Annotated in this window: 427 protein-coding genes, 4 tRNA genes, 3 rRNA genes, 1 pseudogene and 1 riboswitch (1 of these 436 running past the window's edge); of the genes and pseudogenes, 233 read left to right on the top strand and 202 right to left on the bottom strand. The window is 70.7% G+C overall.

Going from position 1 to position 456544, the window contains the following annotated elements; all coding sequences use genetic code 11:
* From DEJ08_RS16680 to DEJ08_RS16665, 4 genes are all read left to right on the top strand, one after another.
* On the top strand, positions 1-443 hold the 3' portion of the coding sequence (locus DEJ08_RS16680) for an ABC transporter ATP-binding protein (RefSeq protein ID WP_027466696.1). Its footprint begins 364 nt before the window's first position; only the last 443 of its 807 coding nucleotides appear in the window; the start codon falls outside the window, past its left edge; the stop codon is at positions 441-443.
* Positions 444-766: 323 nt separating this feature from the next.
* Complete coding sequence (locus DEJ08_RS16675) at positions 767-958, top strand: hypothetical protein (RefSeq protein WP_027466695.1); 192 nt, start codon at positions 767-769, stop codon at positions 956-958.
* A gap of 61 nt (positions 959-1019) precedes the next feature.
* Positions 1020-2138: a GuaB3 family IMP dehydrogenase-related protein gene (locus DEJ08_RS16670; protein WP_027466694.1), complete on the top strand. Its 1119-nt coding sequence runs from the start codon at positions 1020-1022 to the stop codon at positions 2136-2138.
* 62 nt (positions 2139-2200) lie between these two features.
* A complete protein-coding gene (locus DEJ08_RS16665) occupies positions 2201-4087 on the top strand; it encodes a glycerol-3-phosphate dehydrogenase/oxidase (protein WP_071245430.1) in 1887 nt (628 codons plus the stop codon).
* Between the two features lie 238 nt (positions 4088-4325).
* Here DEJ08_RS16665 and DEJ08_RS16660 read toward each other — a convergent pair whose 3' ends face one another.
* Positions 4326-4829, bottom strand: a complete 504-nt coding sequence (locus DEJ08_RS16660; RefSeq protein ID WP_146248431.1) for a hypothetical protein — start codon at positions 4827-4829, stop codon at positions 4326-4328.
* A gap of 75 nt (positions 4830-4904) precedes the next feature.
* Between DEJ08_RS16660 and DEJ08_RS16655 the strand changes: the two genes are divergently transcribed.
* From DEJ08_RS16655 to guaA, 5 genes are read left to right on the top strand one after another with little or no spacing between them, the layout of a single operon-like run.
* A complete protein-coding gene (locus DEJ08_RS16655; RefSeq protein ID WP_017885470.1) occupies positions 4905-5435 on the top strand; it encodes a cation:proton antiporter regulatory subunit in 531 nt (176 codons plus the stop codon).
* 3 nt (positions 5436-5438) lie between these two features.
* Positions 5439-6890 (top strand): cation:proton antiporter, encoded by a 1452-nt coding sequence (locus DEJ08_RS16650; protein WP_111028990.1) that lies wholly within the window; start codon positions 5439-5441, stop codon positions 6888-6890.
* A 47-nt stretch (positions 6891-6937) separates the two neighbouring features.
* Positions 6938-7672 carry an SURF1 family cytochrome oxidase biogenesis protein gene (locus tag DEJ08_RS16645; RefSeq protein WP_181438906.1) on the top strand — a complete coding sequence of 245 codons (735 nt, stop codon included), beginning with the start codon at positions 6938-6940 and terminating at the stop codon, positions 7670-7672.
* Positions 7673-7682: 10 nt separating this feature from the next.
* On the top strand, positions 7683-8129 hold the full coding sequence (locus DEJ08_RS16640; RefSeq protein ID WP_017885467.1) for a DUF3817 domain-containing protein: 447 nt from the start codon (positions 7683-7685) through the stop codon (positions 8127-8129).
* A complete protein-coding gene (guaA, locus tag DEJ08_RS16635) occupies positions 8126-9706 on the top strand; it encodes a glutamine-hydrolyzing GMP synthase (protein ID WP_110863189.1) in 1581 nt (526 codons plus the stop codon). Before DEJ08_RS16640 ends, guaA begins: the two co-directional genes overlap by 4 nt.
* Before the next feature lie 414 nt (positions 9707-10120).
* Here guaA and DEJ08_RS16630 read toward each other — a convergent pair whose 3' ends face one another.
* Together DEJ08_RS16630 and DEJ08_RS16625 are read right to left on the bottom strand one after the other, a co-directional pair.
* Positions 10121-10984, bottom strand: coding sequence for a Bax inhibitor-1/YccA family protein (locus DEJ08_RS16630; protein ID WP_111053746.1), 864 nt, complete (start codon positions 10982-10984; stop codon positions 10121-10123).
* A 31-nt stretch (positions 10985-11015) separates the two neighbouring features.
* Entirely contained in the window at positions 11016-12029 is a 1014-nt protein-coding gene (locus DEJ08_RS16625; protein ID WP_111053747.1) for a DUF817 domain-containing protein, read from the bottom strand.
* A gap of 106 nt (positions 12030-12135) precedes the next feature.
* On the opposite strand from DEJ08_RS16625, the gene DEJ08_RS16620 reads away from it, so the two are divergent.
* The 7 genes from DEJ08_RS16620 (at position 12136) to DEJ08_RS16590 (ending at position 23652) form a co-directional block, all read left to right on the top strand.
* The gene (locus DEJ08_RS16620) at positions 12136-13146 is read left to right on the top strand and encodes a glycerophosphodiester phosphodiesterase family protein (protein WP_111053748.1); all 1011 of its coding nucleotides are present in this window, start codon (positions 12136-12138) and stop codon (positions 13144-13146) included.
* A gap of 12 nt (positions 13147-13158) precedes the next feature.
* A complete protein-coding gene (locus DEJ08_RS16615; RefSeq protein WP_110863185.1) occupies positions 13159-15609 on the top strand; it encodes an ATP-dependent helicase in 2451 nt (816 codons plus the stop codon).
* Positions 15610-15708: 99 nt separating this feature from the next.
* On the top strand, positions 15709-17688 hold the full coding sequence (locus DEJ08_RS16610; protein ID WP_111053749.1) for a LamG-like jellyroll fold domain-containing protein: 1980 nt from the start codon (positions 15709-15711) through the stop codon (positions 17686-17688).
* A gap of 141 nt (positions 17689-17829) precedes the next feature.
* A complete protein-coding gene (locus DEJ08_RS16605; protein WP_111053750.1) occupies positions 17830-19254 on the top strand; it encodes a pyridoxal phosphate-dependent decarboxylase family protein in 1425 nt (474 codons plus the stop codon).
* Entirely contained in the window at positions 19251-20642 is a 1392-nt protein-coding gene (locus DEJ08_RS16600; RefSeq protein WP_111053751.1) for a lysine N(6)-hydroxylase/L-ornithine N(5)-oxygenase family protein, read from the top strand. The genes DEJ08_RS16605 and DEJ08_RS16600 overlap by 4 nt, the downstream gene beginning before the upstream one ends.
* Entirely contained in the window at positions 20639-23050 is a 2412-nt protein-coding gene (locus DEJ08_RS16595) for a GNAT family N-acetyltransferase (protein WP_111053752.1), read from the top strand. Before DEJ08_RS16600 ends, DEJ08_RS16595 begins: the two co-directional genes overlap by 4 nt.
* Before the next feature lie 11 nt (positions 23051-23061).
* Positions 23062-23652, top strand: a complete 591-nt coding sequence (locus DEJ08_RS16590; RefSeq protein WP_146248432.1) for a hypothetical protein — start codon at positions 23062-23064, stop codon at positions 23650-23652.
* Positions 23653-23668: 16 nt separating this feature from the next.
* Here the strand turns inward: DEJ08_RS16590 and DEJ08_RS16585 are convergent, their stop codons facing one another.
* From DEJ08_RS16585 to DEJ08_RS16550, 8 genes are all read right to left on the bottom strand, one after another.
* A complete protein-coding gene (locus tag DEJ08_RS16585; RefSeq protein WP_111046496.1) occupies positions 23669-24307 on the bottom strand; it encodes a pyridoxal 5'-phosphate synthase in 639 nt (212 codons plus the stop codon).
* A 68-nt stretch (positions 24308-24375) separates the two neighbouring features.
* A complete protein-coding gene (locus DEJ08_RS16580; RefSeq protein WP_146248433.1) occupies positions 24376-24786 on the bottom strand; it encodes a hypothetical protein in 411 nt (136 codons plus the stop codon).
* Between the two features lie 121 nt (positions 24787-24907).
* Positions 24908-25492 (bottom strand): hypothetical protein, encoded by a 585-nt coding sequence (locus DEJ08_RS16575; RefSeq protein WP_111046498.1) that lies wholly within the window; start codon positions 25490-25492, stop codon positions 24908-24910.
* A gap of 2 nt (positions 25493-25494) precedes the next feature.
* Positions 25495-25851: a hypothetical protein gene (locus tag DEJ08_RS16570; protein ID WP_146248434.1), complete on the bottom strand. Its 357-nt coding sequence runs from the start codon at positions 25849-25851 to the stop codon at positions 25495-25497.
* Between the two features lie 733 nt (positions 25852-26584).
* Positions 26585-26938, bottom strand: a complete 354-nt coding sequence (locus DEJ08_RS16565; RefSeq protein ID WP_111046500.1) for an SseB family protein — start codon at positions 26936-26938, stop codon at positions 26585-26587.
* A gap of 28 nt (positions 26939-26966) precedes the next feature.
* Positions 26967-28550 carry a WXG100 family type VII secretion target gene (locus DEJ08_RS16560; protein ID WP_146248649.1) on the bottom strand — a complete coding sequence of 528 codons (1584 nt, stop codon included), beginning with the start codon at positions 28548-28550 and terminating at the stop codon, positions 26967-26969.
* Between the two features lie 2 nt (positions 28551-28552).
* Positions 28553-28882, bottom strand: coding sequence for a DUF6507 family protein (locus DEJ08_RS16555; RefSeq protein ID WP_128780490.1), 330 nt, complete (start codon positions 28880-28882; stop codon positions 28553-28555).
* Positions 28883-28989: 107 nt separating this feature from the next.
* Positions 28990-29286, bottom strand: coding sequence for a WXG100 family type VII secretion target (locus DEJ08_RS16550; protein ID WP_071404660.1), 297 nt, complete (start codon positions 29284-29286; stop codon positions 28990-28992).
* A 107-nt stretch (positions 29287-29393) separates the two neighbouring features.
* Between DEJ08_RS16550 and DEJ08_RS16545 the strand changes: the two genes are divergently transcribed.
* A complete protein-coding gene (locus DEJ08_RS16545) occupies positions 29394-33809 on the top strand; it encodes an FtsK/SpoIIIE domain-containing protein (RefSeq protein WP_111054132.1) in 4416 nt (1471 codons plus the stop codon).
* A gap of 78 nt (positions 33810-33887) precedes the next feature.
* On the opposite strand, the gene DEJ08_RS16540 is transcribed toward DEJ08_RS16545, so the two are convergent.
* The 6 genes from DEJ08_RS16540 to DEJ08_RS16515 all read right to left on the bottom strand — a co-directional run bounded on the left by DEJ08_RS16540 (position 33888) and on the right by DEJ08_RS16515 (position 38519).
* The gene (locus DEJ08_RS16540) at positions 33888-34499 is read right to left on the bottom strand and encodes an FHA domain-containing protein (protein ID WP_111054131.1); all 612 of its coding nucleotides are present in this window, start codon (positions 34497-34499) and stop codon (positions 33888-33890) included.
* On the bottom strand, positions 34499-35107 hold the full coding sequence (locus tag DEJ08_RS16535; protein WP_071404663.1) for a hypothetical protein: 609 nt from the start codon (positions 35105-35107) through the stop codon (positions 34499-34501). The genes DEJ08_RS16540 and DEJ08_RS16535 overlap by 1 nt, the downstream gene beginning before the upstream one ends.
* A 5-nt stretch (positions 35108-35112) precedes the next feature.
* Positions 35113-35952 carry an oxygenase MpaB family protein gene (locus DEJ08_RS16530; RefSeq protein ID WP_111054130.1) on the bottom strand — a complete coding sequence of 280 codons (840 nt, stop codon included), beginning with the start codon at positions 35950-35952 and terminating at the stop codon, positions 35113-35115.
* Positions 35949-36314: a hypothetical protein gene (locus tag DEJ08_RS16525; RefSeq protein WP_139196640.1), complete on the bottom strand. Its 366-nt coding sequence runs from the start codon at positions 36312-36314 to the stop codon at positions 35949-35951. Before DEJ08_RS16525 ends, DEJ08_RS16530 begins: the two co-directional genes overlap by 4 nt.
* A 40-nt stretch (positions 36315-36354) precedes the next feature.
* Positions 36355-36654, bottom strand: a complete 300-nt coding sequence (locus DEJ08_RS16520) for a hypothetical protein (protein ID WP_035809242.1) — start codon at positions 36652-36654, stop codon at positions 36355-36357.
* Between the two features lie 233 nt (positions 36655-36887).
* Positions 36888-38519, bottom strand: coding sequence for a RecQ family ATP-dependent DNA helicase (locus DEJ08_RS16515; RefSeq protein WP_111054129.1), 1632 nt, complete (start codon positions 38517-38519; stop codon positions 36888-36890).
* A 223-nt stretch (positions 38520-38742) separates the two neighbouring features.
* Between DEJ08_RS16515 and sucC the strand changes: the two genes are divergently transcribed.
* From sucC to DEJ08_RS16475, 8 genes are all read left to right on the top strand, one after another.
* Positions 38743-39912 carry an ADP-forming succinate--CoA ligase subunit beta gene (gene sucC / locus DEJ08_RS16510; protein ID WP_110863167.1) on the top strand — a complete coding sequence of 390 codons (1170 nt, stop codon included), beginning with the start codon at positions 38743-38745 and terminating at the stop codon, positions 39910-39912.
* A gap of 11 nt (positions 39913-39923) precedes the next feature.
* A complete protein-coding gene (gene sucD / locus DEJ08_RS16505; protein ID WP_071404667.1) occupies positions 39924-40811 on the top strand; it encodes a succinate--CoA ligase subunit alpha in 888 nt (295 codons plus the stop codon).
* A 141-nt stretch (positions 40812-40952) separates the two neighbouring features.
* Positions 40953-42986 carry a cell division protein PerM gene (locus DEJ08_RS16500; RefSeq protein ID WP_181438946.1) on the top strand — a complete coding sequence of 678 codons (2034 nt, stop codon included), beginning with the start codon at positions 40953-40955 and terminating at the stop codon, positions 42984-42986.
* 41 nt (positions 42987-43027) lie between these two features.
* Positions 43028-43621: a phosphoribosylglycinamide formyltransferase gene (gene purN / locus DEJ08_RS16495; RefSeq protein WP_071404669.1), complete on the top strand. Its 594-nt coding sequence runs from the start codon at positions 43028-43030 to the stop codon at positions 43619-43621.
* Positions 43618-45252, top strand: coding sequence for a bifunctional phosphoribosylaminoimidazolecarboxamide formyltransferase/IMP cyclohydrolase (gene purH, locus DEJ08_RS16490; protein WP_111054128.1), 1635 nt, complete (start codon positions 43618-43620; stop codon positions 45250-45252). Before purN ends, purH begins: the two co-directional genes overlap by 4 nt.
* A gap of 582 nt (positions 45253-45834) precedes the next feature.
* Complete coding sequence (locus DEJ08_RS16485; protein ID WP_027466673.1) at positions 45835-47643, top strand: ABC transporter ATP-binding protein; 1809 nt, start codon at positions 45835-45837, stop codon at positions 47641-47643.
* Between the two features lie 101 nt (positions 47644-47744).
* On the top strand, positions 47745-49544 hold the full coding sequence (locus DEJ08_RS16480) for an ABC transporter ATP-binding protein (RefSeq protein WP_110863292.1): 1800 nt from the start codon (positions 47745-47747) through the stop codon (positions 49542-49544).
* A 37-nt stretch (positions 49545-49581) separates the two neighbouring features.
* On the top strand, positions 49582-50010 hold the full coding sequence (locus DEJ08_RS16475) for a DUF805 domain-containing protein (RefSeq protein ID WP_110863162.1): 429 nt from the start codon (positions 49582-49584) through the stop codon (positions 50008-50010).
* A 49-nt stretch (positions 50011-50059) separates the two neighbouring features.
* On the opposite strand, the gene DEJ08_RS16470 is transcribed toward DEJ08_RS16475, so the two are convergent.
* The 8 genes from DEJ08_RS16470 to DEJ08_RS16435 form a co-directional block, all read right to left on the bottom strand.
* A complete protein-coding gene (locus DEJ08_RS16470) occupies positions 50060-50398 on the bottom strand; it encodes an MGMT family protein (protein ID WP_111024811.1) in 339 nt (112 codons plus the stop codon).
* A 30-nt stretch (positions 50399-50428) separates the two neighbouring features.
* Complete coding sequence (locus tag DEJ08_RS16465; protein ID WP_027466669.1) at positions 50429-50884, bottom strand: GNAT family N-acetyltransferase; 456 nt, start codon at positions 50882-50884, stop codon at positions 50429-50431.
* 104 nt (positions 50885-50988) lie between these two features.
* On the bottom strand, positions 50989-51738 hold the full coding sequence (locus tag DEJ08_RS16460) for an SDR family NAD(P)-dependent oxidoreductase (RefSeq protein ID WP_111054126.1): 750 nt from the start codon (positions 51736-51738) through the stop codon (positions 50989-50991).
* On the bottom strand, positions 51738-52535 hold the full coding sequence (locus DEJ08_RS16455) for an SDR family NAD(P)-dependent oxidoreductase (protein ID WP_258367015.1): 798 nt from the start codon (positions 52533-52535) through the stop codon (positions 51738-51740). Before DEJ08_RS16455 ends, DEJ08_RS16460 begins: the two co-directional genes overlap by 1 nt.
* The gene (locus DEJ08_RS16450) at positions 52532-53881 is read right to left on the bottom strand and encodes an MFS transporter (RefSeq protein WP_181438945.1); all 1350 of its coding nucleotides are present in this window, start codon (positions 53879-53881) and stop codon (positions 52532-52534) included. The genes DEJ08_RS16455 and DEJ08_RS16450 overlap by 4 nt, the downstream gene beginning before the upstream one ends.
* 82 nt (positions 53882-53963) lie before the next feature.
* Complete coding sequence (locus DEJ08_RS16445; RefSeq protein WP_111054124.1) at positions 53964-54992, bottom strand: asparaginase; 1029 nt, start codon at positions 54990-54992, stop codon at positions 53964-53966.
* Positions 54989-55363, bottom strand: coding sequence for a hypothetical protein (locus DEJ08_RS16440; RefSeq protein WP_071404676.1), 375 nt, complete (start codon positions 55361-55363; stop codon positions 54989-54991). Before DEJ08_RS16440 ends, DEJ08_RS16445 begins: the two co-directional genes overlap by 4 nt.
* On the bottom strand, positions 55363-56265 hold the full coding sequence (locus DEJ08_RS16435; RefSeq protein WP_111024790.1) for a polysaccharide deacetylase family protein: 903 nt from the start codon (positions 56263-56265) through the stop codon (positions 55363-55365). The genes DEJ08_RS16440 and DEJ08_RS16435 overlap by 1 nt, the downstream gene beginning before the upstream one ends.
* 195 nt (positions 56266-56460) lie before the next feature.
* Here DEJ08_RS16435 and DEJ08_RS16430 point away from each other — a divergent pair, with 195 nt between their 5' ends.
* The 4 genes from DEJ08_RS16430 (at position 56461) to DEJ08_RS16415 (ending at position 62632) form a co-directional block, all read left to right on the top strand.
* On the top strand, positions 56461-57513 hold the full coding sequence (locus DEJ08_RS16430; protein ID WP_084740744.1) for a LacI family DNA-binding transcriptional regulator: 1053 nt from the start codon (positions 56461-56463) through the stop codon (positions 57511-57513).
* Positions 57514-57582: 69 nt separating this feature from the next.
* Entirely contained in the window at positions 57583-58884 is a 1302-nt protein-coding gene (locus DEJ08_RS16425; RefSeq protein ID WP_111054123.1) for an ROK family transcriptional regulator, read from the top strand.
* Positions 58885-58992: 108 nt separating this feature from the next.
* Entirely contained in the window at positions 58993-59955 is a 963-nt protein-coding gene (locus DEJ08_RS16420; protein ID WP_146248458.1) for a hypothetical protein, read from the top strand.
* A gap of 268 nt (positions 59956-60223) precedes the next feature.
* Complete coding sequence (locus tag DEJ08_RS16415; RefSeq protein ID WP_111054121.1) at positions 60224-62632, top strand: lamin tail domain-containing protein; 2409 nt, start codon at positions 60224-60226, stop codon at positions 62630-62632.
* Between the two features lie 160 nt (positions 62633-62792).
* On the opposite strand, the gene DEJ08_RS16410 is transcribed toward DEJ08_RS16415, so the two are convergent.
* Positions 62793-63305 carry a hypothetical protein gene (locus DEJ08_RS16410; protein ID WP_181438944.1) on the bottom strand — a complete coding sequence of 171 codons (513 nt, stop codon included), beginning with the start codon at positions 63303-63305 and terminating at the stop codon, positions 62793-62795.
* 147 nt (positions 63306-63452) lie between these two features.
* Between DEJ08_RS16410 and DEJ08_RS16405 the strand changes: the two genes are divergently transcribed.
* The 9 genes from DEJ08_RS16405 to DEJ08_RS16365 all read left to right on the top strand — a co-directional run bounded on the left by DEJ08_RS16405 (position 63453) and on the right by DEJ08_RS16365 (position 74471).
* On the top strand, positions 63453-64007 hold the full coding sequence (locus tag DEJ08_RS16405) for a DUF805 domain-containing protein (protein ID WP_111054119.1): 555 nt from the start codon (positions 63453-63455) through the stop codon (positions 64005-64007).
* A 9-nt stretch (positions 64008-64016) separates the two neighbouring features.
* The gene (locus DEJ08_RS16400; protein ID WP_111054118.1) at positions 64017-64859 is read left to right on the top strand and encodes a PhzF family phenazine biosynthesis protein; all 843 of its coding nucleotides are present in this window, start codon (positions 64017-64019) and stop codon (positions 64857-64859) included.
* 259 nt (positions 64860-65118) lie between these two features.
* Entirely contained in the window at positions 65119-66477 is a 1359-nt protein-coding gene (locus DEJ08_RS16395; RefSeq protein WP_071404684.1) for an extracellular solute-binding protein, read from the top strand.
* A 107-nt stretch (positions 66478-66584) separates the two neighbouring features.
* Positions 66585-67535 carry a carbohydrate ABC transporter permease gene (locus DEJ08_RS16390; protein ID WP_110894824.1) on the top strand — a complete coding sequence of 317 codons (951 nt, stop codon included), beginning with the start codon at positions 66585-66587 and terminating at the stop codon, positions 67533-67535.
* Between the two features lie 5 nt (positions 67536-67540).
* Positions 67541-68434 carry a carbohydrate ABC transporter permease gene (locus DEJ08_RS16385; RefSeq protein WP_371830315.1) on the top strand — a complete coding sequence of 298 codons (894 nt, stop codon included), beginning with the start codon at positions 67541-67543 and terminating at the stop codon, positions 68432-68434.
* 39 nt (positions 68435-68473) lie between these two features.
* Positions 68474-71485 carry an alpha-mannosidase gene (locus tag DEJ08_RS16380; protein WP_111054117.1) on the top strand — a complete coding sequence of 1004 codons (3012 nt, stop codon included), beginning with the start codon at positions 68474-68476 and terminating at the stop codon, positions 71483-71485.
* Positions 71486-71811: 326 nt separating this feature from the next.
* Positions 71812-72771, top strand: a complete 960-nt coding sequence (locus DEJ08_RS16375; RefSeq protein ID WP_111054116.1) for a hypothetical protein — start codon at positions 71812-71814, stop codon at positions 72769-72771.
* Positions 72772-72877: 106 nt separating this feature from the next.
* Entirely contained in the window at positions 72878-73618 is a 741-nt protein-coding gene (locus DEJ08_RS16370; protein WP_111054115.1) for a histidine phosphatase family protein, read from the top strand.
* Complete coding sequence (locus tag DEJ08_RS16365; RefSeq protein ID WP_111029028.1) at positions 73608-74471, top strand: NAD(P)H-hydrate dehydratase; 864 nt, start codon at positions 73608-73610, stop codon at positions 74469-74471. Before DEJ08_RS16370 ends, DEJ08_RS16365 begins: the two co-directional genes overlap by 11 nt.
* A 153-nt stretch (positions 74472-74624) precedes the next feature.
* Here DEJ08_RS16365 and DEJ08_RS16360 read toward each other — a convergent pair whose 3' ends face one another.
* Positions 74625-75062: a YdeI/OmpD-associated family protein gene (locus DEJ08_RS16360; RefSeq protein WP_111054114.1), complete on the bottom strand. Its 438-nt coding sequence runs from the start codon at positions 75060-75062 to the stop codon at positions 74625-74627.
* A gap of 184 nt (positions 75063-75246) precedes the next feature.
* Between DEJ08_RS16360 and DEJ08_RS16355 the strand changes: the two genes are divergently transcribed.
* From DEJ08_RS16355 to DEJ08_RS16340, 4 genes are read left to right on the top strand one after another with little or no spacing between them, the layout of a single operon-like run.
* Positions 75247-76389 carry an ABC transporter substrate-binding protein gene (locus DEJ08_RS16355; protein ID WP_111029030.1) on the top strand — a complete coding sequence of 381 codons (1143 nt, stop codon included), beginning with the start codon at positions 75247-75249 and terminating at the stop codon, positions 76387-76389.
* 5 nt (positions 76390-76394) lie between these two features.
* Positions 76395-77390, top strand: coding sequence for an ABC transporter permease (locus tag DEJ08_RS16350; RefSeq protein ID WP_258367014.1), 996 nt, complete (start codon positions 76395-76397; stop codon positions 77388-77390).
* Positions 77387-78301 carry an ABC transporter permease gene (locus DEJ08_RS16345; RefSeq protein WP_111054112.1) on the top strand — a complete coding sequence of 305 codons (915 nt, stop codon included), beginning with the start codon at positions 77387-77389 and terminating at the stop codon, positions 78299-78301. Before DEJ08_RS16350 ends, DEJ08_RS16345 begins: the two co-directional genes overlap by 4 nt.
* Complete coding sequence (locus DEJ08_RS16340; protein ID WP_111054111.1) at positions 78298-79368, top strand: ABC transporter ATP-binding protein; 1071 nt, start codon at positions 78298-78300, stop codon at positions 79366-79368. The genes DEJ08_RS16345 and DEJ08_RS16340 overlap by 4 nt, the downstream gene beginning before the upstream one ends.
* 169 nt (positions 79369-79537) lie before the next feature.
* Here the strand turns inward: DEJ08_RS16340 and DEJ08_RS16335 are convergent, their stop codons facing one another.
* Positions 79538-80017 carry an NUDIX hydrolase gene (locus tag DEJ08_RS16335; protein ID WP_017888122.1) on the bottom strand — a complete coding sequence of 160 codons (480 nt, stop codon included), beginning with the start codon at positions 80015-80017 and terminating at the stop codon, positions 79538-79540.
* Between the two features lie 60 nt (positions 80018-80077).
* Between DEJ08_RS16335 and nagB the strand changes: the two genes are divergently transcribed.
* The gene (gene nagB, locus DEJ08_RS16330; protein WP_110895274.1) at positions 80078-80863 is read left to right on the top strand and encodes a glucosamine-6-phosphate deaminase; all 786 of its coding nucleotides are present in this window, start codon (positions 80078-80080) and stop codon (positions 80861-80863) included.
* A 15-nt stretch (positions 80864-80878) separates the two neighbouring features.
* Here the strand turns inward: nagB and DEJ08_RS16325 are convergent, their stop codons facing one another.
* Entirely contained in the window at positions 80879-82054 is a 1176-nt protein-coding gene (locus DEJ08_RS16325) for a MalY/PatB family protein (protein WP_111054110.1), read from the bottom strand.
* Between the two features lie 145 nt (positions 82055-82199).
* Here DEJ08_RS16325 and DEJ08_RS16320 point away from each other — a divergent pair, with 145 nt between their 5' ends.
* From DEJ08_RS16320 to DEJ08_RS16305, 4 genes are all read left to right on the top strand, one after another.
* On the top strand, positions 82200-84647 hold the full coding sequence (locus DEJ08_RS16320; RefSeq protein ID WP_258367013.1) for a GH92 family glycosyl hydrolase: 2448 nt from the start codon (positions 82200-82202) through the stop codon (positions 84645-84647).
* Between the two features lie 67 nt (positions 84648-84714).
* Complete coding sequence (locus tag DEJ08_RS16315; RefSeq protein WP_111054108.1) at positions 84715-84993, top strand: hypothetical protein; 279 nt, start codon at positions 84715-84717, stop codon at positions 84991-84993.
* Positions 84990-86861 carry an alpha/beta hydrolase gene (locus DEJ08_RS16310; protein WP_111054107.1) on the top strand — a complete coding sequence of 624 codons (1872 nt, stop codon included), beginning with the start codon at positions 84990-84992 and terminating at the stop codon, positions 86859-86861. Before DEJ08_RS16315 ends, DEJ08_RS16310 begins: the two co-directional genes overlap by 4 nt.
* Positions 86862-86892: 31 nt before the next feature.
* Positions 86893-87408, top strand: coding sequence for a hypothetical protein (locus DEJ08_RS16305; RefSeq protein ID WP_111054106.1), 516 nt, complete (start codon positions 86893-86895; stop codon positions 87406-87408).
* Positions 87409-87442: 34 nt separating this feature from the next.
* On the opposite strand, the gene nagA is transcribed toward DEJ08_RS16305, so the two are convergent.
* The 7 genes from nagA to DEJ08_RS16270 all read right to left on the bottom strand — a co-directional run bounded on the left by nagA (position 87443) and on the right by DEJ08_RS16270 (position 92771).
* Positions 87443-88609 (bottom strand): N-acetylglucosamine-6-phosphate deacetylase, encoded by a 1167-nt coding sequence (gene nagA, locus DEJ08_RS16300; protein WP_111054105.1) that lies wholly within the window; start codon positions 88607-88609, stop codon positions 87443-87445.
* Positions 88606-89013 (bottom strand): YrdB family protein, encoded by a 408-nt coding sequence (locus tag DEJ08_RS16295; RefSeq protein WP_111054104.1) that lies wholly within the window; start codon positions 89011-89013, stop codon positions 88606-88608. Before DEJ08_RS16295 ends, nagA begins: the two co-directional genes overlap by 4 nt.
* Positions 89014-89021: 8 nt before the next feature.
* Entirely contained in the window at positions 89022-89882 is an 861-nt protein-coding gene (purU, locus tag DEJ08_RS16290; protein ID WP_111054103.1) for a formyltetrahydrofolate deformylase, read from the bottom strand.
* 128 nt (positions 89883-90010) lie between these two features.
* Positions 90011-90223: a hypothetical protein gene (locus tag DEJ08_RS16285; RefSeq protein WP_111054102.1), complete on the bottom strand. Its 213-nt coding sequence runs from the start codon at positions 90221-90223 to the stop codon at positions 90011-90013.
* A gap of 107 nt (positions 90224-90330) precedes the next feature.
* A complete protein-coding gene (locus DEJ08_RS16280; protein ID WP_111054101.1) occupies positions 90331-91713 on the bottom strand; it encodes an MFS transporter in 1383 nt (460 codons plus the stop codon).
* A 112-nt stretch (positions 91714-91825) separates the two neighbouring features.
* Positions 91826-92260 (bottom strand): MarR family winged helix-turn-helix transcriptional regulator, encoded by a 435-nt coding sequence (locus DEJ08_RS16275; protein ID WP_220035434.1) that lies wholly within the window; start codon positions 92258-92260, stop codon positions 91826-91828.
* Positions 92261-92315: 55 nt separating this feature from the next.
* Positions 92316-92771, bottom strand: coding sequence for a MarR family winged helix-turn-helix transcriptional regulator (locus DEJ08_RS16270; RefSeq protein ID WP_071404704.1), 456 nt, complete (start codon positions 92769-92771; stop codon positions 92316-92318).
* Between the two features lie 75 nt (positions 92772-92846).
* Here DEJ08_RS16270 and DEJ08_RS16265 point away from each other — a divergent pair, with 75 nt between their 5' ends.
* Complete coding sequence (locus DEJ08_RS16265; RefSeq protein ID WP_111047029.1) at positions 92847-93719, top strand: NAD(P)H-binding protein; 873 nt, start codon at positions 92847-92849, stop codon at positions 93717-93719.
* A gap of 42 nt (positions 93720-93761) precedes the next feature.
* On the opposite strand, the gene DEJ08_RS16260 is transcribed toward DEJ08_RS16265, so the two are convergent.
* Together DEJ08_RS16260 and clpS are read right to left on the bottom strand one after the other, a co-directional pair.
* Positions 93762-94235 (bottom strand): DUF2017 family protein, encoded by a 474-nt coding sequence (locus DEJ08_RS16260; protein WP_071404705.1) that lies wholly within the window; start codon positions 94233-94235, stop codon positions 93762-93764.
* The gene (clpS, locus tag DEJ08_RS16255) at positions 94232-94519 is read right to left on the bottom strand and encodes an ATP-dependent Clp protease adapter ClpS (RefSeq protein ID WP_111054100.1); all 288 of its coding nucleotides are present in this window, start codon (positions 94517-94519) and stop codon (positions 94232-94234) included. Before clpS ends, DEJ08_RS16260 begins: the two co-directional genes overlap by 4 nt.
* Before the next feature lie 38 nt (positions 94520-94557).
* Positions 94558-94642: riboswitch (ZMP/ZTP riboswitch) on the top strand.
* A 96-nt stretch (positions 94643-94738) separates the two neighbouring features.
* Between clpS and glyA the strand changes: the two genes are divergently transcribed.
* The 3 genes from glyA (at position 94739) to DEJ08_RS16240 (ending at position 97540) form a co-directional block, all read left to right on the top strand.
* Positions 94739-96016 carry a serine hydroxymethyltransferase gene (gene glyA / locus DEJ08_RS16250; protein ID WP_017888107.1) on the top strand — a complete coding sequence of 426 codons (1278 nt, stop codon included), beginning with the start codon at positions 94739-94741 and terminating at the stop codon, positions 96014-96016.
* Positions 96013-96948, top strand: coding sequence for a tetrahydrofolate dehydrogenase/cyclohydrolase catalytic domain-containing protein (locus DEJ08_RS16245; RefSeq protein ID WP_111054099.1), 936 nt, complete (start codon positions 96013-96015; stop codon positions 96946-96948). The genes glyA and DEJ08_RS16245 overlap by 4 nt, the downstream gene beginning before the upstream one ends.
* 142 nt (positions 96949-97090) lie before the next feature.
* Complete coding sequence (locus DEJ08_RS16240) at positions 97091-97540, top strand: hypothetical protein (protein ID WP_111029046.1); 450 nt, start codon at positions 97091-97093, stop codon at positions 97538-97540.
* A 142-nt stretch (positions 97541-97682) separates the two neighbouring features.
* Here DEJ08_RS16240 and galK read toward each other — a convergent pair whose 3' ends face one another.
* Positions 97683-98822, bottom strand: coding sequence for a galactokinase (galK, locus tag DEJ08_RS16235; RefSeq protein ID WP_111054098.1), 1140 nt, complete (start codon positions 98820-98822; stop codon positions 97683-97685).
* Positions 98819-99916, bottom strand: coding sequence for a galactose-1-phosphate uridylyltransferase (gene galT, locus DEJ08_RS16230; protein ID WP_111054097.1), 1098 nt, complete (start codon positions 99914-99916; stop codon positions 98819-98821). Before galT ends, galK begins: the two co-directional genes overlap by 4 nt.
* A gap of 64 nt (positions 99917-99980) precedes the next feature.
* Between galT and DEJ08_RS16225 the strand changes: the two genes are divergently transcribed.
* Together DEJ08_RS16225 and DEJ08_RS16220 are read left to right on the top strand one after the other, a co-directional pair.
* Entirely contained in the window at positions 99981-100835 is an 855-nt protein-coding gene (locus DEJ08_RS16225; protein ID WP_110863128.1) for a DeoR/GlpR family DNA-binding transcription regulator, read from the top strand.
* Positions 100832-101764, top strand: coding sequence for an aldose 1-epimerase family protein (locus DEJ08_RS16220; RefSeq protein WP_111054096.1), 933 nt, complete (start codon positions 100832-100834; stop codon positions 101762-101764). Before DEJ08_RS16225 ends, DEJ08_RS16220 begins: the two co-directional genes overlap by 4 nt.
* 87 nt (positions 101765-101851) lie before the next feature.
* On the opposite strand, the gene DEJ08_RS16215 is transcribed toward DEJ08_RS16220, so the two are convergent.
* From DEJ08_RS16215 to DEJ08_RS16200, 4 genes are all read right to left on the bottom strand, one after another.
* Positions 101852-102172, bottom strand: coding sequence for a hypothetical protein (locus DEJ08_RS16215; protein WP_027466636.1), 321 nt, complete (start codon positions 102170-102172; stop codon positions 101852-101854).
* Positions 102173-102348: 176 nt separating this feature from the next.
* Positions 102349-103185 (bottom strand): SGNH/GDSL hydrolase family protein, encoded by an 837-nt coding sequence (locus DEJ08_RS16210; RefSeq protein ID WP_071404713.1) that lies wholly within the window; start codon positions 103183-103185, stop codon positions 102349-102351.
* A gap of 89 nt (positions 103186-103274) precedes the next feature.
* Positions 103275-103347, bottom strand: a tRNA-Lys gene (locus DEJ08_RS16205).
* A gap of 53 nt (positions 103348-103400) precedes the next feature.
* Positions 103401-103562: a hypothetical protein gene (locus DEJ08_RS16200; RefSeq protein ID WP_017888098.1), complete on the bottom strand. Its 162-nt coding sequence runs from the start codon at positions 103560-103562 to the stop codon at positions 103401-103403.
* Between the two features lie 127 nt (positions 103563-103689).
* Between DEJ08_RS16200 and DEJ08_RS16195 the strand changes: the two genes are divergently transcribed.
* The 3 genes from DEJ08_RS16195 to DEJ08_RS16185 all read left to right on the top strand — a co-directional run bounded on the left by DEJ08_RS16195 (position 103690) and on the right by DEJ08_RS16185 (position 106334).
* Positions 103690-104319 carry a hypothetical protein gene (locus tag DEJ08_RS16195; protein ID WP_027466634.1) on the top strand — a complete coding sequence of 210 codons (630 nt, stop codon included), beginning with the start codon at positions 103690-103692 and terminating at the stop codon, positions 104317-104319.
* Between the two features lie 543 nt (positions 104320-104862).
* Positions 104863-105462, top strand: a complete 600-nt coding sequence (gene sigK / locus DEJ08_RS16190) for an ECF RNA polymerase sigma factor SigK (RefSeq protein WP_027466633.1) — start codon at positions 104863-104865, stop codon at positions 105460-105462.
* Complete coding sequence (locus DEJ08_RS16185) at positions 105459-106334, top strand: anti-sigma factor (protein ID WP_111054095.1); 876 nt, start codon at positions 105459-105461, stop codon at positions 106332-106334. The genes sigK and DEJ08_RS16185 overlap by 4 nt, the downstream gene beginning before the upstream one ends.
* 274 nt (positions 106335-106608) lie before the next feature.
* Here DEJ08_RS16185 and pstB read toward each other — a convergent pair whose 3' ends face one another.
* The 9 genes from pstB to DEJ08_RS16140 all read right to left on the bottom strand — a co-directional run bounded on the left by pstB (position 106609) and on the right by DEJ08_RS16140 (position 116566).
* A complete protein-coding gene (gene pstB / locus DEJ08_RS16180; RefSeq protein ID WP_027466631.1) occupies positions 106609-107388 on the bottom strand; it encodes a phosphate ABC transporter ATP-binding protein PstB in 780 nt (259 codons plus the stop codon).
* Positions 107389-107437: 49 nt separating this feature from the next.
* Positions 107438-108523 carry a phosphate ABC transporter permease PstA gene (pstA, locus tag DEJ08_RS16175; RefSeq protein WP_111024123.1) on the bottom strand — a complete coding sequence of 362 codons (1086 nt, stop codon included), beginning with the start codon at positions 108521-108523 and terminating at the stop codon, positions 107438-107440.
* A gap of 13 nt (positions 108524-108536) precedes the next feature.
* The gene (pstC, locus tag DEJ08_RS16170) at positions 108537-109487 is read right to left on the bottom strand and encodes a phosphate ABC transporter permease subunit PstC (protein ID WP_071404716.1); all 951 of its coding nucleotides are present in this window, start codon (positions 109485-109487) and stop codon (positions 108537-108539) included.
* 139 nt (positions 109488-109626) lie between these two features.
* Positions 109627-110733, bottom strand: coding sequence for a phosphate ABC transporter substrate-binding protein PstS (gene pstS, locus DEJ08_RS16165; protein WP_071404717.1), 1107 nt, complete (start codon positions 110731-110733; stop codon positions 109627-109629).
* 404 nt (positions 110734-111137) lie between these two features.
* The gene (locus tag DEJ08_RS16160) at positions 111138-112085 is read right to left on the bottom strand and encodes an NUDIX hydrolase (protein WP_111054094.1); all 948 of its coding nucleotides are present in this window, start codon (positions 112083-112085) and stop codon (positions 111138-111140) included.
* Positions 112082-114247, bottom strand: a complete 2166-nt coding sequence (locus DEJ08_RS16155) for an RNA degradosome polyphosphate kinase (RefSeq protein WP_071404719.1) — start codon at positions 114245-114247, stop codon at positions 112082-112084. Before DEJ08_RS16155 ends, DEJ08_RS16160 begins: the two co-directional genes overlap by 4 nt.
* Positions 114248-114363: 116 nt before the next feature.
* Positions 114364-114957 carry a hypothetical protein gene (locus DEJ08_RS16150; protein ID WP_111029055.1) on the bottom strand — a complete coding sequence of 198 codons (594 nt, stop codon included), beginning with the start codon at positions 114955-114957 and terminating at the stop codon, positions 114364-114366.
* A gap of 83 nt (positions 114958-115040) precedes the next feature.
* Positions 115041-115883 (bottom strand): mycothiol synthase, encoded by an 843-nt coding sequence (gene mshD, locus DEJ08_RS16145; protein ID WP_111054093.1) that lies wholly within the window; start codon positions 115881-115883, stop codon positions 115041-115043.
* Positions 115883-116566: a response regulator transcription factor gene (locus tag DEJ08_RS16140; RefSeq protein WP_017888078.1), complete on the bottom strand. Its 684-nt coding sequence runs from the start codon at positions 116564-116566 to the stop codon at positions 115883-115885. Before DEJ08_RS16140 ends, mshD begins: the two co-directional genes overlap by 1 nt.
* A 136-nt stretch (positions 116567-116702) precedes the next feature.
* On the opposite strand from DEJ08_RS16140, the gene DEJ08_RS16135 reads away from it, so the two are divergent.
* The 3 genes from DEJ08_RS16135 to ygfZ all read left to right on the top strand — a co-directional run bounded on the left by DEJ08_RS16135 (position 116703) and on the right by ygfZ (position 118805).
* Positions 116703-116984, top strand: a complete 282-nt coding sequence (locus DEJ08_RS16135) for a hypothetical protein (RefSeq protein ID WP_146248456.1) — start codon at positions 116703-116705, stop codon at positions 116982-116984.
* A 136-nt stretch (positions 116985-117120) separates the two neighbouring features.
* Positions 117121-117723, top strand: coding sequence for a heme-binding beta-barrel domain-containing protein (locus DEJ08_RS16130; protein ID WP_027466617.1), 603 nt, complete (start codon positions 117121-117123; stop codon positions 117721-117723).
* Positions 117723-118805 carry a CAF17-like 4Fe-4S cluster assembly/insertion protein YgfZ gene (gene ygfZ, locus DEJ08_RS16125; RefSeq protein WP_111054091.1) on the top strand — a complete coding sequence of 361 codons (1083 nt, stop codon included), beginning with the start codon at positions 117723-117725 and terminating at the stop codon, positions 118803-118805. The genes DEJ08_RS16130 and ygfZ overlap by 1 nt, the downstream gene beginning before the upstream one ends.
* A gap of 95 nt (positions 118806-118900) precedes the next feature.
* Here the strand turns inward: ygfZ and DEJ08_RS16120 are convergent, their stop codons facing one another.
* Complete coding sequence (locus tag DEJ08_RS16120; protein WP_110863119.1) at positions 118901-119674, bottom strand: class I SAM-dependent methyltransferase; 774 nt, start codon at positions 119672-119674, stop codon at positions 118901-118903.
* A gap of 44 nt (positions 119675-119718) precedes the next feature.
* On the opposite strand from DEJ08_RS16120, the gene DEJ08_RS16115 reads away from it, so the two are divergent.
* On the top strand, positions 119719-120465 hold the full coding sequence (locus DEJ08_RS16115) for a phosphoglyceromutase (RefSeq protein ID WP_111054090.1): 747 nt from the start codon (positions 119719-119721) through the stop codon (positions 120463-120465).
* 184 nt (positions 120466-120649) lie between these two features.
* On the opposite strand, the gene DEJ08_RS16110 is transcribed toward DEJ08_RS16115, so the two are convergent.
* Together DEJ08_RS16110 and phoU are read right to left on the bottom strand one after the other, a co-directional pair.
* Positions 120650-121198: a P-loop nucleotide/nucleoside kinase family protein gene (locus tag DEJ08_RS16110; RefSeq protein ID WP_111047015.1), complete on the bottom strand. Its 549-nt coding sequence runs from the start codon at positions 121196-121198 to the stop codon at positions 120650-120652.
* A 31-nt stretch (positions 121199-121229) separates the two neighbouring features.
* Positions 121230-121898, bottom strand: coding sequence for a phosphate signaling complex protein PhoU (phoU, locus tag DEJ08_RS16105; RefSeq protein ID WP_027466613.1), 669 nt, complete (start codon positions 121896-121898; stop codon positions 121230-121232).
* Positions 121899-122044: 146 nt separating this feature from the next.
* Here phoU and DEJ08_RS16100 point away from each other — a divergent pair, with 146 nt between their 5' ends.
* Entirely contained in the window at positions 122045-123211 is a 1167-nt protein-coding gene (locus DEJ08_RS16100) for a sensor histidine kinase (protein ID WP_071404724.1), read from the top strand.
* A complete protein-coding gene (locus DEJ08_RS16095) occupies positions 123208-123888 on the top strand; it encodes a response regulator (protein ID WP_027466611.1) in 681 nt (226 codons plus the stop codon). The genes DEJ08_RS16100 and DEJ08_RS16095 overlap by 4 nt, the downstream gene beginning before the upstream one ends.
* Positions 123889-123984: 96 nt before the next feature.
* Here DEJ08_RS16095 and DEJ08_RS16090 read toward each other — a convergent pair whose 3' ends face one another.
* On the bottom strand, positions 123985-124623 hold the full coding sequence (locus DEJ08_RS16090; RefSeq protein ID WP_071406114.1) for a hypothetical protein: 639 nt from the start codon (positions 124621-124623) through the stop codon (positions 123985-123987).
* A 159-nt stretch (positions 124624-124782) separates the two neighbouring features.
* On the opposite strand from DEJ08_RS16090, the gene DEJ08_RS16085 reads away from it, so the two are divergent.
* The 4 genes from DEJ08_RS16085 (at position 124783) to rlmB (ending at position 129040) form a co-directional block, all read left to right on the top strand.
* Complete coding sequence (locus DEJ08_RS16085; RefSeq protein WP_017888066.1) at positions 124783-125265, top strand: CarD family transcriptional regulator; 483 nt, start codon at positions 124783-124785, stop codon at positions 125263-125265.
* Between the two features lie 61 nt (positions 125266-125326).
* Entirely contained in the window at positions 125327-126559 is a 1233-nt protein-coding gene (gene ispD / locus DEJ08_RS16080) for a 2-C-methyl-D-erythritol 4-phosphate cytidylyltransferase (RefSeq protein WP_111054089.1), read from the top strand.
* Between the two features lie 32 nt (positions 126560-126591).
* Entirely contained in the window at positions 126592-128001 is a 1410-nt protein-coding gene (cysS, locus tag DEJ08_RS16075; RefSeq protein ID WP_111054088.1) for a cysteine--tRNA ligase, read from the top strand.
* A 28-nt stretch (positions 128002-128029) separates the two neighbouring features.
* A complete protein-coding gene (gene rlmB / locus DEJ08_RS16070; protein ID WP_027466607.1) occupies positions 128030-129040 on the top strand; it encodes a 23S rRNA (guanosine(2251)-2'-O)-methyltransferase RlmB in 1011 nt (336 codons plus the stop codon).
* Between the two features lie 286 nt (positions 129041-129326).
* Here rlmB and DEJ08_RS16065 read toward each other — a convergent pair whose 3' ends face one another.
* On the bottom strand, positions 129327-130628 hold the full coding sequence (locus DEJ08_RS16065; RefSeq protein ID WP_111054087.1) for a DUF4032 domain-containing protein: 1302 nt from the start codon (positions 130626-130628) through the stop codon (positions 129327-129329).
* Between the two features lie 84 nt (positions 130629-130712).
* Complete coding sequence (locus DEJ08_RS16060; protein ID WP_071244017.1) at positions 130713-131813, bottom strand: ABC transporter ATP-binding protein; 1101 nt, start codon at positions 131811-131813, stop codon at positions 130713-130715.
* A gap of 243 nt (positions 131814-132056) precedes the next feature.
* Between DEJ08_RS16060 and DEJ08_RS16055 the strand changes: the two genes are divergently transcribed.
* The gene (locus DEJ08_RS16055) at positions 132057-132989 is read left to right on the top strand and encodes a DsbA family protein (RefSeq protein ID WP_111054086.1); all 933 of its coding nucleotides are present in this window, start codon (positions 132057-132059) and stop codon (positions 132987-132989) included.
* 103 nt (positions 132990-133092) lie between these two features.
* On the opposite strand, the gene ypfJ is transcribed toward DEJ08_RS16055, so the two are convergent.
* The gene (gene ypfJ, locus DEJ08_RS16050; RefSeq protein WP_111054085.1) at positions 133093-133986 is read right to left on the bottom strand and encodes a KPN_02809 family neutral zinc metallopeptidase; all 894 of its coding nucleotides are present in this window, start codon (positions 133984-133986) and stop codon (positions 133093-133095) included.
* A 114-nt stretch (positions 133987-134100) separates the two neighbouring features.
* On the opposite strand from ypfJ, the gene DEJ08_RS16045 reads away from it, so the two are divergent.
* Positions 134101-135243, top strand: a complete 1143-nt coding sequence (locus DEJ08_RS16045) for a glycerol dehydrogenase (RefSeq protein WP_111029064.1) — start codon at positions 134101-134103, stop codon at positions 135241-135243.
* Between the two features lie 45 nt (positions 135244-135288).
* Here the strand turns inward: DEJ08_RS16045 and DEJ08_RS16040 are convergent, their stop codons facing one another.
* Complete coding sequence (locus DEJ08_RS16040) at positions 135289-136056, bottom strand: NAD(P)H-hydrate epimerase (RefSeq protein ID WP_111054137.1); 768 nt, start codon at positions 136054-136056, stop codon at positions 135289-135291.
* A gap of 34 nt (positions 136057-136090) precedes the next feature.
* Here DEJ08_RS16040 and DEJ08_RS16035 point away from each other — a divergent pair, with 34 nt between their 5' ends.
* From DEJ08_RS16035 to DEJ08_RS16025, 3 genes are all read left to right on the top strand, one after another.
* Complete coding sequence (locus DEJ08_RS16035) at positions 136091-136876, top strand: alpha/beta fold hydrolase (protein WP_071244025.1); 786 nt, start codon at positions 136091-136093, stop codon at positions 136874-136876.
* Between the two features lie 53 nt (positions 136877-136929).
* Positions 136930-137961 carry an aldo/keto reductase gene (locus DEJ08_RS16030; RefSeq protein WP_111054084.1) on the top strand — a complete coding sequence of 344 codons (1032 nt, stop codon included), beginning with the start codon at positions 136930-136932 and terminating at the stop codon, positions 137959-137961.
* A 208-nt stretch (positions 137962-138169) separates the two neighbouring features.
* The gene (locus tag DEJ08_RS16025) at positions 138170-138922 is read left to right on the top strand and encodes a DUF3800 domain-containing protein (RefSeq protein ID WP_284176530.1); all 753 of its coding nucleotides are present in this window, start codon (positions 138170-138172) and stop codon (positions 138920-138922) included.
* A 106-nt stretch (positions 138923-139028) separates the two neighbouring features.
* Here the strand turns inward: DEJ08_RS16025 and DEJ08_RS16020 are convergent.
* Together DEJ08_RS16020 and msrB are read right to left on the bottom strand one after the other, a co-directional pair.
* Positions 139029-139104, bottom strand: a tRNA-Thr gene (locus DEJ08_RS16020).
* 37 nt (positions 139105-139141) lie between these two features.
* Positions 139142-139549: a peptide-methionine (R)-S-oxide reductase MsrB gene (msrB, locus tag DEJ08_RS16015; protein ID WP_027466599.1), complete on the bottom strand. Its 408-nt coding sequence runs from the start codon at positions 139547-139549 to the stop codon at positions 139142-139144.
* A 65-nt stretch (positions 139550-139614) separates the two neighbouring features.
* Between msrB and DEJ08_RS16010 the strand changes: the two genes are divergently transcribed.
* The 7 genes from DEJ08_RS16010 (at position 139615) to DEJ08_RS15980 (ending at position 145745) form a co-directional block, all read left to right on the top strand.
* Positions 139615-140088 (top strand): GNAT family N-acetyltransferase, encoded by a 474-nt coding sequence (locus tag DEJ08_RS16010; RefSeq protein ID WP_181437789.1) that lies wholly within the window; start codon positions 139615-139617, stop codon positions 140086-140088.
* On the top strand, positions 140088-141167 hold the full coding sequence (locus tag DEJ08_RS16005) for a DUF2332 family protein (RefSeq protein ID WP_111054081.1): 1080 nt from the start codon (positions 140088-140090) through the stop codon (positions 141165-141167). Before DEJ08_RS16010 ends, DEJ08_RS16005 begins: the two co-directional genes overlap by 1 nt.
* A gap of 96 nt (positions 141168-141263) precedes the next feature.
* Positions 141264-141620, top strand: coding sequence for a DUF3263 domain-containing protein (locus DEJ08_RS16000; protein ID WP_239001351.1), 357 nt, complete (start codon positions 141264-141266; stop codon positions 141618-141620).
* Entirely contained in the window at positions 141617-142228 is a 612-nt protein-coding gene (locus DEJ08_RS15995) for a LytR C-terminal domain-containing protein (protein WP_071404071.1), read from the top strand. Before DEJ08_RS16000 ends, DEJ08_RS15995 begins: the two co-directional genes overlap by 4 nt.
* Before the next feature lie 193 nt (positions 142229-142421).
* Positions 142422-142625, top strand: a complete 204-nt coding sequence (locus tag DEJ08_RS15990; protein WP_017888049.1) for a cold-shock protein — start codon at positions 142422-142424, stop codon at positions 142623-142625.
* 257 nt (positions 142626-142882) lie between these two features.
* On the top strand, positions 142883-144505 hold the full coding sequence (gene groL / locus DEJ08_RS15985; protein ID WP_017888048.1) for a chaperonin GroEL: 1623 nt from the start codon (positions 142883-142885) through the stop codon (positions 144503-144505).
* 664 nt (positions 144506-145169) lie between these two features.
* Entirely contained in the window at positions 145170-145745 is a 576-nt protein-coding gene (locus DEJ08_RS15980; RefSeq protein ID WP_220035433.1) for a putative endonuclease domain-containing protein, read from the top strand.
* A gap of 56 nt (positions 145746-145801) precedes the next feature.
* Here DEJ08_RS15980 and DEJ08_RS15975 read toward each other — a convergent pair whose 3' ends face one another.
* The 5 genes from DEJ08_RS15975 to DEJ08_RS15955 form a co-directional block, all read right to left on the bottom strand.
* On the bottom strand, positions 145802-147502 hold the full coding sequence (locus DEJ08_RS15975; RefSeq protein WP_111054078.1) for a sensor histidine kinase: 1701 nt from the start codon (positions 147500-147502) through the stop codon (positions 145802-145804).
* Positions 147503-147581: 79 nt separating this feature from the next.
* Complete coding sequence (locus tag DEJ08_RS15970; RefSeq protein ID WP_017888045.1) at positions 147582-148277, bottom strand: response regulator transcription factor; 696 nt, start codon at positions 148275-148277, stop codon at positions 147582-147584.
* 51 nt (positions 148278-148328) lie between these two features.
* Positions 148329-150026 (bottom strand): DNA repair helicase XPB, encoded by a 1698-nt coding sequence (locus tag DEJ08_RS15965; RefSeq protein WP_027466594.1) that lies wholly within the window; start codon positions 150024-150026, stop codon positions 148329-148331.
* 48 nt (positions 150027-150074) lie between these two features.
* Positions 150075-151841 (bottom strand): helicase-associated domain-containing protein, encoded by a 1767-nt coding sequence (locus tag DEJ08_RS15960; protein WP_111054077.1) that lies wholly within the window; start codon positions 151839-151841, stop codon positions 150075-150077.
* Positions 151842-151869: 28 nt separating this feature from the next.
* Complete coding sequence (locus tag DEJ08_RS15955) at positions 151870-152169, bottom strand: hypothetical protein (protein ID WP_128780559.1); 300 nt, start codon at positions 152167-152169, stop codon at positions 151870-151872.
* A gap of 55 nt (positions 152170-152224) precedes the next feature.
* On the opposite strand from DEJ08_RS15955, the gene DEJ08_RS15950 reads away from it, so the two are divergent.
* Together DEJ08_RS15950 and DEJ08_RS15945 are read left to right on the top strand one after the other, a co-directional pair.
* Positions 152225-152602, top strand: a complete 378-nt coding sequence (locus tag DEJ08_RS15950) for a cold-shock protein (protein WP_017888041.1) — start codon at positions 152225-152227, stop codon at positions 152600-152602.
* 4 nt (positions 152603-152606) lie between these two features.
* Positions 152607-153380 carry a DUF3027 domain-containing protein gene (locus tag DEJ08_RS15945; protein WP_111054076.1) on the top strand — a complete coding sequence of 258 codons (774 nt, stop codon included), beginning with the start codon at positions 152607-152609 and terminating at the stop codon, positions 153378-153380.
* An 82-nt stretch (positions 153381-153462) separates the two neighbouring features.
* On the opposite strand, the gene serC is transcribed toward DEJ08_RS15945, so the two are convergent.
* Positions 153463-154578: a phosphoserine transaminase gene (gene serC / locus DEJ08_RS15940; protein ID WP_071404063.1), complete on the bottom strand. Its 1116-nt coding sequence runs from the start codon at positions 154576-154578 to the stop codon at positions 153463-153465.
* A gap of 184 nt (positions 154579-154762) precedes the next feature.
* On the opposite strand from serC, the gene DEJ08_RS15935 reads away from it, so the two are divergent.
* From DEJ08_RS15935 to DEJ08_RS15920, 4 genes are all read left to right on the top strand, one after another.
* On the top strand, positions 154763-155458 hold the full coding sequence (locus DEJ08_RS15935) for an iron-dependent transcriptional repressor DtxR (RefSeq protein ID WP_110863077.1): 696 nt from the start codon (positions 154763-154765) through the stop codon (positions 155456-155458).
* A gap of 242 nt (positions 155459-155700) precedes the next feature.
* Complete coding sequence (locus tag DEJ08_RS15930; protein WP_111054075.1) at positions 155701-156672, top strand: C40 family peptidase; 972 nt, start codon at positions 155701-155703, stop codon at positions 156670-156672.
* Positions 156673-157024: 352 nt separating this feature from the next.
* On the top strand, positions 157025-157519 hold the full coding sequence (locus tag DEJ08_RS15925; RefSeq protein ID WP_027466591.1) for an HNH endonuclease: 495 nt from the start codon (positions 157025-157027) through the stop codon (positions 157517-157519).
* Between the two features lie 248 nt (positions 157520-157767).
* Entirely contained in the window at positions 157768-158913 is a 1146-nt protein-coding gene (locus DEJ08_RS15920; RefSeq protein ID WP_111054074.1) for a TIGR03364 family FAD-dependent oxidoreductase, read from the top strand.
* Positions 158914-159002: 89 nt separating this feature from the next.
* On the opposite strand, the gene DEJ08_RS15915 is transcribed toward DEJ08_RS15920, so the two are convergent.
* Positions 159003-159695 carry an HAD family hydrolase gene (locus DEJ08_RS15915; protein WP_111054073.1) on the bottom strand — a complete coding sequence of 231 codons (693 nt, stop codon included), beginning with the start codon at positions 159693-159695 and terminating at the stop codon, positions 159003-159005.
* A 216-nt stretch (positions 159696-159911) separates the two neighbouring features.
* Between DEJ08_RS15915 and DEJ08_RS15910 the strand changes: the two genes are divergently transcribed.
* Together DEJ08_RS15910 and DEJ08_RS15905 are read left to right on the top strand one after the other, a co-directional pair.
* Complete coding sequence (locus tag DEJ08_RS15910) at positions 159912-161015, top strand: epoxide hydrolase family protein (RefSeq protein ID WP_111054072.1); 1104 nt, start codon at positions 159912-159914, stop codon at positions 161013-161015.
* A gap of 13 nt (positions 161016-161028) precedes the next feature.
* Positions 161029-161100, top strand: a tRNA-Arg gene (locus DEJ08_RS15905).
* A 48-nt stretch (positions 161101-161148) separates the two neighbouring features.
* On the opposite strand, the gene DEJ08_RS15900 is transcribed toward DEJ08_RS15905, so the two are convergent.
* The 3 genes from DEJ08_RS15900 to DEJ08_RS15890 are packed head-to-tail and all read right to left on the bottom strand — an operon-like array spanning position 161149 to position 163111.
* Positions 161149-161601 (bottom strand): HTH domain-containing protein, encoded by a 453-nt coding sequence (locus DEJ08_RS15900; RefSeq protein ID WP_181438943.1) that lies wholly within the window; start codon positions 161599-161601, stop codon positions 161149-161151.
* Between the two features lie 44 nt (positions 161602-161645).
* A complete protein-coding gene (locus DEJ08_RS15895) occupies positions 161646-162560 on the bottom strand; it encodes a hypothetical protein (protein WP_146248454.1) in 915 nt (304 codons plus the stop codon).
* Complete coding sequence (locus tag DEJ08_RS15890) at positions 162557-163111, bottom strand: RNA polymerase sigma factor (protein ID WP_111032360.1); 555 nt, start codon at positions 163109-163111, stop codon at positions 162557-162559. Before DEJ08_RS15890 ends, DEJ08_RS15895 begins: the two co-directional genes overlap by 4 nt.
* Before the next feature lie 111 nt (positions 163112-163222).
* On the opposite strand from DEJ08_RS15890, the gene argG reads away from it, so the two are divergent.
* Positions 163223-164665, top strand: a complete 1443-nt coding sequence (gene argG, locus DEJ08_RS15885; protein ID WP_042540079.1) for an argininosuccinate synthase — start codon at positions 163223-163225, stop codon at positions 164663-164665.
* Positions 164666-164756: 91 nt separating this feature from the next.
* Here the strand turns inward: argG and DEJ08_RS15880 are convergent, their stop codons facing one another.
* On the bottom strand, positions 164757-165470 hold the full coding sequence (locus tag DEJ08_RS15880) for an alpha/beta hydrolase (protein ID WP_111054069.1): 714 nt from the start codon (positions 165468-165470) through the stop codon (positions 164757-164759).
* Between the two features lie 222 nt (positions 165471-165692).
* Between DEJ08_RS15880 and DEJ08_RS15875 the strand changes: the two genes are divergently transcribed.
* Both DEJ08_RS15875 and DEJ08_RS15870 read left to right on the top strand, forming a co-directional pair.
* The gene (locus DEJ08_RS15875; RefSeq protein ID WP_155896891.1) at positions 165693-165860 is read left to right on the top strand and encodes a hypothetical protein; all 168 of its coding nucleotides are present in this window, start codon (positions 165693-165695) and stop codon (positions 165858-165860) included.
* A 41-nt stretch (positions 165861-165901) separates the two neighbouring features.
* Positions 165902-166501, top strand: a complete 600-nt coding sequence (locus DEJ08_RS15870) for a copper resistance CopC family protein (protein ID WP_111054068.1) — start codon at positions 165902-165904, stop codon at positions 166499-166501.
* 250 nt (positions 166502-166751) lie between these two features.
* On the opposite strand, the gene DEJ08_RS15865 is transcribed toward DEJ08_RS15870, so the two are convergent.
* On the bottom strand, positions 166752-168179 hold the full coding sequence (locus DEJ08_RS15865; RefSeq protein WP_111054067.1) for an MATE family efflux transporter: 1428 nt from the start codon (positions 168177-168179) through the stop codon (positions 166752-166754).
* A 244-nt stretch (positions 168180-168423) separates the two neighbouring features.
* Positions 168424-168861 carry a MarR family winged helix-turn-helix transcriptional regulator gene (locus tag DEJ08_RS15860; protein WP_110863067.1) on the bottom strand — a complete coding sequence of 146 codons (438 nt, stop codon included), beginning with the start codon at positions 168859-168861 and terminating at the stop codon, positions 168424-168426.
* A gap of 454 nt (positions 168862-169315) precedes the next feature.
* On the opposite strand from DEJ08_RS15860, the gene nadE reads away from it, so the two are divergent.
* Complete coding sequence (gene nadE / locus DEJ08_RS15855; RefSeq protein ID WP_110863289.1) at positions 169316-170143, top strand: NAD(+) synthase; 828 nt, start codon at positions 169316-169318, stop codon at positions 170141-170143.
* A gap of 176 nt (positions 170144-170319) precedes the next feature.
* A complete protein-coding gene (locus DEJ08_RS15850; protein WP_111030687.1) occupies positions 170320-171777 on the top strand; it encodes an SPFH domain-containing protein in 1458 nt (485 codons plus the stop codon).
* 34 nt (positions 171778-171811) lie between these two features.
* Here DEJ08_RS15850 and DEJ08_RS15845 read toward each other — a convergent pair whose 3' ends face one another.
* Positions 171812-172201, bottom strand: coding sequence for a hypothetical protein (locus tag DEJ08_RS15845; RefSeq protein WP_110863065.1), 390 nt, complete (start codon positions 172199-172201; stop codon positions 171812-171814).
* Between the two features lie 71 nt (positions 172202-172272).
* Positions 172273-173223, bottom strand: a complete 951-nt coding sequence (locus DEJ08_RS15840) for a phosphotransferase family protein (RefSeq protein ID WP_111054066.1) — start codon at positions 173221-173223, stop codon at positions 172273-172275.
* A gap of 169 nt (positions 173224-173392) precedes the next feature.
* Between DEJ08_RS15840 and DEJ08_RS15835 the strand changes: the two genes are divergently transcribed.
* The 9 genes from DEJ08_RS15835 to DEJ08_RS15795 all read left to right on the top strand — a co-directional run bounded on the left by DEJ08_RS15835 (position 173393) and on the right by DEJ08_RS15795 (position 183679).
* The gene (locus DEJ08_RS15835) at positions 173393-175453 is read left to right on the top strand and encodes an MDR family MFS transporter (protein WP_111054065.1); all 2061 of its coding nucleotides are present in this window, start codon (positions 173393-173395) and stop codon (positions 175451-175453) included.
* Between the two features lie 77 nt (positions 175454-175530).
* Positions 175531-176124, top strand: a complete 594-nt coding sequence (locus tag DEJ08_RS15830) for a TetR/AcrR family transcriptional regulator (protein WP_111054064.1) — start codon at positions 175531-175533, stop codon at positions 176122-176124.
* Positions 176125-176364: 240 nt separating this feature from the next.
* Positions 176365-177702 (top strand): enolase C-terminal domain-like protein, encoded by a 1338-nt coding sequence (locus DEJ08_RS15825; RefSeq protein ID WP_111054063.1) that lies wholly within the window; start codon positions 176365-176367, stop codon positions 177700-177702.
* A gap of 45 nt (positions 177703-177747) precedes the next feature.
* Positions 177748-178983, top strand: a complete 1236-nt coding sequence (locus tag DEJ08_RS15820) for an ABC transporter substrate-binding protein (protein WP_258367012.1) — start codon at positions 177748-177750, stop codon at positions 178981-178983.
* Positions 178984-179148: 165 nt separating this feature from the next.
* The gene (locus DEJ08_RS15815) at positions 179149-180123 is read left to right on the top strand and encodes a carbohydrate ABC transporter permease (RefSeq protein WP_111032368.1); all 975 of its coding nucleotides are present in this window, start codon (positions 179149-179151) and stop codon (positions 180121-180123) included.
* The gene (locus tag DEJ08_RS15810; protein WP_111054061.1) at positions 180116-181006 is read left to right on the top strand and encodes a carbohydrate ABC transporter permease; all 891 of its coding nucleotides are present in this window, start codon (positions 180116-180118) and stop codon (positions 181004-181006) included. The genes DEJ08_RS15815 and DEJ08_RS15810 overlap by 8 nt, the downstream gene beginning before the upstream one ends.
* A 50-nt stretch (positions 181007-181056) precedes the next feature.
* Positions 181057-182382 carry an alpha-L-fucosidase gene (locus tag DEJ08_RS15805; protein WP_111030695.1) on the top strand — a complete coding sequence of 442 codons (1326 nt, stop codon included), beginning with the start codon at positions 181057-181059 and terminating at the stop codon, positions 182380-182382.
* Positions 182382-182726: an L-rhamnose mutarotase gene (locus tag DEJ08_RS15800; RefSeq protein WP_111054060.1), complete on the top strand. Its 345-nt coding sequence runs from the start codon at positions 182382-182384 to the stop codon at positions 182724-182726. Before DEJ08_RS15805 ends, DEJ08_RS15800 begins: the two co-directional genes overlap by 1 nt.
* Positions 182723-183679, top strand: coding sequence for an aldo/keto reductase (locus tag DEJ08_RS15795; protein WP_110865415.1), 957 nt, complete (start codon positions 182723-182725; stop codon positions 183677-183679). Before DEJ08_RS15800 ends, DEJ08_RS15795 begins: the two co-directional genes overlap by 4 nt.
* A 91-nt stretch (positions 183680-183770) precedes the next feature.
* Here DEJ08_RS15795 and DEJ08_RS15790 read toward each other — a convergent pair whose 3' ends face one another.
* From DEJ08_RS15790 to DEJ08_RS15765, 6 genes are all read right to left on the bottom strand, one after another.
* Positions 183771-184046 (bottom strand): GlsB/YeaQ/YmgE family stress response membrane protein, encoded by a 276-nt coding sequence (locus DEJ08_RS15790; protein ID WP_110865416.1) that lies wholly within the window; start codon positions 184044-184046, stop codon positions 183771-183773.
* 96 nt (positions 184047-184142) lie between these two features.
* Positions 184143-184820, bottom strand: coding sequence for a FadR/GntR family transcriptional regulator (locus DEJ08_RS15785; protein WP_110862381.1), 678 nt, complete (start codon positions 184818-184820; stop codon positions 184143-184145).
* 100 nt (positions 184821-184920) lie between these two features.
* Positions 184921-185694 carry an SDR family NAD(P)-dependent oxidoreductase gene (locus DEJ08_RS15780; RefSeq protein WP_220035432.1) on the bottom strand — a complete coding sequence of 258 codons (774 nt, stop codon included), beginning with the start codon at positions 185692-185694 and terminating at the stop codon, positions 184921-184923.
* Positions 185694-186542 carry a fumarylacetoacetate hydrolase family protein gene (locus DEJ08_RS15775; RefSeq protein WP_111054059.1) on the bottom strand — a complete coding sequence of 283 codons (849 nt, stop codon included), beginning with the start codon at positions 186540-186542 and terminating at the stop codon, positions 185694-185696. The genes DEJ08_RS15780 and DEJ08_RS15775 overlap by 1 nt, the downstream gene beginning before the upstream one ends.
* Positions 186543-186584: 42 nt before the next feature.
* The gene (locus DEJ08_RS15770; RefSeq protein ID WP_111054058.1) at positions 186585-187559 is read right to left on the bottom strand and encodes an amidohydrolase family protein; all 975 of its coding nucleotides are present in this window, start codon (positions 187557-187559) and stop codon (positions 186585-186587) included.
* Positions 187560-187695: 136 nt separating this feature from the next.
* Positions 187696-187965 (bottom strand): glutaredoxin family protein, encoded by a 270-nt coding sequence (locus tag DEJ08_RS15765; protein WP_017888006.1) that lies wholly within the window; start codon positions 187963-187965, stop codon positions 187696-187698.
* Between the two features lie 81 nt (positions 187966-188046).
* Here DEJ08_RS15765 and DEJ08_RS15760 point away from each other — a divergent pair, with 81 nt between their 5' ends.
* The 10 genes from DEJ08_RS15760 (at position 188047) to DEJ08_RS15715 (ending at position 198091) form a co-directional block, all read left to right on the top strand.
* The gene (locus DEJ08_RS15760; RefSeq protein ID WP_111054057.1) at positions 188047-189753 is read left to right on the top strand and encodes an adenosylhomocysteinase; all 1707 of its coding nucleotides are present in this window, start codon (positions 188047-188049) and stop codon (positions 189751-189753) included.
* Positions 189750-191135: an amidohydrolase family protein gene (locus tag DEJ08_RS15755; protein ID WP_258367011.1), complete on the top strand. Its 1386-nt coding sequence runs from the start codon at positions 189750-189752 to the stop codon at positions 191133-191135. Before DEJ08_RS15760 ends, DEJ08_RS15755 begins: the two co-directional genes overlap by 4 nt.
* Entirely contained in the window at positions 191132-191629 is a 498-nt protein-coding gene (locus DEJ08_RS15750; protein WP_253183664.1) for a cupin domain-containing protein, read from the top strand. Before DEJ08_RS15755 ends, DEJ08_RS15750 begins: the two co-directional genes overlap by 4 nt.
* 371 nt (positions 191630-192000) lie before the next feature.
* On the top strand, positions 192001-192312 hold the full coding sequence (locus DEJ08_RS15745) for a hypothetical protein (protein WP_111054056.1): 312 nt from the start codon (positions 192001-192003) through the stop codon (positions 192310-192312).
* Positions 192303-194501 carry a hypothetical protein gene (locus tag DEJ08_RS15740; protein ID WP_146248453.1) on the top strand — a complete coding sequence of 733 codons (2199 nt, stop codon included), beginning with the start codon at positions 192303-192305 and terminating at the stop codon, positions 194499-194501. The genes DEJ08_RS15745 and DEJ08_RS15740 overlap by 10 nt, the downstream gene beginning before the upstream one ends.
* A gap of 35 nt (positions 194502-194536) precedes the next feature.
* On the top strand, positions 194537-194854 hold the full coding sequence (locus DEJ08_RS15735; RefSeq protein ID WP_146248452.1) for a hypothetical protein: 318 nt from the start codon (positions 194537-194539) through the stop codon (positions 194852-194854).
* A gap of 243 nt (positions 194855-195097) precedes the next feature.
* Positions 195098-195370, top strand: coding sequence for a hypothetical protein (locus DEJ08_RS15730; RefSeq protein WP_111054054.1), 273 nt, complete (start codon positions 195098-195100; stop codon positions 195368-195370).
* A gap of 243 nt (positions 195371-195613) precedes the next feature.
* Entirely contained in the window at positions 195614-196435 is an 822-nt protein-coding gene (locus DEJ08_RS15725) for an ABC transporter substrate-binding protein (protein WP_111054053.1), read from the top strand.
* Positions 196436-196439: 4 nt separating this feature from the next.
* Positions 196440-197318, top strand: coding sequence for an amino acid ABC transporter permease (locus DEJ08_RS15720; protein WP_071404033.1), 879 nt, complete (start codon positions 196440-196442; stop codon positions 197316-197318).
* Positions 197315-198091 (top strand): amino acid ABC transporter ATP-binding protein, encoded by a 777-nt coding sequence (locus DEJ08_RS15715; protein WP_111032378.1) that lies wholly within the window; start codon positions 197315-197317, stop codon positions 198089-198091. The genes DEJ08_RS15720 and DEJ08_RS15715 overlap by 4 nt, the downstream gene beginning before the upstream one ends.
* On the opposite strand, the gene DEJ08_RS15710 is transcribed toward DEJ08_RS15715, so the two are convergent.
* The gene (locus DEJ08_RS15710) at positions 198088-199053 is read right to left on the bottom strand and encodes an NAD(P)H-quinone oxidoreductase (RefSeq protein WP_111054052.1); all 966 of its coding nucleotides are present in this window, start codon (positions 199051-199053) and stop codon (positions 198088-198090) included. The genes DEJ08_RS15715 and DEJ08_RS15710 overlap by 4 nt on opposite strands.
* Before the next feature lie 148 nt (positions 199054-199201).
* On the opposite strand from DEJ08_RS15710, the gene DEJ08_RS15705 reads away from it, so the two are divergent.
* Together DEJ08_RS15705 and DEJ08_RS15700 are read left to right on the top strand one after the other, a co-directional pair.
* Positions 199202-199609: a hypothetical protein gene (locus DEJ08_RS15705; RefSeq protein ID WP_071404030.1), complete on the top strand. Its 408-nt coding sequence runs from the start codon at positions 199202-199204 to the stop codon at positions 199607-199609.
* Positions 199609-200097 (top strand): hypothetical protein, encoded by a 489-nt coding sequence (locus DEJ08_RS15700; protein ID WP_111054051.1) that lies wholly within the window; start codon positions 199609-199611, stop codon positions 200095-200097. Before DEJ08_RS15705 ends, DEJ08_RS15700 begins: the two co-directional genes overlap by 1 nt.
* Positions 200098-200190: 93 nt before the next feature.
* Here the strand turns inward: DEJ08_RS15700 and DEJ08_RS15695 are convergent, their stop codons facing one another.
* The 3 genes from DEJ08_RS15695 to DEJ08_RS15685 form a co-directional block, all read right to left on the bottom strand.
* Entirely contained in the window at positions 200191-201069 is an 879-nt protein-coding gene (locus tag DEJ08_RS15695; protein WP_071244093.1) for an aldo/keto reductase, read from the bottom strand.
* Positions 201070-201250: 181 nt separating this feature from the next.
* Positions 201251-201718, bottom strand: coding sequence for a DUF6264 family protein (locus tag DEJ08_RS15690; protein WP_111030703.1), 468 nt, complete (start codon positions 201716-201718; stop codon positions 201251-201253).
* A 10-nt stretch (positions 201719-201728) separates the two neighbouring features.
* Positions 201729-202601 (bottom strand): HpcH/HpaI aldolase/citrate lyase family protein, encoded by an 873-nt coding sequence (locus DEJ08_RS15685; protein WP_111038987.1) that lies wholly within the window; start codon positions 202599-202601, stop codon positions 201729-201731.
* A 185-nt stretch (positions 202602-202786) separates the two neighbouring features.
* Here DEJ08_RS15685 and DEJ08_RS15680 point away from each other — a divergent pair, with 185 nt between their 5' ends.
* Both DEJ08_RS15680 and DEJ08_RS15675 read left to right on the top strand, forming a co-directional pair.
* Positions 202787-206614 carry an ATP-binding protein gene (locus DEJ08_RS15680; protein WP_111038986.1) on the top strand — a complete coding sequence of 1276 codons (3828 nt, stop codon included), beginning with the start codon at positions 202787-202789 and terminating at the stop codon, positions 206612-206614.
* Positions 206615-206916: 302 nt separating this feature from the next.
* Complete coding sequence (locus DEJ08_RS15675) at positions 206917-207501, top strand: CDP-alcohol phosphatidyltransferase family protein (protein ID WP_051596961.1); 585 nt, start codon at positions 206917-206919, stop codon at positions 207499-207501.
* Positions 207502-207595: 94 nt separating this feature from the next.
* Here DEJ08_RS15675 and mscL read toward each other — a convergent pair whose 3' ends face one another.
* The 3 genes from mscL to DEJ08_RS15660 all read right to left on the bottom strand — a co-directional run bounded on the left by mscL (position 207596) and on the right by DEJ08_RS15660 (position 209044).
* Positions 207596-208090 carry a large conductance mechanosensitive channel protein MscL gene (gene mscL / locus DEJ08_RS15670; RefSeq protein WP_111054049.1) on the bottom strand — a complete coding sequence of 165 codons (495 nt, stop codon included), beginning with the start codon at positions 208088-208090 and terminating at the stop codon, positions 207596-207598.
* Positions 208091-208167: 77 nt separating this feature from the next.
* A complete protein-coding gene (locus DEJ08_RS15665) occupies positions 208168-208458 on the bottom strand; it encodes an FmdB family zinc ribbon protein (protein ID WP_111054048.1) in 291 nt (96 codons plus the stop codon).
* Between the two features lies 1 nt (position 208459).
* Complete coding sequence (locus DEJ08_RS15660; protein WP_111024332.1) at positions 208460-209044, bottom strand: 5-formyltetrahydrofolate cyclo-ligase; 585 nt, start codon at positions 209042-209044, stop codon at positions 208460-208462.
* 114 nt (positions 209045-209158) lie between these two features.
* Here DEJ08_RS15660 and galU point away from each other — a divergent pair, with 114 nt between their 5' ends.
* The 5 genes from galU (at position 209159) to DEJ08_RS15635 (ending at position 214278) form a co-directional block, all read left to right on the top strand.
* Entirely contained in the window at positions 209159-210049 is an 891-nt protein-coding gene (gene galU / locus DEJ08_RS15655; protein ID WP_027466560.1) for a UTP--glucose-1-phosphate uridylyltransferase GalU, read from the top strand.
* A gap of 87 nt (positions 210050-210136) precedes the next feature.
* A complete protein-coding gene (locus tag DEJ08_RS15650) occupies positions 210137-210796 on the top strand; it encodes a GNAT family N-acetyltransferase (protein ID WP_111054047.1) in 660 nt (219 codons plus the stop codon).
* 118 nt (positions 210797-210914) lie between these two features.
* Positions 210915-212039, top strand: coding sequence for a hypothetical protein (locus DEJ08_RS15645; RefSeq protein ID WP_111054046.1), 1125 nt, complete (start codon positions 210915-210917; stop codon positions 212037-212039).
* 73 nt (positions 212040-212112) lie between these two features.
* Positions 212113-212188: transfer RNA gene (locus DEJ08_RS15640), tRNA-Ala, on the top strand.
* A 197-nt stretch (positions 212189-212385) separates the two neighbouring features.
* A complete protein-coding gene (locus DEJ08_RS15635) occupies positions 212386-214278 on the top strand; it encodes a glycoside hydrolase family 25 domain-containing protein (RefSeq protein ID WP_111054045.1) in 1893 nt (630 codons plus the stop codon).
* Positions 214279-214365: 87 nt separating this feature from the next.
* Here DEJ08_RS15635 and DEJ08_RS15630 read toward each other — a convergent pair whose 3' ends face one another.
* Positions 214366-214749 (bottom strand): response regulator, encoded by a 384-nt coding sequence (locus DEJ08_RS15630; RefSeq protein ID WP_071405149.1) that lies wholly within the window; start codon positions 214747-214749, stop codon positions 214366-214368.
* Between the two features lie 105 nt (positions 214750-214854).
* Between DEJ08_RS15630 and DEJ08_RS15625 the strand changes: the two genes are divergently transcribed.
* The gene (locus DEJ08_RS15625; RefSeq protein WP_181438942.1) at positions 214855-215913 is read left to right on the top strand and encodes an amidase domain-containing protein; all 1059 of its coding nucleotides are present in this window, start codon (positions 214855-214857) and stop codon (positions 215911-215913) included.
* 105 nt (positions 215914-216018) lie between these two features.
* Here the strand turns inward: DEJ08_RS15625 and DEJ08_RS15620 are convergent, their stop codons facing one another.
* From DEJ08_RS15620 to DEJ08_RS15605, 4 genes are all read right to left on the bottom strand, one after another.
* Positions 216019-217239 (bottom strand): putative hexosyltransferase, encoded by a 1221-nt coding sequence (locus DEJ08_RS15620; RefSeq protein WP_258367010.1) that lies wholly within the window; start codon positions 217237-217239, stop codon positions 216019-216021.
* 159 nt (positions 217240-217398) lie between these two features.
* Positions 217399-219279 (bottom strand): glycoside hydrolase family 2 protein, encoded by a 1881-nt coding sequence (locus tag DEJ08_RS15615; RefSeq protein ID WP_111054043.1) that lies wholly within the window; start codon positions 219277-219279, stop codon positions 217399-217401.
* A 90-nt stretch (positions 219280-219369) separates the two neighbouring features.
* Complete coding sequence (locus tag DEJ08_RS15610) at positions 219370-219825, bottom strand: MaoC/PaaZ C-terminal domain-containing protein (protein ID WP_027466555.1); 456 nt, start codon at positions 219823-219825, stop codon at positions 219370-219372.
* 20 nt (positions 219826-219845) lie between these two features.
* Positions 219846-221318: a CYTH and CHAD domain-containing protein gene (locus DEJ08_RS15605; protein ID WP_111054042.1), complete on the bottom strand. Its 1473-nt coding sequence runs from the start codon at positions 221316-221318 to the stop codon at positions 219846-219848.
* A 128-nt stretch (positions 221319-221446) separates the two neighbouring features.
* Between DEJ08_RS15605 and DEJ08_RS15600 the strand changes: the two genes are divergently transcribed.
* Entirely contained in the window at positions 221447-222787 is a 1341-nt protein-coding gene (locus DEJ08_RS15600) for a phosphotransferase (protein ID WP_258367009.1), read from the top strand.
* A gap of 75 nt (positions 222788-222862) precedes the next feature.
* On the opposite strand, the gene DEJ08_RS15595 is transcribed toward DEJ08_RS15600, so the two are convergent.
* Positions 222863-223213 carry a DUF1844 domain-containing protein gene (locus DEJ08_RS15595; protein WP_027466553.1) on the bottom strand — a complete coding sequence of 117 codons (351 nt, stop codon included), beginning with the start codon at positions 223211-223213 and terminating at the stop codon, positions 222863-222865.
* A 314-nt stretch (positions 223214-223527) separates the two neighbouring features.
* On the opposite strand from DEJ08_RS15595, the gene infC reads away from it, so the two are divergent.
* The 29 genes from infC (at position 223528) to DEJ08_RS15450 (ending at position 256720) form a co-directional block, all read left to right on the top strand.
* On the top strand, positions 223528-224202 hold the full coding sequence (gene infC, locus DEJ08_RS15590; protein ID WP_081827403.1) for a translation initiation factor IF-3: 675 nt from the start codon (positions 223528-223530) through the stop codon (positions 224200-224202).
* Between the two features lie 60 nt (positions 224203-224262).
* Positions 224263-224457 carry a 50S ribosomal protein L35 gene (gene rpmI / locus DEJ08_RS15585; RefSeq protein WP_017887976.1) on the top strand — a complete coding sequence of 65 codons (195 nt, stop codon included), beginning with the start codon at positions 224263-224265 and terminating at the stop codon, positions 224455-224457.
* 27 nt (positions 224458-224484) lie between these two features.
* Positions 224485-224868, top strand: a complete 384-nt coding sequence (rplT, locus tag DEJ08_RS15580; RefSeq protein WP_017887975.1) for a 50S ribosomal protein L20 — start codon at positions 224485-224487, stop codon at positions 224866-224868.
* A 65-nt stretch (positions 224869-224933) separates the two neighbouring features.
* Positions 224934-225785 (top strand): TrmH family RNA methyltransferase, encoded by an 852-nt coding sequence (locus DEJ08_RS15575; RefSeq protein WP_111054041.1) that lies wholly within the window; start codon positions 224934-224936, stop codon positions 225783-225785.
* A 96-nt stretch (positions 225786-225881) separates the two neighbouring features.
* Positions 225882-226922, top strand: coding sequence for a phenylalanine--tRNA ligase subunit alpha (gene pheS / locus DEJ08_RS15570; RefSeq protein WP_071405145.1), 1041 nt, complete (start codon positions 225882-225884; stop codon positions 226920-226922).
* The gene (gene pheT / locus DEJ08_RS15565; RefSeq protein WP_111054040.1) at positions 226922-229414 is read left to right on the top strand and encodes a phenylalanine--tRNA ligase subunit beta; all 2493 of its coding nucleotides are present in this window, start codon (positions 226922-226924) and stop codon (positions 229412-229414) included. The genes pheS and pheT overlap by 1 nt, the downstream gene beginning before the upstream one ends.
* Positions 229415-229491: 77 nt before the next feature.
* On the top strand, positions 229492-230589 hold the full coding sequence (locus DEJ08_RS15560) for an N-acetyl-gamma-glutamyl-phosphate reductase (RefSeq protein ID WP_111054039.1): 1098 nt from the start codon (positions 229492-229494) through the stop codon (positions 230587-230589).
* On the top strand, positions 230586-231785 hold the full coding sequence (argJ, locus tag DEJ08_RS15555; protein ID WP_071405142.1) for a bifunctional glutamate N-acetyltransferase/amino-acid acetyltransferase ArgJ: 1200 nt from the start codon (positions 230586-230588) through the stop codon (positions 231783-231785). Before DEJ08_RS15560 ends, argJ begins: the two co-directional genes overlap by 4 nt.
* Positions 231785-232837, top strand: coding sequence for an acetylglutamate kinase (gene argB, locus DEJ08_RS15550; protein WP_071405141.1), 1053 nt, complete (start codon positions 231785-231787; stop codon positions 232835-232837). Before argJ ends, argB begins: the two co-directional genes overlap by 1 nt.
* Positions 232834-234057 carry an acetylornithine transaminase gene (locus tag DEJ08_RS15545; protein ID WP_111054038.1) on the top strand — a complete coding sequence of 408 codons (1224 nt, stop codon included), beginning with the start codon at positions 232834-232836 and terminating at the stop codon, positions 234055-234057. Before argB ends, DEJ08_RS15545 begins: the two co-directional genes overlap by 4 nt.
* The gene (argF, locus tag DEJ08_RS15540; protein WP_071405139.1) at positions 234054-234977 is read left to right on the top strand and encodes an ornithine carbamoyltransferase; all 924 of its coding nucleotides are present in this window, start codon (positions 234054-234056) and stop codon (positions 234975-234977) included. Before DEJ08_RS15545 ends, argF begins: the two co-directional genes overlap by 4 nt.
* A gap of 18 nt (positions 234978-234995) precedes the next feature.
* Entirely contained in the window at positions 234996-236192 is a 1197-nt protein-coding gene (locus DEJ08_RS15535) for an argininosuccinate synthase (protein WP_111047954.1), read from the top strand.
* 70 nt (positions 236193-236262) lie between these two features.
* Positions 236263-237699 carry an argininosuccinate lyase gene (gene argH / locus DEJ08_RS15530; RefSeq protein WP_071405137.1) on the top strand — a complete coding sequence of 479 codons (1437 nt, stop codon included), beginning with the start codon at positions 236263-236265 and terminating at the stop codon, positions 237697-237699.
* On the top strand, positions 237696-238394 hold the full coding sequence (locus DEJ08_RS15525; protein ID WP_111054037.1) for a DNA-3-methyladenine glycosylase: 699 nt from the start codon (positions 237696-237698) through the stop codon (positions 238392-238394). Before argH ends, DEJ08_RS15525 begins: the two co-directional genes overlap by 4 nt.
* Positions 238395-238457: 63 nt before the next feature.
* Positions 238458-239771, top strand: coding sequence for a tyrosine--tRNA ligase (tyrS, locus tag DEJ08_RS15520; RefSeq protein ID WP_111054036.1), 1314 nt, complete (start codon positions 238458-238460; stop codon positions 239769-239771).
* Positions 239772-240351: 580 nt separating this feature from the next.
* Positions 240352-241873: ribosomal RNA gene (locus DEJ08_RS15515) — 16S ribosomal RNA — on the top strand.
* A 433-nt stretch (positions 241874-242306) separates the two neighbouring features.
* Positions 242307-245434, top strand: a 23S ribosomal RNA gene (locus tag DEJ08_RS15510).
* Positions 245435-245586: 152 nt separating this feature from the next.
* Positions 245587-245703: ribosomal RNA gene (gene rrf, locus DEJ08_RS15505) — 5S ribosomal RNA — on the top strand.
* The 16S, 23S and 5S rRNA genes sit together here, the layout of an rRNA operon.
* A 370-nt stretch (positions 245704-246073) precedes the next feature.
* The gene (locus tag DEJ08_RS15500) at positions 246074-247009 is read left to right on the top strand and encodes a hypothetical protein (protein WP_111055217.1); all 936 of its coding nucleotides are present in this window, start codon (positions 246074-246076) and stop codon (positions 247007-247009) included.
* Complete coding sequence (locus DEJ08_RS15495; protein ID WP_111055216.1) at positions 247000-247851, top strand: tetratricopeptide repeat protein; 852 nt, start codon at positions 247000-247002, stop codon at positions 247849-247851. Before DEJ08_RS15500 ends, DEJ08_RS15495 begins: the two co-directional genes overlap by 10 nt.
* Positions 247852-247864: 13 nt before the next feature.
* Complete coding sequence (locus DEJ08_RS15490; RefSeq protein ID WP_071405861.1) at positions 247865-248854, top strand: HAD-IIA family hydrolase; 990 nt, start codon at positions 247865-247867, stop codon at positions 248852-248854.
* Positions 248855-248864: 10 nt separating this feature from the next.
* A complete protein-coding gene (locus DEJ08_RS15485; protein ID WP_164941184.1) occupies positions 248865-249032 on the top strand; it encodes a hypothetical protein in 168 nt (55 codons plus the stop codon).
* Positions 249025-249858: a TlyA family RNA methyltransferase gene (locus DEJ08_RS15480; RefSeq protein ID WP_111055215.1), complete on the top strand. Its 834-nt coding sequence runs from the start codon at positions 249025-249027 to the stop codon at positions 249856-249858. The genes DEJ08_RS15485 and DEJ08_RS15480 overlap by 8 nt, the downstream gene beginning before the upstream one ends.
* Positions 249855-250778, top strand: coding sequence for an NAD kinase (locus DEJ08_RS15475; protein WP_071245131.1), 924 nt, complete (start codon positions 249855-249857; stop codon positions 250776-250778). Before DEJ08_RS15480 ends, DEJ08_RS15475 begins: the two co-directional genes overlap by 4 nt.
* A gap of 36 nt (positions 250779-250814) precedes the next feature.
* Positions 250815-252509 carry a DNA repair protein RecN gene (gene recN, locus DEJ08_RS15470; RefSeq protein ID WP_111055214.1) on the top strand — a complete coding sequence of 565 codons (1695 nt, stop codon included), beginning with the start codon at positions 250815-250817 and terminating at the stop codon, positions 252507-252509.
* Between the two features lie 126 nt (positions 252510-252635).
* A complete protein-coding gene (gene pyrG / locus DEJ08_RS15465) occupies positions 252636-254351 on the top strand; it encodes a CTP synthase (protein ID WP_111055213.1) in 1716 nt (571 codons plus the stop codon).
* Between the two features lie 178 nt (positions 254352-254529).
* On the top strand, positions 254530-255105 hold the full coding sequence (locus DEJ08_RS15460) for an NUDIX domain-containing protein (RefSeq protein WP_111055212.1): 576 nt from the start codon (positions 254530-254532) through the stop codon (positions 255103-255105).
* Positions 255102-255701, top strand: coding sequence for a DUF1349 domain-containing protein (locus DEJ08_RS15455; protein ID WP_111055211.1), 600 nt, complete (start codon positions 255102-255104; stop codon positions 255699-255701). Before DEJ08_RS15460 ends, DEJ08_RS15455 begins: the two co-directional genes overlap by 4 nt.
* A gap of 38 nt (positions 255702-255739) precedes the next feature.
* On the top strand, positions 255740-256720 hold the full coding sequence (locus DEJ08_RS15450; protein ID WP_111055210.1) for a site-specific tyrosine recombinase XerD: 981 nt from the start codon (positions 255740-255742) through the stop codon (positions 256718-256720).
* Positions 256721-256732: 12 nt separating this feature from the next.
* Here the strand turns inward: DEJ08_RS15450 and DEJ08_RS15445 are convergent, their stop codons facing one another.
* A complete protein-coding gene (locus DEJ08_RS15445) occupies positions 256733-257179 on the bottom strand; it encodes a DUF2510 domain-containing protein (RefSeq protein WP_111055209.1) in 447 nt (148 codons plus the stop codon).
* Positions 257180-257303: 124 nt separating this feature from the next.
* Here DEJ08_RS15445 and DEJ08_RS15440 point away from each other — a divergent pair, with 124 nt between their 5' ends.
* Complete coding sequence (locus DEJ08_RS15440) at positions 257304-257762, top strand: ASCH domain-containing protein (RefSeq protein ID WP_220035465.1); 459 nt, start codon at positions 257304-257306, stop codon at positions 257760-257762.
* 19 nt (positions 257763-257781) lie between these two features.
* Here the strand turns inward: DEJ08_RS15440 and DEJ08_RS15435 are convergent, their stop codons facing one another.
* The gene (locus DEJ08_RS15435) at positions 257782-258819 is read right to left on the bottom strand and encodes an LLM class flavin-dependent oxidoreductase (protein WP_111055207.1); all 1038 of its coding nucleotides are present in this window, start codon (positions 258817-258819) and stop codon (positions 257782-257784) included.
* A 50-nt stretch (positions 258820-258869) separates the two neighbouring features.
* Here DEJ08_RS15435 and DEJ08_RS15430 point away from each other — a divergent pair, with 50 nt between their 5' ends.
* Positions 258870-259202, top strand: a complete 333-nt coding sequence (locus tag DEJ08_RS15430; protein WP_111055206.1) for a TraR/DksA family transcriptional regulator — start codon at positions 258870-258872, stop codon at positions 259200-259202.
* A gap of 130 nt (positions 259203-259332) precedes the next feature.
* Positions 259333-259782 carry a TIGR02611 family protein gene (locus DEJ08_RS15425; protein WP_071405873.1) on the top strand — a complete coding sequence of 150 codons (450 nt, stop codon included), beginning with the start codon at positions 259333-259335 and terminating at the stop codon, positions 259780-259782.
* 169 nt (positions 259783-259951) lie between these two features.
* On the opposite strand, the gene DEJ08_RS15420 is transcribed toward DEJ08_RS15425, so the two are convergent.
* The gene (locus tag DEJ08_RS15420; RefSeq protein WP_111055221.1) at positions 259952-261205 is read right to left on the bottom strand and encodes an MFS transporter; all 1254 of its coding nucleotides are present in this window, start codon (positions 261203-261205) and stop codon (positions 259952-259954) included.
* 103 nt (positions 261206-261308) lie between these two features.
* Between DEJ08_RS15420 and DEJ08_RS15415 the strand changes: the two genes are divergently transcribed.
* Both DEJ08_RS15415 and DEJ08_RS15410 read left to right on the top strand, forming a co-directional pair.
* Positions 261309-261674, top strand: a complete 366-nt coding sequence (locus DEJ08_RS15415) for an ArsR/SmtB family transcription factor (protein WP_071245119.1) — start codon at positions 261309-261311, stop codon at positions 261672-261674.
* Complete coding sequence (locus DEJ08_RS15410; protein ID WP_258367220.1) at positions 261671-263275, top strand: DUF7059 domain-containing protein; 1605 nt, start codon at positions 261671-261673, stop codon at positions 263273-263275. The genes DEJ08_RS15415 and DEJ08_RS15410 overlap by 4 nt, the downstream gene beginning before the upstream one ends.
* Positions 263276-263278: 3 nt before the next feature.
* Here DEJ08_RS15410 and DEJ08_RS15405 read toward each other — a convergent pair whose 3' ends face one another.
* Together DEJ08_RS15405 and DEJ08_RS15400 are read right to left on the bottom strand one after the other, a co-directional pair.
* Positions 263279-264142: an NAD-dependent epimerase/dehydratase family protein gene (locus DEJ08_RS15405; protein WP_071245140.1), complete on the bottom strand. Its 864-nt coding sequence runs from the start codon at positions 264140-264142 to the stop codon at positions 263279-263281.
* A 175-nt stretch (positions 264143-264317) separates the two neighbouring features.
* Positions 264318-264908, bottom strand: coding sequence for a TetR/AcrR family transcriptional regulator (locus tag DEJ08_RS15400; protein ID WP_111024889.1), 591 nt, complete (start codon positions 264906-264908; stop codon positions 264318-264320).
* 176 nt (positions 264909-265084) lie between these two features.
* On the opposite strand from DEJ08_RS15400, the gene DEJ08_RS15395 reads away from it, so the two are divergent.
* Positions 265085-267565, top strand: coding sequence for a glycoside hydrolase family 3 protein (locus DEJ08_RS15395; protein ID WP_111055205.1), 2481 nt, complete (start codon positions 265085-265087; stop codon positions 267563-267565).
* A gap of 511 nt (positions 267566-268076) precedes the next feature.
* Here DEJ08_RS15395 and DEJ08_RS15390 read toward each other — a convergent pair.
* Complete coding sequence (locus DEJ08_RS15390; RefSeq protein ID WP_111055204.1) at positions 268077-269090, bottom strand: LLM class flavin-dependent oxidoreductase; 1014 nt, start codon at positions 269088-269090, stop codon at positions 268077-268079.
* Positions 269091-269212: 122 nt separating this feature from the next.
* On the opposite strand from DEJ08_RS15390, the gene DEJ08_RS15385 reads away from it, so the two are divergent.
* Both DEJ08_RS15385 and DEJ08_RS15380 read left to right on the top strand, forming a co-directional pair.
* Entirely contained in the window at positions 269213-271783 is a 2571-nt protein-coding gene (locus DEJ08_RS15385) for a DEAD/DEAH box helicase (RefSeq protein ID WP_111055203.1), read from the top strand.
* A 64-nt stretch (positions 271784-271847) separates the two neighbouring features.
* Positions 271848-272099: a DUF6458 family protein gene (locus DEJ08_RS15380; protein WP_027465939.1), complete on the top strand. Its 252-nt coding sequence runs from the start codon at positions 271848-271850 to the stop codon at positions 272097-272099.
* Between the two features lie 13 nt (positions 272100-272112).
* Here the strand turns inward: DEJ08_RS15380 and DEJ08_RS15375 are convergent, their stop codons facing one another.
* On the bottom strand, positions 272113-272634 hold the full coding sequence (locus DEJ08_RS15375; protein WP_027465941.1) for a ribonuclease H family protein: 522 nt from the start codon (positions 272632-272634) through the stop codon (positions 272113-272115).
* Between the two features lie 94 nt (positions 272635-272728).
* Complete coding sequence (locus tag DEJ08_RS15370) at positions 272729-273559, bottom strand: hypothetical protein (protein WP_146248543.1); 831 nt, start codon at positions 273557-273559, stop codon at positions 272729-272731.
* Between the two features lie 118 nt (positions 273560-273677).
* Here DEJ08_RS15370 and DEJ08_RS15365 point away from each other — a divergent pair, with 118 nt between their 5' ends.
* The gene (locus tag DEJ08_RS15365; RefSeq protein WP_071405879.1) at positions 273678-274016 is read left to right on the top strand and encodes a hypothetical protein; all 339 of its coding nucleotides are present in this window, start codon (positions 273678-273680) and stop codon (positions 274014-274016) included.
* On the opposite strand, the gene DEJ08_RS15360 is transcribed toward DEJ08_RS15365, so the two are convergent.
* From DEJ08_RS15360 to DEJ08_RS15350, 3 genes are all read right to left on the bottom strand, one after another.
* Entirely contained in the window at positions 274013-274585 is a 573-nt protein-coding gene (locus tag DEJ08_RS15360) for a hypothetical protein (protein WP_146248542.1), read from the bottom strand. The genes DEJ08_RS15365 and DEJ08_RS15360 overlap by 4 nt on opposite strands.
* 56 nt (positions 274586-274641) lie before the next feature.
* Positions 274642-275460: an aldo/keto reductase gene (locus DEJ08_RS15355; protein ID WP_111055200.1), complete on the bottom strand. Its 819-nt coding sequence runs from the start codon at positions 275458-275460 to the stop codon at positions 274642-274644.
* A 211-nt stretch (positions 275461-275671) separates the two neighbouring features.
* Complete coding sequence (locus DEJ08_RS15350; RefSeq protein WP_071405882.1) at positions 275672-276877, bottom strand: MFS transporter; 1206 nt, start codon at positions 276875-276877, stop codon at positions 275672-275674.
* A 355-nt stretch (positions 276878-277232) separates the two neighbouring features.
* On the opposite strand from DEJ08_RS15350, the gene nrdH reads away from it, so the two are divergent.
* The 7 genes from nrdH (at position 277233) to DEJ08_RS15315 (ending at position 286768) form a co-directional block, all read left to right on the top strand.
* Entirely contained in the window at positions 277233-277466 is a 234-nt protein-coding gene (gene nrdH / locus DEJ08_RS15345) for a glutaredoxin-like protein NrdH (protein WP_017886897.1), read from the top strand.
* A 111-nt stretch (positions 277467-277577) separates the two neighbouring features.
* Entirely contained in the window at positions 277578-277994 is a 417-nt protein-coding gene (gene nrdI, locus DEJ08_RS15340) for a class Ib ribonucleoside-diphosphate reductase assembly flavoprotein NrdI (protein ID WP_027465945.1), read from the top strand.
* A gap of 17 nt (positions 277995-278011) precedes the next feature.
* Positions 278012-280117, top strand: a complete 2106-nt coding sequence (gene nrdE / locus DEJ08_RS15335; RefSeq protein ID WP_111055199.1) for a class 1b ribonucleoside-diphosphate reductase subunit alpha — start codon at positions 278012-278014, stop codon at positions 280115-280117.
* 90 nt (positions 280118-280207) lie between these two features.
* The gene (nrdF, locus tag DEJ08_RS15330; protein WP_017886894.1) at positions 280208-281182 is read left to right on the top strand and encodes a class 1b ribonucleoside-diphosphate reductase subunit beta; all 975 of its coding nucleotides are present in this window, start codon (positions 280208-280210) and stop codon (positions 281180-281182) included.
* A gap of 243 nt (positions 281183-281425) precedes the next feature.
* Entirely contained in the window at positions 281426-284908 is a 3483-nt protein-coding gene (locus DEJ08_RS15325) for an AAA domain-containing protein (protein WP_111055198.1), read from the top strand.
* A gap of 134 nt (positions 284909-285042) precedes the next feature.
* The gene (locus tag DEJ08_RS15320) at positions 285043-286356 is read left to right on the top strand and encodes a hypothetical protein (RefSeq protein WP_146248541.1); all 1314 of its coding nucleotides are present in this window, start codon (positions 285043-285045) and stop codon (positions 286354-286356) included.
* Positions 286357-286519: 163 nt separating this feature from the next.
* On the top strand, positions 286520-286768 hold the full coding sequence (locus DEJ08_RS15315; protein WP_111055196.1) for a hypothetical protein: 249 nt from the start codon (positions 286520-286522) through the stop codon (positions 286766-286768).
* Between the two features lie 165 nt (positions 286769-286933).
* On the opposite strand, the gene DEJ08_RS15310 is transcribed toward DEJ08_RS15315, so the two are convergent.
* The 3 genes from DEJ08_RS15310 to DEJ08_RS15300 form a co-directional block, all read right to left on the bottom strand.
* A complete protein-coding gene (locus DEJ08_RS15310) occupies positions 286934-287806 on the bottom strand; it encodes a carboxypeptidase-like regulatory domain-containing protein (protein ID WP_181439047.1) in 873 nt (290 codons plus the stop codon).
* Positions 287807-288026: 220 nt separating this feature from the next.
* Entirely contained in the window at positions 288027-289262 is a 1236-nt protein-coding gene (locus tag DEJ08_RS15305; protein ID WP_111055194.1) for an acyl-CoA dehydrogenase family protein, read from the bottom strand.
* Between the two features lie 416 nt (positions 289263-289678).
* On the bottom strand, positions 289679-290104 hold the full coding sequence (locus DEJ08_RS15300) for a hypothetical protein (RefSeq protein WP_111055193.1): 426 nt from the start codon (positions 290102-290104) through the stop codon (positions 289679-289681).
* 254 nt (positions 290105-290358) lie between these two features.
* Here DEJ08_RS15300 and DEJ08_RS15295 point away from each other — a divergent pair, with 254 nt between their 5' ends.
* The 3 genes from DEJ08_RS15295 to DEJ08_RS15285 are packed head-to-tail and all read left to right on the top strand — an operon-like array spanning position 290359 to position 291285.
* Positions 290359-290562 carry a hypothetical protein gene (locus tag DEJ08_RS15295; protein WP_111047496.1) on the top strand — a complete coding sequence of 68 codons (204 nt, stop codon included), beginning with the start codon at positions 290359-290361 and terminating at the stop codon, positions 290560-290562.
* 5 nt (positions 290563-290567) lie between these two features.
* Positions 290568-290837, top strand: a complete 270-nt coding sequence (locus tag DEJ08_RS15290; RefSeq protein WP_214550083.1) for a PLD nuclease N-terminal domain-containing protein — start codon at positions 290568-290570, stop codon at positions 290835-290837.
* Positions 290838-290874: 37 nt separating this feature from the next.
* Positions 290875-291285 carry a DUF1648 domain-containing protein gene (locus DEJ08_RS15285; RefSeq protein WP_146248540.1) on the top strand — a complete coding sequence of 137 codons (411 nt, stop codon included), beginning with the start codon at positions 290875-290877 and terminating at the stop codon, positions 291283-291285.
* A gap of 187 nt (positions 291286-291472) precedes the next feature.
* Here the strand turns inward: DEJ08_RS15285 and DEJ08_RS15280 are convergent, their stop codons facing one another.
* Positions 291473-292522 carry a methionine synthase gene (locus tag DEJ08_RS15280; protein WP_111055192.1) on the bottom strand — a complete coding sequence of 350 codons (1050 nt, stop codon included), beginning with the start codon at positions 292520-292522 and terminating at the stop codon, positions 291473-291475.
* A 37-nt stretch (positions 292523-292559) separates the two neighbouring features.
* Positions 292560-293516 carry a putative oxygenase MesX gene (locus DEJ08_RS15275; protein WP_111055191.1) on the bottom strand — a complete coding sequence of 319 codons (957 nt, stop codon included), beginning with the start codon at positions 293514-293516 and terminating at the stop codon, positions 292560-292562.
* 119 nt (positions 293517-293635) lie between these two features.
* Between DEJ08_RS15275 and DEJ08_RS15270 the strand changes: the two genes are divergently transcribed.
* Positions 293636-294583, top strand: coding sequence for a LysR family transcriptional regulator (locus DEJ08_RS15270; protein WP_111055190.1), 948 nt, complete (start codon positions 293636-293638; stop codon positions 294581-294583).
* Between the two features lie 56 nt (positions 294584-294639).
* On the opposite strand, the gene DEJ08_RS15265 is transcribed toward DEJ08_RS15270, so the two are convergent.
* The 7 genes from DEJ08_RS15265 to DEJ08_RS15235 form a co-directional block, all read right to left on the bottom strand.
* Positions 294640-296037, bottom strand: a complete 1398-nt coding sequence (locus DEJ08_RS15265; protein ID WP_146248539.1) for a family 20 glycosylhydrolase — start codon at positions 296035-296037, stop codon at positions 294640-294642.
* A gap of 185 nt (positions 296038-296222) precedes the next feature.
* Complete coding sequence (locus DEJ08_RS15260) at positions 296223-296747, bottom strand: hypothetical protein (RefSeq protein WP_146248538.1); 525 nt, start codon at positions 296745-296747, stop codon at positions 296223-296225.
* A 50-nt stretch (positions 296748-296797) separates the two neighbouring features.
* Positions 296798-297424, bottom strand: a complete 627-nt coding sequence (locus DEJ08_RS15255; protein ID WP_146248537.1) for a hypothetical protein — start codon at positions 297422-297424, stop codon at positions 296798-296800.
* Between the two features lie 167 nt (positions 297425-297591).
* Positions 297592-298077, bottom strand: a complete 486-nt coding sequence (locus DEJ08_RS15250) for a hypothetical protein (protein WP_111030622.1) — start codon at positions 298075-298077, stop codon at positions 297592-297594.
* 272 nt (positions 298078-298349) lie between these two features.
* Positions 298350-298859 (bottom strand): hypothetical protein, encoded by a 510-nt coding sequence (locus DEJ08_RS15245; protein WP_146248536.1) that lies wholly within the window; start codon positions 298857-298859, stop codon positions 298350-298352.
* 94 nt (positions 298860-298953) lie between these two features.
* Positions 298954-300699 carry a glycosyltransferase gene (locus DEJ08_RS15240; RefSeq protein WP_111055185.1) on the bottom strand — a complete coding sequence of 582 codons (1746 nt, stop codon included), beginning with the start codon at positions 300697-300699 and terminating at the stop codon, positions 298954-298956.
* Between the two features lie 3 nt (positions 300700-300702).
* Complete coding sequence (locus tag DEJ08_RS15235) at positions 300703-301890, bottom strand: hypothetical protein (RefSeq protein WP_111055219.1); 1188 nt, start codon at positions 301888-301890, stop codon at positions 300703-300705.
* 199 nt (positions 301891-302089) lie between these two features.
* On the opposite strand from DEJ08_RS15235, the gene DEJ08_RS15230 reads away from it, so the two are divergent.
* Entirely contained in the window at positions 302090-303349 is a 1260-nt protein-coding gene (locus DEJ08_RS15230; protein WP_111055184.1) for an endo-1,4-beta-xylanase, read from the top strand.
* A 52-nt stretch (positions 303350-303401) separates the two neighbouring features.
* On the opposite strand, the gene DEJ08_RS15225 is transcribed toward DEJ08_RS15230, so the two are convergent.
* Entirely contained in the window at positions 303402-303899 is a 498-nt protein-coding gene (locus tag DEJ08_RS15225) for a hypothetical protein (RefSeq protein ID WP_284180481.1), read from the bottom strand.
* Positions 303900-303941: 42 nt separating this feature from the next.
* Entirely contained in the window at positions 303942-304370 is a 429-nt protein-coding gene (locus DEJ08_RS15220; protein ID WP_111055182.1) for a hypothetical protein, read from the bottom strand.
* Positions 304371-304617: 247 nt separating this feature from the next.
* Between DEJ08_RS15220 and DEJ08_RS15215 the strand changes: the two genes are divergently transcribed.
* The 4 genes from DEJ08_RS15215 to DEJ08_RS15200 are packed head-to-tail and all read left to right on the top strand — an operon-like array spanning position 304618 to position 307113.
* Positions 304618-305217: a sporulation delaying protein family toxin gene (locus tag DEJ08_RS15215; RefSeq protein WP_146248534.1), complete on the top strand. Its 600-nt coding sequence runs from the start codon at positions 304618-304620 to the stop codon at positions 305215-305217.
* Positions 305207-305779 carry an SdpA family antimicrobial peptide system protein gene (locus DEJ08_RS15210; protein ID WP_111055181.1) on the top strand — a complete coding sequence of 191 codons (573 nt, stop codon included), beginning with the start codon at positions 305207-305209 and terminating at the stop codon, positions 305777-305779. The genes DEJ08_RS15215 and DEJ08_RS15210 overlap by 11 nt, the downstream gene beginning before the upstream one ends.
* Before the next feature lie 22 nt (positions 305780-305801).
* Positions 305802-306680 (top strand): sporulation-delaying protein SdpB family protein, encoded by an 879-nt coding sequence (locus tag DEJ08_RS15205; RefSeq protein ID WP_111055180.1) that lies wholly within the window; start codon positions 305802-305804, stop codon positions 306678-306680.
* A complete protein-coding gene (locus DEJ08_RS15200) occupies positions 306643-307113 on the top strand; it encodes a hypothetical protein (protein ID WP_146248533.1) in 471 nt (156 codons plus the stop codon). Before DEJ08_RS15205 ends, DEJ08_RS15200 begins: the two co-directional genes overlap by 38 nt.
* Positions 307114-307233: 120 nt before the next feature.
* Here DEJ08_RS15200 and DEJ08_RS15195 read toward each other — a convergent pair whose 3' ends face one another.
* Genes DEJ08_RS15195 through DEJ08_RS15185 form a run of 3 tightly spaced genes read right to left on the bottom strand, consistent with a single transcriptional unit; the run spans position 307234 to position 310314 of the window.
* On the bottom strand, positions 307234-307911 hold the full coding sequence (locus DEJ08_RS15195; protein ID WP_111055178.1) for a ribonuclease FAU-1 family protein: 678 nt from the start codon (positions 307909-307911) through the stop codon (positions 307234-307236).
* Positions 307912-307951: 40 nt separating this feature from the next.
* Positions 307952-308608: a response regulator gene (locus tag DEJ08_RS15190; RefSeq protein ID WP_111055177.1), complete on the bottom strand. Its 657-nt coding sequence runs from the start codon at positions 308606-308608 to the stop codon at positions 307952-307954.
* Positions 308605-310314, bottom strand: coding sequence for a sensor histidine kinase (locus DEJ08_RS15185; RefSeq protein ID WP_111055176.1), 1710 nt, complete (start codon positions 310312-310314; stop codon positions 308605-308607). Before DEJ08_RS15185 ends, DEJ08_RS15190 begins: the two co-directional genes overlap by 4 nt.
* 153 nt (positions 310315-310467) lie before the next feature.
* Here DEJ08_RS15185 and DEJ08_RS15180 point away from each other — a divergent pair, with 153 nt between their 5' ends.
* A complete protein-coding gene (locus tag DEJ08_RS15180; protein ID WP_111055175.1) occupies positions 310468-311964 on the top strand; it encodes a CitMHS family transporter in 1497 nt (498 codons plus the stop codon).
* 64 nt (positions 311965-312028) lie between these two features.
* On the opposite strand, the gene DEJ08_RS15175 is transcribed toward DEJ08_RS15180, so the two are convergent.
* The 4 genes from DEJ08_RS15175 to DEJ08_RS15160 form a co-directional block, all read right to left on the bottom strand.
* Positions 312029-313102 (bottom strand): threonine aldolase family protein, encoded by a 1074-nt coding sequence (locus tag DEJ08_RS15175; protein ID WP_111055174.1) that lies wholly within the window; start codon positions 313100-313102, stop codon positions 312029-312031.
* 4 nt (positions 313103-313106) lie between these two features.
* Positions 313107-313790, bottom strand: coding sequence for an SDR family NAD(P)-dependent oxidoreductase (locus DEJ08_RS15170; protein ID WP_258367210.1), 684 nt, complete (start codon positions 313788-313790; stop codon positions 313107-313109).
* A complete protein-coding gene (locus tag DEJ08_RS15165) occupies positions 313787-315253 on the bottom strand; it encodes a DUF6421 family protein (RefSeq protein ID WP_111055173.1) in 1467 nt (488 codons plus the stop codon). Before DEJ08_RS15165 ends, DEJ08_RS15170 begins: the two co-directional genes overlap by 4 nt.
* A gap of 226 nt (positions 315254-315479) precedes the next feature.
* On the bottom strand, positions 315480-315776 hold the full coding sequence (locus DEJ08_RS15160) for a hypothetical protein (RefSeq protein ID WP_111055172.1): 297 nt from the start codon (positions 315774-315776) through the stop codon (positions 315480-315482).
* Between the two features lie 450 nt (positions 315777-316226).
* Between DEJ08_RS15160 and pstC (DEJ08_RS15155) the strand changes: the two genes are divergently transcribed.
* The 9 genes from pstC (DEJ08_RS15155) to DEJ08_RS15115 all read left to right on the top strand — a co-directional run bounded on the left by pstC (DEJ08_RS15155) (position 316227) and on the right by DEJ08_RS15115 (position 328355).
* A complete protein-coding gene (gene pstC, locus DEJ08_RS15155; RefSeq protein ID WP_111039792.1) occupies positions 316227-317210 on the top strand; it encodes a phosphate ABC transporter permease subunit PstC in 984 nt (327 codons plus the stop codon).
* Positions 317211-317212: 2 nt separating this feature from the next.
* The gene (gene pstA, locus DEJ08_RS15150; protein ID WP_111055171.1) at positions 317213-318577 is read left to right on the top strand and encodes a phosphate ABC transporter permease PstA; all 1365 of its coding nucleotides are present in this window, start codon (positions 317213-317215) and stop codon (positions 318575-318577) included.
* Positions 318574-320316 carry a phosphate ABC transporter substrate-binding protein PstS gene (gene pstS / locus DEJ08_RS15145; RefSeq protein ID WP_258367209.1) on the top strand — a complete coding sequence of 581 codons (1743 nt, stop codon included), beginning with the start codon at positions 318574-318576 and terminating at the stop codon, positions 320314-320316. The genes pstA (DEJ08_RS15150) and pstS (DEJ08_RS15145) overlap by 4 nt, the downstream gene beginning before the upstream one ends.
* Positions 320313-322916 carry a hypothetical protein gene (locus tag DEJ08_RS15140; protein ID WP_181439044.1) on the top strand — a complete coding sequence of 868 codons (2604 nt, stop codon included), beginning with the start codon at positions 320313-320315 and terminating at the stop codon, positions 322914-322916. Before pstS (DEJ08_RS15145) ends, DEJ08_RS15140 begins: the two co-directional genes overlap by 4 nt.
* A gap of 64 nt (positions 322917-322980) precedes the next feature.
* Positions 322981-325047 carry an Ig-like domain repeat protein gene (locus DEJ08_RS15135; protein WP_111055168.1) on the top strand — a complete coding sequence of 689 codons (2067 nt, stop codon included), beginning with the start codon at positions 322981-322983 and terminating at the stop codon, positions 325045-325047.
* A 101-nt stretch (positions 325048-325148) separates the two neighbouring features.
* The gene (locus DEJ08_RS15130; RefSeq protein WP_111055481.1) at positions 325149-326195 is read left to right on the top strand and encodes a sortase; all 1047 of its coding nucleotides are present in this window, start codon (positions 325149-325151) and stop codon (positions 326193-326195) included.
* 99 nt (positions 326196-326294) lie between these two features.
* On the top strand, positions 326295-327071 hold the full coding sequence (locus tag DEJ08_RS15125) for a phosphate ABC transporter ATP-binding protein (RefSeq protein WP_228513776.1): 777 nt from the start codon (positions 326295-326297) through the stop codon (positions 327069-327071).
* 47 nt (positions 327072-327118) lie between these two features.
* A complete protein-coding gene (locus tag DEJ08_RS15120) occupies positions 327119-327721 on the top strand; it encodes a hypothetical protein (RefSeq protein ID WP_284180480.1) in 603 nt (200 codons plus the stop codon).
* 55 nt (positions 327722-327776) lie between these two features.
* The gene (locus tag DEJ08_RS15115; protein WP_111055479.1) at positions 327777-328355 is read left to right on the top strand and encodes a TetR/AcrR family transcriptional regulator; all 579 of its coding nucleotides are present in this window, start codon (positions 327777-327779) and stop codon (positions 328353-328355) included.
* Between the two features lie 82 nt (positions 328356-328437).
* Here DEJ08_RS15115 and DEJ08_RS15110 read toward each other — a convergent pair whose 3' ends face one another.
* Complete coding sequence (locus DEJ08_RS15110) at positions 328438-329082, bottom strand: GntR family transcriptional regulator (protein ID WP_111024726.1); 645 nt, start codon at positions 329080-329082, stop codon at positions 328438-328440.
* A 97-nt stretch (positions 329083-329179) separates the two neighbouring features.
* On the opposite strand from DEJ08_RS15110, the gene DEJ08_RS15105 reads away from it, so the two are divergent.
* From DEJ08_RS15105 to DEJ08_RS15090, 4 genes are all read left to right on the top strand, one after another.
* Complete coding sequence (locus tag DEJ08_RS15105) at positions 329180-329887, top strand: DUF969 domain-containing protein (protein ID WP_027465970.1); 708 nt, start codon at positions 329180-329182, stop codon at positions 329885-329887.
* Positions 329884-330966, top strand: coding sequence for a DUF979 domain-containing protein (locus tag DEJ08_RS15100; RefSeq protein WP_111032726.1), 1083 nt, complete (start codon positions 329884-329886; stop codon positions 330964-330966). Before DEJ08_RS15105 ends, DEJ08_RS15100 begins: the two co-directional genes overlap by 4 nt.
* A complete protein-coding gene (locus DEJ08_RS15095; protein ID WP_258367280.1) occupies positions 330953-332014 on the top strand; it encodes a DUF2891 family protein in 1062 nt (353 codons plus the stop codon). The genes DEJ08_RS15100 and DEJ08_RS15095 overlap by 14 nt, the downstream gene beginning before the upstream one ends.
* Before the next feature lie 62 nt (positions 332015-332076).
* Positions 332077-332259 (top strand): hypothetical protein, encoded by a 183-nt coding sequence (locus DEJ08_RS15090; protein ID WP_110860976.1) that lies wholly within the window; start codon positions 332077-332079, stop codon positions 332257-332259.
* Positions 332260-332322: 63 nt separating this feature from the next.
* Here DEJ08_RS15090 and DEJ08_RS15085 read toward each other — a convergent pair whose 3' ends face one another.
* From DEJ08_RS15085 to DEJ08_RS15070, 4 genes are all read right to left on the bottom strand, one after another.
* Positions 332323-332625 carry a putative quinol monooxygenase gene (locus tag DEJ08_RS15085; protein ID WP_071405925.1) on the bottom strand — a complete coding sequence of 101 codons (303 nt, stop codon included), beginning with the start codon at positions 332623-332625 and terminating at the stop codon, positions 332323-332325.
* A gap of 63 nt (positions 332626-332688) precedes the next feature.
* Positions 332689-333573 carry a 5-oxoprolinase subunit C family protein gene (locus tag DEJ08_RS15080; protein WP_111055478.1) on the bottom strand — a complete coding sequence of 295 codons (885 nt, stop codon included), beginning with the start codon at positions 333571-333573 and terminating at the stop codon, positions 332689-332691.
* Positions 333570-334202, bottom strand: a complete 633-nt coding sequence (locus DEJ08_RS15075) for a 5-oxoprolinase subunit B family protein (RefSeq protein WP_111055477.1) — start codon at positions 334200-334202, stop codon at positions 333570-333572. The genes DEJ08_RS15080 and DEJ08_RS15075 overlap by 4 nt, the downstream gene beginning before the upstream one ends.
* On the bottom strand, positions 334199-334960 hold the full coding sequence (locus DEJ08_RS15070) for a LamB/YcsF family protein (protein ID WP_111055476.1): 762 nt from the start codon (positions 334958-334960) through the stop codon (positions 334199-334201). Before DEJ08_RS15070 ends, DEJ08_RS15075 begins: the two co-directional genes overlap by 4 nt.
* Positions 334961-335128: 168 nt before the next feature.
* Between DEJ08_RS15070 and DEJ08_RS15065 the strand changes: the two genes are divergently transcribed.
* Positions 335129-335299 (top strand): hypothetical protein, encoded by a 171-nt coding sequence (locus DEJ08_RS15065; protein ID WP_164941189.1) that lies wholly within the window; start codon positions 335129-335131, stop codon positions 335297-335299.
* Positions 335300-335566: 267 nt separating this feature from the next.
* Positions 335567-336931: an MFS transporter gene (locus tag DEJ08_RS15060; protein ID WP_111055475.1), complete on the top strand. Its 1365-nt coding sequence runs from the start codon at positions 335567-335569 to the stop codon at positions 336929-336931.
* 73 nt (positions 336932-337004) lie between these two features.
* Here the strand turns inward: DEJ08_RS15060 and DEJ08_RS15055 are convergent, their stop codons facing one another.
* Complete coding sequence (locus tag DEJ08_RS15055) at positions 337005-337349, bottom strand: hypothetical protein (RefSeq protein WP_071405928.1); 345 nt, start codon at positions 337347-337349, stop codon at positions 337005-337007.
* A gap of 146 nt (positions 337350-337495) precedes the next feature.
* Positions 337496-338326, bottom strand: a complete 831-nt coding sequence (locus DEJ08_RS15050) for an alpha/beta hydrolase (protein WP_181439068.1) — start codon at positions 338324-338326, stop codon at positions 337496-337498.
* Positions 338327-338459: 133 nt separating this feature from the next.
* Here DEJ08_RS15050 and DEJ08_RS15045 point away from each other — a divergent pair, with 133 nt between their 5' ends.
* Positions 338460-339077, top strand: a complete 618-nt coding sequence (locus DEJ08_RS15045; protein WP_284180477.1) for an LppP/LprE family lipoprotein — start codon at positions 338460-338462, stop codon at positions 339075-339077.
* Here the strand turns inward: DEJ08_RS15045 and DEJ08_RS15040 are convergent.
* Entirely contained in the window at positions 339071-339784 is a 714-nt protein-coding gene (locus DEJ08_RS15040) for a hypothetical protein (protein ID WP_111055472.1), read from the bottom strand. The two genes, DEJ08_RS15045 and DEJ08_RS15040, sit on opposite strands and share 7 nt — an antisense overlap.
* Positions 339785-339793: 9 nt before the next feature.
* Between DEJ08_RS15040 and DEJ08_RS15035 the strand changes: the two genes are divergently transcribed.
* From DEJ08_RS15035 to DEJ08_RS15025, 3 genes are all read left to right on the top strand, one after another.
* Positions 339794-340825 carry a YeiH family protein gene (locus tag DEJ08_RS15035; protein WP_111055471.1) on the top strand — a complete coding sequence of 344 codons (1032 nt, stop codon included), beginning with the start codon at positions 339794-339796 and terminating at the stop codon, positions 340823-340825.
* 77 nt (positions 340826-340902) lie between these two features.
* Positions 340903-341514, top strand: coding sequence for a hypothetical protein (locus DEJ08_RS15030; RefSeq protein ID WP_111024466.1), 612 nt, complete (start codon positions 340903-340905; stop codon positions 341512-341514).
* A complete protein-coding gene (locus DEJ08_RS15025; RefSeq protein WP_071245067.1) occupies positions 341514-341744 on the top strand; it encodes a helix-turn-helix domain-containing protein in 231 nt (76 codons plus the stop codon). The genes DEJ08_RS15030 and DEJ08_RS15025 overlap by 1 nt, the downstream gene beginning before the upstream one ends.
* Positions 341745-341761: 17 nt before the next feature.
* On the opposite strand, the gene DEJ08_RS15020 is transcribed toward DEJ08_RS15025, so the two are convergent.
* Genes DEJ08_RS15020 through DEJ08_RS14975 form a run of 10 tightly spaced genes read right to left on the bottom strand, consistent with a single transcriptional unit; the run spans position 341762 to position 353003 of the window.
* The gene (locus DEJ08_RS15020) at positions 341762-342580 is read right to left on the bottom strand and encodes a GntR family transcriptional regulator (protein ID WP_071405936.1); all 819 of its coding nucleotides are present in this window, start codon (positions 342578-342580) and stop codon (positions 341762-341764) included.
* Positions 342577-343209 carry a TetR/AcrR family transcriptional regulator gene (locus tag DEJ08_RS15015; protein WP_111032736.1) on the bottom strand — a complete coding sequence of 211 codons (633 nt, stop codon included), beginning with the start codon at positions 343207-343209 and terminating at the stop codon, positions 342577-342579. The genes DEJ08_RS15020 and DEJ08_RS15015 overlap by 4 nt, the downstream gene beginning before the upstream one ends.
* Positions 343206-343829, bottom strand: a complete 624-nt coding sequence (locus tag DEJ08_RS15010) for an isochorismatase family protein (RefSeq protein WP_111047322.1) — start codon at positions 343827-343829, stop codon at positions 343206-343208. The genes DEJ08_RS15015 and DEJ08_RS15010 overlap by 4 nt, the downstream gene beginning before the upstream one ends.
* Positions 343830-343875: 46 nt before the next feature.
* Positions 343876-345333: an MFS transporter gene (locus DEJ08_RS15005; RefSeq protein WP_181439067.1), complete on the bottom strand. Its 1458-nt coding sequence runs from the start codon at positions 345331-345333 to the stop codon at positions 343876-343878.
* A 43-nt stretch (positions 345334-345376) separates the two neighbouring features.
* Entirely contained in the window at positions 345377-347020 is a 1644-nt protein-coding gene (locus DEJ08_RS15000) for an amidase (RefSeq protein WP_111055469.1), read from the bottom strand.
* A complete protein-coding gene (locus DEJ08_RS14995; RefSeq protein ID WP_111055468.1) occupies positions 347017-347928 on the bottom strand; it encodes a carbon-nitrogen hydrolase family protein in 912 nt (303 codons plus the stop codon). The genes DEJ08_RS15000 and DEJ08_RS14995 overlap by 4 nt, the downstream gene beginning before the upstream one ends.
* Positions 347925-349025 carry a pyrimidine utilization protein A gene (gene rutA, locus DEJ08_RS14990; RefSeq protein WP_111055467.1) on the bottom strand — a complete coding sequence of 367 codons (1101 nt, stop codon included), beginning with the start codon at positions 349023-349025 and terminating at the stop codon, positions 347925-347927. The genes DEJ08_RS14995 and rutA overlap by 4 nt, the downstream gene beginning before the upstream one ends.
* A gap of 56 nt (positions 349026-349081) precedes the next feature.
* A complete protein-coding gene (locus DEJ08_RS14985; RefSeq protein WP_111055466.1) occupies positions 349082-350119 on the bottom strand; it encodes an ABC transporter permease in 1038 nt (345 codons plus the stop codon).
* Positions 350119-351825 carry a sugar ABC transporter ATP-binding protein gene (locus DEJ08_RS14980; protein ID WP_111055465.1) on the bottom strand — a complete coding sequence of 569 codons (1707 nt, stop codon included), beginning with the start codon at positions 351823-351825 and terminating at the stop codon, positions 350119-350121. Before DEJ08_RS14980 ends, DEJ08_RS14985 begins: the two co-directional genes overlap by 1 nt.
* A complete protein-coding gene (locus DEJ08_RS14975) occupies positions 351822-353003 on the bottom strand; it encodes a sugar ABC transporter substrate-binding protein (protein WP_111055464.1) in 1182 nt (393 codons plus the stop codon). Before DEJ08_RS14975 ends, DEJ08_RS14980 begins: the two co-directional genes overlap by 4 nt.
* Positions 353004-353681: 678 nt before the next feature.
* Between DEJ08_RS14975 and DEJ08_RS14970 the strand changes: the two genes are divergently transcribed.
* Together DEJ08_RS14970 and DEJ08_RS14965 are read left to right on the top strand one after the other, a co-directional pair.
* Positions 353682-354197 carry an NADPH-dependent FMN reductase gene (locus tag DEJ08_RS14970; RefSeq protein WP_071405946.1) on the top strand — a complete coding sequence of 172 codons (516 nt, stop codon included), beginning with the start codon at positions 353682-353684 and terminating at the stop codon, positions 354195-354197.
* Positions 354194-354697 carry a flavin reductase family protein gene (locus DEJ08_RS14965; RefSeq protein ID WP_071405947.1) on the top strand — a complete coding sequence of 168 codons (504 nt, stop codon included), beginning with the start codon at positions 354194-354196 and terminating at the stop codon, positions 354695-354697. Before DEJ08_RS14970 ends, DEJ08_RS14965 begins: the two co-directional genes overlap by 4 nt.
* 112 nt (positions 354698-354809) lie before the next feature.
* Here DEJ08_RS14965 and DEJ08_RS14960 read toward each other — a convergent pair whose 3' ends face one another.
* From DEJ08_RS14960 to DEJ08_RS14935, 6 genes are all read right to left on the bottom strand, one after another.
* Positions 354810-355886, bottom strand: coding sequence for an ABC transporter permease (locus DEJ08_RS14960; RefSeq protein ID WP_111030589.1), 1077 nt, complete (start codon positions 355884-355886; stop codon positions 354810-354812).
* Positions 355883-356764, bottom strand: coding sequence for an ABC transporter ATP-binding protein (locus DEJ08_RS14955; protein WP_071245065.1), 882 nt, complete (start codon positions 356762-356764; stop codon positions 355883-355885). The genes DEJ08_RS14960 and DEJ08_RS14955 overlap by 4 nt, the downstream gene beginning before the upstream one ends.
* 446 nt (positions 356765-357210) lie before the next feature.
* A complete protein-coding gene (locus tag DEJ08_RS14950) occupies positions 357211-357909 on the bottom strand; it encodes a response regulator (RefSeq protein ID WP_111055463.1) in 699 nt (232 codons plus the stop codon).
* Positions 357891-359165, bottom strand: a complete 1275-nt coding sequence (locus tag DEJ08_RS14945; protein ID WP_258367279.1) for a sensor histidine kinase — start codon at positions 359163-359165, stop codon at positions 357891-357893. Before DEJ08_RS14945 ends, DEJ08_RS14950 begins: the two co-directional genes overlap by 19 nt.
* Before the next feature lie 82 nt (positions 359166-359247).
* Complete coding sequence (locus DEJ08_RS14940; protein WP_111055462.1) at positions 359248-359556, bottom strand: transcriptional regulator; 309 nt, start codon at positions 359554-359556, stop codon at positions 359248-359250.
* Positions 359553-359963, bottom strand: coding sequence for a hypothetical protein (locus DEJ08_RS14935; protein WP_146248566.1), 411 nt, complete (start codon positions 359961-359963; stop codon positions 359553-359555). The genes DEJ08_RS14940 and DEJ08_RS14935 overlap by 4 nt, the downstream gene beginning before the upstream one ends.
* Positions 359964-360089: 126 nt before the next feature.
* Between DEJ08_RS14935 and DEJ08_RS14930 the strand changes: the two genes are divergently transcribed.
* Complete coding sequence (locus DEJ08_RS14930) at positions 360090-360443, top strand: YciI family protein (protein WP_111055460.1); 354 nt, start codon at positions 360090-360092, stop codon at positions 360441-360443.
* Here DEJ08_RS14930 and DEJ08_RS14925 read toward each other — a convergent pair.
* Positions 360349-361551: an MFS transporter gene (locus tag DEJ08_RS14925; RefSeq protein WP_181439066.1), complete on the bottom strand. Its 1203-nt coding sequence runs from the start codon at positions 361549-361551 to the stop codon at positions 360349-360351. The genes DEJ08_RS14930 and DEJ08_RS14925 overlap by 95 nt on opposite strands.
* Before the next feature lie 62 nt (positions 361552-361613).
* On the opposite strand from DEJ08_RS14925, the gene DEJ08_RS14920 reads away from it, so the two are divergent.
* Positions 361614-362201, top strand: coding sequence for a TetR/AcrR family transcriptional regulator (locus DEJ08_RS14920; RefSeq protein ID WP_111055458.1), 588 nt, complete (start codon positions 361614-361616; stop codon positions 362199-362201).
* Complete coding sequence (locus tag DEJ08_RS14915; RefSeq protein ID WP_111055457.1) at positions 362198-363091, top strand: alpha/beta hydrolase; 894 nt, start codon at positions 362198-362200, stop codon at positions 363089-363091. Before DEJ08_RS14920 ends, DEJ08_RS14915 begins: the two co-directional genes overlap by 4 nt.
* Positions 363092-363245: 154 nt before the next feature.
* On the opposite strand, the gene DEJ08_RS14910 is transcribed toward DEJ08_RS14915, so the two are convergent.
* Positions 363246-363728: an ATP-dependent zinc protease family protein gene (locus DEJ08_RS14910; protein WP_027465989.1), complete on the bottom strand. Its 483-nt coding sequence runs from the start codon at positions 363726-363728 to the stop codon at positions 363246-363248.
* Between the two features lie 87 nt (positions 363729-363815).
* Between DEJ08_RS14910 and DEJ08_RS14905 the strand changes: the two are divergent.
* Positions 363816-365010 (top strand): annotated as a pseudogene (locus DEJ08_RS14905) (RimK family alpha-L-glutamate ligase).
* 96 nt (positions 365011-365106) lie between these two features.
* Here DEJ08_RS14905 and DEJ08_RS14900 read toward each other — a convergent pair.
* A complete protein-coding gene (locus tag DEJ08_RS14900; RefSeq protein ID WP_284180476.1) occupies positions 365107-369858 on the bottom strand; it encodes an Ig-like domain-containing protein in 4752 nt (1583 codons plus the stop codon).
* Between DEJ08_RS14900 and DEJ08_RS14895 the strand changes: the two genes are divergently transcribed.
* The 3 genes from DEJ08_RS14895 (at position 369857) to DEJ08_RS14885 (ending at position 374749) form a co-directional block, all read left to right on the top strand.
* A complete protein-coding gene (locus tag DEJ08_RS14895; protein ID WP_042537701.1) occupies positions 369857-370930 on the top strand; it encodes a 3-oxoacyl-ACP synthase III in 1074 nt (357 codons plus the stop codon). The genes DEJ08_RS14900 and DEJ08_RS14895 overlap by 2 nt on opposite strands.
* Positions 370927-373644 (top strand): alpha/beta fold hydrolase, encoded by a 2718-nt coding sequence (locus tag DEJ08_RS14890; RefSeq protein ID WP_258367198.1) that lies wholly within the window; start codon positions 370927-370929, stop codon positions 373642-373644. Before DEJ08_RS14895 ends, DEJ08_RS14890 begins: the two co-directional genes overlap by 4 nt.
* Positions 373645-373759: 115 nt before the next feature.
* Entirely contained in the window at positions 373760-374749 is a 990-nt protein-coding gene (locus DEJ08_RS14885; protein ID WP_111055108.1) for an NAD-dependent epimerase/dehydratase family protein, read from the top strand.
* On the opposite strand, the gene DEJ08_RS14880 is transcribed toward DEJ08_RS14885, so the two are convergent.
* From DEJ08_RS14880 to DEJ08_RS14835, 10 genes are all read right to left on the bottom strand, one after another.
* Complete coding sequence (locus DEJ08_RS14880; RefSeq protein ID WP_258367197.1) at positions 374725-375375, bottom strand: gamma-glutamylcyclotransferase family protein; 651 nt, start codon at positions 375373-375375, stop codon at positions 374725-374727. The genes DEJ08_RS14885 and DEJ08_RS14880 overlap by 25 nt on opposite strands.
* Positions 375376-375475: 100 nt before the next feature.
* Positions 375476-375892, bottom strand: coding sequence for an MFS transporter permease (locus DEJ08_RS14875; RefSeq protein WP_111055107.1), 417 nt, complete (start codon positions 375890-375892; stop codon positions 375476-375478).
* The gene (locus DEJ08_RS14870) at positions 375889-376788 is read right to left on the bottom strand and encodes an Asp23/Gls24 family envelope stress response protein (protein WP_181439039.1); all 900 of its coding nucleotides are present in this window, start codon (positions 376786-376788) and stop codon (positions 375889-375891) included. Before DEJ08_RS14870 ends, DEJ08_RS14875 begins: the two co-directional genes overlap by 4 nt.
* 78 nt (positions 376789-376866) lie before the next feature.
* Positions 376867-377040, bottom strand: a complete 174-nt coding sequence (locus DEJ08_RS14865; RefSeq protein WP_017885408.1) for a CsbD family protein — start codon at positions 377038-377040, stop codon at positions 376867-376869.
* Between the two features lie 82 nt (positions 377041-377122).
* Positions 377123-377686, bottom strand: coding sequence for a hypothetical protein (locus DEJ08_RS14860; RefSeq protein ID WP_071405960.1), 564 nt, complete (start codon positions 377684-377686; stop codon positions 377123-377125).
* On the bottom strand, positions 377683-378258 hold the full coding sequence (locus DEJ08_RS14855; protein ID WP_027465998.1) for a DUF6286 domain-containing protein: 576 nt from the start codon (positions 378256-378258) through the stop codon (positions 377683-377685). Before DEJ08_RS14855 ends, DEJ08_RS14860 begins: the two co-directional genes overlap by 4 nt.
* Positions 378259-378267: 9 nt before the next feature.
* Positions 378268-378582, bottom strand: a complete 315-nt coding sequence (locus DEJ08_RS14850; RefSeq protein WP_017885411.1) for a hypothetical protein — start codon at positions 378580-378582, stop codon at positions 378268-378270.
* Positions 378579-378770 (bottom strand): DUF2273 domain-containing protein, encoded by a 192-nt coding sequence (locus DEJ08_RS14845; protein ID WP_017885412.1) that lies wholly within the window; start codon positions 378768-378770, stop codon positions 378579-378581. Before DEJ08_RS14845 ends, DEJ08_RS14850 begins: the two co-directional genes overlap by 4 nt.
* Complete coding sequence (locus DEJ08_RS14840; protein WP_111024451.1) at positions 378767-379225, bottom strand: Asp23/Gls24 family envelope stress response protein; 459 nt, start codon at positions 379223-379225, stop codon at positions 378767-378769. The genes DEJ08_RS14845 and DEJ08_RS14840 overlap by 4 nt, the downstream gene beginning before the upstream one ends.
* Before the next feature lie 169 nt (positions 379226-379394).
* Positions 379395-380615, bottom strand: coding sequence for a helix-turn-helix domain-containing protein (locus tag DEJ08_RS14835; protein ID WP_111055105.1), 1221 nt, complete (start codon positions 380613-380615; stop codon positions 379395-379397).
* Between the two features lie 82 nt (positions 380616-380697).
* Here DEJ08_RS14835 and DEJ08_RS14830 point away from each other — a divergent pair, with 82 nt between their 5' ends.
* The 4 genes from DEJ08_RS14830 (at position 380698) to pgi (ending at position 385426) form a co-directional block, all read left to right on the top strand.
* A complete protein-coding gene (locus DEJ08_RS14830; RefSeq protein ID WP_027466001.1) occupies positions 380698-380988 on the top strand; it encodes a metal-sensitive transcriptional regulator in 291 nt (96 codons plus the stop codon).
* 32 nt (positions 380989-381020) lie between these two features.
* The gene (locus DEJ08_RS14825) at positions 381021-381239 is read left to right on the top strand and encodes a heavy-metal-associated domain-containing protein (RefSeq protein WP_111024449.1); all 219 of its coding nucleotides are present in this window, start codon (positions 381021-381023) and stop codon (positions 381237-381239) included.
* Complete coding sequence (locus DEJ08_RS14820) at positions 381236-383467, top strand: heavy metal translocating P-type ATPase (protein ID WP_111055104.1); 2232 nt, start codon at positions 381236-381238, stop codon at positions 383465-383467. The genes DEJ08_RS14825 and DEJ08_RS14820 overlap by 4 nt, the downstream gene beginning before the upstream one ends.
* Before the next feature lie 237 nt (positions 383468-383704).
* Complete coding sequence (pgi, locus tag DEJ08_RS14815; RefSeq protein ID WP_110861107.1) at positions 383705-385426, top strand: glucose-6-phosphate isomerase; 1722 nt, start codon at positions 383705-383707, stop codon at positions 385424-385426.
* 211 nt (positions 385427-385637) lie between these two features.
* Here pgi and DEJ08_RS14810 read toward each other — a convergent pair whose 3' ends face one another.
* Complete coding sequence (locus DEJ08_RS14810; protein ID WP_258367194.1) at positions 385638-386543, bottom strand: LysM domain-containing protein; 906 nt, start codon at positions 386541-386543, stop codon at positions 385638-385640.
* Between the two features lie 132 nt (positions 386544-386675).
* On the opposite strand from DEJ08_RS14810, the gene DEJ08_RS14805 reads away from it, so the two are divergent.
* The 3 genes from DEJ08_RS14805 to DEJ08_RS14795 all read left to right on the top strand — a co-directional run bounded on the left by DEJ08_RS14805 (position 386676) and on the right by DEJ08_RS14795 (position 389639).
* Complete coding sequence (locus DEJ08_RS14805) at positions 386676-387212, top strand: hypothetical protein (RefSeq protein WP_111047301.1); 537 nt, start codon at positions 386676-386678, stop codon at positions 387210-387212.
* Positions 387213-387367: 155 nt separating this feature from the next.
* Positions 387368-388825, top strand: coding sequence for a sugar porter family MFS transporter (locus DEJ08_RS14800; RefSeq protein ID WP_111047300.1), 1458 nt, complete (start codon positions 387368-387370; stop codon positions 388823-388825).
* Between the two features lie 109 nt (positions 388826-388934).
* Complete coding sequence (locus DEJ08_RS14795) at positions 388935-389639, top strand: DUF4396 domain-containing protein (RefSeq protein WP_220035463.1); 705 nt, start codon at positions 388935-388937, stop codon at positions 389637-389639.
* A 68-nt stretch (positions 389640-389707) separates the two neighbouring features.
* Here the strand turns inward: DEJ08_RS14795 and DEJ08_RS14790 are convergent, their stop codons facing one another.
* The 3 genes from DEJ08_RS14790 to DEJ08_RS14780 are packed head-to-tail and all read right to left on the bottom strand — an operon-like array spanning position 389708 to position 391659.
* Positions 389708-390682 carry a zinc-binding dehydrogenase gene (locus DEJ08_RS14790; protein WP_071406109.1) on the bottom strand — a complete coding sequence of 325 codons (975 nt, stop codon included), beginning with the start codon at positions 390680-390682 and terminating at the stop codon, positions 389708-389710.
* A gap of 27 nt (positions 390683-390709) precedes the next feature.
* Positions 390710-391132: an organic hydroperoxide resistance protein gene (locus DEJ08_RS14785; RefSeq protein ID WP_071406102.1), complete on the bottom strand. Its 423-nt coding sequence runs from the start codon at positions 391130-391132 to the stop codon at positions 390710-390712.
* A 50-nt stretch (positions 391133-391182) separates the two neighbouring features.
* Entirely contained in the window at positions 391183-391659 is a 477-nt protein-coding gene (locus DEJ08_RS14780) for a MarR family winged helix-turn-helix transcriptional regulator (protein ID WP_181439038.1), read from the bottom strand.
* Positions 391660-391763: 104 nt separating this feature from the next.
* Between DEJ08_RS14780 and mvk the strand changes: the two genes are divergently transcribed.
* The 5 genes from mvk to DEJ08_RS14755 are packed head-to-tail and all read left to right on the top strand — an operon-like array spanning position 391764 to position 397038.
* Positions 391764-392747 carry a mevalonate kinase gene (mvk, locus tag DEJ08_RS14775; RefSeq protein ID WP_111055102.1) on the top strand — a complete coding sequence of 328 codons (984 nt, stop codon included), beginning with the start codon at positions 391764-391766 and terminating at the stop codon, positions 392745-392747.
* The gene (gene mvaD, locus DEJ08_RS14770) at positions 392741-393742 is read left to right on the top strand and encodes a diphosphomevalonate decarboxylase (RefSeq protein ID WP_111047298.1); all 1002 of its coding nucleotides are present in this window, start codon (positions 392741-392743) and stop codon (positions 393740-393742) included. Before mvk ends, mvaD begins: the two co-directional genes overlap by 7 nt.
* Entirely contained in the window at positions 393739-394821 is a 1083-nt protein-coding gene (locus DEJ08_RS14765) for a phosphomevalonate kinase (protein WP_111055101.1), read from the top strand. The genes mvaD and DEJ08_RS14765 overlap by 4 nt, the downstream gene beginning before the upstream one ends.
* Positions 394814-395878: a hydroxymethylglutaryl-coenzyme A reductase family protein gene (locus DEJ08_RS14760; RefSeq protein ID WP_071406099.1), complete on the top strand. Its 1065-nt coding sequence runs from the start codon at positions 394814-394816 to the stop codon at positions 395876-395878. Before DEJ08_RS14765 ends, DEJ08_RS14760 begins: the two co-directional genes overlap by 8 nt.
* Positions 395875-397038, top strand: a complete 1164-nt coding sequence (locus DEJ08_RS14755; protein WP_111055100.1) for a hydroxymethylglutaryl-CoA synthase — start codon at positions 395875-395877, stop codon at positions 397036-397038. The genes DEJ08_RS14760 and DEJ08_RS14755 overlap by 4 nt, the downstream gene beginning before the upstream one ends.
* Positions 397039-397210: 172 nt before the next feature.
* On the opposite strand, the gene DEJ08_RS14750 is transcribed toward DEJ08_RS14755, so the two are convergent.
* Complete coding sequence (locus DEJ08_RS14750; protein ID WP_111055099.1) at positions 397211-398194, bottom strand: SRPBCC family protein; 984 nt, start codon at positions 398192-398194, stop codon at positions 397211-397213.
* Positions 398194-398577, bottom strand: coding sequence for an ArsR/SmtB family transcription factor (locus DEJ08_RS14745; protein ID WP_071406097.1), 384 nt, complete (start codon positions 398575-398577; stop codon positions 398194-398196). Before DEJ08_RS14745 ends, DEJ08_RS14750 begins: the two co-directional genes overlap by 1 nt.
* A gap of 79 nt (positions 398578-398656) precedes the next feature.
* On the opposite strand from DEJ08_RS14745, the gene DEJ08_RS14740 reads away from it, so the two are divergent.
* The 4 genes from DEJ08_RS14740 to DEJ08_RS14725 are packed head-to-tail and all read left to right on the top strand — an operon-like array spanning position 398657 to position 401613.
* On the top strand, positions 398657-399124 hold the full coding sequence (locus tag DEJ08_RS14740) for a hypothetical protein (RefSeq protein ID WP_111055098.1): 468 nt from the start codon (positions 398657-398659) through the stop codon (positions 399122-399124).
* Complete coding sequence (locus tag DEJ08_RS14735) at positions 399124-400029, top strand: hypothetical protein (protein ID WP_110864111.1); 906 nt, start codon at positions 399124-399126, stop codon at positions 400027-400029. Before DEJ08_RS14740 ends, DEJ08_RS14735 begins: the two co-directional genes overlap by 1 nt.
* 4 nt (positions 400030-400033) lie before the next feature.
* Complete coding sequence (locus DEJ08_RS14730; protein WP_111055097.1) at positions 400034-401209, top strand: alpha/beta hydrolase family protein; 1176 nt, start codon at positions 400034-400036, stop codon at positions 401207-401209.
* An 8-nt stretch (positions 401210-401217) separates the two neighbouring features.
* Entirely contained in the window at positions 401218-401613 is a 396-nt protein-coding gene (locus tag DEJ08_RS14725; protein WP_071247046.1) for a DUF7882 family protein, read from the top strand.
* Positions 401614-402014: 401 nt separating this feature from the next.
* On the opposite strand, the gene DEJ08_RS14720 is transcribed toward DEJ08_RS14725, so the two are convergent.
* From DEJ08_RS14720 to DEJ08_RS14710, 3 genes are all read right to left on the bottom strand, one after another.
* The gene (locus DEJ08_RS14720) at positions 402015-403805 is read right to left on the bottom strand and encodes a sulfite reductase subunit alpha (RefSeq protein WP_111055096.1); all 1791 of its coding nucleotides are present in this window, start codon (positions 403803-403805) and stop codon (positions 402015-402017) included.
* Entirely contained in the window at positions 403802-409372 is a 5571-nt protein-coding gene (locus DEJ08_RS14715) for a glutamate synthase-related protein (protein ID WP_111055095.1), read from the bottom strand. The genes DEJ08_RS14720 and DEJ08_RS14715 overlap by 4 nt, the downstream gene beginning before the upstream one ends.
* A gap of 338 nt (positions 409373-409710) precedes the next feature.
* Positions 409711-411003: a bifunctional glycosyltransferase family 2/GtrA family protein gene (locus DEJ08_RS14710; RefSeq protein ID WP_111055094.1), complete on the bottom strand. Its 1293-nt coding sequence runs from the start codon at positions 411001-411003 to the stop codon at positions 409711-409713.
* A 113-nt stretch (positions 411004-411116) separates the two neighbouring features.
* On the opposite strand from DEJ08_RS14710, the gene DEJ08_RS14705 reads away from it, so the two are divergent.
* Entirely contained in the window at positions 411117-411941 is an 825-nt protein-coding gene (locus tag DEJ08_RS14705; protein WP_111055093.1) for a helix-turn-helix transcriptional regulator, read from the top strand.
* Between the two features lie 62 nt (positions 411942-412003).
* Here the strand turns inward: DEJ08_RS14705 and DEJ08_RS14700 are convergent, their stop codons facing one another.
* From DEJ08_RS14700 to DEJ08_RS14660, 9 genes are all read right to left on the bottom strand, one after another.
* Positions 412004-412510, bottom strand: a complete 507-nt coding sequence (locus tag DEJ08_RS14700) for a hypothetical protein (protein WP_245165815.1) — start codon at positions 412508-412510, stop codon at positions 412004-412006.
* Between the two features lie 224 nt (positions 412511-412734).
* Positions 412735-413004, bottom strand: coding sequence for a hypothetical protein (locus DEJ08_RS14695; protein WP_111055092.1), 270 nt, complete (start codon positions 413002-413004; stop codon positions 412735-412737).
* 100 nt (positions 413005-413104) lie between these two features.
* Positions 413105-414649: a sensor histidine kinase gene (locus tag DEJ08_RS14690; RefSeq protein WP_146248531.1), complete on the bottom strand. Its 1545-nt coding sequence runs from the start codon at positions 414647-414649 to the stop codon at positions 413105-413107.
* Between the two features lie 56 nt (positions 414650-414705).
* Positions 414706-415428 carry a response regulator transcription factor gene (locus DEJ08_RS14685; RefSeq protein ID WP_111055090.1) on the bottom strand — a complete coding sequence of 241 codons (723 nt, stop codon included), beginning with the start codon at positions 415426-415428 and terminating at the stop codon, positions 414706-414708.
* A 35-nt stretch (positions 415429-415463) separates the two neighbouring features.
* Positions 415464-417614 (bottom strand): ArnT family glycosyltransferase, encoded by a 2151-nt coding sequence (locus DEJ08_RS14680; protein WP_284180475.1) that lies wholly within the window; start codon positions 417612-417614, stop codon positions 415464-415466.
* A 442-nt stretch (positions 417615-418056) separates the two neighbouring features.
* The gene (locus tag DEJ08_RS14675) at positions 418057-418869 is read right to left on the bottom strand and encodes a fructosamine kinase family protein (RefSeq protein ID WP_111055089.1); all 813 of its coding nucleotides are present in this window, start codon (positions 418867-418869) and stop codon (positions 418057-418059) included.
* Between the two features lie 69 nt (positions 418870-418938).
* Positions 418939-419673, bottom strand: coding sequence for a response regulator transcription factor (locus DEJ08_RS14670; protein WP_111055088.1), 735 nt, complete (start codon positions 419671-419673; stop codon positions 418939-418941).
* The gene (locus tag DEJ08_RS14665; protein WP_111055087.1) at positions 419661-420875 is read right to left on the bottom strand and encodes a sensor histidine kinase; all 1215 of its coding nucleotides are present in this window, start codon (positions 420873-420875) and stop codon (positions 419661-419663) included. Before DEJ08_RS14665 ends, DEJ08_RS14670 begins: the two co-directional genes overlap by 13 nt.
* A 76-nt stretch (positions 420876-420951) precedes the next feature.
* A complete protein-coding gene (locus tag DEJ08_RS14660; RefSeq protein ID WP_071406548.1) occupies positions 420952-421800 on the bottom strand; it encodes a LysR family transcriptional regulator in 849 nt (282 codons plus the stop codon).
* Between the two features lie 71 nt (positions 421801-421871).
* Between DEJ08_RS14660 and DEJ08_RS14655 the strand changes: the two genes are divergently transcribed.
* From DEJ08_RS14655 to DEJ08_RS14645, 3 genes are all read left to right on the top strand, one after another.
* On the top strand, positions 421872-422777 hold the full coding sequence (locus DEJ08_RS14655; RefSeq protein ID WP_084741473.1) for a DMT family transporter: 906 nt from the start codon (positions 421872-421874) through the stop codon (positions 422775-422777).
* Positions 422778-422874: 97 nt separating this feature from the next.
* Positions 422875-424461 carry a long-chain-fatty-acid--CoA ligase gene (locus DEJ08_RS14650; RefSeq protein WP_111055111.1) on the top strand — a complete coding sequence of 529 codons (1587 nt, stop codon included), beginning with the start codon at positions 422875-422877 and terminating at the stop codon, positions 424459-424461.
* Positions 424462-424503: 42 nt separating this feature from the next.
* A complete protein-coding gene (locus DEJ08_RS14645; protein ID WP_111055086.1) occupies positions 424504-425373 on the top strand; it encodes a UbiA family prenyltransferase in 870 nt (289 codons plus the stop codon).
* 65 nt (positions 425374-425438) lie between these two features.
* Here DEJ08_RS14645 and DEJ08_RS14640 read toward each other — a convergent pair whose 3' ends face one another.
* From DEJ08_RS14640 to DEJ08_RS14620, 5 genes are all read right to left on the bottom strand, one after another.
* Positions 425439-426632, bottom strand: coding sequence for an FAD-dependent oxidoreductase (locus tag DEJ08_RS14640; protein ID WP_258367192.1), 1194 nt, complete (start codon positions 426630-426632; stop codon positions 425439-425441).
* An 84-nt stretch (positions 426633-426716) separates the two neighbouring features.
* Positions 426717-427961 carry an acyltransferase family protein gene (locus DEJ08_RS14635; RefSeq protein WP_111055085.1) on the bottom strand — a complete coding sequence of 415 codons (1245 nt, stop codon included), beginning with the start codon at positions 427959-427961 and terminating at the stop codon, positions 426717-426719.
* A gap of 433 nt (positions 427962-428394) precedes the next feature.
* Positions 428395-429693: an NAD(P)/FAD-dependent oxidoreductase gene (locus DEJ08_RS14630; RefSeq protein ID WP_071406544.1), complete on the bottom strand. Its 1299-nt coding sequence runs from the start codon at positions 429691-429693 to the stop codon at positions 428395-428397.
* Positions 429694-429796: 103 nt separating this feature from the next.
* Positions 429797-430345 carry a dihydrofolate reductase family protein gene (locus DEJ08_RS14625; protein ID WP_111055084.1) on the bottom strand — a complete coding sequence of 183 codons (549 nt, stop codon included), beginning with the start codon at positions 430343-430345 and terminating at the stop codon, positions 429797-429799.
* A gap of 21 nt (positions 430346-430366) precedes the next feature.
* Complete coding sequence (locus tag DEJ08_RS14620; RefSeq protein ID WP_111055083.1) at positions 430367-430840, bottom strand: hypothetical protein; 474 nt, start codon at positions 430838-430840, stop codon at positions 430367-430369.
* 82 nt (positions 430841-430922) lie between these two features.
* Between DEJ08_RS14620 and DEJ08_RS14615 the strand changes: the two genes are divergently transcribed.
* The gene (locus DEJ08_RS14615; protein ID WP_146248530.1) at positions 430923-431696 is read left to right on the top strand and encodes an alpha/beta fold hydrolase; all 774 of its coding nucleotides are present in this window, start codon (positions 430923-430925) and stop codon (positions 431694-431696) included.
* Between the two features lie 125 nt (positions 431697-431821).
* Positions 431822-432466 (top strand): esterase/lipase family protein, encoded by a 645-nt coding sequence (locus DEJ08_RS14610; protein ID WP_349775353.1) that lies wholly within the window; start codon positions 431822-431824, stop codon positions 432464-432466.
* 84 nt (positions 432467-432550) lie between these two features.
* On the opposite strand, the gene DEJ08_RS14605 is transcribed toward DEJ08_RS14610, so the two are convergent.
* Genes DEJ08_RS14605 through DEJ08_RS14590 form a run of 4 tightly spaced genes read right to left on the bottom strand, consistent with a single transcriptional unit; the run spans position 432551 to position 436356 of the window.
* Positions 432551-433564, bottom strand: coding sequence for a LacI family DNA-binding transcriptional regulator (locus tag DEJ08_RS14605; RefSeq protein ID WP_111055080.1), 1014 nt, complete (start codon positions 433562-433564; stop codon positions 432551-432553).
* Positions 433565-433615: 51 nt separating this feature from the next.
* Positions 433616-434644, bottom strand: coding sequence for a Gfo/Idh/MocA family protein (locus DEJ08_RS14600; RefSeq protein ID WP_111055079.1), 1029 nt, complete (start codon positions 434642-434644; stop codon positions 433616-433618).
* The gene (locus DEJ08_RS14595; RefSeq protein ID WP_111055078.1) at positions 434641-435663 is read right to left on the bottom strand and encodes a Gfo/Idh/MocA family protein; all 1023 of its coding nucleotides are present in this window, start codon (positions 435661-435663) and stop codon (positions 434641-434643) included. The genes DEJ08_RS14600 and DEJ08_RS14595 overlap by 4 nt, the downstream gene beginning before the upstream one ends.
* A 39-nt stretch (positions 435664-435702) precedes the next feature.
* Complete coding sequence (locus tag DEJ08_RS14590) at positions 435703-436356, bottom strand: CatA-like O-acetyltransferase (protein WP_111055077.1); 654 nt, start codon at positions 436354-436356, stop codon at positions 435703-435705.
* Positions 436357-436397: 41 nt separating this feature from the next.
* On the opposite strand from DEJ08_RS14590, the gene DEJ08_RS14585 reads away from it, so the two are divergent.
* Positions 436398-436955 (top strand): YbaK/EbsC family protein, encoded by a 558-nt coding sequence (locus DEJ08_RS14585; protein ID WP_071246993.1) that lies wholly within the window; start codon positions 436398-436400, stop codon positions 436953-436955.
* On the opposite strand, the gene DEJ08_RS14580 is transcribed toward DEJ08_RS14585, so the two are convergent.
* The 7 genes from DEJ08_RS14580 to DEJ08_RS14550 all read right to left on the bottom strand — a co-directional run bounded on the left by DEJ08_RS14580 (position 436936) and on the right by DEJ08_RS14550 (position 447488).
* On the bottom strand, positions 436936-437304 hold the full coding sequence (locus DEJ08_RS14580) for a VOC family protein (RefSeq protein ID WP_181439036.1): 369 nt from the start codon (positions 437302-437304) through the stop codon (positions 436936-436938). The two genes, DEJ08_RS14585 and DEJ08_RS14580, sit on opposite strands and share 20 nt — an antisense overlap.
* 19 nt (positions 437305-437323) lie before the next feature.
* Positions 437324-441175, bottom strand: coding sequence for an ATP-dependent RNA helicase HrpA (gene hrpA / locus DEJ08_RS14575; RefSeq protein WP_111055075.1), 3852 nt, complete (start codon positions 441173-441175; stop codon positions 437324-437326).
* 39 nt (positions 441176-441214) lie between these two features.
* Positions 441215-443047 carry a thioredoxin domain-containing protein gene (locus DEJ08_RS14570; protein ID WP_111055074.1) on the bottom strand — a complete coding sequence of 611 codons (1833 nt, stop codon included), beginning with the start codon at positions 443045-443047 and terminating at the stop codon, positions 441215-441217.
* 91 nt (positions 443048-443138) lie between these two features.
* On the bottom strand, positions 443139-443669 hold the full coding sequence (locus tag DEJ08_RS14565; protein ID WP_111055073.1) for an AAA family ATPase: 531 nt from the start codon (positions 443667-443669) through the stop codon (positions 443139-443141).
* A 4-nt stretch (positions 443670-443673) separates the two neighbouring features.
* Positions 443674-444741 carry an NAD-dependent epimerase/dehydratase family protein gene (locus tag DEJ08_RS14560; protein ID WP_111055072.1) on the bottom strand — a complete coding sequence of 356 codons (1068 nt, stop codon included), beginning with the start codon at positions 444739-444741 and terminating at the stop codon, positions 443674-443676.
* Positions 444742-444792: 51 nt separating this feature from the next.
* Positions 444793-445653: a sulfurtransferase gene (locus DEJ08_RS14555; protein WP_181436726.1), complete on the bottom strand. Its 861-nt coding sequence runs from the start codon at positions 445651-445653 to the stop codon at positions 444793-444795.
* A gap of 293 nt (positions 445654-445946) precedes the next feature.
* Positions 445947-447488 carry an MFS transporter gene (locus DEJ08_RS14550; protein WP_027466052.1) on the bottom strand — a complete coding sequence of 514 codons (1542 nt, stop codon included), beginning with the start codon at positions 447486-447488 and terminating at the stop codon, positions 445947-445949.
* 171 nt (positions 447489-447659) lie between these two features.
* On the opposite strand from DEJ08_RS14550, the gene DEJ08_RS14545 reads away from it, so the two are divergent.
* On the top strand, positions 447660-448322 hold the full coding sequence (locus tag DEJ08_RS14545; RefSeq protein ID WP_035808760.1) for a TetR/AcrR family transcriptional regulator: 663 nt from the start codon (positions 447660-447662) through the stop codon (positions 448320-448322).
* A 118-nt stretch (positions 448323-448440) separates the two neighbouring features.
* On the opposite strand, the gene DEJ08_RS14540 is transcribed toward DEJ08_RS14545, so the two are convergent.
* The gene (locus DEJ08_RS14540; RefSeq protein ID WP_111055071.1) at positions 448441-450072 is read right to left on the bottom strand and encodes a dolichyl-phosphate-mannose--protein mannosyltransferase; all 1632 of its coding nucleotides are present in this window, start codon (positions 450070-450072) and stop codon (positions 448441-448443) included.
* 143 nt (positions 450073-450215) lie between these two features.
* On the opposite strand from DEJ08_RS14540, the gene rsmI reads away from it, so the two are divergent.
* From rsmI to rsmA, 4 genes are all read left to right on the top strand, one after another.
* The gene (gene rsmI / locus DEJ08_RS14535) at positions 450216-451037 is read left to right on the top strand and encodes a 16S rRNA (cytidine(1402)-2'-O)-methyltransferase (RefSeq protein ID WP_111055070.1); all 822 of its coding nucleotides are present in this window, start codon (positions 450216-450218) and stop codon (positions 451035-451037) included.
* 134 nt (positions 451038-451171) lie between these two features.
* The gene (metG, locus tag DEJ08_RS14530; protein ID WP_111055069.1) at positions 451172-452740 is read left to right on the top strand and encodes a methionine--tRNA ligase; all 1569 of its coding nucleotides are present in this window, start codon (positions 451172-451174) and stop codon (positions 452738-452740) included.
* Positions 452737-453669: a TatD family hydrolase gene (locus tag DEJ08_RS14525; RefSeq protein WP_111030772.1), complete on the top strand. Its 933-nt coding sequence runs from the start codon at positions 452737-452739 to the stop codon at positions 453667-453669. Before metG ends, DEJ08_RS14525 begins: the two co-directional genes overlap by 4 nt.
* Before the next feature lie 2 nt (positions 453670-453671).
* The gene (gene rsmA, locus DEJ08_RS14520; RefSeq protein ID WP_111055068.1) at positions 453672-454523 is read left to right on the top strand and encodes a 16S rRNA (adenine(1518)-N(6)/adenine(1519)-N(6))-dimethyltransferase RsmA; all 852 of its coding nucleotides are present in this window, start codon (positions 453672-453674) and stop codon (positions 454521-454523) included.
* Between the two features lie 144 nt (positions 454524-454667).
* Here the strand turns inward: rsmA and DEJ08_RS14515 are convergent, their stop codons facing one another.
* Positions 454668-455408 carry an SDR family oxidoreductase gene (locus DEJ08_RS14515; RefSeq protein WP_110864077.1) on the bottom strand — a complete coding sequence of 247 codons (741 nt, stop codon included), beginning with the start codon at positions 455406-455408 and terminating at the stop codon, positions 454668-454670.
* Between the two features lie 101 nt (positions 455409-455509).
* Here DEJ08_RS14515 and DEJ08_RS14510 point away from each other — a divergent pair, with 101 nt between their 5' ends.
* A complete protein-coding gene (locus DEJ08_RS14510; protein WP_111030775.1) occupies positions 455510-456352 on the top strand; it encodes a helix-turn-helix transcriptional regulator in 843 nt (280 codons plus the stop codon).
* Positions 456353-456544: the final 192 nt, after the last annotated feature.

The following is a 456544-nucleotide window of genomic DNA, read 5'->3' as shown; positions in this document are numbered from 1 at the left end:
AGAACCTGCAGATGGGGCTGTACCTGCGGCCCCGGAAGTTCGCCGAGCGGCTCGAGGTCATCTACGACCTGTTCCCGGTCCTCGCGCAGCGGCGGAACCAGCGGGCCGGATCGCTCTCGGGCGGTGAGCGGCAGTCCGTCGCGATGGCCCGTGCGCTGATGATGGACCCGAAGGTGCTGCTGCTCGACGAGCCGAGCGCCGGACTGTCCCCCGTGCGCCAGGACGAGACGTTCCTGCGGACCCGCCGGATCAACAAGGCCGGTGTGTCGATCATCATGGTGGAGCAGAACGCGCGACGCTGTCTGCAGATCTGCGATCGTGGGTACGTGCTCGACCAGGGGAAGAACGCGTACTCGGGCACCGGGAAGGAACTCGCTGACGACCCCAAGGTCATCGAGCTCTACCTGGGGACGCTCGCCAAGGACGTCGACGCACAGCGCTAGCGCTGTCGTCGGCTACGGGTACCGCTGTGGGGGTGGTATCCGTGACGGGTGGGGCCGTGCGTGGTCGCTTCGCGCCGCACGGCCCCGCTCCTGTACCCGGCCAGGAGGCGCTACTCGCCCCTGGTTGCATGGCTGTGGTCGCATGACGCCGTCGTGTTCCGTCGACGCCGCGGTCCCGTCGAGACGCCTCGGAATTCGGCGGCGTCTCGACGGCGTGGCGGTGTCCTGCGCTGACGACGGCGTCTTCGGCTGACGACGGCGTCGCCCGTTGCACCCGGCCAGGAGGCGCGGCTCGCCCCGCGCGGGTCGGTATCGTTCCGCGGGTGCGCACCTCCGGACCCCTCGTGCTCGACGCCCTCGTCTGGCTCGTGTTCATCGCGCTCTTCGTCGGGGCGGCGCTGCTCGTCAAGGTCGCGGCCGTGCTGCTCGTCGTCCTCGTGGTGCTCGCGCTCCTGCTCGGCTTCGTGCTGCGGGCGCTCCGGAAGCGCCGACGGGCCCCGCGGCGTCCGCGCTGACGGCTGCGCCCGCACCGTCCGGCCCGTGCACGCCGCAGAGCCCGCCCGGTAGGCTGTCCGAGTGAGCGAAGTCGAGATCGGTGCAGGCAAGCGCGGACGTCGGGCGTACGCGTTCGACGACATCGCGGTGGTCCCCTCCAGGCGGACGCGTGACCCGCGCGACGTCAGCGTGCAGTGGTCGATCGACGCGTTCACGTTCGCGTCGCCGATCCTCTCGGCGCCGATGGACTCCGTGTCCTCGCCGGCGACGGTCATCCAGATGGGCAAGCTCGGCATCCTCGGTGTGCTCGACCTCGAAGGTCTGTGGACCCGCTACGAGGACCCGACCCCGTACTACGACGAGATCAAGTCGCTCACCGACGGCAACGTCACGAAGCGCATGCAGGAGATCTACTCCGAGCCGATCAAGGCCGAGCTGATCACCGCACGCCTGGCCGAGATCCGCGCGGCCGGGGTGCCGGTCGCCGGTTCGCTCAGCCCGCAGCGCACCCAGGAGTTCTCGAAGACGGTCGTCGACGCCGGTGTCGACCTGTTCGTCATCCGCGGCACCACGGTCTCCGCCGAGCACGTCTCCCAGACCGAGGAACCCCTCAACCTCAAGAAGTTCATCTACGAGCTCGACGTCCCGGTGATCGTGGGCGGTGCCTCGACGTACACGTCGGCGCTGCACCTCATGCGCACCGGTGCCGCCGGTGTGCTCGTCGGCTTCGGCGGCGGCGCAGCGTCGACCACCCGCGCCGCGCTCGGCATCCACGCCCCGATGGCCACCGCCGTCGCGGACGTCGCCGGTGCCCGTCGTGACTACCTCGACGAGTCGGGCGGCCGGTACGTGCACGTCATCGCCGACGGCGGGCTCGACACCGCGGGCGACATCGTCAAGGCCATCGCCGTTGGTGCCGACGCCGTCATGCTCGGCACCGCGCTCGCCCGCGCGACCGAGGCCCCGGGTGGCGGCTACCACTGGGGTGCCGAGGCGCACCACCCCGAGCTGCCCCGCGGCCGCCGGGTCGAGGTGGGCACGATCGCCCCGCTCGAGAACGTCCTGAACGGTCCGACGCCGACCCACGACGGCCGCGCGAACCTGGTCGGTGCCCTCCGCCGCTCGATGGCGACGACCGGATACTCCGACGCCAAGGAGTTCCAGCGAGTAGAAGTGGTCGTGGCGCCGTACCACCAGTGACGGTGGCACCCGGGCACGACCCCGGGTGACGCCACGGCGCCGACCGTGACCCGGAGGCGACGATGGCCAAGTCCAGCACGACGAAGCAGACCAGCACGGCCGGACGTCCGCGTGACGTCGCGCCCGGCGTGGGGTTCGACCCCGCGGCGAAGCTCGGGCCGGACGAACGTGCGGCCGCGATCGAGACGCTGAAGACCAAGGAGCTCGACGTCCTGGTCGTCGGCGGCGGGATCGTCGGTGCTGGCAGTGCGCTCGATGCCGTGACCCGCGGCCTGAGCGTCGGCATCGTCGAGGCCCGTGACTGGGGCTCGGGGACGTCGAGCCGTTCGTCGAAGCTCGTGCACGGCGGCATCCGCTACCTGGAGCAGCTCAACTTCGCACTCGTCCGCGAGGCCCTCATCGAACGCGGCCTGCTGCTGCAGCGCATCGCTCCGCACCTGGTGAAGCCCGTGCGCTTCCTCTACCCGCTCAACCACCGGGTCTGGGAGCGCTTCTACATCGGGATCGGCATGGCGATGTACGACGTGTTCAGCTGGTCCGGTGGCCGTCCGCCCGGCGTCCCGCACCACCGGCACCTCAGCCGGAAGCAGGTGCTCAGGAACATGCCCGGGCTCAAGAAGGACGCCTTCGTCGGCGGCATGACGTACTACGACGCCCAGGTCGACGACGCCCGCTACGTCGCGTCCCTCGTGCGCACCGCCGCCTCGTACGGCGCCGAGGCAGCGAGTCGCGTCCGCATCGAGGGGTTCATCAAGGTCGGGGAGCGCGTGGTCGGCGCGCAGGCCCACGACATCCAGACCGGTGAACGGTTCGAGATCCGCGCGAAGCAGGTCGTCAACGCCACCGGGGTCTGGACCGACGACACCCAGGCGATGATCGGCACCCGCGGCCAGTTCAAGGTGCGGGCGTCGAAGGGCGTCCACCTCGTCATCCCCCGTGACCGGTTCCAGTCGAACACGGGCATGATCCTGCGCACCGAGAAGAGCGTGCTCTTCGTCATCCCGTGGGGCCGGCACTGGCTCGTCGGCACGACCGACACCGACTGGTACCTCGACAAGGCGCACCCGGCAGCGACCGCGGCGGACATCGACTACATCCTCGAGCACGTCAACAAGGTGCTCGCCGTCCCGCTCACCCGCGAGGACGTCGAGGGCGTCTACGCCGGACTCCGCCCGCTGCTGGCGGGGGAGTCCGACCAGACCTCGCAGCTCAGCCGCGAGCACGTCGTCGCGCACACCGTGCCCGGGCTCGTCGTGGTCGCCGGCGGCAAGTGGACCACCTACCGGGTGATGGGCAAGGACGCCATCGACGAGGCCGTCGCGGCCATGGACGGCAGGATCCCGGAGTCGACGACCGAGGACATCCCGCTCCTCGGCGCCGAGGGCTACCCGGCCGCGTGGAACCGACGCGCCCGCACCGCACGGAGCTTCAACGTGCACAAGGTCCGCATCGAGCACCTGCTCAACCGGTACGGGACCCTCGCGACCGAGGTGCTGCAGCTCGTCGAGCAGGACCCCGCGCTCGCCGAACCGCTTCCGGGGGCCGACGACTACATCGGCGCCGAGGTCGTCTACGCCGCCTCGCACGAGGGCGCCCTGCACCTGGAGGACGTCCTCGCCCGTCGTACCCGCATCTCCATCGAGGCCTGGGACCGCGGCGAGTCAGCAGCGCCCGTCGCCGCGAAGCTCATGGCGGACGTGCTCGGGTGGGACCAGGAGACGACCGAGCACGAGGTCGCGAACTACCTGAAGCGCGTCGCCGCCGAACGGGAGTCGCAGCTGCAGCCCGACGACGAGAGCGCGGACCGCGTACGGCTCGAGGCCCCGGACATCGCGTTCGGCTTCGACGAGGACGACGTGGTCGTGGGCGGCGGCCGTTCGGACGGCGCCGAGGGCGCGAAGGCGTCCGACGAGCAGGTCGTCGGCGAAAAGACGAGCGAGCCGGAGTAGCGAGCCGGAGTAGCGAGGCCAGCAGACGCCGTCGTGTCGCCGAGACGCCGGCGTCTGCGGGTTGAACAGGACGCCGTCGTGTCGTGTTGACGCCGTCTGGTCGTCGAGACGCCGCCGGATCCGGCGGCGTCTCGGTGTCGACGAGGCGTCTCGACAAGACGACGGCGTCTTGCGGAGTCCACCCGTGCCTCCAGACCGGAAGGACGGAAGACCGGACTGGAGGCCCGTGGTGCGTCCGTCAGGCGGCGTGCGCCCGCAGGGCGGCGCGGCGCACGTGCGCCGCCTGGCCGACCACGAGCACCACCGGGATCCCGATCAGCGCGACGAGGCTCGTCACGTAGAGCACGCCCGACCAGATCGTGTGGGCACCGCCGCCGACCCCGTAGGCGTCCGCGACGTCCATGCCGAGGGCGATCGCCGCCACGAACGACATCGGCGTCCCCATCACGACGACGGCGAGCAGCACTGCCGCGATGACGTGCGCCCTCGCCCGGGTGATGAGCAGCAGCACCGACAGCCCCGCGGCGAACAGGACACCGACGACGGCGATCCCGATGACGGTCGCGATGTCCACTCCGACCGCGAAGCCCTGCTCCGAGAGCTCGGCGTGGATCTCCGCCAGGGTCGCACCGGGGACCGCGGCGAGCGGGTCCAACACCAGTGCGTTCACCGCCAGCAGTGCTGCGTACAGCGCGACGACCAGCACCCCGACGACGGCCACGACGATCCGTGTTCTCCCCATCCACAGAACAGTAGCGGGAGGAATGCGCGGGGTCACCGGGTGGTTAGCATGGGGGTACTCGAAGAGGGAGCCATCATGGTCGACGTCCATCGCGTCAAACTCCCCGGAGTCGGCGTGCTGCACAGCTTCTACACCGACGACGGTGGCAAGTGCGGTGTCATCACGCACCGGTCGGGGCACTCCGACCTCATCTCGTTCGCCGACGTCTCCGACGGCGCGGACAAGTCCGAGAAGGTCTCGCTGCGTCTCAGCGAAGACGAAGCGCACACGCTCGCCGAACTCCTCGGCGGCACCCGGATCACCGAGGGCCTCGACAAGCTCGACGAGATCCCCGGGCTGTCCATCGACTGGTTCTCCGTCGACTACGACGACGCCATCGCGGGCAAGCCCCTCGGTGACCTGCACGACTCGGGGTTCATCGGCCTGACCGTCGTCGCCGTGGTCCGTGGCGACAGCGCCAACCCGGCGCCCTCGTCGGACTTCGTCGTCTTCCCCGGAGACACGATCGTCGTCGCCGGATCCCCCGAGAAGGTCGCCAAGGCGTTCTCCTTCTACCGCAGCGGAGAGCTTGCGGCCGCCTCGGCCGAGGCCCCGCGGAAGAGCTAGCGCATGCACCTGGGTGGTGAGCTGCTCACCATCGGTGTGCTCTTCGTCATCGCCTACGTCCTGGGACGGCTCGGCAAGACCATCGGTCTGCCGGCCATCCCGATCTACATGGTGGTCGGACTCGTCGCGAGTCCGAACACGCCGTGGTTCGGGCTGAGCGTCGAGTCCCACACGATCGAGCTCATCGCGACGTTCGGGCTCATCCTGCTGCTGTTCAACCTCGGGCTCGAGTTCGACCAAGAGGAGTTCTACGGCAACGCCGGCAAGCTCCTGGTGTCCGGCGGCACCTACGTCGTCATCAACATGGGCGTCGGGTTCGCCTTCGGGTTCTCGCTCGGCTGGGGCACCCGCGAAGCCCTGATCATCGCCGGCATGACGGCGACGTCCTCGAGCGCCATCGTGACGAAGCTCCTCATCGAGCTCCGGCGCCTGGCGAACGACGAGACCCCGATGATCCTCGGCGTCACCGTGATCGAGGACGTCTTCATCGCCGTCTACCTGGCGATCGTCTCCGTCGTGCTGTCCGGCGACACCAACGTCTGGGCCGTCGTCGGCAAGTTGGCACTCGCGTTCGGGTTCCTCATCGTGATGTTCACGCTCGCGCGCTTCGCGGGCAAGTGGGTGTCGAAGATCTTCGCCACCCGTGACGACGAGCTGTTCACGGTGCTGTTCTTCGGACTCGCGGTCATGTTCGGCGGCATCGGCGACCTGCTCGGCGTGACCGACGCCATCGGTGCCTTCGTCATCGGCCTGCTCTGCGGAGCGACCCGGTACCGCGACCGCATCGAACAGCTCGCCCTGCCGATGCGCGACGTCTTCGCCGCGTTCTTCTTCGTCAACTTCGGGCTCGGCCTCGACCTGTCGACCTTCGGCGAGGTGCTCTGGCCCGTCCTCGGTGCCATCGGCATGACGGTCGTGCTCAACGCGGTCGCCGGCCAGATCGTCGCGCGGATGAACGGCTTCAACGTCCAGCAGGGCATCAACACCGCCGTCATCCTGGTGAACCGTGGCGAGTTCGCGCTGATCCTCGCGACCCTGTCGGCTGCCGCCGGGCTGGAGGCGCGGATCACCGCCTTCGCGGGCCTCTACGTCCTCTGCATGGCCGTCCTCGGGCCGCTGCTCGCGGTGAACTCGGACCGGATCGGCCGCCTCGTGGTGCGTCCGGGCCGGCTCATCCGCCTGCGCGGACGCCTGGGCGGCCGACGTGCCGTCGCCGCCGCAGCCGCTGCCGAGAGCGCCGAAGCGGCCGAGGCCGAGGCGGACGCGACCGCCGCGGCGCGGAAGGCCGAGCGGGACCGCCAGTTCGCCGAGGAGTTCGCGCTCGTCGAGGCGGCTGGCAGGGACGAGCGAGACAATGAGGGGTCCGACCCGACGTCCGCCCCCGTGACGTCGCCGGTCGAGATCCCCGCCGAGCGCCCCGAGCGCCCGGTCCGACAGCGCGATCCGGAGTACTGATACAGATGTGGGCCGTTGCCCGACGACCGAGGTGGATCGCGCTGCTGTTGCTGGCGCTCGTGCTGGCGGCGGTGTTCGCCGGGCTGGGCAAGTGGCAGCTGGAGCGGTCGATCGCCAACGGCAAGCCCCTGCCGGCAACCACCGAGACCCGCCGCACGCTCGAGGCGGTCACCACCCCCGAGCGCCCCGTCAGCGAGAGTCTCGCCGGGCAGAAGGTCACCGTCACCGGTACCTTCGTCGCCGACGACACCACCGTCCTGACCGGCCGCACCGGGGGTGGGAAGTACCAGACCGTCGGTCACCTGGTGGACTCGGATGGTGGGGCGAGCCTCCCGGTCGTCATCGGGTGGTCCGACCAGCGGCCGGCCGCCGTCGCCGGGGGCGAGCGCCTGGCGGACGGCCAGACGCTCACGATCCAGGGTCGCTACTACCCGGCGGAGTCGCCCGACCAGGACGCCTACAAGAAGGGCGAGTACTCCGCAGTCGCCCCCGCCCGGTTCGTGAACACCTGGCAGGCCTTCGACGACCGCATGTACCTCGGGTACGTCGTCGCCGACGGCACGACCGCGAAGGCCGCCGACCTCGGCACCATCGCCGACCGTGCACCGTCGCGCGAGGTCCAGTTCGACTGGCTCAACCTCTTCTACGCGATCGAGTGGGTCGTCTTCGCCGGCTTCGCCGTGTTCCTCTGGTACCGGTTCGTGAAGGACGCCTGGGAGCGCGAGCAGGAAGAGGAGCGCGAGGCAGCCCTCGCCACCGAAGTCGACGCGCTCCGACGGTAGGATTGCCGGCATGGCCCTGACCGTCCGAACCCGTGACATCCCCAAGATCCCGGGGGCGGTGAAGTGGTACCGCGTCTCGGCGTACATCACCGGTGTGCTGCTGCTCGCCCTGGTGGTCGAGGTCATCATCAAGTACACGCCGCTGCAGCTCGAGATGCAGCTCGGCAACGGTCCGTTCTTCGTGCCCAACGGCACGGCGGGCGAGACCCCGGGCACGTTCAACCTGTCGATCGCGATCCTCATCGCCCACGGCTGGCTGTACGTGCTCTACCTCTTCACGGACTTCCGTCTGTGGAGCATCATGCGCTGGAGGCCGTCGCGCTTCCTGCTCATCGCCCTCGGGGGCATCATCCCGTTCATGTCCTTCGTGGTCGAACACCGCATGCAGCAGCGGGCCATGGACACCTACCACGAGCTGATCGCTGCCCAGCAGCGTGAGAAGGAGGCCGCTCGGTGAGCGAGACCGAACAGCGTCCCGTCCTCGTCGTCGACTTCGGGGCCCAGTACGCGCAGCTCATCGCGCGTCGGGTCCGTGAAGCGAACGTCTACAGCGAGATCGTGCCGCACTCCATCACCGCGGACGAGGTCCGCGCCAAGGACCCGGCGGCCATCGTGCTGTCCGGTGGTCCGTCGTCCGTGTACGAAGAAGGCGCGCCGTCCCTCGACGGTGACATCCTCGACCTCGGCGTCCCCGTGCTCGGCATCTGCTACGGCTTCCAGGCCATGGCGACCGCCCTCGGCGGCGAGGTCGCGAACACCGGTCTGCGCGAGTACGGCGCCACCGACGTGACGCTCGCCCCCGGCACCAGCACCCTGCTCGGCGACCAGCCGGCGGACCAGGTGACGTGGATGTCGCACGGCGACTCCGTGGCCAAGGCACCGGCCGGGTTCGAGGTGCTCGCCTCGAGCGCATCGACGCCCGTCGCGGCGTTCGCGTCCGACGAGCGCAAGCTCTACGGCGTGCAGTGGCACCCCGAGGTCAAGCACTCCGTGTACGGCCAGGCCGTGCTCGAGAACTTCCTGCACCGTGCCGCGGGCCTGCCCGGCGACTGGAACTCCAGCAACGTCATCGAGGAGCAGGTCGCCCGCATCCGCGAGCAGGTCGGTTCCGCGCGGGTCATCGCCGGGCTCTCCGGTGGTGTGGACTCCGCCGTCGCCGCAGCCCTGGTGCACAAGGCCGTCGGCGACCAGCTGACCTGCGTCTTCGTCGACCACGGGCTCCTGCGTGCCGACGAGCGGAAGCAGGTGGAAGAGGACTACGTCGCCTCCACCGGCGTCCGGCTCATCACGATCGACGCCGAGCAGCAGTTCCTCGACGCCCTCGCCGGCGTGAGCGACCCCGAGCAGAAGCGCAAGATCATCGGGCGCGAGTTCATCCGCACGTTCGAGGGTGCAGCCGAGGCACTCGTGCTCGAGGCCCAGGCGTCCGACTCCGATGCCGAGGTCAAGTTCCTCGTGCAGGGCACGCTCTACCCCGACGTCGTCGAGTCCGGCGGCGGAGCGGGTACCGCCAACATCAAGTCGCACCACAACGTCGGCGGCCTGCCCGAGGACATGACGTTCGAGCTCGTCGAACCGCTGCGCACCCTGTTCAAGGACGAGGTCCGCGCGGTCGGCCGCGAGCTCGGGCTGCCCGAGGTCATCGTCGGTCGTCAGCCGTTCCCCGGCCCGGGCCTGGGCATCCGCATCGTCGGCGAGGTCACGAAGGAGCGGCTCGAACTGCTCCGCGCGGCCGACAAGATCGCCCGCGAAGAGCTCACCGCGGCTGGCCTCGACCAGGAGATCTGGCAGTGCCCGGTCGTACTGCTCGCCGACGTCCGCTCCGTGGGCGTGCAGGGCGACGGCCGGACCTACGGACACCCGATCGTGCTCCGTCCGGTCTCGTCCGAGGACGCCATGACCGCCGACTGGACGCGTCTGCCGTACGACACCCTCGCGAAGATCTCGAACCGCATCACGAACGAGGTGCCCGACGTCAACCGGGTCGTGCTCGACGTCACGTCGAAGCCGCCGGGGACGATCGAGTGGGAGTAGGGCTCCCCTGAGCCACGAAGGCCCGGTACGCGTCACGCGTGCCGGGCCTTCGCGCGTCCGGTGGCGGTGCCTGGGTCGGTGCCGGAGTCGCACGAACTGCCGTCGGCCGGGACGTGTGACGGCAGTTCGCGCGACCCGGGCGCTGCGCGTGCGGCGTGTTGTGCGACCTCGGGCGGCTGGAGTCGTGGGCGTGGGCGCTCCCGGGGCCGTCGAGTGGTCACGACACCCCGCGGGCCCGGCGCCGAGGGGTCACGAACTGTCGGCTGGCCCCGGCCCGGACGACACTTCGTGACCACTCGGCGGGTGACCGGCGGGGTGTTGTGACCACTGGGGCCGCTGCCGCTCGCGCGTCCACCGGCCCGGGAACGACGAAGGGCCCCGGCAGCGCCGGGGCCCTTCGCGTGTGCGGTGGTACTAGTTGCGCGAGCTGCTCGCGAGGATGGCGAGGATGCGCAGGATCTCGAGGTACAGCCAGACGATCGTCACGATCAGGCCGAACGCCGCGGTCCAGGCGTAGATGCGGGGAGCACCACGACGGACACCGGTCTGGATCTGGTCGAAGTCGAGGATCAGCGAGTACGCCGCCATGACCACGACGAGGATGCCGATGATCACGCCGAGCGGGATTCCGAAGATCGTGATCCCGAGGGCACCGAACGCGGTGTCCGTCACTCCGGTCCACATCAGGACCAGGTTGATGAGCGAGAACACCATGTACCCGACCATCGCGACGAGGAAGAAGCGCGTGGCCTTCGGCGTGGCGCGGACCTTGCCCGATGCGAAGAGCGCGAGCGTCACGGCGAAGACACCGAGCGTCCCGAACACCGCCTGGGTGACGATGCCACCCCACATCGAGTTGTACGCGCCGGAGATGCCACCGACGAACAGACCCTGGACGAACGAGTACGTCAGGATCAGGCCCGGTGACGGCTTCTTCTTGAACGTGTTCACGAGGCCGAGCACGAGGCCGACGACCGCCGCGACGATCCAGACGGCCGGGGGCAGGTTCCAACCGGCCACCGCGCCGACGACGAGCACGCCGAACGCGAGCAGCGTCTTGACGATGGTGTCTTCGTACGACATGCGGTCGGTGTCCACCGGGGACGCAGTCGGACGGTCGTACATGTACTGCAGCTGCTCGGGGGTCATGCCGCCCTGGGCCTGCTGCGGGGTCTGTCCCCAGCCGGCCTGCTGCTGACCAGCACCGCGCCCGCCCCAGGTGTTTGCCCCCTGTGCGTTGAAGGCGGGGGACTGGTCGAAACCGGGCTTGAAGGCCATGGTGTCCTCTTCCTAGGAGATTCGAGTCCTCTCAGCCTAGGGGCGCTCGGTCGCGGAAGGCTGAGGATTCGCGGCGAGCGGACGCGGGCCCAGCGGGCCCCGTCGAGGGAAGCCTAGGGTCGCCCGCTGCACGCGCGCCCCGAGGACGTCGAGAGTCCGCCGTCGAGCCAGCCGAGCCCGTCGAGCGCGCCCGTCCCGACGGCAGCGCCGGGTAGAGCCAGGTGACGAGCGCGACCGAGATCGTCATGAGCAGGAACCACGCCACGATCTTCGTCGGTGCCACCGGCTGCCACACCGCGAGCTGCGCCGGGTAGCTCCACGCCCCGGCCCAGGTCGCGACGTTCTCCGCCGCCCAGATGAACACCGCGACGAGTCCCATCGCGACGAGCACGGGCATCCGCAGCGTCGCCCGGTGGATCCGCACGTGCATGGTCGTGCGGGCGAAGAGCAGCAGCACGAGCGCGAGCAGCACGTACCGGGCGTCGGCGACGAAGTGGTGGCCGAAGAAGTTCAGGTAGATCCCGCCCGCCACGACCGCCAGCAGCCACTGCCGCGGGTACCGGTCGAACCGCAGGTCGAACAGCCGGTAGACCCGCACCATGTACGACCCGACGGCGCCGTACATGAACCCCGAGAACAGCGGCACCCCGGCGACGACGAACAGCCCACCCGGCTCGTAGGTCCACGAGCCCATGTGGGTCTTGAACACCTCCATCACCGTGCCGACGACGTGGAACAGCAGGACGACCCGGAGCTCCCGCACGGTCTCGAGCCCGAACACGAGCATCCCGACCTGCAGCAGCACGGCCGCGATCGTCAGGACGTCGTTCCGCATCGCCGCGGGCACCGTCAGGTGCACCACCGCCATGGTCGCGAGCAGCAGCGCCCCGAACGCGCACGCCCAGGCCTGCTTCGCGCCGAACACCAGGAACTCGGTGACGAACACCCGGACGGGTCGGTGCGGCTGGTGCCCGGCGTCGAGCAGACGGCGTGCGGCCCGGTCGATCCGGGCCTCGACGGCGGTGGAGAGCGAACGGACGGTCATGCGGCGATGGTCGGCGTCGTCGCTGTAAACGACGGGCCTCGGAGCGCCGGGTGTGTCCCGCGACACAGGTGCCCCGCTGGTCACCCGCGGCAAGTAGGGTCGCGCCATGACCCTCGTGATCGCCCACCGCGGTGCGTCCGGCTACCGTCCCGAGCACTCGCGGAGCGCGTACGAGCTCGCGATCGAACTCGGCGCCGACGCGATCGAACCGGACCTGGTGCCCACGAAGGACGGCGTGCTGGTGCTCCGGCACGAGAACGAGGTCTCGGGCACCACGGACGTCGCCGACCACCCCGAGTTCCGGCACCTGCGCACGACGAAGACCGTCGACGGCCAGACCCTGACCGGCTGGTTCACCGAGGACTTCACGTGGGCCGAGCTGCAGACGCTCCGCACCCGCGAGCGCCTGCCGGTGCTGCGTCCGGGATCCGCCGAGCACGACGGTGCGCAACCGATCCTGCGGCTCGTCGACCTGCTTGCGATCCTCGACGCGGCGCCCCGCCCGGTCGGGCTCGTCGCCGAGGTGAAGCACGCCGCGTCCTTCGACCGCGCCGGGTTCCCGATGGGTGCACTCGTCGACGCCGCGCTCGGCGAGGCCGGGTGGCGGCAGGACGAGCGGCTCACGGTGGAGAGCTTCGAGAAGGGCGTGCTGCGCGACCTGCGCGAGCGGGGGACCGGTGGTCGGCTCGTGTACCTCCAGGAGGCCCGTGGCAGCGCCGCGGACGAGGTCGCGTCCCACGGGTCGCTCGCCCCCACCTACGCCGCCGAGCGCTCCGAGGACGCGCTCGCGTCGTTCGCGACCGAGTTCCACGGCATCAGTGTCGACCTCGGCACCCTGATGGCCGGTGTCGACAGCGTCGCACTCGACGACCCGACGCCGGTGCGCAGCGCGATCGTCGAACGCGCCCATGCCGCCGGGCTCGCGGTGTACACGTGGACCCTCCGGCCGGAGAACCGGTTCCTGCCGTCGCCGCTGCGTCGTGGTGGCGACGTCGCGGCGTTCGGCGACTGGGAGCGGTGGTTCACGTCCGTGATCCGCACCGGACTCGACGGGGTGTTCGCCGACCACCCCGACCTGGCGGTGCTCGCCCGGTCCGCTGTCGGAGGTCCCGCCTAGACTGTCCCGGACATGACGATCGTGCTCGACCCCTTCGAATCGACGCCCGAACCGGGCGCCGGTGCCCGCGCGTACGAAGACCCGTTCACCGCGGGTCTGAACCCCCAGCAGAAGGAAGCCGTCGAGTACCGCGGCGAGTCCCTGCTGATCGTGGCCGGTGCCGGTTCCGGCAAGACGAGCGTGCTCACCCGCCGCATCGCGCTGCTGCTCGCCAACCGCGAAGCCTGGCCGTCGCAGATCCTGGCGATCACGTTCACGAACAAGGCCGCGGCCGAGATGCGCGAGCGCGTCCGGGCCCTGGTCGGTGGCGAGGCCGAGGGGATGTGGATCTCCACGTTCCACTCGGCGTGCGTGCGCATCCTGCGGCGCGAAGCCGAGCGGTTCGGGTTCCCGCAGTCGTTCACGATCTACGACTCCGCCGACTCCAAGGCGCTGCTGAAGCGGATCATCAAGGAGCTCGAGGCCGACTCCCTCGGGCTGACCGTCGGCGCCGCGGCGTCGAAGATCTCGAAGCTCAAGAACGAGCTGCAGGACATCGACACCTACGCGCGCAACATCAACGTGAACGACCCGCAAGAGGTCATGTTCACCGAGGTGTTCCGGCGCTACACGAACGAACTCCGCCGGGCGAACGCGTTCGACTTCGACGACCTCATCGGGCAGACGGTGTTCCTGTTCCGGGCATTCCCGGACGTCGCCGCCCTGTACCAGCGCCGCTTCCGGTACATCCTGGTCGACGAGTACCAGGACACGAACCACGCCCAGTACGCCCTGATCCGTGAGCTCACCCGCCCGGTTCCGGTCGAACAGGTCGACAAGCTCGAGGACTCCGGCCAGCACGTCGCCCGGATGCGGGAGACCGACGGGTCGATCGCCCCCGCGTCCCTGACGGTGGTCGGCGACTCCGACCAGTCCATCTACGCCTTCCGCGGGGCGGACATCCGCAACATCGTCGAGTTCGAGCGGGACTTCCCGAACTCCAAGACGATCCTGCTCGAGCAGAACTACCGCTCGACCCAGAACATCCTCGACGCGGCGAACGCCGTCATCGCGAACAACTTCGACCGCCAGGCGAAGAGCCTGTTCACCGACGTCGGCGCCGGCGAGAAGATCGTCGGCTTCACCGGGTACACCGGCCACGACGAGGCGCAGTTCGTCGCCGACGAGATCCAGCGCCTGCGTGAAGACGGCATGGACTACCGCGACATGGCGGTGTTCTACCGGACCAACTCGCAGACCCGTGCACTGGAGGAGATCTTCATCCGTGCGGCGATCCCGTACCGGGTGCTCGGCGGCACGAAGTTCTACGAGCGTGCGGAGATCAAGGACGCCATGGCGTACCTGATCACGGTCGCCAACCCGGCCGACCCGATGGCGCTGCGCCGCATCCTCAACGTGCCCAAGCGCGGCATCGGCTCGGTCACCGAGACCACGCTGCAGCGCTACGCCGACGAGCACGAGACCACGATGCGCGACGCCCTGCGGCACGCGGGCGAGCTCGGGTTCGGGCCGAAGGTGCGGAACGCCATCACCGAGTTCGCGGCGCTGCTCGACGCCGTGTCCGAGAAGGCCCCGACGCAGCCGGTGGTCGACACCCTGACGCAGCTGCTCGACGGCTCCGGACTGCTCGACAACCTGCGGAAGTCGCCCGACGCGCAGGACGCCGCCCGCGCCGACAACATCGACGAGCTCGTGGCCGTGACGCGTGAGTTCCAGAAGAACAACCCCGAGGGCACGCTGTCGGACTTCCTGACCGAGGTCTCGCTGGTCGCCGCGGCGGACGAGCTCGACGACTCCTCGGGCACGGTCTCACTGATGACCCTGCACACCGCGAAGGGCCTGGAGTACGACGCGGTGTTCCTGACCGGCGTCGAGGAGGACCTGCTCCCGCACCGGATGTCCGCCAACGAACCCGGCGGTCCGTCGGAAGAGCGCCGGCTGTTCTACGTGGGCATCACCCGCGCCAAGAAGGTCCTGTTCCTGTCCCTCGCGATGACCCGCGCCCAGTTCGGTGACGTCAACGTGGCGATGCCCTCGCGCTTCCTGCAGGAGATCCCCGAGGGGCTCATCGAGTGGAAGCAGTCCCCGGGCATGGCGAACAGCCGCGGTGGCACGCAGCCCCGTGCCCTGAACGCCAAGCGCGACGGCGGCTTCGGCGGCGGTGGCGGCGGCGGCGGTGGCTACCGCGGTGGTGGTGGCTGGGGCGGCGGCTCGTACGACCGCGCAGCGGCTGCCTCGAAGACCCGTCCGAAGACCGAGTGGGCGAACCGGGTGTCCGGGCAGGTGCGCGACAACGGCGACATGGAACTCGTCGCCGGTGACCGCATCAAGCACGTCGACTTCGGCGAGGGCACGGTGTCCGCGGTGACGGGGCAGGGTGCCAAGCGCATCGCCGAGATCGCGTTCGACTCCGCGGGCCGCAAGAAGCTCCTCATCAAGATCGCCCCGATCGAGAAGCTGTAGGAGCCCTCACCGGTCCACACCGAACCGGCAGCCGCGGCCGGTCTGGAGTTCACGGAACGGACCCGGGGCGTTCCCCCGCGATCCGTACGGTGCGGTGCTGTGCAGAACAGCCCTGACGACCGCGACGACGCCAACGACCACGCCGGAGAGCGCAGCAAGCGCATCCCGGTCTCCCGCCGGGGCTTCCTGGTCGGGTCCGGACTCGCCGGTGCCGCCGGTCTCGTGGCGTCGAACGGCTTCGGCAGCGCCCCGGCCGTCGCCGATTCGCTGACCGCGGCACCCGCTGCGGCTCCGGCAGCGCTCGGCGGATCGGCGGCGGCCGCGCAGGCAGCCGTGGTGCGCGGCCACACCGGACGGTGGCGCCCGGACACGACCTCGCCACGCTTCACCGTCGCGGTGATGCCGGACACGCAGTACATGTTCGACGGTGCCGCGGTCGACCAGGCGCCGATGCGCGCCTCGCTCGAGTACGTCGTCCGCGAGCAGGCCCGGCACAACACGGTGTTCCTCGTCCACCTCGGCGACCTGACCCAGAACGGTGCGGCGTCCGAGATGCGCGCATCCGGTGCGGTCTTCGACGTGCTCGACCGAGCCGGGGCGCCCTACAGCGTGCTCGCCGGCAACCACGACGTCGACTCGTCGACCGACGACCAGCGCGGCCGCACCCCGTACCTCGACGTGTTCGGTCCGCAGCGGTTCCGGAAGGCTCCTGGCTGGATCGGTTCGAGCCCCGACGGCTACAACACCGCCCACCGGTTCACCGCGGCCGGCCGCGAGTGGGTCGTCCTGGCACTCGACTGGCGGACGAGCGCGAGCGGGCTCGCCTGGGCCAGCTCCGTGCTCGCCGCCCGGCCGCACGCTCCGGTCATCCTCACGACGCACGCCCTCGTCGACTCGGACGCCAGCGGCGGGGCGGCGTTCGACCCCTACGGGCAGCAGCTCTGGGACTCCTTCATCACGAAGCACGACCAGGTCTTCCTGACGCTCAACGGGCACTACTGGGGGCCGGGACGCACGACGGTGAAGAACGCCGTGGGGCACGACGTCGCACTCCACCTGACCAACTACCAGAACCGCTACTACGGCGGGGCGGCCATGATCCGGCTGTACCACGTCGACCTCGAGCGGAACGTCATCGACGTCGAGACGCTGTCGCCCTTCCTGCTCGCCGGCGGACTCGGCGACGCGAACGAGCTCGCAGCCCAGGAGGTCAACCTCAGTGGCGACGTCGACCGCTTCACCATGGCGGTGGACTTCGACGCGCGCTTCGCGGGGTTCGCGCCGGTCGCACCACGGGCCTCCCGGCCGGCGGCACGCATGCTGGTGCCGGGGACGCTGGCGTACTGGCGGTTCGACGGCAACCCGGACGGGGCGGCGCTCGCGCCGACGACGCGGGTGCGCGACCAGAGCGGCAAGGGCAACGACCTGGTGGTCGCCCGGCGGACCGGTGCCGTCGCAGGGGCGCTGCGCTGGACGGCGGCGCACCACCCCGACCAGCCGGGCGCCGGCAGCCTCGCACTGCAGGGCGGCAAGACCGGCGGCGACCACCTGCAGACCGTCGACACGGCACCGCTCAACCGGACCCACTTCCCCCACGGCTACACGGTCGAGGCGTTCTTCGCGCTGCCGACCACGTTCGACCCGAGCACGAACGGGTTCAGTGCCGTGCTGTCGCAGTACTCGAGCGCCGGCCAGGTGGGGAAGGCGACCGGAGCCGACGGTGACCCGGACGAACCCGCGATGACGCTGAGCCTGTCGGGGGACCGCGAACTGCAGTGGTGCGTGTACCCGACGAGCCAGGACGGATCGCTGACGAACTGGGGGCACGAGTTGCCGCTCGGCGCCTGGTGGCACGTGGCCGTGGTGAACGACGGGACGCACACCGTGCTCTACGTGGACGGGTGCCCGGTCGTGCGGAACCCGTCCACCCCGAACCGCGGTCTCAGCACGATCGGCAAGCCGTGGCTGCTCGGTGGGTACCGCTACGGCGACAAGCTCGACAACGTGTTCGTCGGGTCGATCGGCGACGTGCGCGTCGTCGGCCGGGCCCTGCAGCCGAGCGAGTTCATGAACGCCTGACGTCCGGCGGCGGACGCCTGACCCGCGCGGTGGGTGGGGGCTCGGGCTGCCCGGCAGACGTGCGTCTGACACGCCCGGCCGTTCGGCGCGCCCCTCGTTCGGGTGGCACGATCACGCTTTGTGAGGTTAGCCTTACCTAACGTGACACCTCCCATCGAACTCCTGACCACCGCCACCGCCGAGCGCTACCGCTCCGCCGTGACGTCCACGGTGGACCGTCTGGCCGACCGCTTCGCCGCCGCCGACCGTCCGACGACCGACACCGCTCCCGAGGTCCTCCGGGCCCGGGTGCAGGACGTCGACCTCGACGCCGAACCCCTCGGGACGGACCGCGCACTCGCCGAACTCGACGAGCTGTTCGTCCGCGAGGCCGTCTGGTTCCACGACCCGGCGTACCTCGCGCACCTGAACTGCCCGGTCGCGCTGCCCGCGGTCGCCGCCGAATCGGTCCTGGCCGCCGTGAACCCGTCGGTCGACACCTGGGACCAGTCCCGCATCGGCACCGAGATCGAGCGGCACGTCGTCGCCTGGCTCGCCGGTCGGATCGGGTTCGCCGCGGGGGACGGCATCTTCACCTCGGGCGGCTCGCAGTCGAACCTGCAGGCCCTGCTGCTGGCGCGCGAGGCCCTCGGCAGCAGCGGCACCGTGTTCACGACCGCGGAGACCCACTTCAGCATCGCGAAGTCGGCGCGACTGCTCGGGCTCGAGGCCGTGGTCGCCGTCGCCACCGACCACGCCGGCCGGATGGTGCCCGCCGCCCTCGCCGAGGCGATCGCCGCCGCCCGCGCAGCCGGGCAGACGCCGATGGCCGTCGTCGCCACCGCCGGCACCACCGACCGCGGGGTCATCGACCCGCTCGAGTCGATCGCGGACGTCTGTGATCTGGAGGGAGTGTGGCTGCACGTCGACGCCGCGTACGGCTGCGGGCTGCTCGTGTCCCCGACCCGCCGGCACCTGCTCGACGGCGTCGAACGGGCCCGGAGCGTGACCGCCGACCTGCACAAGTCGTTCTTCCAGCCGGTGTCGTCGAGCGCCCTGCTCGTGCAGCGCCCGGAGGACCTGCGCCGCACCGCCTGGTACGCCGACTACCTGAACCCGGAGGACGCCGCCGAGCCGAACCAGGTCGACAAGTCGTTGCAGACCACCCGCCGGTTCGACGCCCTGAAGCTCTGGGCCACGCTGCGGGCGACCGGTGCCGACGCGATCGGTGCCGCGTTCGACGCCGTCATCGACCTCGCCGCGGCCACCCACCGGATCGTCGAGGAGCACCCGGACCTGGTGCTCGTCGCGCCGACGCAGCTGAGCACGGTGCTGTTCCGCTGGCAGCCCGCCGGCATGACCGACGAGGCCGCCGACGCGCTGGTCGCCCCGATCCGCTCGGCCCTGCTCGCCGAGGGCCGGGTGCTCATCGCCAAGACGGTCATCGACGGCCGGCCGTGCAACAAGCTCACACTGCTCAACCCGGAGACGACGCCGGAGCAGATGCGCGCGTCGCTGGAGCACGTCGTCGCGACGGCCGCCCGGGTGCGCGCCGCCACCACCGAGACCGAGGGAGCGAACCGATGAACCGCGATGAGCAGCCCGTGCACGACGTCGTCGGCATCGGCATCGGCCCGTTCAACCTCGGCCTCGCCTGCCTGACCGACCCGATCGCCGACCTCGACGCGGTGTTCCTCGACGCCGCCGACGGCTTCGCCTGGCACCACGGCATGATGCTCGACGACGCCACCATCCAGGTGCCGTTCCTCGCCGACCTGGTGACGATGGCCGACCCGACCTCGCCGTTCTCGTTCCTCGCGTGGCTCAAGGAGACCGGCCGCCTGTACCCGTTCTACATCCGCGAGGACTTCCACCCCCTGCGCAGCGAGTACGACGCCTACTGCCGCTGGGCCGCCGACCGGCTCGACACCCTGCGGTGGGGCCGCCGGGTGACCACCGTCGAGCACGACCCGGTCACCGACACGTTCACGGTGCACGCCGAGACCGATCAGGGTCCCGAGACGTACCGCGCACACCACGTCGTCGTGGGGATCGGCACCGAGCCGTCCGTCCCCGCCCCGCTGCGTGGGATCGGCGGGCCGGCCGTGCACTCCGCCGAGTTCCTGCCGAACCGCGACGCCCTGCGCGAGGCCGGGTCGATCGCCGTCGTCGGCAGCGGGCAGTCCGCCGCCGAGGTCTACCGCGAACTGCTCGAGGACATCCGGCAGGACGGCTACCGCCTCGACTGGATCACGCGGTCGCCCCGGTTCTTCCCGATGGAGGACACCAAGCTCACCCTCGAGATGACGAGCCCGGAGTACACGGACCACTTCCACGGGCTACCCGAAGCCGTCCGCGATCGCCTGGGGCGGGAACAGCGCGGCCTGTACAAGGGCATCAGCGCGGACCTGGTCGACGACCTGTACGACCAGCTCTACCGGATCAGCGCGCGCGGCCCCGTCCCGACGACGCTCCGGACCGAGACGAGCGTCGTCGACGCCGCCTGGCTCGCCGACCGCGGCACGTACCGGCTGACGCTCCGCCACGAACAGCTCGACCAGACGTACGAGCACGAGGTCGAGCAGCTGGTGCTGGCCACCGGGTACACCCCGCGGGTCCCGCGGTTCCTCGACCCGGTCGAGCACCTCGTCGCCCGCGACTCCCGCGGGCGCCTGGCCGTCGCCCGCGACCACCACGTCGACACCCTGGGCGGACGCATCTGGGTGCAGAACGCCGAGGAGCACACGCACGGCCTGACCGCGCCCGACCTCGGCATGGGTGCGTGGCGGAACGCGTCGATCATCCGGTCCGTCACGGGTCGCCCCGTGTACGGCCTGGAGGCCCGGATCGCCTTCCAGGAGTTCGGCCTGCCCGCCTCGGGGCCGTCAACAGCAGCGCCGTCCACCGCCCACCCCGGCGCGGCGGAGCGCGCGCCGGCCCGGCCCGCGACCGAGCGCGCGGAGGTCTCCGCATGAGCACGACCGTGACCACCACGGCGCCGGACGCGACCGCGCCTGGGGGAGCCGAGCCGGGCCTCCTGACCGTCGAACCCGTGGACCCGGAACGCGACGCCGCCGTCGTGCAGTCGTGGCTCGCCCACCCGGCGTCGTCGTGGTGGGAGATGGGCGACCTCGACGTGGACCGCGTGCGCGCCTACCTGGCCGGCGTGCAGGCGGACCCCGCGCAGGCAGCGTGGCTCGGCCGCCGGAACGGAGAGCCGTGCTTCCTGGCGGAGACCTACGACCCCTCCGCCGTCCTGCTCACCGACGTGTGGGCGGCCGAACCCGGCGACGTCGGCATGCACCTGCTCGTCGCGCCGGCGCCCGCTGACCGTCGTGTGCACGGCCTGACCAGCGCGGTGATGCGTGCCGTCGTCGAGCACTGCCGGGACGCCCTCGGCGCGCGCCGGGTCGTCGTCGAACCGGACGTGCGGAACACCGCCGTGCAGGCGAAGAACGCCGAGGTCGGGTTCCGCGCCCTGCGACAGGTGGACGTCGACGGCAAGCGGGCCCTGCTGTCGGTGCTCGACACCGATCGCATCGGCGTTCCCGATGACGACGGGCCGGCCGCGCACCTGCGGCCCGAGCACCTGGAGCCCGCCGAACGGCACCTCGTCGCGAAGACGATCGCGGAGTTCACCCACGAACGGCTGATCGCTCCCGTGCCGGACGGGGACGGGTGGCGGCTCGAGGCGGGGGAGTCGACCTACCGGTTCCGGGCGCGGCAGCACGTGCTCGAGCTCTGGTCGATGGACGAGGCCTCGCTGACGCGGACCCGTGCGGGGGCGCCGGCGCCGCTCAGCGCGCAGGAGCTCGTGCTCGAACTGCACGAGGCGCTCGCGATCCCCGACGAGTTGCTCGGCACGTACCTGGAGGAGATCGCGTCGACGCTGGCGAGTGCGGCGGCGAAGCACCGGCGGGGCGGACCGTCGGCTGGGCAGCTGGCGCGGGGGCGGGGCGGGGCCGGGTCCGCCGGGTCGGCCGAGGCGTCCAGATCGTCCGGTTCGTCCGGTTCCGTCGAGGACGTCGTCGCGTCGTTCCAGGACGTCGAGGCGGCGATGACCGAGGGGCATCCGGCGTTCGTCGCCGCCAACGGCCGGATCGGGTTCGGGCTCGACGAGTACCGGGCGTTCGCGCCCGAGTCCGGCGGCCGGTTCCGGTACCGGTGGCTCGCCGCCCGACGCGAGCACACGCACCTGGCGCTCGCCGCGGACCGGACCGAACAGGCGCACTGGGAGTCCGAGCTGTCGGCGGCGGTCGTGGCCGGGTTCCGTGCCACGCTGGAGCGTCGCGGGCTCGACCCCGACGACTACGTCTGGCTGCCCGTGCACCCGTGGCAGTGGCAGCACCGGATCGCCGTGACCTTCGCACCCGACCTGGGCCGACAGGACCTGGTCGACCTGGGCGAGGGACCCGACGAGTACCAGCCGCAGCAGTCCATCCGCACCGCGTTCAACCGCACCGAGCCGGCACGCTCGTACGTGAAGACGGCGCTCGCCGTGCAGAACATGGGGTTCCTGCGGGGGATGTCGCCCGCGTACATGCGGAACACCCCGGCCGTGAACGACTGGGTCGAGTCGATCGTCTCCGCCGACCCCACGCTCGCCGCCGCCGGGTTCTCGGTGCTCCGGGAGCACGCCGCCATCGGCTACACGGGCGACGCTTACCACCGGGTCGACGTGTCCTCGCCGCAGCGCAAGATGCTCGCGGCGCTGTGGCGGGAGAGTCCGCTGCCACGGGTGGCGGACGGCGAGCGACTGCTGACGATGGCGGCGCTGCTGCACCGCGACGCCTCAGGGAACGCTGTGGTCTCGGCGCTGATCGAGGCATCCGGTCTGCCCGCCGACGTCTGGGTCCGGCGCTGGCTCGACGCCTACCTGCTGCCCGTCGTGCACTGCCTGACGGTGCACGACCTGGTGTTCATGCCGCACGGCGAGAACCTGGTGCTCGTCGTGCGCGACGGCGTCGTGGTCCGCGCCGTGATGAAGGACATCGGCGAGGAGGCCGCGGTGCTCGGTCGGCACGACGACCGCCCCGTACCCGCCGACATCGACCGGATCGTGCACCCGGTGTCCGACGACGAGGCCGCGCTCGCGGTGTTCACCGACGTGTTCGACGGGGTGCTGCGGTTCGTCGCCGCGATCCTCGACGACGACGGGGTGCTGCCGGAGTCCCGCTTCTGGCAGGTCGTGGGGGAGTGCATCGACGCCCACGCCGCCGCGCACCCGGACCGCCGGCGTCCCCTGGACCTGCGGGTGCCGACGTTCGAGCACTCGTGCCTGAACCGGTTGCAGCTGCGGAACACCCTGTCGATGGTGGACCTGGCGGACCAGTCGGCGTCGCTCATCCGGGCGGGGGCGATGGTGAACCCGATCGGCCGGTAGGGGCGCGCGGCGTGAGCGAGACTGGTCCGATGGAGACCGGTGCTGGCACGGGTGTGGGGGCGATCTCGGTTGCGATCGAGGACGTCGCCGAGGCACGCTGCGTCCTCGCTCGAGCGTCGCAACGTGCCGAACGCGTCGCGGGCATCGGATGGGTGCTCGGCGTCCTGGGGTCCATCGTCGGGGTCTCCGGCATCGATCGCATCCCCACGGTCGATCCCGAGGCTGGACTGTGGGTCGTGACCCTTGCGGCGATCGGCCTCGTGGTGATCGGGTACCTCGCCGCCTACTGGATCACCCGGAACCCACGGGCGGAACGGTCCGCCGCCGTCGATGCCGCAGCAGAGCGCATGATCGCGGCAGCGCGCGCCGGGGGATTCCCGGAGGTCGATCCGAAGAGCGTCCGGCGCGCGTTGCGCGAGGACGACAACGGGCCCGCGCCGTGGTTCGATCCCAAACTCGGGCCGCACTCGTGGCCGGTGTGGCGGATCGGTACCGTCGACCCAGCGGAGAGCCACTTCGTCATCGCGGAACGATCGAACGATGCTCGATCGCTCACGGTCCGAGTTGAACCCGCTCAGCCGACGTGGTGGTCCAGGGACTGAACGCCGGCCGTCGGCCTCAGGGCTGGAGGCGTGTGGCCGTCCAGGCGCCCTCGGCGAGTGCGTACTGCAGTCGTCGGTGCATGCGGTCACGGCTGCCGTGCCAGAACTCCACGATGTCGGGCTCGAGCCGCCAGGCAACCCATCGTGCAGGTCGCGGGACGTCCTCGCCGGAGTCGTCGAGCAGGTCGTTCGCGTCGTCGATCAGGTCCTGCAGGGTGCGGGGCTCGAGCACGGCGGACTGATCGGCGATGGCCGTCGCGGCGCGTGACTTCGGGGAGCGGTCCGCGAACAGGGCGTCGGACTCGGCGTCCGACAGCCGGACGACGTGGCCTTCGAACCGGAGCTGCTGCATCGTCTCGCGCCAGTACGCCTGCAGGGCTGCGTGCGGGTTCTCGGCGAGCTGCCGGCCCTTCGGGCTGTCCTCTGACGTCCCGAAGACCAGTCCGCCCGCCTCGATGCGCTTCACGTCGACGGTGCGAGCGGACACGCGGCCGTCGGCACCGGCCGTGGCGAGGGTCATCGAGAGCGGCTCGGAGACCTCCCGGTCCTTCGCTGCGGACAGCCACTCGCGAGCGAGGTCGAGCGGAGACGCTGGCGGGTTGTCGAACTCGGGCAGGTGCAGGGAGTCGTCACCGGAGAGCGGGGCAGAGGACATGTACCCACCCAACCGTGCGCGGGGGCTCGGTGTTCAGGGAGTCACGGACGGTCGTCGCCGGCACCCGGTCAGGCGTCGGGGAACTTCGCTGCGACGAACGCGCGTTGCGCCTGCACGGTGCCGAGGTGTTCGTCGGCCGGGGCGAACACGTCGACGAGGTCCTTGAACCGAGGCCGACGACCGCGGCGGAGTCGGTACGCCCGCATGCCACCGCCCTGCTGTCGCGCCATCCCACTCGGCCACACGTCGACGCGGGCCCCCTGCACGCCCAGGAGCCAGCCCTCGTCGTCGAGCGCCTCGCGCACCAGGCTCAGTGCCTCGAAGGCGTCGTACGCCGTGGCCGTGTGCTGTGCGCCCAGCAGCAACACGGTCACGGTGTAGCGCACCTGATGGTCGGGGTTCGTCAGGTCCATCTCGACGATCACGGTCGCCGGCGCGCTCGTGCCGTTCCTGTGAGCGGTTCGTTCGTAGGTCGTCATGTCACGCACCGAGCCGCAGCGAGACCACGGCGCGCACCGTCTTCCGTCCCGAGCACCCACAAGCCGAGATCGACAATCCGTCTCCAGCTTGCGCGTCGTCGGCGCTCGAACGTGGAGGGCGTCAAGCGCTCACCTCGGCGGCCACGAGATCACGGGCGGCCTTGCGCCAGATTCGCGGAACTTCGTCCAGGTCCTCGACGACCGTTATCTCCGGGTGTGGCCTCCGCCCCAGCGCCGTGGTCGCCCGCGCCCGCCACTCGTCAGGATCGCGGTCGATCACCAGGTTCAGCGTTGGACGGGAAGCAGACTCGAACAACCGCCAGGCCGACTGCGGTCGTGCCGTGTCGCGGACGATCTCGGCCCAGATCCCCTGGACCGCTGTGATCGGCAGTGCATGAACTGCGCGGGTCGGGATCGGCAGGAGCCCATGATGACGAATGGGTCTGTCCACGACTGGGAGCCCCTCGAAGCGATCAGCTGCTGCGTCGACTTGGACGATGTACCGACCGCCGGTCTCATCGTCGATGAGTGATTGACGGCTCACCTGCCGAGTGGACGTGCCCCGCCCAGCGGGCCGATCGCCTGCGATGGAGTAGGCGAACTCCACCATGACGCCCCGGTCGTACGGTTCGGTGACGCGCTCGCCGCTTGAGTCCACTGCGAGGTGGAGCGTGTCGGGGACAGCTACCGCGGGGATACGTTCCAAGATCAGTGATCCGTGTAGAACGGGCGCGTTTCGCTTTGCATCGACTCCGTCAATTCGTAGGTCGTCATGTCACTCACCGAGCCGCAGGGCATGGACGAAGGGGATGCCCGGGTGCACGAGCGCGCCTCCTGGGGTCGTGCTCGGCTGAGCACAATGTCGACGACCAGTCGTCCGTCGTCGGCGAACTCTCGATTCACGGCATGCCCCACCACGAGCACGTTCGGCAGGCACTCGCGGATCATCTGGCACTCCCCGCGATCGGTCGAGGACCTGCTGTCGCGCGTGGCGGTGCACGATGGGTATCGATGCGCATCGGCATCGGCATCGGCATCGGCATCAGCAACGGGACTTGCGGTCACGATTCGCCGCTCAGGAGCAGGGCGTTGAACGGGCTTCCGGGGAGATCGAGGTCGGCCCCTGGCCCGATTCTCACCAGCATTCCGGAATCGGGGTCGCTCACATGATTACGAGGTGTCGCGGAGTAAACGTTCCGCCCGAACGTCGGGAAGCGAACTCGCGGCGCAACGTCTTCGAATCGAGCTCTCCCATCCAGACGAGCCCCGTATCCAACATGCAGGTGACCAAGAGTGTCGACGTACTCGACTCGCTGGAAGGTCCGCGGCACCTGGGCAGTATCGCTGGGGGAAGACAAGACATCCGCCAAGCGAGCAAGTACTAGGCAGAGGGCGATCCGGGACGCAAGTGGGCCGGCCGGGATCTCGCGGACGAGGTCGTGCGTGAAGGGGAGATCGGTAGTGTCGCCCGAGTTCTTGACATGGACCGGGGTACTGGTGGTGATCTCCGCAGGTAGTTCGGCGTGTCGCGCGAAAGGAACGTAGGGCGGGAGCGGTGCTTCGCGGAGGTTACCGTCGTCATCGCGCCAGGATGTCTGGAGGTCGTCAGGGATGTCTTCTTCCCCAACGACGACGAGTGATCGGTCGTACAGGCTCCAGTAGGTATCGCAAGCCACGCAGCGGAAGTACTCACTCTGCTGCACCCGACTCACCCCGATGGAGAGCTCGACGCGGCCGTGACGTTGCGTCGCCGCGGTGCAGACGGAGCACCCTGGCTCGATGAGTCCGGCCGCTGGCCTCAACCCAGCCGCCGGATGTAGTCAGCAATGGAGGTAGGCAGGAATTCCATGCCGAGTTCGAACGTCCGAGGATTCAGGACGACGCCGAACTCGGGGCGCAGTCGGCGGAAAAGCTCCCCGCCCGTCATGAGCAAGAAGTAGCCGGCCTTCTCCCCGACCTCACCGATCCGGCTTGGATCGGAGAACGCCGCCACCATCGGGGTTCCGTCACGGTCGAACAGCACGGGTGCGAGATCCTCGAAACCCTTGGCGGGAGTCGCTGACGACACCGCAATCGGCGTGTTCCATACCGCGTCCGCCACGACAAACTGGTCCGCTCGCCCGGCCCGTCCCTCAAGGATCAGCTGTTCCAACCGGTTGCGGGGTTCTACCTGGGCAGCTTCATCCAAAGCGGCGGACCACCATTCGTTCTCCGTTGTCCATGAGCTGGAACACCTCAGACCCTGCCGGAACTGGGCGACCACCGTCGATCACGAACTCGCGTGTCTCGTTGATCATGTGCCCTTCCTCGAACGCCACGGCGGTGTGCCCCCCGGGCGTGTAGTTGAGGTTCCCACCAGCATCCGCTGCCGAAGGGAGCCGGGGGGAGGTTCCTTCCAGAGGGAACCGAATCCCGTACACAGGCTCATTGTGCATCACAGCCTGGCGTACAGAGGGGGCCAAGCCTGTCTGCACCATGGCATCGATGGGGTTGTGCACGTACTGCAGAGCGTCCTCTTCCGGCATGAGGAAGAAAGGCCCGCCGGGAGCGCCGATGGTGCTGTCGCCGGCTTCGTAGTAGGCGTGGTAGCTCGTTGCGTCGAAGTAGGAGTGCCCCATCCCCTCGACTGACGCACGCTCGCGCTCGCCCTTCTGGAACGCCTGAGTCATGCGCTCGATCACGACGGATGCCTTGGTCTTCAGCGCCGTGTTCAGACCTCGGATGCCCGTGATCGCTCTCTGCCCCGCTCCGACGACGCGCGCAGCAGTGTTGGAGAGTGCTGCGAGCTTGGTCGCTCCCTCAGCAAGACGCGCGGTTCGAGCTGCAGCGGCGACCGCGCCGCCTGCGGGGACGCAGTCGAGCAGGGAGAACGCAAGGTCCCACCCGTCGGCTTCGCCCTTGCTCATCTTGTACAACGTGTCCGCCAACACCACGAGCGCGATCGCCGCGATGATCAACGTCCACGGCCCCGGGATGATCATCGCGATGATCCCACCCACCGCCACAACGACCTTCGCCACCGACACGATGGTCTCCCACGCCTCGGACCCGAAGATCTTGTCCCACGTGGACTGCTTCCCGAGGCCCGCGTCCGCTGCTTCACCGATCTTCGTCGCGGTCCGCTGCTCCGCGTCCTGCCAATCACCCTTCGCATCCGCCACGAGCCGCTTCGCCGCATCGATCCGCGACTGCGCCGCCGAGATGTCCCCCTGCGCCGAGCTCACGGACCCCTGCGCGACGGACGCGTTGTCGGACGCTGCCCGCAACTGCGCCGGCGAGGGAACATCCACCCCGTCCGGCACGTCGGAACCCGCCGGGTACTTGTCGGCGACCTTCGACAGGTCCTTCGACGCGGACTCGTAGTGCGACAACGTCGACTGCGCATCCGCCAACCGGTCCTGCGCCGCGGCGAGGTCCCCGGTGGCGTCCTTCGCGTCCGCCAACGCACCATCAGCCCGGTACTGGGTGTCATCGACCGTGTCAGCCCACCCCGACAACGCCGTCGCGGCGAGTTCGTACGAATCGACGAGCTTCGTCAGGTCCGACGGGGTGTCCTCGATCGCGTCGACGAACACATCAGCGGCCTCCCCCTCCCAGTCGGTCAGCCACCCGGAGCCCTTCACCGACTTCAGCCGCGTCGAGGCGTCATCGGCCGCGTCGGAGATGCGCTGGTACTCCCGCGCCATCATCCGCAACGTCGACGGATCACCCTTGACCGGATCATCACCCTGATCGACAACGTCCCACCCCGACGGCCGCCCCATGACTACTGCGCCCTCGAGGCAGCGGGTCCGCCGCCGCCGTTCTCGTCGTTGACCTGCAGGGCCTGTGCCAGCTGCTCGTCGGTCTCGGTGTAGGTCTCGATGGACGAGCTCAGCATGTCCGCCAACGCCTTCGTCGACTCGCTGATCTTGTCCCGCTTGTCGCCCCAGCGGTGGTCGAAGTCGTGCAGAGCGTTCTGCACCGTCCCCGAACCGATCTCGTCGTCGGACGCGTCGACACGCTTGTGCGCCTGCTCGAGCGTGCTGTGCACGGTCGTCAGGTCGTTCTGGAGCTCCCCGAGCCCCATCAGGTCAACCAGCAGTTTGCCTGCCACGGAACAATCCCTCCCCGATCACGAACCGGCGCCGTCAGGACGGCGCCACAGGAACCGCGACGACCCCGTGCCCCACGCGATCGCGGGGCACGGGGTCGACGACGGTGTCAGCCCTTGAGGCCGGAGGCCAGCGACTCGTCCGTCTCGGACAGGGTCTGCGAGGCCTTGGAGAGGAACGTGGAGAGGCCTTCGAGCCCCTGGACCGTCTGGGTCACGCCACGGTTGAACTCGTCGTAGGACTCGCCGAACGCGACCGACGACTTGTCGGTGACGTAGCCGTCCGAGATGAGCTGCTGGATCTTGCGCTGCAGTGCCGACAGACGGTCTTCGATGTCTGCCTGGCCCGCCTTGAGGTCGGAGGCTGCTGCCTCGAGGTCTGCGTACGAGACGTTGATGTTCGCCACGGTGTGACTCCCTTTCCCCGGAGTTTCGTTTGTCCCCCCAACGGGGCGTGTTGCAGGGGACACTACCATCGTCCTGCGACACGAAGTCAACGCTACGGGGGAATGCCATGACCTTCACGTTCACGATGGTCGACCGCGAGAGCGGCCAGACCGCGAACGTCTACGTGGACGGCGACGACTCCCGGGCGGTGCGCGAGCTGGTGGCCGAGGCCGAGCGCCTCATCGCCACGGACGTCGTCGCCTCCGGCCGGACCCCCGTGTACTTCGTCGGGGAACAGCCGCTCGACCTCTCGGCGTCGGTCGCCGAGTCGGGCGTCCGCGAGGGCGTGGTGGTGCGCCGGAGCCTCGAACAGGTGCCGCCGCCGCCGCTCCGCCCGCTGACCGACGCCGAGGTCCGGATCGTGTCCGGGCTGCACGCGGGGACGATCGTGCGGGTCAGCACCGGCACGGTGACCATCGGTACGTCGCCGTCCGCGCACGTGCGGGTACCGGTGAGCACCACGGACGAGGTCGAGGCCGAGGCGTCGGGGTCCGACACGGTGCCGGAGATCGCCCTGCTCGTCACGGTGACGGCCGACGGCGCGAAGGTGCGCCCGGCGAACGGCTACTCCGGGGCGCTGCTGGACGGCGAGCCGGTCACCGAGGAGACCGACTGGCCCGAGACCGCACAGCTCGCGGTCGGCGGGGTCCTGCTCGGCTTCGGCCGCGCCCCGAACCGCGGCGCCCACCTGTCCCTGGCGGACGACGGCATGTCGCTCGAGTACAACCGGCCGCCGCGCATCCTGCCGCCGGACGAGCACACCCGCTACCAGCTGCCCCCGCCGCCGACCGAGCCCCCGGCCCGGGCGCTCCCCATCCTGATGGCGCTGGCGCCGATGGGCATGGCGGTCATGTTCGTGTCGACCACCGGTCGCTGGATCTACCTGCTCATCGCCCTGCTGTCGCCGATCCTGATGATCATCACGGGCCTCCAGGGCCGCCGGCAGGGCAAGAAGACGTACCGACAACGCGTCGTGGAGTACGAGGACACCAAGGCGCGGATCGAGGCGGACGCGACCGAGAGCCTCCAGTCCGAACGTGCACGCTGGATCGCGAGCGCGCCGGACCCCGCCGCCGTCTACGAGACGGCGGTCACGCCCCTGCCGCGCCTGTGGGAGCGACGCCGGACGGACCCGGACCACCTGCTGGTCCGCGTCGGCACGGCGACGCAGCGCTCAGAGGTGACCATCGAGGACCCGGAGCAGCTGTCCCACAAGCGGACCGTCGCGTGGGACGCGACGGACGTGCCGGTGCGCATCCGCCTGGCCGAGCGCGGCGTGATCGGCATCGCCGGTCCGGACGACGACGCCCGACGACTCGCGAACTGGGTGGTCGCGCAGCTCGCGACGCTGCAGAGTCCGAAGGACGTCACCTTCACGCTGCTCACCGACACCACGCGCACGTCGCTGTGGGAGTGGATGTCCTGGCTGCCGCACGTCCGCCGCGACGGTGCGGACCAGCCGATGACGAGCATCGCCTCGAACGCCGCGTCGACCGCGCGGGCGATCGCCGAGCTCGCCGCGATCATCGACGCCCGCAAGGAAGCCGGGATCGGCAAGAAGACCCCGCCGGCCGACGAGATCGTCGTCGTGATGGACGGCGCGCGCCGGCTCCGCGCGATGCCCTCGCTCGTGCAGGTGCTCAAGGAGGGGCCGTCGGTCGGGGTGTTCAGCATCTGCCTCGACCTGGACGAGCGGCTCCTGCCCGAGGAGTGCGACGCCGTGGTGGTCGTCCGCGACGACCGGGTGCGGGTCACCCAGCAGCGCAGTGAGCGCATCGACGACGCACGCCCCGACCTGGTCGACCAGGACTGGCTCGAGTGGGTCGCCCGGTCGCTGTCGCCGATCGTCGACGCCAGCCCGGACGTGCAGGACGGCGCCATCCCGTCGTCCGCCCGGCTGCTCGACGTGCTCCAGCTCGAACCGCCGACGTCCGAGGCCGTGCAGGCACGCTGGCTGCTCGGAGGCCGCAGTACCACCGCCGTGGTGGGGGCGTCGATCGACGGGCCGTTCGCGATCGACCTGCGGAACGACGGCCCGCACGGCCTGGTCGCCGGGACCACCGGTTCCGGCAAGTCCGAGCTGCTGCAGACGATCGTGGCGTCCCTCGCCGTGGCGAACCGTCCGGACGAGATGAACTTCGTGCTCGTCGACTACAAGGGCGGTGCGGCCTTCAAGGACTGCGTCGACCTTCCGCACACGGTCGGCATGGTCACCGACCTCGACACGCACCAGGTCGAGCGCGCGCTCGAGTCGCTCGGCGCCGAGCTCCGCACCCGCGAGCACGCCCTCGCCGAGGTCGGGGCGAAGGACCTGGAGGACTACCAGGACCTCCAGGCCAAGCGCGCGGCGAACGGGGACACGATCCCGAGCCTGCCGCGGCTGCTCATCGTCATCGACGAGTTCGCCTCGCTCGCCCGCGAGCTGCCCGACTTCGTCAAGGGCCTGGTGAACATCGCCCAGCGCGGTCGTTCGCTCGGCATCCACCTGATCCTCGCCACGCAGCGACCGGGCGGTGTCGTGTCGCCCGAGATCCGCGCGAACACGAACCTCCGGATCGCGCTGCGCGTCACCGACCAGTCGGAGAGCCAGGACGTCATCGGCGCGAACGACGCCGCGCGGATCGCGAAGTCGACCCCGGGACGCGCCTACGTGCGGCTCGGCGCTGCCTCGCTGCTGCCGTTCCAGTCCGGTCGTGTGGGTGGGCGCCGGCCCGGCTCGGACGACCAGGAGGCCCGCCCCGCCCTGGTCCGCGAGCTCACGTTCGCCTCGTACAGCGATCCAGCCCCCCGCCCGGCTGCCGTCGAGGCCGCGGCCAGCGACGTGGAGGTCACCGACCTGAGCGTCCTCGTCGCGTCGATCGACGACGCCACCCGCGCCCTCGGCACCCCCGAGCAGCGGAAGCCCTGGTTGCCGCCGCTCGGCGAGGTCGTCGGGCTCGACGACGTCGAGGCGACCGGCACCGGCGACCTGGCACCGCTGGCGGTCGCCTGGGGCGTCGAGGACCACCCGGGTGACCAGCGGCAGCGCCCGGCGGTGTTCGACCTCGACGCGGACGGTCACCTTTTCGTCATCGGCTCGCCGCGCTCGGGTCGCAGCCAGACGCTCCGCACCCTGGCGGGGGCGATGGCCCTGCGGCTCGGCGTCGGCGACGTGCACATGTACGGGATCGACTGCGGCAACGGTGCGCTGTTGGCCCTCGGGGCGCTGCCGCACTGCGGTGCCGTGGTGCAGCGGCACGAACCCGACCGGGTCTCGCGGCTGCTCGGCATCCTGCTCCGCACGGTGCAGGAGCGCCAGGCCGCCTTCGCCGCCGGCGGGTACTCGTCGATCGCCGAACAGCGGACCGACGCGGGCACCGTGCCGATGCCGCACATCGTCGTGTTCCTCGACCAGTGGGAGAGCTTCATGGCGACCCTGGCGGACGCCGAGAACGGTGCGCTGCACGACGCCGTCCAGACCCTGCTGCGCGAGGGCGTCGGCGTCGGCGTGCACCTGGTCGTCTCCGGCGACCGCACCCTGACGTCCGGCCGGATGTCGAGCCAGGTGGAGCGGAAGCTGCTGCTCGCCCTGGCCGACCGTGGCGACTACAACTACGAGGGCATCAACGGCAAGAAGCTGCCGGAGTCGATCCCACCCGGGCGCGGGTTCCGCAACGCCACGGCGACGGAGACCCAGGTCGCCGTGTTGCCCGGCGGCCTCGGGGGCCGCGACCAGGCCGCCGCGCTGCGGGGCATCGGTGACGAGGTCCGTGCGCACGTGCCGGCGGACGCGCCGAAGCCGTTCCGGATCGACGTGCTCCCGCGCTCCATCACCTTCGCGGACGCCGTGCGGTACCTGCCGTCGGCCGAGGCATCGGTCGGCCGGGTCGCACTCGGTGTCGGCGGCGACGAGCTCCGGCTGTTCACGCACGACTTCGTGCAGGACACCCCGGTCTTCATCGTCGGCGGCAGCCCCCGCTCGGGCAAGAGCACCGCGCTCGTCGCGATGGCCCGCCACGTGCTGTCGGCGGGTGGGTCGGTCGTCGCGGTGACACCGCGGGAGTCCCCGCTCCGAGCACTCGACGGAGCCCCTCGCGTCACGGTCGTGACCGACGGCGCCATCGGGGCCGAGGGGCTGTCCGCCGCGATCGACACCGGCTCGGACGGCTTCACGCTCGTGCTGGTCGACGATGCCGAGGCTCTGAAGGAGTCGCCGGCCGAACCGGTGTTCCGGGCGATCATGGACTCCGACCGGGGTCGTTCGGTCGGGCTCGTCCTGGCCGGTGACGTCGAGGGCGTGGCGAGCGGGTTCCGCGGCTGGCAGGTCGACGCGAAGAAGGCCCGTCGGGGCATGCTCCTCGCGCCGCTCAGCACCGTCGACGGCGACCTGATCGGCACGAAGCTGTCGAAGAGCCTGGTGACCCAGGACCGCGTCGCGGGTCGGGCGCTGCTGAACGACGCCGACCAGGCGCTCCGACTCGTGCAGGTACCGGCGGGCGACTAGCGCCGGCCGCGGGGGCGCCGGCCTCGGGGGTGGAGCCGGAGCCTGCGCAGCCCGGAGCCTGGCCGGTCCGGGGCCTGCTCAGCCCAGCGGCGTCTCGCTGACGAGTCCGACGGCGGGTTCGGCGCGGAGCGTGTGCCCGCCGAACACCACGGTGTCGCCGGGCTGCACGGTCGTGCGCTGCGACGGCACGAGCATCGCCGCGGGGAACCCCGGACGCTGCAGCTCGACGCCGTTCGCCGACGCGGTGTCGAGCACCCAGAGGGAGCCCTCGGCGCCGAACCCGAACTCCAGGTGGGTGCGGCTGAGCAGCCGCTCCGGGTCCTCCAGAGCGATCATGTGGGCGTGTCCGCCGTCCGGGTGGGCGCTCGCGGGGTCACGGCCGATCAGCCCGCCGCCCGACACGGTCACCCGCTGGGCGCCGTCGAGGACGAGCACGGCAGCCGCTGCCTGGCGGGCGGGGGCGGCGTCACGACGGGCGGTGGTTCCGCCGGACGATCCGAGCGGTCGGCCGGGCAGCTGCGCCACGGTCGCCCGGACCCGGTCGGCACTCGCACGCGGAGCCGGGGGCGGTGTGGTGACCGACCGGGCGAGCTCGCCGCGCTGGGCCATCTGTGCCAGGTCACGCTCGCCGACCCGCTCGACGACGGGTTCGACGACCTTGCGCTTCTTCCGGAACGGCCAGAGGCGCATCAGGACGCCTCGCTGCCGACCGCGGCGGAGTCGATGAGCTCGAAGGTGTCGGTCACGGTCTCGAACAGTTCGTACAGGGGCTCGGCCAGGTCGGTCGCGGGCGACGAGACGCTGACCAGGGCGACCTGGTCGCCGGCGGGCACGAACGTCTGCATGAGCACGACGTCGAACGACCCGCGGCCGTCCGGTGCCTGCACCGTCGAGACACCCCAGACGCGCGGCACCCGGCCGACGCGGGGGACCTCGTGCACGTCGACGTGCATGCCGTCGTCGTCACCGCCGAGTGCTGCGACGTGGTCGGTGAGCGCGGCGAGCGGGTCGCCGCCGGCCTCGGGCGCGGGCAGGACCGTCACGGTGAGGGCACCGGAGACGATGCCGTCCTCGCTCGGCTCGGCGAACGCGGCGCAGTACCGCGCGCCGCTGTCCCACGCCGAGCGGGCGAACCGGCGGAGCACCCGGACGATCTCGGTGCGGTGGTCCCACAGTTCCCGGTGGTCCTCGATGCGTTCCTGCACGAGGGCGCTGATCCGGTCGTCGCGGCGTTCCGGTTCGACCGGGAGCTCGAACCAGGACCGCGGGACCGTGATGGCGAAGTGGTCGACCGACATGCCCGCTACCGTACCGTGGCGTGTCGCCTCGCGGTCCGCCGCATCGCCCACAGCAGCAGCGGCCCCGGCAGCCGCAGCAGGGCCCCCGGCACCAGCGCCCGCACCCCGGCCACCACCCGGACGGTGCGCCGGAAGCGCCGTTCCTCCCGCGGCCCCCACGCGAAGCCGTACGCCGTGCGCACCCGTTCCGGCAGCATCCCCACTGTCACGATGCGGACGAGGGGCATCGCCGCCCGCACCCACAGCGGCGCGAACCGCGGGTGCAGCAGGTCTCGGACGACCCCGCGGGCCTCGTCGGTGACCTCGAGCCCCTCCAGCGTCCGCTGCCAGTACCGGTCGAACGCCGCCACCGAGGTCGGCCAACGCTCCGGCGGCACCCGCAGCGCGGTCGCGATCGGGGCGTAGGCGGCGAGGACCTGCTCGGCGCGGGCCGCGGAGACGCGTGTGCCGAACAGGTCGTGCGCCCGTCGGGCGGAGTCGAACAGGGTCGCGGCCACCCAGAGCTGCCGGTCGACGTCATCGGCGCCGGCGACGGGCCGGTGCGCGCGGTTGACGAAGCCCGCTGCGGTCGCCGAGTCGGTGTCGGTGCCGATGACGACGGCGTAGACGAACATCAGGGTGTGGGCGAGCCGCTGCTGGGGTCGCCGGGCGAAGTCCGAGTGCCGCCGGACACCGGCCGCGACGACCGGGTCGGCGATCTGCAGCAGGATGGCGCGGCCGCCCGCGGCCACGGGCGTGCTGTCGGCGAGGAACCGACGCAGGTGACGGTCGTGGACGCGCCCAGCAGGCGGACGGGAGGCACGGTGCGGGTCGTGTGTCGCGCCTCCAGGCCGTGGGGTGGTCACGCCGCACCCCGTCGGCGTCGCGCCCGCAGGACGGGCCGGAGGTCCACGGCGATCGCCGCCAGGAGTGCGACCGCGCCGACGACCAGGGCGACCAGTGCGGACGAGGCGTCGACGGGCGCGTCACCGGTCAGGGCGAGGAGCGTCGCGACGAGCCAGATCGCGGGGAGCGGCCAGAGGCGGGTCGGTGATCCGGTGACGACCGCACCGACGACGCCGACGACGAGGAGCGGGACCCAGCGGCCACCGGGCTCCGAGCGGGCGGCGAGGTGTGCCGCGGCGGCGACCAGCAGCATCGCCGCGACCGCCAGCAGCCGCGCTGCCGAGGGCATGCTGCGGACGCTGGAGCGGACTCGTCGGAACACGGCCCGATGCTACCGAGCCGTGTTCCGGGGGAGCCTGGGCTCAGAGCGGCTTCGTGCCGAGGTCGTTGCCGAGGTCGGCGCGGTCCTCGTCCTGCTCGTTCTCGTGCTCCCACAGGTCGGGCGAGCCCTCGCGCGGGGACCCGCCGGTCGGACCGTCGTCGGAGCCGTCACCGGGCTGCGGCTCCACCGTCTCGCCGGCGACCGCGTCGTTCGTCACCGTCTCGAGGGACTCCTCGGCCTCGTCCACCTCGTACGGGCCGACGTGCTCACGGTCGATGTCGTCGTCGCGACGCTGCTGGGACTCGAAGTCGTCGACGGGGCTGATGCCGGGGTCGCTCATGGTGGTTCCTTTCCGTTGCGGGCTTCCTGCCTACCCGCCGGCGCTTGGCGGCCGTCCGGTTTCGTGTCGTGTTCACCCGGGCGTCACCTTCCGGTCACACCGCCACGGCAGCATCGCCGATGCTCGGGGGAGTGGAGCGCGGTCGCCGACGGGTGGTCGAGCGACCGCGCCTTCCTCGCCCGGGTCGTCCGGGCCCGTCCGCTGGCCGCCGGTGAGCTTCGTCCGTGCCGCTGTCAGACGCGTTCGAGCAGGTCGCGTTGCTCGACGTCGGCGAGTGCGAGGGTGCGGTAGCCGGCGGACTCGAAGAACACCGTGATGCGGTCCGCTTCCGTGCTCATCACCACGCCCGTGCCCCACTCGGCGTGCTCGACGCGCGCGTCCGGCGGCCACGCTTCGTCGTTCGCACCGTCGGCGACGTGGGCAGAGGCCTCGCGGGCCGTGCCGGACGAGCAGGTGTCGCAGTTGCCGCACGGCTCCGGCAGCTCGTCGCCGAAGTAGCCGAGCAGGAACTGCCGGCGGCACCCGGTCGTCTCGGCGAGCTGGCGCATCATCGCGATGCGGGACTCCTCGACCCGTTCCCGTTCGGCAGCACGGTCGGCAGTGGCACGTGCCGCACGGTCGGCGTCCTGCGGGCCGTCGGGCACCCGGGAGACACCGTCCACGTCGTCGCGCAGAGCACCGGCGTCGAGCAGGGCGTTGAGTGCTCGACCGGCGGTGCGGGCCGACAGGCCGGCGGCCTCCACCAGTGCGGAGCGGGCGATCGGACCGGTCGCCGGGACGGCGTCGAACACGGCCCGGACCGAGGCAGGCCGCGGCGAGCCGGACGCGAAGAACGTGCGCAGGCCGAAGTCCTCGGCGCGGTAGTGCAGGGTGGCGCCGGCCGGTTCGGCATCCCGCCCGGCCCGCCCGATCTCCTGGTAGTAGGCGTCGATCGACTCGGGGACGTCGGCGTGCACGACGTACCGGACGTCGGGCTTGTCGATGCCCATGCCGAAGGCACTCGTCGCGACCACCACGTCGACGTCGCCGTCCAGGAACCCCGTGTGCACGGCCTCGCGCTCCGCCACCCGCATGCCGGCGTGGTACGGCTGCGCACGACGACCGCGGGCGGCGAGGGCGTCGGCGTACTCCGTCGTCGCCGCGCGGGTGGCGACGTAGACGACGGTTGGCCCGTCGAGCTCGGCGACCTGGTCGACCACGGCCTGGCGCTTCTCGGCGTCCTCGGCGTGCCGGACCACCTCGAGCCGGATGCCGGGACGGTCGAACCCCGAGGCGAGCACGAACGGGTCGCGCATGCCGAGCCGCTCGACGATGTCGTCCCGCACCGGAGCGGAGCCCGTCGCGGTCAGGGCGAGCACCGGTGGGCGGCCCAGGCGCTCCGCGACCTCGCCGAGCGCCAGGTAGTCGGGTCGGAAGTCGTGGCCCCACGACGAGATGCAGTGCGCCTCGTCGACGGCGACCAGCGCGACCCCGGCGTCACGGAGGCGCTCGAGCACGTCGTCCTTCACCAGCTGTTCGGGGGCCAGGAACACGTAGCCGACCTCGCCCGCGGCGACGGCGTCCCACGCGTCGGCGACGTCCCGTGCCTTCTTCGTGGCGTTCAGGGCGACGGCTCGGGGGGCGTCGGGATGGTGCTCGAGCCCGACCACCTGGTCCTCCTGCAGCGCCACAAGCGGGGAGACGACCACGACGAGGCCGTCCAGCCCGAGGCCGGCGACCTGGTAGATCGCGGACTTCCCCGATCCGGTGGGCATGACTGCCAGGGCGTCGCGGTGTTCGAGCACCGCGTCGATGACGGACTCCTGGTCGGGGCGGAGCTTCCAGCCGAAGACCTCGGTGGCGCGGGTACGGAGTTCGGGTTGCACCGATCCACAGTGCCGAGCGGGAGCTCGGGCCCGTCCCAGCGGTGCGCGCAGCGGCTCATGCGCGTCGGAGCGGACCGGGGCCTGGCATCCATGCACCGGCCGTCCACCGAGCAGCGCTAGGCTGCGTGGCGGCCGTTGTCTCGACATCGAGCGACCCTCGATGTGGAGTGCGCGACCGGGAAACCGATGCCGATCGCACGAACCGTGCGGGAAGAAGAACAGCGTGGATCTTTTCGAGTATCAGGCCAGGGACCTCTTCGAGTCCTACGGCGTCCCCGTGTTGCAGGGGATCATCGCCGACACCCCCGAGCAGGCGAAGGCGGCGGCCGAGAAGATCGGTGGCGTCGTGGTCGTCAAGGCGCAGGTGAAGGTCGGCGGTCGCGGCAAGGCCGGCGGCGTGAAGGTCGCGAAGACCCCGGACGAGGCGTTCGAACACGCGCAGGCCATCCTCGGCCTCGACATCAAGGGCCACACCGTCCAGCGCGTCATGGTCGCCCAGGGTGCCGACATCGCCGAGGAGTTCTACTTCTCCGTGCTGCTCGACCGGGCCAACCGCTCCTACCTCTCGCTCACCAGCGTCGAGGGCGGCATGGAGATCGAGCAGCTCGCCGTCGAGAAGCCCGAGGCACTCGCCCGGGTCGAGGTCGACCCGCTGACCGGGATCGACAAGGCCGCCGCGCTCGAGATCGCCGCGCAGGCGAACTTCCCATCGGAGCTGCAGGACGCCGTCGCCGACGTCTTCGTCAAGCTCTACGACGTCTACAAGGGCGAGGACGCGACCCTCGTCGAGGTGAACCCCCTCGTCCGCACCGGCGACGGCCAGATCCTGGCACTCGACGGCAAGGTCTCGCTCGACGAGAACGCCGACTTCCGCCACGAGGGCCACAAGGACCTCGAGGACACCGCCAGCGAGGACCCGCTCGAGGCCAAGGCGAAGGCCCATGGCCTGAACTACGTCAAGCTCGACGGCCAGGTCGGCGTCATCGGCAACGGCGCGGGGCTCGTCATGTCGACGCTCGACGTCGTCGCCTACGCCGGTGAGCGCCACGGCGGCGTGAAGCCCGCCAACTTCCTCGACATCGGCGGCGGCGCCTCGGCCGAGGTCATGGCCAACGGCCTCGACGTCATCCTCGGCGACCCGCAGGTGAAGAGCGTCTTCGTGAACGTCTTCGGCGGCATCACCGCCTGTGACGCCGTCGCGAACGGCATCGTCGCCGCGCTCGGCATCCTCGGCGACGCGGCCACCAAGCCGCTCGTCGTGCGCCTCGACGGCAACAACGTGGAAGAGGGTCGCCGGATCCTGGCGGAGGCAGCGCACCCGCTCGTCACCGTCGCCGCGACCATGGACGATGCGGCCGAGAAGGCCGCCGAACTCGCCGCCGCAGCGGCCTGAAGGGACTGACCATGTCGATCTTCCTCAACAAGGACTCCAAGGTCATCGTCCAGGGCATCACCGGTGGCGAGGGCACGAAGCACACCGCCCTGATGCTCAAGGCCGGCACGAACGTCGTCGGCGGCGTGAACGCCCGCAAGGCCGGCACCACCGTCACCCACGGCGACGTGTCGCTGCCGGTCTTCGGCTCGGTGCGCGAGGCCATCGACACCACCGGTGCCGACGTCTCGATCGTCTTCGTCCCGCCGGCGTTCGCGAAGGACGCGGTCATGGAGGCCATCGACGCCGAGATCCCGCTCGTCGTCGTCATCACCGAGGGCATCCCCGTGCAGGACTCGGCCGAGTTCTGGGCGCACGCCAAGGCGAAGGGCGGAACGACCCGGATCATCGGGCCGAACTGCCCGGGCATCATCACCCCGGGGGAGTCCCTCGTCGGCATCACCCCGGCGACGATCACCGGCAAGGGCCCGATCGGGCTCGTCTCGAAGTCCGGCACCCTGACCTACCAGATGATGTACGAGCTCCGAGACCTCGGCTTCTCGACCGCCATCGGCATCGGCGGCGACCCGGTCATCGGCACGACGCACATCGATGCGCTCGCCGCGTTCGAGGCCGACCCCGAGACCGAGGCCATCGTGATGATCGGTGAGATCGGTGGCGACGCCGAAGAGCGTGCGGCCGAGTTCATCAAGGCGCACGTCACGAAGCCCGTCGTCGGCTACGTCGCGGGCTTCACGGCCCCCGAGGGCAAGACGATGGGGCACGCCGGCGCGATCGTGTCCGGTTCGGCCGGGACCGCCGAGGCGAAGAAGCAGGCACTCGAGGCCGCCGGCGTCAAGGTCGGCAAGACGCCGTCCGAGACCGCCGCGCTGCTGCGCGAGGTCGTCGCCGCTCGCTAGCGGCCAGCCCGTTCCGCAAAACACCGGTGTTCGTCGGTTGAACCGCGTCCTGCGCGTGTTCGTCCTGCGAACACCGGTGTTTTGCGCCGGCAGCCGCGCGGCTCCGGGGCGGCCGCGCGAGGGGCACGTATCCTCGCTGCGATGAACCGCCTGGGAACCGCTCTGCTCGCCGCGATCGAGGCGGTCGTGACGGTCGGCGTCGGCATCGGGATCGCCCTCGTGCCCCTGACGCTGCTCTGGGGGTTCGAGTACGGCCTGCAGGTCGACTGGGACGTGTTCTGGAAGGCCACCGGCAGCGTCTGGCTCGTCGGGCACGGCGTCGACGTCTCGTTCCTGCTCGGATCAGCACTCGCCAAGAGCACCGGGGTCAGCGGCGCAGCCGACCCCATCCACGTGACCCTGGCGGCCCTCGGGTTCGCGGTCGTGACGGCCTGGCTCGGCGCCCGCGCCGGACGTCGGTTCGCGGAGACCGAGCACCGCACCACCGGGCTGCTGGTCGGGACCGCCGTCGTCGCGCTCCTCGGTCTGGCCGTCGCACTGTCGTCGACCTCGGCTGCCACCCGCCCCACGCTCTGGCAGGCCGTGGTGCTGCCGGCGCTCTGGTTCGGGATCCCTGCACTCGCCGCTTCCGAGGTCTGCCGTCGTCGCCGTGACCTGCCCGCCGACGCCGGCACCCAGCGGGTCATCGACCTGGTCGACCGCATCCCCGCCGTCTGGCGGACCGTCGCCGGGTTCGGCCTGCGCGCCGGGACCGCCGCGACCGCCGTGGTCGTCGGGGTTGCCGCGCTGCTGGTCGGTCTACTCCTCTTCACCTCGTTCGCCGAGGTCATCACCCTGTACGAGCAGTCGCACGCCGGGGTCATCGGCGGCGTCGCACTCACCGTCGGACAGCTCGCCTTCCTGCCGGACTTCGTCGGGTGGGCGACCTCGTGGCTGATCGGCCCCGGGTTCGCCATCGGCACCGGGTCGAGCGTGTCCCCGATCGCCACGACCCTGGGCCCGATCCCCGGGCTGCCGGTCTTCGGCGCGCTGCCGACCTCTGGTCACACCTTCGGGCTCGTCTGGATCCTCGTGCCGGTCATCGCCGGGTTCGCGATCGGCGGCTCGATGCGGCCGCGGTTGGTGCGGGCCCTGGGCGCCGCCGACTCCGCGCTGCACCGTGCGATCGGCGGTGTCGTCGCGGGACTCGTGGCCGGGGTGCTCACGGGGCTCATCGCCTGGGTGTCCTCCGGTTCGTTCGGCCCCGGGCGCCTGGCCGACGTCGGCCCGAACGCCCTCGCGGTCGGCGGGTTCGCCGCACTCGAGGTCGGCCTGCCGGCGATCATCGCCCTCGCCGCGGGCAGTGACCTGGTCCGGCTGCCGGACCGCGGATGGACGCGAGAGCGCTGGACCGAGGCCGACGAACCCGACGATGCCCACGACGCGGAGCGCGCCGGGGTCGACGTCGGCGAGGGGTCCCTGCTCGCCGCGCTCGACCAGGCCGGCGCCGGGCGCACCACCGACGTGCACCGCTTCGTGGTCGAGGAGTCCCACGACGGGTCGACCGCTGCACGGCCCCGTGCGACGACCGAACACGTGACCGAACCGGTCAGCAGCGAGCCCGCCTCCGCGCCCGCACGGCCCGCCTCCGCACCCGCACGACCCGCCTCCGCACCCGCGCCCGTCGCACCGCGTGCCGGCGACACCGACCACGACGTCGAGCTCCCCGACTGGGCGAAGACCGACGCGGTGGCCGCCGACCGCCTGGCCGCTGAGCCCGACCCGGAGCGCCGCGGTGCCGGACGAGCAGCGCTGGGTGGCCTCCGCGACCGCCTGGCCGGCGCGGCCGAAGGGGTCCGAGGTCGAGCCGGTGCACTCCGCGACCGCGTGACCGGCTCCGACGCCGAGCCGGATCGACCCAGCCCCGAGCGGACCGCAGCCCCCGCACCCGCGTCCACACCCACCCCGGTGCCGACCGACGCCCAGCCCGCGTTCCCGTGGAGCACCGAGGAGTTCGTGGCCGGCCGCGATGACGTCGACGAGACCGCCGAGGCGGACCGCGTGGACGTCGCGCCCGACACCAGGGCGCCCGCCTCGAAGCCGGCGGAGCCGTCCCGCCCGGCGAAGTGGGACGTCACCGACCAGATCCCCGAGGACGAGCTGCCCTGGTGGCGGCAGCCGAAGGACGACCGGTAACAGCGCCCGTCGCGTGCGTGCCTGCCGGTAGGGTTGGTGCCGTGCTCGAACTGGTCGTCCTGATCTCCGGTACCGGGTCGAACCTCCGAGCCCTGCTCGAAGCGACCTTCGACGCCGAGTACCCCGCCCGTGTCGTCGCCATCGGTGCCGACCGTGACGCCGAGGGTCTCGGCCTGGGCGAGGAGTTCTCGATCCCGACCTTCACGGTGCCCTTCACCCGCTACGACTCCCGCGCCGAGTGGGGCCAGGCCCTGGCAGAGCAGATCCGCCCGTGGTCGCCCGACCTGCTCGTCCTCTCCGGCCTGATGCGCCTGCTGCCCCCGGCCGTGGTGTCCGAGTTCGCCCCGGGGATCATCAACACCCACCCGGCGTACCTGCCCGAGTTCCCCGGCGCCCACGGCGTGCGGGACGCCCTGGCCGCCGGGGTCACCGAGACCGGTGCGAGCGTCATCGCGGTCGACGACGGCGTCGACACGGGTCCGATCCTCGCGCAGGAGCGCATCCCGGTGCTGCCGGGGGACACCGAGTCGACGCTGCACGACCGCATCAAGCCGGTCGAGCGCCGCCTGCTCATCCAGACCATCCTCGACATCGCCAACGGCACCACCGACCTGAAGGGCACCCCGAGCGCATGAGCGTGCACGCAGCCGACCCCAGCCTCTACCGCGACCGTGACGTGGTCCCGGTCCGCCGTGCACTCATCTCGGTGAGCGACAAGTCCGGCCTGCTCGAGCTCGCCGGCGCACTGGCCGACTCCGGGGTCGAGATCGTGTCGACCGGCTCCACCGCCCAGACCATCCGCGACGCGGGCTACGCCGTCACCGACGTCGCGAGCGTCACCGGGTTCCCGGAGTCCCTCGACGGTCGCGTGAAGACGCTGCACCCGTCGGTGCACGCCGGCCTGCTCGCCGACCTGCGGCTCGAGTCGCACGAGCAGCAGCTCGCCGACCTCGACATCGCGCCGTTCGAGCTCGTCGTCGTGAACCTCTACCCGTTCGTCGAGACCGTTGCGTCGGGTGCCGACACCGCGACCGTGGTCGAGAACGTCGACATCGGCGGCCCCGCGATGGTCCGCGCCTCGGCGAAGAACCACCCGAACGTGGCGATCGTCGTGTCCCCGGCGTCCTACCCCGAGGTCGTCGAGGCCGTCCGTGCCGGCGGCACGACGCTCGAGCTCCGGAAGCGCCTCGCCGCCCAGGCCTTCGCGCACACCGCCGCCTACGACACCGCGGTGGCGTCCTACTTCGCGAGCGACGTCGTCACCGCCGCTGCGGCCCCGACGACCGCCGGCGACATCCGGACCCCCGGTGCGTTCGACGAGCACCTGACGGTCGAGGCCGAGCTGTCCGCGACCCTGCGCTACGGCGAGAACGCGCACCAGGCCGCGGCGCTCTACACGACGTCGGACGGCACCGGCATCGCGCAGGCGACGCAGCTGCACGGCAAGGAGATGTCGTACAACAACTACGTCGACGCCGACGCAGCGGTCCGTGCGGCCTTCGACTTCGACGAGCCCGCCGTCGCGATCATCAAGCACGCCAACCCGTGCGGCATCGCGATCGCCCCGGCCGATTCCGCCGACCCGATCGCCTCGGCCCACGCCGCCGCGCACGCCTGCGACCCGCTCTCGGCGTTCGGTGGGGTCATCGCCGCGAACCGCCCTGTCACCGTGGCCATGGCCGAGACCGTGAAGGACATCTTCACCGAGGTCGTCGTCGCCCCCGGGTTCGACCCCGAGGCGCTCGAGATCCTGTCGCGCAAGAAGAACATCCGCCTGCTCACGCTCCCGGCCGACTTCGCGCTCGCCGACCGCGAGGTCAAGCAGATCTCCGGCGGGTTCCTGGTGCAGGACGCCGACCGCTTCACGGGCTTCGACCAGTCCACGTGGACCCTCGTCGCCGGCGAGCCCGCCGACGAGCAGACCCTCGCCGACCTGGCCTTCGCGTGGAAGGCGAGCCGTTCGGTCAAGTCGAACGCCATCCTGCTGGCGAACCAGGGCGCGAGCGTCGGTGTCGGCATGGGCCAGGTCAACCGGGTCGACTCCTGCCACCTCGCGGTGAACCGTGCCGGTGACCGTGCGACCGGCAGCGTCGCGGCGTCGGACGCGTTCTTCCCGTTCGCCGACGGCCTGCAGGTGCTGCTCGACGCCGGTGTCCGTGCGGTGGCGCAGCCCGGTGGCAGCGTCCGCGACGACGAGGTCATCGCCGCGGCGAAGGCCGCCGGCGTCACGATGTACTTCACGAGCGAGCGCCACTTCTTCCACTGATGTGAACAATCGGTGGCGAACCATTGCGCGCCGTGAGTCACTGTGAATAGTCTGTAAGGCTCCGCGGCAGGCAGCCGACGATCCCTCGGGACCGGCGGCACCGCGGACACAACGGTGACGAAGACGACGACTGGAGTGACGATGGACAACATGACCGGAACCGTGGCGACGGCCGCCCGTGCAGGTCTCGTGTCCGTCGTGGGGACCACTCCCGCACGGCGATCCCTGATCGCACCGCGGCCCCGCGCCGCGGCCGCCGTCTAGTCGGGCCGTTCCCACGGCCCCGCGACGCAGCACCACCGGCGTCCGCGAACCACCCGCCTGAACCCGGGGGACGACTGTCCCTCGGTGCCTCCGGCCCGACCGACGTCACGCGAGTGACGGCGGAGACGCGACCACGCGCCCGGCCGATGATCACCACGCAACGCCACACCGAGCCTCCAGGCCGAAGCCGCGCGACGCGAGCAAGCAAGCAGCAAGCAAGCAGCAAGCAGCAAGCAGCAAGCAAGCAAGCAAGCAAGCAGCGAGCAAGCACCGCGCAGCGCGACCCGGGGACCCGGCAGACGCATGAGGACGCAACGCATGTCCAAGTCGCCCACCACGGCGCGCCCGTCCACCTTCCGCGCGATCGCGCGGATCTACCCCTACGTGAAGCCCTACCAGGGGCGCCTCATCGGCGGCATGGCCGCAGCGATGGGAGCCTCCCTGGTGGCGCTCGCAATCCCCTACGTGCTGCAGTGGCTCGTCGACGGTCCGCTGTCGTCGCGCGACTCGGCACAGATCTGGCCCGCCGGGCTCGGGGTGCTCGCCCTCGGTGTGCTCGAGGCGTTCTTCATCGCCTCGCGCCGCCGGCTGGTGATGCGCCCCTCGACCCGCATCGAGACCAGCATGCGCAACTCGCTCTACGCGAAGCTGCAGGACCTGCCGGTCGCGTTCCACGACCGCTGGGAGTCCGGGCAGCTGCTCTCCCGTTCCGTGTCGGACCTGTCGCTGATCCGGCGCTGGCTGGCCTTCGGGGTCGTCCTGCTCGTCGTCAACATCGTGACGATCGTCGTCGGCTTCGTCGTGCTGTTCACCTTCGGGTGGATCCTCGGGCTGATCTTCCTGATCGCCTCGATCCCGCTGTGGATCAACGGCCTGCTGTTCGAGCGCCGGTACTCCGCCGTCGCACGACGCAGCCAGGACCAGGTCGGTGACCTCGCCACGAGCGTCGAGCAGTCGGTGCACGGCATCCGCGTGCTCAAGGCGTTCGGTCGCGGCGGCGCGAAGCTCGAGGAGTTCAGCGAGCAGGCCGAGGCCCTGCGCGGCACCGAGATCAAGAAGGCGAAGGCCATCGCGGGCATCTGGCTGTGGCTGCTGCTCGTGCCGGACGTCGCGTTCGCGCTGTGCCTGCTCGCCGGTATCTGGCTGGCGTCGCAGGGGCAGCTCAGCGTCGGGCAGCTGTTCGCGTTCTTCGCGACGGCGACGGTGCTGCGGTTCCCGATCGAGTCGATCGGCTTCCTACTCTCGATGACGTTCGACACCCGCACGGCGGTCGACCGCTTCTTCGAGGTCATGGACTCCGAGAACACCATCACGGACCCGGAGCACCCGAAGACGATCGCGGAGCCGCACGGTGCCCTGTCGTTCAACGGCGTGCACTTCCGGTACCAGGACTCCGCACCGCAGTACCCGGACCTGATCAACGGCGTCGAACTGCAGCTGCAGCCGGGCGAGACCATGGCGCTCGTCGGGCTCACCGGCTGCGGCAAGACGACACTGCTCTCGCTCGTGCCGCGTCTGTACGACGTGACCGGCGGTTCGGTGACGATCGACGGGGTCGACATCCGCGACCTCACCCGCGAAGAGCTGCGCCGGCACGTCGGCGTCGCGTTCGAGGACGCCACCCTGTTCTCGTCGACCGTGCGTGAGAACGTGCTGCTCGGTCGACCGGACGTGCAGGGTGCCGAGGCCGAAGCGCTCATGCGCGAGGCGCTCGACATCGCGCAGGCGTCCTTCGTGGACGACCTGCCCGACGGCGTCGACACCCGGGTCGGCGAAGAGGGGCTGTCGCTGTCCGGTGGGCAGCGCCAGCGCCTGGCGCTCGCCCGCGCGATCGCCGCACGGCCGTCGGTGCTCGTGCTCGACGACCCGCTGTCGGCGCTCGACGTCGACACCGAGGCGCGGGTCGAGGCGGGCCTGCGACGCGTGCTCGCCGACACCACGTCGCTCATCGTGGCGCACCGTCCGTCGACGGTGACGCTGGCCGACCGGGTCGCCCTGATGGAGAACGGCGTCGTCACGGCCGTCGGGACCCACCACGACCTGATGGCCACCAACGAGCACTACCGCTACGTCATCTCGTCGCTCGACGACGACGACGCGACCGCACGACAGGAGGCGATGGCATGAGCCAGCAGACCGACCAGAACCTGCCGGGAGGAACGGCGTCCGTCCCGCAGGAAGCTCCGGACGAGCAGGCTGCCGCCCCCGTCACCGCCTCGATCACCACCATGGGCGTGCGCGGCGAGGAGCGTGAGGACTTCACGAAGGCCGAGAGCAAGCGCCTGCGGCGCCGGTCCCTCGCCCTGCTCGGGTCCCTCGCCGCACCGCTGAAGCTCCGGCTGGTGCTGCTCGGGATCGTGGTCGTGGTCTCGACCGCCGGCACCGTCGCGGGTCCGGCGCTCATCGCGTGGGGCATCGACAACGCCCTGCCCGCGGTGATGGACCAGAACGACTGGGTGCCGGCGTTCGGGGTCGTCGCGACGTACATCGTGGTGGCCGTCCTCGGCGCGGTGCTCACCGCCTGGTACACGGTGCTCGCGGCACGGATCAGCCAGGCGATCCTGTTCGACCTCCGCAAGCGGGTGTTCCTGCACACGCAGCGGCTCTCGCTCGAGTTCCACGAGACCTACACGTCGGGCCGGATCATCTCGCGCCAGACGAGTGACCTCGACTCGATCCGCGAGCTGCTCGACTCCGGGTTGAACCAGCTCATCCAGGGCGTGCTGTACATGGCGTTCACCGCCGTGGCCCTGGTGCTGCTCGACCCGACGTCCGGGCTCGTGCTCGCGGTGTCGCTCGTGCCGCTCTGGTTCCTGATCCGCTGGTTCCAGACGAACTCGCAGACACTGTTCCGCTCCACCCGTGTCACCTCGGCGCGCGTCATCGTGCACTTCGTCGAGACGATGACGGGCATCCGCGCGGTGCAGGCGTTCCGCAAGGAGTCCCGCAACCGTGACGAGTACGGCGGCTACGTCGAGGACTACCGGGTGGCGAACACGAAGGTGTTCAACCTGTTCGGGACCTTCGACCCGGTGCTCGTGCTCATCGGCAACGCCACGCTCGCCGCGGTCGTCATCGTCGGTGGTTTCCGGATCGTCGGCGGGACGCTCGAGGTCGGTGCGCTGCTCGCGGTCGCGCTGTACGCCAAGCGCTTCTTCGACCCGGCGCAGGAACTCGCGATGTTCTACAACGGGTACCAGTCGGCCTCGGCGGCGATGGAGAAGATCTCCGGTGTCCTCGAGGAACGGCCGAGCGTGCCGGACCCCGTGAAGCCCACCCGCCTGGCGGACGCCACCGGGAAGATGGACTTCGACGACGTCGTCTTCGCCTACAACAAGGGCAAGGTCGTGCTGCCGGAGTTCGACCTGCACATCCCGTCGGGGCAGACCATCGCCCTCGTCGGGTCCACCGGTGCCGGCAAGTCGACGCTCGCCAAGCTCATGGCGCGCTTCTACGACCCGACCCAGGGCTCGGTCAAGCTCGACGGTGTGGACCTGCGCGACCTCGACACGAAGGACATGCGCCGCGCGATCGTCATGGTCACGCAGGAGGCCTACCTGTTCTCCGGCACCGTCGCGGACAACATCGCGCTCGGCAAGCCCGGTGCGTCGCGTGAGGAGATCGAGGCGTCGGCCAAGGCCGTCGGCGCGCACGAGTTCATCATGGCGCTGCCCGACGGGTACGACACCGACGTGAACAAGCGCGGCGGTCGTGTCTCGGCGGGTCAGCGGCAGCTGCTCTCGTTCGCGCGGGCCTTCATCGCGGACCCGAAGGTGCTCATCCTCGACGAGGCCACGGCGTCGCTCGACATCCCGTCGGAGCGACTCGTGCAGGAGGGCCTGGAGACCCTGCTCGCCGACCGCACCGCGGTGATCATCGCGCACCGGCTGTCCACCGTCGCGATCGCCCACCGGGTGCTCGTGATGGAGCACGGCCGGATCGTCGAGGACGGCACCCCCGCCGACCTCATCGCCGGCACCGGGCGGTTCGCCCAGCTGCACGCGGCCTGGCGCGACTCGCTCGTCTAGGCCCCGAACGGGCTGCACCACGTGGTTGGCTTGCTCCATGAGCAACGACAGCGTGGTGCAGCCCGGCGGCGTCGCCCTGCACGACCCCTTCTACGGTGCCCCCTTCACCGAGGCCGTCCGACGGTTCTGGCGGAAGTACACCGTGTTCACCGGACGGGCATCGCGCGCCGAGTTCTGGTGGTGGTGGCTGACGTCGTTCGCGATCGGGCTCGTGCTGCAGCTCGTGCCGCAGGTGTTCACGCCGGACACCCCGGTGCTCGAGAACCCCGTCGGCTCGTACCTGTTCATGCTGTGGGTGCTCGCGACGCTCATCGGGTCGCTCGCGCTCGGCGCCCGACGGCTGCACGACGCCAACCTGTCCGGGTTCTGGCAGTTCCTGCACGTGCTGCCGGGCCTCGGCTCACTCATCGTGTACGTGCTGTGCCTCCTGCCCGCGAACCCGAAGGGTGCGCGCTTCGACCGCTGACGGCCGAACCAGGGCGGACCCCGGCGGGCCGACCTGCGCGGACCGGGGATCAGAACGGGTCGTCCGCGTCCGTGGCGGGTGACCAGCGCGCACGACGCATGTCGAGCCTCCAGGCCGTCGTCCCCTGCACGAGCGGCGTCCCCTCGACGCGGTAGTGCTCGAGCGCACGGGCCTCGTGGTGCAGCGGCGGGTGCCCACCCGCGCGCACCACGCGCCACCACGGCAGGTCGGCGCCCTCGTGCGCCATCACCTTGCCGACGGCACGCGACGCCCGCGACCCGAGGGCTGCGGCGACGTCGCCGTACGTCATGACGTGACCCGGCGGGATCATCCGCACCACCTCGGCGACGGCTGCGCCGAAGTCGACGGGGGCGTCGTCGGATGCCACGTCGTCGGAGGGCACGTCCTACGGGGAGTGCTAGAGCGTCAGGACCGCGAAGTGGTCGCCGTACTGGGTCTCGCGCACGACCTCGAAGCCCACGGCGCGGAAGAACGCCTCGGGGCTGTCGTCGCCGCCCGGCTCGTACACGACCGTCAGCCGCTCGAACCCGCGGCTGCGTGCCTCGTCCGCCAGACCGTGCACGGCGAAGCGACCGACGCCCCGGCCCTGCGCGCTCGCCGCCACGTTGACGCGCCAGATGCAGCTCCGCAGCTCTTCCTGCGCGTTGTCGGCGTCGAACGAACCGATGATCAGGCCGAGGACCTCGTCGTCGTCGAGGACGACACGGGTCCACGCGGAGCTCGGCTTGACGTCGGACTCGGCGACCCCGTAGGTGGTCGGCTGCACGAACTGTTCCTGGCCCGGCTTGAGCGTCAGGGAGTTGGCCGCGGCAGCGGTCTTCGCGGAGAGTTCTTCCAGGCGCAGGTCGGACATGCGGCCAGGCTAACGGTGCAGACCCTGCGGAAGCCAGTGACGACGGCAGACCGAGACCGCACCGTTGCCGCGGCGGAACCGGGCGGCCGACCGGCGTGTGGTGCTCACGGCATGACGTCACCCGAGTTCGGGCCGAGCGTCTGCCCGGTGTACAGGTCACCCGCTGGCGACGACGCGAGCAGCAGGGCGGTCGGAGCGACCTCGGCGGGGACCCCGAAACGTCCGATCGGGAGCTCGGCGGCCTTGTCCGTCCGCCACTGCGCCGTCATCCGGTCCGTCATCGGGGACACGATCGGGCCGGGTGCGATCGCGTTGACGAGCACGCCTCGTCCGCTCCACTCGATCGCGGCGCTCTTCGTCAGCGCGATGACGCCGGCCTTCGCGGCCGCGTAGTGCGCGACCTCGGAGCCGCCCTTGATCGCCAGCTGGGAGGCGAGGTTGATGATGCGCCCGTGCCCGTCGCGGAGCATCCGCCGACCGACTGCTCGCATCACCAGGAAGACCCCGGTCAGGTCGATCGCCATGACGCGCGCCCAGTCAGCGGTGGTGAGCTCCTCGAGCGGGGCCTGCGTGAGCACGCCGGCGGCGTTCACCAGGACCTGGATCCCGCCGGACTCCTCGTCGACCGATGCCACGGCGGCCTCGACCCCGTCTTCGTCCGTGACGTCGAGCACGATGGTGCGGACGCCCAGCCGCTCGGCGAGGTCCGCCAGGCCGTCGGCGTCGAGGTCCGCGGCGACGACCCGCGCTCCGGCGGCGACGAAGGTCTCCACGATCGCGAGACCGATGCCGCTCGCGCCACCCGTCACCAGGGCGGTCGTCCCGGTGAGGTCGAACACCGTCCCGTCGGGCATCAGTCGGCCATCAAGATGGTCAGGCCGCCGTCGACGACGAGTTCCTGCCCGGTGACGTAGCGCGCCTCGTGGCTGAGCAGGAACCGGATGGCCGCGGCGGCTTCGTCGGCGTGGCCGACACGACCCCACGGGATCCGCGCACCCGCGGCGGCGAGGCCCGCCGGGCCGAGCGAGTTCTGGGCGTCCGAGGACTGCGGCGTCTCGATGAGCCCCGGGACGATGGTGTTCACCCGGATCCCGCGCGGCGCCAGCTCGGCTGCCGCACTCCGGGCGAGGCCGATCACTGCAGCCTTGCACGCGGCGTAGTGGCTGTGTGCGACCCAGCCGTACACGCCGCCCGCGATCGAGGACACGGCCACCATCGACCCGCCCCGGTCGAGGTGCCGGGCACCGGCCCGGAGCGTGCGCATCACACCGTGCAGGTCCACCTGCAGGATGTCGTCCCACGCCGCGTCGGTCATGGTGTCGAGCGGCTGCCGACGGAGGACCCCCGCTCCCGCCACCACGTGGTCGACGCGACCCCAGCGGTCGACGGCCGCCTGGAACACGGCGTCGACGTCCGCGGTGCTGCGGACGTCCGCGGTGACCGTCAGCGCACTGCCCCCGGCCGCCTCGACGGCGTCGACGACGGGTGCGGGATCGTGCGGGTCACCCGCGAAGACGGGGATGACGATGTTCGCGCCGTACTCGGCGAGCTGCACCGCGAGGGCCGCGCCGATCCCGCTCGCGGCGCCGGTGATGACGACTACGCTCCCCGAGAACTCGGAGTACACGCCGGTCGGTGTCGTGGCGCTCAATGGTCGATCACCGCCACGCGCTTCGTCCCGAGCATGATCAGACCGGAGAGGACCATGCCGCCCGCACCGACGATGAGGGCGGCCGGGCCGAGCCCGATGCTCCCGGCGACGAGGGCCGTCAGCACAGCCGAGCCGATGATGGTGCCGGGCTGGCCCATCGCGGTGACGAACGCGGACCCGGTGGCGCGGCAGCTCGAGTCGAAGCACTCCGCCTGCAGGAAGAGCAGCGACGCGTACGGTCCGAGCAGGAAGAACAGCGTCAGCATGTACGTGACCAGGACGTAGCCGAAGTCGTCCGGACCGAGCACGAAGAGGGTCCAGCAGACACCCGCGAGCACCCAGCCCACGACGATCGTGGTCTTGCGGCCGATGATGTCGCCGAGCCAGCCGTGGAACAGGTAGCCGGCGGCGCCGACCACGTTCGACAGCACGATGATGAGCAGCGACATGCTCGCGTCGACACCCTTGACGCCCTCGAGCATCGTCGTCCCGAGCACGCTCGTGGTGGTGATGCCGAAGTAGTTCACGATCCACGCGATCGAGAGCACGACGGTGTTGCGTGCGTACCGTCGGCCGAAGATCGCCCGCAGCGGGTTCGGCCCCTCGTCGACGATGCCGAAGCGGGCGGCGACCTCGGTGGCTTCCTCGGCGCGACCGGACTTCCGCAGCTGCCGCAGGTACGTGTTCAGACGGTGCTGCGGCGTCTCCTTGATGCCCTTGCGCAGGAACAGGACGAACAGCGCCGGAACGGTGGCGATGAGGAACGCGAGCCGCCAGGACTCCTGTCCGAACAGCCCGTTGATGCCGGCGATGAACGCGGCCGCGAGGAGCGCGCCGATCGGCCACCCGGTCTGGACGAGGCTGTAGAAGAAGCCGCGACGCTTCTTGACGCCCTCGAGCTCGGTGAGCGCGAAGACCTCGTTGAGGTAGGTGGAGTTGACCGACTGCTCGGCCATCCCGAAGCCGCTCAGGGCCCGGAAGCCGACGAGCGAGGCGACCCCCGTCGACGCCGCCGTCAGCAGCGACGACAGGGCCGCGCCACCGATCGTGATCATCATGCCGCGGCGCCGGCCGAGTCGGTCCACGAACAGACCGACGAGGACGACGACGACGAAGACACCGACGCTCACGAGGGTGTTCGCCAGCAGGGCGGTCTGTTCGTTCCACCCGAAGTCCTCGGCGATGCGGGGGAGGAGCGTGCCGAACATGATGAAGTCGTAGACGGCGAGCGTCCAGGCGAAGAACGCCAGGGTCGCGCCGCGCTTGGTCTCCTTCGGCCCGATCGTCGGGAACGTCCCGGTGGCGAGCTCGAGGTCCTCGGGCTCGTGGATGGTCGTGGTGGACATGGTCTTCCTCTCGGTACGGCGGTGCGGCGCTGCGACGGTGTCGCGGCGCGGGCTGACGGGCGGAGGCGGAGCGTGGGTGCGGTCAGGGGTGGCCGGTCGGGGGAGAGCCCCGGCCGTGGGCGGCGAACGCCGCGTGGATGCGGTCGTCCGGGGCGTCGAGGGCGAGCAGCGCGGCCAGCAGGAGACGCGCCTTGAGCCCGTCGAGGTTGCCGGCGGGGACGAGTCCGGCGCCGAGCAGGTCGATCTCGCCGCCCGCGAAGCCGTACGTCGTCGTGAGCGTCGCACCGGCGCCGGTCCGCGACGCCAGCACGACCGGCATCTGCGCGGCGAGTGCGCGGACGGCGTCGATCGTGCGCTCGGCGACGTGCCCGCCGCCGAAGCCCTCGATGACCGCGCCGCGGTACCCGAGTCCGTCCAGGGTCGACAGGACCCGGCCGTCGTCGGCGAGGGTGACCCGGTGCAGGGCCACCGGAGGCAGCGGTGCGACGCGTGTGGTGAGCGCGGGCGCTCGGGACGCCGGAGCGTGGAAGACGGGCGAGCCCTCGGTGACCCGTCCGAGCGGACCGGAACCCGGTGAGGCGAAGGCACCGGTCGACGAGGTGTGCGTCTTGCGGACCGTCCCGGCGGCGTGCACCTCGTCGTCGAGCACGACGAGGACGCCACGTCCCACTGCTGCCGGTGCCGCGGCCACGCACACGGCCGCCAACAGGTTCGCCGGACCGTCCGCGCCGGGCGAGGAGGCGTGGCGCATCGCTCCGGTCACCACGAGGGGCTCGGGGCGGTCCCAGGCGAGGTCGAGCAGGTACGCGGTCTCCTCGATGGTGTCCGTGCCCTGCGACAGCACGACGCCCGAGGCTCCGGAGCCGACGGCGTCCCGCGCGGCATCGAGCGCTCGCTGCACGTCGTCGAAGTCGAGCGAGGGCGAGGGCACCATGCCGAGCTGGCGGGCCTCGACCCGTGCGACCTGCGCGATGGCCGGCACACCGGCGAGGAGGTCGCGGGCTGCGATCCGCGGGACGGCGCCGCAGTCGCGCGGATCGCCCGAGGTGACACTCGCGATGGTCCCGCCGAGGGCGAGGTACACGATCCGGGGGAGCGCGGGGTCCGTCACGGCAGGGTGTCCCTTCGTCGATCGACCGCGCGGGCGAGGCTGCGGTGTTCCCAGTCGGTGTCGTCACGCGGGTCGGCCCTGCGGACGCGGGTGGCGACGGCCGACCAGTCCGTGCGCCCGGCGCCGACCTGTTCGACCGCGTCCAGGACCCCGTCGACGCCCTGGGCCACGACGCGCTTGCCGGTCGGCCCGACGATCACGAGCCGCACGGTGCCCGGGACCTCGTGGACGCGGATCCGATCGTCCGCGAAGAGCCGGGTCGCCCAGGCGGCCAGCCGGAGCTGCGCCCGCTTGCGCGCCGCGGGGGTGTCCTCGACACCGGCGGCGTACCAGTCACGGTGCCCGCCGTTGCCGCCACATCCGCCGCACATCAGTACTCGCGTGGGCGCTCGGGCTGCGCGAACGGGAAGCGGACGCGGAAGTCGTCGGCGATCTCGTTCATCGTGACGAACCGGACGCCCTCGTGGCCCCCGATGTACTCGATGAGCCGCTCGATCATGAGCAGGACCTGCGGCCGGCCGGAGACGTCGGGGTGGATCGTGATCGGGAAGACGGCGTAGTCGAGTTCGCGGTACACCCAGTCGAACTGGTCCTTCCACATCTGCTCGACGTCGCGCGGGTTGACGAAGCCGTGGCTGTTCGGGCTCGACTTGATGAACATCATCGGGGGCAGGTCGTCGACGTACCAGTTCGCCGCGATCTCGACGAGGTCGATCTCGCTCCCGTGGACGAGCGGCGTCATCCACGTGTGCGGGTCCTGCGAGTAGTCGATCGGTGTCCACTGGTCGCCGACGATCGAGTAGTAGGGGACGAAGTCCTTGTGCTGCTGACTGTGGTCGTAGCTGAACCCGAACTTCTCCAGGAGCGTCGGCGTGTAGCTGCTCAGTTCCCACCACGGCGCGACGTAGCCCGTCGGCTGCTGACCCGTGAGTCGCGTGATCAGCTCGACCGAGCGCTCCATCACCGCGTCCTCCTGCGCCTCGGTCATCGCCACGGGGTTCTCGTGGCTGTACCCGTGCGCACCGATCTCGTGGCCGGCGTCGAACAGGGCCTTGCACTGGTCCGGGAAGGTCTCGAGCGAGTGGCCGGGGATGAACCAGGTCGCCGCGATGTCGGCGCGGTCGAACACCTTCTGCAGACGGGGGACGCCGGTCCGTCCGGCGAAGATCCCGCGCTGGATGTCCGAGGGGGAATCCGCCCCTCCGTAGGAGCCGAGCCAGCCTGCGACCGCGTCGATGTCGACGCCGAAGGACACGAAGATCTCTTTCACCATGGGACACCGTCTCTCGTCATTGCTGCAATTCGTGCAATCGTTTGCATTGACCGGAATCCTGACAGTCGACTGTTTCGATCGACGTCCGCCCGTGTAACCAGTGTGTTTCGGCTCGTCCGGGCTGTCGTCGGGCGAGGTGCCTGCAAACGTTCGCGCCGTCCGGTGTGACGACGATCTGTCACCTAGACTCGACGGATGGGCAGTACGAGCGACGACCCGGCCGGACACGGTCAGCAGGATCGTCGTGGTGACGTGAACCTCCAGGCCATCGCTGCGCTCGCCGGCGTGCACATCTCGACGGCGTCCCGCGTGCTCCGACAGGCGGAGCCGACCAAGGGGTGGAGCGCCTCGGCGCAGCGGGTGATCGCGGCGGCGGCCGAGCTCGGGTACCGCCCCAACCGACTCGCAGCATCGCTCCGGACCCGGCGGTCGAACACCATCGGCGTCGTGATGCCACGGCTCGCCGACACGGTCATCGCGACGATCTGCCAGTCCGTCGAGTCGGCCGCCCGATCTGCCGGGTACCAGCTGTTGCTCACGACGCCCCCGGACGACATGGGCGCGCAACTGGACGCGGTCGACTTCCTGCTCTCCCGACAGGTCGACGGCCTCATCGTCAGCTCGCTCCACCTGTCGTCCCCGAACCCTCGGCTGATGGACCTCCCCGTGCCGGTCATCGCGACGAACCGGCACCCCGGGGACTGGATGCCCGCCGTGGTCGGTGACGACGTCGAGGGCGGCCGGATGGCCACGGAACACCTGCTCGCGCTGGGGCACCGCCGCATCGGCGTCATCGCGGGTCCGCGCCACGCCAGCACCGCCGTGGAGCGGGTGGCCGGGTTCCGCCTGGCGCACGAGCAGCGCGACCTCGCCGTGGACGACGCGCTCGTCGTCCACAGCGACTTCGAGGTCGAGGGAGGTGTGGTCGGCGCGCACACGCTGCTCTCGCTGTCGGACCCGCCGACCGCGATCTTCGCCGTCAACGACACCGCGGCGATCGGCGTGATGGGCGCCGCGCGGCAACGCGGCCTCCGCGTGCCCGACGACCTGTCGATCGTCGGCTACAACGACATCTCGGTCGTGGCGCAGCTGCCCACGCCCATGACGACCGTGCACTCACCGACCGCGCTGATGGGCACCGTGGCCGTCGAGCGGCTGCTCGCGGCGATCGGCGACGGGGCACTGCAGGGAGCGACGCTCCCGGTCTCGCTCGTGGTGCGGTCGTCGACCGGACGTCCGGCGGGCTGATCCAGGACAGGGCGCTCTGACCGGACCACGCGAGCGGGTGCCCGAGCGGCGTCGCGGTATGGTCGCGGCATGGCAGAGCATCGACGCGGAGCGAACCTCCCGTCGATCGGCGGGTTCAACCGCACCGTGGTCCTGGACGCCGTCCGCCGATCGCCCGACGGCCTGAGTCGCGTCGAACTCGCCGCCCGCACCGGCCTGAGCGCGCAGACCGTGTCGAACGTCACCCGGTTCCTGATCGAGGCCGGCATGATCGTCGAGTCCGGCACCGTCGTGTCCGGCCGCGGCAAGCCCCGCACCATCCTGCGGCTCGAACCGGGCAGCCGGTACGCGGTCGGCGTGCACGTCGACCCGGCCGTCGTCACCTACGTGCTGCTCGACCTCGCCGGCACCGTCGTCGCCGCGTCCACGACCTCGACCCCCACCGCCGACGACCCGTCCGAGGTGGTGCGCACCATCGCCTCGGCCGTCGACGGGCTCGTCGCCGACGCCGGGGTGGCCGTCGACAGCGTGCTCGGCGTCGGGATCGCGAGCCCCGGACCCATCGACGTCGAGGCCGGCATCGTGGTCGACCCGCCGTTCCTGCCCCGGTGGCGGGACGTGCCGCTGCGCGATGCGCTCGCCGAGGCCACCGGCTACCCGGTCCTGCTCGAGAAGGACGTCACGGCAGCCGCGGTCGGCGAGATGTTCCTGGCGGGGGAGTCCTCGGCCCGGAACTTCGCGTTCGTGTACTTCGGCACCGGGTTCGGCGTCGGGCTCGTCGTCGACCACGAACCCGTGCGCGGGGTGGGGTCGAACGCGGGTGACGCCGGGCACATCATGGTCGACCAGGGGTCGCTCGCGGGCACCCCGGACGGCTCGGGCACGCGCGGCGAGGTCGGTGCAGCCGTCGCGCCGGACCGGCTGGTGCGGGTCGCGCGGTCGCGGGGGCTCGCGTTGTCCGGCGGGGCGGGTGCTGGTGCGGATGCTGGTGCGGATGCCGGGGGCACCGCCGACGCCGCCGACGCCGCCGATGTCGACGCCGTGAACGCCGCGTGGGACGAGCTCGCCGCGGCCATCGCGGCCGGGGACGACACCGCCGTCACGCTCGCGGCCGATGCCGGCACCGTCATGGGCAACGCCGTCGTCCTCATCGTGAACCTGCTCGACATCGACCGCGTGGTGTTCGGCGGCCCGTTCTGGTCACGCATCGCGAGCGCTGCCCTGCCGGCCGCGCGGACCGCCATCGTCGGGTCGCCGCTGCTCGTGCCGAAGCACGCCGTGCAGGTGGTGGAGAGCGACCGCGGTGCCGACGTCGCCGCCGTGGGTGCCGCCTGCCTGGTGCTCGACGCCGCGCTCTCGCCGCGGGCCAGCACCCTGCTCATCCGGCGCTGACGGCACGGCGCCGTCGCCCGGCGGTCTGCCCGGCCGGAGCACTCCGCCCCGGCCCGCTACGCTGCGATCCGACGCAGCCGCCAGGTGTGCGGGATCGGCGGGGGACACATGACGGACAGCACGGCCAGCGCGGACACCACGGACAGCGCGAACGACACGGACGGCACGATGGACCCGCGGTGGGCGAGGGTGCGCCCGCTCGTGTTCCGGACGATCATCGGCGCGGTCGTCGCCGCGGGCCTGGTCGGCATCGCCGCGGTGCTCCTCGGCGACTTCGGACGGGTCGCGGTGCAGCTGCTCCTGACGATCGTCGTGGTCGTCGTCTTCGCGCTGCTGTCCTGGTACGACGCCGACGTCTCGTCCAGGCGGTCCGGGATCTTCGCGTTCGCGAGCATCGCCACGTCGATGTACCTGCTCGTCGCCGGTCTGTACAAGGTGTGGATCGTGCCGACGGGCGTCTCCGGTGACGGCATCTGGTTCGTCCTGGAGCACTTCTGGCACTGGATCTGGCTCGTCGGCGTCGCCCGGGTGGCACTCCTGCACGTCCACCTGCTCCTCGTGATCCACCGGCGCTACCCGACGCCCGTCCTGCAGGTCGTCGCGAAGGCCACCGTCGGCGTCATCGCCCTGCTCGCACTGCTGCTCTCGATCCCGCTGCTCGCGCCGGACGTCGACTACGCCCGCGGCTACTGGCGGCTCGTCTGGGTGGTGGTGATCCTCGACCTGCTCGGAACCGTCGTGGTGCCCCTCAGCAACGCCCTGTTCCGTCCGCGAGCCACGCTGCCGTCGGCGACGTGGCCGGTGCCCGAGCAGCAGCCGGCGTGGAGCGCGACGCCGACGCCCGCCGCTCCCGCACCGGCACCCGATGTGCCGCTGCCGCCCGCTCCCGCGCCGTCGCCCACTCCCACACCCGAACCCGAACACGAAACGGTCGTCGCGTCCGACGGGCGTCGCTACGCGTCCCGTCCGTCGGCCTCCCGCGCCCTGGCCTGGCCCCGCTACGTCGACGGCACGCCCCTGCCCGCGCTGCCCGACGGGACGCCCGACTTCTCGGAGGTCACCGAGCGCTGACACCTCGAGCAACGAGTGTGCAGAAGACGTCGGGTTCGCAGTGCGGACCCGACGTCTTCTGCGCACCGGATGCGGTGAGCGCGACCGCAGGCCGGACGGGAGGCGCGGTGCGGGCCCGCACCGCGCCTCCCGTCCGCGCGCCGCGCGTCCAGGGCGCCGGGCGCGACCCGGGACACCGCCCGTTCACCCCGCGGCCACCGGCCGGTCGCGTGGATGCTGAACAGTCGTGCAGGTCTTCGCCCGCTCGCTCCCCCGAGAAGGACCCTGCATGCGCGCTCCCACCCTGCGCCCGCCCACCCTGCGCCCGCCAACACTCCGCATCGGCGCCGCCGTCGCGACCGCCCTGGTCGTCGCCGCCGGTGTCGTCACCGCCAGCCCGGCCCTCGCGGCCGTCGGTGACGACGACCCGGCAGTCGGCGCCGTCGCGGCGAACGGCCTCGTCGTCAACGAGGTCGAGTCGAACGGCGACGACACCGACTGGGTCGAGCTCAAGAACACCTCGGGCACCGCGATCGACCTGACCGGGTACGCGTTCCTCGACTCCGACAACTCGCACGACGCGTACGTGCTGCCCAGCGGCTCGACGATCGCCGCCGGCGGGTACTTCGTCGTCGACCAGCTGTCCGCGACCGCCCCCGGCTTCGACTTCGGGCTCGGCGGTGCGGACACCGCGCGCCTGTACGACCCCGCCGGCGACCTGGTGCTCCGGTACGCCTGGACGACCCACGCGGGTGTCACCTACGGCCGCTGCGCCGACGGTGTCGGGCCGCTCGTGGACACCACGGCCTCGACGAAGGGCACGGCGAACGACTGCTCCTCACCCGTGCGCATCAACGAGGTCGAGTCGCAGGACGGCACCCCCGGCGACTGGGTGGAGCTGACCAACACCGGCAGCACCACCGTCGACCTGGGCGGGTACGTGCTGCGCGACAGCGAGGACGACCACGCGTACACGATCCCCGCGGGCACGACCGTCGCGGCCGGGGGCTTCACCGTCCTCGACGAGGCGGCGTTCGGCTTCGGACTCGGCAAGGCGGACTCCGCGCGGCTGTTCGACACCCGCGGTGCGGTCGTCGACTCGACCTCGTGGACGGCGCACGCCGCCACCACGTACGGCCGCAACCCCGACGGCACCGGCGACTTCGCCGAGACGGCAGCACCCACGAAGGGCGCGGCAAACCGGTTCGCCGGCGTCGTCACCGCCGAGGCCTGGCCCGGCGGCCCGGACGAGACCGTCCTCGACGACGAGGGCACCTTCACCGGTGACCTGAGCGGCCTCGACTGGACGACCTCGGGGAGCTCGCGGGACGGGCAGCTCTGGGCCGTGCAGAACGGCGACGGCCTGCTCTACCACCTGACCTCGGACAGCGCGGGCGGCTGGGCGCCGTCGAACGCCGCGGGCACCGACCTGCGCTACGCCGACGGCACGGGCACCCCGGACGCCGAGGGCGTGACCGTCACGAGCGACGACCCCGGCGCCGTCTACGTGTCGACCGAGCGCAACAACGACGTGTCGAGCACGAGCCGCCCGTCGGTCCTGCGCTACGCCACGACCGACGGCTCCGAGGGCACCCTGCGGGCCACGGACGAGTGGAACCTCGCCGCGGACTTCCCCGGGCTCGGCGCGAACGCCGGGCTCGAGGGCGTCACCTGGATCCCGGACACCTGGCTCACCACGCACGGCTTTACCGACGAGCGCACCGGCGCCGCCTACGCACCGTCGCGCTACGCCGGACACGGCGAGGGGCTGTTCTTCGTCGGGGTCGAGGGCACCGCGAGCGTGTACGCCTACGCCCTGATGGACGACGGGGCCTCGGCGCGGGTCGCCACGATCGCGACCTCGCTCGCCGTCGTCGCCGACGTGCAGTTCGACCCGACGCTCGACGCGCTCTGGGTGGTCTGCGACGAGGTCTGCTCGGGTCGGACCGCGCTGTACGAGGTGACCGACGGGGCCTTCGCCGCTTCGACGCTGTACGAGGCGCCGTCGGCCGCCGACCGCACCCTCGCCAACGAGGGCTTCGCGATCTCGGGCGTCTGCACGGACGGGGAGCGCGCGACCTTCTACGCCGACGACAACGACACGGACGGGTTCTCGCTCCGTACGGGGACGTACCCGTGCGAGGGCGGCGACACCGACCCGGGCACGGAGCCCACGCCGACGCCGACGCCGACGCCGACCCCGACCCCGACCCCGGGTGGGACGCCCACCGCGGGTCCGACCCCGGGTCCCTCGGCTGCCCCGGTTGCTCCGGTGGCGCCGTCGGAGTCGTTGTTGACGGAGGGGAACCGTGGTGGGTTGTCGGCTCCGGCGACCGCTCGTGCGGGGGAGACGATCACGGTGACGGTCGGCACCGCGTCTGCCGGTGACGTCGTGAACGTGTGGTTGTTCTCGGAGCCGACCCTGATCGGCACGGCTGTGGTCGCTGCTGACGGGACGGTTCGTGTGACGATCCCGGCGGACACGGTGGCTGGTACGCACCGCCTGGCGGTGACGGCTGCTGACGGGAGCTTGATCGGGTGGACCCCGATCACGATCACCGTGGATGGGCAGCTCGCGTTCACGGGTGCTGCGGGGCTCGGTGCCGGTGCGCTGGTGGCGTTCCTGCTGCTCGCGGCGGGTGCGGGCGTGCTGATCGTGCGTCGCCGACGTCGGACTGCGGCTGCGGCTGCGGAGTAGTCCCCACGCCCCACGGGCGCACTTCGTGAGCAGGAATGGTCGGGTTCGCACAGCGGACCCGACCATTGCTGCTCACGATGCGCGGTGGGCGCGACCGCGCGACGGCCTGGAGGCGCGGTGCGGGGCCGCCCCGCGCCTCCAGGCCGGTGGGTGCGTGCGTTCAGTGCTCGGTGCCGTGCATGGTCTGGGTGTCGTCCTGACCGGGGATGGCGTCCTTCGTGGTCCAGCCGTACCAGCGGCCGTCGATCTCGGTGACCGCGCGGCCGTCGCCGCAGGTGACGAGGCCCTTGGTCGGGAGCTCCTCGGGCAGGAAGTCGGCGGTCATCGCCGTGCCGCCGTACGACTCGTCGAGCGGGGTGCAGTCGTCCACGTCGACGCCGTCCTTCGACGCGAACCCGATGACGTACCCGGGCTGCGAGACGTGGAGGCGCACGTCGATGTCCTTCGCGTCCTCCGGCACCCACTTCGGCATGAAGAAGGCCAGGTCCTCGGACTCCCCGGAGCGCGGGGCGTCGGAGTACGCGTCGAAGTGCCTCTGCGGGGTCTTGTTCGGCACGATGTCCTGGATCGCGCTGCAGCCGGCGGTCAGCAGCAGGGCGGACACCGCGGCGGTGGAGGCGAGGGCGATCCGGAGGGTGCGGCGGGCGGTGGTGGGGCGCGTGTCGGTGCTCATGGATCCAGTCTCACGACGGAGGCGACGCTGAAACATCACGTGCGCACCCGGAAGTGGTCGGGGGTTACCCCCACCCGGGCACCGCAGCACGTCTGGCCTGCCGAGGAGTACTCAGGAGCGCCCAGGTCGCCCCGGTAAGCAGGTTCGGTGCACCAGACGCAGCAGCCACCGGTCGGAGTCCCCTGGCACCAGGCCACCTTCCCCGCCTCGTTCTCGCGGTTCTGGCGGGGGTACGTCGTGTTCCGCGGTCGTGCCGCTCGTGCCGAGTTCTGGTGGTGGGCGCTGTGGTGGGCGATCATCTCCGCGGCGATCAACATCGTGTACGGCATCGGACTCGTCACGACGCCGCCGCCGATGCCGAGCCCGGAGGAAGCGCGCGTCCTCGACCAGGCGATGCAGTCCTTCAACCCGTTCCCGGTCTGGTGGTTCCTGCTCACGTCGATGCCCGTCTTCGCCCAGATCGCACTGGGGGTCTTCGTGGTCGTCGGGCTCGCGTCGCTGCTGCCCTGGATCGCCATCGCGATGCGGCGGCTCCACGACACGAACCGCTCCGGGTGGTGGGTCCTGCTCTCCTTCGTGCCCGCCGGCTACATCGTGCTCGCCGTGTTCCTCGCGCTGCCCTCGGAGCCACCCGCGGCGCCGCAGCAGTCCGGGCCACCCGTCGGTGATCGGCCCGCGCACCCGGTCGTGACGCCGCAGTAGCGTCGGGGCATGCAGCAGGAGATCCTCCGGTACACCGCGTTCGCCGCCGAGCCGGGCGGTGGCAACCCCGCCGGGCTCGTGCTCGACGCAGCCGGGCTGTCCGACGACCAGATGCTCGCGATTGCCGGGCAGGTCGGGTACCCCGAGACCGCCTTCGTCGTGGGTGCGACGTCGACCGGGCCGCGGGTCCGCTACTTCTCGCCGAGCGCCGAGGTGCCGTTCTGCGGGCACGCCACCGTCGCCCTGGCCGTCGCGCTGGCCGAGCGCGAGGGGCCGGGCCGCCGGGTGTTCACGACCCTGGCCGGCGAGGTCGCGCTCGACGCCACCCTGGGTGCGGACGGCTCGGTGCAGGTCGCGATGACGAGCGTCGAGCCGGCGACACGGGACATCGACCCGGCTCTGCTGGCGCGGCTGTTCGACCTGCTCGAGCTCTCGGCCGCGGACATCGCTCCGGGGTTCCCGGTGCTGGAGTCCTTCGCCGGCAACTGGCACCCGGTGCTCGTGCTACACGACCGCGAGCTGTTCCACCAGTTCCGGTTCGCGCCGGGGCCCCTGGCCGAGCTCAAACGCGAGGCCGGATGGGCGGGGACGGTCACGGTGCTGCACCGCACCGGCGACCGGGAGTACGAGGCGCGCAACCTGTTCCCCGCCGGGCGCATCACCGAGGACCCGGCGACGGGATCGGCAGCGGCGTCCACCGGGGCGTACCTGCGGCAGATCGGTGCAGTGCAGCCGGGCGACCGCATCACGATCCGGCAGGGGCGACACGTCGGGCGTCCGAGTCTGCTGCTCGTGGGCGTGCCCGAGGCCGGCGGGATCACGGTGACGGGGAGCGCGACCCCGATCTCCTGACGGACGTTCCTTCCCAGAACGCACGCGATGGGAAGCGGAATCGGGCGTACCTGGTCGAAACTTCCGACCCGGTACGCCCGATTCCGCCCGGTACGCCCGATTCGACCCGGTACGCCCGAATCCACTCCGTACGCCCGTTTCCGCTCGGTACGCCCGAATCGGCCCGAGAAACTCCTTGACAGGTTTAAGTCAATACGGTGGACTAATCCTGCGCGCGGGCGATGGTGCCCGCGGACATCACCCGTGCAAAGGAGCACCGATGAAACGCACCCGCATCATCGCCGGACTCGCAGCTGTGGCCGTGGCCGCAGTCGGTCTGGCTGGCTGCTCGAGCTCGGGGTCCGCCTCGAGCGACACGATCAAGATCGCGTACCAGAAGTTCGGTGCCTTCCAGCAGCTCGACGCCCAGATGAAGGTCGTCAAGAAGCAGTACGAGAAGGACAACCCCGGCAAGAAGGTCACCCTCGTGCCCATCCAGGCACAGGGCAACGACTACTACACGAAGCTCGCGCTCATGAACAAGGCGCCGGCCACCGCCCCGGACGTCATGTACGAGGACACGTTCCTCGTCAAGGCCGATGCCGAGGCGGGCTACCTGCTGCCACTCGACAAGTACACGGACAAGTGGGACGAGTGGGACCAGTTCTTCGACAACGCCAAGCAGGCCGGGCAGGGTGACGACGGCAAGATCTACGGCGTCCCGATGGGCACCGACACCCGAGCCCTCTGGTACAACAAGGACATCTTCAAGAAGGCCGGGCTCGACGTCCCGTGGAAGCCGAAGACGTGGGACGACGTGCTCGCGGCGGCGAAGACCATCAAGGAGAAGCAGCCCGACGTCATCCCGTTCAACATCTACTCGGGCAAGGCGCAGGGCGAAGCCTCGACCATGCAGGGCTTCGAGATGCTCCTGTACGGCGCCGACGGCTCCGGCAACACCCTGTACAAGGACAAGAAGTGGGTCACCGGCTCGAAGCAGTTCGAGGACTCGCTCAAGTTCGTGAAGGACGTCTACCAGGGCGGCCTCGGCCCGACACCGCAGCAGGCGCTCGACACGAACGTCGGCACGACCATCGCCCAGACGTGGCTGCCGAAGGGCAAGCTCGCGATCGACCTGGACGGTTCGTGGCAGTCCGGCACGTGGCTCAAGTCCGGCACCGCGCCGTGGCCCGAGTGGAACGACGTGATGGGCCAGGCACCCATGCCGACCCAGAACGGGCAGGCTCCCGGCTACAACTCGATGTCCGGCGGCTGGACCCTGGCGGTCGGCGCGAAGTCGAAGAACCCGCAGGCGGCGTTCGACTTCATCACGAGCTTCCTCGACAAGGACGGTTCGCTGAAGTACGACACCGAGAACAGCCAGATCGCCGTCCGGAAGGACGTCGCGGACGACCCGGCCTACACGGCGGCGAACCCGACGTTCAAGTTCTTCTCGGGGCTGGTGGAGAACACCAACTTCCGCCCGGCGACGAGTGACTACTCGCAGGTGTCCAACGCGATCCAGGTCGCGATGGAAGCGGTCATGACCGGTCAGCAGTCGCCGAAGGACGCGGCTGCCGCCTACGACAAGGCCGTCACGCAGGTGGTCGGCAAGGAGAACACCGTCTCCGCTGGTTGACGGACGTCACCCACTGACGGACTGGAGGCGCGGGGCGGTCCCGCACCGCGCCTCCCGTCCGCTCTTCCCCACCTTCGGAACCCCTCCGCACCCGGAAGGCACCCATCGTGTCCAGCACCCCCCTCGCGCCGACGCTGTCGGCGCCCGGTGCGCCGAAGCGCACCGATCCACCCGTGCCGCGCAAGCGGCGACCACTGCGGAACGTCGGACGAGCGGTTCCGCTCCTGCCCGCCCTGGTCCTCCTCGTCATCTTCCTGCTCGGCCCCGTCATCTCGTCGTTCTACGGGTCGTTCACCAACTCGGCCCTGACCGGTGCCAGCGCGGCCGACCAGCAGTTCGTCGGCTTCCAGAACTACGTCGAGCTGTTCCAGGACCCGGACTTCCCGAAGTCCGTCATCCTGACGGTCGTCTTCCTGCTGGCCTCGGCCGTGGTGGGACAGAACGTGCTCGGCCTCGGACTGGCCCTGCTGATGCGCTCGGCGAACAAGGCCGTCCGGGCGATCGTCGGCACCTTCGTGGTGGCCGCGTGGGTCCTGCCCGAGATCGTGGCGTCGTTCGCGGCGTACGCGTTCTTCAACGACGAGGGGACGCTCAACACGTTCCTCGCGTCGATCGGGATCACCGGCGCGAACTGGCTCTACACGTACCCGATGCTCGCCGTGATCCTGGCGAACATCTGGCGCGGCACCGCGTTCTCGATGCTCGTCTACTCGGCCGCCGTGCAGGAGGTCCCCGAGGAGATCACCGAGTCCGCCGAGGTCGACGGAGCCACCGGCTGGCAGCGGCTCGTCTACATCACGCTCCCGGTGATCCGCCGGAGCATCTCGACGAACCTCATGCTCACGACGCTGCAGACCCTGTCGGTCTTCACGCTGATCTTCGTGATGACCGGCGGCGGCCCGGGCACGAACTCGTCGACCCTGCCGATCCTGGCGTACCAGGAGGCGTTCAAGTTCTCGCAGCTCGGCTTCGGGACGGCGATCGCGACCATCCTGCTCGTGGTGGGGGCGGTCTTCTCGATCATCTACATCCGGGCCCTCAAGCCGGAGGTGGACTGATGGCCATGACAGCCCCGTCCCTCGACCAGACCACGACCCGCTCGGTGACCGCACCGGGGTCGATGCACATGACGTCCCCGCGCGGCCGCACCATGCGGTGGGTGTCGAACGTCGTGCTGCTCGTCATCGCGGTGTGCTTCGCGGTGCCGCTGCTCTGGCTCGTGCTCGCCTCGTTCGACACCCAGGCGTCGCTGTCGGTGAAGCTGCCCTCGCAGTTCACGCTCGACAACTTCGCGAAGGTGCTCACCCCCGAGCTGTCGTTCATCCCGCTCGCGAACAGCCTGCTGCTCTCCGGCGGCACCGCGGTCGTCACGGTGGTGTTCGCGCTGCTCGCCGCGTACCCGCTGTCCCGGTACAAGATGCGCGTCAACAAGCCGTTCCTGTACAGCATCCTGTTCGGTACCGGCCTGCCGATCACCGCGATGATGGTGCCCGTCTACGCACTGTTCGTTTCGCTCAACCTGATCGACAACGTGTGGGGCTGCATCTTCTTCCTCGCCGCCACGTCGCTGCCGATGGCGATCTGGATGGCGAAGAACTTCATGGACTCGGTGCCGATCTCGCTCGAAGAGGCGGCGTGGACCGACGGTGCCTCGATGCTCACCACGCTGACCCGCATCGTGATCCCGCTCATGCGTCCGGGCATCGCGGTCGTGTTCATCTTCGTGTTCATCCAGGCGTGGGGGAACTTCTTCGTCCCGTTCGTCCTGCTGCTCTCGCCCGAGAAGGTGCCCGCCGCGGTGAGCATCTTCAACTTCTTCGGGCAGAACGGGGCGGTGGCGTACGGCCAGCTCGCCGCGTTCTCGATCGTCTACTCCGTGCCCGTCATCGCCCTCTACGTGATCGTGTCCCGAGGCCTCGGCGGCGGCAACGCCCTCGCCGGCGGCATCAAGGGCTGATCCGCCGGTCCACGCCGGCACACTCTCGAAAGGAAGCACATGCACCAGGACGAACCGCTCGTCGAGGCCCGGATCGCCCGCCTCGTGCGCGACCGTGTCGACCCCGCCGTCCTCCGTCGCTCGGCGCCGGTGACGATCGAGGCGTGGGAGGTGCCGGGCGAACCGGTGCCGTTCGACGCCGCCGTGGGCGAGACGTACACACCGTTCACGGTGGGGTCGCACTGGGGCGGACGCCCGTGGGGCACGACGTGGTTCCGGGTGACCGGTACCGTGCCGGCGGACTTCGGCACCGCGCCGGGGACCACGGCCGAGCTCCTCGTCGACCTGGGGTTCACCAAGCGGCAGCCCGGGTTCCAGGCCGAGGGACTCGCGTTCCGCGCCGACGGCTCCACGATCAAGGCGATCGAGCCGCGGAACGACACCGTGCCGCTCGAGGTCGGCCCGGGGGAGTCCTTCGAGCTCTGGATCGAGGCCGGGGCGAACCCGGACATCGGCGGCGACTCGTTCCAGGGTGCGACGCCGCTCGGCTCGCGCTCCACCGCCGGTGACGACCCGATCTACCGCCTGAAGGCCCTTGAGGTCGTCGAGCGCGACGACACCGTGTGGGAACTGCAGCAGGACCTCTGGGTGCTGCGCGGGCTGATGGCCGAGCTCCCCACCGACGGCACCCGCGGCGCCGACATCCTGCGGGCACTCGAACGCGCCGCCGATGCACTCGACCCGGACGACGTCGCCGGCACCGCCGCGGACGCCCGGCAGGTCCTGGCGCCCGTGCTCGCCGTCCCCGCCAGCCCCGCCGCCCACCGCGCGATCGCCGTCGGGCACGCCCACATCGACTCCGCCTGGCTGTGGCCCGTGCGCGAGACGAAGCGCAAGTGCGCCAGGACGTTCTCGAACGTGCTCGACCTGATGGACCGCGACCCCGACTTCACCTTCGCCTGCTCGTCCGCGCAGCAGTACGCGTGGATCCGCGACGAGTACCCGTCCATCTGGACCCGCATCAAGCAGCGGGTCGCCGAAGGGCGGTGGATCCCGGTCGGCGGCATGTGGGTCGAGTCGGACACCAACCTGCCCGGCGGTGAGGCCCTGGCCCGCCAGTTCGTCGCCGGCAAGCGCTTCTTCCTCGAGGAGTTCGGCATCGACACCCCCGAGGCCTGGCTCCCCGACTCGTTCGGCTACTCGGGCGCCCTGCCGCAGATCGTCCGCGCCGCCGGGTCGAAGTGGTTCGTCACGCAGAAGCCGTCGTGGAACGAGACGAACGTCATCCCGCACACCTCGTTCCACTGGGAGGGCATCGACGGCTCGCGCGTCCTGACGCACCTGCCCCCGGCCGACACCTACAACTCCGACGTCTCGCCCGCCGACCTGCGCCGCGGCGAACGGAACAACAAGGAACGCGGCACCGCGAACACCTCGATGCTGCTGTACGGCTTCGGCGACGGCGGTGGCGGTCCCACCCGCGAGATGGTCGGCGCCGCACACCGCCAGCACGACCTCGACGGTTCGCCCCACGTCACGCTCGGCACGCCGGCGCAGGTGTTCGAGCAGCTCGAAGCCGAGCTACCGACACCCGGGGTCTGGTCGGGGGAGATGTACCTCGAGTTCCACCGCGGCACCTACACGTCGCAGATCCGCACGAAGCAGGGCAACCGCCGCTCCGAGCACCTGCTCCGCGAGGCCGAGCTCTGGGCAGCGACGGCGGCGGTCCGGCTCGGCAGCGAGTACCCGTACGCCGAACTCGAGGACGCCTGGCACACCGTCCTGCTGCAGCAGTTCCACGACATCCTGCCCGGGTCCTCGATCGCGTGGGTGTACGAGAACGCCGAGGAGCAGTACGCCCGGGTCGCCGAGGTGCTCGAGGGGCTGATCGGGAGCGCGACGACGGCACTCGCCGGCGCAGCCGACGACGCCGCGTCGGTCGTGCGCTTCAACGCCTCGCCGGTCGCGGCGGGGGACGTGACCGCCCTGGCAGGTTCGGTCGTCCACGCGCCGCGACCCGTGCCTCCCGTCCGGAGCGGCGACCGCTTCGTCTTCGACACCGGCGTCGTCACCGCGACCATCGACGCTGCCGGCCACGTCGTCTCGTTCGTCGACCACGCCACCGGACGCGACGCGATCGCACCAGGCGCTGCGGCGGCGGAGTACACGGTCTTCCGGGACACCCCGAACCAGTGGGAGGCGTGGGACATCGACCGCGCCTACCAGCGCAACGGCACGGTGCTGTCGGCGTCGTCGGTCGCGATCGCGGGCGACGAGCTCGTCGTCGAACGGTCCTTCGGGTCGTCGACGCTCACCACGCGCTACTCCGCCGTGCAGGGCGAACCGGAGCTGACCGTCGAGACCGAGGTCGACTGGCACGAGCACCAGAAGCTGCTGAAGCTCGCGTTCCCGATCGACGTGCTCGCGTCGTCGGCCTCGAGCGAGATCCAGTTCGGGCACATCGACCGGCCGACGCACCAGAACACCTCGTGGGACCACGCCCGCTTCGAGACCTCGGCACACCGCTGGGTGCACGTCGCGGAGCCCGGGTTCGGCGTCGCGGTGGCGAACGACTCGACCTACGGCCACGACATCACGCGCGAGACCCGGCCGGACGGCGGGATCACCACGCTCGTGCGGGAGTCGCTGCTGCGCGGGCCGACGTTCCCGGACCCGAACGCCGACCAGGGGCACCACGTGTTCCGGACGGTGCTGCGGATCGGGGCCTCGGTACTCGACGCCGCCGACTCCGGGTACCGGCTGAACCTGCCGGTGCGGAGCGTGCCCGGGTCGGCCGAGGTCGCGCCGCTCGTCACGGTGTCGTCGCCGCAGGTGTTCGTCGAGGCCGTCAAGCTCGCCGAGGACCGCTCCGGAGACGTCGTCGTGCGCCTGTACGAGGGGCTCGGGGGCCGGGCGACGGACGTCGGGGTCGCCTTCGGGTTCGACGTCGCGTCGGTGTCGCAGGTCGACCTGCTCGAACGGCCGCTGGAGCGTTCGTGGTCGGCTGGGGAGCCGGTCGTGCTGACCCTGCGTCCGTTCGAGATCGTGACGCTGCGCGTGCGTCGGGCCTGAGGCAGCGGGCCCGGCGTTCGGTCGGGGAGAGACCGCGGCGCCGGACGGGACACGGGTGCGTTCCGTCCGGCGCCGTGTTGCGTGTGGGTGGGGTGCGGGTGCGGGTGGGGTGCGGGCGCGGGCCGGGCCGGGTGGAATCGGGCGTAGCTGGTCGAATCGGGCGTACCTGGTCGGAACTTTCGGCCAGGTATGCCCGATTCCATTTGGCATCGCGGCCGTTCTGGGAAGGAACGTCTCCCCTCCACAACCGCCCAGGCCTGGAGGCCCGTCCACAGTTCCCGACATCGGCCTCCGGAACGGATGGCCGGTCCGGCATCGTCACGTGCATGAACGAGTCGCTGCCCATCCTCCGAGCCTCCGCCATGCACGAGGCCGGCCTCGACGCCACCACCCTGCGCCGCCGAACCCGGACCCAGGGTGTCGGCCGCCTGGTCCGGGTCGGGCCGAACGCCTTCGTCGACGGTGCCGCGTGGGACGCCGCCGGGCCTCGTCAGCGGTACGTCACCCGGGTCTTCGCGCGGCTCGGGCGCCTCGGCACGCGGGCGACGGCCTCGCACCTGTCCGCGGCGGCACTGCACGGCCTCCCAGCGCTCGGCGGGTGGGACGTCCCGGTGCATGCGACGGTGCCGGAGTCGATGTACCGGGGCCGGAGCGCCGAGCTGGTCCTGCACACGAGACCCGTCGGTCGGGGCGAACGGGCCACGGTCGGTGCGATCGCGGTCACCTCCGTCCCCCGGACCGTCGTCGACGTGGCGATGACCGGCGACCTGCGGGCGGGCGTCGTCATCGCGGACGCCGCACTGCGACGTGGGTTCGACGACGCCGATCTCCGACGAGCGGTTCCTCCGAAGGCCCGCGCCCGAGCCCTGGCGCAGCAGGTGCTCGACCTGGCCGACGGGCGCTCCGGGTCACCGGCCGAGTCGCTCGCTCGGGTCGTGTTCCGGGAGCTCGGGCTTCCGGACCCGGTGCTGCAGCAGGAGTTCGCCGTCGGCGGACGTCGGTCCGCAGTGGACTTCTGGTTCCCCGACCACGGGGTCATCGTCGAGATCGACGGACGGGCCAAGTACTCGCAGGAGCGCTACCTGGGCGGCCGGAGTCCGACCGAGGTGTTCCTCGACGAGAAGCGGCGGCACGGTCGCTTGCTCACCGTGCCGGGTGTGCGGACGATCATCCGGCTCGAGTGGCGAGACCTGTTCGACCTCGATGCGCTGGCGCTGCGACTCCGGGCGGCGGGGCTCCCGTGCGCGGTCCGACCGGTCCGGAGCGCTCGGCTCCGTACGGGGTGACCGCCCGGCGCCGCGCGGGGCGACCGTCCGGCGCCGCCCGGCGCCGCGCGGGGTGATCGTCCGGCACCGGTGAACCGGCACAGCACGCGCTGGCTAGCGTGGCGGCATGGCAGTGCAGGAGATCTGGCTCGTCCGTCACGGCGAATCGGTCGCGAACGTCGCGGCGGCTCGGGCCGAAGCCGCGGGCGACGACGTGATCGACGTCGAGTTCCGGGACGCCGACGTCCCGCTCAGCCGGCTCGGCACCGATCAGTCCCGTGCCCTCGGCCAGGAGCTCGCCGACCGCGGGATCGACGACGTCCCCGTCGCGCTGTGGGTGTCGCCGTACCTCCGTGCGCAGCAGACCATCGCGATCGCGCTCGAGGCAGCCGGCATCACCGAACCCGAGAAGCGGGTGGACGAGCGGCTGCGCGACCGTGAACTCGGCGTCCTCGACCTACTGACCCTGCAGGGCGTCCGCAACCGGTACCCGGACGAGGAACGCCGGCGGCAGTGGCTCGGCAAGTACTACCACCGGCCGGCGGGCGGGGAGTCGTGGGCGGACGTGATGCTCCGGCTCCGGTCGCTCCTCGGCGATGTCGAGCGGGTCGACGGCGCCGAGCGCCTGGTGATCGCCGCGCACGACGCCGTGGTGATGCTCGCCGTCGCGGTGTGCCTCGACCTCGACGAGCCGGCGCTCATGGAGTTCGCCCGGACCCACGCCGTCGCGAACGCCTCTCTCACCCGACTCCGTCGTGACGATGCCGGATCGCCGTGGGTGCTCGAGGAGTTCTCCTCCATCGGACACCTGGACGACGACGAGGTCACCGAGCACACCGGCCGGAAGGACGACGAACATGTCCACTGAACCCGTCACCCCGAACTTCCTGCGGGACTGGCCACTGCCCGAACCCGGTGCCGGCAAGTACGGCCGCGGGCAGGTGCTCATCGTCGGCGGCGCTGCTCGGACCCCCGGTGCGGCGATGCTCTCCGCGCTCGCCGCACTCCGCGTCGGCGCCGGTCGCCTCACCCTGGCGGTCGGCCGGAGCGTCGCGAACGAGGTCGCCGTCGCGGTGCCCGAGTCCGGGGTCGAACCCCTCGACGAGGACCAGGACGGACACATCGCCGTCGGTGCGATCGAGGGCATCGCGGACAGCGCCTCGAGCGCCGATGCCGTGCTGGTCGGGCCGGGGCTCGACGAGCCGGACGGTTCGCGTGACCTCGTGGCCGGGCTCGCCGACGTCGTCGGTCCGCAGACCACCGTCGTGCTCGACGCCTTCGCCCTCGGTGTGGCTGCCGACGTGCGGGACCGCCTCGAACCGCTGCGTGGACGGCTCGTGATGACGCCGAACTCCGGCGAGGCCGAACGCCTGCTCGGGCGGGAGTGCAGCGACGACGACGTGGCCGACGCCGTGGCGATCGCGAACCGCTTCGGAGCGGTCGTGGCCCTCGGCGACGCCATCGCCACACCGCAGGGTCGAGCGTGGCTCAAGGGCACCGGCTCCGGCGGTCTCGGCACGAGCGGCAGTGGGGACGTGCTGTCCGGTGCGGTCACCGGCCTGCTCGCCCGCGGCGCCGATCCGGCGCAGGCCGTGGCGTGGGCGTCCTACGTGCACGCTGCCGCAGGCGACCGGCTCGCGGTGCAGGTCGGACCGCTCGGGTACCTGGCGAGCGAACTCGTCACCGAGATCCCGCGGGTCCTGGTCGAGCTCGGGGCCTGAGCGCGCCCGTTCTTTCCCAGAACGCCCGCGATACCTAGCGTTTTCGGGCATACCTGCCGAGAACTTCCGACCAGGTACGCCCGAATCGACCAGGTACGCCCGGAACCACCAGGCCGCCCGACCCCGCCCGAGCCCGCCGCGCCGCCCGCACCCCTACCCCCGCAGCGACTCCACGGCCTTCTCGATCCGCCGGGCCCGGGTCTCCGGGGCCTTCGCCTGCGTGACCGGGTCGGCGAGTGCGCGCTGCCGTGAGTTCGACAGGGTGTCGAACGCCGCACGAACGCCGGCCCCCTGCAGCGCGGCGGCCAGGTCCTCCGGCAGGTCGACGGTCCGGGGCAGGGTGTCGACCTCGAGCGAGACCTCGACGGTGTCCCCGGCGGCGATCCCGGCGGCCGCACGGTGCGAGGCCGACAGCGGCACCAGGAACTGCCCGTCCATGACCCCGACGGTGGAGCGGTAGGTGTAGCCCCGGTCGATCGTGACGACCACGGCGGGGCGCTTGCCGGATCCGAGCGCCTCGATGACGGACTCCGGGACGGGGAGTCCGGTCGCCGTCTTCCGCGCTTGCAGGACCGTCGTCGTGAACCGCATCCGTGCCTCCAGGCCTGGTCTGGGCGCGACCCTGCGCCCAGAACGAGCAAAGCGTACAGCCGCACCCGCTGTTCCGCCGTCGTTCACCACCGGAGCACGGGCCGGAAACCGGCCGCGTCCACGATCGAGCAGAACCCGGACACCCGGTCCCCGCAGCACCTTCCCCCACCCGAAAGGCCCACCCGTGCAGCACAAGCGCACCCTGGCCGGCATCGCCCTGGCCGCCGCCGCAGTCGTCACCCTCGCCGGATGCTCCTCGACGAGCTCCGCCAGCACGAGCAAGGGCGACGCCGACTGGAAGACCACCACCAGCGCCGAGTCCGCCGGCGGCATGGACGCCCTGGTCAAGGCTGCCAAGGCCGAGGGCCAGCTCAACGTCATCACGCTCCCGCCGACGTGGGCCAACTACGGCAAGATCATCGACGGCTTCACCAAGAAGTACGGCATCAAGATCAACTCCGCGAACCCGAACGGCTCGAGCGCCGACGAGGTCGCCGCGGTCAAGTCGCAGAAGGGCCAGTCCACCGCCCCCGACGTGCTCGACCTCGGGAACGCCGTGCTGCAGGAGAACCTCGACCTGTTCGCCGACTACAAGGTCGCGAACTGGGACGACATCCCCACGAACCTGAAGGACGAGGACGGCGCCTGGACGCGCGACTACACCGGCCTGATGTCGATCGGGTACGACTCGTCGAAGATCTCCGACGCCCCGAAGGACATGACGGACCTGCTCGGCTCCGAGTACAAGGGCAAGGTCTCGATCGGGGGCGACCCGACGCAGGCGAACCAGGCCGCGTCCGCGGTGTACCTGGCGGCGCTGGAGAACGGCGGCTCGGCCGACGACATCACCAAGGGCGTCGACTTCTTCGGCAAGCTCAAGCAGGCCGGCAACTTCCAGAACGTGCTGCCGACGCAGGCCACCGTCGCCTCGGGTGAGACCCCGGTCGTCGTCCAGTGGTCGTACAACAACCTGGCCTGGGGCCCGGCGGCGGGCGCGAGTGGCAACAAGGACTGGAAGACCGTCGTCCCGAAGGGGCAGGCGCTCGGCTCGTACTACTCGCAGGCCATCAACAAGGACGCCCCGCACCCCGCGGCCGCCCGCCTGTGGGAGGAGTACATCGCCAGCCCCGAGGTCCAGAACCTGTACCTGCAGGCCGGCGCCTTCCCGTCCACCCTCGCCGCGCTGACGAAGTCGGGCAAGGTCGACCAGGACGCCCTCGACGCCGCCGGTGGCGCACCGAAGGACTACGTCGAGCTGACCGACGCGCAGGTCGCCGACGCCGCCAAGGTGCTCAAGGCCAAGTGGTCCTCGACGATGGGGTCCTGAGCAGCATGACCACCGCATCGGCAGACGCGCCCGCGGCGAGCGGCGCAGCCGCGACCGACGCCGCACCGGCGACGAGCGCGACGAGCCCCGTGCGCCCGACGTCCGCACGCGCGTCCGCCGATGCCGTCCGACGCGGTGCCGGACCCCGTGTCCGGCGCCGCGTCGGCCTCGCCTGGCTGGGGCTGACGCCCTTCGCTGCCTACGTCCTGCTGTTCCTCGCGGTCCCCGCCGTGATCGCGATCGGCAGCGGCTTCTTCGACGGCTCCGGAGCGTTCACGTTCGCGAACCTCGCGGCCTTCGCCGACCCGTCCGTGCTGCGGGCGTTCGGCGGGTCGTTCGGCCTGTCCGCCGCCTCCGCGGTCATCGGTGCCGTGCTCGGTGCGGTCGTCTGCTGGGCGCTCTCGGCACTGCGGCCGGACGGACTGGTCCGGTCGATGATCGACTCGGCGGCGAGCGTCCTCGCCCAGTTCGGCGGCGTCATGCTCGCGTTCGCGTTCATCGCCACGATCGGCGTGCAGGGCCTCGTCACGACGTGGTTGGTGACGGTCTTCCACGTCGACCTCAACGCGGACGGCGCCTTCCTGTACACGGTGCCCGGGCTCGTGATCCCCTACGTCTACTTCCAGGTGCCGCTCATGGTCCTCACGTTCATGCCCGCACTCGAGGGCGTCAAGACCCAGTGGGGCGAGGCCGCCGCGACCCTCGGCGCCTCGCGCCTGACGTACTGGCGCCGGATCGCGTTGCCGGTCCTGGCACCGGCGTTCTGGGGGTCGCTCCTGCTGCTCTTTGCGAACGGCTTCTCGTCGTTCGCCACTGCCGCGGCCCTGATCTCGCAGGGCGGCATCGTGCCGCTGACGATCCGCACGCAGCTCACCAGCGAGACGCTCGCCGGCCTGCAGAACGTCGCCGGGGTGCTCGCCTTCGGCATGGTCGTCGTGATGGCGGTCGTGATGGGCGCGTACTCGCTGCTGCAGCGCCGTGCCGCGAGGTGGCAGCGATGAGCGCGGCGGCCCCGGTCCGTCCGGTCCGCCCGGCGAAGCCGGTTCGGCTCGGAGGCCCGTCCCGCGTCCGCCGCTTCGGCACGGCCCCGTCCCGTGGTGCGGCAGCGATCGTGCTCACCGTGATCGGGCTCCTGTTCGCCGTGCCGCTGGTCGCCCTGCTGCAGTTCACCTTCCGGCAGGGCACCGACGGCGGGCTCACCTTCGCGCACTGGGCGGCGATCGGTGACCCGGCCAACGCGTTCACCTACCAGCCGGTGTTCGACGGGCTCGGGGCGTCGCTGCTCATCGCCATGATCACCGTCGGGATCGTGCTGCTCGTGCTGCTGCCCGCCCAGATCATCACCGCGCTCCGCTACCCCAGGCTCCGGAGCGTCCTGGAGTTCGTCTGCATCGTGCCGATCACCGTGCCGGTCGTGGTGCTCGTCGTCGGGTTCATCCCCGTGTACCAGGTCGTCTCGCAGGTCTTCGGGTCCGGCTCCTGGACGCTGGCGTTCGCGATCGGGATCATCACGCTGCCCTTCGCGTTCCGCCCGATCGCCGCCGCCATCACCGCGACGGACCTGATCGTCCTGTCCGAGGCGGCCCGGTCGCTCGGTGCCTCGTGGTGGACCGTCACCTGGCGCGTGCTCCTGCCGAACCTGCGCCGGGGCATCACTGCCGCGTGCTTCCTCACGATCACCGTGGTCCTCGGCGAGTACACCCTGGCCGCGTTCCTCTCCCGCAGCACGTTCCAGACCGGGCTCGTGCTCGTGCAGGGGACCGACCCGTACGTCGCCGCGATCTTCTCGGTCGCCGCGCTCGCGTTCGGCTTCGTGCTGCTCGTCCTCATCGGCCGCATCGGGACCCGTCGCCCGGGCCGCGTCCGCCGCACCCGCACCACCCGTCGTCCCCGCCTCGAGGAGTCCGCATGACCGTCACCGCTCCGGCAGCCCCGGCGTCCCTCGCCACCACCGGTGCCGTCGTCGAACTCCACGCCGTCGAGAAGCACTACGGCGCACACCGTGCACTCGCGGGACTGTCCCTCCGTGTCGAGCCGGGGGAGTTCGTGTCACTGCTCGGCCCATCCGGTTGCGGCAAGACGACGGCGCTCCGCGCGCTGGCGGGCCTCGAGGCCATCGACGCCGGCTCGATCCGCATCGACGGGCAGGACGTCGCCGACACCCCGGTCAACAAGCGCGACATCGGCATGGTCTTCCAGCAGTACTCGCTGTTCCCGCACATGACGGTCCGGCAGAACGTCGCCTTCGGCCTCGAGATGCGCCGGGTCCCCGCCGCCGAGCGCAAGAGCCGCGTGGTCGAGGCCCTCGACATGGTCCGCCTCGGCGAGTTCGCCGAGCGGTACCCGCACCAGCTCTCCGGCGGGCAGCAGCAGCGCGTCGCCCTGGCCCGTGCCCTGGTCACCCGCCCCCGGGTGCTCCTGCTCGACGAGCCGCTGTCGGCCCTCGACGCGAAGGTCCGGGTGTCGCTGCGCGACGAGATCCGCCGCATCCAGAGCGACCTCGGCATCACCACCGTGTTCGTGACGCACGACCAAGAGGAGGCGCTCGCCGTCTCCGACCGGATCGCCGTGATGCAGGCGGGCGACATCGAGCAGGTCGGCACGCCCGAGGAGCTCTACCGCACCCCGTCGTCGGCGTTCACGGCGGACTTCGTCGGCCAGTCGAACCGGCTGCAGGGCGATCTGCGCGGGGGCGACGTCTTCGTGTACGGGTTCCGGGTGCCGGCGCTCGACTCCTCGGCTCCGGACGGGCCGGTGCTCGCCTACGTCCGGCCGGAGGACATCGCCTTCGCCCCGGAGGGCATCACCGGCACCGTCGTCACCTCGAGCTTCCTCGGCTCGATCCGCCGGACCACCGTCCGCCTGGACGACGACACCGTCGTGACCGTCCAGCACGAGGTCGGCGACCGCCGGGCCACCGGCGACCCCGTCGCCGTGCGCCTGCTCGGCGCACCGGTCGCGGTCGCGCCGCTCGCGTAGCTCCCCCCGCGAAAGCGACAGATCGCGCTCGCGACCGCGCTCACCGTCGCGAAAGCGACAGATGGGCGCGGATGCTTCGCGGACTTCTGTCGCTTTGGCGGGGTGGGCGCGACCGACGGCGGACGGGAGGCCCGTGGCGGCCTGGCACCGCGCCTCCAGACCGGTGGGGTCAGCGCTGGAAGCGCGCCTCGCGCTCGTCCGCCAGTCCGGCCTCGACGCGCGCCCGCATGTTCTCCGACATGTCGGGCAGGGCGTCGAGCCGAGCCCAGAACGCCTCGGTGTTCTCGCCGTCGGCGGGGTTCGGCGTCCCGGAGACGTACCGGCAGGCGAAGACGAGGTCGAGGTACTGCGACCGGTCGCCGTTCGGGTAGGTCATCTCGGGCAGCACCTGCACCCAGGCCAGGCGTTCGGCGACGGCGACGACGTCGGCTTCTTCCAGGACCTCGCGTTCGGCGGCGACGGCGGGTTCCTCGCCCGGGTCGACGATCCCGGTGACCGGGGTGTACGCGCCCGTGTCGGCCCGCCGGACCACGAGCAGTTCGCGATCGGCGCCGGAGCCGCGGGTCACGATGGCGCTCACGCCCGACAGCCAGAGCGGTGCCGTGCCGATCTTCTCGCGCAGGGACAGGACGAAGTCGGGGGTCGGCATGCCTCCACGCTACCCATGCGACCCCTGTCGCAGACTGGTCATGACCAGTAGGCTTGCCGTGTGGAGATCATCATCCTGCCCACGCCGGACGAGGTCGGTCGCGTCGCCGCGGCCAAGATCGCGTCCGTCGTCGCCAAGAAGCCGTCCGCCGTCATCGGTCTCGCCACCGGATCCAGCCCGCAGGGCATCTACACCGACCTGCAGCGCCGGGTGCAGGCGGGCGAGATCTCGTTCGCCGAGGCCCGTGGGTTCGCCCTCGACGAGTACGTCGGCATCCCGCTCGAGCACCCCGAGTCGTACGCGGCCGTGATCGCCCGCGACGTCGTGGCGCCGCTCGGCTTCGACGCCTCGCGCGTGCGGGTGCCGGACGGCCGTGCCGCCGACCTGGAGTTCGCGGCCAAGGAGTACGACGCCGCGATCCGTGCCGCGGGCGGGATCGACGTGCAGATCCTCGGCATCGGGGCCAACGGCCACATCGGGTTCAACGAGCCGACGTCGTCGTTCGCCTCGCGTACCCGCATCAAGACCCTCGCGCCGTCGACCCGTGACGCGAACGCGCGCTTCTTCGACTCGCCCGAGCAGGTCCCGACGCACTGCATGACGCAGGGGCTCGGCACCATCCTCGAGGCCCGCGAGCTCGTCCTCGTCGCCCAGGGCCCGTCGAAGGCGGCCGCTGTCGCCGCTGCGATCGAGGGGCCGCTCAGCTCCTTCGTGCCCGGTTCGGCCCTGCAGCTGCACGAGCACGCGACCGTCGTCGTCGACGAGGAAGCCGCCGCCGGGCTGCAGCTCGCCGACTACTACCGCTACACGTACGCGAACAAGCCGGCCTGGCAGCGGTTCGAGTAGGCGTCTGGCTCGGGGTCAGGCCCTGGCCGCTGCGGCGAGGCGGCTGAGCCCCTCGTCGAGGGTCTCCGCCGAGCACCCGAAGTTCAGCCGCGCGAAGCCCCGGCCCTGCCGTCCGAACGCCGGGCCGGAGCCGAGCGCCACCTTCGCCCGGTCGACGAGCTCCGCCGCGGGGTCGTCGCCCCACGGCAGCGCGCGCAGGTCGAGCCACGCCAGGTACGACGCCTGCGGCTGCCGGTACTCGGCGCCGGGCAGCACGTCGCCGATCCGCTCGGCCAGGGTGCGCCGGTTCGCCGCGAGCTCGGTGAGCAGTGACGCCAGCCACGGCTCGCCCTCGCTGAAGGCGGCGACGCTCGCCGTGTAGCCGAGGATGCCGGTGCGCTCGACGACCTCGGTCGGCAGTCCGTCGAACCAGGCGCGGGCCCGCTCCGAGGCGCCGATCATCATCGCGCACTTCGTGCCGGCGAGGTTCCAGGCCTTGCTCGCACTCGTCAGGGCGACGCCGAGCGACGCGGCCTCGGGGCAGGACTCCAGGAACGGCGTGAACACCGCGTCGGCGTGCACGAGCGGCGCGTGGATCTCGTCGGACACCACGACGGCGCCCCACTCGGCGGCCAGCTTCGCGAGTGCGACGAGCGACTCGCGGTCGTGCACCAGGCCGAGGGGGTTGTGCGGGTTGCAGAGCAGCACCGTGCGGGCTCCGTCGGCGAACGCCTGTGCGATGCCGTCCAGGTCCATCCGCCAGCCGGCCGTGGTGTCGAAGGGGTCGGCCGGGCCTGCGGGGGCGAGCAGCGGGACCTCGGTGACGGTGCCGCCGGCCTCGGACACGTACTCCCAGAACGGCGGGTACACGGGCGGCATGATGACGACCTGGTCGCCCGGCTCGATGACCCGGCGCAGCACCTCGACCGCCGCGACCGACACGTCCGTGGTGGTGCGGACCAGGTCGGGGTCGACCCGCCATGCCCACCGGCTCTCGGCGAAGTCGGCGAACGCCTCGGGCAGGGCCCGTCCGTGCCCGACGTACCCGGTGTCGCCGTTCGTCACCGCGGTGACCAGGGCGTCGCGGATCGGTTCGGCGAGCATGCTGTCCATCTCGGCGACGAACATGGGGAGCACGTCCGGCGGGTAGGCCGTGTACTTCTCGCTCGTGCGGGACCGGTACGCATCGAAGACGGACACCATGACGCTCATGCGCCCATCCTGACAGCGAGGCACGCGGGGCGCGAGGGTGGGCGCCGGGCAGGGCCGGGCCCGTCGCCGAACCCGACGTGAACAGCGGGAGAGCGGTCGGTGACGCGGGCGGCGTCCCCCGTCCGAGGGGGCTAGCGTCACCGATGTGAACCGATCTCGCGTGCACCGTCGCCCGCTCGTCCGTCCGCTCCCGCTCGCCGCGGTGGCCACGATCGCCGCACTGCTGGGCACGGCGATCGTCGCCGCGCCGGCCGTGGCCACGCCCTCGACGCAGCCCGGACGGACCGTCAGCGATCCCGCGCGGTACGTCGACCCGTTCATCGGCACGAGCAACAACGGCAACACCTGGCCGGGTGCCACGGCGCCGTTCGGCATGCTGCAGTGGAGTCCCACGGGCACCGCGGGTGACCAGACGTCGACCCCGGTCGCGAACGGCTACTCGTACGACGTGAACCGGCTGCGCGGCTTCAGCCTGACGCACCTGAACGGTGCCGGGTGTGCTCCCGGGGCTGCCGGTGACGTGCCGATCATGCCGGTCACGACCCCGGTCACGACCTCGCCGTCGGCCGATTCGAAGGACGCCGTCTACGCCGCCGGGTACTCCCACGACCAGGAGTCCGCGAGCCCCGGCCGCTACGGCGTCACGCTCGACAACGGCGTCCGCACCGACCTGGCCGTGACCACCCGTGCCGGCGTCGGCGCGTTCACGTTCCCGGCCGGAAAGGACGCCAACCTGCTCTTCCGCACGTCGAACTCGATCAACGGCAGTGAGGCCGCGATCACCCGCGTCGACCCCCGCACCCGCACGGTCAGCGGCAGCGTCCTGACCGGCGGCTTCTGCAGCCGCCGCGCGAACGGCGGCGGCGCCACCAACCCGGACCGCCGCAGCTACTACCGCCTCTACTTCACCGCGACCTTCGACACGGCGTTCGCGAGCACCGGCACCTGGAAGGACGGCACGGTCCAGCCTGGAGGCACGTCCTCCTCCGGTGGGGAGGGCTACCTGACCGGCGCCGACCGCGCCGGACGCGGCTCCGGCGCGTGGGTCGGGTTCGATGCGCGTCGCGGAGCGACGGTGCAGGCGAAGATCGGCATCTCGTACGTGAGCGCGGCCGGGGCGGCCGCGAACCGTGACGGCGAGGTGACCAAGCGCTCGACCGTCGCCAGCGTGGCGGCCGGCACACGGGCCTCCTGGAACCGTGAACTGTCGCGCCTGCGCGTCGGGGGCGGTACAGCGGACCGCACCACCCAGCTCTACACGTCGGTCTACCACGCACTCATGCAGCCGAACACGCTGAACGACCGCGATGGGCGCTACCTGGGCCCGGACCTGCGCGTGCACCGGATGGACCGCGGACACCGGGCCGTCTACGGCACGTACTCCGGGTGGGACCAGTACCGGGCGCAGATCCAGCTGCTGGCGCTGCTGCGGCCGGACGTCGCCGGGGACATGGCGCAGTCGATGCTGCGGTTCGCCGAGCAGAACGGCGGGGTGTGGGACCGGTGGCTGCACCTCGGAGCGCCGACGCACGTGATGACCGGCGACCCCTCGGCCGCGACGCTCGCCACCTGGTACGCCATGGGCGTCCGGAACTTCGACGTCCGGGCCGCCTACGCCTCGCTCAAGCGCCAGGCGACGGTCGAGAACGCGGACGCCGAGAGCGACATCGGGTGCCCGGGGCAGTGCCTGGCGCAGCGGCCCGCACTCGACGAGTACCTGGAGCGGCAGTACGCAGCGAACGACGACTGCTCCTGCTGGGGTGGTGCGGCCGAGACCCTCGAGGACTCGATCTCCGACAGCGCGCTCGGGTACTGGGCGGGTTCCCTGGGGCTGCGCTCCGACGCACGGATGTTCGCCGAGCGGGGGACCTACTGGAAGAACACCTTCAACGCCGCCGTCGGCTACCAGGCTGCTCGTCAGGCCGACGGATCGTGGACGCCCGACTGGTCGCCCTCGACCGGCACCGGGTTCGCGCAGGGCACCAGCGCGCAGTACACCTGGCTCGTGCCGCAGGACGTGCAGGGACTGTCGAGCGCGCTCGGCGGTGACGACGCCACGACCGCTCGGCTCGACGAGTTCTTCCACGACAGCACCGGTGCGTTCGCGGTGACCGGTGGCGACGCCACGAAGTTCGACCCGACGAACGAGCCCGACATCCACACGCCGTGGATGTACAACGCCCTCGGCAAGCCCTGGAAGACGCAGGAGACCGTGCGGCAGGTCGTGGACGACGCCTACTCGACCGGCCCCGGCGGCCTGCCGGGCAACGACGACCTCGGCACGATGAGCGCCTGGTACGTCTTCGCCTCGATCGGCCTGTTCCCGCAGACGCCCGGGCGAGCGGAGATGCTCATCGGCAGCCCGACGTTCAGCACGGTCGACATCCGGCGGTCGAGCGGCGAGCGGATCGTCATCCGGTCCTCGGGGACCGAGCCGTACGTGCACGGCGCCCGGTTGAACGGGTGGACGCACGAGCGGTCCTGGGTGCCGGCGTCCTTCGTGACGCGGGGCGGCACGTTGTCCCTGCGGGTCGGGGACACGGCGGACACGTCGTGGGCGAGTGGCCAGCGGGGGCGCCCGGTCGACCGCTGAACACCGCTTGACACACCGTACTTCAGCGGTGATATGTTGACCTCCTCGGGGAGCACGAGGGGGCACCATGGGGGATCTGACGGTCGACCTGCCGACGATGCAGGCGGTCGCACGAGCGGCGGGGCAGGCGGTCACCGACCTCCGCTCTGAGCGCCCGTTGTCCGGCTCGGACGGCGGTGCGTTCGGCTCGGGGGCGGTCGAGTCCGCGTTCGTCGCGTCGGCCAGGGCGCACGACGCGATGATCCGGTCCCTCGGTGACGACGCGGACACGCTGCGCGAGTACGTGACCGCCGCCGCCGAAGCGGTCCTGCGTGCGGATGCCGAGCTCGCCCGGCGGGTCCGGTGAGCGCGGACCCCGTCGCGGGCGACCCGGACGGCATCCATCGGATCGCCCGTCGGCACGACGACCACTCGGACGCGGTCCGTGACGGCGCCCGGCACGTGCTCGTCGCCGCGGAGCACGCGGCGTCCGGCTGGGCAGGGCGGGCGCAACAGCGGTTCCTCGTGACGGCGGCGGCGATGCCGGCGAGTGCCCAGCGCGTCGCGGCGCGGCTGGACGCGGCTTCCGCCGCACTCGCCACCTACGCGCGCCAGGTGCGGGAGATCCAGGACGACGCCGCGAGCCTGCAGACGACCCGGCGGAACACCGCGGACGACATCGCGGCCAACGAGCGGGCGATCCGCGATGCCACCGTGGTGGCGTCCGGACCGGATGCGGTCGAGTCGGACCGTGCGCTCCTGCAGCAGCTGGAGCGCAGCGGCGAGTGGTTGGCAGCGCTGGACGCTCGGCTGACGGCGCAGTGGGACGAGCTCGTCGCCCGCCGAGCCGCAGCCGACCGAGCGGCGGCCTCCGCGCTCGAGGACCGGTCGGTGCTCGGCAAGCTGGTCTCCGCGACGGTCGTGTCCGCGATGAGTGACGGGCAGTTCCTCACCTGGCTCGGCACCCTCGACCCGGAGACCGTCGCCGCGCTCGGTGACGACGCACGGGTCGCCGAGCGGCTCGCCGGACTCGACCCTGCGCAGGTGGCCGGGTGGTGGCAGGCGATGTCGGGCGTCGACGGTGTGCCGTCCGCGCTCCAGCGGGCGTTCGTCGCGGCGATGCCGGCGGTCATCGGCAACCTGAACGGTGTCGCCTCCTGGGCGCGGGCACGGGCGAACACGACGATGTTGGCTGACCGGCTCGCACACGCGTGGAAGCAGGTCCGCCACTGGCGTGGGCGGCACGACGCCGCCCGGAACCCGGCCGAAGCGGCGACGGCACGGGAGCAGCTGCTCGTCTGGGAACGGCAGCGCGACGCCTACCGGAACATCCAGGACACCCTCGCCACGACACCGGTCTCGCTGGTGGCACTCGTCGACGACCGTCCCCCGCTCGCACAGATCGTCGCGGGTGACCTCGACCGTGCCAGGCACGTCAGCGTCATCGTGCCGGGCATGAACACCGCGACGTACCAGGACGGCACGGTGCAGGACTACAGCGCGATCGCCCGCGGGATGCGTCGTGAGGAAGCTCGTGTGGCTGGCATCCGCCGCAGTGACATCGCCGTCGTGTCCTGGATCGGCTACCACCCGCCGATGGCCGACGACCCGTCCTTCCGGACCGTCCTGGCGGACGACCGAGCGCGAGCGGGCGCCGAGCGACTCGTCGCCGACCTCGACGGGTTCCACGCGGCGCGAGCGGCCGCCGGGCGGGACGCCGACCTGACCGTCATGGGGCACTCCTACGGCACGACCGTGGCGACCATCGCCCTGACCAAGACCCACGCCGACCACGTGGTGCTGCTCGGCTCGGCCGGCGTGACGGACGCCGTACCGAACGCGTCCGCGCTGCACGTGCCCGAGGGGCAGGTCTTCGCCAGCCAGGGCGCGAAGGACGGCTGGGCCGTCACCGGGCAGAACCTGTCCGGTCGGCGTGACCCGACCGAGTCGACGTGGGACGCGCACGCGTTCAGCTCCGAGACCGAGGGCCGAGGGTCGGACACCCTGCACGGCGTCACCCGCCACGGGCCGTACGACGGCGATGACGACGACGGCCGGTACTCGTACTTCGACGACGGGACCACCGCCCAGCACAACGCTGCACGAGCGGCGATGGGACACGGGGACGAGATCCCGGAGCGAGGCGGCCCCTTCGACCGGATGCGGCAGCAGACCAAGGACGACTGGCTCATGTACGGCTGGCAGACCGGGGGCACCGGTGACCCCACGCTCTGAACCGTGGGGCGTTGCACTCGCCGGAGTCCTGGTGGTCACCGCACTCCTGACCGGGTGCACCGGTGCCGCCCCGGACTCCCCGATGCAGAAGGACACGTCGATGAACGTCGAACAGTCGCACCAGGACGTCCTGGACATCTTCGCCGCCGTGCGCTCGGTCGTCGGGCAGGACGGTTGGGGTGACGAGGACCCCGGGTGGAACCTCTGCGGAAGTGATGGCGAGGACGCTGGGCAGTACACCTACGCGAGCACTCGGCGGCTCCCGCTTCCTGGTACAGCGGATCAGGTTGCCGAGGGGGTCACACGGGCCCTCGCGGCGATCGGGTACGAGGGTGCGCGTGTTCAGCACGACACGGAACTCACGCCGGAGCGGACGGTCATCAGCTACCCGAAGGGGTACCTCGGTGGGACAGCGGCAGACGGGTTCGCCATCTTCTTCCAGGCGTTCGATTCGTACGCGGACTTGTCCATCGACGGCCACTGCGTCCCCGGCCGGGCCCCACGGTTCGGTGAGCCGCTCAACCCCCGCCCGACCGACCTGCCGTGACGTGTCCGAGCGAGCCGTCTGCGCCGTGCGCGCTTCAGCGCAGCTCGCGCCCGCCGCCCCAGACGCGCTCGACCTCGAGCGACGGCGTCAGCGCCACAATGTCGGCGGCGAACCCCGGCGCCAGCCGACCCAGACGGTCGCCGAGCCCCAGCGCGCCGGCCGGCACGCTCGTCAGCGCCGCCACGGCCTCGGGCAGGGTCCGCCCGGCGAGCGAGACCGCGTTGCGGAGCGCCACGTCCTGCGTCAGCGTCGACCCCGCGATGGTCTCCGTCCCCGCCACGTGTGCAACGCCGTCGGTCACCGTGACGTCGAGCGACCCGAGCCGGTACGAGCCGTCCGCAGCGCCGGCGGCACCCATCGCATCGGTGATCAGCGCCACCCGACCCGGCGTCGCTCGGAAGAGCGTGTCCGCCACGACCGGGTGCACGTGCACGGCGTCCAGGATGAGCTCGAGCGTCACGCGGTCGTCCGCCACGGCGGCCCCGATCGGCCCCGGTGCGCGGTGGTGCAGCCCGGGCATCGCGTTGCAGGCGTGGGTCAGGATCGTCGCGCCGGCGTCGAACGCGGCCCGCGCCTGGTCGTACGTGCCGACCGTGTGGCCGACGGCGACCGTGACGCCGGCGTCGACGAAGCGGCGGACGGCGTCGAGCGCTCCGGGCAGCTCGGGCGCGATCGTGACCTGGCGGATGACACCCTCGCCCGCTTCGAGCAGGGCGTCGACCGCGGCGGGGGTCGGCTCGATCAGGAACGACTCGTTGTGGGCGCCCTTGTTGTGCGGGGACAGGAACGGCCCCTCCAGGTGCACACCGAGCACGAGCGGGTCGGTCGCCATCACGGCGCGGACGCGGGCCAGCGACGCCGCGAGCGCGGGGACCGGATTCGCGACGAGCGACAGGACGGAGCGGGTCGTGCCGTGCGAACGGTGCATCGCGAGCGAACGGTCGAACGAGTCGTCCTCGTACGCCTCGGTCGCCCCACCGTGCCCGTGCAGGTCCACGAAGCCGGGCGTCAGGACCGCGTCGCCCAGGTCGACGACCCGGTCGGCCACGGGGGCCTCGGGGCCGGAGCCGGTCGCGTGGATCGTGTCGCCGACGACCAGGACCCAGCCGTCGGCCGTGGTGCCGGCCGCGTCGACGACGCGGGCTGCGCGGACCAGCGTGCGCTGGGCCTCCTGGCCGGTCTGGAGGCCCGTGGTGCTCATGCGGTCTCCTTGCGGAACGCGATCACGCCGCTCAGGGCGGCGATCACGATGAAGACGATGCCGACGACCGGGTGGCCGATGGAGATCCAGGTCGCGCCTGCGGCGACGACCAGGGCGACCTCGACGATGGTCTTGCCGACGATGTCGGTCTCGATCGGGGAGCGCGGCGACCGGAAGAAGTACCAGACGACCGCGGCGAACAGCGGAGCCCCGACCATGAACAGGTAGCCGGGGAGCGGGAGCTGCCACGACCAGTAGCCCCAGAAGGCCAGGGACAGCAGGCCGAACGCCATCACGGCGATCCGCAGGATCATCCAGGCCTCGAACCGCCGTCGCGGCTGCCGGACGGCTGCCGGGTCGGGGACCGATTCCCAGTCGACGGGGGACTGCGGGGCGTTGGTCATGGTGCTGCCTACTTGAAGATGATGGTGCGGGCGCCGTCGAGCAGGACGCGGTCCTCCGCGATCCAGCGCACCGCCTGGGTGAGCGTGCGGGACTCCTCGTCCTGCCCGATGGACACCAGCTCGGCCGGTTCCTTGGTGTGGTCGACGCGGACGACGTTCTGCTCGATGATCGGGCCCTCGTCGAGGTCGCTCGTCACGAAGTGCGCGGTCGCACCGATGAGCTTCACCCCGCGGGCATGCGCCTGCCGGTACGGGTTCGCGCCCTTGAAGCCGGGCAGGAACGAGTGGTGGATGTTGACGGCACGCCCCTCGAGTGCGGCGCAGAGTTCGGGCGACAGGATCTGCATGTAGCGGGCGAGGACCACGAGCTCGATGTCGTGCTCCTCCACCGCCTGCAGCACGCGCCGCTCCATCTGTTCCTTCGACTCGGCGTCGGTGACCGGGCGGTGCTCGAACGGCACGGAGTAGAACGCGGCGAGCTCGGACAGGTCCGCGTGGTTCGACAGCACGAGCGGGACCTCGATGGGCAGCTGTCCACCGCGCCGCCGGTAGAGCAGGTCGTTCAGGCAGTGGCCCGCCTTCGACACGAGCACGAGGGTGCGCAGCGGACGACCGACGACGTCGAGCTGGACGCGGGCGTCGTAGCGGGCGGCGACGGGGGCGAGTGCTGCCTCGAAGGCGGCGCGGTCCACCGGCGCCATCACCTGCAGGCGCATGAAGAACGTGTTCGTGTCGGCGCTGGAGAACTGCTGCGACTCGGTGATGTTGCCCTGGGCGGCGACGATCGCTCCGGAGACGGCGTGCACGATCCCGGGCTGGTCGTCGCAGACGAGCGTCAGGGTCCAGTGCGTGGGGGTCGGGTCGGTCACCGGATCAGGGTACCGGCCGCGGGGAAGGTGCTTCGTGAGCAGGAATGGTCGAGTGCGCCACGGCGACTCGACCATTTGTGCTCACGAAGCGTCAGGCGGCGGGCGCAGCGGCGGTGCCGCGCCCGGCGTCAGCGCCGGCGCGCGAGCAGACGACGGACGAAGTAGACCTCCATGCACAGGGCCAGGACCGTCGCCACGATGCCGATGCCGACGTACGCGGAGCCCCGGTCGGCGTTGACGATCGCCGCGATCGGGATGCCGATGCAGAGGATGCCGCAGATCACCACGTTCCAGATCGCGCCTGCCTTGGTGTCGCTGCTGAACCCGCCGCCGTTCGCCATGCCCGCGACGCTACCGGTCCGCGGGTGGCGAGGTGCTCCAGGACGTCCGGAGGCCGCCGAGTGAGCAGAAGACGTCGGGTGCGGGGGTGCGACCCGTCATCTTCTGCTCACTCGGCGTCGGGTGCGAGTGCGGGCGCGGGCGCGGGCGCAGCGGCGGCGGCGCGCCCGGCGTCGGCGTCCCGCAGGCGACGGTCGGCCAGGGTCAGCACCGTCAAGAGCACCGCGACGCCGAGGATCACCCACGCCAGCACGTGCAGGTCCGGCGTCGTCGGGGCCTGGCCGAACACGCCACCGATGAGCGAGGACGCCGCGATCGCCCCGATGTACACCGCAGTGCGGGACAGCCCGGCCGCGGTGCCGATGTACTCCGCGGGGACGAGCCGGTACAGCGCCGCCTGGTTCGACACCGACGCCAGGGCCTGCGGCACCCCGAACAGCGCCGGGGTCAGGGCGAGCAGGACGACGGGCGACCCGGTGTGCAGGAAGAGCAGGAGCACACCGCCCAGGATCGGCACCAGTGCGGCGACGACGAGCGGCCCGCGGATCGCGGTCTTCCGTGCGACCACGAACGAGGCCACCCCGGCGACGATCGCGGCCGGCAGCTGGATGTACCCGGCGACGTCGCTCGGGTAGCCCGCGACGTCCTGCACCCACTGCGAGAACCCGTAGGTCATCGTGTAGGCGAGCAGGTACGTCAGGAACAGGCGGCCGTACGTCCGGGACAACGCGCCGTTCCGGGCCAGCAGCCGCACGTCGACGAACGGTCGCACGGCCCGGAGCTCCCACGCCACCAGGGCGACGAGCAGCACGACGGCCACCGCGAGCAGCCACCACAGCCCGGCGGACAGGTCGAGCAGGAAGACGAGCAGCGCCGAGACGGTCCCGGTCATCAGCACCATGCCGAGCGGGTCGAGCGCCTGCAGCACCGGTAACTCGGCGTCGTCGCGCGGACGCAGTCGGTCGGACGGCAGCCAGAGCGTCGCCACGACGATGCCGAACACCGCGAGCGGCACGTTCACCAGGAAGATCGCGTGCCAGCCGAACGCGGCGATGAGCGCCCCGCCGAGCGGTGGGCCGGCGGCGGCGGACACGAGCGACGTGATCGACAGCGCCCCGAGCACGAGCGGCGGCGTGGGCTTCCCGATCCGGACGGAGTGCTGTCGGAGGGTGGTGAGCGCCGCCGGGTACGCCGACGACGTCCCGATGCCGATGAGCACCCGGGCGAACACGGCCCCGCCGAACCCGGTCAGGACCTCGGGCACCACCCCGGCGATCCCGACGATGACGAGCCCGGTCAGGAACACCTTCTTCGGGCCGAACCGGTCGGCGAGCTTGCCCATCGTGGGCTGCGCGATCGCACTCGCCAGGTACAGGGCCGCGACGAGCCAGATCGCCTGCGCCGCACCGATGCCCAGGTCGCGGGAGATCGGGGTGAGGGCGACGGACACCATCGTGGTGTTGATCGGGTTGAGCAGGGGCCCGACGAGCACCGGGATGAGGAGCTTCGGGCCGAAGCCGCTGCCCGTGGTCGTGTCGGGGGTCGTGGTGGTGGTGGACGTGAGGACGCTTCTTCCGGTTGCAGGGCTGGGCGAGGGGTGCGGGTCAGGGATCGACGATCGGCCCGAGCAGGTCCATCGCCCGCGCGACGACGCGGCGGTCCGTCTCGGGCAGGGTCGCGAGCCGCTCAGCGAGCTCGTGGTTCCGCGCGGCCCAGGCGGTCTGGCGGGCGTCCCGACCGGCCGCCGTCGCGCTGACGATCGCCCGTCGGCCGTCCGTCGGGTCGGCCTGCCGCTCGGCCAGGCCGAGGTCGACCAGGGCCTGGACGGTCGCGCCCATCGACTGCGGTCGGACACCCTCGGCTCGCGCCAGGTCGGCGATGGTGGCCGGCCCGTGCCGCAGCAGGCGTCCGAGGGCGGCGGTCTGCGACGCCGTGACGTCGTCCGACTTCGAGGCCAGCAACGACCGCCGCAGTCGTCCGTGCATCGTCAGCACGGCGTCGGCCAGGTCGGTCGGGTCGGTCTCCGGTGCGTCGGTCACGCCCGGAGGCTAGTCCGTCACCAGCGCACCTTGCAAGTTTGCCTTCTGATATCGCTCAGGGAACGGCGGAACCGTCATCGCCCGCGTCCGGCTCGAGCAGCGGGAGCAGGGTCGCCGAGACCGGTTCCGCACCGTCGCCGAACCACGCGTTGCTCGCCCGGACGATCGGGTGGGCGCGTGCCAGCAGTGCCTCGCCCTGGTCGGTCAGCCGCATCCGGGAGGCCCGTCCCCGGCCCGGTGCGGCGCCCCGCTCCACGAGTCCCCGCGTCGAGAGCCCCCCGACGAGCGTCGTCATGCTCTGCGGTCGGACGCCGACCGCCCGCGCCAAGTCGGCCTGGCTGAGCTCGCCGGCCGCTGCGAGCTGGATGAGCGCCCCGAACTCCACGGGTGTCAACCCGAGCGGCGCCAGCTCGGCCGCGAGTCGGCGGGAGAGCGTCCGTGCGGCCCGGATCACCGTCCACGCCACGATGCCGTCGACGTCGTCGCGCGGGGCTGGGAGTTCCTGGGGCACGGGGCGATCGTACCGGCGTACGTTCTGGTATCAGGAAACTGATACCAGAATGGGTCAGCGGGACGAGGAGCAGACATGGGCGAGATCGTGGCGGTCACCGGCGTGACCGGGGACGTCGGGGGCAAGACTGCGGAGCTGCTGCGGGCGGCCGGGGTGACGGTGCGTGCCGTGGTCCGACGGCCCGAACAGGTCGACGCGCTCCGGGCGCGGGGCATCGACGGACGTCTGGCCGACCTGGACGACGAGGACGCGCTCACCGCGGCGCTCGAGGGGGTCGACCGGTTCTTCCTCGTGACGCCGGTCAGCCAGCGGCAGCGCGAGCAGGGCACCACCGGGGTCCGTGCGGCGCAGCGTGCAGGGATCGGCCGGATCGTGCAGCTGTCGGGCGGGGACGCCGCCGAGCACTCCCCGATGTCGTGGGCGAGCGCCGCCTGGCACATCGACCGGCTGGTGCGCGAGAGCGGGCTGGCGTGGACGATCCTGCACCCCTCGTCGTTCATGACGAACGTGCAGCCCTCGGCCCCGGCGATCCGACGGGGGTGGTTCCCGCACACCACGGGCCGCGGGGTGATCGGCTGGATCGACACCGAGGACATCGCCCGGACCGCCGCCCGGGTGCTGACGGAGGACGGCCACGACGGCACCGAACCGGTGCTCACCGGCCCGGACCTGCTCGATGCGCGGGGTGTCGCCGCCGCGCTCGCCACCGGGCTCGGCCGACCCGTGCGCGCCCTGCACCTGCCGAGCCGGGTCTACGCCGGCGTGCTGCGCGTGAGCGGCGTGCCCGCGTGGCAGGCCGAGGGGCTCCGGCAGCAGTTCGGCCGGGTCGTCCGCCGCGGTCTCGACGGCGTCGACGTGATGAGCGACGACGTCCGGCGCATCACCGGCACCGCACCCCGGAGCCTGACCGACTGGGCGCGAGCCCACCGCGACGACCTGCTGGGGTGACCCGCCGCACCGGAGGTGATCCGGGCCTCCAGGCCGTGGCCGTCAGCGCGACGTGAGCGTGACGACCAAGTGTTCCTGCACGTAGCCGAGCCAGTCGTAGACGTCGCGCAGGCCGACGCCCGCGTCGGCCTCGACGGAGCGCTCCTCGTCGTCGGCGTCCTCGATGCCCAGCCGGTCAGCGATCGTCAGCCGCAGGTCGGTGAGGGTGCGGAGCCACGCCTGCTCGTCCTCGGCGTCGAGCGAACCATCGCGGGTACCCGTCAGCCAGTCGTGCACGATCGAGGCGTTCGTCGTCTTCTGCGTGAGCAGGTCGGACTGCGTGTACTTCCGGAACTCCGCGCTCGCCGCGTCGTCGCCGGGGTAGGCGTCCGGGAACATCCGCTCGCTGATCGGGTCGGTGGACAGGTCACCGCCGAGCACCTGCTGCAGCTGCTCGGTGAGCGAGGCGAGCAGGTCGCGCTCGCCGGAGGACAGGCCGAGGTGGACGCCGTCGGCGCGGCGGACGAACGGGATCACGCTTCGGGGGCCTTGTCGACGGTCGCCTGCAGCCCGTAGCCGTGCATGGACTGCACGTGGGCCTCCATCGACTCACGCGGGCCGGTCGCCACGATCGCCCGGCCGTCGTCGTTGACCTGGTGCATGAGCCGCTCGGCCTGCTCGCGTGAGAACCCGAAGTGCCGCTGGAAGACGTAGGTGACGTACGACATCAGGTTCACCGGGTCGTCCCACACCACCGTGACCCACGGGGTGTCCGCCCGCGCACTGGTCCGTTCGTCCACGTCGGGCGAGAGCAGCGTCATGCATCCAGGGTGACACAGGGTGCGGTGGCTCGGTACGATCGTCAGGTCGCGACTGGCGTTGGATGGGTCACCATCGGGGAGCGACAAAGACACGGTGCGCGGCCGTACGCCTGGGCTGCACCGACCGACCGTCCGAGTGCGACCAGCTGGTCGTCCGCACACCGTAGGAGTCCCGTGTCCATTGCCGATCTGCCCCCGTTCGTCTCCGACTCGGCCGAGGTGGCCGAGCAGGCCGCCGCACGCGCCGCCTTCAACGCCCCGCTCACCGAGGTCGATCCCGAGATCGCCGCCGTCCTGCAGCAGGAGCTCGGCCGCCAGCGCGACACCCTCGAGATGATCGCGTCCGAGAACTTCGTGCCGCGTGCCGTGCTCGAGTCGCAGGGTTCCGTGCTCACCAACAAGTACGCCGAGGGCTACCCGGGCAAGCGCTACTACGGCGGCTGCGAGTACGTCGACGTCGCCGAGCAGCTCGCCATCGACCGTGCCAAGGCGCTCTTCGGTGCCGAGTACGCGAACGTGCAGCCGCACTCCGGTGCCACGGCCAACGCCGCCGTCCTGCACGCCATCGCCTCGGCCGGCGACACCATCCTCGGCCTCGAGCTCGCGCACGGTGGTCACCTGACCCACGGCATGAAGCTCAACTTCTCGGGCCGCATCTACAACGCCGTGGCGTACGGCGTCGACCCCGAGACCTTCGAGGTCGACTACGACGACATCCGCGCCAAGGCCATCGAGCACCAGCCGAAGGTCCTGATCGCCGGGTGGTCCGCCTACCCGCGCCAGCTCGACTTCGCGAAGTTCCGCGAGATCGCGGACGAGGTCGGCGCGAAGCTCTGGGTCGACATGGCGCACTTCGCCGGCCTCGTCGCCGCCGGGCTGCACCCGTCCCCGGTGCCGCACGCCCACGTCGTCTCGTCGACGGTCCACAAGACCCTCGGTGGCCCCCGCTCGGGCATCATCCTGTCGAACGACGAGACCCTGTTCAAGAAGCTGAACTCCGCGGTCTTCCCGGGCCAGCAGGGCGGCCCGCTCATGCACGTGATCGCCGCGAAGGCCACCGCGTTCCTGCTCGCCGGCACCCCGGAGTTCAAGGACCGTCAGGAGCGCACCATCCGCGGCGCCCAGGCCCTCGCCGCCCGTCTGACCGCCGACGACGCCAAGGCCGCGGGCATCGACGTGCTCACCGGCGGCACCGACGTGCACCTGGTGCTCGTCGACCTGCGCGCGTCCGAGGTCGACGGCAAGCAGGCCGAAGACCTGCTGCACGAGGTCGGCATCACCGTGAACCGCAACTCCGTGCCGTTCGACCCGCGCCCGCCGATGGTCACCTCGGGTGTCCGCATCGGCACCTCGGCGCTGGCGACCCGCGGCTTCGGCGACGCCGAGTTCACCGAGGTGGCCGACATCATCGCGCTGACCCTCATGCCGAACCCGGACGTCGCAGCGCTCTCGGCGCGGGTGAAGGTCCTGACCGACGCGTTCCCGCTCTACGCGTGAGCGGTTCGGTCAGCGCGGCGCTCCCGCGCGAGCTCTGGGCCGGTGAAGGGAGTGCCGTCCGCATCGACGGCACGGCCCTCGCCGCCCGGACGCTCGACGAACTCCGGGGCCGGATCGACCGCCTGCACGAGCACGGCATCCGTCCGGGTCTCGGCACGATCATGGTCGGCTCGAACCCCGGCTCGATGTCCTACGTCGCGGGCAAGCACCGCGACTCGGCGTCGATCGGGCTCGACTCGCACCGCATCGACCTGCCCGAGACGGCGTCCGCTGCCGACATCCGGGCCGCGATCCTGCAGATGAACGACGACCCCCGGGTCACCGCGTTCATCGTGCAGCTCCCGCTGCCGCAGGGCATCGACCCGACGCCGATGCTCGAGCTGATGGACCCGTCGAAGGACGCCGACGGCCTGCACCCGACGAACCTCGGCGAGCTCGTGCTCGCCGTGCCCGGTGGTGCCGGCACGATCGACGCACCGCTGCCGTGCACCCCGCGGGGCATCGTCGCGATGCTCGACGCGTACGAGATCCCGATCCGTGGCGCGCACGTCACGATCATCGGCCAGGGGCTGACCGTCGGACGGCCGCTCGGCCTGCTGCTCACGCGGCTCGAGGCGACCGCGACCCTGACGCACTCGCTGACCGCCGACGTCGCCGCGGAGTGCCGTCGCGCCGACATCATCGTCGCCGCGGCCGGGGTCGCCGGGCTCGTCAAGCCGGACTGGGTCCAGCCCGGAGCCGCCGTCATCGACGTGGGGATCACCCGCGTGGTCAACGAGGAGACCGGCAAGGCGAAGCTGCACGGCGACGTCGACCCCGCGGTCGCGTCGGTCGCGGGCTTCCTGTCGCCCACCCCCGGTGGCGTCGGGCCGATGACCCGCGCGATGCTCATGAAGAACGTCGTCGAGGCCGCCGAGCGCCAGCTGAAGTAGCGCGCGGTCGCGCGCGGCGTGCGCTCGCGTGACGCTCGCGTGCTGGTCGCGTCGCGATGGTGTGCAGCAATGGTCGGGTGGCGTCATCGCACCCGACCATTGCTGCTCACGAAGTGCACTCCGCCGGTGCTACGGTCGCGGCATGGGGGACGAACGACTGCAGACGACGCCGGTGATGCGAGCCCGGCCCGAGCCGTCGCAACTGACCAAGGACGCCCGGTGGCTGATCGTCATCGTGGCGATCTGCGTGCTGTTCCAGGCTCCCGGGTCGACCTGGGCGACGACCTTCGTGCACGCCGGCCAGGAGTACACGTTCACGTCGGGCCCCTGGTCCGGATGGACGCTCGCGACGGTGGGGTTCGCGGTCGCCGGGTTCGTCGTCGCGATCGCCCGCCGAGGTGCAGCCCGGTTCGACGAGCACACCGTGATGGGCCTGACCCTGGCCGCCGTGCTCGGGACCACCGCCCTGGTGTGGTTGCTCATGCCGGCGCAGACCGCGTGGGTGGAGTGGGCCGTGGAGCACGGTCGGACGCACCCGTTCGTGCTCGGGAACGTGGTGGAGTACGTCCGGTACGCGGACTACCTCGGCTGAGTCGGCGCGGGCGCGGCCGGGCGCTGCCGTTCTTTCGCGCTGAGCGACAGTCCACGGGCTGATCGCCGCGTGAACTGTCGCTGATCGCGAAACGTCGAGCGCGCGAGCGGCTCAGCGCGAAACGTCGAGCGGCGGAGCGCCGTCAGTCGCGCCGGGCGCCCTGCGCGGCGTGCACCGTGAACACGTTCGGCTCGCGGAACCCGGCGTCGGCGAAGGCGACGGTGACGGCGGCGGCGATCGCCCCGCGTGACTCCTGGTCGACCAGCGCGATCGCCGCACCGCCGAACCCACCACCGGTCATGCGCGCACCGACGGCACCCTGCTCGACCGCGGTCGCGACGGCCAGGTCGAGCTCCGGCACGGAGATCTCGAAGTCGTCGCGCATCGACTCGTGCGACGCGACGAGCAGGGAACCGATCGCCCGGGGGCCCTGTTCGCGCAGTGTGCGGACGGTGTCGAGGACGCGCTGGTCCTCGGTCACGATGTGCCGTACGCGGCGGAAGGTCTCGTCGTCCAGAAGCTCCTGCGCACGAGGCAGGTCCTCGACGCTGACGTCACGCAGTGCCTCGACACCGAGCACCCGCGCACCCTTCTCGCACGAGGCCCGACGAGCCGCGTAGCCACCGGTCGCGTGGGCGTGCTCGACGCGTGTGTCGATCACCAGGACCTCGAGCCCGTTCGCCTCGAGCGCCAGGTCGACGACGGCGGTGTCGAGCGTGCGGCAGTCGAGGAACACGACGGCGTCCTGCTCGCCGAGCAGCGAGGCGGACTGGTCCATGATCCCGGTGGGGGCACCGACGGCGTGGTTCTCCGAGTACTGCCCGACGCGCGCCAGGGTCTTCCGGTCGAGGCCGAGTTCCCACAGGTCGTTGAACGCCAGCGCGACACCGCACTCGATCGCCGCACTGGACGACAGGCCGGCACCGACCGGGACGTCGGACTCGATGAAGACGTCGAACCCGGTCTTGTCGCCCAGATCGGCTCCGGCCTGCTCGCGCAGGGCCCAGGCGATGCCGAAGACGTACGCCGACCAGCCGCCCATCGCCTCGGGCGACAGGTCGTCGAGGGACAGCGCCACCGGCTCGCTCGTGGCGTCGAAGGCGGAGGCGACGCGGATCGTCCGGTCGTCGCGCTGCGCGATGGAGGCGGTGGTGCGACGGTCGATCGCGAAGGGCAGCACGTAGCCGTCGTTGTAGTCGGTGTGCTCGCCGATCAGGTTGACGCGACCCGGGGCGGAGTACCGCACCGTCGGCTCGTACCCGTAGACCTGCTGGAACGTCATGCGCGCTCGACTCCCTGTCGGATGAACTCGGCCGCCTTCTCGGGCACGAGGTCCCCGATCCAGGCGCCCATGGCGGCTTCGCTGCCGGCCAGGAACTTCAACTTGTCCGCCGCACGTCGCGGCGAGGTGATCTGCAGCATCAGCCGCACGGTGTCGCGGGCGGTGTGCACCGGGGCCTGGTGCCACGCGGCGATGTACGGCGTCGGGTCGCCGTAGAGCGCGTCGAGCCCGCGGGTGAGCCGGAGGTGCATGTGGGCCAGCTCGTCCTTCTCGGCGTCGGTCAGGCCGGCGAAGTCGGGGACGTGGCGGTGCGGCAGCATGTGGATCTCGATGGGCCAGCGCGCGGCGAACGGGACGAAGGCGGTGAAGTGCTCGCCAGCGAGGACGACCCGCTCGGAACCCCGCTCGTTCGCGAGGTGCTGCTCGAACAGGTCCGGACCGAACCGTTCGATGCTCGCGAGCAGGCGCTGGGTGCGCGGCGTGATGTACGGGTACGAGTAGATCTGCCCGTGCGGGTGGTGCAGCGTGACGCCGATCGCCTCGCCCCGGTTCTCGAAGGGGAACACCTGCTGGACGCCCGGCATCGCGGAGAGTGCGGCGGTGCGGTCGGCCCAGGCTTCGACGACGGTGCGGGCACGCGACTCGGAGATGGAGGCGAAGGACCCGGACGTCTCGGGCGAGAAGCACACGACCTCGCACCGGCCGACCGAGCGGAGCTGGCGGTTCAGGCCGACGTCGCTCAGGGACTCGAGAGACTCGGGGGCGTCGTCGGCTTCGAGCAGCGGGCCGAACGACGGCGAGCGGTTCTCGAACACGGCGACGTCGTAGCGGCTCGGGATCTCGGACGGGTTGGCCGGGCTCTGTGGTGCGAGCGGGTCCTGGTCGGCCGGCGGCAGGAACACCCGGTTCTGCCGGGACGCCGCGATCGAAACCCACTCGCCCGTCAGGACGTCCTGCCGCATCCGCGCCGTCTCGGGCCGCGGGTCGAGCACGCGCTCGTCGATGCTGCGTTCTGCGGGCAGCGTCGAGTCGGCGTCGTCGAAGTAGAAGAGGTCGCGGCCGTCCGCGAGCTTCGTCACGCGCTTGGTGATCACCGGAACAGCCTAGCGCCGATCCGAAGCGTTGCGAAAGACATCGGAAGCAAGCGAAACTGTGCACATGACGGACGCCGACCTCTCCTTCCTCGCCGGCGCGCTGCCCGCGCCCCTGCGGCAGGACCGCATCGTCGCGATCGTCGACGGCGCCCCCGGCATGGTCCGGACGGCCGCGTTGGCCGCGTCCCTCGGCACCAGCGAGGTGACGGTCCGCCAGGACCTCGCCGTCCTCGACCAGGAGGCCCGGATCCGGCGGGTGCACGGAGGCGCGGTCCGCCTCGGGGCCGGGTCCACCGAGCGCCCCTTCGAGGAGACCGCCGTCGAGCACCAGGTGGCCAAGGCCGCCATCGGCCGTGCGGCCGCTGCGCTGGTCCGCCCGGGGGAGTGCGTCGTCCTCGACGTCGGCACCACGCCGGCCGCCGTCGCCGAGGCCCTCGTGGCGCGCACCGAGCTCACCGGCGTCACGGTCGTCACGAACTCCCTCACCACGGCGCTCGCGCTCGAGCGAGCCGTCCCGCGCTTCACCGTGATCGTCACCGGCGGCACCCTCCGGCCCCTGCAGCACTCGCTCGTCGCGCCCTTCAACGGCGCGGTCCTGCCGATGATCGCCGCGGACCTCGTGTTCCTCGGCGGGACCGGACTCGACGTCGACCACGGCCTGACGAACGTGAACCTGCCCGAGACCGAGGCCAAGCGGATGCTCGCGGCGACGGCCCGGCGTACGGTCGTGGTCGCGGACGGGTCGAAGTTCGGCCGGGCCCACATCGGGGTCGTCCGCGCGCTCGAGGACATCGACGTCGTCGTCACCGCCGAGGCCGACGCCGCCGCGGTCGCCACGATCCGGGCGGCCGGGGCCCAGGTGATCGTCGCCGACGGCGAGCAGCACACCGAACCAGCCGGAAGGAAGAACACCCCATGACCGCAGCACCCACGGGTGGCCAGTACCGCCTCCACCACGCCGGACCCGACGGGGTCGTCGAAGCCGTGGTCACCGAGGTCGCCGCGGGCATCCGCGAACTCCGCGTCGCCGGCTTCGACATCACCGAGCCGTTCCCCGTGACCGAGCAGCCGCCGGGGGCGAACGGCATCGTCCTGGCGCCCTGGCCGAACCGCGTCGCCGGTGGTGTGTGGGAGCTCGACGGCAAGCGGCAGCAGCTCGACGTCTCGGAGCCGAAGTACGGCAACGCGTCGCACGGACTGCTCCGGTTCGCCCCGTACCGGGTGGTCTCGCAGACCGAGACGTCGATCCAGCAGGAAGCGACGATCCACCCGCAGCACGGGTGGCCCTTCACCCTCGAGACGCGCGTGCTGCACGAACTCGTCGACGACGGCATCCGTGTCACGCACGAGGTCACGAACCGCTCGGGCGTCCGCGCACCCTTCGCCGTCGGCGCGCACCCGTACCTGCGTGCCGGTGACACCCCCGCCGACGACCTGGTCGTCACGCTCGACGCCGCGACCGCCTTCACCGTCGACGAGCAGAAGGTCCCGAACGGTTCGGTGCCGGTCGAGGGCACGCCGTACGACCTGCGCCAGGGGCGACGTGCCGGGGACTCGGACCTCGACACCGCCTACAAGGACGTCACCCCTGACGCCGACGGGATCCGCCGCACGACGATGCACGGGCCGGAGGGCGACGGGGTCGAGCTCTGGCAGGACGCCTCGTTCCCCTACGTGCAGGTCTTCACCTCGCGCGAGTACCCGCGGGGCGACGGGAAGGGCCTCGCCGTCGCGGTCGAACCGATGACGGCGCCCGCCAATGCCCTGAACTCGGGCGAGGGCCTGCGTTGGCTCGAGCCGGACGAGACCTGGACCGGGTCGTGGGGGATCCGCCGCGTCTGGTCTTGAGGACTCCGGTCGGCGCCACCACCGACACGAAGAAGGCCCCGCCGGGTGTCCGGCGGGGCCTTCTGTGTTCGTGTCGGACGCCGGGCGTCAGCCGCGGCGCATCCGAAGTGCCTCGACCGCGAGGGACTCGGTCGCGTACCGGCCGACCTCGTGCGCCCACGCCGGGTCGTCGCCACGGAGCGCGATGAAGTCCTTGCGCTGCCGGCAGACGTAGCCGAGCACGGCGGTGGCCGTCGCGACCTCGATGAAGTCCTTGCGGATGTGGCGGGTCGTGACCTGGGCGTTGCGGCGGAGCGTGTCGAGCAGGAGCTCGTTGCTCATCGTCGTGTTGGTCGCTGCTGCGAGCTCGACGATGCGGCGCGCGTCACCGGTGGTGCTGGTCTGCGTGGCTTCGATGGGCTCGATCACGGTGTACCCCGTTCGTTCGTGGTGGTGCTGTGCTGCAGGATCCGGTGATCGGATCCGGGAACGACACTATCGGCGGCAGCCCAACAATCCGCTGAGGGCGGGCTGTGGTGGGCAGGGGATCTCCCATGAGCCCGCTGGGGACGGGTTGTACCCCGTTCAGGAGCAGACGGCGCCGCTCAGACGCAGCGGGCGCTGCCGACGGGTGCGCCGAGGGCGTCGAGGGACTCGCCGACGCGGTCCGCCAGGTACTGGTAGCCGGCGTCGTTCGGGTGGCCGCCGTCGACGGCGGAGTACCCCGGACTGTTGCTCGACGTGAACCACCTGCCGGCGAGGGCGTCAACGTAGGGGACACCGGCGGCGGCGGCACCCGCGGAGACCGACGCGGCGACCCCGACGGTCGAGTTCGCCCACGGGAGCGGTGCTGACGGGCCGAGCGCGACGACGACGGCATCCGGCCAGGTCTGCTGCGCCGTGCGGAGAGTCCGCTCCACCGTGGCGCGGAGGGTGTCCGAGTCGACGAGCCAGTCGTTCTGGCTTCCCTGCACGATCACGAGCTGGGGGTCGAACGAGGCGTGCCGCTCGAGGCGTGGCCCGTACGTGTAGTGCGACGAACCGGTCCGACCGGTGTCGACGTAGCCCGTGCCCGGGTACCCGTCGATCTTGGCCGTCCACCCACGGTCCTCGCTGAGGTCCTGTGCCCAGCCGCGGAGTCCGCTGGCCGAGCCCCGACCCGAGGTGTACGAGTCACCCACGATCAGGACGCGTGACCCGGGTTCGATCGCCGCGGCGACGCGGTCGGCCGAGACGCCGGGGGCAGCGACGGCCGAGGCCGAGGTCGACGAGGACACCGGCTGGCAGGCACTCGAGACGCTCGGCAGGATCAGCAGGAGTCCGGAGACCCCGAGTGCCATCGCGCCGAGGGCGAGTGCCGGCACCAGCTTCCGGCGGCGTCGGCGCATCGTCGCCGGGCCGGTGGGGGTGCCCGGCCGTTCGCGCTGCGATCGTCGGCCCATCGAGGACATTCTAGACAGGAGCTAATGGGTGGGCCCCGTGGGGCTCGAACCCACGACCCTCGGATGAAAAGCCGGCGTTCAGGAAGGTGTGGGCCCCGTGGGGCTCGAACCCACGACCCTCGGATTAAAAGTCCGGTGCTCTACCAACTGAGCTAGAGGCCCTCACCCGCAAGGCTAGCGGGTGAGGGCCTCCGAGACGGAACCGTCTGACCGGGTCAGCCCCGGCGTCCGGTGAGCGTCCGCAGCAGCCACGCGATGACCGCGATGATCAGCAGCACGATGCCGACGTAGAGCAGGAACTTGAGGCTCGCAGCGAAACCGCCGACGAACAGCAGGATGACTGCGATCACAGCCAGGATGATGAGCAGGGCGTTCATGGATGGTCCTCTCCTTCACGTGCAGGGAGGAGCGCCTCCCTGCCGCAACACGGTACGCGTGGCGCAGCGGTTGCGTTCTGGGCGAACGGGACGCGGGCGTGTCACCGACCGCGCCTACACTGCTGCGGTGCCTCGCGATCACCACCGTCCAGTCCACTTCACCGACGCCGAGTTCGCCGCCATCCAGGGCGGTGAGGACCCGGCGCTCGTGAACCGTGTCGCGCACGAGACCGCGAACGCCCTGCTGCACCGGGTGCGCGAGGACCCGGACCCCGCCGTGGTCGAGCGGCTCGTCACCTACACCGACGTGCACGGCATCGACGCCATCGCGGAACTGTGGGCGCGGGTCGGGGCACACACCCTGCCGGGGGCGCTCTGGCGGGTGTACCTGGTGCGGATCGTCATCCGACAGAACCCGGAGGAGATCGCGTACCTGTTCGAGCGGGGCACGGCGCAGATCGGCACGATCGACCAGGCGGTCGCGGGTGCCGAGGAACCGACGGGGCCGGCGGAGATCCTGACGCTCGCCGACCGCATCCTGCACGGCCTGTACACGGGCGACCTCGCGGTGGCGCTCGACCGCGGGGCGTCGTTCTGCCGTCTGACCGCCGCCGGCGCGACCGCCGTGGCGGACGAGTCCGACCTGGTGGCGTCCGAGCGCGCGAGCGAACTCACGACGCGGGCGCTCCGCCTGACGGAGCTGGCGGCCGACCTGACCGAGGCTGCGGCGCTCTGGCGCCGCGACAGCCTGGACTGAGCGAGCGGCGGGGCGGACCCGCACCGGGCCTCCAGGCCAGGGCCGCGCAGCAGCGCGATGACGCGCCAGGCCAAGGGCCGCGCAGCAGAAAACCCGGACGCGACCGCGTCCGGGCACAAAAAGACCGGGCCGCAGAAGCGCCTCTCGGCGCGAGGCCGCTCGAAGCGGCGAATTTTGGAGCCCGGGGCTTGCTGCGGCCCGGCGAGACCAAGTCTACGAGACGTCGGCTGATCACTCGACCCTGTTCACTCATGGTGGACAGAACCGGCCCCGGGCGTGCCCGCGCGCACCCCGGTGCAGGCCCGCCGCGCCCATCCCGCCGAGAAATCCCGACCCCCATCCAATCCACAGCGGGGACCGCACCGAATCATCTGCGTGACGGACGGAATGCCCGTCACGAAGCGAGAGGCCCGGTGTGACCCGGACCGGCACCGCCGGTCAATTCCCTGTGGGTCACGCCGGCCCCTCGTCTCGACCGCCCATGCGGAGGCTTCGTGCTACCCGCCTGGTCAACGAAAGCAACCGAGAGGAGGGAAACCTGCAATGCTTGCCCTCGTGGATAGCGACACCGAACGCTGGAGCTCGTCAGAGCCAGCTCAGGCATCGCCGGACGACCTCCTCGCCCGGGTCGCCGCCGGTGACCAAGCCGCCTTCGCGGACCTCTACGACGCACTCTCCGGTCGGGTCCTCGGTCTGATCACGCGCCTCCTCCGGGACCGCGCGCAGTCGGAAGAGGTCACGCAGGAGGTCTTCCTGGAGGTCTGGCAGCAGGCCACCCGCTTCGACCGGAAGCGTGGGACGGCCGCCAGCTGGGTCCTCACCATGGCCCACCGCCGAGCGGTCGACCGGGTCCGTGCCTCGCAGTCGTCGCACGACCGCGACACCAAGATCGGCATCCGCGACCTCGAGGCCGGTTTCGACCAGGTCTCCGAGTCCGTCGAGATCCGCATCGAGCACGAGCGCGTCGGCCGAGCGCTGGCGAAGCTCACCGAGTTCCAGCGGCAGGCCGTGCAACTCGCGTACTACGGCGGCTACTCGCACAGCGAGATGGCCGAACACCTCGGTGTCCCCATCGGCACCGTCAAGACCCGTCTCCGTGACGGGATGATCCGACTCCGAGACGAGATGGGGGTGACCTCATGACCGAACGCCACGACGACCCCGCACTGATGACGGGTTCCCACGCACTCGACGCGCTGTCCGACGACGAGCGCGCGCTCCTCGAGGACGCCCTCCGGACGTCCCCCGAGCTGCAGGCCGAGAACGACTCCCTGCGCGAGACCGCGCTGCAGCTCGCCTACGCCGTCGCACCGATCGAGCCCCCCGCGTCGCTGAAGGCGTCGCTGCTGGCCCGGATCGCGACGACCCCCCAGGCCGCGCCCCTCGCCGACACGACGGTCGATCAGGCCCCGGCCGCCGAGACCACCTCCGTCCAGGAGGCCCGTCCCGAGCCCGCCAGGCACGTCGCCTCGATCGCCGACGGCCCCACCGCCGGTGGCCGGGCATCGTCGGAGGCTCGCCGCCGCTGGTTCCAGCGTCCGGCGGTCATGCTGACGGCTGCAGCTGCCGTCGCCGCGGTCTTCTTCGGCGGACTCGGCGTCGGGTCGATCTTCGACCCGAACGGCTCCGGCACCGGCACCACGCAGGCCTCGAGCGGCCTCGACCGCATCTACGCCGCCTCGGACTTCCAGCGCACGACGACCAAGGTCGCGGGCGGCGGTTCGGCGACGGTCGTGTGGTCGAACGACCTCGGCAAGTCCGCGGTGATCCTCGACGGTGTCGAGCAGGCGCCGAAGGGCAAGACGTACGAGCTCTGGTACATCGGCTCCGAGGAGCAGGGCGGCACCATCAAGTCGGCCGGCCTGGTCGACGGTGCGGCTGACGGTGTGCACTCCGCCGTGCTCAAGGGCGCGATGTCCGAGGGCGCGACGATCGGGATGACGGTCGAGCCCGAGGGCGGTTCCGAGCAGCCGACCACCTCGCCGATCATGGCGGTCCCCACCACCACGGCCTGACGCATTCCGGAAGGTGCCCGTGCAGTCGATGCGCGGGCACCTTTCGTCGTTCCACGAGTCGATCGACGCGCGGACTGTCGGAACATGCGCACGCAACGTCTGCGTGCGCATCGAGCGACGAACCACGAGTCGATCGACGCGTGGATCGTCGGAACATGCGCACGTCCCGCGGGTTGCCGTCGCACCCGGCGCAACCACGAAGGCCCGGTGCGCGTCCGTGGCGGACGTGCACCGGGCCTCCAGGCCGTCCGTCAGTGCGACGGACGGATGCCGATCAACCGAAGCGGCCCGAGACGTAGTCCTCGGTGGCCTGCACGGACGGGTTCGAGAACATCGTCGCGGTGTCGTCGAACTCGATGAGCTTGCCGGGGGCGCCGGTGCCGGCGATGTTGAAGAACGCCGTCTTGTCGCTGACGCGCGACGCCTGCTGCATGTTGTGGGTCACGATCACGATCGTGAACTCCTTCTTGAGCTCCTCGATCAGGTCCTCGATGGCGAGGGTCGAGATCGGGTCGAGGGCCGAGCAGGGCTCGTCCATCAGGAGCACGTCCGGCTCGACCGCGATCGCGCGGGCGATGCAGAGACGCTGCTGCTGCCCACCGGACAGACCCATGCCGGGCTTGTCGAGGCGGTCCTTGACCTCGTTCCACAGGTTCGCACCCTGCAGCGAGCGCTCGACGATGTCGTCGGCCTCGGAGCGGGAGACGCGCTTGTTGTTGAGCTTCACGCCCGCCAGCACGTTGTCGCGGATCGACATCGTGGGGAACGGGTTCGGACGCTGGAAGACCATGCCGACCTGACGACGGACGAGCACGGGGTCGACGCCGGCGCCGTACAGGTCGTCGCCGTCGATCTTGACCGAGCCCTCGACCCATGCGCCGGGGATGACCTCGTGCATGCGGTTCAGGGTGCGGAGGAAGGTGGACTTGCCGCAGCCCGACGGGCCGATGAAGGCCGTGACGGTGCGGGGCTCGATGGTGATGTCGACACCCTCGACCGCCTTGAACTTCGAGTAGTAGACGTTGAGGCCGTCGACCTCGATGCGCTTGGACACGTTGATCCTTCTGGGTGGGTGGTGTCGCTGGTTCCGCGGGGGCGGAGGGTCAGCGGCTGAGCTTGGGGGCGAAGAGACGGGTGATGAACCGAGCGAGCAGGTTCAGCAGCATCACGATCAGGATGAGCACGAGGGCCGCGGTCCAGGCCCGGTCGACGAACGGCACCGGGTTGGCGCCCTGCTGCGAGTACTGCGTGTACGCGTACACCGGCAGGGTCATCATCGGGTCACGGAACAGGTTGTAGTTCATGCTCGCGGTGAAGCCGGCCGTGACGAGCAGCGGGGCGGTCTCACCGATGACGCGGGCGATCGAGAGCATGACGCCGGTGGTGATGCCGGCGAGGCTGGTGGGGAGCACGACCTTGAGGATCGTGAGGTACTTCGGCACCCCGAGGGCGTACGAGGCCTCGCGGAGTTCCATCGGGACGATCTTCAGCACCTCTTCGGTGGAGCGCACGACGATCGGGATCATCAGCACCGACAGGGCGACGGAGCCGACCAGGCCGAATCGGGCACCCGGGCCGAGGAACAGCGCGAAGAGCGCGTAGGCGAACAGACCGGCGACGATCGACGGGATGCCCGTCATGACGTCGACGAAGAACGTGATGCCCTTCGCCAGTGCGCCGCGCCCGTACTCGACCAGGTAGATCGAGGTGAGCAGGCCGATCGGCACCGAGATGAGCGCCGCGAACAGCGTGATCTCGAGCGTGCCGATGAGGGCGTGGACTGCGCCGCCGCCCTCGGAGATGACCCCGCGCATCGAGTACGAGAAGAAGTTCGCGTCGAAGCGGGCGACGCCCTTGGCGATGACCGTCCAGAGCAGCGACACCAGCGGCAGGACCGCGATGACGAACGCCGTGATGACGAGCGAGGTGACCAGGCGGTCGACCGCCTTGCGGCCACCCTCGACGATGCGCGAGATGACGACGATGAGGACGTCGAACAGGACCGTGCCGAGGAAGATCGCGGCGACGACGTTGAAGTCCTTGACGGCGCCACCCGCGTTGAGCAGGGCGAAGACCAGGACGAGGGCGACCCAGCTGCCGACGAGGAGCAGCCACGGGACGGAGGCGTGCAGCTTGCCGTTGGCGTAGACGTTGCCGGCGGTGCCGGTCTGACGGAGCGCGAGGGACATCGGGTGCGACCTCTCAGCTGACTCGGCTGCGGACGATGTACCGCGCGAGCATGTTGATGACCAGGGTGATGACGAAGAGGATCAGACCCGACGCGATGAGGGCGTTCAGGGCCGTGCCGGATGCCTCGGCGAACTGCAGGGCGATGTTCGCGGCGATCGTCGAGGGGTTCTGCGACGTCAGCATCTGGAACGTGACGTTCGTCGAGACCGACAGCACCAGCGCGATCGCCATCGTCTCGCCGAGTGCACGACCGAGGCCGAGCATGATCGCGGAGACGATGCCGGACTTCGCGAACGGCAGGACCGACAGGCGGATCATCTCCCAGCGGGTCGCGCCGAGGGCCAGGGCCGCTTCCTCGTTGAGGGTCGGGGCCTGCAGGAAGATCTCACGCATGACCGCGGTCATGATCGGGATCGCCATGACGGCGAGGACGATCGACGCGGTCAGGATCGTGCGACCGGTGCCGGACACCTGGCCGGAGAACAGCGGGAACCAGCCGATGTACTCGTTCAGGAACACGTAGAACGGCTTCACCAGGGGCGCCAGCACGGCGATGCCCCAGAGGCCGTAGACGACCGACGGCACCGCGGCCAGCAGGTCGATGACGTAGCCGAGGACCGGCGCGAGTCGACGCGGCGCGAAGTGCGAGATGAAGAGGGCGATCCCGAGGGACAGCGGCACGGCGATCACGAGCGCGATGAGCGCGGACCAGACGGTGCCGAAGACCAGGGGGCCGACGAAGTCCCAGAAGTTCGTGGCCTTGCCCGGCAGCTCGCCGACCTTGGCGGAGAAGGCCGGGATGCTCTGCCAGACGAGGAACGCTGCGACGAGCACGAGCACGAAGAGGATGAGGCCGCCGGCGATGACCGAGGCGGCGGAGAAGACGCGGTCGCCGACACGGACGACGGGCTTCGGCTTGGTCGGGGTGACGGTGGCCCCTGGCTGGGCCGGTGCGGTCGTCATGGGGTACTCCTGTCGGAGGAACGCCGGGGGAGGCGACGGGTTCTGGGGTGGTGGTGCGCGTCCGGGTGGTGTCCTGGACGGCTGAGTGCCCGGACGCCGGTCGTGTGGGTGGGACCGGCGTCCGGGCGCTCAAGGGGCCTTACTTGATGGAAGCGACCGCGTCCTTGGCCTTCGACGCGAGGTCGGAGGAGAGGGCGGCCGACTTGGCCTCCTTGGCAGCGGCGTCCTGAGCGGCGCTCGAGACGACGTAGTCGAGGTAGCCCTTCACGAGCTCGGCCTTGTCGGCGTCCTTGTACTCCTGGCACGCGATGGCGTAGGAGACGAGGACCAGCGGCCAGGCGCCGTCAGCGGTGTCCTTGCGGTCGATGTCGATCGCGAGGTCGTTGTCCTCACGGCCGGTCGCGATCTTCGAGTCGGCGACGACCTGCGCGGCACCGTCGGCCGAGATCTCGGTCGCCTTGTCGCCGACCATCAGCTTCGCGCGGTCGAGGTCGCCGGCACCGGAGTCGTCGATGTAGGTGATGGCGTTGGTGGCGTTGCCCATCGCGGAGGCGACACCGGAGGTGCCCTTCGCGCTGTCACCGACCGAGTACGGGAAGGTCTGGCTGGGCTCTTCGGTCCAGACGTCCGAGGCGTTCGCGGAGACGTACTCCGAGAAGTTCTGCGTGGTGCCCGAGTCGTCGGAGCGGTGGACGACCGTGATGTCGGCGTCCGGCAGCTTCGCGTCCTTGTTCAGGTCGGCGATCTCGGAGTCGTCCCACTTGGTGATCTTGCCCGAGAAGATGCCCGCGATGGTCTTCGCGTCGAGGGTCAGGTCGCTGACGCCGTCGACCTTGTACGCGATGGCGATCGGGGAGATGTAGACGGGGATGTCGATGCCCTTGGTGTCCGCCTTGCAGGACTCGAACTTGCCCGAGAGCTCCTCGTCCTTCAGCGCGGCGTCGGAGCCGGCGAAGTCCGCGGCACCCGACATGAAGTTCTCGCGACCAGCGCCCGAGCCGTCCGGGGTGTAGTTCACGGTGACGCCCGAGGCCTCGTTCTGGAAACCGGCGGCCCAGGTGGCCTGCGCGGTCTGCTGTGCGGACGAGCCCGAGCCGGTCAGGGTGCCGGAGAGCTTCGAGTAGTCGCTGCCGCTGGTGGAGGAGGACTCGGTGCTGCCCGCGTCCTCGTTTGCCGCGCACGAGGAGAGCACGACTGCGCCGGCGATCGCGATTGCTGCGATCGAACCGATTCGCTTGATGTTCACAGGGGTCCCTTCGGGAATGGAATGCAGTGGGACCACTGCGGTCCCTGGGCCGGTGCCGACCCGGGAGCGACTGTAGGGACGCGAGGTGACCGCAATCACCCCCGCTGGTGAACGGGAGGTGAACGAGGGGTTGTCCACGTCGGGGCGGCGTGCGCCGATCCCGCGCAGGGAGCAGGATCGGGGGCACTGTGCGCTCGTTCGGAAGATGCGCACGCATGATCGCGGACGAGCGGTCGGGAGGCCCGGATCGGGTTCCCGGGCGCGGCGCGGCCCCGTCGTGTGGCCGGGTGCCGGGCGTCTGCGCTGCGGCCCGGTGGCGCTGCGGCCCGGTGGCGCTGCGGTCCGGCGGCACTGCGGTGCGGCGGCGCTGTGGTCCGCCGGCGCTGCGGTGCGGCGGTGGCCGGCTACGCCGGGATCGTGTTGCGGTGCGTCTCGACCGCGACGAGGGTGTCCCCGGCGATGTGCATGACGGAGAAGTCCCCGACCGACAGCATCGCGGCGCGGCGCAGGTCGAAGCGGCCGGAGTCGTCGGCGGTCGCGGTGGCGATCCGCGCGATGATGTCGGGCAGCACCGGGCCGTGCGAGCACAACACGGCGGTCTTGCCCTTGTCGAGCCGACGCCGGACGACGCCCTTGACGTCGGCGGCGCCGCGGTCGTGGGCGTCCTGGCTGATGTCTGCGGTGCTCGAGACCCCGAGCTTCGTCGCGGCGGACAGCGGTTCGACGGTCGCGAGGCACCGCGCCGCCGTGCTGCTCACGATCTTCTTCGGGCCGAACGCCGCGACCGGTGCGGCGGCTGCCTTGGCCTGTGAACGGCCGACGGGCAGCAGTGGACGGGTGGCGTCGGGGCCGTCCCAGTCCGAGCCGGGCACCGTCTTCGCGTGGCGCAGGGTGATCAGGGCGAACGTGCGGTGCTGTCCGGCGGCGGCGCGTTCGGCGAACCGGTCGAGGATCGCGACGTCCCGCTCGTACGTCAGGCGGTTGCGGGCGTCGTCGATGGTGACCCACTCGAGCGCCGCGACCTCGTGGTTCGGCTCGAATGCCCCGGCGCGGGCGTACTCCTTGGCCGAGACCCGGGCCGCCCAGTAGTGCACGACCTTGTCGCGGCCGTTCGGCAGCACGTACTCGGCGGTGCCGAGCGGTGCGCCGAGGTGGACGCGGTACCCGGTCTCCTCGTCGATCTCGCGCACGGCGGTCGTCGGGACGGCCTCGCCCGGGTCCACCTTGCCCTTGGGCAGGGAGACGTCCTTGTGGTGGTCGCGGTGGATGAGCAGCACGAGGGGTGTGCCGTCCTGTTCGCGCCAGACGACCGCACCCGCAGCGACGACGGGGCCCGAGGGACCGCCGCTCACCGAGTCGAGCGCTTCCGGGCCGAGATCTTCCGCATGGTCACATTCTGCACGTCCTCGAGCGGACGGCCCGCATCGTCCGTGGAGTGCCGTGTCCACTCGCCGTCGGACTCCAGGTGCCACGAGCTGGCGGTGTCGGCCATCGCCAGGTCGAACATCTCCTGGACCTCGTTGATGTGGTCCGGGGCGACCAGCCGCACGAGCGCCTCGACGCGTCGGTCGAGGTTGCGGTGCATCATGTCGGCGCTGCCGATGAACACCGCGGGGTCGCCGTCGTTGTGGAACGCGAACGCACGGGAGTGCTCGAGGTAGCGCCCGACGATGCTCCGCACGCGGATGGTGTCGCTGACACCTTCCATGCCCGGCTTGAGCGAGCAGATGCCGCGCACCCACACGTCGATCGGCACCCCGGCCTGGCTCGCCAGGTACAGCGCGTCGATGATCTGCTCGTCGACCATCGAGTTGACCTTGATCCGGATGCCCGAGGGCTTGCCGGCACGGGCGTTGGCGGCCTCGGTCTGGATGCGCTTGAGCAGGCCCTTCCGCAGGTGCAGCGGTGCCACGAGCAGGCGCTTGAACTTCTTCTCGATGGCGTAGCCGGACAGCTCGTTGAACAGGCGGGTGAGGTCCTTGCCCACCGTGTCGTCCGAGGTGAAGAGCCCCATGTCCTCGTAGATGCGCGAGGTCTTCGGGTTGTAGTTGCCCGTGCCGATGTGGCTGTAGTGCTTGAGTGTCCCGCCCTCTTGCCGGATGACGAGCACCAGCTTCGAGTGCGTCTTCAGCCCGACCAGGCCGTAGACGACGTGCACGCCGGCCTTCTCGAGCTTCCGGGCCCAGGTGATGTTGTTCTGCTCGTCGAAGCGGGCCTTGATCTCGACCAGGGCGAGGACCTGCTTGCCGGCGGCCGCTGCGTCGATGAGCGCTTCGACGATGGGGCTGTCGCCGGAGGTGCGGTACAGGGTCTGCTTGATCGCCAGCACGTTCGGGTCGGCCGCAGCCTGCTCGAGGAACGCCTGCACGCTCGTGGCGAAGGACTCGTAGGGGTGGTGGACCAGGACGTCGTTCGCCTTGATCGCGCGGAACAGGTCGGGCTTCGTGTTCGGTTCACCCGGCTGGAACTGCACCGGGGTGGTCGGCACGTGCTTCGGGTAGTGCAGGTCCGGACGGTTGATCTTGGAGATCTCGAACAGTCCGCCGAGGTCGAGCGGCGACGGCAGCCGGAAGACCTCTTCCTCGGTGATGTCGAGCTCACGCACGAGCAGGTCGAGGGTCACCGGGTCCATGTCCTCGGTGATCTCGAGGCGGATCGGCGGACCGAACCGGCGGCGCAGGAGCTCGCGCTCGAGGGCCTGGATGAGGTTCTCGGCCTCGTCCTCCTCGATCTCGACGTCCTCGTTGCGAGTGACCCGGAACACGTGGTGCTCGAGGACCTCCATCCCCGGGAACAGGTCGTCGAGGTGGTTCGCGATGAGGTCTTCGAGCGGGATGAAGCGCATCCGGCCGGAGTTGTCGTCGGGGAGCTTGATGAAGCGCGAGAAGTTCTGCGGCACCTTGAGGCGCGCGAACTCCTGGCGCTGCGACTTCGGGTTGCGGACCCGCACCGCCAGGTTGAGCGAGAGCCCGGAGATGTAGGGGAACGGGTGCGCCGGGTCGACGGCCAGGGGCATGAGCACCGGGAAGATCTGCTCGTTGAAGTACTCCCGCATCCGCTGCCGGTCGGCCTCGTCGAGGTCGGACCAGTGCTCGATGTGGATGCCCGCGGCGTCGAGGTCGGGCTTGAGCGACCCGATGAAGGCCTGGGCGTGCCGGTCCTGCAGCTCGTGGGCCTTCTTCGCGATGTCCCGCAGGACGTCGCTGGGAGCACGGCCGACGTTGGTCGGGACGGCGATGCCGGTGTCGATGCGGCGCTTCAGGCCGGCGACGCGGACCATGAAGAACTCGTCGAGGTTGGACGCGAAGATCGCCAGGAAGTTCGCCCGCTCGAGCAGGGGCTGCGTGCGGTCTTCACCCAGCTCGAGCACGCGCTGGTTGAACCGGAGCCAGCTGAGCTCGCGGTCGAAGTAGCGGTCCGTCGGCAGCGACTCGTGCTCGATCTCGACGACCTCGTCGAAGTCGTCGAGGTCGGGTGCGACGGATTCGCCGTCGAGCTGCGGTTCGGTGTCCATCCCCACATCCTGCCACCCGGCCCCTGCCACCGGAGGGGCCTCGGTGGACGCTGTGGAAACCGGCGGTGAACCGTTCGGTTGTGCAGGAACGGCCGCGACGGACCGAGGTGCTGCGCTCAGCGCGCGAAGACCTGCACGAACGCGCCCCACTGCGCCGGCGCCCGCTGCTCGAGCCACGCGCAGAACTCGGGGTAGGCGGCATCGATGGACAGGACACTGATCACCCCGCGCTGGCCGTGCACCTTGACGTCCAGGCCGCCGAAGCGGTTCGTCGTGGGCCGGATGTGCTTGATGGCAGCGGGGTCGACGGTCCGGGCGGCACGGAACATCGGCGTGACGACCAGCTGCGAGTCGTACGCCTCGACCCGGCGCCGCTTCTGCCCGACGCCCAGGTAGACGAACAGCAGCCCGAACAGCCCGATGCCGAGACCGCCGAGGAGCATCCCGATCGCCTCGGGGTCGTCGAGCAGGGCGAGTGCGGCCAGCAGGAAGAACCCGCCGACCACGATGAAGACGATCCCGATGATCCGGAGCAGCAGGTAGTTCCACCGGCGAGCGCGGACGGTGAAGAGCACGCCGTACGCCTCGTCCCCGACGACCGCCGACGGGGGGCGCTTCCGGTCGCTCTGGCGGACGAGTGCGGTGACGACGGCGGGGATGGCGACCATCGCGGCCATCGCGAGGAACACCGGCGACGGGTTGAAGTTCACCGGCGTGCCCCCGACCGTGCGTGCGGACGTCGTCGTTCGATGGGCGATCCGCCCTGGTCCCCCTGGATCATGGGCGCAGCGTATCAGTGACCTGAGATTTGCTCCGGCGCCGCGTACTGCACGTCGATCGCGTGCTGGGTGAACCCCGAGCGCCGGTACAGCGCCAGCGCCGGCTCGTTGTCCCCCTCGACGTACAGTGCGGCGGCGGTCAGGCCGCGGCCGCGCAGCCGAGCGGTGCCCGCACGCATGAGCACACCGCCGAGTCGCTGCCCCTGCAGGTCGGGCCGCACGGCGACGGCGTAGAACTCGCCGATGCCGTCCTCGACCTTGAGCCAGCACGAGCCGGCGAGCTGCCCGGAGGCGTCGCGGAGCAGCAGCAGGTCCTCGCCGGAGAACCAGTCGTCGGCCTCGCGGGCGTGCAGGTCGTCGAGCGTCATCCGCCCCTGCTCGGGGTGGTGGGCGAAGGCGGCGGCGTTCAGCGTGAGCCAGTCGGTCTCGTCGTCGGTGCCGGGGCGGAACGCCGACAGCGAGTAGCCGTCGGGCAGCGCCACGTCGGCATCAGCGTCGGCGGCGACGTCCACATCGGAGTCGGCGACGGGCGCTCGGAGCTGCAGCAGCGTGCGGATCGCGCGCCAGCCGAACCGGTCGGCCAGCGCTCGCGCTGCCGGGTGGTCCCCGTGCGCCCACGCGAGCCGCGGAGCGGTCCCGCCGCCCAGCGCGAGTGCCTGCGTCACCAGGGCCGTGCCGATGCCCTGGCCACGGGCCTCCTGGGCGACGACGAGTTCCAGCTCGCCGTCACGGACCACGGCGACCCCGTGGTCGACGGTCAGGACGGTCGCGCGCCCGGCTCGGACGTCCACCAGGGTCTGGTCGGAGAACGGGGGAGCCTCGCCGGGGGCGACGAAGCTGTCGAGGTCGGGCAGCACTACTGCCCCATCAGGCGCTCGGCCTCGTCGTCGTAGACGTTGAAGCGGTACCCGACGTTGCGGACGGTGCCGATGAGCGACTCGAGGTCGCCGAGCTTGGCGCGCAGTCGTCGGACGTGCACGTCGACCGTGCGGGTGCCACCGAAGTAGTCGTACCCCCAGACCTCGCTGAGCAGCTGCTCGCGGGTGAAGACGCGTGACGGGTGGGTGGCGAAGAAGCGCAGGAGCTCGAACTCCTTGAACGTCAGGTCGAGCGGCCGGCCGCGCACCTTGGCGGAGTAGCTGGCCTCGTCGATGACGACACCGGACGCCTGGATCTTCGAGCTCGTCTGGCCCTTCGCCGCACGACCGGCCGACAGCCGGATGCGGGCGTCGATCTCGGCCGGGCCCGCGCTCTCGAGCACGACGTCGTCGACGTTCCAGTCGCTGTTCACCGCGGTCAGCCCGCCCTCGGTGACGACGAGCACGATCGGCGTGGTCGACCCCGACGAGGCGAGGATCTTGCACAGGGCCTTCGCGCTGACCAGGTCGGTGCGGGCGTCCACGAACATCAGGTCGCTCTGCGGGGCGTTGACCAGCTGTGCGGCCTCGGCCGGCACGTGGCGGATCCGGTGGCTCAGGAGGCCCAGGCTCGGCAGGACGTCTCCGGGCGCGGTCGAGGTGAGTACCAGGAGCTGTGCCACAGGACCTCCGGAGGTGGATGACGTCGTGGAGACATCCTAGTGATGCTCGGGAAGGACTCATCCGGCCGGACGGATTGCGCGTCATCCCGCACCGCACGGTGCGTGCGCTCCGCACGTCCCTGCCATGATGGAGCGCGTGACCGAGCCCGTGTACCCCACCGACCAGCGTCGCCTGCGGCTGACGTCCGTCCTGCCGGTCTGGGTGCTGGCGGTCGTCGGGGCCGTGCTCGTGCTGACCGTGGCCGAGCGCGACGCCTTCGCCTGGCTGCTGCTCGTCTTCGTCGCCTGCGTGATGGTCAGCTTCGTGCTGCAGCTCATCACCGCCACGAAGGACGGTCTGGTCGAACGGATCAGCATCGCTTCGTCCGGGGCGTTCGTCGTGGTCCTCGTCACCGCGGTGGTGCTCCTGGCGCGTTGAGCCGAGCCGCGTAGACTCCGAGCATGGATTCGCTGCTTGCGCTCGAGCTCTTCTACGTCGGCCTCCTCGGCCTGGCGTCGCTCGCGATCGCGTTCATCTCGGTGGTCGTCGTCGTGAAGTTGTTCAAGGGCCAGCGTTGATCGAGCTGCCCGAGGGCCTCGCCCCCGAACTGGTCCCGCTGTCGTGGCTGGTCGGCGTGTGGGAGGGCACCGGCGTGGTCGAGTACCCGGTCGGTGACGACGACGAGGTCCGGAACTACGAGTTCGGCCAGCGCGTCAGCTTCAGCCACGACGGCCTGCCGTACCTGAACTACTCGTCGACCACGTGGCTGCTCGACGACGACCACACCCCGCTCGCCGCCGAGATGGGCTACTGGCGGATCGACCGTCCGACCGAGCCGGGCGACCGCGGCCCCGCGATGCTCCTGGGCGACGGGCCCACGCCCTTCAGCACGGTCGAGAGCGTCGAGGCACTCCGCAACACCACGGACGGCTTCGACGTCGAGGCCGCGATCATCCACCCGACGGGCGTCAACGAGCTCTACGTCGGCCGGGTGCTGAAGGGCCGGATCGACCTGTCGACCGACGCCGTGCTGCGCTCGCCGAACGCGAAGGACTACTCCGCCGCGACCCGCCTGTACGGACTGGTCGAGGGCAAGCTCTTCTGGGCGTGGGACATCGCCGCGCTCGGTCGCGAACTCACCTCGCACGCCTCGGGGCAGCTCGCGAAGGTCGACTGATGTCGGTGTTCGCCGCGCGGGACGGCTTCGTCGCGGCCGACTCCGTCGCCGCGCACTTCGGCAACCCGATCGGGGAGCAGCGCCTGCTGACCCGGGGGCGTGCCGTCGTCGAGCTCGGACTCGGTGTCGTCACCGTCTCCGGACCGGACCGGTTGTCGTGGCTCAACTCGATCACCTCGCAGCAGCTCACCGGGTTGCCGACCGGCGTCAGCACCGAGACGCTCGTGCTCGACCAGGCCGGACGCGTCGAGCACGCGGCCCGCGTCGTCGACGACGGTGCGACGGTCTGGCTGCTCACCGAGCGCGCTGACGCTGCGCCGCTCGCCGGGTGGCTCGACTCGATGCGCTTCATGCTCCGGGTCGAGGTCGCTGACCGCTCCGCCGACTTCGTCACCCTCGGCTGGTTCGGGGCGGACGCCCCGTTCGCGTCCGTCGAGTTGCCGGAACCGCCCGTCGCCGAGTGGGTCGACCCGTGGGGCGCCGTCACGCCGGGCGGATGGGGCTACGCCGACCAGGAGGCCCACCCCGGCTCCGACTGGACCCTCCGCATCGCCGTGGTCACCCCCGGCACCGCGACCGCGATCGCCGCGTCCGACGTGCCCGTCGCGGGGCTGCTCGCGTACGAGGCGCTGCGGATCGCCGCCTGGCGCCCGACCCTGTCCGACGTCGACGAGCGGACGATCCCGCACGAGCTCGACTGGCTGCGTTCCGCCGTGCACCTGTCGAAGGGCTGCTACCGCGGGCAGGAGACCGTCGCCAAGGTCCACAACCTCGGGCACCCGCCGCGTCGGGCCGTGCTGCTGCACCTCGACGGGTCCGATGGCGTGCTGCCGGCGCCCGGCACCCCGGTGCTGCTCGACGACAAGCAGGTCGGTCGGCTGTCGGCGTCGGCGATCCACCACGAGCTCGGTCCGATCGGGCTCGCGGTGGTGAAGCGCTCCCTCGACCCCACCGCGACCCTGCGGCTCGAGGCCGACGACGTCGTGGTGACCGCGGCGCAGGAGACCATCGTCCCGCCCGAGGCCGGTGCGACGGCGAACGTCCCGCGCCTGCCCCGGCTCGGAGCCGTCAAGCGCTCCTAGCTCCCCGTTGGCGGTCGCAAAACACCGGTGTTCGCCGGTCGCACCGCGGTTTGCGGGTGTTCGGAGCGCGAACACCGGTGTCTTGCGTCGCAGCGTCAGGCGGGCTCGACGGCCGACCACGGGACGCTGAGCTCGCCGAGCCGCCAGCGCGTCACCCCGTGCAGCACCGGCCAGCCGCGGTCACGCATCCCGCGCACCGTGGCGATCCACCGCTGCCGGGGCCCGTACGTGCCGAGCGGAGCCGCGACCGCCCACGACAGGTCGAGGTCGCGCAAGAACGCGTGCACCCGCTCGCCGGGCACGTTGCGGTGGATCAGGGCCTTGGGCAGCCGCTCGGCGACGATCGAGGGTACGTCGAGCCCGGCGAGCCGGAGCGAGACCGTGAAGGTCTGCGGCGCGACGTCGTCGAGTGTCACCCACGATGCGACCCGGCCGACCTCGTTGCAGGTCCCCTCGACGAGCGCACCGCCGGGCTGCAGCCGGTCCTGCATGATCCGCCACGACCCGACCACCGCGGACTCGTCGTACTGCCGCAGCACGTTGAACGCCCGGATGACGGCGGGCCGGCGCTGCCCGGGCGTCGGGGTCTCGAAGCCACCCAGGCGGAACGTCACGCCGTCGCGGGTGCCTGCGTTCGCGAGCGCGACCCGCGAGGGCTCGATCTCGATGCCGGTCACCTCGACGTCGGGTCGGACGGCGGCCAGCCGGTCGCGCAGTTCGAGCGTGGTGGTCGGTGAGGCTCCGTAGCCGACGTCGGCGACGAGCGGGTCGTCCGTCCGGCGCAGCACCGGCAGGGTCGCGATCCACCGGTCGACGCGGCGGAGCCGGTTGTACCCGGTCGTCCCGCGCGTCACGTTCCCGATGGGCATGCGTCAAGGGTACGGGGCCGGTACCGCTCGGTAGACTCGGAGGCATGACCTCCACGCTCGTCCTGCTCCGTCACGGCAACAGTGACTGGAACCAGAAGAACCTGTTCACCGGTTGGGTCGACGTCCGGCTCAGCGAGCTGGGCGAGAAGGAGGCGAAGCGCGCCGGCGACCTCATCGCCGAGTCCGGCATCGTCCCCGACGTCCTGTACACCTCGCTCCTGACCCGTGCGATCCAGACGGCGGACATCGCGCTGCTGCAGGCCGACCTGGCCTGGCTGCCGGTGAAGCGCGACTGGCGCCTCAACGAGCGCCACTACGGCGACCTGCAGGGCAAGGACAAGGCCCAGACCCTGGCCGAGTACGGCGAGCAGCAGTTCATGGAGTGGCGCCGCTCGTTCGACGTCCCGCCGCCCCCCATCGCCGACGACGCCGAGTGGTCGCAGTTCGGTGACCGCCGCTACGCCGAGCTCGGCGACCGGCTGCCCCGCACCGAGTCACTCAAGCTCGTGATCGACCGTCTGCTGCCCTACTGGGAGTCCGACATCACGAAGGACCTCGCCGCCGGCAAGACCGTGCTGGTGACGGCCCACGGCAACTCGCTGCGTGCGCTCGTGAAGCACCTCGACGGCATCTCCGACGACGACATCGCCGGACTGAACATCCCGACGGGCATCCCGCTGGTGTACGAGCTCGACGACGACTTCACGCCGACGAAGCCCGCGTACTACCTGGACCCCGTGGCCGCCGCAGCCGGCGCCGCCGCCGTGGCCGCCCAGGGCGCCAAGAAGTAGCACCCACGCACGAACGCCCCGTCCGGCATCCGGGCGGGGCGTTCATGCGTGTGGGGGGCTTCGCGAAGGCGACAGTGGGTCGCGAACGTTCCGCCGACTCCTGTCGCTCTGCCAGGAGGAACGGATCGCCCCGTCGACGACCTGTCGCTTCGGCAGCGCGGTCGGCTCGACGAGCCGTGGCTGGTCAGACGAAGTGCGACGCGATCTCCTGCACCAGGGCGCCGACGTCGTAGGGCTTCGTCGTGTCGACCCGGATCACCGGCACGCCGGGCAGCCCGACGGGCCGGGCATCGTCGCCGTGCTCGTCCCAGAAGGCCAGCACGTCGGCCAGGTCCCCGTGCACCTCGTGCCGCACCGGCACGGTGCCCGGCTCGTACCGGTCGCGCAGCCGCTCCTCGGCGGTGGCGCGGTCCGTGTCGCACCACACCTCGACGGCGCGAGGCGACCCGGCGGACGCGAGTCCGGCCTCCAGGAGGTCGCGGTCTCGGGACGGCAGCCAGACGGCGTCGAGGACGACGCCGTTCTCGACGGCCCGCGCCATGGACCACATCGTGTCCATCGCGATGCCGCCGAGCGGGCGCGAGGCGATCATCGGGCCGACGACGTCGGCGAGGGGCTCCTTGATGCGGTCCTTCGACAGGAACGGGCAGCCGAGCACCTCGGCGAGTGCCGTGCCGATGCTGCTCTTGCCGGAACCGGGCATGCCGTTGACGATGATCGCGACCTGGGCCATGCCACGATCCTCGCAGACCGATCGGGCCGGGTCAGACCGCCGCGGTCGAGGTGGACGCGCCGGTCCAGTCGCCGGTCGCCAGGTACTCGACCTTCTTGGCGATCGAGACCGCGTGGTCGGCGAAGCGCTCGTGGTAGCGGGAGGCCAGGGTGGCGTCGACGGTGTCGATCGGCCCGCCCTTCCAGGCCTCGCCGAGCACGAAGTCGAAGACGCTGGCGTGCAGCTCGTCGACGGCGTCGTCCTCGTCGCGGATCTCGGCCGACAGCGCGATGTCCTCGGTGGCGAGCAGCCGCGTGAGCTTCTGCGCCATCGCGACGTCGTGCCGGCCCATCTCCTTGAAGGTGCTGCGCAGGCCCTTCGGCACGACCTTCTCGGGGAAGCGCTGGCGGGCGAGCTGCGCGATGTGCTCGGCCATGTCGCCCATGCGCTCGAGCGAGGAGCTGACGCGCAGGGCGGTGACGACGACGCGCAGGTCGCGGGCGACCGGTGCCTGGCGGGCGAGGATGTCGATCGCGATCTCGTCGAGGCTGTTCGCGGCGAGGTCGATCTTCTCGTCGTCGGCGATCACCTCTTCGGCGAGGGCGACGTCGGAGTCGCTGAAGGCCTGCGTGGCTCGGGTGATGGCGGACTCGACGAGCCCGGCGATCTCGGTTAGTCGCTCCTGGACGTCTTGGAGTTCCTGCTGGAAGACTTCGCGCATGGGGGAGTACCTCTCTCTGCGTACCGGACGAGTGTCGTCAGCCCAGGTGAACGAACGGTGACGCGGGGCTGAACGCTTCGCGTTCTGGCCTTCCGCAGACGGTGAACGGTACCGGAACCCCGCATGACCATCCCTACACTGGCGGCATGGACAACGCGTGGCTCGTGCCACTGTCGATGCTCCTCGGCGGGGTCTTCGGCGCGGGCGTCGTGGTGCTGATCATCACCGCCGAGCGGACGGCACGTGCTGCCGACGTGGCGGAGCGGACCCTGCCGGACGGCGTCGCAGCGGTCATCGCGACGATGCACAACCCGGCGGTCGTCATCGACCCGTCGAACACCGTCGTCGCGGCATCCCCCCAGGCCCTCACGGCGGGGCTCGTCGTGCGCCGACGCCTGGTGCACCACGAACTGCTCGAGCTCATCGACCGGGTGCGCAAGAGCGGGGAGATGGGGTCGGAGGACCTCGAGCTGCCCCGCGGCCGCCACGGGGAGCTCATCGGCTACCTCAGCTTCCGTGCCGCCCAGCTCGGCAACCGGTACGTCCTGCTCACGGCGGACGACCTGACCGAGAGCCGGCGCATCGACGAGGTCCGCCGCGACTTCGTCGCCAACATCTCGCACGAGCTGAAGACGCCGATCGGCGCCATCGGTCTGCTGTCCGAGACCCTCGTCCTCGCCGCCGACGACCCCGTGCACGTGAAGAAGTTCGCCGCGCAGCTCATCACCGAGTCCGAGCGGCTCGGAGCGCTGACGAAGGACATCATCGAGCTGTCCCGGCTGCAGTCCGTCGACGCGCTCGAGAACAGCGAGGAGACCGGCATCGACAAGATCGTGCAGGCCGCCATCGACGCGAACGAGGTCGTCGCCCGCGCCCGCTCGATCGAGATCATCCGTGCCAAGAAGTCGAAGCTGCGGGTGATGGGCGACCGCGGGCTCCTGCAGGTCGCGGTGTCGAACCTCATCGCCAACGCGGTGAAGTACTCGCCGGACAACACCCGCGTCGGCGTGGGCGTCCGGTCCTCGAAGGGCTTCGTCGAGATCGCCATCACCGACCAGGGCGTCGGCATCCCCGAGGCCGACCTCGACCGCGTCTTCGAACGGTTCTACCGTGTCGATCCCGCACGGTCGCGCGCCACCGGGGGCACCGGCCTCGGGCTCGCGATCGTCAAGCACGTCGTCAGCAACCACGGTGGTGACGTGCGCGTCTGGTCGCAGCCCGGCAAGGGCTCGACCTTCACCATCCGTCTGCCCGAGGCAGATCCCGAACTGACCACAGCACTCGAAGAGCAACTGGAAGAGCAGCCATCGTGACCAAGATCCTCATCGTCGACGACGAGCCGGCCCTGAGCGAGCCCCTGGAGTTCCTGCTGCAGCGTGAGGGGTACGAGACCTCCGTCGCTGCCGACGGCGTGACCGCGCTGTCGAAGTTCGACGCGGAGAACCCCGACCTGGTGCTCCTCGACCTCATGCTGCCGGGCCTGAGCGGCACCGAGGTGTGCCGGCAGATCCGGACCCGGTCGAACGCACCGATCATCATGCTGACCGCGAAGGACTCGGAGGTGGACATCGTCGTCGGGCTCGAGCTCGGCGCCGACGACTACGTGACGAAGCCGTACTCGACCCGGGAGCTGCTGGCCCGGATCCGTGCCGTGCTCCGTCGCCGGACCGAGGACGACCCGGCGGACAGCGGCATCCTGCAGGTCGGCGGCATCCGGATGGACGTCGAGCGGCACACGGTGTCGGTCGACGGGTCCGAGACCCCGATGCCGCTCAAGGAGTTCGAGCTCCTCGAGCTGCTGCTCCGGAACGCCGGCCGTGTGCTGACCCGCGGGCAGCTCATCGACCGCGTGTGGGGTTCCGACTACTTCGGCGACACCAAGACCCTCGACGTGCACATCAAGCGCATCCGCTCGAAGATCGAGCGGGTCCCGTCGACCCCCGAGATCCTGGTGACGGTCCGCGGTCTCGGATACCGCATCGAGGCCTGAGACGGACGGACAGGAGGCCCGGTGCGAGTCCCTGGGACTCGCACCGGGCCTCCTGTGCGAACGGTCCGGGCGCGGTGTCAGCCGCGCCCGTCGGCGTCAGTTGGTGCCGTTGTCGCCCTCGGACGAATCCGTCTGCGAGTCGGTCGGCTGCGTGCCGGGCACGGCCTCGCCGGTCGACTGTGCGCCGCTCTCGGACGGGGACGTCGAGGTGGGCGTCGGGGTCGGGCTCGGCGCGAGGGTCTGGTACTCCTCCTGCGAGCTCGTCAGCACCGGCACGTTGGCCGAGGTGCCCTCGGCGTCGGGGTAGCTGAAGTAGACCTTCACGAGCGAACCGGGCTTGGCGTCCGCGTTGTCGAAGACGATCGGCTCGGCGTCACCGGCGGTGGTGCCCTGCGTGGTGTCGCCCTCTTGCACGCTCGACTCGTCGTCGCTGCCCGCACCCGCGGCCATGGCGAGGTCGACGTGGGTGTTGGCCGGCACGTCGACGGTCTGGGTGTCGCCGCCGATCTCGATCGAGACGGTGTAGTCGTCCTGGTCGTCGTTGTTCACCAGCGTGCCGATGAAGCGGGCGCTCTCACCGTCGTCCGAGATCAGGAGGGCGTTCCGCACGTCGACCTTGCCGGTCGAGACGTCCACGCCGTCGGTGATCTGCTTGATGTCGACGGTGTGGGCCGGCGACATGAACTCGCACCCGGTGGCGCCGAGCGCGATGGTTGCCGCAACGGCGACGGACACGAGTACCCGAGGTCGCAAGAGATTCCTCCGTAAGTCACGATGGAGACCGGGCGGTCCCCGCGCCCATCCTAGCGATCACCGGGAGGGGTGAGCGTTGAGGGTCCCCTTACCGGAACGGCCCTTGTGGTAAACTGGATGTCTGGGAACGGAGCCTGATACATGCAATTCGAGGTCGGCGAGACCGTCGTCTACCCCCATCACGGGGCGGCAACCATCTCTGAAGTCAAGACTCGCGTCATCAAGGGCGAGGAAAAGGTCTACCTGAAACTGCGGGTGACGCAGGGTGACCTGACGATCGAGGTCCCGGCGGACAACGTCGACCTGGTCGGCGTCCGCGACGTGATCGGCAAGGAAGGACTCGACAAGGTGTTCGAGGTCCTCCGGGCGCCGTTCACGGAAGAGCCCACCAACTGGTCACGCCGCTACAAGGCGAACCTCGAGAAGCTCGCTTCCGGTGACGTCATCAAGGTGTCCGAGGTCGTCCGCGACCTCTGGCGGCGCGATCAGGACCGCGGGCTCTCCGCGGGTGAGAAGCGGATGCTGGCCAAGGCCCGGCAGATCCTCATCTCCGAGCTCGCGCTGGCCGAGAAGACCGACGAGGACAAGGCATCGACCGTCCTCGACGAGGTCCTGGCTTCCTGAGCCTGACGACAGCGCACTGAACGCGACAGCACGAACGACGACCGCACGGTTCCCCGAAGGGGTGGACCGGGCGGTCGTCGTCGTTGCGGCCGGCTCCGGCACCCGGCTCGGCATCGGGACCGCGAAGGCGTTCGTGCCGGTGGCCGGTGCGCTGATGCTCGCGCGGGCGCTCGAACCCCTGTTCGCCTTGCCGTCGCCGACGCTTGTCGTCGTGGTCGCACCGGCGTCGCACCTGGACGAGTGCCGGCAGGTGGTCGGTTCGGTCGCGGGTGCTGCGGTCGCGTACACGGCCGTCGTCGCCGGAGGCACGGATCGCCACGGTTCGGTCGAGGCCGGCCTGGCCGTCCTGCCGGACTCCGTCACCACGGTGCTCGTGCACGACGCGGCGCGGTGCCTCACGCCCGCGGCACAGTTCTCGCGGGTGTTCGACGCCGTCGCCGCCGGTGACGGTGCGGGCGTCGTGCCGGCACTCCCCGTCACGGACACGGTCAAGCGGGTCGACGGTGACGTCGTCGTCGAGACCGTCGACCGTGCGGCGCTCGTCGGGGTGCAGACGCCGCAGGGCTTCCCGCTCGCGGCACTGCGGCAGGCCTACGCGGTGTCGTCGCAGTCCGAGACGGACGACGCCGGGGTGTTCCAGGCAGTCGGGGGCACCGTGCGGTTCGTGCCGGGTGACGCCGACGCCTTCAAGATCACGACGCCGTGGGACCTCGGCCGGGCCGAGTCGATCGTGCGGGCGCGGACCGAAGCTGGTGCTGGTGCTGGTGCTGGTGCTGGTGCTGCGGCTGGTGCCGGTGCGGCGGGTGCCAGCCAGGCTGACGCCGTCGTGGTCCGACTCGGGCTCGGGGTCGACGTGCACGCCTTCGACGACGCCTCGCCCTGCCGCGTCGGGCTGCTCGACTTCCCCGGCGAACCCGGCCTCTCCGGGCACAGCGACGGTGACGCTGTGGCGCACGCGGTGTGCGACGCCCTGCTCTCCGCCGGGGGCCTCGGCGACATCGGCGGACGCTTCGGCACCGCTGACCCGCAGTACGCCGGCGCCACGGGCGACGTGTTCGTGCGCGGCGCGGTCGCGCTGCTCGCCGACGCCGGGCTCGTGCCGGTGTCCGTCACCGTGCAGGTCATCGGCAACCGGCCGCGCATCGGCCGCCGCCGCGACGAGATGCAGGACGCCCTGTCCGCGGTCGTCGGTGCGCCCGTCGCCGTGTCCGGCACGACGACCGACGGGCTCGGGTTCACCGGCCGTGGCGAGGGGCTCGCGGCGATCGCCACGGCACTCGTGCGTCCCTCCTGAAACCGCGGCCCCGCGCCGATTAGGGTTGAGGCGTGACCGTTCGCCTCTACGACTCCCGCGCCGCAGCCGTCGTCGACCTCGTGCCCCTGGTCGACGGACACGTGAGCGTCTACGTCTGTGGTCCGACGGTGCAGTCGTCGCCGCACATCGGGCACCTGCGGTCCGCGCTCGTCTACGACATCTGGCGTCGGTGGCTCACCCACCGCGGGTACCGGGTGACCCTGGTGCGCAACGTCACCGACATCGACGACAAGGTCCTCGACCTGGCGGCAGGCACCGACGAGGAGTGGTTCGCCCGCGCCTACCGGGTCGAGCTCGAGTTCACGGCCGCGTACAACGCCCTCGGCATCCTGCCCCCGACGTACGAGCCCCGCGCCACCGCGAGCGTGCCGCAGATGCACGAGATCATCCAGCGCCTGATCGACCGCGGGCACGCCTACGCCGCCGACGACGGCTCGGGCGACGTCTACTTCGACACCGGCAGCTGGGCCGACTACGGGGTGCTCACCCGGCAGCGGCGCGAGGACATGGTCGAGGCCGCCGACGCCGATCCGCGTGGCAAGCGCGACGCCCGTGACTTCGCGCTCTGGAAGGGTGCGAAGCCCGGCGAGCCGTCGACGGCCAACTGGGACTCCCCGTGGGGCGCAGGCCGCCCGGGCTGGCACATCGAGTGCTCGGCGATGTCGCGCCGGTACCTCGGCCCCGCGTTCGACATCCACGGCGGCGGGCTCGATCTGCGCTTCCCGCACCACGAGAACGAGCTGGCGCAGTCCACGGCCGCCGGGGACCCGTTCGCGTCGTACTGGCTGCACAACGGCCTGGTGACGGTCGAGGGCCAGAAGATGTCGAAGTCGCTCGGCAACTCGATCTTCGCGGCGGACTTCCTCGGATCCGCCCGTCCCGCCGTCGTCCGCTACTTCCTCGGTGCCGCCCACTACCGCTCGTCGATCGACCACCACGAGGGCTCACTGACCGAGGCCGAGGCGGCGTACGACCGCATCGCCGGGTTCCTCGAGCGCGCCGAGACCCGGCTCGAGGGCGTCCACCTCGCCGACGCCCCGGTCGTGCCCGAGGCCTTCGCCGCGGCGATGGACGACGACCTCTCCGTGCCCCAGGCCCTGGCCGTGCTGCACGAGACCGTGCGCACCGGCAACGCTGCACTGGACGCCGACGATGCGGAAACGCTCGGGACCGCGTACCATCAGGTGGCTGCGATGGTGGAGGTGCTCGGCATCGACCCGCGAGCCGACCACTGGTCGGGCGGCGGCCACGACACCTCGGCAGGCCCGCTCGCCGCCCTCGTCGAACGCCTCGTGCAGGAGCGCGCGGACGCCAGGGCAGCACGGGACTTCACCGCGGCCGACCGCGTGCGCGACGACCTCGCCGCCGCGGGCATCACGATCGAGGACACGCCGTCCGGAACACGCTGGAGCATCGCCTGAACACGGCAGTGCCGAACAGGAGCTACGCATGAAGAACGTCTCGGGAAGCAAGAAGGGTCGGCCCGGCGCCGTCCGCACCGGTCGCAAGGGCAACAAGCAGGTCGGCTCCGGCGGACAGGGCGCCCAGGCGCTCGAGGGTCGCAAGCCGACCCCGAAGGCCGAGGACCGCCCGTACCACCCCGCCGGCAAGCGCAAGGCCGCGAAGGACCGCTTCGAGGCGGCCAAGGGCCGTCACGGTTCCTCGAGCACCCCGCAGGGTCGCACGGGCCGTCCGCCGGCACGCAAGACCGACGACTCCGAGCTGGTGACCGGGCGCAACTCCGTGCTCGAGGCCCTGCGCACGAAGACCCCGTCGTCGACGCTCTACATCGCGTCGCGCATCGAGGTCGACGACCGCGTGAAGGAGATCCTCGCGCTCGCCAACCACCGCGGCGTGCCGATCATCGAGCTCATGCGTCCCGAGCTCGACCGCATCACCGGACACGACAGCGTGCACCAGGGCGTCGCCCTCAAGGTGCCGGCGTACCAGTACGCCGTGTCCGAGGACATCGTCGAGCAGGCCTTCTCGCGTGACCAGGTCCCGCTGCTCGTCGCACTCGACGGCATCACCGACCCCCGCAACCTCGGCGCGATCATCCGCTCGACCGCGGCGTTCGGCGGACACGGCGTCATCGTGCCGCAGCGTCGTTCGGTCGGCGTGACGGCGTCGGCGTGGAAGACCTCGGCCGGTGCCGCGGCACGCACCCCCGTCGCGATGGCCCCGAACCTCACGCAGACCCTGAAGTCGCTCAAGTCGATGGGCCTGTTCGTCCTCGGCCTGGACGGCGACGGTGACGTGGAGCTCGACGGCCTCGAGCTTGCCGACCGTCCGATCGTGATCGTCGTCGGTTCCGAGGGCAAGGGCCTGTCGCGCCTGGTCACCGAGACCTGCGACGCGATCGTGTCGATCCCGATCTCGAGCGCCACCGAGTCCCTGAACGCCGGTATCGCCGCGAGCGTCACCCTGTGGGAGGTCGCGCGGCGCCGTCGCACCGCGTAGCCCCAGCACTTCGTGTGCAGGAATGGTCGCCTCCCCGAGCGGGAGGCGACCATTCCTGCTCACGGTGGCAGGCGGGGTTGGGCGTGACGGCCTGGAGGCCCGGCGCCGGTCTCCGGGACGCGGGCCGGGCCTCCAGGCGGTCGCGTTGCCGACCCCCGAACGGTCAGGACGCGTTGGCTGGTGCCCGCCGTGCGGTCACGAGTCGTCGCTGCGCGACGCCGCAATCGACGGTCTGCGACCGGTCGGCGCCCACCCGGCGGGGTGTCGTGACCGAGCGGGGACCGCGTCAGACCGTGGCGCGCCAGTCGTCGACGTCGTCGGACTCGTCGTCGTCGTCCAGCACCGGGATCGGCACGGTGATCGACGAGGTCGGCGGGTTGATGAGCAGGCGCTCGTCGCGACGGTGTCGGAGCACGTCGTTGATGTAGGCGGTCGTGGCCTCGGGCAGCGAGACGGAACGCTCCTCTTGCTGGGACATGAACCAGCGGTGCTCGAGCAGCTCGTGGAACACCTCGGCGGGTTCGAGCCGACCGCGCAGGTCACGGGGGATCGAGCGGACGACGGGCTCGAAGACCCGTGAGACCCACTCGTGCGCCACCATCTCCTCGTCGAGTTCGTCACGGCCGTTGCGGGCACGGTACGAGTCGAGGTCGTTGAGCAGGCGCCGCGCCTGGTTCTCGCCGGCGTCGAGCCCGGTGAGGCGCAGCAGTCGGCGCTGGTGGTGCCCGGCATCGACGACCTTCGGCTGGATCCGGACCTGCGAGCCACCCTCGGTCGTGTGGATCGACAGTTCCTCGATGTCGAAGCCGAGCTCGTTCAGGCGCTCGACGCGGTCGTTGATGCGCCAGCGTTCCTTGATGTCGAACTGCTCGGTGCCGGTGAGCTCGGTCCAGAGCGTCCGGTACTGGGCGACGATGCGGTTCGACACGTCCACGGGGTCGGCGTTCTCGTCCAGTCGACCGCCGGCCTCGAGGTCGAGCAGCTCGCCGGCGATGTTCACCCGGGCGACCTCGAGGTCGTTCTCGCGCTGACCGTTCGACAGCCCGCCGGGGTAGAGCTTGCCGGTCTCGGCGTCGACCAGGTACGCGGCGAAGGCTCCGGCGTCGCGCCGGAACAACGTGTTCGACAGGGACACGTCGCCCCAGTAGAAGCCGATGACGTGCAGGCGGACGAGCAGCAGCGCGAGGGCGTCGACCAGACGGGTGGCGGTCTCCGGGCGCAGCGTCTGCGAGTAGAGCGCGCGGTAGGGCAGCGAGAACCGCAGGTGGCGGGTCACCAGCACGGGGTGCAGTGGTTCACCGTCGGCGTCGACGCGGTTCGTGATGACCGCGACCGGGTCCACGCACGGCACGTCCATCCGCTGCAGGGTCCGGAGCATCTCGTACTCGGACCGGGCGACCTCTTCGCCGGTCTCCTTCACCGCGGCGACGTACCCGCTCAGGTGCACGAACCGCACGAGGTGCCGCGAGATGCCCTTCGGCAGCGCGACGATCGTGTCGTCGGGCCAGTCGGCGAGCGGCAGGTCCCACGGCAGGTCGAGCAGGCCGGGGTCGACGGTGGCGGCGGTGATGGACATCGAGTCGGGCACGGTGGTTCCTCTGGTGTCGGGGACAGCCGAGAGCCCGCGTCCGCCCTTGTGAGGCGGGCACGGGCTCTCGGGGGAGTGCGCTGGTTACGCGCTGACGACGGCCTTGTCGTCGAGGCGGTCGCCCGACTCGGTGTCGAAGGCGTGGACGTGGCCCTGCTTCGGCGTGATGACGATCGTGTCACCGATCGACGGGTGTGCACGACCGTCGACACGGGCGACGATGTCGGCGCGCTGGCCGTTCACGTCCGCGTGACCGTAGAGGTAACCGTCGGCGCCGAGCTCCTCGACGACGTCGACCGTGACGGGCAGGCCCTCGCCGGACTGCGAGACGATGACGTCCTCGGGGCGGATGCCGACCGTGATCTGTGCGGCACGGGCGTTCGACAGGGTGTCGCGGTCGATCGCGTGGTTGAGCGTGCCGAACTTGATGCCGCCCTCGATGACGTCGGCGGGCAGCAGGTTCATGGCCGGCGAACCGATGAAGCCGGCGACGAACACGTTGTTCGGCTTCTCGTACAGGTCGCGCGGGGTGCCGACCTGCTGCAGGATGCCGTCCTTGAGCACCGCGATGCGGTCACCCATGGTGAGGGCCTCGGTCTGGTCGTGCGTGACGTAGACCGTGGTGACGCCGAGACGACGCTGCAGCGACGCGATCTGCGTGCGGGTCTGGACGCGGAGCTTGGCGTCGAGGTTCGACAGCGGCTCGTCCATGAGGAACACCTGCGGCTGACGGACGATCGCACGGCCCATCGCGACGCGCTGACGCTGACCACCGGAGAGCGCCTTCGGCTTGCGGCCGAGGTAGTCCTCGAGGTCGAGGAGCTTGGCGGCTTCCTGCACGCGGGTGGCGCGCTCTTCCTTGCCGACGCCGGCGATCTTGAGCGCGAAGCCCATGTTCTCGGCGACGGTCATGTGCGGGTACAGCGCGTAGTTCTGGAACACCATCGCGATGTCGCGGTCCTTCGGCGGGACGTCCGTGACGTCGCGGTCGCCGATGCGGATCTGACCGGAGTTGACCTCTTCGAGGCCGGCCAGCATGCGGAGCGAGGTGGACTTGCCGCAGCCCGAGGGGCCGACGAGGACGAGGAACTCGCCGTCGGCGACGTCCAGGTCGAGGGAGTCGACCGCGGGACGGTTGCCTCCGGGGTAGAGACGGGTTGCCTTGTCATAGGTGACGGACGCCATGAGCGTTCGGTCCTTCCTTCACCGGCAGGTACGTGCCGGACGATCCGAGTGAAGCGGTGTGCCCGTACGGGCCCCGGACAGTCGCCGTCGACTGTCGAGGTTCATACAACACGAGTTCACCCGGGTGCGCCAGTGTTTTCCCCCTTGGTCGGCGGCTTCCCAGAGCGCCCCACTACAATCGCCGGGTCCGTCCGCCGAGCAGGGGAACGCCGAGCGGACACCGATCAGGAGGACGACGCACCGATGAACAACCGCCCCGAGGGTGCCGCCCGCGCCGCGCGGAACGAGCGCCGTGAAGCCGCCCGCCAGCGAGCCCAGCGTGCCCGGACCCAGCAGAAGCGACGCCAGCGTGGTGTCCGGCTCGGCCTGCAGATCGGGCTCGGGGTCGTGCTCCTCGCCGCCGCGACGATCGTCACGCTCGTGCTGGTCGACTCCGTGAAGCCCGCCGGCCCGGGCCCGTCGACCATGTCGCAGGGCGGGATCACCATCGGGCAGGGTCTGAAGCCCGTCGCGGCGTCCGCGTCCGGATCGGCCTCCGCGTCGCCGAGCAGTGCCGCGACCGAGGGGGCCGGCACCGTCCGGATCACCCTGTACGTCGACTACCTCTGCCCGGGCTGCGGCCAGTTCGAGCAGGCGAACGGCGACTACATCAAGGACCTCGTCGACTCCGGTGCGGCCACGGTCGACATCCACCCGGTCGCGGTCCTGTCGAACCGCTCGCAGGGCACGAAGTACTCGCTCCGCGCCGCGAACGCCGCCGCCTGCGTCGCCGAGCACTCCCCGAACCAGTTCTACGCGGTGAACCAGGCGCTCTTCGCGAAGCAGCCGGACGAGGGCACCCCTGGTCTGACCGACGCGGAGCTCACCGACGTCGTCACGGGCGTGCAGGGGCTGCAGGAACGGAGCGCCGTCCGGAGCTGCATCGCCGACCAGGACTACGCCAAGTGGGTGGACGAGCAGACGACGGCGGTGTCGGACGGCACGATCCCCGGGTCGACGCTCAAGGAGTTCCCCGGCACGCCGCTCGTGCTCGTGAACGGGCAGCGGTACGAGCTGACCTCCCCGGTCACGAACGACGACTTCCGCACCTTCGTGGTGACGGCCGCCGGGGCGACCGACGCCACCCCGACGCCCACGCCGAGCGCGACCCCCACGCCCACGCCGACCAAGCGCTGACGGCCGGACGAGCGCTGACGTCTGAACGAGCGCTGACGCGCTGACCACGGACGGGAGGCCCGGTGCCAGCTGGCACCGGGCCTCCCGTGGTTCGACGGTGCGGCTACAGGGCCGAACCCGGGATGCTCAGGGTGTCGCAGCTCGTCGCGCCCTGCTGGTAGCCCCGCAGGAACCAGCGCTGTCGCTGCTCGCTCGACCCGTGCGTGAACGAGTCCGGGTCGACGCGGCCGGTCGCGCGCTCCTGGATGCTGTCGTCGCCCACGGCGCTCGCCGCCGACAGGGCGTCGGTGATCTGGGAGCGGGTGATCGGTTCGAAGAACGTCTCGCCGTTCGCGTCCTTCGTCGTGGCGGCGTCGCCGACCCAGGCCCCGGCGTAGCAGTCAGCCTGCAGCTCGACGCGGACGCTGCCCGACGACGCCCCTGTGCCGGAGCGGTCGGTGTTCGCGAACGACCCCTGCAGCTGCTGGATGTGGTGCGCCCACTCGTGCGCGACGACGTACATCTGCGCGAGCGGACCGCCGGACGAGCCGTACTGCGACTGCAGGTCGTCGTAGAACGCGGTGTCCAGGAAGACCGCACGGTCCGGTGGGCAGTAGAACGGGCCGGTCGCGGCCGAGGCCTGCCCGCACGAGGTGTCGGTGGAGTCCTGGAACAGGAAGAACTCCGGTGCCGTGTACGAGATGCCGAGCGACCGCGCCTCGGACGTCCAGTAGGCGTCGAGCGACTCGGCCGCGCCCTCCATCCGGCACTCGACGCGCAGGTTGGCGTCGCGCCCGGTCCGGCACTCGGGGGCGGCGTCGACGGACTCGCCCCCCTGCTGGATCGTCGTCAGGCCGTTGCCGCCGCCGACGATCCCGCTCACGTCGACGCCGGTGAACTGCAGGATCAGGAACACCACGATGGCGCCGACGCCCACGGCGCCTCCGCCGATCGCCGTGGTGCGACCCCGCCGCTTGACCTTGCCGCCCCGGAGTTGCGAGTCGTCGTTGAACGTCATGGTCCCGAACCTACCGATCAGCACCTCCCGATCAGCGGCCGCGCGTACCGTCGGCGGCGTCGGCCACCCCGACACCTGTCGTACACCTGTCGTACAACCGGAAGGAACCGCACGATGGCCACTCCCATCAGCACCGTGATGAGCCCCGCCCGCTACGTCCAGGGCAAGGACGCGATCACCCGCGTCGGCGAGTTCATCGCCCCGATCGGCAAGCGGCCCCTGATCGTCGCCGACGACGTGGTCTGGGGCATCGTCGAGACCGCCGTCTCCGAGAGCTTCCGGTCCGCCGACCTGGCCGTGGAGCGTGTCGGGTTCGGCCGCTTCGCCACCCCCGAGGCCGTCGACGAGCTCGTCGAGCAGATCCGTGCGACGGACGCCGACGTCATCGTGGGGGTCGGTGGAGGCTCCGCGATCGACGCCGCGAAGGCCGCTGGGCACCTCGCCGGCATCCGGTGGGCCAGCGTGCCGACGGCTGCGTCCACCGACGCCCCGACCTCGGCGCTCGCCGTCATCTACACCGCCGAGGGCGAGTTCATCGAGTACCGCTTCTTCCCGCACAACCCGGACCTGGTGCTCATCGACACCAGGCTCGTCGCCAACGCGCCGGTGCAGTTCCTGGTCGCGGGCATCGGCGACGCGCTGGCGACCTGGGTCGAGGCCCGTGCCGCGAAGCGCGCCAACGCCGACACCATGGCCGGCGGCCTGCAGACCCAGACCGGCGTCGCGCTCGCCGAGCTGTCGTGGAAGCTCCTGCACGAGAACGCCCTGCAGGCCATCGAGGCCGTCAAGGCCAAGGTCGTCACCCCGGCGCTCGAGAAGGTCGTCGAGGCGAACACGCTGCTGTCGGGCCTGGGCTTCGAGTCCGGTGGGCTCGCCGCCGCCCACGCGATCCACAACGGGCTGACCGCGGCTCCGCAGGCGCACGGCCTGGCCCACGGGCAGAAGGTGAACATCGGGACGATCGCCCAGCTGGTGCTCGAGGGTGCCCCGGCCGAGGAGATCGAGGACTTCGTCGTCTTCACCACGAAGGTCGGCCTGCCGAACACCCTGACCGAGATCGGCCTGACGGTCGACGACCGCGACGTGCTGCGCGCCGTGGCCGAGGCCGCGACGGTGGAGGGCGAGACCATCCACAACATGCCGTTCCCGGTGACGCCGGAGCTCGTGGTCGACGCCCTGGTCGCGATCGAGGGCATCGCACGCAGCGTCCGCGCCGAGCACGGTCTGCCGGAGCCCGTGCTGTACGAGCACCACTGACGTTCGAGCAGCACTGACGTTCGAGCAGCACTGACGGGCGAGGGGTCAGGTGCGGATCAGCGGCTCCATCGTCGCCAGATCCGCACCGATCCCGACGTCGACGAGTTCGATCCGGCCGGCGAGGGTGGCGGCGGGTCCGGTCAACAGGCCGGCCTTCACACCGCCGAAGGTGACGGTGACGTCGGCGTGCAGGACGTGGTCATCCGCGACGCCGCCGGTGTCCACGTCGATGCCGCTCGGCACGTCCACCGCGACCACGAACGGCGCACGCTGGTCGCGGGCGAGCTCACGGATGGCGTCCACGACCTCCCGCGCGGGGGACCGCAGTGCGTTCGCGCCGTGCACCCCGATGCCGAGGATGCCGTCGAGCACCAGGTCTGCCTCGAGTGCGGCCTCGGTCGCGACGTCCGCCAGGCGTTCGCCGTCGCTCCGGCCGGCGGCTCGCAGGATGTCCGCCGCCCCGCCCGCGTTCGGTCCCGAGGCGCCGGACGGGCCGTCCAGCAGACGCGCGCCGGCGTCCAGCGCCGCTGCCAGGCCGGCCTCGTGGACACGGGAGCCGACGCGCAGGACCGCCACGTGCCTCCCGGCCGCTGCCAGGCGAGCGCCCGCGAACAGGGCGTCACCGCCGTTGTCGCCGCTGCCGGCGAGCACGAGGACGGATCCCGGCCCGTCGACCGGCCGCACGGCCGGGTCGTCCAGCAGGTCGCCCACGATGCGCGCGAGCCCGTCGGCGGCCCGTTGCATCAGGGGTTCCCCCGCGTCGAGGTGGGGGCGTTCCGCCGCCCGGATCTGATCGCCGCCGTAGCCGTCCATGGCCACCACACTGCCCCGATACGCTTGAGAGGACATGTCACTCGTCCCCGAAGCGCCCCGCCCCCGGTTCGTGATGTCGCCCGACGGGCTGCGACTCGCGACCTACGACTTCGGCGACCCCGACGCCCCGGCCGTCATCGCGGTGCACGGCTTCGCCTCCGGTGCGGTGCTCAACTGGCACGCCTCGGGCTGGACGCGGCACCTGGTCCGTGCCGGGTACCGGGTCCTGGCGCTCGACCAGCGCGGGCACGGCGCGAGCGCGAAGCCGCACGACCCCGGTGCGTACTCGATGGACCTGCTCGTCGCCGACGTCACCACGGTCATCGACACGTACCTGCTCGACGACGTCGCGTTCCTCGGGTACTCGCTCGGCGCCCGCGTCGGCTGGCACACCGCCGAACGGCTGCCCGGCCGGATCTCACGTGCGGTGTTCGGCGGGATCCCGGACGCCGACCCGATGCGTCGCGTCCGCGTCGACCAGGCGAAGGCGTACATCGCCGACGGCACCCCCATCGAGGACCGCGTCACGAACGGCTACCTCACGATGGCGGGCAACGTCGAGGGCAACGACCTCGGCGCGCTCGTGGCCATGGTCGAGGGGATGCGGAACAGCATCGAGCCGACCCCGGAGAACGCCCCGGCGCAGCCGCTCCTGATCGCCGCCGGCAGCGAGGACGGCATCCGCGACAGCGCGGTCCGGCTCGCCGAGGCCGCGCCGGACGCCACCTTCTTCGAGATCCCCGGGCGCAACCACTTCAACGCCCCGACCTCGCGGCCGTTCCGCGAAGCAGCGCTGCGGTTCCTGTCCGCCCCGCGCTGAGGGGTACTCGTGGGTCCCCTCGGTCGGACGGCACCGGGCGTACCGTCCCCGCCATGGACTACAGACTCCTCGGCAACAGCGGGACATCGGTGTCGACGCTGACCCTCGGCACCATGACGTTCGGCAGCGAAGCCGACGAACCCACCTCACACGCCATCCTCGACGCCTTCGTGGCCGCCGGTGGCACGCTCGTCGACACGGCGGACGTCTACTCCGGCAACGAGTCCGAGCGGATCATCGGCCGCTGGCTCGCAGCACACCCCACCGAGGCCGCGCAGGTCGTCCTCGCCACCAAGGGCCGGTTCCCGCAGGGCGACGGCCCGAACGACCTCGGCCTGTCCCGACGACACCTGCGCGTGGCCCTCGACGCCTCGCTCGAGCGGCTCGGCGTCGACCACATCGACCTGTACCAGATGCACGCGTGGGACGCCCTGACCCCCATCGACGAGACCCTGCGGTTCCTCGACGACGCCGTGGCCGCCGGCAAGATCGGCTCCTACGGGTTCTCGAACTACCTCGGCTACCAGGTCACCAAGGCCGTCTACGAGGCGAAGGCCCACGGCTGGGCGCCACCCGTCACCCTGCAGCCGCAGTACAACCTGCTCGTCCGCGACATCGAGCACGAGGTCGTGCCCGCCTGCCTCGACGCCGGCATCGGCCTGCTGCCCTGGTCGCCCCTGGCCGGCGGCTGGCTCTCCGGCAAGTACCAGCGCGACGAGGCCCCGACCGGCGCGACCCGCCTGGGCGAGAACCCGCAGCGCGGCATGGAGGCCTGGGAAGCCCGCAACGGTGACGAGCGCACGTGGGAGGTGCTCGACGCCGTCTCCGAGGTGGCCGACGCCCACGACGCGTCGAAGTCGCAGGTCGCACTCGCCTGGCTGCTGGCCCGTCCCGCGGTCACGAGCGTGATCCTCGGCGTCCGCACCCTGTCGCAGCTCGAGGACAACCTCGGTGCCGCGGACCTGGTGCTCACCGACGACGAGCTCGACCGGCTGACCGACGCCAGCGCGCCCCGCATCGACGACTACCCCTACGGCACGGCCGGCGTCGCGCAGCGGGAGCGGAAGATCACCGGCGGGCGCTGAGCGGACAGGACCCCGGCGCGTTCGTGCACATCGTGCGGATTTCCGCGGATGTGGGGTCAGGGTGTGGACGCGCGGGTCGGTGAGGTGTCATCCTCGTCGCACGACCGGCTGGTTACCGCGTCCAGCGCCCGGAACGCCCCCTGATCCGCGTTCCGTGTGCCGATGCCCCGGGCGAGACTTCGCCCGGGGCATCGCTTCATCAAGGGCAGTGCGTCGCACCCCCTCCACACCTTCTGTACGGCAGTATTCCACCGTGCTGCTCTGCTTCGTCGACGAATCCTTCAAGCCGGACCTCTACGGCTTCGGCGCCGTGATGGCGGACGCGGCACAGACCCGCTGGCTCACGCATCGCATGCACGAGATCGTCGCGGCGCTCGAGGAGTACGGCGTCGAGGCGCAGGCCGAGATCCACGCCCATCCGATCTTCCACGGGAAGGGCGCTTGGAGCGCCGTCCCGCCACGCGTGCGCGTGAAGGTGTTCCTCGACGTGGTCGAAGCCGTCGTGACTTCCGGAGCAACCGTGCTGCTCCGAGGGTGCCGCCCCGGGCGGTTGCGTCGGTACCAGGACGCGCGGGGCTTCCGTGATCGGCACTCGCCGGAACAGGTGGCCTTCCAGCACCTCCTGCAGCGGGTCGACGGGAAGGCCGGTGAGATGGGTGTGCACGCGCTCGTCATCGCGGACGAACGGTCGGATCGAGACCGGCACCGTGAGCGCTTCGCGGTGTACCAGGCCTACGGGACTCCCGGAACGTACATGCAGACCCGGCTCGAACGGTTGCTCGACACCGTTCACTTCGCGCCGAGTCACCACTCACGCATGCTGCAGGTCGCCGATCTCCTGGCGTTCGTCTGGGTGCGCTCGCGGACGGTGGAGGAACGGGATCCGCGGCAGGCGCGTGTCCTCGCCGCGCTCGTCGACGACATCGAACGGTGCGCGTACCAGCCCGGCGTCTGGCCCTGAAACTGGTCGACCGGCACCAGGGCCCCGGACGCACGACAGCCCCGCTCGAGGCGGGGCTGAAGGCGGTGCGGGCGGCGAACGAGTCGCGGCCTGCGCATGCAGTATATGGGGCCGGCAGCGGGACTTGAACCCGCAACCCCCGTATTACAAGTACGGTGCGCTACCAATTGCGCCATGCCGGCTGACGCCGCTCATCTTACCGGTGAGGGCGTCCGGGGCTCACTCGCCCGACTTCTCCGAGAAGTTCAGCGAGATCGAGTTCATGCAGTACCGGTCACCCGTGGGGGTGCCGAACCCGTCCGGGAACACGTGACCCAGGTGCGAACCGCAGTTCGCGCACCGGACCTCGGTGCGGGCCATGCCGAGGGAGTTGTCCTCGATGAGCTGCACGGCGTCCGGGTTCACCGACTCGTAGAACGACGGCCAGCCGCAGCCGGAGTCGAACTTCGTGCCGCTCTTGAACAGCTCCGCGTTGCAGGCCGCACAGGTGTAGACGCCGGCGCGCTCCTCGTCGAGGAGTTCACCGGTCCACGGTCGTTCGGTCCCCGCCTGGCGGAGGACGGCGTACTGGTCCGGGGAGAGCTCCTCGCGCCACTGGGCGTCGGACTTGTCGACGTTGTATGCCATTGGTTCCTCCTGCTTCCGGCCGGGCTGTTCCGGGCACTCCCGACCACTTCACTAAACTCGCCACGATGTCCGAGCATTCCGTGCACCACGCCCGCTGGACCCGTCTGACGACGGACGAACTGTACGGCATCGTCGTCCTGCGCAACCGCGTGTTCGCGCTCGAGCAGCGGGTCACCGCCGAGGACTTCGACGGCCGTGACCGCGAGCCCGACACCGAGCACTGGTGGTTCGGCACGGACACCGATGCGGTTGGGTACCTGCGGCTCATCCGCCCGGCAGCCGACGAGGTCCACCCCGACGGCGCAGCGTCGCCGGCGTGGGTGATCGGCCGGGTCGCGACCGACCCCGGGCACCGTGGACAGGGGATCGCCGGCCGGCTCGTCGCCGCCGTCCTCGACGAACACGGACACGACCCGTTCGTCCTGCACGCCCAGGAGTACGTCGCCGCCCTGTACGAGCGGTACGGCTTCGTGCGGTTCGGGGAGCCGTACGACGAGGCCGGCATCCGACACGTCGGCATGCACCGGCCCGGACGCTGATGGACACCCGCGCCCGGTACGACGCGTACGCCGACCGCATCCAGGCGGTCTCGCCGTCGTACGCGGCCTGGGCACGGTCGCTCGACGACTCCCTCGTCGCGCTCCTCGCCGAGGTCCCCGAGCAGCAGCGGCAGCCGGAACTGTTCTTCGCGGTCGCGCGACGGCTGGGCGCGGACCCGTCGGACCCGGGTGCGCTGCGCGCGCTCGGCCTGGAGGCCCGCCCCGCGCTGGTCGCGGCCCTCGCCTCCGCCACGGTGCAGGCCAACGACCCGCAGCGGCTCGCCCCGGTCGTCCCGCTGTTCGCGGCACTCGCCGAACGGTCCGCGCGGCCGCTCGGCCTGGTCGACGCCGGGGCCGCCGCCGGACTGTGCTCGATCCCGGACCGGGTGACCCTGGAGTACCGGACGTCGGAGTCCCGGGTGCCGGCGGAACGCGCCCCGGTGCTGTCGTCGCGCCCCGACTCCTCGGGGCGCGACGACCACGGCGGGGCGCGCGGCGAGCTCGTCCGGATGCACACGGCGGTCGACGAACCCGCGGTCCGTCTCGTCGCGGACGTCTCCGGGGTCCTTCCGGCTCCGGCGAGCAGGCCGATCCGGATCGGCGCCCGGGTGGCCCTCGACCCGAACCCGATCGACCTGTCGGTCCCCGGTGCGTTCGACCGGCTGGTCGAGGCCGTCCCGCCCGAGGCGTCGGACCGGACCGCCCTGATGCGCGCGGCGGCGTCCGCGACGCTCACCGTGCCTCCCGTCCGGATCCGGGGCGCGCTGCCCGGCGACCTCGACCGTGCACTGGACGCCCTGCCGGACGACGTCGAACCGGTCGTCCTGACCACCGGGACCCTGGTCTACGTGCCGGGCGCGGACCGGCAACGGTTCGTCGACGGGATCCGAGCGCGAGGCGTGCACTGGATCGCCCTCGAACGCACCGGGATCCTGCGCGGGGTGGCGGCGACGCTGCCCGACGACGTTGACGCGGCGGATCCGGACTCGTTCGCGACGGTCTCGCTCGACGGGGTCGCGGTGGCCATCTCCGACCCGTTCGGTCGGCGTGTGCGCTGGTTCCGCGCGCCGAACCTGTGACCGGTGTTCGCGACAGTCCAGCGCCGTGCCAGGGTCCGGATCGACTCCACCCCTACGATGTGCGAGACCCGTTACCCGACCGTGATCGGAACCGCAGTGACCAGCCCCACCGACGAACGCAGCGTCGACGAGCTCCGTGCTGACGAGCTGCGTGCTGACCAGCTCGGTGCTGACCAGCTCAGTGAGCTCGCGAAGCACGTGCTGACGTTCGAGCAGGACCGGGCACGGCACGACCGCACGAAGGAAGCGGAGATCCGGGTCGAGTTCGAGATGTCGGCGGCGCGCTACTACCAGGTGCTGAACCGCGTGATCGACTCGCCCGCGGCACTCGCGTACGACCCGCAGCTCGTCAGCCGGCTGCAGCGGCTCCGTCACGCGCGCACCAGCGCCCGGGCGACGCGCAGCTTCGTCGCGCCCGGTGCGGCTCCCGAAGGACGTGAAGAGGAACGATGAGCACGAGATTCCCCCGAGACCGGTTCGACGACGTCGCCGACGGCCCGCGGGTCGGTGCGCACCGCGGTGCCCAGCGTCGCGGCCGTGGCTGGATCGCCTTCGCCTGGGCGGCGCTCGCCACCGGCGTGCTCGTCGGCATCGGCGTGCTCGTCCTCGCGCTGCTGAACGGCAGCTACTCGTTCAACAGCTCGGATTCCCCCTCGGCCTCCACGTCGGCGTCCGCCACCGCGAAGCCCTCGGCGACGTCCAAGCCGTCCGCGTCCTCGTCGGCCGGTTCGGGCTCCGCAGGGTCGGGGTCGGGCAGTGCTGCGGCCGCGACGCCGGCGCAGCAGGGCACCACCACCGTCGTCGTCCTGAACGGCACGACCACCACGGGCCTCGCCAGCCGAGCGAGCGCGGCGCTGACCGGCGCCGGCTGGCAGGTCGCCTCCACCGGTGACGCCGGCACGACGGGCTCCACGTCGACGATCGTCTACTACCAGCAGGCGTCGCAGGCGGCGGTCGCGCAGGGCATCGCGAAGCAGCTCGGCGTCACGGCCGTGCAGCAGTCGGCGGCGTTCCCGAACGCCGACGTGAGCGTCGTCCTCGGCGCCGACTACACCGGCTGATCGGTCGTTCTGCGGGCCGTCGCGCCGCGTTTTCCGCGCATTGTGTGACGGCCGTGTTTCGAGCACGTTGATTTCTGACGGAATCGACGTGAAACAACGTCACACCTCTTGCCTGATCGGACGGGTTCGGTCAGAGTCCCATGCAGACGACGATCACGTCGTTCCGCACTGCAGTACCAGGGAGCAAGAGATCATGGCCAACGGAACCGTGAAGTGGTTCAACGCTGAAAAGGGCTTCGGCTTCATCACCGTGGATGGAGGGGGCCAGGACGTGTTCGTGCACTACTCGGCCATCGACATGTCGGGTTACAAGGTCCTCGAGGAGGGCCAGGCCGTCGTCTTCGACGTCGGCACCGGGTCGAAGGGCCCGCAGGCAGAGTCCGTCCGCCCCGCCTGAGCAGCACCACTTCCAGAACGCGCCGTCCCGTCAGGGGCGGCGCGTTCGTCGTGTGCGGGGACGGTGACCGGTGCCGGGAGCGCGACCGCGGCGGTGGTGCGGGGTCCACCGGACGCGACGTGTCCTGGGAAGTCGTCACGAGCCTCCCGACTGTGTTGCACTCACACCCGGCGAGTGCCAGAATCGGCGTTGGCACTCGCTCACGCTGAGTGCCAGCACGACCCCCAAGACGACGTCCGGGAGGGACGAAAAACCACATGGCTAAGATCATTGCTTTCGACGAGGAGGCCCGCCGTGGCCTCGAGCGCGGCCTGAACCAGCTGGCCGACGCCGTGAAGGTGACGCTCGGCCCGCGCGGCCGCAACGTCGTCCTCGAGAAGAAGTGGGGCGCCCCCACGATCACGAACGACGGTGTCTCCATCGCCAAGGAGATCGAGCTCGACGACCCGTACGAGAAGATCGGTGCGGAGCTCGTCAAGGAGGTCGCCAAGAAGACCGACGACGTCGCCGGTGACGGAACGACCACCGCGACCGTCCTCGCCCAGGCGCTCGTCCGCGAAGGCCTCCGCAACGTCGCCGCCGGTGCCGACCCCGTGTCGCTCAAGCGCGGCATCGAGAAGGCCGTCGCCGCCGTCTCCGACCAGCTCCTCGCCAACGCGAAGGACATCGAGACCAAGGACCAGATCGCCGCGACCGCGTCGATCTCGGCCGCTGACCCGACCATCGGCGCGCTCATCGCCGAGGCCATCGACAAGGTCGGCAAGGAAGGCGTCGTCACCGTCGAGGAGTCGAACACCTTCGGCACCGAGCTCGAGCTCACCGAGGGCATGCGCTTCGACAAGGGCTACCTGTCGCAGTACTTCGTCACCGACCCCGAGCGTCAGGAAGCCGTCTTCGAGGACGCCTACATCCTGATCGTCAACTCGAAGATCTCGAACATCAAGGACCTCCTGCCGGTCGTCGACAAGGTGATCCAGGCGGGCAAGCAGCTCCTGATCATCGCCGAGGACGTCGACGGCGAGGCCCTGGCCACGCTCGTCGTGAACAAGATCCGCGGCATCTTCAAGTCCGTCGCCGTCAAGGCTCCGGGCTTCGGCGACCGCCGCAAGGCCATGCTGCAGGACATCGCGATCCTGACCGGTGGCCAGGTCATCTCGGAAGAGGTCGGCCTCAAGCTCGAGAACGCGACGCTCGACCTGCTCGGTCGTGCCCGCAAGGTCGTCATCACCAAGGACGAGACCACGATCGTCGAGGGTGCCGGCGACGCCGAGCAGATCGCCGGCCGTGTCCGCCAGATCCGTGCCGAGATCGAGGCGACCGACTCCGACTACGACCGCGAGAAGCTCCAGGAGCGCCTCGCGAAGCTCGCCGGTGGCGTCGCCGTCATCAAGGCGGGTGCCGCGACCGAGGTCGAGCTCAAGGAGCGCAAGCACCGCATCGAGGATGCCGTCCGCAACGCGAAGGCTGCCGTCGAAGAGGGCATCGTCGCCGGTGGTGGCGTCGCCCTCATCCAGGCCGGTGCCGTCGCACTCGAGGCCCTCGAGCTCGAGGGTGACGAGGCGACCGGTGCGAACATCGTCCGCGTGGCCATCGACGCGCCGCTCAAGCAGATCGCGCTGAACGCCGGTCTCGAGCCGGGCGTCGTCGCCGCCAAGGTCCGCGAGCTCGAGTCGGGTTGGGGCCTCAACGCCGCGACCGGCGAGTACGTCGACCTGATCGCTGCTGGCATCATCGACCCCGCCAAGGTCACGCGTTCGGCGCTGCAGAACGCTGCGTCGATCGCCGGTCTGTTCCTGACCACCGAGGTCGTCGTCGCCGAGAAGCCCGAGCGCACCCCTGCTGCTCCGGCTGGCGACCCGACGGGTGGCATGGACTTCTAAGTCCGCCTGACGGAAGGGCCCCGCACGCTGCGCGTGTGGGGCCCTTTTGTGTGTGCGGTCGGGCCGGTTGGGCCGAGATTGCACGAACTGCCGCTTCGCGGAGGCCGTCCCGGCAGTTTGTGCGACCACGGCGTGCTGGAGACGGCATGTTGCGCGATCAGCATGAAGCGCACAGGAGGCCCGGCACCGGTCGTTCTCCACAGATGTGTTCCCGAGGGGGTCGCGCGGGCAGCCGGGTCGCGACACTCGGGACATGCCGAAGCCTCGTCCGCTCCCTGAGACGCTCGACTCCGCCGGCTTCCTGGTCCGTGACGCCATCGGGTTCGGCGTCGATCCGGGTCGTCTCCGTCGACGTGATCTCGTCCGTCCCGTGCATGGCGTCCGGTCGACCGACGCCACGATGTCGATCGTCGCGGCAGTCGGCCTGGTGCTCCGTCCGGACCAGTACCTGAGCCACACGACGGCCGCCGCGCTGTGGGGAGCACCGCTCCCGCACGGTGCCGAAGTCCCCGTCCACGTCACGACCGACGGAACCGGCCCGGTGATGCGACGTCCACAGGTCAAAGGACACCGTCGCCGGTCCGGAGCTACCAGCTGCGAGCGGCAGGGGATGCGGCTCAGCACTCCAGAGCTTGCGTGGCGGGAGTGCGCCGGTCTGCTCAGCGTGCAGCAACTCGTCGCGGTGGGCGATTTCCTGGTGGGCAAGAGCGGACTCTGCACGATCGACACGCTCGCCAAGAGCATCGTGCCCGGATCTCGGTGGATCGCGGTCGCTCGTGCCGCGATCGCGCGGGTGCGCGTCGGTGCCGAGTCACCGATGGAGACCTGGCTTCGGCTCGCCGTGGTGGACGCGGGCTTCCCCGAGCCGGAACTGCAGGTCGAGGTGTCGGATCACCACGGCCGGTTCCTCGGACGCGTGGACATGGCCTGGCCGGAACGTCGGATCGCGTTGGAGTACGACGGCGATCACCACCGCGAGCAGGATGTCTTCCAGTACGACCAGCGGCGTGACAACGGTATGGCGGTCAACGGCTGGCTCGTCCTGCATGCGACGCGGGCTGATGCCGCTCGCCCTGCTGTGCTGTTCGAGCGTCTGCGCTGTTCGAGCGTCTGCGCCAGGCCTTCGTCTCGCGCTCGTCGTGACGTCGGCGGGTTGTCCCTCCGAAGGGTCCGACGCTTGCTTGCGGCGGTCGCACAACACGCCGTGCGTTCGTCACCCAGGTCGCACGTTGCGCCGTGAGAGCGCGGGATGGGCGGCAGTTAGCGCTACCTCGCGCAGCGGCCGGCCCGCGCGGGTCAGGCGGCGAAGTCGCGGGGGAGCAGGGGGAGCCAGACGCGGAAGGTGGCGCCGCCGCCCTCGGTGTCGAAGACCTCGACGGAGCCGTGGTGCGCCGCGACGATGCCGGACACGATGGCGAGCCCGAGGCCCGAGCCGCCGGTGTCACGGGCGCGGGAGGTGTCCGCACGCCAGAAGCGCTGGAAGATCTTCTCGCGCAGCTGCGGCGGGATGCCCTCACCGTGGTCGATCACGTCGAGGTGTGCCATGCCGCGCTCGTTGTCCACGCCGATGCCGATCTCGATCGGGTCGTCGTTCGCCGTGAACCGCATGGCGTTGCCCATCAGGTTCGTGACGATCTGGCGGATCTTGTTCTCCTCCGCCAGGACGATCGGCGGCCGCTTCGGCAGCACGACCGTGGGCAGCGGGGTGGTCTCGTCCGTCGGGGCGGCACCGGCGTCGATGTTCATGGCGCGGGTCCGACGGGCCCGCAGACGCGCGATGGTCTGGCGCGAGAACGCGATCGGCCCGGTGGTGTTCGCCGAGGTGGGCGACACGGGCGGTGCTTCGCCGGAGTCCGGAGAGCCGATGGACGACGACGCCGACGCCGACGGGCGGACGGCCTGGGGCACGCTCTCGCCGGTCAGGGAGTCCTCGACGAGGACCTGGATCTCGCGGTCGGGGTTGGAGGCCATCGTGTCGAGCGCCGAGTCGCGGGCGATGGCGACGAGGTCGACCGGGCCGAGCTCGAGGGGCTTCGACTCGTCGATGCGGGCGAGCTGCAGCAGGTCCTGCACGAGCAGGCCCATCCGCTGCGCTTCCTTCTCGATGCGCTCCATCGCCTGGGCGACGTCCTCTTCCTTGCGCAGGGCACCCATCCGGTACAGCTCGGCGTACCCGCGCAGGGACACCAGCGGCGTGCGGAGCTCGTGCGAGGCGTCCCCGACGAACCGGCGCATCTGGGCGATGGTGCGCTCGCGGTCCTCGAACGCGGAGTCGATCCGCTCGAGCATGACGTTGAGGGAGCGGTTGAGTCGGCCGACCTCGGTGTTCGGGGTGTCGGCCTCGAGGCGCTGGTTGAAGTCACCCGCGGCGAACCGTGCGGCAGTGTCCTCGACGTCGCGCAGCGGGTCGAAGGTCGCGGTGACGAGCAGCCGGGTGAGCATGGCGCCGAGCAGGATGACCGAGGCACCGAACCCGAGGAAGATCGCGGTGAACTTGCCGATCGTCTCGTCGGTACCGGCACTGGAGACCGCGATGAGCACGTAGCCGGTCTCGGTGGTGCCGTCGGACTGGTTCTGCAGCGACGCCGGGATGATCTGCGCACGCCACTCGTGGTTGTGCTGGCTGTCGTAGAGCGAGATGCGCTGGTTCGCCTGCGATGCCTCGACCAGGGTGGCTTCGCGGACGTCGGGCCGGCTCGACGCCTTCGTCTGGCAGATCCGGTCGCCGTCGGCGTCGTACGCGGCGACGTAGGCGCTCTGTGACACCACCACGGACAGCTTGCAGTACTGCTCGCCGTCGCTGATGTTCTGGCCCTCGAGCTGCTCGGTCGTCTGCTTGACCGTGTTGTCGAGCTGCTGCATGAGGTAGGTGGACAGCACGGTCATCGTGCCGAGTCCGGCGACGAGCAACCCGAGCGCGACGAGCAGCACCGTGATCCCGGTGATCTTGGTGCGCAGGGAGATCCCGTCCCACCAGTGGTTCATTCGCGTGTGCATGCTGCCCCAACGATAGACAGCGGCCGCCCGGTGAAACCGGACGACCGCCGTGAAGTCGAGCCCCGAGGGACTCCTGCTCCTAGGAAGCCTTGGACGCCTTCAACATGTAGCCGAAGCCGCGCTTGGTCTGGATGATCGGCTCTGCGGAGTACTGGTCGAGCTTGCGGCGCAGGTACGAGATGTAGCTCTCGACGATGCCCGCGTCACCGTTGAAGTCGTACTCCCACACGTGGTCGAGGATCTGCGCCTTCGACAGCACGCGGTTCGGGTTGAGCATCAGGTAGCGGAGCAGCTTGAACTCGGTGGGCGAGAGCTCGATCTGGGCGTCGCCGATCGTGACCTCGTGCGTGTCCTGGTCCATCGTGAGCTCGCCGGCGCGGATGATCGCGTCTTCCTCGTCGTTCATGGTGCGACGGAGGATGGCCTTGATGCGGGCGACGATCTCGTCGAGCGAGAACGGCTTGGTGACGTAGTCGTCGCCGCCGACGGTGAGGCCGGTGATCTTGTCCTCGGTGTCGTCCTTCGCCGTCAGGAACAGGATCGGCGAGGTGTAGCCCGAGGAACGCAGGCGCTTGGTGACACCGAAGCCGTTCATGTCGGGCAGCATCACGTCGAGGATGATGAGGTCCGGCTCTTCTTCCAGCACGGCGGAGATCGCCTGTGCTCCGTTGCCCACCGCACGCACGGCGAAGCCGGCGAAGCGCAACGAGGTCGTCAGGAGGTCGCGGATGTTCGGCTCGTCGTCGACGATCAGGATCTTGGGGCCATCGCTCATGGTCTTATCTTCTGACTGTTCCCTCGGGGTTTCCTGAAAGCGGTTCGTACGTCAGCCCACGGGCGTCTGGACCTGGTCAGCATCGAGGATCGTGTACGAGTACCCCTGCTCCGCCAGGAACCGCTGCCGGTTCTGCGCGAAGTCCTGGTCGACGGTGTCCCGGGCCACGAGCGTGTAGAACGACGCGGGCAGGCCGTCCTTGTTCGGGCGGAGGAGCCGGCCGAGCCGCTGCGCCTCTTCCTGCCGGGATCCGAACGAGCCGGAGACCTGGATGGCGACGGTCGCGTCGGGCAGGTCGATCGAGAAGTTCGCGACCTTCGAGACGACGAGCACGTCGACCTCGCCGGACCGGAACGCGTCGTACAGCCGCTCCCGTTCGTCGACCGGGGTCGCCCCCGTGATCTCCGCGGCGTCGAGCGACGCGGCCAGTTCGTCGAGCTGGTCGATGTACTGCCCGATCACCAGGATCTGCTCACCACGGTGCTTCTCGATGAGTTCCCGCACCACCGGGGTCTTGGCCGGGGACGTCGCGGCGAGCCGGTAGCGCTCGTCGTCGCTCGACGCCGCGTACTCCAGGCGGTCCTGGTGCGGCAGGTCGATGCGGACCTCGTAGCAGGAGGCCGGCGAGATGTAGCCCTGCGCCTCGATCTCCTTCCACGGGGCGTCGTACCGCTTCGGCCCGATGAGCGAGAAGACGTCGCCCTCGCGGCCGTCCTCGCGCACGAGCGTCGCGGTGAGGCCCAGGCGTCGGCGGGCCTGCAGGTCGGCGGTCAGCTTGAACACCGGTGCGGGCAGCAGGTGCACCTCGTCGTAGACGATGAGGCCCCAGTCGAGGGCGTCGAGGAGCGACAGGTGCGTGTACTCGCCCTTCCGGCGGGCGGTGAGGATCTGGTAGGTCGCGATCGTGACCGGCCGGATCTCCTTGACACTGCCCGAGTACTCGCCGATGTCCTCCGGCGTCAGGGTCGTGCGCTTGAGGAGTTCGGTGCGCCACTGCCGCGCCGAGACGGTGTTCGTCACGAGGATGAGCGTGGTCGCCTTGACGGTCGCCATCGCACCAGCGCCGACGAGTGTCTTGCCCGCGCCACAGGGCAGCACGACGACGCCGGAGCCCTGGGCGAAGAACGTGTCGACGGCCTGCTCCTGGTACGGCCGCATGTGCCACTCGGCGGTGTCCAGGTCGATCGGGTGCGGCTGGCCCGGGGTGTAGCCCGCCAGGTCCTCCGCCGGCCAGCCGAGCTTCACGAGCTCCTGCTTGATCTGCCCCCGCGCCCACGGCTGCAGCTCGACCTCGGTCGAGGACCGCATGTCGCCGAGCAACGGCTTGATGCGCTTCGACCGGATGACCTCGGCCAGCACCGACGGGTCCTCGGCGGTGAGGAGCAGGAGCGGCAGCCGCTCGAGTTCCTCGGTGGGGGAGTTCGCGATCACGGGCGCGTCGGGTCGTTCCTCGCGACGGATCACGAGTCGTCCGTAGCGCGAGACCGTGTCGCGGATGTCGACCGTGACGCTCTGCGGCACGGGGAACTTCGCGAAGCGTTCCAGGGTGTCGATCATCGCCTCGGCGTCGTGGCCCGCGGCGCGCGCGTTCCAGAGTCCGAGGCGGGTGATCCGGTAGGTGTGCACGTGCTCGGGAGCGCGTTCGAGCTCGGCGAAGGCCGCGAGCTCGTGGCGTGCGTCCTCGGCGTCGGGGTGCGCGACCTCGAGGAGCACGGTGCGGTCGCTCTGCACGATCAGCGGTCCGTTCATGACCTGCCAGCCTAGCCGTCGGCACCTGCGTGCGGGGGACCGCGCGGCTCAGGCGTCGCTCTCGACCGACACGACGAGCGAGAGCGGCAGGGTGCGTTCGACGTCGACGGCCGTGTCCCGCCCGCGGACGCGCCCGGCCGCGACCGAGGTCGGCACGATCGAGAACGGCCGCTCCGAGCCGTCCGGCATCCGGACGGTCACACGGATCGGCGTGCGTCCGCGCACGGCCAGGTCGATCTGCCGACCGAGCCACTCCTGCTCCGGCTCCGCGTCGCCGCGCTGCGTCGTCAGGCGGAGCCGTTCGACGAGTGCGTGCGCCGACTGCTCCGGCGAGCGTCCGGTGGGGCTGCGCCGGCCGGGAGGCCCGTGGTGCGCCTCGGGGCGGGCTGCGGTCGTCAGGACGGCCGGGTAGCGCTGGTCCTCGAGTGCGGTGTGCACGACGTGCGGCGGGTAGCGCGTGGTCAGCGTCGTCAGGTCGGGCCGCTCCCACGCGAGCTGCCGGAGCTCGGCGTCCACCCCGACGAGGTCGAGCTGGTCGGCGGTGCCGCGGACCTCGGTCCCGACGCCGCCCGGCCCCCGGTCGACGACGATGCTGCCGTCGCGTCCGGCCACCTGGTCGATCAGGTAGGCGAGGGGCTGCGGGATCCCGGTGGCCGACAGTCGTCCGAGCAGGGACAGCAAGTCGTCGCGGGAGTGTCCGGCCCGGAACGCCGCGCGCAGGGTGTCCTCGGAGATGCGGTAGCGGGCCGCGAGGCCTGGTGCCTCGAGCACGGCGACGGTGCGCAGGGCGTCGTCGTCCACCGGCGCGAGCGGCCCCGGTGCGATGACGGTGAGGTCGTGCTGCAGGTAGACCCGCTCGACGGTGCCCGGCAGGTCGTCGGCGGCCTGCTCGGCGTCGCCGTCGAGGAGCGCCCGACCGGTGCTCGTCACGATGCCGTCGACCGCCAGGCCGAGCGACGCCGCGGTGCCGGCGACGTCGAGCAGCAGGGCGTCGAGCCAGCGGGACCCCGCCGGGTACGCCCACCGACCGAGCGGCACGAGGTCGCGCAGGTCCCCGTCGGCCAGGTCGAGCACCTGGTGCACGGCGGGCGGGAGCGTGTCCGACCACGCGGCCACCAGAGACACCCAGCGCTCCGGCCAGCTCGCGAGCAACCACGCGTGCCCGGCGTCGGTGACGATCCAGCGTCCGGTGTCGGGGTCGGCGAACCCGATGCCGTCGAGCAGCGCCAGACGACCGGCGACGAGCTCGGCATCGGTGCCGATGCGCTCGGCCAGGGTGCGGGCGAGCGGCATGCCGATCCCGCCCTTGACGAGTTCGCGGACCGCGCCGGCGTCGACCGCCCGCAGCAGCTCGGCGAGCACCGTCATCGTCGCGAACGCCTGCTCCGCGCCGATGGTGCGCGCACGCTCGAGTGCCGCGGCGTCGAGAGCGGGAGCAGCGGGGCGGACCTGCTCCGGGCCTCCCGGCTGCTCGTCGAGCGAGGTGAGGTCGGGGTGGGCGGCCACGCGTGCGGCGACCGCGTCGTCGACGGCGCCGTCCTCGTCGGCGAGGCCGAGCTCGATCGCGGGGCCGAGCGCGTCGACGGCGCCGCCGTCGCGCAGCGCCAGGATCGTGGCGCGCGGCAGGTGCTCGACGGCGGCGTCCACGGCGTCGTCGCCCCGGAGCGCCTCGGCGAGGTCGAAGAAGTCGGTGATGCGCTGCGGGCCGGTCTCGGCGAGTGCAGCGGTCGGGAGTCGCCTCGCCGCGACGAGGCGCTCGAGCGCATCGTCCGGCATCGCCCGGAGTCGGGCGGCGAGGTCGGCGGTGGTCGTCATCGTCCGGTGCCAGCGTCCGGGGCGGACGTCAGCGAGCCGTCCGGTTCGCTCGTGCGCGACGTGTCCAGGTGATGCCGAGGAGCGTGAAGACCAGCACCATGGCGATCGGGAAGCCGTAGAGCGGGATCGCCATGACCACCGGCCACGGCATCGCACCCTGGGCGCTGGGAGCGGTGAGCCACATGATGATCATCGCGACGAAGCAGAGCAAGCCGAGGATGATGATCCCACCGATCATGAACGCCAGAGCGCGTTCGGTACGATTGAACGTCACCGGGGGTTCTGCGGAGTCCTGCGGGTTCCCGGTTGATCGGGTCGGCTTGGCCATCGACCCAGGATATCCGACGCACCACGGCCGTACCACGACCTCGAGGAGTCCACGCATGCCCACCGGCAAGGTCAAGTTCTACGACGACGACAAGGGCTTCGGCTTCATCACCGGAGACGACGGCGACCAGGTGTTCCTGCACGCGTCCTCGCTGCCCGACGGCGTCGTGACCGTCAAGGCCGGCACGCGGCTCGAGTACGGCGTCGTCCAGGGCAAGAAGGGGTCGCAGGCGTTGTCCGTGCGGCTGCTCGAGCCCCAGCCGTCGCTGTCGCGGATGACCCGTCGCTCCGCGGACGACATGGCCGTGATCGTCGAGGACCTGGTGAAGGAACTCGACCGGATCAGCGGAGACCTCCGCCACGGCCGCTACCCGAAGAACGGCGATCGCATCGCCGCCATCCTGCGGCACGTCGCAGACCAGTTGGAGGCGTGACCCCATGACCGAGTCCGAGACAGCAGGGGCCGAGACGGCTCCCGACGCAGCGTCCACCGACGTAGCGTCCGTCGACGCAGCGTCCATCAACTACACCGACCTGGCGCGCGAGGCGTTGCTCGAGGTCACCCCGGAGTCGACCGTCGGCGCACCGGTCGGCACGGTGGACGAAGGGGACGGCGTCGTGTCCGTCCTGTTCGCCAACCGGCTGCCCGGCTACCCCGGGTGGCGCTGGACCGTCAGCGTTGCGAAGATCGGCGACGACGAACCCACCGTGCTCGAGGTCGAGTTGATGCCCGGGGACGGCTCGCTCGTCGCGCCCGAGTGGGTGCCGTGGTCCGAGCGACTGGCCGAGTACCGGGCCGCGCAGGAGCACGAGGGCGAGGACGCGTCGGACGAGGACTCGGACGACGAGGACTCGGACGACGAGGACTACGACGACGACGAAGACGACGACGAGTCGGACGACGACGAGGACTCGGACGAGGACGACGACTACGACGACTCGGATGACGACGAGTCGGACGACGATGACGACGACGATGACGACGAGTTCGACGCCGACGAGGACGACCTCGACGAGTCGGACGACGACGACATCGAGGGCGTGGACGTCGATGCGCTCGCCGATGTGAGCGACACCGACACCGAGGACGAGGCCCCGCAGCCGCCCCGTCGCCGCCGTGCCCGCCGCGTGCAGCCGTTCGAGCCCGACGCCGATCTCGAGGTCGACCAGCTCGACGCCGGCGAGGCCGACCCGGGCTTCCACCGCGCCTGACCCACCCGGACCGACGAACGGGCCCGGCGCCACCGATCGGGTGGTGCCGGGCCCGTCCTCGTTCCGGCGGGTGTCCCCGACGTCAGCGCAGGGCGTCGATCGTGAAGTCGATCGCGCGCACGAGCTTCGCGACGTCGTCCGGGTCGATCGCGGTGAACGTCGCGACGCGCAGCTGGTTGCGGCCGAGCTTCCGGTACGGCTCGGTGTCGACGATGCCGTTCGCACGAAGGGTCGCGGCCACGGCCTTGGCGTCGATCGAGTCGTCGAGGTCGATCGTGGCGACGACCTGCGACCGAGCGGCGGGGTCGGAGACGAACGGGGTCGCGGAGTCACTGGCCTCGGCCCAGTCGTAGATCGTCGACGACGAGGTCTTCGTGCGGAGGTCAGCCCACGCCAGGCCGCCGGACTCGTTCATCCACCGCACCTGCTCGTCGAGGAGCAGCAGCGTGGAGATCGCCGGCGTGTTCAGGGTCTGGTTCAGGCGCGAGTTGTCGACGGCGTTCTTGAGCGACAGGAACTCCGGGATGTACCGGTCGGAGGCGGCGATCCGCTCGATCCGCTCGATCGCGGCGGGGGAGAGCAGCGCGAGCCAGAGCCCGCCGTCCGAGGCGAAGTTCTTCTGCGGGGCGAAGTAGTAGACGTCGGTGGCGCTGACGTCGAACAGGGCGCCACCGGCGGCGCTGGTCGCGTCGACGACGGTGAGGGCGCCGGCGTCACCGGTCGCGCGGACGACCGGAGCCATGACGCCCGTCGAGGTCTCGTTGTGCGGGTAGGCGTAGACGTCCACGCCCTCCACCGGCTCGAGTGCGGCGAGGGAGCCACCCGGCGCCTCGACGACGTGCGGCGCCTCGAGCCACGGGGCGGCTGCGGCCTTGGCGAACTTCGACCCGAACTCGCCGAAGGACAGGTTCTCGGCACGGCGCTCGATGAGGCCGAACGCGGCGGCGTCCCAGAACGCGGTCGAGCCGCCGTTGCCGAGGACGACCTCGTAGCCCTCGGGGATCTGGAACAGGTCGGCGAGACCGGAGCGGACGCTGCCGACCAGGTCCTTCACGGGCTTCTGACGGTGCGAGGTGCCGAGGATCGTGGCGCCGCGCGTCACGAGGGACTCGAGCTGGGCGCCGCGGATCTTCGACGGACCGCAGCCGAAGCGACCGTCGGTGGGGAGGAGTTCGGCCGGGATGACGATGTCTGCCATGCACCGATCCTACCGACGACGATCCGCCTGCCCGAGCCCGTGTACCGGCCGGACGGGGAGGGTTCGACCCACCCGTCCACCGCGTCGGATGACCCTTTCTCACGTGCACCCGGGCGCCGGTCGGTGTTCGTCGGTGCGAACAAGTAGTGTGGTCGGCGCTGGGCCCAGACATGAGAGGCGGACCGTGACCGATCTCGTCGACACCACGGAGATGTACCTTCGCACCATCCTCGACCTCGAGGAAGAGGCGATCGTGCCGCTGCGCGCGCGCATCTCCGAGCGCCTCGGACACTCGGGCCCGACGGTCTCGCAGACCATCGCCCGCATGGAGCGCGACGGCCTGGTCGTCGTCTCCGGCGACCGGCACCTGGAGCTCACCGACGAGGGCCGTTCCCGTGCCACGCACGTGATGCGCAAGCACCGTCTGGCCGAACGCCTGCTGGCCGACGTCATCGGACTCGACTGGGCCTTCGTGCACGACGAGGCCTGCCGTTGGGAGCACGTCATGAGCGAGCAGGTCGAGGTCCGCCTGCTCGAGATGCTCGGCAACCCGACGGAATCCCCCTACGGCAACCCCATTCCCGGGCTCGCCGAGATCGGTGGCCCCGCGGCCGCCGGGTTCCTCGACGGCGTCCAGAACATCGTCGCCGCGACCGAGGGCACCGACGCCGTCACGACCGGGGTCGTCCGACGCCTGGGCGAGCCCGTGCAGTTCGAACCGGAACTCCTGCACCAGCTCCGCACCGCCGGGGTCATGCCCGGGCGCATGGCGAGCGTGCAGCGTGCGGGCGCCTACGTCGCGGTCCGCGTCGAGGGTGAGGACTCGGGCATCGAGCTGCCGATCGAGGTCGCGCAGCACGTCTACATCGAACGCGGCTGACCGTTCCTGGTCGTTCCTGAGAGTCTTTACCGTTTCGTTACCTGCGGGGCGTTTGGTCTCGACTCGGTAACGACGCTTCCGTACACTCGTCCGAGTCGCCGCGCTGCCCCTGAGCCGGAGACCCGTGGCAGGACGTCTCGAACCCGTCTCCTGCCTCGATCGGAAACGATGACGAACGGATGGGGTTGCACACCGCCGGACACCCACGGCGGCGTGATGACGAGACGTTGGAGACACACCTCTTGACGCAGACCGGTACCGCCGCGGACGACCAGACGCCCGCGAACCCGACGAACACCGAGAACGCCACCACCGCCCCGCTCACCCGGCGGGCCGTGCGCGAGACCGAGGGCCGCCCGGTCCGCAAGGTCGTGCCGGTGCGCTCCGCCCCGCTGCCCGGTGGTCGTCGTGCCGCGCAGGCCGCCGCAGCCGCGAGCACCGCGAAGGCCAGCTCCTCGTCGCGCAAGCGCAAGTTCCTCGCGCCGGTCGTCCTCACCGTGGCCGCCGGCATGTTCGGTACGGTCGCGGTCGCCCCGGCCTTCGCCGCGACGACCTCGAGCAACTCGACCGCCGTCGCCGACGCCCAGCGTCAGGTCCGGGCCACGCAGAGCCAGGAGCTGTCGGTCTCCGACGCCGTGGCGCTCGCCGACACGAGCCGTGACGGCTTCGGCGCGACGTCCACCGCGACGCTCGACGCCGAGAAGGCCGCAAAGCAGGCTGCCGCGGACCAGGCCGCCGCAGCGAAGGAAGCCGCCGAGCAGGCCGAGCAGACCCAGACGGCCCGCGCAGCGACCGCGAAGCAGTACTCCTCGTACACTGGGCCCACCGCCGCCGAGTACGCGGCCAGCTCGTCTGCCGCCGACACCCCGTTCTCGCTGCCGGCCGTGGTCGCCACGGGCAAGCAGTACATCGGCACCCCGTACGTCTTCGGTGGCGCGGACCCGTCGGGCTTCGACTGCTCCGGCTTCATCATGTTCGTGTACGCCCAGTACGGCATCAACCTCGCGCACTCCGTGCCGCTGCAGGACCAGGCTGGCACGACGATCCCCGAGTCCGAGGCGCAGCCCGGTGACGTCGTCATCTTCAACAACGAGGCGCACGACGGCTTCTACATGGGGAACGGCATGATCATGGACGCCCCGAAGCCCGGTGGCACCGTGCAGATCCGCCCGATCTGGACCAGCGACTACCACATCGTCCGTTTCGGCATCTAGCGACCACTGCCCCTCCGGCGTGTGAACTTCACCGGAACCGGCCCGCGCACCCTCGTGCCGGGCCGGTTTCTGGGTTAACCTGACGCTGCACCGGTCCGCACCGGCGCGAACAGGAGACCCTCATGTCGATGTTCCGCACGACCCGCACCATGGGTCGGCGCGCGCGTGTCGACATATGGTCGAGCACAGCCTGCGTGCACGAGCACGCCCCTGCATGACGAGAGCACTGCCCATCCGGGTGGTGCTCTTCGTGGTTCCAGGGGTGTGAACAGGTCGTCCTCACCCGTTCGCGTCGTCGGTCCGACGCACCCGCAGCGCCTGGAAGCCGTCCAGGCACGTCGGAAGGGAACCCATGCGCACTCTCGTCCTCAACGCCGGTTACGAGCCCCTCGCGGTGATCTCGTTCCGACGAGCCCTCGTGCTGGTCATGAACCAGAAGGCCGCCATCGTCGCCGCCGACGTCGAACACCCGGTCACCGGGTCGACGTCGAGCTACGACCGTCCGTCCGTCATCATCCTCACCCGCTACGTGCGCATCCCGCACTCCAGGCTCGTGCCGGTGTCCCGTCGCGGTGTGCTGCGTCGGGACGGCAACCACTGTGCCTACTGCGGCCGGCACGCCACCACCATCGACCACGTGCAGCCACGGTCGCGCGGTGGGCAGGACTCGTGGGAGAACCTCGTCGCCTGCTGCCTGGCCTGCAACAACACCAAGGGCGACCGCACCCCGCAGGAGATGGGGTGGCGCCTCCGCTTCCCGCCGAAGGTGCCGCACGGGTCCTCGTGGGTCGTGCGCGGCATCGAGCGTCCGCAGGCGGAGTGGGACGAGTACCTCGTGGCCGCGTAGCGGCCGTCGGTCCGCACCACGAGACGGCCTGGAGGCCCGTGGCGACGCCGCCACGGGCCTCCAGTCCGACGGTCGCACCGCGACTCCCGGCACCGCCGCGGGCGTCCTCGCCTGTCCGGACAGGTGCCCGCCGAGTTCACGCGCCGTCCACGCGGCGTGCACCGGGACGGAACCCCGCCCCACCGCTGACCTGCGACAGTTGCGGCATCCGCACCGGACCGGCACTCCGGGCCGCCCGAAAGGTCTTCATGCCCCGCTCCACACACACCGCACTCGACGCTGAGACGGACCACCAGCCGCTGACCGAACGGTACGACGTCGTCGTGGTCGGCGCGGGCATCGTCGGGCTCGGCATGGCCTACGAGGCGCTCCTGCAGGGCGCCCGGGTCGCGGTGGTCGATCGTGCAGGCGCGGTCGTGGGGGCGAGCGTCCGGAACTTCGGTCACGCCTGCGTCACCCCGCAGACCGGCGAGGCGGCCGGGTACGCCCAGGAAGCACGCCGCCGCTGGCTCGCACTCGCGCAGCTCGCCGGGTTCACGGCGCGGGAACGCGGTGCCCACGTCGTCGCCCGTCGTCCCGAGGAGCTGGCGGTGCTCGAGGAGTACCGCGACTCCGGCGCGGACCTGCGGCTGGCCGACGCGGCCGAGATCGCAGCGGCGGTGCCGGTCGATCCCGCCACGGCCCTCGGCGGCGCGCACCTCGCGCACGACCTGCAGGTCGACCCCCGGGAGGCGGCACCCGCGATCGCGCGCTGGCTCGCCGGGCAGGGGGTCACCTTCCACTGGCGCACCCCCGCGCTCGAGGTCACCACCGGCGCCGTCCGCACCGGCCGCGGCATCGTGGAGGGGACCCGGATCGTCGTCTGCACCAACCACGACCTCGACCAGCTCTTCCCGGAGCTCGCCGAGTCGATCGGCCTGGTCCGCTGCCGGCTCCACATGCTGCGTGCGACGATCCCCCTCGCCTTCCCGCTCGCCACACCGCTGCTGACCGGGTGGTCGCTGCTCCGCTACTCGGGGTTCGCCGCGATGCCCGGAGCGGGTGCCCTGCGGGACCGGCTCGCCGCGGACCTGCCCGAGGGGATCCGCTGGGACCTCAACCAGATGTACACGTCACCGCCGGACGGCAGCGTCATCGTCGGGGACACCCACGAGCGCGGGGTCGACGCGCCGCCGTTCCAGGACGAGGACGGCTTCCGGCTGCTCGTCACCGAGACCGAGCGGCTGTTCGGTGCGCCGGTCTCGGTGGTCGACCGGTGGCAGGGCGTCTACGCATCGGCGCCGGGGCGGGAGTTCCTCATCGACCAGCCGGTCCCCGGGGTCGACGTCGTGACGGTCACCACGGGCATCGGCATGACGACCGGCCTCGGCATCGCGCCGACGGTCCTCGGCTGAGGGAGACCGTCAGTCGCGGAGCACCCGGCCACGCGGCGAACGGTGCGACCCCGGCGGCCTCTGTCACCAGTGAGGTCGTCGCGCGGTCGTCACGCCCTGGCGGCGGCGTCGTCGACCTCGGCGAGCACCGACGGCAGCTCGGCGACCGAGTCGAGGACGTGGGTGTGCGCGACCGTCGCGAAGTCCACGTCCTGATGCGTGCCGGTCCGCACGCCCGCCACGACGGAGGCGCCGGCGCGGTGTCCCGTGAGCAGGTCGGCGACGGTGTCCCCGACGACTGCCACGTCACGGACGTCGTCGGTGCCGGTCCGGAGCACGGCGGCGAGCACCATGTCCGGGTACGGGCGCCCGCGTCCGGCGTCGGCGGGCGAGAGCGCGAGGTCGATCAGCGGCCGCCAGCCGAGCAGGTCGAGCACCGCGTCGCGCGTCGCCGGCGAGAAACCGGTGGTCAGCGCGATCCGTCGCCCCGCTGCGCGGAGGGCGACGAGCGTCTCGACGGCGCCGTCCACCGGCCGCACGCCGCGGTCGAGGGTCATTGCGTAGGCGCGCTCGAAGGCGGTGTTCGCTGCCTCGGCGCGGACACCGTCACCGTCGAACAGCGCCGTGAACACGGCGATCTTCGACTGGCCCATGGTGTCGACCGCGTACTGCACGGCGCGGTCGTGCTCGGTGCTCCCGCGCTCCAGGCCGACGTCGGTGAGCGCGGTGCGGAAGGCGTCGAGGACGACGCCGCCGTCGTCGACGGTGGTTCCTGCCATGTCGAGGCAGACGAGCGAGATCATGGGACTCCTGGGTACGTGCCGTCGCGCCGGGACCGGCGCGGTCCGACCAGCGTCGACGCACCCCGTTGCGGGCAGAGGATGCGCGGGTGTCCGCCAGGTGAACGCCGCCGGGAGGCTCGTCACTGCCTGTGCGGACAGGCAGTCGGTCCGCCAGGGGGAGCGGCTCCAGTCCGCCCTCGCCGATCTGCGTCGGTGGCGCTGAGTAGCGTCGGCTGCATGGGCGAGACACCGCACATCGACGACGCGACCATCGACGACCTGCGCGCGCGGCTCCGTGCCACGCGCTGGCCGGACGCGCCCGCCGGGGTCGGCTGGTCGCTCGGCGTGGACCTCGATGTCCTGCGCCCGCTCGTCGAGTACTGGGCCGACGGGTTCGACTTCGACGCGCACCGTGCCGAGCTCGCCGCGCTGCCCTCGCGCCGTGTCGTCGTGGACGGCATCGGCATCCACGTCCTGCACGCCCGTGCTCCGCAGCCCGACGCCCTGCCGGTCCTGCTCGCGCACGGCTGGCCGGACTCCGGCTGGCGGTACCGCAAGGTGCTGCCGATGCTCGTCGCCGCCGGGTACGACGTCGTCGTGCCGGACATGCCCGGCTACGGCTTCTCGGATGCACCGCCGCAGGTCCTCGACGCCCGGCAGGTGGCCGGCATGTGGGCGACGCTGATGACGGACCTCGGGTACGAGCGGTTCGCCGTGTCCGGCGGCGACATCGGCACACACGTCGCCCGCTACCTGGCACTCGACCACCCCGACCGGGTCGTCGCCGTGCACCGCATCGACGGCGGGCTCGCCTGGCCGGGCCTCGACCCGTCGACGTTGTCCGCCGCCGAGCGGGAGTTCGTCGCCGCGACCGATCGGTGGCGCACCGCCGAGGGCGCGTACGCGATGCTGCACCGGACGAAGCCGCAGACCGCCGCCGTGGGGCTGAACGACTCACCCGCTGGTCTCGCGGCCTGGATCGTCGAGAAGCTCCGGGCGTGGAGCGACTGTGACGGGGACCTGTGGTCGGTCTACACGCGGGACGAGGTCCTGGCGCTGCTGACCGAGTACTGGGCCACCGCCACGATCGGCTCGGCGATGCGGATGTACCACGCGAACGCGGCGATCCCGGCGGAGCAGCTGGAACGACGGGTCGAGGTGCCGTCCGGGTTCTCGATCTTCCCCGGCGACATCGTGCGGGCGCCGCGGGAGTGGCTCGAGCGCACCACGAACCTCGTGTTCCGCCACGAACTCGACCGCGGCGGGCACTTCGCGCCGTTCGAGCAGCCCGACCTGTTCGTCGACGAACTGCACGCGTTCCTGCAGGGCTTCCGCCGCTAGAGTGGTCGGGCCAGCCTCTGTAGCTCAATGGAAGAGCAGTTCCGTCCTAAGGAAACGGTTGGGGGTTCGAGTCCCTCCAGGGGCACACCAGCAGGTTGAAGGGGTTCGAGTCCCTGCCACGCGTTGGTGCCGCTCAGTGCCTCGGTGTCGCGAGGTTGGCGGCGTTCACGAGGAACGAGGTCCGGGTCGCGATCGCGTACTTCACCGCAACGCTCAACCCGGTCGGATCGATCGAGAACGCGTCGAGGTCGGACTCCGCGATCCCGGTGAGCGACGCGATGTTCGCGACCGTCAGCCCGGAGACCTGCGTGAGACTCTCGAGGATGCCGCGGACGCGGTCGTCGTCCGGCACGCTCCGAGCAGCGGCCAGCATGGCTGCGAGGACGGCGAGCCGCTGCGATTCGTCGGGAGTCAGCCCGGTCCCGAGGGCGGTCAGACCCTGGTGCTCGATCCCTGGGCCGTCCAGGTACGCGGAGAGCGTGGAGTCCGAGATCCCGGTCATCTGGGCGATCGTGTCGAGCGCGACGGAACGGTGCTCGATCAGCGCGCGGAGTTCCGCCCGGACGTCGAGGGCTTCGGCAGTCATCTCGTTCCCTTCCTCGGTCGCATGAGTCTCTGCACCATGGTGCATCAGCCAGCAGGCTGGGCCGGCGGGTCCTCCGGCATCGGGTGTTCCGCCTGCCAGAGCGCGTCGACCTGGCCGAACTCCCGCGGGTAGCACTGGGTGTCGAACACCTCGAGGCCCTCGGCAGGCGTGGAGTACAGGTACCAGGGGCCCGTGCCCATCGGTCGGCTCGTCCAGGACCCGTTCGCGAACCACGAGAGCGGCACGTCGTCCATCGGGTGTCCCGCCTGGGTCAGGCAGGCCTCGAGCCGGTTGAAGGCGGCGCGGTACTCGTCGAGGGCGATCCGGCCGTCCCGGATCTCGGCTCGCTGCTGGGCAGAGGGTTCCGCGATCGGCGCGGACTCGACCCACGAGGCCCAGACGGCGTAGCGGGCGGAGCCGCCGCCCGTCACGCTGATGGTCGCCGCCGAGTGTCCGGAACCGGGCGCTGGGGACAGGCTCCAATGCTCACCGCTCACCCCGCCGGTCGTGCCCGGGGTGCAGCGGGTGGGCCCGTCGATGGTCGTCCCGTCGATGGCCACGGTGAAGGTCCCCGGGTCGAGGCACTTCCACGTGAGCGTCACCCGGTCGGCGTCCGCGGGGCGGGTGCCGAGCGAGAACGAACCATCGCCCTGCGTGGCCGCGAAGGCCGGAGTCCCGAGGATCGTGGCGTGGTTCGCTTCCTCGACCATGTAGCGCGTCGAGGTCGCAAGGGTGCTCTCCAGCGCGGCGTCCGGGTCGTTCGACGGGAGGGCGGCCGCGGTGATCCCGCCCGTGACGGCCGATCCCGCCAGGAACGCCGCCGCGATCGTGAGGACCGTGCCGCGGGTCGGTCGGCGACGTCGACGGAGCGGCGCTCCGGTGGCGCTGGTGGCGTCGACCTCTGCGACGAGTGCGTCGCGCATCGCTGCGAGACGAGGGGAGATCTGGTCGTGGTTCACAGTGTGCCTCCGAGGGGTTCCGCTGTCGCCGAGTACTGCTTGTGGAGCCGCGCCTTCGCACGGTGGAGCCGGGACTTGACGGTGCCGGGCGGGACGCCGAGGACGGTCGCGGCCTCACGCTCGCTCAGCCCCTCGAGCACGCAGAGGGACAGGACCCGCTGGTCTGCGATCGGGAGACCACGGAGCGCGGTCACGGCCTCTGCGTCGGTGAAGGAGTCCGCTGGGTCAGGTGCCGGATCGTCGACCGGGAACCTGCCGAGGAACGAGCGGTGGCGCCGAGACGACCGCGTCAGGTTGTGCGCCGTGTTGGTCGCCGTGACGAGGAGCCACGGCAGCATCGAGTCGTCGACGAAACGGACGTGGTCCCGCTTCCGCCAGGCTTCGAGGAACACCACGGCGACCACGTCGTCGGCGTCGTCAGGCGTCGGGACGAGCGCTCGGACGTGACGACGCAGTCGCGCCGCGTGCCGGTCGAAGAGCCGACCGACCGCACGGCCGTCCCCGGCGACGCCCAGGGCCCAGTCGGACCGGTCCCCCGTGATCTGGTTCATGCCCTGTATTGTCCGGTCGCCCTGGATCGGTTCCGGGTTGTGGCAGGTCAGTTCTCCACAACCGTCGCCCCGGACGGTAGTCGAGCCCGCTGGCCCCGTACGATTGACCCCGTGTCCAAGGTCCTGAGCAGTCTCCCCGTCGGCGAACGAGTCGGCATCGCGTTCTCAGGGGGTCTCGACACCTCCTGCGCCGTTGCCTGGATGCGCGAGAAGGGAGCGATCCCCTGCACGTACACGGCCGACATCGGCCAGTACGACGAGCCGGACATCGACGCCGTCCCGAGCCGCGCCCACGAGTACGGCGCCGAGATCGCCCGACTGGTCGACGCGAAGAGCGCCCTGGTCGAAGAGGGCCTGGTCGCCCTGCAGACCGGCGCGTTCCACATCCGCTCCGGCGGCAAGACGTACTTCAACACGACGCCGCTCGGCCGCGCGGTGACGGGCACGATGCTCGTCCGCGCGATGAAGGAAGACGGCGTCGACATCTGGGGCGACGGCTCCACCTACAAGGGAAACGACATCGAGCGGTTCTACCGCTACGGCCTGATGGCCAACCCGCGCCTGCGCGTCTACAAGCCGTGGCTCGACTCCGAGTTCGTCGAGGAGCTCGGCGGCCGCAAGGAGATGAGCGAGTGGCTCGTCGCCCGCGGGTTCCCGTACCGCGACTCCACCGAGAAGGCGTACTCGACCGACGCGAACATCTGGGGTGCGACGCACGAGGCGAAGAGCCTCGAAGAGCTGTCGAGCGGCCTGGACATCGTCGAGCCGATCATGGGTGTCGCCGCCTGGCGTGACGACGTCGAGGTCGCGACCGAGATCGTCAGCGTCCGGTTCGAAGCCGGTCGACCGGTCGCGATCAACGGCGTCGAGTACACGGACGCGGTGGCCCTGGTCTACGAGGCGAACGCCATCGGTGGCCGCCACGGCCTGGGTGCGTCCGACCAGATCGAGAACCGCATCATCGAAGCGAAGAGCCGCGGCATCTACGAGGCTCCGGGCATGGCGCTGCTGCACATCGCCTACGAGCGCCTGCTCAACGCGATCCACAACGAGGACACGGTCGCGTCGTACCACAACGAGGGTCGCCGTCTCGGTCGCCTGATGTACGAGGGCCGCTGGCTCGACCCGCAGTCCCTCATGCTCCGCGAGTCGCTGCAGCGCTGGGTCGCCTCCGCCGTCACCGGCGAGGTCACGCTGCGCCTGCGTCGCGGTGACGACTACACGATCCTCGACACCACGGGCCCCGCGCTGTCGTACCACCCGGACAAGCTGTCGATGGAGCGCGTCGGCGACGCCGCCTTCGGACCGGACGACCGCATCGGCCAGCTCACCATGCGCAACCTCGACATCGCGGACTCCCGTTCGCGGCTCGAGCAGTACGCGGCCGCGGGCCTCATCGGTGGCGCGACGGCCGAGCTCGTCGGCGAGCTCGAGGCGGGCGAGGCCGAGGAGATCCTCGGCGGTGCGATCGTCGCCTCCGACGCCGAGGACGCGATGGGTCGTCGCACGGACCTCGCGTCCGAGGGCGCGGCCTTCGACTCCGGCACCGACTGATCGAGCGGACCCGCGCCCTGGGCGCGACCCCCTGATGACGGGAGGCCCGGTGCCAGCTGGCACCGGGCCTCCCGTCCGTCGTCGTGACGTCTCAAGCCGCGCTGCTCGCGAGCAGCAGCTCGAGCTGCTCGACGACCAGGTCGGGCCGGGTGATGAAGGGATGGTGCCCGCTGGGGACGTCGACGCTCCGCGTCGCCCATGCCGCGTGCGCTCGCTGGAGGCCGACGGTGGTGCTCCGGTCCTCGATGCAGACCAGGTAGGTCGAGTCGACGCCCTGCCAGCCCGCCGCGGTGGTCGGCGTGACGAACGCGGCAGCGGACTGGGCGGTGACGCGGTCCCACGCAGCTCGCTGCACCTCCGGGTCGGCGTCCTGCAGGAACCGCGCGCCGAACGACGAGGCGTCGTACCCGACCACTGCCAGGGCTCCGTCCCCGGCATCACCGATCGCCACCGGATCGGGCTCGTCCGACATGATCCCGGCCTGGGCCGATCCGACGTCGGGCAGGTAGGACGACGCGTACACCAGGTGCTCGACGGCATCGTGCGGGCCGGCCTCGGCGATGACCGTGCCACCGTACGAGTGCCCGACGACGATCGCTCCGTCGCTGCGGTCGAGTGCGGCCCGGAGTGCTGCCGCGTCCTCGACGAGACCGCCTTCGGGGCGGCCGGACGGGCCCTCGCCGCAGGACGGCAGTGCCACCGATCGACTGCGGACACCGGTGCGGTCGAACAACAGGTCGGCGGTGGGTTGCCACCACCAGTCGCCGTCGCGGACGAGCGCGCCGTGGACGAAGAGGATCTCCATGCGCCGACGCTACAGCGCACCCGCCTCGCCGGTCCGCCGCGTCGGTCAGCCGCGAAACGCATCCGCCTCGACGGCGCTCCGGCGCGACCGTATCGTTGCGGTACCGGGTCAGTCATCAGGGACTCGTCGTCACGATGCTCCTCACGATCTGTGAGGTCTGGCACAGCGGGTCGACCCGGACGGATCCGAGATGCGCATCATCTCGACGAAGGGCTGGTCGCCATGACCGCCACCATCCAGAACGCCTGGCACCGCCACGGCCTCCGCTCGCCCGAAGACCTCGCCGCCCTCGTCGCCGAACGCCTCGAAGGAACCGGCCACCAGCTCGTCAGCGTCAGCGAAGCGCGCTACGAGCCCACCTACGCGGACTTCCTCGGCGAGCAGCTCTGACCCCCAGCGGGCTGCCGCTCGACCGTCGGTAGAGTCTGCGCATGCGCACAGCTCGAACCACGGCGGCGGCACTGGCGATCGTCGCGGCGGGACTGCTGACGCTCGTCGGTGTCCAGCCCGCGTCGGCCCACTCGGCCCTGACCAGCAGTACCCCGGCGGACGGGGCGGTCGTCACCGAACCGCTCGAGACCGTCGACCTGACCTTCTCCGAGGCACCGCTCGCCGGCCTCGACGCCGGACTCCGGATCCAGGTGACGGACGCCTCCGGTGCCGACGTCGCCACGGGTGACGTGACGGTCTCCGGAACGACCATGCGCCGCGCGGTCGACCTCGACCAGGGCCGCTACACGGTGCTCTGGCGGTACGTGTCGCCGGACGGCCACCCGATCGAGGGCGAGCTCGCGTTCGAGTACCGGGCCGCAGCGCCCGTGTCGACCCCGAGCGCGAGCGTCACCCCGACCCCGACGGCGAGCACCGCTCCGACGTCGAGTGCCACCGCGACGGCCACCGGAGCCTCGGACGGTGCTCCGTCCTCGTCGCCGGGCATCGCGCCGGGCGTGTGGATCGGCCTCGGCACCGGGGCCGTCCTGGTGGCCGGTGCGGTCGTCGTGTTGCTGCTGCGGCGCGGTCGTAGCGCATAGCGCGCGCGGCGCGCGCAGCGCCAGCCCACTTCGTGAGCAGGAATGGTCGGGTCGCACGCGCGCACCCGACCATTCCTGCTCACGAAGCGCACACACGCACGCACGCAGCGCACGCACGCACGCACGAAGCGCACACACGCAGCGCACGCGGCGCACGGAACGCGACCACGGGACGGACGGGAGGCCCGGTGCCGGACCGGCACCGGGCCTCCCGTCCGCACGTGGTGCGTGACGCCGGGGGCGACGCGCCTCACGCCACGGGGGCGGCCTCCAGCGCGGCGTCGGCGCGTGCCGCGCTGCCCTCGGCCAGGCCTCGGGCGATGCGGCCCCGCGTCGCCAGCCAGAGGACGACCGCGGCGACGAACACGATGCCCTCGGTGACGGTGAGTGCCCAGATGATCCCGGCGAGCCCGAACCACACGTTGCCGGCGATCACGATCGGGATGAACAGCACGCCCTGCGCCATCGACAGCACCATCGCGGGCATGACCATCCCGGTCGCCTGGAACAGCGAGGTGAGCAGCCCCGTGAACCCGTTGACGACGGCGGCGACGAGCTGTGCCGTCAGGATCGTCATGCCGATCGCGAGCACCGAGTGGTCACCGGAGAAGATCGTGAAGACCTGCTCGCGGAACACGAACACGGTGCCGGAGAAGACGAGCACGATGCTGCCGACGGTCAGGGCCGCGGCGCGCAGGCCGGAACGCAGTCGAGCTGCGTCACCAGCGCCGAACGCGTAAGCGAGCAGCGGCAGCACGCCGATGGTCACGCCCATCACCAGGAACTCCGGCACCTGGGCGATGCGGACCGCGACGCCCATCGCTGCCAGCGGGTCGTCACCGTAGGCGGCGGCGAGGTTGTTGAGGACGAGTGTGGTGACGATGAGGAACGCGGACTGCAGCAGCTCGCCGACGCCGATGCCGAACACGGGCTTCAGGACGTCCGCACGCAGGGTGAACCACTTCGGCGCGAAGCTGACGTTCTCGCTGTTCCGCTGCAGCCAGGTCACCCAGTAGGCGATCGAGACCACGTTGGCCAGGCCCACCGCGAGTGCGGCGCCGCCGACACCCCAGTGCAGCCCCAGGATGAACAGGACGTCGAACACCAGGTTGCCGACCGTGGACAGGACCAGGCCGATCATCGCCTGCCTCGCGGCGCCCTCCGAGCGGACGATCTGCTCGAGCGCGAAGGACGCGGCGAGGACGGGGACGAACGCGAGCATCACGGCGACGTACTTGCTCGTGGCGGGTACGGCTGCCGCGTCGGCACCGAGGACGGCGACGAGCGGGCGGAGCAGCAGGAGTCCGACGACGCCGAGCACGGCGCCGGTCACGACGGCTCCCCAGAGGGCGAACGAGGCGACGTGCTTGATGTCCCGCGCCTTGTCGGGATCGTGTTCCGAGGCGCCGAGCAGCCGGGACATCAACGCGCTGCCGCCGACGCCGAACACCCCGCCCACGGCCATCACGAGGCCGAGCAGCGGCGTGCCGAAGGTGATCGCGGCGAGCAGGGACGTGTCGTGCTGGGCGCCGATGAAGCCCGCGTTGATGACGTTGTACAGGGCGCTGACGACCATCGCGGCGGCCATCGGCACGCACAGGTGCACCAGGGCTCGGGCGATCGGGGCAGCGGAGAGGTACCAGCGGTTCGTCGCCGCAGCGGTGGTGGTGGAGGACATGACGGTTCCCTTCCGGGCATGGCGGTGGGCGCGCCGACGGACGCCGGCACGGCAGGGGGGAGCGCGCGACCGAGGGGGTCGCGGGATCGCAGGGTCGCGGGTCGGGAAGGCGCGGGATCGCGGGGTCGCGGGTCGGGAAGGCGCGGGATCGCGGGGTCGCGAGGGCGCGCCGGCGGATCCGGCCGGGAGGCGCGTGGTGCGTGGAGCGGGTCGGTGCGGTGGCGCGGGTGGTGCGGTGGTTCGGCTAGCGGGTCGGCGGCGCGAGTTCCGCGGTCACCTTCTGCAGCAGCCGCCGCAGGGTGGCGCGTTCGTCCTCGTCGAGGGGTGCGAGCAGGGAGTCGTCGAGGGCGACCATCGCGTCGGTGAACCCGGCGATGAGGTCGATGCCCGCCTGGGTGGCGTGCACCGTCTTCGTCCGCCCGTTCGTGGCGTCCGGTCGTCGTTCGATCAGGCCACGCCGCTCGAGCCCCTGCAGGAGACTCGAGACGCTGGCCGCGCTGGTCCGGGTGGCCTCGGCGACGTCCCGCTGGATGGCGCCGGGGTGTTCCTGCAGGTACCCGAGCACGAAGGACTGCTCGTGGGTGAGGTCGCGTTCACGGACCCACTCCTCGGCGCCCTTGCGCTGTGCCCATCCGATCCACCGCATGAGCTGGAGCGGTGTCGTGAAGTCCGGTGCCTGCATGATCAGGACTCTAACTGTTAGCCATCGAACTGTCAACGAAGGCAGTCCGAGTCGTGACCCCACAACGGGGGCGTCGAGTGCTGCTCGCATCCTGGTACCTTCCACAGCAAGCGGCCTCACCAGCCGCCCTCAGCCCGTTCGACGGGCCCCACATCCCCTGGCTCACCACCGGGGTCGGATCAGCGGCGGAGACCCCGTCGGGGGAGGAGGCACCGTGCCACACCACGGACCACCCACCGCGATCCCGGCGCGACGGGTTCGTCGCGCCTGACCAGGACGGGCGCCGGCGGGTACCGGCGTCCGCCTCACCGGGTCCGCGACGCGTTCGGGTCGTCGCGGATCCCCGGGGCGGTGGTGATCGGGTCACCGCCGCCCCGGGACCTCCCGGTCGATCCGATCGACGTCTTCGGGAACCCGCCGGTCCACGGAGCCGGATCGGCGTGATACTGGGGTGGTGCGTGAACTCCAAGCCGCCATCGCAGCGGACCTCAACGTCCAGCCGACCATCGACCCGGAGCAGGAGGTCGCCCGTCGTGTCGGGTTCCTGCGCGACTACCTGCTGACGACCGGGGCGAAGGGGTACCTCCTCGCCATCAGCGGCGGGCAGGACTCCACCCTGGCCGGCCGTCTGACCCAGCTCGCGGTCGAGTCGCTCCGCGCCGAGGGGCACCCCGCCGAGTTCACGACCGTGCGCATGCCCTACCGCGTGCAGGCTGACGAGGACGACGCCCAGCTCGCCCTGCAGTTCATCGCGGCCGACCCGGGCGTCACCGTGAACATCGAGCACGGGGTCGACGGGGTCATGCAGGACACCGCGGCCTCGGGCGTCGAGCTGAGCGACTTCGTCAAGGGCAACGTCAAGGCGCGCATGCGCATGGTCGCCCAGTACGCGATCGCCGGGCAGCGCGGCCTGCTGGTGGTCGGCACGGACCACGCTGCCGAGGCCGTCACGGGCTTCTTCACCAAGTACGGCGACGGCGGCGTCGACCTCACCCCGCTCACCGGGCTCTCGAAGAGCCAGGGGCGGCAGCTGCTCGAGCACCTCGGAGCACCGGCCCGCCTGTACGAGAAGGCGCCCACCGCCGACCTGCTCGACGAGCTGCCCGGGCAGACCGACGAGGCAAACCTCGGACTCACCTACGCCGAGATCGACGCCTACCTGCAGGGCCACGACGTGCCGGTCGAGGTCGCCGAGGCGATCGAGTCGCGCTACCGCGCGACCGAGCACAAGCGCCAGGTGCCGGCGACGCCCTTCGACGACTGGTGGCGTGCGGGCGCGTAGGCGCTGACGCAACCCCGGCCTGGAGGCGCGGTGCAGGTGATCCTGCACCGCACCTCCCGTCTGTTGTCCCCAACCCTCCCCAGCGCGGCCCCGCTGTCCGCGCGCGCTCCTAGGATGGGAGCCAACGGAACAACAGATGCGGAATCCAGGCTGGCGCCTGGTCCGGAGGGGGAGTCATGGAAGTCCTGTTCGCGCTCGGAGCCGTCCCGCTGATCATCGTGGGGATCATCGTCCTCGCCGTGATCGCGCTGATCTACGCCAAGGTCGTGTACCGCAACGCCGGTGCCGACGAAGCGCTCATCATCACCGGCAAGCGCTCCCGCAAGGTCAAGAACGCCGACGGCACTGAGACCGTCGAGTCCGGCATCAAGGTCGTGCTCGGCGCCGGCGTGCTCGTCCGCCCCTTCTTCGAGAAGGTCGCGAAGCTGTCGCTCAGCTCGCGTGCGATCGACATCAACGTCAACGCGCAGGACTCCCGCGGCGTCACCATCGACGTCGAGGCCGTGGCGCTCGTCAAGGTGGGCGAGGCCGACGCGTCCATCCGGGCGGCAGCGCAGCGGTTCCTCGGCCAGGAGAAGAAGATCGACGACTTCGCGCGCGAGGTCCTGTCCGGCTCGCTCCGTGCCTCGATCGGCGCGACCGACGTCTCGACGATCATCCGGAACCGCGACCAGCTCACCGTCGCGGTCCTCACCGTCGCGCAGGACGCCCTGCACAGCCAGGGGCTCGACGTCGACTCGTTCGAGATCAAGGGCATCTCGGACCGCAACGAGTACATCAGCGACCTCGGCCGTGCCGAGCGTGCACGCGTGCGGCTCGAGGCCGAGAACGCCGAGGCCCAGGCGGACCGTGAGGCTCGAGAGGCCCGCGCCACCGCCGACCAGGCGATCGCCGAGGCCGAGAACACCCTGGCCATCCGCCGTGCCGCGCTGCAGCTCGACGCCGACCGTGCGTCCGCCGAAGCCGCTGCCGCCGGCCCGCTCGCCCAGGCGCGTGCGTCCCAGGGCGTCGTCGAGCAGGAGCAGATCACCGCGCAGAAGCGTGCCGAGCTGCGCCGTGCCGAGCTCGAGTCCGAGGTCTCCGCCGTCGCCGAGGCCCAGGCGCGCAAGACCCGCGTCGAGGCCGAAGCCGCTGCTGGGGCCCAGGTCGAGACCGCCCGCGCCCAGGCCGAGGCCCGCCGGATCTCCGCCGAGGCCGTCGCGGCCGAGGCGAAGGCCGAGGCGGACGCCCGCAAGCTCGCCGCCGACGCCTCGCGCGCCGAGGGCGAAGCCGCCGCCGACGCGATCCGTGCGAAGGGTCAGGCCGAGGCCGATGCGACCAAGGCGCAGGCCGACGCGCTCGCCCAGCACTCCGAGGCCGTCCTGCGGGTCAAGGCCATCGAGACACTGCCGAGTATCGCCCGCGAGCTCGCTGCTCCGATGAGCAACATCGACACGCTCACCGTGGTGTCCTCCGACGGCGCCGGTGCACTGTCGAAGAGCGTCGTCAGCCAGTTCAGCGAGGTCGATGCGCTGCTCGGTGCCACCGCGGGGTTCACCCTGAGCGACATCGTGAAGAGCACCACGACGGGTCAGGCGGCTGCCCGTGCCGTCGTGCGCGAGCAGTCCGTGCCACAGGTCGAACCGGCCGAGTAACCGAGCGGGTGCCTGCAGCGGGCGCGACGGGGGATCAGCCCTCGTCGCGCCCGTTCTCGTTCTGCGGGTCGCGCTGCTGAGCACCTGCGTCCTCACGCTCGTCCGCGAGCCGCTGCTGCCACACGACACTGCGGGCCGCACCCTCGAGCACGTCGTCGACGCTGCGACCGCTCTGGGCGGCGAGGGCACCGCTGAGTCCGGCGGTCAGGGTGCCGCCTGCAGCGGCGAGTCGCTCGACGACCTCCTCCTGCCGCGGGGTCAGGGGCTCGTCGACCAGCTCGTCGATCGTGTCGCGGATGTTCTGCTCGCTCGCGTCCAGCGCCGCCTCGTCGCCGGACTGCAGGGCTGCTGCTTCTCCGACGACGACGAGACCGAGGCGCGCGGCGTCGTCTTCGGGACGCGGGGTGCGGTGCTCATCAGTCATGCGGTGGACCGTACGCTCCGGTGCGCTGCGCTCCCTGGACAGACGCGTCCCCCGGGCGTGCGGGCGCGCTGTCAGGCGGCCCAGCGCCGGAGCAACCAGTCAGCGGCGGCCGCGCCCTCGCGACGCTGGAAGTCGCGGATCGTGGGCATGTTCGGCGGCGCCGGGGGCAGGGCGTGCTCGAAGAACAGCCCGGCGAGCCCGGCCAGCACGGCGTCGATCGTGGTGGCGGGTACCCCGGCGAAGACCGGGTGCGTGGCGAGGTGGTGTTCGACGTCGGCGTCCTCACCGCGGACGAGCGTGTCGAGCAGGTAGGTCAGCGGGTCGAGCCAGTGCGCGCCCACGCTCGCCCAGGGCCAGTCGACCACCCAGACGAGCCCGGCGTCGTCGACGAGCAGGTTGTCAGCGCGGCAGTCGGCGTGCACGAGGTGTTCGCCGTCGACGAGTGCCGCTGCCCCGGATGCCGCGCGGGCGATCGCGGGGCCGGCGTCGAGGACGTGCGAGGGGACGACCTCGGCGACGCGGGCGGCGACCGCGTCGTCGGCCAGCATCCGGTCCCAGGCGCCGAACTCACCGCGCAGGTCCTCGGCGATGCGGGGGAGCGTCGCCAGTCCACCGGTCGCGGGCGGCAGCGTGTGGAGTGCGTCGAGCACGGCCGTCGTGTCCGAGCCGTCGAGGCGCCGGCCCGGGTGCTGGCCCGCGACGTCATCGAGCACGAGCGTGACCCAGTCGTCGCCGTCGACCGTGGCGTGCAACGCGTCGAGCAGCCGTGGCGCCTGCACGGTGGTCGGCAGCTGGGCCATGACCGCGGCCTCGCGGCGGTGCAGCTCGAGGGCTGCCTCGTTGCGCGAGCGCGACACGGTCTTCACGAACGCCCGTCGTCCGGCCGCGGTCGTCACCCGGTCGGCGCTGCCGGGAGACCACCCGCTCGCCTGGGACTCGGCGGTCACGACCGGACCGCCCAGCACCCCCTCCACCTGCTGCCGCAGCGTCGTCGGTACGTCGGTCCAGGTGGTTCGCCCCATGCGCCGACGTTACCTGAGAACCCGTACACGAACGTGCACGCTCGGCAACTTTGCGTTGGCAGCAAAGGTGCTGGCGGTGTAAAGTTGCAGAGCCTGCAAGGTTGACACCCGTTCGGGGTCCCGACCAGGCCGACGACCACCACGCCACATCCCCTGTGAGGAACTCCGCATGTCCACTGCCACCGCACCCGTCGAGGTGTCGCGCGGACGACAGGACTCCCCGGCGAGCACGCCGGGCAAGCCGATCATGTCGCACCGCCAGATCCTGCTCGTCATCTACGGCCTGATGGCGGGCATGTTCCTGTCGTCCCTCGACCAGACCATCGTCGGCACCGCGATCCGCACGATCGGCGACGACCTGCACGGCCTCGACCAGCAGGCCTGGGTCACGACGGCCTACCTGATCGCGTCGACCATCACCACGCCGATCTACGGCAAGCTCTCCGACGTCTTCGGCCGTCGCCCGCTCTACATCTTCGGCATCGCGGTCTTCATCCTCGGGTCGCTGCTCTCGACCCTGTCGACGTCGATGACCATGCTGGCCGCCTTCCGCGCGTTCCAGGGCATCGGTGCGGGTGCGCTGATGTCGCTGCCGCTGGCGATCATGGGCGACATCCTCGCGCCCCGTGAGCGCGCGAAGTACCAGGGCTACTTCCTCGCGGTGTTCGGCATCTCGTCCGTGATCGGCCCGCTGATCGGCGGCCTGTTCGCCGGTGCGAGCTCGATCGTCGGCATCACCGGGTGGCGCTGGGTCTTCCTGATCAACGTGCCGATCGGCGTCGCCGCGCTCCTCATGGTGATCGCGTTCCTGCACCTGCCGAAGTTCGGCGAGGCCAAGGCCAAGCCGCGCATCGACTGGTGGGGTGCGACCTCGGTCATCGTCACGCTCGCGCCGCTGCTCCTCGTCGCGGAGCAGGGCCGCACGTGGGGCTGGGGTTCGGCCAGCGCGATCGCCTGCTACGTCATCGGTGCGCTCGGCCTCGTCGCCTTCCTGGTGATCGAGACCCGCATGCAGGACGACGCGATCATCCCGCTCAAGCTCTTCCGCTCGAGCACGTTCTCGATGGCGACCATCCTGGGCTTCCTGGTCGGCTTCGCGATGTTCGGCGCGATGCTCACCATCCCGCTCTACCTGCAGATCGTCACCGGCCTGACGCCGACCGAGTCCGGGTTCGCGACGCTGCCGATGATCGGTGGCCTGATGATCGCCTCGATCGCCTCCGGGCAGATCGTGGCCCGCACCGGCCGGTACCGGATCTTCCCGGTCATCGGCACGGCCCTGGTGTCGCTCGGCTACGTCGTCCTGACCTTCATGACGATCGACAAGCCGCTGTGGTTCCTGATGATCGGCATGTTCCTGATCGGTCTCGGGCTCGGCCAGCTCATGCAGAGCATCACCCTGGCATCGCAGAACTCGGTGCAGCCGCGCGACATGGGTGTGGCGACCTCGTCCGCCACGTTCTTCCGTCAGATCGGTGGCACGCTCGGCACCGCCGTCCTGCTGTCCGTCCTGTTCTCGCTCATGCCGACGAACATCCTGCACGCCACTGCGGACGAGTCGAACCTGAAGCCCGCCCTCAGCGCGGCGCTCGACCCGGAGATCGCCAGCGCGAAGGCGAACCAGGGCGTCATGGACCAGATCTGGAACCCGATCGTCACCCCGCTCCAGCAGCAGGTGCAGTCCGGCCTCGACACCGCCACCGACCAGGTGACCCAGGCCACCGCCGGGGCTCCCGACGCCGTGCAGCAGCAGGCGCTCACCGCCGCCGCCGACAAGGCGCACGCCAGTGTGCAGGACGGCCGGCTCGTCGTCGACTGGTCGGACTCGGGGCAGCGCACCTACTGGGTGGACCAGCTCGCACCGGAACTGTCGAAGCAGATCGACAAGGGCGCGAACGACTCGAGCGACTCGAACGCCGAGACGAGCGACACGTCGTACCTCAACGGTGCGGACTCGGCCCTGACCCGGCCGTTCATGTCCGGGTTCAACGCCTCGGCCGTGACCGTCTACTGGGTCAGCTTCGCGGTGATCCTGCTCGCGTTCGTCCTGAGCTTCTTCTTCAAGGCGCCGCCGCTCCGCAAGAGCTCGGCCCTGCAGGAGCAGGCGGACGACGCCGGCACCGCCGACGACCTCGAGGCGCAGGCCGTGCGGGCCGCGGACACGATGGGCTCGCCCACCGCCCCGGTCACCGGTTCGATCCCCGTCCAGGGCGGTCGGTCGCAGGTCTGAGTCACGCCGGGCCTCCCCGTCACACGACGCGGAGGCCCGGCGTCGCACGGACCCGAGAGCAGGACGGAGCGCAGCACGTGCACCAGCCCACCACCACCGAGGACCTCGTCGCGAGCGACTGCGGCCTACGGGAGCGCAAGAAGCAGCAGACCCGGTCCGCCATCCACCGGTCGGCACTCGCCCTGGTCACCGACCACGGGCTCGCCGGGGTGACCGTCGAGCAGATCTGCGCGGACGCCGGGGTCTCCCCGCGGACGTTCTTCAACTACTTCCCGTCGAAGGCCGAAGCAGCCCTCGGACTGCCGGCGACGACGGTCCCGGACGCGGCGCGCGCTGCGTTCCTCGGTTCCACGGGTCCGCTCGTGGCCGACCTCTGCGACCTCGTCACGCACACGGTCACCCTGCCGCAGGACCGCCGGCGCATGAAGGAGCTCGTCCGAGCCCGCCCCGAGATGGTCCCGGCGATGATGCAGTGGATGGCGCACGCGCGGCAGACCGTGCTGGCGGTCGCTGCCGAGCGCGTCGACGAGGACACCGCGCGGACCGCGACCACCCTCGTGATGGCCGCCGTGATCGAGTCCGCCCACCGGTCGGCGGACGGCTCGCGCGACGAGCTCGCTGCGCGGCTGCGCGCGGTCGTCGCCGAGATGGGGCGGCTCGCCACCGCCTGACCAGCGTGACCATCGCGTCGCCCCCGGCGCGGGGCGACCACGGCCTGGAGGCGCGGTGTGGGCCGGACCCGCACCGCGCCTCCAGGCCGTTGTCGCGTCCACACCGTCGATCGCGCAGTCATCGGACGGTTGGGCGACCACTTTCGCCATAACCGCAAGAACAAGGCTCTTGACGCACGAGACATCGGATGTTTTGATTGCACCGTTCGGTCGACGGAGACCGGACGGCAGGAGACACAGATGAGCCGCATCACCGGTCTGCACGTGCACGACATCCGGTTCCCGACCTCGCGAGAGCACGACGGGTCCGACGCCATGAATCCCGCACCCGACTACTCCGCTGCCTACGTCGAGCTCACCACCGACGCGCTCGACGGCCTGGTCGGCACCGGCTTCGTCTTCACCATCGGCCGCGGCAACGAGGTGCAGGAGTCGGCGATCGCAGCCCTCCGTGGGCACGTCGTCGGCGCCGATGCCGAGGCGGTCCTGGCCGACATGGGCGGCACCTGGCGCGCGATGGTGCACGACTCGCAGCTGCGGTGGCTCGGCCCGGAGAAAGGCGTCATGCACATGGCGATCGGCGCCGTGGTGAACGCCCTTTGGGACCTGCGTGCGAAGCGTGCGGGGCAGCCGCTGTGGGCCCTGCTCGCCGACCTGCGCCCCGAGGAGCTCGTCGACCTGGTGGACTTCCGGTACCTGACCGACGCGATCACCCCGGCCGAGGCGCTCGAACTGTTCCGCGCCGCCGAACCGATGCGTGCCGAACGTCGAGCGCGCCTGGAGCGTGAGGGCTACCGCGCCTACACGACGACCCCGGGCTGGCTCGGCTACGACGACGAGAAGCTCGCGCGGCTGTGCCGGGAAGCCGTGGACGACGGGTTCACCCAGATCAAGCTGAAGGTCGGCGGCGACGTCGACGAGGACGTCCGACGGATGGGCATCGCCCGCGCCACCGTCGGCCCGGACGTCCGGATCGCGATCGACGCGAACCAGCGCTGGGACGTCGACGAGGCCGTGGCGTGGATCGACCGGCTCCGCCCCTTCGACGTCGCGTGGGTCGAGGAGCCGACGAGCCCGGACGACATCCTCGCCCACGCCGAGATCGCCCGGCGCATCGCCCCGATCCCGGTCGCGACGGGGGAGCACATGGCGAACCGGGTGATCGCGAAGCAGCTGATCCAGGCCGGGTCGATGTCGGTGCTGCAGATCGACGCCACCCGGGTCGCCGGGGTGAACGAGAACCTGGCGATCCTGCTCCTCGCCGCCAAGTACGGCGTCCGTGTGTGCCCACACGCCGGCGGCGTCGGCCTGTGCGAGGCGGTGCAGCACCTGTCGATGTTCGACGCGGTCGCCCTGACCGGTGACCTCGACACCCGGTGCATCGAGTTCGTCGACCACCTGCACGAGCACTTCGTGACACCGGTCGACGTCCACGACGGCCGCTACTGGCCGCCGACCACGCCCGGCGCCGGCACCGAGATGCTCGCCGACACCCTGACCACCCACGCGTTCCCGGACGGCCCGGTCTGGGCCGAGTCCGATCCCGATCGGGTCCCGGACGCCGTCCGGGTCGCCTGAACACCCCACCGCACACCCCATCACCACGACGAAGTGGAGACACCGATGCAACGACGACGCACCGCCGGGCTGGCGGCAGCAGCAGCTGCCGTGCTCGTGCTCACCGGCTGTTCCGCTGGCAGCAACGCCAGCGACGGCCAGTCGAAGGACTCCCTCACCTGGGCCATGTGGATCGCCGGGAAGGAGGACAAGGCCGCGTGGCAGAAGGTCGCCGACACGGTCAAGACCGACGACGACGTGGACGTCTCGATCCAGGGCTCACCCTTCAACGACTACTGGACCAAGCTCCGCACCCAGCTGTCCACCGGCACCGCACCCTGCATCGTGAGCATCCAGTCGCTCCGCGCCGCGAACTACACGGACGTGCTCGTGCCGATCGACGACATGGCGAAGCAGGCCGACCTCGACCTGGGTGAGTACGACCAGACCGGGCTCGACGGCATGAAGGTCGACGGCAAGCTCTACGGACTGCCGTACGACACCGGCCCCATGGTCATGTTCTACAACAAGGACATCTTCGAGAAGGCGGGCGTCGACGAGCCGAAGCCGGGCTGGACGGTCGACGAGTTCGAGGACGCCGCGAAGCAGCTCAAGGCCGCGGGCACGCCGATCTGGGGCACGAGCGTGGAGGACATCCCCCTGGAGTCGATGATCCTCGGCTACAACGGCGGCCGGGTGATCGATGCCGACGGCACGCTCGACGCCTCGAACGCGGAGTTCGCCGAGGGGCTCGACTGGATCGGCGGTCTGGTGAAGGACGGCTACGCCACGCAGGCGAGCACCGACGGTTCCACCGACGACAACGCGTTCGTGTCCGGTGACGTGGCGATGTACAGCGACGGCCCCTGGTCGATCATCAGCCAGAAGGCCAAGGTCAAGTTCGACCTGGGCATCACGACGATCCCCTCGGGAACGGACGGCCCCAGCTCGTTCGCCGCCGGGTCGGGCTTCGGCATCTCGAAGCAGTGCAAGTACCCCGAGCAGGCGTTCAAGGCCATCACCACGATGACGAACGAGGCCACGCTCACCTCGCTCGCCGAGCAGGGTCGCGCCTTCCCGGCACGCACCGCGGCGCAGCAGGCCTGGTACGACAACGCCGGCATCGACGGGGTCGAGGACGCCCTGAAGACCGGACTCGAGAACGCCACCCCGTTGCCCGGCAACAAGCAGAGCGACCAGCTCAACCAGCTCTTCGCGCAGTACGCCCTGCAGGCGGTGAACGGACAGACCTCCGGCAAGGAGACGATGTCGTCCATCGCGAGCCAGCTCGGCTCGCAGTGACGGGCGTCACCCCCTGACGGACGGGCGCGGCCCGCTTCGAGCGACGCGAAGCGTTGCGCGGGCCGCGCCGACGGAGCCTGCGGAGTCGGAGGTCGACCCCGCCACGGGCCTCCCGTCCGATCCCCACCCTGACCAGGACCGCGCGAACGACGAGGAGGTCGTCGCATGACCACCATCCAGGACCCACCCGCCGAGGCGGCGCTGCCCGCCCCCGCGGTCGCGGTCGCGACCGGCGCAGCCCCGCGCCGGAAGGACAGCGGCGCCGACGCCGAGCTCGGCCGCCGCTCCTGGTGGGGCGCCGCCTTCGCCGCTCCGCACTCGATCGGCCTCGTCGTGTTCACGGCGTTCCCGATCCTCGCGTCGCTCGTCGTGAGCTTCATGAACTGGCCGATGCTCGGCGAACGCTCGTGGGCCGGCCTGTCGAACTACGCGCAGCTCTTCTCCGACCCGATCTTCCGCACCGTGACGCTGAACACCGTGCTGTTCGTCGTGCTCTACGTGCCGCTCAACCTGGTCGTGTCCCTCGGACTCGCGGCCTGGCTCACGCCGAAGATCCGCCACCGGCACGTCTTCCGCGTGCTGTTCTTCATCCCGACCATCACGCCGATCGTCGCGAACGTCGTCGTCTGGCGGATGCTGTACCAGCCGGGCGGTGCCATCGACGCGACGCTGCAGTCGACCGTCGGCGTGAACGCCCCGAACTTCCTGGCCGACGACAACTGGGCCATGCTCGCCGTCGTCGCGATGAGCGTCTGGCAGGGGTTCGGCTACAACATGCTGATCTTCTCGGCGGCGCTCGACTCGGTGCCGGAGAACCAGATCGAGGCTGCGCAGCTCGACGGGGCGAACGCCTGGCAGATGTTCTGGCGGATCAAGTTCCCGCTCATCTCGCCGTCGATCTTCTTCGCGACGATGATGACCCTGATCACCTCGTTCCAGGTGTTCGTGCAGCCGTTCGTCCTGACGAAGGGCGGCCCCGGCACCGCCACCGAGACCCTGGTGCAGTACATCTACAACACGGGGTTCCAGACCCAGCAGCTCGGACTCGCATCGGCCGGGGCGTGGGTGCTGTTCGTCATCATCCTCGGCATCACGGCCATCCAGTTCCTCGGACAGAAGCGGTGGGTGCACTATGAGTGAGCTGACCTCGTCCAACCGGACGATCAACCCGCGGGCGCTGCCCCGCACGCACCGGCAGACCGGCCGGGTGCGCCACATGGTGGGCTACGTGCTGCTCTGCCTGGTGGCCCTGCTGTTCGTCTCGCCGCTCATCTACATGGTGGCGACGAGCCTGAAGCCGTCGACCGACGTGTTCACGACCCCGCCGACGCTCTGGGGCTCGTCCATTGAATGGGGCAACTACGCACAGGCGTTCACGTACCTGCCGTTCGCCCGGTTCATCCTGAACGGCGTCTTCGTCGCCGCGGCCGGCACGGCGATCAACGTCGCCGTCGCGGTGCTGTCCGGCTACGCGTTCTCGCGACTGCGGTGGCGCGGCCGGAACACGGTGTTCGTCCTGTTCCTGGCGACGCTGATGATCCCGCAGGACGTCCTCGTCATCCCGATGTACGTGATGATGCAGGGCTTCGGGTGGGTCGACACGTTCCAGGCACTCATCATCCCGTGGGCGTTCACGGCACTCGGCGCGTTCCTGGTGCGGCAGTTCTTCCTCACCGTGCCGCAGGAGCTCGACGACGCCGCCCGGGTGGACGGAGCCGGAGCGATCCGGACGTTCTTCTCGGTGATGCTCCCGCTGGCCCGACCGACGATGGCGGTCCTCGCCGTGTTCTCGTTCATCGCGTACTGGAACTCGTTCCTCTGGCCGCTCGTCATCGTCAACGACGTCGAGGCCCGTGGCACCATCCCGCTCGGCCTGCAGCAGTTCTTCGGGCAGCAGGGCTCCGAGTGGAACCTCGTGATGGCGGCGTCGGTGATCTCGATGCTGCCCACGGTGGTCCTGCTGATCCTGCTCCAGAAGCACCTCGTCAAGGGGATCGTCACCAGCGGTCTCGGCGGTCGGTGACCCCGCCGACCGTCACCCTCTCGTCCTCCACTGAAAGGAACACTGGCCTCATGACCATCACCGCACCTGCCGAGCCGCAGACCGCGACCGACTCCGCGGGGTTCCCCGCGTGGTTCTCCCACGACCGGTTCGGCATGTTCATCCACTGGGGGCTGTACGCCCTGCCCGCACGGCACGAGTGGGTGAAGAACCGCGAACGGATCACCGACGAGGACTACCAGAAGTACTTCGACCACTTCGACCCGGACCTGTTCGACGCCGCGGACTGGGCACGTCGGGCACGGCAGGCGGGGATGAAGTACGTCGTCCTCACCACGAAGCACCACGAGGGCTTCTGCCTGTGGGACACCGCCCTGACCGACTACAAGTCCACGAACACCCCGTTCGGTCGCGACATCGTGCGCGAGTTCGTCGACGCCGTCCGTGCCGAAGGGCTGCGGGTCGGCTTCTACCACTCGCTCATCGACTGGCACCACCCGGACTTCACCGTCGACGGCGTGCACCCCCGGCGCGACGACTCGCCGGAGGAGATCGAGGCGTTCAACGAGGGCCGCGACATGTCGCGCTACCGCGAGTACCTCCACGGTCAGGTCGAGGAGCTGCTCACCGACTACGGGCAGATCGACTACCTGTTCTACGACTTCTCGTACCGGGACAACGACCACGAGGACATCTGGGGCGGCAAGGGCCGGGACGAGTGGGGGTCCGAGGAGCTCATGGCGCTGACGAAGCGGCTGCAGCCCGGCATCATCGTGAACGACCGGCTCGACATCCCCGGTGACCTGGTCACCCCCGAGCAGTACCAGCCCGACAAGCCGATGGAGGTCGACGGCGTCCCGGTGCCGTGGGAGGCCTGCCAGACGCTGAACGGCTCGTGGGGCTACGACCGCGACAACCTGAACCTGAAGCCGGTCGACCTGCTCGTCCGCATGCTCGTCGACGGCGTCTCGAACAACGGGAACATGCTGCTCAACATCGGCCCGACCGGTCGCGGCGAGTTCGACGGGGTCTCGCGGCAGACACTCGACGGCATCGGGACGTGGATGCACCAGCACGCTCGCTCGGTGTACGGGGCGGGGCCGTCGCGGTTCGTCGCCCCGCGGAACACCGTCTACACGCAGAACGGCAACCGCCTGTACCTGCACCTGTTCGCGTGGCCGTTCGAGCACGTGCACCTGCCCGACCTCGCCGGCCGGGTGGCGTACGCGCAGCTGCTCAACGACGCATCGGAGATCCACTTCCGCGAGATCCCGCCGGGCACCCGGGCGCAGAACACCGGGCTCGGCGGCCAGCCCGCCGGCACGCTCACCCTGACGCTGCCGATCGTGCGGCCCGACGTCGCCGTGCCCGTCGTCGAGCTGTTCCTGCGCGACTGATGCAGCGGATCCTGACGCGGACACGACTGCGGGCCGGGAACGAGGCGGCGTACGACACCGTGCACGCCTCGATCCCGCCCGCGCTCGCGGCGCGACTGCGCGAGGCCGGCGTGCACGACTGGACGATCTGGCGGGACGGGCTCGACCTGGTCCACCTGATCGAGGTCGAGGACCACCGGGCGATGCGCCGGGCGCTCGCCGACGACCCGGTCAACGCCGAGTGGCAGGAGACGATCAACCCGCTGCTCGAGGCGGACGACGACTACTCGGGCGACGACGACGGGGTCCCACGGGTCTGGTCGCTGGCGGACCAGGTGCACCACGCGGATCAGGTGGACCCGTGACCGATCTCGACCTCGACCGTGGCCCGTTCTGGTTCGGCGGGGCCGGCATCGGCAACCTGCTCCGTCCGGTGTCCGACGACGACGCCCGCGCCACGGTCGACGCCGCGTGGGACGCCGGGGTGCGCGGGTTCGACACCGCCCCGCACTACGGCCTGGGCCTGTCCGAACGGCGGCTCGGGGCGGCGCTCGCCGGACGGCCCCGGCAGGAGTTCCTCGTGTCGACGAAGGTCGGGCGGGTGCTCGTGCCCGGGCGCGGTGACGGCGACGACCTGGCGTCCGGGGGTTTCGCGGTGCCGGACGACACCGTGCGGCAGTGGGACCCGTCGCCGTCGGGCGTGCGGCGCTCGCTCGACGAGTCGCTCGGCCGCCTCGGGCTCGACCACGTCGACGTCGCCTACCTGCACGACCCGGACGTGTACTCACTCACCGACGGTCTGACCCAGGCGCTGCCGACGCTCGCCGAGCTCCGCGACGAGGGCGTCGTGCGGGCGGTCGGCGTCGGGTCGAACTCCGTCGAGGCGCTGTCGGCGGCCGTCGACACCGGGCTCTGCGACGTCGTCATGCTCGCCGGGCGGTACACCCTGCTCGAGCAACCGGCGGCGGCGCTCGTCGACCGGTGCGCGTCGCTGGGCGTCGCGGTCGTGGCGGTCGGCGTCTACAACTCGGGGCTGCTCGGGCAGGAGCGCCCTTCGGCGGGTGCGACCTACGACTACGCCGAGGCCTCCGCGCAGCTGCTCGCGCGGGCGAATTCCGTCGCCGACGTCTGCGAGCGCCACGGGGTCACGCTGCCCGAGGCCGCGCTGGCGTTCCCGCGTCGGGCCCCGGCGGTCGCGGCGATCGCGCTCGGGGTGCAGTCCGCCGACCAGGTGCGCTCGAATGTCGCCCGGGCCGCCGCCGTCGTGCCCGAGGCGCTCTGGGACGACCTGCGTGCAGCGGGCCTGCTCGCGATGTGACGCCACGTACGACGAAAGTCACCCCGAACCACGCGTCTGCGTGGTTCGGGGTGACTTCGGTGGTGCGCCGGTCGGACCGGCAGCGTGGTGCCTAGCGGCGCGAACCGCGGCCGGCGACGCGCGTGTAGATGAACAGCACGATGATGGCGCCGATGATCGAGCCGATGATGCCGGCGGGCTGGAAGAAGCCGTCGTTCCCGTCGTGGTTGAAGATCAGGTAGCCGAGGAACCCGCCGACGAACGAGCCGACGATGCCCAGGACGATCGTCATGAGGATGCCGATGTTCTGCTTGCCGGGGATGATGAGCCGGGCGAGAGCGCCGGCGATGAGTCCGATGATGATCAAGCTGATGATGAGACCGAGCACGGTGTCCTCCTCGTGGGTGCGGTTGCCGCGGCATGGTTGCCGGAGTCAGGGCCGAGGACCGACACAACTCCGAGGTTCCTGGGAGGATTGTCGGGTTCAGTCGAGGGAGCGCCGCAACCAGCGCTCGACACCTTCGACGTGGGACACGACGAGGGCCTGCACGAGCTGCGGATCCCGGCGCCGGATGGCGTCGACGATGGCCGCGTGCTCGTCGAGCGTGCGCTGCACCGACCCGTTCTGCGTCAGCCCGCGCCACACCCGCACCCGCACCGTCTTGCTCGACAGGGCGTCGAGCAGCCCGGACAGGTACTGGTTGCCGCCGATGCCCGCGATGGTCGAGTGGAACAGCAGGTCGTGGGCGACGAGGTCCTCGACGCCGGTGTCCTCGCCGACGGACTGCATCAGGGTCGCGAGCTCGTCGATCTGCTGCTCCGTGGCACGGGCCGTCGCCAGGACGGCGGACGCCGGTTCCAGGATGCGGCGCACCTCGAGCAGGTCGACGAGCGACCGGTCGTGGTGCATGTCGACGACGAACGACACCGCCTCGAGCAGGACGCCCGGTTCGAGCGACGTCACGTAGGTGCCGTCGCCCCGTCGGACGTCGAGCACGCGGATCAGCTCGAGCGCCTTCACCGCTTCACGGAGGCTGTTGCGCGACAGCCCGAGCGACTCGCTCAGTTCCTTCTCGGGCGGGAGGCGCTGGCCGGGTTGGAGCTCGCCGCTCACGATCATCTGCTGGATGCGTGCGATCGCATCGTCGGTCAACGACGCCACGTCACCACCTCCTGTGGACCCGGCCGCGTGCGCGACGGGACGTCCCGACGATACCCGGGACGGGCCTCCAGGCCGGTGCGGCGGAGCCGCGGGACGACCATCAGGCCGGCCGCAGCCGGAGCGCCTGCATCCCGCCGTCGACCGCCAGCTCGACGCCCGTCGTCGACCGGGCGAGCGGGCTCGTCAGGTAGGCGACCGCCTCGGCGACCTCCGCCGCCTGCACCAGACGTCCGTGCGGCTGGCGTGCCTCGAGCGCGGCGCGTTCGGCGGCCGGGTCATCCGCGGACGACAGGAGTCGCGCGATCCACGGGGTGTCGGCGGTGCCGGGGTTGACGGCGTTGACGCGGATGCCCTCGCGGACGTGGTCGGCGGCCATCGCGCGGGTGAGTGCGGAGATCGCCCCCTTCGTGGCGGAGTAGAGCGCCCGCTGGGGCAGCCCGGCGGTGGCCGCGACGGAGCACGTGTTGACGATGCTCGCGCTGCCCGACGCTCGGAGGTGGGGGAGTGCGGCGCGGGACAGGCGCACGGCGCCGAGCACGTTGACCTCGTACACGCGGCGCCACTCGTCGTCGGAGTTGTCCTCGACCGTCCCCTGGGCACCGATGCCGGCGTTGTTCACGAGCACGTCGAGACCGCCGAGCTGGTCGACGGCCGACGCGACGGCGGCACGGACGGACTCGTCGGACGACACGTCGCAGGTGACGGAGACGAGTCCGTCGGCGGCGGACGGTTGCAGGTCGAGCACGGCGACCGCTGCGCTGCGCTCCTGCAGCGCGGCCGCGATGGCCGCGCCAATGCCGGAGGCGCCGCCGGTGACGATCGCGCGGAGACCCGCGTGGGTGCTGGGCATCCCGGTCGCGGTGGTGCCGGTCATCAGGCTGCTCCCACTGTCTGGCGCTGCGAGCCGAGCCCGTCGGCGGTGAGCTCGACCACGTCGCCGGGCTGCAGGTACGGCGCGTGTCCGGCCAGGGCGACCCCGGCCGGGGTGCCCGTGCTGATGACGTCGCCGGGGTACAGCACCATGAACTGCGACAGGTACCGGACGATCTCGACGGGTCGGAAGATCATGTCCGCCGTGGTGCCGTCCTGCCGCACCTCGCCGTTGACGGTGAGCCGGAGTGCGAGCGCCGCCGGGTCGACCTGGTCGGGGGTGACCAGCCACGGGCCGAGCGGGTTGAACGTCTCGCAGGACTTCCCCTTGTCCCACTGCCCGCCGCGCTCGAGCTGGAATGCCCGTTCGGAGACGTCGTTGGCGATGGCGTAGCCGGCGATGCAGGCGCTCGCGGCCTCGTCGGAGTCGCAGTAGCGGGCGGTCTGCCCGATGACGACGGCGAGTTCGATCTCCCAGTCGGTCTTCTCGCTGCCGCGGGGGATCAGGACCTCGTCGTCCGGGCCGATCACCGTCATCGGGTCCTTCATGAACACGATCGGCTCGGTCGGGATCTCGGCGCCGGTCTCGGCGGCGTGGTCGCGGTAGTTCAGGCCGATGCAGACGACCTTGCCGGGACGGGCCACCGGTGCACCGCGGCGGAGACCCTCGGCGTCGGGCAGCGCTCGGAGGTCCCCGGCGCTCCTCGCGTGCCGGACGCGGGCGACCGGGTCGGACGCCAGGAAGGCCCCGCCGATGTCGGTCGTGATCGGGCGGAGGTCGAGGACCTCGCCGTCGGTGTCGACCGCGACGGGGATCTCGCCGCCCGCGGGGCCGAGTCGTGCGAACTGCATCGTTCCTCGCTCTCCGGCTGCACCGGCGCAACCAGAGACATCCTATGTCTGCTCCGGGTTGCCGACAAGGTCGTCGGTGCTGAGGGTCCTCCCATGCAGGTACGTGCGCTCCGCCGTCCCGCTCAGCACCGACTGCCGTTCGTCCGCGGTCAGGTCGGCCAGCGCGTCGGTGGTCCGCCGCACCACGTCGTCGTAGGTCGTGGCGAGCGTCGAGACGGGCCAGTCCGACCCGAACAGCGACCGATCGGGGCCGAACCGCTCGACCACGGCACGCACGTACCGGTCGACGGGCTGCCGTCGCCACTCCGGTCCGGCCTCGGTGAACAGTCCGGACACCTTGCAGGCCACGTTCGGACGCGTAGCGAAGTCGTCGATCCGGGCCGCCCACCCGGGGTCCCCGCCCGCGATGTCGGGTTTGCCGGCGTGGTCGAGGACGAACGATCCCTCGGGCACGGCGTCGAGCAGCGCGAGGGCGGCGCGGTGCTCACGCGCTCGGACGAGCACGTCGAACACCAGGCCGGCGGCGGCCACCGCACGGACCCCGCGGACGACCTCGGGCCGGGCGAGCCAGTCCGGGTCCGGTTCGTCGTGCGCCTGGTGGCGGATGCCGACCAGGCGGGTGCTGGCCGGCCGATTGCCCACCAGCTGGCTGCTGGCCGGCCGATTGCCCGCCAGCCGGCTGCTGGCCGGCCGATTGCCCGCCAGCTGGCTGCTGGCCGGCCGGTCTCCGCCGGACCCCGCGATCAGTGCGGCGATCCGGTCGACGACGTCCGGGGCGGTCAGGTCCACCCAGCCGACGACCCCGGCGACCGGCTCGGGCTGCTCGAGGAGCCAGGCGGTCTCGCCGGGGTCGTGCACGGCCTGCACGACGATCGTCCGGGTGACGTCGGTGCTCCGGGCGGCGGCGCGGAGGTCGTCCACGTCGAACCGGCGGCGGATCGGAGCGACCGAGTCGTCCATCCAGGGGTACGGCCGGTCGGCGGGATCCCAGAGGTGGTGGTGAGCGTCGATGATCACGCGCTCATGATGCCCGATTCATCCGATGTCCGCTCGGGGTGCCGGTGCGGCGACCGCTCGCGCTCAGCGACACCTCACGCGCCACAGTGCCCGTGAGGTGTCGTTGGGCGCGTGAAGTCGCAACCGCCAACGCCGATCAGACGACGCCGGAGGCCTCCAGCTCGGCCCGCAGCTCGGCGTCCGACGGCTCGACGAAGTGCTTGCCGTTGGGCAGCACCACGACGGGGATGTTCTTCCGGCCGCTGATCGCCTCGGCACGGTCGGCCGCGGACAGGTCCTGCTCCACGTCGACGTACTCGTAGTCCACGCCGAGGGTGTCGAGCAGCGCCTTGGACCGACGGCAGTCGCGGCACCAGTCGGCGCCGAACATGGTCACGCGGTCGGGGGCAGTCGTCGCATCGCTCATGTGCAGAGAGTACGTCGGAGTGCCCCCGGGCATTCCCGGAGCGCCGCCGGACCCGCGCCCCGCTCGCCCTACGATTGGCACATGCCGCCAGCACCCGATCCCGCGACGCTGGCCTGGGCCTCGGCGGCCGTCCGGCGCTTCGCCGCCGCGACCAACCTGCTCATCGCCGCCCGACGGTTCCGCATCGTCGGCGGTGACGCCCGGGATGCCGCGGCACTGCGGCACCTGCTGACCGCACTCGGCGCGCACGAGGCCGATCAGTCGGACCAGCAGCACCCGTCCGACCTCGTCGACCAGCTCTGGTGCCTCGGCACGCCCGAGGAGTCGACCCCCGCCGTCGAGCAGGCCGCCGACCGCCCGCGCGGCACCACCCTGGTCGTCATCGACGCCGGTCGGCACATGCCCGCCGTCGACGAGGACGCCTTCGGTCCCGTCACATCCGCCCGCCCCGGCGTCCTCGCCGTCCCGATGCTCTCCGACGACGTCTTCCTCGTCTCCACCGGCCGCGACCCCGAGGACGACCCCGCGGCGGACGCGCGCCTGCGCTGGGCACGACGGTCGATGCCGGTCGCCCGGTCGGTCGCCGCGGAACTCCGCGACGGTGGGCTCCTGCGCGGTACGCGCATCGGCGTCGCGATGTTCCTCGAGCCCAAGACGGCGGTGCTGAGCCTGCTGCTCCGTGACGCCGGTGCCGAGGTCGTCGTCTACGCCCACGCCGACGAGACCGACGACGCCGTCGCCGACGCACTGCGGTCCGCCGGCCTGACGGTGTTCGCGAGCAGCACGGCGACGCTCCCCGAGCAGAAGCAGCTGGCCCTCGCGATGCTCGACACCGCGCCGCACATCCTGCTCGACGACGGCTCGCACGTCATCCGGCTCGCCCACCAGGAACGCCCGGACCTGCTGCCGACGATGCTCGGAGCGGCCGAGGAGACCACGAGCGGCCTGCGGCCCCTGCGTGTGCTGGCAGCGCGCGGCGAGCTCGGCATCCCGGTGGTCGCGGTGAACGACGCCCGCACCAAGACGTTCTTCGACAACCGGTACGGCACCGGGCAGTCGACGGTGTTCGCGGTGCTCGACCTGGTCGACGGGCTCGCGTCCGGCACACACCGGGTGATCCCGGGAGGCGCGGCGGTCGTCGCCGGGTTCGGGCACGTCGGCGAAGGGGTCGCCCTGGTGCTCACAGCCCTCGGGTTCCGGGTGACGGTCGCCGAGACCGACCCGGTCCGCGCCCTGCAGGCGCGGTTCGCCGGGTACGCCGTGGCCCCGCTCGTCGAGGCGGTGTGTGACGCCGACCTCGTGATGAGCGCCACCGGGGTGTCGCACACCATCGACCTCGAGGTGCTCCGTGCCTGCGCGGACGGTGCGGTCCTCGCCGTCGCCGGCGGGGTCGACCAGGAGATCGCCATCGACGACGCGCTCGCCGCCGGGGCCCGGCGCCAGGACGTGGGGCCGAAGGCCGAGCGGTTCGTGTTCCCCGGGGTCGACGGTGGGCCGATCGTGCTCGACGACGGTGGCTGCATCAACATCACCGCGGCCGAGGGCAACCCGGTCGAGATCATGGACCTGTCGTTCGCCGTGCAGCTCGGCGCCGTCCGGATGCTCCTGGAACGCGGCGACGAGCTGGAGCGTGCCGTCGTGCCGATCGACCCCGCGGTCGACGACGTGACCGCCCGCGCGGCGCTCGCCGCGTTCGGGAGCCGACCCCTGCCTCCCGGCCTCCCCGCCGAGCACCCGGCGGACCGCGAGCCGTACGTCCGGACGCACCGTTTCGGAGACCCGGCGTGAGCGCCCGACAGCACCCGGTCACGGTGCACTCGGCGCGCGTCGTCGTCCCGATGACGGCGCCACCGATCGCGGACGGCGCGGTCGCCGTGCAGGACGGCCGGATCCTGCACGTCGGCGACCGGTCGTGGGTCATCGACCAGCTCACCGGGTCCGACGCGACCTTCACCGAGCGGCAGTGGCGTGGCGCGCTCCTGCCCGGACTCGTGAACGCGCACTCGCACCTCCAGTACACCGGCATGGCCAGTGTCGGCCAACGGCAGTACAGCGGATTCGAGGACTGGGCCGCAGCGTTCAACGTCGACTACGCCGAACCGCACGACTGGCGGGCCGAAGCCGCGGACGGTGCACGGGCGTCGATCCTGGCCGGCGTCACGAGCATCGCGGACATCGTCACCGACATCGAGGCCTCGACCGCGCTGCAGGACGCCGGGCTCGGCGGCATCGCGTACTGGGAGGTGATGGACTGGGAGAACGACGCTTGGCAGTCGCACGGTCGCGACCAGGTGCTCGACGAACTCGACCGGATCCCCACGACGCCCGGTGCCGGCCTGTCCCCGCACGCGCCGTACTCGCTCGAGGTCGCCCCGCTGCTCGAGCTCCCCGACATCGTGCGGCAGCGCGGTCTGCGACTGCACCTGCACCTCGGTGAAGCGGCATTCGAGGGGGAGCGCACCGCCCTCGGTCCGGTCCCCGGGCTCGACGGGGTCGACGGCGTCGGCCACGGGAACGACTGGCACCTGGCGAACGTGCCGTCGTTCCGGGCGCTGCGAGCCCTGGGCTTCGGTGCCAGCGCGACCGCGTTCGTCGACCGCCTCGGCGTGCTCGGGCCGGACTGCCACATCGCCCACGGGGTGTACATGACCGCCGCCGACCGGGCCCTCCTGCGTGCCCGGGGCACCGCCGTCGCACTGTGCCCGCGGTCGAACGCCGTCATCGGCCTCGACCCGCCGCCCGTCGCCGACTACCTGCGCGAGGGCAGCCCGATCGCGATCGGTACCGACTCCCTGTCGTCGTCGCCGTCCCTCGACCTGATGGCCGACGTCACCGCGCTCCACCGCATCGCTCGTGCCCAGGGCTACGGGCACCGTGACCTGCACGAGCGGCTGCTCGCGGCGGCGACCCTCGGTGGTGCGCACGCGATGGGGCTGGCCGTCGGACCGGACCGCATCGGGCACCTCGCCGTCGGGGCGCGCGCCGACCTGGCGGTCTTCGACGTCGACGCCCGGACCGTGCCGGACGCGCTCGCCGAGCTCGTCGAGGACGGCGCCGGGCGGGCGGCCGCCACCGTGATCCGCGGGGTCGTCCGCGCCGCAGCGGGCGTCGTCACCGAGCCGGCTTCCCCGCACATGGACATCCCCGCACCGCACCAGGAGGAACGATGACCGAGTCCGCACCCCACCCCGGAATGGCCGCACGCCGAACCGTCACCGGTGAGCTGATCGAGTGGCTCGACGTGCCGAAGCGCGCGATCGCCCTCGGCATGGAACCGCACCCCGAGGGCGGCTGGTACGTCCGCACCTGGACCTCGCCGGCGACGGTCACCACCCCCGCGGGGGACCGTCCCGCCGCCACCCTGATCCACTTCCTGCTGCCCCCGGGCGAGGCCTCCGCCTGGCACCGGGTCACGAGCGACGAGATCTGGATGTGGCACGGGCCGGACACCGTCGACCTGCAGCTCGGCGGTGACGGCGACGTCCCCGAGCCCGGCGCGACGATCACCCTCGGCCCGGACGCCGGACGCGACCGGGTGAACGACGCGCAGGCGTTCGTGCGCGGCGGGGTGTGGCAGCGGACGATCCCGGGCGACGGCGAGGTGCTGCTGAGCTGCCTGGTGTCGCCGGGCTTCTCGTTCGACGACTTCACGATGGCCGACTGACGTACCACGGCTTCGGATCGAGGTCGATGACGCGATCTGCCGGCGGTACGGCGTCGATGAAGCTGCACGAACGGCGGGAATCACGTTGCAAGAAGCCGCGACGATTCTTAAAATGACTGAGACCGGTGATGAAGACGCAGAACGCGAGGCGTCCAAAAGGGCTACGAATAGATGACGTACACTCATGCCCCGAAGAATCTTTCGCGACCAAGCCGTCTCTAAAGACCACTCGAGTCACAGAGCGCCTGAAGATACATACATGCCAAAAGCAAACAATGCCGTTTGACCTGGGATTTCGCGTCTGACCCCCAAATGGGTACCAGGCCGCCCTACTCAGCTTTCCCATATGCTGCGCGAGATAACAGCAACTCGTGCTGTTCGATGACTTGAGGGGTCTCGTGCGCACATTGCTGCACGCTCCGCGTTCGAGGAAGCGCAGCATTGCTGCTGCCACGCTCGGCGCGCTCGCGCTTGTTAGTTCACTGCTTGTCGCCGTACCGGCGCAAGCGCTCAATGACACCGGCACCGGCGGTGTGTTCACGCCCGCGACCGGACGCATCCTGGACACTGCGAAGGGCACCGGTGGGTTCAATACGCCGATGGAGGCGGGCAAGTACCGCACCATCAAGGTGGCGGGTCTTGCGGGGTTCCGGATGACGGTTCCGTGGGTGCGGTGTCGCTGAACGCCACGGTCGGCACGGCACCCGGTTACGGCACTCTGTTTGGCCGCCCAAACGCGGACACGTCGCGGACGTCGATGCTGATCTACAACGGCAACAGCGGCGAGTACGTCTCCAACACTGCCACCGTCGCAGTCGGCGCTGATGGCACGATCCAGATCATGGCTGAGACTTCGGCGCGGGTGATCCTGGACGTGCAGGGCTACTACACCGCGAACACCGACGGTACCGCCGCTGGCGGGTTCGTCCCGGTTGCGGGGAAGCGGTTCGTCGACACACGTTCCGGGCTCGGCGCCCCGAAGGCGTCGATCGCACCCGGGAAGAGCGTCGACATCCAGGTCACCGGTGCGAACGATGTCCCGGCTGGTGCGTCGGGTGCTGTGGTGAACCTGATCGCGATCAACTCCACCAATTCCGAAGGCAACCTCACCCCGTACGCCACGGGCGGCACGAAGCCGCAGAACTCGCTGCACTACACACCCTCTGCCACCACGTCGATCCAGGCGCAGGTGGCGCTGTCGGCTGACGGGAAGATGACGATCGCGAACTCCTCGTCCACGGTCAACCTCGTCATCGACCTGCAGGGCTACTTCACCGCCGCCGGCCAGACCGGTGCAGTCTTCACCCCCGGGACGGGACGTGCATACAACTCTCGGGCGACCGGGAACACGATCCTGGCGAAGAACGAGACCAGGTCGATCCAGATCGCCGGCACGGCTGGCGTGCCGGTGATGGGCTCCGGCATCACCGCGGTCGTGCTGACCCTCATCGTCTCCCACAGCGGCAGCGACGGACGCGCAGCAATATGGGCCGACGGCACAACCAAGCCGGACACCACAGCGATCAACTTCCAGGCTGACGAGATTCGCACCAACACGGTCACCGTCCCCCTCGGCGACAACGGCAAGATCAGCCTCAACAACGTCGCCGACGCCACTGACTACGTAATCGACGTGCAGGGCTGGTACGCCGACCCCACGGCGCCGACCATCGCGTGCCCGGCTGGTTATGCCTCTGGGACGTGGGTGGACACCTTGCCCGCCGCGGCGATTACATGCACGGTTACCGCTGCTCCGGCTGCTGACAGCGACACAATTCTGGTGGCGACGATCGACGGCGACCCCTTGGACACCATGGCGGTGAGCACCGCGGCCCCCACGTCGCTGAGTGTCACCATTCCTTCGAAGGCTGGCTGGCACGAGATCGATGCAGCAATAGCTACCGGCTCGGATGATTTGAATACACAAACCTTTACTCTTGGGTTGAACGACGGTCAGCCATCCTCGGTTCTAGCTTCCATTCAGGCAGCTTCTCCGGAGTCATTCACTGACGTAACTGCGGGAACCACAACCTCGTCGGGGGCGGTTGCGGTCAACTCCACCGGCGCCGTCGATGTGACCGTGCCAACTCATGCAACCGGGACGATCGATCTGACAACGAAAGACATCTCGGGTGCGGACGTTGACACGCTCCTGACTGCCTTGCCTTTTGCGGGATCAGCGTCAGACGCTCGAGTCGAGGCCGGCGGAATCGTCAGCTACGACAACGGGAATGGCTCATTCACTGTCCCGATTGTTCACGGCGATGGCACCGTCCAGATCAACACTGTGCTCACTTCCGTGTCAGCCCCCTCAAGCTTCAGCTACCCGCTCACGCCCCCAACAGGAGCAACTGTGTCCCTGTCATCCGACGGCTCGGTGACGATCAGCGACTCCAACAACGCCGTCATCGGGCATATCGACGTCCCCTGGGCGAAAGATGCTCGTGGCGTAGCCGTGCCAACGCATTTCACGCTTGCCGGCAACACCCTCACGCAAACCGTTGACCTGAGTTCCCCAGCCATCACCTACCCGGTCGTAGCAGATCCAGGAGTGGTCGCAACGGCAAAGGCCATCGCGGGCTGCCTTCTCGAAATTGCTCCGCTCTTCTTCGGCGGAGCAGAAATCGTCAAAGCGTTTGCAAAGGCGCAGAAGTTCATTAAGGCTTCCAAGTCGATTCTGAAGGCCTACGCAAGGGTCGGCGGAACGATGAAGAGTCTCATCAAGCTGGTGAAGCAATACGTTAAGGATCGAGGTTCGATGACCAAGGCGCAAATTAATGCGCTCGGCTCTTTCGTGACTGCAACCGGCCATTTTATCTGGGATACAATCGGCTTCCCGACTTGCTACGATCTCATCCGCGGCAAATTCTAATCACTTCAAATCGATGACGACTGAAAGAGCGAAACATGGAATGTGAGCCCAAGGTGCTTGGTGGTATTTCTGCACATGCCTGGTCGCGTGCAATTTATGCAGCCTTCGGGGTTGCACTGTTTCTCATCGTCATTGGCGCCGTCTCAATTGGTGTCAATGCCGTGAGTAGGAATAGCGGTATCGGCGATGTTGCTCTCATCGTCGGTGAGACGTGCGCATGGGGAATTTTTTTTAGCGTTCTGGCTGTGGTGCCGCTGATCATCGCTATGAATCTTCGCGTACGACGTGAGCGCAAGCACGGATACGCGACCATTCGGACCGAGAGCGACGTCCCGATTCGCGAAAAGCGCTAGTCACACGGCCCGCATCATCCTGAGGCCCCTTCAGTGCAGTTACCTCATTACCACCGCCGGGTGGCCGATCGCTCCGCGGCCGACTACCTGGTGACGGAAATCACGGGCGTGGACCGCGCGGACGCGACGACGTGGGACTCGGGGACGAGAGGCGGCGCGACGTGTCCCGGAGGTCGCTCGGTGCGCTGACCGTCGTGGCATCCGGGGTCTTCGCGGTCGTCATCGACAAGGAAGCCCCGGCCGATGGAATACCGGCCCGAGGACCGAGCGGGGGCTTACCTGCTCCAGCGTCTCCGGATCCGGTCCGACCAGCCCGGCAAGCCGATCCTCCTGGTGCACGACGTGGGCGACGACGCGACGGTCCGCGGGGTCCATCGGCGCTTCCGTCGGCACAGCCTCGCGCCAGGGGCGAAGACCGGCGGTGTCTGTGACGAGACGATGTGGGACGAGCTGCGACCCGTCTGGCGCACCGAGGTGACGAACGCACGGCGCGACGCCGTCGTCGTCTGGCCGTGACGGCGTTCGGGGGTGTCCAGGAAACAGAAAGGGGGCGCCCCGTGCTGGGACGCCCCTTGATCTCAGACCTCAGCCGAGCATGCGCCCGGTTCAGCCCGCGTCGTCAGACTACCAGCCCGGTCCCGACCCGTCGACTGGTGTGTGACACGAGACCAGGTCACCGTGACGCCCAGAGTCGCGTTGGTATCCCACTGCGAAGTACACTTCGACCTGCCCCCACCCCCCTCGCACGAAGGCCCGACCGTGACCCGTCACCTCCGCTTCACCCTCGCCGTCGCCACCGCCGCGGTCGCCGCCCTCGCCCTGTCGGCCTGCTCCGCCGGGGGCAGCAGCAACGCCGACGGCACCGTGACCGACGGCAAGCTCACGATCGCCACCGGTGACCCGGCGTACTCGCCCTGGGTCGAGGACAACAAGCCGCAGTCCGGCAAGGGCTTCGAGTCCGCCGTGGCCTACGCGGTCGCGAAGGAGATGGGCTACGGCAAGTCCGACGTCGTGTGGAAGCGCAGCACCTTCGACAGCGCCATCGCGCCGGGCCCGAAGGACTGGGACCTCAACGTCCAGCAGTTCTCGATCGACGCGAAGCGCAAGAAGGCCGTCGACATGTCGAGCGCCTACTACACGACGACCCAGGCGGTCGTGACGACGTCCGGGTCGAAGGCCGCCGGCGACACCACGATCGCCGCGCTCAAGCAGGATGCGATCGGCGTCGCGACCGGTTCGACGAGCATCGCGAGCGTCAAGGACGTCCTCGGTGTCACGCCGCAGGTGTTCAACTCCAACGACGACGCCGTGCTCGCGCTCAAGTCCGGGCAGATCGACGCGATCGTCACCGACCTGCCGACGGCGTTCTACATGGCCTCGGCCCAGGTCGACGACGGCACCGTGTCCGCGCAGTTCCCCGACGACGGCAAGGGCGACCAGTTCGGCTTCGTCCTGCCGAAGGGCTCGGAGCTGACGAGCAAGGTCGACAAGGCCCTGAAGACCCTCGACGACGACGGCACCCTGCGGGACCTGCAGACCAAGTGGCTGTCGTCGGAGACCGGCACGCCGGTCCTGAAGTAACCGGATGACCCTGCCAGCAGGGGCCGGCACCCCGGTCGCCGCACCCGCGCCGAGCCAGGTCGAGCTCGAGCGTCGGCTCTACCGCCGCCAGCGTGGCCGTCGCTCGGTCGTGGTGTCGGTCGTCTCCACCCTGGTCGTGCTCGCCGTCGTGTACTTCGGCGTCGTGAACACCCCCGGCTGGGCGGCGGTGCAGCAGTCGTTCTTCGACCCGCAGACCGCGGTCGACACGTTCCCGGACATCCTGCTGGGCCTCTGGCTGAACGTCCGGATCCTGTTCTTCAGCGCCATCGGCGTCGCCGTGTTCGGCACGCTGCTCGCGGTCGTCCGCGGCCTGCGCAACCCGGTGTTCTTCCCGCTGCGGATGCTCGCGACCGGCTACACGGACCTGTTCCGCGGCCTGCCGCTCATCATCGTGCTCTACCTGGTCGGCTACGGCATCCCCGGGCTCGGGGTGTTCCCGCGGCTCCCCGCCGAGGTCTGGGGCACGATCGCGATCACCCTGACCTACTCGTCGTACATCGCCGAGGTGCTCCGCGCCGGCATGGAGGCCGTGCACCCCTCGCAGCGCCTGGCCGCCCGGTCGCTCGGACTCTCGCACGCCAAGACACTGCGGCTCGTGGTGCTGCCGCAGGCGATCCGCAAGGTCACTCCGGCGCTGATGAACGACTTCGTGTCGATGCAGAAGGACGTCGGTCTGGTGTCGATCCTCGGGGCCGTCGACGCGGTCCGCTCCGCCCAGATCGCGCAGGCCGAGACCTACAACTTCACGCCGTACTTCGTCGCCGGGCTGCTGTTCGTGGTGATCAGCCTGCCGCTGATCCGCGTCACGGACGCGATCGCGCGTCGCCAGCAGCGGCGCGAACAGATCGGAGGGACCGTATGAGCGAGGCCGGCCTGGAGGCCCGTGGTGCGTCCGGTACGGACGCCGCGGTCCTCGAACTGCGCGGGTTGCGCAAGGCCTTCGGCGAGCACGAGGTCCTGCGCGGGATCGACCTGACGGTCCACCGCCACCAGGTCATCTGCGTCATCGGGGCCTCCGGCTCCGGCAAGTCGACGCTGCTCAAGACGGTCAATCTGCTCGAGGGCATCGACGACGGCGAGATCCTGCTGCAGGGCACGGACATCGCCGACCCGCGCGTCGCCGTCGACGCCGTTCGGGCGCGCATCGGTGTGGTGTTCCAGCAGTTCAACCTGTTCCCGCACATGAGCGTGCTCGACAACGTCACGCTCGCCTCCCGCCAGGTGCACGGCATCGGACGGGCCCAGGCCGAGGACACCGCGCGCCGGCTGCTCGACCGGATCGGTCTCGGCTCGTTCGCCGATGCGTACCCCGACCGCCTGTCCGGTGGGCAGCAGCAGCGCGTCGCGATCGTCCGGGCGATCGCGTCGGACCCGGAACTCCTGCTGCTCGACGAGGTCACGAGCGCCCTCGACCCGCAGCTCGTGGGCGAGGTGCTCGACCTGGTCACCGAGCTGAAGCGACAGGGTTCGACGATCCTGATGACGACGCACGAGATGCACTTCGCGCGGAACGTCGCCGACCGGATCGTGTTCCTGCACCGCGGCGAGGTCGTCGAGCAGGGTTCCCCCGCCGACGTCCTCGACCACCCGCAGCACCCGGCGCTCGTCGAGTTCCTCGCCCGCGTGCACGCCTAGGGCGTCAGCAGCACCTTGCCGATGACCTCGCCGTCGCGCACGCGGCGGTGGGCCTCCTCGACCTCGGCCAGGGGCAGCACCGAGTCGATGACCGGGCGCACCCGGCCGGCGGCGACCAGCGGCCAGACGTTGTAGCGGACCGCCTCGACGATGGCGGCCTTCTCGGCGAGTGGCCGTGCGCGCAGGGTCGTGCCGCTGATCGTCGCGCGCTTCCGCATCAGCACCCCGAAGTCGAGCTCGGCGGTGCGGCCGCTGCCCGAGGCGATGACCGCGATGTGCCCGTTCGGTGCGAGGGCCTGCAGGTTCCGCTCCAGGTAGGACGGTCCGACGACGTCGAGCACCACGTCGACGCCGACACCGTCGGTGAACGCCATGACGCGTTCCACGAAGTCCTCGGTGCGGTGGTCGATCACCAGGTCGGCACCGAGGTCACGGGACGCGGCGACCTTGCGGTCGCCGCCGCTCGTCGCGATCACCGTCGCACCGAGGGCCTTCGCCCACAGCACCGCGTGTGACCCCATGCCGCCCGTACCGCCGTGCACCAGGAGCGTCTGCCCCGGCCGGAGCCCGGCGAGCATGCCGATGTTGGAATAGACGGTGCAGGCGGCCTCGGGCAGCCCGGCCGCCTCGACCAGGTCGACGCTCTCGGGGACCGGCAGCACCTGGGTGACCGGCGCGACCACGAGTGCCGCGTACCCGCCGCCGGAGAGCAGCGCGCACACGCGGTCGCCCACCGCCACGGTCGTGACGCCCGCACCGACGGCCCGCACGATGCCGGAGACCTCGAGCCCGAGGACCTCCGATGCCCCGGGCGGCGGCGGGTAGTTCCCCGCGCGCTGCTGCAGGTCGGCGTTGTTGACGCCGGCCGCGGCGACCTCGATCAGGACCTCGTCCGTGCCGGGTTCCGGGTCGGGCAGGTCGGTGACGGACATGGAAGCGTCGTCGAACGTGATGGCTCGCATGCCCTCGACGGTACGCGCCACGTGCCTCCGGCCGGGTGCCGGTCGCCCACAACCCGGCCGGTCTCCCTGTGGATGTTCCCTGTACGCTCGATGACGGATCTGCACCTCATCCGGGGGAGTGCGGACAGATCGAGGGGGACTCTCCACCATGCCCAAGAAGCTCATCGCGCTGGCCACCGCCGGCCTCGCACTCACGCTGCTCGCCGGTTGCTCGACCGGGCCGTCCAAGGCCGAACAGTGCACGCAGTTCGAGAAGACGGTCAAGTCCGCCGCCCAGGGCGTCCAGTCGGAGGCCGCGAACCTGCAGTCCGACCCGGACGCCGCCGTCACGAAGCTCAAGGAGCTCGACGAGAAGATCTCCGACGGCGTCGACGACCTGTCGGACGACGACCTGAAGGCCAAGGGCGACGCCTTCGAAGAGGCGTACGGCGACCTGGTCGACGACATCGAGGACATCGCCGACGACCCGCAGTCGGCCGACGTCTCGGCCCTGACGAAGTCCAGCACCAAGGTGCAGGACGCCGGCAACGCGTTCCAGAAGGAGTGCAACTCCTGATGCGCCGCACCCTCACCGCGCTCGCCACCGCCGGCCTCGCACTCACGCTGCTCGCCGGCTGCTCGGGCGGCGACGGCGGTTCGTCCGACGGCGGCTCTTCCGGGGGCGACTCGGGCTCGTCCAGCGCACCGTCGGCCTCGAAGACCGCCGCAGCGGCACCCGTCCAGACCAAGCAGGAAGCCTGCTCGCTGCTCGAGAACGAACTCGCGTCGTTCCTCAAGGAGCAGGGTTCCAGCTCTGCCCCGGCCGAGCCGAAGGCCCGTGCGGCACTCGTCGACGAGTTCGTCCAGCGCATCGACTCGGCGCTGACGAAGGTCTCGAACGACCAGGTGCACGACACGTTCGAGGACTTCTCCGGCGCGGCCAAGGGCTACAGCTCGGCCATCCGCTCCGGCGCGGCCGAGGACTCCACCGAGGTCACGAAGGCCCAGTCCGAGGTGCAGACCACGCTCGACCAGGTCTCGGCGGTCTGCCCCGCCAAGAGCTGAGCGGGCGCACGCCCGGCCACGCACGACGACGCCCCGCCGCTCCTGGACCAGGAGCGGCGGGGCGTCGTGCTTCCCCCGTCGGGGGAACGGGCGTCAGACGGCCGCGGGCTGCGAGGCGTCGAGGCGTGCGACGTCCTCCGGCCGCAGCCGCACGGTCGGCGCCGTGATCGAGTTCAGGATGGACTGCGGCCGCGACGCACCGGGGATCGGCACGACGACGTCGCTCTTCTGCAGCTCCCACGCCAGGGCGATGACCTGCGGGGTGACCCCACGGTCGCGGGCGATGTACGCGAAGTCCTCGAACGCCGTGCCGAGGTCCGCCGCGCTCCCGATGCCACCGAGGGGGCTCCACGGCAGGAACGCGATGCCGAGCTCGTCGCACAGCTCGAGTTCCGGCTCGCTCGACCGGAACTTCGGCGAGTACTGGTTCTGCACCGACGCCAGGCGTCCGCCGAGGACCTCGTTCGCGGTGCGGATCTGGTCCGGGTCGGCGTTCGAGATGCCCGCCATCCGGATGACGCCCTCGTCGAGCAGCTCGGCGAGGGCCCCGATCGAGTCGGCGTACGGCACCGCCGGGTCGGGGCGGTGGAACTGGTACAGGCCGATCTGCTCGACGCCGAGCCGCTTCGCCGAGGCCTTCGCCGCCTCCTTCAGGTACTCCGGGTGCCCGTTCTGCGCCCAGTTGCCGGCCTCGGGGCGCAGGTGTCCGCCCTTCGTCGCGATGAGCACGTCCGAGGTGTCGTCGTGGAACTCCCGGACGGCCCGCGCGATGAGCTCCTCGTTGTGCCCCACCTCGTCGTGGCCGCCCAGGTGGTACGCGTCGGCGGTGTCGATGAGCGTGACACCGTTCTCGAGCGCTGCGTGGATCGTGGCGATGGACTGACGTTCGTCCGGTCGGCCCTCGATCGACATGGGCATCCCGCCCAGACCGATGGCACTGACGGACACGTCTCCGATGACTCGTTGCTTCATCGGCCCAGCATGCGCCGGGGGTGCGCTCGCACGCCCAGGTGGTCACGCCGTGGCCGTGACCGACAGGCGGACTGGAGGCGCGTGGCGGCCCCGCCTTCGCGCCTCCAGGCCGGAACGCACACGCGTTCTCGGACAGGACACGCGTCGATCGACGCGTGTCCTGTCGGAAGCGTGGTGTCGGTCAGGCGCTGGCGGACACCGACGACGAGGCGGAACCGCTGTCGACGGCGTTCGCGAAGACGACCCCGCCCCACACGATGACGACGATCGCGAGCACGAAGCCGATCGCGGCGATCCACCACGACGGCTTCCGCCGGATCCACGCGCCGATCGACAGCACGATCGTGGCGACCCCGATGACGAAGGCACCACCGACCGCGATGGCCGCGCCACCGAAGTACCCGCCGGGCGTGCAGCCCGACGAGGCGTCGCACTCCGCCGTGGCCGAGGCGATCGCGACGATGCCGACGACCGCCGTGATCGCGGTCATGACGGCACCGAACACCAGGAGCAGCACCGTCGAGATCCGGTCGGCGAGCTTCGCCGGCGGGAACAGCGTGGTGCCACCGCGCTCCCACGCCGCGCGCTGCGCGTCCGTGGGGCCGGAGGAGGACTGCGGCGGAGGGCCGGGGACGTTGGACCAGGTCATGCGTGCAGTCCTACCGCGCCTCGACCCCGAACGCCTGTGCGAGCCGCTGGATCTTCTGGGCCCGACCGAGCCGCGGCAGGTCGGAACCGTCGCGGATGACCCGGCCGCGGGCCTCGAAGTCGTCGAGAAAGTCCTGCGCCCAGGCGACGTCGGTCGGCGTGGGGGAGATGACCTCGTTGATGACGGGGAGCTGCTCGGTGTCCAGGCAGAGCTTGCCGGTGAGGCCGAGCGACACGGCCACCTGCGACTGCTCGCGGAGGATCGGGTGCGACGACCCGACCGTGGGGCCGTCGATCGGGCCCGGCAGGTCGCCGACGCGCGAGGCGACGACCAGCTTCGACCGCGGGTACGCCATCGCGAGCGTGTCGGCGCTGGTCCCGGTGTCGCGGCGGTAGTCGCCGGAACCGAAGGCCAGGCGGAACGCACCCTGCGCCTTGGCGATCGACACGGACTCCTCGATGCCCAGGGCCGACTCGACCAGGGCGATCACCGGCGTCTGGCCGCCGAGCCGGTGCCAGGTGTCGGTGACCTGGGCGGGGGACTCGGTCTTGGCGAGCATGACGCCCTGCAGCCCGGGCAGGCCGCGGAGCTCCTCGACGTCGTCCGCCCAGAAGTCCGTCGTGACGTCGTTGATGCGCACCCAGGCCTCGCCACCGCCGGCGAGCCAGGCGGCGACGCCCTGCCGGGCCGAGGGCTTCGCGGCGGGGTCGACGGCGTCCTCGATGTCCAGGATGATCTGGTCGGCGCGGGAGCGCTGGGACTTGTCGAACCGGTCGGTGGCGGTGCCGGACACCAGCAGCCACGACCGTGAGATCTCGGCGGGGACCGATCGACGCCGGTTCGGCGTGGGGGTGGACGGAGCGGTGCGGTCGTCGATGGCCATGCCCCGTTGGTACCACACCGGACGGGGCTGCCGTCGGATCGGGCGCGCCGCACGTCGGGTCGGACGGTGGCGCACGTCGGGCCGGACGGCGGTCACGTCCGTGCGGAAACCCCGAAACCTCGGTTCATTGCCAGAGAGGCCGTCCGGTTCCGCCTACAGTGTCGGATGTGTGGCGAGCGGACAGGGTGACCGACGGTGAGGACGACGTGAACGACGACGTCCCCGTCGAGGGTGCCCGCGCGCGCCCCGACGACGATCGAGACGAGCAGCAGGACGTGGACCAGGAACGGACCGACGACGAGCCGGACCGCACGCTCCGCCCGGAGCTGCAGATGACGAGCCCGCAGGCGATCAGCCTCGGCGACCCGCGGTTGCAGGCCGGCAACGCGGCCGAACCGACGTGGGACGGCTGGCGCACCCAGCTGACCGGTGTCGGCGGCACGAGCCCGCTCACGCACTTCAGCGACCACCCGCGCGCCCGCATCGAGCTCTCGACCACCCACCCGGGCGGTCTCGCGCAGTTCATCACCGGCAAGACGACCCTGCTGTCCAGCCTGATCCGCGACGAGGTGGCGCTCCGTGCCGCCCGCGTGGCCGCCGGACACGTCGAGGCGAAGGGCACCGAGCTGGCCACCGTGCGCGGCATCGACGCCGTGAAGCTCGGCATCGGCATGGCCGACTGGAAGCACGGCGACGAGCAGTTCCGCGGCCCGGTGCTCCTGCGTCCCCTGGCGATCCGCCGGCACGGACGCGACTTCGAGGTGCGCCTGCTCGGCGAACCGGTGCTCAACCCGGGCCTCGCCGACGCGCTGCACGAGCAGTTCGGGGTCATCCTCGACGCGCAGTCCTTCGTGGCCCTCGCGCAGCAGGACGGCTCGTTCACGCCGAACCCCGTCATCGACCGCCTGCGTGGCCTGACCGCGCACATCCCCGGCTTCTCGGTGCACGCACGCCTCGTGGTGTCCACCTTCGCCGAGGTCGCGACCGGCATGGTCGAGGACACCGGCGACCTGTCGCACCCCGTGCTCGACGCCCTCGCCGGCAACCCGAGCGCGAAGTGGCAGGTCGAGCAGTCCTACCACCCGGTCGAGCAGACCCCGTCGGACGAGCGCAGCCCGGAGACCGACACGCTCCTGCTCGACGCCGACGACGAGCAGGAGAACGTGATCGCACAGATCACGGCCGGTAACTCCATCGTCGTGAAGACCCTGCCGGGCACCGGTGGCACCCAGACCATCGTGAACGCCCTGGGTGGCCTGGTCGCCGCGAACAAGCGCGTGCTCGTCGTGAGCCCGCGCCGCGCCACCCTGCGGGGCATCGCCGCCCGCTTCGGCGAGGTCCAGCTGCCCGGGGTCGCGGTCACGCCGTCGACCCTGCGCCGTGACGTCGTCCGTGCGATCGCCCGGAACGAGAAGGCCGCGCGTCCGAACCTCCGCGAGGTCGACGACGCCCTGGTCCGCCTGCGCAAGGTGCTCAAGGACTACCGCGGTTCGCTCACCCGCAAGGACCCCGACTTCGGCGTCTCGGTGCTCGACTGCCTGGTCGAGCTGTCGCGCCTGTCGCTGCTGCCCGTCGCCCCGTCGACCACCGCGCGCCTGTCGAAGCAGTCCGTCGCCTCGATGGTCGAAGGCCGCTCGCGCGTCGCCGAGACGATGGTCAGCGCTGCGAACCTCGGTGAGTTCCGCTACGGGCCCGACGACTCGCCCTGGTACGGCGCGAAGTTCGGTTCGAGCGACGGTGCCCAGCGTGCGCACCGCATCGCGAAGGACCTCGACGCCGATGGCCTGCCGACCCTGCTCCGCCGCGCCCACGACCTGGTGAGCTCGACGCACATGCGCCAGTTCACGACCATCAACGAGCTCGGCATCTACCTGCGCCTGCTCACCGAGATCCGTGACACGCTCGACCGCTTCCTGCCGGTGGTCTTCGACCGCTCGGTGTCCGAGCTCGTGGCCGCCACCGCCCCCCGCGGCGAGGGAGCCCCGATGTCGTCGACGAACCGTCGCCGGCTCAAGAAGCTCGCCCGCGAGTACGTCCGACCGGGCGTGCACGTGTCCGACCTGCACGAGGCCCTGACCCGCGTCCAGCAGCAGCGGGTGCTCTGGCAGCGCTACGTCGCCGCCGGCGTGAACCCCGAGGTACCCACCGGCATCGCCGACGTCCAGGTGCTGTTCTCGAACGTCGCCGAGGACCTCGCGCGCCTCGACGAGCCGCTGGGCCGCACCGAGCGTGACCGCCAGCTCGCGAACACGCCGGTCGACCAGCTCGTCCCGACCATCGCCGAGCTCGCCGCCGAGTCCGACGTCCTGCACAACCTGCAGGAGCGCACCGAGCTCATGCAGACCCTGCGCGACCTGCAGCTCGAACCGCTCATCACCGACCTGGCGAACCGGCACGTGCCGGACGTGCAGGTGCCGGCCGAGCTCGAGCTCGCCTGGTGGCAGTCCGCTCTCGAGACCATGCTCGAGTCCGACCGGGCCCTGCTCGGCGCGAACACCGACATGCTCGACCGGGTCGAGGCCGACTTCCGCCTGGTGGACGACGCCCACGCGGCCGGGGTCTCCCAGGGCCTGGCGTGGCAGCTCGCCGAGAACTGGAAGGTCGGTCTCGTCGACTGGCCCGAAGAAGCGACCGCACTCAAGACCCAGCTCCGCGACGGCGCGATCACCTCGCGCCTGCTGCAGGACTCCGCACCGCACCTGTCCCGGTCGATCGCACCCGTCTGGCTCGCCAGCCCGTACGAGGTGCCGCAGATCGCCGACACGATGCCGTTCGACACCGTGATCCTGGTCGACGCCGGCGCCGTGACGATCGCCGAGACCGTCGGTGCCGTCCGCCGTGCCCGCCAGACCGTCGTGTTCGGCGACCCGGTCACTCAGACGCCCTCGCCGTTCCGCATCGCCGTGGACCCCGAGCATCGGGCGCTGCAGGTCGACGAGGGCACGCTCGACGCGTTCCACGCCGACTCCGCCCTGGCGAAGCTGTCCACCTTGCTGCCGACCCTGTCACTGTCGCGGTCGTACCGCGCCGGCGGCGAGGACCTGGCCGAGCTCGTGAACCGTCGCTTCTACGGCGGCAAGATCGAGTCCCTGCCGTGGGCCGGCTCGTTCCTCGGCCACGGCTCGATCGCGCTCGACTACGTCAGCGACGGCAAGGCTGTCCCGGACCCCGAGTCCGGTGCCGTCGAGAGCGTCGACGCCGAGGTCGACCGCGTGGTCCGCCTCGTCATCGACCACGCCCGCACCCGTCCGACCGAGTCCCTCATGGTCATCACCGCATCGGCGAAGCACGCCGTGCGTGTCGAGCAGGCCGTGCTGACCGCCGCCCAGGGGCACAAGGACCTGACCGAGTTCGTCATCGGCGACCGTGCCGAGCCGTTCATCGTGGCGACGCTCGAGCAGTCGGTGGCGCAGAGCCGCGACCGCGTCGTGTTCTCCATCGGCTACGGCCGGACCCCGCACGGCCGTGTGCTGCGCGACTTCGGTCCGCTCGGCAAGCCCGGCGGCGAGCGGCTGCTGGCCGTCGCCATGACCCGCGCCCGTCGGTCGATGGTCATCGTCACCTGCTTCCAGCCGTCGGACATCGAGGCCGAGCGCATGGGCCACGGCACCGTCGCCCTCGCCGAGATCCTGGCCGAGGTGCGTGCCCGCACCACCGCCGAGTACGTGCCGGACGACTCCGACCCGCTGCTCGTCGACCTGGCCCGGCGCCTCGAGATGCGTGGCATCCCGGTGGCGCTCGGACACCGCGGCAAGCTCGGCCTCGTCGCCGCGCACGGCGGGGTCTGCGTCACGATCGAGACCGACGCGTCGCTGGTCAAGGGATCGCTGCGCGAGTCCCTGCGCCTGCGCCCCGAGGTCCTCCGCCGACTCGGCTGGCACTACGTGCGCGTGCACGCGTTCCAGCTGTTCTCCGACCCGGACCGCGTCGCCGACACCGTCGCGTCCGTGCTCGGGGTCGACCGCGGTGCCACGCAGGAGATCTCGATCCCACCGATCCCCGCCCGCCGATGAGCCGCCGGGCCTCGCGGCCCGCCGGTCCGGTGACGCCGGAGACGGACCAGCTGGTGGGCACGTGGACGCGGGTCGACGACGCGTCGTCAGCCGCGCCTCCCGTCCGTCCCGCCGCTGACGGAGGCGAGACGGCGGACCAGCCGGGAGGCCCGGTGCGGCGCCGCAGACGCGTCACCACCCAGCCGGTGGCGGGCTACGACCCGACGCCGTCGCCGGAACCGGCGCGGCACCGCGACGGTGAGAACGACGACCAGCTCCGGCGCGACGTCCCCCCGCACTGGTAACCGGTAGCCTGGCCCGTGATGACTGACACCGCGCGACAGCGTCCCGACTGGCAGACCTGGCCGAACCTGATCACGCTGTTCCGCCTCGTGCTGATCCCGGTGTTCATCGGCCTCGTCGTCGCCGGCCACCCGGGGTGGGCGCTCGTCGCCCTCGTCGTGATCGGCGTGAGCGACTGGGCGGACGGCTTCATCGCCCGCAAGTTCGACCAGGGATCCAAGCTCGGCAAGGCCATCGACCCCGTCGCCGACCGCCTGGCCATCATCGCGATCGTGCTGTCCCTGGTGCTCGTCGGCCTGCTGCCCTGGTGGGTGGTGGCCGTCGTCGTGCTCGTCGACCTGGTGCTCGTCGTCCTGTCGAGCGTGCTGTTCCACGGCAACCCGGACCTGGACGTCACGTGGACGGGCAAGATCCGCTCGGCGCTGCTGTTCGTCGGGCTGCCGGTGCTGCTGTTCTCCGCGGTGCACACCGTCGACGAGAACGCGCCGTGGGTCCGGGTCGTGGCCCTGGTGTTCGTGTACCTCGGCACCGCGGGGCACGTTCTCGCCGGCGCGCAGTACGCCGTCGCGATGTTCGCGAAGCGCCGCGCGGTCCCCGCCGCCTGACGGGCCCCAGCGCAAAACACCGGTGTTCACGCTGCGCACCGCGGTTTGCGGGGGTGCAGAGCGGGAACACCGGTGTCTTGCGACGACGCCGGAGCTAGAGCTTCGTCGAGCCGCCGATGCCGGGCCCCTCGGGAGCGTTCGACGGGGCGATGTGCGCCCCCGTGCTGGTCGCGCCGCCGTTCTGCGGACGGAGCAGGTCGCGGATCTCGAGCAGCACCTCGACGTCGGTCGGGGGGACGTCCTGCGGGGTCTGCTGCTCGTCGTTCTTGACGCGCTCGAAGGCCACCTTCTTCAGGTGGTTGACGGGCACGACGAGCGCGAAGTACACGACCGCGGCGACGATGACGAAGTTGATGACCGCGCCGATGATCGCGCCGAAGTAGAGCGTTGCGCCTTCACCGGAGACCGTGGGGATCTTGACCTTCAAGGCTTGGTCCAGGCTCGAAGCGTTGAACACCGCACCGATGAGCGGGTTGATCAGGGCGTTGACGATCGTGGTGACGATCGCGGTGAACGCCGCACCGATGACGACTGCGACGGCCAGGTCGATGACGTTGCCGCGGAGCAGGAACTCCTTGAAGCCCTTCATGCGAGGGTCTCCTTCCGGGTCGAGGACGGCCGCCGAGTGGCGACGCGCCCCAACCTATCCGGAGAGCGCAGACCGCGTCAGGACGCGGCGGGCTTCGAGCCGCTGGGCTTCGACTCGGCCTTCTTCGCCGGCTCGGACTTCTTCGGCTCGGACTTCGCGGTGGTGCTCGACGAGCCCTCGGACTTCGGTGCAGGGCGCGAGTCGGTGCGGTAGAAGCCGCCGCCGTTGAAGGTCACGCCGACGGGGGAGAACACCTTCCGCAGGACGCCGCCGCAGACCGGGCACTCCGTCAGGGTGGCGTCGGAGAAGGACTGCTTGATGTCGAACGCGTTGTCGCACTCGGTGCAACGGTACGAGTAGGTGGGCACGTCAGCTCCGGAACGTGATGATGCGCGACGGCGTGATGATGCCGTCAACGGGTTCGTCGTGGGGTTCGCGCGGGACCTCGTCGAGGTACTCCGCGTCGAAGATCACAGCATAGACGGGCGGACGGTTCGCCATGGACCCGAGGGTCTTGTCGTAGTAGCCGCGCCCCCAGCCCATCCGGACGCCGTCGTGCCCGACCGCCGCCGCCGGGGCCAGGATCGCGTCGACGTCGTTGATCGCGAGCGGGGACAGGACCTCGCCGACGACCTCGGGCAGGCCGAGCAGGCTCTCGGTCTCGCTCTCGCCGTCGCCCACGGCCCAGTCGAGCAGCCCGTCCTCGCGGGTGATCGGCAGCAGCACGCGGATGCCCTGCCCGAACGCCCAGTTCAGGAACGGCCGCACGTTCGGCTCGTCCGGTGCGGACAGGTACAGGGCGAGGGACGTCACCTGGCGCTCCTCGACGAAGCGCTGCAGGGTCGCGGTCAGGGTCTCGGTGTCCGCGTCGCGTTCGGTCGTGGTCCGGGTGCGCCGCCGCTGCCGGAGTTCGGCTCGCAGGGCGCGCTTCTCGTTCCCGAGATCGGCGATCATGCGCAGGAGTCTACCGAGGGGCACGGTTGCGGCTTCCCGCCGGGAACACGCGGGGTCCCGTGTCCCCCGGAGCGACGACATGCCCTCGAAAGGGGGATCGGATACGGTCTGAGCATGGGCTTCCAGATTTCGAAGGCGGTGATCCCGGCCGCAGGGCTGGGTACCCGCTTCCTCCCCGCGACCAAGGCGATGCCGAAGGAGATGCTCCCCGTCGTCGACAAGCCGGCCATCCAGTACGTGGTGGAAGAGGCTGTCGGTGCCGGGCTGACCGACGTGCTGATGATCACCGGGCGCAACAAGAACGCGCTCGAGAACCACTTCGACCACGTGTCGGAGCTCGAGGAGACCCTCCGCAAGAAGGGCGACCACGAGAAGCTGCAGAAGGTGAACCAGTCGACGGACCTCGCCGACATGCACTACGTGCGACAGGGTGACCCGCTCGGCCTCGGCCACGCGGTGCTCCGCGCGAAGATGCACGTCGGCCGCGAGCCGTTCGCCGTGCTCCTCGGTGACGACATCATCGACGCTCGTGACCCGCTGCTCCAGCGCATGATCGAGGTCCAGGGCGAGAAGAACGCCACCATCGTGGCCCTGCTCGAGGTCCCCGAGTCGCAGACCCACCTGTACGGCATCGCCACGGTCGAGCCGACCGACACCGACGACGTGGTGAAGATCACCGGCCTCGTCGAGAAGCCCCCGCAGGGCGAAGCGCCCTCGAACCTGGCCATCATCGGCCGCTACGTCATCCGTCCCGAGGTCTTCGACGTCCTCGAGAAGCAGGAGCCGGGCAAGGGCGGCGAGATCCAGCTGACCGACGCGCTCATGAAGATGGCGAGCGCCGAAGAGTGGACCGGCGGCGTGTACGGCGTCGTGTTCCGTGGACGCCGGTACGACACGGGTGACAAACTCGACTACATCAAGGCGATCGTGCAGCTCGCCTCGGACCGCGATGACCTCGGCCCTGACCTCAAGTCGTGGCTGAAGGAGTTCAACGCGGGCGAATAGTCGGCCATCCCGCTCGGGTCCGGTGATCACGGACCCGGGCGGGACACCCCGTCCCGCACCGGGGCGGGACCCCGGAGGAACCCAGCGATGACGACGATCCCGACCCTGTCCCACGGGCGGGTCACCATCCGGCCCCTCCGGCTCCGCGACACCCGCGACCTCGACGCGGCACTCGCGACGAACCGTTCGTGGCTCCGCACCTGGGAGGCCACGAACCCCTCCGGACACGTCTCCACCGACGTCCGGGGCAGCATCCGCGCGCTCCAGGCCAACGCCCGCGCGGGACTCGGACTCCCGTTCGCGATGGAGCTCGACGGCCGCTTCGTCGGGCAGCTCAACGTCTCCGGCATCTCCTACGGCTCGCTCGCGAGTGCCTCCATCGGCTACTGGGTCGTCGAGGACGCCGCAGGCCACAACGTGACGCCGATCTCCGTCGCCCTCGCCGTCGACCACTGCTTCCGCTCGCTCGGCGTGCACCGGATCGAGATCTGCATCCGGCCGGAGAACGCCCCGAGCCTGCGCGTCGTCGAGAAGCTCGGCTTCCGGTACGAGGGACTCCGACGCCGGTACATCCACATCAACGGGGACTGGCGCGACCACTTCTGCTTCGCGTTGGTGGCGGAAGAGGTCCGCGGGGGCGTCCTCGAGCGCTGGGTGCAGGGGCAGGTGCCGCCCGGCGTGGGGACCGTGCCGCTCGCCGCACGCGACGAGGCGGCGGTGCCGCTGGACACGACGCGCCGGATCTGACGCCCCACGTCTGACGGGCCTGGAGGCGCGGCTCGCGTCCCACGGATTCCGTCCCGACACGCGCAACACGCGTCCGGCAATGACGCGGCGCGGGAACCGCCGCCCCTACCGTGTTCGCATGGCAGGAATCGGCTCGTGGGGTGGCGGCATCGTCCTGCTCGTCGCGGCCGTCCTCTGGCTCGTCTACCTGATGCCGTCGTGGGCCGCCCGCCGCCAGTACCTGGCCACCGAGCGGAACGCCATCCGGCTGCAGCAGACCCTCCGGATCCTCGCGCAGACCGCCGAGCTGCCGGACGAGGTCCGTATCGAGATGAACGCGAAGTCCCTCGCCCAGGCGCAGCGCGTCGCCCGGTCCGAAGAGGCCAAGCGCACGGCCATCGTCCGAGCCCACGAAGCCGCACGGCAGCGTGAGATCACCCGCCGCCTGGCCGAGCAGGCACCGGTGCTCGAGCGGGCGTCCGCCGTGCCGGCCCTGACCGCGATGCGCATGCGCCGTTCCCGGCTCGGGGCGACCCTGTTCGGCACGCTCGGCGTCGTCATCGCCCTCGTGGTCTTCGTCGCGGCACCGTCGCTCTGGCTCGTCGGTGTCGCCGGCCTCGTCGCCGCCGGCGGGTCCGCAGCGGTCCTGGCCCAGCTGCACCAGGTGGCGACGGCGCGGAAGCAGCGTCTCGCGGCCGCCGAGACGGGCGCGACCCGCGCCTCCCGGCCGTCCACCGCATGGACGGACCCGGCGCCGCCCCTGTCGACCGAGCAGCCTGCCGAGCCTGCAGCAGACCGCTCCTGGACCCCGAACCACGTTCCGAAACCCCTCTACGTGGAGCGGCCGGCCGCTCCGGCCGCGTCGCCCGAGTCGTCGGCGGAACTCGCTGCCCGCCTGAAGGAGCGCGTCGCCGCGGCCAAGGCGGAAGCCGAGGCCGAAGCTGCCGCGATCCGCGCCGGGGAGTCCGACCCGTCGCTGGCGCGGGTGTCGCGGATGCGACCCGAACTCGAAGAGGCTGCGGCGTCGCTGTCCGCGCACGACCAGGGGCGTCTGGCCGAACGGCTCGGGCTCCGGGCCCCCGCGGCCCCTGCTGCGTCGGCCGGCGTTGCTCCTGGCGCTCCTGCTCCTGCTCCCGCCGCTCCTGCTCCCGCCGACGAGCCCGCCGGGCCGCCGAGCAAGTGGTCCGGCATGGGTGTCCTCGACGACGACGCCTACCAGCAGGCCGACCTCGACGCGATCATGCGACGGCGCCGCGCGGTCTGATCCGCGGCACGCCCGAAGGACCACCTGCGATTTCGGCTGGGCCGAACGAGGGTGCTAGTGTGATCGAGCACTTGGGGCTATGGCGCAGTTGGTAGCGCGTCTCGTTCGCAATGAGAAGGTCAGGGGTTCGAATCCCCTTAGCTCCACCAGGTAGCAACCACGAGAACGGCCCGGAACCCACAGGTTCCGGGCCGTTCTGTCGTTGGCGGACGTGTCGAGTGGATCGTCCTCCACAGGCAGAGTCAGGTGGATCGTTCGACACAGTTCACGGACAGGGGTGGTGTGTTGTCCAACGCACCGCCCTAGACTCCCCGTGCGCCGACCGGCGCGGGAAACGGGGGAACACGTGCGCTTCAGGACCGCCATCGCATCGATCGGCACGGTGCTCGCCGTCGCCGCCGGGCTCGCCGTCGTCGGGCCGGTCGCGCCGGCATCGGCAGCGGCCCCGACGACCGGCCGGTTCACCCCCGTCGCACCGGCACGAGCCTGGTCAGGCACCGCGACGAGCACAGCGACGACGGTCACCCTCGGCGGCAGGAACGGCATCCCCGCTTCGGCCACGGCTGTCGTGCTCACCGCGACGGTGAACGCCCCGAGCGCCGCCGGGTACGTCAGTGTTGCCCCTGCCGGCGGCACGGCGAGCCCCGCGATCCAGAACTTCCGTCGGGCGCAGCCGATCTCCGGCACGACCACGGTCGGCCTCACCTCGGGCAAGGCCCAGGTGAAGGTGTCCGCGGGCAAGGCCACCGTTTCGCTCGACGTTACGGGGTGGTACGGCACGAGTACTTCCGGTTCCACGTACACGCCGCTGCCGCCGACGAACGTGCTGAACGGGACGGTGTCCACCGCGGCGAAGAAGATCGTGGTCGCGGGGAAGGCGGGTGTCCCGGCGAACGCCACCGCAGTGGTGCTCCAGACCGACGTCTCCCGCCCCGCAACGAGTGGTCGGCTGCGGATCACCCCGTCCGGCAACAACGCCGGGGTCGTCTCGTTGATGTACGAGAAGGGCATCACCGTCGCCAACACGACCACGGTCAGGCTCTCCGGCGGCGCCGTGCAAGCGCGAGTCTCCTCCGGATCCGCACGGGTGCTCGCCGACGTGGTCGGGTACTACGCGCCGAACGCCAACGGTTCGGTCTTCGTCCCCGCGCACCCGGTCCGAGCTGCGACCGTCGCTGCCGGGACCACCGCGAAGAAGGTCACCGTCGCCGGCACCGCAGGTGTCCCGCGCAATGCGACCGCTGCGGTCATCAACGCGAAGGTCGGCAAGGGAAGCACCGGGGGATCACTCCGCGTCGTCGGTGCGGGGCTGGCCTCGAGCGTGCCGACGCAGGTCTACGCCAAGGGGCAGACGATCGGGAACGCCTTGATCGCGCCGCTCGCAGCCGGAGGACAGGTGCAGGCGAAGGTGTCGGCGGGCAGGGCCACCGTGTACGTCGACGTTGTGGGGTACTTCCTCAACGGCAACAGCGGGTCCGGGACGGGCGTGGATGTCTCGTACCCGCAGTGTGCGGCGAAGGACTCTCCGAACTTCGCGAACAGCGCCGTACCGGCTGATCGATCGTTCAGCATCGTTGGTGTCAACGGAAGCCTCGGCAATGTGAAGAATTCGTGCTTCCAGGAGGAACTTGCGTGGGCAAGTGCGTCCGTCGGGGGTACGGCCCAGGACCGCGTGCAGCTCTACTCGCTCTTCCAGAACCCCGGTGCGTTGCCAGGTGTCAAGTGGCCGACGTCGAACACGTTCGAGGGCCGAACGGTGAGCGACAGCCCGTACGGGACGTGCACGACAGGTGCCGGCGGTAAACCGATCACGTCCCGGGCCTGCTCATACGTCTACGGATACGGACGAGCCGCGGTGAACGTCGACTTCGCTGGGGTGATGAACCCTGGACAGTACCGCTGGTGGCTCGACGTCGAGGAGCAGTTTTCCTACGTGCACAACGACGCGTCGCAGAATCGCGCGGCGCTCGAAGGCATGGTGAAGGCGCTTCAGGACGCCGGCGTCACGCGAATCGGCGTGTACTCAACGGCCTACCAATTCCGGCTCGTCATGGGCACCGTCCCGACCACGAGCCCGCTCCGGCCGCTGCCGAGCTGGATCGCGATCGGCGACGGACGTCTCGATCAGGCGCAGGCAGCATGCTCCGGTGCGCGGCTCCTCGGCGGCCCGATCGCGATGACCCAGTACAAGACGCCGTTCGGCTCGACGGAGATCGACCGCAACTGGTCCTGCTCCTGACGAGGCCGCACGCGCTTCGCGACGATCCACGAGTCGTTCGTCTCGTGTTCTGTCGGAAAATGCGCGCCGCGCGCCGACGTCGACGTGTCAGCCGGCGATGCTCTCCGTCAGCACGCCGGACTGCGCGAAGGTGGTGTGGATCGCGTTCGCGGCCTGCTCGAAGGCACGGTTGCCGCGGGAGATGCCGAGCGCTCCACCCTTGATCGCGGACTTGCCCGAGCCGCGCAGCAGTCGGGCGACCGTGCGGCCGTCCGGGGCGATCATGATCTGCACGTCGAGGCGGGTGTGGAACGTGCGGTCGTTCGCCATGCCGCCGATGAGGAGCGTCAGGCCGAGGCTGCCGCGGGTCGCACGGAGTGCCCCCTGCTCGGCGTCGTCGACGGTGTAGCCCTCGCGTGACAGCGCCTCACGCACCTGGGCACGGGCGGTCTCGGGGTCGGTGGCGACGAAGAAGTCGTGGCTCTCGGGCATGTGTGTTCCTTCCGAACGGGTCCGCTGGGACACGGAGGACGCTCGCCCCCGAAGACGATCATGCCGTGTCGGAACGACGGAGGTGTCGCTTACGCTGGTCGTGTCATGACTGCCTCGATGAACCGCCGCGCACTCCTGTCCCTCGCCGGCGTCGCCGGGATCGGGCTCGCCGTCGCGGCGTGCTCCTCCGGCAGCGACAAGGGCGGCGACTCGGGCAAGGGTTCGGGCGGCGGGCGCGGGAGCTCCGGGGGTGCGGACGCATCGTCCACCCCGACGGCGAAGCCCGTCGCGAAGGCCGTCACTCCAGCGCAGGTCCCGCTCGCCGGTGGCGTCACGATCACCGTGACGGGGACCGGACTCGCCGCCGTCAAGGGCGTCACCGTCGGCGGTGTCGCTGCGCGCGACGTCACGGCGACCGCGTCGAAGGTGACCTTCACGGCCCCGCACCAGGCGATGTACACCGCCGGTGACGCCGACGTCGCGCTCTTCACCTCCGTGATCGAGCCCACCGCGTCGGCGAACCAGTCCTCTGACGGCAACGGCAGCGCCGCGAACGACGGGCAGAGCGGCGCCACCCAGGACACCGCGACGACCACGCCGACCCCGACTGCCGCCGCGACGCCCGCTGCGGGCAGCGCGGTCGCTTCGACCACCCTGGCCTACGCCGCACTGACCGACGTCGACCGGCAGCTCGCCTACGCGATGCGGTACTGGAAGGACTACAACCTCGCCGAGTACGGCACGATGAACCCGATCGGCGGCGACTGCGCGAACTACGTCAGCCAGACGCTCATCGCCCGCGGGTGGGAACAGCGGTCCGACTGGTACAACCGGTCAGCCGGTGCCGAGCACAGTGCGACGTGGACCTACTGCCCGACGATGGACCCGTGGCTCGAGACCAACGCGGCCGAGTTCGGACTCACCCGGCGTTCGTCGGACGAGCGCGACAAGGTGCAGGTCGGCGACATCGTGTTCTTCGACTGGAACGCCAACGGATCACCGGACCACACCACCATCGTGTCCGAGGTCTTCACCGAGCCCGACGGCACCATCCGCATCAAGTCGGCGAGCCACAACCAGGACGGCCCCTACCGCGACCTCGACGAGATGATCACGGTGCAGCACCCCGGTGGATCGGCCTGGTTCCACACCTTCGACGCGTAGCGCTGTCGCGGCCCGCAAGACACCGGTGTTCGCGCGTCGCACCGCGGTCTGCGCGTGTTCAACCGGCGAACACCGGTGTCTTGCAGCGCCGACCGACAGCACCGCTCACGGGTACCCGAGGAACCACAGCAGCACGATCGCGACCGGCTGCAGGCACACCCCGACGACCAGCCACGCCACCGCCCGCCGCCGTGTCCGCACGAAGACGTCCGATCCGAGCAACGGCGCCATCGGCATGAGCAACCGCGGCAACGACTGCTGCGGCAGGAACACCGCCACCAGGTACAGCCCGTAGGAGGCCGTGAACGCGAGCACGTCGGTCCCCAGGGCCCGGGTGCTCCTGCGCGAGAAGAACCACACCGCGCCGGCGAGCACCACGACGACGAGCACGATGCCGAGCGGCCCGAGCCACGTCGACGCCATCGTGAACCACGGCGTCAGCGGCGCGAAGTGCTGCCGGCCGACGAACCCCACCCACCACGACAGCTCGGTGTCCAGGTAGGCGTTCGGTCGCCCGGTCACGGCCGTCGCGATGACGGGCCACGCAAGTCCCGCAGCCGCGACGACCAGGCCGGTCACCACGATCGCGATCCGGTCCCGCCACGGGAACACTCCGGCAGCGCGCCCCGAACGGTGCGCTCCGACCCACCGCACGACCAGGTGCACGGCCAGGGCCAGCGCCAGCGCGAGGACCCCGGGCTTCGTGAACGCCGCCACGACACCGAGCGGCGCGATCAGCCAGTACCGTCGCCGGACCAGGGCGAGCAGGGCACCGAACAGCAGCACGAGCAGCAGGCTCTCCGCGTAGGCGACCTGCAGCAGGAACCCAGTCGGCGCGAACGCGAACAGGGCCGTCGCCCAGCGGGCGCGGTGCGAGCAGCCGACGGCGAGCACCAGCCGGTACAGCAGCACGCAGGCGCCCGCTCCGGCGATCGACGCCACCACGACCCCGGCGACCCAGAACGAGGCGCCGGTCAGCGTCATCACGACCCGCACCACCGCGGGGAACACGGGCAGGAACGCCCACGCGTTCGGCAGGACGTGCCCGGAGTCATCGGTCGGCAGCGTCGCCGGGTACCCGTGCTCGGCGATGGTCCGGTAGAACGAGGCGTCCCACGAGCCCGAGAACGTGAAGAACGAGGGATCCTGCCGGTACGAGGCGAACGGCCAGCCGTTCGCGGTCGCCAGCAGGTACACGGTCGCCAGCAGCACGGTGCTGACCACCCGCGAGGCCGCCCAGATCAGCAGCGGTGTGGTCCAGGCGCTGCGCCGTCCGGTCAGCAGGCTGCGGAACCCCCGCCTGGAGGCCCGGCTCGCTTCCGCCACGCTCGTCACCCGCCCGATCTTCCCAGATCGCAGGCCGCGCCCCGCATCGCGGGCCGCCACCCGCCCGGCGCGAGGCAACCCGTGCGCATCGTGAGCAGTACTGGTCGGGTCCGTCTGCCGGACCCGACCATTCCTGCTCACGAAGTGCGGGCCTCCCGGCTAGCGCCCCGTGACCGCGCGACGGATCTGCTCGATCGGCACCTTCGGGGAGCGGTCTGCGTTGAGCAGGCCGTTCGTCTCCTGCATGGTGTCGGTGAGCTGCGTGTAGCAGGACCCGGCGAGGAACGAGCTCGCGCGGATCGCGTCGTACAGCGCGGTGATCCGGGCGACCCAGTCGTCGCCGTCAGTGGCCGACGTGTACCCCCAGCCGTCCTCGCGCTGGACGCCCGGCTGGTAGTTCACGCCGCCGAACTCGGTGAGCATCACCGGCTGGCCCAGGTCCTCGGCGCCGCCGACCAGGATGCGGCGATCCGCCGGCCCGATGCCACCGAGGAGTCGGGTCCGTGCGGTCTCGTCCGCGTAGGTGGCCGCGAGCCGGGGTCCGTCGCCCTCGTAGTCGTGGATCGTGACGATGTCGGAGTTCGTGTGCTCCCACCCGTCGTTGGAGATCACCGGACGCGTCGGGTCCAACGCCCGCGTGACGTCGGCGAGGGCCCGGGCGTAGGCCTGCTGGGCCGGGTCGGTGGCGATGTGCTGCACACCCCAGCTCTCGTTGGCGGGCACCCACGTGACGATCGACGGGTGCGAGGCGTCACGCTCGACAGCGTCCATCCACTCATGCATCAGACGCTGCACGGCGCGGGGGGAGAACGCGTAGGCGCCGGGGGCCTCGCCCCACACCATGAGGCCGAGCCGGTCGGCCCAGTACAGGAACCGCGGGTCCTCGATCTTCTGGTGGTTGCGGGCCGCGTTGAAGCCGAGCTCCTTGATGAGTTCGACCTCGCGGCGGAGTGCTTGGCGGGACGGGGCGGCGATGTGCGACTCGGGCCAGTAGCCCTGGTTCAGGACACTGCGGACGTCATGGCGTCGGCCGTTGAGCAGGAACGCGCCCCCATCGACCCCGACCGTCCGGATCCCGAAGTAGCTGGCGACGGCGTCGAGCGCGCCCGTGCCCACCGTCGTGCCGTTGCCGGAGCGTGGCAGCAGCGTGACCGTGGCGTCGATCAGCCGGGGCGTGTCCGGCGTCCAGTGCAGCTCGTCCTCGGCCTGCCCGTTCGTCTGCCGCGCGATCGGCACGACCACGTCGAACTCGTCCCCGGTCTCGCCGACGGTGGTCTCGATCGTGGCGAGGTGCTCGTCGCGGTCGTCCCAGCGGGCCTCGACGCGCAGGCGCTCGCCGCCGGTGCGGTGACCGTCGAGCCGGACCGTCAGGCGCATGGTCGCGTGGTCGACGTTCGTCCAGCGCAGGGACGCGATCGAGGCGGTCGGCACGGCCTCGAGCCAGACCGTCTGCCAGATCCCCGTGGTCCGGCGGTACCAGATCGCGTGCGGGTCCTCGTGCCAGTCCTGCTTGCCGCGCGGCTGGGTCAGGTCGTGCGGGTCGTCCTCGGCGCGGACCACCAGGGTGTGCACGGCGTCGGGGTCGGCGGCCAGCGCTTCCGTGACGTCGAAGGAGAACGGGGTGTGGCCGCCCTCGTGCCCGCCGATGAACTGCCCGTCGATCCAGACGCGGGCACGGTGGTCGACGGCACCGAAGTGCAGCACGAGCCGGGGCGCGCCGGTGCCGAACCCGGCGGCGTCGAGCTCCGAGCGGGTGATCGCGCGGGAGTACCAGACCACCGGGTGGAATCCGGGCTCGTCGATGCCCGAGGCCGGGGACTCGGGCGGGAACGGGACGACGATTTCCCGGGCGTCGGTGAAGCCGGTGCGCCAGGCCTCGTCGTCGCCGTCGTTCCGGAACGACCACGTGCCGTCGAGGTCGGCCCAGGCGGTGCGGAGCATCTGCGGCCGGGGGTACGTGCCGTCCTGCCGCGAAGCGAGGGGGAGGCCGGGGGCGGAAGCGGAGTCAGGTGCGGCCACGATGCCGTCGAGCGTGCTCATGCGTCCATGCTCCCGTGCTGGTACATCGTTGTAAAGAGCGAGTCGGGATTGCGCGGAGCAGGTTCGGCGGGCCGCTCGTCGAGCGGTCGCTCAGTCGATCGCGGCGTCGCGCGTGAGCACCATGACGTCCATCCGTCCCTGCTGGACGACCACGCCGTGCTGGTTCCGCAGGGCCACCGCTCGTTCGACGATCCCGGTCGTTCCCGAGCTCGTCAGCCGGGTGCCGAGGACCTCGACGGTGCAGGTCACGGTGTCGCCGATGAACACGGGCTCGGTGAACCGCCACTGGTCGATCCCGAGCAGTGCCACCGCGGACCCCTCGAAGACGCCCGTGCGCGCGATGAGCCCGAGGCACAGCGAGGTGCCGAGCAACCCGTGCACGATCCGCTGGCCGTACCGGGTCTTCCCCGCGAACTCGACGTCCGTGTGCACCTGGTTGTTGTCGTTCGTCCACGAGGCGAACGACACCACGTCAGCCTCGGTGATGGTGCGCCCCGGCGTGGTGAAGGTCTGTCCGGCAGCGAGGTCCTCGAAGTAGTGCGGCACGGCCCGATTCTCGCACCCGGTCAGAGCCGCGCGAGCAGCTTCCGCGATCGGTGCAGGCCCTGCGTGCTGGCCGTCTGCTCGGTCGTCGCCAGGACGCCGTACCCGAACGTGTCCTCGCCGTGCTGCGCTGCCACGGTTGCCAGCCGTCGGTACGCATCGGCGGCGTGTGCGGCGTCGAGCGTCTCGCCGAGGGTCTCCTGCACCCGTCGCAGTCGACCGAGCCGGCGCTTCCCGACGTCGGGCACGTCACCGGCCGCCTGCAGGGCATAGCGCAACCGGCGCGCGGCCTTCCGGACCTCGTGCAGGGTGTCGAGGTCATCGCTCGGATCACCCAGCAGCCGACCGACGCGTGCCCGCTCGTGCCGGATGCGCCGGGCGGCGAACGTGGCCGCGTCGTCGTCCGCGTGCGGGCCGGCCGGTGCCCGCAGCAGCAGGTCGTCGAGGGCATCGAGTGTCCGGAACCAGGCGTCGGAGCGCAGCGCTCGCCGGAGTTCAGCAGCGGCGACGCTGCGACGTTCCGCGGTCTCGGCGCCGATGCGGTCCAGGGTCTCGGTGTCCACGTACCCGTCGGGGGCGTGTGCCGCCGACCGGGACAGGCCGGCGTGCAGCACCTCGGCATCGCGAGAGGTCCCGGCGATCCGTCCGGTCTCGGCAAGGGCGGCACGGAGGTCTTCGGTCGCCTGGCGGTCGAGCGCGCCGCGGAACGCCGCGAGCACGCTCCGCAGGCGGCGCAGCACCTTCCGCAGGTCGTGCACGGCTTCGGGCTCGTCGGCCCGTACCCGGGGATCCACCGCGACGAGGTCACGCCGCAGGACATCGAGCACCCGCAGGACGAACCCGGCGGCGGTGTCCGGCCGGAGGCGCTTCGCCCGGCCGCGTCGGCGCTCCGGCACCGGCTCCGGGCCCCGGGGGAGCGGCACCGACGCGACGTCGACCGGATCGGTCGCCGCGTCGTGCAGCGCTCGTTCGGCCGCTCGTGCCGTGGCACCGTCGCGTCCGTCGTCCGTCAGTGCCCACCACCGCGACGACCGCAGCACGGTGGTGTCCGGGTCGCCGTCGTCCACGCGCACGTCGGCGACCTCGGCCCGCACCCGGCCGTCCCTGCCACGGAGGGTCACGAGCGTCGTGGTGGTGTCACGGACCAGGACGGTCCGCAGTGGACGACCACGCAGGAACACCTCGACGGCGTCCCGTGGGGGATCGTCGGACACGCCCCCGAGCGGTTCCGGGCCGGTCCCGTGCCCGCCCCGGTCGATCGTCCAGTCGCCGTCCGGCAAGCGTGTGAGCACGACGCCCTCTGCGGCGAGCACCCGGTCGTCGGAGTCCCACACCGTCTCGCGTACCGTCACCGCTTCGTGGCGGCGGACGTCGGCGGCGAACGGCTCGAGCGCGGGGAGCCTGCGGTCGTCGAGGATCCGCCAGGTCCGGCGGGGGTCGGGGAGCGCACGTGCAGCGTCAGCGGCGGGGGCGGGAGCAGCAGCGGATCGGGGCATGCCGCAAGTGTCGTCCGACAGACCCGTGTCAGACCGGGGGCAGCGGGGTTCTGTGGACGGAGTGCTCCCCGGCCCGTCCTGTGGGGGACTCGGCACCTCGCCAGGCCCCGGCGCGTAGGTTCCGCTGCATGAGCGACGGAGCACCCAGCGCCCCCGACACCCGCGCAGACACGAGCGCAGACACCCGCGCAGACGCCAGCGGCCCCGACACCAGCGCCCCGGACACCAGCACGCCGAGCGACCGCGACCTCGAGTCCTGGATCGCCGACCGCCGCTGGTACGCCTCGAAGGGGTCCGTGCCACGCCTCCGGACGATCTCGGCCGACGACGGGACCCGGCTGGTGCTCGACGAGGCTCCCGCGGTCCCCGTCCTCTACCAGTCACCGATCACCAGCGACCCCGACGGCGCGATCGTCGACGCCACCACCGATCTCGCGTGGGTGTCGGCACTCGCCGCACGCATCGACGCGGCACCGGACAGCCTCAGCCCGATCGGCCGGGTCACCGCCGCCCGCGTCCTGACGGGTGAGCAGTCCAACACGTCGGTCATCTGCGACACCGAGTCCGGCGACCGTGTCATCATCAAGGTCTTCCGCGTGCTGCACCACGGCGACAACCCCGACGTGACCACGCAGCTCGCCCTCACGGCGGCGGGCAGCACGCGCGTGCCGCGGGTCTACGGCGCCCTCCGCGCCGACTGGCCCGACGTCGGACGCCCGGACGGCACGGCGACGGGGCACCTCGCCTTCGCCCAGGAGTTCCTCCCCGGGCTCGACGACGCCTGGCGCGTCGCCCTGCAGGAGGCGCAGGCCGGCACGCCGTTCGGTGACCGCGCCGAGCAGCTCGGCACCGCGCTCGCCGACGTGCACCGCACCCTCGCCGGAGCGCTGCCGACGGAACCGGCCGACGCGCCCCGACGGGACGCCGCCGTCGCCACGATGCACGCCCGACTCGACACCGCCGCCCGCGAGGCCCCGGCCGTCGCCGACCACGTCGACGCCATCCGCGCGGTCTACGCCCGTGCCGCCGACGCGACGTGGCCGGACCTGCAGCGCATCCACGGTGACCTGCACCTCGGACAGGTCCTGTCGGCACCGGACCCCCGCGGGTGGGTCTTCCTGGACTTCGAGGGCGAGCCGCTCCGCCCCCTCGACGAACGCTCGCTGCCGGACGTCACCCTGCGCGACGTCGCGGGCATGCTCCGATCGTTCGACTACGTCGCGGGTGCGCTGGCGCACGACGCCGAACCGGTCGACGCGGCCGCCTGGGCGGCCGAGGCGCGGGCACGCTTCCTCGAGGGCTACCAGCGGGGCGCCGGCGCGGACCTCACCGCCCACGGCGCGCTGCTCGACTCCTTCGAGCTCGACAAGGCGGTCTACGAGGTCGTCTACGAGACCCGCAACCGACCCGACTGGGTCGGGATCCCGCTCGCGGCCGTCGCGCGCCTGGTCGGTGACAGCGGGTCCTGAGCGCGACCCACGAACGGACGGGAGGCCCGTGGCGACACCGCCACGGGCCTCCCGTCCGTCACCGGGTGACGTCGTCTAGTTGACGGGACCCGTGTACTTCTCGCCCGGTCCGGCACCGATCGGGTCCGGGATCGCCGACGCCTCGCGGAAGGCGAGCTGCAGCGACCGGAGTCCGTCGCGGAGCGGACGTGCGTGGTGGTCGCCGATCTCGGTCGCGGCTGCGGTGACGAGGCCGGCCAGCGCGGTGATGAGCTTCCGCGCCTCGTCCAGGTCGGTCTGTTCCTGCGGGTCGTCTGCCAGGCCGACCTTGACGGCCGCGGCACTGAGCAGGTGCACCGCAACGGTGTTGATGAGTTCGACCGCCGGCACCTCCGCGATGTCCCTGGCGGCGTCGATGCCGGTGTCGTCGATCGGGGTGTCGCTCACGGTGCTCCTCTGCTAGGCTTGCTCGCGGCAGATGCTGTCCGTGTGCCGTCAGTTCCCTTGACATCAGTTCTCCTGAGATCAAGATCCTCGACAACACCCGGACGGTGTCACGAAAGAGGAGTCTCTCCCACCCGCGGCCGCGTTCCACCAGGCTACCGGGTCACCACCGCTCCGCGAGTGCACGTGTTGCACCCGTCGGTCGGATCCCACGGATCCGATGCAGGGCGGCTGCCGAACGGGTCGACATCCCGTGCGTCAGATCTCCTCTCTCGTGCTGTCGTCCAGGGCAAACGCCCCGGACGGCCACCACCTGATTGAAGGAGCTCCGCATCACCGATCCCCGTACCAACGACCGAATCCGCGTTCCCGAAGTCCGACTCGTCGGTCCGCAGGGTGAGCAGGTCGGCGTTGTCCCGATCGCCATGGCACTGCGTCTCGCGCAGGAAGCCGAACTGGATCTGGTCGAGGTCGCGCCGAACTCGAAGCCGCCCGTGGCCAAGATCATGGACTACGGCAAGTTCAAGTACGAAGCCGCTCAGAAGGCCAAGGAAGCCCGTCGCAACCAGGTGAACACGGACCTGAAAGAGGTCCGTTTCCGCCTGAAGATCGACGTGCACGACTACGAGACGAAGCGCAAGCGCGCCGAGGGGTTCCTCCTCGGCGGCGACAAGGTGAAGGCGATGATCCTCTTCCGTGGCCGCGAGCAGTCGCGTCCGGAGCAGGGTGTCCGTCTCCTCCAGAAGTTCGCGGAAGAGATCGCCGAGTTCGGTGTCGTCGAGTCGCGTCCGACCCAGGACGGTCGCAACATGACGATGATCATCGCCCCGCTCAAGAACAAGTCCGACGTCAAGGGCGAGCAGAACGCCAAGCGTGCTGCACAGAAGGCCGAGCGTCGTGCCACCGAGCACGCCGCGAAGGGCAAGGACGAGGCCGAGGCCGGTTCCACGTCCGAGGCAGCTGCGGAATCCACGGACGCCGCGGCCGAATAGGTCCCCGGACCGAACCCGCAACGACGCGGCCCCCCATCCATCCCACGGAAAGGCACCACCATGCCCAAGCAGAAGACCCACTCCGGGTCGAAGAAGCGCTTCAAGGTCACCGGTACCGGCAAGATCATGAAGCAGCAGGCCGGTATGCGTCACAACCTCGAGGTCAAGAGCTCCAAGCGCAAGGCCCGCCTGAACGAGGACCAGGTCCTCTCCAAGGGTGACGCGAAGAACGTCAAGAAGCTCCTCGGCCACTGAGCCCCCGGATCGTAAAGGAATAGTGCAATGGCACGAGTAAAGAGAGCGGTCAACGCCGCCAAGAAGCGCCGCGTCATCCTCGAACGCGCCGAGGGCTACCGCGGCCAGCGTTCGCGCCTGTACCGCAAGGCCAAGGAGCAGGTCACCCACTCCCTCGTCTACGCGTACCGCGACCGTCACGCGAAGAAGGGCGAGTTCCGTCGCCTCTGGATCCAGCGCATCAACGCTGCGTCCCGTGCGAACGGCCTGACCTACAACCGCCTCATCCAGGGTCTCAACCTGGCCGGCGTCGAGGTCGACCGTCGCATCCTCGCCGACCTCGCGGTGAACAACCCCGAGACCTTCACCGCGCTCGTCGAGACCGCGAAGAAGGCCCTCCCGGCCGACACCTCGGCCCCGAAGGCTGCGTAGTCAGTTCTTCTGCTCGCGAAACCCCCGCCGCACGGCGGGGGTTTCGTCGTTCCTAGACTTGGGTCGTGAGCGATCTCCTCGAGAACCCCCGTGCCGGACGCGTGAAGGCCGTTGCGGCCCTGGCCAAGAAGGACGTCCGGGCCGAGACCGGCCTGTTCCTGCTGGAAGGGCCCCAAGCGGTCCGCGAAGCGCTGGAGTACGCCCCGGAGCTCCTGCGCGAGCTCTACGTGACCCCGACCGCCGCAGCCCGCTACGGGCTCGACCACGCGCCGGTGGACATCTGGTTCGTGACCGAGCAGGTGCTCGACGCCATGGCCGACACGGTCACCCCGCAGGGCGTGGTGGCGGTGTGCCAGCAGTTCCCGACGTCGGTGAAGGACGTCTTCCCGGACCGCGCTGCGGCCGCCGCCGACCGGGAGGCCCGTGATGCGTCCGACGAGCAGGCCGCGTTGCCCGGACTGGTCGCCATCCTCGAAGAGGTGCGGGACCCGGGGAACGCCGGCACGATCATCCGGGCCGCCGACGCAGCCGGCGCCGACGCGGTGGTGCTGACCGGACGCTCGGTCGACCCGTACAACCCGAAGGTCGTCCGGTCGACGACCGGGTCCCTGTTCCACGTCCCGGTGTCCGTCGGCGTGACCCTGGCCGACACGATCGAGCGGGCGAAGGCCCTCGGCTACACGGTGCTCGCGGCGGACGTCTCGGGCGACGACCTGCCGGTGGTCCGCGCTGAGGGGATGCTCGACGGTCCGACCGCGTGGGTCTTCGGCAACGAGGCCCGCGGACTCACCGCCGACGACCTGGCGCTCGTCGACCGGGCCGTCAAGGTGCCGATCTACGGGCAGGCGGAGTCGATGAACCTCGCCACGGCCGCGTCGGTGTGCCTGTACGAGTCGGCCTTCGCGCTCCGGAGCTGACGCTCCTCCCTCCCCAGGCCGGTCGTCGGCATCGGTCATCCACCGTCCGCTCGGTGCAGGTGGGTGGTATCCCGACGGCCGGTAGGCTTGGGTCTCGTGTCAGAACCTCTCGAGATCAGCGAATCGGCCGTCGCCGACGCGGTGGACGCGGCCCTCGCCGCCGTCCGTGCCACGACGACGGTCGCCGAACTGAAGCAGGCCAGGGCCGAGCACACCGGTGAGCAGTCACCGTTGGCGCGGATGAACGCATCGATGCGCAGTGTGCCGCCGGAGCAGAAGGCCGCGGCGGGCAAGCTCGTCGGGCAGGCCCGTGGGCGGGTGAACGCGGCGATCGCCGAGCAGGAATCCGTCCTCGCGGTGGCCGAGGAACACGCACGGCTCGAAGCCGAGCGCGTCGACGTCACCGCGTTGCCGGTCCACCGCGCCACCGGCTCCCGCCACCCGCTCTCGCTGCTGAACGAAGCCGTCGCCGACATCTTCGTCGGCATGGGGTGGGAAGTGGCAGAAGGCCCCGAGCTCGAGCACGAGTGGTTCAACTTCGACGCCCTGAACTTCGACCAGGACCACCCGGCCCGGGCCATGGCGGACACGATCTTCGTCGAGCCCGTCGACCGGCACCTGGTCATGCGCACCCACACCTCGCCGGTGCAGGTGCGGTCGCTGCTGTCGCGCGACCTCCCGCTGTACGTCATCGCGCCGGGTCGCGTCTACCGTGCCGACGAGCTCGACGCCACGCACCTGCCGGTCTTCACCCAGGTCGAGGGCATCGCGATCGACAAGGGCCTGACGATGGCGCACCTGCGCGGCACGCTCGAGCACTTCGCCCGGCAGATGTTCGGCGCCGAGGCGCAGATCCGGCTCCGCCCGAACTACTTCCCGTTCACCGAGCCCAGCGCCGAGATGGACGTCTGGCAGCCGAACGCCAAGGGTGGCGCGCGGTGGGTCGAGTGGGGTGGCTGCGGCATGGTGAACCCCAACGTCCTGCGTGCCGCCGGCATCGATCCCGACGAGTACCAGGGCTTCGCGTTCGGCATGGGCATCGAGCGGACACTGCAGTTCCGCAACGGCCTGAACGACATGCGTGACTTCCTCGAGGGCGACATCCGCTTCTCGCAGCAGTTCGGAACGGTGGTCTGATGCGCGTCCCACTCCGTTGGCTCGGTGAGTCTGTCGACCTCCCCGAGGACGTCACCCTCGAGCACGTCCACGCGGCGCTCGTGTCGGTCGGCTTCGAGGAAGAGGACGTCCACACCTTCGACCTGACCGGCCCCATCGTGGTCGGTCGGATCCTCGAGCGCGTCCCCGAGCCGCAGAAGAACGGCAAGACCATCAACTGGTGCCAGGTGGACGTCGGCGAAGCCGAGCCTCGCGGCATCGTCTGCGGCGCGCACAACTTCGACGTCGGCGACCTCGTCGTCGTCACGCTGCCCGGCGCAGTCCTGCCGGGGCCGTTCCCGATCGCCGCCCGCAAGACCTACGGGCACGTGTCCGACGGCATGATCGCCTCGGCCCGCGAGCTCGGGCTGGGCGAAGAGCACGACGGCATCCTGCGCTTCGCCGACCTCGGCATGGACCCCACCGTCGGTGCCGACGCCATCGCGCTCCTCGGCCTCGAAGACGCCGCGGTCGAGATCAACGTCACGCCGGACCGCGGCTACGTCCTCAGCATGCGCGGGGTCGCCCGTGAGTACGCGCACGCCACCGGAGCCCGCTTCCACGACCCCGTCGACCGCGTCGCGCCGCGTGCGGCCGAGGGGTTCCGGGTCACGATCGACGACCAGGCCCCGATCCGGGGTCGAGTCGGAGCGTCGACGTTCGTCACGCGCGTCGTGCGCGGGATCGACCCGGCCGCCAAGACACCGTCCTGGATGGTGTCGCGCCTCTCGCTGGCCGGGGTGCGCTCGATCTCCCTGCCCGTCGACATCACGAACTACGTCATGTTCGAGCTCGGCCAGCCGCTGCACGGTTACGACCTGCAGACCATCGCGGGCGGCCTCGGCGTGCGTCGGGCGACCGCTGGCGAGACGCTCGAGACCCTCGACGGCACGGTTCGGAAGCTCGACCCCGAAGACCTCGTCATCACCGACGACGACGGTCCCGTCGGCCTCGCCGGCGTCATGGGCGGAGCCCGCACCGAGATCTCGGCGAGCACCACCGACGTCCTGATCGAGGCCGCCGGGTTCGACCAGGTCTCCGTCGCCCGCACCGCTCGTCGCCACAAGCTCCCCAGCGAGGCATCCCGTCGCTTCGAGCGCGGGGTCGACCCGCAGGTGGCCGAGGCCGCGGCGAACCGTGCCGTCGAGCTCCTCGTCGAGCTCGCCGGCGGTACCGCTGACGCCCTCGGATCCACGCTCGTCGACACCGAGCCGCGGGCGACCGTGACGATGCGGCTCTCGCGTCCGGCCGAGCTCGTCGGCGTCGAGTACACCGACGCCGAGGTCATCGACACGCTCCGTGCGATCGGCGCCACGGTCGAGACCGACGGCGAGCAGCTCGCGGTCACCCCGCCCACCTGGCGTCCCGACCTGACCGACGACACCACCCTCGTCGAAGAGGTCGCGCGCATCGTCGGCTACGACCGGATCCCCAGCGTGCTGCCGGTCGCGCCGCCCGGTCGGGGCCTGACCCGGCACCAGCAGGCTCGTCGTCGGGTCGCCTCGGCGCTGGCCGCGGCGGGCCTGACCGAGGTCGTCACGGCACCGTTCGTGTCGGCGGCCACGCAGGACGCCTACCCGGGGATCGACCCGCAGGGCGGACCGAGCGTCGTGCTCGCGAACGCCCTGGACAGCGAGCAGAACCTCCTGCGCCGGAGCGGCGTTCCGGCCCTGGTCGACGCTGCCCGTCGCAACGTGTCGCGCGGGCTCGTCGACGTCGCGCTCTACGAGACGTCCCGGGTGTTCCTGCCGGTGACGGGCGTGACGCTCGGCACCGACGAGGTCCCGGCGGGCGCCGCCCGGCCCGACCGTGCAATGCTCGAGGCGCTGGACGCCTCGCTGCCCGCCCAGCCGTTCCACGTCGCCGCGCTGCTCACCGGCCACCGGGTCGTCAAGCAGCCCGGCACCACGGCAGAACCGTTCGGCATCGCCGACGCGATCGACGCTGCCCGCCAGGTCGCCTGGGCCGTCGGTGTGGAACTCACCGTCGCGCAGACGACCCACCCGTCCCTCCATCCGGGCCGGGCCGCGTCGCTGCTCGTCGACGGCACGGTCGTGGGCGTCGCCGGTGAGCTCCTGCCCGAACTGGCCGAGGCCGCCGTCCTGCCCCGGGTGGTGGCGGTCGTCGAGCTCGACCTCGACGCGCTGGTCGCCGCGGCCCCGGAACTCGTCGCGGTCGCGCCGATCGTCTCCTACCCGGCGGCCACGCAGGACCTCTCGCTCGTCGTCGATGCCGGCGTGCCGGCCGGTGACGTGCTGAATGCGGTGCGCTCTGGCGCCGGAGACCTGTTGGAGTATGCTCGGCTCGTGGATGACTACCGGGGCTCCGGCGTGGACGAGGGACAGAAGTCCCTGACGTTCGCCCTGCGCTTCCGTGCCACGGACCGCACGCTGACCGCTGCCGAGGCCACCGAGGCCCGTGACGGCGCTGTCCGACGTGCCGGCGAGCGATTCGGGGCGACCCTGCGCGACTGACCCACACGGGATCAGCACCGCCCGGGGTCGCCGCCTCCGACTCTCTCGACGACCAGTCCGACCAAAGGTGGAATCCCATGTCCGTATCCGTCGCCGTGGCGGGAGCCTCCGGCTACGCGGGTGGTGAGCTCCTGCGCGTGCTCTCCGCCCACCCCGAGTTCGAGGTCAGGACGGTGACGGCGTTCTCGAACGCCGGACAGCCCCTGATCGCGACCCAGCCGCACCTCCGTTCCCTGTCGCACCTGACGCTGGCGGAGACGACGGCCGAGACGCTGCGCGGGCACGACGTGGTCTTCCTGGCGCTGCCGCACGGGCAGTCGGGTGCGATCACCGCGGAACTCGGCGACGACGCGCTCGTCATCGACTGCGGCGCCGACCACCGGCTGACGGACCCGGCGGCGTGGGAGCGGTTCTACGGCGGTGACTACTTCGGCGCGTGGACCTACGGGCTGCCCGAGCTCCTGCTCGCGGCGCCCACCCCGGGTTCGGCCGATGAATGGCGCGAGGTCGACGACATCGCGTCGCAGGGCAAGCAGCGTTCCGCCCTGGTCGGCACGAAGCGCATCGCGGTCCCCGGATGCAACGTCACCGCGGTGACGCTCGGCATCCAGCCGGGCATCCAGGCCGGTCTCGTCGAGTCCGACGACCTCGTCGCGGTGCTCAGCGTCGGCCCGAGCGGCGCCGGCAAGAAGCTCAGCACCACCTACCTGGCCTCCGAGATCATGGGGTCCGCCAGCGCCTACGCCGTCGGTGGCTCGCACCGGCACGTCCCCGAGATCCAGCAGAACCTGCAGGTCGCGGGGGCCGCCGACGTGACGATCTCGTTCACGCCGGTCCTGGTCCCGATGTCGCGGGGGATCCTGGCGACCACCACCGCGAAGCTCTCGCCCGGCGTCAGCGCACGCGACGTCCGGCTCGCCTGGGAGCAGGCCTACGCCGACGAGCCCTTCGTCCACCTGCTGCCCGAGGGCGAGTTCCCCCGGGTCGCGGACACGATCGGTGCGAACACCGCGCTCGTCGGCATCGCCGTCGACGAGGCCGCAGGCCGCGTCGTCGCGGTGACCGCGCTCGACAACCTCGCCAAGGGCACGGCCGGCGCCGCGGTCCAGTCGGCGAACATCGCCCTCGGTCTCCCCGAGACCACGGGCCTCAGCGTGGACGGAGTCGCACCGTGACCGACGCAGGCACGACCACCCAGACCGAGCCGGGCCTCCAGGGCGTCACCGCGGCAGCGGGCTTCCGCGCCGCCGGTGTCACCGCAGGCCTCAAGACGAGCGGCAAGCCGGACGTGGCCCTCGTCGTCAACGACGGCCCCGACGCGGCCGTGGCCGCCGTCTTCACCAGCAACCGGGCCCAGGCGCATCCCGTGATCTGGTCCCGCCAGGTCGTCGGTGACGGCGTCGCGCGTGCCGTCGTCCTGAACTCCGGCGGCGCGAACTGCTTCACCGGCCCGTTCGGCTTCCAGACCACGCACCTGACGGCCGAGGCCGTGGGCGACGCCCTCGGGATCGGAGCCGGCGACGTCGTCGTCTGCTCCACCGGGCTCATCGGTGTCGGCGACCAGACCTTCCGCGACAACGTGCTCCGTGGCGTCGACCTGGCGAGCACTGCACTCAGCAGCGACGGCGGTCCCGATGCGGCGACCGCGATCATGACGACGGACACGAAGGCCAAGCAGTCCGTCGTGACCGAGGACGGCTGGACCGTCGGCGGCATGGCCAAGGGTGCCGGGATGCTCGCCCCGGGCCTCGCGACGATGCTCGTCGTCATCACGACCGACGCCGTGCAGACGCCGGACCAGCTCGACCAGGCGCTCCGTGCCGCCACCCGCATCACGTTCGACCGAGTCGACTCCGACGGCTGCATGTCCACGAACGACACCGTCGTGCTGCTGTCGTCGGGTGCGAGCGGGGTGACGCCCGAGGTCGGTGACTTCCAGGAAGCCCTGACCGCGGTCTGCGCCGATCTGGCCCGCCAGCTGCAGCAGGACGCCGAGGGTGCGAGCCACGACATCGCGATCGAGGTCGTGCACGCCGCGACGGAGGACGACGCCGTGACCGTCGGTCGGAGCGTCGCCCGGAACAACCTGTTCAAGGCGGCCGTCTTCGGCAACGACCCGAACTGGGGCCGGGTGCTCGCGGCGATCGGCACGACCGACGCCGAGTTCGACCCGTACGCGGTGGACGTCAGCATGAACGGCGTCCGGGTCTGCCACGCGGGCGCACCCGACGAACCGAGCGACTCCGTCGACCTGACGCCGCGTGACACCCACGTGCGCATCGACCTCGGTGTCGGCACGCACTCGGCCACGATCCTGACCAACGACCTCACGCACGACTACGTGCACGAGAACAGCGCGTACTCCAGCTGATGGCGGCGGACACGAACGGGGCCGGCACACCCCTCACGAAGGAAGAAGAACACGAGTTCGCCGCGGTCAAGGCCGCGACGCTCATCGAGTCGCTGCCCTGGCTGAAGCGCTTCTCGGGCAAGGTCGTCGTGGTCAAGTTCGGCGGCAACGCCATGGTGAACGAGGACCTGAAGCGCGCCTTCGCCGAGGACATGGTCTACCTGCGCTACGCCGGTCTGCACCCCGTCGTCGTGCACGGCGGCGGCCCGCAGATCTCCGCGGCCCTCAAGGAACAGGGCATCGAGTCCGAGTTCCGCGGCGGCTACCGCGTCACGACGACCGAGGCGATCACCGTCGTCCGCGACGTCCTGGCCGGCGAGGTCAACCGCGAGATCGTCGACTTGGTGAACGAACACGGCGAGGGCCTGGCCGTCGGCGTGTTCGGCGACGGCGGCTCGCTGTTCACCGGCGAGAAGAAGGGCGTTGTCGTCGACGGGCAGGAGTACGACCTCGGCCACGTCGGGGACATCACCCACGTCGACCCGTCCGGTGTGCTCGCCGCGATCGAGGCCGGCCGGATCCCGGTCGTCTCGAGCATCGCGATCGACGACGCGCACCCCGACCAGGCACTCAACGTGAACGCGGACGCTGCGGCGGGTGCCCTGGCGATCGCGCTGCGGGCCTCGAAGCTCATGATGCTCACCGACGTCCCCGGCCTGTACCGCAACTGGCCCGACCGTGACTCGATCGTCGACCTCATCGCCGTCGACGAGCTCCGCGAACTCCTGCCGAGCCTCGAGTCCGGGATGATCCCGAAGATGACCGCGTGCCTCGACGCCGTGGTCGGCGGGGTCGGCGGTGCGACGATCATCGACGGCCGGATCCCGCACTCGATCCTGCTCGAGGTCTTCACCCTGCGGGGTGCGGGCACCGAGGTGATCCCGGACCCGAGCCGACGAACCGAGAACCAGATGACCCACGCCGAGATAGGCCGTCGCGTGGCGTCGCCGTCGATCGACAGCAGTACCGGCCAGCACGTGGCGGGTACGGACGAGAAGGGACACCAGCAGTGAGCACCGAGACGCAGACCGAGACCTGGAACGACCGGTTCGGGGCGTCGCTCATGCGATCCCTGACCCCGCCCAAGATCATGCTCGAGCGTGGCCAGGGCTGCCGCGTCTGGGACGTCGACGGCAACGAGTACCTCGACTTCCTCGCCGGCATCGCGGTGAACTCGCTCGGCCACGCGCACCCCGCCCTGGTGGAGGCGATCGCCGACCAGGCCGCGAAGCTCGTGCACGTGTCGAACTACTTCGCCACCCCGCCGCAGCTCGAACTCGCCGAGCGCCTCAAGCGCATCACCGGCGCGGGTGACCCGGGCCGCGTGTACTTCGGCAACTCCGGCGCCGAGGCGAACGAGGCCGCGTTCAAGCTCGCTCGCCTCAACAAGGGTGCGGACGGCACCAAGACCCGGATCCTCGCGCTCAAGCAGGGCTTCCACGGCCGCACGATGGGCGCGCTCGCGCTCACCGGCAAGCCCGCGCTGCAGCAGGACTTCCTGCCGATGATCCCGGGTGTCGAGCACATAGACACCTCGATCGAGGCGCTCGAAGCGTCGATCGACGACTCCGTCGCCGCCCTGATCCTCGAACCCATCAAGGGCGAGGCCGGCGTGGTCGACCTGCCAGAGGGCTTCCTGCTGGCGGCACGCCGACTGACCGCGGAGCACGGCGCACTGCTGATCCTCGACGAGATCCAGACGGGTGTCGGCCGGACCGGCAACTGGTTCGCGTTCCAGGGCCACGGCGTGACGCCGGACGCGATCACCGTCGCGAAGGGCATCGCCGGTGGCTTCCCCATCGGCGCCCTCGTCACGTTCGGCTGGGCGTCCGACCTGTTCTCGGCCGGCCAGCACGGGTCGACCTTCGGCGGCAACCCGCTCGGCACCCGCGTCGCCAACGCGGTGCTCGAGGAGATCGAGCGTGCGGAACTCGTCGCCGGCGCAGTGGTCAAGGGCGAGCGGATCCGTGACGGCATCCGCGCCATCGGTTCCCCGCTGGTGGAAGAGGTCCGTGGCACCGGCCTGCTCATCGGCGTCGGTCTGACCGGTCCGATCGGTCCGGCCGTCAACGCAGCCGCCCTCGAGCGCGGCCTCATCATCAACGCACCCAACGAGTCGAGCCTGCGCATCGCGCCGCCGCTCATCGTGTCCGACGCCGAGATCGACGAGTTCCTGTCGATCCTCGCCCAGAGCCTCGCGGCCGTCGCCGCAGCGCAGGAGCCCACCGCATGACCCGCCACTTCCTCCGTGACGACGACCTGAGCCAGGCCGAGCAGTCCGCGATCCTCGACATCGCCGACCGCATGAAGGCCGACCGCTGGGCGGAGAAGCCGCTGGCCGGTCCGCAGAGCGTCGCGGTGATCTTCGACAAGTCGTCGACCCGCACCCGGGTGTCCTTCCACGTCGGCATCTCCGACCTCGGCGGCAGCCCGCTGATCATCTCGACGGCGAACAGCCAGCTCGGCGGCAAGGAGACCCCGTCGGACACCGCCCGCGTGCTCGAGCGCATGGTGTCGGCGATCGTGTGGCGCACCTACGGTCAGGCTGGGCTCGAGGAGATGGCCGCCGGCACGACGGTCCCCGTCGTCAACGCGCTGTCCGACGACTTCCACCCCTGCCAGCTCCTCGCCGACCTGCTCACCATCCGTGAGCACCGCGGCGCCCTCGCCGGGCAGACCGTGGCGTTCATCGGCGACGGTGCGAGCAACATGGCGCAGTCGTACCTGCTCGCCGGGGCGACAGCGGGCATGCACGTCCGCGTCGCCGCCCCCGCCGAGTTCTCCCCGTCGGCGCAGGTCGTCACCGACGCCGAGGAACGCGCCGCCGTGACGGGCGGCTCCGTCCTCGTGGTGACCGACCCGGTGGCCGCGGTCGCAGGTGCCGACGTGGTCGTCACCGACACCTGGGTGTCGATGGGCAAGGAGTCCGAGAAGCAGTCGCGCCTCGACACCTTCGCGGGGTACCGCGTCGACGACGCGCTCATGGCGCACGCCGCCGACGACGCCGTCTTCATGCACTGCCTGCCGGCCGACCGTGGGTTCGAGGTGACCGCCGACGTCATCGACGGCCCGCGCAGCATCATCTGGGACGAGGCGGAGAACCGTCTGCACGCCCAGAAGGCACTGCTGGCCTGGCTGCTCGCCAACGACTAGCCGACGGATCGGACACCAGTGGCTGACCGCGTCGTCCTCGCGTACTCCGGCGGTCTCGACACCTCTGTCGGGATCGGCTGGCTGCGCGACGCCACCGGCAAGGACGTCGTCGCACTCGTGGTCGACGTCGGCCAGGGCGGAGAGGACCTCGAGGCGGTCCGGCAGCGTGCGCTCGACTGCGGCGCCGTGGAGTCGCTCGTCGTCGACGCCAAGGACGAGTTCGCCGACGAGTACATCGTGCCGGCACTCCGGGCCAACGCGCTCTACCAGAAGCGGTACCCGCTCGTCTCGGCACTGAGCCGCCCGCTCATCGCGAAGCACCTCGCACTGACGGCGAAGCAACTCGGTGCCGACAGCGTCGCGCACGGCTCCACCGGCAAGGGCAACGACCAGGTCCGCTTCGAGGCAGCCGTCGCGGCGATCGCACCGGACCTGCGGACCGTCGCACCGGTGCGGGACCTCGCCCTCACCCGCGACCGCGCCATCGCCTACGCGGAGGAGCACCGGCTGCCGATCCAGCACTCGGAGCGGGAGCCGTGGTCGGTCGACCAGAACGTGTGGGGCCGAGCGGTCGAGACCGGGCTCCTCGAGGACCCGTGGACCGCCCCCGCAGACGACCTCTACGCGACCACGCAGGACCCGGCGCTCCCGCAGCAGGCCGACGAGGTCACGATCACCTTCGACCGCGGTGTCCCGGTCGCCCTCGACGGGCAGCGGTTCAGCGTGCTGCGCATGGTGCAGGAGCTCAACGCGGTCGCCGGCAAGCACGGCGTCGGGCGGATCGACGTCGTCGAGGACCGGGTGGTCGGCATCAAGTCGCGCGAGGTCTACGAGGCGCCGGCCGCGATCGCGCTCATCGCCGCGCACGAGGAGCTCGAGAGCCTCACCCTCGAGCGCGACGTCGCCCGGTTCAAACGCGGCGTCGAGTCCGAGTGGGCCGACCTGGTCTACGACGGACTGTGGTTCGGCGGACTCAAGCGCAGCCTCGACGCCTTCGTCGAGCACACCCAGCAGCACGTCTCCGGCGACGTCCGGTTGCGGCTGCAGGGCGGGCGTGCCACCGTGACGGGCCGTCGGTCGGAGCAGAGCCTCTACGACTTCGACCTGGCGACGTCGGACACCGGCGACGCGTTCGACCAGTCCGTGTCCAGGGGGTTCATCGAGCTCTGGTCACTGCCCAGCAAGATCTCCGCCCGCCGCGACGCGGCGAACTGACCGACAGCAACCCCGCACCGACCAACAGCCCCCGGCCCGACCCAGCACCGACGAAACGACGCAGGACGACATGACCGACGAGAAGACCGACGCCACCAACACCGGTGCCCTCTGGGGCGGCCGCTTCGCCGACGGCCCGAGTGCGGCCCTCGCCGCGCTCTCGAAGTCGACGCACTTCGACTGGCAGCTCGCGCCGTACGACATCGCGGGGTCCCGAGCCCACGCCCGAGCGCTGCACACCGCGGGCTACCTGACCGCCGACGAGCTCGAACGGATGCTCGCCGGCCTCGACCGGCTCGAAGCGGCGCATGCCGACGGCACACTGCAGCCCGACGACTCCGACGAGGACGTCCACGGCGCCCTGGAACGCCTGCTCATCGCCGACCTCGGTCCCGAGCTCGGCGGCAAGCTCCGCGCTGGTCGGAGCCGCAACGACCAGATCGCCACCCTCGGCCGCATGCACATGCTCGACCACGGGCGGCGCATCGGCCGGCTCGTGATCGACCTCGTCGACGCGATCACCCAGCAGGCGACCGAGCACCCGGCCGCGATCATGCCGGGGCGCACGCACCTGCAGCACGCGCAGCCCGTGCTCCTGGCCCACCACCTGCTCGCGCACGCCTGGCCGCTCGTCCGCGACCTCGAGCGCCTCCGCGACTGGGCCGGCCGCGCGAGCGTCAGCCCGTACGGTGCCGGTGCGCTGGCAGGGAGTTCGCTCGGCCTCGACCCCGCCGCGATCGCCGCGGAGCTCGGCTTCGACCGCCCGGCGGACAACTCGATCGACGCCACGGCCGCCCGCGACGTCGTCGCCGAGTTCGCGTTCGTCCTCGCGCAGATCGGCATCGACGTCTCGCGCCTGTCGGAAGAGGTCATCCTCTGGAACACGAAGGAGTTCGGCTTCGTCCGGCTCCACGACGCCTTCTCGACCGGCTCGAGCATCATGCCGCAGAAGAAGAACCCGGACATCGCCGAGCTCGCCCGGGGCAAGTCGGGGCGTCTGATCGGCAACCTGACCGGGCTCCTCGCGACCCTCAAGGGACTGCCGCTGGCGTACAACCGCGACCTGCAGGAGGACAAGGAGCCGGTCTTCGACTCCGTCGCCACGCTCGAGGTCCTGTTGCCCGCGTTCACCGGCATGATCGCGACCCTGACCTTCGACACCGACCGGATGGCCGAGCTCGCGCCGCAGGGCTTCTCGCTCGCGACGGACGTCGCCGAGTGGCTGGTCCGGCAGGGCGTCCCGTTCCGCGACGCGCACGAGGTCTCCGGCGCGCTCGTCCGGTACTGCGAGGAGCGCGGCATCGAGCTCGACGAGCCGACCGACGACGAGTACCGGTCCGTGTCCGAGCACCTCACGCCCGACGTCCGTGCCGTCCTGACCATCGAGGGCAGCGTCGCATCGCGCTCCGGCGTCGGGGGCACTGCACCCGACCGGGTCGCCGAGCAGCTCGCGTCCGTCACCCGTCGCGTCCGCGACCTGGCCGAGGGCGCGCCCTTCTCGCGATGACCGAGGGGATCGCCGCGCTGCTCGCCGAGCCCGCCCCGATCGCCGCGCCGGCCCTGCTCGGTGCGACGATCGCTGGGCGCGGCGTGGCGCTCCGCATCACCGAGGTCGAGGCCTACTCCGGCCCCACCGATCCCGGATCACACGGTCACCGGGGGATGACGGAGCGCAACCGCCACCTCTTCGGGCCGCCCGGCACGCTGTACGCCTACCGCTCGTACGGCATCCACACCTGCGTCAACGTCGTGAGCGGGCCTGCCGGCACCTCGTCGGGCTCCCTGCTGCGCGGTGCGCAGGTCGTCGAGGGACTCGACGTCGCGCGAGCGCGTCGCGGGTCGAAGGTCGCGGACGTCGCCCTGGCACGCGGGCCCGGCAACCTCGGTGGTGCGCTCGGAGCGGTCCTCGGGCAGGACGACGGCACCTCGCTCCTCGACGGGTCCGGCCCGTTCGTGCTCACCCTGGCACCCGGCCTGGAGGCCCGGCTCGCCTCCGCCGGACCGGCCCACGTGATCGACGAGCTCCTGTCCGAGACCCTGGCCGGTCTGCCCGCGGGCGCTGCGGTCCCGCGGATCTCCCGCGGGCCGCGCACCGGCGTAGGCGGCATCGCCGGCGGGGCGCGGTACCCCTGGCGCTTCTGGCTGACGGGTGACCCCACGGTCTCGACGTACCGGCGGCACAAGGGCGCCCTCGACTCGTGAACCCGGCCACGGGCCTCCCGGCCGCCGCGCCTGCCGGACGTCCGTCGCCGCTACGATGGCGGGGTGTCCAGTGATACCGCTCAAGACGTCCTGACGCGCCAGCAGAACGACCCCGCCTTCGACTCGGTGTGGGACGAACTGCAGTGGCGCGGTCTGGTGCAGGTCTCGACCGACGAGACCGCGCTGCAAGAGGCCCTCGACGGTGAGCCGATCACGTACTACTGCGGCTTCGATCCGACGGCGCCGTCGCTGCACTGCGGCAACCTGCTGCAGCTCCTGACCATGCGTCGGCTGCAGCTCGCCGGGCACAAGCCGCTCGCGTTGGTGGGTGGTTCGACCGGTCTCATCGGCGATCCGCGTCCCACGGCCGAGCGCACGCTGAACACGCCGGAGACCGTGGCGGAGTGGGTGTCCCGGCTGCAGACCCAGGTGTCCCGGTTCCTCAGTCCGGACGGCGACAACGGCGTCCGGCTGGTGAACAACCTCGACTGGACCGCCCCGTTGTCCGCGATCGACTTCCTGCGCGACGTCGGCAAGTACTTCCGCGTCAACTCGATGCTCAAGAAGGACGCGGTGGCCGCGCGCCTGAACTCCGATGCGGGGATCAGCTACACCGAGTTCAGCTACCAGATCCTCCAGGGGCTCGACTACCGCGAACTCTGGCGGCAGTACGGGTGCACGCTGCAGACCGGTGGCTCGGATCAGTGGGGCAACCTGACCTCCGGTACCGAACTCATCCGTCGTGCCGAAGGTGCCACGGTGCACGCCCTCGGGACCCCGCTCATCACGAACTCCGACGGCACGAAGTTCGGCAAGAGCGAGGGCAACGCCATCTGGCTCGATGCCGAGATGACCTCGCCGTACGCGCTGTACCAGTTCTGGCTCAACACGGCGGACGCCGACGTGATCGCCCGGTTGCGGCAGTTCACGTTCCTGACGCGTGCCGAGATCGAACGACTCGAGCAGGCCGTCGCCGACGAACCCTTCCGACGAGAGGCCCAGCGGACCCTGGCGTTCGAGGTCACCTCGATCGTGCACGGAGTCGCGGCGACCCAGGCGGCGATCGATGCCGCGGCCGCGCTGTTCGGCAACGGTGACCTCGGTGCGCTCGACGTGGAGACCCTGCGGTCGGCGATCGCCGCGCTGCCGGGGTCGGTCACACTCGACTCCGGAGCGGACGTCGCACGGGCACTCGTGGAGACCGGACTCGTGAAGTCCCTCGGTGAAGCCCGCCGCGCGATCGACCAGGGCGGCGTCTCCGTGAACAACGTCCGGGCCGAAGACCCGGCCGCCCCGCTGTCCGGACTCGCCCTGCCCGGGGGAGTGCTCGTCCTCCGTCGTGGCAAGAAGACCCTCGCCGGGGTGACGCTCGCCTGATCCCGGTTGCTCGACCCCCTGCGATGCCCGGTTCCCCTGTGGAACCGGGCATCGCTGCGTCCGGGCGACGTGTGTTGCACAACGCGACACGCCCGGGATGGGGGCTGGCTTGGCGCACTCGCTCAGGGCTGCGTATAGTTCTTACTCGTCACCCCAAAGGTGCGGCGGAGCGGCTGGAGCGAAAGCCCAGAGCACGTCGGCCCTCAAGCGGGACCATCCTCCACTGAAGTTCAGATCTGGCCTTGCGCCGGATCGCTTCGACGCCTAGGATGACAAGCCCACCGGTTCTCTCCCCTCGGGATGAGCCACTGGACCTCCGGGTCCGACGAACAACCGGTGGCAGCCAAGAACACAAGCCTTGTGGCTGAAGCTCGAACTCGAGCCGAAGAGCAAGTGCGTCTGGTCCTTGAGAACTCAACAGCGTGCACATTGTCAATGCCAATTTATTGATTGACCTCGTGCCTGGTCGGCTTGCTGACCAGGTCATGAAGCAATTCCTTTTGGATTGAAGATTGTCAGTAGACAGTCAACAGTCAGAATCAACTCGGTCTGATGCCTTCGGGTGTTGGGTCTGTATTTTTTTACGGAGAGTTTGATCCTGGCTCAGGACGAACGCTGGCGGCGTGCTTAACACATGCAAGTCGAACGATGATGCCCAGCTTGCTGGGTGGATTAGTGGCGAACGGGTGAGTAACACGTGAGTAACCTGCCCCTGACTCTGGGATAAGCGTTGGAAACGACGTCTAATACTGGATATGATCACTGGCCGCATGGTCTGGTGGTGGAAAGATTTTTTGGTTGGGGATGGACTCGCGGCCTATCAGCTTGTTGGTGAGGTAATGGCTCACCAAGGCGACGACGGGTAGCCGGCCTGAGAGGGTGACCGGCCACACTGGGACTGAGACACGGCCCAGACTCCTACGGGAGGCAGCAGTGGGGAATATTGCACAATGGGCGAAAGCCTGATGCAGCAACGCCGCGTGAGGGATGACGGCCTTCGGGTTGTAAACCTCTTTTAGTAGGGAAGAAGCGAAAGTGACGGTACCTGCAGAAAAAGCACCGGCTAACTACGTGCCAGCAGCCGCGGTAATACGTAGGGTGCAAGCGTTGTCCGGAATTATTGGGCGTAAAGAGCTCGTAGGCGGTTTGTCGCGTCTGCTGTGAAATCCCGAGGCTCAACCTCGGGCTTGCAGTGGGTACGGGCAGACTAGAGTGCGGTAGGGGAGATTGGAATTCCTGGTGTAGCGGTGGAATGCGCAGATATCAGGAGGAACACCGATGGCGAAGGCAGATCTCTGGGCCGTAACTGACGCTGAGGAGCGAAAGCATGGGGAGCGAACAGGATTAGATACCCTGGTAGTCCATGCCGTAAACGTTGGGCGCTAGATGTAGGGACCTTTCCACGGTTTCTGTGTCGTAGCTAACGCATTAAGCGCCCCGCCTGGGGAGTACGGCCGCAAGGCTAAAACTCAAAGGAATTGACGGGGGCCCGCACAAGCGGCGGAGCATGCGGATTAATTCGATGCAACGCGAAGAACCTTACCAAGGCTTGACATACACCGGAAACGGCCAGAGATGGTCGCCCCCTTGTGGTCGGTGTACAGGTGGTGCATGGTTGTCGTCAGCTCGTGTCGTGAGATGTTGGGTTAAGTCCCGCAACGAGCGCAACCCTCGTTCTATGTTGCCAGCGGGTTATGCCGGGGACTCATAGGAGACTGCCGGGGTCAACTCGGAGGAAGGTGGGGATGACGTCAAATCATCATGCCCCTTATGTCTTGGGCTTCACGCATGCTACAATGGCCGGTACAAAGGGCTGCGATACCGTAAGGTGGAGCGAATCCCAAAAAGCCGGTCTCAGTTCGGATTGAGGTCTGCAACTCGACCTCATGAAGTCGGAGTCGCTAGTAATCGCAGATCAGCAACGCTGCGGTGAATACGTTCCCGGGCCTTGTACACACCGCCCGTCAAGTCATGAAAGTCGGTAACACCCGAAGCCGGTGGCCTAACCCTTGTGGAAGGAGCCGTCGAAGGTGGGATCGGTGATTAGGACTAAGTCGTAACAAGGTAGCCGTACCGGAAGGTGCGGCTGGATCACCTCCTTTCTAAGGAGCATCTGGTCAGTGCTGGTCGCCCATTAGGGGTGGTTGGTTGCTGGTCCAGGCGCCTGTTTCGGACCGAACGTGTCCGACGGGTAGCTCATGGGTGGAACATTGACAGTGCAGTTGGGAGTGATGCCTCCGACCTCAGTACGCTCTGCTTGCAGGGTTGGGACGGGTCGTGGGTGGAGCTGCTGGCTGGTGCACGTTGTTGGGTCCTGAGGGACCAGGCTTCCTGCTGTCACGTGAGTGGTGGTGGGGGTTGGGCCTACGGGTCCTTCGTCGGGCCAGGGTGAACCTACCGTTGTGGTGGGGGAGTGCTGGTGCCGATCGTATGTTGAGAACTACACAGTGGACGCGAGCATCTTTGATTCGCGTCATCCATGATCAGCCTTCGGGCTGCTGATTGGTGACGTTGGATCGCAATTTTAATCTTTGTGGTCAAGTTTCTAAGAGCAAACGGTGGATGCCTTGGCATCTGGAGCCGATGAAGGACGTAGAAATCTGCGATAAGCCTCGGGGAGCTGATAATCGAGCCTCGATCCGAGGATTTCCGAATGGGGAAACCCCGCCAGGCGTTTTGCGACCTGGTGACTCCCGCCTGAATATATAGGGCGGGTAGAGGGAACGTGGGGAAGTGAAACATCTCAGTACCCACAGGAAGAGAAAACAACATGTGATTCCGTGAGTAGTGGCGAGCGAAAGCGGATGAGGCTAAACCGATCATGTGTGATAGCCGGCGGGCGTTGCATGGTCGGGGTTGTGGGACACGTCACTCAGTTCTGCCGGACTGGGACGGTTACAGCGCATCATAGTCGAACCGGTTTGAAAGCCGGGCCGTAGTGGGTGCCAGCCCCGTAGACGAAATGGTGTTATGGCCGGATGTGTATCCCAAGTAGCACGGGGCCCGAGAAATCCCGTGTGAATCTGTCAGGACCACCTGATAAGCCTAAATACTCCCAGATGACCGATAGCGGACAAGTACCGTGAGGGAAAGGTGAAAAGTACCCCGGGAGGGGAGTGAAATAGTACCTGAAACCGTTTGCTTACAAACCGTCGGAGCCTCCTTAGTAGGGGTGACGGCGTGCCTTTTGAAGAATGAGCCTGCGAGTTAGTGATATGTGGCGAGGTTAACCCGTGAGGGGCAGCCGTAGCGAAAGCGAGTCTGAATAGGGCGTTTGAGTCGCATGTTCTAGACCCGAAGCGAAGTGATCTATCCATGGCCAGGTTGAAGCGACGGTAAGACGTCGTGGAGGACCGAACCCACTTCAGTTGAAAATGGAGGGGATGAGCTGTGGATAGGGGTGAAAGGCCAATCAAACTTCGTGATAGCTGGTTCTCTCCGAAATGCATTTAGGTGCAGCGTTGCGTGTTTCTCGCCGGAGGTAGAGCTACTGGATGGCCGATGGGCCTCAACAGGTTACTGACGTCAGCCAAACTCCGAATGCCGGTGAGTGAGAGCGCAGCAGTGAGACGGTGGGGGATAAGCTTCATCGTCGAGAGGGAAACAACCCAGACTACCAACTAAGGTCCCTAAGCGTGTGCTAAGTGGGAAAGGATGTGGAGTTGCACAGACAACCAGGAGGTTGGCTTAGAAGCAGCCACCCTTGAAAGAGTGCGTAATAGCTCACTGGTCAAGTGATTCCGCGCCGACAATGTAACGGGGCTCAAGCACACCACCGAAGTTGTAGATTTCGCACTATAGACAAGCCTTCGTGGTTCAGTCGTGCGGAGTGGTAGGAGAGCGTCGTGTGGCGAGTGAAGCGGCGGAGTGATCCAGCCGTGGACGCTACACGAGTGAGAATGCAGGCATGAGTAGCGAAAGACGGGTGAGAAACCCGTCCTCCGAAAGACCAAGGGTTCCAGGGCCAGGTTAATCCGCCCTGGGTAAGTCGGGACCTAAGGCGAGGCCGACAGGCGTAGTCGATGGACAACGGGTTGATATTCCCGTACCGGCGAACAACCGCCCAAGCTAATCCAGTGGTGCTAAGAGTCCTAACCCGGTACATCCGGATCCCTTCGGGGTGATGGTGGCCGGTCTAACGCTCGACCCCATGCTGGTGCGGTTAGCGTATGAACAGGTGTGACGCAGGAAGGTAGCTGAGCCAGGCGATGGTATCCGTAAGGTGAACCTGGTGTAAGGATGTAGGGCTGACGATAGGCAAATCCGTCGTCTGTATGCCTGAGATCCGACGCGTACCCGTAAGGGGAAATCAGTGATCCTATGCTGCCGAGAAAAGCATCGACGCGAGGTTGCAGCCGCCCGTACCCGAAACCGACTCAGGTGGTCAGGTAGAGAATACCAAGGAGATCGAGAGAATCGTGGTTAAGGAACTCGGCAAAATGCCCCCGTAACTTCGGGAGAAGGGGGGCCGGACACGTGACCGGATTTACTCCGTGAGCGTTGAAGGCCGCAGAGACCAGTGGGAAGCGACTGTTTACTAAAAACACAGGTCCGTGCGAAGTCGCAAGACGATGTATACGGACTGACGCCTGCCCGGTGCTGGAAGGTTAAGAGGAAGGGTTAGCCTTTGGGCGAAGCTCTGAATTTAAGCCCCAGTAAACGGCGGTGGTAACTATAACCATCCTAAGGTAGCGAAATTCCTTGTCGGGTAAGTTCCGACCTGCACGAATGGCGTAACGACTTCCCAGCTGTCTCAACCGCGAACTCGGCGAAATTGCACTACGAGTAAAGATGCTCGTTACGCGCAGCAGGACGGAAAGACCCCGTGACCTTTACTACAGTTTGGTATTGGTGTTCGGAGTGGCTTGTGTAGGATAGGTGGGAGACTGTGAAGCGGGCACGCTAGTGTTCGTGGAGTCATTGTTGAAATACCACTCTGGTCACTTTGGATGTCTAACGTAGGACCCTGATCGGGTTCATGGACAGTGCCTGATGGGTAGTTTAACTGGGGCGGTTGCCTCCCAAAGAGTAACGGAGGCGCCCAAAGGTTCCCTCAACCTGGTTGGCAATCAGGTGGCGAGTGTAAGTGCACAAGGGAGCTTGACTGTGAGACTGACAGGTCGAGCAGGGACGAAAGTCGGGACTAGTGATCCGGCAGTGGCTTGTGGAAGCGCTGTCGCTCAACGGATAAAAGGTACCTCGGGGATAACAGGCTGATCTTGCCCAAGAGTCCATATCGACGGCATGGTTTGGCACCTCGATGTCGGCTCGTCGCATCCTGGGGCTGGAGTAGGTCCCAAGGGTTGGGCTGTTCGCCCATTAAAGCGGTACGCGAGCTGGGTTTAGAACGTCGTGAGACAGTTCGGTCCCTATCCGCTGCGCGCGTTGGAAATTTGAGAAGATCTATCCCTAGTACGAGAGGACCGGGATGGACGAACCTCTGGTGTGTCAGTTGTTCTGCCAAGGGCACCGCTGATTAGCTACGTTCGGACCGGATAACCGCTGAAAGCATCTAAGCGGGAAGCCGTCTTCGAGATGAGATTTCCATGCACCTTGAGTGTGAGAGGCTCCCAGCAGACTACTGGGTTGATAGGCCGGATGTGGAAGCGGGGACTAACGACCCGTGGAGCTGACCGGTACTAATAAGCCGAAGACTTGATAACACACTGATTTCCGTGCACTTGTTGCACGGGCTCGCGTCCACTTTGTGGTTCCCGACAGACGATCGGGAATCGAAACTGAATACACCGCTCTGCCCTCTTCACGGAGGGCAGCAGTCGGAACAGCTTTGAGACCAGATCATGGTCGAAGGTGTTCCGGTGGTCATAGCGAGAGGGAAACGCCCGGTCACATTCCGAACCCGGAAGCTAAGCCTCTCAGCGCCGATGGTACTGCAAGGGGGACCTTGTGGGAGAGTAGGACGCCGCCGGACTTAACGTATGAAAGATGTGGCCATCGGCCCTCCATCGAGAATTCGCAGGGGAAACCCTCGTTCTCGGTTGGGGCCGGTGGCTATTTCTGTTTCTGCCGCCGTTCGCTCGACGCCGGCTCTGGTTCGTGATGGACTGGAGGCCGACGTCGGGTGACCGACGCGGCACCCAACACAACGACACAGCGGACGAACGCCCGAGGCACTGCACCGGGCACGCGATGAGGAGCAACGGTGGCGAACGACGACGATCAGCGGCGGAACGACGGGGACCGCGGAGATCGACCCCGGCGGGACGGCGACCGGTTCCCGCGTCGCGACGGCGCTCCGCGTCGGGACGGCCAGAGCGATGGTCGTTGGTCGTCCGGTCCTCGTGAGTTCGAGCGCCGCGAAGGCGACCGTCTTGATCGTCCGCAGGGTGGAGACCGTCCGTTCCGTGACGGTGCACCGCGCCGGGACAGCGCTCCGCGTCGCGATGGGGATCGTCCGTTCCGGTCCGGCGACCGGAACGACCGTCCGTCGTGGCAGGGCGACCGTGGTGACTCCGGCCGGCCGCCGCGTGGCGATGGTCCGCGCGGTGCCGATCGTCCGCGACGCGATGGCGATCGTCCGTTCCGTGGTGGCTCCGACCGCCCGGCTCGTGACGGGGATCGTCCGTTCCGTGGCGGAGGTTCTGATCGTCCGCGTCGTGACGGTGACCGCCCGTTCCAGGGTGGTTCAGACCGTCCGCGTCGTGATGGCGATCGTCCGTACCGCGGTGGATCGTCCGATCGTCCCGCTCGTGATGGCGACCGTCCGTACCGTGGCGGGTCGTCGGACCGGCCGCGCCGTGACGGGGACCGACCCTTCCAGGGCGGTTCTGACCGTCCGCGTCGCGATGGCGACCGCCCGTACCGCGGGGGCTCCGACCGTCCCGCTCGTGACGGGGACCGCCCGTACCGCGGGGGCTCCGATCGTCCCGCTCGTGACGGGGACCGCCCGTACCGCGGGGGCTCCGATCGTCCCGCTCGTGACGGCGACCGTCCGTACCGTGGTGGTTCGTCCGACCGTCCGGCCCGTGGTGGTTCGTCCGACCGTCCGTTCCGCGGTGGTTCGTCGGACCGCCCGGCTCGCGACGGCGGTGAGGACCGTCGTCGTTTCGGTGACGGCAGCCGTCACGCCGGCGCCCGTTTCGGTGAGGCCGCGCGCGACGACTGGGAGGACCGCGACCCCTACGGCACCAAGTCGATCCGTCCGCGCCACGACGACCCGGAGATCCCCGAGGAGATCCAGGCGCGCGACCTCGACCCCGCGGCCCGGATGGAGTTGAAGACCCTCAGCAAGGACAACGCCGACTGGGTTGCGCGTCACCTCGTGGCCGCCGCGCTCTTCGTCGACGACGACCCCGAGACGGCCAACCAGCACGCCCTGAGTGCTGCTCGTCGTGCCGGTCGTGTCGGTGTCGTCCGCGAGACGGCCGCGATCACCGCGTACCGCCTCGGCGACTTCGCCACCGCGCTCCGGGAGCTCCGCACCTACCGTCGGATCTCAGGTCGCAACGACCAGCTGCCGATGATGGTGGACTGCGAGCGTGGCCTGGGCCGTCCGGAGCGGGCACTCGAGCTCGGTCGTTCGGTCGAGCGCTCGGCCCTCGAGACCCCGGTGCAGGTCGAGCTCGCGATCGCCATGTCCGGCGCTCGTCTCGACCTCGGGAATCCCACAGCCGCCCTCGGCGAGCTGGAGATTCCACAGCTCGACCCATCCACCGCCTACACGTGGTCCCCGGCGCTCTACAGTGCTTACGCGGCCACGCTCGAGGAGCTCGGTCGACAGGACGAGGCCGACGAGTGGTGGGCCCGTGTGGACCGCGCGGCAGCGGCCCTCGCCGAAATCGCGGACGACAACGCTTGGGAGACAGTTGATGTGGTCGAGGAAACGCTCGAAGTCGAAGAACACGGAGACGCCGGAGACGACGACGCCGATGACCTCGGCGCCGACGACGTCGCGACCGACGAACTCGACGGCGACGACGAATCCGCCGACGACCTCGCCGACGACCTCGATGACGAACCCGCCCTCGACGACCTCGACGACGACACCTCCGCAGCCGACGAGCCCGGCGAGATCGACGACGACAACCCCCGCGACGTCGACGGCTCCGCAGCCGGCTGAGCACTCGGCGGCCTTGACCGACGGCGTCGACGTGGTCCTCACCGACCTCGACGGCGTCGTCTACCGGGGCCGCAACGCCATCCCGCACGCGGTCGAAGCCCTGACCCGGGCATCGCTCACGGCGCGGGTCGGCTACATCACGAACAACGCATCGCGCCGGCCGATCGACGTCGCCGAGCACCTCGAGCGCTACGGGCTCGAGGTGTCCGAGGGCGACGTCGTCACCTCGTCACAGGCCGGCGTCCAGCTGCTCGCGACCCTGGTGCCGGCCGGAGCGACCGTCCTGGTCACCGGCGGGCTCGGGCTGTCCAGCATCGTCGAGGAAGCCGGGTTCACCGTCACCTCGAGTGCCGAGGACTCCCCGGCCGCCGTCATCCAGGGCTTCTCACCGGACCTCGGTTGGAAGGAACTGGCCGAGGCCTCCTTCGCCCTGGCCGACCCGGACGTGCCGTGGGTGGCCACGAACATGGACTGGTCGATCCCGGTCGAGCGGGGCATCGCGCCCGGCAACGGCACGCTCGTGTCCGCCGTGCACCAGGCGGTCGGCCGGATGCCCGTCGTCGCCGGCAAGCCCGAGCGGCCGATCTTCGACACGGCGGTCGAGCGCTTCGGCGGCGGTCGGACCCTGTTCATCGGGGACCGGTTGGACACCGACATCAAGGGCGCGAACGACGTCGGGATCCCGAGCGTGCTCGTGCTCACCGGCATCGACAAGGCGAAGCAGGTGCTCGCGGCCGACCAGCGCTCGCGTCCCACCTACGTGCTCGAAGACCTCCGAGGGCTGTCCCAGCCGTACCCGGAGACGGTGCGGCGCGAGGACGAGGACGGCACCCGGTACGTGACCGTCGGGACTGCGACGGTGGCGATGCGCGGGCACGTCGTCCGGGTGCTCGACGCCGGGACGGACATCGATCGGCTCCGTGCCGGCTCGGCGCTCATCTGGGAGTCCGGGTTGGCCATCTACGGCCTCGACGTGGACCCGCAGCTGTACGGCGGCGAGTAGCGTGTCGGACGTGCCGAACCCCGAGCAGCCGTCCGCCGAACCCGAGCAGCAGGACGCCTTCGCCGCGCGCACCGCCGAGGCCGAGGCCCTGCCGCTCGCCGAGCGCGCCGACGCCTTCTCCGCCCTGCACGACGAGCTGCGGACGCGGCTCGAGAGCGGCGGCTCCGCGAGTGCCTGAGCCGGACGGAGCCGTGCACGACGCGACCCCGGTCCGCCTCGACGCCCTCCTCGCTGCACGCGGGCTCGCACGGTCGCGCACCGTCGCCAGCAAGCTGATCCAGGACGGCCGGGTGCTCGTGGGCGGCCGTGCCGTCCTGAAACCGTCGACGCCGACCGCATCCGACGCGGACATCGAAGTCGACGCCGCGGACGAGTGGGTCTCGCGCGCGGCCCGGAAGCTCGTCGGTGCACTCGACGCGTTCGACGTCGACCCCGCCGACCGGGTCGTGCTCGACGTGGGCGCGAGCACCGGCGGGTTCACCCAGGTGCTGCTCGCACGCGGCGCGCGCCGTGTCATCGCGCTCGACGTGGGGCACGGACAGCTGCACCCCACCATCGCGCTCGATGAACGCGTCGCCGTGGTCGAGGGGACGAACGCGCGGAACCTCACGCGCGCCGACTACCTGGCGCTCGACGGCACCGCTGCCGAGACGAGCCTGGTGGTGGGGGACCTGTCCTTCATCTCGCTCCGACTCGTGCTGCCGGCACTGGCCGAAGCCGTCCCCGCGGACGAGTTCGTGCTCCTGGTGAAGCCCCAGTTCGAAGTTGGTCGTGGCGGTGTGCGCGAGGGCATCGTGCACGACGCCGGGCTCCGGAACGACGCGCTCATGAACGTGCTGTGGGTGGCGTGGGACCTGGGCCTCGGCACCAGTGGGCTCGCCGCGTCCCCGATCGTCGGGACACACGGCAACCACGAGTACCTGGCCCGCTTCCAGCGCGGTGTCGGGGGCAATCCGACAGAATGGAGAGTCCGGGCGACCGAACTCACGGAAGGGTCTTCATGAGTGACGAACGGCACATCCTGCTCGTGTCCCACACGGGTCGCCGTGACTCGATCGACGCTGCGGTCGAGGTCTGCGACCTCCTGCACGCAGCCGGTCTCACGCCCGTCATGCCCTTCGACGAGTACGCCGACATCCGTCGTGCCGAGGCGTCGGTCGGCAAGGTCGACATCCTCGGCGTCGACGTCCAGCCGAACCAGCTCGAGATCGTCATCGTGCTCGGTGGCGACGGCACGATCCTCCGCGCGGCGGAACTCGTGCGGAACACCGGCGCTCCGCTGATCGGGGTGAACCTCGGGCACGTCGGGTTCCTGGCCGAGAGCGAGCGTGACGGCCTGTCCGAGACCGTCGAGCGCGCGCTGTCCGGCGAGTACAACGTCGAGGAACGCGTCACCCTGCAGGTCGACGTGGTCGTCGGCAACCAGATCGTCTACTCGAGCTGGGCGCTGAACGAGGCCACGATCGAGAAGGCCTCGCGGGAGCGGATGCTCGAGGTCGTGACCGAGGTCGACGGCCGCCCGCTGTCGTCGTTCGGCTGCGACGGCGTGGTCGTGTCGACCCCGACCGGCTCCACGGCGTACTCGTTCTCCGGCGGTGGCCCCATCGTGTGGCCGGACGTCGACGCGCTGCTCATGGTGCCGCTGAGTGCCCACGCCCTGTTCGCCCGTCCGATCGTCGTCGGGCCGGACTGCACGCTCGCGATCGAGGTCCTGCGGCGCACGAGCGGCGTCGGTGTCCTCTGGTGCGACGGCCGACGGACCCACGACCTGCCCCCGGGCGCCCGAGTCGAGGTCCGACGTTCGCCCGACCCGGTGCGGGTCGCCCGACTCAAGGACGCTCCGTTCACCGACCGCCTGGTCGCGAAGTTCCAGCTGCCCGTCGCCGGGTGGCGCGGCCCCCAGAGCGACGAGGACGACCGATGAGCGCGGAGAACACCCGATGAGCACGGAGAACACCCGATGATCGAGGAGATCGCGATCCGCGACCTCGGTGTCATCGGTGAGACCACGCTCGAACTCGGGCCGGGCTTCACCGTCGTCACCGGGGAGACCGGTGCGGGCAAGACGATGATCGTCACCGCGCTCGGGCTGCTGCTCGGTGCGCGGGCCGATGCCGGTTCGGTGCGCCGCGGTGCGTCGAGCGCCGTCGTCGAAGGTCGCTGGCACGTCCCCGAGCAGGACGCCGTCGCCGAACGCGTCGAGGACGCCGGCGGCACCGTCGAGGACGGCGAACTCATCCTCACCCGCACGGTCTCCGCCGAGGGGCGCAGCCGTGCCACGGTGGGCGGTCGGAGTGCGCCCGTGGCGGTGCTCGGCGAGCTCGCCGACCAGCTCGTCACCGTGCACGGGCAGTCGGACCAGATCCGCCTCACCTCGGCCACGGCGCAGCGAGCTGCCCTCGACGGGTTCGGGGGAGCCTCGCTCGAGAAGGCCCTCGCCCGGTACGTCGCCGCGTACGACGCCTGGCAGCAGCACGCCGGTGACCTCGAGGTCCTGGTCCGCGACCGGGACGACCGTGTGGCCGAGGCCGAGCGGATCCGCGCGGCCTCCGACGAGATCGAGGCCGCCGACCCGCAGCCCGGCGAGGACGTCGAGCTGGCCGAACGCGCCGAACGGTTGGGCAACCTCGAGGAGCTGCGGTTGTCCGCTGCCCTGGCGCACGAGGCGTTGTCCAGCGAGTCCCTCGACGGCGTCTCCGACGTCGTCGGCCTGGTCGAGTCCGCACGCCGTGCCGTGGAGCGCGTCGCGTCGTCGGACAGTGCCCTGCAGCCGGTACTCGAGCAGCTCACGGAGCTCGGGATCCAGGCGGCCGAGGCCTCGGCGAGCATCTCGAGCTACCTCGGTTCCCTGGAACCCGAGGCCGGGCACGATCTCGAACTCATCAACGAACGCCGTGCCCTGCTGGCCGGCCTCACCCGCAAGTACGGCGAGACGGTGGACGACGTCATCGCCTACGGACAGCGCGCGAGCAACCGGCTGCTCGAGCTCGACGGCGACGACGACCGGATCGCGGCGTTGCAGCAGTCGGTCGAGCAGGACGAGCAGGCGCTCGAGTCCGCAGCCGCCGCGCTCACGACGGCGCGCACTAAGGCGGCCACCGACCTGGCGAAGCGCGTGACCGCTGAGCTGAAGACCCTCGCGATGGGTGGCGCGACCCTGGTGGTCGAGGTCACCGACGCCGGCGAGTACCGCCGACACGGCCGTGACCAGGTCACCATCCTGCTCCAGCCGCACTCCGGCACCGACCCCCGGCCGATCGGCAAGGGGGCGTCCGGCGGTGAGCTGTCGCGCGTGATGCTCGCGATCGAGGTCGTCATGGCCGGCAGCACCACGGTGCCGACGTTCGTCTTCGACGAGGTCGACGCCGGTGTCGGTGGGGCGGCGGCGATCGAGATCGGCCGACGGCTGGCGAAGCTCGCCGAGCGCACGCAGGTCATCGTCGTCACGCACCTGGCCCAGGTCGCGGCCTTCGCGAACAACCACCTCAACGTCGTGAAGGACGCCAGCGGGGCCGTCACGTCGTCGAGCGTGCGCCGGCTCGAGGGCGAGGACCGGTTGCAGGAGATGGCACGGTTGCTCTCCGGACTCGGCGACAGCGCCAGCGGGATCGAGCACGCCCGCGAGCTGCTCGACGTGGCCGGCCAGCGAGCCTGACGACCAAGCAGGCGGGTGCCGCCTGCCGACCCGGCCACGGCCCGAGGACCCGGCCACCCACCCGCGCAACGCCCACGGCGAACCGAGGTCGCGCCTCCCGGCAGTTCTGACGTACGATGGAATCCCGTGGCGGACACTCTCAGCGGCGGTACCAATTCTTCGAACTCGACCCCGAAGGTGACGAAGCAGATCTTCGTGACCGGCGGGGTCGTCTCGTCTCTCGGCAAGGGCCTGACGGCGGCCAGCCTCGGCAACCTGCTCACGGCTCGCGGCCTCAAGGTCGTCATGCAGAAGCTCGACCCGTACCTCAACGTGGACCCGGGCACCATGAACCCGTTCCAGCACGGCGAGGTCTTCGTGACCGACGACGGTGCGGAGACGGACCTCGACATCGGGCACTACGAGCGCTTCCTCGACATCAACCTGTCGCAGGCCGCGAACGTCACGACCGGTCAGGTGTACTCGACGGTGATCGCCAAGGAGCGTCGCGGCGAGTACCTCGGCGACACGGTGCAGGTCATCCCGCACATCACCGACGAGATCAAGCGCCGGATGCGCGAGCAGGCGCAGAACGACCCCCAGCCCGACGTCATCATCACCGAGGTCGGTGGCACCGTCGGCGACATCGAGTCGCAGCCGTTCATCGAGTCCGCCCGTCAGGTGCGGCACGAGCTCGGCCGCAAAAACGTGTTCTTCGTGCACGTCTCGCTGGTGCCGTTCATGAACGCCTCGGGTGAGCAGAAGACCAAGCCGACGCAGCACTCCGTCGCCGCGCTCCGGTCGATCGGCATCCAGCCCGACGCGCTCGTGCTGCGGTCGGACCGTCCGGTGTCGGAGTCGAACAAGCGCAAGATCGCGCTGATGTGCGACGTCGACGAGGACGCCGTGGTGAACGCCGTCGACGTCCCCTCGATCTACGACCTGCCGACGCTGCTGAACAACCAGGGCCTCGACCAGGTCATCGTGGAGGCGCTCAAGCTCGACGCCGGTCCGGTCGACTGGACCGCGTGGACCCCGGTGCTGAAGGCCGTGCACGAGCCGAAGAAGGCCGTCACGATCGCCCTGGTCGGCAAGTACATCGACCTGCCGGACGCCTACCTGTCCGTCACCGAGGCGCTGCGTGCCGGCGGTTTCGCGCACGACGCCAAGGTGACGCTGAAGTGGGTCGTGTCCGACGACTGCACCACGCCCGAGGGGGCGGCGAAGCAGCTCGGTGACGTCGACGGCATCTGCATCCCCGGTGGGTTCGGTGTGCGCGGCATCGAGGGCAAGCTCGGCGCGCTGAAGTTCGCGCGTGAGCAGGGCATCCCGACGCTCGGCCTGTGCCTCGGCCTGCAGTGCATGGTCATCGAGTACGCCCGCCACGAGGTCGGTCTGACCGACGCGTCGAGCACCGAGTTCGACCCGGAGACCTCCACCCCGGTCATCGCGACGATGGCGGAGCAGGTCGACATCATCGCCGGCGGCGACCTGGGTGGCACGATGCGCCTGGGCCTGTACCCGGCGTCGTTCACCGAGGGCTCGCTGGCGGCGGAGCTGTACGGAGCGCCCGAGGCCTCCGAGCGGCACCGTCACCGCTACGAGGTGAACAACAAGTACCGCGAGCAGATCGCGGACGCCGGCCTCGTCTTCTCGGGCACCTCGCCCGACGGCACGCTGGTGGAGTACGTCGAGCTCCCGCGCGACGTGCACCCGTTCTACATCGCCACGCAGGCGCACCCGGAGCTCCGCTCGCGTCCGACCGATGCGCACCCGCTGTTCGCGGGGCTCGTCGCGGCCGCGATCGAGCGCCACGAGGCGTCCAGCCTGTTCGACCCGCAGACCGAGGAGCAGGTCGCGTAAGCGCCGGTCTCCACGATCGGACGGGAGGCGCGGTGCCAGCTGGCACCGCGCCTCCCGTCCGTCCGGGGTCGCGTCCACGGCACCTGGTTCCGGACACGGAACCGCGGAACGACGCGGTGCTGTGTCCGGAACCTGGTTCCGACGGGGGCGCCCGGCGCACGCGTGCTTGGATGGAGCCGTGACAGACGCACCGATCGCTGACGAGTCCGCCTCCTTCGAGGTCACCGAATCCACCGTGGTGTACGAGGGCGCCGTCTGGGACGTGCGCCGCGACACCGTCGCGTACAACGGCGACTCGATGGTCCGCGAGTACATCGACCACACGGGCGCCGTCGCCGTGTACGCCGAGGACGACGAGGGCCGCGTCCTGGTCATCCAGCAGTACCGACACCCGGTGCGGCTGCGCGACTGGGAGCTGCCCGCCGGCCTGCTCGACATGGAGGGCGAGGACCACCTGACGGCGGCGAAGCGCGAGCTGGGCGAGGAGGCCGACCTCGAGGCCGACACGTGGGAGCCCCTGGTCCGCTACAACACGTCCTCGGGTGGCAGCGACGAGTTCATCCAGATCTACCGGGCGCGCGGTGTCCGGTCGACCGAGTCCGCGTTCGAGCGCGAGGCCGAAGAGGCCGACATCGTGACGCGCTGGGTCCCGCGGGCGGAGCTGCTCGAGGGGATCCTGGGCGGTCGGCTGAACAACTCGGCCCTCGTCGTCGCGGCGCTCGCCGTCGAGGCCATCGAACAGCGCGGCAAGTGAGCGGGTCCGCGGGCGACGGTCTGCGCGAGCTGGTCGCCACGGGGACGTGGACGCACGAGCCGGAGGCCGCCGAGTTCGACGGTGACGTCTTCCGCGTCACCGCGGTCGAGGGCAGTGACGCCTGGCGGACCACCTCGTACGGGTTCGTGCACGACTCCGAGCACGCGCTGCTGCAGCCGACGGGCGGGCCGTTCTCGGTCGAGGCGTCGTTCGTGCTCGACTACACCGAGCAGTTCGACCAGGCCGGGGTGTTCCTGCGCGTCGACGAACAGACCTGGATCAAGGCCGGCGTGGAGTTCTCGGACGGAGCGCCGCAGCTCGGCGCCGTGGTGACGCGTGGGTTCTCGGACTGGTCGGTGTCGCCCGTGCCGGAGTGGGTGGGCCGGGTGGTGACCGTCCGCGCGAGCCGCGATGGTGACGCCGTGACGATCCGGGCGTGGGCCGAGGGTGACGAGCCCCGACTCGTCCGGGTCGCGTACCTGGACCCGGACACCGTCGTGTCCGCGGGGCTGCTGTGCGCCGGGCCGACGCGGGCCGGGCTGACCGTGACGTTCACGGGGTTCCGCGTGGGCGCGCCGGACGAGGCGTTGCACTGACGGGCGGGTGGCCTCGCGCCGGTTAGCCTGCTGAGGTGATGCCCCTCGACCGTGCCGCGGAGACGTACCTGCGGCACGTCGCGATCGAGCGGGGACTCTCGCAGCACACGTTGTCGGCGTACCGACGGGATCTTGCCGTGTTCACGTCGTGGTTGGCCGCCGCTCCGGTCGTCGAGTCGGACGGTGCGGACCGGGCCGGGGGCTCCTCGGTGCTGCAGGACGTGGCACGGTTGGCACGGGCGGACGTCTCGGGGTTCGTGACACACCTGGCCACCCGACCGGAAGGTCCGCTGGCACCGCGGTCGATCGCGCGGATGCTCAGTTCGGTGCGCTCGTTCACCGCCTTCGCCGCGGGGGAGGGCTGGCTGCCGCTCGACCCCGGCACCGCCGTCCGGCCGCCGAAGGCTCCGATGCGGCTGCCGAAGGCGATCCCCGTCGAGGACATGGAACGGCTGCTCGGGGTGGTGTCCGTCGACGCCGACGACCCCGTCCAGCTGCGGGACAAGGCCCTGCTCGAGCTCCTCTACGCCACCGGTGCGCGGATCTCCGAGGCGGTGGGGCTGTCGGTCGACGACGTGACGACGCTGTCGGACGGCGACGGCGAGCTCTCCGTCGTGAAGGTCACGGGCAAGGGCAACAAGCAGCGGATCGTGCCGCTCGGCAGCTTCGCCCGGGCCGCGATCGACGCGTACCTGGTGCGGGCACGGCCGGTGTTCGCGGCACGAGGGCCGTCGACGCCGGCGCTGTTCCTCGGCGCCCGTGGAGCGCGGTTGTCGCGGCAGAGTGCCTGGCTCGTGATCCAGGCCGCCGCTGCTGCCGCCGACCTGGAGGCGCACGTGTCACCGCACACGTTCCGGCACTCGTTCGCGACGCACCTGCTCGAGGGCGGTGCCGATGTGCGCGTGGTGCAGGAGTTGCTCGGCCACGCGAGTGTCGCCACGACGCAGATCTACACGATGGTCACGGCGGACATGCTGCGGGACGTGTACCAGACGGCACACCCGCGGGCGCGGCGGTAGGCGCCTGCGCGCTCAGAACAGGTCGAACTGGGCCGACGCTGCGATGACCGTCGTCGTCACCGCGACGACGAGGGCGCTCGCCGAAGCGCTCCGCGCCACGACGGCCCAGGCACCGACAGCCCCGGGACGGACGATGCCGATGACCCCGCACGCCACGGCGAGCAGTCCCGCCAGGCCCCAGGGGTTCGCGACGACCGAGACCACGGCGAGCAGCACCGCGAGCACCGTGAACACGCAGAGCCGACGGTCGCCGGCGGTGCCCGATGCCCACGCGTCCGTCCGGATCGCCGCGGTCTGCACCGAGAACGACGGCCCCACCGGCGCGACGACGATCGGCGTGACCGGGTCAGCAGCAGCCGCGGGGGCCCGCGTGGCTGCGCCCCAGGTGCGACCGTCCCACCAGCGCAGACGACGGGCGTCCTGCGGGTCCGGGAACCAGCCTGCGGCCGGCAGCGTCACGGTTGCTCCTCGAGGTGCGGGGTGGATCGACGCTCCCGAGCCTAGGAGCGCGGTCGGCCTCGCCCCAGTCCCCAGCCGGGTGTCAGCACAAGGGGGGACCGGACCGGTGCACTACGGTCGGGGCGTGCCCTCGACGCTCGACGACTTCTGGACCGCGCGACGCAGCGAGCGTCCGAGCCTTCCGGCGGACGTGCCGGAGGCGTGGTCCTTCGGCGCGACCCCGGAGCAGGCGGATGCGCTCCTGCAGCTCGTGCTCGACGGGGTCAAGGTCGGCACGGCGTCGTCGCTCTGGGACTACGAGGCGACCGGCGATCCGCTGCCCGCGACCGACGAGGTGAGCATCGTGACCGACGGCTCGGGTGCGCCCCGTGCCGTCATCGAGACGACGGCGGTCCGGGTGGTTCCGTTCGACCAGGTCGACGCGGACCACGCCTGGGCCGAGGGGGAAGGCGACCGGACGCTCGAACACTGGCGGACCGTGCACGAGGCGTTCTGGCGCGCACACTCGGAGAACCCGCGGGGGTTCGCGCCGGACATGCCGGTCGTGTGCGAGCGGTTCCGGCTGCTCTGGCCGAACGGCTGAGCCCGAGCCCGATCCGGGGTCAGGCGGGGACGGGCTCCGCGTCGACCTCGGTGAACACGTCCTTCACGGCGGCGAGCAGCCGGGCGTTGAAGTCCACACCGAGCTGGTTCGGCACGGTGACGAGCACGGTGTCGGCAGCCCGGACGGCCTGGTCGGCCGCGAGCTCCGCGACGAGCTGCTCGGGCTCACCGATGTAGGACCGGCCGAACCGGGCCAGCCCGCCGTCGAGGTGCCCGACCTGGTCCTGCCCCTCGACCTGCGCGCGCACGCCGAAGTAGTGGCGCGACTCGTCGTCGATGATCGGGATGATGCTGCGCGAGACCGAGACGCGCGGTTCGCGGTCCCAGCCCGACTCGGACCACACCCGGCGGAAGCGCTCGATCTGCTCGGCCTGCAGCTGGTCGAAGGGCACGCCGGTGTCCTCCGTCAGCAGGGTCGAGGACATCAGGTTCATGCCCTGCTCGGCGGTCCACTCGGCGGTGGCACGTGTGCCTGCGCCCCACCAGATCCGGTCGCCGAGCGAGTCGGAGAGCGGGGAGATCGGCAGGGACCCGACCGAACCGGTCATCTGCGGGTTGGCGTTGGCCATCGGCTCGCCGGCGATCGCACGGCGGAACACGTTCGTGTGCGCTCGGGCCATGTCGCCGCCGTTCTCGTCGGAGGCGTCGGGCACGTAGCCGAACTGCTGGTAGCCGGCCAGGGCGGTCTCGGGTGATCCCCGCGAGACACCGAGCTGCAGTCGGCCGCCGGAGATCAGGTCGGTGGCCGCGGCCTCTTCCGCCATGTAGAGCGGGTTCTCGTAGCGCATGTCGATGACGCCGGTGCCGATCTCGATCCGGCTGGTCTTCGCGGCGATGGCGGAGAGCAGCGGGAACGGCGCGGCCTGCTGCGGCGCGAAGTGGTGGACGCGGAAGTAGGCGCCGTCGACGCCGGCTTCCTCGGCTGCGACCGCGAGGTCGATCGCCTGCACCAGGGCCTCCCGCCCGCTGCGCACCTTCGACCCCGGCACGTCACGCCAGTGTCCGAACGACAGGAACCCGATCTTCGTCATGTCCATGCGAACGCATCCGGAGGCGGGGCCATTCCGCCGCGACTACCGTGGCCGGGATGGAGGACCCCCGCCCCGCACTCGAGGCCGAACGCGCCCGCAACGAACGGCTGCTCGCCGAGGTCGAGCGGAGCATGCGCGACGTCAGTGACGCCCGGCAGGGCGCGAACTCCGACGACGAACACGACCCGGAGGGTGCGACCCTGGCCTGGGAACGCGGCTCGCTCGGTGCGGTCCGCGACGGCGCCCAACTGCGGATCCGCCAGGTGGACGCAGCGCTCGCACGACTCGACGACGGCACCTACGGTCGCTGCACGGTCGGCGGCGAGCCCATCCCGGAGGCACGGCTGGCCGCCGTCCCGTGGGCGGCGACGTGCGTCGCGCACGCGTGAGGGGCACGCGATCGGTGCCGCCTGCCGCCCTGGAGGCGCGGGCTGTCCCCGCCACGCGCCTCCCGGCATGCGCACCCCGCGTCCACCCCGTGCGCCGCTGATTCCCAGCCGCGCGCCCTACGTTTTCGGCATGGACGGCGACCCGAACGACCGACCCGGCGAAGCCCGGGCCGACGGCGCGCCGCGCCAGCGCTTCCAGTGGTTCCACCGCCTGCGCACCTGGATCCACGCGCGGCCGCACGTGCACCTGCTCTACAAGGTGCTGGTCGGTCTGGTGGGCGGGCTGGTCGTCATCATCGGGCTGATCCTGGTGCCGCTGCCGGGCCCGGGGTGGCTCGTGGTGTTCATCGGCCTCACGGTGCTGGCGAGCGAGTTCCACTTCTTCCACAAGATCATCACGTGGCTCAAGGCGCAGCTGCACCGCTTCTGGGACTGGGCCAAGCGGCACGGGCCGAAGCGTCTGCGCGATGCTGCGGACCGGGGCAAGGCTGACGTCGACGCTGCGCACACCGGTGCGGCGCGGACCGTCGGGGTGCGTGCGCGCGCTCGCGGGACGAACTCGGCGCGACCGGGCCACTAGTCGGGCGGCCGCGGTCGGGCCCCCGCGGTCGGCACCGTGCGGTGCTGGTCACCGCGTGCGAGGTTGATGGCTCCGTGCGGCGCTGCAGACTCGCACCGAGCGATCAACCTCGCACCGGATGGGCATCGCCGCTCCGTGCGAGTGCGTCGCACCGTACCGGACGTGTCGCTTACTCGGCCGCGACCCGGATCGAGCCGGTCGCGGTGCGCTCGACGACCTCGGCGGCGCGCTCCTCGACCTCGGCGGCGTCCTTCGACGACAGTTGCAGCACGAGGGCGACGACCGCGGCGAGCACGATGAAGCCGCCGTACCCGGCGATGACCGGGACGAGACCGACCGAGGGCTCGAGCAGCCCGCCGATGACCGAGGGCACCCCGAACGCCAGGTAGCTGACGACGTAGATCGTGGAGAGCAGCCCGGCACGGTGGGTCGGGGCAGCGGTGGCGAGCAGCATCCGCAGCGGCGCCTGGAACCCGGCGCCGAATCCGACACCGGCGATCGCGCTGCCGACGACCATGCCCGGAAGGGAGTGTGCGAACACGAACGACACGGTGACGATCGGGCCGAGCACGAGGGCCACGAGTCCGAGCAGGACCGCGCGACGGGTGTCCATCCGCTGGATCGCCAGACCGGTCAGCGCGCCGACGCCGGTGACCACGGCGATGAGCGCACCGGCGGCGAAGTGGTTGGTGATCCCGAACACCGTGCCGAGCGCCGAGGGCACGAGCGACAGGAACATGCCGCCGAGCGCCCAGCTGGCGACGAGCGAGCCGGCGACACCGCGGAACAGCCGGCGCGAGGACCGCGGCACGCTGATCGTCGGGCGCAGGGACCGGAGTGCACCGGGGCGACGCTGTACCTGCTCGGGGACGACGAACAGCGCGAGCACCAGCAGCACGAGGAGTGCGCCGAACAGCAGGTAGACGAGCTGCTCCGGCGCCGGACCCCACTGCACCAGCGCGCCGCTCGACATCGCGCCGGTGGCCAGGGCGATCGGCGGGATGACGCCGTTCAGCACGCCCGCCATGGTGGGGTGGCGTTCGAGGGAGTTGTCGATGAGGGCCGCGCCGAGGGCCCCGATGAGCAGCCCGACCGAGACACCCTGCACGATCCGGTCGACGATGAGCGCGACGACCCCGTCCGCCATCGCGAACAGGCCGAGTGACAGTGCGACGCCCAGGCCGCCGACGACCAGCACGGGCTTTCGGCCGACGTGGTCGGACAGGCGACCCGCGACGAGCAGGCTCGCGAGCAGGCCGGCGACGTAGATGGCGAAGACCCCGGTGAGCATGAGTGGGGTGAGGTGCCACTCGGCTGCGTAGACCGGGTAGATCGGCGACGGCACGGCCGACGACGCGACCGAGACCAGGAGCATCGCCGCCAGGATCCAGAACCCGGCGACCGAACGAGCTGACTGGTGCATGCGCACCCCTTTCCATCTCCGTGCAGTACGACTGCATTCGTACCGCACTCGAACAGTACGACGCAAGTCGTACAGCAAGCCGAACGGTGGTAGCGTCCCGTCCATGCCCGCGCACGTCGATGCTCCTGAACGGCTGCCGCAGCCGTCCGTGGCCGAGATGGACCTCCCGGTCGTGATGGACGCCCTGAGCGATCCGATCCGGCTCGCGATCCTGCACCGCTACCTGGTCGACGCGGCCGGGGGTGAGCGCAGCTGCGGCTGGGTCGGCATCGACCGGCCGAAGTCCACGCTGACCCACCACTTCCGGGTCCTGCGCGAGGCCGGTCTGCTCGAGCAGCACCTGGAGGGCCTGACCCGCGTCAGCCGCGTCCGCGTCGAGGACGTGCAGCAGCGGTTCCCCGGGCTCCTCGACCTGGTGCTCGACTGGCAGGTCCCCGCGGCCCTGCTGCGCGAGGGGATCGCCTCGTGAGCGACGGTGCAACCGCCGGCGTGGACACTGTGCACACGCTGCCGTCGATCGTCGCGGACCCCGCCGTCACCACGGCGCTCGCCGCGGACCTGACAGCGGCCGGCTTCACCGTCGACCGGCTCGACTCCCTGTGGGGTACCGAGGCCGCAGCATCGCTGCACCGGGGTTCGCGGGTCGCCGCGCTCCGTGCGCTCGCCGCCCGCGAGACCACGCCGCTCGGCACACTGGCGACACTGTTCGTGCTCGGCCTGCCGGTGACGCGGTCCGAGGCCGCCGCGGCGTTCCCGACCGCCGGGCTCGACGCCGTCATCGCCGCGGGCCTGCTGCGCAGCGAAGGCGAAGGCGAAGGCGAAGGCGACAGCGCCGACGCGCTCGTGCACCCCACCGTCGACCTGCGCCCCTACGCCTTCGTCGACGACCTCGGCGCCGGCAGCTGGTGGATCGTCTCCGACCTCGGCGAGCTCGCCCTCGGGCACGCGATCAGCGAGGAACACGTGCTCGGCATCGGCGGCGCCACCACGACGCTGAGCGGCCTGCAGGTGCCCGTGCCGGTCGAGCGGGTGCTCGACCTCGGCACCGGGTGCGGCATCCAGGCCATGCACGCGCGGCGCTTCGCCGACCACGTGGTCGCCACCGACATCTCGCGCCGTGCCCTCGACATCGCCCGGTTCAACGCCCAGTTGAACGGCATCGACGGCATCGACTTCCGGTTCGGCTCACTGTTCGAGCCGGTCGCGGGAGAGCGCTTCGACCGGATCGTCTCGAACCCGCCCTTCGTCATCACGCCCCGTCGCGAGGGCGTCCCGTCGTACGAGTACCGCGACGGCGGCATGGTCGGCGACGCCCTGGTCGAGACGGTGCTCCGCGGCCTGTCCGACCACCTGGAGCCCGGCGGCACCGCTCAGCTCCTCGGCAACTGGGAGTACCACTGGGGCGTCGACGGCCTGGACCGCGTGCGCGGCTGGTTCGCCGACACCGACCTCGACGTCTGGGTGATCGAGCGCGAGCGGCAGGACCCGACGTCCTACGCGGAGACCTGGATCCGCGACGGCGGGACGAAGCCCGGCACGGCCGAGTTCGACACCCTGATGGGCGCCTGGCTCGACGACTTCGCGGACCGGCGCGTCACCGGCGTCGGCTTCGGCTACGTCGTGGTGCGTCGACCCCTGCCTGGAGGCCCGTCCGGCCTCCGCCGGTTCGAGCGGGTCCCCGAGACGCTCGGCTCCAACCCCGCGGGCCTCGGCGCGACGGTCGCCCGCGTCCTCGACGCAGCCGCCTGGCTCGCCGCGCACGACGATGTCGCGCTCGCCGCCGCCCACCTGTCGGTGGCCGGTGACGTCACCGAGGAGCGGTACTACTGGCCGGGCAACGACGACCCCACCGTGATGACCCTGGTGCAGGGCGGCGGGCTCGGGCGCCGGGTGGACGCGGACACCGCACTCGCGGCGTTCGTGGGCGCCTGCGACGGCGACCTGTCCGTCGCGGCGATCATCGGCGCGCTCGCGCAGATCACCGGCGTGGACGAGCAGGCGCTCGCCGCCGACCTGCTGCCGGCGGCGCGCGACCTGGTGCTCGACGGGCTGCTCGTCCCCGCCGCCTGACGATCAGGCGCGGTGGTCGCGCCAGCTGTGCTCGGGCGTGTAGCCGAGGAGTTCGCGGGCCTTCTCCGACGACAGCAGCGAGCTGACACCGTCGATGTCCGCACGTCGCTCGATGTCCGGCACGAAGCGCTCGACGAGCTCGATGGTCGGGGTGTCCATCACCGTGTCGGGGCTGGCAATGACGAACGCCTCGAACCCGGTGAGGTCGGCCTCGAGTGCCCGGCGGACGGCCTGGGCCCCGTCGCGGGAGTCGATGTACGACCACAGGTTGAACGTCTTCGCCTCGGGGGTGGCGTCCCACGGGAACGCCGGGTAGTCGGTCTCGTCCATCACGTTCGAGAAGCGCAGACCGATCATCTTCAGCTCCGGGTCCCAGCGCGTGAAGTGGCGGGCCATCTCCTCCTCGACCGCCTTGCCGAGGGAGTACGACGACTGCGGGCGGACCGCGAACTCCTCGTCGACCGGCAGGTAGGGCGGGTGGTGCTCGCCCATCGGGATGCCGAGCAGGGTCTCGCTCGACGCCCACACGACGTTCTTGATCTTCGCGGCACGGGCGGCGTGGAAGACGTTGATCGACGAGGTCACGTTGTTCGTGATGAGGGCCACGTCGGGAACCTGCCCCGGGGCCGGCACCGCCGCGAGGTGCACGACGGCGTCGACGTGGTCGTACCGGTCGTCGATGCCGAGCAGGGCGTTCAGGACCTGGCCGTGGTCGGTCAGGTCGATCCGCACGAACGGGACACGCTCGGGCTTGTCGGGGGAGGGGACGCGGTCGAGCAGGACCACGTCGTACCCGTGCGCATCGAGGTCGCGCACCACCGCTCGTCCGAGCTTGCCGCTGCCACCGGTCACCACTACACGCGTCATCGCGTCACTCCACATCGTCGTCGGAACACACCCTGGCGGGCACCGACCATCCTGCCCCGCCGCACCTGACGCGACCAGGCCCTGTCCGTACCCCACTGCGGAACCAGGTTCCGGACACGACACCACGGGATCGCGCGGTGCTGTGTCCGTAACCTGGTTCGGGCGGGGGAGCCCGTCAGGCGGTGGGGGCGACCTGGGCGATCGCGAGGCGGGCGACGAGTTCGACGTGCTCGGCCATGTCGCGGGTGGGGTCGAAGAGCCACTGGATCTGCATGCCGTCGGACACCGCGAGCAGCACGCTGGTGAGTTCGTCGGGGTCGATGTCGGTACGCAGCCGACCGTCCTGCTGCATGGTGCGGAAGTCGGCGGACAGGTCACGGCGGCTGCGTTCGTAGCGCTCGCGGAAGTACTCGTGCGCCGGGTGCTCGGCGTCGGTGGCAGCGGCGGCGGACAGGTTGACGAACATCTGCACCAGGCCCGGGACCTCGGCGTTGTGCCGCACGATCGCCGCGAGCAGGGCTGCCGGGTCCGCGGCCTGCCAGTCGTGCGCGAGGTCGAGCTCGTCGCGCCGGCGGAGGATCTCGACCCAGAGCTCGTCCTTGGAGTCGAAGTAGTGCAGCAGTCCGGCCTGGGTCAGCTCCACGGCGTCGGCGATGTCCTTGATGCTCGTCCGCCGGAAGCCCTGGGACGCCACGAGGTCCAGCGCGACCGTGAGGATCTCCTCGCGCTTCGCGATGCCCTTTGCGTACGAACCCCGTCGTGCCATGGCCAGACTGTACCGCCCGCAGGAGACCCGAGAAAACCAAGCAACGGTTGGTTTTCGGTGGTACGGTGCAGGAGCTGCCAGCGCGGGCGGCGAACCCGGTGGATGGTGGGTGTGGGCGACGAGGCCCCGGCCGTCCAGGCGGCGCCCCGCGGCCCTGAACGAGAGGACCGACCACCGTGACCACCGTGAACGACGCGAGCACCGCCTCCAGTCCGTCGACGCCGCTGACCGAGCGCATCGATGCGCTCCTCGGCCAGCTGACCACCGACGAGAAGGTGCAGCTGCTCACCGGACGTGACTTCTGGACCACCTGGCCCATCGAGAAGATCGGGCTGCGCCGGATCCTGATGTCGGACGGACCGTCGGGCGTGCGCGGCGAGGTGTGGGACGAGCGCGACCCGTCCCTGAACCTGCCGTCGGCGACCGCGCTGAGTGCCTCGTGGGACCGCGCGATCGCGAAGCGCTACGGCGCCGCCGCCGCGGTGGAGGCCCGCCGCAAGGGCGTCGACGTCGTGCTCGGCCCGACCATCAACCTGCACCGGTCCCCGCTCGGTGGCCGGCACTTCGAGGCGTTCAGCGAGGACCCTGTGCTCACCGGGGACCTGGCCGCGTCGTACGTCGACGGCGTGCAGGAGAACGGTGTCGCCGCCACCCCGAAGCACTACATCGCGAACGACTACGAGACCGACCGCTTCACCGCGTCGACAGAGGTGTCGGACCGCGCGCTGCGCGAGCTGTACCTGCTGGCGTTCGAGAAGGCCGTGACCGAGGCGCACGCCTGGGCGATCATGTCGTCGTACAACGCGATCAACGGCGTGACGGCGTCGGAGAACGACCTGCTCGAGACCCCGCTCAACTCGGAGTGGGGCTTCGACGGCATCGTCGTGTCCGACTGGACCGGGGTGCGTTCGGTGGACTCGGCGAAGGCGTCGCAGGACGTCGCGATGCCCGGGCCGAACCCGTGGTGGAGTGAGGGCCCGCTGCTCGCCGCCGTGCAGTCCGGCGAGGTGCCGATGGCGGCGATCGACCGCAAGGTCCACCGGATCCTGACCCTGGCTGCCCGTGTCGGCGCGCTCGAGGGCTTCGAGCCCGTCGCCGCGTCGCCCGTGCACGTCGAGGACGGCATCGCGTTCGTGCGCGAGGCCGAGGCCGAGGGCACGGTCCTGGTCCGCAACACCGGTGTCCTGCCGCTCGACGCCCCCGCCGTGTCGCGCATCGCGGTGATCGGGCACAACGCCGACCAGGCCCGCACGCAGGGCGGCGGCTCGGCCACGGTCGTGCCGTCGCAGGTCGTGTCACCGCTGGACGGCATCCGCTCGGCCTTCCCCGGCGTGAGCGTGGACTACGGGATCGGCGCCGTCGTGCAGGAGGGCATCGCGGAGTTCCCGCTGTCCACCATCACGAACCCCGGCACCGGGGAACCCGGCGCCCGGGTCGCCTTCGTCAAGGACGGCGAGGAGCTGTTCGTCGAGGACCGCCGCGCGACGGCACTGTTCTGGTTCGGCGGCGACGCCCCGACCCGCGAAGCCGACCGGCTCGACATCACCACCACCTACACGGCCGAGTCGACCGGGACCGTGCGGTTCGGCATCGGCGCGGCCGGACGGTCACGCATGTGGATCGACGGCGAACTGCTGCTCGACGAGGACGTGCCGTTCGAGGGCGACCAGCTCGGTGCCGCGTTCCTCAACCCGCCGGCGCGGTCGGTGCCGGTCGAGGTGACCACCGGCCAGCAGGTCGCGATCCGCATCGAGTACGACATCGTGCAGGACGAGACGCTCGGCGGCGTGCTGGCGTACCAGTTCGGCACCGAGCCGTCGGACGACGACCCGGCCGTGCTGATCGAGGCGGCTGTGGATGCCGCCCGTGGTGCGGACGTCGCCGTCGTCGTGGTCGGGACGAACTCCAAGGTCGAGTCCGAGGGCTACGACCGATCCTCGCTGGCACTCCCCGGTCACCAGGACGACCTGGTGCGCGCGGTCGCCGCGGCGAACCCGAACACGGTCGTCGTCGTGAACGCCGGGTCGCCGGTCGAGATGCCGTGGCGGAACGACGTCGCCGCGGTGCTGCTGACCTGGTTCGGCGGGCAGGAGTACGGCAACGCCCTGGCCGACGTGCTGACGGGGGCGCAGGAGCCCGGCGGCCGCCTGCCCACGACGTGGCCGGTCGCGATGGCCGACGTCCCCGTGCTCGACGTCACCCCGGTCGACGGGAAGGTCGCCTACGACGAGGGTGTCCACGTCGGTTACCGGGCGTGGCTGCGGGCCGGCACCGAACCGGCGTACCCGTTCGGGCACGGCCTCGGTTACACCACGTGGTCGATCGATGGCGTCTCCGCGACCCCGACCGTGCGCGAGGGCGACGCCGTCATCGTCACGGCGACCGTCGCGAACACAGGCGACCGGGCCGGCAAGCACGTCGTGCAGGTCTACGCGTCCCGAGCGGAGTCGGCGGTTGACCGCCCGGTGCGCTGGTTGGTCGGGTTCGCCCCGGTCCGGCTCGCCGCGGGCGCCTCGACGGAGGTCTCGATCGAGGTCCCGGCGCGTGCCTTCGCCCACTGGGACGGCTCGTGGCAGTACGAGTCAGGGACCTTCACGTTGCACGTCGGCGCCTCGGTCGTCGACGACGCCGGAACCGCGTCCCTCGAACTGGAGTGACGAAGTCGTCCGGTTTCCGCGCAGCTCCCGACTCCGTTCAGTAACATCGTTCTGCGCGAGTCGGCTGGTTACCGTCCGCGCACGCACCGACTACGGGGTCGCTGGGTGAGCGACTCGGTCTCCTGATCCGGCCGTTGTTGCCCTGGCCTCCCCGGTGCGTCCCAGAATGCGTCCCCGCGTCCGCGCGGGGACGCATTCGTCGTTCCGGCCCCGATGCGCACCGGTGAACCGGTTGCCGCACTTCGTCCCGGTTCGGAAAAACGAGTGACACTTGGTCAACTTCATACGTCCCGGGTGCGCGGAACGGTGTGACAAACCGCTCGGTAGGTGGAACGATGGGTGCACCATCTCGTGCGGATCAGGGACGAGATGGTCATCCGGCCGGGCTCTCGGGCCTCACCAACTCGATCAGAGCCCCGCCGGATGCCCTTGACTCTCGGTGGTGGTGCGGCGGCGGGACCGCAGGTGGTCGGGCCCGCGGCGCCGGCGATCAAGCCCGAGGCACCGGCCCTCAGGCCCGCAGCGCCGGGGCGATCTCCTCGGCCACGATGCGCAGGATCCGCTCGTGCGCCGCACGGTCGCCGTTCGCCGGCAGGGTGATGACCAGTTCGTCGGTGGCGGTGACCGCCGGGTCGGCGAGCAGGCTGTCGACGATGGCCGCCGGTTCGCCGGACACGACCTTGCTGAACCGGAACGGCGGGTTCCCCGAGAGCGGCCGGCCCTCGTCGTCCATCCCGGAGGCGTACCCGGTCAGGAACTCCTCGTGCACGGCGCGGTCGTGGTCGTCGAGGAGCGGCACCACGATCCGGCCCACGGCGACCTTGGACTCGCGCTGCGGGTGCAGCTCGGCGAACCGCTCGCGGTAGGCGGCGATCTGGTCGGCCTGCGCCTGGGTGAACGGGGCGCCGGTGTCCTCGGTGTTCAGGGTCGAGCAGTGCAGCAGGAGGCCCTTCTCGGCCGTGCGGACCGCCGTGCCCATGCTGCCGCCGCCCCACCACACGCGGTCGCGCAGGCCCGGGCTGAGCGGCTGCAGGGTCAGGTCGGCCCCGGCGGGGATGCTCTCGTAGCCCTTGCCGGCACTGCCCAGGGGCTCACCCTGCAGCACCTCGAGCAGCCGTGCGGCGCGGGCCTCGGCCTCGCCGCGGAAGCTGCGGTCGACCGTGCCGAACACCGGGTCGAGGATCGGACCGTACCCGGCGATGCCCGTGCTGATGCCGAGCTGCACCCGGCCACCGCTGAGCAGGTCGACCGTGCTGGCGTCCTCGGCGAGGCGCACCGGGTCCTCGTAGCGCATGCCGAGCACGGCGGTGCCGAACGCGATGGTGCTGGTGCGCTGCGCGGCTGCCGCGAAGAAGGTCATCGGGCTCGTCAGGTACGGCTCGAAGTGCCGTCCGCGCACCCAGCCCGTCCCGTAGCCGAGGGACTCGGCGGTCTCGAACAGGCGCAGGCCGTCCTCCAGGGCGCCGGCGGCGCCGTGGGTGCCGCCGTGGTTCGGGACGAAGGAGAGGAAGCCGAGTTCGCGCATGTCGCGAGTCTATGCGCACGTATCGAAGTGCGCCTGAGTCGGTGACGGGGCGGACGGGAGGCCCGTGGCGACGCCGCCACGGGCCTCCCGTCCGGCACATGCGCACCTGGGAGGATGGGCGCATGACCGACGTCACCGCCCTGCCCCCGCTCGTCGCCGCGATCCCGGCGGCGGTGGACGGCGTCGTCGACCCCGACGAGGTCTACGAGGCCTTCGCGGCCTGGGCCGCGGAGGGCGGCCGACCGCTGTACCCGGCGCAGGACGAAGCCGTCATCGAGCTCGTGTCCGGCGCGAACGTCGTGCTGAGCACGCCGACCGGCACCGGGAAGTCGCTCGTCGCGGCCGGCGCGCACTTCGCCGCGCTCGCCGAGGGCAAGCGGAGCTACTACACGGCACCGATCAAGGCGCTGGTGTCCGAGAAGTTCTTCCAGCTCGTCGAGCTGTTCGGTGCGCAGAACGTCGGCATGGTCACCGGCGACTCGAGCGTCAACGCCGACGCCCCGATCGTCTGCTGCACCGCCGAGATCCTGGCGAACCTGGCGCTGCGGCAGGGACCGGACGCCGACGTCGACGTCGTCGTGATGGACGAGTTCCACTTCTACGGCGACCCCGACCGTGGCTGGGCGTGGCAGGTGCCGCTGCTCGTGCTCGAGCGTGCGCAGTTCCTGCTCATGTCGGCGACCCTCGGCGACGTCACGACCATCGCCGACGACCTGTCCCGCCGGACCGGTCGGCCCACCGCCCGCGTGACGGGTGTCTCGCGACCCGTGCCGCTCGAGTACCAGTACGTGATGACGCCCGTGCAGGAGACGGTCGAGCGGCTCCTCGAGGAGGGCAAGGCGCCGATCTACATCGTGCACTTCGCCCAGGCCGCCGCACTCGAGCGGGCGCAGTCGCTGATGTCGGCGAAGGTCGCCTCGCGCGAACGCCGCGACCAGATCGCCGACGCCATCGCCGGCTTCCGGTTCAGCGCCGGGTTCGGACAGACCCTGTCGCGCCTGATCCGGGCCGGCATCGGCGTGCACCACGCCGGAATGCTCCCGAAGTACCGACGACTCGTCGAGCAGCTCGCCCAGCGCGGCCTGCTGCCCGTCATCTGCGGCACCGACACCCTGGGCGTCGGGATCAACGTGCCGATCCGGTCCGTGCTGTTCACCGGGCTGACGAAGTTCGACGGCACGAAGATGCGCCAGCTGTCCGCGCGGGAGTTCCACCAGATCGCCGGCCGTGCCGGCCGTGCCGGGTACGACACCGAGGGCGACGTCGTCGCCGAGGCACCCGAGCACGACATCGAGAACGCCCGCGCCGTCGCCAAGGCCGGCGACGACCCGAAGAAGAAGAACAAGATCAAGCGGAAGAAGGCGCCCGAGGGCTTCGTGTCCTGGGGGCAGGCGTCGTTCGAACGGCTGATCGCGGCCGAGCCGGAGCCGATGGTCTCGCGCATGCGGATCACGCACGCGATGGTGCTGTCCGTCGTCGCCCGCGGAGGGGACGCCTTCGCGGACGTCCGGTCACTGGTCTACGACAACCACGAACCGCGCTCCCGGCAGCTCGCGATGGCCCGGCGGGCACTCGTCATCGCCCGGACCCTCATCAACGCGCGGGTGATCGAGAAGGTCGACGGCGCCTACCGCCTGACCGTCGACATCGCGCCGAACTTCGCGCTCAACCAGCCGCTGTCACCGTTCGCGCTCGCCGCGTTCGAGTTGCTCGACCCTTCTTCTCCCACTTATGCACTGGACATGGTCTCGGTCGTCGAGGCCACCCTCGACGACCCGCGGGCGATCCTGTCGCAGCAGCAGTTCAAGGAGCGCGGCGAGGCCGTCGCCCGCATGAAGCAGGAGGGGATCGAGTACGAGGAGCGGATGGAGCTGCTCGAGGAGGTCACCTGGCCGAAGCCGCTCGACGAGCTGCTGACCGCCGCGTACGAGGCCTACGCCGCCGAACAGCCCTGGGTGCTCGACTTCCAGCTGTCCCCGAAGGCCGTCGTCCGCGACATGTACGAACGCGCGATGACCTTCGGCGACTTCGTGCGCTTCTACCAGCTCACACGCTCCGAGGGGCTCGTGCTCCGCTACCTGTCCGACGCGTACCGGACCATGCGACAGACGATCGCCGAGGAACAGCGGACCCAGGAGCTCGACGACCTGATCGAGTGGCTCGGCGAGGTCGTGCGGCAGACCGACTCCTCACTCGTTGACGAGTGGGAGGCGCTGCTCAACGGGGACGTCCTGCTGGCGTCCGAGGAGCACGAGGAGATCGCGCCGCCGCAGCCCGCACGGCTCACCGGCAACCCGCGGGCGTTCCGGGTGCTCGTGCGCAACGCCCTGTTCCAGCGGGTGCTGCTCGCCGCGGCCGACGACATCGACGGGCTCGGGGAACTCGACGCGACCGCGGGCTTCGACCGGGCCGCGTGGGACAACGTGCTCGAGGAGTACTACGAGGAACACGACAGCATCGGCACCGACGCCGATGCGCGTTCGATGCAGTACCTGGTGCTCGACGAGAGCGGTGCCACCGCATCACCCCGGGTGTGGAAGGCGCGGCAGATCTTCGCCGACCCCGAGGGCGACAAGGACTTCGGGTTCTCGGCGACGATCGACCTGGACGCCTCGGACGAGGTCGGCGAGGCCGTCGTGCGGGTCACCGAGATCGGGCGGTTCGACGGTTGGGCCGAGGTGGACGTCGACTGATCGGCGCTGGGGTTGTCGGACGTGTACCGTCTCCGGCACCACCCCCACCCGAGAGGACTGCGTCATGCGCATCGGATCCAGCATCGCCCTGATCGTCATCGGCGCGATCGTCGCCTTCGCGCTGAACATCCAGCTCGCCGGTATCGACCTCCGCCTGATCGGCTACATCCTGATGGCAGCCGGTGTCGTGCTGCTCATCATCAGCCTCGCCGTGGCCTTCGGCGGTCGCCGCACCACGACCACCACGCGCTCGGGCGTCGACCCGGCGTCGGGGGAGCAGATCACCCGCCAGGATCGGCGCGACGGGACCTACTGACCCGCGGGAGGGGTCAGAAGAGGGTCGCGGGCGGGGTCGCGTCGGGCAGCGCAGACGGCTCGGGGACCTCGGCGCCTGGCCAGCCGGGACCGTGCGGCACGTCGGTGCCGTTCTGGAACGCGGTGGCAGCACCGCGGGCTCGCACATCGGCGGCCTCGTTCATCTCGTGACCGACGTGACCGCGCACCCACTCGAACGTGACCTTGCGGCCCTGCAGTTCGGCGTCGAGTTCCTTGATGATCTCGACGTTGAGGACCGGCTTGCCGTCGGCCTTCCGCCAGCCCTTGCGCTTCCAGCCGGCGAGCCACTCGGTGCAGGCCTTGATGGCGTACTGGCTGTCGCACAGGATGTGCAGCGGCTCGCCGGTGTCCTTCGTGGCGCGGAGCAGCTGCAGCACGGCGGTGAGCTCGCCGATGTTGTTCGTCGCGCGGGGCCAGCCGCCGGCCGCCCACCGGTCGTCGTCGACGTACCAGGCCCACCCGGCGGGGCCGGGGTTGCCGAGGGCTGAGCCGTCTGCGGCGGCGACGATCGTCACGATGGGACCTCCTGGTGGTGCCGAGTGCTCGCGAGTGCTGGTCAACCGTAACCGACCGTACGGACGGGCTCTGCGCGGCGGGGCGGCGACCGGATCAGCGCGCTGCGGGATCCAGGTTGAGATCGGTGTCCGTGATGAGCTGGTCGCCCGCTCCCGTCTGCAGCGACGGGTTCAGCCAGCGGAGTTGCGCGACGGTGATGCCCAAGCGTTCGGCGACCGTCACCTGCGCGTCGTCGCTCGACACCTGGTAGGACACCGGCACGCTGTCACGCTCGTGCACCCATCCGTTTGCCCCGGGCCGCGCTGCGCCCACGTCGACCTGAAGGTGCGGGTACGGGTCGGGGATCGTCCAGCGCAACGGAGCAACTGCAAGCACGGAGCCGATGCCGGTGCGTCCGGAATCGTCCCCGTCATCAGACGGCGCCGGCACGAGCGCGACGCTGTGCAGGAAGTCCGGAGTGGACCCAGCCTCGGACAGTCCGACCGAGTCCGGTGCACCGGTCTCCGGGTCCCAGATGACGACTCCGGCGCGGTACCCGCTGGCGTCGCCGCCACCGTCAGCGTCACCACCGCGGAACTCCAAGCTCATCCACTGCGGGTTCGTCGTGTGGTAGCCGGACAACTCGGCGTCGAAGGTGCCGCTCTCGTTCGCGACGACCCGAACGTGGATCCGGGTGTCACCGCTCGCCGAGACGACATCGGTCTCGGCGGCGACCGTGCCGGCCGCCAGGACCTGCGGCGTGCTGACCTGTTGTGCGGCCGGAGTCGGGTCCGCTCCCTGGCTTCGGTCCGTTCGGTCGAGTGACGCCTGTCGCGTCGGTGTCGGGATCGCGTCGTCGCCGCCGAACGCCGTGCACCCGGCGAGCAGCAGCCCCACCAGTGCCGAGCCGATCACCGCGGTCGTCGCGGTCCGTGTTCGTCCCATCGTTCCCCCTCGTCGGCAGCGTAGCGGGGGCCAGGGACGTCATCGAGTGCGGGGAGCGGACCGAGCCAGACTCGTTACACGGGGCCGAGGACTACCGTCCGCTGCAGGAGGAAACACCATGAGCGACAGCATCCCGAACGCCCCCGGCCCCGAGCCGTCCGACGACCGCGCACGCAACGACGCGCTCCGCGACGCCGCGCACAGCGACGACGTCGACGGGGTCAGCGGACGCGAGCAGCGAGCAGCGGACACGTCGTACAGCCCGTCGAGTGAGCGCGAGATGGATGCCTCCCAGACGAAGCAGCGCGACGACGCCGACCTGCGTGCGGACGGCATCGACCCGTCCAAGGTCATCGCGGCCCCCGGGACCGGCGGCGCGGACGACGCCGGCGACGTGGAGCCCGAACCGGGCGACCTGCACCTGCCGTGGCAGTCCGAGGAGGACCGCCGGGGCTAGCTCGACGCCCGGTCGAGTTCGCGCACGAGAGCCTCGCCATCGGTGACGTCCCAGAACGCCATCGGCTGTGGCCCGAAGAAGCCGTCGAGACCGGTGTTCGCATAGACCTTCGCGTTCGTTCCCCACCCGAAGAGCATCGATCCCGGTCCACCTCCCGTCGCGTCCCACTCGACGTTGCAGTGCCGTCGGTCACCGGTCCAGCTCACGGTGCGGTCGGTGCGGCCGATCGGGACCTCCCGCGTGCCGCGAGGGGTGATCACGAGGGCCCGGCGATCGGTCACGGCGTAGACGGTCGTCCGCTTCCGGTGGAGCTTCACGAGGAACCGGCCGAGCAGCATGTGGAGGCCGATCAAGAGGAAGATCGGGAAGATGACGAGCTCTGGCCCTGCTGCGCCGTCTCGGAGGACGCTGACGGTGCCGAAGCCGACGAATCCGCACCAGAGCAGCGAGAACGGGATGAGGAACCCGTCGCGGCCCGAGAGGAGCCTGGCCGGATCGCTCGTGCCGGCCCAGTACAGGTGCTCGTCGGGGCGCAAGTGTTCACGGGCGGTCTGTTGAGGATCGATCACCCCTCGACAGTACGGCCCGCCACTCGCTGTTGCTGAACAGTGCGTACCCCGCCCGGCTACGACACCGAGTCCGGGTGGGAGCCCGTCCGCTGCCCGGACTCGAGCGTCGCGATCGCTGCGAGCTCGTCGTCGGTCAGCACGAAGCCGTCGACGTCGAGGTTCGAGCGGATCCGGGACGGCGTGACCGACTTCGGCAGGACGACCACGCCCTGCTGCACGTTCCACCGCACGAGTACCTGCGCCACGCTCACGCCGTGCGCGTCCGCGATGTCGGTCAGCACCGGCTCGTCGATCAGGCGCCCACGACCGAGCGGCGACCACGCCCCGGTCACGATGTCGTGCTGCTCATGGAACGCGATGAGTTCGCGCTGCGGCAGCCACGGGTGCCGTTCGACCTGGTTCAGCGCCGGTACCTCGCCGGTCTCGTCGATGAGCCGCTGCAGGTGCGGCACCTGGAAGTTCGAGACACCGATGCTCCGCGCCCGCCCTGACTCACGCAGTTCCACCAGAGCGCGCCAGGTCTCGACGTAGCGGTCGTTCGCGGGGGCCGGCCAGTGGATCAGGTAGAGGCCGACGGCGTCGAGCCCCAGCCGCTCGAGGCTGCCGTCGAATGCCCGCAGGGTCGCGTCGCGCCCCTGGTGGTCGTTCCACACCTTGGTCGTCACGAAGACGTCATCACGGTCCAGCCCGGAGGCCCGGATCGCCTTGCCGACGCCGGTCTCGTTGCCGTACATCTCGGCTGTGTCGACGTGCCGGTAGCCGGCGTCCAGCGCGAGGCCGACCGCCGTCTCCGCTTCGGCATCGTCGACCTTGTAGACGCCGAAGCCGATCGCGGGGATCGAGCGGCCGTCGCGCAGGGGAACTGAGGTGACCATGCACCCATCCTGCCGGTGCCTGGCGGGCGCGCGCCGGGCCTCCAGACAGTCTGTGGAGAACGCGACCCCGGACGCCGGGCGCACGTTCCTTCCCATACCGGCCGCGATGGCGAGTGGAAACGGGCGTACCTGGTCAGAACCTCCGACCAGGTACGCCCGATTCGACCAGGTACGCCCGAAACCGCCCGCCGCCGCGCGCCCGGCCCCCCGCTCAAGTCGGCAGGTGCACCGGCTCGGTGTCGGGGAGGGGGCTGGCATCGCGGCCGCGCAGGTCGGGCAGCCAGCTGCGCATCGCCAGGGGGAGCAGCACGCCCAGGCCGGCCATCACGGCGCCGACGGTGAAGCCGCCGACGGGGCCGCTGCCGTCGATCAGGAAGCCGGCGATCGCCGAACCGCCGGCGGCACCGATCAGCTGGCCGGTGCCCATCCAGCCGTAGGCCTCGGCCGTGTCGGAGAACTTGACGGTGGCGGAGACCGAACCGAACATCACCGCGAGGGCCGGCGCGATGCCCACACCCGCGATGACCAGGGCCAGGCAGAGCCACCAGAAGCCCGTGCCGCCGAGGGCCAGGGTGAGGCCGACGAAGACGACGGCCATGCGCGTCCACAGGGTGTTGCGGGAGATCGGGCGGTGGCCGAACGCCAGGCCGCCGGCGAGCGAACCGACCGCGAACACCGCGAGGACGATGCCGGCGTTCGGGCTGCCCTCGCCGAAGACGCTGGTGACGCTCGCCTCGACCGCGGCGCACGCTCCGATGAGCAGCAGACCGGTCAGGGTGGCGACGACGACGGCGGGGCGCTTCAGCACGACACCGAAGGCGCGCTTGGAACGGGGGATGCGGACGCGGCCGAGCTCGGGGGAGGCGATGAACCACGCGCCGCCGACGACCAGGAACACCATCGCGACGACGATCGCCTCGACCGTGCCGACCTGGGTGGCGACGAAGGTGGTGATGACCGGGCCGGCGACCCAGATGAGTTCCTGCGCGCTGGCGTCGAGGGAGAAGAGGGGTGTGAGCTGCGCCGACGTCACCATCTTCGGGTAGATGGTGCGCACCGCCGGCTGCACGGGCGGGACCGCCAGGCCGCCGAGGAACCCGACCACCACGTAGCCCCACAGCGGCATGACCACGAACGCGATGACCACCATGCTGATCAGCGCGACGATGCTCGTCAGGATGAGGACGGGGCGCATGCCCCAGCTGCCCATCCACCGGCTCGTCAGAGGGCCGGCCAGTGCCTGCCCGATGCTCGTCGTCGCGAGCACCAGACCGGCCGCGCCGTAGGAGTCGAACACGTGCTCGACGTGCAGCAGGTAGGCCAGCGACAGCATGCCGAACGGGAACCGCGCGGTGAGCTGTGCGGCGATGACACGACCCACGCCAGGGGTCTTCAGGAGGGGCCCGTACGTACTCACGAGACGAGTGTACGGACCGGCCGGACGGGGGTGTCCCCCGTCCTGGGGAGGGGCGGTTCGCGACACGCCGACGCGTTGATTCCACATCTGTGGATCGGGACTGTCCACCGGTGTGGGGAAGTGTCGGTGGTCGGCCGCAGACTGGCGGAAACTCGGGCCTCCCGGGAATCCACAGACTGTGGAGGACGTTGTGGAGAACTACATGGCTGTAACACTTCCTCTAGTGGTCGGTGCTGCGGCTAGCCACTAGATGTAGTGTGGAGGCATCGCAGCGGCCCCTCCCGGACACGACTGCGGACAGACATCAGCACCACCTCCACAGCACAGCAGAAACCAGTAGGAACCAGGGGAGAACATGGCCGTCACCGTCTACACCAAGCCGTCCTGCGTCCAGTGCACCGCGACGTACCGGGCCCTCGACAACAAGGGCATCGAGTACGAAGTGCACGACGTCTCCACGGACGAAGCAGCGCTCGAGCACGTCAAGAGCCTGGGCTACATGCAGGCCCCCGTCGTCGTCACGGACGACGACCACTGGTCGGGCTTCCGCCCCGACAAGATCGCGACCCTCAGCGCCGAACTGGCGTAGTCGTTCTGCGGGCCCCGAAGGGGCCCGCAGGCAGGGCATCTCGGGAGGAGCGACTCGCCTCTCCTGGCCCGTCCGGTCCGCCTGTCCGCACCTTTCCACGAGGAGCGCACCATGAGCCGATTGGTCTACTTCTCGAGCGTGTCCGGGTACACCGCGCGCTTCGTCGAGAAGCTCGGCCGCGACGCGGACCGGATCCCGCTCTACCCGAGCGAACCGTTCCTGCACGTCGACGAGCCCTACGTCCTGGTCCTGCCCACCTACGGTGGCGGCAACGGCGAGGGTGCAGTCCCCAAGCAGGTCATCAAGTTCCTCAACGACGCTCACAACCGCTCGCTCATCCGCGGCGTGGTGGTGGGTGGCAACACGAACTTCGGCGAGGCGTACGGCCTCGCAGGGGACGTCATCGCGCAGAAGTGCAACGTCCCCCTTCTCTACAGATTCGAACTCTTCGGGACCCCTGACGACGTGTCGGCGGTCAACTCAGGATTGGATGCATTTTGGACGCAGCAGTTGCAGACGTCGATCTGACGTCGCCGCAGACGGGGATGGACTACCACTCCCTCAACGCGATGCTCAACCTCTACGACGCGGACGGGAACATCCAGTTCGACAAGGATCGTGAGGCCGCCAAGCAGTTCTTCCTGCAGCACGTCAACCAGAACACCGTCTTCTTCCACAACCTGAAGGAGCGGCTCGACTACCTGGTCGAGAACGAGTACTACGAAAAAGCCACGATCGACATGTACTCGCTGGACTTCATCCAGCGACTCAACGACCTGGCGTACTCGAAGAAGTTCCGGTTCCAGACGTTCCTCGGCGCGTTCAAGTACTACACGAGCTACACGCTCAAGACGTTCGACGGCAAGCGCTACCTCGAGCGCTTCGAGGACCGCGTCGTCATGACCGCCCTCGGCCTGGCCCAGGGCAACGAGCAGCTCGCCATCGACCTGGTCGAAGAGATCGTCGCCGGCCGCTTCCAGCCCGCGACCCCCACGTTCCTCAACACGGCGAAGGCACAGCGCGGCGAGCTCGTCTCCTGCTTCCTGCTCCGCATCGAGGACAACATGGAGTCGATCTCGCGCGGCATCAACTCCTCGCTGCAGCTCTCGAAGCGCGGCGGCGGCGTGGCCCTGCTCCTCTCCAACATCCGCGAGGCCGGCGCCCCGATCAAGCAGATCGAGAACCAGTCCTCGGGCATCATCCCCGTGATGAAGCTGCTGGAAGACTCCTTCTCCTACGCGAACCAGCTCGGTGCGCGTCAGGGTGCCGGCGCGGTCTACCTCAGCGCCCACCACCCGGACATCATGAAGTTCCTCGACACCAAGCGCGAGAACGCCGACGAGAAGATCCGCATCAAGACGCTGTCGCTCGGCGTCGTCGTGCCGGACATCACGTTCGAGCTCGCGAAGAACAACGAGGACATGTACCTGTTCTCGCCGTACGACGTCGAGAAGGTCTACGGCGTCCCCTTCGGCGACGTCCCGATCTCCGAGAACTACCGCGCGATGGTCGACGACTCGCGCATCAAGAAGACGAAGATCAAGGCGCGTGACTTCTTCACGACCATCGCCGAGATCCAGTTCGAGTCGGGCTACCCGTACATCGTGTTCGAGGACACGGTGAACAAGGCCAACCCGATCAAGGGTCGGATCAACATGTCCAACCTGTGCTCGGAGATCCTGCAGGTCAACACCCCGACGACCTTCAACGAGGACCTGTCCTACAAGGAGATCGGCAAGGACATCTCCTGCAACCTCGGCTCGCTGAACATCGCGCTGACGATGGACTCGCCGGACTTCGGCAAGACCATCGAGACCGCCATCCGCGGCCTGACCTCGGTCTCGCAGATGTCGCACATCACCTCGGTGCGTTCCGTCGAGGACGGCAACGACAAGTCGCACGCCATCGGCCTCGGCCAGATGAACCTGCACGGCTACCTCGCTCGTGAGCGCGTCTACTACGGCTCCGAAGAGGGCATCGACTTCACGAACATCTACTTCTACACGGTGCTGTTCCACGCCCTGCGTGCGTCGAACAAGATCGCGATCGAGACCGGCGAGACCTTCGACGGCTTCCGCGACTCGAAGTACGCGTCGGGTGAGTTCTTCGACAAGTACACCGACCAGACGTGGACCCCCGCGACCGCTCGCGTTGCCTCGCTGTTCGGCAACGCGAACATCACGATCCCGACGCAGGACGACTGGAAGGCGCTGAAGGCGTCCGTCCAGGAGCACGGCATCTACAACCAGAACCTGCAGGCCGTCCCGCCGACCGGTTCGATCTCGTACATCAACCACTCGACGTCGTCGATCCACCCGATCGCGTCGAAGATCGAGATCCGCAAGGAAGGCAAGCTCGGCCGCGTCTACTACCCGGCGCCGTTCATGACGAACGACAACCTGGACTACTACCAGGACGCGTACGAGATCGGTGCCGAGAAGATCATCGACACGTACGCCGCGGCGACGCAGCACGTGGACCAGGGCCTGTCCCTGACGCTGTTCTTCAAGGACACCGCCACCACGCGTGACATCAACAAGGCGCAGATCTACGCATGGCGCAAGGGCATCAAGACGATCTACTACATCCGTCTCCGCCAGCTCGCGCTGGAGGGCACGGAGGTCGAGGGCTGCGTCAGCTGCATGCTGTAGAGCTGCCGCTCTGCTCCCTGGAGGCGCGGTGCCAACCCGCACCGCGCCTCCAGTCCGTCACTTAGTCACCATCTCTGTAAGGAACACACGTTGGTCGAGAAGCTGAAGCTCATTGATCGGGTCCAGGCCATCAACTGGAACCGCATCCAGGACGACAAGGACGTCGAGGTCTGGAACCGTCTCGTCAACAACTTCTGGCTGCCCGAGAAGGTGCCGCTGTCGAACGACGTGCAGTCGTGGAACACGCTGACGCCGGCCGAGCAGACCCTGACCATGCGTGTGTTCACCGGTCTGACCCTGCTCGACACCATCCAGGGCACCGTCGGCGCCGTGTCGCTCATCCCCGACGCGATCACCCCGCACGAGGAAGCCGTCTACACGAACATCGCGTTCATGGAGTCGGTGCACGCCAAGTCCTACTCGTCGATCTTCTCGACCCTCGCGTCGACGCGTGAGATCGACGAGGCCTTCCGCTGGTCCGAGGAGAACCCGAACCTGCAGAAGAAGGCGTCCATCGTGATGGACTACTACCAGGGCGACAACCCGCTGAAGCGCAAGGTCGCCTCGACGCTGCTCGAGTCGTTCCTGTTCTACTCGGGCTTCTACCTGCCGATGCACTGGTCGTCGCGCGCCAAGCTCACGAACACCGCCGACCTGATCCGCCTGATCATCCGTGACGAAGCCGTCCACGGGTACTACATCGGCTACAAGTACCAGAAGGGCCTCGAGACCCTCACGCAGGCCGAGCGCGACGAGCTCAAGGACTACACGTTCTCGCTGCTGTTCGAGATGTACGAGAACGAGGTGCAGTACACGCAGGACCTCTACGACGAGGTCGGTCTGACCGAGGACGTCAAGAAGTTCCTGCACTACAACGCCAACAAGGCGCTGATGAACCTGGGCTACGAGCCGATGTTCCCGAAGAACATCACGGACGTGAACCCGGCCATCCTCTCCGCCCTGTCGCCGAACGCCGACGAGAACCACGACTTCTTCTCGGGCTCCGGGTCGTCGTACGTCATCGGCAAGGCCGTGAACACTGAGGACGAGGACTGGGACTTCTGACATTTCTCGTGTAGCAGCGCCCCGCGGCCACTGAGCCGCGGGGCGCATCTGCGTGCGCCGTGGAGTTCGATCCGACAAACTCGTTACCGGAGGCGGGCTGGTCCGGTCAAAATCCGACACGTCGCTTCTTCATGGAGGCGTCAGGGCGGTCGCCTATCGGCGGTCTCGGTGACGAACCCTCCGATAGAAAAACACCTGGACCGAGGGTAGCGGCTCAGGGCGTGAACAGATTAATGTCGAACTGTGGCTGAACTCGGGGCTGGGCCCATCATCTTGAACGATCGCTTTGTGCTGCCTCGAGAGGCTTTTAGCTCGGGTGGGCACGCGGAACTCTTCAAGGCCTACGATAACGAAACCGGTCAGCACGTAGCTGTCAAGCTTTTCGCACCGGCTCAGCACGTGGACCCGCGGACCATCGAGCTGTCGTGGAACAACGAGATGAGCGTATACGACCGGCTCGAAGCTCATCCGAATCTGTTACAGGTAGTCGACTTCGGGACCCCTGCCGAGGGCAAGCCTTGGATCGCATTTGAGTGGTGCGGAACTGACCTCCGTTCCGTCATCGAACGAGACCCGCTGACTTGGGATGAGCTTAGCCGCGTCGCGCGGGAGATACTCACCGGCCTGAGCGTGCTCCACGCGAAGGGCTGGGTACATCGCGATCTGAAGCCGGGCAACATTTTGGTCGACGGGCCGATTGTCAAAGTCGCAGATTTTGGCACAATGCGTTATCGCGAAGTGACAAGTTTCGGGATGACGATGAGTCAGCTCGGAACTCGCCCGTATTGTCCCCCTGAGTCTGGGACTGAGAACCCGATTCCCGCGTACGACGTATATTCATTCGCAGTACTGATCATTTGTTGTCTGCTCGGTGATTTTGATCTCAATGGCACCACCCCAACGGCCTCGCTGAGTCGAGTGACTGTGCCAAGCCCCATCCGATCTTTACTTGCGCGGTGCTTGAGTGACGACGAAGAGCAGCGTCCGGGCAGTGCCGGGGTAGTTCTCGCTGAGCTAGACCAAATAGCCAAGGGGACGCTCGAGGAGCGAACGATACCTGAGATCGGTCTTCATGTTCCGAACAACGTCGTCCAGATTTTTCGGAGTACGACACTTGCTGAAACGGCGGGATTCGAGGAATTCCGTCGCGAATTCGGGCCTCAATCACGTGTGGTTCGGGATCAGAGAACAGTTGAAAAACAGGGCCTCCTGTTGATCGGCCAATCGCTACTGGCGGCCGTTGCGCCTCATGAATCACGGCCCGGTTCCCTGTTCGTGAAGCACGTCTGGCGCCCGCCCTTTGCTCACCTTGAACGTCTCCGGAAGCGCGGTCTGACGGCAACAATCCGATGGGTTGCTTCGCCGATGAGGCCGGTTGAAGCGGATACCGCAATTAGTGAGCTTTTCCGGGGAATCGCCGAGCGGGAGGCGGCGAACCCCGAGAAATTCGCGCGTGGGGAGGTTCACGACCGCTGGCAGCGAGTACTTGACGCGAAATTTGCCCTGGCTCGGGGGCGGGGAAAGGATATCAACTATTCGGCGCTGCGTGTTGACGGAGCTCGCGTCTATCTAACGACCTCGGACCGCGCTGCTGATCCGCAGCTTGGAGAACTACGTGTGATCAGAAGCACCACCGGTCGTTCCGTTCGGGGTGAGGTGGAGGCGATTGAGGGTAGTGCGGTAGTCATTTATGTCAACGAAGGCAACCCGGAGGACTTGCCGAGAAGAGGTGTGCTCTCGGTCGACGCTGAACGGACGGTATCGAAACTTCGCCGTGAGCAGGACGCTGTTCGGCGGGTATTCGAAGGGCACGCAGCGCGGTCCGATCTAAAGGACATATTAACTAATCCTGGGCTCAATCCGCTCCCCGTGACACAAGAAGTTGAGGCGTTTGCTCAGAAAGACCTTGATGATGCGAAGCGTGACGCGGTAGCGTCTGTTCTCGGTGCGAGTGGAATCAGTCTGGTTAAGGGCCCGCCGGGTACTGGGAAGACCACACTAATTGCGGAACTTGTTGCGCAGCAACTGAGTAAAAATCCCAATTCGCAGATTTTGCTCGCTTCGCAGACCCACATCGCTCTAGACCACGCCTTGAGCAAAGTGAGTGCCGTTACACCTGCCGCGTCGATTTTGCGAATCGGGGCGCCGGATCAGCTTTCGGCCGAGTCTGAGGCTTGGACTGTGCCGTCCCAGCTTGAAGCGTGGAAAACAGAAACCGAGTTGACGGTGGCAGCGTTTATCACCGAACATCTGGAGTCGTCCGGGCTTCTCAATGTACCCACACGCAGTGTCGCGACACGGTTGAGGGCCCAAATTGAACGACGCACCCGCACCGCGAGTGAACTAGAAGAGGTAGAAGCCGCTCTGGTAGTGGCGCAGGCCGAGCACGAACAAATCCGTGACGCGGTCGAGAGCCTTTTTCTCGCTGTAAGCAGGGTCGAACGCGGACAGTCGGCAGCTCCGCAAGCCGTCCTCCGGGACGTTACTCGGCTCGCAGACGCTGTTGAACAACTTGGCGTGGACCTGGAGCAACGGGTGCCGGCTATGAGCGACCTCGAGGCCTTGAGGGGGCGGATTGTGGAACTGGACGACCGTCTGTCGGGGCTGCGGGACGACACGCGGCAGGCGGTCGACGAGCTGCGACAACTCGGTGGTTTCAGCGATGACATGACCGAGGTCGAACTACTGGGACACGTTGATAACTCGGTGACTGCCGCAGATAAGCGAGTTCAAGATCTTCAATTGCTCGCGGCCGACTGGTTGGAGCGTTTCCGCCCGACGAGTGAATTCAGAGTCGCATTGCTGTTCCGAGCATCGGTAGTGGCGTCTACCTGTGTTGCCCTCACTGGGTCTAAGGGAGCTGAGCGGGTAGAGTTTGACCTTTGCATCATTGATGAAGCCTCGAAGGCGACGCCGACCGAACTCATGGTCCCAATGGCAAATGCACGCCAATGGGTGTTGGTCGGCGATGAGAAGCAGCTTCCTCCCTTCCTTGATTCGGAGCTTGCTGATTCTGATTACCTTGCAGACCGGGACCTGACACGAGCCGAGGTCGATGAGCGGCTTTTCGAGGTGTTGGGAGGGCAGCTTCCTATACAGTCAGTCGCGAGTCTCAGCCATCAGCACCGTATGCATTCTGATATCGGAGCCCTGGTGAGCGAGGTATTCTACGGAGGTGACTTGCAGTCTTCGGAGCGCAAGGTTTCGCCTCTGGTCGAGAAGGCGTTGGGTAGTGCTGTACTTTGGCACGATACGGGGCGAAAGAGCCTTGAGCGCCGTTCTGGATCGAGCTTCGAAAATAGGGCGGAAGCGCGCGCAATCGCGGACCTCGTGAGTAACGTCGATAACTACGCTGCCCTCCTCGGCCTAGAGGAGGTGCAAGTTGCCGTTCTTGCGGGGTACGCCGCTCAAGTGCGGACGCTACAAGAAGTTTTGAGCGGAACTAAGTCGAAACTGAAGGTAGTGCGCGTCAAAGCTGCAACTATCGATTCCTACCAGGGGCAGGAGGCTGACATCTGTATGATCTCGATAACCCGCAGTAATGCGCAGGGGGATGTGGGTTTCCTGAGTTCGCCCGAAAGGCTCAATGTTGCGCTGTCGCGAGGTCGTGACGGATTAGTTATTGTCGGAAATCGTGCGATGGCTAACGGGGAGAGGGCTTCCCGTAAGGCTCGCGCTCTCTCGGCGGTCTCGCGGGCAATCACGCGACTTGGTTACGACAAATGAGTGCTGAAGTGGGGCTAGGTGCCAACCCTGACGGGCTTCTTCGTCGTGACGGCTTTCGCTTGCTCTCGACTCGGAGTGCCGCCCTCCCCCTGTGGCGCACAGTGGTGCGTTCACGAATTCTGACCAAAAGCCGCGTGCCCACGTTCACTGAGTTCGTCTTGAGAGCCATCAGTCTCGGTGTGGGGAAGGTCGAGGAAGTCACTCGTCTGCTCAACCTACCTAAGCAGGTGGTGGATGGAACGGTGGCGGAACTGATCTTTGACAGGTACCTCACGGTTCGGACGAGCGAAGGGGAAACGCTACTTGAACTCAGCCCGACTGGAAAGACTTTGGTGGGTACCCTCGTTCACGAACGGGTCATCGAAGGCACATCGACCTATCTCATCGACGGGCTGTCCGGAGATCCCATTGCGGTCAGTCGTGACCTCGTGCTCTCGGCCGATGACTTGGACCGTGACCCACGTCTTGTTCTCAACCCGGAGTTTGACGTTGATCTGGACTTTGGCCCGGACGATACGTCGCGGTTTTTAGAGATTAGTCCTGTCCAAGCGGAGCGCGAAAGCACGTTGCTGTCTGTGCTTGGGGTCGAATCGGCAACGAAGCAATACGCCGCGGTAACTATCCTTCTTTTCGAATCCGAGGTGGACGCGAATGATCGCTACTTGCGAGTTTCGATGGACGGGCGACAAGATGAACGGATTGAATCGCTAATCCGCGAAAAGGGTTTGCTAGAGGCAATGGGCCTCGGTCAGCGGATTGATGAGGACCGTCGAAGAGTGGACCGACTGCTGCCGACTGAGATTCGTAGCTCCAGAGCAGTCGATCAGCGCGTGGAAGAGGCTATTGACGAGTTGAGGCGGCTGAGTCAAGTGCATACCGCCGATGATGACGAGGATGCGCTCGATGCTCGCCGCTCGCGGGTGCGGGCCGAGTTGTCCGCGGCTCCAGTTCGTCGACTGTCGGTCCGGGAGGTTGCCGAGCACACGGAAATTGGGCTCCTGGCGTCGAGACAAGGCGTGCTTATATCGGCGTCCAGGCTGTGGCCAGTGGCCCGCGACGAGCACTATTCAGCGATTCTACGACAACTTCTCGAATCGGGTTGCCCGGTCACCTTCGAAGTTCCCTCCGCTAACCGGCAAGCCAAGGTCGATTCGGTCACTCTGGCGCGACTCAAGCTTGAGTTTTCCGGTGACGGCATCGATTTCATTGAGTCAAAACCAGACCATGAGGCTAGTTTCATTGTTTTTGATCGGACTTCAATGACCGTATTTCCCGGCACGCCGTTTAGTGAAGTTGGTGCTCTTCACGATCGACTCGGCGACGATAGGCCGACGATCATTCGGGGGACGGAACGTGTGCAAGCGGTCATATCCGCCGCGCACGCGGAGAATCCTACGGCGCGTGGTCGGACCGCAGAGTTATCGAGGGGAGTGCTGCCGCAGCGGTGAATTATCGGCGGCGAGCGTGGGTGCCGGTACGCGGTCGCTTATCCTCAATCGAATCCGAGGGGAGCAACTCTCGGGGGTTCCCAAACCTGGGAGGACGCGAGAGACGAGCTTTGCGGCGCTGCCTACAGCCACCCCTGGTGATTCGAAGCTCCGGACTGGCGGTATGTTGCAAGAGATCAGCGTCAAGCTGCGCCGCCGGGAGGACGACGGGGAGTACCGCTTCTACATCGTCGGCCGTGACCACGACCTCACCGAACCGCTCACGGAGACCATCGACGTGCAGGTGGCGCACGAGCCCCGGCATCCTGCCGAGCTGTTCACGGCCGACCAGGCTGCGCCGGTGTTCATGCACTACGTCGAACACCAGACGGTCCCCGACGGCTACACGCTCCGTCTCATCGCCGACATGTAGAAGGTGGCGACGCCACCGTCGCGTGTCCGCGACCGTGTGCCGGACAGGAGGCGCGGTGCCAGCTGGCACCGCGCCTCCTGTCCGTTGCTGCTCACGCGACCGCGTGCAGTCACGCAGCCAACCGCGTCCGGCCAGCCCTGTGCTGGGGATGGTGCTGGGTCCGAATCATCCGAGGGCGCCGCCCCAGAAGTCGTGACCGCCGAACACGACCTTCACCGGGACGGCCTGCGCTCGGTCGGCCACGTACCGGTACGTGCCGCCCGGACGTCCGAGCCACAGCACCTGCGCGGTCGTTGTGGTCGTCGCGACGGTCCGGAGCTCCACCACGTACTGCCCGGAGGGGATCTGGAACTGCGCCGTCTGCTCGCTGTCGAGCAGCGTCGAGAACCGGGTCGAGAACGACGCTCCGGTCGTCGCGTTCGTCACCGTGACGGTCGCACCGCTCAGCTGCGCCGACGGGCTGCGGGACGCCGAGGCCGCGTAGACGACCAGGTCGTAGTCGCTGTGTGCGTAGTGCCGTGACAAGGTGACTCGGGAAGCCGGGAGCGTTCCTCGCTGCTGGTACACCCGGGTCTTCCAGACGGCGGGCGACGCCGTTCCGCTGGCGTAGGCCTCGATGCGGTACTTCCCGGTGCTCAACCCGACGAACCGGTACTGGCCCGCGCTGTCCGAGGTCGTCCGGAACACCTGCGAGGTGTCCTCGTTCCAGGCGTACATCAGGCGACCGGTGGCGGGTCCCGTCGGGCCGACCACGCCGCCCTGCACGGTGGCACCGATCACGAGCGGCACGGTGACCGCGACTGTCGAGCCGCCGCCGACGGCGATGCCCGAGCGGAGTCCGGGGGCGTAGGTCTCCGTTCCGTGCGGCGGGAGCTGCCGCGTCGTCACCGTGACGGTGTCCGGTGCCGGGATGCCGGTGAACGTCGCGGTGCCGTCATCGTCGGTGGTGGCGTTCCCGACGACGACGTCGGTGCCGATCGCTGCGAGTTCGACGTCCGCCAGCCGGATCGCGGTGCCGTCCGGCGTTGCGAGCTGCACGGTGATCGTTCCGGATCCGGCCGCAGTCGCTGGTGGCGCGAGGCCGATCAGCGCACCTGCTGCCAGCGCAACGACCAGCGTCGTCCCCGTGATCAGTCGCATCGTGTTCCCCGATCGTTGGCCAGCCGTGCGTTGCCAGGGACTGTACGCGGGCGGGCGGCCGGTGGGGCAGGCACATCGCAGCAGCGGTCACGCAGAAGCGTCTCGGCTTCGACAGGCGTCACGAGGTGCGGGTCGCACCGATCGCCCAGACGCGGGGCGGTTCTGCACCGTTCACCGCGTGGTCACCGATGATCCGTGCCTTGAACACCCACGGGTTGTGGCTGCCGGCGGTGCGAGCGTTCCGCCAGTGCCGGTCGAGGTTCTTCGTCGTGCTCACCCCGGACGCCGCGAGTGCGTCGAACAGGTGCGAGGTCGCCGTCGTCGCCAGGGTGGTCAGCGCCACCTGCGCCTGCGCGGTCGCGAGTTCGGCGCGGTCGTTGCGGCGCTCGTCCTCGGCTGTGTCGAGCCCGGCTCCCTCGTACGCACCCTGCAGGGCCGCGGCGGCCCGGTCGACGATCGCGGTGGCGGCGAACCCGGCCGCCGACACCTCGCCGACGACCTGCAGGATCTGCGGGTCTGCCGCGAACGTGTCGGCGTTGCCGTGTGAGAAGACTCGGGTGCGGTTGCGGACCTCGCGCGCGATCTCCCGTTCGGCTGCGAGGACGGACCCGGCGAGGACGCTCAACAGCACGCCCTGGTAGAACGCCGTCTGGTACTTGAACCGCTCGTCGAAGGGGATCACCGCGTCGGCTTGCACGACGGCGTCGTCGAAGGTGCTGGTGCCGGAGCCGGTGGTGCGCTGCCCGAACCCGTCCCAGTCGTCGGTGTGGGTGACCCCGGGCTGGTGCGCGTCGACGATCGCGATGACCCGCTCGCCGGTGTCCGTGCGTTCGGCGTAGGTGTCGATCCAGTCGGCGAAGATGCTGCCCGTCGAGTAGTACTTCTGCCCGGTGATCCGGAACGTCCCGTCCGGCTGCGGGGTCACCTTCGTGATCACGTCGCCGACCTGCACCGACCCGACTTCTGTCCACGAGTTGCCGGCGATCTCACCGCGGCCGAAGCGGTTCAGCCACCCCTCGCGTTCCCCGGTCCGTGCGACCAACCGGTCCTCCACCAGTGCGAAGTGGCCGCGGAGCGCCTGGGGGATGTTGCTGTCAGCAGCGGCGAGTTCGGTAAGCAGGCGGAACAGCTGGGGCAGTGTCGCCCCGGCTCCGCCGTGGGCGACGGGGACGCGGACGGCGCCGAATCCTGCCGCGGCGAGTTCGCGAATCTCCTCGAACGGGAGGCGGTGGTCGCGTTCGCGCTCGGAGGCGCCGGCAGCGATGCGGTCGAAGATCGGACGGAAGCGGGCGAGGAGCTCGTCGTCGGCGCCCTCGTCGATCGTGCTGTCGGCGGTCTGGTTGCTGATGGTCACGAGGACTCCTTCGTGCTCTGGGCTGCTACCTGTCGCGTTGTGTGGCGCCGGGTGGTGTCGATTCGTCCGGTGTGGGCGGACAGCCCGACCAGATGTGCGCCATGGCGAGACTGTGGCATCGCCGAACGCCCGCGAGAAGGGTTGTGTCGATGTGTGTCGGAGGGTGACTTCCCATGACACGTGACCGCGCAGCGACGAGGTGGGGGTTCGCAGCAGCGCCTTCGCGGGGCTGCGCGTGTGCGATGGCCGCGGAGCCCGTCGGACGGAGACGGGCATGCTCTTCCGAGAAACCCGCGTAGGCCACGCTCAGAGCAGCGCGCATCAACGACGGAGCACGCACCAGCCAGAGGACCGGCCACTGCCTGGCTGGGTGTGGGCGAAAGCCGTGGTCTCGGCGTCGTTCACTCCGGTGACGTTCAGGCCGGCGGGGTCGTCCCTGCGCCTTCGGTGTCGTCGGCACCCGCAAGACCTGTCCCAGCCTGATCGAGGTTCTCGTGGGGGTCGCCCATGTCTCCGGTCGCAGCGCCGGTGCGGGACAGCCCGAAGTGTTTGCGGACGGCGTTCGCCTCGGCGGGGGACAGGGTACGTCCGGCTCCGAGGGACGGCGCGTCCTTGATCGCGTCCTTCGTGTACCCGACGTGCACGTCCGTGCCGTCGAACGTGGCATCGTCGGCGGGGACGAGCGCCTGGTGTCGCCCGAGCAGTCCCGTCGCGACACAGACGTAGGCCGCACTGCCGTCCTCGTCGGAGGAGAACACCTGCACGACCTTGCCGACTGATACGCCGTTGCGATCCCGGACAGTCGCACTCTCGACCTGGTGGATGACGCCCTTGGTGATCATGAACGTAGTCAACGCCCTCGAGTCTGACGCTTCGCAGACGCCGTCCTGCAGGCTGGCGCTGTGGACCCGAGCCTCGGAGTCTGGGGCCGCGTTGCCGCGCCACTCGATCGGTCGATCGCCCTCCGCGCGTCCACGACACGCCCGGAACACCTCTGAAGTTGCAGATCTGATGTATCACTAAGTTGACTGCTCGTTGTCGGCAACGCTGCCGACGCGAGAGCCGGCTTTGATGCCGGAGAACGAGGGGAATTTCCATGAAGCAGTCGTCCTACGGACGTGTCGTCTCGATCGGCGCAGCCTGCGCCGTCGTCGCCGGACAGGCCACTGCGAAGTGCAAGGTCGTCGTGAAGCGAGGTGTGCCGACTCCATGGGGCACGGTTGCGTGGAGCACCTACTCCTCGATCCAGCGCCTCAGCGCCAAGGGCAACGGCGCGATCACATACAACCGCTGGGAGTGAGCGGAATGGCGTCTTGGCAGGAGGAGCAGATGATGAATCCACTTGTTCCAACAGCGCTCGACGGCGTGCTGATGGCCGTATCCCTCTTCGCGCTGTTCCTCGCACTCGCAGCGTTCATCTCGCTGATCCGATCTCGGTCGACCTTTGGCCGTCGTTTGCTCGGATGGACTCTCGTCGTCCTGTTCGCTCCGATCATCGGGCCGGCGACGTGGTTCGTCGCTCGGCACCGCGAACGGTCGATCGAGCCCAGAAGTGACGACGTTGGCCAGCGGTGAGGGGAACTTTCGGTCGGATCAGCACCCTGTCCGCAGCATGAATCCGCGTGCCTTGTTCGCAGCCGTCGCTGCTGCGTTCCCCGTCGTGGTCGAGGTCGCGGTCACCAGCGTCTGGTGGGATCGGTTGCCCGACCGGATCGCGACGACGTTCGGCCCGGATGGCAGCCCGAGCGGGTACGGAACTCCGTTGGGAACCGCGATCCTGCTCGCGGCGGTACAGGCGCCGTTCCTCGTGGGGGCGGTCGGCTCCGCTTTTGCTCGAGACCGGCGCAGAGGTCGCATCTCGTGTGCGGTCACCGCAGGGTTCGTTGCGGCGCTCGCGATGAGTTGGTTGATCATCGTGGGATTGGCGTCTTCGACGTTGAGTCCGACGGCTTGGTGGCTTCTCGCGGCGGCGCCCGTGTGGGCGTTTGTCCCGTACTGGTTGCTTTCCCCCGCGAGGGACTGAACGCGGATCGCTGAGACACCGACCGGGGTCCAGGGGCAGTGAAAGGCGAGGGCAGCACCAGCGCGACCAGCCGGCCGGGCGGAAGCCGCGCCTCCAGGCCGGACCGAAAGCCGCGCACGCGGCGGACGCAACACGAACGGCGGCTCTCCTCCTTCCGGAAGAGAGCCGCCGTGGTGTCTCGCGGTGATCAGTGGGCCGACGGGACCGCCGTGCCGACGAGCTCGGCCCGCACGATGTCCGCCCCAGCGGACAGCGCGCCGAGTTTGTCCAGCGCCGCACCCCGCGCCAGGGGCGCCATCCCGCAGTTGGAACTCGGGATGAGCTTGTCTGCATCGACGAACTCGAGCGCCCGACGCAGGACCTCCGCGACCTCTTCCGGGGTCTCCACGGTCTCGGTCGCGACGTCGATCGCCCCGAGCATGACCTTCTTGCCGCGGATGAGCTCGACGAGTTCAAGCGGAACGTGCGAGTGGATGCACTCGAGCGACACGATGTCGATCGACGACTGCTGCAGCAGCGGGAAGGACTGCTCGTACTGCCGCCACTCGGCGCCGAGGGTCTCCTTCCACTTGTTGTTCGCCTCGATGCCGTAGCCGTAACAGATGTGCACGGCGGTCTCGGCGCGCAGGCCCTCGGCTGCGCGCTCGAGCGCGGCCACGCCCCAGTCCTGCACCTCGTCGTGGAAGACCGTGAAGGCAGGCTCGTCGAACTGGATGATGTCGACGCCGGCGTCCTGTAGTTCGCGTGCCTCTTGGTTGAGGATCGTGGCGAACTCCCACGCCAGCTTCTCGCGGCTCTTGTAATGCTGGTCGGAGAGAGTGTCGATCATCGTCATCGGGCCGGGGAGTGCCCACTTGATGGGGCGATCGGTCTGAGCCCTCAGGAACGCAGCGTCCTCGACGAACACGGGCGCCCGACGGCTGACGGCACCGACGACGGTCGGGACGGCCGCGTCGTAGCGGTCGCGGATGCGGACGGTCTCCTTGCGCTCCAGGTCGACGCCGTCCAGGTGCTCGATGAACGTCGTGACGAAGTGCTGGCGGGTCTGCTCGCCGTCACTGACGATGTCGATGCCGCGGCGCTCCTGCTCGTGCACGGCGGACCGGAGGGCGTCCTGCTTGCCCTCGGTCAGTGCTGCTCCTTGCAGCTCCCAGGGGGACCAGAGTCGCTCGGGCTCGGCGAGCCAGGACGGCTTCGGCAGGCTGCCGACGATCGAGGTGGGGAGGAGAGAACGCATGGGTGTGACGGTCCAGTCAGTCGAAGGGCAGAGGAAGTCAGCGCGCGAGGGCGGGATCAGCCAACCGGGCGAGGAGTGCGTGGTGCGGCCGCACCAGGTGCTCCTCGGTCCACCGGCCCTGCGTGATCCCGAGGCGGCTGCGCTCCTCGCGGTCGTACGTCACCGGGGTGGGCGTGAAGTCGGTGTGGTCGAGGGTGGGGCGGTAGGTGCTGCCGGCCGGGGTGTTCGCGGCGTAGACCTCCGGGCGGTAGATCTTCTGGAACGTCTCCATGGTGGCGATCGTGCCGATGAGCTGGAGGTCCGTGTAGTCGCCGGTCAGGTCGCCGCGCGTGTAGAACGCGAGCGGTGCAGCCGCCCCGGCGGGCTGGAAGTACCGGACCCGCATGCCCATCCGGCCGAAGTAGTCGTCGGTGAGCGAGGAGTGCTCGTGCTCGTACTCGGCGCCGAGCACCGGGTGGACGTACCCGTTCCGGCGGTAGGTCTGGCTCGTCGAGACGCTGATGCAGACGACGGGCTCGGCACCGAACTGCGACCCGAACGCGTCTGACTCCAGGAAACGCTGGAAGAGTGCCCCGTGCAGCTGGCCGAAGTCGGACGGCAGCGACGGCGACGACGGCAGCAGCACCGAGAAGTCGTAGTCACGCAGGTACGACGAGAAGTTGTTGCCGAGGATCCCCTGGTGACGCTCGCCGGTGTGCTGGTCGACGATCGTGACGTCGAGCATCTCGAGCAACGGGAACTCCGCGTCGGAACCACCGTCGGAGAACTCCAGCGCCACCGAGACGATGTCGAGCTGCAGACGGTAGCGGTCGTGTGCCGCGGCCAGCTCGTTCGCTCGCCCGTCGATCATCGCCAGCGCAGCGCGGAGGTTCTGCTGACGGTGCTCGCCGCGCGCCAGGTTGGCGAAGTTCGTGGTCAGCCGGGAGCTGTCGGCGGGGGAGTAGTCCTCGTCGAACCGGGTCCGGGTGATGCTGAAGGTGAGGTCGTTCGCCATGGTCGGCAATCTGTTCGTCGAGCGCTCGCAGGCGCTGGGGAAGGGGTGCCTCGATCATGGCGGGATTCCCGGGCCATCAGGTAATACCGAGACGCTATGCACCGGTATAGCCTCGGCCTATGGCCCGTGTCTCGAACGACATCACCCTGCAGCAGCTCCGGTACTTCATCGAGGTCGCGACGGAGGGCTCGATCAGCGCAGCGGCCGACCTGCTCTACGTGTCGCAGCCGACGATGTCCGCGGCGATGAAGGACCTCGAGACGCGGATCGGGCGCCCGCTCTTCACCCGATCGGCCCGAGGAGTCGTGCTCACCGTCGACGGCGTCGAGTTCCTCGGGTACGCCCGGCAGGTCGTCGAGCAGGTCTCCCTGCTCGAGCAGCGGTACGTCGGCGGCCAGCGGTCGCGTCGGTTGCTCGGGGTGTCCGCCCAGCACTACTCGTTCGCGGTGGAGGCCTTCGTCCGCATGGTCGAAGCAGCGGCAGCGGCTGCGGACGAGTACGAGTTCTCGCTGCGAGAGACGCGCACCTGGGACATCATCGAGGACGTCCGCACCCTGCGCAGCGAGGTGGGCATCCTCTACCGCAACGACTTCAACAAGCAGGTGCTCGGCAAGCTGCTGCGGGACGCCGGCGTCGTGTTCACGCCGCTGTTCGTCGCGCAGCCGCACATCTTCGTGGCCAAGCGGAACCCGCTCGCGTCACGGGAGCGTGCGACCCTCGAGGACCTCGTCGACCTGCCTCGGCTCACCTTCGACCAGGGTGCGAACAACTCCTTCTACCTGGCCGAGGAGATCCTGTCGACGATGTCGAGCAAGCGGGAGATCCGGGTGTCGGACCGGGCGACGATCTTCAACCTCATGATCGGGCTCGGCGGGTACACGATCTCGACCGGGCTCATCAGCGACGACCTCGACCCCGAGATCGTCGCCATCCCGCTCGACGTCGACGAACGCATCGAGATCGGCTGGATCGCGCACGCCTCGGTTCCCCTCACCGTGCAGGCGCAGGCGTACCTGGACGAGTTGCGTGCGGTGGTCACCAGCTACGGCGTGGAGCCGCTCGGGTAGGCAGGCGGCGGGTCCGGCGGTTCCAGCGATCGGCCTGGAGGCCCGACACGCGTCCGTCAGGAGGCTGCGGTCTCGATCATCGCCGTCACGTGCGGCGCGCTCCACCGCAGGAGCGCGTCAGCAGGTGGATCCTCCAGGTCCTCACCCCAGATCGCGACGGCGGCGCCCGACATCGGAGCCGCGAGCAGCGAACCGGAGTCGCCGTCCCACGTCCGGAGTGACCAGTTCTCGCGGAGATCGGCGACGGTGTACTCGCTGTCGGCCGGGTCGAGGTCGGTCGGCACCTCGTACAGGTAGTACGAGTTGTAGTTGAGCAGGTCGATCCCGGCCTGCTGCAGGTCGACCGCACTCGCCCGTCGCGCTCGCCGTTCGCGCCGCTCGGCTGCGTCCTCGGTGTCGCCGTCGAAGCTCCAGTACGTGACGTGGATGCGCGGATCGAGTCGCCCGACCGCGACCCGATCGATCCCGTCGTTCCAGGCCCAGACCTCGCGGTTGCCGACCGTGGCCGTCATCGCGTTCATCCACGCGACGCGCTGGGCGGCGGTGACGTCGTCGCCCCATTCGTCGCCGCCGATGTGCACGGTTCGGCTGGCGGGGAAGGTCCGCTGCACCTCTGCGTACAGCTTCTTGGCCAGCGCGAGACTCTCGGGCGCCGACGTGTCGAGTTCGTTCTCGCCCGAACGGATGCGGTCGACCCACTTCGTGCCGTGTTCCGCCTCGAGCAGGTCGAATGCCGCAGCCATGTGGCCCGGAGTATCGATCTCGGGCACGATCGCGACGCCTCGCTTCGCCCCGTAGGCGGCGATCGTGCGTGCCTGCGCGGCGCTCAGGAACGGGCGATGGGTCACGCGGCTTGTGTAGACGCCGTCGTCGAGATCAGCGTTCGCGGGGGTCTGGCCGAGGACCGTGCTCTCGATCCCGACGTTCTGGTCATCGGTGAGGTGCAGGTGCAGGAAGCGGCCGCCGTCGTCGGCGAGGAGGTCGATGTACCGCTTGAGCAACGCCACGGGGTAGTAGGCGCGAGCGACGTCGAGCATCACGCCCGTCTCCGGACGCGCGCGGGTCGTCGGCTTGGTGGTGACGGTCGCGGTCGACGTGCGGCACTGCTTCGCCGAGTACGCGCCCACGCAGGCGAGGACGGAGTACTTGCCGGCTGCGGCACGGGAAGGTGTCCCGCGAACTGCGGTGACCGAGGTGCTCGACCCAGCGGAGAGCACCTTCACCGCGACCCGGCCGAGCGTGTACTTCTTGGCGCCGGCGGACAGGTACAGCCACGCGGAGGAAGCCGGCTTCCGCACGGCGGCAGTGTTCTTGACCTTGAGGGTGGTGCGCACGGCACTGCCGGTCGAGGTGACGGTGGTCGTCGCGGTGACCTTCGTGACCGTCACCGCCGAGGCCGCGGTGTCCGCTGATCCTGCCGTTGCACGGATGCCGACCAGAGCTGCTGCCGACACGGCGATCGCCAGACCGACCGCGAGCGTGCGTCTGGCAGACGATCCGGGACCCACGTTCCCCTGCTGACGCACCACGATGTCCTCCCCCTCGAACGCCCCGTTGCCCTGGCTGGATCAGGATGCGCGCACGATCGTATCCGCCCTGCGTCGAACGCACACCGCCCAGCGGCGTGCAGCGGGACTCCTCAGCGGACCTCCGCGCTCGACCACAGCGCACGCGCAAGACTCCGGGCGCGGCGAAGAAGCGGCTGCAGGCTGAGGGCAGCCCCGACGACCAGCGTGCCGGCCTGTGCGAAGAGGAACGCCACGAGCGCCACCGGGATGAACGCGGTGACGATCCAAGCGGCGGCGAACCCCACGAGCATCACTGCGAGGACCCGCACCGCGGTGGAGTTCCGCGAACCGCGAAGGGCCAGCAGCCCGGCGGCTGCGAAGGCCAACGGGACGAGGGCCTGCAGGATGACCGCGATGGGGAGCCACAGCTGGCTGCTGGTCGCCGGCGACAGAGCGCCCACGAAGACGACAGTGGCGGCCGCGAAGACGAGGTGCGCGGCTTCGTGAGCGAGCGCAGCACCGGCAGCGGCCACGACTCCTGCTAACACGGAGATCGCAGCGACCATCAACACTGGCCCTGCTGCGCTCGGATGCGTTCCGATGAAGCCGAGCAGGTTGTCGACCGCCAGCAGCGAGGCACCGGTGGTGGCGACCATCAAGGCGGCGGCGGCAGCTCTGCGCGCGGAGGGCCGGGTGCTTGACGCCCTCACCGCTCGTCTCCAGTGAGCGGGCGCACGGTGTCGCCGACCGCGCGGTACGCGGTCGCGCACTGACGCTTGAGCCGTGGGCCCATCGGCGACAGTGCCGCAATCCATCGTTCCTCATCTGCGATCCCGAGGATGCGGCTCCGGCCGAGGTCTTCGATCGCCGCGTGCACCTCGGCAGTGACCCCTGGGAAGAGCGCGCTGTACTGATCCGCCGATGTGCTGCGCTGCTTCGGATGCTGCACGTACCGCTGGCCCTCGCTCGAGACGAACAGCACGCAGGTCGTCATGTAGTCCTGCTCGGGAGTGAGGGGCACGGGCGCTCCGAGGTCGTTCGCAATGCGAGGTGTTCCCTTCGGAGGCTTCACGGCGGAGACGGTGGCGGGAGCTCCGATGACGTACCAGTGCTCACCCCTGGTCACGGCTCGCCCGGCACCGAACGTGCCGTCCCAGTCCGCGAGGGTCTGCGGCACCGACACCGCATGCGCGTAGACACGGATGAAGGTTGGTGAGTCCCCGTCGAGACAGTCGAAGCCACGCATGCTGTCCCAGAATGCGAGGTCGTCATGCAGTGCATCCGCCCGCACGCACGGCACTGTTGCGCGGAGCTCATCGGCGATCATCTGCATCGAAGCCACGCCGAGTGCGGGTGCGGGTGCGGGTGCGGGTGTCTGCGTCGGTGACTCAGCCCGTCGCGTCCGATCGTCGGGGCCCGACGAGCACGCGGACAGAGCGGCTGCGGCGACGCAGATCGAGGCAACGGCCTCGATACTGCGTCGCCGCGATCGTTGGGGCGTCACTGCCACTGCACGCCGGCCCAACCGGTGCCCGTGAGGCCCTTCATCTTCTTGGTGGCGGCCACGTTGCCCCAGGGGACGAACTTCGAGCGCCCGGTCCCGCAGTTCAGGGTCGTCCAGGTCGGAGCGTGCCGCGAGTTGAACGACTTCCCCCAGATGCAGGGATTCGAGTTGCCCTGGTGCTTGTACCACTTGTACTGCACCTGGGTCGAAGCCTTCGAGCCGATGACGCTGCAGCCGTTGAGCGACTGGGTCATCTTGGCGACGACGGCGAACGCTCGGTCCTTGCAGTTCCCCGAACGGGTGGACCGCCCGTCGTCGGCGGTGACGACCTCCCCGGTGGGATCGAAGCTCTCGTCCACGACGACGTTCGTCGGCAGCTCGACCGGCGTCGTGGTCTGAGCTTGGGCGGGTGCAGCGATCAAGAGTCCCGCCGCAACTGCGACGGTCGTGACTGCGGATGCGACCGAAAGGGTCTTCTTCATGTGTTTCCTCCCCAATTCATCACCGTGGTCACGGTGCACTCGCCCAGAATGCTGCATATCAATACGAAGCATAACCTTGCAGGTCCGATCCTCAAAGGACGCGCCCGGCGCGCTCCCGACGTGACCGGAAGGCGGCCTGGAGGCGCGTGGCGGCGCCGCCACGTGCCTCCAGGCCGCCGTGTGGTGTCGACGGAAACCGGCCCGGTCGCAGGATCGGCCTGCGCCCTTGGCGGGAAGCGCTGCGCTCGCCGCTCCGCTGTTGCGGTGCTTGCTCAGGGCGTACGCGCAGCGAGATCGCTGTAGGCCGCGGCGTACCAGCCGACGGTGCCGTCTCCGGCGGTCGGGCCGATCGTGATCGCCGCGCTCGACGTGACCACGTACAGGTCCTCGTCGTGTCCGCATTGGACGGAGCGTGACGTGAGTCGCTTGCCCGTCTCCGACCCGTTCGCACCGATGCGTCCGGCCCACACGGCCATCTGCACGGTTTCGTCACCCTGGCAGGTGATCGAGACGCGGATCCGCGCACGGTCTCCGGCTCCGTCGGTGCCGAGGGAGAGCCGGCTGGATGAATCGTTGGTGCCGGCACCGCTGCCGAGTCCGCCAGGTTGTCCGGCCCATCGGTCCTGCACGCGCTGCATCCAGTCGGAGTGGGCCTTGTCGTTCTCCTCCGGCGTCGGGTGATCAGAACAGGCCGTGAGCGACACGAGGGCCACGACGGCGACGCCGATGATCACCGTGCTGCGTCGAAGGCCGCGGCGGGCGTGGGGGAACGGAGTGCGCATGTCGTGGCAAGTGTCCCCTACGGCGGCGGCCTGCTGCATCCTCCCGTTCGTGGGCCTCCGGCGAACCGGAGCCGCTTCCCTGGCGGGCCTCCGCTCAGCGCGGCGAGTCGGGCGACGTCACCGTCGCAGACCCCTGGTTCGTCAGCCCGTGTTCCGTCTTCTCCCAGTAGTGCGGCCGGGTCAGGAGCTGCCAGAGCGCCTTGTAGGCGGCGATGGAGTGCAGCGTCCAGTACACGGGGTTCAGGAGCGACCAGAGGATCAGGTGGAAGGTCCCGCGCTTGAACGGGCCCATCATCGACAGGTAGATCATGATCGCGTTGCCGACCAGGAAGTTGAACAGGCACAGCCACAGCACCCACACCGGGAACAGTGCGTCGACGGTCTCCCGCGGCAGGAAGAACGTGACGGCGGTGAGCGCGTAGAACGGCAACACGCAGAGGAACGTCGCCGGGGTGCCCGCGATGAGCAGGACGAACGCCGCGAACCGGACGAGTCCGATCTCACGGACGAGTGCGAGGGGCCGACGGGCGTGGACCAAGCTGGTCTGCATGTAGCCCTTGATCCAGCGGGACCGCTGCCGGATGAAGTTCGGCACCGAGGTGTTGGCCTCCTCCATGGTGGTGGAGTTGATGACGCCCACGCGGTACCCGACGGCGCTCGCCCGGATGCCGAGGTCGGCATCCTCGGTCACGTTGTAGGGGTCCCAGCCGCCGAGCTCGATGAGCGATGCCGTGCGGAAGTGGTTCGACGTGCCGCCCAGGGGGATCGGCAGGGACGCGTGGTCCAGACCGGCCAGCATGTAGTCGAACCAGTAGGAGTACTCCAGCGTGAACATGCGGGTGAGGACGTTCTCGCGGGCGTTGAAGTAGTTCAGTGCCGCCTGCACGCACACCGTGGCGTCGCCACCGCGCTCGAACGCGATCAGTGCCTTCTTCAGCTGGTCGGGGTCTGGTGTGTCCTCGGCGTCGTAGATCACGAGGTACTCGCCGGTCGCGACGTAGAGTCCGACGTTGCACGCACGTGGCTTTGTCTGCGGGTGCCCCTTCGGCACGGTGATGACGCGGAAGTGCGGTGGTGGGTTCGCCGCGGCGATCGCGTCCCGTGTCTCCTGGTCCTCTTCCTCGGTCAGGATGATGACCTCGAGCTTGTGCACGGGGTAGTCCAGGCCGCCGAGGTTGTCGATCAGCTGGGCGACGATGTTCGCTTCGCGGAACACGGGCACGAGGACGGTGTAGCCGGGGAGGTCGGCGTCGTCCAGGGCAGTGACCTCGGTGTCGGTGATCCGTTCGACGACGTCGTAGCGGGCTCCCTGCGTGGCGACGACGAACTTGAAGCCCGTCCCGGCGAGGAACACGAGGCTGGCTGCGATCAGCGCTGCGATCGCGGTCTGGACCGGCCAGATGATCCCGCACGCCACGGCGATCACGGCGAGGACGATGCCCGAGGCCTTCTGCGACCGCGAGAAGACGACGCGGGCGGAGAGCGTCGGGTTCCGGTCATGGAGTTGGTTCGCAGCGGCATCGGCCACGGCCCCGTGGAACTGGCTCAGCACGGCACGGCGGAGGGTCCAGCTGTCGACCGAGACGAACGTGACCGGAGCCCCGAGCTCCTCGGACAACGCATCCCCGAGTGCGGCGTCGTCGGCCCGGCCGGAGGTGAGGACGAGGATGCTGCCGTCCTGCAGCACGCGGACCGGCATCCAGTCTTCGGCGAGGTACCGCTGCCCGGACCCGGGGCGCTGCAACGCCGGGTCGATCCCGGAGGCCTCGAGCTCGGTGAGTTCATCGGGTCGGGACGTGGCTGTGTGCCGGCCGAGCCCGGAGAGGTGTGGGGTGGTCACTCGTCACCACCGTCCGAGGGAGTCACCGATGGCGGCCATCCACTCCAGCGTGATCGGCCGGTTGAACGCAGCCGCCCACGCGATCACGATCTGCGCAGCGCCCACGGCGGCGATCAGGCCGCTCACCCGGGTGGTCCGGGCGGCGGGGACCACGGCGATGCCCATCATCGTCATGATGAGGAACACGTTGCCCGCGGAGTTCACCGGGATGAGACCACCCACGTAGCCGATGATCAGTGCCCCGAAGACGAACACCGAGATCAGGACCGAACCGGGCCGACGACTCAGCAATGCCAGGGCGCAACCGCTCGCGACCGGGGCGAGGATGAGCAGCCCGTTGAGCGTCGTGACGAGCTCCGGGACCAGCCCCCAGAGCGCAGGGTCGTAGTGGACGGCGTTCTGGAACACCAGCAACGGGTTCCGTCCGAACAGTGCCTCGAGGAACATCACCGCGCCGAAGACCGCGATGGTCGGGAACAGCACGATGAGCACGTTCGACCATCTCGCGCCCGACTCGCTCCGCCGAGCGACGGAGAGCAGCGGGGCCGTGATGGCCGCCGCGACCACGAGGACGAGCCCCGAAGCGTCCGCCAAGGCCGCGAGCATGAAGAGGATCCCCGACTCGAAGCCGGCCTTGGTGTTCCGGCTGGAGACGAAGCGGACCATGTTGATCGCGCCGATCCCGAAGAGCGCGATGCCGAGGAGCGCCTCGAAGTTGCCCGTGGCGGTGTACGCGAAGAGCGGGTTCGCGCCGATCGCGATGAGGAAGACCGTGCTCTTCCACCATGGGAAGCGCCGTTGGACCATGGCCTCGAGCAGCTGCTGCAGCAGGATCCCGGCGACCAGTGCCCCGGCGACCGCGAGTCCGGCGGCGCCACCGGGTATGAGCCGCACGAGGATCGTGCCCAGCGGCGGGTACAGCTCGCTGAGCCACGAGACGTCTGCGCGGTCCCAGCTCAGTGTCGCGACGTGGTCCACGACGGAGCGGTTGACGGTGACGTCGGCCACGGTGGAGTCGGCGCTGACGGCTGCGAGCACCAGGAACGGGACGGCGAACGCGAGCCGGAGCAGCCATCGTGCGCCCGCGCGGCTCGGGAACGGTTCCAGCCGTGTGCGCGTGTGGCCGTCCGCACGCGCGGCTTCCAGCTCGCGACGCAGGGTGCCTGCACGTTCTGCTTCCAACAAGACCACGGGGGCCACCTCACAGCAAGGCCGACTCGGTCTTGGTTGACATCGATTTCCGGCCCGACACTGATGCCGTGCGCCCCGCAGCAGTGCGGATGCGAACGCATCCTCTCACCCCCGGCCGTCTTCCGGGTGACGGCGACGATCCCCGCTGCTATGTTTGCGCGCACAACAAATCCCGGACGACGACGTCGGAGGACGCGCGATGACGCACGCACCAGAGCACCGCTTCGGTGAGACGACCCTGACGGTCGTCGATGCCGAAGGCAATCCCATTCCCGATGCCGACATCACCGTCGAGCAGACCCGCCATGCCTTCGCCTTCGGCAACATCGGCTTCGACTTCATCGGACTGGCCAACGGCGAAGCGACTGGCGAACCGACCGGCGAAGCCAACGCCGAAGCGCAGGACGAAGCAGCCACCGAGCACCTCGCCGACCTCTACACGGACGTTTTCAACACCGCGACGCTCCCGTTCTACTGGGGCCGCTTCGAGCCCGAGCGCGGAGCCCCGGACACCGCCAGGCTCCTGACGACGGCGCAGTGGTTCCGCGACCGGGGCATCGCCCTCAAGGGTCACCCGCTCGTCTGGCACACCGTGCAGCCCGACTGGCTGCTGGGGCTCCCGCTGGACGAGGTCGAGCAGCTCCAACGGGAGCGCATCCGCCGCGAGGTCTCCGCCTTCGCCGGCACGATCGACACCTGGGACGCCATCAACGAGGTGGTCATCATGCCGGTGTTCGACAACGGCGACAATGCGATCACCCCGCTCGCCCGTGCCAAGGGCCGCATCCCGACGATCCGGATGGCCTTCGAGGAGGCCCGCGCCGCCAACCCGCACGCCACCCTGCTGCTCAACGACTTCGACCTGTCGAGCGCGTACGAGTGCCTGATCGAGGGCGTGCTCGAAGCCGGCGTGCAGATCGACGCCATCGGGCTGCAGACCCACATGCACCAGGGCTACTGGGGCGAGGACACGATGCTCGCGATGGTCGACCGGTTCGCCCGCTACGGCCTGCCGCTGCACCTGACCGAGACCTCGCTCGTCTCCGGTGACCTCATGCCCGCACACATCGTCGACCTCAACGACCACCAGGTCGCTTCGTGGCCGTCGACGCCCGAGGGTGAGGCGCGCCAGGCCGACGACATCGAACGGCACTACCGGAGCCTGGTCGGCCACCCTTCCGTCGAGGCGATCACCTACTGGGGCATCACCGACGCCGGCGCCTGGCTCGGCGCTCCGATCGGACTCGTCCGCGCCGACGGGACACCCAAGCCGTCGTACGAGGCCCTCCGCCGCCTGGTCAAGGAGGAGTGGTGGCTCGGCCCGACGGTGCTCCGCACCGACGACCGCGGTCGGGTGCAGGTCCGCGGCTTCCGCGGCGACTACCGGGTCAACGTGCGCGGCACGTCCGCCCCGTTCGCCGTCACCGACGTGCCCACGCAGGTGCAGATCGTCGCGTGACCACCTGACGGACTGGAGGCCCGGTGCGGCCCCGCCCCGCGCCTCCAGTCCGTCAGTGGCGGACCTGGCTGTGGGGGTGCTCATGGCTCTGATCGGGGTGGTGCGCTTTGCTGGGCGAGACCAGCGGACCGTCCGCGGCGCCGTGAGGGGTGGACTTGATGCGTATGAGCAGACCGCACGGACGGCTCCTGCTCGTGCAACGCTCGGTCCTCGTGACCGCCGTGCTGGCGTCGGGGCTCGCACTGGTGGCCGGGTGCAGTTCGCCCCGGTTGCCGCCGTCGTCCGCAACCGCCGTCGAGGTGACGAAGGTGTACCTGGCTGCGGCGAAGGCGCAGCGGTGTGACGTGACGAAGGCGTTGACGCTCGACAGCACGTGGGCGTGGTGCCGGAACCCGACGCTGCGGAAGTACACCGTCGCGGACAAGGCGGAATCGGTGCCGTTCAACCCTGGCCACAGGACGGAGTCGTGTGTCGACACGACGGTGACGAGTCGAGCGTCGGAGGAATCGGAGCCGATGAACGGGACGCGCACGTGGAGCTTCTGCTTCACGAAGACGGCGTCCGGATGGCGCCTCACGGACCAGGGACAGGGCTAGGGCGCGCGCCCCTCCTGAGGCGGCCGGAAGGGCCAGGCGTCAGCGTGGGTGTGCGGCACCGCGACGACCTGGACGGCATCCCGGTAGACGATCCGACCCGGCGAGCTGGTCACGAGCTGCATCCACGCGATCGCGTGGTGGTCGAGGAGTTCCAGGTACGGGCTGACCATCTCGAGCAGCTCGACGGCGTCGGCGCTGAACCACGCCCGTGCCCCGGGGTTGTAGGTCTCGTCGTAGCAATCGGGCTGCACGGTGGTCGGGTCCGTGTACATGGCGGTCGCGCGGGCGTTCGCTTCCCGGAGCCATCCCGTCTCGGCGTCGCTCAGCCGGCCGTCCCGCTGGAGGCCGTTGGCGAGAGCGAAGACCCCCGGAAACCGCCCGCGACGGTTGGGAACGGCGCTCTGGTACCGGACGAACTCGATCACGACAGCGAGCGTACGAGGCCGTGTCGTGACTGACGGCCGTCCCAGCGCGATGCGCGCTCTTGGGATTCGGGCCCACGAAAGCACGCCCGGTTCGCACGGGACTGGTACGACAGGATGTGATGCGCTACATTCCACTAGCATGACTCAGCACTCGTTCCTTCGCTTCACCTGCGTCGTCCTGGCGACGGCCAGCTTGACCTCGACCGCCCTCGTTGTGACTCCTCCAATCCCCGGTAGCGGCTCAGCGGTGGCCGCTGAGATCAGTACCCGGAACTGGTCCCCCACGGAGGTGCTCGAAGGTCTGCTCTTCCTCCAGGGGGACTTCGGTCGAGAGCTGGTCAAGTCGGGTGCGCTCGGACCGCTCTCGAACGCCCAAGAAGCGGCTCTGGAACAGGCAATGAACGACGGTGAAGCGCGTCGACTCGCACGAGATGTGTCGAAGGAAGTGCAGGCACGATCGCCGTTGGTGGTCCGCTCGCTGGTCGACGCGCTCGGCAGCGGCGATCCGATGGCAACCGACGCGGCGATGAACAAGCTCAGCAAAGAGTTCTTGGACACGCCGACCATGAAGCGGGTCTCGGATGAGCTACCAGCAGGGCCGGAGACGTATGTGCCCGGCGAAGACCGTGAAGGCCGGGCTCTGCTGGTCGTCGTCGTCGCAGGCGCCGTTCTCGTGATCACGGTCGCCGCAGTGGGCGTGGGCGTCCTGGCTGCCGTCTCGACAGTTGCGATCGGCTCGACGAAGGTGGCCGGTAAGAACGCCATCCGGAAGTCGTCCGGTCCCGCGGCGCGGGCTCAGGCAGCGGAGCTCACGGCAAGTGCGATTCGCGTCTTCCATGGCCGCTGACGGCCCGCGCTGGCGGGCGGATCCGATCGTCTTGACGGTGGGGCTCGTCGCCGCGATCGTCTTGGTCTCCTATTTGCTGGCGATGCGTGTGGGGGTCAGCGCCGCGGTGCAGCTTCCTGGGCAGGGGGAGATGAACGGCGTGCTGTCGCGGATCATGCCTCAGGGCTGGGCGTTCTTCACCAAGCCCACTCTTTCGGCCACGCCGGTCGCCTTCCAACAGGTTGACGGGCGATGGCAAACCGTCGCCGGCGTGCCGAACGCGCAGCTGCGCTTCGTTGCTGGCGTCAGTCGAGAGGGGCGGCGGCAAGGGGTGGAGATGGCTTCCATCTTGAACGGCGTCCCGAAGTCCTCCTGGGTGCGGTGCGACGGAAGACCGGCACGCGAGTGTGTGGCCGGGAGCGCACGGGTGACTTCGTCCAACCCGCTGATCAGGCCGACTCTGTGCGGCGAGGTCGTCGTAGCGGGCGTGAAGCCGACACCTTGGGAGTGGAGAGACCTGGTCCAGCAAGGAACCTACGTGCACGAAGCAGTGAAGCTCGAGGTGCGTTGTGCGCACACGTAGATTCGCACCTCTGAGGATCGCGATGCCGTGGGGTGCTGGGCTTTCGCTTGCGCGATCTGTTCTCTTCGGTGGCATGGCGCTGACGCTCTTGGTCAACCCGGCGACCGTCTTGTTCACGACGAGCGCTTCGCAGCCCACCGCGCCCGTGTGCGATGCGTACAACTCGTGGGCCTTGTTCTGTCTGACCAACAGTTCTCTCGACGTCGCACGAGTCGTTGCAGGGATTTGCCTCTTGGTGTGCGCGACCGGAATCGTGCCTTGGGCGACGGCAGTACCGGGGGCGTACATCGTCGTGAGTCTGAGCATGACGACGACATTGGGCGACGGGGGCGATCAGCTCTACGGGATCCTCGCCCTGCTGTTGCTCCCGTTGTCGCTGACTGATTGGCGGCGAAACTCCTGGAACACCGACCAGAGCCAACGATGTGCAGATGCCCGAGGAGCGCTTGCCCTTCTGGGGTGGGTACTGATCCGGGCGCAGATCTTCATCGTGTACCTCGAGGCTGCAGTGGGAAAACTCGCCGTGCCGGAGTGGGCCAACGGCTCTGCGATGTACTACTGGCTTCGTAATCCGACGTTCGGTCCCGGCGAGCTGCTGGCGCCGTTTGTACATGCGGCGACCGCCCTTCCTCCGATCACCGGGATCCTGACGTTCGGGACGATTGCGCTCGAGTTCTGCTTGGCGATCGGGCCGCTCTTCTCAATGCAGACCCGACGAGCACTGTTGTTCGCGGGGCTGCTGCTGCACGGCGGGATCGTCGTGCTGATGGGCGTGACCTCTTTCTCGATCGTCATGGCCGCGGCGCTCTTGCTCCATCTGGTCCCGATGAACAGCAATCTCCGGGAGTTCCGGACGAGACGAGGTGATCGGATTGCAACCGCGTCTCGAGCCGAAGCCTGATGTGCATGACGTCGTTGTCGCTCCCTTCTCGATCCGGATGCTGGGTGGCGTCGTCGTCGGGCTCGGGCTGGCCTTGATCGGCGGAAGCGTTGTGATCGGGTTCGACGCGCTCCTCATCACGGGGGCTGCGATCGGGAGCGCAGCGGGCCTGGTCGTGACGCTTGCGCGAGTATCGATGCGCGTCGCGGACGGGGTGGTCACCGTCTGGTTCGTCCCGATCCTCCGTATCCGAGTCCCCCTGACCGACGTTCGAGAGGTGTCGATCGAGGAGATCGATCCACGCAGAACCGGCGGTGTCGGTGTCGCCCGGTACCGGGGATGCCGAGTGCTCTGCGTCTCAGCCGGTCGAGGCGTGCGCTTCTCGTCCAAGTTCGGAACCGTTCTCGTGCAGTGTGAGGATCCGATGACCGTCGCAGACGCACTGAGTAGTTGATGCCCGTTCGTGCGCAGGATCCGTGCGCTCCGTCCCCGTCGAGCTCTCGCGTCAGGGGCACGAAGACGTCGTCCAGACATTCGGCGTAGGAGGCCCGCGGCACCGGGCCGACTCAGCGGATCACCGCAGGGTGCGCCAGCTCTGGGGAAGTGCAGTCGTGCCCCACGCCGGGTCGGGGACCCATCCGGACCAATCGGTGTCGAAGGGGAACCGGCGCGCGATCGCGACCTCGGTGGCTTCTCGGCCAGCACGCTCGATGACCGCCCGCATCGCCGCCGGCCAGTACCCGCCGGCGGCGTAGAACTCGAGCTCGTCTTCGTCCTTGTACCGGACAGACCAGGAACCGTCGGGCTCGGTGGTCGCCACCACGTCGAGTGTCCAGTCCTGACTGTCGAACCCGATCGTTGTCCGTACCCACGGCAGCTCGAGGTTGACGTACCAGTCGGGAAGCCAATCGGACCCGTCGTGCCAGCGCCAGACGGACCAGGGGGTCCCCTTCTGGTGGACGCGGACGACACTGGATCCAACCCACCGGTCATCGACGTAGGAGCCGTCCCAGTCCTCGGGCAGCACGAGGCGTCCGTTGGGGCCGCTCCCGACGCCCGCACGTCGACGGACGGCCGAGCCGACGGTCGTGGCGACCACCGCGAGTTCGTCGTCGTCCACCAGGACCCGGGCGGCGACCGCGAAGCCGACTGCTTCGCCGTGCTCGCCGAAGCGGTTGATGCTCCGGAGCGCAACGGGAGTCCCGGAGGGGAACGGATCAGTCCTGGTGTCGGATCGCGCGGCGTCGGTCATCCACCGATGCTGCCACGGCGCGGCCTCCGGGACCGCTGACTCACCGCCGCACGTACCGGTGCTCCGGCCGCCCCGCAGCCCCGTACCGCAACTGCATCGCCACGGTCCCGTCCGCCGTGAGCTGCGCCAGGTACCGCTGCGCCGTCGCCCGCGAGACCCCGATCGCCGCAGCCACCTCGGCAGCAGATCGTTCCTCACCGGCGACGAGTTGCTCGAGCACCAGCGCCGCCGTGGCTGCCCGGGACGGCGACGCCCCACCGCTGTCCCCGGCGTGCAGGATCCGGAACGCCCGCTCGACGGCCTCTTGATCGAGGGTCGACCGCTCGTCGAGCACGTTCCGCGACCGTGCGTACGCCTGCAGCCGCTCGGCCAGCACCCCGGCCGCGAACGGCTTGATCAGGTAGGCGAGTGCCCCGCTCCGCATCGCCCGCCGCACGGTGCCCGAGTCCGAGGCGGCGCTCAACACGAAGGCGTCGGTGTCGATCGACCGCAGCAGCTCGAGCCCGCTGCCGTCGGGCAGGTACACGTCGACGAGCACCAGGTCCACGGTCCCGCTCGACAGCGCGGAGCGGGCGGCCGTGAGGGTCCCGACGGGTTCGAGCGCCCGGAACCCCGGTACCTCGTCGACCTGCCGCCGGTGCAGGTCGGCGACGTGGAAGTCGTCGTCGACCACCAACACGGTGAACACGGAACTCACGACACCACTCCTTCCAGTCGGGCGCAGAAGACCGCGCCGTGGTCGGCACCGCCGGGAGAGGCGAGCCACACGTCCCCACCGTGCCGCCGGGCGATCTCCCGCGACAACGGCAGCCCGATCCCGAGCCCGTGCACCTGTGAGACGTCCTCCGACACGGGAGCCGCCGCCGGACCGCGCACGAACAGCGAGTCCGCGGCATCGTCCGGCACCCCCGGCCCGGAGTCCATCACGGACAGGTGCAGGGTCGCGCCGTCGTCGAGCACCTCGACCTCCACCCACGGGGATCCGCCGTCCCTCGACTGCTCGTCCCCGATGAGGGCCGCCGACACCGCGTTGTCGACCAGGTTGCCGAGCACGGTCGTCACGTCGCCCGGCTCGGTGATCGTCCCCTGCACGAGCGTCTCCGCCCCGATCCGCAGCAGCACGCCCCGCTCGGCGGCTTCGACGCCCTTCGCCCCGAGGAACGCCTGCAGGTACGGCTCGGTCAAGCGGTCGGCGTGCTGCACCGGGTAGCGCAGCGGCCCGCGCTCCTGCACGTCCGCCAGGTACGCGCGCGCCCGGGTGGTCTCGCCGATGTCGAGCAGCCCCGAGATCGCGTGCAGCCGGTTCGCGAACTCGTGGCGCTGCGCGCGGAGCGCCGTGCTCATCGCCCCGACGGCGTCGAGCCGCCGGGTCAGGGCCTCGACGTCGGTGCGGTCGCGCAGGACGGCGACCCGGCCCAGGTCGCGTCCGTCGCGGAACACCGTGCGGACGTCGACGAGCAGCACCCGGTGCCCGGCGACGATCGTGGCGCTCGCCGGAGCCGCGGTGGTCACGTCCAGCATCGACCCGAGCGGCACGGGCAGGTCGAGCGATGCCACCGGACGGCCGACCGGTTCCACCAGTCCGAGCAGTCGCACGGCTTCGGGGTTGCAGACGGTGACGACCCCTGACGGGCCGATCGCGATGACGCCTTCGCCGACGCCGCCGAGCACGGCCTGCTGGTTCTGCACGAGCGTCACGAGCTCCTCCGGCTGCAGCCCGAGCGTCAGCCGCACCAGTCGCCGCCGGATCAGCACCGAGGCGATCACCGCGAGCAGGACCGCCGCCAGCCCGGCACCGATCACCGGCATGCTGTCCTCGACCAGGGTGTCGTAGACGCGTGCCCGGTTGAACCCGACGCTCACCTCGCCGACGACGGCGGACTGCCGGGAGGCCCGGCTCGTCTCCGCCCCGCCGGCTGCGGGCGCGGAGACGGGCACCTTCGCCCGCGCCGACTCACCGAGCGTGCCACGCGCCCAGGACACGGTCTCCCGGCCGGCGAGTGCGGCGTCGGGGGAGGTGCTCACCATCTCGCCGATCCGGTCGGTGTCGGGGTGGGCCAGCCGGATGCCCCGGTCGTCGGTGACCACGACGAAGAGTGCCCCGGTCCGGCGCTGGGCTGCGAGTGCCGCTCGCTGGACGGGCCCGTCGGCGAGGGCCGCGGGGTCGAGCTCGGTGCCGTCGACGCTCAACCGGGCGACCGCGGCCCGGACGTCGGACTGCGCGGCGACGCTCTGTGCGATCGCGAGTGCGGTCCCCTCGGCAGCGCGCTCCAGCCGGGTGACCTCGATCCGGACGAACACGGCACTGGTCAGGGCGACGACGGCGACCACCACGGCGAGCTGCAGCACGAGCACCTCGGTGGCGAAGCGGAGCCTGGGGCGCCGTGAACGGTCGTCGGTCACGACCCCAGCGTACGGAGGGCGACCCGACCTGCCTGCGCACAATGCGCAGAAAGCGGTCAACGCGCGATGGTGCGCCAATGTGCAGAAGCGCGCCGCGCCTCCAGGCTGGGTCGTAGCGTGCCCGGACTGCCAGACACGGACGAAGGAGTCCTGATGCTCGTCATCCTCGGGTACGCGATGGTCCTGACCTTCATGGTCCTGATCATGACCAAGCGCATGTCGCCCATGCTCGCGCTGATCATCGTGCCGACCGTGTTCGGACTGTTCGCGGGGGCGGGTCTGGGACTCGGCGACATGGTGACCGAGGCGATCGGCACGCTGGCACCGACGGCCGCGCTCCTGATGTTCGCGATCATGTACTTCGGGCTGATGATCGACGTCGGCCTGTTCGACCCGCTCGTCCGGTTCATCCTGCGGGTGACCGGCAACGACCCGGCGAAGATCGTACTCGGGACGGCTCTGCTGGCCGGTGCGGTCTCGCTCGACGGGGACGGCTCGACGACGTTCATCGTGGTCACGGCGGCGATGCTGCCGATCTACCTGAAGCTCGGCTTGAGCCCGGTCGTGATGACGTGTGTGGCGGGTCTGACGAACGGAACGCTCAACATCGTGCCGTGGGGCGGTCCCACCGCCCGTGCCGCCGCCGCGCTGAAGATCGACCCGACGGACATCTTCGTGCCCCTCGTGCCGTCGCTCGTGGTGGGGCTGCTGCTGTGCTTCACGTTCGCGTGGACGATGGGCCTGCGGGAGCGGAAGCGCCTCGGTCTGATCGAGTTCACCGAGGCCTCGCGGGGTGCGCGGGTGCCGGAACGGGCGAATGCTCGGGCCGGTTCACGGGTGCTCGCGGCGGTGGGTGGGACCGGCGGCGGGATGTTCACGAGCCCCACGGTCGCGCTCGGACTGCGCGGTGGGAAGGCCGACGGTCGTCGTGCGGACGGCGAAGGTGTGGACGGCGCGGGTTCGGGGGACGAGGGCGGCACGGGGACCGGCACCATGGCCGAGACGATGCTCGACCCGAACCGCCCGACCCTGCGGCCGAAGCGGATCTGGTTCAACCTGGCGCTGACCGTCGCGGTGATGGTGGCGCTCGTGCTGGGGCTCCTGCCGCTGCACTTCGTGTTCATGATCGGCACGGCGATCGCCCTGCTCGTGAACTTCCCGCAGCTCAAGCAGCAGACCGCGCAGATCGTCGCGCACGCCCCGAGCATCGTCGGTGTCGTGTCGATGGTGTTCGCCGCCGGGGTGCTGATCGGGGTGCTCGACGGCACCGGGATGGTCGCGGCGATGGCCGACTGGCTCGTCGCGGTGATCCCGGACTCGATGGGCCCGTACCTGGCGGGCATCACCGGTGTGCTGAGCATGCCGCTGACGTTCTTCATGAGCAACGACGCGTTCTACTTCGGCATCCTGCCGGTGCTGTCCGAGAGCGCCGCGGCGTACGGGATCACGCCGGCCGAGATGGCGCGGGCCTCGGTCGTCGGGCAGCCGGTGCACATGCAGAGCCCGCTGGTCCCCGCGATCCTGCTGCTGGTGTCGCTGGCCAACGTGAACCTCGGCGACCACCACCGGAAGGTGCTGTGGCGGGCGGCCGTGGTCGCGATGGCGATGCTCGTGGTGGCGATCGTGGTGCGGGTCATCCCGTTCGGGTGAACCGACCGCCGGTACCGGCCCGGCGCGCGCCGGACCGGTGCGCGCCTGACCGGACGGTGCCGGCTCAGGCGGCGTCGAGCTCCCGCGTCAGGGCCGCGACGAAGTCGTCGATGTCCTGCTCCGAGGTGTCGTACGCGCACATCCACCGCACCTCGTTGCGGCTGGCGTCCCAGTCGTAGAACCGGAAGTGCTTCCGCAGCCGGTCGGCCACCCCGGCGGGCAGGGTCGCGAAGACGCCGTTCGCCTGGGTCTCCTGGCTGAAGCCGACACCCCGGATGCTGCCGTCGGCGATGCCGGCCTCCAGCGCACCGCGCAGTCGGGCGGCCATGGCGTTGGCGTGCCCGGCGGAGCGCAGGTACAGGTCGTCGCTGAGCAGGGCGATGAGCTGCGCGGAGACGAACCGCATCTTCGACGAGAGCTGCATGTTCATCTTGCGCAGGTAGTGCAGCCCCTCGGACGCCGAGGGGTTCAGCACGACGATCGCCTCGCCGTAGAGCATGCCGTTCTTCGTCCCGCCGAAGCTCACCACGTCGACACCGGCGTCGGTGGTGAAGTCGCGCAGGGGCACCCCGAGGGACGCCGCGGCGTTCGAGATGCGGGCGCCGTCCATGTGCAGCTTCATGCCGAGCGAGTGGACGTGGTCGGCGATCGTCCGGACCTCGTCCACCGTGTAGGCGGTGCCGAGCTCGGTGGTCTGCGTGATCGACACGACGAGCGGCTGGGCACGGTGTTCGTCGCCCCACCCCCAGGCCTCGCGGTCGATGAGCTCGGGCGTCAGCTTGCCGTCGGGTGCCTCGACCGGCAGGAGCTTGATGCCGGCGACGCGCTCGGGCGCACCGGCTTCGTCGGTGTGGATGTGCGCGGTCGCGGTGCACACGACCGCTCCCCACCGCGGCAGCATCGACTGCAGCCCGACGACGTTCGCGCCGGTGCCGTTGAACACCGGGAACGCCTCGGCCTGCGACCCGAAGTGCTCGCGGATCACCTCGTTGAGACGTGCGGTGTAGACGTCCTCGCCGTAGGCGATCTGGTGGCCGTCGTTGGCCGCGGCGATGGCGGCGAGGATCTCGGGGTGGACGCCGGCGTAGTTGTCCGAGGCGAAGCCCCGCAGGTCCAGGTCGTGCAGTCGGAGGGTCACGCGTTCATCCTAGGTTCGAGGGATCAGCCGCCGTGAGCGGGATGCGGGCACCGTTGACGTCGGCCGGTGGGGTGTCCCAGAGCCGGACGACCTCGGTGCCGAGCCGCTCCTCGAGGCCGGACAGTGCACCGGCGACGAACACGGCGGCCGCGGCGGTCTCCGGCGCCTCCTTCCGGAACCCCTGCGCCACGGCCCGGACCCAGGCGTCGGACGCGGCCTTCGCCGCCGCGTAGTTCGCGGCGCCGGCGGTGGGGGAGTCGACCGCGGTGGACGACACGAACGCGAGCCGCCCGGCAGGGGACGCCACCAGGTCGTCGTGGAAGACCCGGGTCGTGTTCCGCAGGGTCCGGAAGGCGCGGTCGAAGAAGTCCCAGTCCGCGTCGGACTGGCCGACGATGCTGCCACCGCCGCGCCACCCGCCGACCAGGTGGACCAGCCCGTCGACGCGGCCGGCGTCCGTGTGGACGTCGTCGGCCAACGCGGTGACCGCACCGAGGTCCGACAGGTCGCACGTCCGCGTCGTGACGCCCGGGACGGACGCGCGCAGGGCCTCCAGGGCGTCGGGTCTGGTGCCGACCGCGACGACGGCCGCACCGGCGGCGGTGAGTGCGCGCGCGACGGCTGCGCCGCTGGCACTGGTCGCACCGGCGATCAGCACCAGGCGACCGGCCACCGAGGCGTCGGTCACGCGGCGGCCTCGGCGACGAGCTCGGCGTCCGTGGTGCCGGTGATGCCGGCCGTGGACGCGATGACGGTCGCCATCTTCTTGTCGAGGGCCTCGTAGAACATCGACAGCGGGAACTCGTCGTCGAGCACCGCATCGGTGTAGCCGCGCGGCGGTCCGGCGAGCGTCTCGTCGGGCAGGCCACGCGCCCACTTCGACGCCGGGTGCGGCGTGAGCGTGCGGGTCAGCATCTCGTACGCGGCGAGCCAGTGCGCCGACTTCGGCCGGTCGATCGAGCGCCGGTAGAGCTCGTTGATCTCGTCGCTCAGGGCGATGATCACGTCCGGCACCTCGGGCCAGTCGATCGTCAGCTGCGTGTCCGTCCAGTGCAGGACGCCGTGCTGGTGCATCCAGGCGAACAGCAGCTGGCCGCCCAGTCCGTCGTAGTTGCGGACGCGGCTGCCGGTGATCGCGAAGCGGAAGATGCGGTCGAAGACGACCGCGTACTGCACCAGGCGCGCGTGGTCACGGATGGCGCGCTGCGCGTCCTGGAGGCCCGTGTCGGGTCCGGCGGACAGCTCGCGTTCCAGACGCACGGACTCTCGGAACGCGGTCAGGTCGCAGCGGAGCTCCTCGAGCGAGTAGAGGAAGAACGGCATCCGCTGCTTGATCATGAACGGGTCGAAGGGCAGGTCCCCGCGCATGTGCGAGCGATCGTGGATGATGTCCCACATCACGAAGACCCGCTCGGTCAGCTGCTGGTCGTCGAGCATCGCAGCGGCCTCGGCCGGCAGCTCGAGCTTGGTGACGTCGGCGGCGGCCCGGACGACCCGGCGGTAGCGGGCGGCCTCGCGGTCCTGGAAGATCGCGCCCCACGTGAAGGCGGGGATCGAGCGCATCGCGACGGTCTCGGGGAACAGCACCGCCGAGTTCGTGTCGTAGCCCGGGGTGAAGTCGACGAACCGCAGCGCGACGAACAACGCGTTGCCGTGGTCGCCGGCCTCGAGCTCGGCGATGAACTCCGGCCAGATGACCTCGACCAGGACCGCCTCGACGAAGCGCGAGGTGCTGCCGTTCTGGGTGACCATCGGGAACACGACCAGGTGGCCGAGCCCGTCGACGCGGTGCTGCTGCGGCTGGAACGCGGTGAGGGAGTCGAGGAAGTCGGGGACCCCGAAGCCCTGCTCCTGCCAGCGTGCGAGGTCGAGCTGCAGCACCTGCAGGAACGCGGCGTCGTGCGGGAAGTGCGGTGCCAGCTCGGCGACGGCCGGCACGATCACCGCGACGTGACCGGCGGCAGCGGCGTGGTCGGACGGTTCGGGGACGGAGCCGTCCCGCGTCTGCAGGGCCTGCAGGGCGACGACCGCGCGCTTGAGCCGGAGCCAGGCGGGGTGAGCGGCGATCTCGCGCACGGACAGGTGGTCCTCGACGACCTCGGGCTCTCCGACGATGGCGTCCTGCGAGATCTTCTGGGCGAACTGGGACATGTCGAACCTCCCGTCATCGGGGTCGGCCGCGGATCTGCGGACGAGTGGTGCGCGTTACCGGATCGTCTCGAGCCTAGGGAAGTTCGGGGGACGCAAAGTTGCCCATCTGCGGTGGAATCGTGCGTCGTCGTGGTGCTCGCGCGGGGATCCGACTGCTGCGCGCACGGAACCGTCGCCGGTCCTGCGTGGGCGGTCAGCGTGGTCGGAGTCAGCGGCGCCGGGCGGGTCACCCGGAGCTGTTGTCTCCACGGGCCTCCGAGTCGATGCGCTCACGCTTGGTGACGGCATCGATCGCTTCGCTCACCGTCGAGTCCGGATGCGTCTCACGCCAACTCCGCACCTTTGCCGGGTCTGGTGCGCACCCCGGGGGGATCGGGGTACTCCCGACGATGCTCGGAGCGAAGGCGGCGTACGTGATCGTCGCGAGCGCGGCCAAACACGCGTAGAGCAGATCAAGCGAGAGCCAGGCGCCGACCGTCGTCACGATCCCGAAGAGGACGATGAAGGCCGGCGCCCGGCGCATTGGGTTTCCCTCCTGATCGGCGTTCCTCGCCGATCGGGCAACAATCTGCCGGTTTCCGTTGAAATGTAAAACAACAAACTTGATACGTGGGACCGGAAGCTCGAGCCTCGTTCCCCTGGGTGTTCACCCAGTGCCGGGAGGGGGGCGCGTGAGTGTGAGGAAATATTGGTTCCGGGAACGAACCACCTTCCGATCTGGGGTTCTGTGGCGCATCGGGCTTGTGCCCCGATCGCTGTACCCCGGACTGCTCCGTCCGCCCCCGAACGGAGGGTGTGGCGACCACACGAAGCTTGCGATCCGCTCAGGAAACCCGTCTGTTCACTTCTGAGCCGTTTCCTGGACGCCGGCTGAGGGGCCTTCGTTGGTCGAGCGACTGCCAATGTGATGCCCGCCGGAACGGGAGCGCAGCATCCCCCGGCGCACCCGACCTGCTGCCCCGGATTCCGAAGGATGCCGTTGTCCACAGATTCGCCCCGCCTGCTCACGGTCGTGCGGGACCCATCGGACGTCAGGTTCCGGAACATCGCCCGTGCCGGCGGTGTCACCGTCCTCGCGATCATGTTGCTCGTCGGGCTGTTCCTGGCCGTCCGGGCCGCCGAGGCCCTGCGCGTCGCCGGGTTCGGGTTCCTCACCACGCAGGCCTGGGACCCCGACGCGCACCGGTTCGGCATCGCCGCCGTGCTGGTCGGCACGGTCCTGATCGCCGCCGTCGCGATCGCGTTCGCCCTGCCGCTCTCGCTCGGCACCGCGCTGTACATCACCGAGTACGCACCCCTGCGGATCCGCAAGGCGTTCATCGGGCTCGTCGACCTGATGGCCGCGATCCCGAGCGTCGTGTACGGGCTCTGGGGCTTCTTCTTCCTGCAGTCGCAGATCACGCCGGTGTCGCGGTGGATCTCGCAGTGGTTCGGCTGGATCCCGCTCTTCTCGGTGTCGGGCGTCGACCTCGACGACCCGCTCGCGTCGCCGACCGCGTACACGGCCTCGACGTTCATCGCGGGCATCGTCGTCGGGCTGATGATCACGCCGATCGTCACCTCGATCATGCGCGAGGTGTTCTCGCAGGCCCCGCTCGGTGAGCGTGAGGGGGCGCTCGCGCTCGGGTCGACGCGGTGGGGGATGATCCGCTCGGTCGTGCTGCCGTTCGGCCGGGGCGGCATCATCGGCGGGACGATGCTCGGTCTGGGTCGGGCGCTGGGCGAGACCATCGCCGTCTACATGATCATCTCGCCGGTGTTCGTCATCCAGCCGCACATCCTGCAGGCCGGGGCGAGCTCGGTCTCCTCGCTGATCGCCCTGCGGTACGGCGACGCGACACCCTTCGGCATGTCGGCGCTCATGGCAGCGGGTCTGACGCTGTTCCTGATGACGCTGTGCATCAACTTCGCCGCGTCCGCCGTGGTCGCCCGATCGCGTTCGGGAGCGAGCAGCTAGCCATGACCGACACCACCCAGGCGCCGTCGGGCGTCACGTCACCCCTGCCCACCGTCCCCCTGTCGACGCCCGTCCTAGCCAGCCCGGTGACGGTGTCGACGCCCTCGGGATCCGGCTCCGGCACGGTCCTGCCGCGGCTCGAGCGGGAGTCCGAGCCGGCCCGTGGGCCCGAGGAGCGCCGGTTCAGCGGCACCCGGATCAGCGACGTGCTCTGCGTCGTCGGTGCCGCGGTCGCCTCGGTCTCGGTCACGTCGATCGTGTTCACCGAACTCGCCCCGGTCTCCGGACCGATCGCCTTCGCGGCCGTCGCCTACGTGATGTTCCTGGTGTTCTACGCGCTCCTCGTCGCCACCAACGAGAGCGCGGCCGTGGTCCGTGACCGGGTCGTCTCCGCCGCGGTGCACTCGCTGGCGTTCGTCGTTGTGGCCACGCTGGTGTTCGTCGTCTCGTTCAGCGTGATCCGGGCCACGAAGGCGCTGCCGCACTGGAACTTCTACACGCAGGACATGGCGCTCACCGGGCCGCTCGACCCGATGACCTCCGGCGGAGTGCTGCACGCCATCGCGGGGTCGCTCATCCAGATCTCGATCGCGCTCGTGATCACGGTGCCGCTCGGCGTGACCACGGCGCTGTTCCTGACCGAGGTGCCCGGACCCTTCGCCCGGTTCGTCCGCACCATCGTCGAGGCGATGACCGCGCTGCCCTCGATCGTCGCGGGGCTCTTCATCTACGCGAGCGTCATCGTCGGGCTCGGCTTCGACAAGTCCGGGTTCGCGGCGTCCCTGGCGATCAGCGTGATGATGCTGCCGATCATGATCCGGTCCGCCGACGTCGTGCTCCGCCTGGTGCCGTCGACGCTGAAGGAGGCGTCGATCGGGCTCGGTGCCGGTCAGTGGCAGACGGTGTGGCGGGTCGTGCTGCCGACGTCCCGCTCCGGCCTGGTCACCGCGATCATCCTCGCCACCGCGCGCGGCATCGGCGAGACGAGCCCGGTGCTGCTGACCGCCGGCTTCGCGCCCGACCTGAACCTCGACCCGACGAGCGGTCCGATGATCTCGCTGCCCCTGGCGATCTTCGAGTTCGTCAAGTCGCCAGAACCGAACATGATCGCCCGCGGCTTCGGCGCGGCCGCGGTCCTGATGTTCCTCGTGCTGGTGCTCTTCGTGATCGCCCGCGTGATCGGGTCGCAGACCGTCGCCACCCGTGAGCGCCGCAACGACCGGTTCCGGGCGCTCGGTCGCCTGGTCCTGCGCGGTGTCGCCGCCGCCGAACCGGTCTGGCGCCCCGTCGGCCGTTTCGTCCGCAGGCACGCCCGCCGCTACGTCCACCCGTTCCCCGCCGACGCCTCCCAGAAGGACCCCTCGTGAGACCCCGCAGAACACGCCTGATGGGCGCGGTCCTGGCCGCCGCCGCACTGGCCCTGTCGATCCTCCCCGCCACCGCGGCCGACGCGGGCGAGTCCTACGTGCCCATCTCGGGCGCCGGCTCGTCGTGGAGTTCCGTCGCGATCCAGCAGTGGGCCGTGAACGTGCAGCAGTACGGGATGAAGGTCCGGTACGCCAGCACCGGGTCCTCCGACGGCCGCAACCAGTTCAAGGCGGGCACCGTCGACTTCGCCGTCTCCGAGATCCCGTACGGCATCAAGGACGGTGGGGTCACCGACGTCCCGCCGACGGTCGGCTACGCGTACATGCCGATCGTCGCCGGTGGCACGTCGTTCATGTACAACCTCAGCGCCGGTGGCAAGCAGATCACCAACCTGCGGCTGTCCGGCCCGGTGCTCGCGGGCATCTTCACCGGCAAGATCACGAGCTGGGACGACCCGAAGGTCAAGGCCGACAACCCCGGGCTCGACCTGCCGAAGCGCCGCGTCGTGCCGGTCGTCCGGTCCGACGGGTCCGGGTCGACCGCGCAGTTCACCACCTGGATGAGCAAGAAGTACCCGTCCGAGTGGAACGCGTACTGCAAGCAGGCGGGCCGGCCGCTACCGTGCGGCATCACGTCGAACTACCCGACGGTCGCCGGCAAGGGGTTCATCGCCCAGCCGAACTCGCAGGGCGTGTCCGGCTACGTCGCCCAGAAGGCCAACGTCGGCACGATCACGTACGTCGAGTACTCCTACGCGTTGAAGACCGGCTACCCGGTGGCGAAGGTGCTGAACAAGGCCGGCTACTACGTCGAACCGACCGCCTCGAACGTCGCGGTGGGCCTGCTCGGCGCGAAGATCAACCAGGACAAGCGGTCGTCGTCGTACCTGACGCAAATCCTCGACGGCGTCTACGACAACCCCGACGCCCGCACCTACCCACTGTCGTCGTACTCCTACATGGTGGTGCCGACGACCACCGACGCGAGCCTGACCCCGGCGAAGGGCAAGACCCTCGGGGCGTTCGACTACTACTTCCTGTGCGAGGGGCAGCAGCAGGCCGAGGTGCTCGGCTACTCGCCACTGCCGATCAACCTGGTGCAGGCCGGACTCGACCAGGTGCGGCGCATCCCCGGTGTCGAGGCGAAGAAGATCGACATCCGGAAGTGCAACAACCCGACGTTCTCCGCCGACGGCAAGAACACCCTCGCCGTCAAGGCGCCGCAGCCGCCCGCGTGCGACAAGCTCGGCGCGACCCAGTGCAACACGGGCACCGGCGGGGCGAAGGGCACCACGACACCGACCCAGAGCGGTGGCGCGTCCGGTGGTGGCGCGGGCGGTTCCGGTGGCGGTACCGGGGCGGCCGGGGGCTCCGGCTCGGGCTCCGGCGGCGGTTCGGGGACCGGTGCGAAGGGCGGCGGGTCCGGGGGTTCCGGTTCCGGCGGCTCGGGCGGATCCGGTTCAGGATCCGGGAGCGGGTCGACGGAGCTCTCCGGCGGCAGCACCGGCAGCGGTGGCACCGGCGCGGTGCCCGCACTGAACAACGGCTCGCCCGTGCAGTGCGACGCCGACAGCGGTGTGTGCCAGAACGTGGCCGCCCTGCCGGTCGAGGTCGACGCGGCCGACGGCTGGACGCCGACCCGCACCCTGATGCTCTGCGCCGTGGCCGCACTGCTGGGCGTGGTCCTGCTGCCCCCGCTGATCGGCGTGCTCGTGTCCCGACGGAGGACCCAGAAGTGAAGAACCAGCACCTCGTCCGACTCGGTTCCGCGGCCCTCGTCTTCGGTGCCGTCACCTCGACCATCGCCGGGTCGTTGCTCGTCGCCACGATCCCGGCGTCGGCCACCGCGCCCTCGGCCACACCCTCGTCCGCGGTGACCAAGTCGTGGGTCGACGCGCAGGCCGCCCTCGGTCCGGGGGGATCGACCACCACGCCCGACCCCGACGCGGCCGACTTCTCGAAGATGTCGTTCACGGTCAGCCAGACCCGCGAACTCACCGACCAGGGCGTCACGGTGAGCTGGACCGGTGCGAAGCCGACCTCGCCGAGTGAGTACGCCACCGACTACGTCCAGGTCATGCAGTGCTGGGGCGACGAGGCGGCCGGGCCGTCCCCCGAACAGTGCCAGTGGGGCGCTCCGTCGTCGACCATCGCGGCCCTGACCGGCGTCGGCGCCGCCAAGCGCGACCTGGTGAACGGGGACGACCCGCTGCAGGACCCGACCCTGACCGGACCGGACGCGAACCCCGACCTGCTGCTCGACCCGCCCGTCGAGAACCCGTTCCTCCGCGCCTACCGCGTGCCCTTCCGGTCGGTCGACGGAACCCTGTCGAAGAGCACGACCGAGCTGTCGAAGCAGTTCGACGCGACGACCACGAACGAGGTCACGGCCGCGCGCACCGCGAGCGACGGCACCGGCCAGGTCACCTTCGAGACCCAGTCGGGGCTCGAGGCGCCGCAGCTCGGCTGCGGGCAGGACCGGCTGGCTGCCGGAAGGACGACGCCGCGGGACTGCTGGCTCGTGATCGTGCCGCGCGGCAGCCACAACCTCGACGGCGGCACCGCGGGGTCGACCGCCGCCGGTCGTGTCACCGGCTCGCCCCTGTCGGCATCGGCCTGGCGCAACCGTGTCGTGTTCCCCCTCGGGTTCCAGTCCGTGGCCCAGGCCTGCCCGATCGGCAACGCGGAGCAGCGTCTGGTCGGCTCGGAGCCAGCCACCGAGGCGGTCACCGCCTGGCAGCCCGCACTGTGCGGACTCGGCACGACCTACGGCTACTCGCAGATCGGCGACGAGGAGGCACAGCACCAGATCGTCTCGACGACCGGCGGGGCATCGCGGCTCGCCCTGGTGAACACGCCGCTCGACCCCGCGACCGCCCCGGACACGACCATCCGGTACGCCCCCGTGGCGCAGTCGGCGATCGTGATCGGCTTCTCGATCGACTACCGGCTGTACCCGGACGCCCCCGCCAAGGCGCGGAACGGGCTGCAGGCGCAGGACCTCACGCTCGACGCACGGCTCGTCGCGAAGTTGCTCACGCAGTCGTACCAGGCGGACGTGCCCGGCCGCGGCAAGGGCGACCCCACCGTGGCGGCGAACGCCTCGAGCATCGTGACGGACCCGGAGTTCCTCGCGCTCAACCCGACCTTCGTCGGCTCGAAGAGCGACACCGCCCCGGCCGGACTGATGGTCGCGCTCGGGGACACGAACGCGAACGCCCGGGTCTGGGCGTGGCTGCGGGCGGACCCCGTCGCTGCGGCGTTCCTCGACGGGCGCCCGGACGAGTGGGGGATGCGGATCAACCCCGCCTACCGCCCGCTGTCACTGGCGACCGACACGACGATCGACAGCTTCCCGAAGGCCGACCTGACCATCGCGAAGGGCGGCGACCGGGACGAGACCGGCTACGGCACCCTGGACATGCGCCCGTACATGAACGACATGCACGAGGGCGCCTACCGGACGCTCAAGGCGGACCCCAACCAGAAGGACTCGTGGAACCCGTTCGGGCAGCCGAAGGGCTACACCTCGCTCGGCGCCCAGGTGCCGGGGAGCCGGTTCCTGCTGTCGATCACCGACACGGCCTCGGCCGCCCGGTACGCGCTCCCCACCGCGAAGCTCGTGAACGCCGCCGGCGAGGCCGTCGCTCCGACCACCGAGGCGATCACGAAGGGCATCGCGACCATGCGGCCGTCGACCGTGCCGGGCGTCGTCGTGGCCGACCCCGCGAACCGTGACGCGGCGGCCTACCCGCTGGCCATGCTCAGCTACGCGGCCGTGAACGTCTGCGCCTCGAGCCCGGCGGAGCGTTCGGACTACGCCACCTTCATCCGGTACGCGAGTGGTGCCGGTCAGGTACCGGGGGAGAAGCAGGGCGAGCTCCCCGCCGGCTACGTCCCGCTGTCGAGCAGCATGCGGGCAGCGGCCGGGCAGGTCGCCGCTGGTCTGACCGACGCCCGGACGGTCGCCGCGGCGTGCCCGAAGCCGCCGGCGGCGTCGGCGCCGACCGAGCCGACGGCGTCCGGCACCGAGGGGGCGGTCCCACCGCCCACCGACACGACGGAGACCGTCACCGATCCCGTCACCGACCCGGGGACGTCGACCGACACCCTGCCGGACGCGACCGTCGACCCGGTGGCCGACGCCGCGCCTCCCGTGTCGACCAACGACGTCGACGAGGCGTCCGGACCCACCCAACGCACCCACGACCAGCCGCTCGCGGCGACCCGCCTGGGTCTCGCCGCGGCGCTCGGAGCCGGCCTGCCGGCGCTCGGCGTGGGGCCGTTCCTGATCCGCCGTGGCCGGAGGCTGGCGATGCTGGCCGCCGCCCACGTGTGACCGAGTTCCACCCACGACCGCTGCCACCTGGGCAGCGTCGAACCCACGAAAGGAAACACCAGCCATGAAGGTCAACACCTTCTGCAAGTCGGCAGTCACGTTCGGTGCAGCCGCGCTGATCGTCGGTGCCCTCTCCGTGCCGGCGGCCCAGGCCGACCCCGCGGGGAACGCGTTCGGCAAGCTCGTCGGCCTCGGCTCGGACACGACCCAGGACGTCATGAACGGCGTCGCCGCAGCGGTCGGGGGGAACCAGATCGCCTCGTACGACGCGACGAACGCCGGCCCCACCGTCGTCACGCGATCCGGCGGAGCGGCCATCCCGCGCGTCTCCGGCTCCGGTGCCGGCCGTGACGAGCTGCTCGTCTCCGTCGGTGCGGTCGCCAACAAGTCGGGCGTCGCCCTGGCCGACGGCACGAGCACGACGATCGACGAGTCCGTCGTCGGCCAGCTCGACTTCGCCCGTTCGTCGGGCGGCCCCGCCGCCAAGGACCAGTCGGCCGACGGCGTCCTGGCGTACGTGCCGTTCGCCCGCGACGCGGTCGACGTCGCCTACGCGCCGGGCAGCCCGCTGGCGAAGGTGCCCTTCTCCATCGGGGACGGGACGCAGGCCAAGACGGCCCCGACGCTCTGGAACGTCTACCGCGGTGACGTGTCCTACGTGTACTTCAACGCGGACGGCACCTACAACTCCGTGGGCGGCAGCGCGACGGGTCCGGACGGCACCAAGGCGTCCAAGATCCAGCCGCTCCTGCCCAAGTTCGGTTCGGGCACCCGCAGCTACTTCCTCGGCCAGCTCGGTCTGACCGACGCCTCGGGCTTCACGAGCACGAACTCCTTCGTCTCCGACACCTCGGCCGGCAAGCCGATCGAGGAGCACGACGGCACCGCAGTCGTCGCGGCCGACACCGGCTCGACGCTCGCGATCGCCCCGTTCTCGGTCAGCCAGTGGGTGGCGCAGGCCAACGGCGTCGGCGGGGTCACCGACCGTCGCCACGGCGTGACGCTCGCCGACCTCGGCAAGACCGCCGGCAGCCAGACCGCGGCGACCACCGGCAGCGGCAAGGCCTACGCGACCAACCCGGCGTACGCCGGCTTCGTCCGTGACGTCTACAACATCGTCCCGTCGCGCCTGGCGGACGACCCGTCCAGCGCGATCGCGAAGGCGTTCGTCGGCAAGGACTCGCTCGTCTGCAAGCAGACCGCGACCATCGCCGCCTACGGGTTCCTGCCGGAGCCGGCGACCAACGCCGCCACCACCTGCGGCTACGCCCAGCTGCGTGCCTTCCCCGCGTCGCTGAGCACCACCGCCCTGTCGATCCCCGCGAAGGCCGTCGCGGGCAAGCCCGTCAGCGCCACCGTCTCCGTCGACTCGTTCGGCAGCGGCGGCGGCACGGTCCGGTTCCTGAACGGCTCCACCGTCGTCGGGACCGGCACCATCGCCAAGGGCGCGAAGAGCGTCACCGCCCCGGTGACCCTGCCCAGCGGCACGGCCTCGGTCAACGCGCTGTTCATCCCGGCGCTCGCCGGCGTCGCGTCGAGCACCTCGGCGGCGTCCACGGTCACCGTCTCGGCCGCGACCGGCGTCACGATGACGGTTCCGCGTCTGACGGTCGGCAAGACCGCCAAGGTCACCACGACGATCACGGGCGGGAACGCCACGGGCGGCACCGTCACGATCGGGAACGGCACGGAGACCGTCGGCACCGCCAAGGTCGCCGCCGGGGCCACCACCGCCTCGGTCTCGTTCGTCCCGAAGCGCGCCTCGTACAGCCTCGTCGCCACCTACACCCCGGCCACGGCCGGCGGGACGGTCGCCACGAGCGCCGTGTCGACGGTGAAGGTCGCCAAGGGTGCGCCGACCGTGAAGGCCGGCAAGGTCAAGTCGGTCTCCGCCAAGTCCCACGCCAAGGTCACCGTTGCCGTGAGCGGCACCGGCGTGGTCCCGACCGGCAAGGTCACCGTCAAGGAGGGCAGCAAGACGCTCGCCTCGGTGTCGCTGTCGAAGACCGGGCGCGGCACCGTCTCGCTCCCGCGTCTCAAGGCCGGCACGCACAAGCTGACCGTCGTCTACGGCGGCGACTCCCTGTGGAACACCGCGCGGACCTCGTCCTCGGTGAAGATCACCCGCTAGTCCCCCCCCCCCGGCCGGTCCGCGAGGACCGGCCGGGTGCCCCACCCCGAAGACCCCACCCCCGAAGACACCACACCCCGAACACCCCGACGGACGGATCGATGACGAGCTTCACCTCCTGGTTGCCGGGCCGGCGACCCACCGGCGAACCGGACGCGAGCGGCCGCCGTCGCGCCGTCCGGACGTGGCGGCCGATCCGGGCGCTCCGTCCGTCCCGCACCCGGCGTCCGACCCAGCCGGTCAGTGGCTGGTCCCACGAGTCCGCCGGCCCCGCCGCCCGGGCGATCCCGGTCCTCGGCGCCCCCGACCGCTGGCGGTTCAGCGGGTCGGCGATCGTCGTCGTCGGGCTGTTGCTCGTCGGCTTCGCGCTGCAGTTCACGGCCGTGTCGCAGGTCACGTACTCGCGCGACCAGCAGCTCGCCCGTGACGCGTTCCGCTACCAGCTCGCCAACGCCACCGCCCCCGTCGGCCAGACCGGCACCGACGGCCGCCTGGTCCCCGAGGGCACCCCCGTCGCGATCGTCCGGGTGCCGGCGCTCGGCCTCGACACGGTCGTGCTGCAGGGCACCACGTCGGAGACCACCCGCTCCGGCCCCGGCCACCGTCGGGACACCCCGCTGCCCGGTCAGGTCGGCGCGAGCGTCGTCTACGGGCGCCAGACCGCCTACGGCGGCCCCTTCGGTCGCATCGACCAGCTCGACAAGGGTGCCGTCATCACCGCGACGACCGGGCAGGGGACCGCGAAGTACCGGGTCGTCGACGTCCGCCGCACCGGCGACCACGTCCCCGCACCGCTCGAGGCCGACGACGGCCGGCTCACCCTGGTCTCCGCCGCCGGGCTGCCGTTCCTGCCCGACTCCGTCGTCCGCGTCGACGCCGAACTCGTCTCGAAGGCCGCTCCCACCCCGACGCCCTCGTTCGGCTACGCCGCACTCGCCCCCGCCGAACTGACGATGGCCGGTGACGGCTCGGTGTGGCCGTTCCTGGTGCTCGGCCTGATCGTCCTGGCCGGCATGGTCGCGCTGTTCGCGGTCGGCATGCGCTTCTGGGGCCGTCGGCAGACACTCGTCGTCGCCGTCCCGGTGGTGCTCGCCGTCGGGCTCTCCGCGGCGTCCCAGCTCACCGTCCTCCTGCCCAACCTGATGTGACCGATAGAGACCACGATGCCCGGAACAGAAACCGAAACCCTCCTCGCCGAGTTCGACAGCTGGTTCGACCGCGTGCCGCCGGCACCGGATCCGTCGACCCTGCCCGCGACGCTCGACGCCCGATCCGTCTCCGCTTGGTTCGGCGACCACAAGGTGCTCGACCGTGTCTCGCTGACCATGCCGGCCGGCCAGGTCACCGCCCTGATCGGACCGTCCGGCTGCGGCAAGAGCACGTTCCTCCGCACGCTCAACCGCATGCACGAGCTCGTCCCCACGGCGTCGCTCGCGGGCGAGGTGCTCCTCGACGACGTCGACATCTACGACGCGTCCCGACGCATCACCGAGGCCCGGCGGCAGATCGGCATGGTGTTCCAGAAGCCGAACCCGTTCCCCGCGATGAGCATCCAGGACAACGTGCTCGCAGGACTCGCCCTGACGGGCGTGCGGCTCGACAAGGCCGCGAAGGCCGCGCTCGTCGAGGAGACCCTGACCAAGGCGGGCCTGTGGAACGAGGTCAAGGACCGCCTGCGGCAACCCGGCGGCGGCCTGTCCGGTGGGCAGCAGCAGCGGCTCTGCATCGCGCGGTCGCTCGCCGTCCGTCCGCGGGTGCTCCTGATGGACGAGCCGTGCTCCGCCCTCGACCCCACGTCGACCCGGCGCATCGAGCAGACGATCACGGAGCTCGCCACCGACGTGACGATCGTCATCGTCACGCACAACATGCAGCAGGCGCAGCGCGTCTCCGACCGCTGCGCGTTCTTCCTGGCCGAGGCCGGGACACCCGGTGCGATCGTCGAGCACGGCCCGACCGACGCGATGTTCCAGACACCGCAGGATCCGCGCACCGCCGACTACGTCAACGGTCGCTTCGGATGACGGACGGGAGGCGCGGTGCGGGCCCGCACCGCGCCTCCCGTCCGGCGGTGGTCGTGACCACGGCACCAGCGGACGCCCGTCACGCCTGTCCGGGCAGTACGGTCGGGGATGTGAAACATCAGAACCGAGCGATCGAGCAGATGCGGCGGAGCGGGGTCCGGGCGATCCTGTTCGCCATCATGGCGCTCGGGGCCTCGATGCTGAGCGCTCCGAACGAGGCGTCGTGGGATCCGGGGGTGTTCCTGCTCGTCGGTGGCGCCGTCTGCGCCCTGTCGATCTTGCCCGGTCGGCGTCGGCGCAGAGGCGCCTCAAGGGCCGAAATCTCCACGTCGGACTGGGTGGTGCTGTCGATCGGTCTCGGGGCAGGGCTGCTCGTCGGACTCCTCTTCTTCGACGGCTCGGCTGCCTTCGCCGCGCTCTTCCCGGTCCCGTTCGTGGCGATCCACGCCGCCGTGAGTCGCTCGGACGGAAGCTTGCGAGCCCGGTCGATCGTGCTCGCGGTGACGGCGGCGTTGGTCGTCGCGATCCTCGTCACGGGCGACGATCTGCAGCGCGGCTTCGCCGACGTCGTCCAGGGGGCCGTGGTCGCCGGCGTCCTGTTGACGCTCGCGTTGGTCCTCTGCAGCGCTGTGCGGAGACAGCGAGCCTGAAGCTGCTGCGGTGCACCCCAGCTGTGCGGGCCGCGTGATCGGTACGGTGGTCGCCATGGCCCGATTCACGCCCCCAGCCGCTGACGCGATGCGCGCCCGGCTCCTGCTCGCCGCGCGGGACGAGTTCGCTGCGGTCGGACTGGCCGCCGGCAGGGTCGAACGGATCGGTGCCGCGGCGTCGAGCAACAAGGCGCAGGTCTTCCACTACTTCGGCAGCAAGGAGGGGCTGTTCGACGCCCTCGTCGCGGACACCGTGACCGAGACGTTCGCCGAGGCTCCACTCGACACCGCCGACCTCTCCGCCTGGGCCGGCCGGGTGCACGACTCGTACGTCCGTCGCCCCTGGGCCCAGCGGCTCGCGACCTGGCACCGGCTCGAGCGCGCCGACGTCCCGCTCGAGTCCGTCGCGACGAGCTACGCCGACGCGGTGGCCGAGGTCGAGCACGCCCAGCGCGCCGGGGTCCTGCCGCGGGCGTTCCGTCCGGCGGTGCTCCTCGGGCTCGTCCTGCACACCGCGGCGTTCTGGAGCGCGACCGCTCCGGAGTACGACCCGCTGGTGCAGGCCGTGACGCCGCCGCGGCGTCGCCAGGTCGTGGCCGACGCGGTCACGGCCCTGCTTGGCGGGAAGCCCTGACCGAGCGATCCGCGGGCGCCAGCGTGAGCGCGCTCGGACTGCGCGTGCGGGGCGGAGCCGCACCGGGCCTCCTGGCCGTCCCTCAGTCGGCTGCGCCGGCGGCGACCCGCAGCGTCCGCTCCGCGTCGTCGAGGTAGTCGGCGAGCAGCGCCGAGGCGGCGTCCTGGTCGCCACCGCGCAACGCGGACACGATCGCGTCATTGCGTTCGACGAAGTCGGCGTGGAACGAGGCCGGGTCGGCGGTGGTCAGGAAGGCGAGCCGCATCTCGGCGAGCAGGCCGTCCATCAGGGCGTGGATCCGCTCGCTCGGCACCGCGCGCACGAGCTCGGCGTGGAAGCGGATGTCGGCCGTGCCGACCGCACCCCAGTCGCCCGCGGACGCTGCTGCCCGGGCGTCGGCGACCGCTGCGGCGGCCTCGGCGAGTGCCGGTGCGTCGGGGGTGCAGGCGCGCACGGCTGCCTCTTCGAGCACCCGCCGAGCCGCGTAGAGATCGGTGACGTCGGCGGCGGAGAGCCGGCGGACGAACACCCCGCGGTTGAACACGTGCTCGACCAGACGGTCGCGGGCGAGCAGCCGGAAGGCCTCGCGCAGGGTGTTCCGCGAGACCCCGAGCTGGTCGCTCAACCGCTCCTCGGACAGCTGCGCCCCGGGGGAGAACCCACCCGACGCGATCATGGTGCGCAACCGCGTGGCCGTGGAGTCAGCGCCGCCGACGGTTCGGGTCATGGCACCGATCCTGGCACGGGTGGCGTTTGTGAAGGGCGTGTTACAGAGCAGAACCGGCTCTTGCGATTGTTGAACAATGCGGTCCAGACTGTCCCGCATGTTCGTCCTCATCGGCGTCGCCGTCGTCATCGTCGGCTTCGCATTGCGCATCAATGCGCTCCTCGTCGTCACGGTCGCGGGCATCGTGACCGCGGCCATCGGCGGGATCGGTCCCGTCGGCATCCTCGACGCGTTCGGCAACGGGTTCGCCTCGAGCCGGTCCGTCACGACCTTCGCGCTCGTCCTGCCCGTCATCGGTCTGATCGAGCGCTACGGCCTGCAGGACCAGGCGAAGCGCCTGATCGCGAAGCTCGACAAGCTCACGACGGGTCGTCTGCTCGCCGGGTACCTGGTGATCCGGCAGGTCACCGCGGCGGTCGGCCTGACGAGCATCGGTGGCCCGGCGCAGACCGTGCGCCCGCTGGTCTACCCGATGGCCGAGGGTGCGGCGACCAAGAAGTACGGGCGGATCGACGACCGCATGCGCGAGAAGATCAAAGGCTACTCGGCGTCATCGGACACCGTCGGCGTGTTCTTCGGCGAGGACGTCTTCGTCGCCGTCGGCTCGATCCTGCTCATCACGACGTTCGTCGACTCGACCTACGGGCTGTCGCTCGAACCGATCGACCTGGCCCTGTGGGCGATCCCCACGGGCATCGCGGCACTCATCGTGCACGGCGGACGCCTGCTGCTGTTCGACCGCCGACTCGACAAGATGGCGGCGGACGCCCGTGCCGACGCCCCGACCCTGGGGGCAGCAGCGTGATCACCAGCGAATGGCTCTACTGGCTCATCGGTGCGTTCTTCATCGCCGTCGCCGTCCTGATCGTCACCGACACCGCGCACGCGAAGCGCCTGGGCAACGCGGCGTTCTGGGGCATCCTCGGCCTGTCGTTCTTCTACGGCACCTTCGTCGCCGCCGGCACCGTGCCGGCCTGGACGCTCGGGATCGCCGTCCTCGTGATGGTCGCGCTCGCCGGGCTCGGCTTCACCGGCACGACGAGCCGCACCCGGGTCGCGAGCATCCCCGGCGCCGGCACGGGTGCCGAGACCGGCCCCGCCGAGCCCACCGGCGTGACGCAGAAGATCACGGACGCCGGCAGCGGCAGCACGAGTGTGCTCGCCACCACCAGCCCGGACGAGCGCGCCGCGTTCGCGACGAAGTACGGCAACCGGCTCTTCATCCCGGCCCTCGTGGTGCCGGTGGTCGCCGTGCTGGTCGCGACGCTCGGGCCGCTCGTCTCGTTCGGCGGCGAACCGCTCCTCGCCGAGGGCAGCGCGACCCTGACCGGCCTGGGCATCGGTTCGGTGCTCGCCGTGGTCGTGGCGGTGTTCGTCCTGCGCCCGCCGAGGATCGCCACCCCGATCCGCGAGGGCGGTCGCCTGCTGCAGGCGATCGGCTGGGCAGCGCTGCTGCCGCAGATGCTCTCGACGCTCGGCATCGTCTTCACCCAGGCGGGGGTCGGTGACGCCGTCGGCACCATCATCAAATCGGTGCTGCCCGACGGCTCGCTGCTCGCCGCCGTGGTCATCTACTGCCTCGGCATGGCCCTGTTCACGATCATCATGGGCAACGCGTTCGCCGCGTTCCCGATCATGACGGCCGCGATCGGCTGGCCCGTCCTGGTGCAGGGCTTCGACGGCAACCCCGCCGCGATCTTCGCGATCGGCATGCTCGCCGGCTTCTGCGGCACGCTCGTCACCCCGATGGCCGCGAACTTCAACCTGGTGCCGGCCGCCCTGCTCGAGATGCGGGACAAGTACGGCCCGATCAAGGCGCAGATCCCCACCGCCGCCATCCTGCTCGTCGTCAACATGGGAGTCATGTACCTTGTCGCATTCTGATGCCGCCCCGATCGACCTGACCCGGGCCGCCTGGGCCGACCGCTTCGCGGCCGTCGCCACGGACAACACGACCCGCGAGTACCCGTACGCCGCGCACCACGCGACGTCCGGACCGGACGACCGGGCCCTGCCCGTCGAGCTCCACCCCGCCTTCGCCACGTCGTACGACTGGCACTCGTCGGTGCACATGCACTGGCTCGCGGCGCGCCTGGTCGCGCACGGCCTGCCCACCGACCTGGAGGCCCGGCTCACCTCGATCCTGCAGGCGCACCTCACGACGGATCACCTCGCGACCGAGGCCGCTTACCTGCGCGAGACGCCGCACTACGAGCGCCCCTACGGCTGGGCGTGGCTCGCGCGGCTCGCCGCAGAGGTGTCGGCATCCGAGGCACCCGCTGTCCGGGCACTGGCACCGGGGTTCGCACCCGTCGTCGACGTCCTCGAAGACCTGGTCGTCCGGTGGATCGACGGCGCCGCGCACCCCGTCCGGCACGGCGTGCACTCGAACTCCGCGTTCGGACTGCTGCTCGTGCTCGAGGCCGCCCGGTCGCTCGACCGTCCGGCCCTGGCGGCAGCGGTCGAGGGCGCTGCGAAGGACTGGTTCGGCGCGGACGCCGGGTGGCCGTTCGCCTGGGAGCGGAGCGGGCACGACTTCCTGTCCGCGGGCCTGGCCGAAGCCGACCTGATGCGGGCGGTGCTGCCCGCCGCGGAGTTCGCCACGTGGGCCCGCGGCTTCTTCGCCGCGGTGCAGCCGGGTGACGCGATCCTGCGGTCGACGGTGGTCCGTGACGAGAACGACCCGCAGCAGGTGCACCTGTTCGGGCTCGACCTGTCGCGGGCGGGCTCGGCCCGGCGCATCGCGGACGCACTCCGCGCCGGCGGTCCGGACGACTCCGGCACCGGCATCGCCGACCTGCTCGACGACGCGGCCGACCGGCTGCTCGCCTCGGGGCTCGCGGCGAGCGTGGGCGAGGAGTACTACTCCACCCACTGGCTGGCGAGCTTCGCCTGGGACGCCATGGAGGCCCGGGAGCACGCCGCTCGCTGACCGTCTTCGGGAGCGCTGATCGTCTGCGGACACGTCGAGGATCCGGAGGTACCTTCGGGGCCATGAGCGATCCGAAGGACGACGAGACCCTCGACGACTTCCGCGAGGCGCAGGAGACCGACTACGAACCGGAGCCGACCGTGCTCGACCCCGACGACCTGCCGGTGGTCGACGACGCGGACGACGAACTGCTCCCCGACGACGACCGACCGGTGCCGCTCGACACCGACGACGACGCGATCTGAGCGATCGCGCCGTCGTCGTGCCGCGGCACCGGCGTGGGCCTCGGCGTCAGCTTCGGCGTGCGCTCAGTCGAGCGGGAGAGTCCGCGCGAAGGTGCGGGTGACCGGCGTCGCGGCGAGGAACGGTGCCATCGCCGGAGCGCCCTCCGGCGTCGCACGCCAGGCCACGTAGGTGTCGTGGTCCTCGGGGGTCGTCCACGACTCGACGACGACCATGCGCGCCGGGTCCTCGTCGTCGACCAGGACCTCGAGCGACTCCAGGCCGTGGAACGACGCGGTCTGTTCGAGCGTCTCGCGGATCGCACCCTGGAGTGCGTCTTCGGGGGCGTCGCTCTGGAACTGGACCTCGAGCAGGACGGTCATCGACATGGGGAACCTTTCGTCAGCGGTGTCCAAGCCAACCCCTGACCCCCTGCGCTTGTTCCGGGTCGGTCAGCCGAGGATGCGGAACCGGAGCGGATCGCCCGGACGGAGCTGCGCAGCGAGGTCGATCGACGACGGTGTCAGGACCGCGACGACCGGGTAACCGCCGGTCACCGGGTGGTCGGCGAGGAACAGCACGGGGAAGCCCTCGGGTGGCACCTGCAGTGACCCGGTCTCAACGCCCTCACTCGGCAGCTCGCGTGCCACGGAGCGGGCGAGCGGCGTCGCGGCCGTGGTGCGGACCCCCACGCGGTCGCTGTCCGCACTGACGGAGAAGTCCTGGCCGGTCAGGGTCGTGCGCCACGCCGGGGTGAACCAGTCGTCGCGCGGTCCGGGCACCACGTCGAGCACGACCGACTCGTCGGGCCACCGCGGCTCGGGCTGCGGCACCGCGTCGACGATCGGCCACGACACCCGGGCGTCACCGACGGGCAGGACGTCACCGGCCGACAGTGGCGGCGGACCGAGGCGCGCGAGGGAGTCCCACGAGCGGCTGCCGAGCACCGGGTCGACCGCGAAGCCCCCGAGGACCGCGACGTAGGCGCGCAGGCCCACGGTCGCGGTGCCGATCCGGAGCGTGTCGCCCGGGGCCAGCAGCAGCACCTCGTGCGAGGCGGCACCGCGGACCGATCCGTCCGCCCGCTCGACCTCGACGGGGCAGGCCGCGCCGGTGGTGGCCGCGACCACGTACGCGTCGGCGCGGAGCGTGACGGAGCCGAGCAGAGCCTCCAGGACGGCCGCGTCGGGACGGTTGCCGACCAGCCGGTTGGCGAGCGCCGCGGAGCCGCGGTCGGCTGCTCCGGCCGCCCCGAGGCCCATGTCGCTGAAGCCCGGGCGCCCGAGGTCCTGCGTGGTCGCGCCGTAGCCGACCTGCACGACGGTCAGCGCGGTCATGCCGCACCCGCCACGACGAAGCGGACGAGCGTGCCGGCGGGCGCGAGCGCCGGAGGCGTGCGCTCGAGGGACCACATCGGCACCTCGGTGCGGCCGATGAGCTGCCAGCCGCCGGGCGATGTCCGCGGGTAGACGGCGCTGAACTCGCCGGCCAACGCCACGGCGCCGCTGGGGACGGCTGTGCGGGCGGTGCTGCGGCGGGGCAGGTCGAGCGGGCGATCGCTGCGGGTGAGGTAGCTGAAGCCGGGGGCGAAGCCGCAGAACGCGCTCGTCCAGAGCTGCCCGGTGTGCCACGCCACGAGCTCGTCGCGCCGCATGCCGGTCAGTTCGGTGACGGTGTCCAGGTCCTCACCGTCGTAGGTGACGGGGATGACGAGCGGCTCGGAGTCGTGCGCTTCGAGGGCTGCGCTGACCGGGGCGACCTGCGTGAGCTCCGAGCGGAGTCGCCCGGCGTCCGTCGCAGTCGGGTCGAACCGGAGCAGCAGCGTCCGGGCGCCGGAGACGACCTCGGTCAGCCCCGGCAGGGTGGCCTGTGCGAGTCCGGCGCGGAAGGCGACGACGTCGGCGAGGGACCCGAACGTGGCGAGGAGTGCGGTGCCGCCCGCGGAGCGGACCTCCGGACCAGTCACGGTGCGAAGTGCGCGATCGTCACGCCGTGCTCGGTCAGCAGCGCTCGGATGGCCCGGGCCATCGCGACCGCGTCGGGGGAGTCACCGTGCACGCAGACCGAGTCGGCACGCACGGCGATCTCGGACCCGTCGACGGCGGTCGCGACCCCGTCGGTGACCATGCGGAGCACCCGGGCTGCGACCTCGTCCGGGTCGTGCAGCACCGACCCCGGCTGCTTCCGTGACACCAGCGAGCCGTCGGGTTCGTAGGCACGGTCGGCGAAGGACTCGCTCACCGCGCGGAGCCCGTGCCGCTCGGCTGCCAGCAGCAGTTCCGACCTGGGCAGCGCGAGCACGGCGAGCGACGGGTCGACCTCGGCCACGGCGCGGACGACGGCCTCGGCCTGCACCGGGTCGGCGCAGGCGGTGTTGTACAGGGCGCCGTGCGGCTTGACGTAGGTGACGGCCGTGCCGGCGACGTGCGCGGTGGCGGCCATCGCGCCGAGCTGGTGCACGACGTCCGCGTACAGCTCGTCGGGGGTGACGTGCACGGGCCGGCGGCCGAACCCGATCAGGTCGCGGTAGGCCACGTGCGCGCCGATCGCCACACCACGCTCGGCGGCGGCGCGGGCGGTGGCGAGCATGATCGTCGGGTCACCGGCGTGGAACCCGCAGGCGACGTTCGCGCTCGAGACGACGTCGAGCATCGCGGCGTCGTCGCCCATGGCCCAGGCGCCGAAGCCCTCGCCCAGGTCGCTGTTCAGGTCGATCGTCGTCACGGGTGCTCCCTGTCGTCGCGGGTTGTTGAACAATCTACCGATCACCCCGGTCCCTGTCATCCGCTTCCCCGGCCGGACGGTGGTTTCCGAGGTGCGCCACGTACTGTCCGAGTCCTCAGTACCACCGGCGGCAGTGCTGCCGGATCGATCTCTGCACTGGAGCAGCTCATGACCGACAGTGACAACACGCACGACGCCCCGAAGAACGACTCCGAGGGCACCGAGAAGCCGGGCGGCCTCGGCGACGACAACACCATCCCGAACAACCCCGACGGCCTCGCCGCGGGTCACACGGGTGACGACTCGCACTTCAACCCGGAAGAGGACGGCGAGCACTAGCGGCTCCTTTCCGGCCTGCGGGTCGATGCAGAACGACACCGTCGTTGTCTTCCGACAACGGCGGTGTCGTTCTGCGTCGGCACGCATCCGCACGCATCCGCACGCATCCGCACGCATCCGCACGCATCCGCACGCATCCGTCCGCACCCGACGAAACAAACAGCGCAAAACCTTCCGGCACGAGGTTTCCGGTGCTACAGTCCCGATCACCTAGCAGCACTAGGGATTCAGCGGGCACCGAAGCCCCCTGTGACTCAAGGAGGAGTCATGTCGACACCGACGTCGAAGGAAGAACCCACACGGGGCATCGCCGGGACCGCGTCCCCAGCGGTCACCGCAGCCGCCGGAGCCACCGCCACGGACGCCGCGGCGTCCCGAGCGTTCTCGGTCGAGGGCATCACGCAGTCCGTCAGCACCGTCCGGGTGGGCCGCGGCTACCTCTGGGGCCTCAGCTTCGCCCAGTTCGGCCTGTTCGTCGCCCTGCTCACCCCGGTCTTCGTGAGCATGTCGATCAAGGCGACGGAGCTGAACCCGACGAGCCCCGAGACCGTCGTCGGTTCGGTCCTGCCGTTCGGAGCGCTCGGCGCCCTGTTCGCCAACCCCCTGTTCGGCGCGCTCTCCGACCGCACCCGCACGCGGTGGGGCCGTCGCCGCCCCTGGATGGTCGGCGGTGTCGTCGTCTTCGTCGGTTCCCTCGCCTGGCTCGCGTTCTCGCCCGACGTGCTGCAGCTCACCCTGGCCTGGGTGCTGGCGCAGGTCTCCGCCAACGCCGTCCTGTCCACGCTCACGGCGAGCTTCGCCGACAACGTGCCGGAGTTCCAGCGCGGCAAGGCCTCGAGCGTCATCGCCCTGGCACAGAACATCGCGATCCTGGCCGGGCTCTACCTGGCCGTGTACCTGGTCGGCAACCTGCCGGTCCTGTTCATCGCACCGGGCGTCCTGGCGATCGTCGCGGTCCTCGTGTACTCGTTCGTCGCCCGCGACGACCTGCCGACGACGCCGGTCAAGCCCTTCAGCTGGGTAAACCTGATCAGCTCGTTCTGGACGAACCCGATCAAGCACCGCGACTTCGGGCTCGCCTGGTGGGGCCGTTTCCTCATCACCTTCGGCACGTTCATGTTCACGACGTACCGCCTGCTGTACATGCAGGACCGCATCGGGCTCCCGCAGGGCGAAGCGGTCGGGGTCGTCGCGTTCGGCGTCCTGCTGTACACGATCGCCCTGCTCGTCAGTGCGGCCGTCTCCGGCTGGGTGTCCGACCGGATCCAGCGACGCAAGGTCTTCGTCTGGGGTTCGACGGCCATGACCGCCGTCGGCCTGGTGATCCTGGCCCACGTCGAAAGCGTCGGCGGGTTCTACTTCGCCGAGATCGTGCTCGGTTTCGCCTTCGGCATCTACGCCGCCATCGACACCGCCCTGGTCGTCGACGTGCTGCCCGACCCGGAGCGCCCCGGCAAGGACCTCGGCGTCATCAACATCGCGAACGCCCTGCCGCAGTCACTCGCCCCCGCCGTCGGTCTGTTCCTGCTCGGCATCGGTGGCGGCCAGAACTACACGCTCATGCTCTGGGGTGCCGGCGTCGCCGTCATCCTCGGCGCCCTCGTGATCCTGCCCATCAAGTCGGTCCGCTGACCGCCTCCAGGCGGTCACCTGCACCGCACGTGGCCCGTCTGCGCAGGCGCCGTGACGGGCGGGGTGGCCTGGATCAGAGCTGCGGTGAGCGCCTGCCGAACAGCGCGTCGAGGAACCGCGAGAACCGCGACTCCGGCTCGTGGGGCGTCTCGATCGAACGGGTCGGTGAGCGGAAGGCCAGGTCGTGCAGCATGTTCCGCTTCGATCCGTCCCAGTTGGCGAACAGGTAGGTCCCGCCGATGAAGGACATGCTCCGGACCGGCGTGCGCTTCCACGAGTCGGCAGCCACGTAGTACCCCGCGTGGCCGGCGCGGATGTGCTGGATCACGGTGTCCACGTCGATGACACCGGTCGGTGTCACGACGGCGGTGATGCCCGTGCGGTCGCGGGCGACGTACTCGATGAGGTGTTCGGTCACGATGGAACTCTTCGTCACGGTGGTGAGACGCCACGGCAGGGAGCGTGGCGAAGGGGATTCGGAACCGCCGTTGCTTCCGTTTCCAGAGTACGTCCGCCGCGGGCGTGCCGTCCCCGGATGTCCGCCGTTCGCAGATGGATGAGCGTTCAGCGGATGGGGGTCCGGTCGGCCCAGTCCACGATGCGTTCGATCGTGTCGTCGAAGTCCCGCGTGCCGGGGCGGTTGAGGAACGCGTGACGGCTGCCCGGCAGGACGTGTCGTTCGACCTCGGTGCCCGCGGCCTCGAGCTCGTCCGCGAAGCGCTCGCCCGAGGCGCGCATCACGTCCCGCTCGGCGTCGACCAGCAGGGTGCGGGGGAACCCGCCGAGGTCGTCGGACTCCGGGTAGACCGCAGTGGGGCGGCCGCCCGCGTAGGCCCGGTTGCTCAGGTCGAGCAGCAGCGGCGCGTGCGTGAGCCGCCGGTGCCCTCGGACGAGTCGCTGCAGCGCCCGGTCACGCGGGAGTCGGGCGTGGAAGAACCCGTAGGTCAGCACGAGGCCGGCCAGTGGCGGGGCGGTCGCGACCGCGGATGCCGCCAGGCACGCACCGGCGCTCGCCCCACCGAGCAGCAGGCCGGACGGTGCCTCGTGGTGCAGATTGCGGAGCACGGCGACGATCTCGTCCCGCGCGTGGGGCGCCCGTCGTCGCCCACGTGGTCCACCCCGGCCGAGCCAGGGCAGCCCGGGCAGCGGTCCGAGGCGGTAGTCGACGGTCACGACCGGCAGCCCGCGCTCGGCGAGCTCCCGTGCGACGGCATCGGACTCCGGCAGGTCGAGGTCGCCCCGGAAGAACCCGCCGCCGTGCACCCAGACCAGGGTCGGGGTTCCCGTGCCGCCGCTCCGGTCGAACGGTCGGTACCGCCGGACGGGGACCGGCCCGTGTGGTCCGTCGATCCGTTCATCGGCGACCTCGATCGTGTCCTGCTGCTTCCCCCGCATGGGAGCAGTGTCGCAGGGCGCGGGCGGGAGCCGGGCTCGCGGCGCTTGAACAGGCGTACTTTCGGAGCGTCGCGAGGGACACGGCCCGGTAACGATGCGGGCGACCGCTCGGCGGGGCAGGCAGCGTGGAGGCATGCGCCTGACGAGAGCCGCCCTGATCCTGACCACTGCGAGCCTGGCCGCGCTGCTGACGGGGTGTTCCGGCGCGGACGGAGCGGACGGCGGTGCGGCGACCCCGACCGTGACCGAGACCGTGACCGCGTCGCCCTCCGACGCCGCGAGCACCCCGACGCCGACCCCGACCCCGACCCCGACCCCGACCCCGACCCCGACCCCGACCTGTGGTCCGTCGAGCGGTGCCGCGGCTGCGGCCGATGGCATCGCGGCCCTGCCGCTGCCCGCCGGACTCGAGGATGCGAAGTGGGACGCCGCGAACGCCGACTACTCCGGCTACGACGCCTGCGCGCCACTGTCCTGGTCCGTGGTCGCACCCGAGTTCGGGACAGCAGGATCCCCGTACGCGATCCTGCTGTTCCACGAAGGCCGGTACCTCGGCACTGCCACTGCCCAGCAGTACGCCTTCGAGCCGACCGTCGAACGACAGAGCAACTCGGCCGTCACGGTGACCTACCGGTTCGCCAAGGCCGGCGAGCCGAACGCAGCGCCCTCCGGCCGCACCACGGCCACCTTCACCTGGAACGACGAGACCGGCCGCGTCGAGATGACGGGGGACACCCCGCCCGCTCAGTGACGGTCGGCCGGCGCGGAAGCCACGCCGAGCTCCCGCTGCAGGGTGCGGAGGACATGAACGAGGGTGTCGAGCTTGTCCGGTCCGGCCTCGAACCCACGTCCGAGGGCAGACCGCGGCTGCACGACCACGTCGTCACCGTCGGTCGTGGTGATCCAGACGCCGAAGTCGGCACGCTGACCGCGGGACTCCCTCGTCGCGACGGAGAACCGTCGGATGCGCGCCCACGGCAGGTCGAACACCGGCGCGTCCCGTGACGGTGCCCACGCGTGCAGGCCGAACTCGTCGACGGTCCAGACCTCGGGGCGGGGCTTCGGGAAGTCGTCGGAGGTGCGCAGGCCGGACGTCAGCACGGGCAGGTGGAACCGGGGTGCCCGGCCCGCTCCGATGCGCGTGAGCGTTCGGCGGTCGCCTCGCCCGGCGCACAGCGTCGACACGGCCAGCAGCACCCCGAACCCCGCGGCCACGATCGGCCACAGCACGAACGACCCCTGTGTCCGGGCGCTGTCGATGCCGCGCAGGAAGTCCGGGAACGCGAACTCGGCGACGAGCGCGGCGAGCCCCACCGCCGTGGTGACGACCGCCGCGAGCAGCACCGGCCCCCGCTTCGGCACCTCCCCGTCGCGCAGCCGCTGCACCCACCGTTCCCCCGAGTACTCCACCGTGCCATCCTGCCCGTCACGGCCACGGATCGTCCGCGGGCGCGACATGCTGTTCCCATGCAGTCCGTCCGTGCCGCCGCACCCGGTGTCGCCCTCGCCGTGGCGATCGGCATCGTCGCCACCCTCGTCGGCCGGGTCGTCCCGGTGGTCGGCGGTCCCGTCCCCGCCGTCCTGATCGGTGCCGTCGTCGGGTGGCTCGTCCGGCGTCGCACCGGTGGCACACTCGCCGCGCTGGCTCCCGGCGTGAAGTTCTCGTCCAGCCGGGTCCTGCAGTTCGCCGTGGTCCTGCTCGGCGCGCAGCTGTCCATCGGCGAGGTCCTGCGCATCGGCGGTGAGACCCTGCCGGTGATGCTCGCGACGCTCGTCGTCTGCCTGGTGGCCGCGTGGGGGATCGGTCGGCTGCTCCGGGTCTCGGGCGCACTCCGCACCCTGATCGGCGTCGGGACCGGCATCTGCGGTGCCTCGGCGATCGCCGCCGTGACACCCGTCATCGGTGCGGTCAGTGCGGACGTCGCCTACGCGATGTCGACGATCTTCCTCTGCAACATCGCGGCCGTCTTCGCCTTCCCGCTGCTCGGGCACGCCCTGGGCCTCAGCCAGCACGCCTTCGGCGTCTTCGCGGGCACCGCCGTGAACGACACGTCGTCCGTCGTCGCCACGGCGACCGTCTACGGCCGCCAGGCGACCGACACCGCGGTCGTCGTGAAGCTGGTGCGCACCCTGATGATCATCCCGATCGTCATCGGGCTGGCCGGACTGGAGGCCCGCCGCGCCTCCCGCGAGCAGCTCACCCCCGCCAAGGGGCCGGGTCGCGGGTTCCGTGTGTTCCGGCTGGTGCCGTGGTTCCTGATCGGGTTCCTCGTGGTGGTGCTGTTCCGGACGGTCGGGGTCCTGCCCGCGTCCGTGGCGCCGGGGTTCGCGACGGCCGCCTCGTTCCTCATCACGGTGGCGCTCGCCGCGATCGGCTGCTCGACGGACTTCGCCGCGCTCCGCCGTGCCGGGTTCCGGCCGATGCTGCTCGGCATCGCGCTGTGGGTCCTGGTGGCGGGGACGAGCCTGGGCATGCAGGCGGCCTTCGGGCTGCTGTAGGGGTTGCCGGCACGGAACCTATCGTTTATCGTTGCATCGAAATTCGATGGTATCGATGATCGACAGGGGAAGCAGTCATGACCACGCCCGTCTACGAACCGCCCCGCGGGCGGAACTCCTACCTGGCCTACGTCGTCTCGTGTGCGATCGGCATCGCGATCGTGGTGTGGCGGTACGTCGACCTGCTCGTCCACTCGATCGCCTCGGGCACGGTGGCGGTGCCGATCCGGATCCGCGAGACCAGTGCCGTCCCGCAGCCTCCGGGTGGTGCGACGGTGACGTCCGACCAGCTCGTGCTCCGGGCACCGATCGCCGACGTGCCGGGTGGTGCGATCGGGTACATCCGCGTCGGCGACGCGCTGGAGGTCCTGCTCGTCAGCGCCCTCATCGCCCTGGTGGCGGCGGTGGCCTGGAAGATCTCACGCGGCGGGCTCTTCGACCGCTCGACCACCCGGATCCTCGACTGGCTCGGCGGCGCGGTGCTGGCCGCCGGGTTCCTGCCGTCGTTCGTCCGCCGGATGGGGTGGAACTGGGTCGTGTCCGGGCTCGGATGGGACGGGTACCTGCCCACGCCGGTGGTCGACCACCAGTTCCTGCCCGTGTACCTCGGCCTGCTCGTCGTCGTCTGCTTCCGGTTCGCGCTCACCGCCTCGCAGCGGATGGTGCGGGACCAGGCCGGGCTGGTCTGATGCCCCCGGAACAGGAGGACGGCCACGCGGTCGTCTGTCACCTCGACGACCTGCTGGCCGAGCGCGGGATGACCCTGACCGAGCTCGCCGACCGCGTCGGTGTGACCGTCGTCAACCTCTCGGTGCTCAAGAACAACCGGGCCCGCGCGATCCGGTTCTCCACCCTCACCCGACTGTGCGAGGTGCTCGGCTGCCAACCGGGCGACGTCTTCTCGGTGCGCACGGACTGACGATCCCCACCCGTGCCTCACGTGATCCGGGAGTCGATCACCGCCCGGTCGCCGCGGTACCGCGAGAACCCGTACTCGACGGGTGTCCCGTCGGCCAGGCACATCAGCCGTTCGATGTGGAAGATCGCCTGGCCGGGATCGATGTCGAGCAGGTCGGCCGTCCACTGGTCGGCGTTCACGGTGCTCAGGAGCAACCGTCGTGCCTCCGGCCGCGCGCCGGCCTTCCTGACGAGCACGTCGGGCACGTACTCGGTCAGCGGTTCGGCGACCAGGTCGGGGAAGCGCTCGTGCGGGACCCAGCTCGTCCGGACCCGGCTCGGTTCGCCGTCGAACGAGATGAGGCTCTCGACGAAGAAGGCGCTGCTGCCGGTCATCTGCAGGTTGCGCCGGACGGTCTCCGGCGCGGTCACCTGCTGCACGCACAGGTGCACGATGCTGAGCCGGGGCGACTCGAAGACGCTGCCCCCGGCCGTCTCGCCGTAGATCGTGACCTCGTCGGACGTGCGTGCCAGGCTCACCGAGGCGACGGGCCGCACACCGAACGTGCCCGATCGCGGCGCACGGGTGAGCAGCCGCTGTTCCTTGAGCAACGCGAGGGCAGCCCGCAGGACGTTCCGCGTCGTGCCGTACAGGTCGAGCAACTCCCACTCGTACGGCAGCGGCCCGGTGAACCGCCCCGCGACGATGTCGGCCCGGATCAGGTCGGACACCTGGCGGGCCGCGTCGGAGCGTCGGTTGAACCCGATCCAGTGACCCGGTGCCGACGGTGTCGTCCCGACCCCCATGTCGGTCCAGGCAGCGGACGGGGCGAACCCCTCCGGCACGGTCCCGGTCACGAGGTCACCCCCACCGTCGACAGGTCGCCAGTCCAACCGGCCCACCGCAGGAACTCCCGGGCCAGCCGCACCGGGTAGTCGGGCGCCTGGATGTCGAGCGAGACGAACACGCGTCGGTAGAACGTCGGCCCGCCGAGCAGGTCCACGGCGATGCCGAGGTCGACGTCCGGTCGCAGGTCGCCCGCGTCCATCGCCCGCTGCAGCATCGCGTTCACCCGAAGCCGCCGGTCCAGGTGCCACTCGGCGACGGCCTCGGCGACCCGCGGCTCGTGCGACGCGGTCTCCACGATGAGCGGGAGTGCCCGACCGACCGGCGTCGCGACGAGGGCGTGCACCCATCCCCGGGTGAGCCCGAGGACACCCTCGGCGATCGGGGCGTCCTGCACCGTCGGGATGTGCTCCTCCATCAGCCGGATCACGGTCTCGGTGAGCAGGACCTCCTTGCTCGACCACCGCCGGTAGATCGTCGCCGCACCCACGCCGGCCGCGTCGGCGACGGCGCGGATCGTGAACGCGCGGGGGTCGCCCTCGGCCAGGATCTCGACGCACGCGGTGTACACGGACTCGCCGACGGCAGCGCTCCGCGGCCGGCCCCGGACCGGCGCCTCGATGCGCGTCGTGGTGCTCATGCCGCGTCCCAGTGCTCGAGGACCTGGTCCATGGGCCAGACCTCGCCGATCTTGGCGGCGATGTCGAACAGGTTGGCTTCGTGCACGCTCGGCAACCGGTCGCCGACGGCTTCGCGCACGACGATCGGCACGAACCCGTGCTGCATGGCGTCCGTGGCCGTCGCGCGGATGCACCCGCTCGTCGACAGCCCCGCGATGAAGAGCGTGTCGACGCCGCGGGCGACGAGGTCGGCGGCCAGCGACGTGCCGAAGAACGCGCTCGGGTACTGCTTGGGCACCAGGGTGTCGCCGTCGAGGGGTTCGAGCCCGTCGACGAACGCTCCGGTCGACGCGCCGGGCAGGTACGCGGCGAGTGCCGGCACCTTGCGGAAGAACACGCCGGCGTTGGACCCGTCGGCGGAGAGCGCCATCGTCGTGATCGCCACGTGCACCCCGGCGGCGCGGGCAGCGGCGGTGAGCTCCCGCATCCGCTCGACGGGTTCCTCGACGCCCGCGTAGAGCCCGCAGTCGGGGTCGACGTAGGCGCGGACCGGATCGACCACGACGAGCGCAGCGCGTCGTCCTGGGCGGAGTGTGCCGGTGAAGCCGGCTGCCGCGTAGTCCTGGTGGTCGTCGGTCATGGCGTCCTGCTTCCGTCGTGGGTGGTCGTTGCCAGGGTGGGGACGGTCACGTGGACGCCCCCGGCTCGGGGATCGGCCCCGACCTGTCGGGCCGGAGTGGCGCCTCCCGGTCGGGAGGCCCGAACGGACCGAACGCGACGATGAGCGCCCCCAGGGCCGCGCAGCCGGCGAACGTCAGCGCCGCGGCGCGGACGCCGTCGACGAACACCTGGACGTCGCCGGACGGCAGGCTGAGCAGGCTGCCGTCGTAGGCCGCAGCCGCCTGGGCCGCGGACAGGCCGCCCGTCGCGATCGCGAGGCCGAGCGCCGTCGAGAACAGGAAACCAGCGTTCTGCAGGGCCGAACGGATGGCGTTCGCGATGCCGCGGCGGTGCTCCGGGACGCGGGTCATCAGTGCCGACGTGCTCGGCGTCATGAACACGCCGGTGCCGACCCCGACGGCGCCGAGGCCGGTGGCGGTGACGGCGTAGGCGTCGCCGTCGGCGAGGGACACCGCGAGCACCGCGGCGCCGAGCGCGATGAGGAGCATGCCGATGGTCGACAGCGTCCGCGCGGCGACCCGGCGGGCGAGGAACCCGGCGCTCACCGCCGCGACCATCGTGCCGATCGGCGTGGGCAGTACCCAGAGGGCGGCGTCGACGGCGTCCTTGCCGTCGACCGCCTGGAACGACAGGGAAGCCAGCAGGACCAGTGCGTAGCTGGACAGGGCGCACAGCCCGGCGGCGGAGAACAGGGTGATGGTGGTGCGGTCGCGGAAGATCGCCGGGTCGACCAGGGGGTGCGCGACCCGGCGTTGGGTCCACACGAAGACACCGCCGAGCACGACCGCGCCGCCGGTCATCGCGACGACGGGGACGGCCGACCAACCGACCGAGCCGCCGGTCGAGACCGCACCGACGAGCAGTCCGACGGCGGCGACGGACAGGACCGACCCCGGCACGTCGAGGCGCTCGCCGGAACGGGGACGCGTGCTGTGCGGGATCAACCGGAGCGACCAGATGAGTCCGGCCAGTGAGATCGGCACGCCGGCGAGGAAGATCCAGCGCCACCCGAACGACTCGGCGACCAGGCCGCCCACGACCGGACCGATGACCTGCCCCACCGCGGCGACCGTGGCGTTCAGACCGAGGCCGAGCGACAGGATCGACTCCGGGAAGACATCGGTGAGCAGCGCGGTCGTGTTGGTGACGATCGCCGCCGCGCCCACGCCCTGCACGAGTCGGGCGCCGAGCAGCACCGCCGCGTCGGGAGCGAAGCCGCACGCGAGTGAGGCGAGCAGGAAGACGAGGATCCCGGCGATGTAGAGGCGGCGACGACCGACCAGGTCGGCGATGCGCCCGAAGACCAGGATGAGGGTGGTCGTGGTGAGCATGTAGCTGAGGAGCACCCAGCTGGACTGCACGGCGCTGGCATCGAGGTCACGGCTGACGTCGGGGAGCGCGATGAGGAGTGCGCTCGAGGAGATGAAGACGAGGACGACGCTGAGGCTCGACGCGCAGAGCACCTGCCAGGCGCGTCGCCGGGCGGCGCCGTCGTCGACGGTGCGGCTACCGATCGCTCGGCCCTCGCACGGCGGACGACGACGGCACCCTGCGGTGGTGCGTCGTGGTCCGCTGGAAGGCGGCCGCTGCGGACAGCACGAGGCGGTCGTCCCACGGCCGCGCGACGAGCTGCACGCCGACGGGCAGACCGTCCGGCGCCGTGCCCGCCGGCATCATCAGCGCGGGGAACCCCACGTAGTCGAACAGCCGGGTGTTCCGGGGGATGACGTCGTGCAGGTTGAAGCGCTCGCCGTCGACCGACATCGTCAGGTCGTCGAGCCGCGGGGCGGTGGCACCGATCCCGGGGGTGAGCACCACGTCGACGCCGGCCTCGTCCATCCGGGTGACCATCGCGGCCTGCACGAGCGGGCGACGGCGGAGTGCCCGGAGGTAGTCGGCAGCGGTCGGCAGGAACGACACGTCGAACCGGGCGCGGGTCCCGGCGTCGAACAGGTCGGCCGTGCCGGCGTTGGCCTCCTGGTTCGCGGCGAGCTCACCGTAGAACACCGTCCAGCACTCCGAGTCGATCGACTCCAGGTCGTCGAACTCGATCGGTACGAGGGTCGCACCGAGCTCGCGGAACCGCTCGACCGCCGCGGCGTGTGCATCGAGCACCGCACGGTCGACGCGTTCGGTGAACCAGCCGAGCGGGACCCCGATCCGGAGCCCCTCGACCCGTTCCGGCGCGGCCTCGATGAGCGGGACGGCGGGGAACGTCGTCGGGTCCTGGCCGTCGGAGCCGGCGAGGACCCGCAGGACGAGCGCGAGGTCCTCCGCGGAGCGTGCCATCGGTCCGACGTGGTCGAGGGTCCACGACAGGCTTGCGACCCCGGTTCGCGGCACGAGCCCGTAGGTCGGCTTGATCCCGGTGGTCCCGCAGAGGGCGGACGGCACGCGGATCGACCCGCCGGTGTCCGATCCGAGCGCGAGCGGGACGATCCGGGCAGCGAGCGCCGAACCCGACCCCGTCGAGGAGCCACCCGTCCAGCGCTCGGGGTCCCAGGGGTTCCGCACGGCGCCGTACCGGGCGTTGTGCGGCCCGCCGCAGGCGAACTCGGTGGTGGCCGCCGTGAACACCGGGATCGCGCCGGCGGAGCGGAGCCGGGCCACGACGGTGGCGTCGGCCGGGGCCACACGGTCACCGGTCTGGAGCGAGCCGCTCGTGACGATCGTCCCCGCGACGTCGATGATGTCCTTCACGGCGAACGGGATCCCCTCGAGCGGCCGGGCGTCGTCGTCCGCCCAGCGGCGGGTGGACTCGGCGGCGGCTTCCTCAGCCCCGTGCACCAGGCGCAGGACGGCGTCGGACCAGACGTCGTCGCTCGTCCAGTGCGGCGCGAGTGTGGCGAGGACCTCGGACGGGGTCGTGGTGCCGGACCGGTACGCGGCGAGGAGCTCGACGACCGAGGCGGCGGCGGGGTCGGCGGCTGCCCGGGACGCCGCCAGGTCGTCGTCCGGACCGGCAGCGGTCGGCGCCGGCGCCCCCTCGACCGCTGCGTCCAGGAGCCGGCCGAACAGCTGCGCGCTGTGCGCCGGTTCCGCGGGCAGTGCCGACGGGGCGGCGGGCAACGGGTTCGCGCGGCTCGCGGCCAGCGCGCGGTCGAGCTGCGGTGCGATGGTGCCGCGGACCAGGGCGGCGACGTCCGTCACGCGGGGACCGCCGCCGCTGCGTGGGCGTCGGCGAGGTACCGGAACACCCCGGGCTGCCGGTCACGTCCGAGCGGGAAGTCCCGGCGGGCTGCCGCGACCTCGCCGACGTCGATGGTGGCCCGGATGATCGGCCCCGCCTGGTGGGCCGGGGCCGAGACGACCAGGTCACCCCGTGGTGAGACGACCGAGGACCGACCGAAGTAGCTGACGGTCTTGCCGTCGACGGTCTCCTCGCCGCCGCGGTTCGGGGCGAGGACCCACGTCTGGGTCTCGAGCGCGCGGACCTGCAGTTCCTGGGTGAACAGGGTCTCGCGGAAGCCCATCGAGGACACGAGCACGAGCATCACCTCGGCGCCGGCGGCCCGTGACGCGAGCCAGTACTCCGGGAAGCTCCGGTCGTAGCAGATGAGCATGCCGAAGCGGGTGCCGAGGGCGTCGAACACGACCGGTCCGGAACCGGCTTCGAAGTAGTGCTTCTCGTCGACGTCGGAGATCGCGTTCGTCGGGATCGAGGTCTTGCGGTACGACGCCACACGGTCGCCGTGCACGTCGGTGCCCGGCACGAGCGTGCCGTCGGCGTCGATGAGCACCGCGCTGTTGTACTGGGCCCCACCGGCGTCCTCGTAGAGACCGAAGGCGACGGCGGTGCCCAGACGCTTCGCCGCACTCGCGAAGCGGGCGGTCGCCGGACCGGGGACGGGCTGTGCCCAGGACTTCCGGCTGTCGTTGACCACGCCGCAGAAGTAGGGCGTGGTGCAGAGCTCGGGGAAGACGACGAGGTCGGCGCCGACAGCGGCTTCCTCGAACAGGGCGATGAGCTCGTCGAGGGCGACGTCGTGGTCGGCGGGGACCTCGCCGGCCTGGACGACCGCGACCTCGATGACCGGACGGCTCGCTGCGGCGCTCATGCCGTGACCGCGCTCGGAGCAGCCGACGCCACGCCCTCGCGGGTGCGCATCAGCGGCTGGATGCGGGTGCCGAAGTCGTCCATCCCCTGCAGGAAGTCGTCGAACACCAGCATGATGCCCTTCGTGCCCTCGACCGCCGCGGCCTCGTCGAGCATCGCCGCGACGTGGTCGTAGGAGCCGACGAGCGTGCCCATGTTCATGTTCACGGCGCCCTCGGGCAGCGAGATCCGCTTCGCCGTGTTGCCCTCCTCGCCCTCGGCGTCGGTGAGCGCCTGGCCGGTCATCCAGGCGATGGCCTCGACGTCGACCCCGTCGCTGTACCGCTCCCACTTCGCCTGGGCGGCCTCGTCGGTCTCGTCGGCGATGACCATGAAGAGCACGTAGGAGCCGACGTCGCGGCCGGTCTTCTCGCGGGCCTCGAGCAGGGCCTGGTTCTGCTCGGCGTAGGCGGTCGGGGTGTTCACGCCGACGCCCATCGAGAAGTTGTAGTCCGAGTACTCCGCGGCGAACGCCATGCCCTGCGACGACTGGCCGGCCGAGACGATCGGGATGTGCGACGTCGGCCGGGGGAGCATCCGGCAGTCGTCCATCTGGAAGTACTCGCCGTGGAAGTCGCTCCGGCCGGTCTCCCACAGTTCCTTCATCACCTGCATGTACTCGGTCTGGTAGGCGTAGCGGCGCTTGAAGTGCACCTCGTCGCCCGGCCAGAGGCCCATCTGGTCGTACTCCGCCTTCTGCCACCCGGCGACCAGGTTCAGCCCGAAGCGGCCGTGCGAGATCGAGTCGACGGTCGCCGCCATGCGTGCCGCGATCGCCGGCGGGATGGTCAGGACGGCGGTCGTCGCGAACAGGCGGATCCGCTCGGTGCGGGCAGCGAGACCGGCCATCAGGGTGAAGGACTCGAGGTTCTCGTCCCAGAAGCCGCTCGGGCCGCCGAAGCCGCGCAGCTTGATCATCGAGAGGGCGAAGTCGAAGCCGTACGACTCGGCCTTCTGCACGATCTCGAGGTTCAGGTCGAACGACGGCTTGTACTGGGGCGACGTGGTGGAGATGAGCCAGCCGTTGCTGCCGATCGGGATGAAGACGCCGATGTCCATGGGGGACTCGCTTTCTGTGGTGGGTGTCGAGGGAGGGACGAACGGGGGGAGCGGGGTCAGGAACGCTTCGCGGCGGCCTTGGCGGCGGTCGCGACGGAGTGCCGCCGGATGGTCTGCGACACGGCGACGGCGACGATGAGGGCGCCGCCGTAGAACAGCTGCTGCACGAAGTTGTCGGCGCCGAGCATCTGCAGGCCGACGACTCCGGAGAACAGGAAGTACACGGCGATGAAGGTGCCGATCGCGTTGAAGCGGCCGGGGACGATCGCGGTCGCGCCGAGGTAGCAGGCGGCGAACGCGGGGAGCAGGAACGACTGTCCGCTCGACGGGTCGGCGCCACCGAGGGTGCCGGCGTACACGACCCCGGCGACCGCGGCGGTGAGCCCCGCGCCGACGAACGCGCCGACCCGCAGCCGTCGCACGTTGAGCCCGGAGAGTTCGGCGACGGTGCGGCCGGTGCCGACGAACAGCAGTCGCCGGCCGACCGGGGTGGCGCTCAGCACGACCAGGACGACGACGGTGGCGATCAGCCCGTAGACGAACGCGAGCGGCAGGCCCGCGAGCCCACGCCACCCGACGGTGGCCTGCACGAGCGCCGGGTCGATGCCCGTCACCGACGACGACGCGCTCATCCACTGGATGATCCCGATCATGAACGTCGACGTGCCGAGGGTGACGATGAACGAGTCGATGCGGAACCCGACGGTGAGCAGGCCGTTGACCAGCCCCACGACGACGCCGATGACCAGGCCGGCGGCGATCGCGGGCACGAGCGGGACGTCCATCTTCGCGTTGAGCACGGCGATGGTCATGGCGGAGAGCGACATCGTCGAAGCGCCGGAGAGGTCGAACTCACCCGCGGTGAGCGGGAACAGGAACCCGAGCGCCAGGATGAGCAGCACCGACTGTGATCCGAGGATGTTCTGCAGGTTGCCGAGGGTCGGGTAGGTGTCGGGCAGCGCGATGCTGAACGCGACGACGATGACGAGCCAGGCGCCGAGCAGCGCGTACCGCTCGGTGTGCCCCCACGAGAAGCGCGGGCGGGTCGGACGGACGATCGAGGTCTCGAGGACGGGGTCGGCGGTGGTGGACATCAGGCGTTCTCCTTGACTGCGGAGGAGGCATCGGGGGAGGAGGGCACGGCGGGGGACGCCGGGGCGTCGTCGTCGACGAGGCTCGCCACGACGGCAGCCGCGATGACGTCGCGGTCGATGCGGTCGTCGGTCAGCACGTCGTGCACGCGGCCGTGGGCGAGCACGACGACGCGGTCGCACACCTGCGCGAGCTGGTCGTAGTCGGTGGAGGCGCAGACGATCGTGACGCCCTGCTCCGCACTCCGGCGGAGCATCGAGAAGATCGCGGCGCGGGCCCCGACGTCGATGCCCTGGGTCGGTTCCTGCAGCAGCACGAGCCTCGGGTCGTCCTGCATCCACTTGGCCAGGACGGCCTTCTGCTGGTTGCCGCCGGACAGTGTCCCGAACAGGGCGGCCGGGTCGGCGGGGCGGACGTCGTAGTCGCGGACGAGTCCCGCGACGTGGGCCCGTTCCCGCGCGGGCGACAGGCCGAGCAGCCCGCGGAGCTTCCCGAGGACGGGGAGCGTGACGTTCTGCTCGACGGACAGGGTGAGCGCCCCGCCCTCGCGCTTGCGGTCCGCGGGGACGTACACGACGCCGCGGGCGATCGACGAGCCGGGCGTCACCCGTGCCAGGTCGACCGGCGCGGGCGTCGCCCCGTCGTGCCGCACGGCGAGCGAGCCGGTCGCGGGCCGTGCGCCGTACAGGCCGGGCAGCACGTCCTCGACACCGGAGCCGGCGAGCCCGGTGATGCCGACGACCTCGCCGTCCGCGACGTCGAACGACAGACCGTCGACGACACCGACCCGGAGGTCCCGCACCGTCACGACGGCGTCGCCGGTGGTCGCCGGGCGCGGAGTCCTGGCGGCGGGACCGTCCAGTCCGCGTCCGACGATGAGGGAGACGAGCTCGTCCGCCGTCGTCGTGGCGGTGTCCCGATGCGCCTGGACCCGGCCCGCCCGCAGGACGGTGACCCGGTCGGCGTGCTGGAGGACCTCGGACATGTCGTGCGACACCAGCAGTGCCGAGGTACGGCCGTCCGCCACGAGGTCCTTCACGACGCGGAACAGCAGGTCGGCGTCCTCCTTCGGCAGGAAGACCGTCGGCTCGTCGAGCACGATGAGCGCCCGGTCGTCGCCCAGCTCGGCGACGGCCCGCAGGATCGCGACGAGGGCCTTCTGGGTGTCGGTGAGTTCGTCGATCCGTGCTCGCGGGTCGATGTCCACCCCGTACCGCGCGAACAGCTCGGCCGCGGCACGGTGCTCGGCGCCCCAGCGGACGAAGGGTCCGCGCCCGGCCACCACGGTCGCGAGCCGGAGGTTCTCGGTCACGCCGAGCGACGGCACGAGTGCGAGGTCCTGGTGGACGAAGCTGATCCCGACGCGGCGGAAGTACCCGGGAGGCACCGGCAGGGGCAGTCGGGCGCCTCGGACCTCGATCGTCGCGCCCGGCTCCGGCGCGTACGTGCCGGACAGGATCTTGATGAGGGTCGACTTGCCGGAGCCGTTCTCGCCGAGGAGCGCGTGGACCTGGCCCGGCAGGACCTCGAGGTCGACGTCGTCGAGTGCGGTCAGCCCGCCGAAGCGCTTCGTGAGCCCGCTGATCCGCAGGACCGGCGCGGTGTCCGCGACGGACCCGATGACCGCATCGGACGCGGTGTCCGCACCGGACCCGACGACCGCAGCGGACGATGCGGAGCCGAGCCGTGCCTCCCGGGTGGCGGTCACTCGGCCGCGCCCCAGATCGCTTCGTACCCGGTCTTGTACGCGTCGCCGTAGCCCTTGCTCGGCGCCGGCGGCGTGCCGGTCTCGTCGACGTTGTCCTTCGTGAAGACCTTCAGCGGGGTCTTCTCGTCGCCGTCCTCGATGATCGGCGTGCCGGTCAGGACACGGCCGGCCTGGTCGAGCGTCGCGTAGGCGAGCCACTCCATGTTCTCGCCGATGTCCATCGTGAGGACGCTGCCCTCCTGCAGGATCTTCAGCACCGCGGGGGTGCCGTTGTACGAGGAGGTGAAGACCTGGCCGGTCTTGCCGGCAGCGGTCACGCCGGCCTCGACGTACAGCGTCATCGAGTCGTAGACCGGCAGGACGTAGTCGAGGTTCGGGTCGGACTGCACCGCCGACTGCACGGTCGACGAGATCTTCGTCGCCCAGTCGGCGACGGGGACGTTCGTCACCTTCACCTTGCAGCCGTCGCACTGCGCCTCGAACTCGTCCTGCATCGCCTTGACGATGCCGTCGGACGGCGGCACCTCGGACGACGTGATGATGAGGACGTCGCCCTGGCCCTTGGTCTCCTTGATGGCCCAGTCGGCGTTGAGCTTCGCGGCTTCGTGGAACGGGGCGGTCACCTGCGCGGCGACGAGGTCCTGCAGCTGGTCCGGCAGCGCCTGCCCGGTCTGGTAGGTGTGACTGATCAGCACGGGGATCCCCGCTGCCTTCGCACGCTTCAGCGCCGGGACGATCAGTTCGCCGTTGACGCCCTGCGCCAGCACGATGATGTCGGCTCCGCGGCTGATCGCCTGGTCGATGCCGGCGGAGTGCTCGGTGGGCGTGCCCTGGTTCGTGTACTCGATCCACTTCGCGCCGTACTGCTCGGCGACCTCCTCGCCGGCCTCGTCGACCGCGGTGATGAAGGGGACGGCGGACGAGTTCGGGATGTTGAAGATCGTCTTGCCGGCGATGCCCGACATGTCGAAGCGAGCGCCCTCGAAGGTGAACTCGGGGTCGACGCTGGCGGCCTTGATCTGGCTCGTGGCGTGCTCGACACCGGCGGTGTCGTCACCGGAACTCGTCGACGCGGTCGAGGTGGCGGAGCAGGCGGACAGCAGCAGCACGCCGGCGAGTGCGGCGGCGAGGAGCGCGGGACGCGACGGACGCGTTCGGGACGGTGCGGGGGACGACATTGGTCGGGGACCTCCTGGACGGGTGGAGCAGGGAAGGTGCGGGGACGGGGAGCCGGAGCGGGGACGGGGGAGCTGCGGCGGGTACGACGAAGGCCCCGCGGAGCGGGGCAGGACGTGCAGGGAGCCGGACCGGGCGGCGGCGGGGCGGCGGATCGCCGGTGACGCCGGCCGCTGCAGTGGGGCTGATGCGAATGTAACGGCCGCGGGGCACCGGCAGGCGGTCGCCCGGTAACGGTCCTGTTAGGCGTTTGTTTCGCTGGTGTTAGGCCACCTGCGGCGCCCGACGCCGAGGGGCGTCCGCCCCGCCGATCCGGGGTGGACGACTGCGCCACCGACCCGCGAGCAGGGGCGGATCGGGGCGGTGACGGGCCGGCGACGGCGGGGCGAAACACGCCGGACCCATCCGAGGCGACTTCCGGAAACGGCGCTCTCACAATTCGGTGCGGTCAGCGAGGACCGTGCCTGGCGGAATGGCCGGGAGACCCGGACGCGCAGCCCCGCTGACCGGGACATTCGGGTGCCACGGGGCAGGGCCAGCTGGCGTAACCCACCCGATACGGACGCGGCACGGCGGCGAAACGAACGAGCGGTGGACTGCACCAACGACCCGCTGCACGAACCACACGCTCCACGAACACCCCCCGCACCCACCACCCGCCCACCGACAGGAGCACCCCGATGATCACCACCGTCGTCGCCGGCAACCCCAAGCCGGCCTCACGGACGCTCGACGCCGCGACGGTCGTGCTCGAACGGCTCACCGGCCGCGCCCCCGACCACGTCGTCGACGTCATCGACCTCGGTGCCGGCCTGCTCGGCTGGGGTGACGCCGCCGTGTCGGACGCCGTCCGGACCGTCGCCGGTTCGGACCTCGTCGTCGTCGCGTCGCCGACGTTCAAGGCGACCTACACCGGCGTGCTCAAGCTGTTCCTCGACCAGTTCGGAACCGGCGACGGACTCGCCGGCGTCGTCGCGGTGCCGCTCATGCTCGGCGCCGGCCCGGCCCATGCCCTCGCCCCCGAGGTCTTCCTCAAACCGGTGCTGGTCGAACTCGGCGCGACCGTCGTCGCACCCGCCCTGTACCTCAACGACAAGCAGTACTCGGACCCCGCATCGACCGACGTGTGGCTCGCCCGCTGGCAGGACGTCGTCCTCGGCGCGGCCGCCGTCCACCAGGAAGGAACCGCGTCATGATCAGCCCCTACTCCACCGAGGCCCCGGACCTGTCCGCGCTCAAGCAGGCGTTCTCCGGGTTCCCGTGCGGTGTCGCCGCACTCTCCGCCGTCGTGGACGGCGAACCGACCGTACTCGTGGCGTCCTCGTTCACGGTCGGCGTCTCGCAGGACCCACCGCTCGTGATGTTCGCCGTGCAGCACACGTCGACCACGTGGCCGGTGCTGCGGGACGCCGGCACGATCGGCGTCTCGATCCTCGGTGAGGGGCACGCGCAGGTCACCCGGCAGCTCGCCTCGCGTGACAAGTCGATCCGCTTCGTCGGTGTCGACACGACGGTCGCCGAGACGGGCGCGGTGTTCCTCCAGGGGGCGCCGATCTGGCTGGAGTGCTCGGTCGAGCACACGTACCCGGCCGGCGACCACGACATCGTGGTGCTCCGGGTGCTCGGACTCATGTCCGACTTCGCGCACAACCCGCTGGTCTGGCACCGGTCCGCCTTCGCGACCCTGACCGCCTGACCGGCGCCGGGCAACGGACTGGAGGCCCGCCCCGCGTGAGCAGATCTGCTCACCTGGGGCGGGCCTCCCTTTCGAACCCGCCGGGCTTGCCGGGCCTGCCGGGCTGGCGGCGTCAGCCGCGCAGCGCCTCGGACAGCTTCACGCGACTGCCGGTGCGGAGCAGGGCGTTCTCGTAGACGCGGGCACCGATGACCACGACCGCGACCACCGAAGCGGCGACGATGACGAGCGACAGGATCGGCTCCCACCACTCGGCGGTCCCCAGGAAGATCCGCATCGGCATGCCGATCGGGGCGCTGAACGGCACGTACGACATGATGCCGAGGATCGTCGGGTTGTCGTACGCGACGATGATCAGGAAGTACGGGATCATCACGAGCATCATCACCGGGGTGGTGACGCTGCCGACGTCCTCCTGGCGGGAGACGAGCACGGCCGCCGCGGCGAACAGCGATGCCAGGAGCACGAACCCGATCGCGAAGAAGCCGATGAACCACAGGATGCTCGGGCCGAGCATCGCGAACATGTTGTCCTGGCCGGTCACCGCCAACGTGACGATGGCGGCGACGGCCACCGCGACGATCTGGGCGAAGGCCATGATGCTGTTGCCGAGGACCTTGCCGGCGAGCAGCGCCCTGGCCGGTATCGCGGACATCAGGATCTCGACCACCCGCGTCGACTTCTCCTCGACGACGCTCTGCGCGATCGACTGGCCGAACGTCACCGCCGACGCGAAGTACACGACGCCGAACGCGATGGCGATGAGGTACACCAGGCCACCCGGCAGCGCGTCCGGGTCGAGCAACTCGATGCGCGGGGTGACGCTCAACGCCGAGACGACCTCGGACGGTGCCTCGTCGAGCCCGACGACCTTGTAGCCGAGCGGGTCGTCCGACGGCACGATCGCCGCGTCGACGTCGCCCTTGGTCACGAGCCGTTCGGCGTCGTCGACCGACGCCGATTGCGTGACGTCCAGCCCACTGGTGGTCGGCAGCGAGACGCCGTCGACGACCGCGACCGGGGTGGTGTCGTCGGCGGTGGCCTTGCTCACGATCCCGCCGACGACGATCGACGCGACGACCATGCCGATCAGGATGAGCGCCGAGACCACGAAGGCCTTGCTGCGGATGCGTGCCTGGATCTCACGCGCGGAGACGAGCCGCACGGCCTGCACGAAGGAGTTGTTCATCGGACGACCTCCCGGAAGACCTCGCTGAGCCGCGGCACCCGTGGCGAGAACGACCCGACGGTGCCGTGCTGCACGGCGCGCTGCAGGACGCGCTGGGCGGTGGCGGCGTCGGCCTCGAAGACCGCGTACCCGCCGTCGAACTCCCGTACGGCCACACCCGGCTCGTCGCGGAGCCAGGCGACGTCCCCGTCGACCAGCAGCTCCCACGCGGCGGGGCCGGCCTGCTTGCGGAGTTCCTCCTGCGGACCGGCGGCGCGGATCGTGCCACCGGCGATGACGACGACGTCGTCGCAGAGCCGCTCGACCACGTCGAGCTGGTGGCTCGAGAACAGCACCGGGACGCCCCGGGCCGCGGTCTCGCGCAGGACGCCGAGCACCGTGTCGACGGCCATCGGGTCGAGGCCCGAGAACGGCTCGTCGAGCACGAGCACCTCGGGGTCGTGTGCCAGCGCCGCTGCGATCTGCACGCGCTGCTGGTTGCCGAGGGAGAGCTTCTCGACGGGGTCGCCGGCGTGTGCGGTGAGTTCGAGGCGTTCGAGCAGCTCGCCGGTGCGGGTCGTCGCGGCGCGCTTGTCGACGCCGTGCAGCCGGGCCAGGTAGGTGATCTGCTCGGCCACCGGCATCTTCGGGTACAGGCCGCGTTCCTCGGGCATGTAGCCGAAGCGGCGGCGGTCGGCGGGGCGGACCGCGGTGCCGTCGATCGAGACCGTGCCCGCGTCGGCCTGGAGCACGCCGAGCATGATGCGCATGGTGGTGGTCTTGCCGGCACCGTTGCCGCCGACGAAGCCGGTGAGGCGGCCGCTGCCGACCGTGAACCCCACGTCGTCGAGCACCCGGCGGTCGCCGAAGTGCTTGGTCACCCCTTCGATGGTGAGCATGTCGTTCCCCTTCGTCGCGACGCTGGTCGTCGCTGCGTCCGACGCTATTGGCCGGGAGGCACGCCCCGCCTCCGCCGCCAGGCGGGACTTGGGTGGGTGGTCGGCTCCACCGCGTGGGGGAGGAACGCGCGGGGTAGGTGCGGTGGGCCGGGTGCGCGCTGGGTGCGGGTCGGCACGGTGCGCGCTTGTTCGGCTCGTGCGGGTTTGGTTGCACGGTGCGTCGTTCTGGCGGCGCACGGTGCGGTTAACGCCGCACGAGTTGAGCGAAGGCGCACGGTGCGGGCGTGGGGTGCGGTGGTGGGCACGGTGCGGGCTTGTTGGGCTGGTGCGGGTTTGGTTGCACGGTGCGTTGTGGTGGCGCGGCACGGTGCGGTCAACGCTGCACGGGTTGAGCGACCCTGCACGGTGCGGGCTTGTTCGGTTCGTGCGGGTTCGGCTCGGCTCGGTCAGCCGGCGACGCCGTGCTCGAACGCCCACACGACGGCCTGGATGCGGTCGCGCAGTGCGAGTTTCTGCAGCACGTTCGACACGTGGGTCTTCACGGTGGCGTCCCCGACGTAGAGCTCGGCGGCGATCTCCGCGTTGCTCAGGCCCCGGGCGAGGAGCCGCAGCACCTCGGTCTCCCGCTCGGTGAGCCCGGCCACGGCGAGTGCGTCGTCGCCCGTCGTGGCAGGTGCCGCGGTCGTGGTGGTCGCCGAGGGCTGCACCGCAGCCGACGCCGTCGCCCGGCTGATCACCCGACGCGTGACGTCCGGCGCGAGCAGGGCGTCCCCGGCGGCGACGGTCCGCACGGCGTCGATCAGCCGCTCGGGGGAGGCGTTCTTCAGCAGGAACCCGCTCGCTCCCGCCTCGAGCGCCTGGAACAGCGCGTCGTCGCTGTCGAACGTCGTGAGGATGAGCACCGCCGGCGGGTCCGGCAGCGCCGCGATCCGTCGCGCGGCCTCGAGCCCGTCGACGCCCGGCATCTGCACGTCGAGGCAGACCACGTCCGGACGGAGCTGCTGCACGGCCTCGACCGCCCCTGCGCCGTCCGCGGCTTCGCCCACGACCCGGAACCCGGGCTCGGACTCCAGGATCACGCGGAACCCGGCGCGGACGAGCTCCTGGTCGTCGGCCAGCACGATGGTCAGGTCGTCGGCAGCCATGCCCGCACCAGGTAGCCTCCCCGGGCTCGTGGCCCGATCTCGATCCGTCCGTCCACAGCCGCGACGCGTTCCCGCATCCCGACCTGTCCGAGGCCGCTGCCGGAGGTGCTCCGGGCAGCACGGGCACCGAGCCCGTCGTCGGTGACCTCGACCTCGACGCCGTCGTCCAGGTACCGCAGCCGGACGTCGGCGCGGGCGGTCGGGCCGGCGTGCTTGAGGATGTTCGTCACCGCTTCCTGCACGATCCGGTACGCCACCGCGGCCACCGTCGGCGGCACCGGGCGCTCGTCACCCACGACGACGTACTCGGCGGGGTGGCCCGCCACCCGGGCGGACTCGGCCAGCTCAGCGATCCGTGTGATGCCCTCGGTGCTCGGGCCGTCGCCACCGGCCGCCCCGAGGCCGGACGCGTCGTCGTCCGAGCGCAGGGTGCCGAGCATCCGCCGGAGTTCCTCCACCGCGGTGCGGGCGCTCTCCTCGACCACCCCGAGCGAGGCGGTGGCCTGCGCGGGGTCGCGGTCGATCACGCGCCGTGCAGCACCCGCCTGCACCCCCATCAGCGAGACGTGGTGGGCGACCACGTCGTGCAGCTCGCGAGCGATCCGTACCCGTTCGATCGTGACGGCCTGTGCCGCGGACCGCTCCCGCTCGGCGGCGAGTTCGGCGGTGCGTTCGGCGAGCTGGTGCCGTGCGACTGCGGAGACCCAGGCGCGGTTGCCGGCGTACCAGGCAGCGCCGAAGTAGATCACGTTGATGACGATGTTGAGCAGCGAGATCGCGACGTAGGGCGCCACGGGGGAGTCCGTGTCGTTCGGCAGAGCGTTCGGCGACGCCCACCCGAACGAGATCGCGACGAACAGCCACGCGAACATGCCGCCGATGACGACCCAGCGCACCGCTTCGGCCCGCACCCGGTCGGAGCACCACGCACCCACCGTGTACAGCGCGATGAAGAGCGTGAAGTTGACGAGGAAGACCTCGGGCACCTGGAGCAGCTGCGTCGCGGCGAACGCCACCGCCGACACCAGTGCCACCGACATCGGGAACCGTCGGCGGAACGCGATCGGGGCCGCGTTCGCGACGATCATCAGCGCGGAGACCCACCAGGCGGCCTGGTCGTCACCGTACGTACCGGCCGACCCGTACAGGAACGTCGTGACCGCGAGCCCACCGGCCAGCACGACTGCGAGCACCGTGTCCTGCCGGTACTCGTGCCGCCCCACCGGCAGTCGCGACCACTCCGCCGTCGTCCCCACTCGCGAAACGCTAGCGGAATCCCCGTGCGATGTCGCCACCACGCTGGACTGCTCGGCATCCGCTCGCGTCACGGTGCTCTGGTCACCCAGCGGGCTCGGCGATCGCCCGGATGACGGCGAAGTGCCGCTCGAACGCATCTCGTCCTGCGTCGGTGAGGGCGAGCCAGCTCCTCGTGCTCCGTCCGACGCGAAGTCTGCGGATGCGGAGGAAACCCGCCTCTCCCAGGGTCGCCGCTGCTTGGGACAGCGTTGAGTCGCTCACCTCGAGTGCGTCCCGGACGACACCGAACTCCGCTTCGTCCACCGTCCTGAGCAGAGCGAGCAGTGAGAACCGCACCGGCGAGTGGATCCGATCGTCGAGTTCGTGCCGAGGGTGGGAGCCGCTCGTCATCGACGCCTCGGCCGAGCCTGCACCGCCGCCACGACGAGTGGCACTGCGACGACGAGCGAGGTCACTCCCCACGCCAGCACCGACGTCGACCCGTCGAGTCCTCGGAGCAGCGCGGCATTGAGCGGTGCGACGACGAGGACGTACAGGACACCGGTTGCGACCCAGGCGACGGTCATCAGTCGGTTGCCGCCGCGGGGAACGACCCGCCGGGTACTCGCGACGAGCCACAGCGCGATCACGACGACCGCGGCGACCGCGAGGATCGGCAGCCGCGGGGCATCCAGCCCCTCGACCACGAACACGAAGGACGCGACCACGGCGGCACTGCAGAGGAACACCGGTGTCTGCCAGCCGCGCCCGTGCCTGAGGAGAGTCCCGGCTGCAGCTCCTCGAGTGGAAGTGTTCATGTTCACAGATGGTAAACGTGAAACTGCCGCGTCCGCGGATGTCCCAGCGGAACAGCAGCTTCGCACCGAACGCGTCGGTCGGTGCACGGCAGGAGTAGCCTCCCGCCAACGAGCAGGGGAGACGCCATGCAGTTCCTCGTCAACGTCATCGACGACGGCCAGGCCGCCGCCATCGGCAACACGTACTCCGCGACCGACGCCGAAGCCGCCGCGGTCGATGCCTTCAACGAACGGATGGGCGACGCGATCGTGTTCGCCGCCGGGGTCTCCGCGCCAGCCGACGCCACCGTGGTCGACGCCCGCGAGGGCGCGGCGGACACCACGGCCGGGCGCGCCACGACCGGGCCCGCGACCGCCACCGACGAGTACGTCGCCGGGTTCTGGGTCATGGACCTCCCCGACGCCGAGACGGCTGCCCGGGTGGCGCACCAGGCGTCACAGGCGTGCAACCGGAAGATCGAGCTCCGCCCGCTGCTCTGACGGCACGGACCCCACCCGGCCGACGGACCACCGCGGGGACGGCGCTCGCCGCGGTCACACCGGCCCCGACCACGAACGTCGCGACGAACCCGATCGCACCGACGAGCGCTCCGGCACCCGCAGCGCCGACGGCCTGCCCGAGCACGAGTGCGACGAACAGCATCGACGTGCCCGCCGACGACCGCTCGGCATCGATCTCGGTCGTCCACGCGATCAGTGCCCCGGTCGCCGCCGTGTAGCCCCAGCCGAACACGGCACACGCCAGCAGTGCCGCGACCGTCGACTGCGGCGCTGCCCCCAGCACCACGACGGCGACGGCGACCGAACCCGCCGTGACCGCCCAGAGCGTCCGGGCGCGCAGTCCGTTCGTCCACCGCGCGGTGAGGACGACGGCGGCTCCGCCGATCCCGAGCGCGATCCAGGCCGACACCGAGACGACGACCGACGCACCGGCCTCCACCAGCGCCGAACGTCCGTAGGTCCAGACAACGGCGGACCCGGCCCCGAACAGCAGCGCCAGCACGAGCACCCCTCGGTGCGCCGCGAACCACGGGGTGCCGGGCAGCGGTGACCGGGACGCAGCAGTCCCGCCGCGGGACACCACGAGCAGCAGCACTCCGACCGCCAGGGAGAACACCCCGGACACCGCCCAGGCCGTCCGCCAGTCGGGCAGCAGCACGAGGGCGAGCACCCCGGCGCCCACGAGCCCGGGGCCGGTGCCGGCATTCACGATCGCCTGCGCTCGACCGAGCAGCGCCGACGGCACCTGCTCGGCGACGATCCGCACGAGGGCGGGCGACGCGAGTCCGGCGCCCGCCGACGCGAGCACGGCGCTCACGCCGAACGCCAGTGAGCCGCCGGCCGTCGCCATGGCGATCGCACCGACCCCCGCCACCAGGGTCGCGACCGTGACGAGCACGCGGGGCATCCGTGCGGCGAGCAGGAACCCGGCCACCGCACCGACGCAGTACAGCGCCGAGGCGCCCGACGAGACCCACCCGGCGGCATCGGACCGGAGCCCCAGGTCGCGCTGCACGTCGGGCAGGAACAGCCCGTACGCCAGGCGCACCAGGCCGTAGGTGGCGGCGATGAGGCCGAGTCCGCTCACCAGGAGCAGTCGATGTCGTAACGAAAACGATCGTTTCACTTTTCAGAGCCTAGGGTGCTCTCATGGTGATGCGCCCAGGGACCGAGCAACGGCTGCTCGACGCCGCCGAGGAGCTCTTCTTCTCGCAGGGCATCGCCGCCACCCCGATCGACGCCGTCCTCGAACGGGCCGGGGTCTCGACGGCCACCCTGTACCGCGGCTACGCGAGCAAGGAGTCGCTCGTCGCCGCGGCCCTCACCCGTCGCCACGAGGACTGGATCGCCACCTGGGACCGTGCGGTCGCCGCCGAACGGGACGACCTGGGCCGACTCCTGGCGGTGTTCGACGCCCTCGACGACTACCGCTCGACGCCCACGGGCTCCCGCTGGTGCGCCTTCCTCGGCACCGCCGCCGAGTACGCCGACGCCCCCGCCGAGGTCCGGCAGGTCCTGGACCTCGAGACCACCACCCTGCGCCGGCGGCTCGTGGCACAGGCGGTGCCGGTGATCGGTCCCCGTGCCGAGGCCCTCGCCGACCAGCTGCTGCTCATCGTCTCCGGTTACCTTGCGATGCGGTTGCGCGACCCCGCGCTCGACACGACGACGGCACGGTCCGTCGCCGCGTCCCTCATCCGGGAACACACCCCAGACGGAACGGCGCCCACCACATGACCCGATCGCGTGCTGCCACGATCACCCGCCGTTCCCTGCTGATCGGTGGTACGGGCGTCGTCGCCGCGGGAGCCGTGGCCGAGGGGATCAACCTCGGCCTGCTGCCCGGGCGCTCGACCCTGTACCGGGTCCTCGGTCTGGACGGCACCGACGGCACGGTCCCCGACGTCGAGCCCGTCCCCACCACCTCCGGCACCTTCGTGTCGGCAGCGCGGAAGGGCCGCACCGTCGGGTGGACGATCGCGGCACCGGCGTCCGACACCCCCTTGCCGGTGGCGGTCGCCCTGCACGGCTACGGCGACGACCACACCTCGTTCTTCGGGCGGAGCCTGGGCTACGACCGGTTCCTCGCGGCGCACGTCGCCGACGGCGGAGCCCCGTTCGCGATCGCCTCGATCGACGGCGGCAACCGCTACTGGCACCCACGAGCCGACGGGGACGACCCCGCCGCGATGGTCGTCGACGAGTTCCTGCCCCTGATCGCCCGCCGCGGCTTCGACACGGACCGCCTCGCCCTGACCGGCTACTCGATGGGTGGCTTCGGCGCCCTCCGGCTCGCAGGGGTCCTCGGCGCCTCGCGCGTCCGGGCCGTCTCGGCCATCAGCCCCGCGCTCTGGACCGCGGCCGGGGACACCGCTCGCGGCGCCTTCGACGACGCGGCCGACTTCCGCGCGAACACCGTCCTCGGCCGGCAGCGCGCGCTCGACGGCGTCGCCGTCCGCGTCGACTGCGGCAACGGCGACGGGTTCGCGCCGGCGGTGCACACCTACATTGACGGCTTCGCCACGCCTCCGGCCGGAGGCTTCGCACCCGGCGCCCACACGCACGGCTACTGGCGCCGCCTGGCGCCGCAGCAGCTCGCCTTCCTCGGCCGCCACCTCGGTCACTGAGCCGACAAGCGCCCCGACCAGCGCCCCGACCAGCGCGCCCGAGACGCGCGTCGAGGCGGACGGGAGGCTCGTGGCGGCCCCGCACCGCGCCTCCAGGCCGTCGACCGGTCACCGCAACGGCCCGTGCCGCGTGACCAGGCCCGCTCAGGAGCGCTCAGGCGCGACCGCGGTTGCGGCGCCGGATCTCCTTCGGAGCCCGCCCGGCCATGAAGGACCGTGCAGGATCGACGAGGAAGCCCTGCCGGAGCGCCTCGCGACCGACGAGCATCCGGAACCCCATCTGGTCCCGGTTGCTCAAGGTGACCTCGGACTCGACGACCTGCCCGGCCAACGCGATCCGCGTGCGGACGACGATGCGCTCCTGGGTGTGCCCGGTCGAGCTGCGGACGATGCGCCGGTCGTGCACGTCGCACTCGATGGTGGAGGCGTCGGCATCGGTGTCCTGCCAGGGGTGCAGCGAGAACCGGACCCGCTCGCCGGGCAGTTCCTCGAGGTCGAAGGCGTGCAACGCGGAGCTCCGGGCGCCGGTGTCGAGCTTCACCTTGATCCACGGCACGCCGAGGTCCGGCAGTCCCGCCCACTCCCGCCACCCGGCGACGACGAGCCCGCTGTCGGAGGACTTCGGAGCTCGGGCCATGTGCCCATCCTGTCGCATGCTCCGTGGCCACGTCCGCATGCTTTGATGGAGCGTCGCCGTCGATCCGACCCAGCGGAGAACCCCTCGATGAAACTCGCCATCCTGTCGCGCGCGCCCCAGGCGTACTCGACCCAGCGCCTCCGCGCAGCGGCACTCGACCGCGGTCACGAGGTCAAGGTGCTCAACACCCTGCGCTTCGCGATCGACCTGTCCGGTGACGACCCGGACCTGCTCTACCGCGGCAAGCTGCTGAGCGACTACGACGCCGTGCTGCCGCGCATCGGCAACTCGATCACCTACTACGGCACCGCCGTCGTGCGGCAGTTCGAGCAGATGGACGTGTACACGCCGAACACGGCGAACGGCATCACGAACTCGCGCGACAAGCTCCGGGCGAACCAGATCCTGTCGCGACACGACATCGGCATGCCGGCGACGACCTTCGTGGCCGGCCGCAACGACGTGCGCGGCGCGATCGAACGGGTCGGCGGCGCGCCCGTCGTCATCAAGCTCCTCGAGGGCACGCAGGGCATCGGCGTGATCCTGGCACCCGAGGCGAAGGTGGCCGAGTCGATCGTCGAGACCCTGCACTCCACGAAGCAGAACGTCCTGATCCAGCGGTTCATCGCCGAGAGCCGCGGTCGTGACATCCGGGCCCTCGTCGTCGGTGACCGGGTCGTCGCGGCGATGCGTCGGACCGCCTCGGGCGACGAGTTCCGCTCCAACGTGCACCGCGGCGGCACCGTCGAGAAGGTCACGCTCTCGCCCGAGTACGAGGCCGTGGCCGTGCGCTCGGCGCAGATCATGGGACTCAAGGTCGCCGGCGTCGACATGCTCGAGGGCAACGACGGGCCGCTCGTGATGGAGGTCAACTCCTCGCCAGGGCTCGAGGGCGTCGAGCGCGCCACCGGCCTTCGACATCGCCGGTGCGATCGTCGACTTCATCGCGAACCAGGTCGCGTTCCCCGAGATCGACGTCCGCCAGCGGCTGTCCGTCTCGACCGGCTACGGCGTCGCCGAGCTCCTCGTGCACACGAACGCCGACCTGGTCGGCAAGACGATCAAGGAGTCCGGGCTCTGGGACCGCGACATCACGGTCCTCACGCTGCACCGCGGCTCGAACGTCATCCCGAACCCGCGCAGTGGCGTCGCCCTCGAGCCGGGGGACCGCCTGCTCTGCTTCGGCAAGCTCGAGGAGATGCGGTCGATGATCCCGGAGCGCCGGAAGCGGCGTGCGAAGGTGCGGAAGCTGCCGAAGGAGCCGTTGCAGACCGAGGGCTGAGCGCTCGGGGCGCTGCAGCGCCGTGACAGCCGGGAGGCCCGGATCGCGTCCCCTCGTCGGGTACGTGATCCGGGCCTCCAGTCCGCAGTCCGGGGCTCAGTCGCCGCGCACGTCGCCTTGGCGTCGGCGCGCGAGCAGGCGCAGGACGGCGCCGAGCCCGAGCGCGGTGAGCGCGGCGGCGAGCCAGCCGCCGAGCTCGACGCCGGTGAACGCGAGCTCACGGTTGGTGGTGCCGGTGCCGGTGCCGGTGGTGCCGGCTCCGTCGGTCTTCGGAGCGGGTGCGGTGCGATCGTCGGTCGTGCCGAGCTGCGTGCCGGTGCCGGTGCCGGTGCCCGGGGTCACGACCCCCGGGAACGCGATTCCCGTTCCGGCCCCGTTGTCGTTCTCGTCGTTCTCGCCCTCTTCGCTCTCGGGGACGAGCGTGACGAGCATGCTCGAGCCCGGTGAGACGTGACCGAAGCGGTCCACGGCGACGACCGACAGCAGGTGCGCTCCCGGCTCCAGGGGAACCGTCGTCCGGAAGGCGAACCGCCCGTCGGAGTCCGCTGTCCCGCGGCCGATCTCGCGGCCGTCGGCGTCGCGGATGACGACCGTCGAGCCGGGCTCGGCGGAGCCCCGGACGATGCCGGTTCCGTCGACGATGTCGTCCAACGCCTCGAGGACGGGTGCCGCCGGGGCCTCGGTGTCGACGTCGACGGTGGTCTTCGTCGGGTCCGACTCGTTGCCGACCTTGTCCTGCGCGATCAGTTCGAGGTCGTGCGCCCCGTCCGTGAGCGGCTCGTCGAGGACGATCTCGAAGTCGCCGTTCTCGTCCGCGGTGTCGCGGCCGAGTTCGTTGCCGTCCTCGTCGCGGATGATGACCGTGGAGCCGGGCTCGGCGGTGCCGGTGATGGGTCCCTTGCCGTTGTCGAGGTCCTTGGGGCTGGTGACGACGGGCGCCGTCGGTGCCTTCGTGTCGACGTCGACGGTGGTCTTCGTTTCCTCGGAGGTGTTGCCGGCGTCGTCCTGGGAGATGAGTTCGAGCTTGTGCTCGCCGTCATCGAGCGGCTCATCGAGTTCGATCGAGAAGTCGCCGTCGTCGTTGGCTTCGCCGCGGCCGATCTCGTTGCCGTCCTCGTCACGGATGATCACGGTGGCGCCCGGCTCCGCGGTACCGGTGATGGGTCCCTTGCCGTTGTCGAGATCGCTGGGGCTGGTCACGACCGGTGCGTCGGGTGCTTCGGTGTCGACGTCGACCGTGGTCTTCGTCTCTTCGGAGGTGTTGCCGGCCTTGTCTTCGGCGATCACCTCGAGCTTGTGGTCGCCGTCGTCGAGGGGCTCGTCCAGCTCGATGCTGAAGTCGCCGTCGTCGTTGGCTTCGCCGCGGCCGAGTTCGTTGCCGTCCTCGTCACGGATGATCACGGTCGAGCCGGGTTCCGCGGTCCCGATGATCGGACCGGTGCCGTCGCTCAGGTCGGACGGGCTGGTGACGACGGGTGCGTCGGGCGTTTCAGTGTCGACGTCAACCGTGGTGTCGGTCGGGTCGGACTCGTTACCGGCCTTGTCCTGCGCGATCAGTTCGAGCTTGTGCTCGCCGTCGTCGAGGGGCTCGTCCAGCTCGATGCTGAAGTCGCCGTCGTCGTTGGCTTCGCCGCGGCCGAGTTCGTTGCCGTCCTCGTCACGGATGATCACAGTGGAGCCCGGCTCGGCGGTGCCGCTGATCGGACCCTTGCCGTCAGCGAGGTCGGACGGGCTGGTCACGACCGGTGCCGTCGGTGCCTTCGTGTCGACATCGACGGTGGTCTTCGTCTCGTCGGAGCTGTTGCCGGCCTTGTCTTCGGCGATGAGTTCGAGCTGGTGCTCGCCGTCGTCGAGCGGCTCGTCGAGCTCGATCGAGAAGTCGCCGTCGTCGTTGGCCTCACCGCGGCCGATCTCGTTACCGTCCTCGTCACGGATGATCAGAGTGGAGCCCGGCTCGGCGGTGCCGCTGATCGGACCCTTGCCGTTGTCGAGATCGCTGGGGCTGGTCACGACTGGTGCGGTCGGTGCTTCGGTGTCGACATCGACCGTGGTGTCGGTCGGGCCAGATTCGTTGCCGGCCTTGTCCTGGGCGATGAGTTCGAGCTTGTGCTCGCCGTCGTTGAGCGGTTCGTCCAGCTCGATGCTGAAGTCCCCGTCGTCGTTGGCTTCGCCGCGGCCGAGTTCGTTGCCGTCTTCGTCGCGGATGATGACCGTCGAGCCGGGCTCCGCGGTGCCGGTGATGGGCCCCTTGCTGTCAGCGAGATCGCTGGGGCTTGTGACGACGGGTGCTCCCGGTGCATCGGTGTCGACGTCGACCGTGGTCTTCGTTTCCTCGGAGGTATTGCCGGCCTTGTCCTGGGCGATGAGTTCGAGCTTGTGCTCGCCGTCGTCGAGGGGCTCGTCGAGTTCGATGGAGAAGTCGCCGTCGTCGTTGGCTTCGCCGCGGCCGATCTCGTTGCCGTCCTCGTCACGGATGATCACGGTCGAGCCGGGCTCGGCGGTCCCGGTGATGGGCCCCTTGCCGTCAGCGAGGTCCTTGGGGCTGGTGACGACGGGTGCGTCGGGTGCTTCGGTGTCGACGTCGACGGTGACCGGGGTGGGGGTCGAGATGTTGCCGGCGTCGTCCTGGGCGATCAGCTCGAGGTGGTGGTCGCCGTCGTCGAGGGGCTCGTCGAGTTCGATCGAGAAGTCCCCGTCGTCGTTGGCTTCGCCGCGGCCGATCTGGTTGCCGTCCTCGTCACGGATGATGACCGTCGAGCCCGGTTCGGCGGTCCCGGTGATGGGTCCCTTGCCGTCAGCGAGGTCGGTCGGTCCGGTCACGATCGGTGCGTTCGGAGCGTCGTCGTCCACGTCCACCGTGACCGGCGTCGGGGACGAGACGTTGCCGGCCTCGTCCTGCGCGACGAGCTCGAGGTCGTGCGCGCCGTCGTCGAGCGGCTCGTCGAGCACGACGGTGAACTGCCCGTCGTCGCGGGCCTCGGTACGGCCGAGTTCGTTGCCGTCGGTGTCACGCACGATCACTGTCGAACCGGGTTCGGCCGACCCGGTGAAGGGGCCGGTGCCGTCGGCGAGGAACTCGGGGGTCGTGCTGATCGGCGCGTCGGGTGCGGTGACGTCGGGTGCGGTGACGGTCACGGGCGAGGGAGCCGACTCGTTGCCGGCGTCGTCCTGCGCGACGACCTCCAGGCCGTGGTCGCCCTCGGTCAGTGGCTCGTCCAACTCGACCGAGAAGTCGCCGTCGTCATTGGCTTCGCCGCGCCCGATCTCGTCGCCGTCCCGGTCGCGGATGATCACGATGGAGCCGGGCTCGGCGGTGCCGACCACCGGGCCGGTCGGGGTCGCGAGGTCCTGGCGCTCGACGACCGGAGCATCGGGCGCGGTGGTGTCCGGGACGACCGCGGTCGCGGTCGCCGGGCCGGACTCGTTACCGACCGCATCGGCGGCGACGACCACGAGGTCGGTCGCACCCTCGGGCAGCGGTGCGTCGAGACGGACGGAGAAGTCGCCGGCCTCGTTCGCACGATCGCGGCCGAGTTCGTTGCCGGCGGGGTCGCGGACGATGACGATGGCGCCTGGCTCGGCGGTGCCGGTGATGGGTCCGGTCGGGTCGGCGAGGGTGCCGGGGTCGTCGACGATCGGGACGTCGGGGGCGGTGGCGTCGACGTCGAGGGTCGCCGTGGTCGGGTCGGCGGTGAAGCCGTTGCGGTGCTGCACGGCGGTGACGGTGACCGACCCCTCCGACAGCGCCTCGGTGACGGGGAGCGACCAGGTGCCGTCATCGCCGACGGGGACGTTCACCGGTGCCCGGTCACCGACGGCCACGTCGACGGTGCCACCGGGGACGCCCTGGCCGGTGATGGTCGGCTTCGGCCCGACGGCTGCGGTCGGCTCGTCGATGGCGGCGGCGGTCAGCGGGATGGTGACCTTCCACGTCGATGTCGTCTGCTCGCTCGAGTTCACGTAGTCGGTGGCGGCGTTCGGGGCGAACGAGCCGTGCACCGTGATGACGTCGCCCGGCAGAGCGGAAACGTCGACGGTGATCGGCACCCGGATGTGGTTGAAGTTCGCTCCTCCGGTGTTGAGTGGCTGGGGGTTCCCGCCGAGGCAGTCGGTCTGCGTGGAGGACGTGAACGTGCAGTTCGCAACGTTCGCCGTGCCTGAGTTCGCCACGGAGAACGGCGGTCGTCCGCGTGTGAAGGTCGCGGGGCCGGTGATGGTCCAGTGGAAGTCGAGCGAACGGCTCGGGATCGTGAAGCCACTCACGTTCTTGACGTTGAAGATCGACGTCTCGAACCGCTGTCCCGGCTGACCGATCGCGTCCGCGGCTCCATCGACGTACACGTTGATCGGCGTCTCGTTCGGCGTGACCTCGTCGGTCGTGGGCTGCGCCTCGGGGGTGGGGGGTGGGGATCGGGGCGGGCGCGGTGCTCGGCGCCGGGGCCGGCTCCGGCTCCGGCTCCGTGGCGGGGTCGGCGTCGACCGGGGCCGCGGTGTCCGCGGGCGCGTCGGGCTCGACAGGTGCGCCACTGTCGACAGGTGACTCCTCCTCGCCCGGCGCCTCCGGCTCCACGGATGCGTCGGCTCGCTCCTCGGTCGGCGCGGGTGCCGTCGTGACGGTCGTCGCGGCGGCCATGTCCGGCACCGCCAGCGGCGCGAACGCCAGCAGGAGGGCTGCGGCAGAGGTGGACTTGCTGAGCGGGGGCATTCGGGGCTCCGATCGAAGGGGTCGGTAGCCATCGTATGCAATATGTATTTCACATGCAATGCATTGCACGGATTCAGGGCCGTCCACCGCATCCGGATCGCGCACACAGGCCAGATGCGGAAGTATGTGTCGGTGACGATCATGACGGAACGGCCGGTCGACCAGGCATCGAGCAGTGAACCGGAGCAGCCCGGCAACGCCACGGCGAAGCACCGGAACGTCTCACTGCTCTCCGTGGCGACCACCACGGCGGAGCGTGTGACGACCTCGGCCGACATCGAGGCCAAGCTCCGCGGGGTCCTCCGTCGACTCCGTCTGCCGATGGGACTGCTCGAGCGCGTCGCCGGGGTCATCGAGCGTCGCAACTGGGGCGAGGGGCAGACCTTCCAGGACGCCGCGATCGACGCCGGCCGCCGCGCCATGGCCGAAGCCGGTGTCCGTCCGGACGAGATCGGGCTGCTCATCAACACCTCGGTGACCCGTCCGCACCTCGAGCCGTCGGTGGCCGTCCGCCTGCACCACGGTCTCGGGCTGCCGTCGTCCGCCATCAACTTCGACATCGCGAACGCCTGCCTCGGTTTCGTCAACGCCATGAGCGTCGCCGCGGGGATGATCGACTCCGGGCAGATCAAGTACGCGCTCGTCGTCGACGGCGAGGACGCCGACCAGGTGCAGCTCAACACCATCGACCGTCTGAACCAGGGCGGCCGGAACCGCAAGGACTTCATGAGCGAGTTCGCCAGCCTGACCCTCGGGTCCGGTGCTGCCGCAGCCGTGCTCGGCCCGGCGGACCTGCACCCCGAAGGACACCGGATCGTCGGCGGCGTCACCCGCGCGGCGACCCAGTGGTACGACCTGTGCGTGGGCAGCGTCGACGGCATGTTCACGGACGCGAAGATGCTGCTCAAGGGCGGCATGGAGCTCGTCGTCGCCGCCTGGACCGAGGCCCGCGCCCACTTCGACTGGGCCGACATGGACCGCTACGTGCTGCACCAGGTCTCCGACGTGCACACCAACGCCTTCGTCGAGGCGATCGGCATCCCGCGCGACAAGGTCCCCACCACGTACCAGCGGTTCGGCAACGTCGGCCCCGCGTCGATCCCGATCACCCTCGCCGACGAGGTCGCTTCCGGCGGCATCCGTCGCGGTGACCGCGTGTTCCTGGGTGGCGTCGGTTCGGGCATCAACACGGCGATGATGGAACTCCACTGGTGACGTCCCGGCTGCCCCGCGTCGCCGCGAGCACGGCTCCGGCGACGCAGCCGCCCTCCCTGCCCGGCCTCGACCCGGCCTGGTCGCGTCTGGTCACGGTCCCCGCGTGGTCTGCAGAGCGGACGGGAGGAACGGATCGCGCCGCGCGCACCTGGCACCTCCTCGACACGGCCGGGTCCCTGGCCGCGCTCGGCGTGGAACCGGTCGGCACGATCCTCTGCGTGCACGGCAACCCGACGTGGTCGTACCTGTGGCGGTCGGTGCTCCGCACCTCGCTCGAGGTCGCGCAGGCCGGCGGCCCGGCCTGGCGTGTGGTCGCCGTTGACCAGCTCGACATGGGCTTCTCGGAGCGCACCGGCGTCGAGCGGGGACTGGCGCAGCGCGTCGCGGACCTCGGAGCCCTGACCGACGAACTCGGGCTGACCGGACCGGTCGTCACCCTCGGTCACGACTGGGGCGGTGTCGTGTCGCTCGGTTGGGCGGTCGACCACCCGGACGTCCTGGCCGCCGCGATGACGTGCAACACCGCCGTGCATCAACCCGACGACGCCCCGATCCCGGCACCGCTGCGGCTGGCCCTCGGTCCGGGGATGCTCGGCCGCGCGACGGTCGTGACCCCCGCGTTCCTCGAGACCACCCTGGCCATCGCGCACCCGAAGCTCGACCGTGCCACGGCCGACGGCTACCGGGCGCCCTACCGCGGTGCCGCCCGTCGCGGTGGCATCGGGGGCTTCGTCGCGGACATCCCCGTCGACGCCCGGCACCGGAGTGCCCCCGAACTCGACCGCATCGCCGCCGGGGTCGCCGCGCTCGACGTGCCGGCGCTCCTGCTCTGGGGTCCGCGCGACCCGGTGTTCCTCGAGCGCTACCTGGACGACCTGACCGAACGTGTGCCGCACGCCGACGTCCACCGGTTCGAGGGCGCCGGGCACCTGCTGCCTGATGACGCCGACGTGGCGGGCGCGGTGTTCGACTGGCTCGGTGACCGTCTGCCGGACGGTGGCCGTCCTGCGCAGGCCCCCGCGGGCCTCCAGGCCGACGCCGTGGACCCGGGCCAGCCTGCACCGGCGACCCCGCCGCTCTGGGCACGGCTCGACGAACTGCGTGCCAGTGACGAACCAGCGCTGGTCGAGATGGCCGCAGCCGGTGGCCCCCGCACGATCACGTGGCGGCTGCTCGCCCGACGGGTGGACGAGATCGCCGCCGGACTCGACGACCTGGGCGTCCGGAGCGGCGACCGTGTCTCGCTCCTGGTGACCCCCGGCGCCGACCTGACCGCCGTCCTGTACGCCTGCGTGCGGATCGGCGCGGTCGTCGTCGTCGCGGACGCCGGTCTCGGACTCGGCGGCCTGACCCGCGCGGTCCGCGGCGCCCGACCCGACTGGATCATCGGCGCGCTGCCCGGGCTCGGGGCCGCGCGTGCCCTCGGCTGGCCGGGGCGACGCATCGCGACGCTCTCGCTGCCCGCACCGGCACGGAAGGCGCTGCGGGTGGAGCACACGCTCGTCGACGTCGCCCGCCGTGGCGCCCGCCGTCTCGCGCACGGCGCCGCGCTGCCGGCGGCACCGTCGCCGGACGCACCCGCGGCCGTGCTCTTCACCTCGGGATCGACCGGGCCGGCGAAGGGCGTCGTGTACACGCACGGGCAGCTCAGCGCCGTCCGGGACGCGCTGGCCACCCAGTACGACGTCGGAGTCGGCACCGGCCTCGTTGCCGGGTTCGCACCGTTCGCGCTGCTCGGCCCGGCCCTCGGGGCACGGTCGGTCGCGCCCGACATGGACGTCACCGCGCCGCGCACCCTGACAGCGAAGGCGGTCGCGGCCTCGGTCGCCGCGGCCGACGCCACCGTGGTGTTCCTGTCGCCCGCGGCCCTGGCGAACGTCGTCGCGACTGCGTCGGAGCTCACCGACGCCGACCGGCAGGCGCTGAAGGGCGTGCGGCTGTTCCTGTCGGCCGGGGCTCCCGTCTCGGCTGCGCTGCTGACCGCGGCGACCGAGCTGATGCCGAACGCCAGCGCCCACACCCCCTACGGCATGACCGAGGGGCTGCTCATGACCGACGTCGACCTCGACGGGGTCCGTGCCGCCGGCCGGTCCGACGACGAGGGGATCTGCGTCGGGGTGCCGGCAGCGAACGTCCGCGTCCGCATCGCACCGCTCGACGGTTCCGGGCGCTCGACCGGAGCCCTGACGGACGAGCCCGGGGTCACCGGCGAGATCGTCGTCGCGGCACCCCACGTGCGCGACCACTACGACCGGCTCTGGCGCACCGACCGGGTCTCGCGCCTCGGCGTCGACGACCCGCGCGGGCACCGCACCGGGGACGTCGGGCACCTGGACGCCGCGGGACGGATCTGGGTCGAGGGCCGACTGCAGCACGTGCTGGTGACTCCGGACGGGGTCGTCACGCCGGTGGGGCCGGAGCAGCGGATCGAGGGCGTCGACGGTGTCGGACGCGCCGGCGTCGCGGGCATCGGGCCGGTCGGCACCCAGCAGGTGGTGGCCGTCGTCGAGACCGACCCTGCCGTGCGCCGGCCCGGGCTGGCGTCGCCGTCGCTCGCCGCAGCGGTCCGTGCCGCCGCCGGGGTTCCCCTCGCCGCGGTGCTCGTCGTGCCCGTGCTGCCGACCGACATCCGGCACAACTCCAAGGTCGACCGCAGCCGGCTCTCACGCTGGGCCGGCTCGGTGCTGTCCGGCGGACGGATGGTCCGCCCGTGATCGGCGCGTTCTCACGCGCTCACCGACACCTCACGGGCCGTCGGGGGCGTGAGGTGTCGGTGAGCACGAATCACCGACCCGTCGCGGTTCGAGACGGCGGCCGGATGGTCCGCCCGTGAAGGTCCTGGTCACCGGGGCCAGCGGGTTCCTCGGGCAGGCCACCGCCGCCGCCGTGCGGGACGCCGGCCCCGAGGTCCGGACGTTCCAGCGCCGTCCATCCGGTGTGCCCGGGGTGCAGGACGTCGCCGGGACGATGACCGACAACGCCGCGATCGCCCGCGCGGTCGACGGGGTCGAGGCCGTCGTGCACCTGGCGGCGAAGGTGTCACTCGCCGGGGACCCGGCCGACTTCGCCCGGGTCAACATCGAGGGCACCCGCTCACTGCTGGCGGCCGCCCGTGCAGCCGGGGTCGGGCGCTTCGTCTTCGTGTCGTCGCCGTCGGTCGCGCACACCGGTTCGTCGCTCGTCGGGGCCGACGCCGGTCCGGCCGAGCCGTCCCGCGCTCGTGGCGACTACGCCCGCACCAAGGCCGCGGCGGAGCTGCTGGCACTCGACGCCGACGCCCCGGACTTCGCCGTCGTGGCGGTCCGGCCGCACCTGGTGTGGGGTCCGGGTGACACGCAGCTCGTCGGACGGATCGTCGAGCGTGCCCGCGCCGGACGGCTCCCGCTGCTCGACTCCGGCGCCGCGCTGATCGACACGCTCTACGTCGACAACGCCGCGACGGCCATGGTCGCGGCGCTCGAACGCGTCAGGGACGACTGCGTCCACGGCAACGCGTACGTCGTCACGAACGGTGAGCCCCGCCCGGTCGCCGACCTGCTCGCCGGCATCTGCACGGCGTCGGGCGTCCGACCGCCGCAGTGGCACGTGCCGGCCGCGGTCGCGCGGGCCGCGGGCTCCGTGGTGGAGGCCGTCTGGCGCGTCCGACCGGGCGAGGACGAGCCGCCGATGACCCGGTTCCTGGCCGAACAGCTCTCGACGGCGCACTGGTTCGACCAGCGACGGACCCGGAGCGACCTGCGGTGGACCCCGTCGGTGTCGATCGACCAGGGGCTCGAACGGCTGCGCGCCGCGGCTCAGGCCTCGTCGGCCGCCACGTAGACCCAGGCCGTCGAGCCCGAGGCCAGCGTGACCCGGATGCGCTGGTAGTCGGCGACCTCGTAGCCGTCGACCGCGCGGAGCTGCCATTCGTACCCGAGCGTCAGGGCCACACCCTCGACGACGTCGTCCGCGGAGCCGCGGCGGAGGATGGGATGACGGTCGGAGCCGCTCGTCCGGATGACGTCCGGGTCGGTGATCGTCACCCAGTCGAGCCGCCAGCCGGGCAGGGAATCCGGGGTGGTGGGGACGTGGTCCCCGAACAGCGACTCCTGCACCAGCGGCTGCTGGAGCGTGCCGTACGAGAAGACCCGGTGCGTCTCGCCGGGGCGCGGCGTCGGACGCTCGACGGGACGCGGAGCGACCGTCGGGGTCGACGTCCAGACGAGTGCACCGGCCAGGCCGGTCAGGCCGAGGTGCAGCAGCCCGATGATGCCGAGGGCGCTGCCCCAGTAGATCCCGGAGTCGTCGCCGAGGCAGCGGGACTGCGGCCAGATCTCGGAATCGGAGAGGCACCCGTACCGGTTCGTGATCCCGACCACCAGCCCGATGACGCCGACGACGAGACAGACGAGCGCGAACGCGCCGAGACCGATGACCCAGCGCTGGCCGGGGGAGAGACGCTTCACGTCGCGAGGCTAGCGGACGGGCAGTGGACCCCGGGACCACCCGGGTGGGCCGACCTGGTCGGGTGGGGCGGGCCTCCAGGCCGGGACCGTGTGCACGACGTCAGCCGGTGAAGCGGGTCCAGAGCTCGGTGACGATCGGCCAGACATCGCCGGCGCGGTCGGCGGAGCCGACGGCGACCAGGACGACGGGGACCAGGGTGACGGCCAGGCTCACCAGGACGGCGAGCACGACGGCGGTCGTCGCGGTCGCGGTGTGCCGGCGGGTCAGGGCGAGCAGGAGCAGGGCGAGCACCACGACCGCACCGAGCAGGGCGATCAGGGTGACGCGGACGAACGGGAACGGCACGAGGCCGGCGGTGGTGGCGGTGACCCCGCCGAGGAACCCGACCAGCGGCAGGAAGCCGCCGACCGCGACGGCGAGGACGAGGAAGACCCCGATGCCGCCGGCGATCCAGACGCCGCGGGGTCGGGGACGCCGGGCACGGGGCCGGCGCCCTCCGGACCAGGCGGTGGTCACGGCTGGTCCCGGTGACGGGGAGCCACTGCGGCATCCGCTGCCGCATCGGCGGCGACGGCTGCGTCGTCGGCCGCGTCCGCCGCGGCATCGGCAGCGTCGGCGGCCCGGTCGCGGGTCGTGCCGGCTGTGTCGACGACGACGTCGCGGGCCTGCTCGGCGGCGTCCTTCGCGGACGATGCCGCGTCGGCGGCCTGCTCGGATGCCCGGGCGAGCGACTCCGAGGCGGCGTCACGCAGACGCTCGCCCGTCTCAGTGGCGGTGTCGACGGCACGCTTGGTCGTGTCGGCGGTGGCGTCGGCAGCCTGCTTCGTCGCGTCCGCCGTGGCCGACGCTGCCTGCTTGGTCGCTTCCGCCGTGGCCGTCGCGGCACGCTTGGTCGCGTCGGCGGTGGTCTCGGCGGCCCGCTTGACCGCGTCGCCGGTCGACTCGGCCGCCTGCTTGACCGCATCGGTCGCCTGCTCGGCGGCCCGGCCGAGCGGGGACTGCTCGTCGTCGAACGGTCCGTGCACGTCGAGGACGCGCACGTCGACCGAGGTGCGGAGGTCGGACAGCTGCCGCGTCGCTGCGGTGACCTGCTGCCGGACCTCGGCGGCGACGGCCAGCACCGGGTGCGGGTAGCTGACGACGACGGCGACCTGCACGCTGAGCACGCCGTCCTGTTCGTCGACCTGCACGCCGGCGGTGCCCGCCGAGCGGCCGAGCTGCTTCCGCAGCTCATCCGCGGCACGGGCGGCGATCCCGCCGAGGTGGTGCACGCCGGGCACGCCGAGCGCGGTCTCCGCCGCGGTGCGCGCGACGATCGTCGCGGTGCTCGCGTCGTCGGGCAGCGGCTCCGTCAGTGCTGCGGGCAGGGTCACCTCGGTGACCTGCGTGTTCGCATGGGGGTCGTGCTGCATGGTTCCTCCTCGTTCGGGATCTGCGCGGTGACGCATCGGGGCACCCGTTCGACGGGTGCCCCGATGCGGTCGTGCGACCTACTTCTTGAAGACGTCCTTGACGTCCTCGCCGGTCTGCTTCGCGCTGGCAGCGGTCTGGTCCTTCTTGCCTTCGGCGACCTTGGCGTCGTCGTTGGTCAGGTTGCCGACGGCTTCCTTCGCCTTGCCGGCGAGGTCCTGAGCGGCGTTCTTGATCTTGTCGTCGAGTCCCATGACGGGTCCTTTCGTGAGTGGGCGTGCGCCCGGTGGTGTGGTGGTGGGCCGGGAGGCCCGGCGTGCGTCCGGCTGACGGGTGTCAGTGGACGCGGGTCGACTTCGCGAGCGCGGAGCGGGTACCGCCGGTCAGGTGCACGAGCACCGGGACCGGACGGCCGAGGGTGCGGTCGAGGACCGCGACGGCTCGGTCGACGGCGTCGAGCACGCTGACGGCGTCCCCGCCGCGGCGGACCGCGACACGGATCCGGGCGGCGCGCTGCCGGCGGACGAGGTAGGTGTCGACCCGGGAGCCGACGACGTCGCGGACACCCGCGAGTTCGTGCTCGAGGACGTCCCGGACGAGTGCGACGTTGACGGTGACCGCATCGTCGCCCGAGTGTTCCCGGACGGCGACGGACGTGCCGCCACCACCTCGGGTGAACACCCACACGAGCGACAGGACGATCACGAGGGCCGCGACCCCGGCGACGATCCACAGCGCGGACGCGGGGACGTCGAGGCTGCGGGGGAGGTCGACGTACGGCTTGACGGCGTCCTGGACGGCGGGCAGCACGCCCGCGCCCATCGCGATCCCGACGACCACGGCGACGAGGCCGAGGACGAACAGGATGATCCGGTTGAGGGTCCGGTTGCTCTTGGTCATGCGAGGGTTCCCTTCTCCTCGACCCGGACGCGGACGCGTCGGCCGAAGCGCTCGTCGAGACCGCTCAGGCGCTCCACGACGGCGGCGCGGACGCTCGCCTCGTCGACCGGCACACCGGTGACGGGGACGATGCGGACCTCGGTGGAACGGCCACGGGCGGTGGCGGAGGCGTTCCCCTCGGGGACACCGGCCGCCATGCCTGCAGCGTTCGCCGCGGTGGAGGCGACGATGCGGGCGTCGATGACGACCGCACCACGCTCGTGCTCGACGACCGATCGGTGCTGGCGGCCGGGCTTGAGCGCCAGGACGACCAGCACGACGCCGAGGACGACGAGCACACCCGCGATGACCTCGACGATGGTGACGAACGCGGCGTCCGGGCGGAGCGCCGTGTCGACCACGGTCTGGGGGTCGGCGACCAGCGGCGGGCGTCCGATGGCGCTGAGCACCGCCTCGGTGCCGATCCAGGCGGCCACCAGAGCGAGCACCACGAGGGCCACCGCCACTGCTGTGGAGCGGGAGCGGTGCACGCTCCGACGACGGATGCGTCGTTCGACGGAACCGTTGCTCATGATGGCCTCCTAGCGGGCACGGGACTCGTGCTCGCGCACGATCCCGGTGAGTTCGATGTGGGCACTGCCGACGCGACGCCCGGTCAGGTCGCTCACGCGACCCTTGACCTGGTCCGCGATCCGGATCGACCCGGAGACGATGTCGTCGCTCGCGGCGATCGGCCCGGTGATGTCGAGCGACAGTGCTCCCGACGCGTCGCCGAGTCCGACGCGCACCCGCTTGGCGGGGGCGCCGAGCCCTTCGGCTGCGACGGCCCGCGCCAGCGAGGTGAGCGCGCGTGCGGTGATCTCGACGCGGCCCGGGACGTCCGGGCCGGCGTTCACCGGGAGCTCCGGCGTCCGGTCAGCACGTCGGTCAGGGCACCGCGGTCGATGCGCCCGGTGGCGAGTGCGGCCACGAGGGCCCCGATCGCACCGAAGACGATGACGAGCACGAAGCCCCAGAACCCGAACTGCAGTGCCACGACGGCGAGGACTGCGCCGATGAGGGCGCCGATCAGCGTGTTGCTCATGCGACTCGGGCTTCCTTCTTCTCGTCCTCGTTGTCGTCGTCGTCACCCGGGATGTAGACGTCCTGGACGGTCACGTTGACCTCGGCGACCTCCATGCCGACGATCTGCTCGAGGGCACGGGCGACACCGGCACGGACGCCGTCGGCGACCTGCTGGAGCGACACCGGGTACTCGGCGACGATCACGATGTCCGCGGCGACCTGCTTCTCGCCGACCTCGACCTTGACGCCCTGACCGAAGTCACGCTGGCCGATGGCGTCGCGGATGGCGCCGATGGCACGGGCTGCGCCGTTGCCGAGGGAGTGCACGCCGTTGACCTCGCGGGCGGCGATGCCGGCGACCTTCGACACGACGGTGTCGTCGATGACGGTCTTGCCGGTGACGCCGCTGGTGCCGGCGTGCGAGGTGGCACGGGTCGCCGTGGTGGCCGGGGTGGGGGTGATGGTGTCAGCCATGTTCGTTCCTTCCGTTGACCCGCCGGGCGTTCCCAGCGGTTGCTGTTCACGGATGAGACGGGCTGTGGAAGAGATTCGTCACACACGACTTCTCGGATTCGGCTGCTTTCCAGGGAACCCCAGAAATCCGGGGAAGTGCGTGTACCCCCGGGGTGTTCCGTCCGGCCGTTCAGCCGTTTCCGGCCGCGCCGTTGCGCTCGGCAGCGGCCCGCATGGCACGGACACAGGCCATCGGGGACTCGCCGCGCTCCTCGCGGAAGAGCTGTTGCAGCCGTCGGGGGAGCACCCCTGCGGCGGCCGCGATGTCGTCGAGCGTGAGCGGGTCGTCGAGGTGCTGCTCGATGTACGACACCGCACGACGGACACGCCACGACGCCTTGCCGACCTGCGGCTGCGCGGCCAGCGACGCGCGTTTCGTCACGGCGGGGTCCTCACCGAACCGGTCGCGGTAGGTCTCGGCGAACCGGCCCGGGTTGGTGAAGCCCCAGCGGCGGGCGATCGCGGCGATGCCGGAGGACACGAGCGGACAGTCCGCCGGGGCGACCGGGCCGCCCCGGTCCGCGCGGAGCAGCTCCTCGCGCACCCGGTCGAGGCGGTGGTCGCGGAGGAACCGGTGCGGGGTGGTGTCGAGCGTCCGGGCGAAGACGTCCTGCAGCCCGCGCTGGCTCAGTCCGCAGGCCGCGGCGATGGTGGGGATCGAGGGGCGTTCGGCGGCGTGCAGCTCGATGAAGCGGATCGCGTCGCGGAGCCGGTTCGCCACGGGGACGTCGTCGCCGCGGTTCCGGATCGGGAACGTGTCGAGGATGACGACGGCCAGCCGGCGGTTCAGCGCGGTCCGCATCGGCCCGAGCACGCGCTCGTCGACCAGGGCCGGCCCGAGTTCTCGGATCAGGTGCCGCAGGGGTTCGCGCCGGGCGACGACCTCGTCCTGCTGGTCGAACAGCAGTGGGCCGTCGGGCAGGCGGTAGCCGAGGTCGCGGCCGACGCTCCGCAGGAACCGGTCGGACACGTGCACGCCGTTGTAGACCGTGCCGTCGGACTCGAATCGGTAGGCCTCGGACGCCGACGCGATGTACGGGCTGCCCGGCTCGACGACGCGGGTGCGGTCGGCGAAGTGCATCTCGAGCCGGCCCTTGGTCAGCCAGAACACCACGTGGTCGTCCCGCACGCCGATGACCCCGCCCCGCCGACCGCCCTCGGCCCGCATGGTGCGCAGCGACAGGTCGTCGTCGCCCACGACCGTGTACTCGTACCGGGTGTCGTCGGTGGCGAACGTCTCGGAGGCGAAGTCCGAGCCGCCGTACTCGGCCGCGAAGATCTCGGAGTAGTCGGAACCCTCGCCGTCGGAGAACCGCAGCCGGCGGAATCCGTTCGTCGTCGAGGGGTCCATGCGCTGATCATGCCACCGGTTGCGCGCGGACGAGATCGGAATACCCTAGGGGGGTACCGTATTGAGAACGGTGGAGGCGGACATGCACGAACACGTCGGGTACATCGGCGACAAGGACGACCTGCTCAAGCGACTCCGTCGCGCCGAGGGGCAGGTGCGCGGCATCGCGCGGATGGTCGAGGACGAGACGTACTGCATCGACGTCCTGACCCAGATCTCGGCGGCGAACCGGGCGCTCGAACGCGTCGCGCTGTCGCTGCTCGAGGACCACCTGGCGCACTGCGTCGCCGAGGCCGTCGCCGAGGGCGGGGACGCCGCCGACGAGAAGGTGCGCGAGGCCAGCCAGGCGATCGCCCGGCTCGTCCGCTCCTGACCCCGACGACCCACCATCGAGAAGGAGACACCATGACCACCGAAACGCTGCTCGTCGAGGGCATGACCTGTGACCACTGCGTGATGAGCGTCACCGAGGAACTCACCGAGGTCGACGGGGTGTCGGGCGTCGACGTCCGACTCGTCCCCGGCGGATCGTCCGAGGTCACCGTCAGCTCGGCGGCACCCGTCGACGCGGACGCCCTCCGCGCCGCCGTCACCGAGGCGGGGTACGAGGTCGTGCGCTCGTGACCGACCGCACCGTCGAACTCGACATCACCGGGATGACCTGCGCCTCGTGCGCGAACCGCATCGAGCGGAAGCTCGGCAAGCTGCCCGGGGTCACCGCCACCGTCAACTACGCCACCGAGAAGGCGCAGGTGCAGGTCGCCGCTGAGGGCACCGCTGACCCCGAGTCGCTGATCGCCGCGGTGGAGTCGGCCGGCTACGGTGCTACGGTGCCGGCCCCGCCCGCCGCTGCTGACGCCGACCCCGCGGTCGACGAGGACCCGACCGGCCCGCTGCGCCGACGCCTGGTCGTGTCCGCCGTGCTCGCGGTGCCCGTCGTGGTGCTCTCGATGGTGCCGGCGCTGCAGTTCCCGAACTGGCAGTGGCTCGCCCTGACGCTCGCGGCACCCGTCGCCGTCTGGGGTGCGCTCCCGTTCCACCGTGCCGCGTGGGTCAACGCCCGGCACGGTGCCGCCACCATGGACACCCTGGTGAGCGTCGGTGTCCTCGCTGCCTTCGGGTGGTCGCTGTACGCCCTGTTCTTCGGCGACGCCGGCACGACCGGCATGCACATGACGTTCTCGTGGTTCGCCACGGACCCCGAGGCCACCGACCTGTACCTCGAGGTCGCGACCGCCGTGACGGTGTTCATCCTCGCCGGCCGGTACATGGAGGCCCGCGCGAAGACACAGTCCGGTGCCGCACTCCGGGCACTGCTCGAACTCGGTGCGAAGGACGCCACCGTCCTGCGCGACGGTGCCGAACACCTCGTGGCCGCCTCCTCCCTGGTCGTGGGCGACGTCGTCGTGGTGCGACCCGGCGAGCGGATCCCGAGCGACGGCCTGGTGCAGGACGGCTCCTCGGCCGTCGACCTCAGCATGCTCACCGGCGAGTCCGTGCCGGTCGAGGTCGGCCCGGGCGACCGGGTCACCGGTGCCACGATCAACGTCGGCGGGCGGCTCGTCGTCGCGATCACGCGTGTCGGCGCCGACACCGAGCTCGCCCGGATGGGTCGCCTGGTCGAGGACGCCCAGACCGGCAAGGCCGAGGTGCAGCGTCTGGCCGACCGCGTGTCCGGGGTCTTCGTGCCGATCGTCATCGCGCTCGCCGGGCTGGCCTTCGTCGGCTGGCTCGTGTTCGGCGGCTCGGTCACCGCGGCCTTCACCGCGGCCGTCGCCACCCTGATCATCGCCTGCCCGTGCGCCCTCGGGCTCGCTACGCCCACCGCGCTGCTGGTCGGCACCGGTCGCGGCTCCCAGCTCGGCATCCTGATCGGCGGTCCGCAGGTGCTCGAGCGCACCCGCGGTGTCGACACCGTCGTGCTCGACAAGACCGGCACCGTCACCACGGGGTCGATGACCCTGCGGTCGGTCACCGCCCTCGACGAGACCGAGGACGTCGTCCTGCGCCTCGCCGCGGCGGTCGAGGACGGCTCCGAACACCCCGTCGCCCGCGCCGTGACCACCGCGGCCCGTGCCCGGGGCGTCGACCTGCCCGAGGCCGAGCAGTTCACCGCGACCGCCGGCGCCGGTGTGCAGGCTGTCGTGGACGGCGACGTCGTGCTGGTCGGCACGACCCGCTGGCTCGCCGACTCGTGGTCGATCACCCTGCCAACGGTGCTGTCCGACGCCGTCGACCGTGTCGAGGCCGACGGGGGCACGGCGGTCGTCGTCGCCCGGAACGGCACGGCCCTGGGCGTGGTCGTCGTCGGCGACACCGTGAAGCCCGAGGCCGCCGACGCGATCGCCCGCTTCCGTGCGCTCGGCCTGCACCCGGTCCTGCTCACCGGCGACAACGACGGTGCCGCACGTGCGGTCGCCGCGAGCGTCGGCATCGACGAGGTGCACGCCCGCGCGACCCCGGCGTCGAAGCTCGAGACCGTCCGCCGGCTGCAGGCCGAGGGTCGGAGCGTCGCGATGGTCGGCGACGGCGTGAACGACGCCGCCGCACTGGCCGCGGCCGACCTCGGCATCGCCATGGGGGCCGGCACCGACGCGGCCATCGCGGCGAGCGACATCACGGTCGTCAGCGGTCGGCTCACCGTGGTGGCCGACGCCATCCGGCTGTCGCGCGCGACGCTCGGCGTCATCAAGGGCAACCTGTTCTGGGCGTTCGCGTACAACGTCGCGGCGATCCCGCTCGCGATGGCGGGGCTGCTCAACCCGGTGCTCGCGGGTGCGGCGATGGCGTTCTCGTCGGTCTTCGTCGTGACGAACAGCCTGCGGTTGCGTCGCTTCGCGGCGCAGCCGTGAAGCCGGCCACAGCCGTGAACCGGGCGAACCGACCGCAGCCGTGAACCCGGCAAGCCGACCGCGGCACGGAACGCGACCGGCCGGGATGCGTGACGCGCGCAGCGAACGCGAGCCGCGCCTCCCGGCCGACTGTGCGCACCACCCGCCGGAGCGCACTACGCTCGAAGACGGTCCGCGACGCAGCGCTGCGTGACCCGCGGGCTGTACGTCTTGAACGTGATCCCCAGGAGGACCGAAGTGACCGAATCCGCTCCCGTCGACCCCACATCGACCGAAGGCTGGAAGAAGCTCGACAGCATCGCTGCCGACTTCACCCCGGACCTGCGAGGGTGGTTCGACAGCGACCCCGGTCGTGCCGAGCAGTACACCTTCCAGGCGGCCGACCTGACCGTCGACCTCTCCAAGGGCCTGGTGACCGACGAGATCCTCGCCGCGCTGCTGCAGGTCGCGAAGGACACCGGCGTCGCCGAACGCTTCCAGGCGATGCTCGCCGGTGAGCACATCAACGTCACCGAGGACCGCGCCGTGCTGCACACCGCGCTCCGCCGCCCGAAGGCGACCGAGGGCCTCGTGCCGGCGGCGCCCCTGACCGTCGACGGCCAGGACGTCGACGCCGACGTGCACGCCACGCTCGACAAGGTCTACGGCTTCGCCGAGCAGGTCCGCAGCGGCGCCTGGACCGGCGTCACCGGCAAGCGCATCGAGACCGTCGTCAACATCGGCATCGGTGGCTCCGACCTCGGCCCGGTCATGGTCTACGAGGCACTCAAGCCCTACGTCCAGCCCGGCCTCGAGGCCCGCTTCGTGTCGAACATCGACCCGGCGGACATCTACGAGAAGACCGCGGACCTGGACCCCGAGACCACGCTCTTCATCGTCGCGTCGAAGACCTTCGGCACGCTCGAGACCCTGACGAACGCGCGCCTCGCCCGCCAGTGGCTGTGGGAGGAGCTCGGCCTGACCGACGCCGCCGACGACGAGAAGAAGAACGCCGTCGCCAAGCACTTCGTCGCCGTCTCCACCGCGCTCGACAAGGTCGAGGCCTTCGGCATCGACCCCGAGAACGCCTTCGGCTTCTGGGACTGGGTGGGCGGCCGCTACTCGGTCGACTCGGCCATCGGCACGAGCGTCGTCATCGCGATCGGCAAGGAGAACTGGGAGCAGTTCCTCGCCGGCTTCCACGCGATCGACGAGCACGTCCGCACCACGCCGCTCGAGCAGAACGTCCCCGTCCTGATGGGCCTGCTCAACGTCTGGTACACGAACTTCCTCGGTGCGCAGAGCCACGCGGTCCTGCCGTACACGCAGTACCTGCACCGCTTCGCCGCGTACCTCCAGCAGCTCACCATGGAGTCGAACGGCAAGCGCGTCCGCTGGGACGGCTCGCCCGTCACCACCGAGACCGGCGAGGTCTTCTGGGGCGAGCCCGGCACGAACGGCCAGCACGCGTTCTACCAGCTCATCCACCAGGGCACCCGCCTGATCCCGGCCGACTTCATCACGGTCGCCAACCCGGCCCGTCCGCTCAAGGACGAGACCGGCGACGGCAAGGGCGTCGCGCCCGGCACCGACGTGCACACGCTGTTCCTGGCGAACTTCTTCGCGCAGACCAAGGCGCTCGCGTTCGGCAAGAGCGCGGACGAGGTCCGCGCCGAGGGCACCACGGACGAGGGCATCGTCGCGGCGCGCACGTTCCCCGGCAACAAGCCGACCACGTCGATCATCGCGCCGGAGCTCACCCCGAGCGTCCTCGGCCAGCTCATCGCCCTGTACGAGCACATCGTGTTCACCGAGGGCACGATCTGGGGCATCGACTCGTTCGACCAGTGGGGTGTGGAGCTCGGCAAGCAGCTGGCGCTGCAGGTCACGCCGGCCGTCGAGGGCGACCAGGCCGCACTCGACGCGCAGGACCCGTCGACCAAGGCGCTCATCGCGAAGTACCTGGAGCTGCGGAAGTAACGCACGCCCCCACCTGACGGACGGGAGGCCCGTGGCGGATCCGCCACGGGCCTCCCGTCCGTCGTGTCGGGCACTGCCAAAGCGACAGTTGCGCCCGACGGGCCGCCGTCAGGCCTGCGAAAGCGACAGATGCGCGCCGATCTTCCGCGGAGAAGTGTCGCTTTCGAGAGCCCCGCTGCGACGCCGCGGGGCTCGGCGCCGGGCCGCCGGCTCAGCGGGCGAGCGGGTCGAGGTTGAGGGAGGTGCCCTCGTACAGGTGCTGGTCCTCGCCGAACACCTGGACGCCCTCGTTGAGCCAGACCAGGTCGCGGACGGTGATGCCGAACCGCGCCGCGACGTCCCCGATCAGGTCGTCCGGGGCGACGCCGTAGGACCTCGGCGCGCCGGCGGCCGTGGTCGCGGTGACGGTCCCGGTCGCGTTCGCCCGTCGTCCGGCGTCCTTCGGGTGCACGTTCGTCTGCCGGGCGGGGACGGACCACCGCACGGTGGACACCGCGAGGACCTTGCCGGCGGAGATCTCGACGGGGACGTCCTGTCCGGGCGCCGCGGCGGAGTAGGTCACGAGGGTGCCGAGGTGTGACGGGTCGACCCCGGATCCGTCCAACGGGACGTCGACCGCGGCCGCCGTGCTGGTCGGGCCGCCGAGGGTCCGGTCACCGACACCGGGGTAGGTCAGCCCGTCGCCCACCGCACGGGGCAGGTCGAACAACGCGACGCCGATCGGCACCGGCAGCGTCGAGGTGATCCCGGAGTACTGCGCGGTGAACGTGTCGTCGCCGTCCGCGACCACCCGGAAGTGGAAGTGCACGCTGCCCTTCGGCGAGGCCACGTCTCCCTGCGCCAGGACGGTCCCGGCGGGGATCGGTGTCAGCGTCGGTGCGGGGGCGGCGGCCTCCGTCGGCACCGGGGTCGGTGTGCGCGGGTTCGCCGACGCCTCGATCAGGTCCGATGCGGACTCGCCGGTCGGGGTCGCCGCCGGGGTCTCGCTCGCGGTCGGGCTCGACGCGGGCGGGGAAGCGGGAGCGGGCAGAGCACCGTCCGGTCCCCGCAGCAGCGAGCAGCCGGACAGCACCACGCCGGCCGCCAGCACGATGGCGATTCCGCCGGTCCGTTTCATGATGCCCCCTCAGGTCGAGGGTAACGCGATGGCGAACACACGGTCGTCGTCGCCGGCGGACTGTGTCCCGGGACGCAGTCCAGCCGCCGAGGGGGCGAGATGGTGTCGGTCGGAGCGGCTACGGTCGAGGGCATGGAGCGTTCGGAGATCCTCGCCGCGGCTGCCGCCGCGCACGCCGCCCGCATCGCAGCGGCCGGTGGTGACGACGTCGCAGCGCGTGAACGTGCCGACAGCGTCCGGCGCCGGGCCGACGGGCTCACCGACCGGTACGACACGGTCGAGGGCTCGGACACCGAGTCCGACGCCCGTGACGCCGCACGCCGTCGCGCGGGAGAGGCAGACCGCGCCGCCTCGCGCACCGAGGGCGTGCTGTCGGACTGGCACCGGATGGGCACCCGTCGTGGCGTCACCCCTGACGCCCAGGTCCGCACGGCGTGGACCGTGACCGGGGTCCCCGAGCGCGGCGACGCCCGAGCCCTGGCCAACGTGCTGCTCTCCACCGCGGGGCACGCCGGACGCGTCGCCGACGCCGCCCGACGCAACTCCGCCCTGTCCGGCGCCGCGAGTGCCGCCGCCCGACGGACCGTGCGCCGCTACACCGACCACGGTGCCGACATGGCTTCGTTGGGGGACGTCCTGGGCGACGGCCCCGTCGACGACGAGCGCTGAGCCCGATCCGCGGATTGGACCGCTCCCGTCCTCATCAGGCCTTCTGTGGACCGATCCAAACGACCTGACGACAGAATGTCCAATTGACAGGACATGGATTCGGGTTACGATCGGTCCACGCACTGACGCGCGATCACCGACGAAGGAGTCACCGAATGGTCGACATCAAACCGACAGCCCCGACTGTCGCACTGCCCCCGTTGGGGACCGGGCCGCACCGCCGACGACTCGGTGTGCTGGCCCTCGTCGCCACGTTCGGCGGGTTGCTCTTCGGGTACGACACCGGTGTCATCAACGGTGCCCTGAACCCGATGAAGGCGGAGCTCGGCCTCACGAACTTCACCGAGGGTGTCGTCACCAGCTCGCTGCTCTTCGGCGCCGCGATCGGCGCCATGCTCGGCGGCCGCATCGCCGACGGCTGGGGTCGCCGCAAGACGATCATCCTGCTCGCTGTCACGTTCTTCGTCGGCACGCTGATCTGCGTGTTCGCGCCGACGTTCGAGGTCATCGTCGTCGGTCGTGTGCTCCTCGGCCTCGCGGTGGGTGGCGCCTCCACGGTGGTTCCGGTGTTCCTCGCCGAACTCGCGCCGTACGAGATCCGCGGGTCGCTGTCCGGCCGCAACGAGCTCATGATCGTGATCGGTCAGCTCGCCGCGTTCGTGGTCAACGCGATCATCGGCAACGTGTGGGGTGAGGGCAACGGCGTGTGGCGCGTCATGCTGGCCGTCTGTGCGCTCCCCGCGATCGCGCTGTTCGTCGGCATGCTCCGGGTGCCGGAGTCGCCGCGCTGGCTCGCGTCGAAGGACCGCTACGACGAGGCGCTCTCGGTCCTCGAGCAGGTCCGGACCACCGATCGGGCCCGCGCCGAGCTCGACGACATCAAGCGGAGCAACGACCTCGAAGCGAAGGTCGAGCGCGTCAGTGGCTGGCACACGCTGCGCGGGAACAAGTGGCTCATCCGCATCGTGCTCATCGGCGCTGGGCTCGGCGTCGCGCAGCAGCTCACCGGCATCAACTCGATCATGTACTACGGCCAGACCGTGCTCATCGAGTCCGGGTTCCAGGCGTCGGCCGCTCTCATCGCGAACATCGCCCCCGGCGTCATCGCCGTGGTCGGTGGCGTCATCGCGCTGTACAACATGGAGAAGATCAACCGCCGCACGACGCTGATCCTCGGGTTCACGCTGACGACGATCTGCCACTTCCTCATCGGCATCGCGTCGGTGGCGCTGCCCGAGGGCAACCCGGCCCGCCCGTGGGTCATCCTGTTCCTGGTCGTCGCGTTCGTCGGCTCGATGCAGACCTTCCTCAACATCGCCGTGTGGGTCGTCCTGTCCGAGATCTTCCCGACGCAGATCCGTGCGCTCGGCATGGGCATCTCGGTGTTCTGCCTCTGGATCGCGAACGCGTTCCTCGGGCTGTACTTCCCGACGATCGTCGCTGCGACCGGCATCACCGGGACGTTCTTCGGCTTCGGGGTCGTCGGGCTGCTGGCGCTGCTCTTCATCTGGAAGTTCGTGCCGGAGAGCCGCGGGCGCACCCTCGAAGAGGTCGAAGAGGGCGTCACCACCGGCAACATCTTCACCGTCCCCGTGAAGGCGTCGCGCCGCTAGTCCGCACCACGCCGCACCGAGTGCGCAGAAGACGTCGGGTCGCCCCAGGGCACCCGGCGTCTTCTGCTCACTGGATCCACCGTCGCCGCCCGGTTGGTTGCATGGAGGCGTGACGGAACTGGTGCTGCAGGACTTCCCCACCGCCCTGAACGTGGTGTGCTCGGCGCTGCTCGTGGTCGCCGTGGGCTGCGCCGTGTTCGTGGCGGTCGACGTGGTGCGTCGGCCGCCGCACATGCGCGTCATGGCGTTCGTGTGGCCGCTCACGATGCTCTTCGGCAGCGTCGTGTGGCTCGTCTTCTACCTGCGTCGGGGGCGGGCCTCGGCGCCCGGACACGGACGGTGGGCGGGCACCGCGATCGACACGAGCCACTGCGGGGCCGGCTGCGCCCTCGGCGACCTGATCGGCGAGTTCGGGCTCGCGGCGTTCCCGGCGCTCGGGGTGGTCGTCGGCCTGGGGTCGCTCTACCAGGACCGGATGGTCGCCGGGTGGATCGTCGACTTCGTCATCGCGTTCGTGCTCGGCATCGCGTTCCAGTACTTCGCCATCGCGCCGATGCGGGGCCTCGGCGTCCGGGCCGGGCTCGTCGCCGCGCTCAAGGCCGACACGCTGTCGATCATCGCGTGGCAGGTGGGCATGTACGGCCTGATGGCGGTGTGGCAGCTGGTCGTGTTCCCGGCACTCGTCGGCGGGCGCGCGAGCGTCTTCTCGCCGGAGTTCTGGGTGGCGATGCAGCTGGCGATGGTGGCCGGCTTCGTCTGCTCCTACCCCGTGAACGCGTGGCTGGTGCGTCGGGGCATCAAGGAGGCCATGTGACGGACCAGCGGACGGACGGGAGGCCCGGTGCCAGCTGGCACCGGGCCTCCGTCCGTTCTGTGGTCGCGCTACGGGCGCAGGAGCACCTTGCCGACGCGGCCGGCGGTATCGCTGGCGCGCACGGCGTCGCGGACCTGCTCGAAGGCGAAGGTCTCGGCGACGGGGAGCGTCAGCGAGCCGTCGAGCACGCGGGTGATGAGCTCACCGAAGAGCTGCCCCTTCGTCTCGGCCGGCATCGTCTTGCTGACGACGGAGCCCCAGAAGCCCTTCACGGTGAGCTGGCCGAAGATGACCTTGCCCGACGGGATCTCGAGCGTCGGCGACGCCATCGCGCCGAAGACGACGAGGGTGGCGTTCTCGCCCAGCACGGAGGCGATGTCGCCGGCGGCCTTGCCACCGACCGACTCGACGCCGGCGATGATCGGGGCGCCACCGGTGATCGCGGCGACCTGGTCCTGCCAGTCGTCGGCGTCGGTGGCGACGATGCGCTCGATGCCCTGCTCGCGGAGTTCGTCGACACCGGCGGCGCGACGGACGAGTCCGATCACGTTGATGCCACGGGCGGCGCCGAGCTGGGCGACCATGCGTCCGACCGCACCGTTGGCGGCGTTCTGGATGATCCAGTCGCCCTCGTGCAGGTCGAGCGAGTGCAGCAGGCTGATGGCGCTGAACGGCATCGAGACGAGCTGGGCGGCGGCCTCGTCGGTCATCGCGTCCGGCACCGGGACGAGCCCGGCGGCGTTGGCGGTGTAGTACTCGGCCCAGACGCCGAAGGCACCGCCGGCGACGCGCTGGCCGACCTGCAGGTTCGTGACGCCCTCGCCGAGGGCCTCGACGACGCCGAGTGCCTCGGTGCCCGAGGCGGCGGGGAGCTCCGGCTTGAAGCCGTAGGTGCCGCGGACGGTCCACAGGTCGTGGTTGTGGATGGGGGAGAGGACCGTGCGGACGAGGACCTCGCCGGCGCCGGGCGTCGGGACGGGGCGCTCCTGCACCTCGAGGACGTCGGCGGGCTCGGCGAACGTCTCGTGGACGACGGCGCGCATGGTGGTGGGGGTGGTGGTGCTCATGGGTCAGTCCTCCGAGACGACGATGGTGACGTCGATGTTGCCGCGGGTCGCGTTCGAGTACGGGCAGACCTGGTGGGCCGCGTCGGCGAGGGCCTGGGCCTGGTCGTGCTCCAGGCCGGGGATGACGACCTCGAGCATGACGGCGAGCTGGTAGCCACCGTTGCCGTTCGGGCCGATCGACACGCGACCGCCGACGGACGAGTCGGTGATCTTCACCTTCTGGCTGCGGGCGACGCCCTGCAGTGCGGAGTGGAAGCAGGCGGCGTAGCCGGCGGCGAAGAGCTGCTCGGGGTTGGCGCCGTTGCCGGAGCCACCCATCTCCTTCGGGATGGCGAGGTCGAACTCGACCGTGCCGTCGCTCGTGGCGACGTGGCCGTTGCGGCCTTCGCCGGTGGCCAGGGCCTCGGCGGTGTAGAGGGTTTCCATGGGGTTCCTTCCTTGTGGGGCGGATCGTGAAGTTCGGGGGTGTGCGTCGCTCAGCGCGGAACGACGCCGGCGTCGGCGCCCGCGGCGTCGTGCTCGGGGTCGGCCGCCGCGTGCATCGTCTCGGTCAGCCGGTGCAGCGTCGCGATGAGCTCGGCGGCGGCACGTTCGTCGGCCAGGCCCATCCCGGCGGCGATGCGCGCGGGGATGCCGCTCAGCTCGGACCGCAGTTCGCGGCCGCGGTCACCGACGGTCACCGTGACGACGCGCTCGTCGGTGCTGCGGCGCTCGCGGCGGACCAGGTCGCTCTGCTCCATGCGGCGGAGCAGTGGCGAGAGGGTGCCGGAGTCGAGCTGCAGGTGTTCCCCGAGGCTCGAGACGGTCTGGTCGCCCTCGACCCACAGGGTCACGAGCACCAGGTACTGCGGGTACGTCAGACCCCAGGGTTCGAGCATCGTGCGGTACGCCTGCGTGGTGGCGCGGGACGCCGCGTAGAGGGAGAAGCACACCATCTCGTCGGTCACGGGCATGCGTCCACACTGTCACGCAACCAAGTTGTGCACAACTCGATGCAGCGGATGCCCAGCTGACGAACACGCCGACGACCCGGACGGTTAGGCTGACGTGACCCAAGATGAGCAGCAGCGACCTCGACACCACCACGACCCCCGGCAACGGATCGGCGTCGTCCCACGGCAAGACGATCCTGATCGGTGAGCACGCCGTGGTCTACGGCGCACCCGCTCTCGTCCTGCCGGTGCTCGACGCACGGGTCGTGGCGACGGTCACCCCGGTCGCCGCCGACGCCGAGCAGCCCGGTCACAGCCTGCAGTCCACCGTGCACACCGGCCCCCTCGACCTCGCACCCGCGGCCGTGATGCCGACCGTCACCGCCGTCACCGCGACCCTGCGCCACTTCGGGGTCACCGACCGCCACTTCCACGTCCGGGTCGACAGCGAGGTCCCGACCGCCCGCGGCATGGGCTCGAGCGCCGCGGTCGCCGCCGCCGTGACCGCCGCCGTCGCCGACGCCCTGGGCGAGACCCTCGACCTCGAGACCCACCACGAGCTCATCCAGGAGTGCGAACGCGTCGCCCACGGCCGACCGTCCGGCCTCGACGCCCGGGGCGTCGTCGCGTCCGCGCCGGTCTGGTTCGAGGGCGGGCACATCGAACCCGTCACGCTCGGTGTCCGGTTCACCTTCGTCGTCGCGGACACCGGCGTCCCCGGGCACACCCGCGAGGCCGTCTCGGCCGTCCGCGCCCGCCACGACCAGGACCCGGTCGGTGTCGGCGCCGTGATCGACCGGATCGGTGCGCTCGCCCGTCGGGCACGGGGGACACTCGAGGACGGCGATGCCCAGGCTCTGGGTGCCACCATGGACGCCGCGCACGACCTGCTCAGCACACTCGACGTGTCGAGTGACGACCTGGACCGGCTCGTCGACGCCGCACGTGCTGCGGACGCCCTCGGCGCGAAGCTCACCGGCGGCGGGCGGGGCGGGTGCGTCCTCGCGCTCGCCGCGGACGACGACCACGCGGACCGCATCGCGGCCGCACTCCGCGGCGCAGGGGCCGCAGCCACCTGGACCACCACGATCGGAGCCCGCGCTTGCTGACAGCCACCGCCGTCGCGCACCCCAACATCGCCCTCGTCAAGTACTGGGGGAAGGCGGACGCGCAGCTCGCGCTGCCCGCCACGGGCAGCGTCTCGATGGGGCTCGACGTGTTCCCGACGACGACCACCGTCACGGTGGACGGCGGGCGGGAGGCCCGTGATGCGTTCACGCTGAACGGTCACGTCGTCGACGACGGTGCGCTGGTGCGCGTGCAGCAGTTCCTCGACCTGGTGCGCGAGCTCGCGGGGTCGTCCGAGCGGGCGTCGGTGGTGTCCGAGAACACCGTCCCGACCGGTGCCGGGCTGGCCTCGAGCGCGTCCGGCTTCGCCGCCCTGGCGACCGCGGCCGCCGCGGCCTACGGCCTCGACCTGTCGCCGCGCGACCTGTCCCGTCTGGCACGTCGCGGTTCCGGCTCGGCCACGCGCTCGATCCCCGGCGGTGTCGCCGTCTGGCACGCCGGCGACGACCAGGGCTCCTTCGCCGAGCCGATCCCGGCCCCGCCGATGGCGATGGTCGTGGTCACGATCGACGCCGGCCCGAAGCCGATCGGGTCGCGCGAGGCCATGCGCCGCACCATCGCGACGTCGCCCTTCTACCCGGCCTGGGTGACCTCGACGACCGAGACCGTCGGCGACATGCTCACGGCCTGCGCGGCCGGCGACTTCACCCGCATCGGCGAGATCACCGAGAGCAACGCGCTCCGGATGCACGCGACGATCGAGGGCGCGTTCCCGCCGATCCGCTACCTCAACGCCCGCAGCGTCGCCGTGTTCGACGCCGTCGCCGAGCTGCGTGCCGGCGGCACCGAGGCCTACGCCACGGCCGACGCGGGCCCGAACGTCGTCGTGCTCACGAAGCCGCAGGACCGGGCGGCCGTCGCCGGGGCGCTCGCGTCGCTGGGGGACGTCATCGAGTCCGGCACCGGACCTGCCGCGCGGGTGCTCCGCTCCGAAGAGACCGGGAGCAATCCCGACCAGAAGGAGTCCGCGCAGTGATCGAGTTCCGTGCACACGGCAAGCTGTTCGTCGCCGGCGAGTACGCCGTCGTCGAGCCGGGCCAGCCGTCCGTCCTGATCGCCCTCGACCGCGCCATCACGGCGAAGGTGCGCGAAGGCCACGGCGCGGGCAGCGTGCACTCCGAGGAGTACGGGCACCTGCCGCTCACGTGGACCCGTGCCGAGGACGGCCTGGCGCTCGACCGTGAGCACCACCCCTACGACTACGTGATGGCCACGATCGACCTGGTCGAGAAGCTCCGCGCCGAGCACGGCATCGCCCCGCGGTTCCACGACCTGCGCATCGAGAGCCAGCTCGACGACGCCAGCGGCCGGAAGTTCGGACTCGGGTCCTCGGCCGCGGTCACCGTCGCCACGGTCGGTGCTCTCGACCGCTTCTACGGCATCGGCCTGACGCAGCGCCAGCGCTTCCAGGTCGCGCTGCTCGCCACCATCCGGGTGAACCCCCGGGCCTCCGGTGGCGACCTCGCCGCGAGCACGTTCGGCGGCTGGCTGCGCTACAGCGCCCCCGACCGCGAGCGCCTCGCCGCGATGCTCGGCGACCACGCCGTGTCCGCGATCCTGACCGACACCGACGCGTGGGACGGCTTCGACGTCCAGCGGTTGCCCGCCCCCGAGAACCTGCAGCTGCTCGTCGGCTGGACCGGCTCGCCCGCGTCCACCACGAAACTCGTCGACGTGGTGCGTCGGCACCGCAACGGCGGGTACCAGGCGTTCCTCGACGAGAGCCGCAGCGCCGTCGACGACCTGACCACGGGCCTCCAGACCGGCGACGCCGAGCGCACGCTCGGTGCCCTCCGACGCGCCCGTGGGCTGCTGCAGCGTCTCGGCGACTCGGTCGGGTCGAAGATCGAGACCGAGCGTCTCGCGACCCTGTGCGACGTCGTCGAGGCGGCCGGCGGGGCGGCGAAGCCGTCCGGTGCCGGCGGCGGCGACTGCGGCATCGCGCTCGTCCCGGCGGACACCGACCCCGCCGGCATCCACCGCGCCTGGGAGGCGCACGACATCAGACACCTCAGCGTCGCGGTGCGAGCACCAGAAGGAGCCCTCGATGAGTGACCTGCTCACACCGATCCCCACCAAGTGGGTCGGCCCGATCCGCGTCAGCGGCAACGCCGTGCAGGGGGAGCACGAGGTCCCCCTCGCCACCTACGAGTCGCCGCTCTGGCCGTCCGTCGGCCGCGGCGCCCGCATCTCGCGGATGGTCGAGGACGGCATCGTCGCGACCGTCGTCGACGAGCGCATGACCCGCTCCGTTGTGGTCCGTGCCGACAGCGCCGCAGCAGCACACGTGGCCGCGGGCCAGATCCTCGCGCGCCAGGACGAGCTCGCCGCGATCGTGTCCGGGCAGAGCCGGTTCGCCAAGCTCATCGAGGTGCACCCGGAGATCGTCGGGGACCTGCTGTTCCTGCGCTTCGCGTTCACCACCGGCGACGCCTCCGGCCACAACATGGTCACGCAGGCGGCGGACAAGCTGCTGCCGGCGATCCTGGACTGGCAGCCGGGCCTGCGGTACGTCTCGGTGTCGGGCAACTTCTGCACCGACAAGAAGGCCACCGCGGTGAACGGCATCCGTGGCCGCGGCCGCAACACCATCGCCGAGATCGTGATCCCCGGCGAGGTCGTCGAGAAGCGCCTGCGGTCGAGCACCGCGCGCATCGTCGAGCTGAACATCGCGAAGAACCTGATCGGGTCGACGATCGCCGGGGCCATCCGCTCGGCGAACGCGCACTACGCGAACATGCTGCTCGGCTTCTACCTGGCCACCGGGCAGGACGCCGCCAACATCGTCGAGGGCTCGCAGGGCATCACGAGCGCCGAGGACCGCGACGGCGACCTGTACTTCGCGACCTCGCTGCCGCACCTGATCGTCGGCACGGTCGGCAACGGCAAGGGCGGGGACCTGCCCGTCGTCGAGGACGCCCTGGTGCGCCTCGGTTGCCGCGAGGACCGCGAGCCGGGCGGGAACGCCCGCCGCCTCGCCGCCCTGTGCGCCGCGACCGTCCTGTGCGGGGAGCTCTCGCTCCTCGCCGCACAGACCAACCCGGGTGAGCTGATGGCTGCCCACGTCGCCATGGAACGCCGCGGCACGAAGCCCGCAGGCGGTGCAGCATGAGCGGCGTCGGCATCCACGACATCGCGATCGTGACCGGGCACCACGTGCTCGAGCTCGACGACCTGGCCGAGCGGCTCGGCGTCGACCCGGCGAAGTACCACGTGGGCATCGGGCAGGACGCCTTCAGCGTGCCCGCGCCCGACGAGGACATCGTCACGATGGGCGCCGCTGCCGCGAAGGAGCTCATCGACCGGCACGGCGTCGAGGGCATCCGCACGGTGCTGTTCGCCACCGAGTCCGGCGTCGACCAGTCGAAGGCCGCCGGCGTGTACGTGCACGGCCTGCTCGGGCTGCCGAAGGCCGTCCGCGTGGTCGAGCTGAAGCAGGCCTGCTACGGCGGGATGGCCGCGGTGCAGCTCGCACTCGGCATCGTCGCGCGCGCCCCGCACGAGCGGGTGCTCGTCATCGCCGCCGACGTCGCCCGGTACGACGTCGACACCCCTGCCGAGCCGACGCAGGGTGCCGGTGCCGCCGCGATCCTGGTGTCCGCCGACCCCGACCTGATCGAGATCGAGCCGGCGGCGGGCGTCTACACGGCGGACGTCGACGACTTCTGGCGCCCGAACGACCGCTCCACCGCACTGGTCGACGGTCGGCTCTCGGTGAGCGCGTACGTCAACGCGTTCGTCGGCGCCTGGGACGACCTGGCGGAACAGGGCGGCCCGGCGTACGACGACATCGCCCGGTTCGTGCACCACCAGCCCTTCACCAAGATGGCGATCAAGGCGCACCGCAAGCTCACCCAGCACGTCGGCGCACCCTTCGACGAGGCCGACCTGGCGATCGGGTTCACCTACAACCGGCAGACCGGCAACACCTACACGGCGTCGCTCTGGATCGGGCTCGCAGCACTGCTCGACCTGGACGACGACCTGGCGGGGGAGCGGCTCGGCCTGTTCAGCTACGGCTCGGGCAGCGTCGGAGAACTCATCACCGGCGTCGTCCGGCCCGACTACCGCGAGCACCGCCGCGCGGGTCGCGTGCGGTCGCTGCTCGAGGCGCGGGTCCCGCTGACGGTCGACGCGTACCGCGCGCTGCACGCCGCGGGTGCCGCCACCAGCGAGGACGTCGAGCGTCCGCGCGTCACGACCGCGCCGTTCCGCTTCGCGGGCGTGCGCGGCGGCGCGCGGCACTACGAGGCGTCGGCGCAGCCGGAGTAGCCGGCCTGCGCCCACCAGCCCCTCGCGAAAGCGACAGATCCCCGCGGAACATCCGCGGGGATCTGTCGCTCTCGGGGACCGGACCCGGATCGTGCGCCGGGATCTGTCGCTTGCTCGGGACGGACGGGAGGCCCGTGGCGGCGCCGCCACGGGCCTCCCGTCCGTCTGCCGGTCACGCTGCGGACAGGACCTCGCGTTCCAGCCGCTGGTAGCTGGCTTCCATGCCCTCCGTCATGCCGGTCGCGAGGATCATGTCCCGCTGCTCCCGGTCCGGGTAGGTGACGAGCAGCGTCATGAGCGTGACGCCGTCGGCCTCGTCGAACTGCAGGTCGTTCGTGTTCGGCGGGAAGGGCGCCCCGGTCATGCGTTCGGTCGACACCATCCGGCGTTCGGGTTCGACGACGAGGTTCTCGCCCTCGAACCCGAAGGGCTCGCCCTCGGTGTCACCCGTCGGCGCCCAGGCCTGCCGGAACACGCCGCCCGGGGTCAGGTCGTTCTCGTACACCGTCATCTCCCACCCGTCGGGGCCGAGCAGCCACCGGCGCACCAGGTCGGGCTCGGTGTGCGCCCGCCAGAGCAGGTGCCGCGGCGCCGCGAACGCCCGGGTGATCCGGACGTGGGTGTCGTCGAGGACCTCGGTCTCGGTGCCCGCACCGAGGGCCCACTCGCGCAGGTCGGCGAGCACCCGGTCGAGCTGGCCGAAGGCCTGCTGGTAGCCCTCGAGCATGCCCATCTCGAGCATCGCGTCGAGGTCGGCGGTCGAGGCGAACGAGGACACCACGGTGACCCGCGAGCCGTCGTCCGCCGGCCCGAACGACAGCACGGTCTCGCTGGTGGGGAGCGACTCGTCGACCGTGCCCTCCGGGTCGGTGAACAGGTCGCGGAAGACGATGCGACGGTGCTCGTCGACCTCGGTGACCTGCCACACGGCGTGGAACCGCTCGCCCTGCGGGGACGTCATCCGGTAGTCGGCCCGGCCGCCGGGGCGCAGGTCGAACGTCGTGAAGGTCGCGGGGAACCCGGGCGGTCCCCAGAACCGCTCGAGCTGGCGCGGGTCGGCGAAGGCGGCCCAGAGGCGTTCGACGGGGACGGGGAACTCGGCGACGAGGGTCATCGAGAGGGTGTCGGGATCGGTGTGGACGGACGTGGTGGGCATCATCGCTCCTGGTGTCGTCGGGTGTCGTCTGGTGCTGGGTGTCCGGACGCGTCGCCGTCGAGCACGTCGCCGAGGCGGTCCATCCGGGTGTGCCAGAGGCGGCCGTAGGCGTCGAGGAGGGCGCGGACCCGGTCGAGCTGCTCCGGCTCGGCGCGCACGATGCGGGTGCGGCCGCGGGCCTCCTTGCTCACGAGTCCGGCTCCTTCGAGGACGGCGACGTGCTTCTGGACGGCGGCGAACGACATCGAGTAGGCGTCCGCGAGCTCGCTCACGGACGACGACCCGACGAGCGTGCGCCGGACGATGTCACGACGGGTCGCGTCGGCCAGTGCGTGGAACACCCGGTCGACCTCGGCGTCGGACAGTTCGATTCGTACAACCATTTGGTTGTAGGTTACGTCCGGCCGGTCTCGTCCACAAGGGGGACCTGCCGGTAGTCTTGCCGCGGAGATCGGAGGGGCGATGGCGGAGCAGCTGGGTGCGTCCGGTGCCGTCCGTGCCCTCGTCGCCACCCTGCCCCGTGCGCCGCAACTGTCCGACGTGGTGACCGGCGTCGGTCGGATGGTCGGCAAGCCCACGCGCGTCGTCGACGTCGACGGCCCGAGCTGGGGTCCGCTCACCGCACTCGTGTCGCAGTTCGAGCACGAGAACCTGGTGCTCGTGCCGGCCGACGCACCGCCGCTCTACCGCATGCACTGCGTGCTGCACGAGCTCGGGCACCTGGTGCACGGCGACGTCGGCACACCGACCGCGTCGTCCGTCGCCGAGTTCGCCGCCGGGGGCCACGTCTGCCGTCGCGCACTCGACGTCGACTCCGGGCTCGTGAGCATCTCCGACGACGACGAGCACTTCGCCGAACGGTTCGCCTACGAGCTCGCGACGGTCCTGCTCGCCGGGGCCACGGCCGCGGACGAGCGGGCCTACGGCTGATGGCCGTCCTGCACGCCGCGGCCTTCTGGTTCGCGGCGCTGATCTTCCTCGCCCGCACGCCGTACGTGCTGCGGAACCCCCGTGGTCGGGCGGCCTGGGGTGCCACCGGCGTCGGGGCGCTCGGGCTCCTGACCCTCGGCAGCGTCGTGCCGCAGCCGGTGCTCGACGGTGCCCTTGGCGGCTCGAACCTCATCAACCTGGTGCAGAACGTCTGCGCGACCGTTGCGTTCTGGCTGATGCTGCGCGCGAGCACCGACGATCTGCCGGAGCGCCCGGTGCTCGCCAGGCCGGTGGCGCTGCTCGTCGTGGTCGTGGCCTTCACGGTGCCGTTCCTGCTGGTCGAGGAGCGCGGCGGGACCGACTTCCACTTCATCGTGCGCGAGATCGAGCAGACCCCGATGTGGCTCTACGGGACGGTGTACATGGTGGGCGTGGGGCTGATCGCCGCCACGACCCTGCGCCGCGGCGTGCTGCAGAACCCGGTGGCGCTCGTGGTGTTCCGCGTCGGGCTCGCCCTGGTCGTCGTGGCGAGCGTCGACGAGGTCGCCTCGCTCACCGCCGACCACTTCGGACTCTTCCCGGCCGGGGTGCGGGACGGCCTGCGGCTGGCCTTCGACCCGCCGTTCTACCTCGGCATCGTGCTCATCGTCGTGGCGATGGCCTCGCTGACGTTCCGGCGGTGGGGCCGTGACCTGCGCCACCGCGGGCACCACCGGCGCCTGCGCCGCATCGCCCGTCGGCACGCCGTGCGGGCAGTCGAGCGGCCGGGGGACCCGCAGGCCCGGACCTACGACCTGGTGATCGCGATCCGCGACGCCGAGGTGCAGGGCCGGACCCTCGACGACGCCGAACTCGCGCAGGTGCGGTCGGCGGAACGGACCCTGACCCGGAGCCTCGGAGGATGACGGCGTGACGATCGTGTGGTGGGTGCTCGGAGCGCTCGTGGTGCTGGCGGCGGTGTGCCTCGTCGGCCTGGTGGTCCTGGTCGTCCTGCGGAAGGTCGTCGGCAGGATCGTGCTGCCCGGTGGCGACCGGTGGACGCCCGTGCTCGAGTCCGACGCGGACTCCGTCCGGCTGCCGATCACCGACGACACCGTGCGGCCGGGGGAGTACGGGCTGTGGCACGACGGCCCGGGGCACACCACCGTCGGGCCGGTGCTCGAGGTCGACGAAGCCGCCGGGTTCGTGCGCCGGGCCGTGGTCCGGACGACCGGCGCGGTGTCGTCGCGGGTGCGGTGGAGCGGGCACGTGCACCCGGACCCGGCGGCGATGGACGTCGACTGGTCCGAGGTGTCGCTGCCGACGCCGGTGGGGCCGGCGCCCGCGTGGGTGGTGCGGCCGGTGCCCGGCGGCGCTGGGCGCCCCGACCCCGTGGCCGCCCGGACCTGGGCCGTCCACGTCCACGGGATCCGGACGACCCGGGTCACCGCGCTCCGGACCGTCCCCGCGGCGCTCGAACTGGGCTGGACCTCGATCGTCCCGTCGTTCCGCGGCGACGGCGAGGCACCGTGGGAGGGCCGGGCCTCACACCTCGGAGCCCGCGAGTGGGCGGACGTCGAAGTGGCCCTCGACCACGCCGTCGCGAACGGCGCCGAACGGCTCGTCATCGTGGGGTGGTCGATGGGCGCGACGATCACGCACGAGCTCCTCGCCCGCTCGGCGCACCGCGACCGCCTGGCCGGGATCGTGCTCGTCGCCCCGGCACTGGACTGGGCCGTCACCGTCCGGTCCCAGGCCCGCCGCGCGGGACTGCCGGGTTTCGTGGTGAGTGCTGCCCTCGGGGCGATGGCGACGCCGGTCCTCTACCGGACGGTGGGGCTGCGGTCGCCGGTCGACGTGCGCGCGCTGTCCTGGTTGCGCGCACCCCGGCCGCTGCCACCGACCCTGCTCATCCACTCCACCGGCGACACCACGGTGCCGTTCTCGGCCAGTCAGGAGTTCGCCGACGCCCACCCCGGCACCGTGACCCTGGCGGTCAGCGAGCCGGCCGAGCACGCCTGGGAGCGCAACGTCGACGCGGTCTGGTTCGACCGCACCATCACGAACTGGGCGTCCGGTCTCGCGCACACCGGAGCGCAGGAGTAGAAGGAGCCATGGGGCAGCTCATCTACGACGGCCGACCGCTCGACCTGCGGATCGACGACCGCGCGCTCACGCACCTGCAGATCGTCATCGTCAACATGCTCCGGCGAGACCACCGCTTCGCGTTCTCGTGGAAGGACGACGTCGTCCACGGCAACGGTCGCAGCACGATCTGGCTGCACCCCAACGTGAGCCTGCACTTCAAGTTCACGGGCAGCCGGGTGCCGTCGATCAACCGCAGCTGGCTCGAGGACCTCTACGCCTCGGCCACCTCGGGGTCGGGGCTCGTGCTGACGCCGGAGCCGGCGGACACCAGCACGGCGGCCGACTCGGCGTGGTCGCGGGCGGTGGCCCCCGGCGACGCGGACGACGCATCCGGGACACCGAGCGGGAGCACCGCGCGCTGATCACGGGAGCAGTAGCACAGCGGGCTGATCCGGGTCAACGGGTTCCGCTCGAACTCCGCACCTCGTACGGTTTCCGTACCGCGGTTCGCTGTCGTCCCCCCGCACCAGCCTGCTAGGGCGCCGGTGCTGGCAGTGTCCGCGGCAGGAGGGGAACCCGAACAGCCCGTGACGCACAGCGAGTCCGGTGCCGACCAACCACCGGTGACCGAGACGAGCGAGGGACGTGAGTCCCGGATCAGGGGACTCCCTGCTCGGGTCACCGACGCCACGCGTCGGTGATGCGTGCGTCACGCTGCAGGGCCCGCCGGTCCGCCCCCATCGACCGGCGCTCCTCCGGGACCGCCCCGGCCATCGGATTCGGGTTCCGTGGCCGGGGCGGACTCATCAGATCTGCACGCGGCTCAGTAGACGTCGCGCACGTACCGCTTCGCGCGACGCATGTCGGCCAGGTACGCCTGCGCGTCGTCCTCGCCGCGCGCGCGTCCGGTCCGGATGACCTGGAGCAGCGCAGCCTCGACGTCCTTCGCCATGCGTGAGGCGTCGCCGCAGACGTACACGTGGCCGCCGTCCTCGAGCCATGCGAACAGCTCCGCCGACCGCTCGAGCATCCGCGTCTGCACGTAGACCTTCTCGGCCTGGTCGCGCGAGAACGCCAGGTCGAGGCGGTCGAGCACGCCCTGTTCCTGCAGCTCGGTGAGCTCGTCCTGGTACACGAAGTCGGTGTCCCGGTGCTGGTCACCGAAGAACAGCCAGTTGCGCCCCGTCGCCCCGGACACCGCGCGCTCGTGCAGGAACCCGCGGAACGGCGCGACACCCGTGCCCGGTCCGATCATGATCATCGGGGCCGACTCGTCCGCCGGTACCCCGAACGACGCGTTCGGCTGCAGGTAGACGTCGACGGTGCCGTCCGGGTCGACCCGGTCGGCCAGGAACGTCGACGCGACGCCGGCGTACATCCGGTGCGGGTCGCCGTAGCGCACCGACGCGATGGTCAGGTGGATGCGGTCCGGGTGCGCCAGCGGGCTCGACGAGATCGAGTACTGCCGCGCCTGCAGCGGCCGCAGGTTCGGCAGCAGCTCGTCGAGTCCCGGAGCGGCCGGGCCGGCGTCGCGGAGCAGGTCGAGGACGTCGCGTCCCCAGAGCCAGCGGTCCAGCTCGTGCTTGTCGCCGTGCGCCACGACCGCCGCGAGTTCGCTCGACGGCGCGCGCTGCACCAGGTCGGCGATGAGGTACTTCGAGGGCGTCCGGATCTCACGGTCGGTCCGCAGGACCTCGGTGATGGGCCGGCCGTCGAACGCCTCGCCGCCGTTCGCGCCGACCTGCTCGAGCAGGTCCGCCACGAAGACCTCGTCGTTCACGGGCACGACCGCCAGGGCGTCGCCGGCCGCGTACTCGATGCCCGAGTCACCGAGGTCGAACTCGTAGTGCCGGATCTCCTTCGCGCTGCGCGGCGAGGAGAGCAGCCGGTTCTCGACCAGGCGCGACGGGTACGGGTTGCGCTTGTTCCACTGCGACCCCGGCCGGGAGGCACGGCTCGCGCCCGCCCCGCCGGTCGCGGCGGCACCGTCGCCGGCACCACCGCCCGTGGTCGCGCCGGGTGCAGCCGTCGCGCCGGCCTCGGCGGCGAGGCGGTCGAGGACCGCCGCGGTCCACAGTGCAGCCGGGTCCTCGAAGTCGACGTCGCAGTCGACACGGTCGTGGATCCGGGTCGCACCGAGCTGCTCGAACCGGGTGTCGAGGAGCTTGCCGGCCTGGCAGAACTCGTCGTAGCTCGTGTCGCCGAGGCCCAGGACGGCGTACTGCAGCCCCTCGAGCCGCGGCACGGTGCTCGCCTCGATCGCGTCCCAGAACAGCCCGGCGTTGTCGGGCATCTCGCCCTCGCCGTAGGTCGAGGTGACGACGAGCACGTGCGACATCTCGGCGAGCTGCTCGGGGGTGACGGCGTCGAGCGCACTGGCGCGACCGCCGAGTCCGCGGGCCTTCGCGCCGGCGACGAGCTCGTCGGCCAGGAACTCGGAGTTGCCGGTCTGGGTGCCGAAGAGCACGTCGATCGTCGTCGTGGGCGCGCTGGCCGCGACCTTCTTGCCGGCGGCGGCGATGCCCGCGATGAACCCGGCGAGCCAGGACTCCTGGGCAGCCGAGAACGGTGCGTCGACGGGGATCAGCGACCCGGTCGGGGGGAGCAGGCTCACGCGGTCACCGCCTCGGTCGGCGCCTGCGGTGCACGGCGGGCGATGTCCTCGAGCGCCGCGGTGGCGAGCAGCTCGTCGAAGCGGGCCTCGCGGACGCGGCCGTCGTTCTTGGCGTTCTGGTGCATGATCCACCCCGTGGTGCCCGGCGCGTCCATGCTGCGGTTGTTCCGCTGCGTGAGCGCGCGCTTGTAGTCGTCGAGCCGCTTGATCGCGATGAGCGTGGCGAGCTGGTCGTCGGCGAACCGGTCGAGCGTGCCGCGCAGGTACTTCACGACGCGCTGCTTGACGGAGAAGTCCTCGGTGAGCACGAGGTTCTTCACGGCCTCGGCCACTCGCGGGTCGGCGGTGCCGAACGCGCCCGGGACGCGCTCGAGGGCGACGTCCTGGGCGACCCCGAGCACCGTGTAGGACGACAGCAGCGAGAACATGTCCTCGCCCTGGTCGCCGAGCGCCGGGGCACGGCCGTCGAGCACCGTGCGCTGGTCGCGGTAGTCGAGCTTGAACGCGCGGAGCTTGTCGGTGGCGATCGAGGTCGCGAGCTCGTCGAGGAGCTCGGGCCGGGTCGCCGCCGCGAGGATCTCGCCGGCGTCCTGCGTGAGCAGCAGGGCACGGGGCATGCCGACGTACACGTGTGCGCGGGCGGTGTCCCACTCGGCGAGCAGCCGCTCGGCCAGTGCCGAACCGGTCGCCTCGAGGTGCCACTCGAGCAGCAGGCGGGCGGCGGCCTCGTGGAACGCACCGCGCTCGGTGTCGGTGACCGGGAACACCAGGAGCGAGTCCGTGCTGGCACGCTCGGCGACCTGGCCGGAGGGGTCGTACTGGTACAGGAACCCGCCGGACATGCCGTTGCCGAGGCCCTTGCCGAACGCGCCGAGGTTGAACACGGCGCCGCCGGTCATGTACTCGCAGCCGAAGTCGCCGAGGCCCTCGACCACGGCGGTCGCGCCGGAGTTGCGGACGGCGAACCGGTCGCCGGCTTCGCCCTCGACGAAGGTGCGCCCACCGGTCGCCCCGAACAGCGCGAAGTTGCCGACCAGCACGTTGCCGCCCTGTGCGGCGCTGCCGCCACCGGGGGCGCGGACGATGATCCGTCCGCCGCTCTGGCTCTTGCCGACGCCGTCGTTCGCGGTGCCGGTGTGCTCGAGCACGACGCCGTCGTTGTTGAAGACGCCGTAGGACTGCCCGGCCGAGCCCTGCGTGCGGATCGTGACCGCGCCGTCCACCAGCCGGCGGCGTCCGCGGTCGTCCGTCGTCACGGCGGGCAGGCCCTGCACGTCCTCGGCGCGGAGCTCGTGGTTGAGCAGACGCTCGAGGTCGATGCCGAGCTGGCCGCCGACCGACTTGTCGGCGTTGCCGAGCAGCACGCCGTGCACGAGCACGTGCTCCTGCGCGTGGTCGACGAGGGCGGTGCGGACGCGCTCGAGCAGGGCGTCGTCGGTGTGGAAGTCCTTCTCCAGGTACTCCGGGTCAGCGACGACCTTCTCGGGCACCTGGGCGAGCAGGGCACGGGCGTCGAGCCGGCCGACGCTCGCCGGGTGGTCCAGGAGCTGCAGCAGGTCGGTCCGGCCGCGGGCCTCGCGCAGGGAGCGCAGGCCGAGCCGGGCCAGGATCTGCCGCACGTCGTGGGCGATGTTGAGCAGGTACTGCGCGAGCGCGCGGGGGTCGCCCTCGAACGCCTCGGCGTTCGTGGTCAGGCCCGCCGGGCACTTCACGTTGCAGTTCTTCGCCATCACGCAGCCGAGCATCATGAGCGCGGTCGTGCCGAACTCGAAGCTGTCGCCGCCGAGCAGGGCGCTCGTGACGACGTCGCTGCCGGTCTGGTGCGCACCCGAGCAGCGGAGCGTGACCTTCTGGCGCAGGCCGTTCGCGACCAGGGCCTGGTGCACCTCGGCGACGCCGATCTCCGCGGAACGGCCGGCGTACTTCAGGCTGGTGACGGCCGCAGCGCCCGTGCCGCCGGTGTTGCCGGCGACGTTGATCACGTCGGCGCCGGCCTTCGCGACGCCGACCGCGATGGTGCCGATGCCCTCGGACGAGACGAGCTTCACGATCACCCGGACGCGGGCGGCCTTGCAGTCGTGGATGAGCTGCGCGAGGTCCTCGATCGAGTACGTGTCGTGGTGCGGCGGCGGCGAGATCAGCTCGACACCGGGCGTGCCACCGCGGGCCGCGGCGATGTCCACCGTGACCTTGGGTGCGGGCAGCTGGCCACCCTCGCCGGGCTTCGCGCCCTGGCCGATCTTGATCTCGAGCTCCTCGAGCATGGGGTCGGCGAGGTAGCCGGCCCAGATGCCGAACCGGCCCGAGGCGAACTGCTTGATGCGGGAGCCGCGGATGGTGCCGTAGCGGGAGTGGTGCTCGCCGCCCTCACCGCTGTTCGACATGCCGCCGACCATGTTCGTACCGTGTGCGACGGCCTCGTGGGCGGTGGCGACGAGCGCGCCGTGGCTCATCGCGCCGGACGCCAGGGTCCGGGTGATCTCGTGGGCCGGCTGCACCTCGTCGAGCTCGACGCTCGCCGGGGCGCTCTGCAGCAGTGCGAGCAGGGCGACGGCCGCACCGGTGGCGCGGAGCGTCACCCCGGTGTCGTCGACGGAGTCGACGTCGATCTGCCCGGGGTGGAGCAACGCGAGGCCGTCTGCCAGGGACGCGTGGCGCAGTGCACCCGTGGTCCCCGTCGACGTGAGCTCCAGGCGGAACCGCTCAGTCCCTCCAGGCAGGTCCTGGTCGTCCGACGGACGCGAGCCGGAGAGCCCGCGGACGGTGACGCTGGCGTTGCCGCTCGTCGAGAAGCGGCCGAGCTCGCGGGCGAAGTCCTCGGCCGTGTCGATGCCGGTGACGTCCGCGGGCAGCGCGAGCACGTCGCGGAGCGCGGCGGGGCGGCGGGACCGCTCGTCGTGGGTCGTCTGCAGGAACGTGACGTAGCCCGGCGTGATGCGGTGCGCGTCGATCTCGGCGTCGCTCAGCCGGTCGTACCCGGTGTTCCGGTACGCGGCGTCGGTGATGCCGAACGAGTCGTCGAGCTGGCCGAGCGTGAGCAGGCGCAGCGCGTCCGAGTCGCCGGAGCGTTCGAAGGCCGGGCGCTCCTCGGTCATGCCGCCGAACCCGCGGACGCTCGCGACGCCGAACGAGTGGCCGGCGCCGTCGGAGCGCTCCTTGAACAGCCCGAGCAGCGGGACCTGGCCCTCGGACGCCACCGAGCGGGCACGCTCGTGCCAGTCCGTCGCCGCCTGGGCGATGCGCGCGAAGCCGACGCCGCCGACCGGGGCCTGCATGTGCGGGAAGATCCGCGCGAGCACGTCGTCGCCGGTGTCGAGGTAGTTCGGCTCGAAGAACTCGCCGCCGATGTAGCTCTCGGCGGTGCACAGGCCGACGCGGCCCATGGTCTTCGCCAGGGCCTTCTCGGCGGCCTTGCGGAACTGCTTGAGCGCCAGGTCGGTCGCGGTCAGCTCACCGGCGGGTGCGGGTGCGGCGGGGTACTTCTCCTCCGCACGCAGACGAGCGCTCAAGCTGTACACAGCGGCGGCACCGAAGCCCAGCGCGGTCGCGACGTGGTGTGACGATGGCAGCTGACCGCTCTCCGCGACGACGGACACCCGCAGGCGCAGACCGGTCTCGATGAGCCGCTGGTTGACGGCGGCCACCGCCAGGATCACGGGGAGGGGCGCATGGCTCGACGACACTTCGCGGTCGGTCACGACCGCGATCCCGCCACCGCGCGCCGCGAACGCCTCGATCGCGTCGCACAGGGCGTCCAGCGCGCCGCGCATCGCGTCGGCGTTGGCCTGCTCGTCGGCGGGCACCGGCACGTAGAGCATGTCGAAGCGCTCGAGCGGCACGATGTCCTGCTCGCGCAGGCGCACCATGTCGAGGTGCCCGAGGATCGGCGACTGCACGACGAGCTGACGCCCCGTGGTGCCCGTGCCGTCCGGCTTCGCGCCGAGTGCCACGCGCATCGACATCCCGTCGGCCTCGCGGATCGAGTCGAGCGGCGGGTTCGTCACCTGGGCGAAGCGCTGCGAGAAGTACTTCGCCATGCCGCCCTCGGTGTCGCTCAGGGCGTTGATGGCGTTGCCGTAGCCCATCGCCGAGATGCGCTCCGACCCGTTCTGCAGCATCGGGTCGAGCATGAACCGGAAGCTCTCCTGGTTCAGCGAGTACGCCACGTACCGGCCCGCGAGCGACAGGTCGCCGTCGTAGCCCAGGGTGGACGTCGTGCGCTCGTAGTCCGGAGCGGGCACGTCGTCCAGGTTCACGCGGGCGGCGTCGAGCAGGGTGCCGTAGTCACGGCGGCCCGCGAGCATGTGCAGCACCTCGCCGGTGCGCATGCGGGTGCCGGTGCGGTGGTCGACGACGAGCATGCCGCCGGCCTCGATGCGGCCGCGGTGCACGACCTCGTCGGCGTCGAACTCGACCTGGCCGGCCTCGGACGACACCATCAGGTACTCGGCCGTCTCGACGGTGCGCAGCGGGCGCAGGCCCAGGCGGTCCAGGCGGGCGCCGACGACGTCGCCGTCACTGAAGATCACGGCGGCGGGACCGTCGTTCTTCTCCTCGTACAGCGAGAAGTACTCGAGCATGTCCCGGACGTCCGCAGTCAGGGTGCGGTCGTTCTCCCACGCCGGCGGCATGAGCGAGACCACGGCCTCGACGATCTCGAGCCCGTCGTCGAACACGCGGCTCTGCAGGGTCTGGTCGAGTCGGCTCGAGTCCGACTGCCCGGGCGGACGCACGATGCTCCGGGTGCGGGCCCGCGCGAGCGCCTCGTCCGACAGCCGGTTCTTGCGGTCGGTGTTCAGCTCGCCGTTGTGCGCCATCAGGCGGAACGGCTGCGCCATCGTCGGGTGCGGCTCGGTGTTCGTCGAGAACCGGGTGTGGAAGTACAGCGTCCGCACCGAGTGCCGGGGGTCGCGCAGGTCGGTGAAGTACCCGATCACCTCGCCGGAGTTCAGCCGGCCCTTCAGGATCTGGGTCCGGGCGCTGAGCGACAGCGGGTACAGGGCGGCGTGCTCGGCGCGCTCGGCGGCTGCCTGGGCGTAGGAGACCGCCTCGATGGCGAGCAGGGCGCGGTTCGCGGCGGCGTCGACCTCGGTGCGGTCCCAGTCCGACGGAGCACGGAAGACCCACTGCACGATCGGCAGCTGGTACTGCTCGGCCTCGGGGCGCGCGACGGAGTGGTCCACCGGGACGTCACGGACCAGCAGCAGCTCGAAGCCCTCGGCAGTGATGGCGTCCGTGACGGTCTGCTCGGCGCGGGCGCGCTCGTCGGTGCCGTCCGCTCCGTCGCTGCTCGGCACGAAGCAGTTCGCGACGCCGAAGTGCCCGGCGCGCAGCTGCTCGCCGGTGATGGCGCTGAAGAACTCCACCGACAGGTCGATGCTGACGCCCGCGCCGTCACCGACACCCTCGGCGGACTTGCCGCCGCGGTGCGGGATGGAGCACAGCGCTTCGTCGCCCTTGCGGATGACGTCGTGGCTCGGCGTCCCGTCGAGACGGGTGATGAAACCGACGCCGCAATCGCTCGATTCGCGGGCAGGGTCGTAGAGACCGAAAGAGGTGGGGTTCACGTGCGGGTCCAGTGGGGCGTTGCCGGCAGCGGACGGCGCGGGCTGCATCGATGGAGCGCTCGCCGCGGGCAGACCGATGGTGGCAGTCGGGCCCTGTGGGGTGGTGGTGCGGTAGGGCGATGCTACGGCTTGGTATACCGACCGTGCAACACGGGTGGTGGGCGTGTGATGGTGTCGCACCGTGCGGGTCTGTTCGGCTGGTGCGAGGTTGCACGCTCGGTGCGAGTTCGTAGCGCTGCACGGAGCGTGCAACCTGGCACGGGATGGCCGACGCCGCACGGTGCGGCGTGCCGCGGGCGCCGTGCAACCCTGCACCGGGTGGGTGACCCGGCACGGTGTCAGGCAGCGCGGTCGCCGGTGCGCTCGGGGGCCGCGATCGATTCGGTGACCGCCGTGCTGGCGTCGGCCGCCGGGGTGGTGCCGGGGTGGATGAGCTCCGGGCGTCGGCGACCACGGAACACCCACGCCTTGAACAACACGAACCGCACGCCGGTCGCAACCAGGTTGGCTGCCGTCAGCACCGCGATCTCCGCACCGTGCGAGGCTCCCGGCTCCGACGCGTGCAACACCACGAGCGACCCCGACGTGATGGCCCAGGCGATGCCGAACACGACCAGACCCTGCACGTGGTGCCGACCGGCTCCCGCACGGCCCCGCACCCCGAACGTGAACCGCCGGTTCAGTGCGGTGTTGCCGATCGCCGTGACCAGCAGCGCGAGGAAGTCCGCGGTCTGGGCGCCGATCGCCGGCCGGAACAGGGCGTACAGGGCAGCGAACGCCAAGGTCGAGAGCACCCCGATCGCCCCGAACCGCAGGACCTGCCCCAGGAACCCCACGCTCGGTGGGGTGAACGGCTGCCGACCGATCGCCGCGTAGACCGTGCTGATCGGCACCCGCCCGGTGGCGATGTTCCTCGACACCCGCCACATGCCCTTCAGGTCCTCGGTCGCGGTCGACGCGATGTGCACCGAGGAGTTGACGTCGTCGACCCAGTCGACGGGGACCTCGTGGATGCGGAGTCCCGCGTGCTCGGCCAGCACGAGCAGTTCGGTGTCGAAGAACCAGGCATCGTCCTCGCACAACGGCAGCAGGTGGTCGGCTGCGGCCTTCGTGACCGCCTTGAACCCGCACTGCGCGTCCGAGAACGACACCCCCATCGTCGTCCGGAGCAGCAGGTTGTACGAGCGCGAGATGAACTCCCGCTTGCTGCCGCGCACCACGCGCGACGAACCTGCCAGCCGGGTGCCGATCGCCAGGTCCGAGTGCCCCGACAGCAGGGGTGCCACGAGGGGTTCGAGCGCGGCGAGGTCGGTGGACAGGTCCTCGTCCACGTAGACGAGCACGGCCGCCGGCGATGCCGCCCAGACCTCCTTGAGCGCGCGGCCCCGGCCCTTCTCGGGCAGGTGCACCGCGTGCACGCCGGGGAGCATCGCGGCGAGGTCGTCGGCGATCCGGGCGGTGTCGTCGCTCGAGGCGTTGTCCGCGATCGTGATGCGCCACGAGTGGTGCAACGACGTCCGGCAGAAGGCGTGGAGCCGTCGCACGTGGGCGGCGAGCGTGTCCTGCTCGTTGTAGCAGGGGACGACGATGTCGATGTCGAGGGGCTGGTTCGTCTCCGTCATGGCGCTCATGCTCGGCAGCGGGGCTACGGGGGCCGAGGCAGGGCGCTGTGGCCCGGGTAAGAACGAACACCACGTGAACGCAGCGGACACGACACCTGTTGTCCGGATACGTTCGACGCACGATGACGACCGAGCGCGACGACGCACGACGGACGGCCGTACTGCTCCCCGGGGAGCGGCTGGGGCTGGCGCTCGACGAGCGGTGCCCGGAGTTCACGGAGCTGCTGCTCGCGCCACCGTTGCACGGCATCCGACCCGACGGGCACGACTGGCTCCGGCGTCGGTACGAGCAGATCGTCCCGCTCGTGCTCCCCGCGGCACTGCGCGCGGTCGAGCGTGGGGAGCCGCTCGACCCGGAGTGCCTGGTGCGGCTCCGCGAGGTCGCAGCCGCCAGCGCCGACGACCCGCAGGTCGACGTCTCGGTCGTGCTCCGCGGCGCCCTGCCCGCGATCCGTGTCTTCGCCCTCGTCATGCACACGGCCACCCGCGAGCACGCGACGACCATCGACCACGCCGGCCGGACGATGCTCGCGATGAGCCGGGCATCACTCGTGGCGCACGAACTCGGCTCGTGCTGGGCGGAGGCCTGGGCGCAGCACCGCGGAGGGGCGTCGGCGGACCCGACGACAGCACTCGGCACCGACGACATCGACCTGGTGGCATCGGCGCCCGGCCTGGACGAGACCGAGGAACGGATGCTGGCGCTCGCCGCCCGTGGGCTGTCGAACGACGCCATCGCCAAGGAGACTGCCTACAGCCGACAGGCCGTTGCCTGGCACCTCGGCCGGCTGATGAAGTCCTGGAACGCGCCGAACCGGACGGCGCTGGTGTCGGTCGCCTTCGTCCGGGGCTGGATCCGGTCTCGGAGGGACTTCAGGCTGGCTGCACGCAACCGGCTGTCGGCGATCGAAGCGGCGCAAGCGGGCGACGACGCTCCCCGAGGCTGACAGCACACGGCGACGCCCCCTGAGACCGAGGTCCCAGGGGGCGTCGCCGACGAACGGGGGAGTCAGCCGCCGTTGACGTGGATGACGTTGTCGATGCGCTCGATGTTGCCGAACACACCCCAGTTCAGCCAGCCGCCGTCACCGTTGTTGGTGACCTTGCCGGGGCCCTTGAACCAGTAGATGACGTAGTTGCCACCCTTGATGTCGATCGACTGGGCGTCCGCGACGTCGCCCTCGACGGTGATGTCCTGGTTCTTGTTGACCACCGCGACGGTGAGGCGGTCGGGGTTGCCGGCGTTCCAGTACCCGACGTCGAGCGCCGCCTGGACGGCACCGCCGCGGTCGCTCTGGTCGTTGACCGCGTCCTTGATCGCGTTGACGATCGCGACCGGGTCGAGGTTGACGTTGACGCTGCCGCCGACGGACGACGAGGTGCTGGGCGGCGCCGGCTCGGCGGCCTGCGCGGGGGCAGCGACGAACGCCCCGGCGATGACGGCGCCGCCGAGGGCGGTGCCGGCGAGGAGCTTCACGGACTTGCGCTTGAACGAGTTCATGATCGTGTTTCCCATCTCTGCAGTGGTGACCCGTTCGGGTCGTCTTGCTCGGACAGGACCCAGCCTGCGTGCGCTCCGACGCGGATGCACGCGATGGGCCTCGACGTTGGTCGATCGTCTGACGATCCGGACGACGCCCGGTTTTCGTGCTCAGCGACACCTCACGCGGTCGGCTGTGCGTGAGGTGTCGCTGAGCGCGTGAGAACGCGTCCGAGCGGCCCACTCAGCCGCGCTCTCGGTCAGCGGTGCAGCAGGATCTGCACGATCGCGACGACCACGAGCGCCGCGATCGGGACGCCCGCGATCCAGGCGCCCGCCTGCATCTGCGTCCGGCGGATCGTGGGCGGTGCGTGCGAGGAGCGCGCGAACTCGGTCGCGGCCACGAGCTCCGGCGCCGCGGCCGGCGGAGCGGGCTCGGGCTGGGGGCGGTCGTCCTCGAACGCCGGGACCTCGACCACCAGGTCGGCGGGGTCGGGGCGGCCCGGGAGCTTGTCGTACGCGTTCGTCACGGGGCCTCCTCGTCCGGCGTTCTCCGACCAGTATGCGACCGGGACGGCTTTCGGTGAGCAGGAGATGTCGAGTGCGGTCCCGGCACCCGACGTCTTCTGCTCACGAAGCGCCCGAGGCCGGCAGGTCCACGGTGAACGCGGTCCGGCCGGGCTCGGACGCGACCCGCACGATGCCGCCGTGCGCCACGACCACGGCCCGCACGATCGCGAGCCCGAGGCCGCTCGTGCCGTGCTCCCGTGAGCGCGAGGCCTCGCCCCGGGTGAACCGGTCGAACAGCGTCGGCAGGGACTCGGCGGGGATCGGCGGCCCGTCGTTCGCCACGACGAAGCGGACGACGGCACCGTCCGACGCAGACGCAGACGCAGACGCAGACGCAGACGCAGACGCAGACGCCGACCGCGACCCTGGCAACGACTGCAACGACACCACGACGGCAGTCCCCGGCGGCGTGTGCGTCCGGGCGTTGGTCAACAGGTTCGTGACCACCCGTCGGAGCTGCACCTCGTCACCGGCCACGAGCACCGGCTGGTCGTCCACGATCTGCAGCGTCCATCGGTGGTCCGGCGCCGTCGCGCGGGCGTCCATCGTGGCGTCGACGACGAGCGACGTCAGGTCGACCGGTTCGCGGACGACCTGCGAGGCCGGCGCCCCCGACGCCAGGGCCGAGGCGTCGAGCCGTGCGAGCAGCAGCAGCTCGTCGACGAGGTCGCCCATCCGGACGGCCTCACGTCCGATCCGTTCGACGTTGCGGTGCACGGCGTCCAGGTCCGAGGTCCGCTCCGACAGCTCTGCGTACGCCCGGACGGTGGCGATCGGGGTCCGCAGCTCGTGGGAGGCGTCGGCGACGAACGTCCGCATGCCGGCCTCGGCGTCACGACGCACGGTGAGCGCCCGGGCGACGTGGCCCAGCAGCCGGTTCAGCGCGTTGCCGACCTGCGCGACCTCGCGGTTCGCGCGCAGGTCGGCGTCGGAGACGCGGACGGGGATGTCCGGGTCGCCGCGTTCCAGGTCGAGTGCGGTCACGCCGGACGCCACCGCGGCGACGCGTTCGAGCGGACGGAGCGATCGACGGACGAGCACCGTGAGCGCCCACGCGGCGACGGCGAACCCGAGCACCGTGACGACCCCGATGACGAGCAGCAACCGGGCGATCGCGGCGTCGAGGTCACCGAGGGGGAGCGCGGTGACGAACACGTCGCCGTCGTCGCTGACCGCCTGCACTCGGTAGTCGCCGAGCGCGCCGAGTTCGACCGTCACGGGGTCGCCGCCGGTCTGCACTGCGGCGAGCGTCCGCTGCTGCGCTGTGGTCAGACGGCGCTGGTCACCGTCCCCGTCGGTGTAGCCACCGAGCACCACATCGTCATCGCGGACGATGGCGATGACCGTGCCCGCCGACTGCCCCGGCGCACCGATGAAGGCGTTGTCGGGATCCGGCAGATCGTCCGACGAGGACGAGGACGACGACGACGACCCCGGCGGCGGCCCGGAGGCCCCGGGCGGCGGTTCGGCCCCGTCCCGTCCGCCGACGGTCCGCATCGCCGCCGTCGACAGCTCCGCATCGAGCCGGTCGACCAGGTACCCACGGAAGGCGACGACGGTCACCGCCCCCACGACGACGTTCGTCGCCACGAGCAGCAGGGCCACGGCCGCCACGATCCGCCAGCGCAACGACGGCACACGCCCGGTGCGCCCGGGCCGGCTCACGTCGCCGGCCGGAGCACGTACCCCGCCCCACGGACGGTCTGCAGCATCGGCTCACGTCCGGCGTCGAGCTTCTTCCGCAGGTACGACACGTACATGTCCACCAGGTTCGACGACGTGCCGAAGTCCATGCCCCAGACGCTCGCCAGCAGCTGCTCGCGGGACAGGACCCGGTTGGCGTTGCGGGCCAGGTGTCGCAGCAGCTCGTACTCGGTCGGCGTGAGCTCGATGGGGTCCCCGGCACGGCTGACCGAGCGGGCGTCCTCGTCGAGCCGGAGGTCCCCGACCACGACCTCGGCGCTCGTCCCGGCCGCGGCGACCCGGGTCGAGGTGCGCGCCAGGATCCGGGCCCGGACGAGCAGCTCCTCGATGCCGAAGGGCTTGGTCAGGTAGTCGTCGCCGCCGCCGGTCAGCCCGGCGAGCCGGTCCTCGGGCGCGTCGCGTGCGGTGAGGAACAGCACCCGCACGCCGTCGCGGGCGTCGCGGAGCCGTTCGAGCACCTCGAACCCGTCGATGTCCGGCAGCATCACGTCGAGCACGATCACGTCGGGCTGGAACTCCCGGGCCGCGAACAGCACGTCGCGCCCGCGGTGCACCGACCGTACGGCCCAGCCGTCGCCCGCGAACGCCAGGGCGACGGCCTCGGCCAGGGCTTGCTCGTCGTCGACGACGAGGGCGCGGACAGGGGAGCCGTCGGTGCGCTGCAGCGGGGTGCCGGGCATGTCCCGGAGCCTATCCACCGCGCCCTCGTCGCCGGTCACTTCGTACTGCTCAGGTCGTAGACGGTCTGGCCGCCGACGGTCGTCGACTCGTAGTTCGCCGCGACCCACTCCTGGATCGCCGACGCGGTCGACGAGCCGCCGCCCATGCCGCCGCCGGAGCCGGACGACACGTAGTACCCGATGTCGCCGCCGGCGACGTACGCCTTGAACTGCGCGAGCGTCGGTGCCGGGTCGCTCGACCAGCCGCCGATCGCCATCACGGCGGTGTCGGTGTCGAGTTCGAGCTGCGCGGCCGACTGCGATCCGTTGACCGCGGCCGCCCACTTCGCGTCGGATGCCTCGAGCAGCTCCTGCAGTGCGGACGAGGTCGACGCGCCCTCGCCACCACCCCCGGCCTGGAGGCCCGTCCCCGACCCGCCCTCGGAGGTCGCGTCGTCCGTGCCGTCCTGCCCACTGCCCGGTGCCGTACCGGACGTGCCGTCCGGCATCTCCGGCGCCTCGCCGGAGGCGCCCTCCGGCGGGGTCCCGCCGGGACCCTGCTGGGAGTCGGACGTGCTGTCGGAGCCGCCGTCGTCGGAGCCGGAGGTCGACCCACCCGGTCCGCCCGTGCCTCCCGGGAAGCCACCGGTGCCGCCGCCCATCCCACCGGAGCTGCTGCCCGCCGGACCGACGCTCGGGATCGAACCGGAGTGCGCGACGGTCGTCGTGGCGAGGGCGTAGGCGGTGGTGCCGGACAGGCCGAACAGGGTGCCGGCGAGGACGCCGACCGTGACGAGCCGGCGCAGCGACGGCACGCTGCCGATGACGATCAGTGCCGCGGACAGCAGCCCCCCGGCGAGCATCACCCAGCGCAGCCACGGCAGCCAGGTCGGGTTCTCGTTGAGCAGGCACCAGCCCCAGAACGCGGTGACACCGATCATCGCAGCGAGGCCGAGGCGGCCGACGAAGCGGGCTCGTGCGTGCCAGAGCAGGGCGCCGCCGGTGCCGACGAGTCCGGCGAGGGCCGGGGCGAGGGCGACCGTGTAGTACGGGTGGATCGTGCCGGACATGTACGAGAACACGAGTCCGGTGACCAGGAGCCAGCCACCCCACAGGACCAGCCCGGCGCGTGCGGGATCGGCCAGGTGCCGACGGCCGACGACGACCAGCCCGACGACCAGGGCGATGAGCGCCGCGGGCAGGAGCCACGAGATCTCGAGCCCCATCTCGGACGAGAACAGGCGGTTCAGGCCGGTCGAGCCGCCGAACGAGCCTCCGGCGGTGCCGCCGGTCGTGCCGCCGCCTCCGCCGCCGTTGCCCGAGCCCCCGAAGATCCGGCCGAGGCCGTTGTAGCCGAACACCAGGTCGAGGACGGTGTTGTTCGTCGAGCCGCCGATGTACGGACGGGACTCGGCGGGCCAGAGCCACACGGCGACGACCCACCAGCCGGCGGCCACCACGAGGGAGCCGGCGGCGACGAGCAGGCCGACCACACGCCGGCCCCAGCCGGTGCGGGCAGCGAACAGGTAGACGAGGCCGAAGGCGGGCAGGACGAGCAGGCCCTGCAGCATCTTCGTCAGGAACGCGAACCCGAGGGCGACCCCGGCGAGCGCGATCCACTTCCAGCTGCCCTTCGGCAGCGCCCGCACCGTGCAGTACGCCCCGGCGGTCATCAGCAGGACGAGCAGGGCGTCCGGGTTGTCGAAGCGGAACATCAGCGCCGCCGCCGGGGTCGCTGCCACGACGAAGCCCGCGAGCAGCGCGCCGACGTTCGCGGTGGTGGCGCCGAGTCGGGCCAGGGTTCGGCGGACCGTGCCCCAGACCAGGGCGACGGAACCGACGGCCATCAGCGCCTGGGGGAGCAGCAGGCTGGTGCTCGAGAAGCCGAACAGCCGGGCCGAGAGCACCATCACCCACAGCGAGGCGGGTGGTTTGTCGACCGTGATGAAGTTCGACGAGTCGAGGGAGCCGAAGAAGAACGCCTCCCACGACTTCGTGCCGGCCTGCACGGCGGCGGCGTAGAAGCTGTTGGCGTACCCGGAGACGCTGAGGTCCCACAGGTACACCACGGCGGTCACGGCCAGGAGCGCCCAGAACGCCGGCCGGAGCCAGCGGGCGTCCTCGCGCTCGCCGAGGAACAGCCGGGCGAGGGGCGGGCGGCGCCGATCCCGCGCGGCACTGCGCGCGGGGTCGCGTCGGTCGGTCACGGGTATCGGGTACGTGGTCATGTCGATGAGCATCCGGGGCGTTCCCCGACTGCTGCACTGCGACGGCTATGTGCGGGCTAAGGACGCACGGTGCGCGGTTGGCCGGCGGGCGGCGGCGCGGCGCACGGTGCGCTGTCGTTCGGTCCGTGCGGGGTCGCCTGCTCGGTGCGCGGTTGTAGCGCTGCACGGAGCGGGCAACCTCGCACGTGGTGAGCGAGGCAGCACGGTGCGCGGTTGGCCGGCGGGCGGAGGCGCGGCGGGCGGCGGCGCGGCGCACGGTGCGCTGTTGTTCGGTCCGTGCGGGGTCGCCTGCTCGGTGCGCGGTTGTAGTGCTGCACGGAGCGGGCAACCCCGCACGGGTTGAGCGAGGCAGCACGGTGCGGCGCCGGCACCGGGGCGGGCAACCTCGCACGGGGTGAGCGAGGCCGCACGGTGCGAGGGGTCAGGCGTACCGCCGCGCTGCCCGGAGTGCTGCCCCGGTGTACGAGCCGCCGAACAGGAACACGTGCAGCAGCAGCGGCGCGAGCTGGTGGAGTTCGACGCGCTCCTGCCAGCCGTCGGCCAGCCGTGACTCCCGGTCGTAGGCGGCGAGCACCGTCTCGAGCCGGGGCAGCCCGAACAGCCCGAGCAGTGCCAGGTCGGTCTCCGCGTGCCCGCCGTGCGCGATCGGGTCGATGAGCACGGCGCCGGTCGGTTCGGACGAGTCCGTCGGCCAGAGGACGTTGCCGGCCCACAGGTCGCCGTGCAGACGCGCGGGTCGGTCCCCGACGAGCGCGGGCTGGGGCGACCCGAGTGTGCCGTCCTCCACGCGCGAGGCGACCCGCTCGAGCACGGCGGCCTCGGCGTGGTCGAACCCGCCGGCATCGACGATGCGGCGGACGAAGTCGCGGATCCGGTACTCGGCGAAGAACTCGCCCCAGGTCGCCGGTGCCTGCTCGGCCGTGACGAACGGCGTGCGCGAGCGGCCCATCCGCAGCGCCGCACCGCGGGTCCAGCCGGCGGGCGGTGCACCCCAGTGGTCGGCACCGGCGGCGTGGGTGTGTGCGAGGGACCGGCCGAACCGCTCGGCCTGGGCGGCGGTGGGGGAGCCGTCGGAGATCAGCTCGAGGTCGAGCACGGTCGGGGTCGGGCGCCCGAGCACGCGGGCGATGCGGGTGCCTCCGGTGTCCTCGGCCTCGGCGAGCCAGGCGAGTCCGGCGGCTTCGGCTGCCGCTTCGTCCGCGGTGGTGAACGTCTTCACGTGCGTCTCGGCCATCGGCCCATCCTGCCGAGGGGGCACCGTCGACCGTTCAGCCGACGATCACCCGACGACCCGGCGCCCCGGTCACGCGCTCGGCTCTCCCCGCCGGGCCGCGTGCACCACGAGCGCCAGCTGCACCCGGTTCTCGACGCCGAACTTCTCGTACACGTGCCCGACGTGCGTCTTCACGGTGGCCAGGCCGACGTACAGGTCGGCGGCGATCTGCGCGTTGGACGCCCCGTTCGCCACGGCGAGTGCGACCTCCCGCTCCCGCTCGGTCAGCAGGGCGAGCAGGCGGCGTGCCTCGGTGTCGTCCGCAGCGGCATCGACCGGTGGCCCGGCCGGTGCGCCGCCCGGACCACCGGCCGCCTGGCCCGAGCGGGATCCGGCCGCGAACGCGATGACCCGGTCGAGCACGGACGGGGACAGGATCGAGCGCCCGGCCGCGACGGTCCGCACGGCCTGCACGAGTTCGTGCGGCGGGGTGTCCTTGAGCAGGAACCCACGTGCGCCGGCCTGCAGCGCTCCGAGCACGAGGTCGTCCCCCTCGAAGGTCGTCAGCACCAGGACGGCCAGGTCGGGTCGGCGGCGCAGTTCGCGTTCGGTGGCGACGAGCCCGTCGCACCGGGGCATCCGGATGTCCATGAGCACGACGTCGGGCGCGGTCGACGCGATGACGCCTTCGGCCTCGAGCCCGTCGCCCGCCTCGCCCACGACCACCAGGCCGTCGTCGCCGCTGAGCAGCATGCGGAGCCCGACGCGCACGAGCTGGTCGTCGTCGACCAGGACGACGCGGACGGGAGCGGTCACGGGGTCCACGGCAGCACCGCCTCGACCACGTGCACGCGTCCGTCGTCGCTGCCGGCGCGGAAGCTCCCGCCGACGAGACGGGCGCGTTCGGCGAGCCCGCGCAGGCCGTGCCCGGCCCTGTGCCCGGACGTGTCCGAGTGCGCAGGTCCGTCGACCAGCGTGTTCGATACCACCACCCGGATCGCCGGGCCGGGGACGGTCTCGACGACGACGTCGACGGGCGCTCCCGGGGCGTGCCGACGGGCGTTCGTCAGCGACTCCTGCACGATCCGGTAGGCGTGCCGGCCGACTGCCGTCGGTACCGCCGCGCCGTCGGCGTCGACGCGCGCCCGGACGGTCGCACCGCCGGAACGCGCCTGGTCGAGCAGGTCGGGCAGGTCGACGAGCGTCGGCTGCGGAGGCGCGGTGCCGGTCACCTCATCGCCGCCGTTCGCCGCGGGGTCGCGCAACACCCCGAGGACGTCGCGCAGGTCGGTCAGCGCGGAGTGCGCCTCGGCCCGCACGACCCCGGCCGCCGCGGCGGTCTCGTCGGGGGTGAGCCCCGGGCCGCGGTACTCGAGCGCGCCGGCGTGCAGCGCGACCAGGGACAGCCGGTGGCCCAGGACGTCGTGCATCTCGCGGGCGATGTGGGCGCGCTCCTGCTCGCGGGCACGGTCCTCGCGCAGCTGCTGGTCGCGTTCGAGCAGGGCCGCGCGCTCGCGCAGGGACAGCAGGAGCGCCCGGCGCTGCCCGATCGCGATGCCGATGACCACGAGCAGGGCGATGCCGACGACGCCCGCGACCAAGATCTGCCAGAGCGGCATGTCGTCGGCCGCGGGCGCCAGGACGACGTCGTAGAGCACCGTGGCACCGAGCAGCACCGCACCGGCGACGGCGAGCTCGACGGCCCGGCGCCGGGTGGCGAGCGACACCGTGGCGATCGCGGCCGCCCCGACCGCCAGGGTCGAGACCGAGCTGAGTGCAGCGATGACGACCGTGATCAGCAACGGTGCCCGGTGCCGGAACGGCAGGAGGACGAGGGCGGCCAGACCGGCACCCACATCGCCGAGGATCAGTGCGCCGACGTGCAGGTCGCTCCACCCAGCGGTGTCCATCGTCGGCCACACGAGCCCCGCGGTGAGCAGCCCGGTCAGGGCCGCGACGGCGACACGCCAGGTCTGGGACCACACACGCTGCCCGAGCGGCACGGCGGGGAGCGTGGTCGAGGTCATGCCCCGAGCCTAGGGAGCCGGGTCGACGAGCGGATCCGCCGAAGGTCGGAGGTCGGCGGTCGGGGTGCCCCGTGTCTCAGACCGCGTCCACCAGGGCCCGCGCCAACGGGTGCCACGCACGGGACGACGGCCCGCTCAGCACCAGGGTCCGTTCGAGCCGCCGGGCCATCGGGATCATCACGAGGTCGGGCGGCAGCATCCCGCGGCCCAGGGTCGGCACGATCGACACACCCTCGCCCCGCTGGATCATCCCGAACATCGTGCTCATCTCCCGCACCCGGTGGGCGTACCGGAACGGCCGGCCGTCGAGTTCGTGGAGCTTCTGGATCTGGTACTCGCAGCCACCGCCGCCCGCCACCAGACCGTCCTCGTGCAGGTCGTCGAGGGTGAGCGCGGGCAGTTCGGCGAGGGGGTGGTCGCGGCGGATCACGGCGGCCATCTCGTCCCGCGCCACGACCACGCCGCCGTCGGGCACCGGCGAGGGGTCGACGAGCACGGCGGCGTCGACGGTGCCGGCCTCGAGCCACTCCGGCATCTCGTCGTCGTCCCCCTCGTAGACCTGCACGTCGACGTCCGGCAGGGTCACCGCCCACAGCTCGCGGAGCCGCGGCAGCAGGCCCTGGCAGACGGTGGGGACGGCGGCGAGGCGCACGGTGCCGCGCGCCGTGGCGGGCCGGACCACCGCCTCCAGGGCTTCGACCGAGGCGAGCACGCTGCGGGCGTGGGCCAGCAGGCGGTCGCCCAGCGGTGTGGCGGCGGCGACCGTGCCGCGGCGCACCACGGGGCCGCCGACCTCGCGTTCGAGCCCGGCGACGGCGTGGGACACCGCGGACTGGCCGACGCCCAGCGCGGCGGCCGCCGCGGTGAAGGACCCGGCGTCGAGCGTGGCGACGAACGCGCGCAGTTGCTGGACCGAGACGGTCATGCGTTCTCCTCATGGCGGCATGAGCGACATGCGTTTGCCGCATGTCACCCGGTGGTCCGACACTAGGCCACGTGAACGCCCTCCTCTACGCCCTCGTCGCACTGACCTGGGGATCGAGCTTCCTCTTCGCGAAGATCGGACTCGACGGTCTCGCCCCGCAGCAGGTCGCCACCGTGCGGACCGTGCTCGGTGGGGTCACGCTGGTCGTGGTGCTCCTGGCGACCCGTCGCCGGTGGCCCCGGGAGCCGCGGACCTGGGCGCACCTGGCGGTCGTCGCGGTCTTCCTCAACGCGGTGCCGTCGTCGCTGATGGCGTGGGCCGAGCAGACGGTGCCGTCCGGGCTCGCGAGCATCTACAACGCGACGACGCCGATCATGACGCTGGCCGCGCTCGCGGTGCTCGTGCCGTCCGAACGGCTGCGCGGACGGCAGGTGCTCGGGATCGTGCTCGGGATCGTCGGGGTGCTCGTGCTGGTCGGCCCGTGGGACGTCCTGACCGACCCGGAGGTCCTGGCGAGCGTGCCGGGGCAGGTCGCGCTGCTCGGCATGACCGCGTCCTACGGCATCGGGCTCGCCTACCTGCGCCGGGTCGCCGTGGCGAGCGTGTACGACCCGGTCACGCTGGCGACGGTCCAGCTGACGCTGGCCTCCGGGATGCTCCTGCTGGTCGCGCCCGTCATCGCGACCGGTCCGGTGCAGCTGGACGGGAGGATCGTGGCCGCGATGATCGCACTCGGTTGCGTCGGCACGGGGCTGGCCTACGCCTGGAACACCCGGCTCGTGCAGGCGTGGGGCGCTGGTCGCGCCTCCACCGTCACGTACCTGACGCCGGTGGTCGGGGTGGCGCTCGGCGTGCTCGTGCTGGGGGAGCGGGTGCGGTGGAACGAGCCCGTCGGCGGACTCGTCGTCCTGCTCGGGATCGCCTTGGCGTCCGGGGTGCTCGTGCGCCGGCGGGAACCTGCGGCGTCCGCCGCCTAACACGGGCACGGGTCGAGCCTGCCTGACCGGTCCGCCGGGTCGAGCCGTAGGATCGGCGGTGACGACGACGAGGTCGTCGACGAAGACGGAGACCGGCATGCACGACACCCACACCACCCGCGCGACCGCGTCGGTCGCAGCGATCCTCGCCGAGTCGGCGGCACGCTACCCGGACGACGTCGCCGTCATCGTGGGCGACGTCCGCACCACCTACGCCGAGCTGTGGGCGCAGACCCTGGCCTACGCCGGGGCACTCCGCGCGCGGGGCGTGACCGAGGGGTCGAAGGTGGCGATGCTCGTGCCGAACGTCGCGGACTTCCCCCGCGTGTACTACGCCACGCTGGCCCTCGGCGCGGTGGCCGTGCCCGTGCACGCGCTGCTGAAGCGCCGCGAGATCGAGTACGTCCTGCGCGACAGCGGCGCGACGCTGCTCGTCTGTGCTGCCCCGCTGCTCGGCGAGGGCGCCGCCGGTGCCGAGCTCGCCGGGGTCGACGTCGTGACCGTGCTCGCGCCGGCGACGACCGACGACGGGTCCGCGGCCGGCCCCGACCGGCTCGAGGCCCTGGCCGCGCAGAGCGAACCGCTCGACACCTACGTGCCGCGGCACCCGTTCGACACCGCCACGATCCTGTACACGAGCGGCACCACCGGCCAGCCCAAGGGTGCCGAGGGCTCGCACTTCGCGCTGCTCGAACAGGTCAACACCAACCTGATGACGACGTTCGACATGCACCGCGGGGACGTCCTGCTCGGCGCCCTGCCGCTGTTCCACACGTTCGGGCAGACCTGCACGATGAACACCGGGTTCCGGACCGGCGCGACGCTCGTCATGCTGCCGAAGTTCGACGGTGACACGGCGCTCGCCGCGATGGTCGAGCACGGCTGCGGCATCTTCATGGGCGTCCCGACGATGTACATGGCGCTGCTCGACGCGGCGACCCGGTCCGAGGCCCGGCCGACGCTCCGGTACGCGATCTCCGGCGGGGCCTCGCTCCCGCTGGCGGTGCTCGAGCGGTTCCAGCAGGTCTTCGACGCGCCGATCCACGAGGGGTACGGGCTGACCGAGACCTCGCCGGTCGCCACCTTCAACCACGTCGGGCAACCGCCGCGGCCCGGCACCATCGGCACCGCGGTGTGGGGCATCGACGTCGAGATCGCCGACCCCGAGGTCCGCGACGCGATCGTCATGCTGCCGCACGGCGAGATCGGGGAACTCGTGATCCGCGGCCACAACCTGATGAACGGGTACCTCGACCGGCCCGAGGACACCGCCGAGGCCATCGTCGACGGGTGGTTCCGCACCGGTGACCTGGGCACGAAGGACGACGACGGGTACCTGACGATCGTCGACCGCACGAAGGACATGATCATCCGCAACGGCTACAACGTGTACCCGCGGCAGGTCGAGGAGGTCCTCGCCACGCACCCCGACGTCGCGATGGCCGCGGTGTTCGGGGTGCCGCACGCGGTGCACGGGCAGGAGGTCGAGGCCGCGGTGGTCCTGCACGCCGGCGCGTCCGTCGAGCCGCAGGTCCTGGTCGACTTCGTCGCCGCCGAGATCGCCGCGTACAAGTACCCCCGGGTGGTGCACGTCCTCGAGGCCTTGCCGCTCGGCCCGAGCGGCAAGGTGCTCAAGCGTGAGCTCGTCGACCGCTTCAGCGTCGAGGTGACGGCGGTTCCGTGATCCGCCCCACGACCGCGCAGGGGCGATCCGTACGCTGACCGGGTGACCGCCAGCCGCACCCCGTCGACCGCGCGTCTGCTGTTCGCGTCGTCCCACCCCGGACCCACGGTCACCGTGACCGTCCTCGCCGCGGTGATCGCCGCCGCCGTGGGGCACCCCGTGTGGCTCGTGGTGCTGGTGGCGCTGACGGTCGTCGCCGGGCAGCTGTCCATCGGGCTGGCGAACGACTGGATCGACGCGGACCGCGACCGGGCCGTCGGGCGGAGCGACAAGCCCGTCGCCCGCGGCCTCATCGCCGTCGGCACCGTCCGCACCGCCGCCTACGCCACCGCCGGGATCGCCGTGGTGCTCTCGCTGTTCCTGGGGCCGGTCGCCGCGGTCGCGCACCTCGTGCTCGTCGCCGCCGGGTGGGCCTACGACGCCGGGCTGAAGCGTTCGGTGTGGTCGGTGGCGCCGTTCGTCGTCGCCTTCGGGCTGCTGCCCGTCGTGTCCGTCGCGGCCGGGCCCGAGGGACAGTGGCCGGCGTGGTGGGCGATCGCCACGGGGGCCGTCTTCGGGATCGCGATCCACTGCACCAACGTGCTGCCCGACCTGGTCGACGACGCCGCCACCGGGGTGCGGGGCTTCCCGCACCGGCTCGGGCTCCGGGGCGCGGGGATCGTCGCGTTCGCCTCGCTCGTCGTCGCTGCAGCGCTGGTGCTCGGCGGACAGGTGCTCGGCGACGACCCCGTGCAGGGGCTCGGGGTCGTGCTCGCGGTCCTCGGTGCCGTCGTGGTGGCGGTGCTCGCCGTCGTCGGCGTCCGGTTGGTGCTCGCAGGACGGGCTTCACGCACCCTGTTCCGGCTGGTCATCGCGTCGTCCCTCGTGCTCGTCGTCGAGCTCGGCTTCGCGGGCGCGCGACTCGTCGCCTGACGACGCGGAACAGACTGCGCGACTGCGCGACTGCGCGATTGCGCCTGTGCGCCGGACGCGAGCCGTCAGGCCCAGCGCATCGCGTAGAGCCGGGCCAAGCCGTGCGCGGTCGGCAGGGACAGGGCGGTCCGGAGCAGCGCCTCTCGGCCGGTCGCCGTGACTGGGCCGAGCGGACGGCCCAGTGCCATGTTCGCCTCGGCCTGCCGAGCCGCGCGGCGGGCGGCTGCCTGGCGGCGGGCGGCGTAGCCCGGCCACGGCCCGGCCGTGCCGGTGCGGACCGCTCCGGCGAGCAGCGGCGCGAGCTCGGCGGCGTCGAGCCACCCCAGGTTCATGCCCTGCCCGCCGATCGGACTGATCTCGTGGGCGGCGTCCCCGACGAGCACGGCTCGGCCGACGCCCACGCGGTCGGCGGTGCGGCGGCGCACCCGGAAGCCGCTGGTCATCGAGCAGGTCGCGGGGTCGGGGACGACGCCGGTGCGCTCGGCGACGAGTGCGGCCAGGCGTGCGACGACCGCGGGGTCCGGCGTGCCCGTCCAGCTGCCCTCGGCCGAGGCGAACGCGTCGTCGTCCGGCACCAGGGCGACGTACCGACGCCGCGCACCCGGCAGCGGGAAGGACTCGACCACCCCGTCCGGGCCCACGTCGACCAGCGCGGCCGACCGGGCCGACGGTGTCTCGGGATCGGCGAAGTCGCCCATCACGTAGCGGTCCGGGTACTCCCGGCCGGTGGTGCCGATGCCGAGCAGGTCGCGGACGGCGCTCCGGGCACCGTCGGCCCCGACGACGAAGGCCGCACGGATCGTCACGGTGTCGCCGTCCGGTCCGGTCCCGGTGGCGTCGACGTGGTCCGGGTGCCGGGACAGCGCCGTCAGGGTGGTCCCGGTCCGCAGGGCGCTCGGTGCGCTGGCCCGGAGCCGGTCTCGGAGCAGGGACTCGGTGCGGTGCTGGTCGAGGGTGGCCACGTACGGGTGGGTCGGCGACGCGCGGTCGAAGCGCAGGGTCCCGAGGGTCCGACCGCGGCTCCGGGCCACGCCGGCGTGCACCAGTGACGCCTCGGCGAGCACGGCGGTGTCCAGGCCGATCGCGGCGAACGCGTCGAGGGACGGTGGGTGGATGCCGATGGCCCGCGAACCGGTCGGCGGCACGACTCGGCTTTCCCACACCCGGACGTCGACGCCCTGCGCCGCCAGGAGTGCCGCCAGGAACAGTCCGACGGGGCCGCCGCCGACGACGAGGACGTCGACGCGTTCGATGGGCACGGGGCGAGCCTACGGTGACCGATCGCCGCGGCGTTCAGTGAGCAGAAGACGTCGGGTCAGCGGGCCGTACTCGACGTGTTCTGCTCACTCGATGCGCTGCGCGGGCGCGGGCGCGTGCGCGGGCGCGAGCGCGGGCGGGGTCGCCGGTGCGGCGGCACTGCGACCCGCTCGGACCCGTGCGCGGAAGCGCTCGACGGGCACCTCGACGGCGTAGGCGGCACCGATCGACACGATCACCACCGCGCCGACCAGGCCGACCGAGCCCCAGGGGCCGATCGCGAAGGTGCCGAGCAGCGCGATCACCAGCGGGTGCCAGAGGTACGCCGAGTACGACACCCGGCGGCCGAACCACGACACCGGCGTCCAGGCCAGGGCGGCGGACACGGGGGAGCGGACCGAGACCAGCCCGCCGATCGCCACCGCCGCGATCAGCCCGGTCAGCGGGAGCACGATGCCGAACGTCGACGCGTGCTGCGTCCAGTCATCGTCGATCCAGAGCAGCACCCCGACCAGCAGCAGGAGACCGAGCCAGGTCGCCACGTGTCCGAGGACTCCGGCGGCCCGCACGCGCACCCGTTCGTCGTCGAGCACCAGGGCCAGTCCGCAGCCGATCGCGAGCGGCACGACACCGAGCACGGGCGAGAAGTAGACGTCCGGGGTGGCACCGCCGCTCGGGCTGCGGTAGCTCACCCACGACGCCGCCGAAGCCCCGATGACCAGGACCCCGAGCCCCGCCAGGAGCCAACGACGGCGGACCCGGAGTGCGGCGAGCAGGACCAGGACCGGCGGCCACACCAGGTAGAACTGCTCCTCCATCGACAGGCTCCACGTGTGCGCGAACACGCCCTGCGAGGTGTCCCAGAAGGCGCGGAACAGGTTGCCCGTGTAGGTCAGCGCGATGAGCGCCGCTTCGCCGGACTGCAGCGAAGCGCCCTTGTAGTCACCGACCCAGTTCCAGAGCAGGAGCCCGACGACGACGAACGCGAGCAGTGCCGGGTAGAGGCGGAGCAGCCGCTTCACCCAGAACGTCCCGAGGCGCACCCGCCCGGTACGACGCCGTTCGCCGAGCAGCAGCGTCGTGATGAGGAAGCCGGACAGCACGAAGAACACCGTCACGCCGATGAAGCCGCCCTCGAACTGCGGCACGTGCAGGTGGTACAGGACGACGACCAGGATGGCGAGGGTCCGGAGTCCGTCGAGCGCGGGTGCGCGGTGCGTCAGCGGGGGTGGCGGAGCCTGCTGCGTCCCCGCTCCGGAGCGCTCCGGGGCGGCCGTGTGGTGCTGTGGCTGCGCCTGCGTCGGCGCGTGGGTCAGCGTGGTCGTCGCCATGGTCCCTCCCCGCGCTGCTCGGTTGCGTGTCGCCGACCAGGGTCCTCCTCGCGGGTAAGAGGAGTCTCAACGAGCGGGGGCGTCAGGCTCGTTCGGGCCGACGCAGAACGACAGTGTCGACGTCGCACGACGTCGACAACGTCGTTCCTTGCACGCGCGCGCTGTTGCGAAGCGCGCGCAGCGACGATGTCGCTGTCGTACGACAGCGACATGGTCGTTCCGCGTCGGCCGGCCCCGCGGTCCGCACCATGCGTCGGCGCCAGCCCCGCGCACCACGCGCCGGCCGGGAGGCCCGTGGCCGGCCCGCACCGCGCCTCCAGGCCGTCGCGCCCCGCGTCCACCGCACGCACACCGTGAGCAGGAACGGTCGGGTCCGACGTGCGGACCCGACCGTTCCTGCTCACGAAGCGAGCGTGCGAGCGACCGCGCGCGGCTACTCGGCCTTCTGCAGCTGCCAGGGGTCCGGCTCGCGGTCGCCGTTCGGGCGCACCGGGCGCACGTCGCCGACGATCGGGATCGAGCGCTTCCGCATGAACCACACGTAGCGGACGAAGAAGTGCGTCAGGGTCGACATCCGGTTGCCGGCGCCGAGCAGGCTCGTGATGTGCACGAACACCCAGGCGAGCCAGGCGACCGGGCCGACCATCGTGATCCCGCCGCGCAGCTGGGCGACTGCGGCGTTCGTGCCGATCGTCGCCATGGTGCCCTTGTCGAAGTACTTGAAGCGCTCGGTGGCCTTGCCCTCGAGCAGGCGCACGATCTGCCGCGCCGAGTGCCGTCCGCCCTGGAGCGCGGGCTGGGCGAGCTGGGCGAGGGCGTCGTCCTGCGCGGCGATGTCACCGGCGGAGAAGATCCGCTCGGCGCCCTTCACGCTCAGGTCGTCGTTCACCTGGATGCGGCCACCGTGGGTCTGCGGCAGGCCCCATCCGGAGACCTCCTTGTGGGCGGCGACACCGGTCGCCCAGATCACCTGCGACGCGGGGATGAACTCGCCGTCGGCGGTCATCACGCCGTCGCGCTTGACCTCGGAGACGCCGGTGTTCAGCCGCAGCACGACACCGCGCTTGCGGAGCACCTTGGCGGCGTAGCGGCGCAGGCGCGGGGCGAACGGCTTGAGGAGCTCGCCGCTGCGATGCACGAGCGTGATCGAGATGTTGCCGCGTTCGATCTCCGGGTACGCGCCGACGAGTGCCTGGTCGCGGAGCTCGGCGAGCGCGCCGGCCATCTCGACGCCGGTCGCACCGCCACCGACGATCACGATGCGGATCTCGTCGGGGCCCTGGTTGGCCGCCGCTTCTTCGAGCCGGGTGAACAGCTCGTCGCGGATGCGGAGTGCCTGCGAGCGGGAGTACATCGAGTACGCGTACTCGTACGCACCGGGGGTGCCGAAGTAGCTCGTGTTCACGCCGTTGGCGAGGATCAGGTAGTCGTAGTGCAGGTGCTCACCGTCGGACATCTCGGCGATGCGCTCGTCGGTGCGGATGCCGGTGAGCAGGCCGTGACGGAACTCGGCGTTCGACTGGCGGGCCCGGAGCGAGCGCAGGAAGTAGGTCACGTCGCCGGCGTTCAGGCCGCCCGTCGCCACCTGGTACATCAGGGGCTGGAACATGTTGTAGACGTGACGGTCGACCAGGGTCACCCGGACCGGCGCGTCAGCGAGCTCGCGCATGGCGGCCACACCGGCGAATCCACCGCCGACGATGACGACGTGCGGGCGGGTGTCCTGGGTCATGCTTGCTCCGGTGTTCCTCGGGTGCGGATGGTCACCCACGAGGGTACGCGCGGTTTGCCAGGGCGCATGACGGGCAGAGGCCGGGAGGCCCGTGGTACGTCCGTCAGGCGTCGAACCGCCCGTAGGTGTTCAGCACGTTCCCCTTGCTCGTCACGGTGCTGTCGACCAGACGCAGGCGCGTGGGCGGATCGGTCGGTTCGAACAGTCGCCGGCCACGGCCGGCGATCGCCGGGTGGATCATGAGCTGCAGTTCGTCGAGGACCCCGGCGAACAGCAGGCTGCGGACGAGCGTGACACTGCCGCACACGGCGATGTCCGCCCCGTCGCGCTGCTGCAGGTCGCGGACGAACGCGGGGACGTCGCCCGGGATCAGCGTGCTGTTCTGCCAGGTCAGGTCGTCGCCGAGCGTGGTGGAGGCCACGTGCTTCTCGATCGGGTTGATCCACTGCCCGAAGGGGTCCTCCGGGTGGGCTGGCCACCACTCGGACCACTCGAGGTAGCTGTTCCGGCCGAGCAGCACGGCGTCGGTGCGGGCCATGAAGGCACCCATGGCCGCGCCGAGCTCGTCGTCGAAGCTGTCGTACTGGAACTCGTAGGGGTCCTGCACGACGCCGTCGACCGACGTGAACAGACCGGCAGTGGTCTTCCGCATGGGACGGATCGTACCCGCCGGTCAGCTCCCGGTGCCGTCGGTGCTGCCGGGGGCCTGGCCGGTGCCGTTGCCCGGGAACCGGTTCGTGCCGGGTACCTGCGTGGTCGACTGCGTCCGGTCCGCACCGATCGCGTGGCCGATGGCGAACCCGACGCCTCCGCCGACGAGCAGTGCGGCGAGTCCGACGATCGCGGCGAGGAGCGGCCAGAACCACGGGGGCTTCGGGCCGGTGTTGCGGCGGTTGGTCGGGCTCGCGGCGCCGGCTGCGGCTCCGTACCAGGGGGTGGTGCCGTTCGGGGCGGTGGAGTCCCAGGCGCCCGGGGTCGTGGCGCCGGCATCCGCGCGGTACGGCTGCTGCTGTTGCGGCGCGGGGGCGTCGAGCGTGGAGGTCGACGTCGGGGTCGGGGCGGCGCCCCAGCCGGTCGGCGTGGTCGCCCGGTTCGCCGGGTCGGAGCCGTCCGGTCCGTGGCCGTTGGTGGGAGTGGTGTCGCTCATGCCAGGAGTGCACACGGCCCGGCTATGTGCGGCCGATGACGAGGCTGACCCGGTGCTGCGAACCGCCGCGTAGCCTCGGCTCGTGCGCGCTGCTGTGGAGACCGTCCGGATCGACGGGTTGCCCGTGCGCCTGCACACCATGGCGGCGCGAGAGCCGGTCCGCGACGACACCGACCCCACCGTCGTGTTCGTCCACGGCATCGGGATGTCGCACCGGTCCTTCGCTCGGTCGCAGCGCGCCGTCGCCGCCGAGCACCGCACGATCAGCGTCGACCTGCCGGGGTTCGGCTGGCTGCCCGCGGCCGGTCGGCGGCTGCCCATCGAGGAGCTCGGCGACGTGGTCGTTCGGGCGGTCCGCCACCTGGTCGACGGCGACCTGGTGCTCGTCGGGCAGTCGATGGGTGCCCAGGTCGTGGTCGAGTCCGCCCGGCGCCACCCGGAGACCGTCGCGGCGATCGTGCTCGTCGGTCCGGTGATCGACTCCGAGCGGCGATCGCTCCCGCTGCAGGCGCTCGACCTGGGCCGCGACGGGTTCGTCGAGGGGGTCCGGATGAACGGCGTCCTGGTCACCGACTACCTGCGGAGCATGCGGCAGTACACGCGTGAGCTCGGGCCGATGCTCCGCTACCCGACCGAGCAGACGATCGCCGAGGTGATGCAGCCCGTCCTCGTCGTCCGCGGCGCCCAGGACCCGATCGCGCGGCACGACTGGTCGGCTCGGGTCGCGGCCGCTGCGCCGAACGGCACCTTCGTGGAACTGGCCGGCCCGCACCACGTGCAGGAACGGCAGCCGGACGCCTTCGCACGCCTCCTCGAGACGTTCCGCAGCGCCGAGCGCCTGGAGGGGCTGCGATGACCCGGCCGACCACGTCGGGGACGGAGGCGGCGCGGACGGCGCGATCCGGGCCTCCAGGCCGTGTCCCGCTGGTGCGACGCGCGTGGTGGGCCGCACTCGACTGGGGGTACGCGGCACGCTGGCAGGTGCGCAGCTTGGGCCCGACCACCGCGGACGACTACCGGACCGGCGCCGGGCAGCCCGTCGTCGTGGTCCCCGGCGTCTACGAGACCTGGCACTTCATGCGGCCGCTGATGGACGCGCTCCACGACCGGGGACACCCGGTGCACGTGCTGCCCGTCCTGCGGCACAACCTGCGACCCGTGCCGGACTCGGCGCGCGAGGTGATCGCGACCCTGGAGGAACAGGACCTGCGGAACGTGCTCGTGCTCGCACACAGCAAGGGCGGGCTGATCGGCAAGTACGCGATGACGCAGCTCGACCAGCACGAGCGCATCGACCGGATGGTCGCGGTGTCGACGCCCTTCGCGGGCTCGGTCTACGCGCGGCTCGCGCCGGTGCCGCACCTGCGGGCGTTCCGGGCGGCTGATCCGGTGCTGGCGGGGCTGGCGCGGGAACTCGACGCGAACGCGCGGATCACCTCGGTGTACGGGGTGTTCGACACGCTCATCCCCGAGGGGAGCGAGCTCCAGGGGGCGACGAACGTGCGGCTGCCGGTGGGTGGGCACTTCCGGATCCTCGGTGATGCGCGGACGCGGTCGGCGGTGCTGGCGGCGGCGGACCCGGGCGGGGGCGGCTCCGGCGGCGGCTCCGGCGGTCTTTCGCGCTGAGCGACACTTCGTGGGCGCGCGACCGCGTGAGGTGTCGGCCAGCGCGAAACGGCGTGGCAGCGGCGGCGCGGCGCGGCAGTGGCGTCAGCGCGGGCGGCCGGCGACGCTCGCGCGCTCGACGATCCGGTGCGGCACGACGACGGTCTCCGGCGCTGCCCCGCGGTCCGCGATCCGTCGGGTCAGCAGGTCGAGCGCCGCCGTCGCGAAGGCCCGACGGTCGAACGACACCGTGCTGAGCGACGGGATCGCGTACGCGGCCGCGTCGACGTCGTCGAACCCGATGACGCTGACCTGCTCGGGAACCCGGACCCCGCGGGCGGCCAGGACGTGCAGCACCCCGAACGCGATCGAGTCGGTGAAGGCGAAGACGGCGTCGGGCAGGGGGTGCTCGTCGAGCCAGGCCGCGAAGGTCGTCGCCGCGGAACTCGTGGTCCACGACGGCAGCGGGACCCGGAGCGACGGGTCGGGCGTGATGCCGGCGGCGGCGAGCGCGGCGGTGTAGCCGCGTTCGCGGAGCTCGCTCGTCGCCGTCGCGGCGCCCTCCGGTGACGCCCCGACGATCGCGATGCGCCGGTGCCCGTGTGCGATGAGGTGTTCGGTGACCTGCTCGGCCGCCGCGCGGCTGTCGACGTGCACCTGGTCGACGTGCTCGGGCTCGACCTCGCCGATGACGACGGTCGGCGGCAGCCCCTCGGTCGAGGCCAGGACGCTCGCGCTGAGGGACACCGGGTTCAGGATCAGCCCGTCCACCAGGTGTGCCCGGGCACGGGAGACCAGTTCGCGTTCGCGGGCCGGGTCGTTGCCGGTCTGCTCGAGCTGCACGACCCAGCCGCGTTCGCGGGCGAGTTCCACGAAGGACTGCGCGAGTTCGGCGGAGTAGGCGCTGCCCATCTCCGGCAGCGTCAACGCGATGGCTCCGGAGCGGCCGTTCCGGAGCCCGCGGGCGGACAGGTTCGGCACGTAGTCGAGCTCGGCGACCGCCCGCTCGACGCGTTCACGGGTCTCCGGGCGCACGACCACGCCGCCGTTGACGACGTTGGAGACGGTCTTCGGGGACACCCCGGCGAGGGCGGCCACGTCCCGCACGGTTGCGCGCATCGGGACGAGCGTAGCGCGGGGCGGTGGCGACGGTGCGGAGCAGGGCAGCGCTCAGCCCGCGACCTGCACCGGGACCGTCCTGCCCGTCCGCACCGACTCCTGCGCCGCCAGCACGATCGACAGCGTCCGGAGTCCGACCCCGACGTCCGGCTGCGGCTGCTCCCCGGACCGCACCGCCGCCAGGAACGTCCGGAGCATCGGCAGGTCGTGGTCGGGTCCGTACCGGAGTTCGATCGGTCGGCCCCCGACCGCGTCGAGTCCGCGAGCAGCCGCCCCGAAGAAGTCCACCGACACCGTGCCGCCCGTCCCGGCGACGTCGAGCGTCAGCCCACCCCACACGGGCGACGTGTCCGGTCGGCTCCACGAGCAGTCGATCGCCGCGATCGTGCCGTCGTCGTAGGTGATGGTCACCAGGCCCGCGGTCTCGGCGTTCGCGCGGTCCGCGTGCAGCACCCGGTTGGTGACGGCGGTGACGGACACCGGTGCCGCTCCGGTCAGCCCGTCGATCAGGTCGGCGACGTGCACGACGTGGTCGACGAGGGCGCCGCCTCCGCTCAGTCGGACGTCGGTGAACCAGTCCCGGGCGAGCGGGAGCATGCCGTTGTTCGCGCCCCGCACCGAGAACACCGTGCCGAGTGCGCCGGAGTCCCGCGTCGCGCGCAGCCGGTCGAACGCCGAGGCGAAGCGCACCGGGAACGCCGTCATCAGCAGCACCCCGGCGCGGTCCACCGCATCGCGGATGGCGAGGCCGTCCTGCCACGAGGTCGCGAGCGGCTTCTCGCAGAGCACGTGTGCCCCCGCTGCCGCCGCGAGCTCGACGAACTCGCGGTGCCGCGCGTTCTCGCTCGTGACGATCACCGCGTCCGGACCCCAGGCGAGCAGCTCGTCGACGGAGTCCGCGTACCCGACGCCGAGCGCGCGTGCCAGTTCGGCGCCGCGCAGGTCGCCGAGTTCCGTCCCCGTCGAGGTGCCGTCCGGATCCGTGCCGCGCACCTCGACGTCGGGCATCGCCGCCAGGGCGCCGAGGTAGCTGATGGCGTGCGTGTGGGCGAAGGAGAGCACCCCGACCCGGAGCGTCACCGCGCGACCTCGACCGGCTGGCCGGACTCGATCGAGGCGATCGCCGCGTTCGCGATCCGCACCGCGGCGACGCCGTCGTCCACGGTCACCCGGGGCGGTGCACCACCGTCGAACGCGGCGAGGAAGTCGGCGAGCTCCAGCGCGTACGGGTCGTCCGCCGGGTCCACCGCCGGCAGGAAACCGTCCACGGAAGCCGGTGCCGCCAGGTCACTCCGGGTGTCCTCCTCGGCCCGGGACGAGTGCGACAGGCTGCCGAGCGTCCCCGTCACCGAGTACTCGGTCGTGAAGGCGAGGTGCTGCGGCCCCCACAGCCCGGCGACGTGGCTGATCGCACCCGATTCGTGCGTGAGCAGGACGTGCGCCGCCTCGACCGGCTCGGCCTCGGAACCCGCGCGGACGCTCACCGCCGACAGGCGGGTCACCTCGCCCGCCACCCAGCGCGCGATGTCCAGGTCGTGGATCATCTGGTCCATCACGATCCCGCCCGACAGGGCGCGGTCGCCGAACCAGGGGACGTGGGTGGGGAAGGCGCCGGACCGCGAGAACCGCAACACCGCCAGGTCGCCCAGGAGGCCCGTGGTCGCGGCCTCGTGCAGGCGCGCGTACGCGGGGAACCAGCGCACCACCTGGGCCGGGTAGAGCTGCACGCCTGCGTCCGCAGCGCGGGCTGCCAGGTCCGCCGCGTCCGCGTCGGTCCGGGCCAGGGGCTTCTCGGAGACGACGTCCTTGCCGGCCGCGATCGCCGCACGGACGACCTCGGCGTGGGCGTGCGTCGGGACCACCACGTCGACGACGTCGACCGCGGCGAGGAGCTCGTCGAGGCTGTCGGCGACGGTGATCGTGCTGCCCTCGGCCCGGGCGGTGTCGGTGAACGCGGCGACGAGTTCGTGGGCGCCCTCGCGAGCGTGCACCACCACGTCGCCCAGACGGAGCAGCCCGGGCAGGTGGGCGACGGAGATGCCGCCCGCGCCGACGAGCCCGATGCGTTTGCGGGCGGGGGAGTCCGACTGCGACGTCATGGGGTCAGCGTAGGAGATGCGGTGGGACGGCGGGCAAGGTCAGCCGAGCCAGCCGGGGTCGGCGAACAGCTCCTCGAGCTCGCGCAGCAGCCGGGTCGTGTGGAAGCCGTCGGCAGCGGCGTGGTCGACGTGCAACGCCAGCGGCAGCAGCGTCCGGTCACCAGTGGTCCGGTACCCGCCGAGCGTGATGATCGGCAGCAGGTGGTCCCAGCCGTCGCGCACCTGGAGCGAGAAGCCGGTGAACGACGCCCCCGGCAGGGTCGAGACGTCGAACACGTTGCCGGGCCGGTCGTCCTGCGGGAACATCCGGGTGTCGTCCCGGTACTGCGCCATCGTCGACACCGCGGCGTCGTGGAAGGTGCCGAAGTCCTCGTCGTACGGCACGACCAGGGCGGAGAACGTCTCGGTGTCCGGGTGGAACACGGTGAACATCGGGTGGACGCAGTCCCACACGGCGGGGGAGCCGTCGTCCAGCAGCTGCATCCGGAACTCGTCGTGCCGGTTCACCACGGTCGCGATCGCCCAGAGCTGCGACGCGTAGGTCCGACGGCCGGTCGCTCGGACGCGCGCGACGAAGGCGGTGACGTCGAGTTCGACGGTCACCTCGTACGCGCAGGGCACCCGGCGCCGGTAGTGCTCGAAGTGCTCCCGGCGGGGCCACTGGTCGACGTCGATCGCCCGGAGTTCGGTCATGGCTCCACCCTCGTGCGGGATCGCTTCCCTACGGTGGAGCCATGCCGACGCTCGAACGTGTTCCCGCCCTGGTCGCCACCGGATTCCTCGCGATCCCCGTCGCCGAAGCCCTCGTCGCGTTGCCGACCGAGGTCGTCATGAAGATCGAGGGCGCCCCGATCGACGCCGACCTGGCCGACACCGCCGCGTTCTCGGAGGCGTACGGCTACCCGCTGGCCGGCGGCGCGAACTGCATCGTCGTCGCAGGGAAGCGCGGCGACGAGGTCCGCTACGCCGCCTGCGTCGTCCTCGCATCGACGAAGCTCGACGTGAACCGGGTCGTGAAGCAACTGCTCGACGTCCGCAAGGCGAGCTTCGCCCCGATGGACGAAGCGGTCGAGCTGACCGGCATGGAGTACGGCGGCATCACCCCGATCGGGCTGCCGTCGTCGTGGCCGCTCTACATCGACGCGCGCGTCCTCGACGCCCCCGAGGTAGTCATCGGCGCCGGGCGCCGCGCCGCGAAGCTGTTCCTACCCGGCGCAGCACTCACCGCACTGCCGAACGTCACCGTGGTCGAGGGCCTGGCGACTGAACCGGTCAGTCCGACGGCCGGATGAGGCAGAACGGGTGCCCCGCGGGGTCGAGGTAGACGCGGAACGTCTCCGTGCCCGCCCCCGTGGCCGTCGCACCGATCGCGAGCACCGCGGCCTCGCCGTCGTCCAGGTCGTCGACCTTCACGTCGAGGTGGCTCTGCTGCGGGACCGTCTGCCCCGGCCAGTCCGGCGCCCGGTAGTCGTCGACCTGCTGGAACGCCAGGATCGGACGGTGGTCGGTGAACGGGAGGGCGAGCTCCGCCCAGTCCTCGTCGAAGCCGACGATCTCCCCGCCGAGCAGCTCGGCGTAGAAGCGGGCGAGGGCGCGGGTGTCCGGGCAGTCCAGGACGACGACGTCGAGTGTGCCGATCATGGCCGACACGGTAGACCCATCAGCGCGCGGCGGTCAGGGCCTTCGTGATCCGCTGCAACGAGACGGTCTCGGCGGTTCCGAGTTCCTGCGCGAACAGGCTGAGCCGGAACTCCTCGAGCATCCACCGCGCGTGCACGAGCTCCGGGTGCGCCCCGACCGCGGGCGGGAAGGCACCGCCGGCATCGGTGTAGCGGTCGGTCGCCACGGTGACCTCGCGCATCCAGGTGGCGTCTCGCCCGGGGTTCTGCAGCAGCTTCTGCACGCGGGCCTCGATGCCCTGCAGGTAGACGCGGATGCGGCGCAGCCGGTCGAGCCCCGCGACGGCGACGAACCCGGGGAACACCAGGCGCTCCATCTGCTGCCGCATGTCGCTGAGGGCGGCGAGCAGCGACATCGAGTTCGCCTGCTTGAGTGCCCGTTCGGCGGAGCGCTGCGCGGCCAGGGCCGCCGCGACCTCGGACACGGCGGTGAACATCGTGTCGACGACGGAGGCCGACACGGCATCGCGGACCGACTCGAACTCGGCCTTCGTGAAGACGAGGCCGTCCGGGTGGGCCCGACGGATGCCGGCGTCGACCACGGCGGCCAGGACGTCGTCGAACAGCGCGGCGGTCGACGGGTAGGGGCTGGCGGCGAGCGCGAGCTTCTCCTGCGCGGTCAGGTGCGACTGGATGTACGACACGGGCGACGGCACCGCGTGCATCACCAGACGGCGGACCCCGGCAGGCATCCGGACGACGCGGTCGGACGGGGTGGCGAGCAGCTGCACGCCGACGGTCGCCTTCGGACCCCTGCCTTCCTCGACCAGGGACGGGTACGCGCGGATGACGCCGCCCGCCTGCTTGGTGTCGAGGGTCTGCGGCAGGTCCTGGTCGGGCCAGGCGGTGAGTCCGGACTGTTCCAGCGGGCGACCGGCGCCGGCGGATGCGACGCGAGCCGCGCCTCCGGTCCGTCCTGCGCCCTTCGCCGTGGCGGAGGCGACGCTCTGCTGGGTCCGGTCCTTGAGCTTGGTCTGCAGGGCCGACAGGTCCTTGCCGGTCTCGACCCGGCGACCACGCTCGTCGACCACGGCCCACGTCGGCAGCAGGTGCGCGGGGACGCGGGACAGGTCGAAGTCGGACTCGGAGACCGGGACGTAGGTCATGCGCTGGATCGCCTTGGCGAGGGTGGCGCGGAACGACTCCGTCGGCTCGGTCGGGGCGTCGTCGGGCAGCTCGGCGACGATCTTCTCGGCCCAGTCGGCAGCGGGCACGACGTTCTTGCGGATCTGCTTCGGCAGCGACTTGATGAGCGCGGTGACGAGTTCCTTGCGGAGGCCGCGCACCTGCCAGTCGAAGCCCTCTTCACGCATCCGTGGCAGGAGCGCGAGGGGGACCTGCACGCTGACGCCGTCGTCCTGTGCGCCGGGCTCGAAGCGGTACTGGATGGCGAGACGCTGGTCGCCGCTCCGCCACTGGGTCGGGTACTCGACGTCGTCCTCGGCGGCCTCGGCCGCTGATTCGTCCAGCAGGTCCGACCGGCGCATCGTGAGCAGGTCCGGCTGCTCACGGCGGGTGGTCCGCCACCACCCCTCGAAGTCGCGGGTCGTGGCGACGTCGGCTGGGATGCGGGCGTCGTAGAACTCGTAGACGTTCTCGTCGTCGAGCAGGATGTCCCGGCGGCGGGTGCGTTCCTCGAGCTGCTCGAGTTCCTTGCGGAGCTTCCGGTTGGCGCGGTCGAAGGCCTGCTGCGATTCCCACTCACCCTCGACCAGGGCGTGCCGGATGAAGAGCTCGCGGGAGTGTTCCGGGTCGATCCGCGAGTACTGCACGCGGCGGCGCTGCACGATCGGGACGCCGAACAGGGTCACGCGCTCGTAGGCGACGACCGCCCCCTGCTTCTTCTCCCAGTGCGGTTCGCCGTAGGTGCGCTTGAGCAGGTCACCGGCGAGCGGCTCCACCCAGGCGGGGTCGATCCGGCCGACGGTCCGAGCGAACAACCGGCTCGTCTCGACGAGCTCGGCGGCCATCACGGCGTCCGGCTGCTTCTTCGCGAGCACGCTGCCCGGGAACACCACGAACCGGGTGTTCCGCGAGCCCAGGTAGTCGCGCTTCTCGCGGTCGCGCAGCCCGATCTGGCTGAGGAGTCCGGAGAGCAGCGCGCGGTGCACGGCGTCGCCGTCGTCGGAGCGGGCCTGCCCGACTCGGACGTCGACCTGCTTCGCGGCACGGGAGAGCTGCCGGTACAGGTCCTGCCACTCGCGGATGCGCAGGTAGTTCAGGAACTCGGCCTTGCACAGCCGGCGGAACGCGCTCGACGACAGTTCCTCCTGCTGCTCCTCGATGTGGTTCCAGAGGTTCAGCAGGGTCAGGAAGTCACTCGTCGGGTCGGCGAACCGGGCGTGCAGCTGGTCGGCGTGCGCACGCTTCTCGAGGGGCCGCTCGCGGGGGTCCTGGATGCTCAGGGCGCTGACGATGGCGATGACCTCGCGCCCGACGCCCTGCCGCCCGGCCTCGAGCACCATGCGACCGAGCCGGGGGTCGATCGGCAGCCGGGTCAGCTGTCGCCCGGACTTGGTGATGCGGCCGTCCTTGTCGACGGCGCGGAGCTCGCGGAGCAGGTCGAGGCCGTCCTTCACACCCCGGCTGTCCGGCGGTTGCAGGAACGGGAACGACTCGATGTCCCCGAAGCCGAGCGAGATCATCTGCAGGATCACCGCGGCGAGGTTCGTGCGGAGGATCTCGGGGTCGGTGTACTCGGGGCGCCGGCCGAAGTCGTCTTCGGAGTAGAGCCGGATCGCGATGCCGGCACTCGTGCGGCCCGCTCGACCGGAGCGCTGACTGGCGCTGGCCTGCGAGATCGCCTCGATCGGCAGGCGCTGCACCTTGGCCCGCGGGGAGTACCGCGAGATGCGTGCCGTACCCGTGTCGATCACGTACTTGATGCCGGGCACGGTCAGTGAGGTCTCGGCGACGTTCGTGGCGAGGACGACACGACGGCGGATGCCCGGGGTGTGCCGGCGCTCGAAGACCCGGTGCTGGTCGGCGGCGGACAGGCGGCCGTACAGCGGCAGGACCTCGGTGCCCGGGTAGCGCTTGCCCTCGATCGCGTCCTGCGCGTCGCGGATCTCGTTCTCGCCGGACAGGAACACGAGCACGTCGCCCGGGTCCTCCTGTGCCAGCTCGTCGAGGGCGTCGGTGATGCCCTGCAGGGTGTCGCGGTCGTCGGCTGCGTTGCCGCTGTCGCCGGTGCGGGAGTCCGACTCGTCGTCGGCGTCGTCGTCCTGGTCTTCGGCGACGAGGGGGCGGTACCGGATCTCGACCGGGTAGGTGCGGCCGGACACCTCGATGATGGGGGCGTCGTCGAAGTGTTTCGAGAACGACTCCGGGTCGATCGTCGCACTCGTGATGATGAGCTTCAGGTCGGGGCGACGGGGGAGCAGCCGCTTCAGGTAACCCAGCAGGAAGTCGATCGTCAGGGACCGCTCGTGCGCCTCGTCGATGATGATCGTGTCGTACCGCTTCAGGTCGCGGTCGAAGTGGATCTCGTTCAGCAGGATGCCGTCGGTCATCAGCTTCACGCGGGTCTCGGAGCTCACCTTGTCGGTGAAACGGACCTGGTAGCCGACGAGCCCGCCGAGCTCCCCGCCGCCCAGTTCTTCCGCCACACGTTCGGCGATGGTCCGTGCCGCGATCCGCCGGGGCTGGGTGTGCCCGATGTGCTCACGACCGAGCTCGAGGCAGATCTTCGGCAGCTGCGTCGTCTTGCCCGAGCCGGTGGCCCCGGCGACGATGACCACCTGGTTGTCACGGATGGCAGCCGCGATGTCGTCCCGCCGCTGCGAGACCGGCAGTTCGGGCGGGTACGTGATGACGGGCAGCGGAGAAGACATGAGCATTCCAGGATACAGGCGCGCCGGGCGGGAGGCGCGTCAGGCGATCTGCTGGGCCAGGGCGTCCGCCGACCGGGACGGCAGTTCGCACACCCGGTCGTGGCAGACGTACGCAGCAGGGTCGAGCACGTCGCGTCCCTCGAACAACGAGAACCCCGCCTCGGCCCAGTCGCGTGCCTGCTCCGGCGTCGTGGTGGCGACGACCGTACCGGGGCGCCGACCACGGTGTGCCACGGCCCGCATCGGGTCGTCGGTGCCGCTCGTGACGACGACGATCTCGCGCGACGGCCGTTGCAGGGCGAGGGTGACACCGAGGGCATCCGCGTGACCGAGGGGTCGCTCGGTCCCGGTGCGGGCGCGGTCGGCGATGAGTCGTGCCGCGGCGACCCGCAGTGCCTCGTCACCCGTCAGTGCCCCGAGCGTCGCGGCGGCCGACGCCAGCGCCACGGTGCCGGACCGCATCGCCGTCTGCGGCTGTTCCCCTGTGGCCGTCCCCGCTGCGGCCAGCACCGGGTCGACGTCGAAGCGCTCGGCCAGGCCGTCGTCGACGAGCGAGCGTGCGACGGTCGCGTAGGAGACCTCGCCCGTCACCAGGGCCAGTTCGAGCAGCCCTTCGGCGAGCAGTCCGACGTCCTCGACGGTGGCCGGTGCGGAGGACACCCCGCGCGGTGTGCTGGACCGCACCGTCACGTGGTCGTCCTGCACGTGTGCGGAGAGGACCGCGTCGGCCGCGCCCCGCGCGAGCGCGACGAGTTCCGGGTCGCCGTGCCGTGCGCCGGCGATCGCCAGCCCCCGGATCGCCAGGCCGTTCCAGCCCGTGAGCACCTGGTCGTCCAGCGGTGGCGGGTCGAGCTGGGCGCGCTCGGCGATCGGTCGGCGGTACCACTCGCCCTCGACCCGACGGCCGTCGATGGTCGACTCGCTGTCCTGCGCGGCGACGAACGCCCCGTCGGCACGGCGCAGGGTGTCGCGGAGGAAGTCGGCGATGCCGCGGGCCTGTTCGGCACCCGCGACCGCGAGCAGCCCCGCGTTGTCGTAGAGCATCCGTTCGTAGTGCGGCACGCTCCAGTCGCGCTTGGTGGCGTACCGGAAGACGCCGCCGTCGGCGTCGGTCAGCTCGGACGCGCGGATCGCGTGCAACGACCGGTCGAGCAACCCGTCGGCCTCGGCGTCGCCGTCGGCCGCCGCGTCGGCGAGGAACTCGAGCAGCGGTGTGCTCGGGAACTTCGGCGCGCCGCCGAAACCACCGTAGGTGGTGTCCTCTGCCTGGGACAGCTGGTCCGTGACGGCCCGGATGGCATCGACGGACGGGAGGCCCGGGTCGGCTCCGATACCGCCCTCGCCCGAGCGGGTGGCAGCGTCCGCCACGGCGCCTTGCCGGATCGCCGTCGCGATGGCCGACGCGTTCGCGTCGACTTCGTGCCGACGCTCGGTCCAGGCGTCGAGCACCGCGGCCAGGATCTGCCGGAACGCCGGGACCTGCCCGACGGGAGTGGGTGGGAAGTACGTCCCCGCGAAGAAGACGTGGCCGTCGGGCGTCAGGAACGTCGTCAGCGGCCAGCCGAGCTGCTGCGTGAACGCACTCGCAGAGGCCATCAGGCTCGCGTCGACGTCCGGCCGTTCTTCGCGGTCGACCTTCACCGACACGAAGTCCCGCCGGAGCAGCTCGCCGATCTCCGGGTCGTCGAAGCTCTCGCGCGCCATCACGTGGCACCAGTGGCACGTGGCGTACCCGACCGACACCAGCACCGGGACCCCGCGCTCGCGCGCTTCGGCGAACGCCTCGGGACCCCACTCGCGCCAGTCGACAGGGTTGTCGGCGTGCAGACGCAGGTAGGGGCTGACCGAGGTGCCGAGGCGGTTGTCGTTCATGGCTCCAGCGTGCCCGCAGCCGACTGGGCGGACCACCGCCCGGGGACAACTGTGGACGGAACGCCCACTCTGCACAGGTCGTGCGGGGAGATCAGCGCTCGAGCCAGCCCGTGATCGACGCGAGCCGTGCGGCCACCTGGGCGGGGCTCTGGCCGTCGGTGTCCACCCGGGTGACCGTGTCCGCCGTGGCCGAGTCGAGCCTCCCGGCCGTCCGCGTGCTGTGCGCGAGCTGCGCCTGCGGGACCGCACCGCCCGCTCGTCGTGCGAGCCGGTCGGCGGTCGTGTCGTCGGATGCGCGGAGCAGGACGAGGCTGACCAGCGGATCGTCGCCCATCGCTGCAGCGAGGCGCTCGTGCTCGAGCACGGACACGGTGTTCGTGGAGACGAGCCGGTGGTGCCCGATCGCCCGGTAGCCGGCCCAGATCGCGGCGAGGTTCCGCTCGGCCAGGTGGGCGTCGGGGTGTTCGACGTGCGGTGCCGGGTGCGCGAGGTCGAGCAGGTCGCCCTCGATCACCGCGTGCTGGACGTCCGCCGCGACGAGCAGGTCGTGCAGTGCCTCGGCTGCCGTGGACTTGCCCACGCCGGAACGTCCGCCGATGAACAGGACCTCGGACCGGGGCACCGTGTCAGCCCAGGTTGAGGGAGAGGAGTGCGAGTGCGGCGTCCTCGGGGCCGTAGTCGAACATGTGCTCCCAGAACGGGTCGTCGGCCCACGGGACGTCGCCGTCGGCGGGCGTCGCGTGGGCGGTCTCGACCAGCCATGCCAGTTCCGGGGCGACGGCGGTCGCGAACTGCGGCGGTTCCCAACCCAGGGCGCGTGCCGCCGTGGTGTCGAGGACGAACGGCGGTCGTGACGACCACGGCGTGCCGCCCACGAACGCGGGCGCGTCCTCGTCGAGCAGGACCTCGTCGAACCGGTGGTCCAGGTGTCCGGCGATCGTCCGCACGATCTCGAGCGCGGTCGGGGCCGAGGCGTCCGCGACGTTGAGGATCCGGCGGTCCGGCGCGTCCGCGACGAGCCGGACGAGCGAACCGATGCCGCTCGCCGCCGTCGTGTGGTCGACGCCGCGGCCGTGGTCGGCGAGCAGGATGCGCTCCCGGCCGTCGAGCACACGGCGGACGACGAACCACTCCCGTGGGCGGCCGATGCCGACGCCGTACACCTTCGACGGGCGGAGCACCGTGACCGGGGCGCCGTGGTCGAGCAGGACCTGCTCGGCCGCCACCTTCGCGGCGCCGTAGCCGTCACGACTCGTCGGGTCACCGTCCCCGGCGGCGACCGTGGGCTGGATCTCGGTGACCGCGCCGCCGAACACCGGCTTGTCGAGCGAGTTCGCGTGCCGTCCCTGCTCGTCGGCGTACACCGACCTGGACGACACGAAGACGGTCGAGCCGACGTCGTCGAGGAACGGCAGGAGCTGCTGTGCGTCGTCGCGGGTCAGGCCGACGGTGTCGACGAGCAGATCGGCTCCGGGGCGGAGCAGGTCGCGCAGGACGGAACGGTCGCGGCGGTCGCCGGGCGTGAACGTGGCGCCGGAAGCGGTCAGGGCGTCCGCTGCGGGGCCGCCTCGGCGTGCGAGGACTTCCACCTGCCAGTCGTCGCCGCCGCGGCCGGAGGCGTCGAGGAGCTCTCGTGCGACGGCCGAGCCGATCCCGCCGGTGCCGCCGAGGATGACCGCGCGTCTGGTGCTCATGGTGCAACGGTAGTGCGGCGCGGCACGGCCGACGGTCCTCGATCGGTTCCGTCAGGAGGCGAGCTGCTCGTGCCGCCACCAGTCGGCCAGCGAACCGTCGTAGACCTTCACCCGGTCGTGTCCGAGCACCGTCAGGGCGAGGGCGTCGACGCACGCGGCGCTGCCCACCCCGCAGTACGTGACGATCTCGTCGGCACCGATCACCGCGGCGAAGGCCCGCTCGAGCTCGGCGCCGCGCAGGTACGCGTTCGTCTCGGGGTCCACCAGGGTGTCCGCCGTGATCGAGGTGCTGCCCGGCACGATCGGCGGGTGGTCGTCGCCGAGGGCCGCCCAGGGCGCGGCGAACACCAGGGATGCCGGCTCTTCGCCGGAGACCGCACGGGTGACGCGGTCGTGGTCGGCCCAGAGCGCACGTTCTTCGCCGGCCAGGAACGCACCGGCATCGGGGTCGGACGGCGTCGCGCGAGTGTGGAGTGCGCCCACGCGGACCGGGCGGCCCTCGTCGCGCCACTTCGTGAAGCCACCGTCGAGCACCGCGACCGAGTCGAAGCCGAACGAACGGAAGATCCACCACAGGCGTGCCGACCACTCGCCGACGCTGTCGTCGTAGACCACCACGGTCGAGGTGTTCGTCACGCCGAGCTGTGCCGCGGCGACCTCGAAGCGCTCGGCGCCGGGGCGGGTGAACGGGACGTCGGCGTCGGCGGCGGAGAAGTCGTCGATCAGGTCGGCGAAGCGGGCGCCGGGCACGTGGCCGCGCTGCTCGTGGGCGTCCCGCCCGGGGAGCCAGCTCGTGTCGAACCCGGCCCCGACCGTGTGCACCGAGGCGTCGAGCACGACGAGCTCGTCAGCACCGAGGTGGTCTGCGAGCCACTGCGTCGACACGAGTGGTGAGGTCAGGACGGGGGCCATGTCGCACACCATAATCCGCACCCCTGACGTGGGCCAGGGACGTGGACACACGGCGCAACCGGGGGTGGGGGTAGGTGCATGCGTGGGCAGTGATCGACGATGCACCAGTCGTTCGACGAGTGGTCTGTCGGAACATGCGCAGGCACCGAGTGCGTGCGCATCGATCGACGATGCACGCGTCGTTCGACAGGTGGATCGTCGTGGAACGGGTGTCCCCGCCCCCCACCCACACGCACGACGGCCCGCCCCGGCAGAACCGGAACGGGCCGAAGACGCGGAGCGAACCGCCAGCGTCAGTGCGCTGCGGCGGGGATGCTCCCGGTCGTGGCGGACCCGGCACGGGCGAGCCGCTCGACCCGCACCGACTGCCGGTTGATGAGCAGTCCGCCGGCCAGGGCGACGAGCACGAGCACGCCGGCCGAGATGCCGAACGCCACGTGGTACCCGTCGAGCGTGGCCTGGGCCTGCTGCAGCTTGGTCGGGGCGGCGGTCAGCCCGGACAGGCTGTTCGACACGACGTCCGCGAAGATCGTCGACAGCAGCGCCGTGCCGATCGAGCCACCGATCTGCTGCATGGTGTTGACCGTCGCCGAGGCCACACCGGCGTCGGCCCGGGCGACCCCGGTCGTCGCGGTGTTCATCGCGGACGAGAAGATCGTGCCCATGCCGAGACCGATGACGATCAGCGCCGGCAGGACGGTGCCCGCGTAGGAGCTGTCCAGGTCGGTGCGGAGCAGCAGCAGGAGCCCGGTCGCGGCGACCAGGCCGCCAGCGAAGATGAGCACCTTCGGCCCGACGCGCGGCAGCAGGCGGCCACCGATCTGCGTCGCCGAGATCATGATCGACAGCGGCATCGGCAGGAATGCGAGACCGGTCTGCAGCGAGCTGAAGCCGAGGGTCTGCTCCAGGTAGTAGGTCAGGAACAGGAAGATGCCGAACATGCCGATCGCGACCAGGCCGATCGCGATGAACGAGCCGCCGCGGTCACGGTCGAGCACGACGCGCAGGGGCAGCAGCGGGTGGGCGACGCGGGTCTCGATGAACACGAACGCGGCGATCAGCACGACACCGCCGGCGAGCATGGCGATCGTGACGGGGGAGTCCCAGCCGTTCGTCTCGGCGTTCGAGAAGCCGTAGACGACGCCGACGAGCCCGAGCGTGATGGTGATGACCCCGAGGACGTCGATGCGCGGACGCTCGACCTTCGGTGGCTTCTCCATGAAGACGAGGGCACCGATCACGCCGAGCACGGCGAAGACGACGTTGACGTAGAGGCACCAGCGCCACGAGGCGTACTCGGTCAGCACGCCGCCGAGCAGCAGGCCGATGGCCGCACCCGAGCCGGCGATGGACCCGAAGATGCCGAACGCGCGACCGCGTTCCTTGGGATCGCGGAACGTGGTGGTCAGCATGCCGAGCGCGGACGGGGCGAGCAGCGCGCCGAAGACACCCTGCAGTGCGCGGGCCGCGACGAGCAGGCCGAACGAGTCGGCGAGGCCACCGAGCACCGAGGCGACGGCGAAGCCGACCAGCCCGATGATGAAGGTGTTCTTGCGGCCGAACAGATCGCCGAGACGACCGCCGAGCAGCAGCAGCGAGCCGAACGCCAGCGAGTACGCGGTGACGATCCACTGTCGCTGGTCGGTGCCGAAGTCCAGGTCGGCCTGGGCCGAGGGCAGGGCGATGTTCACGATGGTCGCGTCGAGCACGACCATCAGCTGTGCGAGGGCGATGACCGCCAGGGCGATCCAGCGGTGGTTGCTCTTGGCGGGGGTGGTGCCCGGAGTCGTGGGTGCTGTCCCGGTGGGGGTCGGCACGGTGTGTTCTGCCGTCACGGCAGCCTCCTTCGAGAAGGTTGGAGGGTGGGGTGGAGGTGCGCGCCGTCGGGCACTCCCGAGATGTGGTGGTGACGAAACCGGATGCGAGGCATCCGTTTGTCGTCAGTGTAGACCGAAACGGAAGGAGGGCATCCACTTGTTCCCAGAAAGTGCAACTACGGTCGGATCGTGAGCACCACCGACTCCGTGTCCGACCTCGAGCGACCGCTGCGCGCCGACGCTGCGCGCAACCGCGAGCTGATCCTGCAGACGGCGCGCAAGTGCTTCGCCGAGCGCGGGCTCTCCGTCACGTTGAACGACATCGCGCACGAGGCCGGCGTCGGGGTCGGCACCGTCTACCGACGGTTCGCCGACAAGGACTCCCTGATCGAGGCGCTGCTCGCCACCAAGTTCGAGGCCATGAACGACGCCGCAGCGCGCGCCGCGGACGTGTCCGACCCGCGTGAGGCGCTCCGGGTGTACCTGATGGGCGTCTTCGCCTTCCGTGCACGCGACCGTGCCCTCGCCGACGCCATCGTCCGTGCCGGCAAGGCCCGTCCGTCCATCGTGCAGGAGCGCGACCGGCTCGAACGCCAGGTCGCCGCGATCATCGGCCGCGCCGAGACCGCCGGCGTCGTCCGCCCCGGCTTCGACTACCGGGACCTGCCGATGCTCACCGCGATGGTCGGTGCGGTCGCCGACGCCACCCGTGAGCACGACCCTGATGCCTGGCGCCGCTACGCGGAACTCCTGATCCAGGGCGTCCTGCCGGGCACGGACGACACCGCGCCGATGCTCGGCGACCCGCTGGACCGCGAGTCGATCGAGCGCGCGCTGCACGCGCAGTCCTGACCCGCGACGGACTGGAGGCCCGTGGCGGCGCCGCCACGGGCCTCCAGTCCGGCGGTGGTCGCCACCAGAGCGCCCAGCGCGACTGGCGCGCCCGGACCGGCCGGACCTGCCAGGCCGGCTACAGCCAGCTGGGGATCCAGTAGTGCGACCGGACGAAGTCCCACGGCACCTGCATCGCCGTCCACATCGGGTACCAGTAGACCGAGGCCAGCACGACGACGCCCAGGTACACGCCGACCCACAGGATCGCCCGCGACCGGCGTGACCGTTCGTCGCTCCGCCTGCCGAGCACCAACCCGATCGCGGCGGCCAGCGCCATCACCATGTAGGGCTCGAAGGCGATCGTGTAGAACTGGAACACCGTCCGGTCGACGTACATCAGCCAGGGCAGGTACCCCGCCGCGACGCCGAGCAGGACGAAGCCGTACTCCCACTTCCGGCGCAGGACCCAGAGCACGAGCAGCGCCACCGTCGCGATGACCGAGGCGTACCAGATGAACGGGTTCGCGATGCCGGTGATCGCCTCGCCGCAGCGGTTCGCCCAGCAGCCGTCCTGCCCGGCGTCCGTGCCGACGTAGAACATCGACGTGGGGCGCTGCATCACGAGCCAGAGCAGCGGGTTCGCCTGGTACGAGTGCGGGGTGTGCAGCCCGATGTTGAAGGCGTAGATCTCCGACTGGTAGTGCCACCAGTTCTGCAGGCTGTCCGGCACCCAGGCGAGCAGCCCGGTCCAGCGGTCGCCGCCCGAGGACAGCCAGTTGCGGTCCCATCCGTCCTTCGAGACGAACCAGCCGGTCCACGACGCCACGTAGGTCACCGCGGCGATCGGCACGGTCAGCAGGAACGACACCGGTGCCTGCTGCAGCAGCGCGCTCGACGACCAGAACTCGACCCCGGCGCGGCGGCGCATCATCAGGTCGCTCAGCACGGAGTACACCGCGAAGAACGCCAGGAAGTACATCCCCGACCACTTCGTCGCCGCCGCCAGCCCGAGGGCCAGGCCCATCGCGAACAACCACGGACGCCACCAGAACACCGGCCCCCACAGGGTGGTCCGGCCCGCGGCGGCGCGGGCGGCGACCCACTCGTCGAGCCGCCGTTGGCTCTGTCGGCGGTCGAGCAGCAGCGCCCCGAACCCGAGGATGACGAAGAAGGTCAGGATGCCGTCGAGGAGCGTCACCCGCGACATCACGATCGCCTGCCCGTCGATCGCGAGCAGGAACCCGGCGAGCGTGCCGATCATCGTCGAACGGAACAGCGACCGGGCGATCACGGCGGTGAGGAACACCGTCGCGATGCCGAGCACGGCCACCGTGAAGCGCCAGCCGAACGAGTTGTCCGCCCCGAACAGCAGCATCCCGAGGCCGATGAGGTACTTGCCGAGCGGCGGGTGCGCGATGAACTCCGCGGCACTCGTGAAGACGTCCGTCTCACCGCGCACGAACCGGTCGTCGGTCGTCGGGGCGCCGTCCCCGCTCGGGTTCGCGGGCCAGGTGCCCTCGTACCCGAGGTGCACGATCGACCAGCCGTCCTTGACGTAGTACGTCTCGTCGAACACGAGCGAGTGCGGGGTGCCGAGGTTCACCAGCCGCAGCACGGCGGCGAGGAGCGTCACCGCGAGCGGACCCGTCCACCGCCACACGGCGACGCGCTGCGACGTGGAGAGCACCCGCCCCCACCAGTCGTCCAGGCGCGAGCCGACCGGCCCGTCGGGCACGGCCGTGCGGTCGTCGGTCAGCTCGCTGGTCATCGCTGAGCATCCTACGGATCGACCACATGTCCCCGCTGCGACGGGGCTGCTCGCGCCGACGCGGCTGCCCCGGGCCACGGCGGTGTCGCCGCGCCGGGCCTCGCCGGACCGCGCCGGCGTCGCCGTGCGGGGACAATGGGTGCGTGATCGTCCTCGCAGCAACGCCCATCGGCAACCTCGGGGACGCCTCGCGCCGTCTCGTCGAGACCCTCTCCAACGCCACGGTCGTCGCGGCGGAGGACACCAGGACCGCCATCCACCTGATGCGTGCCCTCGGCATCGAGAACCGTCCGCGGCTCATCGCCCTGCACGAGCACAACGAGCGGGCGAAGGCGTCCGAGGTCGTCGAGCTCGCCCGCGACGAGGACGTCGTCGTCCTGACCGACGCCGGCATGCCCGCGATCAGCGACCCCGGCTTCCCCCTCGTCGAGGCCGCCGCGGCCGCCGGGGTCACCGTCACCGCCCTGCCCGGGCCGTCGGCCGTACTCATGGCGCTCGCCGTGTCCGGGCTGCCGACGGACCGCTTCACGTTCGAGGGGTTCCCGACCCGCAAGGCCGGGGAGCGCCGTCGGGCGTTCCAGGCGCTGGCGGGGGAGCAGCGGACGATGGTGTTCTTCGAGTCGCCGCACCGGCTGGCCGAGACCCTGGCGGACATGGCCGTCGGGTTCGGGGGCGACCGACGCGCCGCGGTCTGCCGTGAGCTCACGAAGCTGTACGAAGAGGTCCGCCGTGGGCCGCTGGACGAACTCGTCGCGTGGGCGTCCGAGGGCGTCCGGGGCGAGATCTGCATCGTCGTCGCCGGCGCCGAGGAGGCCACCGAAGAAGCCACGCTCGACGACGGCGTGCGCCTGGTGCTCGAGCGGGTGGCCGCCGGCATGCGCATGAAGGAGGCCGCCGCGGCGGTCGCGGACGCGACCGGGCTGTCGAAGCGGGACCTCTACGAAGGGGCGCTCGCGGCGCGCTGAGCGGGGCTCGTCACGTTCGCATCCGCCGGTCTGGAGGCGCGGGGCGGGCCCGTCACGGGCCTCCCGGACCCGGTTCTCCACAGTCCACCGCCGCACGCGTCATCAGGGTTCGGTGCGCCCGTAGGATGGTCCGCATGTCCGCCGGGTCCTCGTTCAGCATCACCACGCCGATCTTCTACGTGAACGACGTGCCCCACATCGGGCACGCCTACACCGAGGTCGCCGCGGACTTCCTCGCGCGCTGGCACCGGCAGCGCGGTGACGACACCTGGCTGCTCACCGGCACCGACGAGCACGGGCAGAAGATCCTGCGCACCGCCTCGGCGAACGACGTCTCGCCCAAGGAATGGGCCGACCGGCTGGTCAACGACGCCTGGAAGCCACTGCTCGACACGGTCGACGTCGCGAACGACGACTTCATCCGAACCACCGACGAGCGGCACGAGCGCGGCGTGACGGCGTTCCTGCAGAAGCTGTACGACGACGGCTTCATCTACGCCGGTGAGTTCGAGGGCTTCTACTGCGTGGGCTGCGAGGAGTACAAGCAGCCGAGCGACCTGGTCGCCGGGACCGGTGCGTACGAGGGCCAGCAGGTCTGCGCGATCCACTCGATCCCGGTCGAGGTCCTGGCTGAGCGCAACTACTTCTTCCGGATGTCCGACTTCGAGCAGCGCCTGCTCGACCTGTACGAGTCGAACCCGCTGTTCATCCAGCCCGAGAGCGTCCGCAACGAGATCATCTCGTTCGTCAAGCAGGGGCTCCGCGACCTGTCGATCTCGCGCTCCAGCTTCGACTGGGGCATCAAGATCCCCTGGGACAGCGACCACGTGCTGTACGTGTGGTTCGACGCCCTGCTCAACTACGTCACGGCGCTCGGCTACGGCACCGACGACGACGAGGCCTTCAAGCGCCTCTGGCCGAGCGTGCACATCGTCGGCAAGGACATCGCCCGCTTCCACGCCGTCATCTGGCCGGCGATGCTCATGGCCGCCGGACTGCCGGTGCCGGAGCGCGTCTTCGGCCACGGCTGGCTGCTCGTCGGCGGCGAGAAGATGTCCAAGTCGAAGCTGACCGGCATCGCGCCGTCGGAGATCACCGACACGTTCGGGTCCGACGCGTTCCGCTACTACTTCCTGCGCGCCATCACCTTCGGGCAGGACGGCAACTTCAGCTGGGAAGACATCTCGGCGCGCTACCAGGCCGAGCTCGCGAACGGCTACGGCAACCTGGCGTCGCGCCTGGTCGCCATGCTGCAGAAGTACTGCGACGGCGAGGTCCCGGAGCGCGGTGCGCTGACCGAGTCCGACCAGGCGATCGACGCCCTGGCCGTCTCGGTCACCGAGCGTGCCGACGCCGCCATCGCCGCCTTCGCCCCGCACGAGGCGATCGCGAGCGTGTGGGAGCTCGTCGACGCCCTGAACGGCTACATCACCGAGCAGGCGCCCTGGGCCCTGGCGAAGGACGACGCCAACCGCGAGCGCCTCGGCACGGTCCTGACCACCGCGCTCCGCGGCCTCGGCACCGTCACCGTCCTGCTGTCCCCGGTCATGCCGAAGGCGACCGAGAAGCTCTGGGCCTCGATCGGCGCCGGCGGGTCCGTCGCCGAGCAGCGGGTCGACCGTGCGTACGAGTGGCAGGGTGCGTCGCACGTGGTGCCGCTCGAGAGCGGGCTGTTCCCCCGGATCGAGCAGGTCTCCGCGTGACCGACGCCGAGTCGCACGTCCGATCCCGCGGTGACGGGGCGTCCGGTGGCTCGAAGCGCGACCTGACGTACCCGCCGCTGCCGCAGGCGCTCGTCGTGCCGGTGTACGACAACCACACCCACATGGAGATCGCCGACGGTGTCGGCGACGGGGGCGACGGTCCCCTCGAGTACCGCGAGCACCTCGACCGTGCCTCGAGCGTCGGCGTGCGCGGTGTCGTGCAGGTCGGCACGGACCTCGCCACCTCGGAGTGGTCCGCGTCGATCGCCGCCCGCGAGCCAAGGGTCCTGGCGGCCGTCGCGCTGCACCCGAACGAAGCGCCCGTGCTGCAGGAACAGGGGCTGCTCGACGAGCACCTCGCCGGCATCGAACGGCTCGCCGCGCTGCCGCGGGTCCGGGCGATCGGTGAGACCGGCCTCGACTTCTTCCGCACCGGCGAGGACGGCCGTGACGCCCAGGTCCGTTCGTTCGAGGAGCACATCCGCATCGCGAAGGAGCACGACCTCGCGCTGACGATCCACGACCGCGACGCGCACGACGCCGTGGTCGAGGTCCTCGACCGCGTGGGTGCCCCGGAACGCACCGTCTTCCACTGCTTCTCCGGCGGGCCGGACCTCGCCCGGCTCTGCGCCGAGCGCGGCTGGTACATGTCGTTCGCCGGCACCGTGACGTTCAAGAACGCCGCACTGCTGCGTGAAGCCCTGGTCGTCGCCCCGCGGCACCTGATCATGATCGAGACCGACGCACCGTTCCTGACGCCCACCCCGTTCCGTGGCCGCCCGAACGCGCCGTACCTCATCCCGCTCACCCTGCGGTCGATGGCGGAGACGCTCGGCACGGACGCCTCGATGCTCGCGGCCCAGATCGCCTCGAACACCGAGCTCGTCTACGGCGCGTGGGACGCCGAGCCCGTGACGGTGGAGGAGTAGTCGTGGGTGCCCTGCTCGGCCCGGCGGAGATCCGGGAGCTCGCGGCCGAACTCGACGTCACCCCGACGAAGAAGCTCGGCCAGAACTTCGTGCACGACGCCAACACCGTGCGGCGGATCGTGTCGGTCGCCGGTGTGACCCCGTCGGCACGGGTGCTCGAGATCGGGCCGGGGCTCGGGTCGTTGACGCTCGGGCTCACCGAGACCGGCGCCCCCGTCACCGCGGTCGAGATCGACAAGCGCCTGGCCGTCAAGCTCCCGTCGACGGTGTCGTCGATGCAGCCGGACGCCAGGCTGACGGTCGTGCAGCAGGACGCCATGACCGTCGCCGCCGCGGACCTCGACGTCGAGCCGACGCACCTCGTCGCGAACCTGCCGTACAACATCTCCGTGCCGGTGCTGCTGCACCTGCTCGCGACCTTCCCGTCGATCGAGCGGTCGCTCGTCATGGTGCAGGCCGAGGTCGGGTACCGGCTCGCCGCCGGTCCGGGCAGCAAGGTCTACGGTTCGCCGAGCGTCAAGGCCGCCTGGTACGGGTCGTGGAGCACCGCCGGGTTGGTCAGCCGTCAGGTCTTCTGGCCGGTGCCGAACGTCGACAGCGTCCTGGTGGCGTTCGACCGGCACGAGCCCCCGGGTGACGAGCTCCTGCGGTCGCGGGTGTTCACGCTGGTGGACGCGGCGTTCCAGCAGCGGCGCAAGATGCTGCGGCAGAGCCTGTCCGGGGTGCTCGGCGGCAGTGCGCACGCGTCCGAGGTCCTGACGGCGGCGGGCATCGACCCGACCGCCCGCGGTGAGGCGATCGGTGTGGACGACTTCGTGCGGCTCGGGCGGACGGTCCTGGCGGCCGCGGAGTAGTTCGTTCCTCGCCCGGCGACGGCCCCGCCCTGACGCCTGCGTGCTGCGTACCTGCTGACCGCGATGGTGCGAGGTTCTGTGTTCCGTGCGAGCCGAAGTGGCTCGCACGGAACACAGAACCTCGCACCATTCGAGGCACCCGGGTCAGTGCTCGCGGGACGCCATCATCTCGAGGATCTGCTGGTGGTTGCCGTTCCGCTCGGCGAAGCGCAGCGGGTGCACGTTCTGCACCAGGATCTCCGGGGCAGCGCCGGACTCGATGAGCGCCATGACCTCGTCGGCGAAGGCGTCGAGCGGCATGCCGCCGAAGTCCGCGCCGCCCATCAGGTCGGTCATGACGGCCGGCGGGGCGAGCTCGAGCACCTCGAGCGACGACCCCACGAGCTGCTGACGGAGGGCCTGCGTGTAGGCGTGCACACCGGCCTTCGTCGCGCTGTATGTCGGTGATGCGGTGAGCGGGACGAACGCGAGACCGGAGGTGACGGTCATCAGGGTGGCCGAGGGCTGGGCGAGCAGGTGCGGCAGGAACGCGTCGACGAGGCGGATCGTGCCGACCAGGTTCGTCTGGACGAGCTCGAGGGCGTCGTGGATGTGCTCGGGGTCGCGGAGGTCCTCGTCGCGCATGATCCCAGACATGGTGATCAGAGCATCGAGCGACGGGTACGCCTCGAGCACCGAGGTGGCGGCGGCTTCGATGGACGCCGCGTCGGCGACGTCGATCTGCACGGTGCCGAAGCCGTGCTCGGTAGCGAGGGAGTCGAGGAGCGCCTGGCGGCGGCCGCCGATGACGACGGTGCTGCCGGCGGCCTGCAGGCGCTGGGCGAGCGCGAGACCGATGCCCGAGGTCGCGCCGGGGATGAAGACGGTGGAGTTCGTGATGTCCATGGCGACCACGATGCTCCGTGGACAGGGACGCAACCAGAGCGCGGTCATCGGGGGATCGGCGATCCCTGGCACCCGGGGCGGAAGCGGACGATGATCGACCCATGGACCGTGCCGCGCTCGCCGACTTCCTCCGCCGTCGCCGCGAGCTGCTGCGCCCTGAGGACGTCGGTCTCGGGCAGGGTCCACGGCGTCGGACCCCGGGGCTGCGCCGCGAAGAGGTCGCTGCCCTCGCCGGCATGTCCGTCGACTACTACACGCGACTCGAGCAGCAACGCGGACCGCAGCCGTCCGAGCAGATGATCGCCGCGATCGCCCGGGCCCTGCGGTGCAGCCTCGACGAGCGCGACCACCTGTTCCACCTGTCCGGGCAGAACGCCCCGACCCGGATGCACCGCGCCGACCACGTCGACCCGGCGATCCTGCGGGTGCTCGACCGGCTCGAGGACACCCCGGCGATCGTCGTCAGTCACCTGGGCGAGACCCTGGTCGAGAACCGGCTCGCGGCGGCGCTCCTCACCAGCTCGGTCGGCTTGCCGGGCAACCGCCGGTACCAGGCGTGGCGGTGGTTCGTGACGGGTGAGGAGCTCACGAAGTACGCACCCGAGCAGCACGAGCGGCTGGGTCGGGTGGTGGTCGCGTCGCTCCGGGCGGCCGTCGGGCTCGCGGGTCCGGGTGACCGCCGGGCGACCGAACTCATCGCCGAGCTGCAGACGCGCAGTGCCGAGTTCCGCGACCTCTGGGCCAAGCACGAGGTGGCCACGCGCTGGTCGGACAACAAGACGATCGTGCAGCCGGAGCTCGGCCGCATCACCGTCGACTGCCAGGTGCTGCACACCGACGACCAGGCGCAGGCCCTGCTGCTCTTCACCGCGCCTCCAGGATCAGAGGACGCGCAGAAGCTCGAGCTCCTCGGCGTCGTCGGACAGCAGACCTTCGCCGGCTGACGCGTCGCACGGTGCGGGTTCGCTCGGCTGGTGCGAGGTTGGTCGACCCCGCACCGTGCGAGGTTCGTGAGCCCGTGCATCGTTGAGCGCTCGGTGCCGCCCTACAGCCCGCCACCGAGCGACCAACCTCGCACCGACCGGACAAGCGCGCACCGTGCACCCCGCCCCCCCCCCCCGAGAAGCAACGCCACG

It is taken from the genome of Curtobacterium sp. MCLR17_054, assembly GCF_003234335.2.
Lineage (GTDB): Bacteria > Actinomycetota > Actinomycetes > Actinomycetales > Microbacteriaceae > Curtobacterium > Curtobacterium flaccumfaciens.
This window is presented reverse-complemented; position numbering and strand designations above follow the sequence as displayed.

Bases quoted from the DNA above. Each gene is read 5' to 3' on its own strand.
- DEJ08_RS16665 (WP_071245430.1), top strand. From the start codon at position 2,201: ATGGCCAAGTCCAGCACGACGAAGCAGACCAGCACGGCCGGACGTCCG.
- DEJ08_RS16660 (WP_146248431.1), bottom strand. From the start codon at position 4,829: ATGGGGAGAACACGGATCGTCGTGGCCGTCGTCGGGGTGCTGGTCGTC.
- DEJ08_RS16655 (WP_017885470.1), top strand. From the start codon at position 4,905: ATGGTCGACGTCCATCGCGTCAAACTCCCCGGAGTCGGCGTGCTGCAC.
- DEJ08_RS16650 (WP_111028990.1), top strand. From the start codon at position 5,439: ATGCACCTGGGTGGTGAGCTGCTCACCATCGGTGTGCTCTTCGTCATC.
- DEJ08_RS16640 (WP_017885467.1), top strand. From the start codon at position 7,683: ATGGCCCTGACCGTCCGAACCCGTGACATCCCCAAGATCCCGGGGGCG.
- DEJ08_RS16630 (WP_111053746.1), bottom strand. From the start codon at position 10,984: ATGGCCTTCAAGCCCGGTTTCGACCAGTCCCCCGCCTTCAACGCACAG.
- DEJ08_RS16625 (WP_111053747.1), bottom strand. From the start codon at position 12,029: ATGACCGTCCGTTCGCTCTCCACCGCCGTCGAGGCCCGGATCGACCGG.
- DEJ08_RS16620 (WP_111053748.1), top strand. From the start codon at position 12,136: ATGACCCTCGTGATCGCCCACCGCGGTGCGTCCGGCTACCGTCCCGAG.
- DEJ08_RS16615 (WP_110863185.1), top strand. From the start codon at position 13,159: ATGACGATCGTGCTCGACCCCTTCGAATCGACGCCCGAACCGGGCGCC.
- DEJ08_RS16600 (WP_111053751.1), top strand. From the start codon at position 19,251: ATGAACCGCGATGAGCAGCCCGTGCACGACGTCGTCGGCATCGGCATC.
- DEJ08_RS16595 (WP_111053752.1), top strand. From the start codon at position 20,639: ATGAGCACGACCGTGACCACCACGGCGCCGGACGCGACCGCGCCTGGG.
- DEJ08_RS16585 (WP_111046496.1), bottom strand. From the start codon at position 24,307: ATGTCCTCTGCCCCGCTCTCCGGTGACGACTCCCTGCACCTGCCCGAG.
- DEJ08_RS16580 (WP_146248433.1), bottom strand. From the start codon at position 24,786: ATGACGACCTACGAACGAACCGCTCACAGGAACGGCACGAGCGCGCCG.
- DEJ08_RS16560 (WP_146248649.1), bottom strand. From the start codon at position 28,550: ATGGGGCGGCCGTCGGGGTGGGACGTTGTCGATCAGGGTGATGATCCG.
- DEJ08_RS16545 (WP_111054132.1), top strand. From the start codon at position 29,394: ATGACCTTCACGTTCACGATGGTCGACCGCGAGAGCGGCCAGACCGCG.
- DEJ08_RS16540 (WP_111054131.1), bottom strand. From the start codon at position 34,499: ATGCGCCTCTGGCCGTTCCGGAAGAAGCGCAAGGTCGTCGAACCCGTC.
- DEJ08_RS16535 (WP_071404663.1), bottom strand. From the start codon at position 35,107: ATGTCGGTCGACCACTTCGCCATCACGGTCCCGCGGTCCTGGTTCGAG.
- DEJ08_RS16520 (WP_035809242.1), bottom strand. From the start codon at position 36,654: ATGAGCGACCCCGGCATCAGCCCCGTCGACGACTTCGAGTCCCAGCAG.
- sucD (WP_071404667.1), top strand. From the start codon at position 39,924: ATGTCGATCTTCCTCAACAAGGACTCCAAGGTCATCGTCCAGGGCATC.
- DEJ08_RS16500 (WP_181438946.1), top strand. From the start codon at position 40,953: ATGAACCGCCTGGGAACCGCTCTGCTCGCCGCGATCGAGGCGGTCGTG.
- purH (WP_111054128.1), top strand. From the start codon at position 43,618: ATGAGCGTGCACGCAGCCGACCCCAGCCTCTACCGCGACCGTGACGTG.
- DEJ08_RS16485 (WP_027466673.1), top strand. From the start codon at position 45,835: ATGTCCAAGTCGCCCACCACGGCGCGCCCGTCCACCTTCCGCGCGATC.
- DEJ08_RS16480 (WP_110863292.1), top strand. From the start codon at position 47,745: ATGGGCGTGCGCGGCGAGGAGCGTGAGGACTTCACGAAGGCCGAGAGC.
- DEJ08_RS16475 (WP_110863162.1), top strand. From the start codon at position 49,582: ATGAGCAACGACAGCGTGGTGCAGCCCGGCGGCGTCGCCCTGCACGAC.
- DEJ08_RS16465 (WP_027466669.1), bottom strand. From the start codon at position 50,884: ATGTCCGACCTGCGCCTGGAAGAACTCTCCGCGAAGACCGCTGCCGCG.
- DEJ08_RS16460 (WP_111054126.1), bottom strand. From the start codon at position 51,738: ATGCCCGACGGGACGGTGTTCGACCTCACCGGGACGACCGCCCTGGTG.
- DEJ08_RS16450 (WP_181438945.1), bottom strand. From the start codon at position 53,881: ATGTCCACCACGACCATCCACGAGCCCGAGGACCTCGAGCTCGCCACC.
- DEJ08_RS16440 (WP_071404676.1), bottom strand. From the start codon at position 55,363: ATGTGCGGCGGATGTGGCGGCAACGGCGGGCACCGTGACTGGTACGCC.
- DEJ08_RS16435 (WP_111024790.1), bottom strand. From the start codon at position 56,265: ATGGTGAAAGAGATCTTCGTGTCCTTCGGCGTCGACATCGACGCGGTC.
- DEJ08_RS16430 (WP_084740744.1), top strand. From the start codon at position 56,461: ATGGGCAGTACGAGCGACGACCCGGCCGGACACGGTCAGCAGGATCGT.
- DEJ08_RS16425 (WP_111054123.1), top strand. From the start codon at position 57,583: ATGGCAGAGCATCGACGCGGAGCGAACCTCCCGTCGATCGGCGGGTTC.
- DEJ08_RS16420 (WP_146248458.1), top strand. From the start codon at position 58,993: ATGACGGACAGCACGGCCAGCGCGGACACCACGGACAGCGCGAACGAC.
- DEJ08_RS16415 (WP_111054121.1), top strand. From the start codon at position 60,224: ATGCGCGCTCCCACCCTGCGCCCGCCCACCCTGCGCCCGCCAACACTC.
- DEJ08_RS16410 (WP_181438944.1), bottom strand. From the start codon at position 63,305: ATGAGCACCGACACGCGCCCCACCACCGCCCGCCGCACCCTCCGGATC.
- DEJ08_RS16400 (WP_111054118.1), top strand. From the start codon at position 64,017: ATGCAGCAGGAGATCCTCCGGTACACCGCGTTCGCCGCCGAGCCGGGC.
- DEJ08_RS16395 (WP_071404684.1), top strand. From the start codon at position 65,119: ATGAAACGCACCCGCATCATCGCCGGACTCGCAGCTGTGGCCGTGGCC.
- DEJ08_RS16385 (WP_371830315.1), top strand. From the start codon at position 67,541: ATGACAGCCCCGTCCCTCGACCAGACCACGACCCGCTCGGTGACCGCA.
- DEJ08_RS16380 (WP_111054117.1), top strand. From the start codon at position 68,474: ATGCACCAGGACGAACCGCTCGTCGAGGCCCGGATCGCCCGCCTCGTG.
- DEJ08_RS16375 (WP_111054116.1), top strand. From the start codon at position 71,812: ATGAACGAGTCGCTGCCCATCCTCCGAGCCTCCGCCATGCACGAGGCC.
- DEJ08_RS16370 (WP_111054115.1), top strand. From the start codon at position 72,878: ATGGCAGTGCAGGAGATCTGGCTCGTCCGTCACGGCGAATCGGTCGCG.
- DEJ08_RS16365 (WP_111029028.1), top strand. From the start codon at position 73,608: ATGTCCACTGAACCCGTCACCCCGAACTTCCTGCGGGACTGGCCACTG.
- DEJ08_RS16360 (WP_111054114.1), bottom strand. From the start codon at position 75,062: ATGCGGTTCACGACGACGGTCCTGCAAGCGCGGAAGACGGCGACCGGA.
- DEJ08_RS16350 (WP_258367014.1), top strand. From the start codon at position 76,395: ATGACCACCGCATCGGCAGACGCGCCCGCGGCGAGCGGCGCAGCCGCG.
- DEJ08_RS16345 (WP_111054112.1), top strand. From the start codon at position 77,387: ATGAGCGCGGCGGCCCCGGTCCGTCCGGTCCGCCCGGCGAAGCCGGTT.
- DEJ08_RS16340 (WP_111054111.1), top strand. From the start codon at position 78,298: ATGACCGTCACCGCTCCGGCAGCCCCGGCGTCCCTCGCCACCACCGGT.
- DEJ08_RS16335 (WP_017888122.1), bottom strand. From the start codon at position 80,017: ATGCCGACCCCCGACTTCGTCCTGTCCCTGCGCGAGAAGATCGGCACG.
- DEJ08_RS16325 (WP_111054110.1), bottom strand. From the start codon at position 82,054: ATGAGCGTCATGGTGTCCGTCTTCGATGCGTACCGGTCCCGCACGAGC.
- DEJ08_RS16315 (WP_111054108.1), top strand. From the start codon at position 84,715: ATGGGGGATCTGACGGTCGACCTGCCGACGATGCAGGCGGTCGCACGA.
- nagA (WP_111054105.1), bottom strand. From the start codon at position 88,609: ATGAGCACCACGGGCCTCCAGACCGGCCAGGAGGCCCAGCGCACGCTG.
- DEJ08_RS16295 (WP_111054104.1), bottom strand. From the start codon at position 89,013: ATGACCAACGCCCCGCAGTCCCCCGTCGACTGGGAATCGGTCCCCGAC.
- DEJ08_RS16285 (WP_111054102.1), bottom strand. From the start codon at position 90,223: ATGGCGAACGGCGGCGGGTTCAGCAGCGACACCAAGGCAGGCGCGATC.
- DEJ08_RS16265 (WP_111047029.1), top strand. From the start codon at position 92,847: ATGGGCGAGATCGTGGCGGTCACCGGCGTGACCGGGGACGTCGGGGGC.
- clpS (WP_111054100.1), bottom strand. From the start codon at position 94,519: ATGACGCTGCTCTCGCCCGACGTGGACGAACGGACCAGTGCGCGGGCG.
- DEJ08_RS16240 (WP_111029046.1), top strand. From the start codon at position 97,091: ATGGGGGACGAACGACTGCAGACGACGCCGGTGATGCGAGCCCGGCCC.
- galK (WP_111054098.1), bottom strand. From the start codon at position 98,822: ATGACGTTCCAGCAGGTCTACGGGTACGAGCCGACGGTGCGGTACTCC.
- DEJ08_RS16225 (WP_110863128.1), top strand. From the start codon at position 99,981: ATGACGGACGCCGACCTCTCCTTCCTCGCCGGCGCGCTGCCCGCGCCC.
- DEJ08_RS16220 (WP_111054096.1), top strand. From the start codon at position 100,832: ATGACCGCAGCACCCACGGGTGGCCAGTACCGCCTCCACCACGCCGGA.
- DEJ08_RS16210 (WP_071404713.1), bottom strand. From the start codon at position 103,185: ATGGGCCGACGATCGCAGCGCGAACGGCCGGGCACCCCCACCGGCCCG.
- DEJ08_RS16200 (WP_017888098.1), bottom strand. From the start codon at position 103,562: ATGAACGCCCTGCTCATCATCCTGGCTGTGATCGCAGTCATCCTGCTG.
- sigK (WP_027466633.1), top strand. From the start codon at position 104,863: ATGCTTGCCCTCGTGGATAGCGACACCGAACGCTGGAGCTCGTCAGAG.
- DEJ08_RS16185 (WP_111054095.1), top strand. From the start codon at position 105,459: ATGACCGAACGCCACGACGACCCCGCACTGATGACGGGTTCCCACGCA.
- pstA (WP_111024123.1), bottom strand. From the start codon at position 108,523: ATGTCCCTCGCGCTCCGTCAGACCGGCACCGCCGGCAACGTCTACGCC.
- pstC (WP_071404716.1), bottom strand. From the start codon at position 109,487: ATGACGACCGCACCGGCCCAGCCAGGGGCCACCGTCACCCCGACCAAG.
- DEJ08_RS16155 (WP_071404719.1), bottom strand. From the start codon at position 114,247: ATGGACACCGAACCGCAGCTCGACGGCGAATCCGTCGCACCCGACCTC.
- ygfZ (WP_111054091.1), top strand. From the start codon at position 117,723: ATGTCGGTGTTCGCCGCGCGGGACGGCTTCGTCGCGGCCGACTCCGTC.
- DEJ08_RS16120 (WP_110863119.1), bottom strand. From the start codon at position 119,674: ATGCCCATCGGGAACGTGACGCGCGGGACGACCGGGTACAACCGGCTC.
- DEJ08_RS16115 (WP_111054090.1), top strand. From the start codon at position 119,719: ATGACCTCCACGCTCGTCCTGCTCCGTCACGGCAACAGTGACTGGAAC.
- DEJ08_RS16110 (WP_111047015.1), bottom strand. From the start codon at position 121,198: ATGGCCCAGGTCGCGATCATCGTCAACGGCATGCCCGGTTCCGGCAAG.
- phoU (WP_027466613.1), bottom strand. From the start codon at position 121,898: ATGCGCGAAGTCTTCCAGCAGGAACTCCAAGACGTCCAGGAGCGACTA.
- DEJ08_RS16100 (WP_071404724.1), top strand. From the start codon at position 122,045: ATGGACAACGCGTGGCTCGTGCCACTGTCGATGCTCCTCGGCGGGGTC.
- DEJ08_RS16085 (WP_017888066.1), top strand. From the start codon at position 124,783: ATGCAATTCGAGGTCGGCGAGACCGTCGTCTACCCCCATCACGGGGCG.
- rlmB (WP_027466607.1), top strand. From the start codon at position 128,030: ATGAAGAACGTCTCGGGAAGCAAGAAGGGTCGGCCCGGCGCCGTCCGC.
- DEJ08_RS16060 (WP_071244017.1), bottom strand. From the start codon at position 131,813: ATGGCGTCCGTCACCTATGACAAGGCAACCCGTCTCTACCCCGGAGGC.
- DEJ08_RS16055 (WP_111054086.1), top strand. From the start codon at position 132,057: ATGAACAACCGCCCCGAGGGTGCCGCCCGCGCCGCGCGGAACGAGCGC.
- ypfJ (WP_111054085.1), bottom strand. From the start codon at position 133,986: ATGACGTTCAACGACGACTCGCAACTCCGGGGCGGCAAGGTCAAGCGG.
- DEJ08_RS16045 (WP_111029064.1), top strand. From the start codon at position 134,101: ATGGCCACTCCCATCAGCACCGTGATGAGCCCCGCCCGCTACGTCCAG.
- DEJ08_RS16040 (WP_111054137.1), bottom strand. From the start codon at position 136,056: ATGGACGGCTACGGCGGCGATCAGATCCGGGCGGCGGAACGCCCCCAC.
- DEJ08_RS16035 (WP_071244025.1), top strand. From the start codon at position 136,091: ATGTCACTCGTCCCCGAAGCGCCCCGCCCCCGGTTCGTGATGTCGCCC.
- DEJ08_RS16030 (WP_111054084.1), top strand. From the start codon at position 136,930: ATGGACTACAGACTCCTCGGCAACAGCGGGACATCGGTGTCGACGCTG.
- msrB (WP_027466599.1), bottom strand. From the start codon at position 139,549: ATGGCATACAACGTCGACAAGTCCGACGCCCAGTGGCGCGAGGAGCTC.
- DEJ08_RS16010 (WP_181437789.1), top strand. From the start codon at position 139,615: ATGTCCGAGCATTCCGTGCACCACGCCCGCTGGACCCGTCTGACGACG.
- DEJ08_RS16005 (WP_111054081.1), top strand. From the start codon at position 140,088: ATGGACACCCGCGCCCGGTACGACGCGTACGCCGACCGCATCCAGGCG.
- DEJ08_RS15995 (WP_071404071.1), top strand. From the start codon at position 141,617: ATGAGCACGAGATTCCCCCGAGACCGGTTCGACGACGTCGCCGACGGC.
- DEJ08_RS15990 (WP_017888049.1), top strand. From the start codon at position 142,422: ATGGCCAACGGAACCGTGAAGTGGTTCAACGCTGAAAAGGGCTTCGGC.
- groL (WP_017888048.1), top strand. From the start codon at position 142,883: ATGGCTAAGATCATTGCTTTCGACGAGGAGGCCCGCCGTGGCCTCGAG.
- DEJ08_RS15975 (WP_111054078.1), bottom strand. From the start codon at position 147,502: ATGCACACGCGAATGAACCACTGGTGGGACGGGATCTCCCTGCGCACC.
- DEJ08_RS15970 (WP_017888045.1), bottom strand. From the start codon at position 148,277: ATGAGCGATGGCCCCAAGATCCTGATCGTCGACGACGAGCCGAACATC.
- DEJ08_RS15965 (WP_027466594.1), bottom strand. From the start codon at position 150,026: ATGAACGGACCGCTGATCGTGCAGAGCGACCGCACCGTGCTCCTCGAG.
- DEJ08_RS15960 (WP_111054077.1), bottom strand. From the start codon at position 151,841: ATGACGACCACCGCCGACCTCGCCGCCCGACTCCGGGCGATGCCGGAC.
- DEJ08_RS15955 (WP_128780559.1), bottom strand. From the start codon at position 152,169: ATGGCCAAGCCGACCCGATCAACCGGGAACCCGCAGGACTCCGCAGAA.
- DEJ08_RS15950 (WP_017888041.1), top strand. From the start codon at position 152,225: ATGCCCACCGGCAAGGTCAAGTTCTACGACGACGACAAGGGCTTCGGC.
- DEJ08_RS15945 (WP_111054076.1), top strand. From the start codon at position 152,607: ATGACCGAGTCCGAGACAGCAGGGGCCGAGACGGCTCCCGACGCAGCG.
- serC (WP_071404063.1), bottom strand. From the start codon at position 154,578: ATGGCAGACATCGTCATCCCGGCCGAACTCCTCCCCACCGACGGTCGC.
- DEJ08_RS15925 (WP_027466591.1), top strand. From the start codon at position 157,025: ATGCGCACTCTCGTCCTCAACGCCGGTTACGAGCCCCTCGCGGTGATC.
- DEJ08_RS15920 (WP_111054074.1), top strand. From the start codon at position 157,768: ATGCCCCGCTCCACACACACCGCACTCGACGCTGAGACGGACCACCAG.
- DEJ08_RS15915 (WP_111054073.1), bottom strand. From the start codon at position 159,695: ATGATCTCGCTCGTCTGCCTCGACATGGCAGGAACCACCGTCGACGAC.
- DEJ08_RS15910 (WP_111054072.1), top strand. From the start codon at position 159,912: ATGGGCGAGACACCGCACATCGACGACGCGACCATCGACGACCTGCGC.
- DEJ08_RS15900 (WP_181438943.1), bottom strand. From the start codon at position 161,601: ATGACTGCCGAAGCCCTCGACGTCCGGGCGGAACTCCGCGCGCTGATC.
- DEJ08_RS15890 (WP_111032360.1), bottom strand. From the start codon at position 163,111: ATGAACCAGATCACGGGGGACCGGTCCGACTGGGCCCTGGGCGTCGCC.
- DEJ08_RS15880 (WP_111054069.1), bottom strand. From the start codon at position 165,470: ATGGAGATCCTCTTCGTCCACGGCGCGCTCGTCCGCGACGGCGACTGG.
- DEJ08_RS15875 (WP_155896891.1), top strand. From the start codon at position 165,693: ATGACCGCCACCATCCAGAACGCCTGGCACCGCCACGGCCTCCGCTCG.
- DEJ08_RS15870 (WP_111054068.1), top strand. From the start codon at position 165,902: ATGCGCACAGCTCGAACCACGGCGGCGGCACTGGCGATCGTCGCGGCG.
- DEJ08_RS15865 (WP_111054067.1), bottom strand. From the start codon at position 168,179: ATGTCCTCCACCACCACCGCTGCGGCGACGAACCGCTGGTACCTCTCC.
- DEJ08_RS15860 (WP_110863067.1), bottom strand. From the start codon at position 168,861: ATGCAGGCACCGGACTTCACGACACCGCTCCAGCTCATGCGGTGGATC.
- DEJ08_RS15850 (WP_111030687.1), top strand. From the start codon at position 170,320: ATGGAAGTCCTGTTCGCGCTCGGAGCCGTCCCGCTGATCATCGTGGGG.
- DEJ08_RS15845 (WP_110863065.1), bottom strand. From the start codon at position 172,201: ATGACTGATGAGCACCGCACCCCGCGTCCCGAAGACGACGCCGCGCGC.
- DEJ08_RS15840 (WP_111054066.1), bottom strand. From the start codon at position 173,223: ATGGGGCGAACCACCTGGACCGACGTACCGACGACGCTGCGGCAGCAG.
- DEJ08_RS15835 (WP_111054065.1), top strand. From the start codon at position 173,393: ATGTCCACTGCCACCGCACCCGTCGAGGTGTCGCGCGGACGACAGGAC.
- DEJ08_RS15825 (WP_111054063.1), top strand. From the start codon at position 176,365: ATGAGCCGCATCACCGGTCTGCACGTGCACGACATCCGGTTCCCGACC.
- DEJ08_RS15820 (WP_258367012.1), top strand. From the start codon at position 177,748: ATGCAACGACGACGCACCGCCGGGCTGGCGGCAGCAGCAGCTGCCGTG.
- DEJ08_RS15815 (WP_111032368.1), top strand. From the start codon at position 179,149: ATGACCACCATCCAGGACCCACCCGCCGAGGCGGCGCTGCCCGCCCCC.
- DEJ08_RS15810 (WP_111054061.1), top strand. From the start codon at position 180,116: ATGAGTGAGCTGACCTCGTCCAACCGGACGATCAACCCGCGGGCGCTG.
- DEJ08_RS15805 (WP_111030695.1), top strand. From the start codon at position 181,057: ATGACCATCACCGCACCTGCCGAGCCGCAGACCGCGACCGACTCCGCG.
- DEJ08_RS15800 (WP_111054060.1), top strand. From the start codon at position 182,382: ATGCAGCGGATCCTGACGCGGACACGACTGCGGGCCGGGAACGAGGCG.
- DEJ08_RS15780 (WP_220035432.1), bottom strand. From the start codon at position 185,694: ATGACCGGCACCACCGCGACCGGGATGCCCAGCACCCACGCGGGTCTC.
- DEJ08_RS15775 (WP_111054059.1), bottom strand. From the start codon at position 186,542: ATGCAGTTCGCACGACTCGGCCCCGCGGGCGGCGAGATCCCCGTCGCG.
- DEJ08_RS15765 (WP_017888006.1), bottom strand. From the start codon at position 187,965: ATGAGCGATGCGACGACTGCCCCCGACCGCGTGACCATGTTCGGCGCC.
- DEJ08_RS15760 (WP_111054057.1), top strand. From the start codon at position 188,047: ATGCCGCCAGCACCCGATCCCGCGACGCTGGCCTGGGCCTCGGCGGCC.
- DEJ08_RS15750 (WP_253183664.1), top strand. From the start codon at position 191,132: ATGACCGAGTCCGCACCCCACCCCGGAATGGCCGCACGCCGAACCGTC.
- DEJ08_RS15735 (WP_146248452.1), top strand. From the start codon at position 194,537: ATGGAATGTGAGCCCAAGGTGCTTGGTGGTATTTCTGCACATGCCTGG.
- DEJ08_RS15730 (WP_111054054.1), top strand. From the start codon at position 195,098: ATGGAATACCGGCCCGAGGACCGAGCGGGGGCTTACCTGCTCCAGCGT.
- DEJ08_RS15720 (WP_071404033.1), top strand. From the start codon at position 196,440: ATGACCCTGCCAGCAGGGGCCGGCACCCCGGTCGCCGCACCCGCGCCG.
- DEJ08_RS15715 (WP_111032378.1), top strand. From the start codon at position 197,315: ATGAGCGAGGCCGGCCTGGAGGCCCGTGGTGCGTCCGGTACGGACGCC.
- DEJ08_RS15710 (WP_111054052.1), bottom strand. From the start codon at position 199,053: ATGCGAGCCATCACGTTCGACGACGCTTCCATGTCCGTCACCGACCTG.
- DEJ08_RS15705 (WP_071404030.1), top strand. From the start codon at position 199,202: ATGCCCAAGAAGCTCATCGCGCTGGCCACCGCCGGCCTCGCACTCACG.
- DEJ08_RS15700 (WP_111054051.1), top strand. From the start codon at position 199,609: ATGCGCCGCACCCTCACCGCGCTCGCCACCGCCGGCCTCGCACTCACG.
- DEJ08_RS15695 (WP_071244093.1), bottom strand. From the start codon at position 201,069: ATGAAGCAACGAGTCATCGGAGACGTGTCCGTCAGTGCCATCGGTCTG.
- DEJ08_RS15690 (WP_111030703.1), bottom strand. From the start codon at position 201,718: ATGACCTGGTCCAACGTCCCCGGCCCTCCGCCGCAGTCCTCCTCCGGC.
- DEJ08_RS15685 (WP_111038987.1), bottom strand. From the start codon at position 202,601: ATGGCCATCGACGACCGCACCGCTCCGTCCACCCCCACGCCGAACCGG.
- DEJ08_RS15675 (WP_051596961.1), top strand. From the start codon at position 206,917: ATGACTGACACCGCGCGACAGCGTCCCGACTGGCAGACCTGGCCGAAC.
- mscL (WP_111054049.1), bottom strand. From the start codon at position 208,090: ATGAAGGGCTTCAAGGAGTTCCTGCTCCGCGGCAACGTCATCGACCTG.
- DEJ08_RS15660 (WP_111024332.1), bottom strand. From the start codon at position 209,044: ATGATCGCCGATCTCGGGAACGAGAAGCGCGCCCTGCGAGCCGAACTC.
- galU (WP_027466560.1), top strand. From the start codon at position 209,159: ATGGGCTTCCAGATTTCGAAGGCGGTGATCCCGGCCGCAGGGCTGGGT.
- DEJ08_RS15650 (WP_111054047.1), top strand. From the start codon at position 210,137: ATGACGACGATCCCGACCCTGTCCCACGGGCGGGTCACCATCCGGCCC.
- DEJ08_RS15645 (WP_111054046.1), top strand. From the start codon at position 210,915: ATGGCAGGAATCGGCTCGTGGGGTGGCGGCATCGTCCTGCTCGTCGCG.
- DEJ08_RS15630 (WP_071405149.1), bottom strand. From the start codon at position 214,749: ATGCCCGAGAGCCACGACTTCTTCGTCGCCACCGACCCCGAGACCGCC.
- DEJ08_RS15625 (WP_181438942.1), top strand. From the start codon at position 214,855: ATGACTGCCTCGATGAACCGCCGCGCACTCCTGTCCCTCGCCGGCGTC.
- DEJ08_RS15615 (WP_111054043.1), bottom strand. From the start codon at position 219,279: ATGAGCACGCTCGACGGCATCGTGGCCGCACCTGACTCCGCTTCCGCC.
- DEJ08_RS15605 (WP_111054042.1), bottom strand. From the start codon at position 221,318: ATGCCCCGATCCGCTGCTGCTCCCGCCCCCGCCGCTGACGCTGCACGT.
- DEJ08_RS15600 (WP_258367009.1), top strand. From the start codon at position 221,447: ATGAGCGACGGAGCACCCAGCGCCCCCGACACCCGCGCAGACACGAGC.
- rpmI (WP_017887976.1), top strand. From the start codon at position 224,263: ATGCCCAAGCAGAAGACCCACTCCGGGTCGAAGAAGCGCTTCAAGGTC.
- rplT (WP_017887975.1), top strand. From the start codon at position 224,485: ATGGCACGAGTAAAGAGAGCGGTCAACGCCGCCAAGAAGCGCCGCGTC.
- pheT (WP_111054040.1), top strand. From the start codon at position 226,922: ATGCGCGTCCCACTCCGTTGGCTCGGTGAGTCTGTCGACCTCCCCGAG.
- DEJ08_RS15560 (WP_111054039.1), top strand. From the start codon at position 229,492: ATGTCCGTATCCGTCGCCGTGGCGGGAGCCTCCGGCTACGCGGGTGGT.
- argB (WP_071405141.1), top strand. From the start codon at position 231,785: ATGGCGGCGGACACGAACGGGGCCGGCACACCCCTCACGAAGGAAGAA.
- argF (WP_071405139.1), top strand. From the start codon at position 234,054: ATGACCCGCCACTTCCTCCGTGACGACGACCTGAGCCAGGCCGAGCAG.
- argH (WP_071405137.1), top strand. From the start codon at position 236,263: ATGACCGACGAGAAGACCGACGCCACCAACACCGGTGCCCTCTGGGGC.
- DEJ08_RS15525 (WP_111054037.1), top strand. From the start codon at position 237,696: ATGACCGAGGGGATCGCCGCGCTGCTCGCCGAGCCCGCCCCGATCGCC.
- DEJ08_RS15495 (WP_111055216.1), top strand. From the start codon at position 247,000: ATGGAGTTGAAGACCCTCAGCAAGGACAACGCCGACTGGGTTGCGCGT.
- DEJ08_RS15475 (WP_071245131.1), top strand. From the start codon at position 249,855: ATGAGTGACGAACGGCACATCCTGCTCGTGTCCCACACGGGTCGCCGT.
- recN (WP_111055214.1), top strand. From the start codon at position 250,815: ATGATCGAGGAGATCGCGATCCGCGACCTCGGTGTCATCGGTGAGACC.
- DEJ08_RS15450 (WP_111055210.1), top strand. From the start codon at position 255,740: ATGCCCCTCGACCGTGCCGCGGAGACGTACCTGCGGCACGTCGCGATC.
- DEJ08_RS15435 (WP_111055207.1), bottom strand. From the start codon at position 258,819: ATGGACATGACGAAGATCGGGTTCCTGTCGTTCGGACACTGGCGTGAC.
- DEJ08_RS15430 (WP_111055206.1), top strand. From the start codon at position 258,870: ATGGAGGACCCCCGCCCCGCACTCGAGGCCGAACGCGCCCGCAACGAA.
- DEJ08_RS15425 (WP_071405873.1), top strand. From the start codon at position 259,333: ATGGACGGCGACCCGAACGACCGACCCGGCGAAGCCCGGGCCGACGGC.
- DEJ08_RS15420 (WP_111055221.1), bottom strand. From the start codon at position 261,205: ATGCACCAGTCAGCTCGTTCGGTCGCCGGGTTCTGGATCCTGGCGGCG.
- DEJ08_RS15415 (WP_071245119.1), top strand. From the start codon at position 261,309: ATGCCCGCGCACGTCGATGCTCCTGAACGGCTGCCGCAGCCGTCCGTG.
- DEJ08_RS15405 (WP_071245140.1), bottom strand. From the start codon at position 264,142: ATGACGCGTGTAGTGGTGACCGGTGGCAGCGGCAAGCTCGGACGAGCG.
- DEJ08_RS15400 (WP_111024889.1), bottom strand. From the start codon at position 264,908: ATGGCACGACGGGGTTCGTACGCAAAGGGCATCGCGAAGCGCGAGGAG.
- DEJ08_RS15390 (WP_111055204.1), bottom strand. From the start codon at position 269,090: ATGCGCGAACTCGGCTTCCTCTCCTTCGTCCCGAACCACGGCGGCACC.
- DEJ08_RS15385 (WP_111055203.1), top strand. From the start codon at position 269,213: ATGACCGACGTCACCGCCCTGCCCCCGCTCGTCGCCGCGATCCCGGCG.
- DEJ08_RS15380 (WP_027465939.1), top strand. From the start codon at position 271,848: ATGCGCATCGGATCCAGCATCGCCCTGATCGTCATCGGCGCGATCGTC.
- DEJ08_RS15370 (WP_146248543.1), bottom strand. From the start codon at position 273,559: ATGGGACGAACACGGACCGCGACGACCGCGGTGATCGGCTCGGCACTG.
- DEJ08_RS15365 (WP_071405879.1), top strand. From the start codon at position 273,678: ATGAGCGACAGCATCCCGAACGCCCCCGGCCCCGAGCCGTCCGACGAC.
- DEJ08_RS15355 (WP_111055200.1), bottom strand. From the start codon at position 275,460: ATGGTCACCTCAGTTCCCCTGCGCGACGGCCGCTCGATCCCCGCGATC.
- nrdH (WP_017886897.1), top strand. From the start codon at position 277,233: ATGGCCGTCACCGTCTACACCAAGCCGTCCTGCGTCCAGTGCACCGCG.
- nrdI (WP_027465945.1), top strand. From the start codon at position 277,578: ATGAGCCGATTGGTCTACTTCTCGAGCGTGTCCGGGTACACCGCGCGC.
- nrdE (WP_111055199.1), top strand. From the start codon at position 278,012: ATGGACTACCACTCCCTCAACGCGATGCTCAACCTCTACGACGCGGAC.
- DEJ08_RS15315 (WP_111055196.1), top strand. From the start codon at position 286,520: ATGTTGCAAGAGATCAGCGTCAAGCTGCGCCGCCGGGAGGACGACGGG.
- DEJ08_RS15300 (WP_111055193.1), bottom strand. From the start codon at position 290,104: ATGATCACCAAGGGCGTCATCCACCAGGTCGAGAGTGCGACTGTCCGG.
- DEJ08_RS15295 (WP_111047496.1), top strand. From the start codon at position 290,359: ATGAAGCAGTCGTCCTACGGACGTGTCGTCTCGATCGGCGCAGCCTGC.
- DEJ08_RS15290 (WP_214550083.1), top strand. From the start codon at position 290,568: ATGGCGTCTTGGCAGGAGGAGCAGATGATGAATCCACTTGTTCCAACA.
- DEJ08_RS15285 (WP_146248540.1), top strand. From the start codon at position 290,875: ATGAATCCGCGTGCCTTGTTCGCAGCCGTCGCTGCTGCGTTCCCCGTC.
- DEJ08_RS15280 (WP_111055192.1), bottom strand. From the start codon at position 292,522: ATGCGTTCTCTCCTCCCCACCTCGATCGTCGGCAGCCTGCCGAAGCCG.
- DEJ08_RS15275 (WP_111055191.1), bottom strand. From the start codon at position 293,516: ATGGCGAACGACCTCACCTTCAGCATCACCCGGACCCGGTTCGACGAG.
- DEJ08_RS15270 (WP_111055190.1), top strand. From the start codon at position 293,636: ATGGCCCGTGTCTCGAACGACATCACCCTGCAGCAGCTCCGGTACTTC.
- DEJ08_RS15260 (WP_146248538.1), bottom strand. From the start codon at position 296,747: ATGGTCGCCACCACCGGTGCCTCGCTGCTGGCGGTCGACAACCTGCTC.
- DEJ08_RS15255 (WP_146248537.1), bottom strand. From the start codon at position 297,424: ATGCAGATGATCGCCGATGAGCTCCGCGCAACAGTGCCGTGCGTGCGG.
- DEJ08_RS15250 (WP_111030622.1), bottom strand. From the start codon at position 298,077: ATGAAGAAGACCCTTTCGGTCGCATCCGCAGTCACGACCGTCGCAGTT.
- DEJ08_RS15245 (WP_146248536.1), bottom strand. From the start codon at position 298,859: ATGCGCACTCCGTTCCCCCACGCCCGCCGCGGCCTTCGACGCAGCACG.
- DEJ08_RS15230 (WP_111055184.1), top strand. From the start codon at position 302,090: ATGACGCACGCACCAGAGCACCGCTTCGGTGAGACGACCCTGACGGTC.
- DEJ08_RS15210 (WP_111055181.1), top strand. From the start codon at position 305,207: ATGGCCGCTGACGGCCCGCGCTGGCGGGCGGATCCGATCGTCTTGACG.
- DEJ08_RS15205 (WP_111055180.1), top strand. From the start codon at position 305,802: ATGCCGTGGGGTGCTGGGCTTTCGCTTGCGCGATCTGTTCTCTTCGGT.
- DEJ08_RS15195 (WP_111055178.1), bottom strand. From the start codon at position 307,911: ATGACCGACGCCGCGCGATCCGACACCAGGACTGATCCGTTCCCCTCC.
- DEJ08_RS15180 (WP_111055175.1), top strand. From the start codon at position 310,468: ATGCTCGTCATCCTCGGGTACGCGATGGTCCTGACCTTCATGGTCCTG.
- DEJ08_RS15165 (WP_111055173.1), bottom strand. From the start codon at position 315,253: ATGTCCCAGTTCGCCCAGAAGATCTCGCAGGACGCCATCGTCGGAGAG.
- DEJ08_RS15160 (WP_111055172.1), bottom strand. From the start codon at position 315,776: ATGCGCCGGGCGCCGGCCTTCATCGTCCTCTTCGGGATCGTGACGACG.
- pstC (WP_111039792.1), top strand. From the start codon at position 316,227: ATGCCGTTGTCCACAGATTCGCCCCGCCTGCTCACGGTCGTGCGGGAC.
- pstA (WP_111055171.1), top strand. From the start codon at position 317,213: ATGACCGACACCACCCAGGCGCCGTCGGGCGTCACGTCACCCCTGCCC.
- DEJ08_RS15135 (WP_111055168.1), top strand. From the start codon at position 322,981: ATGAAGGTCAACACCTTCTGCAAGTCGGCAGTCACGTTCGGTGCAGCC.
- DEJ08_RS15130 (WP_111055481.1), top strand. From the start codon at position 325,149: ATGACGAGCTTCACCTCCTGGTTGCCGGGCCGGCGACCCACCGGCGAA.
- DEJ08_RS15115 (WP_111055479.1), top strand. From the start codon at position 327,777: ATGGCCCGATTCACGCCCCCAGCCGCTGACGCGATGCGCGCCCGGCTC.
- DEJ08_RS15110 (WP_111024726.1), bottom strand. From the start codon at position 329,082: ATGACCCGAACCGTCGGCGGCGCTGACTCCACGGCCACGCGGTTGCGC.
- DEJ08_RS15105 (WP_027465970.1), top strand. From the start codon at position 329,180: ATGTTCGTCCTCATCGGCGTCGCCGTCGTCATCGTCGGCTTCGCATTG.
- DEJ08_RS15090 (WP_110860976.1), top strand. From the start codon at position 332,077: ATGAGCGATCCGAAGGACGACGAGACCCTCGACGACTTCCGCGAGGCG.
- DEJ08_RS15085 (WP_071405925.1), bottom strand. From the start codon at position 332,625: ATGTCGATGACCGTCCTGCTCGAGGTCCAGTTCCAGAGCGACGCCCCC.
- DEJ08_RS15080 (WP_111055478.1), bottom strand. From the start codon at position 333,573: ATGACCGCGCTGACCGTCGTGCAGGTCGGCTACGGCGCGACCACGCAG.
- DEJ08_RS15065 (WP_164941189.1), top strand. From the start codon at position 335,129: ATGACCGACAGTGACAACACGCACGACGCCCCGAAGAACGACTCCGAG.
- DEJ08_RS15060 (WP_111055475.1), top strand. From the start codon at position 335,567: ATGTCGACACCGACGTCGAAGGAAGAACCCACACGGGGCATCGCCGGG.
- DEJ08_RS15050 (WP_181439068.1), bottom strand. From the start codon at position 338,326: ATGCGGGGGAAGCAGCAGGACACGATCGAGGTCGCCGATGAACGGATC.
- DEJ08_RS15045 (WP_284180477.1), top strand. From the start codon at position 338,460: ATGCGCCTGACGAGAGCCGCCCTGATCCTGACCACTGCGAGCCTGGCC.
- DEJ08_RS15040 (WP_111055472.1), bottom strand. From the start codon at position 339,784: ATGTCGCGCCCGCGGACGATCCGTGGCCGTGACGGGCAGGATGGCACG.
- DEJ08_RS15035 (WP_111055471.1), top strand. From the start codon at position 339,794: ATGCAGTCCGTCCGTGCCGCCGCACCCGGTGTCGCCCTCGCCGTGGCG.
- DEJ08_RS15030 (WP_111024466.1), top strand. From the start codon at position 340,903: ATGACCACGCCCGTCTACGAACCGCCCCGCGGGCGGAACTCCTACCTG.
- DEJ08_RS15025 (WP_071245067.1), top strand. From the start codon at position 341,514: ATGCCCCCGGAACAGGAGGACGGCCACGCGGTCGTCTGTCACCTCGAC.
- DEJ08_RS15015 (WP_111032736.1), bottom strand. From the start codon at position 343,209: ATGAGCACCACGACGCGCATCGAGGCGCCGGTCCGGGGCCGGCCGCGG.
- DEJ08_RS15010 (WP_111047322.1), bottom strand. From the start codon at position 343,829: ATGACCGACGACCACCAGGACTACGCGGCAGCCGGCTTCACCGGCACA.
- DEJ08_RS14995 (WP_111055468.1), bottom strand. From the start codon at position 347,928: ATGAGCGCCGCAGCGAGCCGTCCGGTCATCGAGGTCGCGGTCGTCCAG.
- rutA (WP_111055467.1), bottom strand. From the start codon at position 349,025: ATGGACATCGGCGTCTTCATCCCGATCGGCAGCAACGGCTGGCTCATC.
- DEJ08_RS14985 (WP_111055466.1), bottom strand. From the start codon at position 350,119: ATGTCCACCACCGCCGACCCCGTCCTCGAGACCTCGATCGTCCGTCCG.
- DEJ08_RS14975 (WP_111055464.1), bottom strand. From the start codon at position 353,003: ATGTCGTCCCCCGCACCGTCCCGAACGCGTCCGTCGCGTCCCGCGCTC.
- DEJ08_RS14970 (WP_071405946.1), top strand. From the start codon at position 353,682: ATGATCACCACCGTCGTCGCCGGCAACCCCAAGCCGGCCTCACGGACG.
- DEJ08_RS14965 (WP_071405947.1), top strand. From the start codon at position 354,194: ATGATCAGCCCCTACTCCACCGAGGCCCCGGACCTGTCCGCGCTCAAG.
- DEJ08_RS14960 (WP_111030589.1), bottom strand. From the start codon at position 355,886: ATGAACAACTCCTTCGTGCAGGCCGTGCGGCTCGTCTCCGCGCGTGAG.
- DEJ08_RS14955 (WP_071245065.1), bottom strand. From the start codon at position 356,764: ATGCTCACCATCGAAGGGGTGACCAAGCACTTCGGCGACCGCCGGGTG.
- DEJ08_RS14950 (WP_111055463.1), bottom strand. From the start codon at position 357,909: ATGGCTGCCGACGACCTGACCATCGTGCTGGCCGACGACCAGGAGCTC.
- DEJ08_RS14940 (WP_111055462.1), bottom strand. From the start codon at position 359,556: ATGACGAGCGGCTCCCACCCTCGGCACGAACTCGACGATCGGATCCAC.
- DEJ08_RS14935 (WP_146248566.1), bottom strand. From the start codon at position 359,963: ATGAACACTTCCACTCGAGGAGCTGCAGCCGGGACTCTCCTCAGGCAC.
- DEJ08_RS14930 (WP_111055460.1), top strand. From the start codon at position 360,090: ATGCAGTTCCTCGTCAACGTCATCGACGACGGCCAGGCCGCCGCCATC.
- DEJ08_RS14920 (WP_111055458.1), top strand. From the start codon at position 361,614: ATGGTGATGCGCCCAGGGACCGAGCAACGGCTGCTCGACGCCGCCGAG.
- DEJ08_RS14915 (WP_111055457.1), top strand. From the start codon at position 362,198: ATGACCCGATCGCGTGCTGCCACGATCACCCGCCGTTCCCTGCTGATC.
- DEJ08_RS14910 (WP_027465989.1), bottom strand. From the start codon at position 363,728: ATGGCCCGAGCTCCGAAGTCCTCCGACAGCGGGCTCGTCGTCGCCGGG.
- DEJ08_RS14895 (WP_042537701.1), top strand. From the start codon at position 369,857: ATGACGGAACGGCCGGTCGACCAGGCATCGAGCAGTGAACCGGAGCAG.
- DEJ08_RS14900 (WP_284180476.1), bottom strand. From the start codon at position 369,858: ATGATCGTCACCGACACATACTTCCGCATCTGGCCTGTGTGCGCGATC.
- DEJ08_RS14870 (WP_181439039.1), bottom strand. From the start codon at position 376,788: ATGCAGCACGACCCCCATGCGAACACGCAGGTCACCGAGGTGACCCTG.
- DEJ08_RS14865 (WP_017885408.1), bottom strand. From the start codon at position 377,040: ATGGGACTCGACGACAAGATCAAGAACGCCGCTCAGGACCTCGCCGGC.
- DEJ08_RS14860 (WP_071405960.1), bottom strand. From the start codon at position 377,686: ATGACCAAGAGCAACCGGACCCTCAACCGGATCATCCTGTTCGTCCTC.
- DEJ08_RS14855 (WP_027465998.1), bottom strand. From the start codon at position 378,258: ATGAGCAACGGTTCCGTCGAACGACGCATCCGTCGTCGGAGCGTGCAC.
- DEJ08_RS14845 (WP_017885412.1), bottom strand. From the start codon at position 378,770: ATGAGCAACACGCTGATCGGCGCCCTCATCGGCGCAGTCCTCGCCGTC.
- DEJ08_RS14840 (WP_111024451.1), bottom strand. From the start codon at position 379,225: ATGGCTGACACCATCACCCCCACCCCGGCCACCACGGCGACCCGTGCC.
- DEJ08_RS14835 (WP_111055105.1), bottom strand. From the start codon at position 380,615: ATGGACCCCTCGACGACGAACGGATTCCGCCGGCTGCGGTTCTCCGAC.
- DEJ08_RS14830 (WP_027466001.1), top strand. From the start codon at position 380,698: ATGCACGAACACGTCGGGTACATCGGCGACAAGGACGACCTGCTCAAG.
- DEJ08_RS14825 (WP_111024449.1), top strand. From the start codon at position 381,021: ATGACCACCGAAACGCTGCTCGTCGAGGGCATGACCTGTGACCACTGC.
- DEJ08_RS14810 (WP_258367194.1), bottom strand. From the start codon at position 386,543: ATGAAACGGACCGGCGGAATCGCCATCGTGCTGGCGGCCGGCGTGGTG.
- DEJ08_RS14805 (WP_111047301.1), top strand. From the start codon at position 386,676: ATGGAGCGTTCGGAGATCCTCGCCGCGGCTGCCGCCGCGCACGCCGCC.
- DEJ08_RS14800 (WP_111047300.1), top strand. From the start codon at position 387,368: ATGGTCGACATCAAACCGACAGCCCCGACTGTCGCACTGCCCCCGTTG.
- DEJ08_RS14790 (WP_071406109.1), bottom strand. From the start codon at position 390,682: ATGCGCGCCGTCGTCCACGAGACGTTCGCCGAGCCCGCCGACGTCCTC.
- DEJ08_RS14785 (WP_071406102.1), bottom strand. From the start codon at position 391,132: ATGGAAACCCTCTACACCGCCGAGGCCCTGGCCACCGGCGAAGGCCGC.
- DEJ08_RS14780 (WP_181439038.1), bottom strand. From the start codon at position 391,659: ATGCCCGTGACCGACGAGATGGTGTGCTTCTCCCTCTACGCGGCGTCC.
- mvk (WP_111055102.1), top strand. From the start codon at position 391,764: ATGAGCAGCAGCGACCTCGACACCACCACGACCCCCGGCAACGGATCG.
- DEJ08_RS14760 (WP_071406099.1), top strand. From the start codon at position 394,814: ATGAGTGACCTGCTCACACCGATCCCCACCAAGTGGGTCGGCCCGATC.
- DEJ08_RS14755 (WP_111055100.1), top strand. From the start codon at position 395,875: ATGAGCGGCGTCGGCATCCACGACATCGCGATCGTGACCGGGCACCAC.
- DEJ08_RS14750 (WP_111055099.1), bottom strand. From the start codon at position 398,194: ATGCCCACCACGTCCGTCCACACCGATCCCGACACCCTCTCGATGACC.
- DEJ08_RS14745 (WP_071406097.1), bottom strand. From the start codon at position 398,577: ATGGTTGTACGAATCGAACTGTCCGACGCCGAGGTCGACCGGGTGTTC.
- DEJ08_RS14740 (WP_111055098.1), top strand. From the start codon at position 398,657: ATGGCGGAGCAGCTGGGTGCGTCCGGTGCCGTCCGTGCCCTCGTCGCC.
- DEJ08_RS14735 (WP_110864111.1), top strand. From the start codon at position 399,124: ATGGCCGTCCTGCACGCCGCGGCCTTCTGGTTCGCGGCGCTGATCTTC.
- DEJ08_RS14725 (WP_071247046.1), top strand. From the start codon at position 401,218: ATGGGGCAGCTCATCTACGACGGCCGACCGCTCGACCTGCGGATCGAC.
- DEJ08_RS14710 (WP_111055094.1), bottom strand. From the start codon at position 411,003: ATGAGCGCCATGACGGAGACGAACCAGCCCCTCGACATCGACATCGTC.
- DEJ08_RS14705 (WP_111055093.1), top strand. From the start codon at position 411,117: ATGACGACCGAGCGCGACGACGCACGACGGACGGCCGTACTGCTCCCC.
- DEJ08_RS14700 (WP_245165815.1), bottom strand. From the start codon at position 412,510: ATGGGAAACACGATCATGAACTCGTTCAAGCGCAAGTCCGTGAAGCTC.
- DEJ08_RS14685 (WP_111055090.1), bottom strand. From the start codon at position 415,428: ATGCCCGGCACCCCGCTGCAGCGCACCGACGGCTCCCCTGTCCGCGCC.
- DEJ08_RS14675 (WP_111055089.1), bottom strand. From the start codon at position 418,869: ATGGCCGAGACGCACGTGAAGACGTTCACCACCGCGGACGAAGCGGCA.
- DEJ08_RS14665 (WP_111055087.1), bottom strand. From the start codon at position 420,875: ATGACCTCGACCACGCTCCCCGCCGTGCCGCTCGGGCAGCGTGTGTGG.
- DEJ08_RS14660 (WP_071406548.1), bottom strand. From the start codon at position 421,800: ATGACCGTCTCGGTCCAGCAACTGCGCGCGTTCGTCGCCACGCTCGAC.
- DEJ08_RS14650 (WP_111055111.1), top strand. From the start codon at position 422,875: ATGCACGACACCCACACCACCCGCGCGACCGCGTCGGTCGCAGCGATC.
- DEJ08_RS14635 (WP_111055085.1), bottom strand. From the start codon at position 427,961: ATGGCGACGACCACGCTGACCCACGCGCCGACGCAGGCGCAGCCACAG.
- DEJ08_RS14630 (WP_071406544.1), bottom strand. From the start codon at position 429,693: ATGACCCAGGACACCCGCCCGCACGTCGTCATCGTCGGCGGTGGATTC.
- DEJ08_RS14625 (WP_111055084.1), bottom strand. From the start codon at position 430,345: ATGCGGAAGACCACTGCCGGTCTGTTCACGTCGGTCGACGGCGTCGTG.
- DEJ08_RS14620 (WP_111055083.1), bottom strand. From the start codon at position 430,840: ATGAGCGACACCACTCCCACCAACGGCCACGGACCGGACGGCTCCGAC.
- DEJ08_RS14605 (WP_111055080.1), bottom strand. From the start codon at position 433,564: ATGCGCGCAACCGTGCGGGACGTGGCCGCCCTCGCCGGGGTGTCCCCG.
- DEJ08_RS14595 (WP_111055078.1), bottom strand. From the start codon at position 435,663: ATGACGTCGCAGTCGGACTCCCCCGCCCGCAAACGCATCGGGCTCGTC.
- DEJ08_RS14590 (WP_111055077.1), bottom strand. From the start codon at position 436,356: ATGACCGAACTCCGGGCGATCGACGTCGACCAGTGGCCCCGCCGGGAG.
- DEJ08_RS14585 (WP_071246993.1), top strand. From the start codon at position 436,398: ATGCCGACGCTCGAACGTGTTCCCGCCCTGGTCGCCACCGGATTCCTC.
- DEJ08_RS14580 (WP_181439036.1), bottom strand. From the start codon at position 437,304: ATGATCGGCACACTCGACGTCGTCGTCCTGGACTGCCCGGACACCCGC.
- hrpA (WP_111055075.1), bottom strand. From the start codon at position 441,175: ATGTCTTCTCCGCTGCCCGTCATCACGTACCCGCCCGAACTGCCGGTC.
- DEJ08_RS14570 (WP_111055074.1), bottom strand. From the start codon at position 443,047: ATGAACGACAACCGCCTCGGCACCTCGGTCAGCCCCTACCTGCGTCTG.
- DEJ08_RS14560 (WP_111055072.1), bottom strand. From the start codon at position 444,741: ATGAGCACCAGACGCGCGGTCATCCTCGGCGGCACCGGCGGGATCGGC.
- DEJ08_RS14555 (WP_181436726.1), bottom strand. From the start codon at position 445,653: ATGGCCCCCGTCCTGACCTCACCACTCGTGTCGACGCAGTGGCTCGCA.
- DEJ08_RS14540 (WP_111055071.1), bottom strand. From the start codon at position 450,072: ATGACCAGCGAGCTGACCGACGACCGCACGGCCGTGCCCGACGGGCCG.
- metG (WP_111055069.1), top strand. From the start codon at position 451,172: ATGTCCGCCGGGTCCTCGTTCAGCATCACCACGCCGATCTTCTACGTG.
- DEJ08_RS14515 (WP_110864077.1), bottom strand. From the start codon at position 455,408: ATGGACATCACGAACTCCACCGTCTTCATCCCCGGCGCGACCTCGGGC.
- DEJ08_RS14510 (WP_111030775.1), top strand. From the start codon at position 455,510: ATGGACCGTGCCGCGCTCGCCGACTTCCTCCGCCGTCGCCGCGAGCTG.